Origin of the sequence: Proteus mirabilis HI4320 (assembly GCF_000069965.1) — a bacterium.
Lineage (GTDB): Bacteria > Pseudomonadota > Gammaproteobacteria > Enterobacterales > Enterobacteriaceae > Proteus > Proteus mirabilis.
On the sequence record NC_010554.1, the window covers coordinates 3,630,571 to 4,063,606 of the forward strand.

The 433,036-nt window shown below is 39.8% G+C and carries 396 protein-coding genes, 11 tRNA genes, 3 rRNA genes, 1 other RNA gene and 5 pseudogenes (1 of these 416 cut by a window edge); 256 read left to right on the plus strand and 160 right to left on the minus strand.

Annotated features, from left to right (window positions below; genetic code table 11):
* Together gppA and rhlB are read right to left on the minus strand one after the other, a co-directional pair.
* Positions 1–562: the beginning of a guanosine-5'-triphosphate,3'-diphosphate diphosphatase gene (gene gppA / locus PMI_RS16460; RefSeq protein ID WP_004246357.1), read on the minus strand. It extends 947 nt beyond the left edge of the window; 562 of the gene's 1,509 nt are visible here — the first part of the coding sequence; its start codon is at positions 560–562; its stop codon lies beyond the left edge, outside the window.
* 3 nt (positions 563–565) lie between these two features.
* Positions 566–1,864, minus strand: coding sequence for an ATP-dependent RNA helicase RhlB (rhlB, locus tag PMI_RS16465; RefSeq protein ID WP_004246356.1), 1,299 nt, complete (start codon positions 1,862–1,864; stop codon positions 566–568).
* Positions 1,865–1,983: 119 nt separating this feature from the next.
* Here rhlB and trxA point away from each other — a divergent pair, with 119 nt between their 5' ends.
* The 19 genes from trxA (at position 1,984) to PMI_RS16560 (ending at position 19,379) form a co-directional block, all read left to right on the plus strand.
* Positions 1,984–2,310 carry a thioredoxin TrxA gene (trxA, locus tag PMI_RS16470; protein ID WP_004246355.1) on the plus strand — a complete coding sequence of 109 codons (327 nt, stop codon included), beginning with the start codon at positions 1,984–1,986 and terminating at the stop codon, positions 2,308–2,310.
* Between the two features lie 561 nt (positions 2,311–2,871).
* Complete coding sequence (gene rho, locus PMI_RS16475; protein ID WP_004246354.1) at positions 2,872–4,131, plus strand: transcription termination factor Rho; 1,260 nt, start codon at positions 2,872–2,874, stop codon at positions 4,129–4,131.
* Positions 4,132–4,525: 394 nt separating this feature from the next.
* The gene (wecA, locus tag PMI_RS16480; RefSeq protein ID WP_004246352.1) at positions 4,526–5,617 is read left to right on the plus strand and encodes a UDP-N-acetylglucosamine--undecaprenyl-phosphate N-acetylglucosaminephosphotransferase; all 1,092 of its coding nucleotides are present in this window, start codon (positions 4,526–4,528) and stop codon (positions 5,615–5,617) included.
* A gap of 23 nt (positions 5,618–5,640) precedes the next feature.
* A complete protein-coding gene (wzzE, locus tag PMI_RS16485) occupies positions 5,641–6,699 on the plus strand; it encodes an ECA polysaccharide chain length modulation protein (protein ID WP_004249670.1) in 1,059 nt (352 codons plus the stop codon).
* Positions 6,700–6,828: 129 nt separating this feature from the next.
* Positions 6,829–7,959 carry a non-hydrolyzing UDP-N-acetylglucosamine 2-epimerase gene (gene wecB / locus PMI_RS16490; RefSeq protein WP_004246349.1) on the plus strand — a complete coding sequence of 377 codons (1,131 nt, stop codon included), beginning with the start codon at positions 6,829–6,831 and terminating at the stop codon, positions 7,957–7,959.
* Entirely contained in the window at positions 7,956–9,218 is a 1,263-nt protein-coding gene (gene wecC, locus PMI_RS16495) for a UDP-N-acetyl-D-mannosamine dehydrogenase (RefSeq protein ID WP_004246348.1), read from the plus strand. Before wecB ends, wecC begins: the two co-directional genes overlap by 4 nt.
* Positions 9,209–10,282, plus strand: a complete 1,074-nt coding sequence (gene rffG, locus PMI_RS16500; RefSeq protein WP_012368702.1) for a dTDP-glucose 4,6-dehydratase — start codon at positions 9,209–9,211, stop codon at positions 10,280–10,282. The genes wecC and rffG overlap by 10 nt, the downstream gene beginning before the upstream one ends.
* Before the next feature lie 18 nt (positions 10,283–10,300).
* On the plus strand, positions 10,301–11,182 hold the full coding sequence (rfbA, locus tag PMI_RS16505; RefSeq protein WP_004249667.1) for a glucose-1-phosphate thymidylyltransferase RfbA: 882 nt from the start codon (positions 10,301–10,303) through the stop codon (positions 11,180–11,182).
* On the plus strand, positions 11,160–11,873 hold the full coding sequence (gene rffC / locus PMI_RS16510; protein ID WP_004249666.1) for a dTDP-4-amino-4,6-dideoxy-D-galactose acyltransferase: 714 nt from the start codon (positions 11,160–11,162) through the stop codon (positions 11,871–11,873). The genes rfbA and rffC overlap by 23 nt, the downstream gene beginning before the upstream one ends.
* Before the next feature lies 1 nt (position 11,874).
* The gene (rffA, locus tag PMI_RS16515) at positions 11,875–13,005 is read left to right on the plus strand and encodes a dTDP-4-amino-4,6-dideoxygalactose transaminase (protein ID WP_004246343.1); all 1,131 of its coding nucleotides are present in this window, start codon (positions 11,875–11,877) and stop codon (positions 13,003–13,005) included.
* Position 13,006: 1 nt separating this feature from the next.
* Positions 13,007–14,263 (plus strand): lipid III flippase WzxE, encoded by a 1,257-nt coding sequence (wzxE, locus tag PMI_RS16520; protein ID WP_012368703.1) that lies wholly within the window; start codon positions 13,007–13,009, stop codon positions 14,261–14,263.
* The gene (locus tag PMI_RS16525) at positions 14,260–15,345 is read left to right on the plus strand and encodes a TDP-N-acetylfucosamine:lipid II N-acetylfucosaminyltransferase (protein ID WP_004249664.1); all 1,086 of its coding nucleotides are present in this window, start codon (positions 14,260–14,262) and stop codon (positions 15,343–15,345) included. Before wzxE ends, PMI_RS16525 begins: the two co-directional genes overlap by 4 nt.
* Entirely contained in the window at positions 15,342–16,706 is a 1,365-nt protein-coding gene (wzyE, locus tag PMI_RS16530) for an ECA oligosaccharide polymerase (RefSeq protein WP_004246340.1), read from the plus strand. The genes PMI_RS16525 and wzyE overlap by 4 nt, the downstream gene beginning before the upstream one ends.
* A complete protein-coding gene (wecG, locus tag PMI_RS16535) occupies positions 16,706–17,443 on the plus strand; it encodes a lipopolysaccharide N-acetylmannosaminouronosyltransferase (protein ID WP_004246339.1) in 738 nt (245 codons plus the stop codon). Before wzyE ends, wecG begins: the two co-directional genes overlap by 1 nt.
* A 225-nt stretch (positions 17,444–17,668) precedes the next feature.
* Positions 17,669–17,745 (plus strand) — tRNA-Arg (locus PMI_RS16540).
* A 63-nt stretch (positions 17,746–17,808) separates the two neighbouring features.
* A tRNA-His gene (locus tag PMI_RS16545) sits at positions 17,809–17,884 on the plus strand.
* Between the two features lie 22 nt (positions 17,885–17,906).
* Positions 17,907–17,993, plus strand: a tRNA-Leu gene (locus tag PMI_RS16550).
* Positions 17,994–18,020: 27 nt separating this feature from the next.
* A tRNA-Pro gene (locus tag PMI_RS16555) sits at positions 18,021–18,097 on the plus strand.
* A gap of 964 nt (positions 18,098–19,061) precedes the next feature.
* Complete coding sequence (locus tag PMI_RS16560; RefSeq protein WP_012368704.1) at positions 19,062–19,379, plus strand: hypothetical protein; 318 nt, start codon at positions 19,062–19,064, stop codon at positions 19,377–19,379.
* A gap of 62 nt (positions 19,380–19,441) precedes the next feature.
* On the opposite strand, the gene hemY is transcribed toward PMI_RS16560, so the two are convergent.
* From hemY to hemC, 4 genes are read right to left on the minus strand one after another with little or no spacing between them, the layout of a single operon-like run.
* Entirely contained in the window at positions 19,442–20,671 is a 1,230-nt protein-coding gene (hemY, locus tag PMI_RS16565; RefSeq protein ID WP_004246334.1) for a protoheme IX biogenesis protein HemY, read from the minus strand.
* Positions 20,672–20,675: 4 nt separating this feature from the next.
* Entirely contained in the window at positions 20,676–21,926 is a 1,251-nt protein-coding gene (gene hemX / locus PMI_RS16570; protein ID WP_004246333.1) for a uroporphyrinogen-III C-methyltransferase, read from the minus strand.
* Between the two features lie 20 nt (positions 21,927–21,946).
* The gene (gene hemD, locus PMI_RS16575) at positions 21,947–22,684 is read right to left on the minus strand and encodes a uroporphyrinogen-III synthase (RefSeq protein WP_004249661.1); all 738 of its coding nucleotides are present in this window, start codon (positions 22,682–22,684) and stop codon (positions 21,947–21,949) included.
* Complete coding sequence (gene hemC / locus PMI_RS16580) at positions 22,681–23,622, minus strand: hydroxymethylbilane synthase (RefSeq protein WP_012368705.1); 942 nt, start codon at positions 23,620–23,622, stop codon at positions 22,681–22,683. Before hemC ends, hemD begins: the two co-directional genes overlap by 4 nt.
* A gap of 987 nt (positions 23,623–24,609) precedes the next feature.
* Between hemC and PMI_RS16585 the strand changes: the two genes are divergently transcribed.
* Positions 24,610–27,207, plus strand: a complete 2,598-nt coding sequence (locus PMI_RS16585; protein ID WP_004246330.1) for a class I adenylate cyclase — start codon at positions 24,610–24,612, stop codon at positions 27,205–27,207.
* Positions 27,208–27,276: 69 nt separating this feature from the next.
* Here the strand turns inward: PMI_RS16585 and cyaY are convergent, their stop codons facing one another.
* Positions 27,277–27,594: an iron donor protein CyaY gene (gene cyaY / locus PMI_RS16590; protein WP_004249659.1), complete on the minus strand. Its 318-nt coding sequence runs from the start codon at positions 27,592–27,594 to the stop codon at positions 27,277–27,279.
* A gap of 80 nt (positions 27,595–27,674) precedes the next feature.
* Between cyaY and lptM the strand changes: the two genes are divergently transcribed.
* The 7 genes from lptM (at position 27,675) to PMI_RS16620 (ending at position 33,941) form a co-directional block, all read left to right on the plus strand.
* Entirely contained in the window at positions 27,675–27,842 is a 168-nt protein-coding gene (lptM, locus tag PMI_RS19145) for an LPS translocon maturation chaperone LptM (protein WP_004246328.1), read from the plus strand.
* 41 nt (positions 27,843–27,883) lie between these two features.
* Positions 27,884–28,708, plus strand: a complete 825-nt coding sequence (gene dapF / locus PMI_RS16595; protein WP_012368707.1) for a diaminopimelate epimerase — start codon at positions 27,884–27,886, stop codon at positions 28,706–28,708.
* A 24-nt stretch (positions 28,709–28,732) separates the two neighbouring features.
* Entirely contained in the window at positions 28,733–29,443 is a 711-nt protein-coding gene (locus PMI_RS16600) for a DUF484 domain-containing protein (protein ID WP_004249657.1), read from the plus strand.
* A complete protein-coding gene (gene xerC, locus PMI_RS16605) occupies positions 29,440–30,363 on the plus strand; it encodes a tyrosine recombinase XerC (protein ID WP_004246325.1) in 924 nt (307 codons plus the stop codon). The genes PMI_RS16600 and xerC overlap by 4 nt, the downstream gene beginning before the upstream one ends.
* Positions 30,363–31,079, plus strand: a complete 717-nt coding sequence (gene yigB, locus PMI_RS16610) for a 5-amino-6-(5-phospho-D-ribitylamino)uracil phosphatase YigB (protein ID WP_012368708.1) — start codon at positions 30,363–30,365, stop codon at positions 31,077–31,079. The genes xerC and yigB overlap by 1 nt, the downstream gene beginning before the upstream one ends.
* 145 nt (positions 31,080–31,224) lie before the next feature.
* Positions 31,225–33,381 (plus strand): DNA helicase II, encoded by a 2,157-nt coding sequence (uvrD, locus tag PMI_RS16615; protein ID WP_012368709.1) that lies wholly within the window; start codon positions 31,225–31,227, stop codon positions 33,379–33,381.
* A gap of 155 nt (positions 33,382–33,536) precedes the next feature.
* Entirely contained in the window at positions 33,537–33,941 is a 405-nt protein-coding gene (locus PMI_RS16620) for a hypothetical protein (protein ID WP_012368710.1), read from the plus strand.
* A gap of 10 nt (positions 33,942–33,951) precedes the next feature.
* Here PMI_RS16620 and rarD read toward each other — a convergent pair whose 3' ends face one another.
* Both rarD and PMI_RS16630 read right to left on the minus strand, forming a co-directional pair.
* Positions 33,952–34,845 (minus strand): EamA family transporter RarD, encoded by an 894-nt coding sequence (gene rarD / locus PMI_RS16625; RefSeq protein WP_004249653.1) that lies wholly within the window; start codon positions 34,843–34,845, stop codon positions 33,952–33,954.
* 134 nt (positions 34,846–34,979) lie between these two features.
* Positions 34,980–35,447 carry a thioesterase family protein gene (locus tag PMI_RS16630; protein ID WP_012368711.1) on the minus strand — a complete coding sequence of 156 codons (468 nt, stop codon included), beginning with the start codon at positions 35,445–35,447 and terminating at the stop codon, positions 34,980–34,982.
* 234 nt (positions 35,448–35,681) lie between these two features.
* Between PMI_RS16630 and pldA the strand changes: the two genes are divergently transcribed.
* The 4 genes from pldA to yigL all read left to right on the plus strand — a co-directional run bounded on the left by pldA (position 35,682) and on the right by yigL (position 40,336).
* Positions 35,682–36,557, plus strand: coding sequence for a phospholipase A (gene pldA, locus PMI_RS16635; protein WP_004246319.1), 876 nt, complete (start codon positions 35,682–35,684; stop codon positions 36,555–36,557).
* A gap of 111 nt (positions 36,558–36,668) precedes the next feature.
* A complete protein-coding gene (recQ, locus tag PMI_RS16640; protein ID WP_004246318.1) occupies positions 36,669–38,498 on the plus strand; it encodes an ATP-dependent DNA helicase RecQ in 1,830 nt (609 codons plus the stop codon).
* 20 nt (positions 38,499–38,518) lie between these two features.
* Positions 38,519–39,523 (plus strand): lysophospholipase L2, encoded by a 1,005-nt coding sequence (gene pldB / locus PMI_RS16645; protein ID WP_004246317.1) that lies wholly within the window; start codon positions 38,519–38,521, stop codon positions 39,521–39,523.
* Positions 39,524–39,535: 12 nt separating this feature from the next.
* Positions 39,536–40,336 carry a sugar/pyridoxal phosphate phosphatase YigL gene (gene yigL, locus PMI_RS16650; RefSeq protein ID WP_004246316.1) on the plus strand — a complete coding sequence of 267 codons (801 nt, stop codon included), beginning with the start codon at positions 39,536–39,538 and terminating at the stop codon, positions 40,334–40,336.
* A gap of 68 nt (positions 40,337–40,404) precedes the next feature.
* On the opposite strand, the gene PMI_RS16655 is transcribed toward yigL, so the two are convergent.
* The 8 genes from PMI_RS16655 to rsgA all read right to left on the minus strand — a co-directional run bounded on the left by PMI_RS16655 (position 40,405) and on the right by rsgA (position 53,012).
* The gene (locus PMI_RS16655; RefSeq protein ID WP_004249648.1) at positions 40,405–41,424 is read right to left on the minus strand and encodes a fimbrial protein; all 1,020 of its coding nucleotides are present in this window, start codon (positions 41,422–41,424) and stop codon (positions 40,405–40,407) included.
* A 9-nt stretch (positions 41,425–41,433) separates the two neighbouring features.
* Entirely contained in the window at positions 41,434–43,959 is a 2,526-nt protein-coding gene (locus PMI_RS16660) for a fimbria/pilus outer membrane usher protein (protein WP_004249646.1), read from the minus strand.
* Positions 43,960–43,971: 12 nt separating this feature from the next.
* Positions 43,972–44,631: a fimbrial biogenesis chaperone gene (locus PMI_RS16665; protein ID WP_004246313.1), complete on the minus strand. Its 660-nt coding sequence runs from the start codon at positions 44,629–44,631 to the stop codon at positions 43,972–43,974.
* Positions 44,632–44,695: 64 nt separating this feature from the next.
* Complete coding sequence (locus tag PMI_RS16670) at positions 44,696–45,217, minus strand: fimbrial protein (protein ID WP_004246312.1); 522 nt, start codon at positions 45,215–45,217, stop codon at positions 44,696–44,698.
* Between the two features lie 211 nt (positions 45,218–45,428).
* Positions 45,429–46,292: a LysR family transcriptional regulator gene (locus tag PMI_RS16675; protein WP_012368712.1), complete on the minus strand. Its 864-nt coding sequence runs from the start codon at positions 46,290–46,292 to the stop codon at positions 45,429–45,431.
* A gap of 1,303 nt (positions 46,293–47,595) precedes the next feature.
* Positions 47,596–50,931 carry a miniconductance mechanosensitive channel MscM gene (gene mscM, locus PMI_RS16680; RefSeq protein WP_004249643.1) on the minus strand — a complete coding sequence of 1,112 codons (3,336 nt, stop codon included), beginning with the start codon at positions 50,929–50,931 and terminating at the stop codon, positions 47,596–47,598.
* A gap of 22 nt (positions 50,932–50,953) precedes the next feature.
* Positions 50,954–51,865: an archaetidylserine decarboxylase gene (gene asd, locus PMI_RS16685; protein WP_004246309.1), complete on the minus strand. Its 912-nt coding sequence runs from the start codon at positions 51,863–51,865 to the stop codon at positions 50,954–50,956.
* A gap of 88 nt (positions 51,866–51,953) precedes the next feature.
* Positions 51,954–53,012: a small ribosomal subunit biogenesis GTPase RsgA gene (gene rsgA / locus PMI_RS16690; protein ID WP_004246308.1), complete on the minus strand. Its 1,059-nt coding sequence runs from the start codon at positions 53,010–53,012 to the stop codon at positions 51,954–51,956.
* 115 nt (positions 53,013–53,127) lie between these two features.
* Between rsgA and orn the strand changes: the two genes are divergently transcribed.
* From orn to PMI_RS16710, 4 genes are all read left to right on the plus strand, one after another.
* Positions 53,128–53,673, plus strand: a complete 546-nt coding sequence (orn, locus tag PMI_RS16695) for an oligoribonuclease (protein WP_004253041.1) — start codon at positions 53,128–53,130, stop codon at positions 53,671–53,673.
* A 167-nt stretch (positions 53,674–53,840) separates the two neighbouring features.
* A tRNA-Gly gene (locus tag PMI_RS16700) sits at positions 53,841–53,916 on the plus strand.
* Between the two features lie 32 nt (positions 53,917–53,948).
* Positions 53,949–54,024, plus strand: a tRNA-Gly gene (locus PMI_RS16705).
* A 40-nt stretch (positions 54,025–54,064) separates the two neighbouring features.
* Positions 54,065–54,140 (plus strand) — tRNA-Gly (locus PMI_RS16710).
* A 132-nt stretch (positions 54,141–54,272) separates the two neighbouring features.
* Here the strand turns inward: PMI_RS16710 and PMI_RS16715 are convergent.
* The 3 genes from PMI_RS16715 to queG all read right to left on the minus strand — a co-directional run bounded on the left by PMI_RS16715 (position 54,273) and on the right by queG (position 56,976).
* Positions 54,273–54,599 (minus strand): type II toxin-antitoxin system RelE/ParE family toxin, encoded by a 327-nt coding sequence (locus PMI_RS16715; RefSeq protein ID WP_004246306.1) that lies wholly within the window; start codon positions 54,597–54,599, stop codon positions 54,273–54,275.
* 5 nt (positions 54,600–54,604) lie between these two features.
* On the minus strand, positions 54,605–54,874 hold the full coding sequence (locus PMI_RS16720; RefSeq protein ID WP_012368713.1) for a type II toxin-antitoxin system Phd/YefM family antitoxin: 270 nt from the start codon (positions 54,872–54,874) through the stop codon (positions 54,605–54,607).
* A 947-nt stretch (positions 54,875–55,821) separates the two neighbouring features.
* Positions 55,822–56,976: a tRNA epoxyqueuosine(34) reductase QueG gene (gene queG, locus PMI_RS16725; RefSeq protein ID WP_012368714.1), complete on the minus strand. Its 1,155-nt coding sequence runs from the start codon at positions 56,974–56,976 to the stop codon at positions 55,822–55,824.
* Between the two features lie 221 nt (positions 56,977–57,197).
* On the opposite strand from queG, the gene tsaE reads away from it, so the two are divergent.
* From tsaE to rplI, 16 genes are all read left to right on the plus strand, one after another.
* On the plus strand, positions 57,198–57,665 hold the full coding sequence (gene tsaE / locus PMI_RS16730) for a tRNA (adenosine(37)-N6)-threonylcarbamoyltransferase complex ATPase subunit type 1 TsaE (RefSeq protein WP_004249636.1): 468 nt from the start codon (positions 57,198–57,200) through the stop codon (positions 57,663–57,665).
* A 13-nt stretch (positions 57,666–57,678) separates the two neighbouring features.
* Entirely contained in the window at positions 57,679–58,995 is a 1,317-nt protein-coding gene (locus tag PMI_RS16735; protein WP_004253037.1) for an N-acetylmuramoyl-L-alanine amidase, read from the plus strand.
* Positions 58,996–59,016: 21 nt separating this feature from the next.
* Positions 59,017–61,026: a DNA mismatch repair endonuclease MutL gene (gene mutL / locus PMI_RS16740; protein ID WP_012368716.1), complete on the plus strand. Its 2,010-nt coding sequence runs from the start codon at positions 59,017–59,019 to the stop codon at positions 61,024–61,026.
* Positions 60,995–61,936: a tRNA (adenosine(37)-N6)-dimethylallyltransferase MiaA gene (gene miaA, locus PMI_RS16745; RefSeq protein ID WP_004246293.1), complete on the plus strand. Its 942-nt coding sequence runs from the start codon at positions 60,995–60,997 to the stop codon at positions 61,934–61,936. Before mutL ends, miaA begins: the two co-directional genes overlap by 32 nt.
* A 109-nt stretch (positions 61,937–62,045) precedes the next feature.
* Positions 62,046–62,336, plus strand: a complete 291-nt coding sequence (gene hfq, locus PMI_RS16750) for an RNA chaperone Hfq (protein ID WP_004246291.1) — start codon at positions 62,046–62,048, stop codon at positions 62,334–62,336.
* Positions 62,337–62,429: 93 nt separating this feature from the next.
* Positions 62,430–63,713 carry a ribosome rescue GTPase HflX gene (hflX, locus tag PMI_RS16755; RefSeq protein WP_004246290.1) on the plus strand — a complete coding sequence of 428 codons (1,284 nt, stop codon included), beginning with the start codon at positions 62,430–62,432 and terminating at the stop codon, positions 63,711–63,713.
* Between the two features lie 92 nt (positions 63,714–63,805).
* Positions 63,806–65,080 carry an FtsH protease activity modulator HflK gene (gene hflK, locus PMI_RS16760; protein WP_012368717.1) on the plus strand — a complete coding sequence of 425 codons (1,275 nt, stop codon included), beginning with the start codon at positions 63,806–63,808 and terminating at the stop codon, positions 65,078–65,080.
* Positions 65,081–65,082: 2 nt separating this feature from the next.
* Positions 65,083–66,087: a protease modulator HflC gene (hflC, locus tag PMI_RS16765; protein WP_004246288.1), complete on the plus strand. Its 1,005-nt coding sequence runs from the start codon at positions 65,083–65,085 to the stop codon at positions 66,085–66,087.
* A 451-nt stretch (positions 66,088–66,538) separates the two neighbouring features.
* Positions 66,539–67,837, plus strand: coding sequence for an adenylosuccinate synthase (locus tag PMI_RS16770; protein ID WP_004249629.1), 1,299 nt, complete (start codon positions 66,539–66,541; stop codon positions 67,835–67,837).
* 425 nt (positions 67,838–68,262) lie between these two features.
* Positions 68,263–68,691, plus strand: coding sequence for a nitric oxide-sensing transcriptional repressor NsrR (gene nsrR, locus PMI_RS16775; protein ID WP_004249627.1), 429 nt, complete (start codon positions 68,263–68,265; stop codon positions 68,689–68,691).
* A gap of 38 nt (positions 68,692–68,729) precedes the next feature.
* On the plus strand, positions 68,730–71,219 hold the full coding sequence (rnr, locus tag PMI_RS16780; RefSeq protein WP_012368719.1) for a ribonuclease R: 2,490 nt from the start codon (positions 68,730–68,732) through the stop codon (positions 71,217–71,219).
* 115 nt (positions 71,220–71,334) lie between these two features.
* Complete coding sequence (gene rlmB / locus PMI_RS16785; protein WP_170827695.1) at positions 71,335–72,066, plus strand: 23S rRNA (guanosine(2251)-2'-O)-methyltransferase RlmB; 732 nt, start codon at positions 71,335–71,337, stop codon at positions 72,064–72,066.
* A gap of 160 nt (positions 72,067–72,226) precedes the next feature.
* The gene (gene rpsF, locus PMI_RS16790) at positions 72,227–72,622 is read left to right on the plus strand and encodes a 30S ribosomal protein S6 (protein WP_004246283.1); all 396 of its coding nucleotides are present in this window, start codon (positions 72,227–72,229) and stop codon (positions 72,620–72,622) included.
* Between the two features lie 8 nt (positions 72,623–72,630).
* Complete coding sequence (gene priB, locus PMI_RS16795; RefSeq protein ID WP_004246282.1) at positions 72,631–72,948, plus strand: primosomal replication protein N; 318 nt, start codon at positions 72,631–72,633, stop codon at positions 72,946–72,948.
* A gap of 4 nt (positions 72,949–72,952) precedes the next feature.
* Positions 72,953–73,180 carry a 30S ribosomal protein S18 gene (rpsR, locus tag PMI_RS16800; RefSeq protein WP_000135199.1) on the plus strand — a complete coding sequence of 76 codons (228 nt, stop codon included), beginning with the start codon at positions 72,953–72,955 and terminating at the stop codon, positions 73,178–73,180.
* Between the two features lie 43 nt (positions 73,181–73,223).
* Complete coding sequence (gene rplI, locus PMI_RS16805; protein ID WP_004246281.1) at positions 73,224–73,673, plus strand: 50S ribosomal protein L9; 450 nt, start codon at positions 73,224–73,226, stop codon at positions 73,671–73,673.
* A 98-nt stretch (positions 73,674–73,771) separates the two neighbouring features.
* Here the strand turns inward: rplI and PMI_RS16810 are convergent, their stop codons facing one another.
* Positions 73,772–74,431, minus strand: coding sequence for an OapA family protein (locus PMI_RS16810; protein WP_004249623.1), 660 nt, complete (start codon positions 74,429–74,431; stop codon positions 73,772–73,774).
* Positions 74,432–74,801: 370 nt separating this feature from the next.
* On the opposite strand from PMI_RS16810, the gene PMI_RS16815 reads away from it, so the two are divergent.
* From PMI_RS16815 to zinT, 3 genes are read left to right on the plus strand one after another with little or no spacing between them, the layout of a single operon-like run.
* A complete protein-coding gene (locus tag PMI_RS16815; RefSeq protein ID WP_004246279.1) occupies positions 74,802–75,050 on the plus strand; it encodes a type B 50S ribosomal protein L31 in 249 nt (82 codons plus the stop codon).
* A gap of 10 nt (positions 75,051–75,060) precedes the next feature.
* The gene (gene ykgO / locus PMI_RS16820; RefSeq protein WP_004246277.1) at positions 75,061–75,186 is read left to right on the plus strand and encodes a type B 50S ribosomal protein L36; all 126 of its coding nucleotides are present in this window, start codon (positions 75,061–75,063) and stop codon (positions 75,184–75,186) included.
* A gap of 3 nt (positions 75,187–75,189) precedes the next feature.
* Complete coding sequence (gene zinT / locus PMI_RS16825; protein ID WP_004246276.1) at positions 75,190–75,837, plus strand: metal-binding protein ZinT; 648 nt, start codon at positions 75,190–75,192, stop codon at positions 75,835–75,837.
* A gap of 125 nt (positions 75,838–75,962) precedes the next feature.
* Here the strand turns inward: zinT and tnpA (PMI_RS16830) are convergent, their stop codons facing one another.
* Entirely contained in the window at positions 75,963–76,379 is a 417-nt protein-coding gene (tnpA, locus tag PMI_RS16830) for an IS200/IS605 family transposase (RefSeq protein ID WP_012368720.1), read from the minus strand.
* Positions 76,380–76,401: 22 nt separating this feature from the next.
* Here tnpA (PMI_RS16830) and PMI_RS16835 point away from each other — a divergent pair, with 22 nt between their 5' ends.
* Positions 76,402–77,610, plus strand: a complete 1,209-nt coding sequence (locus PMI_RS16835; RefSeq protein ID WP_012368721.1) for an RNA-guided endonuclease InsQ/TnpB family protein — start codon at positions 76,402–76,404, stop codon at positions 77,608–77,610.
* Between the two features lie 116 nt (positions 77,611–77,726).
* On the opposite strand, the gene PMI_RS16840 is transcribed toward PMI_RS16835, so the two are convergent.
* A complete protein-coding gene (locus tag PMI_RS16840; protein WP_004249619.1) occupies positions 77,727–79,175 on the minus strand; it encodes an NAD-dependent succinate-semialdehyde dehydrogenase in 1,449 nt (482 codons plus the stop codon).
* Positions 79,176–79,434: 259 nt separating this feature from the next.
* Here PMI_RS16840 and bamJ point away from each other — a divergent pair, with 259 nt between their 5' ends.
* Both bamJ and cysQ read left to right on the plus strand, forming a co-directional pair.
* Positions 79,435–80,055 (plus strand): BamJ family beta-barrel-assembly machinery protein, encoded by a 621-nt coding sequence (bamJ, locus tag PMI_RS16845; RefSeq protein ID WP_004246273.1) that lies wholly within the window; start codon positions 79,435–79,437, stop codon positions 80,053–80,055.
* 138 nt (positions 80,056–80,193) lie between these two features.
* Positions 80,194–80,934: a 3'(2'),5'-bisphosphate nucleotidase CysQ gene (gene cysQ, locus PMI_RS16850; RefSeq protein WP_004246272.1), complete on the plus strand. Its 741-nt coding sequence runs from the start codon at positions 80,194–80,196 to the stop codon at positions 80,932–80,934.
* A 57-nt stretch (positions 80,935–80,991) separates the two neighbouring features.
* On the opposite strand, the gene PMI_RS16855 is transcribed toward cysQ, so the two are convergent.
* The gene (locus PMI_RS16855) at positions 80,992–81,552 is read right to left on the minus strand and encodes a YtfJ family protein (protein WP_004246271.1); all 561 of its coding nucleotides are present in this window, start codon (positions 81,550–81,552) and stop codon (positions 80,992–80,994) included.
* 283 nt (positions 81,553–81,835) lie between these two features.
* Here PMI_RS16855 and PMI_RS16860 point away from each other — a divergent pair, with 283 nt between their 5' ends.
* Positions 81,836–82,042, plus strand: a complete 207-nt coding sequence (locus PMI_RS16860; protein ID WP_004246270.1) for a DUF1107 domain-containing protein — start codon at positions 81,836–81,838, stop codon at positions 82,040–82,042.
* 84 nt (positions 82,043–82,126) lie between these two features.
* Here the strand turns inward: PMI_RS16860 and paeA are convergent, their stop codons facing one another.
* Positions 82,127–83,500 carry a polyamine export protein PaeA gene (gene paeA, locus PMI_RS16865; protein ID WP_012368722.1) on the minus strand — a complete coding sequence of 458 codons (1,374 nt, stop codon included), beginning with the start codon at positions 83,498–83,500 and terminating at the stop codon, positions 82,127–82,129.
* A gap of 162 nt (positions 83,501–83,662) precedes the next feature.
* Positions 83,663–84,289 (minus strand): peptide-methionine (S)-S-oxide reductase MsrA, encoded by a 627-nt coding sequence (gene msrA / locus PMI_RS16870; RefSeq protein ID WP_004249614.1) that lies wholly within the window; start codon positions 84,287–84,289, stop codon positions 83,663–83,665.
* A gap of 137 nt (positions 84,290–84,426) precedes the next feature.
* Here msrA and tamA point away from each other — a divergent pair, with 137 nt between their 5' ends.
* The 6 genes from tamA to PMI_RS16900 all read left to right on the plus strand — a co-directional run bounded on the left by tamA (position 84,427) and on the right by PMI_RS16900 (position 93,398).
* Positions 84,427–86,169: an autotransporter assembly complex protein TamA gene (gene tamA, locus PMI_RS16875; protein WP_012368723.1), complete on the plus strand. Its 1,743-nt coding sequence runs from the start codon at positions 84,427–84,429 to the stop codon at positions 86,167–86,169.
* Positions 86,166–89,987 (plus strand): autotransporter assembly complex protein TamB, encoded by a 3,822-nt coding sequence (gene tamB / locus PMI_RS16880; RefSeq protein WP_041707111.1) that lies wholly within the window; start codon positions 86,166–86,168, stop codon positions 89,985–89,987. The genes tamA and tamB overlap by 4 nt, the downstream gene beginning before the upstream one ends.
* A 5-nt stretch (positions 89,988–89,992) precedes the next feature.
* The gene (locus PMI_RS16885; RefSeq protein ID WP_004246264.1) at positions 89,993–90,340 is read left to right on the plus strand and encodes a gamma-glutamylcyclotransferase family protein; all 348 of its coding nucleotides are present in this window, start codon (positions 89,993–89,995) and stop codon (positions 90,338–90,340) included.
* Between the two features lie 253 nt (positions 90,341–90,593).
* The gene (locus tag PMI_RS16890) at positions 90,594–90,857 is read left to right on the plus strand and encodes a hypothetical protein (RefSeq protein WP_004246263.1); all 264 of its coding nucleotides are present in this window, start codon (positions 90,594–90,596) and stop codon (positions 90,855–90,857) included.
* Positions 90,858–90,903: 46 nt separating this feature from the next.
* A complete protein-coding gene (locus tag PMI_RS16895) occupies positions 90,904–92,196 on the plus strand; it encodes a dTDP-4-dehydrorhamnose 3,5-epimerase family protein (RefSeq protein ID WP_012368725.1) in 1,293 nt (430 codons plus the stop codon).
* Positions 92,197–92,204: 8 nt separating this feature from the next.
* Positions 92,205–93,398, plus strand: a complete 1,194-nt coding sequence (locus tag PMI_RS16900; RefSeq protein ID WP_012368726.1) for an MFS transporter — start codon at positions 92,205–92,207, stop codon at positions 93,396–93,398.
* A 77-nt stretch (positions 93,399–93,475) separates the two neighbouring features.
* Here PMI_RS16900 and ppa read toward each other — a convergent pair whose 3' ends face one another.
* Positions 93,476–94,003: an inorganic diphosphatase gene (gene ppa, locus PMI_RS16905; protein WP_004246260.1), complete on the minus strand. Its 528-nt coding sequence runs from the start codon at positions 94,001–94,003 to the stop codon at positions 93,476–93,478.
* A gap of 199 nt (positions 94,004–94,202) precedes the next feature.
* Entirely contained in the window at positions 94,203–95,210 is a 1,008-nt protein-coding gene (fbp, locus tag PMI_RS16910) for a class 1 fructose-bisphosphatase (RefSeq protein WP_012368727.1), read from the minus strand.
* A gap of 165 nt (positions 95,211–95,375) precedes the next feature.
* Between fbp and mpl the strand changes: the two genes are divergently transcribed.
* Positions 95,376–96,755 (plus strand): UDP-N-acetylmuramate:L-alanyl-gamma-D-glutamyl-meso-diaminopimelate ligase, encoded by a 1,380-nt coding sequence (mpl, locus tag PMI_RS16915; protein WP_004246258.1) that lies wholly within the window; start codon positions 95,376–95,378, stop codon positions 96,753–96,755.
* A gap of 68 nt (positions 96,756–96,823) precedes the next feature.
* On the opposite strand, the gene argR is transcribed toward mpl, so the two are convergent.
* Positions 96,824–97,294 (minus strand): transcriptional regulator ArgR, encoded by a 471-nt coding sequence (gene argR, locus PMI_RS16920; protein WP_004246257.1) that lies wholly within the window; start codon positions 97,292–97,294, stop codon positions 96,824–96,826.
* 450 nt (positions 97,295–97,744) lie between these two features.
* Between argR and mdh the strand changes: the two genes are divergently transcribed.
* On the plus strand, positions 97,745–98,683 hold the full coding sequence (gene mdh, locus PMI_RS16925; protein WP_004246256.1) for a malate dehydrogenase: 939 nt from the start codon (positions 97,745–97,747) through the stop codon (positions 98,681–98,683).
* Between the two features lie 100 nt (positions 98,684–98,783).
* Here mdh and PMI_RS16930 read toward each other — a convergent pair whose 3' ends face one another.
* Complete coding sequence (locus PMI_RS16930; protein WP_004246255.1) at positions 98,784–99,050, minus strand: helix-turn-helix domain-containing protein; 267 nt, start codon at positions 99,048–99,050, stop codon at positions 98,784–98,786.
* A gap of 185 nt (positions 99,051–99,235) precedes the next feature.
* Here PMI_RS16930 and PMI_RS16935 point away from each other — a divergent pair, with 185 nt between their 5' ends.
* Positions 99,236–99,583 carry a DNA-binding protein gene (locus PMI_RS16935; RefSeq protein WP_004246254.1) on the plus strand — a complete coding sequence of 116 codons (348 nt, stop codon included), beginning with the start codon at positions 99,236–99,238 and terminating at the stop codon, positions 99,581–99,583.
* 78 nt (positions 99,584–99,661) lie between these two features.
* Positions 99,662–100,078, plus strand: a complete 417-nt coding sequence (locus PMI_RS16940; protein WP_004246253.1) for a DNA-binding protein — start codon at positions 99,662–99,664, stop codon at positions 100,076–100,078.
* 46 nt (positions 100,079–100,124) lie between these two features.
* On the opposite strand, the gene ispB is transcribed toward PMI_RS16940, so the two are convergent.
* Positions 100,125–101,096, minus strand: coding sequence for an octaprenyl diphosphate synthase (gene ispB / locus PMI_RS16945; RefSeq protein ID WP_004246252.1), 972 nt, complete (start codon positions 101,094–101,096; stop codon positions 100,125–100,127).
* Positions 101,097–101,358: 262 nt separating this feature from the next.
* On the opposite strand from ispB, the gene rplU reads away from it, so the two are divergent.
* From rplU to cgtA, 3 genes are all read left to right on the plus strand, one after another.
* On the plus strand, positions 101,359–101,667 hold the full coding sequence (gene rplU / locus PMI_RS16950; protein WP_004246251.1) for a 50S ribosomal protein L21: 309 nt from the start codon (positions 101,359–101,361) through the stop codon (positions 101,665–101,667).
* A 19-nt stretch (positions 101,668–101,686) separates the two neighbouring features.
* Entirely contained in the window at positions 101,687–101,944 is a 258-nt protein-coding gene (rpmA, locus tag PMI_RS16955; protein ID WP_004246250.1) for a 50S ribosomal protein L27, read from the plus strand.
* 131 nt (positions 101,945–102,075) lie between these two features.
* Positions 102,076–103,245, plus strand: coding sequence for an Obg family GTPase CgtA (gene cgtA / locus PMI_RS16960; protein ID WP_004253016.1), 1,170 nt, complete (start codon positions 102,076–102,078; stop codon positions 103,243–103,245).
* Positions 103,246–103,355: 110 nt separating this feature from the next.
* Here cgtA and dacB read toward each other — a convergent pair whose 3' ends face one another.
* On the minus strand, positions 103,356–104,798 hold the full coding sequence (dacB, locus tag PMI_RS16965; RefSeq protein ID WP_012368728.1) for a serine-type D-Ala-D-Ala carboxypeptidase: 1,443 nt from the start codon (positions 104,796–104,798) through the stop codon (positions 103,356–103,358).
* Between the two features lie 413 nt (positions 104,799–105,211).
* On the opposite strand from dacB, the gene greA reads away from it, so the two are divergent.
* Positions 105,212–105,688, plus strand: coding sequence for a transcription elongation factor GreA (gene greA / locus PMI_RS16970; protein ID WP_004246246.1), 477 nt, complete (start codon positions 105,212–105,214; stop codon positions 105,686–105,688).
* A 122-nt stretch (positions 105,689–105,810) separates the two neighbouring features.
* Here the strand turns inward: greA and yhbY are convergent, their stop codons facing one another.
* Positions 105,811–106,104 (minus strand): ribosome assembly RNA-binding protein YhbY, encoded by a 294-nt coding sequence (yhbY, locus tag PMI_RS16975; protein ID WP_012368729.1) that lies wholly within the window; start codon positions 106,102–106,104, stop codon positions 105,811–105,813.
* Positions 106,105–106,249: 145 nt separating this feature from the next.
* Here yhbY and rlmE point away from each other — a divergent pair, with 145 nt between their 5' ends.
* From rlmE to PMI_RS17055, 16 genes are all read left to right on the plus strand, one after another.
* A complete protein-coding gene (gene rlmE / locus PMI_RS16980; protein ID WP_004246244.1) occupies positions 106,250–106,879 on the plus strand; it encodes a 23S rRNA (uridine(2552)-2'-O)-methyltransferase RlmE in 630 nt (209 codons plus the stop codon).
* 56 nt (positions 106,880–106,935) lie between these two features.
* Positions 106,936–108,876 carry an ATP-dependent zinc metalloprotease FtsH gene (ftsH, locus tag PMI_RS16985; RefSeq protein WP_004246243.1) on the plus strand — a complete coding sequence of 647 codons (1,941 nt, stop codon included), beginning with the start codon at positions 106,936–106,938 and terminating at the stop codon, positions 108,874–108,876.
* 81 nt (positions 108,877–108,957) lie between these two features.
* A complete protein-coding gene (gene folP / locus PMI_RS16990; protein WP_004246242.1) occupies positions 108,958–109,800 on the plus strand; it encodes a dihydropteroate synthase in 843 nt (280 codons plus the stop codon).
* A complete protein-coding gene (gene glmM, locus PMI_RS16995) occupies positions 109,797–111,134 on the plus strand; it encodes a phosphoglucosamine mutase (RefSeq protein ID WP_004246241.1) in 1,338 nt (445 codons plus the stop codon). Before folP ends, glmM begins: the two co-directional genes overlap by 4 nt.
* A 166-nt stretch (positions 111,135–111,300) precedes the next feature.
* Positions 111,301–111,645: a preprotein translocase subunit SecG gene (gene secG / locus PMI_RS17000; RefSeq protein WP_004246240.1), complete on the plus strand. Its 345-nt coding sequence runs from the start codon at positions 111,301–111,303 to the stop codon at positions 111,643–111,645.
* A gap of 64 nt (positions 111,646–111,709) precedes the next feature.
* A tRNA-Leu gene (locus PMI_RS17005) sits at positions 111,710–111,799 on the plus strand.
* 60 nt (positions 111,800–111,859) lie between these two features.
* Positions 111,860–111,936 (plus strand) — tRNA-Met (locus tag PMI_RS17010).
* Between the two features lie 199 nt (positions 111,937–112,135).
* A complete protein-coding gene (gene rimP, locus PMI_RS17015; protein ID WP_004253010.1) occupies positions 112,136–112,588 on the plus strand; it encodes a ribosome maturation factor RimP in 453 nt (150 codons plus the stop codon).
* 20 nt (positions 112,589–112,608) lie between these two features.
* Positions 112,609–114,117, plus strand: coding sequence for a transcription termination factor NusA (gene nusA / locus PMI_RS17020; protein ID WP_012368731.1), 1,509 nt, complete (start codon positions 112,609–112,611; stop codon positions 114,115–114,117).
* Between the two features lie 22 nt (positions 114,118–114,139).
* A complete protein-coding gene (gene infB / locus PMI_RS17025) occupies positions 114,140–116,890 on the plus strand; it encodes a translation initiation factor IF-2 (protein ID WP_004246237.1) in 2,751 nt (916 codons plus the stop codon).
* Between the two features lie 307 nt (positions 116,891–117,197).
* Positions 117,198–117,599, plus strand: coding sequence for a 30S ribosome-binding factor RbfA (rbfA, locus tag PMI_RS17030; RefSeq protein ID WP_004246236.1), 402 nt, complete (start codon positions 117,198–117,200; stop codon positions 117,597–117,599).
* A complete protein-coding gene (gene truB / locus PMI_RS17035) occupies positions 117,599–118,555 on the plus strand; it encodes a tRNA pseudouridine(55) synthase TruB (protein ID WP_012368732.1) in 957 nt (318 codons plus the stop codon). Before rbfA ends, truB begins: the two co-directional genes overlap by 1 nt.
* Before the next feature lie 122 nt (positions 118,556–118,677).
* The gene (rpsO, locus tag PMI_RS17040; RefSeq protein ID WP_004253005.1) at positions 118,678–118,947 is read left to right on the plus strand and encodes a 30S ribosomal protein S15; all 270 of its coding nucleotides are present in this window, start codon (positions 118,678–118,680) and stop codon (positions 118,945–118,947) included.
* A 269-nt stretch (positions 118,948–119,216) separates the two neighbouring features.
* Entirely contained in the window at positions 119,217–121,346 is a 2,130-nt protein-coding gene (gene pnp / locus PMI_RS17045) for a polyribonucleotide nucleotidyltransferase (RefSeq protein ID WP_004246234.1), read from the plus strand.
* Positions 121,347–121,460: 114 nt separating this feature from the next.
* Positions 121,461–122,348, plus strand: coding sequence for a lipoprotein NlpI (gene nlpI / locus PMI_RS17050; RefSeq protein WP_004249600.1), 888 nt, complete (start codon positions 121,461–121,463; stop codon positions 122,346–122,348).
* 171 nt (positions 122,349–122,519) lie between these two features.
* The gene (locus PMI_RS17055; RefSeq protein ID WP_026090516.1) at positions 122,520–124,355 is read left to right on the plus strand and encodes a DEAD/DEAH family ATP-dependent RNA helicase; all 1,836 of its coding nucleotides are present in this window, start codon (positions 122,520–122,522) and stop codon (positions 124,353–124,355) included.
* A 182-nt stretch (positions 124,356–124,537) separates the two neighbouring features.
* On the opposite strand, the gene PMI_RS17060 is transcribed toward PMI_RS17055, so the two are convergent.
* Entirely contained in the window at positions 124,538–125,188 is a 651-nt protein-coding gene (locus tag PMI_RS17060; protein WP_004246231.1) for a helix-turn-helix transcriptional regulator, read from the minus strand.
* Positions 125,189–125,374: 186 nt separating this feature from the next.
* On the opposite strand from PMI_RS17060, the gene PMI_RS17065 reads away from it, so the two are divergent.
* Genes PMI_RS17065 through PMI_RS17075 form a run of 3 tightly spaced genes read left to right on the plus strand, consistent with a single transcriptional unit; the run spans position 125,375 to position 128,010 of the window.
* The gene (locus PMI_RS17065; RefSeq protein ID WP_004249599.1) at positions 125,375–126,337 is read left to right on the plus strand and encodes a sugar phosphate isomerase/epimerase family protein; all 963 of its coding nucleotides are present in this window, start codon (positions 125,375–125,377) and stop codon (positions 126,335–126,337) included.
* A gap of 36 nt (positions 126,338–126,373) precedes the next feature.
* A complete protein-coding gene (locus PMI_RS17070; protein ID WP_004246229.1) occupies positions 126,374–126,751 on the plus strand; it encodes a RidA family protein in 378 nt (125 codons plus the stop codon).
* Positions 126,752–126,762: 11 nt separating this feature from the next.
* On the plus strand, positions 126,763–128,010 hold the full coding sequence (locus tag PMI_RS17075) for an MFS transporter (protein WP_036919636.1): 1,248 nt from the start codon (positions 126,763–126,765) through the stop codon (positions 128,008–128,010).
* Positions 128,011–128,066: 56 nt separating this feature from the next.
* On the opposite strand, the gene PMI_RS17080 is transcribed toward PMI_RS17075, so the two are convergent.
* Positions 128,067–128,273 (minus strand): hypothetical protein, encoded by a 207-nt coding sequence (locus PMI_RS17080; RefSeq protein WP_036919638.1) that lies wholly within the window; start codon positions 128,271–128,273, stop codon positions 128,067–128,069.
* Positions 128,274–128,468: 195 nt separating this feature from the next.
* Between PMI_RS17080 and PMI_RS17085 the strand changes: the two genes are divergently transcribed.
* The gene (locus PMI_RS17085; RefSeq protein ID WP_004246226.1) at positions 128,469–128,714 is read left to right on the plus strand and encodes a hypothetical protein; all 246 of its coding nucleotides are present in this window, start codon (positions 128,469–128,471) and stop codon (positions 128,712–128,714) included.
* Positions 128,715–128,894: 180 nt separating this feature from the next.
* On the opposite strand, the gene PMI_RS17090 is transcribed toward PMI_RS17085, so the two are convergent.
* The 3 genes from PMI_RS17090 to PMI_RS17100 are packed head-to-tail and all read right to left on the minus strand — an operon-like array spanning position 128,895 to position 131,714.
* Positions 128,895–129,269 (minus strand): YjaA family stress response protein, encoded by a 375-nt coding sequence (locus PMI_RS17090; protein ID WP_004246224.1) that lies wholly within the window; start codon positions 129,267–129,269, stop codon positions 128,895–128,897.
* A 22-nt stretch (positions 129,270–129,291) separates the two neighbouring features.
* The gene (btsR, locus tag PMI_RS17095) at positions 129,292–130,008 is read right to left on the minus strand and encodes a two-component system response regulator BtsR (RefSeq protein ID WP_004246223.1); all 717 of its coding nucleotides are present in this window, start codon (positions 130,006–130,008) and stop codon (positions 129,292–129,294) included.
* Between the two features lie 2 nt (positions 130,009–130,010).
* Positions 130,011–131,714, minus strand: a complete 1,704-nt coding sequence (locus tag PMI_RS17100) for a sensor histidine kinase (RefSeq protein ID WP_004246222.1) — start codon at positions 131,712–131,714, stop codon at positions 130,011–130,013.
* 235 nt (positions 131,715–131,949) lie between these two features.
* On the opposite strand from PMI_RS17100, the gene PMI_RS17105 reads away from it, so the two are divergent.
* The 9 genes from PMI_RS17105 to PMI_RS17145 all read left to right on the plus strand — a co-directional run bounded on the left by PMI_RS17105 (position 131,950) and on the right by PMI_RS17145 (position 141,883).
* Positions 131,950–132,921 carry an HlyD family secretion protein gene (locus PMI_RS17105; protein WP_004246221.1) on the plus strand — a complete coding sequence of 324 codons (972 nt, stop codon included), beginning with the start codon at positions 131,950–131,952 and terminating at the stop codon, positions 132,919–132,921.
* A gap of 9 nt (positions 132,922–132,930) precedes the next feature.
* Positions 132,931–134,076, plus strand: a complete 1,146-nt coding sequence (locus tag PMI_RS17110; protein ID WP_004246220.1) for an ABC transporter permease — start codon at positions 132,931–132,933, stop codon at positions 134,074–134,076.
* Positions 134,076–135,239 (plus strand): ABC transporter permease, encoded by a 1,164-nt coding sequence (locus tag PMI_RS17115; RefSeq protein ID WP_012368735.1) that lies wholly within the window; start codon positions 134,076–134,078, stop codon positions 135,237–135,239. The genes PMI_RS17110 and PMI_RS17115 overlap by 1 nt, the downstream gene beginning before the upstream one ends.
* A 580-nt stretch (positions 135,240–135,819) precedes the next feature.
* On the plus strand, positions 135,820–136,386 hold the full coding sequence (gene fimA / locus PMI_RS17120) for a type 1 fimbrial major subunit FimA (RefSeq protein WP_004246218.1): 567 nt from the start codon (positions 135,820–135,822) through the stop codon (positions 136,384–136,386).
* A 100-nt stretch (positions 136,387–136,486) separates the two neighbouring features.
* The gene (locus PMI_RS17125) at positions 136,487–137,185 is read left to right on the plus strand and encodes a fimbrial biogenesis chaperone (protein WP_004249595.1); all 699 of its coding nucleotides are present in this window, start codon (positions 136,487–136,489) and stop codon (positions 137,183–137,185) included.
* Positions 137,186–137,222: 37 nt separating this feature from the next.
* Positions 137,223–139,844, plus strand: a complete 2,622-nt coding sequence (locus PMI_RS17130; RefSeq protein ID WP_012368736.1) for a fimbria/pilus outer membrane usher protein — start codon at positions 137,223–137,225, stop codon at positions 139,842–139,844.
* Positions 139,845–139,847: 3 nt separating this feature from the next.
* A complete protein-coding gene (gene fimF, locus PMI_RS17135) occupies positions 139,848–140,390 on the plus strand; it encodes a type 1 fimbrial adaptor subunit FimF (protein ID WP_004246215.1) in 543 nt (180 codons plus the stop codon).
* A gap of 15 nt (positions 140,391–140,405) precedes the next feature.
* Complete coding sequence (gene fimG / locus PMI_RS17140; protein ID WP_004246214.1) at positions 140,406–140,918, plus strand: type 1 fimbrial minor subunit FimG; 513 nt, start codon at positions 140,406–140,408, stop codon at positions 140,916–140,918.
* A gap of 32 nt (positions 140,919–140,950) precedes the next feature.
* Positions 140,951–141,883, plus strand: a complete 933-nt coding sequence (locus PMI_RS17145) for a fimbrial protein (protein WP_012368738.1) — start codon at positions 140,951–140,953, stop codon at positions 141,881–141,883.
* A gap of 69 nt (positions 141,884–141,952) precedes the next feature.
* Here PMI_RS17145 and PMI_RS17150 read toward each other — a convergent pair whose 3' ends face one another.
* Together PMI_RS17150 and ubiU are read right to left on the minus strand one after the other, a co-directional pair.
* Positions 141,953–142,831, minus strand: coding sequence for a U32 family peptidase (locus PMI_RS17150; protein ID WP_012368739.1), 879 nt, complete (start codon positions 142,829–142,831; stop codon positions 141,953–141,955).
* A 14-nt stretch (positions 142,832–142,845) separates the two neighbouring features.
* On the minus strand, positions 142,846–143,841 hold the full coding sequence (gene ubiU / locus PMI_RS17155; protein WP_004246211.1) for a ubiquinone anaerobic biosynthesis protein UbiU: 996 nt from the start codon (positions 143,839–143,841) through the stop codon (positions 142,846–142,848).
* A 215-nt stretch (positions 143,842–144,056) separates the two neighbouring features.
* Here ubiU and ubiT point away from each other — a divergent pair, with 215 nt between their 5' ends.
* Positions 144,057–144,590, plus strand: a complete 534-nt coding sequence (gene ubiT / locus PMI_RS17160; RefSeq protein ID WP_004249588.1) for a ubiquinone anaerobic biosynthesis accessory factor UbiT — start codon at positions 144,057–144,059, stop codon at positions 144,588–144,590.
* Positions 144,584–145,087 (plus strand): GNAT family N-acetyltransferase, encoded by a 504-nt coding sequence (locus PMI_RS17165; protein WP_012368740.1) that lies wholly within the window; start codon positions 144,584–144,586, stop codon positions 145,085–145,087. The genes ubiT and PMI_RS17165 overlap by 7 nt, the downstream gene beginning before the upstream one ends.
* Before the next feature lie 16 nt (positions 145,088–145,103).
* Here the strand turns inward: PMI_RS17165 and PMI_RS17170 are convergent, their stop codons facing one another.
* Entirely contained in the window at positions 145,104–145,385 is a 282-nt protein-coding gene (locus PMI_RS17170) for a GIY-YIG nuclease family protein (protein WP_004246208.1), read from the minus strand.
* A gap of 286 nt (positions 145,386–145,671) precedes the next feature.
* Between PMI_RS17170 and PMI_RS17175 the strand changes: the two genes are divergently transcribed.
* Together PMI_RS17175 and PMI_RS17180 are read left to right on the plus strand one after the other, a co-directional pair.
* Positions 145,672–145,923, plus strand: coding sequence for a YdgH/BhsA/McbA-like domain containing protein (locus PMI_RS17175; protein ID WP_004246207.1), 252 nt, complete (start codon positions 145,672–145,674; stop codon positions 145,921–145,923).
* A 115-nt stretch (positions 145,924–146,038) separates the two neighbouring features.
* Positions 146,039–146,479 carry a YhbP family protein gene (locus PMI_RS17180; RefSeq protein WP_012368741.1) on the plus strand — a complete coding sequence of 147 codons (441 nt, stop codon included), beginning with the start codon at positions 146,039–146,041 and terminating at the stop codon, positions 146,477–146,479.
* An 8-nt stretch (positions 146,480–146,487) separates the two neighbouring features.
* Here PMI_RS17180 and PMI_RS17185 read toward each other — a convergent pair whose 3' ends face one another.
* From PMI_RS17185 to argF, 9 genes are all read right to left on the minus strand, one after another.
* A complete protein-coding gene (locus PMI_RS17185) occupies positions 146,488–146,850 on the minus strand; it encodes a hypothetical protein (protein ID WP_012368742.1) in 363 nt (120 codons plus the stop codon).
* Positions 146,851–147,031: 181 nt separating this feature from the next.
* Entirely contained in the window at positions 147,032–147,241 is a 210-nt protein-coding gene (locus PMI_RS17190; RefSeq protein WP_004246204.1) for a hypothetical protein, read from the minus strand.
* A gap of 26 nt (positions 147,242–147,267) precedes the next feature.
* Positions 147,268–147,732 (minus strand): anaerobic ribonucleoside-triphosphate reductase-activating protein, encoded by a 465-nt coding sequence (gene nrdG, locus PMI_RS17195; RefSeq protein ID WP_004246203.1) that lies wholly within the window; start codon positions 147,730–147,732, stop codon positions 147,268–147,270.
* Positions 147,733–147,736: 4 nt separating this feature from the next.
* Positions 147,737–149,875 (minus strand): anaerobic ribonucleoside-triphosphate reductase, encoded by a 2,139-nt coding sequence (gene nrdD, locus PMI_RS17200; RefSeq protein WP_004246202.1) that lies wholly within the window; start codon positions 149,873–149,875, stop codon positions 147,737–147,739.
* Positions 149,876–150,220: 345 nt separating this feature from the next.
* A complete protein-coding gene (locus PMI_RS17210) occupies positions 150,221–150,607 on the minus strand; it encodes a RidA family protein (RefSeq protein WP_004246200.1) in 387 nt (128 codons plus the stop codon).
* A 337-nt stretch (positions 150,608–150,944) separates the two neighbouring features.
* The gene (gene pyrI / locus PMI_RS17215; protein WP_004246198.1) at positions 150,945–151,403 is read right to left on the minus strand and encodes an aspartate carbamoyltransferase regulatory subunit; all 459 of its coding nucleotides are present in this window, start codon (positions 151,401–151,403) and stop codon (positions 150,945–150,947) included.
* Positions 151,404–151,416: 13 nt separating this feature from the next.
* Positions 151,417–152,352 (minus strand): aspartate carbamoyltransferase, encoded by a 936-nt coding sequence (gene pyrB / locus PMI_RS17220; RefSeq protein ID WP_004246197.1) that lies wholly within the window; start codon positions 152,350–152,352, stop codon positions 151,417–151,419.
* Positions 152,345–152,524, minus strand: a complete 180-nt coding sequence (locus PMI_RS17225; protein ID WP_004246196.1) for a hypothetical protein — start codon at positions 152,522–152,524, stop codon at positions 152,345–152,347. Before PMI_RS17225 ends, pyrB begins: the two co-directional genes overlap by 8 nt.
* 179 nt (positions 152,525–152,703) lie before the next feature.
* A complete protein-coding gene (gene argF / locus PMI_RS17230; RefSeq protein ID WP_004246195.1) occupies positions 152,704–153,708 on the minus strand; it encodes an ornithine carbamoyltransferase in 1,005 nt (334 codons plus the stop codon).
* A gap of 181 nt (positions 153,709–153,889) precedes the next feature.
* Here argF and rraB point away from each other — a divergent pair, with 181 nt between their 5' ends.
* Positions 153,890–154,321, plus strand: a complete 432-nt coding sequence (gene rraB / locus PMI_RS17235; RefSeq protein ID WP_004246194.1) for a ribonuclease E inhibitor RraB — start codon at positions 153,890–153,892, stop codon at positions 154,319–154,321.
* A gap of 93 nt (positions 154,322–154,414) precedes the next feature.
* On the opposite strand, the gene PMI_RS17240 is transcribed toward rraB, so the two are convergent.
* The 6 genes from PMI_RS17240 to pepA all read right to left on the minus strand — a co-directional run bounded on the left by PMI_RS17240 (position 154,415) and on the right by pepA (position 162,024).
* Entirely contained in the window at positions 154,415–155,284 is an 870-nt protein-coding gene (locus tag PMI_RS17240) for a pirin family protein (protein ID WP_012368745.1), read from the minus strand.
* A gap of 308 nt (positions 155,285–155,592) precedes the next feature.
* Positions 155,593–155,760: a YhfL family protein gene (locus PMI_RS19150; RefSeq protein ID WP_004246189.1), complete on the minus strand. Its 168-nt coding sequence runs from the start codon at positions 155,758–155,760 to the stop codon at positions 155,593–155,595.
* 414 nt (positions 155,761–156,174) lie between these two features.
* Positions 156,175–156,684 (minus strand): GNAT family N-acetyltransferase, encoded by a 510-nt coding sequence (locus tag PMI_RS17250; RefSeq protein WP_004249583.1) that lies wholly within the window; start codon positions 156,682–156,684, stop codon positions 156,175–156,177.
* Between the two features lie 399 nt (positions 156,685–157,083).
* Positions 157,084–159,972 carry a valine--tRNA ligase gene (locus tag PMI_RS17255; protein WP_004252953.1) on the minus strand — a complete coding sequence of 963 codons (2,889 nt, stop codon included), beginning with the start codon at positions 159,970–159,972 and terminating at the stop codon, positions 157,084–157,086.
* A 13-nt stretch (positions 159,973–159,985) separates the two neighbouring features.
* The gene (locus PMI_RS17260) at positions 159,986–160,435 is read right to left on the minus strand and encodes a DNA polymerase III subunit chi (protein ID WP_004246185.1); all 450 of its coding nucleotides are present in this window, start codon (positions 160,433–160,435) and stop codon (positions 159,986–159,988) included.
* Between the two features lie 80 nt (positions 160,436–160,515).
* A complete protein-coding gene (gene pepA, locus PMI_RS17265) occupies positions 160,516–162,024 on the minus strand; it encodes a leucyl aminopeptidase (protein WP_004246183.1) in 1,509 nt (502 codons plus the stop codon).
* Positions 162,025–162,310: 286 nt separating this feature from the next.
* Here pepA and lptF point away from each other — a divergent pair, with 286 nt between their 5' ends.
* Together lptF and lptG are read left to right on the plus strand one after the other, a co-directional pair.
* Positions 162,311–163,408: an LPS export ABC transporter permease LptF gene (lptF, locus tag PMI_RS17270; RefSeq protein WP_004249580.1), complete on the plus strand. Its 1,098-nt coding sequence runs from the start codon at positions 162,311–162,313 to the stop codon at positions 163,406–163,408.
* The gene (gene lptG, locus PMI_RS17275; RefSeq protein WP_004246180.1) at positions 163,408–164,487 is read left to right on the plus strand and encodes an LPS export ABC transporter permease LptG; all 1,080 of its coding nucleotides are present in this window, start codon (positions 163,408–163,410) and stop codon (positions 164,485–164,487) included. Before lptF ends, lptG begins: the two co-directional genes overlap by 1 nt.
* An 89-nt stretch (positions 164,488–164,576) precedes the next feature.
* On the opposite strand, the gene ampH is transcribed toward lptG, so the two are convergent.
* The gene (gene ampH / locus PMI_RS17280; protein WP_012368746.1) at positions 164,577–165,794 is read right to left on the minus strand and encodes a D-alanyl-D-alanine-carboxypeptidase/endopeptidase AmpH; all 1,218 of its coding nucleotides are present in this window, start codon (positions 165,792–165,794) and stop codon (positions 164,577–164,579) included.
* Between the two features lie 1,471 nt (positions 165,795–167,265).
* Between ampH and PMI_RS17285 the strand changes: the two genes are divergently transcribed.
* The 7 genes and pseudogenes from PMI_RS17285 (at position 167,266) to PMI_RS17315 (ending at position 173,758) form a co-directional block, all read left to right on the plus strand.
* A tRNA-Leu gene (locus PMI_RS17285) sits at positions 167,266–167,350 on the plus strand.
* Between the two features lie 188 nt (positions 167,351–167,538).
* Complete coding sequence (locus PMI_RS17290) at positions 167,539–168,804, plus strand: tyrosine-type recombinase/integrase (RefSeq protein WP_012368747.1); 1,266 nt, start codon at positions 167,539–167,541, stop codon at positions 168,802–168,804.
* 74 nt (positions 168,805–168,878) lie between these two features.
* Positions 168,879–169,064: pseudogene (locus tag PMI_RS19345) on the plus strand (integrase); the annotation flags it as partial.
* Positions 169,065–169,419: 355 nt separating this feature from the next.
* On the plus strand, positions 169,420–169,689 hold the full coding sequence (locus PMI_RS17295; protein WP_012368748.1) for a hypothetical protein: 270 nt from the start codon (positions 169,420–169,422) through the stop codon (positions 169,687–169,689).
* Complete coding sequence (locus PMI_RS17300) at positions 169,667–170,455, plus strand: hypothetical protein (protein WP_012368749.1); 789 nt, start codon at positions 169,667–169,669, stop codon at positions 170,453–170,455. The genes PMI_RS17295 and PMI_RS17300 overlap by 23 nt, the downstream gene beginning before the upstream one ends.
* Before the next feature lie 956 nt (positions 170,456–171,411).
* Positions 171,412–172,506 (plus strand): nucleoid-associated protein, encoded by a 1,095-nt coding sequence (locus tag PMI_RS17310; protein ID WP_012368752.1) that lies wholly within the window; start codon positions 171,412–171,414, stop codon positions 172,504–172,506.
* Entirely contained in the window at positions 172,499–173,758 is a 1,260-nt protein-coding gene (locus PMI_RS17315) for a hypothetical protein (protein ID WP_012368753.1), read from the plus strand. The genes PMI_RS17310 and PMI_RS17315 overlap by 8 nt, the downstream gene beginning before the upstream one ends.
* A gap of 75 nt (positions 173,759–173,833) precedes the next feature.
* Here PMI_RS17315 and PMI_RS17320 read toward each other — a convergent pair whose 3' ends face one another.
* Together PMI_RS17320 and PMI_RS17325 are read right to left on the minus strand one after the other, a co-directional pair.
* Positions 173,834–174,349, minus strand: a complete 516-nt coding sequence (locus PMI_RS17320; RefSeq protein WP_012368754.1) for a coiled-coil domain-containing protein — start codon at positions 174,347–174,349, stop codon at positions 173,834–173,836.
* A 40-nt stretch (positions 174,350–174,389) separates the two neighbouring features.
* Positions 174,390–174,866 carry a hypothetical protein gene (locus PMI_RS17325; protein ID WP_012368755.1) on the minus strand — a complete coding sequence of 159 codons (477 nt, stop codon included), beginning with the start codon at positions 174,864–174,866 and terminating at the stop codon, positions 174,390–174,392.
* A gap of 185 nt (positions 174,867–175,051) precedes the next feature.
* Here PMI_RS17325 and PMI_RS19350 point away from each other — a divergent pair, with 185 nt between their 5' ends.
* Entirely contained in the window at positions 175,052–175,195 is a 144-nt protein-coding gene (locus PMI_RS19350) for a hypothetical protein (protein ID WP_157867042.1), read from the plus strand.
* A 778-nt stretch (positions 175,196–175,973) separates the two neighbouring features.
* On the opposite strand, the gene PMI_RS17330 is transcribed toward PMI_RS19350, so the two are convergent.
* Together PMI_RS17330 and PMI_RS17335 are read right to left on the minus strand one after the other, a co-directional pair.
* On the minus strand, positions 175,974–176,204 hold the full coding sequence (locus tag PMI_RS17330) for a helix-turn-helix transcriptional regulator (RefSeq protein ID WP_012368756.1): 231 nt from the start codon (positions 176,202–176,204) through the stop codon (positions 175,974–175,976).
* A 105-nt stretch (positions 176,205–176,309) separates the two neighbouring features.
* On the minus strand, positions 176,310–176,897 hold the full coding sequence (locus PMI_RS17335; RefSeq protein WP_012368757.1) for an inovirus Gp2 family protein: 588 nt from the start codon (positions 176,895–176,897) through the stop codon (positions 176,310–176,312).
* Between the two features lie 489 nt (positions 176,898–177,386).
* On the opposite strand from PMI_RS17335, the gene PMI_RS17340 reads away from it, so the two are divergent.
* From PMI_RS17340 to PMI_RS17380, 10 genes are all read left to right on the plus strand, one after another.
* Entirely contained in the window at positions 177,387–178,154 is a 768-nt protein-coding gene (locus tag PMI_RS17340) for a hypothetical protein (RefSeq protein ID WP_012368758.1), read from the plus strand.
* 52 nt (positions 178,155–178,206) lie between these two features.
* Positions 178,207–179,070, plus strand: coding sequence for a GTPase family protein (locus PMI_RS17345; protein ID WP_012368759.1), 864 nt, complete (start codon positions 178,207–178,209; stop codon positions 179,068–179,070).
* A 91-nt stretch (positions 179,071–179,161) separates the two neighbouring features.
* On the plus strand, positions 179,162–179,587 hold the full coding sequence (locus tag PMI_RS17350; protein ID WP_012368760.1) for an antirestriction protein: 426 nt from the start codon (positions 179,162–179,164) through the stop codon (positions 179,585–179,587).
* Positions 179,588–179,601: 14 nt separating this feature from the next.
* Positions 179,602–180,438 carry a DUF932 domain-containing protein gene (locus tag PMI_RS17355; protein WP_012368761.1) on the plus strand — a complete coding sequence of 279 codons (837 nt, stop codon included), beginning with the start codon at positions 179,602–179,604 and terminating at the stop codon, positions 180,436–180,438.
* 211 nt (positions 180,439–180,649) lie between these two features.
* Positions 180,650–181,357 carry a WYL domain-containing protein gene (locus PMI_RS17360; protein ID WP_012368762.1) on the plus strand — a complete coding sequence of 236 codons (708 nt, stop codon included), beginning with the start codon at positions 180,650–180,652 and terminating at the stop codon, positions 181,355–181,357.
* A 177-nt stretch (positions 181,358–181,534) separates the two neighbouring features.
* Entirely contained in the window at positions 181,535–181,996 is a 462-nt protein-coding gene (locus PMI_RS17365) for a hypothetical protein (protein ID WP_012368764.1), read from the plus strand.
* A 162-nt stretch (positions 181,997–182,158) separates the two neighbouring features.
* Positions 182,159–182,356, plus strand: a complete 198-nt coding sequence (locus tag PMI_RS19705; protein WP_012368765.1) for a hypothetical protein — start codon at positions 182,159–182,161, stop codon at positions 182,354–182,356.
* 44 nt (positions 182,357–182,400) lie between these two features.
* Positions 182,401–182,646, plus strand: a complete 246-nt coding sequence (locus PMI_RS19710) for a hypothetical protein (protein ID WP_012368766.1) — start codon at positions 182,401–182,403, stop codon at positions 182,644–182,646.
* Between the two features lie 151 nt (positions 182,647–182,797).
* Entirely contained in the window at positions 182,798–183,208 is a 411-nt protein-coding gene (locus PMI_RS17375) for an IrmA family protein (protein ID WP_223232015.1), read from the plus strand.
* Positions 183,209–184,373: 1,165 nt separating this feature from the next.
* Positions 184,374–185,957: a plasmid-like protein gene (locus tag PMI_RS17380; RefSeq protein WP_012368769.1), complete on the plus strand. Its 1,584-nt coding sequence runs from the start codon at positions 184,374–184,376 to the stop codon at positions 185,955–185,957.
* A 255-nt stretch (positions 185,958–186,212) separates the two neighbouring features.
* Here the strand turns inward: PMI_RS17380 and PMI_RS17385 are convergent, their stop codons facing one another.
* Entirely contained in the window at positions 186,213–186,443 is a 231-nt protein-coding gene (locus PMI_RS17385) for a hypothetical protein (protein WP_012368770.1), read from the minus strand.
* A gap of 678 nt (positions 186,444–187,121) precedes the next feature.
* On the opposite strand from PMI_RS17385, the pseudogene PMI_RS19160 reads away from it, so the two are divergent.
* The 6 genes and pseudogenes from PMI_RS19160 to PMI_RS19720 all read left to right on the plus strand — a co-directional run.
* A pseudogene (locus tag PMI_RS19160) lies at positions 187,122–187,504 on the plus strand (tyrosine-type recombinase/integrase); the annotation flags it as partial.
* A gap of 322 nt (positions 187,505–187,826) precedes the next feature.
* On the plus strand, positions 187,827–188,105 hold the full coding sequence (locus tag PMI_RS17390; RefSeq protein WP_041707112.1) for a type II toxin-antitoxin system HigB family toxin: 279 nt from the start codon (positions 187,827–187,829) through the stop codon (positions 188,103–188,105).
* Positions 188,095–189,303, plus strand: coding sequence for an ImmA/IrrE family metallo-endopeptidase (locus PMI_RS17395; RefSeq protein WP_012368773.1), 1,209 nt, complete (start codon positions 188,095–188,097; stop codon positions 189,301–189,303). The genes PMI_RS17390 and PMI_RS17395 overlap by 11 nt, the downstream gene beginning before the upstream one ends.
* A gap of 18 nt (positions 189,304–189,321) precedes the next feature.
* Complete coding sequence (locus PMI_RS17400) at positions 189,322–190,461, plus strand: beta family protein (RefSeq protein WP_012368774.1); 1,140 nt, start codon at positions 189,322–189,324, stop codon at positions 190,459–190,461.
* A 102-nt stretch (positions 190,462–190,563) separates the two neighbouring features.
* Positions 190,564–190,974: a hypothetical protein gene (locus PMI_RS19715; protein WP_232504897.1), complete on the plus strand. Its 411-nt coding sequence runs from the start codon at positions 190,564–190,566 to the stop codon at positions 190,972–190,974.
* A 129-nt stretch (positions 190,975–191,103) separates the two neighbouring features.
* The gene (locus tag PMI_RS19720; RefSeq protein ID WP_221627752.1) at positions 191,104–191,415 is read left to right on the plus strand and encodes a hypothetical protein; all 312 of its coding nucleotides are present in this window, start codon (positions 191,104–191,106) and stop codon (positions 191,413–191,415) included.
* 98 nt (positions 191,416–191,513) lie between these two features.
* Here PMI_RS19720 and PMI_RS17410 read toward each other — a convergent pair whose 3' ends face one another.
* Together PMI_RS17410 and dgt are read right to left on the minus strand one after the other, a co-directional pair.
* Entirely contained in the window at positions 191,514–192,248 is a 735-nt protein-coding gene (locus tag PMI_RS17410) for a hypothetical protein (protein ID WP_012368775.1), read from the minus strand.
* Between the two features lie 5 nt (positions 192,249–192,253).
* Positions 192,254–193,738, minus strand: a complete 1,485-nt coding sequence (gene dgt, locus PMI_RS17415) for a dGTP triphosphohydrolase (protein ID WP_012368776.1) — start codon at positions 193,736–193,738, stop codon at positions 192,254–192,256.
* A gap of 379 nt (positions 193,739–194,117) precedes the next feature.
* Between dgt and PMI_RS19725 the strand changes: the two are divergent.
* A pseudogene (locus tag PMI_RS19725) lies at positions 194,118–194,357 on the plus strand (integrase); the annotation flags it as partial.
* A 463-nt stretch (positions 194,358–194,820) separates the two neighbouring features.
* On the opposite strand, the pseudogene PMI_RS17420 reads toward PMI_RS19725, so the two are convergent.
* Together PMI_RS17420 and tnpA (PMI_RS17425) are read right to left on the minus strand one after the other, a co-directional pair.
* A pseudogene (locus PMI_RS17420) lies at positions 194,821–194,988 on the minus strand (HNH endonuclease); the annotation flags it as partial.
* Between the two features lie 55 nt (positions 194,989–195,043).
* A complete protein-coding gene (gene tnpA, locus PMI_RS17425) occupies positions 195,044–195,412 on the minus strand; it encodes an IS200/IS605 family transposase (RefSeq protein ID WP_373561776.1) in 369 nt (122 codons plus the stop codon).
* Between the two features lie 70 nt (positions 195,413–195,482).
* Between tnpA (PMI_RS17425) and PMI_RS17430 the strand changes: the two genes are divergently transcribed.
* Positions 195,483–196,682, plus strand: a complete 1,200-nt coding sequence (locus PMI_RS17430; RefSeq protein ID WP_012368779.1) for an RNA-guided endonuclease InsQ/TnpB family protein — start codon at positions 195,483–195,485, stop codon at positions 196,680–196,682.
* A gap of 40 nt (positions 196,683–196,722) precedes the next feature.
* On the opposite strand, the pseudogene PMI_RS17435 reads toward PMI_RS17430, so the two are convergent.
* Positions 196,723–197,330, minus strand: a pseudogene (locus tag PMI_RS17435) (phosphorothioated DNA-binding restriction endonuclease); the annotation flags it as partial.
* Between the two features lie 834 nt (positions 197,331–198,164).
* Between PMI_RS17435 and PMI_RS17440 the strand changes: the two are divergent.
* Positions 198,165–198,422 carry a helix-turn-helix domain-containing protein gene (locus PMI_RS17440; protein WP_012368780.1) on the plus strand — a complete coding sequence of 86 codons (258 nt, stop codon included), beginning with the start codon at positions 198,165–198,167 and terminating at the stop codon, positions 198,420–198,422.
* 475 nt (positions 198,423–198,897) lie between these two features.
* Here the strand turns inward: PMI_RS17440 and prfH are convergent, their stop codons facing one another.
* The 4 genes from prfH to deoC form a co-directional block, all read right to left on the minus strand.
* Positions 198,898–199,509 carry a peptide chain release factor H gene (gene prfH, locus PMI_RS17445; protein WP_012368781.1) on the minus strand — a complete coding sequence of 204 codons (612 nt, stop codon included), beginning with the start codon at positions 199,507–199,509 and terminating at the stop codon, positions 198,898–198,900.
* Positions 199,509–200,645 carry an RNA ligase RtcB family protein gene (locus PMI_RS17450; RefSeq protein WP_041707114.1) on the minus strand — a complete coding sequence of 379 codons (1,137 nt, stop codon included), beginning with the start codon at positions 200,643–200,645 and terminating at the stop codon, positions 199,509–199,511. Before PMI_RS17450 ends, prfH begins: the two co-directional genes overlap by 1 nt.
* Before the next feature lie 266 nt (positions 200,646–200,911).
* The gene (locus PMI_RS17455; RefSeq protein WP_004246149.1) at positions 200,912–201,688 is read right to left on the minus strand and encodes a DeoR family transcriptional regulator; all 777 of its coding nucleotides are present in this window, start codon (positions 201,686–201,688) and stop codon (positions 200,912–200,914) included.
* A gap of 55 nt (positions 201,689–201,743) precedes the next feature.
* Complete coding sequence (deoC, locus tag PMI_RS17460; protein WP_004246148.1) at positions 201,744–202,412, minus strand: deoxyribose-phosphate aldolase; 669 nt, start codon at positions 202,410–202,412, stop codon at positions 201,744–201,746.
* A gap of 179 nt (positions 202,413–202,591) precedes the next feature.
* Between deoC and rbsK the strand changes: the two genes are divergently transcribed.
* The 8 genes from rbsK (at position 202,592) to ilvN (ending at position 210,142) form a co-directional block, all read left to right on the plus strand.
* On the plus strand, positions 202,592–203,512 hold the full coding sequence (gene rbsK, locus PMI_RS17465; RefSeq protein WP_004249546.1) for a ribokinase: 921 nt from the start codon (positions 202,592–202,594) through the stop codon (positions 203,510–203,512).
* A 216-nt stretch (positions 203,513–203,728) separates the two neighbouring features.
* Positions 203,729–204,643 (plus strand): N-acetylmuramic acid 6-phosphate etherase, encoded by a 915-nt coding sequence (gene murQ / locus PMI_RS17470; RefSeq protein WP_004249544.1) that lies wholly within the window; start codon positions 203,729–203,731, stop codon positions 204,641–204,643.
* Positions 204,644–204,682: 39 nt separating this feature from the next.
* Positions 204,683–206,047, plus strand: coding sequence for a PTS transporter subunit EIIC (locus PMI_RS17475; protein WP_012368783.1), 1,365 nt, complete (start codon positions 204,683–204,685; stop codon positions 206,045–206,047).
* A 31-nt stretch (positions 206,048–206,078) separates the two neighbouring features.
* On the plus strand, positions 206,079–206,930 hold the full coding sequence (locus tag PMI_RS17480; RefSeq protein ID WP_004246144.1) for a MurR/RpiR family transcriptional regulator: 852 nt from the start codon (positions 206,079–206,081) through the stop codon (positions 206,928–206,930).
* On the plus strand, positions 206,930–207,718 hold the full coding sequence (locus PMI_RS17485; RefSeq protein WP_012368784.1) for a sulfite exporter TauE/SafE family protein: 789 nt from the start codon (positions 206,930–206,932) through the stop codon (positions 207,716–207,718). Before PMI_RS17480 ends, PMI_RS17485 begins: the two co-directional genes overlap by 1 nt.
* 235 nt (positions 207,719–207,953) lie before the next feature.
* On the plus strand, positions 207,954–208,052 hold the full coding sequence (gene ivbL / locus PMI_RS19170) for an ilvB operon leader peptide IvbL (protein WP_004249539.1): 99 nt from the start codon (positions 207,954–207,956) through the stop codon (positions 208,050–208,052).
* A gap of 107 nt (positions 208,053–208,159) precedes the next feature.
* On the plus strand, positions 208,160–209,854 hold the full coding sequence (gene ilvB, locus PMI_RS17490; protein ID WP_004246142.1) for an acetolactate synthase large subunit: 1,695 nt from the start codon (positions 208,160–208,162) through the stop codon (positions 209,852–209,854).
* Between the two features lie 3 nt (positions 209,855–209,857).
* Positions 209,858–210,142 carry an acetolactate synthase small subunit gene (ilvN, locus tag PMI_RS17495; protein WP_004246140.1) on the plus strand — a complete coding sequence of 95 codons (285 nt, stop codon included), beginning with the start codon at positions 209,858–209,860 and terminating at the stop codon, positions 210,140–210,142.
* A 54-nt stretch (positions 210,143–210,196) separates the two neighbouring features.
* On the opposite strand, the gene PMI_RS17500 is transcribed toward ilvN, so the two are convergent.
* The gene (locus tag PMI_RS17500) at positions 210,197–211,093 is read right to left on the minus strand and encodes a cation diffusion facilitator family transporter (protein ID WP_004249537.1); all 897 of its coding nucleotides are present in this window, start codon (positions 211,091–211,093) and stop codon (positions 210,197–210,199) included.
* A 76-nt stretch (positions 211,094–211,169) separates the two neighbouring features.
* The gene (locus PMI_RS17505) at positions 211,170–211,748 is read right to left on the minus strand and encodes a helix-turn-helix domain-containing protein (protein ID WP_004246138.1); all 579 of its coding nucleotides are present in this window, start codon (positions 211,746–211,748) and stop codon (positions 211,170–211,172) included.
* A 238-nt stretch (positions 211,749–211,986) separates the two neighbouring features.
* Between PMI_RS17505 and PMI_RS17510 the strand changes: the two genes are divergently transcribed.
* From PMI_RS17510 to PMI_RS17530, 5 genes are all read left to right on the plus strand, one after another.
* Positions 211,987–213,174: an MFS transporter gene (locus tag PMI_RS17510; RefSeq protein ID WP_012368785.1), complete on the plus strand. Its 1,188-nt coding sequence runs from the start codon at positions 211,987–211,989 to the stop codon at positions 213,172–213,174.
* A 770-nt stretch (positions 213,175–213,944) separates the two neighbouring features.
* On the plus strand, positions 213,945–215,291 hold the full coding sequence (locus tag PMI_RS17515; protein ID WP_004246136.1) for an NCS2 family permease: 1,347 nt from the start codon (positions 213,945–213,947) through the stop codon (positions 215,289–215,291).
* Between the two features lie 127 nt (positions 215,292–215,418).
* A complete protein-coding gene (locus tag PMI_RS17520) occupies positions 215,419–215,922 on the plus strand; it encodes a GNAT family N-acetyltransferase (protein ID WP_004246135.1) in 504 nt (167 codons plus the stop codon).
* A 357-nt stretch (positions 215,923–216,279) separates the two neighbouring features.
* Positions 216,280–217,929 (plus strand): Na+/H+ antiporter, encoded by a 1,650-nt coding sequence (locus tag PMI_RS17525; RefSeq protein WP_004246134.1) that lies wholly within the window; start codon positions 216,280–216,282, stop codon positions 217,927–217,929.
* Between the two features lie 2 nt (positions 217,930–217,931).
* Complete coding sequence (locus PMI_RS17530; protein ID WP_012368786.1) at positions 217,932–218,804, plus strand: carboxylate/amino acid/amine transporter; 873 nt, start codon at positions 217,932–217,934, stop codon at positions 218,802–218,804.
* On the opposite strand, the gene metR is transcribed toward PMI_RS17530, so the two are convergent.
* A complete protein-coding gene (gene metR, locus PMI_RS17535; RefSeq protein ID WP_004246132.1) occupies positions 218,719–219,672 on the minus strand; it encodes an HTH-type transcriptional regulator MetR in 954 nt (317 codons plus the stop codon). The two genes, PMI_RS17530 and metR, sit on opposite strands and share 86 nt — an antisense overlap.
* Before the next feature lie 107 nt (positions 219,673–219,779).
* On the opposite strand from metR, the gene metE reads away from it, so the two are divergent.
* Both metE and PMI_RS17545 read left to right on the plus strand, forming a co-directional pair.
* Positions 219,780–222,053, plus strand: coding sequence for a 5-methyltetrahydropteroyltriglutamate--homocysteine S-methyltransferase (gene metE, locus PMI_RS17540; RefSeq protein WP_012368787.1), 2,274 nt, complete (start codon positions 219,780–219,782; stop codon positions 222,051–222,053).
* Between the two features lie 168 nt (positions 222,054–222,221).
* Complete coding sequence (locus PMI_RS17545) at positions 222,222–223,049, plus strand: hypothetical protein (RefSeq protein WP_004246130.1); 828 nt, start codon at positions 222,222–222,224, stop codon at positions 223,047–223,049.
* Positions 223,050–223,153: 104 nt separating this feature from the next.
* Here PMI_RS17545 and PMI_RS17550 read toward each other — a convergent pair whose 3' ends face one another.
* A complete protein-coding gene (locus PMI_RS17550; protein WP_004249529.1) occupies positions 223,154–223,546 on the minus strand; it encodes a YidB family protein in 393 nt (130 codons plus the stop codon).
* Between the two features lie 342 nt (positions 223,547–223,888).
* Here PMI_RS17550 and udp point away from each other — a divergent pair, with 342 nt between their 5' ends.
* The 10 genes from udp to tatC all read left to right on the plus strand — a co-directional run bounded on the left by udp (position 223,889) and on the right by tatC (position 232,456).
* Positions 223,889–224,647, plus strand: a complete 759-nt coding sequence (gene udp, locus PMI_RS17555; RefSeq protein ID WP_004246127.1) for a uridine phosphorylase — start codon at positions 223,889–223,891, stop codon at positions 224,645–224,647.
* A 149-nt stretch (positions 224,648–224,796) separates the two neighbouring features.
* The gene (locus PMI_RS17560) at positions 224,797–225,579 is read left to right on the plus strand and encodes a tyrosine-protein phosphatase (protein ID WP_004249528.1); all 783 of its coding nucleotides are present in this window, start codon (positions 224,797–224,799) and stop codon (positions 225,577–225,579) included.
* A gap of 71 nt (positions 225,580–225,650) precedes the next feature.
* Positions 225,651–226,181: a DedA family protein gene (locus PMI_RS17565; RefSeq protein ID WP_004246124.1), complete on the plus strand. Its 531-nt coding sequence runs from the start codon at positions 225,651–225,653 to the stop codon at positions 226,179–226,181.
* 102 nt (positions 226,182–226,283) lie between these two features.
* A complete protein-coding gene (rmuC, locus tag PMI_RS17570) occupies positions 226,284–227,624 on the plus strand; it encodes a DNA recombination protein RmuC (protein ID WP_004246122.1) in 1,341 nt (446 codons plus the stop codon).
* Positions 227,625–227,705: 81 nt separating this feature from the next.
* Positions 227,706–228,461: a bifunctional demethylmenaquinone methyltransferase/2-methoxy-6-polyprenyl-1,4-benzoquinol methylase UbiE gene (gene ubiE, locus PMI_RS17575; RefSeq protein ID WP_004246121.1), complete on the plus strand. Its 756-nt coding sequence runs from the start codon at positions 227,706–227,708 to the stop codon at positions 228,459–228,461.
* Position 228,462: 1 nt separating this feature from the next.
* Positions 228,463–229,104, plus strand: coding sequence for a ubiquinone biosynthesis accessory factor UbiJ (locus tag PMI_RS17580; protein WP_004246120.1), 642 nt, complete (start codon positions 228,463–228,465; stop codon positions 229,102–229,104).
* Complete coding sequence (ubiB, locus tag PMI_RS17585) at positions 229,104–230,741, plus strand: ubiquinone biosynthesis regulatory protein kinase UbiB (protein ID WP_004246119.1); 1,638 nt, start codon at positions 229,104–229,106, stop codon at positions 230,739–230,741. The genes PMI_RS17580 and ubiB overlap by 1 nt, the downstream gene beginning before the upstream one ends.
* Before the next feature lie 125 nt (positions 230,742–230,866).
* The gene (gene tatA / locus PMI_RS17590) at positions 230,867–231,133 is read left to right on the plus strand and encodes a Sec-independent protein translocase subunit TatA (protein ID WP_004246118.1); all 267 of its coding nucleotides are present in this window, start codon (positions 230,867–230,869) and stop codon (positions 231,131–231,133) included.
* Positions 231,134–231,136: 3 nt separating this feature from the next.
* The gene (gene tatB / locus PMI_RS17595) at positions 231,137–231,667 is read left to right on the plus strand and encodes a Sec-independent protein translocase protein TatB (RefSeq protein ID WP_012368788.1); all 531 of its coding nucleotides are present in this window, start codon (positions 231,137–231,139) and stop codon (positions 231,665–231,667) included.
* 3 nt (positions 231,668–231,670) lie between these two features.
* Positions 231,671–232,456 (plus strand): Sec-independent protein translocase subunit TatC, encoded by a 786-nt coding sequence (gene tatC, locus PMI_RS17600; RefSeq protein WP_004246116.1) that lies wholly within the window; start codon positions 231,671–231,673, stop codon positions 232,454–232,456.
* A gap of 62 nt (positions 232,457–232,518) precedes the next feature.
* On the opposite strand, the gene rfaH is transcribed toward tatC, so the two are convergent.
* Both rfaH and PMI_RS17610 read right to left on the minus strand, forming a co-directional pair.
* Positions 232,519–233,019, minus strand: a complete 501-nt coding sequence (gene rfaH / locus PMI_RS17605) for a transcription/translation regulatory transformer protein RfaH (RefSeq protein WP_004246114.1) — start codon at positions 233,017–233,019, stop codon at positions 232,519–232,521.
* A 186-nt stretch (positions 233,020–233,205) separates the two neighbouring features.
* The gene (locus tag PMI_RS17610) at positions 233,206–234,414 is read right to left on the minus strand and encodes an RNA-guided endonuclease InsQ/TnpB family protein (RefSeq protein WP_012368789.1); all 1,209 of its coding nucleotides are present in this window, start codon (positions 234,412–234,414) and stop codon (positions 233,206–233,208) included.
* 22 nt (positions 234,415–234,436) lie between these two features.
* Between PMI_RS17610 and tnpA (PMI_RS17615) the strand changes: the two genes are divergently transcribed.
* The 4 genes from tnpA (PMI_RS17615) to fre all read left to right on the plus strand — a co-directional run bounded on the left by tnpA (PMI_RS17615) (position 234,437) and on the right by fre (position 238,083).
* Positions 234,437–234,853 (plus strand): IS200/IS605 family transposase, encoded by a 417-nt coding sequence (gene tnpA / locus PMI_RS17615; RefSeq protein ID WP_012368790.1) that lies wholly within the window; start codon positions 234,437–234,439, stop codon positions 234,851–234,853.
* Positions 234,854–235,051: 198 nt separating this feature from the next.
* Entirely contained in the window at positions 235,052–235,777 is a 726-nt protein-coding gene (gene pepE, locus PMI_RS17620; protein WP_004246111.1) for a dipeptidase PepE, read from the plus strand.
* A 119-nt stretch (positions 235,778–235,896) separates the two neighbouring features.
* Positions 235,897–237,366 carry a 4-hydroxy-3-polyprenylbenzoate decarboxylase gene (gene ubiD / locus PMI_RS17625; RefSeq protein WP_012368791.1) on the plus strand — a complete coding sequence of 490 codons (1,470 nt, stop codon included), beginning with the start codon at positions 235,897–235,899 and terminating at the stop codon, positions 237,364–237,366.
* 15 nt (positions 237,367–237,381) lie between these two features.
* Positions 237,382–238,083 carry an NAD(P)H-flavin reductase gene (gene fre / locus PMI_RS17630; RefSeq protein ID WP_004246107.1) on the plus strand — a complete coding sequence of 234 codons (702 nt, stop codon included), beginning with the start codon at positions 237,382–237,384 and terminating at the stop codon, positions 238,081–238,083.
* Between the two features lie 155 nt (positions 238,084–238,238).
* Here fre and fadA read toward each other — a convergent pair whose 3' ends face one another.
* Both fadA and fadB read right to left on the minus strand, forming a co-directional pair.
* Positions 238,239–239,402, minus strand: a complete 1,164-nt coding sequence (gene fadA, locus PMI_RS17635; RefSeq protein WP_012368792.1) for an acetyl-CoA C-acyltransferase FadA — start codon at positions 239,400–239,402, stop codon at positions 238,239–238,241.
* A gap of 11 nt (positions 239,403–239,413) precedes the next feature.
* Complete coding sequence (gene fadB, locus PMI_RS17640) at positions 239,414–241,594, minus strand: fatty acid oxidation complex subunit alpha FadB (RefSeq protein ID WP_012368793.1); 2,181 nt, start codon at positions 241,592–241,594, stop codon at positions 239,414–239,416.
* A gap of 288 nt (positions 241,595–241,882) precedes the next feature.
* Here fadB and pepQ point away from each other — a divergent pair, with 288 nt between their 5' ends.
* From pepQ to rrf, 8 genes are all read left to right on the plus strand, one after another.
* Positions 241,883–243,217, plus strand: coding sequence for a Xaa-Pro dipeptidase (pepQ, locus tag PMI_RS17645; protein ID WP_012368794.1), 1,335 nt, complete (start codon positions 241,883–241,885; stop codon positions 243,215–243,217).
* Positions 243,217–243,837, plus strand: a complete 621-nt coding sequence (locus PMI_RS17650) for an IMPACT family protein (RefSeq protein ID WP_012368795.1) — start codon at positions 243,217–243,219, stop codon at positions 243,835–243,837. Before pepQ ends, PMI_RS17650 begins: the two co-directional genes overlap by 1 nt.
* Before the next feature lie 25 nt (positions 243,838–243,862).
* On the plus strand, positions 243,863–245,314 hold the full coding sequence (trkH, locus tag PMI_RS17655) for a Trk system potassium transporter TrkH (RefSeq protein ID WP_004252906.1): 1,452 nt from the start codon (positions 243,863–243,865) through the stop codon (positions 245,312–245,314).
* A gap of 20 nt (positions 245,315–245,334) precedes the next feature.
* The gene (gene hemG, locus PMI_RS17660) at positions 245,335–245,865 is read left to right on the plus strand and encodes a menaquinone-dependent protoporphyrinogen IX dehydrogenase (RefSeq protein ID WP_012368796.1); all 531 of its coding nucleotides are present in this window, start codon (positions 245,335–245,337) and stop codon (positions 245,863–245,865) included.
* A gap of 419 nt (positions 245,866–246,284) precedes the next feature.
* Positions 246,285–247,827 (plus strand): 16S ribosomal RNA (locus PMI_RS17665).
* Between the two features lie 84 nt (positions 247,828–247,911).
* Positions 247,912–247,987: transfer RNA gene (locus tag PMI_RS17670), tRNA-Glu, on the plus strand.
* 361 nt (positions 247,988–248,348) lie between these two features.
* Positions 248,349–251,425 (plus strand): 23S ribosomal RNA (locus tag PMI_RS17675).
* Between the two features lie 113 nt (positions 251,426–251,538).
* A 5S ribosomal RNA gene (rrf, locus tag PMI_RS17680) occupies positions 251,539–251,654 on the plus strand.
* The 16S, 23S and 5S rRNA genes sit together here with 1 tRNA gene alongside, the layout of an rRNA operon.
* A 118-nt stretch (positions 251,655–251,772) precedes the next feature.
* On the opposite strand, the gene PMI_RS17685 is transcribed toward rrf, so the two are convergent.
* Positions 251,773–252,432, minus strand: coding sequence for a GntR family transcriptional regulator (locus PMI_RS17685; protein WP_004245441.1), 660 nt, complete (start codon positions 252,430–252,432; stop codon positions 251,773–251,775).
* A 472-nt stretch (positions 252,433–252,904) separates the two neighbouring features.
* On the opposite strand from PMI_RS17685, the gene PMI_RS17690 reads away from it, so the two are divergent.
* The 10 genes from PMI_RS17690 to PMI_RS17735 all read left to right on the plus strand — a co-directional run bounded on the left by PMI_RS17690 (position 252,905) and on the right by PMI_RS17735 (position 262,983).
* Complete coding sequence (locus tag PMI_RS17690) at positions 252,905–254,155, plus strand: NRAMP family divalent metal transporter (RefSeq protein ID WP_004245440.1); 1,251 nt, start codon at positions 252,905–252,907, stop codon at positions 254,153–254,155.
* A 13-nt stretch (positions 254,156–254,168) separates the two neighbouring features.
* Positions 254,169–254,954, plus strand: coding sequence for a LamB/YcsF family protein (locus PMI_RS17695; protein ID WP_004245439.1), 786 nt, complete (start codon positions 254,169–254,171; stop codon positions 254,952–254,954).
* Between the two features lie 81 nt (positions 254,955–255,035).
* Complete coding sequence (locus tag PMI_RS17700; protein WP_012368798.1) at positions 255,036–256,613, plus strand: 5-oxoprolinase subunit B/C family protein; 1,578 nt, start codon at positions 255,036–255,038, stop codon at positions 256,611–256,613.
* A 16-nt stretch (positions 256,614–256,629) separates the two neighbouring features.
* Positions 256,630–258,375: an acetyl/propionyl/methylcrotonyl-CoA carboxylase subunit alpha gene (locus PMI_RS17705; protein ID WP_012368799.1), complete on the plus strand. Its 1,746-nt coding sequence runs from the start codon at positions 256,630–256,632 to the stop codon at positions 258,373–258,375.
* A gap of 159 nt (positions 258,376–258,534) precedes the next feature.
* On the plus strand, positions 258,535–259,332 hold the full coding sequence (locus PMI_RS17710; protein WP_012368800.1) for a sulfite exporter TauE/SafE family protein: 798 nt from the start codon (positions 258,535–258,537) through the stop codon (positions 259,330–259,332).
* Between the two features lie 92 nt (positions 259,333–259,424).
* Positions 259,425–259,700, plus strand: a complete 276-nt coding sequence (gene hxsD, locus PMI_RS17715) for a His-Xaa-Ser system protein HxsD (protein ID WP_026164624.1) — start codon at positions 259,425–259,427, stop codon at positions 259,698–259,700.
* The gene (gene hxsB / locus PMI_RS17720) at positions 259,697–261,085 is read left to right on the plus strand and encodes a His-Xaa-Ser system radical SAM maturase HxsB (protein ID WP_012368802.1); all 1,389 of its coding nucleotides are present in this window, start codon (positions 259,697–259,699) and stop codon (positions 261,083–261,085) included. The genes hxsD and hxsB overlap by 4 nt, the downstream gene beginning before the upstream one ends.
* Entirely contained in the window at positions 261,078–262,187 is a 1,110-nt protein-coding gene (gene hxsC / locus PMI_RS17725; RefSeq protein ID WP_012368803.1) for a His-Xaa-Ser system radical SAM maturase HxsC, read from the plus strand. Before hxsB ends, hxsC begins: the two co-directional genes overlap by 8 nt.
* Entirely contained in the window at positions 262,184–262,732 is a 549-nt protein-coding gene (gene hxsA, locus PMI_RS17730) for a His-Xaa-Ser repeat protein HxsA (RefSeq protein ID WP_012368804.1), read from the plus strand. The genes hxsC and hxsA overlap by 4 nt, the downstream gene beginning before the upstream one ends.
* 20 nt (positions 262,733–262,752) lie before the next feature.
* Positions 262,753–262,983 carry a hypothetical protein gene (locus tag PMI_RS17735; protein WP_004245434.1) on the plus strand — a complete coding sequence of 77 codons (231 nt, stop codon included), beginning with the start codon at positions 262,753–262,755 and terminating at the stop codon, positions 262,981–262,983.
* A gap of 31 nt (positions 262,984–263,014) precedes the next feature.
* Here PMI_RS17735 and PMI_RS17740 read toward each other — a convergent pair whose 3' ends face one another.
* Positions 263,015–263,455 carry a PACE efflux transporter gene (locus PMI_RS17740; protein WP_004245432.1) on the minus strand — a complete coding sequence of 147 codons (441 nt, stop codon included), beginning with the start codon at positions 263,453–263,455 and terminating at the stop codon, positions 263,015–263,017.
* 110 nt (positions 263,456–263,565) lie between these two features.
* Between PMI_RS17740 and PMI_RS17745 the strand changes: the two genes are divergently transcribed.
* Positions 263,566–264,468, plus strand: coding sequence for a LysR family transcriptional regulator (locus PMI_RS17745; RefSeq protein WP_004245431.1), 903 nt, complete (start codon positions 263,566–263,568; stop codon positions 264,466–264,468).
* Here PMI_RS17745 and narL read toward each other — a convergent pair.
* Positions 264,465–265,118, minus strand: a complete 654-nt coding sequence (narL, locus tag PMI_RS17750) for a two-component system response regulator NarL (RefSeq protein ID WP_012368806.1) — start codon at positions 265,116–265,118, stop codon at positions 264,465–264,467. The two genes, PMI_RS17745 and narL, sit on opposite strands and share 4 nt — an antisense overlap.
* Before the next feature lies 1 nt (position 265,119).
* Positions 265,120–266,949 carry a nitrate/nitrite two-component system sensor histidine kinase NarX gene (gene narX / locus PMI_RS17755; RefSeq protein ID WP_012368807.1) on the minus strand — a complete coding sequence of 610 codons (1,830 nt, stop codon included), beginning with the start codon at positions 266,947–266,949 and terminating at the stop codon, positions 265,120–265,122.
* A 294-nt stretch (positions 266,950–267,243) separates the two neighbouring features.
* Here narX and PMI_RS17760 point away from each other — a divergent pair, with 294 nt between their 5' ends.
* The 6 genes from PMI_RS17760 to PMI_RS17785 all read left to right on the plus strand — a co-directional run bounded on the left by PMI_RS17760 (position 267,244) and on the right by PMI_RS17785 (position 277,005).
* Positions 267,244–268,635 (plus strand): NarK family nitrate/nitrite MFS transporter, encoded by a 1,392-nt coding sequence (locus tag PMI_RS17760; RefSeq protein WP_004245428.1) that lies wholly within the window; start codon positions 267,244–267,246, stop codon positions 268,633–268,635.
* 55 nt (positions 268,636–268,690) lie between these two features.
* Positions 268,691–272,452 carry a nitrate reductase subunit alpha gene (locus PMI_RS17765; RefSeq protein WP_012368808.1) on the plus strand — a complete coding sequence of 1,254 codons (3,762 nt, stop codon included), beginning with the start codon at positions 268,691–268,693 and terminating at the stop codon, positions 272,450–272,452.
* On the plus strand, positions 272,452–274,005 hold the full coding sequence (narH, locus tag PMI_RS17770) for a nitrate reductase subunit beta (protein ID WP_004245426.1): 1,554 nt from the start codon (positions 272,452–272,454) through the stop codon (positions 274,003–274,005). The genes PMI_RS17765 and narH overlap by 1 nt, the downstream gene beginning before the upstream one ends.
* Positions 274,005–274,730: a nitrate reductase molybdenum cofactor assembly chaperone gene (narJ, locus tag PMI_RS17775; RefSeq protein WP_012368809.1), complete on the plus strand. Its 726-nt coding sequence runs from the start codon at positions 274,005–274,007 to the stop codon at positions 274,728–274,730. Before narH ends, narJ begins: the two co-directional genes overlap by 1 nt.
* Entirely contained in the window at positions 274,727–275,404 is a 678-nt protein-coding gene (gene narI / locus PMI_RS17780) for a respiratory nitrate reductase subunit gamma (protein WP_012368810.1), read from the plus strand. Before narJ ends, narI begins: the two co-directional genes overlap by 4 nt.
* Before the next feature lie 407 nt (positions 275,405–275,811).
* Positions 275,812–277,005: a lactate oxidase gene (locus tag PMI_RS17785; protein ID WP_004245423.1), complete on the plus strand. Its 1,194-nt coding sequence runs from the start codon at positions 275,812–275,814 to the stop codon at positions 277,003–277,005.
* A 76-nt stretch (positions 277,006–277,081) separates the two neighbouring features.
* On the opposite strand, the gene eptB is transcribed toward PMI_RS17785, so the two are convergent.
* Entirely contained in the window at positions 277,082–278,773 is a 1,692-nt protein-coding gene (gene eptB, locus PMI_RS17790; protein ID WP_012368811.1) for a kdo(2)-lipid A phosphoethanolamine 7''-transferase, read from the minus strand.
* Positions 278,774–279,313: 540 nt separating this feature from the next.
* Between eptB and fdhF the strand changes: the two genes are divergently transcribed.
* On the plus strand, positions 279,314–281,458 hold the full coding sequence (fdhF, locus tag PMI_RS17800) for a formate dehydrogenase subunit alpha (RefSeq protein WP_080544259.1): 2,145 nt from the start codon (positions 279,314–279,316) through the stop codon (positions 281,456–281,458).
* Positions 281,459–281,546: 88 nt separating this feature from the next.
* Here fdhF and PMI_RS17805 read toward each other — a convergent pair whose 3' ends face one another.
* Positions 281,547–282,434 (minus strand): 2OG-Fe dioxygenase family protein, encoded by an 888-nt coding sequence (locus PMI_RS17805; RefSeq protein WP_012368813.1) that lies wholly within the window; start codon positions 282,432–282,434, stop codon positions 281,547–281,549.
* Between the two features lie 190 nt (positions 282,435–282,624).
* Positions 282,625–284,238 carry a sigma 54-interacting transcriptional regulator gene (locus PMI_RS17810; RefSeq protein ID WP_004245418.1) on the minus strand — a complete coding sequence of 538 codons (1,614 nt, stop codon included), beginning with the start codon at positions 284,236–284,238 and terminating at the stop codon, positions 282,625–282,627.
* A 400-nt stretch (positions 284,239–284,638) separates the two neighbouring features.
* On the opposite strand from PMI_RS17810, the gene hydN reads away from it, so the two are divergent.
* The 4 genes from hydN (at position 284,639) to sugE (ending at position 286,357) form a co-directional block, all read left to right on the plus strand.
* On the plus strand, positions 284,639–285,196 hold the full coding sequence (gene hydN, locus PMI_RS17815; protein ID WP_004248867.1) for an electron transport protein HydN: 558 nt from the start codon (positions 284,639–284,641) through the stop codon (positions 285,194–285,196).
* Between the two features lie 73 nt (positions 285,197–285,269).
* Complete coding sequence (hypA, locus tag PMI_RS17820) at positions 285,270–285,611, plus strand: hydrogenase maturation nickel metallochaperone HypA (RefSeq protein WP_004245415.1); 342 nt, start codon at positions 285,270–285,272, stop codon at positions 285,609–285,611.
* Positions 285,612–285,619: 8 nt separating this feature from the next.
* Positions 285,620–285,910: a hydrogenase maturation factor HybG gene (gene hybG / locus PMI_RS17825; protein WP_004245414.1), complete on the plus strand. Its 291-nt coding sequence runs from the start codon at positions 285,620–285,622 to the stop codon at positions 285,908–285,910.
* Positions 285,911–286,042: 132 nt separating this feature from the next.
* Positions 286,043–286,357, plus strand: a complete 315-nt coding sequence (gene sugE / locus PMI_RS17830) for a quaternary ammonium compound efflux SMR transporter SugE (RefSeq protein ID WP_004245413.1) — start codon at positions 286,043–286,045, stop codon at positions 286,355–286,357.
* A gap of 72 nt (positions 286,358–286,429) precedes the next feature.
* Here the strand turns inward: sugE and frdD are convergent, their stop codons facing one another.
* The 4 genes from frdD to frdA are packed head-to-tail and all read right to left on the minus strand — an operon-like array spanning position 286,430 to position 289,740.
* Positions 286,430–286,789 (minus strand): fumarate reductase subunit FrdD, encoded by a 360-nt coding sequence (gene frdD, locus PMI_RS17835; RefSeq protein ID WP_004245412.1) that lies wholly within the window; start codon positions 286,787–286,789, stop codon positions 286,430–286,432.
* A gap of 14 nt (positions 286,790–286,803) precedes the next feature.
* The gene (gene frdC / locus PMI_RS17840; RefSeq protein ID WP_004245411.1) at positions 286,804–287,199 is read right to left on the minus strand and encodes a fumarate reductase subunit FrdC; all 396 of its coding nucleotides are present in this window, start codon (positions 287,197–287,199) and stop codon (positions 286,804–286,806) included.
* Between the two features lie 14 nt (positions 287,200–287,213).
* The gene (locus tag PMI_RS17845; RefSeq protein WP_004248868.1) at positions 287,214–287,951 is read right to left on the minus strand and encodes a succinate dehydrogenase/fumarate reductase iron-sulfur subunit; all 738 of its coding nucleotides are present in this window, start codon (positions 287,949–287,951) and stop codon (positions 287,214–287,216) included.
* Entirely contained in the window at positions 287,944–289,740 is a 1,797-nt protein-coding gene (gene frdA / locus PMI_RS17850; protein ID WP_004252782.1) for a fumarate reductase (quinol) flavoprotein subunit, read from the minus strand. Before frdA ends, PMI_RS17845 begins: the two co-directional genes overlap by 8 nt.
* 959 nt (positions 289,741–290,699) lie before the next feature.
* Here frdA and epmA point away from each other — a divergent pair.
* Entirely contained in the window at positions 290,700–291,677 is a 978-nt protein-coding gene (gene epmA / locus PMI_RS17855; protein WP_004245408.1) for an elongation factor P--(R)-beta-lysine ligase, read from the plus strand.
* A gap of 261 nt (positions 291,678–291,938) precedes the next feature.
* On the opposite strand, the gene glpQ is transcribed toward epmA, so the two are convergent.
* Positions 291,939–293,018, minus strand: coding sequence for a glycerophosphodiester phosphodiesterase (glpQ, locus tag PMI_RS17860; RefSeq protein ID WP_004248870.1), 1,080 nt, complete (start codon positions 293,016–293,018; stop codon positions 291,939–291,941).
* 133 nt (positions 293,019–293,151) lie between these two features.
* Positions 293,152–294,504 (minus strand): glycerol-3-phosphate transporter, encoded by a 1,353-nt coding sequence (gene glpT, locus PMI_RS17865; RefSeq protein WP_004245406.1) that lies wholly within the window; start codon positions 294,502–294,504, stop codon positions 293,152–293,154.
* 380 nt (positions 294,505–294,884) lie between these two features.
* On the opposite strand from glpT, the gene glpA reads away from it, so the two are divergent.
* The 3 genes from glpA to glpC are packed head-to-tail and all read left to right on the plus strand — an operon-like array spanning position 294,885 to position 299,030.
* On the plus strand, positions 294,885–296,543 hold the full coding sequence (gene glpA / locus PMI_RS17870) for an anaerobic glycerol-3-phosphate dehydrogenase subunit A (protein WP_004245405.1): 1,659 nt from the start codon (positions 294,885–294,887) through the stop codon (positions 296,541–296,543).
* On the plus strand, positions 296,533–297,840 hold the full coding sequence (gene glpB / locus PMI_RS17875) for a glycerol-3-phosphate dehydrogenase subunit GlpB (RefSeq protein ID WP_004248872.1): 1,308 nt from the start codon (positions 296,533–296,535) through the stop codon (positions 297,838–297,840). The genes glpA and glpB overlap by 11 nt, the downstream gene beginning before the upstream one ends.
* Positions 297,837–299,030 carry an anaerobic glycerol-3-phosphate dehydrogenase subunit GlpC gene (gene glpC, locus PMI_RS17880; protein WP_004245402.1) on the plus strand — a complete coding sequence of 398 codons (1,194 nt, stop codon included), beginning with the start codon at positions 297,837–297,839 and terminating at the stop codon, positions 299,028–299,030. Before glpB ends, glpC begins: the two co-directional genes overlap by 4 nt.
* Before the next feature lie 156 nt (positions 299,031–299,186).
* Here the strand turns inward: glpC and PMI_RS17885 are convergent, their stop codons facing one another.
* Together PMI_RS17885 and PMI_RS17890 are read right to left on the minus strand one after the other, a co-directional pair.
* Positions 299,187–300,290 (minus strand): glycerol dehydrogenase, encoded by a 1,104-nt coding sequence (locus PMI_RS17885; protein ID WP_004245401.1) that lies wholly within the window; start codon positions 300,288–300,290, stop codon positions 299,187–299,189.
* A gap of 320 nt (positions 300,291–300,610) precedes the next feature.
* The gene (locus tag PMI_RS17890) at positions 300,611–301,285 is read right to left on the minus strand and encodes a 7-cyano-7-deazaguanine/7-aminomethyl-7-deazaguanine transporter (protein ID WP_004245400.1); all 675 of its coding nucleotides are present in this window, start codon (positions 301,283–301,285) and stop codon (positions 300,611–300,613) included.
* A gap of 210 nt (positions 301,286–301,495) precedes the next feature.
* Here PMI_RS17890 and tusA point away from each other — a divergent pair, with 210 nt between their 5' ends.
* The 3 genes from tusA (at position 301,496) to PMI_RS17910 (ending at position 306,760) form a co-directional block, all read left to right on the plus strand.
* A complete protein-coding gene (tusA, locus tag PMI_RS17900) occupies positions 301,496–301,750 on the plus strand; it encodes a sulfurtransferase TusA (RefSeq protein WP_004245397.1) in 255 nt (84 codons plus the stop codon).
* 710 nt (positions 301,751–302,460) lie between these two features.
* On the plus strand, positions 302,461–303,600 hold the full coding sequence (locus PMI_RS17905; protein ID WP_004245395.1) for an efflux RND transporter periplasmic adaptor subunit: 1,140 nt from the start codon (positions 302,461–302,463) through the stop codon (positions 303,598–303,600).
* 25 nt (positions 303,601–303,625) lie between these two features.
* A complete protein-coding gene (locus tag PMI_RS17910) occupies positions 303,626–306,760 on the plus strand; it encodes an efflux RND transporter permease subunit (protein ID WP_012368815.1) in 3,135 nt (1,044 codons plus the stop codon).
* Between the two features lie 86 nt (positions 306,761–306,846).
* Here the strand turns inward: PMI_RS17910 and PMI_RS17915 are convergent, their stop codons facing one another.
* Together PMI_RS17915 and PMI_RS17920 are read right to left on the minus strand one after the other, a co-directional pair.
* Positions 306,847–309,189, minus strand: coding sequence for a zinc/cadmium/mercury/lead-transporting ATPase (locus PMI_RS17915; RefSeq protein ID WP_012368816.1), 2,343 nt, complete (start codon positions 309,187–309,189; stop codon positions 306,847–306,849).
* Between the two features lie 170 nt (positions 309,190–309,359).
* The gene (locus PMI_RS17920; protein ID WP_004248875.1) at positions 309,360–309,986 is read right to left on the minus strand and encodes a lysoplasmalogenase; all 627 of its coding nucleotides are present in this window, start codon (positions 309,984–309,986) and stop codon (positions 309,360–309,362) included.
* A 146-nt stretch (positions 309,987–310,132) separates the two neighbouring features.
* Here PMI_RS17920 and PMI_RS17925 point away from each other — a divergent pair, with 146 nt between their 5' ends.
* Positions 310,133–310,537, plus strand: coding sequence for a DUF2500 family protein (locus PMI_RS17925; RefSeq protein WP_012368817.1), 405 nt, complete (start codon positions 310,133–310,135; stop codon positions 310,535–310,537).
* 63 nt (positions 310,538–310,600) lie between these two features.
* Here PMI_RS17925 and PMI_RS17930 read toward each other — a convergent pair whose 3' ends face one another.
* Positions 310,601–310,894, minus strand: a complete 294-nt coding sequence (locus PMI_RS17930) for a DUF1145 family protein (protein ID WP_004248877.1) — start codon at positions 310,892–310,894, stop codon at positions 310,601–310,603.
* Between the two features lie 17 nt (positions 310,895–310,911).
* Entirely contained in the window at positions 310,912–311,496 is a 585-nt protein-coding gene (gene rsmD, locus PMI_RS17935; RefSeq protein ID WP_004252744.1) for a 16S rRNA (guanine(966)-N(2))-methyltransferase, read from the minus strand.
* Between the two features lie 227 nt (positions 311,497–311,723).
* On the opposite strand from rsmD, the gene ftsY reads away from it, so the two are divergent.
* The 5 genes from ftsY to PMI_RS17960 all read left to right on the plus strand — a co-directional run bounded on the left by ftsY (position 311,724) and on the right by PMI_RS17960 (position 317,642).
* Positions 311,724–313,562: a signal recognition particle-docking protein FtsY gene (gene ftsY, locus PMI_RS17940; protein WP_012368818.1), complete on the plus strand. Its 1,839-nt coding sequence runs from the start codon at positions 311,724–311,726 to the stop codon at positions 313,560–313,562.
* A 5-nt stretch (positions 313,563–313,567) separates the two neighbouring features.
* Complete coding sequence (ftsE, locus tag PMI_RS17945; RefSeq protein WP_004245385.1) at positions 313,568–314,233, plus strand: cell division ATP-binding protein FtsE; 666 nt, start codon at positions 313,568–313,570, stop codon at positions 314,231–314,233.
* On the plus strand, positions 314,226–315,203 hold the full coding sequence (ftsX, locus tag PMI_RS17950) for a permease-like cell division protein FtsX (protein WP_012368819.1): 978 nt from the start codon (positions 314,226–314,228) through the stop codon (positions 315,201–315,203). The genes ftsE and ftsX overlap by 8 nt, the downstream gene beginning before the upstream one ends.
* A gap of 341 nt (positions 315,204–315,544) precedes the next feature.
* Positions 315,545–316,399, plus strand: a complete 855-nt coding sequence (gene rpoH, locus PMI_RS17955; protein ID WP_004245383.1) for an RNA polymerase sigma factor RpoH — start codon at positions 315,545–315,547, stop codon at positions 316,397–316,399.
* Between the two features lie 94 nt (positions 316,400–316,493).
* Complete coding sequence (locus PMI_RS17960; protein WP_012368820.1) at positions 316,494–317,642, plus strand: glycerate kinase; 1,149 nt, start codon at positions 316,494–316,496, stop codon at positions 317,640–317,642.
* Here PMI_RS17960 and panM read toward each other — a convergent pair.
* A complete protein-coding gene (panM, locus tag PMI_RS17965; RefSeq protein WP_012368821.1) occupies positions 317,618–318,034 on the minus strand; it encodes an aspartate 1-decarboxylase autocleavage activator PanM in 417 nt (138 codons plus the stop codon). The two genes, PMI_RS17960 and panM, sit on opposite strands and share 25 nt — an antisense overlap.
* 11 nt (positions 318,035–318,045) lie before the next feature.
* Entirely contained in the window at positions 318,046–319,233 is a 1,188-nt protein-coding gene (locus tag PMI_RS17970) for an MFS transporter (RefSeq protein WP_012368822.1), read from the minus strand.
* A gap of 113 nt (positions 319,234–319,346) precedes the next feature.
* Between PMI_RS17970 and PMI_RS17975 the strand changes: the two genes are divergently transcribed.
* Positions 319,347–319,823 carry a MarR family winged helix-turn-helix transcriptional regulator gene (locus PMI_RS17975; protein ID WP_012368823.1) on the plus strand — a complete coding sequence of 159 codons (477 nt, stop codon included), beginning with the start codon at positions 319,347–319,349 and terminating at the stop codon, positions 319,821–319,823.
* A gap of 39 nt (positions 319,824–319,862) precedes the next feature.
* Here the strand turns inward: PMI_RS17975 and loiP are convergent, their stop codons facing one another.
* The 5 genes from loiP to ugpB all read right to left on the minus strand — a co-directional run bounded on the left by loiP (position 319,863) and on the right by ugpB (position 325,305).
* Complete coding sequence (loiP, locus tag PMI_RS17980) at positions 319,863–320,615, minus strand: metalloprotease LoiP (RefSeq protein ID WP_004245378.1); 753 nt, start codon at positions 320,613–320,615, stop codon at positions 319,863–319,865.
* Positions 320,616–321,104: 489 nt separating this feature from the next.
* Positions 321,105–322,199, minus strand: a complete 1,095-nt coding sequence (gene ugpC, locus PMI_RS17985; protein ID WP_012368824.1) for a sn-glycerol-3-phosphate ABC transporter ATP-binding protein UgpC — start codon at positions 322,197–322,199, stop codon at positions 321,105–321,107.
* 1 nt (position 322,200) lies between these two features.
* Positions 322,201–323,049, minus strand: a complete 849-nt coding sequence (gene ugpE, locus PMI_RS17990) for a sn-glycerol-3-phosphate ABC transporter permease UgpE (protein WP_012368825.1) — start codon at positions 323,047–323,049, stop codon at positions 322,201–322,203.
* Complete coding sequence (gene ugpA / locus PMI_RS17995) at positions 323,049–323,933, minus strand: sn-glycerol-3-phosphate ABC transporter permease UgpA (protein ID WP_004245374.1); 885 nt, start codon at positions 323,931–323,933, stop codon at positions 323,049–323,051. Before ugpA ends, ugpE begins: the two co-directional genes overlap by 1 nt.
* Before the next feature lie 67 nt (positions 323,934–324,000).
* The gene (gene ugpB, locus PMI_RS18000) at positions 324,001–325,305 is read right to left on the minus strand and encodes a sn-glycerol-3-phosphate ABC transporter substrate-binding protein UgpB (protein WP_012368826.1); all 1,305 of its coding nucleotides are present in this window, start codon (positions 325,303–325,305) and stop codon (positions 324,001–324,003) included.
* 175 nt (positions 325,306–325,480) lie between these two features.
* Between ugpB and PMI_RS18005 the strand changes: the two genes are divergently transcribed.
* Positions 325,481–326,197, plus strand: a complete 717-nt coding sequence (locus PMI_RS18005) for a glycerophosphoryl diester phosphodiesterase (protein ID WP_004248889.1) — start codon at positions 325,481–325,483, stop codon at positions 326,195–326,197.
* Between the two features lie 62 nt (positions 326,198–326,259).
* On the opposite strand, the gene PMI_RS18010 is transcribed toward PMI_RS18005, so the two are convergent.
* Entirely contained in the window at positions 326,260–327,456 is a 1,197-nt protein-coding gene (locus tag PMI_RS18010) for a cyanate transporter (RefSeq protein WP_004248890.1), read from the minus strand.
* A gap of 287 nt (positions 327,457–327,743) precedes the next feature.
* Here PMI_RS18010 and PMI_RS18015 point away from each other — a divergent pair, with 287 nt between their 5' ends.
* Entirely contained in the window at positions 327,744–328,709 is a 966-nt protein-coding gene (locus PMI_RS18015) for a hypothetical protein (RefSeq protein ID WP_004245370.1), read from the plus strand.
* A gap of 113 nt (positions 328,710–328,822) precedes the next feature.
* The gene (locus PMI_RS19175; RefSeq protein ID WP_223842468.1) at positions 328,823–329,026 is read left to right on the plus strand and encodes a DUF1240 domain-containing protein; all 204 of its coding nucleotides are present in this window, start codon (positions 328,823–328,825) and stop codon (positions 329,024–329,026) included.
* Between the two features lie 40 nt (positions 329,027–329,066).
* Here the strand turns inward: PMI_RS19175 and fis are convergent, their stop codons facing one another.
* The 9 genes from fis to acuI form a co-directional block, all read right to left on the minus strand.
* Positions 329,067–329,363, minus strand: a complete 297-nt coding sequence (gene fis / locus PMI_RS18020) for a DNA-binding transcriptional regulator Fis (protein WP_004245342.1) — start codon at positions 329,361–329,363, stop codon at positions 329,067–329,069.
* A gap of 20 nt (positions 329,364–329,383) precedes the next feature.
* Positions 329,384–330,355 (minus strand): tRNA dihydrouridine synthase DusB, encoded by a 972-nt coding sequence (gene dusB / locus PMI_RS18025; protein WP_004245341.1) that lies wholly within the window; start codon positions 330,353–330,355, stop codon positions 329,384–329,386.
* A 321-nt stretch (positions 330,356–330,676) separates the two neighbouring features.
* Positions 330,677–331,558 carry a 50S ribosomal protein L11 methyltransferase gene (gene prmA / locus PMI_RS18030; RefSeq protein WP_012368828.1) on the minus strand — a complete coding sequence of 294 codons (882 nt, stop codon included), beginning with the start codon at positions 331,556–331,558 and terminating at the stop codon, positions 330,677–330,679.
* A 24-nt stretch (positions 331,559–331,582) separates the two neighbouring features.
* Positions 331,583–333,028 (minus strand): sodium/pantothenate symporter, encoded by a 1,446-nt coding sequence (gene panF / locus PMI_RS18035; protein ID WP_004245338.1) that lies wholly within the window; start codon positions 333,026–333,028, stop codon positions 331,583–331,585.
* Positions 333,018–333,266 carry a YhdT family protein gene (locus tag PMI_RS18040; protein WP_004252713.1) on the minus strand — a complete coding sequence of 83 codons (249 nt, stop codon included), beginning with the start codon at positions 333,264–333,266 and terminating at the stop codon, positions 333,018–333,020. The genes panF and PMI_RS18040 overlap by 11 nt, the downstream gene beginning before the upstream one ends.
* Before the next feature lie 229 nt (positions 333,267–333,495).
* The gene (accC, locus tag PMI_RS18045) at positions 333,496–334,845 is read right to left on the minus strand and encodes an acetyl-CoA carboxylase biotin carboxylase subunit (protein WP_004245336.1); all 1,350 of its coding nucleotides are present in this window, start codon (positions 334,843–334,845) and stop codon (positions 333,496–333,498) included.
* Between the two features lie 12 nt (positions 334,846–334,857).
* Positions 334,858–335,328 (minus strand): acetyl-CoA carboxylase biotin carboxyl carrier protein, encoded by a 471-nt coding sequence (gene accB / locus PMI_RS18050; protein ID WP_004245333.1) that lies wholly within the window; start codon positions 335,326–335,328, stop codon positions 334,858–334,860.
* A gap of 32 nt (positions 335,329–335,360) precedes the next feature.
* Complete coding sequence (gene aroQ, locus PMI_RS18055) at positions 335,361–335,804, minus strand: type II 3-dehydroquinate dehydratase (protein ID WP_004245332.1); 444 nt, start codon at positions 335,802–335,804, stop codon at positions 335,361–335,363.
* A 433-nt stretch (positions 335,805–336,237) separates the two neighbouring features.
* On the minus strand, positions 336,238–337,212 hold the full coding sequence (gene acuI, locus PMI_RS18060; protein WP_012368829.1) for an acrylyl-CoA reductase (NADPH): 975 nt from the start codon (positions 337,210–337,212) through the stop codon (positions 336,238–336,240).
* A gap of 686 nt (positions 337,213–337,898) precedes the next feature.
* Between acuI and mreB the strand changes: the two genes are divergently transcribed.
* The 10 genes from mreB (at position 337,899) to PMI_RS18110 (ending at position 349,717) form a co-directional block, all read left to right on the plus strand.
* Positions 337,899–338,942, plus strand: a complete 1,044-nt coding sequence (gene mreB, locus PMI_RS18065) for a rod shape-determining protein MreB (RefSeq protein ID WP_004245330.1) — start codon at positions 337,899–337,901, stop codon at positions 338,940–338,942.
* A gap of 101 nt (positions 338,943–339,043) precedes the next feature.
* Complete coding sequence (mreC, locus tag PMI_RS18070; protein WP_004245329.1) at positions 339,044–340,090, plus strand: rod shape-determining protein MreC; 1,047 nt, start codon at positions 339,044–339,046, stop codon at positions 340,088–340,090.
* 5 nt (positions 340,091–340,095) lie between these two features.
* Complete coding sequence (mreD, locus tag PMI_RS18075) at positions 340,096–340,584, plus strand: rod shape-determining protein MreD (protein ID WP_026164602.1); 489 nt, start codon at positions 340,096–340,098, stop codon at positions 340,582–340,584.
* A gap of 51 nt (positions 340,585–340,635) precedes the next feature.
* Positions 340,636–341,223, plus strand: coding sequence for a Maf family protein (locus tag PMI_RS18080; RefSeq protein ID WP_004248907.1), 588 nt, complete (start codon positions 340,636–340,638; stop codon positions 341,221–341,223).
* Positions 341,220–342,689: a ribonuclease G gene (gene rng, locus PMI_RS18085; protein WP_004245326.1), complete on the plus strand. Its 1,470-nt coding sequence runs from the start codon at positions 341,220–341,222 to the stop codon at positions 342,687–342,689. The genes PMI_RS18080 and rng overlap by 4 nt, the downstream gene beginning before the upstream one ends.
* Before the next feature lie 44 nt (positions 342,690–342,733).
* Positions 342,734–346,537 (plus strand): AsmA2 domain-containing protein YhdP, encoded by a 3,804-nt coding sequence (gene yhdP, locus PMI_RS18090; RefSeq protein ID WP_012368830.1) that lies wholly within the window; start codon positions 342,734–342,736, stop codon positions 346,535–346,537.
* Positions 346,534–347,394, plus strand: a complete 861-nt coding sequence (gene nit1, locus PMI_RS18095; RefSeq protein WP_004245324.1) for a deaminated glutathione amidase — start codon at positions 346,534–346,536, stop codon at positions 347,392–347,394. The genes yhdP and nit1 overlap by 4 nt, the downstream gene beginning before the upstream one ends.
* Positions 347,391–348,836, plus strand: coding sequence for a metalloprotease TldD (gene tldD, locus PMI_RS18100; protein ID WP_004245322.1), 1,446 nt, complete (start codon positions 347,391–347,393; stop codon positions 348,834–348,836). Before nit1 ends, tldD begins: the two co-directional genes overlap by 4 nt.
* A 93-nt stretch (positions 348,837–348,929) precedes the next feature.
* Positions 348,930–349,436, plus strand: coding sequence for a ribonuclease (locus PMI_RS18105; RefSeq protein WP_012368831.1), 507 nt, complete (start codon positions 348,930–348,932; stop codon positions 349,434–349,436).
* Positions 349,436–349,717: a barstar family protein gene (locus PMI_RS18110; protein WP_012368832.1), complete on the plus strand. Its 282-nt coding sequence runs from the start codon at positions 349,436–349,438 to the stop codon at positions 349,715–349,717. Before PMI_RS18105 ends, PMI_RS18110 begins: the two co-directional genes overlap by 1 nt.
* 90 nt (positions 349,718–349,807) lie before the next feature.
* Here the strand turns inward: PMI_RS18110 and yjgA are convergent, their stop codons facing one another.
* Positions 349,808–350,368 carry a ribosome biogenesis factor YjgA gene (gene yjgA, locus PMI_RS18115; RefSeq protein WP_004248913.1) on the minus strand — a complete coding sequence of 187 codons (561 nt, stop codon included), beginning with the start codon at positions 350,366–350,368 and terminating at the stop codon, positions 349,808–349,810.
* 186 nt (positions 350,369–350,554) lie between these two features.
* Here yjgA and pmbA point away from each other — a divergent pair, with 186 nt between their 5' ends.
* A complete protein-coding gene (gene pmbA / locus PMI_RS18120) occupies positions 350,555–351,883 on the plus strand; it encodes a metalloprotease PmbA (protein ID WP_004248914.1) in 1,329 nt (442 codons plus the stop codon).
* Between the two features lie 105 nt (positions 351,884–351,988).
* On the opposite strand, the gene rnk is transcribed toward pmbA, so the two are convergent.
* The 12 genes from rnk to PMI_RS18180 all read right to left on the minus strand — a co-directional run bounded on the left by rnk (position 351,989) and on the right by PMI_RS18180 (position 360,650).
* Positions 351,989–352,399: a nucleoside diphosphate kinase regulator gene (rnk, locus tag PMI_RS18125; RefSeq protein WP_004245312.1), complete on the minus strand. Its 411-nt coding sequence runs from the start codon at positions 352,397–352,399 to the stop codon at positions 351,989–351,991.
* Between the two features lie 174 nt (positions 352,400–352,573).
* On the minus strand, positions 352,574–352,846 hold the full coding sequence (gene npr, locus PMI_RS18130; protein WP_004245309.1) for a PTS phosphocarrier protein NPr: 273 nt from the start codon (positions 352,844–352,846) through the stop codon (positions 352,574–352,576).
* Complete coding sequence (gene rapZ, locus PMI_RS18135; RefSeq protein WP_004245308.1) at positions 352,843–353,697, minus strand: RNase adapter RapZ; 855 nt, start codon at positions 353,695–353,697, stop codon at positions 352,843–352,845. The genes npr and rapZ overlap by 4 nt, the downstream gene beginning before the upstream one ends.
* Before the next feature lie 84 nt (positions 353,698–353,781).
* Positions 353,782–354,249 (minus strand): PTS IIA-like nitrogen regulatory protein PtsN, encoded by a 468-nt coding sequence (ptsN, locus tag PMI_RS18140; RefSeq protein WP_004245307.1) that lies wholly within the window; start codon positions 354,247–354,249, stop codon positions 353,782–353,784.
* Between the two features lie 155 nt (positions 354,250–354,404).
* Positions 354,405–354,692, minus strand: a complete 288-nt coding sequence (gene hpf, locus PMI_RS18145; RefSeq protein ID WP_004248916.1) for a ribosome hibernation promoting factor — start codon at positions 354,690–354,692, stop codon at positions 354,405–354,407.
* 23 nt (positions 354,693–354,715) lie between these two features.
* Complete coding sequence (gene rpoN / locus PMI_RS18150) at positions 354,716–356,191, minus strand: RNA polymerase factor sigma-54 (RefSeq protein WP_004248917.1); 1,476 nt, start codon at positions 356,189–356,191, stop codon at positions 354,716–354,718.
* A gap of 59 nt (positions 356,192–356,250) precedes the next feature.
* The gene (gene lptB / locus PMI_RS18155; protein ID WP_004245304.1) at positions 356,251–356,976 is read right to left on the minus strand and encodes an LPS export ABC transporter ATP-binding protein; all 726 of its coding nucleotides are present in this window, start codon (positions 356,974–356,976) and stop codon (positions 356,251–356,253) included.
* A gap of 6 nt (positions 356,977–356,982) precedes the next feature.
* Positions 356,983–357,516, minus strand: a complete 534-nt coding sequence (gene lptA, locus PMI_RS18160) for a lipopolysaccharide ABC transporter substrate-binding protein LptA (protein ID WP_004245303.1) — start codon at positions 357,514–357,516, stop codon at positions 356,983–356,985.
* Positions 357,497–358,075: an LPS export ABC transporter periplasmic protein LptC gene (gene lptC, locus PMI_RS18165; protein ID WP_012368833.1), complete on the minus strand. Its 579-nt coding sequence runs from the start codon at positions 358,073–358,075 to the stop codon at positions 357,497–357,499. The genes lptA and lptC overlap by 20 nt, the downstream gene beginning before the upstream one ends.
* A 17-nt stretch (positions 358,076–358,092) precedes the next feature.
* Complete coding sequence (gene kdsC / locus PMI_RS18170) at positions 358,093–358,650, minus strand: 3-deoxy-manno-octulosonate-8-phosphatase KdsC (RefSeq protein WP_004245301.1); 558 nt, start codon at positions 358,648–358,650, stop codon at positions 358,093–358,095.
* 27 nt (positions 358,651–358,677) lie between these two features.
* Complete coding sequence (gene kdsD / locus PMI_RS18175) at positions 358,678–359,652, minus strand: arabinose-5-phosphate isomerase KdsD (RefSeq protein ID WP_086935858.1); 975 nt, start codon at positions 359,650–359,652, stop codon at positions 358,678–358,680.
* Between the two features lie 17 nt (positions 359,653–359,669).
* A complete protein-coding gene (locus PMI_RS18180) occupies positions 359,670–360,650 on the minus strand; it encodes a calcium/sodium antiporter (protein ID WP_012368835.1) in 981 nt (326 codons plus the stop codon).
* A 243-nt stretch (positions 360,651–360,893) separates the two neighbouring features.
* Between PMI_RS18180 and mlaF the strand changes: the two genes are divergently transcribed.
* The 7 genes from mlaF to murA all read left to right on the plus strand — a co-directional run bounded on the left by mlaF (position 360,894) and on the right by murA (position 365,733).
* Positions 360,894–361,706, plus strand: coding sequence for a phospholipid ABC transporter ATP-binding protein MlaF (mlaF, locus tag PMI_RS18185; RefSeq protein ID WP_004245298.1), 813 nt, complete (start codon positions 360,894–360,896; stop codon positions 361,704–361,706).
* 3 nt (positions 361,707–361,709) lie between these two features.
* Complete coding sequence (gene mlaE / locus PMI_RS18190) at positions 361,710–362,489, plus strand: lipid asymmetry maintenance ABC transporter permease subunit MlaE (protein ID WP_004248921.1); 780 nt, start codon at positions 361,710–361,712, stop codon at positions 362,487–362,489.
* 3 nt (positions 362,490–362,492) lie between these two features.
* Positions 362,493–363,029 (plus strand): outer membrane lipid asymmetry maintenance protein MlaD, encoded by a 537-nt coding sequence (mlaD, locus tag PMI_RS18195; RefSeq protein WP_004252690.1) that lies wholly within the window; start codon positions 362,493–362,495, stop codon positions 363,027–363,029.
* A gap of 73 nt (positions 363,030–363,102) precedes the next feature.
* Positions 363,103–363,732: a phospholipid-binding protein MlaC gene (gene mlaC / locus PMI_RS18200; RefSeq protein ID WP_004245295.1), complete on the plus strand. Its 630-nt coding sequence runs from the start codon at positions 363,103–363,105 to the stop codon at positions 363,730–363,732.
* A 1-nt stretch (position 363,733) separates the two neighbouring features.
* Positions 363,734–364,027: a lipid asymmetry maintenance protein MlaB gene (mlaB, locus tag PMI_RS18205; RefSeq protein ID WP_012368836.1), complete on the plus strand. Its 294-nt coding sequence runs from the start codon at positions 363,734–363,736 to the stop codon at positions 364,025–364,027.
* A 140-nt stretch (positions 364,028–364,167) separates the two neighbouring features.
* Positions 364,168–364,422, plus strand: a complete 255-nt coding sequence (gene ibaG / locus PMI_RS18210) for a BolA family iron metabolism protein IbaG (protein ID WP_004245293.1) — start codon at positions 364,168–364,170, stop codon at positions 364,420–364,422.
* Between the two features lie 48 nt (positions 364,423–364,470).
* Positions 364,471–365,733, plus strand: coding sequence for a UDP-N-acetylglucosamine 1-carboxyvinyltransferase (gene murA, locus PMI_RS18215; RefSeq protein ID WP_004245292.1), 1,263 nt, complete (start codon positions 364,471–364,473; stop codon positions 365,731–365,733).
* Positions 365,734–365,816: 83 nt separating this feature from the next.
* On the opposite strand, the gene PMI_RS18220 is transcribed toward murA, so the two are convergent.
* Both PMI_RS18220 and PMI_RS18225 read right to left on the minus strand, forming a co-directional pair.
* Positions 365,817–367,121: an SIR2 family NAD-dependent protein deacylase gene (locus PMI_RS18220; RefSeq protein ID WP_012368837.1), complete on the minus strand. Its 1,305-nt coding sequence runs from the start codon at positions 367,119–367,121 to the stop codon at positions 365,817–365,819.
* A complete protein-coding gene (locus tag PMI_RS18225) occupies positions 367,114–368,025 on the minus strand; it encodes a hypothetical protein (protein ID WP_012368838.1) in 912 nt (303 codons plus the stop codon). Before PMI_RS18225 ends, PMI_RS18220 begins: the two co-directional genes overlap by 8 nt.
* A gap of 328 nt (positions 368,026–368,353) precedes the next feature.
* On the opposite strand from PMI_RS18225, the gene PMI_RS18230 reads away from it, so the two are divergent.
* Positions 368,354–369,403, plus strand: coding sequence for a hypothetical protein (locus PMI_RS18230; protein ID WP_012368839.1), 1,050 nt, complete (start codon positions 368,354–368,356; stop codon positions 369,401–369,403).
* A 40-nt stretch (positions 369,404–369,443) separates the two neighbouring features.
* On the opposite strand, the gene degS is transcribed toward PMI_RS18230, so the two are convergent.
* The 3 genes from degS to zapG form a co-directional block, all read right to left on the minus strand.
* The gene (gene degS, locus PMI_RS18235; protein WP_004245290.1) at positions 369,444–370,514 is read right to left on the minus strand and encodes an outer membrane-stress sensor serine endopeptidase DegS; all 1,071 of its coding nucleotides are present in this window, start codon (positions 370,512–370,514) and stop codon (positions 369,444–369,446) included.
* A 191-nt stretch (positions 370,515–370,705) separates the two neighbouring features.
* The gene (degQ, locus tag PMI_RS18240) at positions 370,706–372,097 is read right to left on the minus strand and encodes a serine endoprotease DegQ (protein WP_004248924.1); all 1,392 of its coding nucleotides are present in this window, start codon (positions 372,095–372,097) and stop codon (positions 370,706–370,708) included.
* Positions 372,098–372,330: 233 nt separating this feature from the next.
* The gene (gene zapG / locus PMI_RS18245) at positions 372,331–372,735 is read right to left on the minus strand and encodes a Z-ring associated protein ZapG (RefSeq protein WP_004245287.1); all 405 of its coding nucleotides are present in this window, start codon (positions 372,733–372,735) and stop codon (positions 372,331–372,333) included.
* Between the two features lie 202 nt (positions 372,736–372,937).
* On the opposite strand from zapG, the gene zapE reads away from it, so the two are divergent.
* The 5 genes from zapE (at position 372,938) to sspB (ending at position 377,135) form a co-directional block, all read left to right on the plus strand.
* Positions 372,938–374,056 (plus strand): cell division protein ZapE, encoded by a 1,119-nt coding sequence (gene zapE, locus PMI_RS18250; RefSeq protein ID WP_012368840.1) that lies wholly within the window; start codon positions 372,938–372,940, stop codon positions 374,054–374,056.
* Positions 374,057–374,505: 449 nt separating this feature from the next.
* The gene (rplM, locus tag PMI_RS18255; protein ID WP_004245285.1) at positions 374,506–374,934 is read left to right on the plus strand and encodes a 50S ribosomal protein L13; all 429 of its coding nucleotides are present in this window, start codon (positions 374,506–374,508) and stop codon (positions 374,932–374,934) included.
* A gap of 15 nt (positions 374,935–374,949) precedes the next feature.
* The gene (gene rpsI, locus PMI_RS18260) at positions 374,950–375,342 is read left to right on the plus strand and encodes a 30S ribosomal protein S9 (RefSeq protein WP_004245284.1); all 393 of its coding nucleotides are present in this window, start codon (positions 374,950–374,952) and stop codon (positions 375,340–375,342) included.
* Positions 375,343–375,977: 635 nt separating this feature from the next.
* Entirely contained in the window at positions 375,978–376,619 is a 642-nt protein-coding gene (gene sspA, locus PMI_RS18265) for a stringent starvation protein SspA (RefSeq protein WP_004245282.1), read from the plus strand.
* A 6-nt stretch (positions 376,620–376,625) separates the two neighbouring features.
* A complete protein-coding gene (sspB, locus tag PMI_RS18270; RefSeq protein ID WP_012368841.1) occupies positions 376,626–377,135 on the plus strand; it encodes a ClpXP protease specificity-enhancing factor in 510 nt (169 codons plus the stop codon).
* A 79-nt stretch (positions 377,136–377,214) separates the two neighbouring features.
* On the opposite strand, the gene PMI_RS18275 is transcribed toward sspB, so the two are convergent.
* The 5 genes from PMI_RS18275 to gltB all read right to left on the minus strand — a co-directional run bounded on the left by PMI_RS18275 (position 377,215) and on the right by gltB (position 387,334).
* Positions 377,215–378,240: a MerR family transcriptional regulator gene (locus PMI_RS18275; RefSeq protein ID WP_004248926.1), complete on the minus strand. Its 1,026-nt coding sequence runs from the start codon at positions 378,238–378,240 to the stop codon at positions 377,215–377,217.
* A 150-nt stretch (positions 378,241–378,390) separates the two neighbouring features.
* Positions 378,391–379,656: an amidohydrolase gene (locus tag PMI_RS18280; protein ID WP_004248927.1), complete on the minus strand. Its 1,266-nt coding sequence runs from the start codon at positions 379,654–379,656 to the stop codon at positions 378,391–378,393.
* A 14-nt stretch (positions 379,657–379,670) separates the two neighbouring features.
* Positions 379,671–380,945, minus strand: coding sequence for a C4-dicarboxylate transporter DcuC (gene dcuC / locus PMI_RS18285; protein WP_004245277.1), 1,275 nt, complete (start codon positions 380,943–380,945; stop codon positions 379,671–379,673).
* A gap of 523 nt (positions 380,946–381,468) precedes the next feature.
* Positions 381,469–382,866 (minus strand): FAD-dependent oxidoreductase, encoded by a 1,398-nt coding sequence (locus PMI_RS18290; protein WP_004248929.1) that lies wholly within the window; start codon positions 382,864–382,866, stop codon positions 381,469–381,471.
* A gap of 10 nt (positions 382,867–382,876) precedes the next feature.
* Positions 382,877–387,334 (minus strand): glutamate synthase large subunit, encoded by a 4,458-nt coding sequence (gene gltB, locus PMI_RS18295; RefSeq protein WP_012368843.1) that lies wholly within the window; start codon positions 387,332–387,334, stop codon positions 382,877–382,879.
* Positions 387,335–388,000: 666 nt separating this feature from the next.
* Between gltB and arcB the strand changes: the two genes are divergently transcribed.
* From arcB to mtgA, 3 genes are all read left to right on the plus strand, one after another.
* Positions 388,001–390,337 carry an aerobic respiration two-component sensor histidine kinase ArcB gene (gene arcB / locus PMI_RS18300; RefSeq protein WP_012368844.1) on the plus strand — a complete coding sequence of 779 codons (2,337 nt, stop codon included), beginning with the start codon at positions 388,001–388,003 and terminating at the stop codon, positions 390,335–390,337.
* A 236-nt stretch (positions 390,338–390,573) separates the two neighbouring features.
* Positions 390,574–391,224 carry an isoprenoid biosynthesis glyoxalase ElbB gene (gene elbB / locus PMI_RS18305; protein ID WP_012368845.1) on the plus strand — a complete coding sequence of 217 codons (651 nt, stop codon included), beginning with the start codon at positions 390,574–390,576 and terminating at the stop codon, positions 391,222–391,224.
* Between the two features lie 20 nt (positions 391,225–391,244).
* Complete coding sequence (gene mtgA, locus PMI_RS18310; RefSeq protein WP_004252674.1) at positions 391,245–391,946, plus strand: monofunctional biosynthetic peptidoglycan transglycosylase; 702 nt, start codon at positions 391,245–391,247, stop codon at positions 391,944–391,946.
* 3 nt (positions 391,947–391,949) lie between these two features.
* Here mtgA and PMI_RS18315 read toward each other — a convergent pair whose 3' ends face one another.
* Complete coding sequence (locus PMI_RS18315; protein ID WP_232504898.1) at positions 391,950–392,765, minus strand: helix-turn-helix transcriptional regulator; 816 nt, start codon at positions 392,763–392,765, stop codon at positions 391,950–391,952.
* A gap of 559 nt (positions 392,766–393,324) precedes the next feature.
* Between PMI_RS18315 and PMI_RS18320 the strand changes: the two genes are divergently transcribed.
* From PMI_RS18320 to ureG, 7 genes are read left to right on the plus strand one after another with little or no spacing between them, the layout of a single operon-like run.
* On the plus strand, positions 393,325–394,149 hold the full coding sequence (locus PMI_RS18320; protein ID WP_004248933.1) for an urease accessory protein UreD: 825 nt from the start codon (positions 393,325–393,327) through the stop codon (positions 394,147–394,149).
* Between the two features lie 21 nt (positions 394,150–394,170).
* Positions 394,171–394,473: an urease subunit gamma gene (gene ureA / locus PMI_RS18325; RefSeq protein WP_004245265.1), complete on the plus strand. Its 303-nt coding sequence runs from the start codon at positions 394,171–394,173 to the stop codon at positions 394,471–394,473.
* Between the two features lie 8 nt (positions 394,474–394,481).
* On the plus strand, positions 394,482–394,808 hold the full coding sequence (locus tag PMI_RS18330) for an urease subunit beta (RefSeq protein ID WP_012368847.1): 327 nt from the start codon (positions 394,482–394,484) through the stop codon (positions 394,806–394,808).
* On the plus strand, positions 394,805–396,508 hold the full coding sequence (gene ureC / locus PMI_RS18335) for an urease subunit alpha (RefSeq protein ID WP_004245262.1): 1,704 nt from the start codon (positions 394,805–394,807) through the stop codon (positions 396,506–396,508). Before PMI_RS18330 ends, ureC begins: the two co-directional genes overlap by 4 nt.
* A 27-nt stretch (positions 396,509–396,535) precedes the next feature.
* Positions 396,536–397,021 carry an urease accessory protein UreE gene (gene ureE, locus PMI_RS18340; RefSeq protein WP_004245261.1) on the plus strand — a complete coding sequence of 162 codons (486 nt, stop codon included), beginning with the start codon at positions 396,536–396,538 and terminating at the stop codon, positions 397,019–397,021.
* 27 nt (positions 397,022–397,048) lie between these two features.
* Complete coding sequence (locus PMI_RS18345) at positions 397,049–397,717, plus strand: urease accessory protein UreF (protein WP_012368848.1); 669 nt, start codon at positions 397,049–397,051, stop codon at positions 397,715–397,717.
* 9 nt (positions 397,718–397,726) lie between these two features.
* The gene (gene ureG / locus PMI_RS18350; RefSeq protein ID WP_004245259.1) at positions 397,727–398,344 is read left to right on the plus strand and encodes an urease accessory protein UreG; all 618 of its coding nucleotides are present in this window, start codon (positions 397,727–397,729) and stop codon (positions 398,342–398,344) included.
* A gap of 94 nt (positions 398,345–398,438) precedes the next feature.
* On the opposite strand, the gene dolP is transcribed toward ureG, so the two are convergent.
* The 4 genes from dolP to PMI_RS18370 form a co-directional block, all read right to left on the minus strand.
* Positions 398,439–399,017, minus strand: coding sequence for a division/outer membrane stress-associated lipid-binding lipoprotein (dolP, locus tag PMI_RS18355; protein ID WP_004248935.1), 579 nt, complete (start codon positions 399,015–399,017; stop codon positions 398,439–398,441).
* A gap of 9 nt (positions 399,018–399,026) precedes the next feature.
* Positions 399,027–399,617, minus strand: coding sequence for a DnaA initiator-associating protein DiaA (gene diaA, locus PMI_RS18360; RefSeq protein ID WP_004245257.1), 591 nt, complete (start codon positions 399,615–399,617; stop codon positions 399,027–399,029).
* A 22-nt stretch (positions 399,618–399,639) separates the two neighbouring features.
* Entirely contained in the window at positions 399,640–400,017 is a 378-nt protein-coding gene (locus tag PMI_RS18365) for a YraN family protein (RefSeq protein WP_004245256.1), read from the minus strand.
* A 104-nt stretch (positions 400,018–400,121) separates the two neighbouring features.
* On the minus strand, positions 400,122–401,894 hold the full coding sequence (locus PMI_RS18370) for a penicillin-binding protein activator (protein WP_012368849.1): 1,773 nt from the start codon (positions 401,892–401,894) through the stop codon (positions 400,122–400,124).
* A gap of 61 nt (positions 401,895–401,955) precedes the next feature.
* Here PMI_RS18370 and rsmI point away from each other — a divergent pair, with 61 nt between their 5' ends.
* On the plus strand, positions 401,956–402,834 hold the full coding sequence (rsmI, locus tag PMI_RS18375; protein ID WP_004245252.1) for a 16S rRNA (cytidine(1402)-2'-O)-methyltransferase: 879 nt from the start codon (positions 401,956–401,958) through the stop codon (positions 402,832–402,834).
* A gap of 59 nt (positions 402,835–402,893) precedes the next feature.
* Positions 402,894–403,268: RNase P RNA component class A (gene rnpB / locus PMI_RS18770), an RNA gene on the plus strand.
* 99 nt (positions 403,269–403,367) lie between these two features.
* Here rnpB and PMI_RS18380 read toward each other — a convergent pair.
* Entirely contained in the window at positions 403,368–404,072 is a 705-nt protein-coding gene (locus PMI_RS18380) for a pirin family protein (protein ID WP_004245251.1), read from the minus strand.
* A gap of 114 nt (positions 404,073–404,186) precedes the next feature.
* Between PMI_RS18380 and PMI_RS18385 the strand changes: the two genes are divergently transcribed.
* On the plus strand, positions 404,187–405,089 hold the full coding sequence (locus PMI_RS18385) for a LysR family transcriptional regulator (RefSeq protein ID WP_004245250.1): 903 nt from the start codon (positions 404,187–404,189) through the stop codon (positions 405,087–405,089).
* Between the two features lie 73 nt (positions 405,090–405,162).
* Here the strand turns inward: PMI_RS18385 and PMI_RS18390 are convergent, their stop codons facing one another.
* The 5 genes from PMI_RS18390 to PMI_RS18410 all read right to left on the minus strand — a co-directional run bounded on the left by PMI_RS18390 (position 405,163) and on the right by PMI_RS18410 (position 407,651).
* Positions 405,163–405,555: a DoxX family protein gene (locus PMI_RS18390; RefSeq protein WP_012368850.1), complete on the minus strand. Its 393-nt coding sequence runs from the start codon at positions 405,553–405,555 to the stop codon at positions 405,163–405,165.
* Positions 405,556–405,726: 171 nt separating this feature from the next.
* Positions 405,727–406,032 carry a YqjK-like family protein gene (locus PMI_RS18395; RefSeq protein WP_004245248.1) on the minus strand — a complete coding sequence of 102 codons (306 nt, stop codon included), beginning with the start codon at positions 406,030–406,032 and terminating at the stop codon, positions 405,727–405,729.
* Positions 406,016–406,426 (minus strand): phage holin family protein, encoded by a 411-nt coding sequence (locus PMI_RS18400; RefSeq protein ID WP_004248939.1) that lies wholly within the window; start codon positions 406,424–406,426, stop codon positions 406,016–406,018. The genes PMI_RS18395 and PMI_RS18400 overlap by 17 nt, the downstream gene beginning before the upstream one ends.
* Before the next feature lie 6 nt (positions 406,427–406,432).
* Positions 406,433–406,738 carry an ElaB/YgaM/YqjD family protein gene (locus tag PMI_RS18405; protein WP_004245246.1) on the minus strand — a complete coding sequence of 102 codons (306 nt, stop codon included), beginning with the start codon at positions 406,736–406,738 and terminating at the stop codon, positions 406,433–406,435.
* 244 nt (positions 406,739–406,982) lie between these two features.
* The gene (locus tag PMI_RS18410; RefSeq protein ID WP_012368851.1) at positions 406,983–407,651 is read right to left on the minus strand and encodes a DedA family protein; all 669 of its coding nucleotides are present in this window, start codon (positions 407,649–407,651) and stop codon (positions 406,983–406,985) included.
* Between the two features lie 723 nt (positions 407,652–408,374).
* Between PMI_RS18410 and sstT the strand changes: the two genes are divergently transcribed.
* Positions 408,375–409,628 carry a serine/threonine transporter SstT gene (gene sstT / locus PMI_RS18415; protein WP_012368852.1) on the plus strand — a complete coding sequence of 418 codons (1,254 nt, stop codon included), beginning with the start codon at positions 408,375–408,377 and terminating at the stop codon, positions 409,626–409,628.
* A gap of 138 nt (positions 409,629–409,766) precedes the next feature.
* Here the strand turns inward: sstT and PMI_RS18420 are convergent, their stop codons facing one another.
* Positions 409,767–411,785, minus strand: coding sequence for an oxidoreductase (locus PMI_RS18420; protein WP_004245242.1), 2,019 nt, complete (start codon positions 411,783–411,785; stop codon positions 409,767–409,769).
* A gap of 269 nt (positions 411,786–412,054) precedes the next feature.
* Between PMI_RS18420 and PMI_RS18425 the strand changes: the two genes are divergently transcribed.
* Entirely contained in the window at positions 412,055–412,471 is a 417-nt protein-coding gene (locus PMI_RS18425; protein ID WP_004245241.1) for a DoxX family protein, read from the plus strand.
* Between the two features lie 116 nt (positions 412,472–412,587).
* Here the strand turns inward: PMI_RS18425 and PMI_RS18430 are convergent, their stop codons facing one another.
* The 5 genes from PMI_RS18430 to PMI_RS18450 form a co-directional block, all read right to left on the minus strand.
* Positions 412,588–415,386, minus strand: a complete 2,799-nt coding sequence (locus tag PMI_RS18430; RefSeq protein WP_012368853.1) for a M16 family metallopeptidase — start codon at positions 415,384–415,386, stop codon at positions 412,588–412,590.
* Positions 415,376–417,085, minus strand: coding sequence for an ABC transporter ATP-binding protein/permease (locus PMI_RS18435; protein ID WP_004252657.1), 1,710 nt, complete (start codon positions 417,083–417,085; stop codon positions 415,376–415,378). Before PMI_RS18435 ends, PMI_RS18430 begins: the two co-directional genes overlap by 11 nt.
* Before the next feature lie 62 nt (positions 417,086–417,147).
* The gene (locus PMI_RS18440; protein WP_012368854.1) at positions 417,148–419,898 is read right to left on the minus strand and encodes a TonB-dependent receptor; all 2,751 of its coding nucleotides are present in this window, start codon (positions 419,896–419,898) and stop codon (positions 417,148–417,150) included.
* 103 nt (positions 419,899–420,001) lie between these two features.
* Positions 420,002–421,015: a FecR family protein gene (locus PMI_RS18445; RefSeq protein WP_012368855.1), complete on the minus strand. Its 1,014-nt coding sequence runs from the start codon at positions 421,013–421,015 to the stop codon at positions 420,002–420,004.
* On the minus strand, positions 421,005–421,553 hold the full coding sequence (locus tag PMI_RS18450) for an RNA polymerase sigma factor (protein WP_004248947.1): 549 nt from the start codon (positions 421,551–421,553) through the stop codon (positions 421,005–421,007). The genes PMI_RS18445 and PMI_RS18450 overlap by 11 nt, the downstream gene beginning before the upstream one ends.
* A 171-nt stretch (positions 421,554–421,724) precedes the next feature.
* On the opposite strand from PMI_RS18450, the gene PMI_RS18455 reads away from it, so the two are divergent.
* Positions 421,725–422,516, plus strand: a complete 792-nt coding sequence (locus PMI_RS18455) for an energy transducer TonB (RefSeq protein WP_004245235.1) — start codon at positions 421,725–421,727, stop codon at positions 422,514–422,516.
* Positions 422,517–422,584: 68 nt separating this feature from the next.
* Here PMI_RS18455 and PMI_RS18460 read toward each other — a convergent pair whose 3' ends face one another.
* A complete protein-coding gene (locus tag PMI_RS18460; RefSeq protein ID WP_012368856.1) occupies positions 422,585–423,793 on the minus strand; it encodes an RNA-guided endonuclease InsQ/TnpB family protein in 1,209 nt (402 codons plus the stop codon).
* Between the two features lie 22 nt (positions 423,794–423,815).
* On the opposite strand from PMI_RS18460, the gene tnpA (PMI_RS18465) reads away from it, so the two are divergent.
* Complete coding sequence (gene tnpA / locus PMI_RS18465) at positions 423,816–424,232, plus strand: IS200/IS605 family transposase (protein WP_012368857.1); 417 nt, start codon at positions 423,816–423,818, stop codon at positions 424,230–424,232.
* 128 nt (positions 424,233–424,360) lie between these two features.
* Here tnpA (PMI_RS18465) and ettA read toward each other — a convergent pair whose 3' ends face one another.
* The gene (ettA, locus tag PMI_RS18470) at positions 424,361–426,028 is read right to left on the minus strand and encodes an energy-dependent translational throttle protein EttA (protein WP_004248950.1); all 1,668 of its coding nucleotides are present in this window, start codon (positions 426,026–426,028) and stop codon (positions 424,361–424,363) included.
* Positions 426,029–426,369: 341 nt separating this feature from the next.
* On the opposite strand from ettA, the gene sltY reads away from it, so the two are divergent.
* Positions 426,370–428,289 carry a murein transglycosylase gene (gene sltY, locus PMI_RS18475; RefSeq protein WP_012368858.1) on the plus strand — a complete coding sequence of 640 codons (1,920 nt, stop codon included), beginning with the start codon at positions 426,370–426,372 and terminating at the stop codon, positions 428,287–428,289.
* A gap of 101 nt (positions 428,290–428,390) precedes the next feature.
* A complete protein-coding gene (trpR, locus tag PMI_RS18480; protein ID WP_004248952.1) occupies positions 428,391–428,702 on the plus strand; it encodes a trp operon repressor in 312 nt (103 codons plus the stop codon).
* Positions 428,703–428,791: 89 nt separating this feature from the next.
* Here trpR and yjjX read toward each other — a convergent pair whose 3' ends face one another.
* Positions 428,792–429,331: an inosine/xanthosine triphosphatase gene (yjjX, locus tag PMI_RS18485; RefSeq protein ID WP_004248953.1), complete on the minus strand. Its 540-nt coding sequence runs from the start codon at positions 429,329–429,331 to the stop codon at positions 428,792–428,794.
* A gap of 51 nt (positions 429,332–429,382) precedes the next feature.
* Between yjjX and gpmB the strand changes: the two genes are divergently transcribed.
* On the plus strand, positions 429,383–430,030 hold the full coding sequence (gene gpmB, locus PMI_RS18490) for a 2,3-diphosphoglycerate-dependent phosphoglycerate mutase GpmB (protein ID WP_004245229.1): 648 nt from the start codon (positions 429,383–429,385) through the stop codon (positions 430,028–430,030).
* A gap of 43 nt (positions 430,031–430,073) precedes the next feature.
* On the opposite strand, the gene robA is transcribed toward gpmB, so the two are convergent.
* Positions 430,074–430,976 carry an MDR efflux pump AcrAB transcriptional activator RobA gene (gene robA, locus PMI_RS18495; RefSeq protein WP_012368859.1) on the minus strand — a complete coding sequence of 301 codons (903 nt, stop codon included), beginning with the start codon at positions 430,974–430,976 and terminating at the stop codon, positions 430,074–430,076.
* Positions 430,977–431,177: 201 nt separating this feature from the next.
* Here robA and creA point away from each other — a divergent pair, with 201 nt between their 5' ends.
* Positions 431,178–431,654, plus strand: a complete 477-nt coding sequence (gene creA / locus PMI_RS18500) for a protein CreA (RefSeq protein ID WP_004248955.1) — start codon at positions 431,178–431,180, stop codon at positions 431,652–431,654.
* Between the two features lie 183 nt (positions 431,655–431,837).
* Here the strand turns inward: creA and arcA are convergent, their stop codons facing one another.
* Entirely contained in the window at positions 431,838–432,554 is a 717-nt protein-coding gene (arcA, locus tag PMI_RS18505) for a two-component system response regulator ArcA (RefSeq protein WP_004245226.1), read from the minus strand.
* Positions 432,555–433,036: the final 482 nt, after the last annotated feature.

Sequence of the window (433,036 nt, forward strand, 5' to 3'; positions counted from 1 at the left end):
CCTGTTGTGCTTGAGCAAAGTTTTCTTCTGTTAATGAGCGATCGCTAAAATAGCGCTCTAGCCATGTTACACAACCCATGCTCAAACTCATTAGCTGTGTCGTTTTAGCCCCCGTACCGGTGACTAATTCTGTGCTACCGCCACCAATATCTACCACCAAGCGCTGTTCTGCACCACCCGTTGTATGGGCAACACCACGATAGATAAGGCGTGCTTCTTCCTCACCACTGATAACATGAACCGTATTGCCTAATATTTCAGACGCTTTAGCGACGAAAATATCTGCATTTTTAGCAATACGTAAGGTCGCAGTTGCAACGACTCGGATTTGTTCTGCGGGAATATCTCTGAGATATTCAGAAAACAGTCGCAAGCATTGCCAACCACGCTCCATAGCCTGCTCTGACAGCTCGTTTTCTTTATTTAGGCCAGCAGCAAGTCTGACTTTACGTTTAACGCGAGATAATACTTGGATAGATCCCGCGATTTCACGAACGACTAACATATGAAAGCTGTTAGAGCCTAAATCGATAGCAGCATAAAGTGATGAGGATTTCAGCATAATTTATGAGTGACTCGGGCGTTTATTACGGTTATTACGTTGAGTATTATTTCCTCTACGAGGTGCCGAATTATTACGACGAGGCTGACCTTGACGAGGACGATGACGACGTTTTGGCTCAGGTAAATCAGTTAATAATGCATCACTGTTATATTTACTAACAGGAATAGCATGTTGAATATAGGTCTCAATCGCCGGTAAATTCAACGCGTATTCTTCACAGGCTAAGCTAATTGAGTTACCACTTTTACCCGCACGTCCAGTTCTACCTATACGGTGTACATAATCTTCACAGTCATCAGGTAAATCATAGTTAAAGACATGTGTTACAGAAGGTATATGAAGACCACGAGCTGCAACATCGGTTGCCACAAGAATATCAATATTACCTTGGGTAAAATCTTCTAGGATACGCAGACGTTTTTTCTGTGGCACGTCACCTGTTAATAGACCTACGCGGTGTCCATCTGCGGCAAGATGCGCCCAAATATCATCACAACGATGTTTGGTGTTAGCAAAAATAATACAGCGCTCTGGCCACTCTTCTTCAATTAAGGTTTGCAGAAGACGCATTTTTTCTTCATTAGAAGGATAGAACAGCTCTTCTTTTATGCTAAACCCAGTTTTTTGTTCAGGTTCAACTTCTACATATTCAGGGTTATTCATCTGCTCGAAAGCTAACTCTCTGACACGATATGAGAGTGTGGCGGAAAAGAGCATATTCATACGCTCTGCGGCATTTGGCATGCGACGGAATAACCAGCGAATATCTTTAATAAAGCCCAGATCGTACATTCTGTCTGCTTCATCAAGTACGACAACTTGAATAGCGTTAAGATTAATGTGACCTTGTTTTACATAGTCAATTAAACGACCCGTGGTACCGATAACGATATCTACACCGTTATTTAATACTTTAAGTTGTTCGTCATAGCCATCTCCACCATAGGCTAGACCCATTTTAACACCAGTGCTTTGTGCTAAAGGTTGTGCATCTGTATAAATTTGCACAGCTAATTCGCGCGTTGGCGCCATAATCAGTGCACGAGGTTGATTCTTTTCATGCCCTTCTTTTGCAGGGTGAGTTAAAAGATAATGAAACGTCGAGGTTAAAAACGCCAACGTTTTTCCTGTTCCTGTTTGGGCTTGCCCAGCAATGTCATGACCTTTCACAGTGATAGGTAACGTCAATGCCTGAATTTGTGTACAATTAGAGAACCCTTTTTTCTCAAGGGCTTCTATCACTTTTGGATGCAAGGCGAAGTCGGAAAACTTCTTTTCTGTCAAATATGTTTTGCTCATAATGTAATAGAATATCAGTTATAGGTTGCATTACAAAAGGATATCCGCTGAAATGCTGATAGTCTTTTGTTATTTAATGTTACACTGGTACGGTCAATATTATTCTTTGGAGTAGAACAATGAGCGATAAAATCCTTCACTTATCTGACAACACATTCGATGTTGATGTATTACAAGCAACCGGCCCCGTGCTCGTTGATTTCTGGGCTGAATGGTGCGGCCCATGTAAAATGATTGCTCCTATTCTAGATGAAGTTGCAACAGAATACGCGGGTAAATTAACAGTTGCGAAGCTAAATATCGATGAAAACCCTGCGACAGCACCAAAATACGGTATTCGTGGTATCCCTACACTGATTTTATTCAAAAATGGTGCAGTTGCTGCGACTAAAGTTGGTGCATTGTCAAAAACTCAATTAAAAGAGTTCTTAGACGAAAACATCTAATTTGATTTAAAGCACCAAAATAACGAAGGACGTTTAGATCTTGTTGGTATTTCTGTTACTGACCGCTAGACGTCCGCTTCGAAGCATGATAAGTTAGCGCCACTTACTTACATAATATAGCGGATTTTATTGGTCATATGATATGACATGGTTAATAAGTCTGAGATATTAAATATCAGGTTCAGATTGTTAGAGCTTTGATATAAACTATTTGAATATTGTATTTGAATAAACTATAAGTAATCTGAATTCATCTAACCAGTCCGGTTGTCTTAGAATAATCTATAGTATTCAAGGAATATAATTTTTCTATATATGTTCCTAACCCATAACTGAAAGTACAATCATCTTGTTACGGCAATGGATGTCACTTTCTGGGGACAGTGTTGTGACTGGTCTATATAGCATTAACATGCTTTCTAACATTATCACGATGTTTATACTGATGTTATAAAGTAGTAATCTGTAATTTTACACATGACGAAACTGACAGCGATTCGCTGTTATACTATTCACGTTCATAGTTCGAGAGTTACCCCGAGTTATTAAGAACCCACCATTATGAATCTTACCGAATTAAAAAATACGCCGGTATCAGAACTGATAGCACTTGGCGAAAATATGGGGCTAGAGAACCTAGCTCGAATGAGAAAACAAGACATCATTTTCTCTATCTTGAAGCAACATGCCAAAAGTGGAGAAGATATTTTCGGTGATGGAGTGCTGGAAATACTACAGGATGGCTTTGGCTTCCTACGTTCCTCAGACAGTTCCTACCTTGCTGGCCCAGATGATATCTATGTTTCTCCAAGTCAAATCCGTCGTTTTAACCTTCGCACTGGTGATACCATAGCAGGGAAAATTCGCCCACCTAAAGAAGGTGAACGCTATTTTGCCCTCCTTAAAGTGAATGAAGTTAACTTTGACAAACCAGAAAACGCCCGCAGTAAAATCCTCTTTGAAAACTTAACACCATTACATGCTAATAACCGCTTACGTATGGAACGTGGTAATGGTTCTACCGAAGATTTAACTGCCCGTGTACTCGACTTGGCTGCACCTATTGGTCGTGGACAACGTGGTTTAATCGTTGCCCCACCAAAAGCGGGTAAAACAATGTTGCTACAAAATATTGCGGCCAACATTGCTCATAACTATCCTGATTGCGTATTAATGGTACTTCTTATTGATGAACGTCCTGAAGAAGTCACAGAGATGCAACGTTTAGTTAAAGGTGAAGTTATTGCCTCTACCTTTGATGAGCCAGCATCTCGTCATGTGCAAGTAGCGGAAATGGTTATTGAGAAAGCCAAGCGTTTAGTAGAACATAAAAAAGACGTTATCATTTTATTAGACTCTATTACTCGTTTAGCCCGTGCTTATAACACCGTAGTACCTTCTTCAGGAAAAGTATTAACCGGTGGTGTGGATGCGAACGCGCTACATCGTCCAAAACGTTTCTTCGGGGCTGCTCGTAATGTAGAAGAAGGTGGTAGTTTAACCATTATTGCGACTGCATTGGTTGATACTGGCTCTAAGATGGATGAAGTTATCTACGAAGAGTTTAAAGGTACAGGTAATATGGAATTACACCTGTCGCGTAAGATTGCAGAAAAACGAGTATTCCCAGCAATTGATTACAACCGTTCAGGAACACGTAAAGAAGAATTACTGACATCGCAAGATGAGTTACAAAAAATGTGGATCCTGCGTAAAATTATCCATCCAATGGGTGAGATTGATGCAATGGAATTCCTCATTAATAAATTAGCGATGACAAAAACAAATGAAGAATTCTTCGACTTTATGAAACGCTCATAAAGTGTTATTACAAAATTGAGAGAGACAACAAAAAAAGAAAAAATTGTGTTGATGATAGAAAAATAAGTGATATCACACCAATTTAGAGGTTGTTAAACTCATTTACTTTGTGTAATTAACGATATGATAAAAACGCCACAAGTCAGTGGCGTTTTTTTTACATTGGACTTAGGTCTTTTATTATCATCGCAAAATGATAATTTGGTATGTATATTGCATATTTATAGTTTTAATAAAAATAGCGATAACATCAATAAAAATAGTTAAGGAAAATTTATTATTGATAAAGGGTGGTGGGTTACTGAGTAAACTCGTCGTGGTACAAGCTGGAGAAAGAATAAAAAACACATGGATGGGTAAATAACCAGCTATATTTATTATAGAGAACAGTACTGTGGATATACTAAAAATGAGCACAAATGTTTTTTACGTGTTCCTATTTTCTTTCGCTTTCCTATTTGTAGCTCGTAAGGTGGCAAAGAAGATTGGACTCGTAGATAAACCTAACTATCGTAAACGACATCATGGGTTGATCCCCCTTGTAGGTGGGATTTCAGTCTATTTTGGTATTGTTTTCGCTTTTTATGTTTCAGATATCTACATTCCTCACAAAGAGCTGTATTTGATTTGTGCGGGGATACTTGTTTTTATCGGTGCGCTTGATGATCGTTATGATATCAGTGTCAAAATCAGGGCAACTATCCAAGCGTTAGTGGGTATTGCTATGATGGTATTCGGTGGTTTAAAACTTGAATCACTTGGTCATGCTTTTGGGCCTTGGGATATGCATTTAGGGCCTTTTGGTTATATCGTCACGCTATTTGCTGTTTGGGCTGCAATCAATGCCTTTAATATGGTGGATGGTATTGATGGTTTATTAGGCGGTCTTTCTTGCGTTTCGTTTGGTGCGCTGGGTATTTTACTTTACCAAAGTGGAAGCTCTGCACTTGCGTTTTGGTGCTTCTCATTTATTGCCGCGATTTTACCTTATATCATGTTAAACCTTGGTGTTTGTGGTAAAAAATTTAAAGTCTTTATGGGCGATGCGGGAAGTACGCTAATAGGCTTTACTATTATTTGGCTATTAATTTCCTCTACTCAAGTTGATCCTCATCCAATCAATGCGGTTACTGCATTATGGATCATTGCTATTCCTCTTATGGATATGGTGGCAATTATGTACCGCCGTTTACGTAAAGGAATGAGTCCTTTTTCACCAGACCGTCAACATATCCACCATTTAATTATGCGAGCAGGTTTTACCCCTCGCCAAGCTTTTGTTTTGATCACGCTTGCAGCCGCGGTGTTGGCCGCTATTGGTATTATTGGTGAAAACTTATCTTTTGTACCAGAATGGGTAATGTTGGCATTGTTTTTGCTTGCTTTTGTTATGTACGGTTATTGCATTAAACGCGCGTGGCGAGTCGCTCGTTTTATTAAACGATATAAACGTCGCCTACGTAAAGCGACACAACTTAAGCATTAAATAAGCAGAGGTCTTTTAACGTGATGAACTCGGAAAATAACGTCTCCCGACAGGGGTTTTCACCCGATAATGAACTCGATATTCGAGGTCTTTGTTGTGCACTATGGTCAGGAAAACGCTGGATAATAGGGTTCGCGCTGCTTTTTGCGCTGATTGCATTAGGGGCATCTTACTTGATGCAACCTAAATGGAGCGCTATTGCGATGACAGAGAGACCTACTGTGAATAATTTAGGTAGTTATTATTCTCAGTCTCAGTTCTTACGTAATCTTGATACGCAAATTAATCCGTCTGTAACTGTTTCTCAGTTAAGTATCCCTGATGAAGCTTATCAAGAGTTTGTAACACAGATTTCAGCTTTTGATACACGACGTGAGTTTTGGCTGCAAACGGATTATTACAAACAACGTAAAGAAAATGATGCGCAAGCAGACGCGGCATTATTAGATGAGCTCATCAATAATATTCAATTTACACCGGCTGATGAGAAGAAATTGGTTAATGATCAATTGAAACTCATTGCTGAAACGGCCAACGATTCGAGTCAACTGCTCAATGAATATATCGCTTTTGCGAATAAACGTGCGGCAGAGCATCTAAATGAAGAAGTGATTGCCGCATGGGCAACTCGAACACAATCGATGAAAGCCTTAGTGAAACGCCAAGAAATGGCCGCTCAAGCTGCTTATCAACGACAAATTAATTTACTCAAACAATCGATTAAAGTTGCTGAGAAACAAGGTATTTCTCAAAAACAGACCTCGATTGCGATAGATGAATTACCGGATTCGAAGCTGTTTCTACTCGGCGTGCCTTTATTGCAATCACAGTTAGAAACATTAATGGCAACAGGACCAGATTTTGATAGTGATTATGATCAAAATACGGCAATGTTATCCACCCTCGCGGTAGGTGCTAAATTACAAGATAACTTCCAAACTTACCGTTTCTTACGTACACCTGAAGATCCTGTGAAACGAGATAGTCCTCGCCGTGCCTTTATGATGGTGCTTTGGGGTGCTATTGGTGTTTTAGTGGGCGCGGGTGTGGCATTAGTCAGACGTAGTTCATTAAAAAAATAATCATTATTACCTTTTTATCATTTTAATAATAACGAGACATCAGGTGTATTTTCACCTGATGCCCCTGAGAATAAGGGCATATTGCTTTCCCAAAAATAAGCAATATAACAAAGAAAAAAGAGAGCCACTGTGAAAGTGTTGACTGTTTTTGGCACACGCCCTGAAGCGATCAAAATGGCACCTTTAGTGCACGCTTTAGCAAATGATGATTCGTTTGAGGCGAAAGTTTGTGTTACGGCCCAACATCGAGAAATGCTTGATCAGGTATTAAATCTTTTCGAGATCAAACCAGATTATGATCTCAATATTATGAAACCAGGACAAGATTTAACAGATATAACCTGTCGCATTTTAGAAGGTTTAAAACCTGTTCTAGCGTCATTTCAACCTGATGTTGTGTTAGTACATGGTGATACAACCACCACTATGGCGGCAAGCCTTGCTGCTTTTTATCAACAAATCCCCGTCGGTCATGTTGAAGCGGGATTACGTACCGGTAATCTCTATTCTCCTTGGCCAGAAGAAGCGAATCGGACAATTGCCGGCCATTTGGCGATGTACCATTTTGCTCCCACTGAAACTGCAAAGTTAAATCTGGTGCGAGAAGCGGTTGCGGATAAAAATATTTTTGTTACCGGCAATACCGTTATTGATGCGCTATTTTGGGTTAGCGAGCGAGTGATGGGAAATCAAACCCTGCTCGATGAACTTGCTGTGCAATATCCCTTTATTCAGCCAGAAAGAAAGATGATCTTAGTTACGGGACATCGCAGAGAAAGCTTTGGGGGTGGTTTTGAGCGCATTTGCCAAGCATTAGCAGAGATTGCATTGGCTCACCCCGATGTTGAAGTTGTCTATCCTGTTCACTTGAATCCTAATGTAAGTGAACCCGTAAAGCGTATTCTGCATGGAATTAATAATATTAAATTAATTCAACCGCAAGATTACCTGCCTTTTGTTTATTTAATGAACCACGCTTACCTTATTTTAACTGATTCAGGTGGTATTCAAGAAGAGGCGCCTTCATTAGGTAAACCTGTTCTTGTTATGCGCGATACAACAGAGCGCCCTGAAGCAGTTGAAGCGGGTTCTGTGCGTTTAGTGGGTACAGATACTAAACGTATTGTTAGCGAAGTAACCTCTTTATTGACAGACGAAAACGCATATCACCAAATGAGTAAAGCAACAAATCCTTATGGTGATGGTCATGCCTGCCAACGTATTCTTGAAGCATTGAAAAATAATCAGGTGACATTATGAGTTTTGAAACTATTTCTGTTATCGGCCTCGGCTACATTGGATTACCAACAGCGGCAGCTTTTGCCTCTCGTAAAAAAAGTGTTATTGGTGTGGATGTTAACCAACACGCTGTTGATACCATTAATAAAGGTCAAATTCACATCGTTGAACCTGATCTGGATAAAGTGGTAAAACAAGCCGTTGAAGAAGGGCATTTAAAAGCCTATACCACACCACAACCCGCAGACGCTTACCTTATTGCAGTTCCAACCCCCTTTAAAGGCGAACATGAACCCGATCTGGCTTATGTTGAAGCCGCTGCGCGTTCAATAGCACCTGTACTTAAGAAAGGTGATTTGATTATTTTAGAATCAACCTCACCCGTTGGAACAACAGAACAAATGTCACAGTGGCTTGCGCAGGCTCGTGAGGATTTAACTTTCCCACATCAACAAGGTGAAAATGCCGATATTGATATCGCTTATTGCCCTGAGCGTGTATTGCCAGGACAAGTGATGGTTGAACTTATCCGCAATGACCGTGTTGTGGGGGGCATGAACCGTAAATCATCAGAGCGTGCCAGCGAGTTATACAAAATTTTCCTTGAAGGTGAATGTGTTATCACTAATGCCCGTACTGCAGAGATGTGTAAGCTAACAGAAAATAGCTTCCGTGACGTGAATATTGCATTTGCTAATGAGTTATCCCTGATTTGTGCTGACCAAGATATTAATGTGTGGGAGCTAATTAGTTTGGCTAATCGTCATCCTCGCGTGAATATTTTACAGCCGGGTCCTGGTGTCGGTGGACACTGTATTGCCGTTGATCCTTGGTTTATCGTGTCTCAAAATCCTAAACAATCACGCTTAATTCATACTGCCCGTTTGGTCAATGATGGCAAACCTGTATGGGTTATCGACCAAGTTAAAGCCGCTGTGGCGGATTGTTTAACTGAAACCGGTAAACGTGCTAACGAGATCAAAATTGCCTGCTTTGGTTTAGCCTTTAAACCTAATATTGACGATTTACGTGAAAGTCCAGCAATGAATATCACCCAACAAGTTGCTAACTGGCATAGTGGGAAAACATTTGCTGTGGAGCCAAATATTCATGAATTACCGACTAAATTAAAAGGTATCACTGAATTAGTCTCTACAGAGCAGGCATTAAAAGAGGCGGATATTGTTTTAATGTTAGTCGACCATCAACAGTTTAAAGCGATACCTGGTAGCCAAGTTACCCAAAAATGGATTGTCGATACAAAAGGAGTATGGCGTTGAGACGTATTTTAGTCACAGGCGGCGCCGGTTTTATCGGCTCCGCGGTTGTTAGACATATTATTGATAACACCAATGACAGTGTCGTCGTGGTAGATAAACTGACTTATGCGGGAAATTTAGAGTCACTTGCCCCTGTGGCGAACAGTGAACGTTACGCGTTTGAACAGGTTGATATTTGCGATCGCGCTGCACTTGATAGTCTATTTGCGCAATATCAACCAGATATCGTGATGCATTTAGCCGCGGAAAGCCATGTTGACCGCTCTATTGATGGGCCTGCAGCGTTTATTGAAACTAATATTGTTGGTACTTACACCTTATTAGAAGCTGCACGTCATTTCTGGTCAGTATTACCTGAAGATAAAAAAGCGGCATTTCGTTTCCACCATATTTCAACTGATGAAGTGTATGGCGATTTAGAAGGAACGGATGATTTCTTTACTGAAACGACACCTTATGCACCAAGTAGCCCTTATTCAGCTTCTAAAGCATCCAGTGACCACCTTGTACGAGCATGGTTGCGTACCTATGGCTTGCCAACATTGATCACCAATTGTTCAAATAACTATGGCCCTTATCATTTTCCTGAGAAATTAATCCCGCTGATTATTTTGAATGCAATTTCAGGAAAACCACTGCCTGTTTATGGCAAAGGTGAACAAATTCGCGATTGGCTCTATGTTGAAGATCATGCCCGTGCATTGTATTTAGTGGCAACAACGGCTCAACCGGGTAAAACATATAATATTGGTGGTCATAATGAACGCCGTAATATTGATGTAGTGACAACTATTTGTGAATTGCTCGAAGAGTTGCATCCTAATAAACCTGCTGGTGTGGCGAAATATGTTGATTTAATTACCCATGTAAAAGACAGACCGGGTCACGATCTACGCTATGCTATTGATGCCGCTAAAATTGCAGCAGAGTTAGGTTGGAAACCACAAGAGACCTTTGAGTCAGGTATTCGTAAGACTGTATTGTGGTATTTAAATAACCAAACTTGGTGGCAACGAGTACTAGATGGCTCTTATGCAGGAGAGCGTTTAGGACTGGGTGATTGATTACGTGAAGGATAAATGATGAAAGGTATTATTTTAGCGGGTGGCTCTGGTACACGCTTACATCCGATAACGAAAGGGGTATCGAAACAGCTGTTACCTATCTATGATAAACCCATGATCTATTATCCGCTCTCAGTACTTATGTTAGCGGGAATTCGTGATATTTTGATTATCACCACTCCTGATGATCTCACTTCATTTCAACGTTTATTGGGTGATGGCTCTGCATTTGGTGTCCATCTGCAATATAAAGTTCAGCCATCTCCTGATGGCTTAGCTCAAGCCTTTATTTTAGGGGATGAGTTTATTGGTGATGAGCACTGTTGTTTAGTCTTAGGCGATAATATCTATTTTGGTCAAGGGTTTAGCCCCAAACTAAAACAAGTTGCTCAACGTCAGCGGGGCGCAACAGTATTTGGTTATCAAGTGATGGATCCGGAGCGCTTCGGTGTTGTTGAATTTGATGATGATTTCAAAGTGCTGTCAATAGAAGAAAAACCTCAACAGCCTAAATCGAATTGGGCGGTCACTGGGCTTTATTTCTATGATAACCGCGTGGTTGATTTTGCGAAAAAGGTGAAACCTTCTGTTCGTGGTGAGCTTGAGATAACCTCGATTAATCAGATGTACCTTGAGTGTGGTGAGCTTAATGTGGAGCTATTGGGACGCGGTTTTGCTTGGTTAGATACGGGGACTCACGATAGTTTAATTGAAGCCAGTACTTTTGTACAAACCGTTGAAAAACGTCAAGGTTTTAAAGTGGCGTGTCTGGAAGAGATCGCTTGGCGTAATGGTTGGTTAACTGACGAACAAGTCAGAGAAAGCGCAAAATCACTCGCCAAAACAGGTTATGGCCGCTATCTATTGGATTTATTACATGTCCGTCCTCGCCAATATTAATTATCTTGAGTGGGAGAGCGATTTTTTCTCCCTCAATACAGGCCGTCTTGAGTTTAGTGCTCAAGCGCCTGTTTTAACACAAGATAGGCTTGAGCAATTTACGGTTGTTCATGCCAAAGTTGCTTCCTATGATCTTCTACTGATTGATAACTTAACGCAATTAGGATTTCAATTCGCTGAAGGTGAAATAGATTTCAAATTGCCAATTGGCACAGAAAATGCTTGTGAAAATATTGCTGAAATACATTTTCGCACTGCCAATGAAACTGATATCCCATTATTAATGACAACGGCTTCTGCGGCTTTTGTACAAAGTCGCTTTCGAGCGCCATGGTATCAAGAAGGTGATAGCAGCCGTTTTTATGCATTATGGGTAAAAAAAGCGGTTTTAGGCACTTTCGATGATAGCTGTTTATTGACGATGGATCGCGAAAATAAGGTTACAGGGTTTGTAACATTACGTCGGATTTCTGAGAGTGAAGCAAGAGTGGGATTACTTGCTGTAATGCCCAATAGAACAGGACAAGGCATTGGTAAGCAACTGATGTCGGTGGCGAAGTATTGGTGTCAACAGCAAGGTCTATCAACCCTCTATGTTGCAACACAAATTAGCAATATTGCAGCTTCGCGTTTATATACACAAAGCGGTGCTTTAATTGATAGCACTACTTATTGGTTATACAGGGGATAATATGATTCCGTTTAATAAACCACCCGTTGTTGGCACAGAATTAGAGTATATGAAACAGGCGATGGAAAGTGGCAAGCTCTGTGGTGATGGCAACTTCACAAAAAAATGTGAAAAGTGGTTAGAAGAACAATTTCATTGTCATAAGACGCTGTTAACACCTTCTTGTACAGCATCGTTAGAAATGGCGGCTATCCTTCTGGATATCAAACCCGGCGATGAAGTGATTATGCCGAGTTTCACTTTTGTTTCGACTTCGAACGCCTTTGTTTTACGTGGTGCAACTATTGTGTTTGTCGATATTCGTCCAGACACCATGAACCTTGATGAAACAAAAATTGAAGCGGCGATTACGGAGAAAACGCGTGCGATAGTGCCCGTTCATTACGCAGGTGTTGCCTGTGAAATGGATACCATTATGGCGATCGCCAAAAAGCATAACCTGTTTGTCGTTGAAGATGCTGCGCAAGGGGTAATGTCGACTTATAAAGGTAAAGCCTTAGGAACTATCGGTCATATTGGTTGCTATAGCTTTCATGAGACGAAAAACTATTCATCAGGTGGTGAAGGTGGGGCAACACTGATTAACGATCCGGCTTTAATTAATCGTGCGGAAGTGATCCGTGAAAAAGGCACCAATCGTAGTCAATTTTTCCGTGGGCAAGTTGATAAATACACTTGGCGTGATATTGGCTCTAGCTATTTGCTGTCTGATTTGCAAGCCGCTTATCTTTGGGCGCAACTCGAACAAGCCGATAAAATTAATGAACGTCGTTTAGCATTCTGGCAAATCTATTACGATGCATTAACGCCGTTAGCCGAACAAGGTTTGTTAACATTGCCTGTTGTACCAGACGGTTTAGAGCATAATGCCCATATGTTCTATATTAAACTTAATGATATAGAGCAGCGTACGGCTTTTAATGAGTATATGAAAGCACAGGGCGTCTTAACGGTATTCCACTATGTATCACTGCATACGAGTCCTGCCGGAATGAAGTTTGGTCGTTTTGATGGTAAAGATATTTTCACTACACAAGAGAGTGAACGCTTGGTGCGCTTACCGATGTTCTACAACATGACTGAAGAAGAGCAGCAAACCGTTATTCATCATATTCGTCATTTCTTTGCTTGATATGTCGTTAGCTAAAGCTTCAATTTGGACAGCTGGGTCAACCTTGATAAAAATCGGGGCTGGCCTGTTGGTCGTAAAGTTATTGGCGGTCTCCTTTGGTCCCTCCGGAGTGGGACTTGCGGGTAACTTCCGCCAATTAATTACCGTTCTTGGTGTACTGTCAGGGGCGGGTATTTTTAATGGTGTAACAAAATTGATTGCGCAATATCAAGATGATGCAATACAACGCAAAAATGTGTTGGGTACATCATCATCAATGATATTGCTGTTTTCTACACTACTTGCCATTTTATTTCTTATTTTTACCACACCAATTAGTCGCGTTTTATTTGGTGATGACTATCTGCAATATCTAGATATTGTCAGAATGGTTGCCTTTATTCAGATGGGTATTGCCTATGCCAACTATTTTCTGGCGATATTAAAAGGTTATCGAGATGCATCTGGAAACGCTTTAGCGATTATTGCGGGAAGTTTAATTGGTGTTATTGCCTATTATCTCTGTTATCTCATTGCCGGTTATCATGGTGCATTAATTGGCTTAGCTTTAGTACCTGCACTGATTTTATTGCCAGCGATGGTTATCTTAATAAAACGTAAGCGTTTTGCTCTCAGTGAATTAAAACCAAGTTGGGATAAGGCTATCGCTAGTCATCTTGGTAAATTTACCATTATGGCGCTACTGACTTCTATCACTTTACCCGTCGCTTATATCATGATGCGTAACTTGTTAGCAGAACATTATAGCTGGGATGATGTTGGCATTTGGCAAGGGGTTAGCAGTATATCGGATGCTTATCTACAATTTATTACAGCATCATTTTCTGTTTACTTATTACCCACACTTTCACGATTAACGCAAAAAAGTGAGATAGCCAAAGAGATAACCAAGTCACTGAAATTCGTCTTGCCAGCGGTGGCAGTGGCTAGTTTTATGGTTTGGTTATTGCGAGATTTTGCCATTTGGTTGCTATTTTCTGAAAAATTTATCGCTATGCGAGAGTTATTTGCTTGGCAACTGGTTGGTGATGTGTTGAAAGTAGGGGCTTATGTTTTTGGCTATCTGGTGATTGCAAAGGCTGCTTTGCGTTTTTATATTCTGACAGAAGTGAGCCAATTTGCCTTATTAACGCTTTTTTCACGCTGGCTTATTCCTGAACATGGTGCTTTAGGTGCAGCTCAAGCCTATATGGCAACCTATATTATTTACTTCCTTCTCTGTAGTTCTGTTTTCGTGATTTATTGCAGGCGCAAATGACAACTTTGATTTACGTACTAGGTTCAGACATTGTGCATCATAACAACACAATGTTACGCTTTTTTAACGACCACCTCGTGACTGAGGCGGCATTAACGTATAAACCTCGTTTTATCGTTGCCAGTAAAGATAACTCGTTATCATCACTTTATCCTCATTTAGAGATTGAGTGTTTAGCGGATAAAAAACAAGTCGCGCAGAGAGTGGTAGCATTAGCTAAAGCAGATAGAAAACAACGTTTTCTATTTCTGGGGCAATTTAATGCGCCTATTTGGCTTGCTTTATTGATGGGCAAAATTAAACGTCATCAATTCTGGTGGCATATTTGGGGTGCTGATCTTTATCAGGATGCTAAGCAATTAAAATTTAGACTGTTTTATCTATTGCGTAAACTTGCGCAAAAACGGGTTGGACGTGTGTTTGGTACACGGGGTGATCTAAATTATTTTGCTCAATCAAATGTTAATATCCCCGCGAATTTGCTCTATTTCCCAACAAGAATGGATCCGGCGTTGACGCTTACAGAAAAGAAGGCCGTTGATCCTCAGCATATTACTATTGTATTAGGTAACTCAGGCGATAAATCTAACCGCCATATCGATGCTTTAAATGCGATTGCTGAACAATTTGGTCATAAAGCAAAAGTGATCATTCCTATGGGATATCCCGCTAATAACGAGGATTATATTCAGCAAGTATCTGATGCAGCGACAAACTTATTTCCAACAGAACACGTTGAGATATTACGACATAATCTTGCCTTTGATGATTATCTCGCACTCTTAAAAACCTGTGATTTAGGTTATTTTATTTTCCAACGTCAGCAGGGTATTGGTACGTTATGCCTGTTGATCCAATTTGGGATCCCTTTTGTGATTAGCCGTCAAAATCCATTTTGGCAAGACTTAACAGAGCAAAGTGTTCCCGTTTTCTTCTCTGGTGATAAACTTGATGTGGCGTTAATTGAAGAAGCGCAACGTCAATTATTGCTACTGGATAGGAAGAATATTACCTTCTTTGCACCTAATTTTATCCAAGGTTGGAAGCAATTGATTGAGATGAGCACAGGAGACACCCAATGACATTGGCGCAATTGGGGGGATTAACCCTTGTCTACTTTATCTCGTTGGGGTTTATTTTATTACTGACCTACCAAGAGTTTCGTCGGGTACGCTTTAATTTTAATGTCTTCTTTTCCATGCTTTATTTGCTGACATTCTATTTTGGCTTTCCATTAACTTGTTTATTAGTCTTTCAGTTTGATGTGGCAGTTGTTCCTGTCGATGCCTTATTACACGCTCTATTAGCCGCTACTAGCTTTTATGCGATTTATTATGTCACTTATAAGGTAAGATTAAGAAAAGCCTCTAGCGAGCCTTCTAGGCCGTTATTTACGATGAATCGGGTAGAGACCAACCTAACTTGGATACTGTTAGCGTTAATTGCTATCGTCACTGTGGGCATATTTTTCTTACAAAATGGCTTCTTACTCTTTAAGTTGAAAACATATAGCCAAATTTTTTCAAGCCAAGTATCAGGTGTGGCGCTAAAACGCTTTTTCTATTTTTTTATTCCTGCAATGCTGGTGGTCTATTTCTTAAAGCCCACACAACAACGTTGGCTTTTTTTCCTTTGTGCGACGGTCGGCTTTGGCATTTTGACCTATGTTATCGTCGGGGGAACACGCGCAAATATCATTATTGCGTTTGCACTATTTTTATTTATTGGCATCGTACGTGGTTGGATAACCTTATGGATGTTAATTGCTGCAGGTGTGATGAGCATTGTCGGTATGTTTTGGTTAGCACTAAAACGTTACGGGCTTGATGTCAGTGGTGCCGAAGCTTTTTATACCTTTTTATATCTGACTCGCGATACCTTCTCTCCTTGGGAAAATCTTGCATTATTGTTGAATAATTACGACAAAATCGAGTTTCAAGGACTCGCACCTATTATTCGCGATTTTTATGTGTTTATCCCTTCATGGGTTTGGCCACAAAGACCAGATGTCGTACTAAATTCAGCAAACTATTTTACTTGGGAAGTGCTTAATTATCATGCAGGACTTGCCATTTCACCAACGTTAATTGGCTCCTTGGTGGTGATGGGGGGCGTTGTATTTATCCCCTTAGGCGCGGTGGTTGTTGGGCTTATTATTAAGTGGTTTGATTGGCTCTATCAGCAGGGTTTAAATGAACACAATCGCTACAAATCTGCCATTCTTCAAGCATTTTGCTTTGGTGCTATTTTTAACATGATTGTTTTAGCGCGTGAGGGCGTTGATTCGTTTGTGTCTCGCGTGGTCTTTTTCTGTTTAGTATTTGGTGCCTGTTTAATTGCAGCCAAACTCCTGTATTGGTTATTTGAAAGTGCAGGATTAGTTCGTCACTATGTTATTAATCAAGTGCGCAATAAACCTCGTTTAGAACAAAAGGAAAAGTAATGGATACAAATTCAATTCCGAAGTATTCCATCCGTGGGCACAATATCTGGGGATTTAAAGATATGGCGCATTTTTTGGATTATCTTTATCAAGGTGCGCAAATTAAAAGTGGCTCTTTAATTGCGATTAATGCAGAAAAAATCTTAACCGCAGAAACAGATAAAGGCCTAAATCAGTTATTAGATGAAGCGGATTATTTGTACGCCGATGGCATTAGTGTTGTTCGCGGCATTCGACGTAAATATCCTGATGCACAAGTGTCTCGTATTGCGGGAGCCGATTTATGGGAAGCTTTAATGGAGCGTGCCGGGAAAGAAGGCACACCGGTCTTTTTGGTTGGTGGCAAACCTCAGGTATTGGCGCAGACGGAAAGTAAATTAAAGGCACAATGGAATGTGAATATTGTCGGTAGCCAAGATGGTTACTTTACGCCACAAGATAGAGATGCACTTTTTGAACGTATCAAAGCTTCTGGGGCAAAGATTGTGACCATTGCCATGGGCTCACCTAAGCAAGAGCTATTTATTCGTGCTTGTCGGCAAGTACACCCAGACGCGTTATATATGGGCGTAGGTGGCACTTACGATGTTTTTACAGGACATGTTAAGCGTGCGCCAAAAGCGTGGCAAAATTTAGGCCTAGAGTGGTTATATCGTTTACTGTCACAACCTAGCCGGATCAAGCGCCAATTTAAGTTATTAAAATTTGTTGGTTATTACTATTCCAATAAATTGTAAGTTGCGTGAGTATTTTTTGTCGGCAATAAGTGTTAAATAGCAAAAATCGCAATCTTTACTGGTATCTTGATTGTTTGATTATTATACTAATGGGGCGTTGAGTGGGTAAAAACGCTCCATTTATCGACGAAATGCACAAACTATCGTCAAACAAACTTTTTTTTTCAAAAAGCACTAGACAGACAGTGCGTAAATCCGTACTATCCTCTCCCGCAACGGCGTGAAGCGCCCGTAGCTCAGCTGGATAGAGCGCTGCCCTCCGGAGGCAGAGGTCTCAGGTTCGAATCCTGTCGGGCGCGCCATTAAAGCGTGCTAAGAGTTACGGTGAAGAGCGTTGTTGTAGAAGTAGTAAGATAGCTGTTATGGTGGCTATAGCTCAGTTGGTAGAGCCCTGGATTGTGATTCCAGTTGTCGTGGGTTCGAGTCCCATTAGCCACCCCATCTTATCTTAGTTTTTGTTTATGCGAGGGTGGCGGAATTGGTAGACGCGCTAGCTTCAGGTGTTAGTGTCCTAACGGACGTGGGGGTTCAAGTCCCCCCCTTCGCACCATAAACAAGATAAGAGCAGTCATTCAGACGGCGAGTAGCGCAGCCTGGTAGCGCAACTGGTTTGGGACCAGTGGGTCGGAGGTTCGAATCCTCTCTCGCCGACCAATAAGAAAAAGCCTCGATATATATCGAGGCTTTTTTGCATTTATTATCAAGCTATTGACAGCAATATTGTCTTATTTCATTTATATTGTTGTATCTTCCTTTTGTCCTTTCTCTTTTGTCCTTTTGCTACTGTCCTAAGCACAATAGACCGTTTATCTATGATTCATGATTAAAGCAGGTTGTTGGCTCTTTTAGTTTAAAAAGGGAGATCATTAGGCTATTTGTTTACAGGGCAGTGTAAGTATATTAGTTAAAGATTATTAATAATTTGTATTACCGCCTGATTTTATACTACATAAAAAGAGCATCATGAGAAAGTTAAATAATTTATGTAACCGTATGAATTTAAATGAAATATTTTTTATTGTCGGTAAAAAACAACACATGGCAAATTTGATGTCGCTAAAAGGTGACATATAACTCAATGATTTTTATATATTATATACTGGTGTTCGCTTAACTGTCGTGAAACAGAGACGAGTTGGCAAATTTATTTTTTCTTTTTTATTTAACAATAGCCTGATAAAAATACGCTCTCTGATCTTTTATATTTTAAATACGCCATACAGGCGAAGGCGCCTAAAAAATTCAATTAGTTAGTTTTATGCTGTTTGGGAATTAATTTTTTATTGGCGGAAAATACAAGTTGGCACGCTAAATGCATTACTTATTCTGTAGATGCTCATTCCACTCCTTATGACAGCATATGACTTCATAAACCTAGGAATGATGCAGAGCCGATTATCGGTGCCTACGTCCACGTTATCGATGAAACACCATTCATCACCAACAGGACGAAACGTTGAGTGAGGCACCATCCGTCTGTAGACCTGATTGTATATTTTATGCACCTGTATTTTTTAATACGGGTGTTTTTTTGTCTGTTTTTTATCTCATCCCTTTTGAATTGATAACACTATCACGCTATTATCCAGCGCAAGGGTAAATAGGGGGTAGCATCACGATGATAAATAACCAAAAAGCGTATCTTGCGCAAGAAAGGCTCTTTTTGATAGATAAGTTTGGCCCATTATTGTTTTTTTTGATCCCGCTGATCATGCTGATTATCGGTGGAAAATCATGGGCGAAGTATGTCGCTTTTCTGTGTCAGGGGATCGCACTGATTTATATCGTGGTGTTTTACCAAGCAAGAAAATATTATTTGTCATTTCAACATGAAAATAACAAAGGGATACCTTATCGTTTTTATCGTATCGCTTGGGTCTATTTATTTTTAATTTTGTGTCTTGAAGTAGTACTACTGGTTCAACACGCTTTTTAAAAGTAATAAAAAACCCTCAATTTTGTGTTTGAGGGTTTTGGTCAATAAATGAAATGATGTATTTATTGCAGTGCTTTATTTGTTTTAGGCTCGTCAAAAATAACAGAGTCTTTTTTTAACGTCATTAATAGCGCATCTTTGCGTACTTTGGCTGACTCAACTGATTTATTCTGTTTATCTAGCACATCAGCCAACCACGCAAAATCATGAACATCTGGACGCTGTTTTAATGCATTGCGAAATGCTGTTTCTGCTTGTGCCCATTGCCCTTGTTGCATGGCAATTTGACCGACGGTGCTATTGAGTAATGGTGTCGGACCATGTTGTTTAATTAGTGAGTTAAGCACTTTTAATATTGAGTCTGGATCGCTGTTTTTTAAGCGCGGTAACAATAAGATCAGGCGTTCATCATAGTGACGTTTGATCCCATCTAAAATGATCGTCTGCGCAGTTTGCGGATCGTTGCACTCAATAAGGTGTTCTGCTAATACAAATCGTAGTCCATTATCATGTTGGATCTTACGAGGCTGTGCCTTCCACCAATTTTTCAGTCCATCACAACCATTTTCGGACATCTTCTGTCCCATCAGCCCAATATAGGCTTGTTGACGTAATTGCTCTAATTCATCATCTGTATGTAGGGCTATTTTCTGCATTGAAGGGATGATATCAAGTAGTGCTTGCCAAGCTTCTGTACGTATATACGCAGTTTCTGCTAAGCGTAATACTTCCGGATGACGAGGCACTTGATTGAGTAATTCATCAACCCCAGTACGAGCAGCATGGTTTTCATTTTGTGCCAGTAAAATGCGCACTCGGGTAATATCAACGGGTAACTGATTGGTATCAGCAAGCTCAGAAGCTCGCTCCAGATGTTGCTGTACTCTAAACTCATCACCCCGTTGTTGTGCTGCTTCTGCTGCTAGTAAATAGTTTACTACAGGTTGTTCCGCATAATCGGCATTGCGGCTCATCAGCTTTTCTACTTGTTTGAAATCACCTTCCGCAAGTTTCATTAATGCTAACCGTGTTTGTTTACGTGCTCGGCTGCGTTTGCGCAAAGAGAACCAACTATAGGCTTTAGAGCCTGTACCAATAAAACGACGATAACACCAGCCAAGCAAGAGCAATATCAGTTGCAGTAGGACAAACATGATCACAAGACTGGTAACGCTAGTTTCAATATCCCAATTATCGGTTTGTATAAAGACATAACCTTGATGACCCGCTAATACAGGGCCGAAGATTATCCCTGCAATCAATACCACAAACAGGAGTAAGATCTTGAACATAAATTTATTCTCCTTGTGGTGCTACGGTTGTTGATGTCGTTGTTCCTGATGTTGCACTATCTTGTGCTGCATCAACCGCATAAGGGGCTTGTGTAGCTTCGGCATCTTTGGCTTCAACCGCTTCTGGCTGTGATGTCTCGTTTTGGGTCAGCAAATTACGGATCTGCTTTTCTACTCGTTTTTCTAACAGAGAGAGGCTTTTTAATTCTGTTGGCATTGCAAGAGTAATAGGCTGCTTTTCAAGCTCATTAATACTGTCTAAGAAAGCCGTTGTATTCGGATCGGTGGTATCAAAATAGGCGCGTACCCAAGTAGATACCGCTTCTAATGATTGTTGATAAATCTCTGTTTGATGGCGAGGCACCGCTTGAGATGCAATTAATAAACGAGAGCGGATATTTTCTCGCAGATAAATATCTTGGTTTGGAGCTAATAGTGGAATAGCGGTACTGTCTCGACGACGGATAGTAATAAAGTCATCCATAAAGCTTTTCCAGCTTTTACTGAGGTTTTGCTTCCAGTCAGAAAGCGAGCCTGAAATGGCTTCATCATTTTTATCCATCGGTGAGCCATCACGCTCAAATCCAGATAAGCGTAGGTTATCAACCTGATTAGCTAACTGATTTAATTGTAAAATAGTACCATCATTATCAATTTTGCTCAGCGCGGCTAAGTTGCCAATATCTTCATTAATGGCGCGGCGAATGGCCAATAAGCTTGGGTCATTCATTTCTGCTAAGCTACTATCAGCGCCTTTTAATAAACTTACCGCTGTGACGACATCTTGGTCATTCCATAATTTGCGGCCCGCCATTTTTACCATAAAATCAGCTTGTGCTAATAGCCAGCTCTTTACATCTGCACTTGAGATAGCCGCAAATTGCGTTTGTAAATTTTGGATTTGACGCTCAGTAACTTGGCGTTCATTTTGCAGTTTATCAATAGTGAGTTTTTGTGAGTTAAACTGACTGTCAATATTGTCAAAACGTTGTTGATAAGTATCTTGCAATTGTTGTAATTGTGCCAATTGTGATTTTAGCGATTGGTTTTCTGTACTTAGTTTAGTCGCTTGTTGAGTGGTGTAATAATAAAGACCACCACCGATTGCCAGAATAACGAGGATCGCAACGGCACTCCCTATCAAACCTGAACGCTTATTGTTTACAGGTTTTACTTCTTGATAGCGGATATCGTCATCAGCCTTTGATGTACCATTCTGCAAGTCATTTTCATTCGTATTTTTCTGTTCCGTCATATCGGCGTCTCATTTAAGTTCTATATTAATGCATGAAATAAAGCATCATTATTGGCACTTTCAGCAACGGTTATTTTTTTAAAGCCTAATGTGCTAGCTATTGTTGCTAATCGTTTACTGACCACCACTAAATGACTGTTTAACAGCCATGCTTTTTCAGATCCAGCGACTAGATAAAAGAGTTGTTGCAACATTTCGCCACTGGTGACCACAAAGGTATCCACTTGGGCATTTTTCCACTTTAGCGCAAACTCTTCAGATACATAATCAATAAATAGACGCTGATAACATTCACATTCATCAACAATTGCACCGCGTTGACGTAATGTTGTGGCAAGTAGTTCGCGACCACCATTGCCTCTTAGTAGTAGTACTCGCTTGTTTTCTATTTGTTGAAGTGAAGACAAGGCCAGTAGGTCTTCACTGGTTTCTCCAAATTCTGGATAACGTATAGAATGTCCTGTTAATTGCTGAAACTCTTCAGCGGTGCTTTGACCTATTCCATAATAGAATAGCGTATCTGGCCATGATTGTTGTAATTGATTTAGTTGCCAGTTTGCGTACCACACCGCATTTTTAGAAAGTAAAAAAAGGTAATCACCCGTACTTAGCTTATTTAATTTGTTTTCTAATATGGAAAGCTCTTTACCCGCGGCTATTTCTATTAAAGGTGCATGAAAAGCATGCTTTCCCGCATCAATTAAGCGTTGCGTAAGTTGTTCTCCTGCTGGGCTAGGACGAGTGATTAAAATACTCATATCGCTGTATTACCTTGATATACAGCGGTTAAAATCTCTCTAGCTCCTTTATCTAGTAGCTCTTCGGCAAGAGAAATACCAGCTTGCTCTGCATCTTCAGGTGATACTAAGCGTTCGCCACGTAAAATAGTTTCACCATCAGGGGAGCCAACTAATGCTCGTAGCCAAATTTTGCCGTTTTGCCAAATAGCATAACTACCAATAGGTACTTGGCAACCCCCCTCAAGGCGAGTGTTCATCGCGCGTTCTGCTTTTACACAAGTTGCAGTATCTGCGTGGTTAAGGGCGGCTAATAAGGCTTGAGTATCATGATCATCTAAGCGACACTCAATGCCAACGGCACCTTGTCCTACCGCAGGAAGAGATTGTTCCGCAGACAAAGAAGAACGAATACGCTCAGTTAATTTAAGACGTTTTAAGCCCGCGACAGCAAGAATAATAGCATCATAGTCGCCATTATCGAGTTTACTTAAACGGGTTCCTACATTACCGCGTAAATCACGAATAATTAAATCGGGGCGCAGTGCTTTTAATTGGCATTGGCGACGTAGGCTTGAGGTACCAACGACACTTCCGGCTGGCAGTTGTTCTAATGAATCATAATGATTAGAGACAAAGGCATCACGGGGATCTTCTCGCTCACAAATCGTCACCAATCCCAGACCTTCAGGAAAATCAATGGGGACATCTTTCATTGAATGTACGGCAATATCTGCACGAGAGCTGAGTAGTGCTAGTTCTAGCTCTTTGACAAATAACCCTTTACCACCCACTTTCGCTAATGGGGTATCTAAGATGATGTCGCCTTTCGTGACCATCGGTACTAATTCAACGACTAAGCTCGGATGAGCGATTTGTAGTTGTTCTTTAACATAAAGCGCTTGCCACATAGCAAGAGGGCTTTGGCGTGTAGCAATACGGATGGTACTTTTTGACATAATATTATTATCTCTTCCGAGCGAGTTAGCATAATTTCTGTTTATAAATAAGGCTTTGTTTTAACACTTTAAGGTTCATTTTTCCAGTTAAGGCGTGGTGTGGTAAGGAAACAATGAAACATAAAGAGGTTTTAAATCAATATTAGTGAGGTAAAAAATAAAAAAAGGGAATTACAAATAGTAAAAATCGTTATTTTTATCTTTTTACTGTTTTATATCTATATAAAAAGTGTGGTTATTTACAACATTTAAACATTAAATTAATTTATTTAACAATAGTGAGAGGAGAGAAAGGAGAGACTTACAGAATTTTCTGAACACATTGATAAAACAACCATTATTTTAAGGTGACCCTTTTCTATCTATTTTTTCTATAATATAAAACCACCCAAAAAATTAACAAAAATATTAATTAATAAAAAAGAAATAAAATAATTAAATAAATAATGAAAATTTAAATTTTATTTAAATAGACAATGATGAAGTTTGAATATGTCTTTAATTAATTTTATTGTTTATATTGTTATTATTTACTCATTTTTATAGATAACTCATAGAAAAAAGCAATGCTATATATAGTTATTATATATCAACGAGTTATGTTTATTTTTATTTTTTTACTCTTTTTTAGGTAAAGGTAAGTATTTTTTTCAACTTGTTATCACAAGGTAACTCGTCGATTTTAGCTGTTTTATGGCCGAACAACACTTTTTTCTATATGTTTTCTCTATAAGTAAAATAGACTATCTCTATGATATAAAAGTCATTATTTGCTCTGCTTTATACGATTAAGCGACTAAAAAAGCAATTTAGATCTTGGTGCTATATTTTGAGATCCTCTTTACGCCTTGCTTGCAAGGTGTTAAATTGATCACGTTTCCGAGATTTTGTTAGTAAAGTTTTATCTATTAATAATTGAATAATTAAAGCTCGGTAATTTATAAACTCAGATTCTACTATTTTCTTAGTATTGTTCAGGCGAAACTCTTGTATCTTTATATTGAAACACTGAAGCAACGGCTGGATGCGATTAATCAACTCAGGCTGGAACGTGCATTTGCATCGATGAGTGATGTGTTTAAACAGGTGTATGGTTTAATTCCTGTTTTACTGCATTACCACCACCCTCAGTTGCCAGGCTATATTCAAGGAAATGTCCCTCATGGTACATGTTTCTTTGAACCTGATGACGTGCAACGTCAATGGGTCAATAAGCTGACTAATGCATCATGTGATGAGCCAATGAATGGATACACCAGCGGAGAGTTACCTATTACGGGTATCTATTCGATGGGAAGTACTTCCTCGATTGGGCAAAGTCACTGCTCCGATATTGATATTTGGGTCTGTCACCAATCTTGGCTGGACCAAGATGAGCGTGCGCGTTTACAACGTAAATGTTTACTGATAGAACAATGGGCGGGAGAATTAGGTATTGATGTTACTTTTTTCTTAATTGATGAGAATCGCTTCCGTCATCATGCAAGTGGTAGCTTAGGTGGGGAAGATTGCGGCTCAACTCAGCATATCCTGTTACTTGATGAGTTCTACCGTACCGCTGTTCGCCTTGCAGGTAAACGTTTGTTATGGACGATGGTACCAGTAGAAGAAGAGTACCATTACGATGAATATGTTAATTCACTCTATGCCCAAGGTGTATTAACGCCCAATGAATGGCTTGATTTAGGTGGATTAGGTGAGCTTTCTGCCGAAGAGTATTTTGGTGCAAGCCTGTGGCAACTCTATAAGAGTGTTGATTCACCTTATAAAGCCGTATTAAAAAGTATTTTATTGGAAGCCTATTCCGCGGATTACCCTAATGGCAAATTGTTGGCATTAGAAATGAAACAGCATCTTCATCGTGGTGAAATCGTAAATTACGGTTTAGATGCATATTGTATGATGCTTGAGCGCGTAACCCGCTATTTAGTTTCGATTAATGATTTAACCCGCCTTGATTTAATCCGTCGCTGTTTCTACCTGAAAGTTTGTGAAAAATTATCTAATGAAAAAAATGAGAATGAACCTGCAGGTTGGCGACGCCAAGTATTATCTCAGTTAGTCACGCAGTGGCAGTGGGATCACGAACGTTTAGCGATATTAGATAATCGTGATAGCTGGAAAATAGAGCGCGTTCGTAACGCACATAATGAATTATTAGATACGATGATGCAAAGCTATCGTAATCTTATTCGTTTTGCGCGCCGTAATAACTTAAGTGTCAGTGCTAGTCCACAAGATATTGGTGTATTAACACGTAAGCTTTATGCCGCTTTTGAAGCGCTACCGGGTAAAGTAACCCTGGTTAATCCACAGATTTCTCCTGATTTATCCGAGCCTCATTTAACCTTTATCTATGTGCCACCGGGACGCGCTAATCGTAGTGGTTGGTATCTTTATAATCGGGCTCCCGATTTTGCACATATTGTTGGTCATCAACCGTTAGAATATAACCGTTACTTAAATAAATTAGTGGCGTGGTCTTATTTTAATGGGTTACTTACTAAAGATTCACAGGTTTATATTCATCAAGGTGACTCCTCTTGTGATGAAATTAAACTTCATGAATTAGTGCGGGATATCTCGAGTCATTTTCCTATTCGTTTACCTGCCCCGACGCCTAAAGCACTGTATAGCCCTTGTGAAATTAGGCATTTAGCCATTATTGTCAATTTAGAAGTTGACCCAACAGAGCGTTTTTCTGATCAAGTAGTGCATTTTGATTTTAGAAAGTTGGATGTATTTAGCTTTGGCGAGGAAGAGCAATGCTTAATTGGTAGTATCGATTTACTCTATCGTAACTCTTGGAATGAAGTGAGAACGCTGCATTTTAATGGTACGCAATCGATGTTGGAATCGTTAAAAACTATTTTAGGTAAAATGCACCAAGATGCGGCCCCACCTGCATCGGTTGAAGTTTTTTGTTATAGCCAGCATCTACGTGGTTTAATTCGTACCCGTGTTCAACAGTTAGTCTCAGAATGTATTGAATTGCGTTTATCAACCAATAGATTAGAGCCAGGGCGTTTTAAAGCATTACGTATTGCAGGGCAAACATGGGGATTGTTCTTTGAACGTCTTAATGTTTCTGTACAAAAGTTGGAGAATGCCATTGAATTTTATGGTGCTATTTCATACAACAAATTGCATGGATTACCCGTTAAATTAGGCAAAGATGCCCGTTATCTGCCCGCTGTGATTGATGGTTTTGCTTGTGAAGGGATTATTCAGTTCTTCTTTGAAACAACAGAGGATAATAATGTCTTTAATATCTATATCTTAGATGAAGCTAATCGAGTGGAGATTTATTCTCACTGCGAAGGTAGTAAAGAAGAGCTAGTAAAAGATGTCAGCCGTTTTTACTCTTCATCTCATGATCGCTTTACTTATGGCTCAAGCTTTATCAACTTCAATTTGCCACAGTTTTATCAAATCGTGAAAGTGGATGGAGCAACGCAAGTACTGCCTTTTGCTGGGGGATCGTTTGGTAAGCTAAGTGATCTAGGTAAAACAGCGCCAAAAGAAGAGATGAGTACTAAGCCTATTCAAGGATTTAATGATTATCAGGCTGTACATCATCATTGATAATCGACACGGCAAAACCGATAGAGAAGTGATGGGGACTTTCCAGCACCCATCACTTAGTTGTTTGTGTTAAAAAGAAAATGCTTCACCACTTTGTTCGCTGATTGCTTGAGCCAACATGGTTAAAAATTCCCCGCCACTACGATCGCAAACCCACTGTGTACCTTTCCAATCAAAATGATAACCGCCAGAACGCGTTGCTAACCATACTTGATGAAAGGCTTCCTGACGATTAATGATAATTTTACTATGATTTTCAAAGGTTAATGTCATTACGCCACCATTGATTTCACAATCAATATCCGCATCACCTTCATAATTATCAATGGTTTGTTCTATTTCTGACATCAATTCGTCAGCTAATTGGTGAAATTCACTATCGTTCATCTTCATTTTCCTATTTGCTTTTCGAGATCTAACTGCGATTATAGAGGATATTAACCAAATTAATGATAGGCAGATTTCGAATGAAAACGTATTTACGTTGCACCCTTGCTATAATAACACTGATTTCTCTTTCTGGTTGTGGCTTGAAAGGCCCTCTCTATTTCCCGCCTGAAGATACTCAGGCAAATATGACTCAGTCATCCCAGCCAACCCAGCAAGTTGAGACTTCCTCAACACAAAACAATTAGTCAATATTAGAAACGGGACACCCGTTTCAGGCAGGGTTAAGATGCAATTTTCAAAAATGCATGGGTTAGGCAATGACTTTATGGTTGTTGATGCTGTTACCCAAAATGTTTATTTTTCACCAGAATTAATTTGCCGGTTAGCCAATCGACATACTGGTGTTGGGTTTGATCAACTGTTAGTAGTTGAAGCACCTTATGATCCTGAATTGGACTTTCATTACCGCATTTTTAATGCTGATGGGAGTGAAGTCGCACAATGTGGCAATGGTGCTCGCTGTTTTGCTCGATTTGTGAGAATAAAAGGGCTTACAAATAAAAGAGAAATAAAAGTCAGTACCCAGTCTGGCAGAATGACCTTACATGTTATGGATAATGAAGATGTTTGTGTCAATATGGGAGAGCCAGAGTTTGAACCACAAAAAGTACCGTTTCGTGCTCAAAAAGTAGAAAAAACCTATATTATCAGAGCGATGGAACGAACAGTTCTATGTGGTGTGGTGTCAATGGGAAATCCGCACTGCGTGATCCAAGTGGAAGATATCAAAACTGCGGAAGTTGAGTCATTGGGCTCAGTATTGGAACAACACGAACGCTTTCCAGAGCGCGCCAATATTGGTTTTATGCAGGTAGTTGATAGAAATACATTGCATTTACGGGTATTTGAACGTGGTGCTGGAGAAACTCAAGCTTGTGGAAGCGGTGCCTGTGCCGCTGTCGCGGTGGGGATTTCCCAAGGTTTATTAGATAGAAAAGTGAAAGTTAATTTACCGGGTGGATCATTATCAATTGAATGGAAAGGTACAGGAAACCCACTTTATATGACAGGACCTGCTGTGCATATTTATGATGGAACAATCCAGCTATAATATTATTTTTGAGAGGTGCTTGGTATGACGGATAAGAATGAGCAGTTTTGTTACCCTGAGAAAAACGAACTCAACGATCAAACCATCATTGATTATCTCAAGGAGCATCCTGGTTTCTTTATCCGTAATGCCAGCTATATTGAGCAAATGCAAGTTCCTCACCCAGTAAGAGGGAGTATCTCATTAGTTGAGTGGATAATGTCACGTCAGCGAACACGTATTCATTATCTTGAAGAGGATATGCGTTTGTTGATTGAGCAAGCTGCAGAAAATGAATCTCTATTTAGCCAATTACTAAGGCTTATTTCTGAGTTATCCCGCTGTAATTCATTAAAGGAAATGCTGGAACAGTTAAATCTTTGGGCGAAGGAGTTAGGGCTTTACTCAGTACAACTGCGTCTTTTCACCGATCGTTGGCAATTACAACCTCCTTTAGATGCTCAAACACTCGCACTATCTCGTCAAACATTTGAGCATTTCCGTATTCAGCGTATGGGCGATAATAATCACTATTTGGGGCCATTAAATGGCCAAGAAATGATGTTATTAATGCCTAATGTTCGTCGTTCTGGCTCTGTGGCACTCTCATTATTAGGGCATTATGGCGATTTAGGGGTGATCATTTTTAATAGTCGAGATAGCCAACATTTTCAAGAAGGTATGGGAACGGCAATGTTGGATAAACTCGCACAGATATTACCTGAGTTATTAACTCGCTGGATCGCAAGACAATGAGCCAAATTATTGACGTCCCTGAAACACTCTCATTAGCCATTGATAGCTTCTTAAGTTATATCGAAGTTGAACGGCGATTAAGTCCGGTAACGGTAGAAAATTACCAGCGACAATTAATGACCATTGCACAAATGATGGTTGCAATAAAAATCAACCAATGGTCGTTACTAGAAAGCCAACATGTGCGTATGTTATTGGCTAAAAGCCATCGCAGTGGATTACAACCTGCAAGTTTAGCATTGCGCTTTTCAGCATTGCGTAGCTTCCTTGATTGGCAAGTTTCTCAAGGAATGTTAGCAGTAAACCCCGCCAAAGGGGTTCGAACACCCAAATCAGGTCGTCACTTGCCTAAAAATATGGATGTTGATGAAGTCAGTCAGTTGATGAATATCGACTTAAAAGATCCCCTCTCTGTAAGGGATAGAACGATGCTGGAAGTGATGTATGGCGCTGGATTACGTTTATCTGAACTGACTAACTTAAATATCAATGATATTGATCTCCAAGAAGGCGAAGTCCGAGTATTAGGTAAAGGCAGTAAAGAGCGTAAAGTTCCCTTGGGAAGAAAAGCTGTAGAGTGGTTACAGCATTGGTTTGCCATGCGGGAGCTGTATTCTCCTGAGGATACTGCGGTTTTTATCTCAACGAAAAGCGGTAAACGATTATCTGTTCGCAGTGTGCAAAAACGTTTTGAACTTTGGGGGGTGAAACAAGGACTCAGTAGCCATGTCAATCCTCATAAACTGCGCCACTCTTTTGCCACTCATTTACTTGAATCAAGTGGTGATTTGCGAGCAGTACAAGAGCTATTAGGCCACGCTAATTTATCAACCACACAAGTTTATACTCACTTAGATTTTCAGCATTTAGCGAAAGTCTATGATGCTGCTCATCCAAGAGCTAAGAGAGAAAAATCATAATGCACTTTTATCGCACTCTGATGCCGATTGCAGCGATGACTTTTGATTTAGACGATACGCTGTATGACAATGTTCCTGTGATGGATAAAACAGAAGAAGAGACCTTAGCGTTTATCCGTCAGTATGATGAGCGTTTTCACCATTTTACTGAACATGATGTAGATGCTTACAAACAGCCACTATTAGAAAATAATCCTGATATTTTTCACGATATCACTCAGTGGCGTTGGTTAGCGGCTAAAAATATGTTGTTAGACTATGGCTATAGTGAAACTAAAGCACAGCAAGGTGCTGATGAAATTATGGCTCATTTTGCTTATTGGCGTAGCCGTATTAATGTCCCTAATAATACCCATCACGTGTTGACACAACTGGCGGAAAAAATCCCATTAATCGCTATTACTAATGGTAATGCTAATCCATTAAGCTGTGGGTTGGGGCAATACTTTACACATATTTTAAAGGCAGGGCCTGATGGGCGCTCTAAGCCTTATCCTGATATGTTTGATAAGGCGGCTTCGTTACTTAAACTCCCTCATCAGAATATTTTGCATGTAGGCGATCATCTAGTGACGGATGTAGAAGGCGCGGTTAAAAGTGGATTACAGGCGTGTTGGATTAATTTAGATAATCGCAGTTTGTTTACCGAAGGTGAAACGCGTGTTATGCCTCATATTGAGATCACTGAATTAGCTAAACTGGTTGAATTAATTTAATCATAGACGCGCTCTGTGCAGGTCTTTATCCACTTTTCAGTGGGCATAGTTTTGCATCGGGCGTAAAATCCTGTTAGTTTGTTGCTTAATAAACTAACTTCTGTATATATCCACAGTATTTCTCTTCACTCAATGATTGGTAATTATGGACGTCTCATATCTGCTCGAAGGCCTTAACGATAAACAGCGCGAAGCCGTTGCAGCACCGCGTGTAAATATGCTGGTACTTGCAGGTGCTGGTAGTGGTAAAACACGTGTATTAGTACATCGCATTGCTTGGTTATTATCTGTTGAACAAGCCTCTCCTTTTTCCATTATGGCGGTAACATTTACTAATAAAGCTGCAGCAGAAATGCGTCATCGTATTGAGGACTTGATTGGTACTAGTCAAGGGGGAATGTGGATAGGTACCTTCCATAGTCTCGCCCATCGTTTATTACGGGCGCATTATCTTGATGCTGGTTTACCTCAAGACTTCCAAATCATTGATAGTGATGATCAATACCGTTTAATTCGTCGTATCGTAAAATCCATGGCTCTTGATGATAAGCAATGGCCTCCTCGTCAAGGTATGTGGTATATCAATGGAAAGAAAGATGAGGGACTCCGCCCACAACATATTCAGACCTATGGTAACCCCGTGGAAACCACATGGTTAAAAGTCTATCAAGCTTATCAAGAAGCTTGTGATCGTGCAGGCTTAGTGGACTTTGCAGAGTTGTTATTGCGTGCCCATGAGTTGTGGCTGAATAAACCACAAATTTTAGAACACTATCAACACCGTTTTACCAATATCTTAGTGGATGAATTCCAAGATACTAACCGTATTCAATATGCTTGGATCAGGATGTTGGCAGGACAGACTGGTAAGGTGATGATAGTCGGTGATGATGATCAATCTATTTACGGTTGGCGTGGGGCTCAAGTTGAAAATATTCAAAACTTTTTAAATGAATTTCCCGGCGCTGAAACCATCCGCTTAGAGCAAAATTATCGCTCCACCAGTAATATTCTAAAAGCCGCTAATGCCTTAATTGCTAATAATAGCGATCGTTTAGGTAAAAACCTATGGACAGAAGGGGCTGAAGGCGAGCCGATTTCACTCTATTGTGCATTTAACGACCTAGATGAAGCGCGTTATGTAGTAGGGCGTATTAAGCGTTGGCATGAAGAGGGAGGCGCCCTTGCAGATTGTGCCATTCTTTATCGTAGTAATGCCCAATCGCGCATCATGGAAGAAGCGCTATTACAAGCGAATAAGCCTTATCGTATTTATGGTGGACAGCGTTTCTTCGAGCGTCAAGAGATCAAAGATGCCCTCTCTTATATGCGTTTAACAGCGAATCGTCACGATGATGCCTCTTTTGAACGTGTTGTGAATACGCCAACGCGTGGAATTGGTGATAGAACCTTAGATGTGGTTCGCCAAGTAGCTAGAGATAACCAAATCACATTATGGGAAAGTGCATTACAGGTTATTGAGCATAAAATGCTAGCAGGCCGGGCTATTGCGGCAATTGCGCGCTTTTTAGAATTAATTGAGACGTTAGCAAATGAAACAGCGGATATGCCGTTGCATGTGCAAACAGACCGTATTATTCGCGATTCTGGCTTAAAAGCGATGTATGAGCAGGAAAAGGGTGAAAAAGCACAAGCGCGGATTGAAAACTTGGAAGAGCTGGTGACGGCGACTCGTCAATTTAGCTATCAAGATGAAGACGAAGATTTAATGCCATTGCAAGCTTTTCTCTCTCATGCGGCATTAGAATCAGGAGAAGGACAGGCTGATGCGTATCAAGATGCTGTTCAATTGATGACACTACACTCGGCGAAAGGGCTAGAGTTCTCACAAGTGTTTATTGTCGGGGTTGAAGAAGGCATGTTCCCAAGCCAGATGTCCTTGGATGAAGGTGGGCGCTTAGAAGAAGAGCGTCGGCTAGCTTATGTTGGCGTGACGCGTGCCATGAAAAAGTTAACACTTACTTACGCTGAAAACCGCCGTTTATATGGTAAAGAAGTGAGCCATCGACCTTCGCGCTTTATTGGCGAGTTACCAAAAGAGTGTGTTGAAGAAGTACGGTTACGGGCGACGGTTTCACGTCCCGTGAATCATCATCGTTTAGGTACACCGATTGTTAGTAATGATACAGGTTACTCCCTTGGTCAACGGGTTAAACACCCTAAATTTGGTGAAGGTACTATTATTAATATCGAAGGTAGCGGTGAACACTGCCGATTACAAATAGCCTTTAATGGTGAAGGTATTAAGTGGTTGGTTGCTGCTTTTGCACGATTAGAGTGATTGGCTATTTATTGACACTGTTAATTTTTTAAAAGAGAGCAATATAAAAAAACACCCTTACTAATCTAGAAGATAGTTAAGGGTGTTTTTTTTAATGAACATATAATTAACCGAATTAATAATTCCGTTACAGATTATTTTAACGGAGTTAGCTGATGAAAATTACTTCTGTATTATTTGATACTTATTATCCAATTAAGCCTGTGACAAAAATCGCTGAGGATTTCTCTGTTGATAAAATGCCCCCTGTGGAGCCTATTTATGAGCAGCGTTTTGATACTTACCATCCTAGTGCTCCTGCCAACCCGTTTGAAGAAGATCTCTATTGTCGATTATTACGACATCAACGTGATTTTGTGCCGCGCATGAATCTCTATTTAAGTGGGGTGATCGGTGCTATCCGTATTGCAACTAATTCTACATCAACATTCTTTAGACGCTCACAACGCCGTATAGAAGCGATAGCAATGGGTTGTAATACAAAAGAAGAGCACTCAAGCCCTGCCAGAAAGGGGTATCTTTCTGGCGCTTTCATTAGTATTGATAATTTAGCTCAATAGTAAGTATGTGCTAACTTCGTCTTAAACGTTGCTGAGTGTAGAGTGCATCTAAAGTAAATAAGATAAGGGCGACCCAAATAAACCCAAAGGTCACTAAACGCTCCGCATCGATTTGTTCTCCATACACCATAGTGGCGAGAATAAACATCAATGTGGGTCCTATATACTGGAAAAATCCTAGGGTAGATAGACGCAAATGTTGAGCTGCTTCGGTAAAGAGCAGTAAGGGTACGGTGGTGATAACCCCTGCAGCAATCAGTAATGTATTTAGCGACCAGCTATTTTCTAACATATTGCTGGTGGGTGAATGGGTAAAAAAGAGGATATAAACTAAAGCAACAGGAAACAGCCACAGTGTTTCTATTGTCATACCCGTTTGTGCATCTACCCCAAGTTTTTTACGTAATAGTCCATATAGGCCGAATGTGACTGCTAAACTAAGGCCGATAACAGGTACAGAGCCGAATTGCCATAATTGGATAAAGACGCCAGTAAAGGCTAAACTTACGGCGAACCATTGCATACGGCGAAAGCGCTCGCCTAAAAAAATCATACCGAATAACACATTAACTAATGGATTAATAAAGTAACCAAGGCTGGCTTCTAACATAAATCCGTGGTTAACCGCCCATATATAGATAAGCCAGTTACTGGCAATAATCACCGCAGTAAGTGCTAACATTAGTACTTTTTTGGGCTGACGAACAAGTTGGCGTAAATAGGGCCAATGGCGAGTGATCGACATTAAAAGCAACATAAAGAAGAATGACCATAAAATACGGTGTGTTAAGATCTCTTCTGCGGGCACTTCTTGAATGCTTTTAAAATAGACAGGGGCAATACCCCAGATCAAATAGGCGCCTAGGGCACATAAAACGCCTTTTAAAGTGTTTTTCTGGCTCATGCTATCTCTGGTATTGATGGAAATGAAATATGTGACGGGGTTATCATACCCAATGACATTATCTAATGTGTCATTAGGCATGTTTTTTTACAAGTAATTAATATTAATCTACCCAAGATAATGGATAAGTCGCATCAGCCAACAATATAAGTTGCTGTGCCGCTGGCGATATGAACTTGTTTTTCATTGTGTAATTCAACCCTTGCCACAGAAACTTTATTACCACTACGTAGTATATGACTACTTGCGGTAAAACATTCCCCTCGCCCTGGGCGTAAATAATCAACACGTAGATCGATAGTGCCCATTTTGGCCAGTTTTTGTTCGAGTTGCTCTTGGGATATAGGGGCTAGACGTGTTAGGGCATTACCTACACAGACTAAACCTGCACTTACGTCTAACACCGAGGCTATCATGCCACCATGTAAAATGCGTTGTGCGATATTGCCAACCAGTTTGTCTTGGTAGCGAAATTGGATCTCAGCATAATCTTGTTCGAAGCGAATTAATTCTAAACCTATCAGTTGATTAAAAGGCATTTGATAGACAAAAACATGTCCAATCAACACTTGTGCTTCTTCCAGTGTTAATATTTTCTCCATTTTAAAGTTCCTCGACATTTTATTATTAGGTTAATGCTTTGTTAATAATAGATGACAAAAAGGTAATTTCCCATTCATCAGATTAATAGAGCGTCGAGAAAATATATGAGATTTAATGGAAATAACGTGTAAAATATGGACGCCTAACGCGAATAAAGCTGATTTATAAGCGCTCACGACAAATATTAAGTGCTATCTTTTATATTGTTCACTAATAATACAGGATAATTAACTATGCGTTACATCCGTTCTTTACTCACGGTGATTTTAACCTACCCTGTATGGGGAGTGGCGGCGGAGATATCACCTGTATCATCTCCAACACCGTTGGTTCAGGGCAGTATTATTTCCGGTCTATTACAAGAGTATGATTCACCCTTTGTACTTTACCCTTATGAATCTAATTATATTATTTACACAAAAACCTCCGATATGAATAAAGAGGCGATTGCCAGTTATGATTGGGGTCATAAGGCTAAAAAAGATGAAGTTAAATTTCAGATAAGTCTTGCATTCCCGCTGTGGCGTGGCATTGCCGGGGAAAATTCTGTATTAGCGGCTTCCTATACGCAACGCTCTTGGTGGCAGCTAAGTAATAAAAAAGAGTCTGCGCCGTTTCGCGAAACCAACTATGAACCACAACTATTTTTAGGTTGGGCGACGGATTATCAATTTGCCGGTTGGACATTAAGAGAAATTGAAACGGGATTTAACCATGAATCGAATGGCCGCGCAGAGCCTACTTCACGAAGTTGGAATCGTGTTTATGCACGTTTTATGGCGCAAAAAGGTAATTTCCAACTCGATCTGAAACCTTGGTACCGTTTTAATGAAAGTGCTAAAAATGATGATAATCCCGATATTAATCGCTATATGGGATATTACCGCTTAAAAGCGGGTTATCGTTTAGGCGAAAGTACGTTTACTTTAACAGGGCGTTATAACTGGAGTAGCGGATACGGTGCTGCTGAGCTAGGCTGGAGCTATCCTATTACCAAGCATGTACGCTTTTATACCCAACTATTTAGTGGGTATGGGGAGTCGATGATTGATTATAATTTCCGTCAAACTCGTATCGGTGTCGGCGTTATGCTCAATGATATGCTGTAATTTTCTTCATTCTAGGGTAGCATAACACGACAAGTGGTGATGGCACCTTTATACTGGTGCCTTTTCTTTTACTCCTCATTATCTTTCTTACCAGCTTTTCAGAGGAATGGCGTGTCCACAGCAGAAGTTCTTAATTCAATGCCATCAGCTCAGGTTATTTTGCGCGAAACCTTTGGTTATCAGCAATTTCGACCAGGCCAGCAAGAGATTATTGATACCATTATCACCGGGCGCGATTGTTTAGTCGTCATGCCGACGGGAGGGGGAAAATCACTTTGCTATCAAATTCCTGCTCTTTTGCTTGATGGCTTAACCGTAGTTGTTTCTCCGTTGATTTCTCTAATGAAAGATCAAGTTGATCAACTCTGCTTACATGGTATTGACGCGGCATTTCTTAATTCAACTCAAAGCCGAGATGAACAACTGCAAGTACAAATGCGTTGTCAACGGGGTGAAATAAAACTGTTATATATTGCACCTGAACGCCTAATGATGGAGAGTTTTCTTCACCATTTAGTGCAATGGCAGCCTGCTTTATTAGCGGTGGATGAAGCACACTGTATTTCTCAATGGGGTCATGATTTTCGCCCTGAATACCGAGGAATTGGCTTATTAAGACAGTATCTTCCTGATGTCCCTATTATTGCGTTAACGGCGACGGCTGATAATACAACACGTCATGACATTATTAATCAGCTCGCGTTACGCACTCCTTTAGTTCATATTAGCAGTTTTGACCGCCCAAATATTCGTTATACTTTAGTTGAAAAATATAAACCGCTCGATCAACTTTGGCTGTTTATTCGTGGGCAGAAAGGAAAATCAGGCATTATCTATTGTAATAGTCGCAGCAAAGTAGAAGAGACCGCTGAACGACTAGGCAAGCGAGGATTAAGTATCGCGGCTTATCATGCGGGTATGGATATTGCCACACGAGCGAAAGTGCAAGATGCTTTTCAACGCGATGATTTGCAGATTGTGGTCGCAACGGTCGCTTTCGGTATGGGAATTAATAAACCCAATGTACGTTTTGTGGTTCATTTTGATATTCCGCGTAATATTGAATCTTACTATCAAGAAACGGGACGCGCAGGACGCGATGGTTTACCTGCACAAGCGGTACTGTTTTATGATCCCGCGGATATGGCTTGGCTACGTCGTTGTTTAGATGAGAAGCCAGAAAGTGAACAAAAAGCGATTGAATCCCATAAATTAAATGCCATGGGGGCTTTTGCCGAAGCACAAACTTGTCGACGTTTAGTGTTACTTAATTACTTTGGTGAACACCGCCAACAAGCTTGTGGTAACTGCGATATTTGCCTTGATCCACCTAAACAATATGATGGGTTAGTGGATGCACAAAAAGCGTTATCTTGCATCTATCGTACCGGACAACGTTTTGGTATTGGTTATATTGTTGAAATTTTACGCGGTGCCAATAATCAACGCATTCGCGATAATGGTCATGACAAATTGCCAGTTTATGGTATTGGTAAAGCCCATAGCCATGAATATTGGATGAGTGTGATCCGCCAATTGATCCATTTAGGTATGGTTGCGCAAAATATCGTTCATCGTTCTGCATTACAATTGACTGAGATAGCTCGACCGATATTGCGTGGTGAGGTGTCATTACCCTTGGCAGTACCACGACTATTAAGCCCAACAAAAAGCCGTTATCAGCAAACAAAAAATAGTCATCGACAGTACGATAGGAAATTATTTGCGAAACTACGCAAATTACGTAAATCTATTGCTGATGAAGAAAATATTCCACCCTTTGTGGTATTTAATGATGTCACACTGATTGAAATGGCGGAACAATGCCCTGTCTGCCCTGATGAATTGTTGTTGATCAATGGGGTAGGACAACGAAAACTAGAACGATTTGGGCCAGCATTTATGACACTTATCCGTGATCATATTGAGGGGTTCGAATAGCGCCAACGAGGAGGAGCCGAATGACAACCACACTTTTTCAGCACATGTGGTTATCTCGTGAAAAGCAATTCTCTGCTTTTACGAATGGTATCTTATTGGACTTTTGGAACCAACGACAGGAAGGCGAATTTACCGGAGTCGATGGCGTGAGCATTCGCTATGCTCATTGGCGCTCTTCATCACACAAAAAAGCGTTGGTGATCTGCTCTGGTCGTAGTGAAAGTTATGTAAAATATCCTGAAGTGGCCTTCGATTTTTATCATCTTGGTTATGATATTTTTCTTCTCGATCATCGGGGGCAAGGATTATCAGGGCGCTTATTAGATGATCCGCAAAAAGGCCACGTAGAAAAATTCAGTGATTATGTCGATGATTTATCGACATTTATTGATACTATCGTTTTGCCTTATCACTATCAGCACTATTTTGCGTTAGCCCATTCGATGGGCGGCGCTATTTTAGCCAGCTACCTATTACGTAAACCTGATATTTTCCAAGCCGCCGCACTGTGTGCGCCGATGTTTGGGATTAATTTACCAATACCACGCTGGGTGGCTAATTTTTTAGTTAACCGTGCAGAACAAAGTGTTTCAGAACGAAATAATTACGCGGTATCAACGGGCAAATGGTTTCCTTTGCCATTTATCTTGAATGTATTGACTCATAGCCATGAAAGGTATCGTCGATACTTACGTTACTATGCCGATTTCCCTCAATTACGTTTAGGTGGGCCGACCTATCATTGGATGAAAGAGAGCCTAGAAACGGGGGATTGGCTGATTGAACATGCAAAAGAGATTAACACCCCTTTGCTAGTACTTGAAGCTGAGCTAGATAAAGTGGTGGATAATCGGGGAGTAAGGGCTTTCTGTGATGGTTATAGTCAGTCCAGAACAAGAGAAGAAAAGCAAAAATTGCCACTTGTGATTGAAGGTGCGCACCATGAAATCTTGTTCGAAATAGATAAGCTACGCTCACAAGCATTAATTGAAATCTGTGAGTTTTATGATAAGCATTTATTTTAATCAGGAATGTGTATGTATTCGATAGTTGCTTCTGATCTTGATGGCACCTTGTTATCACCTAACCACTTATTAACTCCCTATACCAAAGAAACGTTACATCTGCTTATTGAAAAAGGGATCCATTTTGTGTTTGCCACAGGACGTCATCATATCGATGTGGCACAAATTCGTGATGGGCTTGGTATTGACGCGTATATGATCACTTCAAATGGGGCTCGAGTACACAATACGCAAGGCACTCTTATTTTCAGTCAAGATCTTGAACCTGAAATCGTTTATGACTTAGCCCTAATGGTGTTTGATCACCCAGATATTGCAACGAATATTTATAGCAGTGATGACTGGTATATCAATAAAGAAACGCCTGAATTAAAAGAATTTTTTAAAGAATCGGTATTTAATTACCGTCTATTTGAGAAAACAGGCTTCCCAACAACGCAGGTGTGCAAAGTCTTTTTTACCTCAGAAGATCATGAATTGTTAGTTGAGTTAGAAAAGAAAATTAATCAACGTTGGGGCAATAAAATTAACGCAAGTTTTTCGTTGCGTAATTGCCTAGAAATTATGGCGGGTGGGGTATCAAAAGGAGAGGCACTACAAAAAGTCGCTAAGTTGATGCAACATTCAGTAAAAGATGCCATTGCATTTGGTGATGGTATGAATGATAAAGAGATGCTACAGATGGCGGGTAAAGGCTGCATTATGCAAAATGCCCACCAGCTACTAAAAGATCTATTACCGGATATGGAAGTGATTGGCTCAAATGTTGATGATGCTGTTGCACACTATTTACGTAAGTTGTATCAGGTTTAATCACAACCAATGGGATAAATTAAAAGGCGGATAATACTTCCGCCTTTTAGTTTAAGAGCGCAATTTACTTAATGATATTGCAGGGTAAATTGCAGTGTTCCATCAGCTTTGCCTGCGGTGGTAGTCTCAGAAGTTTGTATATAACCCGCTTCTAAAGGAATAGAAAAATTACCACTGTTATTCTTTTCGCTCACCGTTATCAATTTTCCTAACTCAATGGGTTGGTTTTGGTATTTCACCTGAATGCCATAGCCTTTGGCTGTATTGCTATCATTAGCATTATTAAGGCTAATCGTGCCGGCGGTTTGGCTAGCATCAGGGGTGCCATCGAATTTTATCTTAATGGGGGAAACGGGATCACAATCTAAATCGATATTCACATCTTGTAGACTATCAGGGCTAACAGAGCCAACACCATTAAAGCTCGATTTTGCCACAGAGCCTAAAGGAACATTAATATTATTATTGATAACTTCACAGCCACTGGAAACAATATTAAGGGGATTAAGGTAAACCTTTGGTTCAGTACGGCCAGTATTGTCACTGGTGATAAATCCCCCATTGTGATACAAAATCAGCATAGCAACCCATGTGCTTGGAATGGTTTGTGATTTGATATTGTTACGCAGTTTATATAACGTCATTTTTAAAGAAGCGGTATAACTACTACGGTTTAAGTTACTTGTGCAAATAAGGCGATTACTGTAGTTGCCATCAACATTATATAGTCCATCGACATAAGCAGAACCGGTGCAACCGACAGTAATAGTCCCGTGTAGGGTATAACCGATACCACTAGTCCCTAATTCACGCACATAGGCACTGCCTACTTTAGGGCTGGAAGCTGAAATATAGCCGGGCAAGTAGATCCCCGCCTGTACTGGGCCTGTGATATTCCACCAAGTCCAGCCATACATAGTGCCTAAGTCAATCGTTGCCAGCTCTGTTAAAATAGGCGCGGTTCTTGAAACATAAATTGGATTGTTATAACTCACCGTTCTAGTGGTTGTATCGGCACGATATTCAGCAAAAGCGGTTGATGTATACAAAAGTGCAGACAGACAACCCAAAGTTATATATTTATTCATATTTATCACCTATCTGCAGTCCAGTTGTAAAAATTGAATTTTCTCGAGCGATAGATCGGCGTTTAATGTTGCTTGGCACTGTTCGGTAGCACTATTCCCCCATTTGGCTTGTAGTTGACTACTTGCAGGTACACCATTTAGGAAAACCTCACCATCATTAGCCACAATCCCACTGGAAATCACTTGTCCATCTTGGCTAATTTCAACTTGGCTACCGAATGGTAAAGGTTTACCGTTATAAGAGAGGTTCACTAATACTCTTGCACCCTTGCGAGCTTTAAAATCGGCTAAAACAATCGCGCCTTTCGTTGGGATCACTGTTGTTGAAGTGAGTTCCACATCGTTGTTTCCCTTTAAGGAAGCGGGATCAACCGTTACTCTATTGCGTTCATAACGGGAAACGTTAGGGATAACGGCATAACCTTGAGCATTGGTATATAAACTTTGTGCACTGCTAATTTTCAAATGATCAATATCTTCCGCTTTGATTAAAATAGCGGAGTCATAGATAGTGCGAGATGGGGTTATTCCATCTTGATGGATTAATAACGCGCCAGTTGCTCCCCAATTCACTGACTGGAAACGTTTATCATAGTTATAACCAGCACTGATTTCGCCGCCCGAAGCACTATAACTACCATTGATAGCACCGCTATATTCTTGGCGAGTATGGTTATAGTTTTGCGAAATATCATACTGAAGATTGTTATCTTCGAGACGAGTACCACTTAAACTTACAGAACTTATCGAATCACCTTGTTTACTGGTGTTATAACGATAACTTAACCAATTGTTATTGCTGGTCATATTGAACGGCAGGTTAAAGTTAATCGATAAAATTTGATCGGTTAATTCGCTTTCTTGCCGTTTATTATAGGCATAAGAAATACTATAACTGAGTGAGCGATAATTAGAGTTAAAGCTTAGGTTGATATTGCGATCGACTCTATCTTGATACCAATAGTATTGCTGATAACCATTTAAAGAGAGGTAACCAAGCTCTCCTAATGCTTGCGATACTGAGATCTGAAACTGTTTTTTCTTACGATAAAGCTGTGAAAAACGTTCATTCGTGGTTGAAAAATCATAATAATCTTTAGTTGAGTAGCGATAAGACGCTAATGAAAATCCTGTTTTGGTATCCGGTAAATATTTTGAATACTGGACACGATAAGATTGCCCTTGTGCTTTATGGTTATCGATAAGTGTGGTATTTGCATGAGTTATATCGGCTGAAATCGCCCCTAAATAACCCATATTTACGCCGGCACCTATCGCATAAGCTTGATAATCTGCTGAAAGCAGCGTACCTCCATAAAGGGAAAAATTATAAGGTAAGCCGTAAATGGCAGAAGCTTGTAAAAAGGTCGGTTTTCGCTCTGCGCTATCAGCATTATATTTCCCCAAGTCGAGACTATATTTTAAGTTCCCAGCTCGTTGCATCATGGGGACTGCAGAGAAGGGTTGGGAAAATGTACGTTTGCTTCCATCAGCTTCTTCAACAGTTACTTGTAAATCACCACTATAAGAGGTGGGGTAGAGATCTGATATTTCAAATTCACCGGGGGGAACAGAGGTTTGATAAATAACACTATTATTTTGGCGAATAGTCACCATTGCGTTGCTTTGTGCAATTCCTCTTACAACAGGAGCAAAGCCACGCTGACTTTGTGGCAACATGCTTTCATCTGAGGCTAATTTAATACCACGATAAGGAACACTTTCTAACACATCATTACTTGATGCGGTTTCACCTAGTGTTAATCGACTTTTTAAACGGCGGATATCGCGTTCAACGTAAGTTTGTAGACTGTTCCATTCTGCGGCGTTATCACTATTTTTGTTGTAAGTGCTGTGATTACGTACACGCCAAGCGCCTAGATTAATACCACTGCGTAATCCTAAAAAGATATTGTCACTGTCTTTTTGGTCTCGATACCAATATTTATTCTGACGATAGGTGTAATTAATAAAGGCTGCATTAATCCCATCATTCCATTCTGTGGGGGATATATAACCTTGCCCATAGTTATATAATGCAATTTGTGGGATCGAAAATGATAATCGCGCACGTGAAAAATCATATTTATATGTAGCATTAGGAATAACACGAGCAATATCCGTTATTTTACTACTATCAGGTTGTTGGCTAAACGCGTCTGTAACGGACCCTTTGACTCCCCAATTGAGTAAATCCTGTTTACTGATTTCAGGTGCCAGCACTTTTTTATCGTCATCAAAAATAAAACGAATTTGACGATTATCGATAAGTTTATCGTTAAGATAAATATCGACAGAATAGACACCAGGAAGTTGTCCTCCTGCATAGGACAGGTAATTCAGACTGTTAATATCTGCAACGTGATTTTCGATACCTAAATTAAGTGCTTCAGGATTAAAAATATCTTCAGCAAGAACAGTATAAGGGAATAAAACAGTCGTGATAGCAATAGCTAACACTCCACGACGATAAAGATTATCTGCCATGTTGATGGGTAATCGTTTTGTAGATACTGCTATCATAGAAAAAGTCATCGCCGTATACTCTTAATTTAATACTTTATCTACAGTCGCACCGTAATCATTGATAAATTGAACGGTAACTTTCTGCGGAATATGATTTTCTTTTAGCAAGACCACTTCTTGGTGAGGATTAACAAAATCATTAAATGGGTAGCGTTTATCACCCACTAAGATATGTTTAATTGTCAGGTGATACGGCGTATCGTTATTTATTACTAACCCTTTATTTTGTTTAGATAATTTCACCTTATCAAAATCAAGTGGTTCAATATCATGGGCACGGAGAAACAATTTAAATTGAGAGTTAATCACTAATTGGAGTTGATTCTCTGGACTTTTTTCCATCGGTGGAATGGATTTGATATTGAGCCAATAAACCACTTCTTGGTTTGATGCCAAAGGTGCTCCGGTATATGAAATTCGCGCCGTGCCTGAACTATCTGGCTCAATACGAAATAGTGGAGGTGTTGCAATAAAAGGTGTTTTTTCATCACCTTGATAAGCTGAAACCCAACTTTGAATTAAATAGGGTTTTTCCTTATCTGTATTCATAATTGGAATACTGATTTCACGTAGATTATCGTCATAGACAAAACGTGTTCCTCCCACACTTATTCCAGCAGCTTGGCTAGCCGTTATGAGGGAAAATAGTAAAAATAATATTAGGGAAATATTCTTTTTCATAAGTGGCCATAAGTTTGAGGAGAGGTGAGAGGGTAATGGTGATTACCCTCATATTTATCATTTATTATTTATATTGGATGCTATATACAGCAGAGCCATTGGCAGGGCCTGGTGTTGCCGCATCAGTTGCTTTATAACGAGCAACGTAGTCTAGGTTAATTTCCGTACCTGTGATCTGTACATCTTGTGAATCGTCATACAGTTTGATTTGGGAAACAGCATCTTTCTCAAATAACGCGATACCTACGTTAGTTGCGCCACCAGAAACTTGATCTATAGCTAAGATATCTCTGTCGCTTGCATCACGAGTACCGCCAAAACGTACGGCTACCGTGGTATCAACAGGGCAGTCGATTAATTTAATGGTAAAATCTTTCAGGCCAGCAACTTCCCCTTTGGTTGCTAAGCTTTTAGAAGAAACTTTGCCTAAGTCGACGGTTAAGTTTTTAGAAGAGCCATCAACAGTACATGCTTGATCGGTTATTTCTCCCGTAAAGTTAATTGTGCCTGATGCTAAAGCAGCAGGTGCTGAGAATATAGAAAGAGTCACTCCTAATGCACAGAGTGATTTATTTAATTTGCTCATGATCGGTCCTATATAAAAAGTAAGCGAACTTACTTTTTAATCTATTTATAAGTATATATGTGTATAAATTTATTTGCATAGACAGTATGCCGATAAAATATAACATTGCTAATTTTTTAAGTTAATAAACATTTACATGAGTTTTTTTGTTCTTACATCAAATTATTTAATATGTCGTAATTTAATTAAAATGATTTTTTATTAAAAGTTTTTAGATATTTGTTGAATAGCTAATTGTTGATAATAAACTTTGCAAGTTTTCATTAATAAATGAATTTTTATTCAAATATAAATAGAATTTATATTCCTTCTCTTTTTTATGCGTTATTAATTGTTTTATTGTTTTTTTATTCAATTCATCTTGAATAAAAATAAGGGGGAGACGTGCATAACCTAAACCATGCTGAATTAAGCTAATTGCTGTCTCTACCGAGCCAACTTGAATGACTTGGGCCTGATTATCAGTATCGGGTGAATCAGGAGAAAGAGAAATACAGCTATGTTTTTGTAATTCCTGCAATAATTCCTCATCTTGTAGTTTCTGTAATGGGCTATCTGGATGTGATACTAAGGTAGTTGTAATGCTTTCTAAAACAATAGGTTGCAGTGATTTAATATAATAAGGTGACACAATTAAATCATATTCTTTTTGCACTAAAATTTCTGATTTGCTGAGAGAATTCCTATAAATATTAATATCATACTGTTTATTCTGCTTAATAAATTGTGATATTTTGTTCAAAAAAGGATCAGCGACATACATTGGGTCAATTAGTACGTTAATTTTTAACTTATTGTTAAATTTGATATTTTTTGCCTTTTTTTCTAGAGATAATGCCTTTTCTGTCACTTCTCGAGAAAGTGTTAGCAATAGTTCTCCCTCAGTAGTTAATACTGCGCGTCTTTTTTCTAAAGAAAGTATTTCTATACCCAAGGTTTGTTCTAACTTATTGATAGTATAGCTAATTGATGATTGAGTCCTATGTAACACATCAGCGGCTTGAGCAAAGCCACCGTAATCAACAACAGCTTGTAAGGTGATCCATTGGTCTAATGTTGTGCGGGATTTTTCCATAATGGAGTCCTTCTTATTATTGTTTATTAATAATGCATTTTAAACGAAGCTAGCAATATATCTTAGCATTGTTAATAGGTAATAATACGCATTTTTTTTGTGAGTTAAAAAAATATTAACATTATAAGTTGTAATGCTACTTTTTAATTAGAGAAGAATATTTATAGTTATTTTTTATTGTTATCTTTGAATATAACACTTAAATTTTTATTTTTTTATATGTAATTTTTATAACTATTGTTTTTATTTTCATTAATAGTCCACTTAAGTTTTAGTATTTTTTTAATATAAATTGTTAATTGATGATTTATATTTCTTATTTGTGTTTTTTATTTTTCTTTTTTCATTTTGTTTTTTTTATTTTGTTTTTATTAAATATAAATATTAATTAATTTCTTAATTACTTATTTTTTAATAAATATGTTTATCTATTATATTTAAAAATAAAGATAAAAAAGAAATTGGCCAAGTTAGTGTTCACCTCGTGTGAAGAGAAAACAAACCTGCGTATATAATAAATTAATACACTTATCTTTTTTAGACTACTTGTTGGTGTTTCATATAGCAATTTGAATGATTTTTGCTACGTCACGCTGATGCAGCAAGGAAAAGGAGAGGATAATGATAGGTTAAAAAATAAACTAAAATTATTTGACTTAAGTTAAACAAAAATTAAATATGATAAAAATAAGTAAAATAAAATATCGAAAATAGTATTTTAATACTCATTTATTGAGTAAATTTAAGTATAAAAACGTATTTTTGTGATCTTTAGCAATAAAAAAAGATAGGCGTGTTTGCACAAATTTTTGAAGAATACAGAACAAAGATGGCTTTTTATATTGCAAAAATTGATAAACATTAAAATAAGAGAAAACAGTAAGCAACTAAGATGGTCGCTATTATTTCTTAATTCTTTACTTAGTAAGAAGGATCTTTGGTAATAAAAGAGATCTCTATAAGTAAATAGAAAACTAAGTAACATTTTATGATGTTCATATTCCAATATTGTATAATTATATATCGATAAAATAGTTTCATTGTGTTATTAATCATCAATTTTATTAAACAAAAAAGTGAAAAAAAAAGTTATTAATAGTGATAGGTAAACGGAGTGTGCATACCTATTGTGGTGTGACATGCGTCATACCAACAGAATAGCTGTTTATAACTGGCTGTTTGTATTGAATGCTAGGCGCATAACAGTGGTAAGAAGAGTGGTAACAAGAAGCAAAAATGCCACTATTTTGGTTTTTTCATTTAAATTAGTGGCATTTTTATTCAAAGTAATAGATGTAATTGACTACAATCCGCCTACTTCTCTTGGTGTTGCACGCATTGAAGTACTAATGGTATTACCCACCATATCTACCCGTGCTTGGAACGGCGGGAATGGTAATGGAATGCCATGCTCTGCAAAGGCTAGCAGAATATTTTGATGGATCTCATGTCTGGCTGGCATTCTATGTCCCATTTCTGCGGCATAAACACGTAACTCGAAGATTTGGATCCCTTGTTGTAGGTCAACCAAGTAAACCTCAGGAGCGGGGTTGTCTAAAATCATGGTAGAGCGTTTAGAGGCTTCTAATAAAACATTGGTCACTTGTTCACTATTGCAATCAGCTGGCGCAGGGATGGTCATTACGATACGTGTAATAGAGTCTGATAATGACCAGTTAATAAATTGCTCTGTAATAAATGCTTTATTAGGCACAATGATCTCTTTTCTATCCCAATCGGTGAGCGTGGTGGCTCGCGTATTGATTTTAGAAATATTCCCAGTCAAGTTACGGATAGTAACGGTATCACCAATACGAATTGGCTTTTCAAACAAGATCATTAACCCTGAGATAATGTTGGCAAAAATTTCTTGTAAGCCAAAACCAAGACCTACACCCATAGCGGCAATTAACCATTGTAGTTTTGACCACTCAATACCTAATAATGAGAAACCAACAATACTGCCTATTAGGGTGATGCTGTATTTCGTTAAAGTGGTAATGGCATAACCTGTACCAGGTGTTAGATCTAAGTGTTGTAAAATTGCCAGTTCAAGCAGTGCTGGCAGATTTCTTACCAATTGTGCCGTGATAATAATCACTAATATAGCGACTAAGATAGACCCCATGGTAATGGGCTGGATAGTATTGACGCCATTAACAGAGGAAGTCACATCCCATAGTCGGATATTATCGACAAAAGAGAAGGCTGTATTGAGCTCTGACCAGAGTAAAATCATGGACACAAGTGCAATCATGGTCAGAATAGAACGTACTAGACCAATAGATTGTGCACTAATCGCATCAAGGTCAATGGCTTGATCTTCCAACTCTAAGTTAGCGGTACTCTCACCACTGCTGCCAACAATGGTATTCTCATCTTCCCCTTTAGCTCGTTGAGCTAAAATTTCTGCCCGTTTTTGTTTGGCTCGTTCAAAGGCAAGCTTACGACGTTGGATCAGCATCCATCGTTGAATAATATGATAAATAATCAGCAAGGCAAACCAAATCGCCACAGACATCTCTAAGCGACCCAGTAATACGATGGAGGTTGAGAGATAGCCTAAGATAGCGGCGAGGGCTGCAAGAACAGGGGCAACAAGTAAGAACCACCATAAAATGGTATTTATCACATTATCACCAGAGCCATGTTTATCTAAGTAAAGCGGCACATGTGCCTTTTTTAGGCTTGAGGTAATAAAACTTAAAGCAATGCACAATAATAAAAAGCAAAAACGCCCAACCGTTGGCGCAAATTCTCTGTCACTATAGTATTCAAAGGTGATAAGCGACATCATTAACGGCACAATGACGAAAATCGACAGTTGATAAAAGCGCATCGCTTTTTTCACACGACTCTCTTTCCATTTAAATTGCGCGATAAATAATCCATTAGGGCGAGCAAAGGTAGCACTTATCATAAATAGCCATAGCACAGGGGCTGCGGCAGTCACACCATAACCAATCGCTCCCGCCATGGGATAACGCCATTCGACACTTTGTAAACCATATCCTACGGCAGACCATAATAGCGGTAGTGGTAAGGCGATTAATATTGACCAAAATACGGTACGCACCGTTAATGAGAAATGATCTTGAGTGACTTTACCAATGCGATTACTGACTCTTTCAAGAAACGCATTGTAATGCTTACGGGTACGAAGACTAAAACCGACAATAGATAGGGTGACCAGTAGATAGATAAAGGTATCTTGGTTTTTGAGCATGTTAACCGCAGCATGCCCTAATTGTGAGAAAGTATCTAATGAAAGTAGGCGAGTAATATCTTTAATTAATAAAACCGGATAATTGAGTTTTATTGGGCTGATATCGGCCACCCAGAACATATAGCGGTTTGTGGCATCTTTTGTCTCTTTTAAGGCATCCGCAAGTTGTGTTGTGGCTACTTTAAGCTTGGTCAGCTCTAAGATTTGGGAGTCATAACCGGATAAAAGAGAATTGAGTAACTCTTGGCGCGCTTGAATGAGGGAGTCAAAAATATATTGCTGCGCTTCTGGTAGCTTTGAGCCATCGGCAGTTTCAGGAGGCTGGATTTTGCCTAGGTTTTCTAGCATCTCTTCATAGCCTAATCGCTCAACACGTAACTGAACGATATCTCTATCCAGCTCTTGAGAGCGGGGCATTTCAGGTAAGCGAGCCAATTGTGTTCTTAATGCTTCACCTAATGCCGTAGAGCCACTTAACCATTGGGCTTGCTCTCGAATGGTTGTGAGTGTCTGTCTTACTTGTTGGGTTTGTTGTGTTGTTAGACGCTGTTTTTCGGTTAACTCACTCATTTCTTGCGTCTGTTTATTGAGGATCTGAGAAAGTTGACGGTTAGTCTCGATTTGCTTAGTCAGAAACTCGGGGAGTTCGCCCCCTTGCTCGGCGAGCATTTCTGTCTTTTCTAAAGCGAGATCTGCCACTTCTTGGCGCTTGATATTTAGTAAACTACGCAATTGTTGCAGTTGTACATCAAGTCGTTGATAACGTTTTTTAAATAGCTCTAAGCGCAGTCGAGTAATTTCTTGACGATTATTAGCAGAAAGTTGCGCCATTTCCAGCTCATTAACCATCGCTTTTCGTGCTGTGACTTCAGCTTGGGTTAATTTATTTTGTGCTTCTGCTAGTGGGGTGTTTGATGCCCCTATTGCCGCTAAACGTGCCGTTGCATCACTTAGTAAACGACGAGCTTCTGAAAGTTGCTGAGGGAGTAAATTGAGTGATTCGCTGATTTCACGGCTTTTATCTTGCTCTTGTTGTTGTAGCCGAGCTTGTTCCATCAGTTGGCTACTCACTTGAATGATTTTTTGCTCAAGCTCAGGAATAGTAATTTTTTCTGGAATTGTTGGAACTGAGTGACTCTCTTCGAGTAATTTAGCCCTTAACTCTTGAGTGATCTGCGGATATTCATCAATAGTCTTTTGATAATTATCCGCATTAACTTGAGCTTTTTCACCATCATTTATCCAATTGATGGTGCCTTGTAGCGCCTGAACAGTTTCAATATCTTGAGGATTAGTACTGCCTTCAAGTTGTTTGATATCTTGACGTAATTTATCAACATCCGCAGCAAACACCGAAGTATTGAATGAGATAGTCAGAAAAAAGCTAAAAAGTAGACTGATTATCAGGCGCACAAGGTTTACTCCGAATTACGAATTATTCATTAATGGTATTATTATCGCAGGCCTTATGATCAGTGCCTGTGGCATTAATGATAGAGCCTAGTAGTTCTCCCATTAATGTTACAGAGCCGTTCATCAGATCTTTATTTAATTGAACACTATTTTCAGGGAAGAGGTTAATAACGGTCGAGCCTAATTTAAAGCGTCCCATCTCTTCACCTTTTTTCAGAAATATAGCGCCAACTTTATCCGCTTGAGGATAAGTCCAACGTTTAATAATACCTTCACGTGGTGGTGTTACCATGCCACACCAGACCGTTTCAATACTCCCTACAATGGTCGCTCCAACAAGAATTTGTATCATGGGACCAAATTGGGTGTCAAAAAGGCAAATAATACGTTCATTACGAGCAAATAAGTTAGGAACATTTGCCGCAGTTAAAGGATTAACAGAAAAGAGATCGCCGGGGACATAAATCATCTCTTTTAATAACCCATCGCAAGGCATATGAACACGGTGGTAATCCCGTGGTGAAAGATAGGTTGTAATAAATTGCCCATGGCGGAACTGGTCGGCCAAGGTAAAATTACCTGCTAGCAACGCTTCAAGGGTGTAAGAGTGCCCTTTGGCTTGTAAAATTTGATCGTCTTGGATCTGACCAAGCTGGCTGACAGCGCCATCTGCGGGGAGAGCCAGTTGGTTATCTCCTTCAACAATAGGGCGAGCGCCATCTTTTAATGCACGAATAAAAAACTCATTAAATGTTGCATAAGCCTGAAATTGGCTCTCTTTCGCTTCATTCATATCAACTTTATATGCGCGAGCAAACATTTTGATAGCAAATTGAGTAACGCTACCTGCTTTTTTATTGGCAAACCAACCAGCTAGCTGTGTTAGCCATAATTTAGGCAATAGATACTGTAGTTTAATTTTTAGCTTGTCCAAAATGGCAACCTCTGGGATCGAACGATAAAAAATCGACAAAAGGGGTCTATTGTACCCACCCTTAATAGGGTTGTCAGTGAATCTATGCTTAAGAGTCTAAATTAATATTTTTACGCACTTTCACCTGACTCATACTTTCTAAAATACGATGATAGTTTTCAAATCGGGTTGGTGCGATTTCACCTTTATCTACGGCTTCGGTGATCAAGCAACCCGGATCGTCATTATGCTTACAATCACGGAATTTACAGCCTCCTAAGAAAGGTCGAAACTCAATAAAACCTTTGGTCACTTGCTCAGGTGTTAAATGCCACAAACCAAATTCACGTACCCCCGGTGAATCAATAACATCGCCTCCTAGAGGGAAATGGTAAAGGCGCGATGCGGTGGTGGTATGTTGTCCAAGCCCTGAGTTGTCAGAGACTTGATTGACCAGAATACTTTCTTCCATTGGTGGTAAGAGAGTATTGAGAAGGCTCGATTTACCCACACCTGACTGGCCAGCAAAAATAGAGATGCGGCCAATTAATGCTTGAGTTAATGCTTCTAATCCCTCTTTGGTATAGCTTGAGACTTCAAGCACTCGATAACCAATATCTTTATAAATTTGCATCCACTCACTTACCATCGCTCGGCTTTCTGCATCTAACATATCGACTTTATTCAATACAATAAGGGGTTCGATATTTAAGGTTTCACAAGCCACTAAGTAGCGGTCGATAATATTAAGTGAAAGCTCAGGTAAAATGGCTGAAACAATAATAATTTGATCGATATTAGCGGCAATAGGTTTAATACCATCATAATAATCTGGGCGAGTGAGTACAGAAGTACGCTCATGAACAGCTTCTACAATGCCATTGACGCGCACATTTTCTTGGGTTTGTAATGCAGGGCGCCACACCACTCTATCGCCTGTGACTAGGGATGAAATAGTACGGCGAATATTACAACGAGTAATCGAGCCATCTGCAGCTTCAATATCTGCATGTTGCCCAAAGCGACTGATAACGAGGCCTTCGGTCGCTTCGCCTAATTGTGTATCGTCTAATTCAACGTGATTTTTTTTCTCTTTGCTTTGCAAACGCTTTTTATGATTTTCTTGTACTCGGCGTTGCTGGCCTTTAGATAATTTACGTTTTGTCACCGATCCTCACTTGTGTTATTCGGTTAGATGTTCTTTTGTCGTGCTTATTGAGTAAACGCGCTATGATAAAGGTTAAAATATCATGTCTCACTCTAAGAAACAGCTAGGATATATTATGTCAAAAAGCGAGAACAATCTTATCTGGATAGATCTGGAAATGACTGGCCTTGATCCTGAACGCGATCGTATTATTGAAATTGCCACTATCGTCACCGATCCCCAACTTAATATTTTAGCTGAAGGTCCCGTTATTGCCGTACATCAATCGGATAAATTACTCGCCTCGATGGATGAATGGAATACTACAACACATACGGCAAGTGGTTTAGTTCAGCGGGTTAAAGAGAGTCAGTATGATGATGCGGCTGCACAACAAGCCACTATCGAATTCCTTGAAAAATGGGTGCCACAGGGTGCATCACCGATCTGTGGTAATAGTGTGGGGCAAGATAGACGTTTTCTATTTCGCTATATGCCTGAATTAGAAAAATATTTTCATTATCGTTATCTCGATGTCAGTACACTAAAAGAGTTAGCTCGTCGCTGGAAACCTGAAATCCTTGAAGGATTTAAGAAAAAAAATACTCATCAAGCGTTGGATGATATTCGAGAATCTATTGCTGAATTAGCCTATTATCGCCAAACCTTTATTAAAGAGTAGAAATTAGCGGATTGATGGCTGATATTGCATCATTGTGACGATTTTATCGTCATGCAATCAAAAAAACGCATTTTTTTACTGATAAGGGCTTGCGGTTAAGCATTTTTCTCGTATAATGCGCTTCCCGTACCGATGAAGAATTTCGTTTGTACGGGTGTAAGAAAGACGCGGGAATAGCTCAGTTGGTAGAGCACAACCTTGCCAAGGTTGGGGTCGCGAGTTCGAGTCTCGTTTCCCGCTCCAATCTTTCTTCGATAGTTATCAGTATTAGCGACGCGGGAATAGCTCAGTTGGTAGAGCACAACCTTGCCAAGGTTGGGGTCGCGAGTTCGAGTCTCGTTTCCCGCTCCAAATCTTTCTTCGATAATTATCAGCACAAAACTTACCAAATGCGGGAATAGCTCAGTTGGTAGAGCACAACCTTGCCAAGGTTGGGGTCGCGAGTTCGAGTCTCGTTTCCCGCTCCAAATCTTCTTCCAAAGACTTCAATAAACTCAGTAAATTCTTATAAATCAAAGCGTTTGTCGTAATAGCATTAGCTAAGTTGTTTTTAGAAGTCGGCCTGTCTCTCTATGATAAGAATATACAGTAAGATATTTTTACCCTAAAAGTCGCCGAGTAAGCAGGGCTTGCATGTCTCGTCTGCCATCCGCAATAATAAAGATAACCACTTGTTTTGCTATTGTGTGATAGATGACACGATAAGGTTTAAAAAAGATTTGCTGATATTCACGAATACCTAAACTTTGTAATTCCTTTGGAATACTGCCTTTCATAGGAAAGTTAGCCTGTGTATTAGTGACCTTAAGCAGCTCATCTAATACATAATCTGCATTATCTATGCTGTCGTGGTCGGCAATATAGTTATTGATGTCCTCTAAGTCTGTTTCGGCATCTTTCGTCATTACCACTTTATAGGACGCCATTACGATTATTTCCTTTTACTTTTTAAACGCTGAACCACGCTTTTTATATCTTTTACTTCACCTGCTTCAACTTGTTGCTGACCTAACGCCAATATTTTAAGTAAGGCTAATGTTTCCTGTGTCTCTTCATAAAAGGTAATATCCTGAATAACCGCTTTTGCTTCGCCATTTTGAGTAATAATCATCGGTGCACCAGATTCAGTGAGTTTAGTCATCACTTCGGCGACATTAGCTTTTAAATAACTAATTGGTTTGATTTGTTCTGAGTAACGCATATCTACCTTAATCAATAAGACTAAATTAAGTCTAAAAAAAGTCTAATCTGAGTGTGAAGAGATAAAAGCTAAAATGCAATATAGAAAACCTTTAGCGAAAACCGCTTAATGAACAGTCCAACTCTATGAGGTCACTTCAACAGGGCGGGGAGCAGTCACGCATAAGCAACAATACAAAGCGTTATTTTGTTTAATAACACCCAAATAAAGCTATTGCATTCTAAAAGTCACAAGGACATAACTATGGACAGGAAATAGCAATGCTTGTATAAAATATAACCAAAAAATCTTTATTTTCTCTCTCACTTTTTAAAAATGAGTCTACACTGTGGTAGGTGCAGATCAGCGATTGTAGCTAATACACTTAAAGCGAGTGACCCATTGCAGTGCAGAAAAAGGGAAATCGATAACAGCAAGAAAGATCAAGCTATTTTTTTGTGATCTATCTTTGATCTTTGCTTGCATTTCTATTTAGCCAGCACTAGAATGTGCGCCTTTCCTCGTTTAGGGGGGAGCTAAACCTCAGATCAATTTTTGTTGTTTAGGTTTTTATTCTGTTAAATATACTTTGAAGAGTATTTTTTATGAAGAAAAGTATTTTTATGACTTTTCTTTGGAAAAAAGAGCCCGAGTTCCACTTATCTTAATATTCTTATCGAAATAAATTATCCACAATAAGATGCTCATAATCCTTGCATCTAGCACTAATTTATTTTTTTACTGCACAGAGTTATCCACAGGCTGCTATCATTGAGTCATTAGCATATTATGCTAGTGAGTTAAATATTGCTTTTATCTATCCAATTGATAAGTAAGTTTATTTTTATTTTTTTTAATTTGTGCCACACTTCGCTTGAATTTTTTCTTCATATTGATAGACAAAGAGTTTTTATTTTATTCACAGGTGAAATTATCTCATCTTATGAGTATGCGTATCATGTTAAAAACTAAGCATCACGAGGTAGGCCCTTAGTTATTGCCCTTACTAGACGTTTTTGTTGTGAAGTCTGTATTTTTAGTGTTTTTTCTTCTCTTTTGGCTTTCTGTTGGGCGATAGCCCAGTGCAAATGTTCATCTAAAACCTCCCCTAAACCAAAGTGCTCTTGCAAGGCCAGTACAATTTTGTCCTGATAAGGGGCATTGCCTAACGCAACACTAATATTTCTTAGCCAACGTAAATAGCCAATTCGTCGGATCGGTGAACCTTCTGTAATACGCAGAAATTTTTCTTCACTCCATTGGAATAGATCCAGCAATTCTGGTGTATGTAAGGCACGGCGCGGAGAAAAATCATCTTCCTCTGTGAGCGAAGAAAAACGATTCCATGGGCAAATTAATTGGCAATCATCACAACCATAGATACGATTGCCCATCAAAGGGCGAAATTCTTCAGGAATAGCGCCTTCAAGTTCAATCGTTAGGTAAGAAATACAGCGACGAGCATCAATGGTGTAAGGCTCTACGATGGCGCCTGTTGGGCAAGTGGTCATGCAAGCTACACATTTACCGCATTGCTCTTCAACGGGAGAATCAATAGGCAAAGGTAAATTAATTAATAATTCACCGAGAAAAAACCAAGAGCCGGCCTGATTATTGATAACAAGTGAGTGTTTACCAACCCACCCAAGACCAGCTTTCACGGCCAATGGTCGTTCCATTATCGGCGCTGAATCAACAAAAGGACGAAAATTAACAATACCTTGATATTCAAACTGTTGGCAATATTGCGTAATTTTTTCACCTAATTTTTTAAGGCGTTGTCTTAATACTTTGTGATAATCTCTACCCAATGCATAACGGCTAATATAGCCTTGCTCTGGATTATTAAGGGTACGAGCAAAAGCAGCATCTGTTGGCAAATAGTTCATTCTGACGCTGATCACTCGCAATGTACCCGGCACCAATTCATGGGGTCTTGCTCGAGTCATGCCATATTTAGCCATCCATGCCATTTCACCATGATACTGTTTATCTAGCCAAGCTTGTAAACGAGGCTCTTCGAGCGATAAATCAGTATCGCAAATTCCTGTTTGTTGGAATCCTAGTTCAGTTCCCCAACGTTTTATATTTTGAGCAAGGTGATGAAGATCGAGTGATGACATGAGCAACCGAAATAATAGCTAATAGGTGAGTCCTAAGAATGCGCAGTGTATCATAGTGCAACGATAGGAAAAATCCTCGTAAGAAATAGATTTATGGTATGGTTATTTGAAATTGATTCTGATAATAATTTACTTTAAGTGAATATAAAAATGGTCTGTTTGCATGTGCTCTAACATGCTATTAACTAAGTCGTTATTACCTAACAATAGATTGTATGAATATGAAAGAATGGGTTGTTACATTAGAAGATGAAGCTGCAACAGTAAAACTAGGGCATTCAGTCGCAATGGCGACAAATAACCAAGGGCTTATTATTTATTTATTTGGTGATCTAGGGGCCGGGAAAACCACCTTTAGCCGCGGATTTTTACAAGCTTTAGGTCATCAAGGTCATGTTAAAAGTCCGACATATACCTTGGTAGAGCCTTATATGCTGACACCACGCCCAGTCTATCATTTCGATCTTTATCGCTTAGCTTCAGCGGAAGAGTTAGAATTTATGGGGATACGTGACTATTTTGCACAAGATCCACTGTGTCTCATTGAATGGCCTTCTCAAGGGGAAGGGTTTATACCTAATGCGGATTTAGAGCTTCATTTAAGCTATGAAAATGAAGGTCGTAAAGCCCATTTTATTGCCCTTTCACAGAGAGGGAATGCTGTTTTATCCCGTATTCAGTCTGCATAAAGGAATATTGATTATGTCGAGTCTCATCACTATTGTGAGCCAATGTCAGCGTTATATTGCCACCTTTTTGTTGGTTGTTCTGTCACTTTTTGTGGTGCAAATAGCACAAGCCGCTACGGTAACAGAAGTGAAGGCCGAAAATGGGGATGTGGCTACAACACTTACATTTTCGTTTAGTGGTGGGAAACCAAGCTATAGATATTACTCACTGAAAAATCCAGATAGGTTAGTGATGGATTTTAAGCAAGGTAGCCAAATAACGGGTTTACCTGTGACATTAAATCGTCAGCAATTAGCACAGAAAATTCGCACGACACAATCAAAAGATAGCCAATATCAAAGTATGGTGGTAGAGCTTGCCAAACCAGTGGTGGTGACGGAGCGCTTATTAAATAGCAATGGTGAATATAAGTTAGTACTTACTATCAAACCTATTAATGCTCGACAAAATAACAATACATCAACGACGGTCAGTGTAGTGGCGTTATCAGCAAACAAAGCCACAAATACGGTGGCTAATCAACAGATGGCGCCTTTGGTGAGTACGCCTAAGCAACCTGTTGCACCTGTAGTACCAGTAAAGCCTCGCACAACCTCGAATAAGCCCGCGTCGAGCGATCGGCAAATAATTATTGCGATTGACGCAGGGCATGGGGGGCAAGATCCCGGCGCTATTGGGCAAAAAGGTAATCGTGAAAAAGATGTTACCTTAAGAGTGGCAAAAAAATTAGAAGCGATTTTGCGTAATGATCCTATGTTCAAACCCGTTTTAACCCGCAATGGCGACTATTTTATTTCTGTTGCTGGACGCTCTGAAGTGGCCCGTAAGCAAGGTGCCAATATGTTAGTGTCTATTCATGCCGACTCTGCACCTAATCGTAGTGCGCGCGGGGCATCTGTTTGGGTATTGTCAAATCGTCGCGCGAATAGTGAATTAGGTAAATGGCTTGAACAAAGCGAAAAACAATCAGAGCTTCTCGGTGGCGCTGGTGATGCACTCGCAGAAGGGGTTGATCCCTATTTAAGCCAAGCAGTATTAGATTTACAATTTGGTAATTCACAGCGTGTAGGCTATGACGTTGCGGTAGCGGTGTTATCTGAACTTAGAAAAGTAGGATCATTACATAAAAAAACACCAGAGCACGCCAGCTTAGGGGTTTTACGTTCACCTGATATTCCGTCTATTTTAGTCGAAACAGGTTTTATTAGTCATGCCGCTGAGGAACAATTGCTGATTTCAGATGCTTACCAAGAGAAATTAGCCGCTTCAATCTATGCCGGATTAAAAAATTACTTTCTCGCTCATCCCTTACAGAATGGGCCAAAATAAAGATAAACGTGGGATAAGGTAATGGCGATTAATTTATTACCTCCTCAGTTAGCAAATCAGATTGCAGCAGGGGAAGTCGTTGAAAGACCCGCTTCTGTTGTTAAAGAGTTACTTGAAAACAGCTTAGATGCGGGTGCGACAACAATTGATATCGATATCGATAAAGGTGGCGCTAAGCTAATTCGTATCCGCGATAATGGATGCGGCATTTCTCGTGATGATTTGAAGTTAGCACTTGCTCGCCATGCAACAAGCAAAATATCGACACTGGATGATCTTGAAGCCATTATGAGCATGGGGTTTCGTGGTGAAGCCTTAGCCAGTATCAGCTCTGTATCACGTTTAACCTTAACATCTCGTACCGCATCTCAGGAGGAGGCTTGGCAAGCCTACGCCGAAGGGCGTGATATGACAGTGGCAGTCAAGCCAGCAGCACATCCGGTGGGGAGCACAGTTGAAGTGCTCGATCTTTTTTATAACACTCCTGCAAGACGTAAATTTTTACGTACCGAAAAAACAGAGTTTGGTCATATAGATGAAGTAGTACGTCGTATAGCCTTATCCCGCTTTGATGTGTCAATTAATTTAACCCACAACGGTAAGCGGGTGCGTCAATATCGCGCTGCGAAAGAAACTCATCAGCATCATCGTCGTTTAAGTGCTATCTGTGGTAATCATTTTGTTGATCAAGCAATGCAACTAACGTGGGAGCATGGTGATCTGGCAATAAAAGGCTGGGTAGAGCATCCTTTAGCTCCAGTGCAAGGCAGTGAAATACAGTACTGTTATGTCAATGGGCGCATGATGCGCGATAGATTGATTAACCATGCTATTCGTCAAGCATATGAAGGTTATTTGCAAGGTGAGCAGCAACCTTCTTATGTGCTTTATTTAACCGTTGACCCTCATCAAGTGGATGTCAATGTGCATCCTGCCAAACATGAAGTGCGTTTTCACGAATCGCGCTTAGTACACGATTTTATCTATCAAGCTGTCTTGAGTGTGTTAAGGCAGGTTACAGAAGATACGTTATCTTTAGATGAAGAGGATAATGGGGCTTTAACTGCCACAACATTTCCTGAAAATCGCCAAGTTGCGGGAGAAAATGTTTTTTCGCAGCCTTATCAAGCACCAGTAACCTCATCTACGCAAAAAAAGAGCACGGGAGCTTACCAAGGAAGTGCAGGAAAAGGGTTAACAGATACGCAAAAGAGTCCCCAAAAAACGCTAGATACACGTCAGTTTGGTGAGAGTTATCAACGTACGCAAGGCATGCTTTATCAAAAAATGATGCAAGAAAGTGCGAGCGATGTTGAAAATAAAGAAAAAATACCCCTATTTCCCCCTCGTCCCCCATTGAATTTGGTTGATGTTGGTCATACAACGAATAACAATGAAACAAATGTAATTTCAGTGGTGCCTCGTTCTGTTAATGCCAGCGCAGCGCAAACAGATTATACTTTTGGCCGGGTATTGGCGATTTATCAGCAGAAATATGCGTTAATTGAATCTTCGCAAGGTCTAGGGCTGTTAGCATTGGAAGAAGCTGATTTTCTGTTAAAATGTGCCCAGTTATTGCCAGAAAATGAAAATCTGAAACCCCAACCTTTGCTAGTGCCTTTAAAAGTCACACTCAGTAAAGATGAAATTAATACATTTAAGCAGTTTCAGGCGTTAATCAGTGATTTTGGGATTGTTATCGACATCTCTCATGGTAAAGCGACGATCCACGCGGTCTCGTTGCCTTTGCGACAGCAAAATTTACCTGAATTACTGACAAAGCTATTAGCTTATTTGGCAACAGAAAAATTATGCTCTAAACAACAAATTGGGCATTGGTTAGCAAAACAGTTAAGTCATGAGTCGGGTGTTTGGTCACAGGCTCAGGCAGTAGGATTATTGGCTGATATTGAACGATTATGTCCACAATATGTCAGACAGCCGTCCAAAAACTTATTACAATTAATAGAATTACAACCTGTGGTAGCGGCACTGAATAATGAGCGAAGTAAAAACGCAAATAAAACCTAAAGCAATCTTTCTGATGGGGCCAACAGCCTCTGGTAAAACCGCATTAGCCATTGCGCTAAGACAAAAACTGCCCGTTGATCTTATTAGTGTTGATTCTGCTCTTATTTATCGTGGTATGGATATTGGTACTGCGAAACCGGATGAGACAGAGCAGTCGCTTGCACCACATCGTTTAATTGATATTCTAGATCCCGCATTACCTTATTCTGCCGCAGACTTTCGTAAAGATGCGTTAAAAGCAATGGAAGAAATTACGGCTGCAGGACGAATTCCACTATTAGTGGGCGGGACTATGCTATATTTTAAAGCGTTATTAGAAGGCTTATCGCCTTTACCCAGTGCTAATCCAGAAATTCGTGCTGAAATCGAAAAAAAAGCAGCCGAACAAGGGTGGGAGGCAATTCATCAAGAGCTAGCATCCGTCGATCCCGTTGCGGCTAAACGGATCCATCCTAATGATCCTCAACGCCTTTCTCGTGCACTGGAAGTTTACCTGATTTCAGGTAAATCGATGACAGAATTAACTCAAATATCAGGCGAAGCATTGCCTTATGATGTTTATCAGTTTGCGATTGCTCCGAAAGATAGAAATGTACTTCATCAACGCATTGAAGCACGTTTTAAACAGATGTTAACGTGTGGCTTTGAAGATGAAGTAAAATCATTATACCAACGGGGCGATCTGCATGAAGATTTACCTTCTATACGTTGTGTCGGCTATCGCCAGATGTGGTCATATTTATCCGGCGAAATCGACTATGATGAGATGGTTTATCGAGGGATCTGCGCTACCCGGCAATTAGCGAAGCGACAAATCACTTGGTTAAGAGGTTGGCATGATGTTCATTGGTTAGATAGTGAAGATTTTGAACAGTCTCTTAACACTGTTTTGCAGGTAGTTAGTGCATAGATGGTAGGTTTGTGTAAAATTGATAGTTGCTAAAGTGCAATTTTTGAGTAGTTCATTTTTTCGAACCATTAGGTTCTAGTATAAAACAACAAAATAAGGAAAACATAGAATGGCTAAGGGGCAATCTTTGCAAGATCCTTTTCTGAACGCATTACGTCGTGAAAGGGTCCCTGTTTCAATCTATTTGGTAAACGGCATTAAATTACAGGGTCAGATCGAATCTTTTGACCAATTTGTTATTCTGCTGAAAAACACTGTTAGTCAGATGGTATACAAACATGCTATCTCTACCGTAGTACCTTCTCGTCCTGTTTCTCATCATAGCAATACAGGTACCAACCAAGCGGGTACAAACTACAGTGGCGGTAACGCGACTCAGCAGGATGATGTTGCAGAATAATTATCAAATATTATTCTTAATATAATAAAAACATAGGTAGGGAGACTTTACCTATGTTTTTCCTGTTTTTATAAAGTCCATGAGGTTTCGCCTTTGTTTGATCGTTATGAAGGTGGCGAATTAGCCGTTTTAGTGCACGTTTTCTTTTCGCAAGAAAAGGATATTGATGACTTGCAAGAGTTTGAATCTTTGGTGACATCTGCCGGTGTAAAACCAGTTCAAATTATTACAGGGAGCCGTAGAGCGCCTCACTCCAAATATTATGTGGGAGAAGGTAAAGCGGAAGAAATCGCAGAAGCAGTAAAAGCGAGTGGTGCAGATGTGGTGCTATTTAATCACGCACTCTCACCGGCACAAGAACGAAATCTGGAAAGACTTTGTGAATGTCGTGTAGTTGATCGCACGGGAGTTATCCTCGATATTTTTGCTCAACGAGCAAGAACTCACGAAGGAAAGCTACAGGTAGAACTCGCTCAGTTACGTCATTTATCAACCCGTTTAGTTCGAGGGTGGACACACTTAGAACGACAAAAAGGGGGGATTGGATTACGTGGCCCTGGCGAAACACAGCTTGAAACGGACCGACGTTTGCTCAGAGGCAAAATTAGTCAAATTCTAATGCGTCTAGGCAAAGTTGAACGTCAGCGTGAACAAGGACGACAAGCGCGAAGTAAAGCTGATATTCCAACGTTATCTCTGGTGGGTTACACCAATGCGGGTAAGTCGAGTTTATTCAATCGTATAACCTGTGCAGATGTGTATGCTGCTGATCAGTTGTTTGCGACACTGGATCCTACCTTAAGACGAATTCAGGTCGATGATGTTGGTACCGTGGTGTTAGCTGATACGGTTGGTTTTATCCGACATCTACCTCATGATCTGGTGGCGGCATTTAAGGCAACGCTACAAGAAACACGTGAAGCGACATTGCTTCTTCATGTTATTGATGCCGCTGATAGCCGTTTTGAAGAGAACATTCATGCAGTTGAAAATGTATTAGAAGAGATTGATGCTCACGAGATACCGACACTGTATGTGATGAATAAAATTGATCTTCTTGAGGACTTCACCCCAAGAATTGATCGAAATGAAGATAATTTACCTGTTAGGGTTTGGGTTTCTGCACAAACAGGTGAAGGTATTCCTCTGTTATATCAGGCGTTGACAGAGCGCCTTTCAGGTGAGATCGCACACGTTGAATTGCGTTTACCGCCAGAAGAAGCAGGGCGATTACGTAGCCGTTTTTATCAATTACAGGCTATTGAGCGTGAATGGATTGAAAAAGACGGTAAAGTTGGGCTAATCACCCGAATGCCTATGGTAGACTGGCATCGACTTTGCAAGCAGGAGCCTACTTTATTGGATTACGTGGTCTGATAATTGGCCATACTAAAGAACATTAACTGAGAGCTGGCGATGAAATCGGCTCTTAAGCCTGATAAATCTAATCATAATAATGGAGCTAGAACATGGCGTGGAATCAGCCCGGTAACAACGGACAAGACCGCGACCCGTGGGGGAACCGAAACGGCGGTAATAATAACGGCGACGGGAACTCTAACGGTAATCAAGGAGGTCGGGATCGTAAAGCATCAGATCTCGATGATTTGTTCCGGAAACTGAGTGCAAAACTTGGCGGTTTCGGTGGTAAAAAAGGAGGAAACTCCTCTTCTGGGCAAAATGGCGGACCTCGTGGTAATGCTGGAAACGTATTAGTTTCTCTTGCATTAGGTGCTGTGGTTGTCGTTTGGGCTGCCAGTGGTTTTTATACCATTAAAGAAGCCGAACAAGGTGTTGTGACTCGTTTCGGTAAATTTTACCAAATCGTCGAGCCTGGTTTAAACTGGAAACCGACTTTCATTGATGAAGTTCAGCCTGTCAACGTAAAAACCATCCGTGATTTAACTACGGGTGGCATGATGTTGACATCAGATGAAAACATGGTTCAAGTTGAGATAAACGTTCAATATGTTGTCTCAGATCCAGAAGCATTTCTCTTTAATGTCACAACGCCAATGAATAGCCTAGGACAAGCGACAGACAGTGCCGTCCGTGGTGTCATTGGTCGTTCAGAAATGGAAAAGATCCTGACATCGAACCGCTCAGAAATTCGTGATCAAACCCGTCAAGAATTAGAAGAGACGATCCGCCCTTATAAAATGGGGATCTCCATTGTGGACGTCAACTTCCAAGTTGCTCGCCCACCAGAAGCGGTCAAAGCGGCATTCGATGACGTAATTGCGGCACGAGAAGAAGAGCAGAAAACCATTCGTCAGGCTGAGGCTTATAAAAACGAAGTGTTACCATTAGCGAAAGGTAACGCACAACGTATGATTGAAGAAGCAACCGCTTATAAAACGAGTGTGGTGATGAAAGCAGAAGGTGAGGTGGCGAGTTTCGCCAAAATCTTACCTGAATATCGCGCAGCACCGGAAATTACTCGTGAGCGTCTGTATATTGAAACAATGGAAAAAGTGTTGTCGAAAACACGTAAAGTCATTGCCAATGACAAAGGTAACAGTATGTTGGTTCTGCCTTTAGAGCAAATGTTACGCCAGCAACCAAAAGCGCCAACGTCAGTTAATAGTGTCACAGAGGCACCTGCGCGTATTTCAACCCCTACGCCAAGTACCAACACAACACCTACTCAGAAACCAGCAACAACTTATGGTAACGGTGGATATGGTAGCAATAATAGTGGTGGTTATGGTCAGCCTTATGGCTCTAATCAAGGAGGACAATAATCATGCGTAAAGTTATCGCTGTTGTTGCAGTTATTATTTTAGCGTTGTTGTACTCCTCAGTATTTGTCGTGCAACAATATGAACGCGGTATTATTTTACGTTTCTCGAAAGTGGTACGTGATGGTGAAAATAAACCGGTCGTTTATGAACCGGGTATTCACTTTAAAATTCCATTTATTGAGAATGTGAAAAAACTGGATGCGCGTATCCAAACGATGAATATCCAGCAAGATCGCTTCTTATCAGGTGAGAACAAAGACTTGTTAGTTGACTCTTATCTGAAATGGCGTATCAGTGATTTTAGTACTTACTACCTAGCTACTGGTGGTGGTAATACGATGCAAGCAGAAACCTTATTGCGTCGTAAATTTAGTGACCGTTTACGCTCTGAAATTGGTCGTATGAGTGTAAACCAAATTATCACTGATTCACGTGGTCGTTTAACCATTGATGTACGTAATGCGTTGAATGAAGGTACACCTTCTCGCGATAAAAGTGATGCAGATGATGCTATTGCTATTGCTGCGAAGAAAGTGGCCGAAGAGACCAAAGGTAAAGCTCCTGCTATCAATATGAACAGTATGGCGGCATTAGGTATTGAAGTGATTGATGTTCGTATCAAACAAATCAACTTACCAATGGAAGTTTCTGAAGCCATTTATCAACGTATGCGTGCAGAGCGTGAAGCGGTTGCTCGTCGTCACCGTTCACAAGGTCAAGAAGAAGCGGTGAAAATCCGTGCTGCGGCAGATAAAACAGTGACAGAAACCTTAGCTGAATCGGAGCGTGAATCGTTACGTATTCGAGGTGAAGGGGATGCGCAAGCAACTAAACTATTTGCTGATGCATTCAGTCAAGATCCTGACTTCTATGCGTTTATCCGTAGCTTACGTGCTTATGAGAATAGCTTTAATAAAGACGGTAATGACGTCATGGTGTTAAGTCCAGATAGCGATTTCTTACGCTATATGAAAGCACCAACTAAAGCGAGAGCGATTGAAGAGTAATCGTCATCGTTCAAGAAAATAAATAATCATCCCCTAAGATAAAACTTAGGGGATTTTTTTAGCTTTTAATCAAGCAGATAGAATTAAAACAAATAAAGAAAATCGTTTTTTATTATTGAATGAAACGAAAAATCGCTCGCAACCATTTCCAAATTGCCTTTAGCTGAGATAGTATAAAGTGAAAATTGCATTTCAAGATAAACCTTCGGCAATCCCGAGGCGTCTTCTTAGCCATTTTCACTTTTATGTCACTCTGCTTCCTGTTTTTGCGATCAAAACTGTTGATAAAAATCACAAATATCTTGTGATGTGGTTTTTTCGGGCAAAAATATTGACAATGGCAAGATAATCTATTGCTTAAAAGCGGGGATGGCATAATTAGATAAAATCTACTGTAACTCTTGAATTGAGATGGTAGAATCCTTTTTTAAGCAACCGAGTGTATTTTGAAATGAGTAATAACGTTGTCGTATTAGGCACCCAATGGGGTGACGAAGGCAAAGGCAAGATCGTCGACTTGCTGACAGAACGCGCTAAGTATGTTGTTCGTTACCAAGGCGGACATAACGCAGGTCACACCCTAGTCATTGACGGTGAAAAAACCGTTCTCCACTTAATCCCATCAGGCATTCTTCGTGAAAATGTTGTCAGCATCATCGCAAACGGTGTCGTATTATCGCCAGAAGCACTGATGAAAGAAATGACACAGCTCGAAGAGCGTGGTATTCCTGTTCGTTCACGTCTACTGCTGTCAGAAGCTTGCCCATTAATTCTGCCTTATCACATTGCATTAGATAACGCCCGTGAAAAGGCGCGTGGTGAGAAAGCGATTGGTACTACGGGTCGTGGTATTGGTCCTGCTTATGAAGATAAAGTCGCACGCCGTGGTTTACGTGTTGGTGATCTATTTGATAAAAAAGCATTCGCTCAGAAGCTTAAAGAGATCATCGAATACCATAATTTCCAACTGGTTAATTATTACAAAGTTGAGCCTGTTGATTACCAAAAAACCTTAGACGATATCATGGCGATCGCTGATATCTTAACTGGGATGGTTGTTGACGTTTCTGACTTACTTTACAAAGCAACACAAAAAGGTGAGTTAGTGATGTTTGAAGGGGCGCAAGGTACTCTATTAGATATCGATCACGGTACTTATCCGTATGTCACCTCTTCAAATACCACCGCAGGTGGTGTTGCAACAGGTTCCGGCTTAGGTCCTCGTTATGTTGGTTATGTATTAGGTATCATTAAAGCCTATTCTACCCGTGTTGGTGCAGGTCCATTCCCTACAGAATTATTTGACGAAACCGGCGATTTCCTGCGTGAAAAAGGCCAAGAGTTCGGTGCAACAACAGGTCGTAGTCGCCGTACTGGTTGGTTAGATATTATTGCTATCCGCCGTGCTGTTCAAATCAACTCATTGTCAGGCTTCTGCATGACCAAACTTGATGTCTTAGATGGTCTGAAAGAAGTTAAAGTGTGTGTAGGTTATCGCTTACCAAATGGCGAAGTGATTGAAACTACACCATTAGCAGCAGATGATTGGGAAGGTATTGAGCCTATTTATGAATCTATGCCTGGCTGGAACGAAAGCACTTTCGGCGTAAAAGATAAAGCACAGTTACCACAAGCCGCGTTAAATTATATTAAACGCGTTGAAGAGTTAACTGGTGTGCCTGTTGATATCGTTTCTACAGGTCCAGATCGTTCAGAAACGATTATTCTCCGTCATCCATTTGATGCATAATTTATTGTATTAATTGGTTTGATGTGAAAATCGTCCCTGAAAATGACAGGGGCGATTTTTTCGTATCTGTAACAAAGCCGAACTGAGTCACTATGTTGATTAGCAATAAAACGAGAAACAGTTTCCCGCTCGGTTGCGTTTTTGTTTTAGGGCTATGGTCAGAAGTGAAATAAGATAACGTTATTTTGTTGTCAACTAAGAGAAGCGATCTGTTGAAAAGCGACAGGATCGCTTTTTCTTTGCCTGTGATATCGCTATTATTTTAATGGTTGTGGTGAGTAAGCCTAAAAGCGCGGACTTTTGAGTATATCTTTGCTAAATGTCCAAAAATTAAACATAATATTGCTTAATAAAATGATATTCTCATTACTCATTATTTATCCTTTAACTTCTTTAACTGGGAGTTTTACTTTTCAGAGGTCATTGTGCAATTAACCAGTTTTACAGATTATGGATTGCGGGCGTTGATATATATGGCTTCATTGCCAGAAGGCAAAATGACGAGCATCACCGAAGTGACGCAGGTCTATGGTGTGTCACGTAATCATATGGTTAAGATTATTAATCAGCTAAGTCATATGGGATTTGTCGAAGCGATACGTGGAAAAAATGGTGGTATACGCTTAGGTAAACCTGCCGCTGATATTATTGTCGGCGAGGTCGTTCGTGCTTTAGAGCCGCTTTCACTGGTTAACTGTAGTGCTGAGTTTTGTCATATCACCCCAGCTTGTCGATTAAAACTTGTATTAAATCAAGCGATAGAACAGTTTTTGAAAGAGCTAGACCGTCATACACTGGCTGAATTGGTAGAAAACAACAGCCCCTTATATAAATTGTTATTAGAAGATGTTTGAGTCGACAATTTCATCATTCTGATAGCTTGGAGGTCATAATGTCCAAAGATCCTTTTCAGGATAGAGAAGCCGAAAAATACGCCTCTCCAATTGCTAGTCGTGAATTTATTTTAGAAGAAATGAAGAAACGCCCGGCCCCGATGAGCCGTGAAGATATCGCGCAGGCATTGAAAATTTCAGGTGAAGAAAATCTGGAAGCATTACGTCGTCGTTTACGGGCTATGGAACGAGATGGTCAGTTAGTTTTTACTCGACGTCAGTGTTATGCCTTACCTGAACGCCTCGATCTTTGGAAAGGTAAAGTTATCGGTCACCGTGACGGCTATGGTTTTTTACGTGCGGAAGGCCAAAAGGATGATCTCTATCTTTCACAAGATGAAATGAAAAAAACCATGCATGGTGATGTGATTTTAGCGCAACCCCTAGGCATGGATAGAAAAGGGCGTCGAGAAGGTCGCGTCGTTCGTGTTCTTGAACCCAGAAACAGCCAAATTGTTGGGCGCTATTTTATTGAGTCAGGTATGGGATTTGTGGTACCTGACGATAGCCGTTTAAGTTTTGATATTCTTATCCCTAAAGAAGATATCATGGGCGCACGTATGGGGAATGTGGTGGTGGTTGAAGTTACCACAAGACCAACACGGCGTACTCAAGCGGTAGGACGCATTGTTGAAATTTTAGGTGAAACTATGGGGACGGGAATTGCGGTAGAAATTGCACTACGCACCCATGAAATTCCTCATACTTGGCCACCTAAAGTAGAAAAAGAAATCGCTGATTTAAAAGAGGATGTGCCAGAGTCAGCGAAACAAGGTCGCGTTGATTTGCGTGATCTCCCTTTAATTACCATTGATGGTGAAGATGCGCGAGACTTTGATGATGCCGTTTATTGCCAGCGTAAAAAAGGCGGGGGCTGGCGTTTATGGGTGGCAATTGCAGATGTGAGCTATTATGTACGCCCTCAAACTGCATTAGACACAGAAGCGCGTAGCCGAGGCAATTCGGTCTATTTTCCTTCTCAAGTTGTCCCTATGCTGCCAGAAGTACTGTCGAATGGATTATGTTCATTAAATCCACAAGTCGACCGTTTATGTATGGTTTGTGAAATGACCGTTTCTGAGCAGGGGCGCCTTTCATCTTATAAATTCTATGAAGCCGTAATGAGCTCTCATGCGCGAATGACTTACACCAAAGTATGGAAAATCATTCAAGGTGATGAAGAGTTACGTGAGCACTACCAACCGATCGTAAAAGATATTGAGCACCTTTATGAGCTATACCAAGCCCTCGATAAGGCCCGTGAACAGCGTGGTGCCATTGGTTTTGAATCGGAAGAAGCGAAATTTATTTTCAATGCAGAACGTCGTATCGATCGTATCGAACCGGTTGTACGTAATGATGCACATAAATTAATTGAAGAGTGCATGATTTTAGCCAATATTGCGGCGGCGCGTTTTGTTGAGAAAAATGAAGAGCCTGCGTTATATCGTGTGCATGATAAACCCAAAGAAGAGAGCGTAATGAATTTACGTTCGGTATTTAATGAACTGGGTTTAACGTTACCGGGAGGATTAACACCGGAGCCAGGCGATTATGCGCGGGTCATGAAAGAAGTCGAAGAGCGTCCAGATCACGAAATGCTACAAACCATGGTATTGCGCTCCATGAAACAGGCAATTTACGATCCTGAAAATCGAGGTCACTTTGGTTTAGCATTAAAATCTTATGCTCACTTCACTTCACCCATCCGTCGTTATCCTGACTTAGCATTACATCGTGCTATTAAATACCAGATAGCGAAACAGCAAGGCCATGGCTCACAACGCTGGACCCCAACGGGTGGCTATCATAGTGATATGGATACCATGCTTCAGTTAGGGGAACACTGCTCTTTAACTGAACGTCGGGCGGATGAAGCAACCCGTGATGTGGCTGATTGGCTGAAATGTGATTTTATGCTTGATCAAATAGGTCAGCAATTTACCGGTATTATTACCAGTGTCACTGGTTTCGGTTTCTTTGTGCGCTTAAACGATCTATTTATTGATGGTCTTGTTCATGTATCCACATTAAATAATGATTACTATCAATTTGATAATGTTGGACAACGTTTAATTGGTGAGTCATCAGGTCAGGTATATCGTCTGGGTGATGAAGTTGAAGTGAAAGTTGAAGCGGTCAGTATGGATGAACGTACTATTGACTTCTCATTGATTTCAACAACACGTAAAGCACGTAACCCCGGGAAAACAGCACGTGTTCGTGCGTTAAAAGGGGGAAAAGACAAGAAAAATGCGAGCAGTAGTAAGTCTCGTCGTCGTGATGCCAGCAAAGACAAAAACTTTGAACCTGATAGTGCCTTTAGGAACGGTAAATCAAGTAAAGAAAAACAGAGCAAAGATAAAGTCATTAAAGAGAAAATTGCGAAGGACAAGGCGAGTACTAAACGTAAAAAAGCCTCTGCACAAACCAAAAAGATAGAGGCGAAATTAAAAGCCAAACGTGCGGCGAAACGCACTAAAGCGTAGTTATACAACGAAGTCATTCACTGTTTGACTCCTATTAAAAAGGCGGATTTTCCGCCTTTTATCTGTTATTGTGCCTTTTATTTTTTAACGAGTAACAACCGCTATGAGCGAAGATATTATTTATGGTATTCACGCAGTAAAAGCACTGCTTGAGCGTGATCCGACACGTTTTAAAGAAGTTTATGTGTTAAAAGGACGCGAAGATCGTCGTTTAATGCCGGTGATCCATGCGCTGGAAGAACAAGGGATTTTAGTTCAAGTTGCTAATCGCCAATGGTTAGATAATCAAACTGAAGGTGCGGTTCACCAAGGGATAATTGCTAAGGTAAAACCTAGTCGTCAGTACCAAGAACAAGATTTACCGGACTTATTAGCTGAAGTAGGTACACCTTTTCTATTAGTGTTAGATGGTGTGACTGATCCACACAACTTAGGGGCATGCTTACGTAGTGCTGATGCGGCTGGTGTTCACGCAGTCATTGTACCAAAAGATCGCTCAGCTCAATTAAATGCCACGGCGAAAAAAGTCGCTTGCGGTGCTGCAGAAAGCGTACCTTTGATCCGTGTAACCAATCTGGCACGTACTTTACGCTTACTACAAGAAGAGAACATCTGGATTGTTGGCACCGCGGGGGAAGCGGATCATACATTATATCAAAGCAAACTCACAGGGCCTTTAGCTTTGGTTATGGGGGCTGAAGGTGAAGGAATGCGCCGTTTAACCCGCGAACATTGTGATGAGTTAATCAGTATTCCTATGGCAGGCTCAGTCTCTTCATTAAATGTCTCCGTGGCAACCGGAGTTTGTTTATTTGAAGCAATGCGTCAGCGTATTTCTGTAAAATAACACTGCGCGTATTTTATTCTCTTCCTCCCTTGAGTTTTATTGCGTGGGGGGGTATAGTTACGCGTCAATTTTTTCAGTCACACTTAAACAAGTTCCTTGCCTCCATGGGTGGTGACTGACCCTGACAGGAGGCTGATAAATCCGTAAGGAGCAATATCAAATGCGTCATTACGAAATCGTTTTTATGGTTCACCCAGACCAGAGCGAACAAGTTCCTGGTATGATCGAACGTTATAAAACCGCTATCACTAATGCTAATGGTCAGATCCACCGTCTCGAAGACTGGGGTCGTCGTCAACTGGCTTATCCAATCAACAAACTGCACAAAGCACACTACGTTCTGATGAACGTTGAAGCTCCGCAAGAAGTGATTGATGAACTGGAAACTACTTTCCGCTTCAATGATGCCGTGCTCCGCAACATGATCATGCGTACTAAACACGCAGTGACTGAAGCTTCACCAATGGTTAAAGCAAAAGACGAACGTCGTCGCGATGTTGCTGAAGATCTTGATGAAGAAGAAGTTGATGATGTAGCAGAGGATTCTGAAGAGTAATTAGTGTTGTGACGGCTAATCGATTAGTGCTAACAGGCACTGTGTGCAAAGCATTGATACGAAAAGTTAGCCCTGCTGGGATCCCGCATTGCCAATTTGTGATTGAACATCGTTCAACACAAGAAGAAGCGGGATTAAAAAGACAATCATGGTGCAGAATGCCCATTATTGCCAGTGGGAAAGCGTTACAAACTGATACTCACAGTATAACGGTCGGTAGCAAAGTTACCGTTTCAGGATTCATTAGTAGCCATCAGGCGAGAAATGGATTGTTTAAACTGGTATTGCATGCCGAACAGATTGAATTGATAGATTCTGGAGACTAGCCATATGGCACGTTATTTCCGTCGTCGTAAGTTCTGCCGTTTCACAGCGGAAGGCGTACAAGAGATTGATTATAAAGACATCGCTACGCTGAAAAACTATATCACTGAAAGTGGTAAAATTGTACCAAGCCGTATCACCGGTACTCGTGCAAAATACCAGCGTCAGCTGGCTCGTGCTATCAAGCGCGCGCGCTACCTGTCTTTATTACCTTATACTGATCGTCATCAGTAATAGGTATTATATAGTCCATTAATGACTTGTAGAGGATAAGGTAATGCAAATTATTCTGCTTGATAAAGTAGCGAATCTGGGTAGCCTGGGTGATCAGGTTAACGTAAAATCGGGCTATGCTCGTAACTATTTAATCCCACAGGGTAAAGCTGTTTCTGCGACTAAGAAAAACATCGAGTTTTTCGAAGCGCGTCGTGCTGAGTTAGAAGCTAAATTAGCTGAAACTTTAGCGGCAGCTGAAGCTCGTGCAGCGAAAATCACTGCACTGGGATCTGTCACTATCAGCTCTAAAGCGGGTGACGAAGGTAAACTGTTTGGTTCAATCGGTACACGTGACATCGCTGATGCAGTAACTGCAGCTGGCGTTGAAATTTGTAAGAGCGAAGTTCGCCTGCCAAACGGCGTTCTGCGTACAACTGGTGACCACGAAGTTCACTTCCAAGTTCACAGTGACGTATTCGCTGAACTGAATGTAATCATCGTTGCTGAATAATCATTAGATTAAATAGTTATGTTGATAGAAAAACGCCAGCTTAGCTGGCGTTTTTTATATAGGTTATTTGCTCTATTTCTCCACACCGCTTGTTGACACTATGGCGTACGATAATAACTACCATCACTTAGCCGTGTGAAGGTAATAACAGTACCGGTATTGTCAGTCACTTCAAGCATACTCACTTCACCTTGTGAACCTCGTTGTAAACGAATGGTTTGTCCGGCGCGTAACTGGCTTAACGGCTTTTGTGGGCCTTCTGATTTCGCCATAGTAAACGCATCATTGACAAGCAACTGATTATCTCTAAATAGTTGTGCAAGGGTTTGCCCCTCTTTAATGGTATAAGTTTGCCAATTTTCAGTCGCGGTTGACGGTGTTTGAGGCGTTGTGTTTACTGGCGTATTGTCATTGGTATTATTGGCTTCACCTTCTTCTGGTAAGTCTTCTGTCTCTTGCTCAGCATTTAGACTATCTTGTGCTGGTGGTAGTGTATTAGGGACATTTTGTGTTTCATTTGAGACAGAAGGTGCTACAGGCACAGGAAGATCTTGTGTCGAAGATGAGGGTTGAGGTGGGGTGGTATTTTCACTTGTTGGCCAGAAAAAAACGACTAACAAAATAATGGCAATAACAACGATTGCTCGACGATGTAAGCCTGGGAATTTGCCCATATTCACCTCATGATTGAACTGTGAATCACTATCACTAATTGTAACCTCTTTTTTATTTCTTGTTGCCATACTAGCACGAACCATGATCCTTACCTGCTCCCTGAATTCTTTTCAGAATTATCTCTTTAATTTGATTACGTCCTTGAAGGTGTTACCAAAAGCACCCGATGCTTAATCGTCTATAGTTGTGGGATTAAGCGAGACAGAAGAATACTGAGTGTTATCTATTCAACGGCATTATGTGGCGAATGTTTAGCATTTATTTGTTTAATAGACTTACTCTGCTTAATCAAATGTTCTATGTTGCCTCACCCCTTGCAACATGTAGAGATGCCACTATCACTAATAGGTATATAAAAAAAATGATCAAAAAAACTAGCCATTAAAATAAAAAGGCGCTACATTATCGCAACTCAATATTGTTATATTATAACATTACATAAAGAAGGCGAGTATGAAAGAAAATATTCATCCACAATATCGTACTGTCATTTTCCATGACACTAGCGTAGATGCTTATTTTAAAGTGGGATCAACCATTCAAACTGATAAAACTATTGAGTATGAGGGGCAACGCTATCCTTATGTCACTTTAGATGTCTCTTCTCAGTCTCATCCATTTTATACCGGTAAACAAAAAACACATTCTCAAGAAGGTAATGTGGCACGCTTTAATAAGCGTTTTGGCCGATTTGTTAATTAGGGAAGAAAAAATGCAAGTATTAAGTTCATTAAAGAGTGCGAAGCTGCGCCACCCTGATTGTAAAGTGGTACGCCGTCGTGGACGTCTGTATGTAATTTGCAAATCAAATCCACGTTTTAAAGCCGTTCAGGGGTAACCTATGCAAAAACCAATCCTTTCTTGTCTTTTGATTATGGGTTTTTTAGGTAGTGCTATGTCTGTTTTGGCACATGGACATCATCATGAAAAAGTACGCACACAAGCACAAATAGATGCTGCGAATGGGATTTTTGAGGACAAGGACGTTCTCAATCGCTCATTAAGCGATTGGGATGGCGTATGGCAATCTGTTGAACCCTATCTGCGTAGTGGCGAATTAGATATCGTTTTGCAAAAGAAAGCGGAGACGAAGCAAGATAAAACAGTAGAACAATATCGAGCTTACTATACACAAGGCTATAAAACCGATGTTGATATGATTGGTATTGAGAATAATATCGTAGAGTTTCATCGTGGTGATAAAGTCGATAGCTGTGAATATCACTATGATGGTTATCGTATTCTACATTATCAATCGGGTAAAAAAGGTGTTCGCTATCTGTTTAGATGTGACGATGCCAACAGCCAAGCTCCACGGTTTATTCAGTTTAGCGATCATATTATTGCACCAGAAAAAGCACAGCATTTTCATCTATATATGGGAAATAGTTCACAAGATGAATTACTTAAAGAGCTAACTAATTGGCCAACCTATTACCCTTATTCAATGAAAGGGGAAGATATTGTTCATGAAATGCTTTATCACTAATTAAAGTGAAGAAATAACCTATTGGGCTGACATCAATACCCTTGATATTTATCGAGGGTATTGTTTATCCAAAGCACCGTAAAACCCCGTCCTTCAGGTCGGGGATATAAGGCGTGGTTTTTTAACTAACTCGGTGTTTCCTGTTGCTCAATGTACTGGCGGATAATGGATATTGGTGCGCCACCACAACTCCCCGCGAAATAACTCGGCGACCAAAGAACCCCCTTGTAGTAATCACGTTGTGCAATATCAGGACGATCACGTCGAAGTAATCGACTCGATACCCCTTTAAGGCTGTTAACCAGATTAGATATCGCCAGTTTTGGCGGGTAATTAATCAGTAAATGAACGTGATCCCGTTCCCCATCCATTTCAACCAGTTCAACATCAAAATCAGCACAAACACTGGCAAAGTAGCCTCGCAATTTTTCAATTGCATCCTGATCAAATATTTTTCGCCGGTATTTTGTGACAAAGACCAAATGGACGTGCATCAGGAATAAACAATGTCTGCCACGGCGAATATTAGTTTCATTTTTCATAGACCAAAGTATAATAGATAATATGAAACGTCTACAAGCCTTTAAATTCCAGTTAAGACCTAATGGTCAGCAAGAGCGTGAGATGAGACGCTTTGCAGGGGCTTGTCGTTTTGTTTTCAATCGGGCATTAGCACGTCAGAATGAAAACCACGAAGCAGGGAATAAATACATTCCCTATACAAAAATGGCTTCATGGCTCATTGAGTGGAAATCTGACACAGAGACACAATGGTTGAAGGAAGCCCCATCACAACCCTTACAACAGTCACTTAAAGATTTGGAACGGGCTTACAAGAATTTTTTCCAGCAGCGTACCGCTTTTCCTCGATTCAAGAAACGCGGTAAAAATGACGCTTTTCGCTACCCGCAGGGCGTGAAGCTCGATCAATCCAATAGTCGTATATCATTGCCAAAGTTGGGATGGATGCGCTACCGCAACAGTCGTGAAGTCGTCGGAGAAGTGAGAAACGTCACGGTCAGTCAGTCATGCGGTAAATGGTACGTCAGCATTCAGACTGAGCATGAAGCGACAGAACCACAACATGAATCAACCTCAATAGTCGGGCTTGATGCAGGCGTTACAAAACTTGCCACGCTTTCAGACGGTACGGTATATCCGCCCGTCAGCAGTTTTAAAGTCAACCAGCGAAAGCTGGCAAGGCTTCAACGGAAATTAAGCCGTAAAATCAAATTCAGTGCCAACTGGCAAAAACAAAAGCGCAAAATTCAACGTCTGCATTCTCATATTGCCAATATAAGGAAAGACTACCTTCACAAAGTCACCAGCGAAATCAGCAAAAACCACGCAATGATTGTCATTGAGGACTTAAAGGTCAGTAACATGTCTAAATCGGCAAAAGGTACGACAGAACGGCCTGGACGGAACGTAAAAGCTAAATCTGGTTTAAACCGCTCAATACTGGAGCAGGGCTGGTATGAAATGCGCCGTCAGCTTGAGTACAAGCAGCTCTGGCGAGGTGGTCAGGTACTGGCAATACCCCCTGCCTACACCAGTCAGAAGTGCGCTTGCTGTGGTCATACAGCAAAGGAAAACCGCCAGTCACAAAGTCAATTCGAGTGCCTTGAATGTGGATATACAGCGAATGCTGATATCAACGGGGCACGTAACATTTTAGCGGCAGGACATGCCGTGCTAGCCTGTGGAGGGAGGGTGCAGTCAGACCGCCCGTCGAAGCAGGAACCCGCCGAGGTGATTCAGACATCAGTCTGAACGCAGTAGGGATCCACGTCCTTTAGGGCGTGGAGGATGTCAATTAATAAGAGATAATGGTTGCAAAAAGCAATCGCGTCCTTGCGATGACTTTTACTGTTAATCAGTGGCCTCGTTTACAGGCCTTGGCAGAGGTATTTCATTTCCATATAGTCCTCAATACCATGCTCAGAGCCTTCACGACCTAAGCCAGACTGCTTTATACCACCGAAAGGAGCCACTTCATTGGAAATTAGACCTGTGTTAATACCGACCATGCCATATTCTAGATTTTCAGCCACACGCCAAATACGTTGTGGATCTTCACTGTAGAAATAAGCGGCTAAGCCATAGATGGTATTATTGGCTAGATGTACTACTTCTTCTTCATTGTCAAAAATGACTAAAGGTGCCACGGGGCCAAAGATCTCTTCTTCAAGAATATGACTATCAGCAGGCACATTACCGACCACGGTAGGCTGAAAGAAATTTTCACCTGCTTTATCTCTTTCACCACCACATAGCAGTGTCGCACCGCGTTGTAAGGTATCAGCAAGGAGTGATTGTGATTTTTCTACCGCCTTATGATTAATAAGAGGCCCAATAGTCACGCCTTCGGTAAAGCCATTACCGACTTTTAGTTTTTTAACCTCTGCAACAAAGCGTTCACTAAATTGTTGATATACATCTTTATGGATATAAAAACGATTTGCACACACGCAAGTCTGTCCGGCGTTACGGAATTTCGCCCCCATAGCACCTGCAACCGCTTTCTCAATATCGGCGTCATTAAAGACAATAAATGGCGCATTTCCCCCTAGCTCCAGTGAGACTTTTTTCACACTGTCAGCACATTGGCGCATTAATAAACGGCCAACCCCTGTAGAGCCAGTAAAACTCAATTTACGCACGCGGTTGTCTGATGTGAACACTTCACCGATTTTAACTGCATCACCGGTGACAATATTAATAACACCGGCAGGTATTCCTGCTTGCGCGGCTAATTCAGCTAATGCAAGGGCTGTATAGGGGGTTTCGTTGGCAGGTTTTATCACCATAGTACACCCCGCGGCTAATGCTGGGGCTGCTTTACGGGTGATCATGGCAGCAGGGAAGTTCCAAGGTGTGATAGCCGCACAAACACCAATCCCTTGTTTGATCACCATTAGACGCTTATCTGATGAAGGGGAGGGGATAATTTCACCGTTGGTTCTTTTACCTTGCTCAGCAAACCACTCAATAAATGAGGCTGCGTAGGTGATTTCGCCTTCCGCTTCGGCCACGGGTTTACCTTGTTCAAACGTCATCAGTTCTGCAAGTTGACGCTTGTTATCCTGTATCAGTTGGAACCAGCGTTGCAGTAAAGTGCTTCTTTGATGTGCGGTTAACGCACGCCATGTCGGTAATGCTTTGGCGGCTGCATCAACAGCCGCTTTGGCTTCTTCTGTTGCCATATTTGGCACAGTACCAATGGGCTGATTTGTTGCAGGATCAATCACTTCAACCGTGTCTTTGCTTTTTGCATCACACCAAATACCGTCAATATATCCTTGTTCACGGAAATAGGGATTGTCAGTTATTTTCACTTCGTACCTCTCTGAACATATATATTGATATTGAGCGCTGGGTTAACAGAGCTACCTTGTCTTTAATTATATGCTTGTGTGAGGGGCTTGTGAAAAAAAGTCTGAAAAATATCGTCAAGAAAGGTCAAAATCCATGACAAATAGCGCAAATTGATGGCGTTTTCGACGAATAATCGCGATTAGCCAAGACGGGAGGTTTACGCTCTAGCTTACCACTGTTATTCTTGGCACTAACTTTCATAAAAACAGGTATTTTTTCATGTCAAAACCATCATTTGATTCTATTGAATCGCAGGCAAGTTACGGTATTGGTCTGCAAGTCGGCCAACAACTGACTGAATCAGGTCTTCAAGGATTAGAGCCAGCAGCACTGCTTGCCGGCTTGACTGACGCGTTAGAAGGCAATACTCCTTCTGTACCTGTTGAAACGTTACACAATGCTTTACGTACTATGCATGAGCGTGCTGAAGCTGTTCGTCAAGAGCGTCAAGCGGCACTGGCAGAAGCCGGCAAAGTATTCTTAGCAGAAAATGTAAAAAAAGAAGGCGTGCAGGTTACTGAATCTGGTTTACAGTACAAAGTACTGAAAGCAGGAGATGGCGCTATTCCAGCTCGTACTGATCATGTTCGTGTGCATTATACTGGTCGTTTAATCGATGGTACGGTATTTGATAGCTCAGTACAGCGTGGTCAGCCTGCAGAATTCCCTGTTAATGGGGTGATTGCAGGATGGATTGAAGCATTAACTTTGATGCCAGTAGGTTCTAAATGGGAATTATATATTCCTTACCAATTAGCTTATGGTGAACGTGGTGCGGGGGCGGCTATTCCTCCTTTTGCAACATTAGTTTTCGAAGTAGAACTATTAGAAATTTTATAATTTCTTCTTCTGCAAAAAATAACACTATAGCCGGTTTTTTCCGGCTATTTTTGTCTCTATACTAGAGTAAAGAGAGTGCAAGATAATTGATTTTTATAAGAGTGAGTACCATTCTTATAAAAATAAGTGAGGTGCATTATGTTAGAACAAGTCAGCGAATTAGCCCGCCAAGCGGGTCAGGCGATAATGCAAATTTATCAACAATCAGCGCCAATTGAAGTACAGGAAAAGAGTGACCATTCACCGGTTACTGCAGCAGATTTAGCCGCCCATCAAATTATTAAGCAAGGACTTGCCAGTATTGCGCCAGATATTCCTCAATTATCTGAAGAAGATCCTCCTGCGTGGGAAGAACGTCGCCATTGGCAACGTTATTGGCTGATTGATCCCCTCGATGGTACCAAAGAGTTTATCAATAAAAATGGTGAGTTTACGGTTAATATTGCGTTGATTGAACAGGGTGTGCCGGTATTAGGCGTTGTGTATGCACCAGTACAAAATATTCTCTACTCAGCAGCCAATAAACAGGCATGGAAAGAAACCTGTGGTCAGCGTTTACCAATAAAAGTCAGCCGTGCTGAACCCCCCGTGATTGTTATTAGTCGTTCTCATCAAGATGATGAATTAAAAGAATATTTATCGCAATTGGGTGAGCACCAAACAGTGGCTGTTGGATCTTCATTAAAATTTTGTCTAGTGGCGGAAGGAAAAGCTCAGCTTTATCCTCGTTTTGGACCTACTCATACATGGGATACTGCAGCAGGACACGCCATTGCGATAGCCGCAGGGGCACATGTTACCGATTGGAAAGGGGTGACACTTGATTATTCACCGAGAGAATCACTGATAAATCCTGGTTTTAGAGTTTCTATTTTCTAATGATAACGAGAGCAGAGCCCTTAAGTTTAAAGGGCTCCGATACAGATAATTTAAATACTATTCTTTAATTAAGTCATTGATAAGGTTAATGGCGGAAGTTATTTCTGCACCACTTAATACACCTTCTTTGACAAAACGAACTTTTCCTTGTTTATCCAGCACAATAATTGCTGAACTCTCTTTTTCTAGTCCCCAACCTTTTTGCGCTACACCATCAGCATCAACAATAAATTGTGACCAAGGAAACTCTTTTTTACTGTCTTCAACACTACCGCGAACAAAAGGCCCAGTACCAAAGATAGCATCATCAGTATTGATGATAGTGGTTGTCTGATAACTATTTTGTGGAAATTTGGCTTGTTTGATGGCTTCAATCAGTGGCGCATTCATCTCTTTAGCCTTACTGCGTCCAGCGATATGTTGAATTGTGCGTACTTTGCCACTAAGTAGTCCGCTATTCCAATTTTGATAGCTAAATTTATCTTTGGCACCATCATAAAGAAGCTCCCCTTTGTCACTCACAGAGATCGCCGGTAGGAGAGTTTCTTCAGTAATATTATGGGCAAATACCCATGTAGATGTGCTAAGCAAAAGTGCAGCCAAGGTTATTTTGTGCATCGTTATTGTCCTATTATTAAATTCGACTTTATCGGCTATTTAAGCATAGAGGCTAAAAAAGAATAATACCTCATTGTTGATACATTTTTTTAACATATAGGGTGTAAGATAAAGTATTCACAGTCTCGACTTATCTTCTTTACTGTCAATAAGTGTAAAAATAGATAAGAAATTTAAATAAATGGAACCTAGTACTTATAATTAGGTCTTTAAATTTGGTATATAAAGATCGGTCTTTATGACTGATTAAATTCACAACTGAGCATGGGAGACTAACTGAAAGATGAAGATCTTCAATCGCTATAACCCAGAAAAAATTGCTCTCTACGTTAAGACGTTATTTCGTGGACGGTTTTATATCAAAGGAATGGGCGCATTTGAGTTCGATTACGGTAAAATTTTATTGCCGAAAATAAAAGATAAGCTGCATTTTAATGTGATGAGTGAAGTTAACCAGCAGGTGGTTTTACTCAAAGCTGAAATGGGCTAACTTTTATCTGATAGATAACTGAGTCTATATCTTGTGCTTTTACGATAAGACTCAGTTATTAATTTCAGTTTGTTACCAGTTGATTTAGGCTTTATGCTCTTCGTGCTCAAAAGGCACTTCTGCCGTTGTTTGAGGAGCAGGTATTGCTTCTTGCAAAACCGGTTTTACTGGCGGAATATCATCAATTTTAGTGACAAGCAGTTGATCAATTTTATAGTTATCAATATCCACCACTTCAAATTTATAACCTGCAAACTTCACATAGTCAGTACGTTTGGGGATCTTACGCAAACGGAACATCATAAACCCAGCAATGGTTTCGTAATTGCTAGAATCCGGGAAATCATCAATATCTAATGCCCGCATAACATCATCAATAGGTGTTCCACCTTCAACCAACCATGAATGCTCATCACGACTGACGATTTGCTCTTCTTGGCCCGGGCCAATCAGATCGCCCATTAAAGTGGTCATCACGTCATTTAAGGTGATAACGCCCATCACCATCGCATATTCATTGAGAATAATGGCAAAATCTTCCCCTGAGGTTTTAAAGCTTTCTAGCATGTCAGATAAAGTTAAGGTATCCGGAATAATAAGGGCTTTACGGATATGCACACCTTCTTTGAGGTTAAGACTTTGCCCATTGATCACACGGTTGAGTAGCTCTTTTGAATCTACATAACCAATAATATGGTCTATATCCCCTTCACAAACTAAGAATTTAGAGTGGGGCTGAGTGGCAATTTTATGCTTAATATCTTCTTCTGTCTCTTCGCGATCAAAGTAGACAACATCTTCACGTGGTGTCATGGCTGATGGTACGGTACGTGATTCTAATTCAAAGACATTTTCAATTAATTCGTGCTCTTGTTTACGTAATACCCCCGCTACGGCACCGGCTTCGACAATCGCAAAGATATCATCAGATGTAATATCTTCATTTCTTACCATCGGGATTTTAAATAGTTTAAAGATAAGATCTGCCATGCCATTAAACAACCAAACTAAAGGGCGGAATAAGGCGAGACAAAAACGCATAGGATTAACAATTTTCAGTGCAATGACTTCTGGCTTGATCATGCCGATACGTTTAGGAGTTAAATCGGCAAGCAGAATAAACATCGATGTGACGATAATAAATGAACAGACCGATCCTAATTGTTGCGCGAGAGGTGCTTCTAAAAAGCGGGAAAAGAGATCTTTTAATGCGGGAGAAAAAGCAGATTCACCGACAATACCCGCCAAAATGGCAACGGCGTTAAGACCAATTTGTACCACGGTAAAAAACATACCGGGGGTTTCTTGCATTTTTAATACACGAGCAGCGTTGATATTTCCTTCGTCAACCAACTGTTTGAGTTTAATACGACGGGAGGCCGCCAGTGATATTTCAGACAGCGAAAAAAAGGCGCTAATGGCACACAGCAAAAGCACAATGAGTAAACTATTAAGCATATAAGGCTCACATCACCCAGAGTATTAAATCCAGAGGGTAATACTTGAGTGTTAATAATCGAAGATAAATCAATATATTGTGATAGACTATTTTATAAAAATAGACACAAAGATAGATAAGAGGGCGTAATTATATCATCGCCCTGCTATTTTCTGCTAGTGTTAGTTTGCCGGTGGAAAACAGATACCAATGCCACCAAGTCCACAATAACCTTGAGGGTTTTTAAATAGGTATTGCTGATGATAATCTTCAGCAAAATAGAAAGGTCCGGCAGGTTGTATTTCAGTGGTGATCTCTTTATGTGCCCCTTCACTATTGATAGCTTGTTGATAACGTTGTTTTGACTCAATAGCTTGTGCATATTGCTCTGGGGTTAGGGTATAAATGGCCGAGCGATATTGGCTACCAATATCATTACCTTGGCGCATACCTTGGGAAGGGTCATGATTCTCCCAAAAAATAGCCAATAATTGTTGATAGCTGATAAGGGTCGGATCAAATACCACACGAACGACCTCTGCATGACCGGTACGGCCTTGGCAAACTTGCTCATAGGTGGGATTTTCTGTTACACCACCGCTATAACCGGCACTTGTGCTATAAACACCGGGTTGTTGCCAAAATAGGCGTTCAACGCCCCAAAAGCAGCCCATGGCAAAATAAGCAATTTGCATATTTTCTGGGATCTCACGGATAGAATGCCCATTGACGGCATGATTAGCAGAAATTTCTAATGGCGTTGTGCTGCCGATTACGGCATGCTCAGGATGATAAGCTTTATGTTGCAAGGTAAACTCCAAATTTTATATTTGTAAACGCTTTACTATGGTAAAGGTTTAATATTGTTATAAACTAAATCTACAATAAAGCTTAAAACTATTTGTCGTCAATTACCGAATGATATAAATAATATTGAGGAGAAAACGTGCCGAGATACTCCGTTATCTACGTTCTCTGTCTGTCTTCTATAACGTCTTTTGCTTATGGGGCAAATTTACGTTTAAAAGTAGAAGGTTTAGAAGGGCAACTCGAAAAGAATGTACGAGTCCAGCTATCAAACATAACAACAGAAGAAGTTGCACCAGACGGGCGTTTTCGTGCGCGTGTTGAAAAGGCAATTAAAGAGGGCCTACGGCCTTTAGGTTATTATCAGCCAACGGTCACTTTCTCTTATCAAGAAAATACCCCTCCGACACGCCCTGTATTAACAGCAAAGGTTGAGCTTGGTATTCCCGTACTGTTAAAAGGGGTCAATATTGTACTGGAAGGGGGAGCTAAAACAGATGAACAATATGCCAAAGTGATTAAAGAAAACACTCCCCCTCTTGATAGTGTGTTAAATCATGCCGAATATGAAAAATTAAAAGGCTCGTTAACAGGGCTTGCTATTCGTCGTGGTTACTTTGATGCAGATATGGAAAAAAGCCAGCTCGGTGTCTCTTTAGATAATCACGCCTCTTATTGGGATTTTGTCTTTAATAGTGGTGAACGTTACCGTTTTGGTAAAGTGAATTATACTGGCTCACAAATTCGTGAAGACTACCTACAAAATATTGTGCCTTTTAAAGAAGGGGAATATTACTCTTCTGAAGATTTGGCAGAGTTTAATCGACGCTTAGCTGCCACAGGATGGTTTAATTCGGCGGTTGTCACACCTAATATCGCTAAAGCACGTAGTGAAGGCAATTATTTGCTACCAATGGATGCCGTTGTTACCCCTCGTTCACGTAACTATATGGAGCTAGGGGGCGGTTTTGCCACAGATGTCGGACCTCGATTAAATATGCAGTGGGATAAACCTTGGATAAATTCTAGGGGCCATAGTTTAACATCGAATATGAGTATTTCTAAGCCTGAGCAATCTATTGGTGCTAATTATAAAATTCCATTAAAAGTTAACCCATTAGAACAATATTATGGCATTCAAAGCGGCTATAAACGTACAGATTTAAATGATACTCGTTCGGATACCACCACACTGAACGTTTCTCGTAACTGGGATATGTCAACGGGATGGCAATACAGTATTAATACCCGCTGGAGTCTGAGCCACTTTACCCAAGGTGATGTGACCAATACAACCATGTTGCTTTATCCTGGTGCGAATGCAAGTCGCGTACGCCAACGGGGTGGCATGATGCCTTATTGGGGGGATAGCCAACGTTATTCAGTCGATTATTCCAATAAAATATGGGGATCTGATGTTGAATTTCTCGCACTACAAGCTCAGCAAGTGTGGATACGCACACCTTGGGAAGGCCACCGTTTTGTGGTCAGAGGGACGTTTGGCTGGATTGAAACGAATCAATTTGAGAAAGTACCACCCGAATTACGTTTCTTTGCTGGTGGCGATAGAAGTATTAGGGGTTATAAATACCAAAGTATTTCACCGGAAGATAGCAAAGGTAAATTAACAGGGGCATCAAGAATGCTAACGGGATCTGCTGAATACCAATATAACGTAACTGGAAATTGGTGGGGAGCTGTATTTGTTGATAGTGGTGAAGCCGTTAACGATTTTACGAAAAGTGATTTTAAAACAGGTGCTGGTGCGGGGGTTCGTTGGGCATCTCCAGTCGGGCCTGTAAAGTTTGATTTAGCCGTTCCAGTCAATAGTGGTGAAGAGCGTAAGTTACAGTTTTATATTGGGTTAGGAGCTGAGTTATGATGAAGTGGTTGAAAAGGATAACACTAACGCTACTTATCATCATTTTACTGGTTTTAGGTGCTCTTGCATGGATTTTAGGGACGCAATCAGGGCTACATTTTGCCATTAATAGTGCAGCTCGTTGGGTGCCAGGTTTAACCATTAACAGTGTTAATGGCGGTTGGCAAGATTTACGTTTAACGGGTGTTGAGTATCAAATGCCGGGTGTAGACGTCAATGTGGGGGAGTTATCACTAGGCTTAAATTTAAGCTGCTTGAAGGACAAACAACTGTGTGTTGAGGCCTTAGGCACACGTGATGTTATCGTTAATGTAGATACCAGTGCACTCCCTCCAGCACAAGAAACACCCCCTTCTGAGCCTTTAACTGAGCTTAATGCCCCTTTACCTATCTATTTAAACTCTCTCTCATTAGCCAATACGCGTGTACAAATTGATGATATGGCCCTATCACTCAATGAGTTTACTACGGCAGCACAATGGGAAGGGCGTCAAGTTACCTTAAAACCGACAGTCATTAATGATTTGTTGGTGGCGTTACCGAAAACACCCGAAGACGGTAGTGTTGCCGCCATGGCGCAAGATGTAAAAGAAGTTGCAGCAACGACGCCTCAAGCGGAGCCTAAAACACCGCAAGAGCAAGAGCAGGCACTAGCTGACACTATTAAGACAATTTTCGCCAAGCCTTTATTAGCGCAGTTACCCGAAATTATTATTCCTGTTGATATCAATGTGGAGGGGATAGAAGGTAAACAGTTACAAGTTAGTGGTGATACGCCTGTGACTATTAATCAACTCTCTTTTCAAGCCAATACGCAAGGTCAACAGGTTAATCTCACTAGGCTCAGTATTGATGCGCCAGAAGGCAAAGTCAGTTTAAACGGTCAAATTACACTGGATAAACAGTGGCCGGTTAATCTAGATATGCAAGCGATGCTTCGTGAGATGGCAGGATTGGAAGAGTTTAAAGATCAGCAAGCGACACTGTCCTTACAAGGTGCGATACTTGATGAGTTAAAACTCGCACTCTCTTTAACAGGAACTGTTACCGCAAGCCTTGATGCACAAGCTGAGCTCGCTAAAGCACATCTTCCACTAAAATTAACCTTAGAGAGCCAAAAAGTGCGTTGGCCTTTAACGGGAGATGTGCAGTATCAACTTAATGATACTCGACTACGTCTTAATGGGCAGACGGATAATTATGATCTTTCATTACGTTCTAATATTGAAGGACAAGAGATCCCTCCAGCCAAATTGACCCTAGACGCTAAAGGGAATGAAGAGAAAATAACACTCACTCGTTTGCGTTTAGCTGCATTACAAGGTCATGCGGATATTACCGGTGTGGCAGATTGGAGTAAGGCGATTAGCTGGAATGCATTATTGACTATCTCTGGTATTAATACAGCTAAACAATATCCCGATATGCCAGCGAAATTAGATGGACGTATTGCTACAACGGGTAGCCTGTATGGAGGAAGTTGGCAACTGCGAGTGCCTGAAATTACCTTAGATGGTAATTTAAAAAATAATCTTATTAAGGCGCGAGGAAACGCCTATGGTAATGATTCGGGGCAATGGAATATTCCTCAATTAACCTTAATTCTAGGTAAAAATAATCTCGATATTGCGGGGCACTTAGGTGATCAGTGGGCGCTTGATGCGAACATCAATGCTCCGGGGTTAAATGGTTTAGTGCCGGGGTTAGCGGGCGTTATTAAAGGGAAAGTGAATGTTCGCGGTGATATTAATAAGCCGAAAATTATTGCTGATATCAATGCACAAGGGATCAAATGGCAAGATCAGCTCAGTGTTGGGTCAGTTGTCGTTAAAGGTGACATTCAGTCAGATGACGTGATCAGTGGCAAACTGGCAATTACGGCACGTCAGTTAAAACAGGCTGATTTGATTATTCGTCAATTAACGCTAGATGCGGCCGGGACAGAAAAACAGCATAAGCTTACCTTGAAAATGGATGGGGAACCCGTATCGGGTGGCCTGACATTAGCCGGCTCGTTTGATAAAGAAAAACAGCAGTGGCAAGGCACACTTAACAATACCGCATTTGATACGCCTGTAGGCGAATGGCGTTTAAATAAAGCGATGGCGCTAAATTTATTAGCGGAAAAACAGCAAGTGACGATTGGTTCACATTGCTGGGTAAATCCTAATGCACAACTGTGTGTACCTAAAGAGATCACTGTAGGTGAGAGTGGTAGTGCGGCAATCACGTTAACACGTTTTGATTTAGCCATGATAAAACCATTCTTACCTCCTGAAACTGCGCTACGCGGTGTCTTTACGGGAGATGCAACGGCAACTTGGAATGCGAAAGGCGGATTACCTAAAGCGTCAGTTAACCTTAAAGGTCAGGGCGTTGGTGTAAAACAAAATGTCGATGGTACGGTATTACCTATTGATTTTGATGCAGTTACGTTAAATGCGGGTATCAATAATGGTAAAGCGACCTTGCAATGGTTAATTAGTATTGCCGGTAATGGTGACTTTAAAGGTCATGTCAATGTTGCTGATCTAGAAAAAACACGTCAATTATCAGGTACGGTTGATATTGATAACCTGACATTAGATCTGATTAAGCCTTTCTTGGGTAAAGGTGAAATAGCACAAGGTAGTGTAGGGGCACAGCTACGTTTAGGAGGGAATGCACAATCACCATTGCTATTTGGGCAGTTTGGTATTAACCAGTTAAAAGTAGTTGGTCACTGGATCCCATTTGACATTACCAAAGGGAATGTCGATATTCGCTTTAATGGTGCGACTTCTGATTTAAGCGGTAGAATCGAAACACCGGAAGGTTATTTAAATCTGACGGGGAATGCGGACTGGCGCAAACTAGATGAGTGGCGTGCCGTGGTGGCTGCAAATGGCAATAAACTGCGTGTGTCATTACCACCAATGGTTCGTATTGATGTTAACCCAGACTTAGTTTTTGAAGCTAATCCACATTTGCTTAAATTAGATGGTCGTATTGATATCCCTTGGGCTCGTATCGTGGTGCAGGAATTACCCGAGTCTGCGGTGTCGGCCTCTTCTGATGAAGTGATGTTAGACAAAGAATTACAACCTATAGCACCAAAGCAGACTTCTATACCTATTCAAAGTAATTTGGCGATTAATATTGGCGATGATGTTACATTAGATGCCTTTGGGTTGAAAGCCAGATTAACAGGGGCATTAAAAGTTGCTCAAAGTAAGCAGGGGTTGGGATTAAATGGTCAAGTGGATATTCCTCGCGGGGAATTCAAAGCTTATGGACAAGATTTACAAGTACGTAAAGGGCAAATCTTGTTCTCAGGGCCGGTTGATCAGCCATACTTAAATATTGAGGCGATACGTAACCCTGATAATACGGCAGATAATGTCATTGCTGGGGTTAAAGTCACCGGACTTGCGGATAAGCCGAAAGTGGAAATATTCTCTGAGCCGGCCAAAACACAACAAGAAGCATTATCCTACTTGTTAAGAGGGGAAGGATTAGCAAGTGGTGATTCTGATTCAGCACAAATGACAGCCATGCTAATAGGATTAGGTGTTGGACAAAGTGGACAACTCGTAGGACGTATTGGCGAAACCTTTGGTATTTCTGATTTAGCGTTAGATACACAAGGTGTAGGGGATAGTTCACAAGTTGTCGTCAGTGGTAAGATAACCGATGATTTACAAGTGAAGTATGGGATGGGTATATTTGATTCGCTAGCGACGTTAACATTACGTTATCGCTTGATGCCCAGGTTGTATTTACAAGCAGTGTCTGGTATGAATCAGGCAATAGATCTGCTTTATCAATTTGAGTTTTAATTTATATGCGAATTATTGTTTATGGAAGTTTACGGCGAAATCAGGGTAACCATCACTGGATGACCTACGCTCAGCTATTAGGTGAGTATAAATTAGCGGGGTATAAACTCTATGATTTAGGGTTTTATCCTGCTGTGGTTGAAGGTGATGGTGAAATAGAATGTGAAGTTTATCGGATCACGCCTTCCATTTTGACGGAGCTTGATGAACTGAAAAAAAATGATCAAGATTACAAGCGCCAGTTGATATCAACACCTTATGGTAGTGCTTGGATCTATCTTTATCAAAAGCCAGTTGATGGGTTGCGAGAAATCAAAAGTGGAGATTGGCTAAAACGCCACGAAGAAGAGTAATAGGCTTACGAAAGCTGACTCAATAATGATTAAAAAAGCTCGATATATATCGAGCTTTTTTATTTTTACTAAAAGTAGTATTTATATTTTAAAATTTAAATAAATAATTATTACTTCGTTTTTTATCTAAATTGATATGAAAATAATTAATGGTAGAGCTGATTGACAGAAAAATAACTTCAGTGTTAAAACAGTTTTGCTTAAGAAGGAAAGATATAACGACTTATTATTAAATAGCGAAACAAGGTAATTTATGGACAAATTAAACGATATTACTCAACTTTATAATAATCCACCAAAAGATGTAAAACATAATATAGTCAATCATCGTTTTACGGATATGATGCTACAAACTAAAACTGTTGCAACAGAAGCATTAGATAAATTAGCTTATCTTGCAGGTATTAAAAATGCACCTGCTGATGATAAGTATTTAAAATTAAACACCACTAGCTTAGATGCGTTACTAAAAAGTGCGAAGTCACTTGGTTATGATATCGAAGTCGTCAGTCTTTAATCAATAAGCAGCCATAAGGCTGCTTTTTAAATGAAAGGAGGCAATAGTGAATAAGGATATTAATGAACTTAATAAAGATATTAATATTGTCGGATTACATTGGATTGAACGCTGGCGAGTGAATAATGGAAAACATCAGTCTTATGTTATTCCTTTCGCAACAACCTATCCTATTAATATTGTTTATCACGGTAAAAGCGAATTTAAATATGGGCAGTATGGCATTCATCTTGGCCAGCAAGATACACTCACCTTTTTAGGTGATAAAAAACAAAAGATACTGGCTAAATTTATTGATTGTCGTAAAAACTCACCGACATTTAAATCAGAATTAAGTTTGGAGATAACCCCATCATCCGCAAGAACACTTATTATTCCCCCAGGAGTTGCTCATACTTTTTCCCATCTAGAAAATGTTTTTACCTTAAATAGCTACTCTCTTTTTTTACCTACTATCGAGCAATTAGCAAGTGAAACATTAAACTGGTCACCTAATAATGATGTGATAAATTTGCCGGAAGATATCGATATTAATGAGATTGAAGGCTATGAGCCGATGACAGAAGAAGCTTCGGCGCTGGTCTACTATCGAGTTGCTGAGATACAACAGCAGTGGTTAAGCCAACATCGATTTTTACACTCTGAAACTCGTAAAATTCGCTTAGATAATGGCGATGAAATTAATGTAAGGTTGCGAGAGAAAATTGCCGATGTTCAAAAACAATCATTACCTACATCCACTATTTTAGGTGTCGAATTTCGTGAAATGGCGACCCTGCATACGGGCAAAGAGAGTGGCATTGTTCCATTAACGCGACAATCCCCTATGTATCTAGTCGAACATGGTCAGGAGGCTTATGATTTCGACTCTTATGGATTACATTTAGGGCAAGAAGATCATTTAACTTTTTTAGGAAATTCCTCGGGTAAAATCACTATTAAGCTGGTGGATATGCGTGAAGATTCGCCTACGCTATTTTATGAAGATGAAATGGTTTTTGATCCGGCACCCAATATTGAATTAGTGATCCCCTGTGGTGTTGCCCATGCCTTATTTAATATGGCGAATATCATTACTGTGAATCGACCTGTTATCTATTTGGACGAAGAAAAAGAATATATTCCGGGTCATGATGTGATTGATTGGAAAATCGCTAATAAAAATTATCAAGCTTATCGTGTTAATAAAATAGCAGCAGATTTAACCTATTATCAATTTCTTGTTTCTAAACAACAAGCGTTAATGAAACATAAGCCCACCCATCATACCCCAAAATCGATTATTGTTTATGATGAAAATAATCAGCCTATTAAAGTATTAATTAAAGAAAAGGTGTAACATCTATTATGCGTATTGTCTTTTTCTATATGCTTTTTTTGGTATTAAGTGCAGATGGTCTAATGGTTTTTTTGACACCTGTTATTGTTTATCAATTAACAACAAGCATTGAATATGCGGGATTGACATACGCTTTATGGTGGTTACCACGTATTTTTTTAATACCGCTTATTGGTCAATATATTGATGGTCTAGGTGTCCGTCCTGTTTCTGTTATTTCCGATAGCTGTAAAATTATCGGTTGTTTATTTTTATTAATAGTAGATTTTTCCTCTGATTTAGTTATTGCAATTAGTTTTGGATTAGTGGGTAGCTTAATTTCTATTGGTAATTCACAGACACTGATTTCATATGAAAAAATTATTGCCTTGATGAGTCGCCATAAAGAATATCATATTAATATAATGTCTCGAATGGATTTTTTGGGCATGATCATTGGCCCATTAATCGGTATGTTATTTATTGATTATGGTTACCATTATTTACTGATTATTCCCTGTCTATTTTATTTCATTAACGCCGTGTTCTTTTTGTTCTTTTACTTAGTGCCAAAACAGCGCCAATCTGCCACTCAGTTACATAGACTAACAGAGACATTACAGGTGACGAAAAGGATAGTGGTGATTTTTACGTCTCCTATTTTGGTTTTTTCTATTTTAATTGCTATCGGCAATAATATGTTTGATGGATTAATTGAGTCGAGTGGGGCGGCGTTGATCGACCAATCGATGAATTTACCCATTAAATATTATGGCTTTATTGATATTTCTGCGGGGATCTGTGGCGTGATAGGAACTTATTTATATGGTTATCTAACCCATTATTTAAATCGAAAATTATTAATGTCTCTATCAATTTGTATCATTACAATAAGTTCTTTTCTATTGGTTATTTTTCAACATGATATCACGGCTTTTATTCTCTTTTATGCCCTATCCATTATTGGTAAGGTTTTTTCAGGGAATATTTTACGGATGTTAAGAATAGAAATTATTCCTGTGACACAATTAGCCAGCATTTCCTCACTGATTATATTGTTTAATCAACTGATTTTGCCTATTGTTGGGGGATTGCTCTTTTTCTCTACAGGGAATATTTCGACAGTATATATATTGATGATAATCGCTATGGCGATCACCTTGGTGAGTGGCGTAATGCTTATTATGCGGTTAAACCATAAAAAAGAGATAATCATAAAATAAGCCCACATTTGAAGTGGGCTTATTTTGGCTAAGCAACCAATGGATTACTTAGCAACGCTAATTCTAATGACACAGAATTATTTTTTTGCGCGTTCAAAAGAAGACAGAATTTCAGCTTTAGCCGCTTCTACGCCTTCCCAACCATCAACTTTTACCCATTTACCAGATTCTAAATCTTTGTAATGTTCGAAGAAGTGTTTGATTTGAGCTTTTAATAATTCAGGTAGATCGTTCACATCTTTAATGTGATCGTATTCTTTACTTAGTTTGGTGTGTGGTACTGCAACCAGTTTTGCATCTTCACCTGATTCATCAGTCATTTTCAGTACGCCAACAGGACGGCAACGAATGACTGAACCTGGTTGTAATGGGTATGGAGTTGGAACCAGAACGTCTACTGGATCACCATCTAAAGATAATGTGTTGTTGATGTAACCGTAGTTGCATGGGTAGAACATCGCTGTTGACATAAAACGGTCAACGAACAGTGCACCACTTTCTTTATCAACTTCGTATTTGATTGGATCAGCATTGGCTGGAATTTCAATAACAACATAGATATCTTCTGGTAGTTCTTTACCAGCAGGAACATGATTCAGGCTCATAAAAAATTTCCTATGAAAAATTAATTTGACGTGGCTCGTAGTATAGCGAAAAGTTTTTAACAATACCCGTTTTTTGCCGTACAGGTTGCCTTTTGAGGTAAAAATAAGCAACAAATACACGAATTAGCTATTTTGGGAGATGAAAAAACCGGACGCGTTAATTAAGCCCGGTTTAACTATATCCTGACAAAAAGAAAATTTATTCTTCGTCTGGATATTGAGCCATAAATGCTTCTGCTTGTTCGACCATCGCTTTAGTACCCACAAAGAATGGCATGCGTTGGTGCAACTCTGTTGGTTTGATATCTAAAATACGATCTTTACCATTACTGGCTTTACCACCCGCTTGTTCCGCGAGGAATGCCATTGGATTGCATTCATAAAGTAAGCGTAATTTACCATTTGGATGACTTGCCGTACTTGGGTAAATATAAATCCCCCCTTTGAGCAAGTTACGATGGAAATCCGCAACCAAAGAGCCAATATAGCGAGTTGTATAAGGACGGTTAGTCGTTGCATCCTGCTCTTGGCAATACTTGATGTATTTTTTTACCCCTAATGGGAATTTAATGTAGTTACCTTCATTGATTGAATACATATTTCCGGTAGGCGGAAAATGAACACTTTCGTGAGATAAACAGAAAACCCCTAAAGAAGGATCGTAAGTAAAGGCATGTACACCACAACCGGTAGTGTAAACCAACATAGTAGATGAGCCATAAACGACATAACCCGCAGCAACTTGGCGATTACCGGGTTGCAGGAAATCATCTAGTGTCACTGGTTGGCCAATAGGCGTAATACGGTGGTAAATAGAGAAAATAGTACCAACGGAAACGTTTACATCGATATTAGAAGAACCATCCAATGGATCCATTAATACCACATACTTGGCATTTTCCGCACGATCACCTTCAAAGATAACGATATCGTCTTCTTCTTCCGAACCGATCCCCGCAACTTCACCACGAGCTTTAAGTGCTGCTTTTAGTTTCTCATTCGCGTAAAGATCCAGTTTCATCTGGGCTTCACCTTGAACATTAGAAACACCGTTAGTGCCAAGAATATCGACTAACCCAGCTTTATTAATATCACGGTGAATAATTTTAGCCCCAAGCTTAATGGCTGACAGTAATGCCGTTAATTCGCCAGTTGCATGGGGAAAATCTTGTTGTTTCTCGACGATAAATTCGCCTAATGTTTTCATGACGTGGGTCCTGAATGTGAATGGATAAAATATAAAAAGGAAAAAAGTTTCCTTATTAGTGGCAAGTTTATCCAAAGAATCGCATGATTCAAAGGTTAATCCGTTTCTAATCTGCTTTTTGATGGTTAGAATAGTGACCAACTTCATGCTATTGGAAAGAAATTCATGCACATTCATATTCTTGGTATTTGTGGCACCTTTATGGGAAGTCTTGCCATCTTAGCTCGAGCGAAAGGGCATAAAGTAACTGGCTCTGATGCAAATGTTTATCCTCCAATGAGCACATTATTGGAAAATCAAGGCATTGAGCTAATCGAAGGTTATGATCCACAACAATTAGAACCTGCTCCTGACATGGTGATTATTGGCAATGCGATGACTCGAGGGAATCCTTGTGTTGAAGCGGTACTTGAAAAAGGATTGCCTTACACATCAGGGCCACAATGGTTACATGACTATATTTTGCCTGAGCGTTGGGTTTTGGCCGTTGCGGGTACCCATGGTAAAACGACTACGGCAGGTATGCTGGCTTGGATTTTAGAAGATTGTGGTTATCAACCTGGTTTTTTAATTGGTGGTGTGCCGGGTAACTTTCAAGTTTCAGCACAATTGGGGGAAAGCCCGTTTTTTGTTATTGAAGCTGATGAGTATGACAGTGCTTTCTTTGATAAACGTTCTAAATTTGTTCATTACTCGCCACGTACGCTTATCTTAAATAATCTGGAATTCGATCATGCAGATATTTTTGATGATCTAACGGCGATTCAAAAACAGTTTCATCATTTAGTCCGTATTGTGCCGGGCAGTGGCAAAATTATCATGCCTGATAACGATCTGAACTTAAAACAGACCATTGGTATGGGATGTTGGAGTGAGGAAGAGTACACCGGTGAGACGGGTGATTGGCAGGCGAAAAAGATCAGTAATGACAGTAGCCACTTTGCAGTGTTCCATAAAGGTGAGCAAGTCGGTGAGGTTTGTTGGGGACTTTCGGGTGAACACAATATGCAAAATGGCTTAATGGCCATTGTGGCAGCTCACCACGTTGGTGTATTACCGGTAGATGCATGCGCAGCACTCAATAAATTTATTAACGCCCGTCGTCGTTTAGAGTTACGGGGTGAAGTAAATCAAGTGAGTGTTTATGATGACTTTGCCCATCATCCTACGGCGATTTTAGCAACCCTTGAAGCGCTACGTAGTAAAGTTGGCGGAACAGCACGTATTATTGCGGTATTAGAACCTCGCTCTAATACGATGAAGATGGGGATCAGTAAAGATGATATCGCCCCGGCATTGGGACGTGCTGATGAAGTTTTCTTATTTCAGCCACCTAACATTCAATGGTTAGTCAGTGATATTGCTGAGAAGTGTGTACAGCCTGCTCGTTGGAGCACGGATATTGATACATTAGTGGAGATGGTTGCTAAAGAAGCTAAACCGGGTGATCATATTTTGATCATGAGCAATGGTGGCTTTGGTGGTATACATGAAAAACTCCTGGCGAAATTAGCCACACCAAAATCATCTGTGGATCAATATTAATTTAAATAAGTAAGCCACTGAAATTTCAGTGGCTTACTGTTTATGACCTATTTTCCTGAAGTCGCTATTTATAATTCCTGATCAAATAGGTTTAAAATCGCATCTCGTAGTTCTTCTGTTGAGAATCCTGGCGCGGGTGTAGAAAAAATAGTGTCATCACCAGCGATACTTCCGAGGATCCCTTCTGCTTTACCTAAAGAATCTAATAAACGTGCAATAAGCTGTGCGGCACCGGGGCTGGTTCTAATAACCACTACTGAGTGGTTATGGTCAATATCAAGTACCAAATTTTTCAATGGGCTACTTGCTGTTGGTACACCAAGTTCTGTTGGCAGGCAGTAAACCATCTCCATTTTGGCATTACGCGTTCTTACTGCGCCAAATTTTGTTAGCATACGAGAGATTTTAGACTGGTTAATATTATCAAAACCAGCTTCTTGTAATGCAGTTACAATCTCGCCTTGTGAACTGAATTTTTCTTCTTTCAGCAGGGCTTTAAATGCTTTAACCAAGTCTTCTTGCTTAGAAGGAGTGCGCATAGTTCACCTTTAGTGAGTTATCAATAACTCGCACATTATGCAGAGAAGTGAATTTTTATGCAACATTAGCTCCGTTAATCTTGTTTCTCTTCTTGGTTGATGTGTGTTTTTGTGTGTTAACTCAAAAAAGTTTTATTTCTCGATATTGAATGCGATAATCTTGATTAGGTAAATAATTTGTTAACTAAATGATAATCTTAAATGATTATGCAATATGAGATAGCGCGTTTAGCTCTTAGTGATATTTATTGGAATTATTTCTCAAAAGAGTGCCCGCTATCTCATTAACAGATAAGCAATTTGTTTAGAATAACCGAAGTATTATTTTTTACTACAAATGCCTTATTATGCAATATAGCTGTTAAATAATTGTTTTCTTTACTAGGTGTGTTGCGTAATAGTGAGTATATCAAAGGCGTTCCACTATCTCGTAAACTAAGGAGTATCAGAATGAAAGTAGCAGTTCTCGGTGCAGCGGGTGGTATTGGTCAGGCACTGGCACTTCTTCTTAAAAATCAGCTTCCAGCTGGTAGTGAACTCTCTTTATATGATATCGCTCCGGTTACACCGGGTGTTGCAGCGGACTTAAGTCATATACCTACTCAAGTAAGGGTAAAAGGTTTTGCTGGCGAAGATCCTTCTCCTGCATTAAAAGATGCAGATGTTGTTTTAATTTCTGCCGGTGTTGCCCGTAAACCGGGTATGGATCGCTCTGATCTTTTCAATGTAAATGCAGGGATCGTGCGTAATCTTATTGAAAAAGTTGCACAAAACTGCCCTAAGGCGCTTATTGGTATCATTACTAATCCAGTCAATACTACGGTTGCTATCGCTGCTGAAGTACTGAAAAAAGCCGGTGTTTATGATAAAAAACGCCTATTTGGTGTGACAACACTGGATATTATCCGTGCGAATACTTTTGTTGCTGAATTAAAAGGCAAAGATCCACAAACAACGAATGTTCCGGTCATTGGTGGACACTCAGGTGTCACTATTCTTCCTTTGCTATCTCAAGTAGCCGGTGTGTCATTTACTGATGAAGAAGTTGCTGCATTAACAAAACGTATTCAAAATGCGGGGACTGAGGTTGTTGAAGCTAAAGCGGGTGGCGGATCAGCCACATTATCAATGGGACAAGCAGCTGCGCGCTTTGGTCTTTCATTGATCCGTGCTTTAAATGGCGAAAAAGATGTTATTGAGTGCACCTATACCGAAGGCGATGGTGAACATGCCCGTTTCTTTGCACAACCTGTTCGTTTAGGTAAGAATGGTGTTGAAGAATATCTACCAATCGGTCAATTAAGTGATTTTGAAAAACAATCTCTTAATGGCATGTTGGATGTATTGAAAAAAGATATAATTCTTGGCGAAGAATTTATTAATAAATAAAAAATAACTTTTTTGCTTTAAAATAATGTAAATTTAAATAAAAACCGCTGATAGTGTATCAGCGGTTTTTTTTATTAATTATAATATATGTAATTATTAGTTAATTATTGGTTTTGTCGCGTATCTTCCGTTCAAGTAATTCTCCTGTTTCAGGATGAAAATAACGACTGGGCCAAATTTCCGAAGGCGCTACACCTAGAAAGTCAGCAATGATTTTCTCACCTTTTGGCCAAGGGCGTGACAGTGCATTAGCCAGTGTTGAAGAGCTTAAACCAGCTTGGCGAGAGATGGCTGCCAGTGTTGTGCCTCGTTTTCTGAGTGCGGCAATAATATCGGCAGGATGCCAATCAGATTTCCTTGAAATCATTTTTAATCCTTTTTCTATAAAATTAAATGCTGTGTTAGTGGTATAAATAACAGTTTATTAGAAATGCTTAAAAGCATTAAACTGATTATTTAGAAAATAAAATAACATTATTTTTCTAAAAATATTTCTGATTTTTTTCTTAATAATTTCTTTTTTGAAGTTGATAACAATTTTAGAGAAACGTAATGAAAAAAGAGTGGTATACGGCAATGGAATTGACGGGTATAGGTGGATTACCTAAATCACCACAAGGTGTAAATGCAAAAGCTAAACGTGAATCTTGGTTAAAACAAAAGAGAACTAATAAACAAGGAAATGGCGTTGAATATCATTACTCTTGTTTACCAGAAGAAACTTTAATTGCTCTGGAGCTTTATGAACCATTAGCACATTACAAACTAAATAAAGAGGAGCCACTCGTTATCTGGGTGAAAGCATTCCAACAACTTAATGATGGTGAACAAAAAACAGTAACAGAGCTGATCTTGCGGGATGGTATTAGAAGTTTTTTAGAAAAGATCGTCAAAGATTAAGCGACTTTAAAGAACGCGCTATTGCGTTATCCGCAACCGATATCTGACTAACCTCTTAGTTGAATGTGAGATGAGATCATGAAAAAAGAATGGTATACAGCAAAAGAATTAGTAGGGCTTGCAGGGTTACCTAATTCTCCACAAGGGGTCAATTTAATGGCACGCCGTGAAGGATGGGAAAATCGCCGTAAGCGTGGAGTACAAGGTAAAGCCGTTGAGTACTCGGTTAAAAGCCTCCCTGAAGAGGTGGTGAGTGTGTTAGCGGCGCATGAGCCTCCTGCAGAATATTTATCTAAGCGTCAGGATGCCTTTCTTATCTGGGTGGAAGCTTATTATCAGCTAACAAAATCAGAGCGTGAAAAAATCGTAAAATTTGTTTTACGAGAAGGTCTCGCTAAGTTAATTAGCTATATTGATGCTGACAATCAAGAAGAGATCGAACGAGAAAATGAAGAAGTGGTTCAAAAATTAAAAAGCCCCCCAGAGTCGACATAGTCGCTCTGACGGGCTTCTCATACTTTATGGGGTTTAGGTATGAAAATTACGATTGTCGTTGCACAGCAACGTGCGCAAGGCCAATTAATGCATCTTTGTAAGATGAATCAGGAATAATCGCTAACGCCTCAATGGCTTTATCGGCTTCTTCTTCCGCTTTTTGGCGGGTATATTCCAGTGAGCCACACTGTTTCATCGTTTTTAACACAGTGTCGAGTAAATGACGGCCGTTACCTTTTTCAATGGCTTGACGAATGAGTTGTGATTCTGTTTCGTTACCATGGTGCATGGCATGAAGTAAAGGCAAAGTAGGTTTACCTTCATCCAGATCGTCACCGGTATTTTTACCTAATTGGGTATTATCTGCATCATAATCCAGTAAATCGTCAATCAGCTGGAATGCGGTACCAAGATAACGACCATAATCTTGGAAAGCTTTCTCTTGCTCTGGAGTGGCTCCGCAGAGGATGGCTGACGCATGAGAGGCAGCTTCAAATAAACGGGCGGTTTTACTGTAGATAACTTGCATATAGTCATCTTCAGTAATGTCAGGATCGTTACAATTCATTAATTGTAATACTTCACCTTCAGCGATCACATTGGTTGCGCTAGACATCAGCTTTAGCACGCGCATGGAATCAAGATCCGTCATCATCTGAAAAGATCGTGTATAAATAAAGTCACCTACCAGCACGCTTGCAGCATTACCAAACACAGCATTAGCTGTTTGTTTGCCTCTACGCATATCGGATTCATCAACAACATCGTCGTGCAATAATGTTGCGGTATGAATAAATTCAATTAAAGCGGCGACAGAGATATGTTTGTCCCCTTGATAATCCAAAGCTCGGCCGGTCAGAACAGCGATCATTGGGCGGATCCTTTTACCACCACCGCTAATGATGTAGTAACCAAGCTGGTTTATCAAAGAAACATCTGAATTAAGCTGGTAAAGAATTGCGTCATTTACCGCAGCCATATCAGCGGATGTGAGTTTTATAATAGATTCTAAATTCATGTTTTTCGACTTTGGCTCGCCAATGAGCGCGTTATAATTAATAAAAAATGATCATGCCATAGATTTTACTCTCTTATAATTTAGATTGTACTTTAAAAATGGCTGAAATAAATATTGTGTAAAAAACTCTTTTTTTTGCTGGTTGTTTGCGATCTATACTTGTCATCGCGACTAAATTTGCGTAGAATTCGCGCCCTATGTGAATATTTTAATTGTGCACTCAAATTATACATATTGGGAGTGTGCGGAAAGCGGAGTTTATATGTACGCGGTTTTCCAAAGTGGTGGTAAACAACACCGAGTCAGCGAAGGTCAAACAATTCGCTTAGAAAAGCTTGAAGTAGCAACTGGCGAAACTATTGAGTTTGACACCGTCATGATGGTCGCTGATGGCGACAACATTCAAATTGGCGCTCCAATCCTTGAGGGCGTTAAAGTTAAAGCGGAAGTGGTTGCTCACGGTCGCGGCGAGAAAGTTAAAATTGTTAAGTTCCGTCGTCGTAAACACAGCCGTAAACAACAGGGCCACCGTCAGTGGTTTACTGATGTTAAAATCACTGGTATCGCTTAAGGTTTAGGAGAGCAGATTAATGGCACACAAAAAGGCTGGCGGCTCGACTCGTAACGGTCGCGATTCCGAAGCAAAACGTCTAGGTGTAAAACGTTTCGGTGGTGAAGCTGTATTAGCAGGTAGCATCATCGTTCGTCAACGTGGTACTAAGTTCCATGCAGGTACTAACGTTGGTTGTGGTCGTGACCACACCCTGTTTGCGTTAGCTGACGGAAAAGTTAAATTCGAAGTTAAAGGTCCAAACAATCGTAAATTTATCAGCATCGAAGCTGAATAATTACCGGTCCTTTAAACACCGAGTTAAAAGCCCTGCACAGTCTGTTGCGGGGCTTTTTATATTTAAAAAAGGCCATCTCTGGGTAATTTCGGCCATCCAGCACGTTAATGGCTATCATACGGAGTAAAATCATGAAATTTGTTGATGAGGCCAAGATCCTAATCGTCGCTGGCGACGGTGGTAACGGCTGTGTAAGCTTTCGTCGAGAAAAATATATCCCGAAAGGGGGACCAGACGGTGGTGATGGCGGTGATGGTGGTGATGTCTACATGGTTGCAGACGAAAACCTCAACACCCTTATCGATTACCGTTTTACTAAATCTTATCGCGCTGAGCGTGGTGAAAATGGCCAAAGCCGTGATTGTACGGGAAAACGTGGTCAAGATATTACTATTAATGTCCCTGTGGGGACGCGTGCCCGTGATCTTGCTACAGGTGAGATCATTGCTGACTTAACGGTACATGGTCAAAAACAAATGGTCGCTAAAGGTGGCTTCCATGGTTTAGGGAATACGCGTTTTAAATCATCAGTCAATCGTGCACCACGTCAACGCACAATGGGTACACCGGGTGAATCACGTGAAGTACTGTTAGAGCTGATGCTACTTGCGGATGTAGGTATGTTAGGTATGCCGAATGCCGGTAAATCTACCTTTATTCGAGCCGTCTCGGCAGCCAAACCAAAAGTGGCAGATTATCCATTTACTACACTAGTACCTAGCTTAGGTGTTGTGCGTATGGACAGCCATCAAAGCTTTGTCGTTGCAGATATACCGGGGCTGATCGAAGGGGCTGCTGATGGCGCGGGTCTTGGGATCCAGTTCCTGAAACATTTAGAACGTTGCCGTGTATTATTGCATTTGATCGACATCGATCCTATTGATGGTTCTGATCCCGTTGAAAATGCCAAAATCATTATTTCTGAATTAGAAAAATACAGCGATAAACTGGCACAAAAACCACGTTGGTTAGTTTTCAATAAAGTGGATCTGCTTGATGCCGATGAAGCAAAACAGAAAGCACAAGCGATAGTTGAAGCGTTGGGTTGGGAAGGTGATTATTATATGATTGCTGCTATCAACCAAGAAGGGGTGAAAAAACTTTGTTGGGATATTATGGAATTCCTGAAAGTAACCCCACGTGAGCAAGATATTGCTACCGCTTTAGCCGCTGAAGAAAAAGTTGATTTTATGTGGGATGACTACCATAAAGAACAACTTGAAAATCCTGACCTTGAAGACGATGACGAAGATTGGGATGAAGAAGATGATGATGGTGTAGAGTTTATCTACCAACGCTAATCTCTCTTTTTATCGGTATTGTTGTCTCGGTATCGTATAGACATACAGATAGCGAGACATAAAAAACGCCTGAATTTTCAGGCGTTTTTACTTTCTAACAAATAATAGTGCTATCTATTGTTATAGATATCTTTATATAAATTCGTTTCAAAACGAACCAAATAGGCGCGTCCAGCATTGCGATTTTGTGTAGGCGGAGAGTAGGCAGAAATAAATTGTACAAATGCTACTTTCTGTCCATTGGCTGTGGTCATAAAGCCAGCTAGATTATACACTCCCTTGAGTGAACCTGTTTTAGCGGAAACTTTACCGTTGACGCCCGCTTCAGTAAAACCACCACGATATTGCAATGTACCATCATGACCAGCAAGAGGAAGCATACTGATAAAATTTAACTCACTATCATGTTGTCCGACATATTGTAATACTTGCATCATGGTTGCGGGGGCTATCAGGTTATGGCGGGAAAGCCCAGATCCATCCACCATAATTGTATTAGCTAAATCAATGCCCGCTTTTTGTTTTAAAATAGCACGAGTGGCATCCGCCCCTGAACGCCAAGTGCCAGCAACACCATAATATTCACGACCAATAGTTCTAAATACGGCATCTGCAATCATATTGTCAGACTCTTTTAACATCGTCGTCAATAAAGTGTGTAACGGTTTAGATTGTGTTTGTGCTAAAACAGTAACAGAGGCTTTAGGTTGGGAGCGGCGTTTGACATAACCGTCCAGCTCAATATCTGCACGTTGTAACTCTTCTTTTAGCAATATACCTGCCCAGTGCGCACCATCTTGAATGGAAAACATCAGCGGCATGGCTTCTTCACGTTTAGGAATGCAGCCTGTTATCACATAAGTATTTAAATCTCTCACCGTGACGTCTAATTCGCAAAAGCGGGTTCGTGTTGAGCCTTTTTCATAGGTTTCAACTTCGCTTAAAACCGTGACAGGATAAAAAGACGCTTTACGTATGGTGGCGATATCACCTTCTTTTTGACCACTTTGCAGTAAGACGGAAAAACAATTTTTATCTACAATAGCGGCACTTGGTGGGGCACTAAAGCATTGGGTCATATCATTCCAAACCCATCCCGGCGCTTTGTCATGGCTGGAGAAAGCAGAGGTATCAATTAATAAATTTCCCGTTATTTTTGTGACGCCGGATTGTTTTAATACGGCAACCATTGCTCGTAATTGCTGGCGAGTTAGCGTAGGATCACCACTAAAACGGAAAATTAAATCACCCTCTAGTTGATTGTTTTTTATCTTACCTTCCGTTTCCATTGTGGTGGTAAATTGATAATCGCCCCCTAATTGCAATAGGGCGGCTAAAGCTGTGACCACTTTTTGTGTGCTGGCTGGCAAAGATAATTGATTATCATTATAAGTTAGGTTAGGGGAGGATGCGCCAACAGTTTGGGTGATTAAACCGACTTGAGTGCCATCAGGCAAAAGTTCTATATATTTTTCAACAGGAATGGCGAGGGTTGAAAAGCTTAACAGACTCAAGGTATAAAATATTCCGCGGAATATAGGTAATAAGCGCATAATTTCTCTATCCGTAACTATAAGCTTAACGCTATAGTGTTGATTGCCAGAGGCTAATACTAAAGGGCAATGAGGGCAAAAGTAAACGGTAACACGTGTGATTATCTGATTATCAGAAAATATTACTTATCCTGTTTTTAAAACGAGAATAAGACGTGAAGCCATTGGCCTCTTGTGTTAGATTTAGTTTAGCTTTAGATAAGGGAGGTTTTTACTACTTCCCAACCAAAAGGGTAGAAAGTTACAATTATTTTCTATTCATCGAATATATAAAGGGACAGGCCCTCATTAAGGCTGCCTGTGTCTTTTTTTGTCTTGAGAAGAGTAAAGTAGAACCTTTTCTCTGTGTTGTTAGTATAAAAAATCAGGATGATACCTATTTTTTATTAGGAATAGTATTGAGGTATTAACACATGAATCAGATCCCTATGACAGTTCTCGGAGCAGAAAAATTACGCGAAGAACTGGAATATCTAAAAAGTGTTCGTCGCCCAGAAATTACCGCGGCCATTGCTGAGGCACGGGAACATGGCGACTTAAAAGAAAACGCGGAATATCACGCAGCTCGTGAACAACAGGGTTTCTGTGAAGGCCGCATTCAAGAAATTGAAGCAAAATTATCAAATGCGCAAGTCATTGATATCACTAAAATGACAAATAATGGACGTATTATTTTTGGTGCCACGGTGACGTTACTCAATGTGGATACTGAAGAAGAGCAAAAATACCGCATTGTTGGTGATGATGAAGCAAACATTAAAGAAAACTTAATTTCAGTCAACTCACCGATTGCCCGTGGATTGATTGGTAAAGAGTTAGATGATGTGGTGGTCATTAACACCCCAGGCGGCCAAGTAGAGTATGAAGTTTTAAACGTAGAATATATTTAATTTGTAATTTTACGTTTCTATAGAAAACTAGAATGCTATCCTGTGGTAATATTAAAAAAGGCCTGAAAAGGCCTTTTTTGCCATAGAGTTAGTTATGGCATTTTTATATAAAGGTATAAGTTTTATTTCGGTAAAATAATTTTACGCGCTTCAGAAGGGCGATAAAGAACAACCATTTTTCCGATAACTTGTACATTCTGTGCACCGCTTTCACGTACAATCGCTGCCACGATCAAGTTTTTAACATCTCGATCTTCGCCTGCGATTTTGACTTTGATAAGCTCATGATGTGCCAGAGCGATTTCAATTTCTGCAAGAACGCCTTCAGTCAACCCGTTGTTACCGATCATAACGACAGGATTGAGATGATGAGCGAGCCCTTTCAGGTGTTGAATTTGTTTTTTGTTAAGAGTCATCATTAATTTTTGCTTAGTTGGGATTGAAAACGGTCTATTCTAACGCCATCTCTCATTTATCACCATAAAATGTCGTCAAGATGCGGTAAAATGAGTGAAGAAGTAAAATTTTTGATTGCTAAGTGTATGATAGTTGGAAAACGCAATGGCCAATAAAAAACGTTCGGCAAGCTCTAGCCGCTGGTTACAAGAACATTTTAGTGATAAATATGTTCAACAAGCAAAGAAAAAAGGGTTTCGCTCTCGAGCTTGGTTTAAATTGGAAGAAATTCAGCAAAGTGATAACATTTTCAAACCAGGTATGACCGTTGTCGATTTAGGTGCTGCTCCGGGTGGGTGGTCTCAATATGTCGTACAGCAGTTAGGAAATAAAGGTAGGATCATCGCATGTGACCTTTTACCTATGGATCCTATCGTTGGTGTCGATTTCCTTCAAGGCGATTTTCGTGATGAACTTGTATTGAAGGCATTGCTTGATAGAGTAGGTGATAATAAAGTCCAGGTTGTCATGTCTGACATGGCTCCAAACATGAGCGGAACACCCGCGGTCGATATTCCTCGATCCATGTATTTAGTAGAGTTAGCGCTTGATATGTGTCGTGATGTGCTGGCTCCCGGGGGAAGTTTTATTGTCAAAGTGTTTCAGGGAGAAGGCTTTGATGAGTACCTGGGGCAAATACGCTCCCTGTTTACGAAAGTGAAAGTTCGTAAACCAGACGCTTCGCGGTCTCGTTCTCGTGAGGTATATATTGTAGCCACAGGGCGTAAACTTTAGTACCCTAAAGCTATTTGTTAACACAGTTGTAATATGAGGTTAATCCCTTGAGTGACATGGCGAAAAACCTGATCCTCTGGTTAGTCATTGCAGTCGTATTGATGTCATTATTCCAGAGCTTCGGACCCAGCGATTCGAATAGTCGTAAGGTGGATTACTCTACCTTTATCAATGAGTTAACTAATAACCAGTTACGCGAGGTCAGCATAAGTGGTTATGATATTAATGTAACTAAAACAGATAACTCAAAGTACAGCACGTATATGCCTATGCGTGATGATAACCTGCTGACCACTTTAATGAACCGTAATGTAAAAGTGACCGGTGAACCCATTGAAGGTCAAAGCCTTCTAACACAAATTTTTGTGTCTTGGTTCCCAATGCTTTTACTGATTGGTCTTTGGATCTTCTTTATGCGCCAAATGCAAGGTGGTGGCGGTAAAGGTGCGATGTCTTTTGGTAAGAGTAAGGCTCGCATGTTGACAGAAGACCAAATCAAAACAACCTTTGCTGATGTTGCAGGTTGTGATGAGGCCAAAGAAGAAGTCAGCGAGCTAGTTGAGTATTTACGTGATCCGGGTCGTTTCCAGAAATTAGGTGGTAAAATTCCGAAAGGTATCCTAATGGTTGGTCCTCCGGGTACGGGTAAAACATTATTAGCAAAAGCGATTGCTGGTGAAGCAAAAGTACCTTTCTTTACTATTTCTGGTTCTGACTTCGTTGAAATGTTTGTCGGGGTTGGTGCTTCTCGTGTTCGTGATATGTTTGAACAGGCTAAAAAAGCAGCACCTTGTATCATCTTTATCGATGAAATCGATGCGGTTGGTCGTCAACGTGGTGCCGGTCTTGGCGGTGGTCATGATGAACGTGAACAAACGCTGAACCAGATGCTGGTCGAAATGGATGGTTTTGAAGGCAACGAAGGTATCATCGTGATTGCCGCAACTAACCGCCCTGACGTATTAGACCCTGCATTATTACGTCCAGGTCGTTTTGACCGTCAAGTCGTCGTAGGTTTACCAGATGTTCGTGGTCGTGAGCAAATTCTGAAAGTGCATATGCGCCGAGTGCCATTATCACCAGACGTTGATCCTGCGATCCTTGCTCGTGGTACTCCGGGTTTCTCCGGTGCTGACTTGGCAAACTTGGTTAATGAAGCTGCACTATTTGCTGCACGCGGTAACAAACGTGTTGTTTCAATGGTCGAGTTCGAAAAAGCAAAAGATAAGATCATGATGGGTGCTGAACGCCGTTCAATGGTTATGACCGAAGAACAAAAAGCATCAACGGCTTATCATGAAGCGGGACACGCCATTATTGGTCGTTTAGTGCCTGAACATGATCCGGTACATAAAGTGACGATTATCCCGCGTGGACGTGCATTAGGTGTGACTTTCTTCTTACCTGAAGGTGACCAAATCAGTGCCAGCCGTCAAAAACTGGAAAGCCAAATTTCAACACTTTATGGTGGCCGTTTAGCGGAAGAGATCATTTATGGGCCTGAACATGTTTCGACAGGGGCTTCTAATGATATCAAAGTGGCAACCAATATTGCACGTAACATGGTGACACAGTGGGGCTTCTCTGAAAAATTAGGGCCATTACTGTATGCTGATGAAGACGGTGAGGTGTTCTTAGGTCGTTCAGTTGCTAAAGCGCAACATATGTCAGATGAAACGGCACGTACTATCGACGAAGAAATTAAAGCTATCATCGATCGTAACTATACCCGTGCTCGTCAAATCCTGATGGACAACCTAGATATTCTGCACTCAATGAAAGATGCATTAATGACTTATGAAACCATTGATGCACCTCAAATTGATGACTTAATGAATCGTCGTGAAGTTCGTCCACCGGCAGGTTGGGAAGGCAATAATGGCAATAGTGGTGCAAATACCGCTACAGCACAGCCGACACAAACACATGTGACGAATGAGCCAAATAATAAGTCAGGATCAGAGAGTGACACACCTTCTGATAACAATACTCATTAATCCTTATCGGGTTCTATATTGAGTAAGCTATAAATACAAACCCCAGGCTTTCTGGGGTTTTTTTATATAGGTATCAACGAAATGAAATTAATTGCCAGAGGAAGAGAGCTTAATTTATCTTCACCCCAAGTGATGGGCATTTTAAATGTGACGCCAGATTCATTTTCTGATGGCGGAACGCATAACTCTCTTAATGATGCTATTAACCACGCCGCTAAACTTATTGCTGAAGGGGCTTCTATCATCGATATCGGTGGTGAATCAACAAGGCCGGGTGCCAGTGATGTTTCTGTCGATGAAGAATTACATCGTGTTATTCCTGTGGTCGAAGCTATCCAGCAACGTTTTGATGTGTGGATTTCTGTTGATACATCCAAAGCACAAGTGATCACGGAGTCCGCTCAAGCGGGTGCCTCTATTATCAATGATATACGTTCACTTACCGAACCTGGAGCACTTCAGGCGGCTGCAAAAACGGGGTTACCTGTTTGTATTATGCATATGCAAGGTTTACCTAAAACAATGCAACATTCGCCGCAGTATAAGAATGTGATGATAGAAGTTGATGCTTTTCTGGCAGAGAATATTCAACGTTGTATTGATGCTGGTATCGAGAAAAATCAAATTATTCTTGATCCAGGCTTCGGCTTTGGTAAAAATTTAGCGCATAATTATCAATTATTAGCACATCTAAGTGATTTTCATCACTTTGGTTTACCGATACTCGCCGGAATGTCACGTAAATCAATGGTAGGGCAGTTACTCAATGTTCCGCCACAAGAGCGTGTTGCTGGTAGTGTTGCTTGCGCAGTTATTGCTGCAATGCAAGGGGCACAAATTATTCGTGTACACGATGTTAAAGAGACTGTAGATGCGATGAAAGTCGTGCAGGCGACTCTTTCTGCAAAGGAAAATAATGAATGAGCGAACGTAAATACTTTGGAACAGACGGTATCCGTGGAAAAGTAGGTGACAGCCCTATTACACCTGATTTTGTATTAAAGCTAGGCTGGGCTGCAGGTAAAGTACTTGCACGTCACGGCTCACGTAAAATCATTATCGGTAAAGATACTCGTATTTCTGGTTATATGTTGGAATCGGCTCTAGAAGCAGGCCTTGCAGCTGCGGGATTATCCGCTTCATTTACAGGCCCGATGCCAACCCCCGCGGTCGCTTATTTAACCCGTACTTTCAGAGCAGAAGCTGGCATAGTGATTTCTGCTTCTCATAATCCCTATTATGATAATGGCATCAAATTCTTCTCCATTGATGGTACAAAACTACCTGATGAAGTAGAAGAAGCTATTGAAGCGGAAATGGAAAAACCGATCACTTGTGTAGAGTCCGCAGAATTAGGGCGTGCGAATCGCATTGTTGATGCCGCAGGCCGTTATATTGAATTTTGTAAAGGTACGTTCCCTAACGAAAATAATTTAAATGGGTTAAAAGTTGTTGTGGATTGTGCCCATGGTGCAACTTACCATATTGCGCCTAATGTTTTTCGTGAACTCGGGGCTGAGGTTATCACTATTGGTTGTGAGCCTACGGGCATCAATATCAATGACGAATGTGGTGCAACAGATGTACGTATGTTGCAAAAACGCGTGTTAGAAGAGGGTGCCGACGTTGGTTTAGCCTTTGATGGTGATGGTGACCGTATTATTATGGTTGATCATAAAGGCCTAAAAGTAGATGGTGACCAAATTCTCTATATCATTGCGCGAGAAGCATTGCGTCAAGGTCAACTACGTGGTGGTGCCGTCGGTACACTAATGAGTAATATGGGGTTAGAGATTGCCTTAAAACAGCTTGGTATTCCTTTTGTGAGAGCCAAAGTGGGTGACCGCTATGTACTTGAGAAATTGCAAGAAAAAGGCTGGCGTTTAGGGGCGGAAAACTCGGGGCATATTATTTTACTTGATAAGACAACAACGGGTGATGGTATTGTTGCTGGTCTGCAAGTATTAAGCGCAATGGTTCGTAACCATATGAGCTTGCATGATCTATGCAGTGGCATGAAATTATTACCACAAATTTTGGTGAATGTTCGTTTTACGGGAAATCACGATCCTCTACAATCCACAGAAGTTCAGCAAGTCGCAAAAGAAGTCGAGGCGGAGCTTGGTGGTAAGGGACGCGTTTTATTACGTAAATCAGGAACAGAACCATTAATTCGAGTGATGGTTGAAGGCGAAAATGAAGAGCAAGTCACAGCGATGGCGAATCGTATTGCTGATGCAGTAAAACATGTTGGCTAATTGCTGTTTTTTTCTTCAATTAATCACTTTATAGTAAAATAACCTTGCTTGTCAGTTCAGGTTTGGTTAGTATTCACACCCGCTTAGTAAGGTCGTTGAACTAAAGCGGGTGAAGCAATCGAAGGTTATCGCATAGGCGATAAGTTCCATAGAATAGGTAACGCAAATGTATACAGCACTCATTGTTATTCTTATCATTGCAGCAACAGGGCTGGTTGGTCTGATCCTGTTACAGCAGGGTAAAGGTGCTGATATGGGCGCTTCTTTTGGTGCAGGTGCTTCCGGTACAGTATTTGGTTCAAGCGGTTCAGCAAATTTCATGACCCGTATGACCGCTGTTTTAGCAACAGTGTTTATTGTACTTTGCCTTATTTTAGGTAATTTAAGTGCCAATAAAACTGTTCGTGAAGACAGTAAGTGGATGTCTATCGAGCAGACTGCAGAAGAAGCGAAAAAAGCTGAGCAATTAGCAGCGCCTGTAGCACCAGCAAACACAGATATTCCGCAGTAAACTAAGTAATAGTTAAAAATGAGATTGTTTGGGGTTTTGGTTAAATAAACAGTCTCATTAAAGTGCCGAGGTGGTGAAATTGGTATACACGCTACCTTGAGGTGGTAGTGCCTACAAAACGGGCGTACGGGTTCAAGTCCCGTTCTCGGCACCATTATTCCAGATAGCTTGCGTTTTGCTTGTTATCAGCGTAAAATTTGCCACGTTTTTCGAACGCGGGGTGGAGCAGCTTGGTAGCTCGTCGGGCTCATAACCCGAAGGTCGTTGGTTCAAATCCAGCCCCCGCAACCACTTCTAACAATACAGCACTTTTCTCATTAATCATCTTGTAAACCGATTATGATCCTGAGTGGAATGTGCCGTAGAAGAGGTTATCTCGATTGGCAAGTTACAGGGTCCAGTTGCATAAAGCCCCGAATTTCGGGGTTTTTTGTTATCAGAGAATAGAATACTGGGCTATAAGCCCTTTTTTTATGCCTTGGGGGTGGGTTTGTCCACATTAGAGCAAAAATTAACAGCGATGGTTTCAGCACCAGTAGAAGCATTAGGCTTTGAATTTGTTGGTCTTGAGTTTATTCGTGGTCGAGTATCAACATTGCGTATCTATATTGATAGTGAAGAAGGTATCACTGTTGATGATTGTGCTGATGTTAGCCACCAGGTCAGTGCTGTGCTGGATGTTGAAGATCCAATTCAAACATTTTATAACCTTGAGATCTCATCTCCTGGTTTAGAAAGACCTTTATTCACTACAACGCATTATGAGCAATTTATCGGCGAAGAAGTCGCCGTTGTATTACGAATTGCGATGCAAAACCGCCGTAAATGGCAGGGCATTATTAAGTCTGTCGCTGGCGAAATGATCACGGTTACTGTGGATGGTAAAGACGAAGTGTTCGCACTGAGCAACATCCAGAAAGCTAACCTGGTACCCCACTTTTAAGTTTTGAAGAGGCAACTAGGATGAACAAAGAGATTCTGGCTGTTGTGGAAGCGGTCTCTAACGAAAAATCTCTTCCTCGTGAGAAGATTTTCGAAGCACTGGAAACTGCATTAGCGACAGCGACTAAGAAAAAATATGAGCAAGAGATTGATGTACGAGTTTGCATTGATCGTAAAACGGGGGATTTTGATACTTTCCGTCGTTGGCTTGTGGTTGAAGAAGTTACTCAGCCTACTCGTGAAATCACACTTGAAGCGGCTAAATACGAAGAGCCTGAAATTGAACTAGGCGGCTTCATTGAAGACCAAATTGAGTCTGTTACTTTCGACCGTATTACCACCCAGACCGCAAAACAAGTGATCGTACAAAAAGTACGTGAAGCTGAAAGAGCGATGGTTGTTGATCAATTCCGCGAACAATTAGGCGAAATTATCACGGGCGTTGTGAAAAAAGTAAACCGCGATAACATCACCCTAGATTTAGGAAATAACGCAGAAGCCGTTATCTTACGTGAAGATATGCTACCGCGTGAAAATTTCCGCCCAGGTGACCGTGTACGTGGTGTCTTATACGATGTTCGTACAGAAACTCGTGGTGCACAACTTTTCGTAACACGTTCTCGTCCTGAAATGCTGATCGAATTATTCCGCATTGAAGTACCTGAAATTGGCGAAGAGATCATTGAGATTAAAGCTGCAGCACGTGATCCAGGTTCTCGTGCCAAAATCGCTGTAAAAACCAACGATAAACGCATCGACCCTGTGGGTGCTTGTGTTGGTATGCGTGGTGCACGTGTACAAGCCGTTTCCAGTGAACTGGGCGGTGAACGAATTGATATTGTTCTGTGGGATGATAATCCTGCACAATTCGTGATTAATGCAATGGCTCCGGCAGATGTTGCTTCTATTGTTGTCGATGAAGACAAATGTACAATGGACGTCGCTGTTGAAAGCAGTAATCTTGCCCAAGCGATTGGCCGTAATGGTCAAAATGTTCGCTTAGCAGCACAATTACTGAAAAAACATCGTGGTGATGACAAATGGGAACTGAATGTCATGACTGCAGATGAACTGAATGCTAAGCATCAGGCAGAAGCAAACGCAGCCATTGAAATATTTACTAAGCATCTCGACATTGATGAAGACTTCGCAACTGTTTTAGTTGAAGAAGGTTTCTCTACCCTTGAAGAGTTAGTTTATGTGCCGATTGACGAACTGTTAGCTATCGACAGTCTTGATGAAGAAACAGTTGAAGCATTACGTGAAAGAGCAAAAGCGGCATTAACAACGATTGAACTAGCTCAAAAAGAAAGCCTAGGCGATAACCAGCCAGCTGAGGACTTATTAGCTCTCGAAGGCATGGAACGTTCTTTAGCATTTGATCTAGCTGCCCGTGGTATCTGCACACTGGAAGATCTTGCCGAACAGGGTATCGACGACCTAACTGATATTGACGGTTTAAATAGTGAGCGCGCAGGCGAACTCATTATGGCTGCTCGTAATATCTGCTGGTTTGGGAATGATGCGTAACAACTGAGCAGGAAGGAACAGAATGACAGATGAAACAGTAAAATCACTTGCAGAAGAGATTCAGACACCGGTTGAACGTTTGGTACAGCAGTTTGCTGATGCCGGTATTAAGAAAACCGTCTCTGATTCTGTCTCCCAAAAAGAGAAAGAAACCTTGCTGGCTTGGTTGAACCGTGATAAAGAGTCAACCAGCCAACCAGAAAAATTAACGTTACAGCGCAAAGTGCGTAGTACGTTAAGTGTTCCTGGTACAGGTGGCAAAAATAAATCAGTAGCCATCGAAGTCCGCAAAAAACGCACTTATGTGAACCGTGATGCAGTTGAAAAAGCACAAGCGGCAGAGCAAGCTCAGCGTGAAGCGGAAGAAAAGGCGCGTCGCGAAGCAGAAGAAAAAGCACAGCGCGAAGCACAAGAGAAAGCACAGCGCGAAGCTGAAGAAAAAGCAAAACGTGAAGCTGAAGAAGCCAAGAAAAAGGCTGAAGAAAAGGCAAAACGTGAAGCTGAAGAAGCAAAACGTGAAGCAGCGGAATTAGCTAAGCGCGAAGCAGCGGAAAAAGACAAAGTGAAACAAAACGAGAAACCAAAAGCTGATAAGGCTGATCAGGAAAAAGCACGTCGCATAGCCGAACAGGCTGAACTGAAACGTAAAACAGAAGAAGCTCAGCGTCGTAAAGCTGAAGAAGAAGCTCGCATTGCAGCAGAAAAAGCGCGTCGCTTAGCGGAAGAAAATGCTGAAAAATGGACTTCAGATACGTCATCTGAAACAGAAGGTACTGACTATCATGTGACGACATCTCGCTATGCGCGTGATGCAGAAGATGAAAGTGATGCTGAGGTTGAAGGTGGCCGTGGCCGTGGTCGTGCAGCAAAAGCCCCTCGTCCAAAGAAAAATAACCGTCACTCTGAAAAAGCAGATCGTGAAGAAGCTCGCGCTGCTGGCCGTTCTAACAAGAAAGGCAAAGGACGTAAAAACAGCACATTACAGCAAGGCTTCAATAAGCCAGCAGCTGCTGTAAACCGCGATGTTGTCATTGGTGAGACTATTTCAGTTGCTGATTTAGCAAACAAAATGGCAGTGAAAGGTTCTGAAGTCATTAAAACAATGATGAAAATGGGTGCAATGGCAACCATCAATCAAGTTTTAGACCAAGAAACGGCACAACTGGTTGCGGAAGAAATGGGTCACAAAGTTATCTTACGTCGTGAAAACGAGTTAGAAGAACAAGTGATGAACGACCGTGATACTAGCGATGAAATGGCTGTATCTCGTGCGCCTGTGGTGACTATTATGGGTCACGTTGACCATGGTAAAACCTCTTTACTCGACTACATTCGTTCAACGAAAGTGGCTTCAGGTGAAGCAGGTGGTATTACTCAGCATATCGGTGCTTATCACGTTAAAACCGACAAAGGTGAAATTACCTTCCTAGATACTCCAGGTCACGCCGCATTTACTTCAATGCGTGCCCGTGGTGCTCAGGTAACGGATATCGTTGTTCTGGTTGTTGCTGCTGATGATGGTGTGATGCCACAAACTATCGAAGCTATCCAACACGCCAAAGCAGCAAATGTGCCTGTTGTTGTTGCCGTGAACAAAATTGATAAACCAGAAGCTGATCCTGATCGTGTTAAAACTGAGCTGTCTCAATATGGCATTCTGCCAGAAGATTGGGGTGGTGAGACTCAGTTTATCCATGTGTCAGCAAAACAAGGCTTAGGTATTGACGAGTTGCTGGATGCTATCTTATTACAAGCGGAAGTTCTTGAACTGAAAGCAGTAAAAGAAGGTATGGCAAGCGGTGTTGTTATCGAATCTTACCTCGATAAAGGCCGTGGTCCTGTTGCGACTATCCTTGTTCGTGAAGGTACTTTGAATAAAGGTGATATCGTTCTGTGTGGCTTTGAATACGGTCGTATTCGTGCAATGCGTAACGAATTAGGTAAAGAAGTACAATCTGCCGGCCCATCAATGCCTGTTGAGATTTTAGGTCTGTCTAATGTACCTTCTGCGGGTGATGAAGCAACCGTTGTTCGTGATGAGAAAAAAGCGCGTGAAGTTGCCTTATATCGTCAAGGTAAATTCCGTGAAGTGAAACTGGCTCGTCAACAGAAATCTAAACTGGAAAACATGTTTGCTAACATGGAAGAAGGTAAAGTTTCTGAACTGAACATCGTACTGAAAACGGATGTTCAAGGAACTTGTGAAGCCATCACTGATGCATTAGTTAAACTTTCTACAGATGAAGTTAAACTGAAAATTATCGGTTCTGGCGTGGGTGGTATCACTGAAACAGATGCGACTTTAGCGGCTGCTTCTGATGCTATCATTCTTGGTTTCAACGTTCGTGCTGATGCTTCTGCTCGTCGTATTATCGAACAAGAAAGTGTTGATTTACGTTACTACTCCGTTATCTATAGCTTGATTGATGAAATTAAATCAGCAATGAGCGGTATGTTAGAGCCTGAATACAAACAAGAAATCATGGGTCTTGCTGAGGTTCGTGATGTGTTTAAATCACCTAAATTCGGCGCTATCGCGGGTTGTATGGTGGTTGAAGGTAATATCAAACGTAACAATCCTATTCGCGTATTACGTGATAACGTGGTTATTTACGAAGGTGAGCTTGAATCACTGCGTCGCTTTAAAGATGACGTCAACGAAGTCCGTAATGGTATGGAATGTGGTATCGGTGTGAAAAACTACAACGATGTCCGTGTTGGCGATATGATTGAAGTGTTCCAAGTTATCGAAATTAAACGTTCTATCGATTAATCGAGTACGTCTGATTTAAAAAGGAAGGGAGCTTAATGGCTCCCTTCTTATTCCTCTCTTTATGCTATTCCCCCTTTATTCTTTTCTGTATTTTTCAATATAAGCGAAATAGATTGGCTTTCAGTAATTTATGTCATTAAAAGAACAGGGTAAGATAACGCTAAAGAGCAGATTTATTGCTAAAGAGAAAAAAAGCGTAAAGCGGTTGTGAAACGTGACTTTATGTATACTCTTTAGATATCATCGATTTTAAAATTGGATCAATAATGACAATAGAGTGATAACGACATTGTCAGGGAGAGATAAAATGGCAAGAGATTTTAGCCGTGCTCAGCGTGTTTCTCAGGAAATGCAAAAAGAAATCGCCATCATTTTACAGCGCGAAGTAAAAGATCCACGTATTGGAATGGCCACCGTATCCGGTGTTGAAATTTCACGTGATCTGGCTTACGCCAAAGTATTTGTCACCTTTTTAAACCTATCAGCAGGTGAAGAAAGCGATGAAGAAATGGTAGAAAATGGCTTAAAAGCCCTTAACGAAGCAGCAGGCTTTATTCGCTCTTTATTAGGTAAAGCGATGCGCTTACGTGTTGTTCCTGAGCTAACATTTGCTTATGACAATTCATTAGTTGAAGGTATGCGTATGTCTAACCTTGTGTCAAATGTTGTCAAAGATGATGAAAAACGCCGTCATAAAGAGGAAGAGTAATGGGGCGTCGTCGTAAAGGGCGTGAGATTAACGGCGTATTATTGCTTGATAAGCCTCAAGATATTTCATCGAATGACGCTTTGCAAAAAGTACGCCGCATGTTTAATGCAAGTAAAGCGGGGCATACCGGCGCTTTAGATCCTTTAGCGACAGGTATGCTTCCTATCTGTTTAGGTGAAGCGACAAAGTTTTCACAGTTTTTATTGGATTCAGATAAACGCTATCGAGTGATTGCCAAATTAGGTGAAAGAACAGATACCTCTGATGCTCATGGACAAGTGATCCAGCAACGACCTGTACAGTTTAACCAGCAAGCGCTCGATGCTGCGTTAGAGAGTTTTCGTGGTGAAACATTGCAAATTCCTTCAATGTATTCAGCCCTTAAGCATCAAGGTAAACCACTTTATGAATATGCAAGACAAGGTATTGAAGTTGAGCGAGAAGCAAGACCCATTACCGTGTATGAATTGCAATTTATTCGCTGGGAAGACGATGAATTAGAACTAGAAATTCATTGTTCTAAAGGTACTTATATTCGCACTATCATTGATGATCTGGGTGAGAAATTAAACTGTGGTGCCCATGTGATTTTCTTACGTCGTTTAGAAGTCGCAGATTATCCGAAAGAGCGTATGGTGACGCTTGAGCAATTGCGCGCAATCATTGATGATGCTCAGCAACAAGATGAGTCACCATTTCCTGTGTTAGATGCCTTATTATTGCCTATGGATACTGCGGTTGCACATTTCCCTGTGGTGCATTTAACCGCCATTATGGCGGGTTACTTAAAACTGGGGCAACCGGTTCGGGTAAATCACACCTTGGATGAAGGGGAATGGGTCAGAGTCACCGAAGGCGATGAGAAAAAATTTATTGGCCTTGCGATCATCAAAGATGGTCTAGTTGCACCGAAAAGATTAGTCGTGGATTATCACGCACTCAATAACCCTGAATAGCAATTCTTGCGCTAAGTGTGTTTGAAGCGTAGAATAATGCGGCTATCTGTTTAGGTGGCTGAGTTGGATAGCTGAATTAGAGATTGGCTATCTGAAAATTTTACTTTTATTGGAGTTTTATTATGTCTCTAAGTACTGAAGCGAAAGCAAAGATCGTTGCTGAATTCGGTCGTGATGCTAACGATACTGGCTCAAGCGAAGTTCAGATCGCACTGCTGACTGCAGAAATCAACCACCTGCAAGGTCACTTTTCAGAGCACAAAAAAGATCACCACAGCCGTCGTGGTCTGCTGCGTAAAGTTTCCAGCCGTCGTAATCTGCTGGACTACCTGAAACGTAAAGATGTAGCTCGTTATACTGCACTGATTGAACGTTTAGGTCTGCGTCGCTAATCAAGTGAGTTTCAGTGAAAAGGGGCCCGTAGGCCCCTTTTCTACTAGAAAGTGCTATTTTTAAGAAAGTGCTATTTCAAAAATGAGTCGTTATGTTTTAATGTGGTGATGGTTATTTAGTCTCTCTAGTTGCGACAATTCGCGCGGCTAATGAAAGTGTTTAAACGTGGTTAAGTTAAATATTTCCATTAGTCGCGAGGGGACGTAGCGGAGAAAAGATTATTCATCGTCGCTAAATATCATGCGACAATAAGATAAAGGATATTATTTTGCTGAATCCTACAGTTCGTAAATTTCAATACGGTCAACATACCGTTACGTTAGAAACGGGCATGATGGCTCGCCAAGCAACGGCTGCTGTAATGGTTGACATGGACGGCACTGCTGTTTTTGTTACCGTTGTTGCTAAGAAAAAAGTGAAAGAAGGACAAGACTTCTTCCCACTCACCGTTAACTATCAAGAGCGTTCATACGCAGCTGGCCGTATTCCAGGAAGTTTCTTCCGTCGTGAAGGTCGTCCTGGCGAAGGTGAAACTTTAATCGCGCGTCTTATTGACCGCCCTTTACGCCCACTATTCCCAGAAGGGTTCTTAAACGAAATCCAAGTAGTTGCGACTGTGGTTTCTGTTAATCCACAAGTTAACCCAGATATCGTTGCTATGATTGGTGCTTCTGCAGCACTGTCATTATCAGGTGTACCTTTCAATGGTCCTATCGGTGGTGCTCGTGTTGGCTTTATTGATGGTCAATATGTACTGAACCCAACCGTTGATGAACTGAAAATTAGTAAATTAGACTTAGTGGTTGCAGGTACTGCGGGTGCGGTACTGATGGTTGAATCAGAAGCTGATTTATTATCAGAAGAACAAATGTTAGGTGCAGTGGTATTTGGTCATGAACAACAACAAGTTGTGATTGAAAATATCAATGCATTAGTTGCCGAAGTCGGTAAAGAAAAATGGGATTGGGCACCAGAGCCTATTAACCAATCTTTACATGATCGTATTGCTCAATTAGCACAAACTCGTATTGGTGATGCGTATCGTATTACTGAAAAACAAGAGCGTTATGAGCAAATCGATGCTATTCGTGATGAAGTGATCAGCACATTATTAGCAGAAGATGAGTCTTTAGACGAAGGCGAAATCATTGAAATTTTCTCTGGTTTAGAGAAGAAAATTGTTCGTGCTCGTGTATTAGCGGGTGAACCTCGTATCGATGGTCGTGAAAAAGACATGGTACGTGCTTTAGATATTCGTACAGGTTTATTACCACGTACACATGGCTCTGCGCTATTTACTCGTGGCGAAACGCAAGCATTAGTAACAGCTACTTTAGGTACTGCACGTGATGCACAAACCATTGATGACATCATGGGTGAGCATACCGATACCTTCTTACTGCACTACAACTTCCCTCCATATTCTGTCGGTGAAACAGGTATGATGGGTTCGCCAAAACGTCGTGAGATTGGTCATGGTCGTTTAGCAAAACGTGGTGTATTAGCCGTTATGCCAACGATTGAAGAATTCCCATACACAGTACGTGTAGTGTCTGAAATTACAGAATCCAATGGTTCATCTTCAATGGCATCTGTTTGTGGTGCTTCTTTAGCACTGATGGATGCGGGTGTACCAATTAAAGAATCTGTTGCTGGTATTGCAATGGGTCTGGTAAAAGAAGGTGAAAACTTCGTTGTTCTTTCTGATATTTTAGGTGATGAAGACCATTTAGGTGATATGGACTTTAAAGTTGCGGGTAGCCGTAACGGAGTCAGTGCATTACAAATGGATATCAAAATCGAAGGTATCACTCGTGAAATTATGCAAGTTGCGTTAAATCAAGCGAAAAGCGCACGTCTGCATATTTTAGGGGTAATGGAAAGTGCAATTAGCCAGCCTCGTGCAGAAATTTCTGAGTTTGCACCACGTATTCACACTATCAAAATCAATGCTGATAAGATCAAAGATGTTATCGGTAAGGGTGGTTCAGTTATCCGTGCATTAACGGAAGAAACGGGGACCACTATCGAAATCGAAGATGATGGCACAGTGAAAATTGCGGCTACTAGTGGCGAACAAGCAAAACAAGCTATCGCTCGTATCGAAGAGATCACGGCAGAAGTCGAAGTTGGCCGTATCTATAACGGTAAAGTAACACGTATCGTTGATTTCGGTGCATTTGTTGCTATCGGTGGTGGTAAAGAAGGTCTGGTGCATATTTCTCAAATCGCAGACAAACGCGTTGAGAAAGTAAGTGATTACCTGACTATGGGTCAAGAAGTTCCAGTGAAAGTACTGGAAATTGACCGCCAAGGCCGTATCCGCTTAAGCATGAAAGAGGCTCAAGCAACCCAGCAGGAAGCAGCTGAAACTTCTTCTGAAGATCCTGCAAATTAATGATATTCTACTACCGATATCTAGACATAGGTATCGGTAGAGACTTATTATGATTGACAAGTAGGACGTCATAAAACGCTTTTTGTTGAAAGAGTCTGACTTTGGGAGTGAGAAATGAAAACATTTCTGCGCGGTTGTTCTATTGCTGTTTTCATCTTTATTTCCGGGTGCAGCACTAGTCCAGAATGGCGTAAGAATGCTATTTTTGCTACTCCACTACAGCCTTCTTTACAACAAGAAGTGATATTGGCTCGTATAGAACAAATTCTGGCGAGCCGTTCATTAACCGAAGATGAATATGCACAGCTTTTATATGAGCGTGGTGTGCTGTATGATAGTCTCGGTTTAAGAGCATTGGCGCGCAATGATTTTTCAATGGCGTTGTCAATGAGACCAGATATGCTAGAAATTTTTAATTTTCTAGGTATCTATTTTACGCAAGCAGCGAATTATGATGCTGCTTATGAAGCGTTTGATTCTGTTTTAGAGCTTGATCCAACTTACAATAATGCGCGTTTTAATCGTGGTATCGCTTTATACTATGGTGGCCGATTGAAATTGGCGCAGGATGATCTGCAGGCGTTTTATCAGGTCGATCCAAATGATCCCATTCGTTCGCTTTGGTTATATCTTGTTGAAAAAGAGATAGACTCTGATTCTGCTAAAAAACAGCTGAAACAGCGATACCTACAGGCGAATAAAACGGGACAATGGGGATGGAATATAGTTGAGTTTTATTTAGGTGACATTAGTGAAAAAACATTAATGGAAAGGCTAAATGAAACGTCAACCGATAACACTTCGCTCGCTGAGCATCTTAGTGAAACTAACTTCTATTTAGGTAAATATTACCTAAGTCTGGGGGACATGGATAGCGCTGAAGCGTTATTCAAGCTGACGGTTGCCAACAACGCACATAACTTTGTTGAGCACCGCTACGCATTGTTGGAATTAGCACTGTTAGGCCAACAAGAAGACCTAGCGGAATCGGACCAGCAATAGCTGACGAACATTTCTTTGATCAGTTTGAAAGCCATCATCTGCATAGGATGAGGGCTTGTTTGTTCGTTTAATAATATAATTTGAGCCAGTTCACATTTTAGATGATAAAGACCGACAAACCATGCGGTATGTTATGTCAACTGGCCGCCATAATGAATGAGGCACAGTGACATGACTACTGAAACCGATATGACTTTTGCTGATCTAGGTTTATCAGCACCTATTTTGACTGCACTGAATGATTTAGGCTACGAGAAGCCTTCTCCAATTCAGCAACAATGTATTCCTTTCCTTTTAGATGGCAATGATGTTCTAGGTATGGCACAAACCGGTAGTGGTAAAACCGCTGCGTTTAGCTTACCGTTATTACACAATCTAGATGAATCATTAAAAGCACCACAAATTTTAGTGTTAGCACCAACCCGTGAACTTGCGGTTCAGGTTGCCGAAGCCATTGAAGATTTTTCTAAACATTTACCAAAAGTGAATGTCGTTGCTCTGTATGGCGGCCAACGCTATGACGTTCAACTACGTGCATTACGCCAAGGGCCACAAGTTGTTGTGGGTACACCGGGTCGTTTATTAGATCACTTAAACCGTGGCACCTTAGATTTATCTAAACTAAAAGGTTTAGTATTAGATGAAGCTGATGAAATGTTACGTATGGGCTTTATTGAAGATGTTGAGAATATCTTAAGTAAGATCCCAGCAGAGCACCAGACCGCATTATTCTCTGCGACGATGCCAGAAGCTATCCGTCGTATTACACGTCGCTTTATGAATGATCCAAAAGAAGTACGTATTCAAAGCAGTGTAACTACACGCCCAGATATTAGCCAAAGCTATTGGATGACTTATGGTGCACGTAAAAATGAAGCATTAATCCGTTTCTTAGAAGCAGAAGATTTCGATGCAGCTATTATTTTCGTTCGTACAAAAAATGCGACCTTAGAAGTAGCAGAAACCTTAGAGCGTAATGGCTATAACAGTGCGGCATTGAATGGTGACATGAATCAGTCTCTGCGTGAGCAAACATTAGAGCGTCTGAAAAACGGCCGTTTAGATATCCTTATCGCAACGGATGTTGCTGCGCGTGGTCTGGATGTTGACCGTATCAGCTTGGTTGTCAACTATGATATCCCTATGGATTCAGAGTCTTATGTACACCGTATTGGACGTACTGGCCGTGCTGGTCGTGCGGGTCGTGCAATTCTATTTGTTGATAATCGTGAGCGCCGTTTACTGCGCAATATCGAGCGCACGATGAAGATGTCTATTCCTGAAGTTGAATTACCAAACGCAGAGCTGATTAGTCAGCGTCGTCAGGAAAAATTTGCTCAGCAAATCGCTCAACAGTTAGAAACAAGTAACCTTGACCAATATCGTGCATTGTTACCAAAATTAGCGCCACAAGGTGAAGAAGCGTTAGATATGGAAACATTGGCGGCGGTATTACTGAAAATGGCTCAAGGTGAGCGTGCACTTATTCTGCCACCTGATCCAGTACGTCGTCCTCGTCGTGAATTTAACGATCGTGACGATCGCCGTAACGATCGCGAACGTTCTCCACGTCGTGAGCGCCGTGATGCGGGTGAAATGGATCTTTATCGTATTGAAGTGGGTCGTGATGATGGGGTTGAGGTTCGTCATATTGTTGGTGCTATTGCCAACGAAGGCGATATCAGTAGCCGTTATATTGGTAATATCAAATTATATGGCTCTCACTCAACCATTGAGTTACCAAAAGGGATGCCAGGCGATTTATTAAGCCACTTCACTCGTACTCGCATTATGAATAAACCATTGAATATGCAGTTAGTGGGTGATGCACAACCTTACCGTGAGCGCCGTAATAGCAGCCGTCGTGATGGTCAGCCACAAGGTGGTCGTCGCTTTAGTAAAGGCGATCAACCACCACGCCGTGGTAATGGCGAGCGTGGTAACTTCCGTGGTCGCGGTAATAACGAAAACGCACCACGTCGCCGTAGTAGCTCTCATAATCAATAAGAAACTTAAAGTTTATTCAATTTTAAGCTGAATTGATAAAAACCAGTCCATACAATGGACTGGTTTTTTTATAGTATGCTGAGCGTGGTGTTTGGCGCCTTATATGCAGCCGTAAGTAGGGTGCTGTTAGAGGACGACAGGAGTGATCCCATCTCCTACTAGACAATAAGTAAATCTTATTATTATTTCTTACTTAAATTTCTTAAATGCTTATAAATTGTTGCTGAGCTTATGCCTAATTCGGCGGATACTATTTTATGTGTTGCTGAAAATTCAAAAAGTCCACTTTCATTTAATTCTTTAATTATCTCTAAGTTCTTGTATTTACTTGGAATATTTTTATTTCCATAAACTCTCTTTTTAATTGGTTCTAGATGATTCTGTACAAGATTATTCACATCTTGTGAAAAATTTTCATGTTTTAAATTATTTGTATCAGTAAAACTATCTATTAATGCATTTAATGGCATATCGAGAGCAAAGTTCATACAAATCATACCAATAGGTGTACCTGCATTATTTACAATTAAAGTAGATGATGATTTAAATGGCCGAACACTTTTTGTATTGAAATAAACCTCCCACATTTGATCTGTTCGATTAAATTTTGAGAGTTTTTCTAAAGCAATATTTGTTACGGGGGCACCTAATCCACGACCAGTAACATGTCCATTAACTATGTGGATAACGGAATGGCGTAAATCCTCAAAACTATGTAGCACTATTTCACAATAATCACCGAGAAATTGCCCCAAATTATCGAGAAAAGGAATATAAGAGCGGAGTAGATGCCGATCTTCTTCAGTAATCTTTTGGTTTGTAGGAAGGTCCATAAGAAATTTTACCCATAATTACAGTTAAATAATTCTAACGTTAAAAGTTGTCGAAATCCATATTTAGTATACTCGGATAATACTGAGTAAAATATTTTTATACTAAGTTAAGTTTTATGATCCTAAGCACATACTTTATTTTCTTAATATGGCTAAATACGGGTATAGGAATTCGAGGAAGAAATTATGAAACTAGGTATTGAAACAGAGTCCTATCACCTATTTTTTCAGCAGGGTGTAATGGATGTTTTTGATTTTATAAATAAAGCAACTGAATTAGGGCTGGATGGGGTCGAATTAAATATCATTCCTGATGAAGGATTACACCCAGAATTTGGTGTGTTAACAAGTGATAGCCCTGAATATTTAGCAAAAGTACGTCAGGCAATTGAAGATAAAAATCTTTATTGTGAATTAGATACACGTTTTACAACACCAAAGGCATTAACAAAAGCAATTGATATCGCTCGAGGAATTGGTGCTGATGTGATACGTACTTATATGTTTCGTCGAGGACAATACAATCCGAAACAATACCCTAAAATTATTCAAGATATTAAGTCTATTGTTCCATTATTAAAAAAATATCGTATACGTCTTGCAATAGAAAATCATGAAGATGAAACGGCTGATGAAATCTTAAATATTGTAAAAGATATTGATTCTATTTGGGTTGGTGCACATTGTGATATTGGTAATGGCATGATGGCGTGGGAAGATCCTATAGTAACAGTGAGCAAATTAGCACCTTATACATATAGCACTCATTTTAAAGATCATATTGTTACACATGATGATGAAACACTGGTAATTACAGGAATGCCTCTTGGTGAAGGGAGTATTGATATCGATGAATGTTTTCGTTTATTAGTTGAACATTCGCCTGTAACACGTATTAACTTAGAAAACTGTTTTCCCTATACATCTCATTTTGCTAGAGATAAAGGAACGGGGGGAGTATTTGAATTAAGTGGAAGCTTTGAAGTTAAATCACCACCTTTTGATACGCAATTAATTAACCCCTTGGAATATTATTATCCAGCTAAAATTTCTCCTGTTGCATTAAAAACATTAATGGACGCACAAGAGCGTTGTGTACAAGTTTCTGTTAATAAATTAAAAGAACTAAGAAAAAAATATTGTTATTAATATATAAAAATAGTTATCAAATATTGGAGTGATCTCATGATTATTAATACTACATCAGCACCAGAAGCTATTGGTCCTTATTCACAAGCAATTAAAGTTGAAAATCATATTTATATTTCAGGTTGTTGCCCATTCAATACTCATGATGGTTCTGTTATGGGAAATGATATTGAAACACAAACATTAAAAGCTATGAATAATTTAAAAGCTATTATAGAAGCTGCCGGTGCATCAATGGATGATATTGTTAAAACGACTTGTTTTATTAAAGATATAAAAGATTTTCCTATTTTTAATAATATTTATTCTTCTTTTTTTACATCAGGAAAATACCCAGCTCGTTCATGTGTGGAAGTTTCTCGTCTACCTAAAGATGTTTTAATTGAAATAGAAGCTATCGCTTATAAAAAATAGGAAATATGATCATGAATAAATGGGGAAAATTATGTTTTCTTATTTTGGGTGGTGGGACTATATTCAAACTATCCAGCATGAAAGATGTATTTTATGTGCCAATGCAACAAGATTGGGGATTATCTAACACCCAAATTGGTTTTGGCTTTACTATTTATGCCATTATTCAAACAATCGGATTATTTTCATCATTGTATATTGCCGATCGCTTCTCTAAGAAAATTTTATTACCAGCGGGCTTAATTGGGGTAGGTTTATGTGGTGCTTATTTAAGCACACTGCCTCCTTTTACGGGTTATTTAATTGCATTTGGTGCAATGGCATTTTTCGGTGAGGTTGTTTATTGGCCTGTTTTACTAAAATCGGTACGTTTATTAGGAAATAAAGAAGAACAAGGACGTATGTTTGGTTTTCTAGAAGCTGGGCGAGGGGTTGTTGATGTTCTAGTAGCTTCGGGAGCTCTTTATATATTTGTTTTATTTGGTGAAGGTAAAACAGGTATGCAAGCAGGATTAATTTATTATACGCTTGCTACAATAATAGTAGGTATAATTACATATTTTATTGTGGATAATGACGATAAGAAGGAAACCTCCTCAGCAAGTGAAGCTAATCGCCAAGTTTTGGAAGGGATTAAAAATGTCGTAAAATGTCCTAACTTATGGTTAGCATCAATGAGTATCTTCTTTGTTTATTCTGCTTACTGTGGGTTAACTTATTTTATTCCTTTTTTAAAAGATATTTACGCACTACCAATAGCCCTTATCGGTGCCTATGGCATTATTAATCAATATGCACTAAAAATGATAGGTGGTCCATTAGGCGGATTTTTAGCTGACAAAGTTGCAAAATCGCCAACAATATATCTGAAATGGACATTTTTATTATCTGCGATTGCAATGGCTATTTTCATTATGTTGCCTCATGACTCAATGAATGTCTATTTAGGTATGACTGCAACATTAGGTTTCGGTGCAATCATTTTCTCGCAAAGAGCTATTTTCTTTGCACCAATGGATGAAATTGGAACACCAAGACAATATGCAGGTTCAGCGATGGCGTTTGGGTGTATTATTGGTTATATGCCTTCCATGTTTGCTTATGCTCTCTATGGGTCATTATTAGATAATTTTGAGGGCATTCAAGGATATAACTATGTATTTAGTATTATGGTCACTTTTAGTTTGCTTGGTTTTATTTGTGCAACCATATTAGCTAAGCGTATTAAAATGATAAATAACACTTTAAATATAGCTTAAAAATAGACACCGCTTAATTGTGATCTAGCAAACACTGCTTCATCGATTGGCATTAGCTAAATACGGCTATACCTAGTACAAGGAATGCACTTTAAGCGTTCTTCTGGTGGCGATAATAAATCAATATTTTGTTTATTGCCTTGGCGTAAACGACTTAATGTTTTGGCTAAACGCTCTTGCTCTAATGGATTAAGCAAATTGTTCAGGTAAATGGTGAGCGAGGGCGGTAATAACGAAAATGTACCACGTCGCCGTAGTAGCACTCATAATCAATAAGAATATAATTCACTCAGTATTCAATTGAGTTGATGATATAAATTGAAAAACCAGTCAACAAAAATTGGCTGGTTTTTTCTATATAAAGTAGAAATAAATAATTACTCAATTGGGTACATTTTATTGGCATATTCCAAGAGTGCATTAATTTCTATATTGATGGTAAGGGATTAGACAAATGGTTGGGGTTTGATCGGCAAACGGATTGGCGGTTTTTAGATTTTGATTTTGATATTTTTATTGTTGATAAAGATAACTTTCCTAATTACAATCGTAATAAAATAATTTACAGTAAAGCCGAACAATATTTAGGTATTAAACCTGTTTATAGTCAATTAGAGAATAATCGATTAGTGCTTTATCGTTGCCATTGTGGTAGTGATTATTGTTCTGTGATTTCTTGTACTTTAGATATTACAGAACATTAGGTGAAATGGAATAATATTGCATATAAGGATGGATTAGATAGAGAGGAGGCTTTAGATTTGGATAAGCATGGAATAACACCTATTAAACAATTTATATTTTCTAGAAAACAATATCAGCAGGTTTTTAATAAGTATTTAGACACTTATTTGTAAATGGTTAAATACTGATTTTATGTAGGGTTATGATTTATTGATTAATTCAATCACCTCTGCATCCATAAGTGGTGTGAGTTTTGCACTAATAACGATTTTTTTGTATTTGTTATTCAACCCACCGGCAATGACTTCATTGAATAATCGAATTTCTACTTGGGATAATCCATCTTCGGTACGTTCTAAAGGATGAATTACCACATTTCTTTTTCGACAAAAAAAGGATAATGGGTTAATACCTATTTGAGTAAGTGCTGTTCGTATCGCTTCAATAGCAGGGTAAAAATCACCAATTAACATTCGGCTATGAGTAAAATGACGTTCTACAGAAAATTCTTTTTTGGTGTGAAGATCACGAACTTCGATGCGATTAATATAAACTTTAATATAAATGGGTTCCATCAAGCTTATTCCTTTTTACTGATTAAATTAAGCCAATCGCTTCTTTTAAGGGTTTAAGGTAACGTCGACTGACCGGAATTTGTTTATTATTATGTAAAATAAGTTCTGCTTGTCCATTATCACCAAAAACAATTTCATTGACATAATCCATATTCACTAAATATTGACGATGGCAACGTACCAGCGGAGTGCGTGTTTCTAAAGTACGTAATGTAAGCTCAGTAAAACCTTCTTGCCCTTGATTATTGGTGACATAGACACCGCTTAATCGTGATGTAGCAAACACGGCTTCATCGATTGGCATTAGCCAAATACGGCTATGCCCAGTACAAGGAATGCACTTTAAGCGTTCTTCTGGTGGTGATAATAAATCAATATTTTGTTTATTGCCTTGGCGTAAACGACTTAATGTTTTGGCTAAACGCTCTTGCTCTAATGGTTTGAGCAAATAATCAAAAGCGTGCTCTTCGAATGCTTGAATAGCATATTCTTCAAATGCCGTTAAAAAGACAATATAAGGGCGATGTTCAGGATCAAGCATTGAGACCATTTCTAAGCCAGTAATACGTGGCATTTGAATATCAAGAAAAACCACATCAGGTTTTTTACGATGTATTTCCCCTATCGCCTCAATAGCATTACTGCATTCACCAATAATATGAATATCTTTTTCTTCTTCGAGTAAACAACGTAAATTTTCACGAGCAAGCGGCTCATCATCAACGATTAATATATTCATTGTTATGCTGCGTTATCCATATTTTTTTCTAAGGGTAAACAGATTTTTATTTTGGTATAGTTATCAGGCTGACACTCCACAAGTACACCATATAGATCACCATAGCGTAATTTAATCCGCTTATCGACAAGTCTCATTCCTAAACCGAGCTGATGTGATGCGCCTTGCGAATGATAAAGCCCTGCATTATCACTAATTTCGATCACTATTAAGTGGTCTTCTTGATGCGCTCTAATTGTAATCTTTCCGATGCCTAATAACTGTGATGTTCCATGTTTAATTGCATTCTCAACCATAGGCTGAAGCGAAAATGCAGGAAGGCGCGCAGTGGCTAAATGTTCAGGTATCTGAATATCTATCTGTAAACTTTCTTGAAAGCGCGCTTTTTCAATTTGTAAATAAGCCGTGACGTGTTCAATTTCATCACTGAGTGTCACTATCGCTTCGGGTCTTTTTAAATTCTTACGGAAAAAAGCCGACAGAAATTGCACTAACTGTTTTGCTTGATCACTATCACGACGAATAACGGCTTGTAATGTATTTAATGCATTAAATAAAAAGTGGGGATTGACTTGTGCGTGTAGTAATTTAATTTCTGATTCTAATAGTGATTGTTTATTTCTTTCGTATTGCCCGGCAAGAATTTGTGCTGATAATAGACTGGCGATCCCTTCTCCTAAGGTTCTATTAATGGAGCTAAATAAGCGATTCTTTGCTTCATAGAGCTTTATGGTGCCAATAACGCGATTATTTTCTCCTCGTAAAGGAATAACCAGTGTCGAGCCTAATTTACAATGTGGAGAAAGGGTACATCGATAAGGTGTCTCATTGCCGTCCGCATACACGACTTCGTTATTATTAATGGCTTGTTTAGATTGTTCTGAGGAAATCGGTGTACCCGGCAAATGATGATCAGCGCCAATACCAATAAAAGCGAGTAGTTTATCTCTATCCGTAATGGCGACAGCACTGACTTTTAATTCTTGGTAGATAACTTTTGCAACACGAGTACTATTATCTTGGTTAAAGCCTTTACGTAAAATACCTTCAGTGCAAACCGCAATTTTTAATGCTTGAGCGGAGAAAGCACTGGTATATTTTTCAAAAATGGCACGTCTATCTTGTAATATCCTAATAAACATCGCAGCACCTATTGTATTTGCTACAATCATAGGAGCGGCAATATTTTTTACTAAAGAAAGTGCTTCATCAAAAGGACGAGCGAGTAATAAAATAATACTCATCTGTATTATTTCGGCAAAAAAGGTGACGGTAGCCGCTGTCCAAGGATTAAATATGCGGTGCATTTGTCCATGTTTTACATAATAACGATGAACTAATCCACCAATTAATCCTTCTGCGATAGTGGATACCATACAACTTAACGCTGTCATCCCGCCGAGGGAATAGCGGTGTAAGCCACCCGTGAAGCCAACGAGAAAGCCTACATACGGGCCACCTAATAATCCGCCTAATACGGAGCCAATAGCACGGGTATTAGCAATAGAGTCATTAATATGCAATCCAAAATAGGTGCCCATAATGCAGAAAATGGAGAAAATCACATAGCACATTAATTTATGTGGAAGTTTGATAGTCACTTGTAAAAGAGGCGTAAATAGCGGCGTTTTGCTGAGAAACCACGCAATAATGAGATAAACGCACATTTGCTGTAATAACAGCAAAATTAAATCAAATTCGTACATAAGTTGTGTGTACCATTTTCTGTGTTTATTTAATAAATTAAAAAAACGTAGATAAAATGAGGCTATTCGTGGAGTAATAAAATTTGGTATAAGAATAACTTAATCGTACTATCAAAGAAAATCTTCCTCTGAGTCAGTGATCTAGCGCACAAAATTCTTAAAGAAATAGTCAGTTATTGTGTAAGATAACGCTATCAGTGAGTGTTCTACTTCACTATTAAGGTCTAATCGTTATATGAAAAAAAGAGCCATCTATCTTATTTTATTAATGCTAATACTTATTGCATTAGCCGTTCTTTTCCGCGCGCATAATCAATATTTATTACTGCAAGGTGAAGTGGATGCACCTGAAGTTATTGTGGCCTCTAAAGCCAAAGGACGTGTTATAGAGCGTCATATTGAGCGGGGTGATGATGTTAAAGCGGGGCAATTGATGATCACCTTAGATAGCCCAGAACTCAATGCTCAAGTGGCTGCACTGGAAGCGGCAAAAGCCCAAGCTCAAGCTCAATTAGATCTCTCTATTCACGGTACAAGAGAAGAAAGCATTCGCAATTTACAAGCGATCTTATCTCAGGCGCAAGCACAAGCCACCAATGCAACGAAAGATTATCAGCGTCTTAGTGCGGTCGCCAATAAAGGTTATGTCTCTGCCAATGAGCTTGATAGTGCTCGTAGTCGTCGAGATGTTGCCGTGCAGCAAGCCAAAGCAGCACAAGCTGAATTAGATGAAGCGAAAAATGGTGATCGTATTGAATTACGTGAGAAATACCGAGCCGCACTACAACAAGCAGAGCAGCAATTAATTGAGCTGAAAGTTCAGCAACAAGATTTACAGGTAAAAGCTCCGGTTGACGGCGAAGTGGGGCCTATTCCTGCGGAAGTGGGTGAGCTTTTTAATGCCAATAGCCCATTAGCTACATTAATTCGTCTCCCTGAAGCCTATTTTGTATATAACTTGCGTGAAGATATTTTAGCCGATATCCGCAAAGGCGATCGCATCACCATCACTGTTCCTGCGTTAGGCAATAAAGAAGTGGAAGCAGAAGTTCGCTATATTGCTCCTATGGGAGATTACGCAACGAAAAGAGCGACGCGTGCAACAGGAGATTTCGACTTAAAAACCTTTGAAGTTCGACTGTATCCAACGGCACAAATTGAAGGACTACGTCCTGGTATGAGCGCATTATGGCGTTGGGATAAGTAAGGGCGAATAATGAGAGTAAAGGCAGCTTGGCGTGGTTTTAATAGCGCATTCTCACGAGAAACCCATATGGCAGTGCGAAGCCCAGTGTTCCACTGGCTAAGCTGGCTGTTTCCATTAATGTTATTCACATTAATTAGTGCTAACTTTTCAGAAGGTACTTTGCTGAACTTGCCAGTTTCCGTTATCAATAATGATAATAGTCCACTATCAAAAACGTTGATCCGAGATTTAAATGCAGGCTCTCATGCAAAATTAAGTGCACTAGATACAAATCCGCGAACCGCCTTAGAGCAGCTAGGAAGTGCAAAAGATTACGCTATTTTAATGATCCCCCGCCATTTTGAAAAAGATGTATTAGCAGGCAAACAGCCGACAACCCGAATGTATTACAATGGGTTGTATTATGCTGCGGGTAGCTATGCTATACAGGATTTTAGCGGGTTAATTGCCGAGCTTAATGCTCAATATCGCACTGTTTTAGCGCAAGAGATGAATAAGCCAGTGCCGCCTTTAGCCAAAGTAACACTCTCTTATGACAGCCTGTTTAATGCTAGTGGTAGTTATATCTACTATCAACAATTTGCTGCAACCATTCATATGCTGCAACTCTTTGTTGTCACCTGCACGATTTACTCCTTATCACGGGGTAATATGCTATTAAACCTAAAACCTTTCACTTTTGCCCTAATAGGTAAATTAGCACCTTATACGCTGTTTTTCTTAACATTATTAATGGTTGAATTAGCGGCGTTAGTGCATTTTTCAGGGGCAAAAGTCAATGGTAATCCGCTTTATATGATATTGGTGGGGTTCTTTTATATCATCGCGGCACAAAGTATTGGGTTGCTGTTGTTTACATTTACCAATAGTGCGATAACCGCATACAGTATGATAGGTATGCTAGTGAGTATCGCCTTAGCTTTTTCAGGGATGGCGGTGCCTGAACTGTCGATGATATTACCTGCTCGAATCATTTCTAATCTAGAGCCGTTAACGCACGCCTTAAATGCTATGTTTGATATCTTCTTAAGGGAAGTTTCGTTACAAGGTATTCTTTATGTGTGCACGCTTTTGTTGATTTATCCTTTTGCGATTGCGCTTTTAGTTCGCAAACGCATCTTTAAAAGATTGGAATTACAGGTAGGTGTCGTATGATGCAGATGTATTTCCAAACATTTAAGCGTGTTTTATTAGGCATGTTAGAAAAACCGATGTGGATGTTATTATTGGTTTCTCTTTGCATTATGAGTTTAGTCTACGCTAAACCTGTATTGTGGGATCTGCCTGTGGCGGTGATCAATCAAGATCATAGCCCCGCCAGTTATGCCCTTATCCGCTCATTAGATGCCACACCTAAATTAAGCTTAAAGGGATATGATAATTTAGATGAAGCTCGTCATGACATGATCATGCGTGAACTGTTTGCCATTATTATCATTCCAACAGATTTTGAAAAAAAACTGCTTAATGGCAAAAATGTTACCGTTCCTGTGTATGGAGATGCGACCAACCGCCTTGCTAGTGGACAAATTCAGCAAGAATTAATGCAGGCGTATCAGCAATTATTAGATAACTATAACGGCCGTATCTTACAAAATGCGGGTTTTAGTGCGACACAGTCAAAAATATTATTAAAACCGATCCAAAGTGAAACTATCGCCATGTATAACCCTGGGGTCAGTTTTGCCGCCATTATTTTCCCAGGCTTGTTAGTGATGTTATTGCAACACTCATTATTAATTGCTTGTGTACGAGTGAGTATCGCCGTCAGAGGAACGCCAAAAGGGAAGCCTCCGTTAGCGGTATATTTAGGCGCGCTATCTGCACTTATACCGATTTGGCTCTTTTTATCTTCGGTGTTCTTTGCACTATGGCCGTGGGTATTAGGCTATCGTCAAGAAGCACCACTTTATCAAATTTGGATGTTGACCTTCCCATTCTTATTAGCGGTATTAGGATTAGGTAAGTTGATCACCGAATGCTTGCGCAGTGTTGAGATGATTTACTTAACATTGGCATTTGTGACGACACCAGTATTCTATATTTCGGGAACTATTTGGCCATTACAAGCTATGCCGGATTGGGTATTGGCAATATCCTCTGCATTACCTTCTACATGGGCTGTAAATGCTATGGCCGGAATTAACCAGATGGGATTATCATTCCAAAGCATCCTAGGGGATATCGTGATGATGCTGGTTTTAGGCGTGATATATACCATTTTGGGGGTGTTAGTGGGTATGTTGCGCAATGGTGAGTTAAGGAAAATTACTCATCAATTTAAGCATTGGGCGAGACATTACCACCGTTCAAAGTAAATAATATCTGTAATATGCTAGGTAAATAGGACGGGATTACTGAAAAGTTATCCCGTCTTTTTTATTTTAGTGTAAATTTTCTATAATAGTCTATTAATAACAAAAATTTGTTTAAATTATTTTACTTTTATGCAATCTCTATCTAAAGATATTATCTTAATAATAATAATGTTTTTAATAAGCTTAAATAATTAATGTTATTGCTATAATAATTGATGTGAACTATTTTAAGTGCTTTTCCTTATCTTAATATATAAAAAATAAATTGATTACTTTTTATATAAACATAAAAAACAAATAATTATATAAAAACTAGTAATGACACTTAATTAAAATAAACCAATCTTATTGTAATAAATTTAATTTAGAAGGGCTAAATAAAATAATCAAAATAAAACATTCAATTAAAGTAAGAATAAAAATTTAAAAAAATTAATTGTTAAATTTTAATTAAGTATTATTATATTGATGTCAATTTAATTTCTTAGTAACGTTTATCTTATTATCTAAATAAGATAAAAGTCTATGAAAAATCGTAATTAAATGTGTTTATTATTTTCTAGGAATTAAGGTAATTTATATGAAACTTAATTATTTGAAACTTTTTGTGATCTCTGCATTATCTGTAGGTTCTGTTTTTGCTGTTTCAGCTGAAGATCCTGTAGGAAATGGACCTGTAACCGTGAATGGTGGCGAAATATTTTTTAAAGGTGAATTAGTAAATGCAGCATGTGCTGTTGACTCTTCATCTGATGGCCAAATAGTTAAATTAGGTCAAGTGAGAACTGCAAAATTAGCGAAAGCTGGTGATTTTAGCGAAAATACTAATTTTACTATCCAATTAAATGATTGTGACTCTAAAGTAGCTAGTACTGCAAAAGTTGCTTTTACAGGGGTTTCTGCTGCAGGACAAGATGACGTATTAGCAGTATCTTCTTCTTCTGCTGGTGGTGCTAAAAATGTCGGTATTCAAATTTTAGATAGTAAGAGTGCACCAATGTCTTTTGACGGCGCTGGATTCGGTAATGCAACTAAATTACATGATGGAAAAAATATTATTCCATTCCAAGCAAGATATTATGCTTTAGGTGCAACTGAACCTGGTATCGCAAACGCGAACGCAACCTTTGCTGTCCAATACGAATAATATATAGCCTTATACTATTTTTTAGTATAAGGCTTTTTTACTTTTTTGTGGGTTATTTTAATAAGACATACACCAAGATTAGCTATAGTGGATTATAAAAATGAATAGTATTCTAACTTTTTCTAAAATAAAGCTTCTTTTTTTAATGCTCTTAACTCTATGTGTCATTAACCAAGCATATGCTGCTGTATCATTAGGGGCAACTAGAGTCATTTATTTTGCAGGTGAAAAGCAAGTAAAATTACCAGTAATTAATAATGATGAAAAACGTTATTTAATACAGTCTTGGATAGAAAATAGCGAAGGAAAGAAAGATAACTCTTTTGTTATTACGCCTCCTCTATTTTCTATGCAGGGTAAAAAAGAGAATACTTTAAGAATTATAGATGCAACTAACAATAAATTACCGAAAGATAGAGAAACTTTATTTTGGTTGAGTGTAAAATCTATCCCCGCTGTAGAAAAATCACTTGCTAATGAGAATATGTTACAACTTGCGATTATTAGTAAAATAAAATTCTTTTATAGACCAAAAGATCTCACCATATCTCCAGATGAAAATTATAAAAAACTACAATTTAAACGTAATAATGACACACTTATTATAAAAAATCCGACACCTTATTTTATTACGATGACTGAATTAGAACTTGGTGGTAAAAAATTAGAGAACACTATGGTTCCACCTTTTGAAGATAAGTCTATCTCTATTCCAACATCAGCTTATGGGAAACTCTCGTTTCAAACTATTAATGATTATGGTGCCATCACACCAAAAACAATCGTCGACGTTAGATAATCATTATTTAATATTGTAGAATTGAAAGAGTGATATTATGTCATTTTCAACAGGTATAAATAGCTTAAGCGGCATAAAAATAAATAACGTAAAATTATTTATTTTTATACTTGCGCTACTATTTTCAGTTGACTCAAAGTCTGAGGAGGAGTTTTATTATAACCCCTATTTCTTATCAGATAACCCGGAGTCTGTCGCTGATCTATCTTCTTTTGAGAAAGGATTAGAAGTACCTGAAGGTAATTATCTGGTTGATATTTACTTAAATGACATATTCTTAAAAACCCAATATATCAATTTTATTGAGAATAAAGGGCAGCTATCACCATGTATCACAAAAGCAGAGCTAAAAAGTTGGAATGTTAATTTAAATCTCATAACGGATGAACAAAATAAAGATAAAAATAATGTTGAACAGAAAAATGAGCTCGATGAACATTGTCAGTCACTTACTTCATTAATTTCTCAAGCCACAGCAAATTTTGATGTTGGTTCACAAAAGCTCAATCTCACTATACCTCAAGTATATTTAGTCAATCAGTCTCGAGGCTTTATTCCACCAGAGTTATGGGATGATGGTATTGTGGCTGGATTTATTACCTATATTTTAAATGGGAGTAAAACTCGCAACGATGGTAGCCCAGATACTCATTTTACTCATCTCAATTTACAAAGTGGGATCAATCTTGGGCCATGGCGTCTTCGTGATAACTCTATTTATTCTTATGATTCTATTAATAAATCAAGTTGGAAACATCTGAATACTTATATAGAACGTGGTATTAATAAATTATATTCTCGTCTTATTATTGGTGATAGCTACACACAAAGTGAAGTTTTCGACAGCATCAACTTTAGAGGCTTTCAACTGTCATCTGATGAAGTTATGTTACCGGATAGCCAAAGAGGTTTTGCTCCGATTATTCGAGGTGTCGCCCGGACTAATGCCGAGGTTACTATACAGCAAAATGGTTATGTGATTTACCGTAACTCTTTTCCACCGGGTCCTTTTGTTATTGATGATCTCTATTCAACAAGTAACAGTGGCGATTTAGAGGTAACCATTACTGAGTCTGATGGTTCAACACAAACCTTTACTGTGCCATATTCATCAGTCCCTTTATTACAAAGGGAAGGGCATACCAAATATTCAGTGACTGTAGGTAGTTACCGTTCGGGTAATGATGAGCAGGAGCGGCCTTATTTTTTACAAGGATCAGTGATCCACGGCTTACCTGCGGGTTGGACCATTTATGGAGGAACCCAGTTATCCAAAAATTACCAAGCGGCAAGTATTGGGGTAGGTAAAAATATTGGGCGTTTTGGGGCTTTATCATTTGATATTACCGAAGCGAGATCAATACTACCCGATGACTCTACACACCGTGGGCAATCGATACGTATTCTTTATAATAAATCTATCAATGAATTAGGCACAAGGGTGCAACTTGCCGGTTATAAATATGCGACGAGTGGTTTTTATACTTTAGCAGAGACTACTTATAAAAAAATGAGAGGAAATTATATACAAACGGAGGATGGTGTTGTTGAAGTTAGTGGATTACCACAAAGTTACTACGACCTTATTTATAATAAAAGGCAAAGGATACAACTCAATATTACTCAAAAAATAGGTGATCAATCTACGTTATATATTATTGGTACTAATCAGCGTTATTGGAATTCTAAAAAACAAGATAATCAATTACAGATAGGCCTTAATACTATTATTAAAGGTATTAATTTAGGCCTAAATTATAGCTTATCTAAAACATCATGGAATGATAGTAAAGATCAGATGCTAGCATTTAATACTAGTATTCCTTTTAGTAACTTTATGCGTTCTGATAATGATTCTATATGGCAAAATGCGAGTTTAAGTACTAACTCCTCGCATAACATGAAGAAACGTTTTAACAATACTATAGGATTAAACGGTACATTATTGGAAGATAAAAACTTAAGTTACAATATTCAAACAGGTTATTCTCATGAAGAAGAATCGGACTCAACAGGATATGCCTCATTAAGTTATAACGGTTCTTATATGAATAGCAATATAGGTTATAACTATACCGATACATCACATCAAATAAATTATGGTATGAGTGGCAGTATTTTAGCTCACTCAGGTGGTATAACACTTAGTCAGCCTATATATCAAACAGCGGTGTTAGTAAAAGTACCTGAAGTTAAAAATATAAAATTAGAAAACAATAGTGGCATCACGACAGACAGTAATGGTTATGCGGTTTTACCTTATATTTCTGAATATAAAGAAAATCGTATTGCATTGGATACCAATTCATTCTCTAACAATATTGAAATAGATAATGCGGTGAAAAGCGTAGTTCCTACTCGTGGAGCCATTAGTGCGATCACATTTGAGCCTAGTGTTGGGATAAAAGCAATTACGACATTAACCCATAAAGGGAAACCAGTACCTTTCGGGGCTATCGTTGATTCAGGTAATAATACTGGGATTGTGGCAGATGAAGGAAAAGTTTATTTAACAGGGTTATCACCTTCAGGACAATTAAAAGTGAATTGGGGTAGTAAGAAAGAGCAACAATGCTTAGTAAATTACACATTACCACCACAAGATCCAGATAAACTTTATGTTGAATATAGTGCAGAGTGCCACCCTATTAAGGAATAAATAATGACTAATAATATTAAGGGTATTTTGACAACACTATGGTTATTTTTCTTATCATTATCACCTAATGTTGCATATTCTGCCGATAGCATTATTCAAATAACAGGTTATATGAGAGATAACACCTGTGCAGTTGCACCAGAATCACAATACCAAACTATTGATTTATTAAATAATGAAGTTAAGCGGTTATATAAAGTGGGAGAAACAACACCCTTTATTCCTTTTCATATAATACTGGAACCTTGTGGAGAATCAGTGATTGCTGTGAAATTCTATTTTAATGGTATTTCAGATAGAAATAATCCTTCATTATTAGCGTTAGATCCGATAGCAACATCTGCTTCTGGTGTTGGAATACAAATATTAGATAGTGAAAGGTCACCCATTCCTATTAATCCAAGTAGTGACCAACTTAAATGGATCCCCTTAGTTGCAGGAAAAAGTAACACCGTTTTTTTCTATAGTCGATTAATGGCATCCGATATGCCTGTCTTAGCTGGAAAAATTAAAGCCAGTGCCACTTTTACACTCGAGTACCAATAGAGATAAAGAGAATCAATGATGAAATATAAATGGCGAGGAGTAAAAAACGTAATATTTGCTATTTTATGCTGCAATACTTCATTCGCTATGGCTGCAGATGCAACAATTACTGTTAATGGAAGTGTAATAGCAAGGCCTTGTGAAACAATCACAAAAACAGCCAATGTGGACATGGGCGACCTATATACATTCGATTTTATGACCCCTGGCTCTACCTCTAAATGGTATCCCGTTGATTTGGAGTTAAGAAATTGTCCTATTGGTACAACTTCTATTGAAGCGACATTCACCGGTCTTGATGATAGTACTGGATACTATAGAAATCAGGGCTCAGCTAAAAATCTTCATTTAGAATTACAAGATACTGCAGGTAATAAATTAAGAAACGGTTCAAAAAAAGTGGTTGAAGTTGGTGAGTATTCGTTTGCCGCAATCTTTCCTTTACGAGTAAGAGCCATCTCTGTAAATGGTAGACCTACACAGGGATCAGTACAGGCAATAATTAATGTTACCTATGTATTTATGTAATTGTTATTTAATTAAATTATAGAAAAAACATTATGATAAGCTATAAAAAAACAATGCGTTTTTTATTGTATTTAAGCTTCGGTTTATTTTCAAACTCAGTACTATCATTTACTTGTAAAGTCGCTTCAACGGGACAAATTGTCGGTGATGGTGCTGCTAATATACGCGTTAATTTAACGCCTCGAGTTGAAGTAAACCAGAATTTGGTAGTGGATTTATCTCAACAAATTCTTTGTAAAAATGATTCTTATGGTGGACCTAGAGATCCAATAGACGTTGACCATGTTAATTTAGTTAGTGGAACGACTTTTGGAGGCGCGCTGAATAATTTTGACGGCTCTTTATTATGGTATAACAGTTATTATCCTATTCCTCTTTATTACGATACAAAAGTTATTAATATTAAAGACAGAAATTTTATCCCACTAAATCTTAGATTGTATTTGAAAAGTATTGGTGCTGCGGGAGGGAAGCAAATAAATAAGGGGGATTTAATTGCAAAAATAGAAATGTACAAAATTGCAGATTGGGATGGTGGGCACCCTCGTTTTTTTACATGGAATATTTACGCATTAAATGATGTTATTATGCCTACTGGGGGCTGTGATCTTTCTAGTAGAAATGTCACGATTAATCTTCCTGAATATCCGGGTAATGCGCAACCTATTCCTTTATCTATTTTTTGTCCTAGACAACAAAATATTTCTTACTATTTAACAGGATCAACGTCTGATGTGAATAATACGGTCTTTACCAATATATCATCTAACTCTCCTGCTAAAGGGGTTGGAATTAAAATATCAAATAATAATGGTGTTATTCCTGCTAATACACCGGTCAAATTAGGCAATGTGACGAATAATAGTGTGAGTTTAAGGCTATCTGCTTCGTATGGTGAAACGGGAGAAAGAGTAAGAGCGGGTAATGTAAAATCCGTTATCGGTGTGACCTTTGTTTATGAGTAGATGTTTATTAAAATAAAGTGGAATAATAATTTTATTTTCCACCTTATTTAGATTTCAAAAAATATCTACTTATTCAACTAATTCTAAACCAGCCAGTTTACGCCAATAACCATTACAATCATGATGATGGATGGTGTTAATAGGGTGTGCGCCTTGTTCATTTTGGCGAAATTGTTTTAAGGTAGTAAAAACTTCATCAGACTGCGGTGAAAGACGGACGATATCGACTAAACCTGCCATTGAAGTTAAATCATTACCTAAATTGTAACAGTAGCCACTTTGCGTTTGAATACCATTTAAAACAAACACTTGTTGGTTTTCTTGTGATAATACCTGACGGCCTTGTGGGTATTTTTGACAGCAGGTTTCACAATCATCTTTAGCACGATTTTCCGAGCGAGCAGTAAAACAACGCGCTGAATAAGCCAAAGGAAGATGACCATAAGCGAATACTTCTACTTCAAATTTATCTCTAATCGCTAATTCTTCACATTGAATTAAAAGATTATTTAACCACTCACGAGATAGTTCAACTGGCATACACCAACGTATCATGCCTTGTTTCTGTAATAAACGTAGTGCATAAGCGTTATAGCAGTTTAATCCATGGCCTACTACAAAAGGTAAATGACGCTCATAAAGCATATTGATCACACCAAAATCATGAGCCTCAACTAAAAATTCACCGTTATCCACCAGCTTTGCTATCTCTTTTAGTTCAGAAGGCGCTTGTAGTAGTGCTAAGGTAGAAAGGATCACTTGTTTACCACTTTTAGCCACTTCTTTGGCCAGATTAATCCAATCTTGTGGTTTAGTCTCACGGCGCTTACTACAGACTGTTTCGCCTAAGTAGATAATATCAGCATCGCTCTGTTTTGCTTGCTGATAAAATGTCTCAAGTGTTTCTTTTTGCCAATAATAAAGTACAGAGCCTAATGCGTATTTCATATTATTATCCCTTATTATTGCCATTTCCGGTGGTAAGCACCTAATGTTGTTTGTGTTCCTTCAGATATTTTTCCTAATGCACTCATCCAACGCGGTTGGGTTTTAAAACCTTGAGGATCTTTTTTACATTGGTCAATAGCTGCACGCCATACTCTTGCAACTTCAGTAACATACGCGGGGCTACGTTGGCGACCTTCAATTTTGACAGAGGCAATATTCATAGCCATAAGTTCAGGTAGTAGCGCTAGTGTATTTAAGCTGGTTGGCTCTTCTAAGGCGTGATAGCAGTGTTTATCAACAAAATAACGTCCTTTACATAAAGTAGGATACCCTGCATTTTCATCAGGAGCATAACGGTCTATTAAGACATCATTGAGGCGAGATTCCATACCTTGTGGTGTTTGCTGCCAACGGACAAAACGAGCTGGGGAACAGGCTCCGACAGTATTAGGCGATTCACCAGTTAGATAAGAGGAAAGATAACAGCGTCCTTCAGCCATGATGCACAAACTACCAAAGGCAAAGACTTCTAAAGGAACAGGACTACTTTGAGCCAATTGTTTGACTTGATGAATAGAAAGAACGCGTGGTAGTACAATACGTGCAACATCAAAATTGCGTTGATAAAATGCGATTGCCTGAGTATTAGTGGCCGACGCCTGTACCGATACATGACGCTCTATCTGTGGATAGCGTTCAGCTGCGTACTCTAGCATAGCAATATCGGCCAAAATTAATGCATCGGCACCTAAATGAGCCGCCATATCAATGGCTTTTTGCCAGCGTTCAAATCCATCAGGATGAGCAAAAGTATTAATGGCAATATGCAGTTTTCGCTGGTGGCGATGTACGTAATTGACGGCTTCTTGCAATTTCTTTTCTGTGAAGTTTAAGCCAGCAAAATGGCGAGCATTGGTGTCATCTTTTAAGCCGATATAAACGGCATCTGCACCATTATCAACAGCGGCTTTTAATGCGGGTAAGTTACCTGCTGGGCACAACAATTCCATCTTCACTTCCCTTTAGAGATTAAAAATGATCAGAAATTGTAATAAGCAGGATAAAAAAAGGTTTTGATTTAGGGCAGAGAATATTGAGTTTTACTTAAGTAAAATTAAATAACTCAAAATATGAACAACCGATTAACGGAATATTGATGTAGGATCGCAGAATCGCTATCTATATCTGGCACAATAGCCGCAATTAAATGTTAAGGAGTCCGAAAGTGTTTAATAAAATTCGCACCCGCCTAGTTAAAGATGGCCCTCGTTTCTTGCGTTACCCTTTGCAAATCACGCCATTTGCTTTGCAACGTGATATTTTAGAACAGTTTTTAAGTTGGCAATTCCGCGAAGCATTAGCTGAGGGGGATTTACACTTCTTAGAAGATAAATGGCTAAAGGTAGAAATTAAAGATTTACATTTGCAGTGGTTTATCAGTGTTTGTGATGATAAATTAATCGTAAGCCGTTCTGAAAAAGAAGATGTAAGTTTTAGTGGTAATGCTAACGATCTTATTTTAATTGCCGCGCGTAAAGAAGATCCGGACACCTTGTTTTTCCAACGACGCTTACAAATTGAGGGCGATACAGAACTTGGGTTATATGTTAAGAACCTAATGGATGCAATTGAGTTAGACTCTATGCCATCTGTATTGCGTTTTGGTTTACTACAATTGGCTGATTTTGTGAAAAGTGGCCTTCAAGATGAAGTTGAAGACACCGCACACAGCCATGAACTGAGCTCAACTTCATGCTAATACGTGTTGAAATTCCTGTTGATATTCCTGCTATTGATGATCTTTTACGCCAATCATTTCCAACAGGCGCAGAAGCCGATTTAGTTGGTCACTTACGTGAAGAGGGATTATTAACCTTAGGTATGGTGGCAATCAATGACGAAGGCCGGATTGTTGGTTATATCGGTTTTACACCTGTAGATATTGAGGGAAAAGATTGCCAATGGGTAGGACTTGCGCCATTAGCTGTGGCGCCACAATACCGTGGTCAGGGCATCGGTCGTCAATTGATTAATGAAGGGCTTGATAGCCTTAATGAGTTTGGTTATGGCGCTGTTGTGGTATTAGGTGAGCCAACTTATTATCAAAAATCAGGTTTTATACCGGCAAAATCACAAGGCTTGCATTGCAAATGGCCGAATACAGAAGAAGTATTTCAATTTTATGCTTTAGATAATGGCAATGTTGATGATATTCACGGCTTAGTGAACTTTTCGCCGTTATTTGATGAGGTTTGATAATCGCATCTTTTCATTATGCTAAATACTGTGCAACGTCTGAAGGCTGATCAATGATCAGCTTTTCTTTTTGTATTTTTTTTAACTGTTTTAAACGATATTCAAGTTGAGACGCTTGTTGCCTATCGCCAACTTGGCAATAAAACTCCAATGATAATGGGCCTTTCCCTCTTAGTGCTTTCGCGCCAGTTCCATTTTGATGCTGATTAAATCGTCGCTCAACATCCGTTGTTATTCCGGTATAAAGAGAGCCAAGACGATTTCTGACAATATAGATTGACCATTGAGTATCAGCCATCTTTTTTCCTTTTTGTGCTACTTATGATTTTAATAAACAAAATTTCTTAATTTCTAACGGTAGTTATTAACAAACAACTAAGTTTCAAATCTTGTAATTATATCAACACGTTGTGAAAAATTTATGACGTAAAAAACGTTTTTCTAAAAAAATACATTCAATTATTTTGAAAAAGAACAGCAATAATTGCTAATTTTAAAGTTAAATTAAAATGCATAATATGATCCACATCACAGAGACACACTCCGCGATAGATAACAAATTTAGAATTTAATTGGAGTTCATCATGAAAAAATCTACATTAATCGCTGCAACATTAGCTTTAAGTGCTATTTCATTCGGTTCAATCGCTGCTGACAGCGTAGCAACTAGCCATACCTCTACTGGTGAGTATATCACAATTACAGGTAACGATACTTTAGATGGCTTAACAACTAAAATTGCACAAATCGCAAAAGATGAAGGCGCAACTGGTTATAAAGTTATCGGTGCTACAGGTGACGATTATCTGACTGTAAATGCGGAAATTTATCGTTAATTTATAATTATTCTCGATAAGTTACCTGCACAAAGAGACACGCGGTAAGACGCTTGTTTTGGTGATATAATTATCACCTAAACAGCGTCTCTTTTAGTTTCTATGCAGGTAAATTATGTCTACGCCAGACTCGATCAAAATAATTAAACAATATATAGCCAGTCACCATGTGTTTACCTTATGTACAACTCGTGCATTAGGGGATATTTGGTGCGCGAATTGTTTCTATTGGTTCGATGAAAGCAACATGCGACTTGTTTTTCTCTCAGAAAAACATACACGACACGCACAAATGATGCAGGAAAATTTATTTGTTGCGGGCAGTATTAGTACTCAAGAGCTTTCTGTCGCCAATCTGCAAGGCGTTCAATTCACCGGTACAGTGTCTTTATTAACCGCTAATGACGACATCAGAGCAAGAAAACAGTATTGCTTACGTTTCCCTGTGGCGCTAGCCGCCATCCATGTGCCTTTATGGCAATTACAATTGCAAGAAATTAAAATGGTGAATAATCAGCTCGGCTTTGGTACTAAGCTCTTTTGGCAACGTCACTAAGTTACTGCTTATTGCCAAAAGTAGTAATTTTTTTGCTCCCAACCTTTTAAAGACATACATGAGGTATAGAATGTTTTTCTATCTTCTTGATTAATATCTGCTACATAGCTTTCTGTCATCGGAACACGTTCTGTATAGGTCTTTTTATCCCCACAACGCTCTTTGTCGTCTTTACGGCAGGTTTTTTCTACATCACGATAAACGGTGTGCTGTAGTACCTCTTTACGAATAGGGTAACGTGTATTCGCATCCAAATCACAAATTAACTTTGCTTCTTGTAATGTGTAATCGGGTACCCCTTTTGGCTCCCATTTACTACTACACCCAGTTATTAAAACGATTGAAATTAAAGGTAAAAAAACAAATTTCATATTAAATATTGTCATAAAAAGAAGAATTAAGAATACTAATCATAAAACAAAACTAATCACTTTGACTATTGTTTTTGAAAATGATTCGCATTTGATAACGGGGGTGACTAAATAGGAGCGCTTTATAATAGTGAAGTGATCCCCAGTAGTGAGGTGATTTATCACTGGGGATCATGGGATATTACTCAAATAATGAAAGATTTTTTTCTATCTCTGCATCTATTTCAGTATGTTGGAGATGTTTAACACCAAGTTTCTTTTTCAATTCACTGCCTAGCTTCACGAGTTGATCTCGATTGGCTTTCGATTGCTTTTTACCCCATTTTTTTAAATGGTAGTTCAGTTCATGATCTTCAGAAAAGCTTACATATTTATTATCACTTAAAGGCATATATCCTCCAGTTAATTCAATGTGTATTACTTCAATTTATGGATCACCTGATTACTACTACCGCGCCACAGTAATGCGGGATCATAAAGTTCTTGTACGAATTTGCCGTCAATCAGTACGTTAATATAGCTAACGACTTCTTGTTGCTCTGGGGTTAAGTCAGCCAATAAATAGCCTGTCCAAACCCAAATATCTTTCTCAGGGCATTGCGTTTTAACACGTTTTACCAATTTTAATATAGCAGAAAGATTTTGGGGGTGCAGGGGATCACCACCGGAAAGTGATAGTCCTTGTCGTTTAATACGAGTGTCTTGTAAATCAGCAATGATCTGATCTTCCACTTCTTGGGTAAACGGCTTGCCAGATGTTAGTGACCAAGTTGATTTATTATAGCAACCACGACATTGGTGTACGCACCCTGCAACAAACAGGGTGCAACGTGTTCCTGGGCCATTGACAACATCAACAGGGTAATATTGATGGTAATTCACAGTATTAACCTAACTGACCATTAGCCAGATGTTTAACTCGACGTTTAACTTCTTCTTGTTTACCGGCATTAAATGGACGCGAATCAGGACTGCCTAAATAGCCACATACACGGCGTATCACCGAGACTCTTGCAGGGTTGTGATTACCGCATCGAGGGCAGGTAAAACCTTTACTGGTACAAGAAAATTCGCCGGTATAACCACAGTCATAACATTCATCAATAGGGGTGTTTGTGCCGTAGTAAGGGACACGGGTGTAGCTATAATCCCAAACGTCTTCTAATGCTTTTAGGTTATGTTGTAAGTTTGGATATTCGCCATAGCATATGAAACCACCATTGGCTAATGGCGGGTAAGGGGCTTCAAAATCCAACTTATCATATGGATTGACTTTTTTCTCTACATCTAAGTGGAAACTGTTGGTGTAATAACCTTTATCAGTCACCCCCGGTATAATACCGAATTCCGCTGCATCTAAACGGCAAAAACGGTCACATAAGTTTTCACTAGGTGTACTGTAAAGACTAAAACCATAGCCTGTTTCTGCTTTCCATTGATCTGTAGCTTCACGTAAACGCTGAATAATTGCTATTGCTTTAGCTCTCAATGTTTCATCATCAAAGACGTGTTTTTGCGTACCAAATAAGGCATTAATCGTTTCATGAACACCGATATAACCTAATGAAATGGAGGCCCGGCCATGTTTAAAAATTTCAGCAACACTGTCATCCGCTTTTAAACGTACGCCACAAGCACCTTCCATATAAAGAATAGGGGCAACACGTGCTTTGACGTTTTCTAAACGAGCAATTCGGGTCATTAAGGCTTTTTTAGCCAATTCAAGACGTTTATCAAGCAGCGACCAGAATGCGGCTTCATCTCCTTTGGCCTCAATGGCAATGCGTGGTAAGTTTAAACTGATCACCCCTAGGTTATTGCGCCCTTCGTGGAGCATCTCGCCATTTTCTTCATAGACGCCTAAGAAGCTACGACAACCCATTGGGGTTTTAAACGAGCCGGTTACTTTTACCACTTGATCGTAATTTAAAATATCAGGGTACATCCGCTTGCTTGCACATTCTAAAGCAAGTTGTTTGATGTCGTAGTTAGGATCACCAAATTTATGGTTTAAGCCATCTTTAATAGCAAAAACCAGTTTGGGGAAAACCGCCGTTTTGCGGTTTTTACCTAAACCCGCCATGCGATTTTCAAGGATTGAGCGTTGAATTAAACGTGCTTCTTTTGATGTGCCTAGGCCAAAGCCAAAGGTCACAAAAGGCGTTTGACCATTAGCCGTATGTAGAGTGTTAACTTCATATTCTAAAGATTGAAAAGCGTCATAACACTCTTTTTCTGTACGTGCGTTGGCATAAGCTTCTTTATCCGCTATTTGCCATTCTTGCGCCACTTTATAGTGTTTGTCGTAACTGGCTTTGACAAAAGGTGCAAGGACTTCATCAATACGGTTGATTGTCGTGCCACCATAAATATGACTAGCGACTTGAGCAATAATCTGTGCAGTCACCGCAGTGGCTGTTGAAATGGATTTTGGCTGTTCTATTTCTGCATTACCCATCTTGAAACCGTTGGTTAACATACCATTGAGATCAATCAGCATGCAGTTAAACATAGGGAAAAAGGGTGAGTAATCGAGATCATGATAATGAATTTCACCGCGCTCATGAGCGAGTACCACATCTCTTGGCAGGATATGTAATTTTGCGTAATGTTTAGCCACAATTCCCGCAAGTAAATCGCGTTGGGTTGGGATAACTTTACTGTCTTTATTCGCATTCTCGTGCAAGATAGAGACATCACTCTGTTCGATAAGACCGCGGATTTCCTGAGTTAATCGTCCTCGTTGCTCACGAGCAACATCTCGGTCATGACGGTATTCAATATAAGCTCTGGCAATATCTTTGTGCTCGCCAGCCATCAGCTGATTTTCAACGGCGTCTTGGATCTCACGGATATCGACATTCGAACGTCCTGCGAGAGATTGTGAAACAGATTGAGCGACAAACTCACAATAATCATCATCAGTGATCTGACAAGCTTCGGCTGCTCTTTTGATAGCATCGCTGATGCGGGTTTGGTCAAAAGAGACTTTACATCCGTCTCGTTTTATCACTATGGTTTTCACAATCTGGCTCCTTAACTATTTATCCACAGGCTCTAATCCCATAAAAACAGGTGATGGCGTAGCATTGAGACTAATTGTGGATAAGGTGTGTATAATTACTATATGTTGTATCTGTGTATTTATTAAAGCACAATATATAGTAATTGGAAGCGAAATAATCTTGAGTAAAACTGATCTAAATCAAGGTATTTTTGCTACATCAGGCTTGGAGAGGGCTTGGCTGAATTGTAAATCTGAGATAAAAATGGCAGTAATAAATGATTGCTCATTTATTGAGAATATAAAAAAAGCAAAGTGCTCATAAAGAGTACTTTGCTTCTTTGATATGACAGGTAGAAAAATAAATTAGCGGATCGCGATAACTTCGATTTCTACTTTGGCATCTTTCGGTAAACGAGCAACTTCAACACAAGAGCGTGCTGGGAATGCTGCATTATGCTCTTTAAAGAAAGCTTCATAAGCTGCATTAATAGTACCGAAATCATTTAAATCTTTTACGAAAACAGTCGTTTTAATGATATTAGCAACGGTTAGACCTGCTTTTTCAATAATTGCTTTGACGTTTTCTAAAGATTGACGTGCTTGCTCTGCCGCATTGTCAGACACAAACTCACCCGTAGCAGGATCAACAGGTAATTGGCCTGATGTGATCACTAAATTACCTAAATCAACACCTTGTACATAAGGGCCGATTGCTGCAGGGGCTTTTTCGGTATTAATTTCGTAAGACATGTAGAACTCCTGTTTTTATAAGATTCATGCTAACGCTTGATTAGCTCAGCGCTATTATAGCCAGCGCAGAAGACGAGCAATATGATAGATATCAGGCTTTATCATAAAGTCTATAGGTATAAAAAGAAAATAATCCTAACGCTTTCTCGCCTTTTTATACGATATTTAGCCCATCTAAATCCCCCATTTATAGCAATTTTTTTTCTAAGATAGTGCTTATTAGCTATTTCTATTTTTTCATAAAAAGGGATCAACGCGATTGAGAGGGGATTATTCTATTTTTAGGGTAGGTGTTTACTATCTGCCCTATCAAGCAGGGCAGATAGCCAATAAGAAATCAACGAATAACGGCGTGGCGCTCAAATTCTTTTTCGCAATATTTGCAGGTTAATACCACGTCAGACGCGAATTTTTTTACGCGAAAGCTACTTTGTACCGGCTCATTATGGCTAATACAGTTGCTATTAGGGCAGGGTACAACATCTTCGAGTAATTCAGGTAAACTTAGCGCCATTTTATTGACGACTTGGTAGTCATCAATAATATTAACCGTCGCTTGAGGGGCATACATTGCTAAGCGATTTGCTTGCTCTGCGGTTAAAAAGACATTTTCAATTTTGATTAAATCTTTTTTACCTAGGTTTTCAGAAGGAAGATTAAAACCTACCGTTATTCTTTCGTCTGTTTCGGTTAAACGAAATAGAGATAGGATCTTAAAGCCCACCTGCGCCGGAATATGATCAATAACAGTCCCACGTTTGATAGCTTCAACTTTTAGTTTGTGATCATGAGTCATGGTGTGCTCCTTATTAAAGAACTAAGTTTTTATTTAGAACTAAGGCAAGTAGTGCCTGACGCGCGTAAATACCATTACCTGCTTGTTGGAAATAGTAAGCATAAGGGGTGTTATCAACATCGGTGGTAATTTCATCGATACGTGGCAGGGGGTGTAATATCTTAAGATTATCTTTTACATTCACCAGATCAGCACTGGTTAAGATAAATTGGGCTTTGACATTGGCATATTCAGAAGGATCAAGGCGCTCTTTTTGTACCCGAGTCATATACAGGATATCCAGCTCTGACATCACTTCATCTACAGTTTCATGCTGACTATATTCAACACCATGCTCTTCGAGTAAATGCAAGATATGCTCTGGCATGGCCAGCACTTTTGGGGCAATAAAATAGAGGTGATTTCCTGTAAATTTGGCTAATGCTTGGGCTAGTGAGTGTACTGTGCGACCATATTTTAAATCACCTACCATCGCGATATTGAGGTTATCTAATCGGCCTTGTGTTTCTTTAATGGTAAACAAGTCTAGTAACGTTTGGCTAGGGTGTTGGTTGGCACCGTCCCCAGCATTAATAACGGGGATATCCCCAGCAAATTCAGAGGCCAAACGTGCCGCACCTTCTTGAGGATGACGAATAACAATGGCATCAGCATAAGTACGTAGTACAGAAATAGTATCAGCTAAGGTTTCCCCTTTTTTACCTAAAGAGGTGTTACTACCATCTGCAAAGCCAACCACAGATGCCCCTAAACGGTGGATTGCTGTTTCAAAAGATAAGCGAGTGCGGGTGGAGGCTTCAAAAAAACAACTGGCAATCACTTTGTCTTTTAACAATTGGCTATTGGGGTGCTGTTTTAATTTGTCAGCAACATGGAGAACAGACTCCAGATCGTCTCGGTTCAGATCATTGATGGAGATAATATGCTTATGATAGAGCGGATTAGTCATTAGAGTTCTCCTTTGATGATACGATAAATGGTGCGATATGTGTTTTTCTACAGACCAAAAAAAACCCCTCAATGAGAGGGGTTTTAAAAAATAGCTTTTTGGAAAAAAGAGAGCGCTTACGACCGGTTAGGGTACGTAATGTGACAACAACTTGGCATTGGCGTTGTTTCATCTTTCCTCCTGACAAATTGTGGCGCATTATACGCATCTTTATCTTACACGCAAGCGTTTGCTTTTAATTTTTTGCAAAAAAATTTTTTTAATTTAAAAATCAATTAGCTTAAAGAAAAGGCAAAAAAGCACCCTTTGTTTAATCATTAAAAAACGGTGCTTTTGCATGAATATGTATTTTTAAAAAGGATTTGCTAAGGTCGCCACCATAACCGCTTTAATCGTGTGTAGACGATTTTCTGCTTCATCAAATACAATACTGTGTTTTGATTCAAAAACCTCGTTAGTGACTTCAAAACCACCATATAAGCCAAATTCTTCTGCTAATGCTTGCCCCATTGTTGTCTCTTCATCATGAAAAGCCGGTAAACAATGCAGGAATTTAACGTCTGGATTACCCGTTAGTTTGATTACATCCATATTAACCTGATAAGGTTTGAGTAACGTAATACGCTCTTTCCAAACTTCTTTTGGCTCTCCCATAGATACCCACACATCCGTGTAGAGAAAATCGGCGTTTTTAACGCCTTCTGCGACATTTTCAGTTAAGGTAATTTTCCCCCCATTTTGCTGAGCGATATTTTGGCATTCAGCGACTAATTCTGCTTGTGGCCAACACGCTTTTGGTGCGACTAGGCGTAAATCCATTCCTGTTAAGGCAGCCGCTTCGAGTAGGGTATTGCCCATATTGTTACGAGCATCACCAAGATAAGCAAAAATGGTTTCTGATAATGGTTTTGTTTGATGTTCAGTAATAGTGAGCAAATCCGCTAATAATTGTGTGGGGTGAAACTCATCGGTTAATCCATTCCAAACCGGTACATCAGCATATTTTGCCAGCATTTCTACTGTTTTTTGGCCATAACCACGATATTGAATACCATCATACATACGTCCTAACACGCGAGCGGTATCTTTTATCGATTCTTTATGACCGATTTGGCTTCCTCCGCCGAGATAGGTTACATTCGCACCTTGATCAAAGGCGGCCACTTCAAAGGCACAACGGGTACGGGTGGAATCTTTTTCAAAAATCAGCGCAATATTTTTTCCTGTGAGATACTGCTGTTCATGGCCTGATTTTTTTGCTTGTTTGAGTTCTAGTGATAAAGCCAGTAATTGTTGTATTTCTGCTGATGAGAAGTCGAGCAAACGTAAAAATGATCTTTGGTAGAAAGGGTTCATAGATAAGTATCCTATAATTGAATTTATATTCAATTTAATACAATAAATATTCATCATCAACCCTTAAACGTCACTTTTGAATGAAAAACTCTGCGATATGAGCCTTATTTAACTATGGAGTGTTTATTCCCCCTGTGGGAGAATAACCAAGATATCTTTCAGACTATTGCGGAGCGGAATTATGGCGGACAGCAAAGAGCTAGCAGAACAACGTGAAGAAACACGTCTTATTATTGAAGAATTACTCGAAGATGGCAGTGATCCCGATGCACTGTACGCAATTGAACACCACATTTCATGTGAAAATTTTGAAACGTTAGAAAAAGCGGCTGTTGAAGTTTTTAAATTAGGTTATGAAGTCACCGAGCCTGAAGAAATTGAAATTGAATCAGGTGAGATCTTAGTCTGCTTTGATGCGGTTAGTGAAAGTGGTCTAAATGCTGAACTGATTGATGCGCAAGTAGAACAGTTAATGAATTTAGCGGAAAAAATGGGTGTCTATTACGACGGCTGGGGAACTTATTTTGAAGATCCCGACGCTGAGTACGATGACGAAGATGGCGAAAATGAAGATGACGAAAGCGAGTCTGATAAGTCATCACGCCTGCACTAATTGGCGCTATATGTTGTCCCAATGTACCAGTCTTTAGGTGCAAAAAAGAACACCCGCCACAAATTCTTTTTGTGACGGGTATTTTTTAAATGGCTAATCCATCATACCAAACTTACCATTGTCATAGTCATCAAAAGCTTGTAATAACTCTTGTTGTGTATTCATGACAAAAGGCCCTTGTCCTACTACTGGCTCATTAATGGGCTCACCCGTTAATATTAATACGATAGCGTCTCCCATGGATCCTAATGTTAGGGTATCACCGTGGGTATCTAATATTGCGATTTCATGTTGACGTACAATATCACTGTTATTGAGATGTATCGCACCTTTAACGACAAATAGCATCGCATTATGTCCCTCAGGGATAGCATAGTGTGAAGTACCCGCATGATTTAAGCGCACATCCCACAGGTTTACAGGGGAATAGGTCATAGCAATACCAGATGTATTTGCATAGTCACCGGCAATGACTCGGACATAGCCCTGTGCATTAGGTAATTGCACATGAGGAATATCTTGCGCTTTTAGTGCTTGATAACGGGGTTGTGCCATTTTATACGCGCTTGGCAAATTAACCCACAGTTGTACGACTTCAAGCATACCTCCCTCTTTCGTCATTTTTTCAGAGTGATATTCTTTATGTAAAATACCTGAAGCGGCTGTCATCCACTGCACATCACCTTCAGCAATTGTACCGGCATGACCGGTAGAATCATGGTGAGACACTTCGCCTTGATAAGCTATAGTGACCGTTTCGAATCCACGGTGGGGATGAGTCCCAACACCACGCGCATTAGTAACAGGCTTAAATAATGTAGGCTCAGCATAATCCATTAATAAGAATGGGCTATATTGCTCTGCATTCTCTTTATAAGAGAATACTGTGCTCATAGAAAAGCCATTACCAACCCAATGTGGATTAGGTGCTGAATAAATTTGTTTTACCTGTCTCATTGTCATGATGTTTCTCCTGATTAAGGAAAGAAACCGCAATAACCCAGACACAGAAGGAGGTAATACAGGTTATCGCGATTTCTTAATGAGTATGATCATAAATTGTTCGCTCTATAAACAAAATAGGGGGAATTTGTTGATGGTATTCAAAAAAAATGAATGATCTTTTTAAGGTAAAAAAGTCAGAGATGATAAGTAGAAAAGCCTAACAGGAAAAATGATTTTAAAATTATTATTAATTATTTTCCAAAATAAAAACCACATTCTGCTTTATAAAAATAACTCAGAATGTAGTTTATTCATAAAACTATATATTATTTATTAGTATCGCCGCAACCGCCGATAATTTTAGAGATAGATACTGCTGGGTGTAATAAATAGTCGTAGTTACAATCTTTTTCTTTGTTGTAAACACTACCAGTACAACCAGTCATTACGGTAACAAAAGAAGCAATAAGTGCAATTTTGACAAAGTTTTTCATAAGAAATTCCTTTTTAATTTTAGAATGTTAAAAGCCATAGCATGACTTTCTGTGCATAAAGATATTAAATTATCTATAAATAGCAATATAAAAAAATAGGAATTTTAAAATAGAACAGAAACTAAAAAATATTTTATTTAAGATGTGAAATATGATTATCTAGAGTAAAATGAGAAATAAATTAAACTTGTGTTTTTTTATTAAATTTAAGATAAATATTTAATGTGAAATAGATTGCTAATAATTTAAATATAGATTAATCATTAAAAATAGCCGTAAAATATCGCTCTTTTATACCATTAAGATAAATTCATTTTATATTGATAAGTGCTATTGTGAGATAACAAAAAACCCGCATTAAATATGCGGGCGTTTAGATCTATACAGCATGTAGATACATGGTTATAAGAAATATCAAAGTGATTTCAGCATACGAATTTCACAGTCGCTGTGGCCTGTATTACCTAATGCTTTATCAATAAACTCAAAGCCTAATTTTTCATATAGACCAATTGCTGCTTTTAAAATATCAGTAGTTTCTAAGTAGCAGCGACTAAAGCCTTGTTGCTTACCAAACTCAAGAGATTGCTGAACAATTTTTTTCGCAATTCCTTTTCCTCGTAACTTAGAAGAGAGATACATTTTCTGTAATTCACAAGTCTCCCCATCGCCACCTGCAAGAGGTGCGACACCACCACCACCAACAATTTCGCCATCCATTTCTACCACCCAGTAAGCGCTGCGAGGTTGATGATAAACTTCGAATAAGGTATCTAAAATCGGATCAGCTACTGCAAATCCTTTATCCGCTGTTAAGCCATGCTCGGCGGAAACTTCTCGAATAACGCGTGCAATGCCGGCGTTATCTCTTTTTTCAATGGCTCTGATAATAATATTTTGTGTTGCATTAGGGTTTGCAGTCATAGTTGCACTCATCGTTTTACTTATTAGTAGAATATTTTTTGATAATGTATTGAGAGAGCACCGGAAAGGAACTTCTTCATTGAAAGTAGCACTGAGGGCCACTGAAAACATCTTAATTGATTAAATAGGATTGTAAACTGTTATGCCTGTTTATTTATATGATTAGGATATTTGTTGGTAGAGATATATTTCAAATATCTATTTCATTAGAGCGAGAATAATAGAGAAAAGGCATTATATAGCACTATTTCACTGCAAAACGAGTCACAATATAGTGAAAAAATGTTTTATTTTTAGGTTTAGTGATAAACCTATATCTTAAGTAGTAACGATATTAGGTGTTAAAAATAAACTAAAACCCGCAATCAATGCGGGTTTTAGTATTAATGGTGCAATAACTTATAACGCAGCAATAGAGACTTTTTGGGCAATCAGCTTCTCTTTAGCATTTAAACAAGATGCTAAACGCTCACGCTCTTTGGCGACAACAGCCTCAGGTGCGCGATTAACAAAGCCTTCGTTTGATAATTTGCTGTCTAATGTAGTGATATCTTTCTCTACTTTTTCAAGCTCTTTATCTAAACGGGCAAGCTCTGCATCTTTATCAATAAAGCCGGCCATTGGGATCAACAGCTCTGCACCGCTCACCAGTTTAGTTACCGATAATGGTGCTTCTTCACCTTCCGCTAATGGGCGAATATCCGCTAAGCGACCCATTGCTTTTAAGAAACCAATGTTATCACTGACGCGACGTTTAGCCGTTTCATCCGCACCACGTAAAATAACATCCAGTGGTTTACCTGGCGCAATATTCATTTCTGCACGGATATTACGAACTGCGACGATAACCTCTTTGATCCATTCCAGATCGTTAAGTGCTTGCTCGTCGACTAATGACGCATCAAATTCAGGGAAAGCTTGAAGCATGATGGTTTCGCCTTCAATGCCTTTCACCTCTTTAACGCGTTGCCAGATAGTTTCTGTAATAAATGGAATAATTGGATGAGCAAGACGTAACAGACCCTCTAATACTTCAATCAAGGTATGACGAGCAGCACGTTTTTGAGCATCATTACCTTTATGAACCGCCGGTTTTGATAACTCAAGATACCAGTCACAGAATTGGTTCCAAGTGAATTCGTATAAAATACCGGCAGCAATATCAAAGCGATAATTATCTAACGCTTCACGATAGGCTTTTATGGTGTTATTGAATTCAGCTAAGATCCAGCGATCAGCCAATGAGAATGTCATCTCACCACCTTGATAGCCACAGTCTTGATCTTCTGTATTCATCAGTACAAAACGACTGGCATTCCATAATTTGTTACAGAAATTACGGTAACCTGACAGACGTTTCATATCCCAGTTAATATCACGCCCTGTAGAAGCTAATGCCGCTAAAGTAAAGCGCAGAGCATCAGTACCATGTGCTTCAATACCTTCTGGGAACTCTTTTTTGGTGCGTTTAGCAATACGCTCAGCCATTTGTGGCTGCATCATATTACCAGTGCGTTTTTCTAACAGTTTATCTAATGTGATACCGTCAATCATATCTAAAGGATCAAGTACGTTACCTTTAGATTTTGACATTTTCTGACCTTCTTCATCACGGATAAGGCCTGTCATATAAACGGTTTTAAATGGAACCTGTGGTTTACCTTCATCATCTTTAATAAAGTGCATGGTCATCATGATCATGCGGGCAATCCAGAAGAAGATAATATCGAAACCGCTCACTAATACATTCGTTGGATGGAATGTTTTCAGTGCTTCGGTGTTTTCTGGCCAGCCTAAGGTTGAGAATGTCCACAGTGCAGAAGAGAACCACGTATCGAGTACGTCTTCATCTTGGCGTAATGCTACATCGGCAGCAATGTTATTTTCACGACGCACTTCTTCTTCGTCACGACCGACATAAACATTACCTTCGTTATCATACCAAGCCGGGATACGATGACCCCACCACAGTTGACGAGAAATACACCAATCTTGAATATCATTCATCCAAGAGAAGTACATGTTTTCGTACTGTTTAGGTACAAATTGAATATCGCCATTTTTAACCGCTTCTACCGCAGGTTTCGCTAAAGGTGCCGCACGGACATACCATTGGTCAGTTAATAAAGGTTCAATAACCACACCACCACGATCACCGTAAGGTACCGTTAAATCGTGAGGTTTGATCTCTTCTAATAATCCTAAACGTTCAAATTCAGCAACAATAGCTTTACGTGCTGCAAAACGTTCCATACCTTGGTAGGCTTCTGGGATCTCTGTGCTATATACATCAGATTCAACACCGTTAGTGTCTAATACTTCTGCGCTAACACGAATGTTGCCATCAAAATCCATGATATTAATCATCGGTAGTTGATGGCGACGACCTACTTCATAGTCATTAAAGTCATGGGCAGGGGTGATTTTTACACAACCGGTGCCTTTTTCCATATCCGCGTGTTCATCCGCTAAAATAGGAATACGACGGTTCATTAAAGGTAGAATAACCTCTTTACCAATCAGATCTTTATAACGTGGATCTTCTGGGTTAACCGCAACGCCAGTATCACCTAACAGTGTTTCAGGACGAGTCGTGGCAACAATCAGATAATCTTTACCCTCTGCCGTTTTAACGCCATCAGCTAATGGATAACGCAGATGCCACATTGAGCCTTTTACTTCGCGGTTTTCAACTTCGAGATCGGAAATGGCAGTGTGTAATTTAGGATCCCAGTTAACAAGACGTTTGCCACGATAGATAAGATCTTCTTTGTGTAAACGAACGAAGGCTTCTTTTACTGCTTTAGATAAACCTTCATCCATGGTAAAGCGTTCGCGATCCCAATCTACGGAGTTACCTAAACGGCGCATTTGGTTAGAGATATTACCGCCGGACTCTGCTTTCCACTCCCAAATTTTATCGATGAAAGCATCACGGCCATAATCATGGCGGTTTTTACCTTCTTCAGCAGCAATCTTACGCTCAACAACCATCTGTGTTGCGATACCTGCATGGTCAGTACCCGCTTGCCACAAGGTATTTTTACCCTGCATACGTTGATAGCGGATCATGGTGTCCATGATGGTTTGTTGGAAAGCATGACCCATGTGCAAGCTACCTGTCACATTAGGTGGTGGGATCACAATACAAAAGCTTTCTTTGGATGTATCACCATTGGCTTTAAAGTAGCCATTTTTTTCCCAATGTTGATACAGAGGTTGTTCAATCTCTGTCGGATTATAAGTTGTATCGAGCGATGGCTCTTTCGGTGCGGATTTATTTTCCATATTCTTTACGTATTCAATAGGTTGGCGGCGTAGCCATTGTCAAAGTAAAGCCGACGCTACGATAAATTTTATATCGTTCTCGCGCCAACTGTTTTAATTGTTCATCGATAGGTACGAAGTCTATCACTTCATGGAAAGCTGTGGCAAAGTCTGCAAATTGTGACTGCAAATTAATCAGGAGATCACGCGGGGCATTGCCCCGTTTGCCCGGCCAACATAATTCAACAGGCGCACCATAACGAGGCCCTTCACCTGCTAGGTTATGAGGCACAAATTGATGTGGCTCTCTTGCCCATAGTGCTTCATCCAACAATTCAGCTTGTGGCTGTGAATCACAGACGAGCAAAACCCGTTTGCCTAAACGCCAATGTTCTGCGGCAAGTTGACAAGCAAGCCATTCATGGGCTTGTAAATCTTGATGTATTGATGGATGTTCCATTAAATAAAACGTGGCGTTTTTCATGATATCCCGATAATAGAAGGGTATTGCATTGCAATACCCTTCTATGAGTCTGCTCTATTTACCTTAATAATTATGCGGTATTACTCGTCGCTATTCAAACCTGCGCGGTTTAATAAGAACTGCGACAGTAAAGATACTGGGCGACCCGTAGCACCTTTTGCTTTACCAGAGCGCCATGCCGTACCTGCGATATCTAAATGTGCCCAGTTATATTTGCTTGCAAAGCGCGCTAAGAAACAACCTGCGGTAATGGCTCCCCCTAAACGTCCACCCGTATTGGCAAGATCGGCAAAATTAGATTCAATTTGCTCATAGAACTCTTCGCCTAAAGGTAAGCGCCATGCGCGATCGCCCGCTTGCTCTGAAGCATTCATTAATTCATGGGCTAATGGGTTATGGTTAGACATTAATCCACTATAATGATGACCTAATGCCACCATACAAGCCCCTGTTAATGTGGCGATATCAATAACTAACTCAGGCTCAAAGCGCTCAACGTAGGTTAATGTATCACACAGCACTAAGCGACCTTCAGCATCCGTATTTAATACCTCAACAGTCTGGCCTGACATAGTAGTAAGAATATCACCAGGACGATAGGCTTTACCACCCGGCATATTTTCACAGCCAGCCAATACACCGATGACATTAATAGGTAGTTGTAACTCAGCAACGACGCGCATCACACCATATACTGTTGCTGCACCACACATGTCGTATTTCATTTCATCCATGCCATCAGCAGGTTTAATTGAAATACCACCAGAATCAAAGGTGAGTCCTTTACCAACCAGTACGATTGGACGGGATTCAGGATCTTGATTACCTTTATATTCAATAATCGACATTAAAGATTCATTTTGTGAACCTTGACCGACCGCTAAATAGGCATTCATATTCAGCTCTTTCATCTGCTCTTCACCAATGACTCGGGTAGAGACATTCGCGGATGAGTCAGCGAGTTGGCGAGCTTGAGAGGCTAAGTATGCCGCATTACAGATATTAGGTGGCATATTAGCTAAATCTTTACAGGCTTTGATCCCTGATGCAATAGCTAAGCCGTGGGCAATAGCACGTTCACCGCTTGGTAATTCACGTCGAGTAGGGACATTAAAGACCATTTTACGTAATGGACGACGTAATTCGGTTTTATTACTTTTCAGTTGATCAAAGGTATAGAGGCAGTCTTTTGCAGTCTCAACCGCTTGACGTACTTTCCAGTAATTATTACGGCCTTTAACATGTAGCTCAGTCAGAAAACAAACTGCTTCCATTGACCCTGTTTCATTGAGCGTGTTAATTGTTTTCTGAATAATTTGTTTGTACTGACGTTCATCCAATTCACGCTCTTTACCACAACCAATCAGCAAAACGCGCTCAGAGAGAACATTTGGCACATGGTGCAGCAGCAATGACTGGCCGACTTTACCTTCCAGTTCACCACGGCGTAATAAGGCGCTGATGTAACCATCGCTGATTTTATCAAGTTGCTCCGCTATCGGAGATAAACGACGAGGCTCAAACACCCCCACGATAATACAAGCGCTGCGTTGTTTCTCTGGGCTGCCGCTTTTTACATTAAACTCCATGCGTTCTCCTGAATATTAAAGACAAAAACGGAAAGTATCGTTTAGAATAGTGATCCGCATTAATCTACCCCATAGAAAGTTTACTTTTTATGTTAAGCTAAATGCATTAATTGAACACAACTAATTTAGCTAACTTATAAGCTTGTTCTGATTGGGAACCTGTTTATAGCATGTTTTGATATCATTTGGGCTGCAAGAATGTCTAACTGAGATGCACAAATGATAGATATACAACGAAGTTAGCGATTTTCCTGCAAAAAGACAAGTTTTCACAGGCATAACTAGCGTGATTATAATTCGATATTTAGCTCGGGAAACCCTTAAAAGTCAGATAGCCATCTTATTTATCTTGATGCTTATCTTCTTTAGCCAAAAGCTGGTTGAAATTTTAGGGGCTGCTGTAGAAGGTAATATTCCTACAAACCTTGTGGTTTCTCTGCTGTGGCTGGGGATCCCCGAGATGGCACAGCTTATTCTACCATTAAGCCTTTTTCTTGGTCTTCTGATGACTTACAGCAAACTTTATGTTGAAAGTGAGATAACCGTCATGAATGCCTGTGGAATAGGTAAAAAAGCATTAGTGCAAGCAGCACTATTGTTGTCATTACTTACTAGCGTCTTGGCGGCAGGGAATGTGGTGTGGTTGATCCCATGGTCGTCTGTACATCAAGAGCAAGTGCTGGAAGATGCAAAAGCCAATCCAAGCTTAGCGGCATTAATGGAAGGGCAATTTAAAATGTCCAGTGACCGTAATATGGTGCTTTATCTCGGTAGCGTAAAGGGCAACCAATTCCAAGATGTTTTCTTGGCTCAATTGCGTCCAACACAAAACCAACGCCCATCTGTTGTGGTGGCGGATAAAGGGTATACCAAAGAGCTACCAAACGGTAACCAAGTCGTGGTACTTAGCGAGGGTACGCGGTATGAAGGTACGGCGGTACTACGCGATTTTCGTATTACTGATTTTACCGATTACCAAGCGGTGATAGGCCATCGAGAGTCTACTATTAGCCGTAATCGCGTCGAACAAAAAACCATGAATGAGTTGTGGCACTCAACAGAGCCTGAGTCTATCGCTGAATTTCATTGGCGTTTAACCTTAATTTTCTCTGTGGTGATCATGGCGTTAATGGTTGTGCCGTTAAGTGAAGTCAACCCACGTCAAGGGCGAGTGTTAAGTATGTTGCCGGCGATGTTGCTTTATTTGGTGTTTTTCCTATTACAAAGCTCCTTGCGTTCAAGCGGTGAAAAAGGAAAGGTTGACCCACTTATTGCTATGTGGACAGTGAATGGGATTTATTTTGCTTTAGCGCTGTTATTGAATGCGTGGGATACCTTACCAATGCGCAAACTACGTGCTCGCTTTAAGAAAGGAGTTGCCTGATGTTTGGTGTATTAGATAAATATATCGGGCGTACGATTTTGCAATCGATTTTGATGACGCTATTTTTACTGGTATCACTGTCTGGCATTATCAAATTCGTCGATCAGCTGCGCAAAGTAGGGCAAGGTGATTTTACGACCTTAGATGCGGGGATTTATGCGGTTTTAAATATCCTCAAAGATGTGCAAATCTTCTTTCCGATGGCGGCCTTATTAGGGGCTTTATTAGGGTTAGGGGCATTAGCGACACGTAGTGAGCTGGTGGTGATGCAGGCATCGGGTTTTACTCGTTTGCAAATTGCCGGCTCCGTGATGAAAACCGCGATCCCATTAGTACTGTTAACGGTATTAATTGGCGAGTGGGGGGCACCGCAAGGTGAACAATATGCACGTAATTACCGTGCAGAAAAGATCATGGGTAACTCTTTAGTGTCCACTAACCGTGGAATGTGGGCTAAAGATGGTAATCAATTTATCTATATTAACCGTATTAAAAGCCAAAATGAGATGCAAGGCATTACGCTGTATAATTTCGATAATAATCGAAAACTTGAAACTGTGCGTTATGCATCCAGTGCCACTTATGATCCAGATAAAAAAGTGTGGTTACTGAAACAAGTTGAGCAATCTGATCTTACTTCGCCACAAAAAATCACGGGTAAAAAACAGGTATCTTTAGAGTGGCAGACTCGCCTAACACCTGAAAAACTGAGTGTTGTGGCATTAGATCCAGATGCCTTATCCATAAGTGGCTTATATCAATATGTAAAATACCTCAAACAGAGTGGGCAAGAATCAGCCAACTATGAGCTGAACTTCTGGAAAAAAATCTTTGCACCTATTTCTGTTGCGGTGATGATGCTAATGGCGCTGTCATTTATTTTTGGCCCATTACGTACTGTACCTATGGGGCTGCGTGTGGTAACAGGAATAGCCTTTGGTTTTCTGTTCTATATTGTGAATGAAGTTTCAGGCCGATTAAGTTTGGTATATGGCATTCCTGCCGTAGTGGCCGCCTTAGTTCCTGGTATGCTCTTTTTAGTATTAAGTTTATGGTTATTAATGAGGCGTAATCGCTAAGTAGTATTAACGATTAACAATGCTTAAAGAAAAAGCGCCTTCAATAATCAAGGCGCTTTTTTTATCGGTCTATAAGTTGATTATTTCGTTTAAAAACTTTGTGCTAAAGCACGCACAAGGGCATTTGTACCTCGAGTCACTTCACTAAACTTGGTGCCATTAGCTTTACGGGTGATGACAACAAAAACACCGATATTTAATTCAGGAATGGTTGCCATATAGGTATTAAAACCACCGCCACCACCGGTTTTTTGGTAAATAGCAGGCACACCATTGGCAGGCGCCATATAAACCCATCCTAAGCCAATGCCATCCGCTCGCCCTGCAACATCCATCCCTTCAATAGAAGATAGTCGTTGGCGCGGAAAATAAATAGACTGCTCTTTACTGGCCGTCGCTTTTCTCATCGTATTATTTGAGTTTAAAAAGCCTTGCATCCAACGTTGCATATCTGCAGGCGTAGAATAAACACCCCCACTTCCGGCGGCGGCGATAGTCTCAGAACAAGGGCTGGGTCTATAACCAATTAATAATCGCTGACATTGTGTGCTATTTGGCGTTAACGTGGTATCACGCATTCCCGCAGGTTGTGTCACATACTGTTTTAATAGTTGAGGATAGTTTTTACCAGAGGCTTTCACTAATGCATCTGCTAATAAATCATAAGCCAGATTAGAATAAGAGGCAGATTGTCCCGCCGGTGTTGTTAAAGAGGCTTTTTTTAGCCAGTTCCAGCGATCGCCATGGGTTGGCCAAATAAAAACCGGTCTACCCCATTTTCCGCCGGGTTGTTCACGAGGAAAACCACTGGTATGGGTAGCTAAATGATAAAGACGAATAGGAGATTGATTGTTCACTAATGGAATATCGACACCATAATAACTATATTTTTGCAGAGGATCAGTAACCAACAACTTGCCATCATCTTGTAATTTTAACATCACTTCACTCGTCATTAATTTAGTAATAGAAGCAATACGTATTAATGAGTTCATTGACGGGGTTTGACGGCTATCGGGGCTTGTAGTACCAAAAGCACGATTAAGAGATTGCGTATTGTTAATCATGACAATCACCATCCCTTGAGGGTTACTTTTTTGATAAATCTGCTGAGCATACTTATCAAAAATCTCCCGGCTATTATTCGCCTTTGGTGATAAGGTGGTTGGCCATTGTGACAATTCAGGCACATTATGTTGATTAAACTTAGCGGGTAACGTTGGCGTTACCGTTGCTCGTTGACTACAGGCATTGAGCGTAAGTAGTGCAATAGGAATGAGGAGATATTTTAGGAGATGTTTTTTCATTTTATGATCAACATAACGAGTAAGGTGAAAGAAAAGAGAACAAAATAAATCAGCCATAACATAAATGGATGATTGTTTTATCGCGTTACTTTTTGTTTTTATTTATCATTTTTAGTACAGCACCTAAAACAAGCCCAATAAAAATACCGGCCATGATCCAGCTAACAATACCCATACCATCCCCTTTATAGCAGATTTAAACCAAATTTTGATTATATTATCAGAAATAAGAATGTCTATCAGAGCAATAGTGGGTTAATGAAAAGTTGATGTAAAATAGGCTGAAGGACTTCTACAAAGAGATTTTTTGTGAAGGACATCATAAAAATCTTATTATTGGTTATTTTTTGTACATAAAAAGGGTGAAAAAAACAGGAAAGTATTACAAAGGTGTTACAATCCCCCCTAAATTTTGCCTATTTTTACTTTATTATTAGCTTTTCTTTATTATTCGGTTAACAGTTGTTTATCAAGTAAATGTTAATTAATGAATTTATATTCTTTAAATTAATTGGTTTCTGGTTTTATATTCTAAATCTATATTTAAATTATCCATTTTCAAGTTTTTTGTAAAGATACTCACTCTACGTGTTATACTTTGTAATACTTTAATTGTTGTGAAACATACAAATAAAACTTAATATAATCTCATCAAATCGACAGCTAAACACTAAATGAGAGTAAAGACGTATTAACAAAATTAACAAGGGAAAATGGTTAAAGAGAAATAAAACATAACAAGATGAAAGGAAAGCGAATAAATAAAAAGAGAGTAAAATATCGCCGTAATAAAATAATAATGAATTAATCATCAGTATAAATAAATCTATTTTAATAGAGGGCTTTTTATTTAAAGATAAGACTTTTATTTAACTAAGTATTATTATCTTAAAAAATAAAAATAGTTTAAATAACAGTAAGTAAATCAATAGATAGGCAAATAAAGCTATTTATTAACTATATAGTAAAGAAATAGTTAGAGGCTATCTATTTTAAATAACAATATATATTAAATATAACACTCTATTTAAAATAAAAATTCTTCCTTACACCAGGGAAGAAAAGGGCAGTGACATTAAAAAAATAACGATAGTCATAAAAATAAAATTAAGCCCTTAAATTGCAGTACCGTCGGATCAAAACACTAACCCAGTTTTGATCCTTTTTTTATATCTCGTTATATATAATTTAATATATCGATTTTATCTACTGCTCAGTTATAACGATGACAACAGAAGATAATCCATTATGCACAAATAAATGAAGTCAGTGTGCTAAGAGACTTAGGGATTGAGACTTGTTAAATTCAATGTTGCTTATCGATAGATGAATGTTACAAGTTTGCCCCATTCATAGAAGAACGATAAGATAAATGCACTTTTTTTCGCCAATCAAACTGAAAACCAACAATAATTGTTGCGAGGGTTCCTCACGCAAGTATAATGAGCCTGTTTTCCAAACACACTTCAGTGCCGGAGTGGCGGAATTGGTAGACGCAGTTGATTCAAAATCAACCGCCTTCGGGTGTGCCGGTTCGAGTCCGGCCTTCGGCACCATAAGAACATCAAGAGACGTCAGCGGGCGTCTTTTTTTGTATCTGAAATCCCAGTTTTACAAGGCTTTTTCCCACTTTTCAGTCTTCCCAAGTATACTAAGGTCAACCCACATCAAGTACCTGCTGTTGGTATATGTGTTGGTATCTCTCGATTCGATAATAGTTTGTACCAACAGAAGGAGATAAATCATGGCTCTTACTGATGCTAAAGTCAGGGCTGCCAAGCCTCTGGATAAATCGTATAAATTGACCGATGGTGATGGTATGCACTTGATGGTACATACCAACGGCTCAAAATATTGGCGTTTACAGTATCGCTTTGGCGGTAAGCAAAAAATGTTAGCGCTGGGTGTTTACCCGGATATTTCACTTGCAGAAGCCAGAGAGAAAAGAGATGCAGCCAGAAAGTTAATAGCGAATGGTTTTGATCCCAGTGAAAAACGGAAAGAAGTGAAAGAAGAGCAACAAAAGGAATTTAATACATTCGAGAAGGTTGCACGTGATTGGCATGCAACTAATCAGCGATGGTCAGAAGGGCATAGCCATCGAGTACTCAAAAGCCTTGAGGACAATATCTTTGTTGCTATTGGTAAACGTAATATTGCTGAACTAAAAACTCGCGATCTACTCGAACCTATTAAAGCCGTAGAGATGTCTGGACGTCTTGAGGTGGCGGCACGTTTACAACAACGTGTAACCGCCATCATGCGCTATGCCGTACAAAGCGGTTTGATCGACTATAACCCAGCGCAAGATATGGCTGGCGCAGTTGCGACAGGCAAACGAGTTCATAGAGCGGCATTAGAGCTTAAACGCCTACCTGAGTTCTTAGAACGCATCGATGATTATAAGGGAAGGCCTTTAACTAAACTTGCAGTCAAACTTACCTTATTAGTCTTTATTCGTTCCAGCGAACTGCGTTTTGCACGTTGGGATGAAATCGATTTTGAAAATGCCATGTGGACGATACCTGCTGAACGAGAAGCGATAGAAGGCGTTAAACACTCTCATCGCGGATCAAAAATGCGCACTACCCATTTAGTTCCTTTAAGCCGACAAGCCATTGAGATCTTAAAACAGATCTATCAATTCAGTGGTAACCACGAACTGATCTTTATCGGCGATCATAATCCTAGAAAGCCAATGAGTGAAAATACGGTAAACAATGCATTACGTGTGATGGGCTATGATACTAAGACGGAAGTGTGTGGTCATGGTTTTAGAACAATGGCGTGTAGTTCGTTGATTGAGTCAGGTTTGTGGTCAAAGGATGCAGTAGAGAGGCAAATGAGCCACCAAGAGCGTAATTCAGTCAGGGCTGCTTATATTCATAAAGCAGAACATATTGAGGAAAGGCGGCTGATGGTGCAATGGTGGGCTGATTATCTGGATGCGAGTAGGGGAGGGGAAATTTCGCCGTTTAGTTTTGCGAAAATAAGTAATGAGATAGTGTGAGGCATGCAGATACAGTTTTACATATATTGCTAAATGCTCATCAAAAGCTGGTCAGTAAAGTAAGAGTAAATTAAGTTATTGAATTGTTGGGGTTGATTGAAGGAAGGCTGACTGGACATGGCTTCCGCCACGCGATGAGCACGATTTCGCATGAGAAGGGATATAACTCTGCATGGATTGAAATCCAACTCGCACATATCGATAAGAATGCGATTCGAGGTACTTACAATCATGCTCAGTATATGGATGGACGTAGGTAAATGATGCAGTAGTACCATTTTTCAATGGTTAATTCCTTGAAATATATTAACAAAGTTTTGACTAAGTAGGGTCTAGTTTACTGATGGGATACATAACCTATAGTTTAGTAGTCAAGAACTCGAACTTAATGTGCTTTACTACAGAACGAAAATTAACGTTGTGATACCGAAAAAATTTGGTAGCTAAGGAAGGAATTGTAGTTCTTTCATTTCTGTGAATATTTAAATCAATTTAATAACAAATCAAATAATTAGCAGCCTACAAATAACATTGATCTAATTCAATTATTTAGAATTATGTATTGGAGCTATTAAATAAGTTGTGCTATAAAGGAAAAAATCAAGGGAGATTAAAATGTCTATCGATATCAAAAAGTTAAAATCAAAATTAATTGAAGATTATAACTTCGCTGACGAGATTAGCGATGATGAACTCAATAGAGTTTTAAGTGAAATACACAAAAAGGATGCCTCAACACAAAAAGAAGTAGACGAAATTGTCTATACGGTATTAGAGGGTAAAAGGCATTATTCTTTCGAAAGTCTGGATACATCCAATACTACATCCCTTGCATTACAGTTAATTCAGGCGGCAAAGGTATATGCTCAAACACAAGGAAGATGAAAGCATTCACATAGAGAGTAAAAAAAAACTTGATATGGAATTGCAGTTTTTAATAGATGAGATGCAAGCTGGAAAGGATAAAAACACTATTCTTCCACTGTTGAATAAACTGCAATTACAGTTTTCAACCTATGTTACTGATTTTGAAAATTTTATCGTTCGAGTTTCAGAAAATGGGTATTATCGTTCAAAATGTGAAATAAAAGATGTTTTAATTAGCGTAGAAAATTTTTTAAATTCAAGTGCAGTTGTTGCAGAAGCAATAAATACAGTTTCAAGCATATTCAATTTACCCCAATGTTATCAAGAAGGAAATTTCATAACAACTGCTCAAATAATATTAAGGACACATCAGAAAGAAAAATCTGAGGAATTATCTAAAATTTATAAGAATAAAGGATTATCAACAAATGGCTTTGATAGTAAAGAAAAAATTTATTTGAACAGACACGGGTTTGATATGACCAGATTTATTTCGTTGATATTAGGATTAATTTGTATACTGTATTTTTTATATGAATACAAGATAGGTAATATAAACAATGGTATAAGTTGGTTTAATTATAGATTGTTTATTCCAGCAGGTTTAGGAGCAATAATATTTTCACTATTTCCGGCAACCATGCAATTAAAATTAAGAGCAGGAGTGACAGCCACAGGGATTGTCGCATTTATTATATTTTTTTATGCTGTCAATCCAGCAAAAGTTCCTGATTTTCAACTTCATAATATTGATAGCAAAGAATCATCAGTAAAAAACAAATGATATCCAAGCGGAATCAGCTTACATTTCAAAAGGCAAAAAATCCAAAGTGAAATTTATAGCATATGCATTCTTGCCATTTACTATCGCACCAATAATTGGCATTCCATTTGATAAATACTTACTCAAAAACTATCCAGTTGCTCTTTTCACAGTAATAATTATTTTCTCGTCCTTATAAATCCACTCTATTTACTTGTATAAAAAATCATATAAATATGTTAATGATGCTGTTTTAGCTATCTTTACTGGTTGGGTTACATTGATATACTTACTCACGGGGGAAAAACAAGGGAGATAATTCCTTCGGAGAAACTAATTGAAACACATCCATTAATGTATTATCTAATAATATTAAAACTAACTATTGTTGTAAATGGGTTTTTGGCTAAAATATTGATTACATTAAACGAATTATATTATGCTCGTAAAGCTGAAAACAAAAGTGGGAAATATACTGACGTTTTAAAAATGACTATTTCCAACATTAAATCTTTTTTTAATCCTAAGAAGGAAAGGGTCAAAAAGTAGAATAATCCCCATAGGAATTATTAATGCATTCATTGAAATAATAGCAGAAAAAACCACTGATAAATAATCATTCTTTGCGACATAAAGCAAAAAACAATAATATTTAAAAATAACACAAAGAGATAAAAAGTATATATTTAACATTCATAATAGTCTCCTTTTTTATAATTTTATAATTTTATAATTTTATAATTTTATAATTTAAAAATATATTAATATAACGAAAACTCAACTTACTCGATAAAAAATAGTTAATAGGATACATTAAACTGATAATTACATTAATAAATGCGAGTGATGAAATTTTTGACTGAGATCATAAATTGTTGAGGCGTAAAGTTGTTGATATTCCCTAATGTGCTAAAATGTTATGCAAGGATACATTTTTAAAAAAATGTCGATAAATAACAATGCATTAGGGGTTAACATTGGCTTCTTTACAGGTTTTGAATGCTATCGCTGTTAGGATTACACCTCCAGAGGACGAACAGAAAGATTGGTCCTATACCTTAGGCGCCCTCTGGCCCACCGATCAGCAGGAGGTCATCACATTTACAACGAAAGTAGATGCAAGATTTCATAAGAGCAGCAAATCTCATGCGAAGTTTCAAAAACCTTATCCAGGAAGTTCTTTCCCTTCAAAGCTGTCAAAATTTTTAGAGAAAGAAACTTCATTCGAAGTCTTCGTACATGATTTTATCCAGAAAAAGTTAATTACATCTGCAAGACAATCCAGAGCAAGTAATGGTGCAATATTGGTTTTTACTCATTACCAACTGCAACATGAAAAGGAAGATGGTTCTGTTCATAAAGATTTCGAGCGACTTCTTGTTTTGATGCTTAAAAACACAGATGCATTAAGATTCAAAGAAAACCTACAACTAAATCCCGTTGATGTAATTGACTTAGATAAATTCTTGCAGGGAGCAAGAGTTGATATAACCAGATTCATGTCTGAGGAAGTAGAAGATGAAGATAAAAATAATTTATGCTTCATCCGTGGAACTGGTGATGTAAGAAAATATTTTACCGAATCAATTGGTGCCGAAGATATTATCTCCAATAAAACCAGTAGTGAGCAATGTATTAAAGCTTTGGAGCAATTCTCTCACCAAAAAGAATTTGGTCGTGCTTTGAGAGAAAAAATCGAATCCAAGATTCAGGAACTATTTAATAATTGTAAGCGTGGACAGTCCATAACCCTTGAAAAGATTCAAACACAAATCGATGCTATTATACCCGTTGATTTAGCAGAGCATAAAAATACATTCGTAGATTTTGTAAACGAAAATGGATTTGAAGTTAATGAAGAATTCGAAGTATCTGCAAGTGATAAAAGACAATATGAATGGTTAGATTTTGAAACCAATATTGCAAAAATGAGTGTAAGAAAACATCAGATTGGTTTGCCTGGTTCTGATAGACCAATTATCTTTGACACCGAAACAAACGAAGTAAAGCTAACTCAGAAGATTAATGATCCAATAATTATTGCTCGGCTGAAAGAGCTTGCAAATGAATAATAGAGAAATGCTTAGTCTCTTGCTAAAAATAAAGCAAGAAGCTAAAAATATCGAATATGATGACCCATATCAGGTATGGGTCTTCGACAATTCCTCTTATGTAGCAATAGAGGACGATATTTCTCGTCTAAAAGAAGTTGATGATCTAAAGTTAGAGGCAATAAAAAAAGAAAATACCATCAAGGTATCACTTTTATTAACATCAGATATCAATTGGTTTTCTACCACCATTGAATATTTTAAAACTCTTAGGGTAAGAATAAAAAACAATAAAGAAGCAATCGATAATTTTTACATTGAAAAATTAAGTTCAGAAGAAATAGAAACTATATCTAATTCTTCAAACGCATATATTCAATGGTGTGAAATACTCTCAAAAATTGCAGACCACGTAGAATACGATGATTCAAATTTTTGGCCAAATTATATTTTTGTTATGGAAGGTGGTAAATCAAAGAAAATCACCACTTACAATTTACCATTAAAAAATATTGATGAGAATTTTCTAAATTCGGTTGATGTAAGCCCGTGTGATGTTTCTACTTTGACAAATGTTGATCTGCACTCCTATGAGCGAAAACTTGTATTAAGATCATCGTTGATTGAGTTATATAACGATTCGAGTGAGAAAAATACGTTCCTTAGCTCAATATTAAATTCGCCCCAGAAATTGTGGGATTTATTTTCTATTAACTATGAAATATACATCAACAAATATTCCATAAATAAAGTAATACACGAGGTTGAAACTCAGAAATTAGATTTCTTATCAAAGCTTAATTCTTTGATTCAAGAACATCAGACCAAATCACTTTCTATACCTGCTGTTCTAGTAAGCACAGCCATAATAAAGGGCTGGTCTCCATCTGGTTTACTGCTTATATTTGTAGCTATGCTACTTACGTGCTCAGTCGTTATATTAGGCATCCGTAATGCCAAAAAATCATTATCAGATATTATTGAATCATCTAATAAGACGATGGTTTTATTCACAAAAGAGAATGCTAATGATGATGACGAAGCATTAACCAACCGTATAAATCAGATCACAACAGAAGCTTTAATAAAGCTCAGTAATAAAAAAGTTGATGCCGAAAAAACCTTGAACAAGCTCCAATGGTTGATTTTCATTGGTGTTTCAGTCTGGTCTATGTTTGTCTTATATCAATTCAAAGATAACATAATCCCAGTTATTGAATTAGCCTATGAGCATATTAAGAGTTTCGTTAATTATTTATTAAGCAAGAGCTAATAAATAGAAGCGAAGCTTCTATTTATTGCCTTGTTTTTTCTGCCATATGGTTGAAAAAATCAACATCTAAATTTATTAATACTTTTTCTGTTTTTTAATAATGCTCTGTAAACTTTCATTTTGTTCTATCTGAATACGTTTAAGCTCATCTATTTGGGACTGTTTTTCATCAATTTTAGCTAATAACTTACTGTTCAATATATTCAGTGTATTTTTTGTTTCAGTAACTTCGTCATGAACTTCATTTATTCTATTATCGTACTCTATCGAATTTATTCTATTACTTTCAAAACTTAGATATAAAGAATAACCTTGCATTAGCATTGATATAAATACTAATATTATCCCAATCCAGGTGGGCCTTTTGGATGCAGAAATAGCTGTTGATATTCTTTTATGAAGTCCTTGAATGACGTAAATATCTCCCCCGTCAGCTATACTTTCAATACTGGTAGATATCGCGTCAATTGAAAACATGAATTCCCACAATACTTTTCCCAGAGAAAAAGCGAGTACAATTGTGCCAACAAAGGCTAAAACCGCACCGACAATAGACACATACTCAGAGTTAATCATAAGAAAATCGAACATGCTTTTTCCTTGTCACACTATAAAAACAAAAAATTTAAATTTATAGCAAAACTACTGCCGGTAATTTTTTAGATGTCCCATCACAAAGGACTCCTCTATTTTTACCTGTTCCTTTAATTATCATTCCACTACAAGAGAGGAATGGCTTCCATTTTTTACCAAATGTAGGTTCTTTTGGTTGCACATATCTTACACCACATTTTTCACACTTTAAAATATCATCATCATCAGAGTTTTCTTTTAGTATTCTGAGTACTTTTTTAATATTTTCTTCCAATGAAGCTACGTTTTCAAATTTAAACTTTGTACCAATACTATCAAATAAAGACGCACTTATTGCCTCATAATTTAATTTATCCACATTCTCCTCAAATACATTCCTAATAAAAGGACAAAATACAGATACTTGCCATTCATTACCTAAATCAAACGTATATGAGTCACCTATATTACTTTGATTTTTGATCTTAAAACCATTCGCAAATAAAATACCGCTAACTTTTTCTTTGGAAAACATATGTATCTCCTTAACGTTAACTATTTATGGGTAAATTTTACTACAAGCTCATTAAACATGCCATAAAGTGGTTATGACTCAATGATAATTTTGTTCATACACTCAACAAAAATACCACACCAAATATTGATATTTACAAAAAAGACAATTATTAATCATAGCAATACATATAAAAAGGAGTTTATATGGAAAAACAACCAGTTATAATTCATGCTGATAAACGCAGAAAAAAAGAAATTCAGCATTGTAAAAAACACACTAATTCTGTTTTGGATTTAAATCTCTTCTATTCACCTGAGACTAAAAAAACATTTAGTAAAACCATATAACAAGCCAATATTACTAAAAAATGTAAAACATAATGCTAAATATCATTAGAAAGTCAGCTTATTTTTTTTTGCATTTTCAGAATGACGAATGATATATAGCTAATAAAATTTTATTTTTCAAATTTATTTTCAATAAATAAAAAGATAGCTTATATTGATTATCAGCTATTCAAATAAGATGAATTATTTTTTGAAAATGTTATTCAATACGAGATTTTCTTGTGCAGTAGTAGAAAGCTGGATTGAATCATTTAAAAAGTTAACAAACAAATCATGGAATACTTGTCTTTCGCTTAAATTTGTCCAATCCCAGGATAACGCTTCTTCTATTGAGATCCAGACAATGAGTACTCTATCTTCTTTTAAATAAATTTAAAATCGCTCGTCTGGTGTTCTAAGTGCATGTGATAATATTTTATTTCTGTTATCTGAATTGGAGTCGCTATCAATAAGCCAAAAAGGTTGAAGTAATGTGAAGTCAATCAGCTAGTTGAAAGCAAGACCACAGACTTGTGCCGCTTGCATCGTGCTTACTACTTTATAGTCGCTGAACATAACGAATTGTGACATCAGCAATTTGTTCCTCACAGCAATAATCAGTCAGCAGCCTGATTACCGAATAGAGCTTGTTCAAGGGTAAATATTCGGCATTTTTTTCTAGGCCATATAACAGTATGTTACCTTAGCGTTTTCTGGCGCACCCTCTGGGTAATCTGCAACCAGCTTTAAGTGTTCAACATCATACTGTGGAAAATGAACTACTATTCGCGATAGTATCTTAGGATTCAAGGGTTGAGTTAGCCCCTCTCGATTCATCAATATGTGCCTGTAGCCAATTTTCAACCTCGCTCTTTAACCAGCGAGAGCTACGCCCTAGTTTTATTGGTTTAGGAAACTCTCCATCTTGGATCAATTTATAAAACCATTTATCTGTTAGTCCGGTTAAACGGGTTATAAATTTCATATCAACGCATTGGTCATCTAATAAGGGAATCGCTTGAGTGCTCATTATTGAACTCCTGTCTTTAAAGTTAAAAGGCAGAAGGGATATCGATAAATGTTTAGGGATATCTTTCTTCCAAAAGATATCCCCCTCATGTTTTTTATTGGTAGATTAACGGCTGCATCCGAAAGAACGCTCACCATCACCATAATATTTTGTATGTTCTTTGGCTAAGTAACGACAGCGTTGGTTTAATTCGAATATCGTACTTTCATTGTTGGCATTATTGTTATCTAGCCAAGTAACAGCGTTATCTGGGATATGAACTAAATAACGCTCCGTAGAGTAGTTAACACCAATTGCACTACACCATGCCTGCTGTATTAATGCATAGAGTGTTCCTTCGGTTTTTGTGTAATCACCTAAGCCCCAATAGACGTCCTTATTGACTAATAGCAATAAGTGATAATGTTTCCGACTACTGATCTCACCAAACTCTCTCACCCAAACATAAGATAAGGGGCATGAATAATTACGAGCCCATACTTTATTTTTGCGTCTTAGGTCTGCGCCTATTTTGGCTTTTAGGGATTCAATGAAACGAGTTATGACTGTTGAATCCTCATGGTAACAAGTTGTTGATGACGGGAAGCGTAAATCTACGCGAATAGCTGTGACACGATTATTGGTGAGGAGTGATTTACGGACTGTTCGGTCTATCTGACGAAGATAGTCCTCATTGTAGGTATAACTAGACATGATTTATTCCTTAAGGTTTTTTAAGTCATATCTAGTTCGATGGATGTAAAAAATAGATAAGTTAGTCAAGATTGCTTGAGTGATCTTTAGGTCTATAAAATGCCATTCTTACTCTATTAAATATATAACTATACCAGCACCGTTTTTACACACAGAAGCCCTGCTTGTCAGAGGCTCAGTGACTCATCTCATTAAAAAGTACTCTGATATTAATTTTCTAACGCGAAATGGATAACAGCGTCACTTTCACAATATTAGAATTATTTTTTTAGTATGCTTATCAATAAAAACAGCACTATTGTATTAGTATAAGCCTAATAATCTATGTATAACCCTTTAAAATTAAGGAATGAAAGAACATGAATATCACGATTAAATCATGAATAAAAATGTGTTTTAATTAGCTATTTATTGGTGGTTTTAATGGTTTTTTATTACCGTATAATAAAATAATCATCATATTTTAATTGATAAAAAAATGAGGTTTTCATGACGATGAATTATTCATATATAGAGAACGAAATTTATGGTTATATGAGAAAGAATAAAGTTTTTTGTTACCTCATATGGCGTGTGTTGAGCAACAGCAAAGACGCTAATTTTTATATGTTTAAAATACGAAACTACTTAACAGATCTCACAGTTAAGGACGACTTTAGTAGTGTTATAAAAACAGTAACGAACGGTTTTTTTGATAAGAAATTTATTTTTGCACCGAAGAGTCATGAAGGGCGATATGTAGAATCTATTGAATATATTAACTTTGTTGTAGCTAGGCTTAATGCTTTTCAATACTCAGATTATGTTACTGATATATATAGTATGCTTGACTACTTAAGAAATGACGTAATTAAGAAAACCTGCCATTACAAGTACTTTGATTGGTTAAAACCATCCGATATAAAAATGTGCAAGTGGGTCTATAACTATCTGGTCAAAAGTAAAGCATTGACTAAAACCGAATATCAGGATAGTGAAGAGCTTTATCTTTACATTGTGACTGGTTTTTATTTATGGCAATCACCCCAAGATGAAAAAGATAAGCGCTATAAAAAATTACTCCTAGCTCGAAATGAGCGAAAACACAGAACAACTACTCAATCAAAAGGTTCGGTAAGGCCAAAAAAAACACCGAAAGATATTCAACTTTCAGCAGAGGCAAGAACTAAATTGACAGAGTTAGCCCTTAACTATGGTGTACCCGCGTCGGAGTGGTTAAATAGCTTCATTATTGATGAATATGAAAAAATGAAATAAATTTCAAATATATATCATCTATGCGAACTTAACATATATTAAGGTTGCAACGATGAATAAACTCGAAAATCATTTTCTTTTCCTCCCTAAAGGGGCTAAGGATGTGTTTTTATCCCATTTGAATAAACTCATCAACTACTCCCCCACCATCGGCCTGATGGGTAAAACCGGAGCAGGAAAATCCAGCCTTATCAACGCTCTATTCCAATCAACCCTATCACCTGTGAGTGATGTATCCGGCTGCACACGCCAAGCTCAACGCTTCAGTATGGTGATGAACAACCATACACTCACCTTTGTTGATTTACCCGGTGTGGGAGAAAGCCTTGAGCGAGATAGAGAATACCACCAGCTCTACCGTAACTTATTGCCAGAACTGGATTTAATCATCTGGGTACTCAAAGCCGATGATAGGGCATGGTCTTCTGATGAACAATGTTATCGCTTTCTCACTAAGCAATGTGGTTATCAATCTGAACGATTTCTGTTTGTATTGAACCAAGCTGACAAAATAGAGCCCTGTCGCCAGTGGGATGAACTGTACCACCAACCATCCCGTGAACAAGTTGCTAACTTAGAATTAAAGCAACAAGCTGTGATAACAGCATTTAAACCGCATCATCCAGTGATGACGGTTTCTGCGGCAGAAGGTTTTCAGCTCACTGAATTAGCAGAGCAATTAATACAGGCGTTACCGGCGAAAGCCAGTAGCGGTGTGGCTAGGCAACTGAATAACACTTATCGGACACAATCCGTGGAAGACTCCGCATGTAACAATTTTGGGCAATGTGTTAGTGATATCGTCGATACCATAATCAATATCATTCCATTACCCCCATTGATAAAACATACGATCAGCACTGTCAAAAACAGCATCGTTTCCGTCGCTAAATCCCTGTGGAGCCTATTCTTTTAACCTCCTACGTTAATTAATTATTCATCACTCTCAGCGCCAGTCCTTAACGGGATTGGCGCTTTTTTATTTCTTTTTATTGGAGTCTCAACTTATGAATAACACAACTGAATCCGCCATTGCAATGACACTCGTCCTTGATGAGCAACGCCTTGATTTTTGGTTCAACCATTTTGGTGCAGTAAAAGATTGGGCCACCTTTGAAGTGGTCATCTTCACCACGATGGGTCAATTCTGCGATGAGTATCATGGCGGTTACTGGGAGTACGGCTCACTCAATAATGGCGGTGCCTTTATCTACCCCGATATCAACGCAGACACCTTAACCCTATTCAACATGCACAACGGCAATGAAGCCACCGTGAGCCAAGAAGCGGCAGGGATTGCCGTATGCCTTATCCTGTACAGCATCTGGTCATTCCAAACAAAAAGCGAAGTGATGTGCGACCGCTTTTATCAACTGCGTGACTATGCCCTACAACATTCTGAATCCGCTGCCATTTTCCATTTAATTGATTAATCAGGAGTTTTATCATGAGTTTATTAGCGTCTCGTTTTGGCTCTGCTAACAGTATTCGCCGTGAGCGTCCACTCACTATCGAAGAGTTATTCCGTACTGTACCGAGCGTTTTCTCCGAAGATAAGCATGGGTCACGCAGTGAACGCTATACTTACATTCCCACCATCACCTTGTTAGACAGCCTACAAAAAGAAGGCTTTTATCCGTTCTTTGCCTGCCAGACCCGAGTGCGTGATGTCAGCCGTCGAGAGCACACCAAGCATATGTTGAGGCTGCGGCGACATGACCAAATTACGGGCGTACAAGTGCCTGAAATTATTTTGCTTAATAGCCATGACGGTTCGAGTAGCTACCAGATGTTGCCGGGACTCTTTAGAGCTGTATGCTCCAACGGTTTGGTGTGCGGTGATGTATTAGGTGAAGTGCGTGTCCCCCATAAAGGGGATGTGGTGGGGAAAGTGATTGAAGGGGCATATGAGGTACTCGATACGTTTGAGCAAGTGGCTGAAAAACGCGAAAGTATGCAGTCGTTATTGTTACCTCCACCCGCCCAGCAAGCCTTTGCTGAAGCGGCTTTGACCTACCGCTTTGGTGAAGAGTTCCAGCCCGTCACGCGAGAGCAAGTTCTACAGCCTCGACGCTTTGAAGATAAAAAAGAAGACCTTTGGACGGTGTACCAACGTCTACAAGAAAACCTGATTAAAGGAGGATTATCAGGCCGCACTGCAAAAGGTAAACGCGCTCGTACTCGTTCGGTGAATGGGATTGATGGAGATATCAAACTCAATAAAGCCCTGTGGGTGATGGCGGATACCTTATTTAACCAACTCGCTCCTCGCCAACCCAACTAATTTTCCCACCCTGACAGGTTGTGTCGTTACGCCTTACTTTCTTATCGTTCAAATAAAAAGCATAACTTTATTTATCAATGAATTACTTATAGTGATTTTTCACTAAAATGCCCAATGATAATTTTTCCCAACAGACATAACCTGTCAATCCCCTAAGTTAAACTCCCTCACTTCTTAATTTCCTAACGTCTGTTATTGAGAGTAATACGTTATGTTTCAGATTAACCGAAAATATGACCGCATGGCTGTGCGACTCTCTGCGCTGATTGCCCGCTTAATGGCAGGAGAAAGCCTTGTGCTCTCATGTTTAGCCCAAGAGTTCAATGTTTCTGAACGCACGTTACAACGGGATTTACGTGAACGCTTGGCTTATCTGGGTGTAGAAGGTTGGCAAGGTTGTTATCGCTTGCCCATCAATACGCTAAAAGCTTACCGAGACAAAGATATTCTAACTTTTGTGAAACAGATTGGGATGACTCGATTGTTTCCGGGGCTAGACAGCCGCTTACTGGGATTACTGTTAACCCAACAGCCCCATGCACCTTGTTTGATTTGGCATCATGCCCATAAGATTTCGGCTTTGCATGCCGACCATTTCTATCAATTGGTGTATGCCATTACCAGTAAGCAATCTATTAGCTTACTCACGCCTGAGCGTCGTTTTAATCCACTACAACCTTATCAACTGATTTACCGCGAAGGCCAATGGTATTTATTGGCTGAATATCATCAGCAAGTGCATGTCTTGTTGTTGGAGGATATCCAACAGGTTCAGCCGCTCAATATCCCTTTCACACCGAAACATACAGTGATGCAGCTGTCACAACAAAACAGTTTTATCGCGGCATTACCGCATTTTAGATTGATATCACAAGTACTTACCGCTCTTCCATCACTCAAAGAAAGGAGCCGACCATGACGCTATTAACCCCACCAGCATCGCATCCCACACATTGCCCTCACTGTTCTTCTGAACAAGACATCATTGCATGGGGCACGGGCTGGATGTGCCGCGATTGCGGTCATGAATGGGCCATGCCCATTCAAAATCACCCTCATACCGTGAATTTATCATCACATAAGGAAGCTTAAAAATATGAATACCGTTTCACACTTACAGTTGGGTTTAGAACGGATCGCTATCGTTATCAGTATTTTGTTATGCCTTTGGATCACGGGCGTATTGCTAACACATTTCCAGCTTATCGCCCTTACCATGAACCCGTATGGGATCACATTGATGTACTTCGTTTTATATCTCTTGGCGTTGGTTATCCCACAACTCTTGGCGCAATTAGGCTTGTGGGTTTTGAGCGCCTTTAAGGGGATTGATTATAAAATCCATTTCAACCCCAAATTAGTTGCCATTATATCTACCATCATTATCGGATTAGCCCTCTCTAGCCTACTGATCATCATGTCATCCGGTTGGCTATACGGTTTTACTGAAGGTATCGCCACCACGATATTGCTAGTTGATTTGCTTATTGCCAGTGGTATTGCTTTTTATCTTCATCGGCGAATTCGTCACTGGGTTTCAGTGCGATTAAACCGCTAGCCATAACATTAAACATGATCAGCAATTTTTGTTGTGGATACCTTATTCACCATTCACAAGATAGCCACCGAATACGCCATATCAGGGAAAACCAAGCACCCATTAGACGGTGTTCATAAAGCGTCAATCTGACGTTTCTATTTATGTTGATAGGAATTTATAATGAAAAGATATGTAGTTGTAACTGTATTGGCCTCACTGTGGTTGATGACATCACCAGCCTCTGCCACCAGCCAGCCCCCTAAAAATACCATTTGGGAATATAGAGGCGATGGCGGTAAAACCTTATGGCAAGTGTGTGGAAGCCAGAATAGTACTTGTAGGATGTGGGCTCAACCAAACATTATGTTGCTGTACTGAATCATAAATCTGCGTCAGGTTGTGCATTTGGTGATTTTTATATCGTGGCAAGAACTGATGGAAACTGGCAACAACGCGATACAGGCACTTGTAGCCCTAACGCTTATGTCCAAAAAGGAACCATTAATAATGGTCAGTACTCCTCGGTCGATATTGGTGTTGGTGGGACGATTGTAGCCCGTTACCCCATTGGGTATTGGAGTATGCAAAAAGAGTTCTCAGGCAAGAATCGACCGCGCTGGAAAGAAAAAGACCGTACTAAAGGTGGACTGCAAACCAATCAACAATAAATAACATTCTCGCTGCCGTCACTTGCGGTAGCGAGGACGATAAAAGATAACAAAAGGTAATGTAATGAATAAGATAAAAAGTGTATTTGCGATAGGATTATTGGCATTCAGTGCATTTAGTTTGGCTTAAGAACAACAGCGTTATGCAAGCATCACACATACGAGCTCAAATTTTATTAACCAATGCTACTGTGGTTATTCATTTACCCTCGATAATGGCGGCAACCATATGGTTCTAGACCACGCGGAGTTTGGTGCACTTGAACTCACGCTGCGAATGAAAGATGGGCAAGGAAAAGTATTAGGGGATACGGTACTGGAAGTAGAACCTTTTGGCGATTCTAGCGCAACGCGTGCCATGTTTACTGGATTGGAAATTCCGTGTGAGGATGTTGCTGAGTTTGAAGTGGTTAAAGCGGTGGAAGATCAAAACGGCCGTAAGGTTGAGTTACCGTTATCGATCTTTGAGGCTAATAATCCAGAGTTGGCGAAGATGTCGGTAGCTGGGGAAAATAATTTTAGTTGTAGTCATTTAAACCCTGAGATTTATACTTCGAAGTGATTCAGAGCGCACTTACTTGTTACGGATATTGTGCCAAAATCATGTGGTTTGATGATTGCTGCTTTGCTTTCAAGTAGGTGCTCCACGTTCACTAACGAATACTCAGAGCATGCAGACAAACTGCTGGCTATATTTCTTTCGAAGAATGTGGAATGCATACCAATCCCCCGATATAAAGGAGCTGGTAATGACTGCTATAGATCAGTTTGCTGCTTTGTTAGCAACTGTATTTGCGTCCCAAATCAAACAGGTAGGCGACTAATTAGATCTTGCGACGAGCGTATTGAATCCTTATTCGTTACGCTTTCGGATGCAGAACCATTCAAATCATTTCTAGGAATGAGGTCGTGTATGGGGCTGCGAATGCTTACCGCATTAGGTGGTAACCATCGTTGCTTCAACAGCGCCGAAGAAATTCAATACTACGTTGGTAGCGCACTCGCCAGTAATCAAGTAAATCGATAAAAATTCTTTTGATACAATAGTTTACATTGTGCGAGTCTCGTTCGATAGACGTTCGTGGAATGAACAGCGATGATGGTTAATACATCATACTGAGCTAGACTTTACTGTTAGGGGGCAGATAGAAAAAGGAAAATCACATCAATTAACTATCCGAGATTTGGCGTTTAAATAGATAAGGATCATTTATCGATGCTGGAAGGCCAAAACCTAGTACGACGGAAAAAATATTTGCTGGTACTGGAAGCACGCAAGTTGCCCTTACTGAAGTCATAAAAGAAAACAATTAAGATATCGAAAGTTATTGTACGTTAAGATGATCATGTGGACGTGTTGAAGTCATGATGGATGTTGAACAACTGCCCTACAGGAATACGGATTAGATAAAAACGTCACTTCCCGAGATCCTCTAAGCAGAAATAGTATTTGCAGTATTCCTAATTTTCCGATGTTTACTACCGGGAACGAAGTAGTTCGTCGTTCCAGCAACCAGTCACCGCTGCAGCTGCAAAAGCCAGAAATATGCCCATCAAACAATCAGAATAAAAAACCAAAAAATAGTAATCGCGACAAATTTATGACTTAATAATGAGGTTGCACCAATAACTTATTGATATTAAAAAAATTAGTGAATATCTTTTTTAAAAGAGAGTTTACTATGTTATGTTTGTAATTATTAATTGCGCAGTGTGACAACGATACTATGACACTCATCTCCCTTTTAAAGCGTGAAGGCCCCTGCCTTAGTTCAACGCTGGCGAATCTGCTGATTCAAAGCAAAAATATCTCTGCTGAAAATGCGAGGAAGGTTATCTCACGGGCTGTCTTGGCTGGTGAGATAAGTAGCATTAAAAACGTATTCCCAAAGAGGGAGCAGTTTGTATATCTCAGGAATTCCTATGGTAGCGATGAGTTTTGGCAGGTATTGACCGATAAGCTAATAGAGAGTGGTTCAGCACTGGGTCTTGCTTTGAGCGCCCTTCTGGCCAGAGGCGGAATCATTCCTAAACGTGATTTTGGTGCTGCAAGCGGCTCACCTGTAGCTATGAAGAAAAAAATTCCGTTCAGTATAGTGTGGCAAAGGTTGGTGAAAATCGGTTTATGTATTGAAATTATTCTTCCTGAAATTGGAGAATGCATCGCACTCAGAGAAAAAGATGAAAGGCGGTATGACTTCGTTTCGAGACAAATACACGCACGTCTGGTGACAGAGAGCATTTTCATCACGACGATGGTTCAGTGGAGTCAGAACCTCAATCTGATCAGCTATAACCTGGCAAGGACGAGGCAGGATGAAGAAGGAAAGTCACCTGCTATTTCAAACTATCTGTTCGATTTAACAGGTCCCAGCTATCTGTCTCCTCTTGTTACACGAGGGAGCGATGCAAACAAACCAGGTTTTTTTGCCTGTGACGTTCTGCTGGGGACCAAAGTCACCCTGGCCCAAGTACAGCCCTTTATAGCTAAATGTAAATCGCTGAGGAGTATAAGAAACATAGGAAAAAGTCTTTTTATGCTGGCCGCCAGTCAGTTCGACAAAGATGCGTTTCATGCTCTGAAGAAGGAAGGCATTATCCCCGCTACACCTGAAAATCTGTTCGGTGAAGAGTTTGCAAAGTCACTGCGTGAATTGAACGATTTTTTGTTTTATTACTTCACAAATTCCAGCTCGAATCTGGAAAGAATTGATTCTATTATGGTTGCACTAACGAATGTTAAAGGTGCAGCTGCACAGCTGCAGGGAGCGCTCTTCGAATATCTTGTTGCTGAAGTGATGAAACATGAAGGTATCGTTGAGATAGGAAAAGTTTTCCGTTCTGCTGATGGTAAAAAAGCAGAAAGTGATGTGTTCATCGCTAAGGGATATCAGGAAGTAAGGTTCATTGAATGCAAAGGTTATAAACCCTATTCCTTTGTCAAGCATGAAGACGTTAAGCATTGGATAGGAGATCAGGTACCTGTATTCTTCGATGCCGCCAAAAAAGAGAAGCCAGAAGCTGACATTTATGTAGAATTTTGGACCACAGGGAAACTGAGCGAAGACAGCCAGTTATCACTAAAAAAATTCTGTGACAATAACTCAGTCAGGAAACGCTATAAAATAAAAGTGCTGGAAGCTCACGATGTTAAAAAAAGATTCCATGCGACCAGAAATAAAAGCCTTATTAATGTTTATGAAAAACATTTTGCAGAACCTTTCTACAAAGAGAAAGATATGGATGACGTCAGGGGAAGTTATCGTCTTGCAGGAGGGCCACAATTATACTTCGAAGATGAAGAAAACTGAGATGTTATTTTTAAATTGTTCTTTTGGGATTCATGAAATAATACGTATGTGCATTAAAGGACGTTTCTATGGAATTTGTGCTCAATTGTTCAGGTCGGGTTAATGCCTTTAGTAAAGGCTTTGGTTTACCGCAGACTATCGTCATCCTTATCCGCAAACTGAAACTGTGCTGAATATTTTTCATCTGTGGCTGGATACCTAACCTGTCGACAGGCGCGCCAGCATGAAGCTACTCTGCCAACCTTTACATCATAGTTACATAAAGGGTACAGATGTCATTTGAATGTCTTCTTCGCTGAATGTAGATCTGAATTTATTGATGGCATTGCACAGTAAGTCTTCGGTGTTAGCATAACCTCGGCTGTACCGACCAGATTTTGAGTTGATATAGTATTTGCCGTCTTTTAATAAAAGTTCGCCGGCAATACGGGCAGGTTTAAAGCCTGTTAGGCAGGGATGTCCCTGATTATCAGACTCAATGCCCATTAGCAATGCGCCGTCATGGGCGATAGCCCAGAGAAGTTACGGATGGCCCTCTTTGTTTACTGGAGCCGTATTCATGAACGCTGATAATGTGATGTTAGCCACGCTATAGAATTTTCTGACGTAAGCATTGTCCGTGATACCATCTGCATTAAACTCTTCTGCCTTGAGGTATTTAGGAGTACGTAGTTTTCCGTAGGTATGATCAAGCCACACTTCAATGTTGATGTTTTTTGTATTGTGTATGTCAATGCTGGTCTTTTATTCTCTTCTCAAGAAAAACTGTATTAGTTACTATCTCTTTTTATTTTTTCGGACTAGCTACCAATAAAGTTCAGATTAACTTTTTTAATATTCGAGAAGGAGAGAATATATTGATGTTACACAGACACTAATATCTGATAACTTATACAGAACCACCAGCATCACAATTATCTGTATTAGATAACCATCAAAAAAAGTAAGAATTTCATCTGTTGGTACATGTGTTGGTATAAATAAATTTATACTTCTATATTTTAATTTAGATCATGAGGTTAAGTGTTATGTACGAGTCCGGCCTTCGCACCATAAGAACATCGAGGGACGTCAACGGACGTCTTTTTTTGTATCTGAAATCCCTGTTTTACAAGGCTTTTCCCCACTTTTTAGTCTTCCCAAGTATACTAAGGTCAACCTTGCGTCCCTTTAAGCCGACAAACCAGTGAGATCTTAAAACAGGTCTATCAATTCTGTGGTAATCATTCGCTAGTCTTTATCGATAATGACAATCCGAGAGAAAACATGGTAAACAGTGCATTACGTGTAATGGGCTATGATATTAAGACAGAAGTCTGTGATCATGGTTTTAGAACGATGGCATGTAGTTCGTTGATTGAGTCTGGCTTGTGGTCGAAAGATACAGTAGAAAGGCAAATGAGCCACCAATAGCGCAACTCAGTGAGGGCTGCTTATATTCATAAAGCTGAGCATATTGAGGAAAGGCGGTTGATGGTGCAGTGGGAAGCTGATTATTTGGGTGTGAATAGGGAGAGGCTGTGGAGGCGTTTGGGTTTGGGAAGTAATCCTTATATCTCTTTATGATATTACATATATTGAGTAATAACATAATAGGTTAATTTCTATAACATATTCATTTTTATATTGAAAAATGGATATTTTAAAAGCTAACAGATTTGTTTTTAAGTGGAATATTTAACTTAAAAATTATGATATATTAGATTTTATGTAGTATATGGCCTACTTTTTGTAAAATGAGCTTATAGAGCCACAATTTTTAGTACGTAAATTGTGTATTAATTATAAAAAAACATGTTCCATAATTGGGAACATGTTGATAGTTTATCATTATGCATCTATAATGTTCCCAAGTTAGGAACTAAATCTATGGCAATGCGTTTACTCGGACGAGATAAACTAGAAAAACTTGTGGATATAGAACCTTCATGTAAACGTTGGAGCGATTTGTGGTCAACAGAAATCGCTAAGAGCTACTGGAAATCAAAAGAAGAAGTAGAAAAACAATTTCCAACAGTTATCAATCTTAAAGATAAAGTTTATTTATTTCAGGTAAGCAATACTAATTTTAAGGTGGAAACAATTATAGATTTCAGTAAATTAGTAGTTCTTATTACCTCAATAAAGGGTAATGTTGATGAATATTAAAGTTATCCGTACGGAAACTCAACATAAAGAATATCTAGAGCGCATATATTCCTTACTGTCAATGATGCCAACTCTAAACTCTAGCGAAAATGATGAACTGGAATTACTTATTACTCTGGTTGAATCCTATGAAAATTCTAAATATCCTATTGAGCCGCCAGACCCAATTGATGCTATTACTTTCCGTATGCATGAAAAAGGTCTTAAGCAGGTAGATTTGGTTCCTTATTTGGGAACTAAAAGTAGAGTTTCTGAAATATTATCACGGAAAAGACCATTAACAGTACCTATGATAAAGGCATTGTCGATTGGTTTGGGAATTTCAACTGATACGCTTGTTGGTATATATAGTGAACAGGCGAAAAAGAATACTGAAAATGTTGATTGGTCAAAATTTCCTGTAAAAGAAATGATAGGAAGAGGGTGGATATCAAATAGTGTTGATAAAATAAAAAAATCAACGGAAGATTTAGTTAAAGACTTTATTAATCAGACAGCATGGTCTACCGGAACTGTTGCATTTAAAAGAACCCTTTCGGGGGATGCGTACTCACCTTCAACAAAATATGCATTATATGCTTGGGTTAGTAGAGTTGTTCAAAGAGCACGAGAAAAAAAACCTTCACTTGGAAATTTCGATCCAACGACACTCTCTACTAATTTTCTGAGGGATTTAGCTCAGTTAAGTTGGTTTGAAACAGGGCCCTTATTAGCTATAGAATTTCTAGAGAAACATGGTATTGCAGTTATTATTGAACCTAGCTTAAAAGGAACTAGGATTGATGGTGCAGCTTTAAAGGATGTAGATGGTTTACCTATTATTGGATTATCTTTAAGGTATGATCGTCTCGATAACTTCTGGTTTACCTTACTTCATGAAGTATCTCATATTTGGAAGCATGTTCATTCTAGTGAGACATTTTTAGATGATATTGATGTTACTTCAAATGATAAAAGAGAATCCGAGGCAAACAGATTAGCTAGAGAGGCATTTATACCTAGAGCTGTTTGGAAAAGAAGTGATGCATATTCTTCACCATCAAAAGAAACAATTGATAATTTATCCAGAGAACTGAAGATTAATCCTGCAATAATAGCAGGAAGAATTAGACGAGAAAGTGGTAACTATCGTTTGTTTAATGAACTGATAGGTCAAGGAGAGGTTAGCAAGATTTTAGAATCAATCAAAGTAAATTAGTCTTTAGGAGAACAAACTATGTACCCTACGTATGTACCAATTCTTAGAGCAAAAACAGGCGAGTTTGATGCAATTAAAAATCTAAAAGGTAAATATGCAAGTGCAATTTGCCCTTTTTTTGAAATACCTAGAATTACTGAAGATACAAAAAAATTGAAAGATCTTAGAGAATCATCTCAGTTAACTAAAGATTATCTAAAATTAATAGCAAATGGAATTTCCAGTGCTAATTCATCGCCATCATTATTTTTTGATTTTTTTGATTGGAAAGCTGATAGTTATACTGAAACTGGTGAGCATATCCTTAGCTATATGTATAGAGCATTAACTAAGAAAGGAATAACAGTTTATCCAGTAATTGGTTTTGATCGATGGGATATCTTGGATTACCAAAAGGCATTAGTAGGATTGGATGTAAGTGTTGAAACAATTTATTGTTTGCGTATTGACTCAGTATCAATTGATGATGCAAATGATACTAACTATTTCACTGAAATGCTTGATGAAATCTTGAATACTCTTGGATTATCACCTTCTCAAGTAATAATAATGTTTGATTTTGGAGATGTAAAAAATAAATCAATAGTTTCAATTAGTAATGACTTAACAAATTTACTGAATATAACAAAAAATTTTAATTTTAGGAATGTAATGCTTGCTGGGTGCTCATTTCCTATCATAATTAATGACGCAGTTAAAGACACTGATTCTACAGATTTTGTAGTACGTAAAGAAATGCATGTATGGAAGTCCATATATTCTGATTTGGCATCCACTATAATATTTTCTGATTATGGTATAAGAAATCCAAAAGGTGGGGATGGAATTAAAGCAGTACATGCCAATGGGAAAATTCGTTATACAATAGAGAATAAATATTTTGTTGCTCGAGGCCATTCAAAACAGCAAGGTAATAAAGGTGCACAAATGTATGATCTTGCTCGCATGGTAGTAAACTCACCTTATTTTTTAGGAGCTAGCTTTAGTTGGGGTGATGAACAAATTGAAAAATGTAGTAATATGTTAATAAAAGGGAATCCTACACAATGGATTAGTTTTGATACTAATCATCATATTTCGTATGTAATTGAAGAAGTATTAGAGTTCCAACGTAATTACATCGGTTCCCGTAAACTGGATAAGTTATTAGTTAAATAACTGTCATGGGATGTTAAATAAATTATTGGAATTGATTCTATAGCTAATCGAAGAATAGCGTATGCATATTTTGATCCTAAATGGATAAAAAAAGAGCATAGCGTGCTTAAACTAATTAGAAATGAAGTTGAGCCACTTGATTATAGTTTAGATATGAAAGGGTATCTAATTTGCCCGCAATATTATGAACCATTAATTAGGGTACCAGCGGGCCCTTCAATTTCAATGATATCTAATAGTAGAGATGCTTTATTCTGGCATTTACCGGACCAAGATGTACCGTTCTGTTTACTAAAAAGTGGTACAATATTTGGAAAACGTTATTCATCAGAAGAGGAAGCAAAGAAGGCTGTCGAAGATGAAGAATTAATTATTATCGATGGATTTAAGCAAGAACGGTCTGAAAATAAAAATTATGATGATTTTGATAGTGGCGAGTCAGAATATGAAAGTAGCCTAGAAAGTAGCGATGGTAGGTTGGTAGATATACCTGTTTCTAGATTCAATGGATAATCTTTTAAACTACCAAGCAGAGTGACTAGCGTATAGTCATTATGTGCTAATTTTAGGCAAAATTATTATCGAGAAATATTTGTTGTAAATAAATCGGGAAACGTACTACGTTATTTATTTTGTGATTCATTGAAAAATATTAATGATATAGATGATGAAGTTAATGTTGAAAATTTTTATTTTGGTGAGATAGAATCTATTGATAAGCATACAAAATATTTGACTATATGGCTAAAATTAAGGCAACCCAAAAGGTACGCTGATTTTAGAGTGTGGGTTTGGAATGAAGTTGCCGTACCACGAGGTATAATTGAGGGTAAGGTTGAAGGGCGTATTGTTGTATTTTATGCATCCATAAGTTCAGTAGGAACAGGGTTCTGGACAAAGGAACTAAATTGGGGGCAAATAGCTGTATTACCCAAAAAATATTCTGATTTTTAATCAATGACTATAAAACTAAAAATAGTTAACGTTATTATAAAATATTAAATATAATCTTAAATTACTAATAAATTATTAAAGAAATAAATGTATTAACTTTATTTAATTAGGTTAGCTAACTCTTCTATTTCCTTGTCTAACTCATTGATTTTAAGTGCTATTTTATTAAAATGTTTCATTTGTATATATAGAAATCTATCTTTTTCTATTTTTGAAAATTTATCTTTTACATAATCTGCTAATTTTGAACTAATATTTAAATTATGTTTTTTTGTGTAATAAATAGTATTTAAAATACATAGTTCTGGTAATGGATTTTCTTCCAAAACGATATCTAATGTTTTACTATCTAGAAAAAGTTGGAAGCTACTGTCATCATTTTCAATGAATTTTTTATTTTGAAAATCAAAGAGAATAGATGAACAATTAAAAAAAACAGTTTGAGGTAGAATATCTATTATATTAGTAGTGTTTCTATTTTTTTGTGGGATATTTTTTAACCCCCATGTTAAGTTAGCTTGCCAAACATCAATGTTAATGTCGTTAAAGTATAATTTTAAGCCACCAAATGAGTTTTTCTTATATTGTATTTTATTTTTAAATATTGAATGAAATTTATCAATGTCAGATACAACAATATCAATATCTCTTACGTTAAAATTTGATGATTTATCTTTATATAAAAAATAATCTCTAATGATGCCACTAAAGAGAAAAACATCATTTTTTTCCTCCAACAGCACGTTGATTATTTGCTTGGCGAATTTAGGGAACCTATCCGCTAGGTAATCATTAAACGTATTTGCTTGAGTATTAATGATGTCTTTCTTCATAATATTTAAATTTTTTGTCCACTAAGTTTTTGATAATGATTAATTGCAAACAAATCTGTCATACCAGAAACGAAATCTACAATTAATTTTAGCTTAAAATATGCTGATAAATCAACTATATGAAGGTCGGAAATATCTATTTTTTTATCCGATTCTTTTATATATTCCTGTTTAACAACATTAACTAAACTTGATGATATCATTGATTCAGCTTTACTTGCATATTTTTCTTTTATTTTTTTGATTGCATCATGGTCTTTTTCTTTATCAAAACCTTTAGGTTCATAAAATAATAAATCAATATAATAATTGAATAAACCTTTTAAGACAGCATCTCCAGCTAACTCTAAAGAAACGATTTCTCTATATGGGAAAATTATATTACAAGCAATGCTTCGTAATGTTTCTGTTAATTCAGTTAGTTCACCATCTTCAATTAACTCTTTATTATATTCCCCCATTTCAATTTTATCTAAATTATGGATGAAATTTTCAAGTGATTTTTCAACAAAAATACCTATCAAATAAGTTCTTATTTCAACTATTTTTTTATTTTCTGAGCTTTTCTTGTTATCGAGTATGACTTTAATATGTTCAGTGACTTTGTTCATTAAAGTCGGAGAGTTTTTATTTTCGGTTTTTTGAAGTTTTTTTTCAAAGTGTTCAAAGATATTATTAAGGGTCATTATACCTTTGTTAAATGCATCTTCTATATCAATAACAGAATAACAAATAGAATCAGCGGCCTCCATTAAATAACTTAAAGGGTGACGCAAAGGTTTTTTATATTTATCCATTAAGCCACAATGATTATATATTTCTTCTAGGTATTCTTTTTCTGAGTGAAAGACACCCGTTTTCTTTGTTTCTATTTTCCCTTTTTTAGGGGATGCTGAATTTGGATATTTTAAATAAGAGGCTAGTGTTGAAAAAGTCAAATTAAGTCCATATAAATCATCGAGAGCCTGAAGTTTCGTTATAACTCGGAATCCTTGCGCATTACCATCAAAATTTATAAAGTCATTTTTCTGTTCATTGGATATTTTACTAGAGAGTTCATATTTATTATCTTCAAATAATGCTCTGAAATAGTTTTGTATCACAGTTTCACCAAAGTGACCAAAAGGAGGGTTTCCAATATCGTGTAGTAAACAACTACTTTTTAATATCACTGGGATAATTCTGTAGGTATTTTTATCAAAAATATCACTTATTGATCTAATTTTATCTTGGATTTTTTTATTATTACAGGCACCAATTCCTAGTGAATACCCTACAGACATTACTTCCATAGAGTGAGTTAGCCTTGTATGTATATTATCATTTGTATTTAATGGAAAAACCTGAGTTTTATCATGCATTCTTCGTAACGCTGGACTAAATATGACTCGACCTAAGTCACTTTCATATTGATTTCTATCATTTTCTAAATTAAAAGATAAACTTGAAGAACGCAACCTATTTGCTGATAACAGTTTTTCCCAATTCATTACTGAATTCCTTTTGTGTAATATGTTGTGATATTATAGTGCATCTTGACCTTTTTGTAACTTTACTCTTTTCGTTATAGAGAGTCACGATGAGTTTATAAGTTTACCCATAGATAATGGTTTGTTTTTAATGATTATTAAAGTCTTTATTTACAGTTGATGCGTTATGAATATATCCAATCAATTTATATTGAGGGTATAAAAATAATATTTCAAAATATATAGTTTAAATTTCATGTTGTTAGACTTGTTTTACGAGTCCGGCCTTCGCACCATAAGAACATCAATGGACGTCTTTTTTTTTATCTGAAATCCAATGTTTACAAGGCTTTTCCCCATTTTTCAGTCTTCCCAAGTATACTAAGGTCAAACCTACGCCCCTTTAAGCCGACAAACCATTGATATCTTAAAACAGGTCTATTAATTCTGTGGTAATCATTCGCTAGTCTTTATCGATAATGACAATCCGAGAGAAAACACGGTAAACAATGCATTACGTGTAGTGGGCTATGATATTAAGACCGAAGTCTGTGAACATGGTTTTAGAACAATGGTCTGTAGTTCATTGGTTGAGTCAGGCTTGTGGTCAAAAGATACAGTAGAAAGGCAAATGCGTCATTGCCCACTTCCCCTAAAATGACACAGCTATAATTAAATTTTGCCCCAAAATTTCAGAGACCATAATGAAAAAAGTTCGTTTTGCTAAAACTCAAATTGTGAATATCTTAAAGCTCGCAGATTCAGGTATGGCAGTTGACGATATTTGCTACCAAAATAGGATCAGCAATGGCATATACTAAATTTGAAAATAAAACTATGGCGCTATGTAATTCATTAAGGTTAACCATTAAAATTGCTTGAAGAGAAAATAATAATCTTAAAAATATTTGTAGAAGTCAGCCTCTAACACCATGCAATAAAAGAGTCTTTCGCAAAAAAGGTTGATATGGTCATTAGATTTTATATATCACCGTTTGTATTGTAATAACCGAGCCAAGATACAGTCTCTTCTTGATAAGAGAGTTGTAAATATTGAGTGATATTGGTAAACACTTAACATCAACTCGCTAATTCTATAGCTTAAACACTTGCTCTACCATTTGATTACCATTCACACCGCTAGAAACTAATAATTTCATATTATCATCAATACTGATTGCGCCCATATCAAAGGCAGAGTGGTGTAATGCGCATAATGCCAACCCATTATTGATAGTACATGGGCCGCCGAATTGCTTCCATTTTATCCAAAGCACCGTAAAACCCCGTCCTTCAGGTCGGGGATATAAGGGCGCGGTTTTTTAACTAACGAGGTGTTTCCTGTTGCTCAATATACTGGCGGATAATGGATATTGCTGCGCCACCACAACTCCCCGCGAAATAACTCGGCGACCAAAGAACCCCTTTGTAGTAATCACGTTGGGCAATATCAGGACGATTACGTCGAGGTAATCGACTCGATACCCCTTTAAGGCTGTTAACCAGATTAGATATCGCCAGTTTTGGCGGGTAATTAATCAGTAAATGAACGTGATCCCGTTCCCCATCCATTTCAACCAGTTCAACATCAAAATCAGCACAAACACTGGCAAAGTAGCCTCGCAATTTTTCAATGGCATCCTGATCAAATATTTTTCGCCGGTATTTTGTGACAAAGACCAAATGGACGTGCATCAGGAATACACAATGTCTGCCAAGGCGAATATTAGTTTCATTTTTTATAGACCAAAGTATAATAGATAATATGAAACGTCTACAAGCCTTTAAATTCCAGTTAAGACCCAATGGTCAGCAAGAGCGTGAGATGAGACGCTTTGCAGGGGCTTGTCGTTTTGTTTTCAATCGGGCATTAGCACGTCAGAATGAGAATTACGAAGCAGGGAATAAATACATTCCCTATACAAAAATGGCTTCATGGCTCATTGAGTGGAAATCTGACACAGAGACACAATGGTTGAAGGAAGCCCCATCACAACCGTCACTTAAAGATTTGGAACGGGCTTACAAGAATTTTTTCCAGCAGCGTACCGCTTTTCCTCGATTCAAGAAACGCGGTAAAAATGACGCTTTTCGCTACCCGCAGGGCGTGAAGCTCGATCAATCCAATAGTCGTATATCATTGCCAAAGTTGGGATGGATGCGCTACCGCAACAGTCGTGAAGTCGTCGGAGAAGTGAGAAACGTCACGGTCAGTCAGTCATGCGGTAAATGGTACGTCAGCATTCAGACTGAGTATGAAGCGACAGAACCACAACCTGAATCAACCTCAATAGTCGGGCTTGATGCAGGCGTTACAAAACTAGCCACGCTTTCAGACGGTACGGTATACCCGCCCGTCAGCAGTTTTAAAGTCAACCAGCGAAAGCTGGCAAGGCTTCAACGGAAGTTAAGCCGTAAAATCAAATTCAGTGCCAACTGGCAAAAACAAAAGCGCAAAATTCAACGTCTGCATTCTCATATTGCCAATATCAGGAAAGACTACCTTCACAAAGTCACCAGCGAAATCAGCAAAAACCACGCAATGATTGTCATTGAGGACTTAAAGGTCAGTAACATGTCTAAATCGGCAAAAGGTACGACAGAACGGCATGGACGGAACGTAAAAGCTAAATCTGGTTTAAACCGCTCAATACTGGAGCAGGGCTGGTATGAAATGCGCCGTCAGCTTGAGTACAAGCAGCTCTGGCGAGGTGGTCAGGTACTGGCAATACCCCCTGCCTACACCAGTCAGAAGTGTGCTTGCTGTGGACATACAGCAAAGGAAAACCGCCAGTCACAAAGTCAATTCGAGTGCCTTGAATGTGGATATACAGCGAATGCTGATATCAACGGGGCACGTAACATTTTAGCGGCAGGACATGCCGTGCTTGCCTGTGGAGGGAGGGTGCAGTCAGACCGCCCGTCGAAGCAGGAACCCGCCGAGGTGATTCAGATATCAGTCTGAACGCAGTAGGGATCCACGTCCTTTAGGGCGTGGAGGATGTCAAATGAGCGGCTTCTAGGCCAACCACGGCGCTATCATAACGTAGATTATAACCACATATAGCACACTGATAATTGTAAGCACGTAAGATATTTTTTCTAAAAGTGGGATCTCGGTTTTGGCGAATTTCTTGTAGTGGAAAATCAAGACGGTTAGCAATAACTTCTTGTACATTATCAGGGAAGTGTTCACTTAAAATCTGTTGTGCTAGCTTATTGATTAAACTTGGCTTTTTTATAAGAAGCTGATAGCTTTCTTGGCCAAATCCACTTAACACATTTTGCTGAATTAATTTATTTTTCGATGGTTGCTTATTATCTTTTGATAGATCGCTCTCTTTTGGTAGTTGCAACTCCCAAAAACCATCGCGAACTAATCGCCAGAAAGGCAGATTTGGATAATGCTCACGGCGAGATGGGCCAAAATTAATCAATAATTCTAATAACTGTTGATGAATTTCATTACCATAATTAAATAGTCGTGGATGGCCTTTGCGGTACTCGGAAAGCGCTAATAAGAGTAACAGTGGTTTATGGGGCGCTCTGTTATCACCTTTACGCCAGATCGTGATATTAGAATTTTCTGTTGTAGGATTTTTTGAGTATACATGGGTATTTTAGATAATAAGTGAATGGCTGAATGATAGCGAATGCGAAAGTTTATTAATATAGTCGTATAAAATCTTATTTTATAGAAGAAGTACAGAAATATGTTTAATTATTCATATCTGTTATAATAACATTGTTTTTTAATTTCTTTGCAACATCTTGATACTTAACGTAACAATAGTGATTTTAATGTCTCAAACATCTTCCTCACTCTATTAAATACAATATAAAAATAAAATGGTAAAACATCCTCTAATCGCTCATTTTTTTTGATTTTACTATTAAAAATGGTTTTATCTTTATTTTAAAGATTCTAATAGGTAAATCTGTTTTATTATAGAATAACAACCATTCTTACATTTTGTACTATTTTTAGTCGTATTTAAAAAAAAGCAAATAATAGACTCAAAATATCTATAAGTAAAAATAGCTAATTATTCTATTCTTTGAAATGCTTATAAGAAAGCATTTTTATGCTATGGTAATATTATAAGTAATATCATATTTGATATATTTTTATAAATATAGTTATTGGTGGAGATTATTTTTATCTTTAAATTTAAAATATATTTTTATTTATACATGCAAGTATTAATTTTTTAACATTACATTAACTGTAAATTAGGCTTTTGTTTAGATAATAATCTTTATTAAGGTAAATTATTAAAATTTAATACTTAAAAAACGCATTTATAGGTATATCTATCTAAGTATTGTTACTACCGATCAATGCTTGTTTTTTGATAGCTGTTGGCTATCGTAATCTTTTTATTGATCGTTTTTATCAATTTGTACTAGAATCATCATTAGGGTTACCTGTCATTGAGGGGCGTATATGATGATCAATACAGTGGTAGGGAAAAGAATACAAAATAGAAGAAAAGAATTAAATATATCAAGTTCGAAAATTGCATTACAGTTAGGGATGACAGAGCAATATTATCTAAAATTAGAAAATGGTTATACTAAGATAACCGTTGATGAATTAATATGTATTGCGATTATTTTGAAAGTGTCACCACAAAGTTTATTACTAAAATCAACTGTTAGTCAGCAAAATAGGGATAGCCAATTAAATAATTATTATCACTAATAATATTATCACAATAGTGCTTTGTTAAAAAATACTCATATAGTAGTAGTTTATTGAGTAATATAGTAATGATAAGAAATTACTTTTAGGCATCTTTGATATTAAAATATAAGTATATATCTTTATTGAACGTTATAAATCAATAATTGATGATGCATATTTGATCGTTTTAAAATGTTTTCTATTACTACTCTATAGTGTTAATGCTTTGTTTTTATAGTATAAAATCAGGTCTAATGTTAAATGAAATAGTAATTAAAAGTCGTGATAGATGGCTAATCGTCACTAAAGTGAATTAATAATAACCCTCTATCTTATACTGATGGCATTTAACATCGCTGATGCGTTTTTATTTTCGCTATCTACTAAGATGTATAACCGATCTTATTATTTAGGATCACAGTGATGGTTTAATTATTAGATTTATTAGTCAGTTAAGCCACGATTTAATAACGTGGCTTTAGTTTTATATGAGTTATTTCGTTATTGGTAAAAACTCACGTCCATAAAAACAATGAGTTGCATTACCACGGATCACTCGGTGATGAGCTAGGTGTCGCTGGTTATTAAATGAAGCTTGCTGTTGGGATAGATAATGAGTTAGATGCCAAGCAATAAGCTGTTTCGCTAATTTTTTATTAGCATGTTGGATTCGCTGAGACTGGATCTTGACGCTAATGCCTGTTGCAATATGCGTCGCTCTGACAGCTGAACTCGTTTTATTAACATGTTGTCCTCCGGGGCCATTGGCACGCATGGTTTCAAATAAAATTTCGGTGTCTTGGATTTCTTGTGGTGGGTCAAAATAAGCGATACCGATAAACCAATTTTTGCGTTTATGTTTAGGTCTTAAAGTACTTGTACATTGCCATTGCACTGTGCCTGACCATTGTTGTGCGATAGCTTTAGCCTCTGCACCTTTAAGCGATACTAATACTGACTTTAAACCATAACGAGATGGCTCTTGCTCAAGAATTATCACATCAACTTGCCGCTGCTCTGTGACGGTTAGAAAATAATTCAATGTTTTTTCTACCGCTATACAGCATTCTTCGGGGCCTTGTGCTGAAGAAAATTGTAATAACATTATGCTATCTCCCCACTGGTTTTATAAGTAATAACCGGTTTTAAGCGGGCGATAACCTCAATTAAACCAAGACTCCTCATACTTTCTATAACAGTTTCAATTGATTTATACGATTGAGGCGCTTCCTCATAAATTAATTGTTTATTAGCACAAATAATACGGCTACCTAGTGCTGTGCGTGAGAGCTGTAATGGCGTAAATCGATGTGATAAACGGCCTTTACACTCCGTTCGCATCCACTTTCTACCCGCACCATGTGGTAGAGAATGAAGGCTTAATTCAGAGATAATAGGCTTAACGAGATAACTGTGATCACCACGTGAACCAGGAATAACCACAATTTCGTGATGAGCGGGCGTCGCCCCTTTGCGATGTAACCATCCTTGTTGATTATATAATTCGCAAGGCTCTACCAGATTATGGTTAACATCAGTAATAACCGTTCCTTGTGTATGAATTTGTTCCATCATTCTATGGCCAATCAAGTGGCGATTGAGCTTAGCATAATTAAGAGCATGGTCATGGGCTTGTAAGTAGTCATTGGCAGCGTCTGTATTCGCGACCAATCCTTGATGGCCAAATTGCTCTGTGTGAGCACGTAAAATAGATTGCCCTAAACCACGTGAACCACTATGCACCAATAGCAATAATTGTTTTTTATTAATACCACTGTTTGTAAACAATGCTTGATTAATAACTTGGTCAATTTGTTGGAATTCAGCAAAGTGATTTCCACCACCAATAGAGCCTAATGAGTGAGCAAATGGATGATTTTGCATATCTGCAGGTAAATTATCTATCAACCATTCGATGGGCGCGATATCACTCATTTCGCTCAATTTTTTTTCTATTTTATCTAAATTGAGTTTGCTATGGTTAAATTCTGTTTGAAACAGTGTCATACCACAGCCAATGTCATTACCGACTAAAGCAGGGTAAAAACGGTTAACAGAAAAAAAAACCGCTCCAATGGGATAACCACGACCGGGATGTAAGTCTGGCATGCCAGTGACATAAGCCATTTCAGGAAGTTGAGCGGTTGTTACTAGTTGTTGGATTGCTTTACTTTCAATCCAAGTTTTATCTGAGGCGATATAACAAACGCGATCAGATAAATAATGAACACACTTGTCCATATTCCAATCCATATATTGTAAAGGATAAAAAATAACGTGATTGGCGGACAGTAAAAAGAAAGGATTACTTTTGAGATTGTCCGCAAAGAGTATTCATATTTGTTGTTGTCATGGGATACCTCCTTGCAGTTCTGTGAAATGGAAAATAATAAATCAGGCGAATAGTAATCACTTTTTTTCACTTTAGCAATTAAAAAAGTAGCGTGATTTTTCTTTCTGTTTACCAAAAAAAGTAAATTAGGGAACAGTGAGATTTTTCTTTTGGGTTAATAAATAATTTTAACTGAGCTTTTTCGGCAATAGGCTTCGTAATCATCTGTTAATTTTCTATCGGTGATCACGACATCAAATTGCGCTAAATCGCCCATATTGCCTGTGGCAGTTTCATCGAAGGCATGGTATTTGGTGAGTAAGATCTTGCGAATCGATTTATCCATCGCTTTTCTTTTCATATGAAGATCATCAATGTTGTAGCAAGAGACACCAAAATCGAGGTGGACACCCTCTGCGGAAATAAAGGCTTTTTTCGGGTTTATGTTATCAAGGTAACAAGGCTGGAGGGGATTATAAAATGAGTCGCTTTTAGGGCGATATTCGCCACCACACAGTAGTACGGTCGCATTTTTCTTTCGGCTTAATGCCAGGAAAACGCGGTGCGAATAACAAATACCAGTAAAGTGTAAACTCTCAGGAATAAGCTCAATTAATGTCGGAATAAGTTGGCCATTATCAAAAAATAGTACATCACCTTCAGACACCATGCCCGCAGCAAGATTAGGAATGTGTAATTCTTGGGTTTGATCCGGGGTGATAATATCACTAGTCGATGTGATTAGGTTGCTATGAGGTTGTGCCAACGCGACAATATAGCCACCAAGCAGTGACATCGGATAGGGGTTTTCAACATCTGAACTGAGATCACGACGAATGGTCATTTCAGATACTTCAAGGATCCTCGCGGCATCTTTGAGATGGATGCGGCCTGAGCGTTTTATGCATTCGCTAAGGCGACGCAAACGTTCATGCTGTTTGGTCTCTATCACCTAAGGATCCTTCTATTATCGAATAGCGTATCCCATATAACGATACGCTAGGCTATTAGTAATTTGATTCTGGTGCATCTGAATCTGTTACAATCGCAACACTGGCACTTGCACCAATACGTGTTGCCCCCGCTTTGATCATCTTTAAGGCTGTTTGGCGATCACGTACACCACCTGACGCTTTTACGCCCATTTTGTCACCGACAGTTTGACGCATTAAAGCGACATGGTGTTCTGTGGCACCCATTGTACTGTATCCAGTTGATGTTTTAACAAAATCAACACCGACTTCGCAACACATTTCACAAACTAAACGTACTTCGTCGTCAGTTAATAGGCATGTTTCTAGAATAACTTTTAGTGTTGTATTTCCGCAAGCGGCTTTTACCGCGGCAATATCTTGTTTTACAAAATCAAAACGACCACTTTTTAACATGCCAATGTTGATAACCATATCGACTTCTTGAGCACCTTGGCGAATAGCTTCTGCCGCTTCAAATGCTTTGGTTGCTGTTAGGCCTGCACCAAATGGGAAGTCGATAACACAGCATACTTTAACATCACTTCCGGTTAGGCAAGTTCTTGCTAAAGGGATATAAGAAGTGTTAATACACACAGAGAAGAAACCGTGTTCAACAGCTTCAGCACATAATTGTTTGATTTGTGCTTCAGTTGTATCTGCAGCAAGTAGAGTATGATCGATATAATTAGCTAATGGACGCATAATCGTTTCCTTAAGAGAAGATTGTTATTTATCACTCATGTTAGTTTGGCAACATAATAGTGAGCTTTTAACGGGATAACAATCACAAATGATATTTAAATAACATGATATTGTTATATATCTATCTAAATGTAACTATTCTAACATTTTAACTTTTTCATTAGGGTGAGAGGGGCACTATGGATATCGCAGTGATTGGTTCAAATATGGTGGATTTGATCACCTATATAGATAGGATGCCAAAAGAGGGAGAAACCCTTGAGGCGCCAGCATTTAAGATTGGTTGCGGCGGGAAAGGGGCAAATCAAGCGGTTGCCGCTGCAAAATTAAATTCTAAGGTGATGATGTTAACCAAAGTGGGAGATGATATTTTCGCAGATAACACCATCATGAATTTAGAGTCTTATGGTATTAATACTCGTTATGTTGAAAAAGTGCCCGGAACCACCAGCGGTGTTGCACCTATTTTTGTTACCTCTCAATCATCCAATAGTATTTTGATCGTAAAAGGCGCGAATCAGCATCTATCTGCTGAAGATATCGATAGAGCCGCGGTGAGTTTAAAAAAATGTCGTATGATTGTGCTGCAATTAGAAATCCCGCTTGAAACGGTCTATCACGCGATTGAGTTCGGTAATAAACATCATATTCCAGTATTGTTTAACCCTGCACCAGCATCGAAAGCTTTAGATCTCACTATCGCCGCACAATGTGATTTTTTTGTCCCCAATGAGACAGAGCTGGAAATTTTAACGGGTATGCCAATTAATACGTTGGATGAAATTCGAGAAGCAGCCTACTTTTTACTCGAAAAAGGGTTTAAAAATATCATTGTTACATTAGGTGAAAAAGGGGCGTTATGGGTGAATGGGGAAATTGAGAAATATATCCCCGCCATTGAAGTTAATGCCGTTGATACCAGCGGTGCTGGAGATGCTTTTATTGGCTGTTTTTCTCATTACTATGTGCATACCGGCAATATTGAAGAAGCGTTAAATAAAGCGGTTATGTTTTCGGGTTTAAGTGTCACAGGAAAAGGCACTCAATCTTCTTATCCTAGTATTGAAGAATTTAGCGAATTTTTAAGCTCAGCAAAATAGCCATCAATGAGCCATACCTCTCACAGCTCTCCTGTTTAAAATCAGGAGAGCTTTATTATCAATAAGTTATCTTTTTTACATCGCGTTAAGTTTGTTTTTAGTTGAATGTTTTTACGGTATTGTGATTTTGTTCACAAAATAGTCATCAATAAGATTGAATTAAAATTTCATTATATGTAATTTTAATTGAAATACTATTTCATTAAGGTTATTACAATGAAAGATGATGCATTGAGTTTATGTCTTCAAAATGAAAGTAACCAAGAGACCACACAATTTTCTGAGCTAAGTACCTTAGCGTTAGTTTCGTTAATTAATAGTGCCGATATCACCGTGGCCTATGCCGTAAAGAAAGAATTACCCGCAATCGCGAAAGCCGTAGACAAAATTTGTGAACGTCTACGTCAAGGGGGACGCATTTTTTATGTCGGCGCAGGAACAAGTGGCCGATTAGCGGTATTAGATAGCGCGGAATGTCCGCCTACTTTTGGCGTTTCTCCCTCACTGGTACAAGCCATTATTGCTGGTGGGCATGATGCTATGCTTCAAGCCGTTGAGAATATTGAAGATAATCAACAAGCTGCTATCGAAGAGTTGCAACGCCGTGAGGTAAATTCTAACGATGTCGTTATTGGTATCGCTGCCAGTGGTCGCACGCCATTTACAGTGGCTGCATTACAGTATGCAAAGCAGATCAATGCATTAACGCTCTCAATTACTACCCGCGGTAAAGGTATGATGAGTGAAATAGCCGATTTATCCATCGCGCCAGATGTCGGCGCCGAAGTGTTAACAGGCTCGACAAGAATGAAAAGTGGCACGGCTCAAAAAATGATCTTAGGTATGCTAAGTACCAGTGTAATGACTCGTTTAGGTAAGGTGCATAAAAACCTGATGGTCGATGTCGTGGCCAGTAATGAAAAATTACAGCGACGTGCTGAAGGTATTGTGAGTGAAGTGTGTGGGATCACAACACAAAAAGCAGCGGAGTTATTAAAAATGGTTAATTATCATCCGCGAAAAGCCATTTTAATGTATGAGCTTCATCTGAGTGTAGAGAAGGTTGAGCAAATGACACAACGCTATCCTTACCACTCTTTACAACAACAGTTAGCTCTATTTAATGAATAACAATATCAGTCAATCCTCTGAACTCTAGCAGGCACAATTATGGCTAATAAAATAGAACATCTCGACACCTTAGCATCAGAAATAGAAAAACAGGCTGGTGGGTTTAGCAATATCGCAACCTTAACACATTGCATGACCCGTATTCGTTTGATCTTAAAAGATAGTTCGCTATTTAATACCGAAGCATTAAAACAAGTCGAAGGTGTCAAAGGCGTGGTATTTAATGGCGAGCAACATCAAGTCATAGTAGGAATGGGAACGGCCGCCAAAGTTTATTCAATCATGAATAAACGTATGCAAAAAAACACAGATAATAGCGAAGAAGCCCCTGCGTCAACACCAGTGAAAAAAGGGTTTTCCATACGCCGTATGCTAAATACGTTGGCGGCTATTTTTGTTCCTACTATCCCAGCATTAATTGGCTGTGGTTTAATTATGGGGCTAATTAATATTATTCGTTTAGTGGCACCCGGCTTAGTTGATCAGTTTCCTGAACTCTTTAAGCTATTTAAACTGATCGGAAGTACCGTATTTGCTTATCTCTCTATTATGATAGGTATAAATACGGCTAAAGAGTTAGGGGCTTCAACCTCCATAGGTGCTGTTATGGCGGGATTATTAGCCATGCCGGGACTGGCTGATATCACATTATTTGGTGAGAAATTACAGCCTAATAGTGGTGGGATCTTCGCGGTCTTAATGGTGGTGGTATTTTCTTCAAAATTAGAACTATGGTTTCGCAGTATTGTAAAAGAGAGTCTTGATCTTATTTTAACCCCCTTTGTCACTATTTTAGTTTCTGCGTTAGTGGCAATTATGGTATTCCAACCTATAGGTCATTATCTGAATCAACTATTAGCGCAAGGCGTATCCTTATCACTATTAAATCATGGTGGCGGTGCGGTTGTGACAGGCGCAGCGTTAGGGGGCAGTTTCTTATTCTTATTACTAACCGGTCTACACCAAGGTTTAATACCGATCCACACTGAAATTTTAAATACCTTTGGGTTAAATTACCTATTCCCTATTTTAGCAATGGGCGGAATGGGGCAAGTAGGCTCTTGTTTCTGGGTTTATTTACGTACTAAAAACCAACGCTTAAAGAAAACGTTAATGGGTGCGTTGCCTGTCGGAATTTTCGGCGTGGGTGAGCCTTTATTATTTGGTGTCTCTTTACCTTTAGGTAAGCCCTTTATTGCAGGTTGTATTGGCGGGGCTGCGGGTGGTGCATTAATGGCTTATTTTCAGGTTGGGATCATTATTCCATTTGGTACTGCTGGGTTATCATTAATTCCACTGGTGGGGGATGGGCAGATCATCAAATTCCTTATCGCAGTATTGGGGGCTTGGGTTGTCGGTTTTATTGCCAGTATATTAATCGGATTTACCGATCCAGAAAAATAAGTCAGAAGAAGAAAAGAAAAAGGATAATAGAATGTCAACACTGACTAAGAAACTTGAAAATTTGCGCTTACAAGGCAAAGGGACAGAGCAACGTCTCGCCCACTATTTATTAGAAAATAGCGATAATATTGCCAGTATGAATGCCGCAGAATTGGCACAAAAAGCCGGTGTCAGTAGTGCTTCTGTTATCCGTTTTTCCCGCCAAATGGGGTATGGCGGTTATCCTGAATTTAAAATTGATTATCTCTCAGAGGAAAAACAACAAAAAAGCAGTAGTGATATTCTTTATGCCAATTTAGCCAAAACAGACTCGACTGAGCAGATTATTGCTAAAACAGGACATCTATTTACTACCGCCATTCAGGATTCGATAGCGTTACTGGATGCGGCGACGATAGATTTACTCGCTGAGAAAATGATCAGCGCTAAACGGATCGTTTTATTTGGTGTGGGCGCATCTGCGATCGTTGCGAGCGATATCTTCCATAAACTGATCCGAGTGAATAAAAACACCTTATTTAGTGCAGATCTCCATGCGCAACTTGCTTATTCAGCGAATTTATCCGCGGATGATTTGGCGATTGCTGTTACTGCAAGAGGCAATACTGCGGATATTAATCGAATGCTGAAAGCGGCAAAACAAGAAGGCTGTATCACAGTGGCTTTAACACGTTTTGGGCAAGATGAAGCTACGCGCTTAGCGAATTACACATTACCTTATTTTTATGATGAGCAACATTCACAATTGGGGGTGATCACACCGCAAGTATTGCAAATGGTCGCTTTTGATGTGCTGTTTTTTAAATATATGACACTGGCAAAAGGCTCAGCGGAAAAAGCGCTATTAAAAGGGCGACAAGCTGTAATGCAAGGAAATCAATAATGTTATTTATCACCATATTAGCTGTTGGTGCGGCGATTGGCTTAATTATTAGCACAACGGGGGTAGGTGGTGGTGTTATTGTTTTACCTATATTAACGTATTTCTTTGGTATGAATGCATTAATGGCGGTGGCAACCGCAAATTTACTTTCAATGTTGATGAAAGTGACATCCTCATATATGCATTTCCGTTTGGGGAATATTCCCTTTAAACGAGCCATGATAGTCCTCGGCATTATGTTGCCAAGTACTTTTTTAGCGAGTTTACTCGTCAATTATTTAGGTTCATTAACGCAATATCAGCAGCAAGTTGAGTGGGGGATTAATGCGCTGGTGGTGGCTGCCATTATTTTTTCTCTCTTTTTGTTTATTCAAAGAATGTTTTTTTCTTCACCTGTGATAGCTAAACAGATAACCCCATTAGCGCCTCTTAATATTAAGGCACTGTTATTGCCGGCGATTGCAGCAGGTGTTGTTTTAGGTGCCACAGGGGTCGGTGGTGGTGTGGTGGTGTTACCTTTATTATTGCGTTACGCCAATCTATCGATAAAACAAGCGATAGGTACTTCGATTTTTACGACCACTCTATTATCAGGCTCTTCTGCATTGGCTTATATGCAAGATGGCCATACCGATATCCATTTAGCATTGTTGCTGTTTCTTGGCTCTTTGATCTCTATTCCTCTATCAAAATGGCTATTGATTAAAATGCCGGATAGGGTATTTCAGTATGCAACGTTGTTTTTAATTTTATGCAGCGCTTTCATGATGTTGGCGAGATTGTTTTAACTGATAGCCATACTATGGCATTGCGTCGATTCTTTATTCTTGGTTGGTGTTTTTTTCTGGTTTTTTATGCTGTTACAACACGGAGTTACTACTTGGATTAACAAGTGATCTAGCTCTCGTTTTGAGCGGTGATAAAAAATAAACTGAAAAAAAAGGTTGTTAATTTATAGAAGTTATGTTTTTTTAGATACAGATAACAGACAAACACATCATTACATTAATTGATAGGTAACCCATGATCATCACTACTCTACTACAAACTCTACGACTAACAGCGCACATCGCGGCTGTGGTTGTTGTGCGTGTGGTGGTGGTCGTCGGCAAAGCGCCGTAACGGGTCCGAATCAACACAGTTTCGCAACCCCGCCGGCGTATTAACCGGGCGGGGTTTTTCATATCTACCGCCCATAAAGTCCGGCTTAGTAAAAAGGACACAGAACAATGGGTGCTCAACAAGATAATGCCACAGGAAAAACCTTCACTGGTGCGCAATTAATTGTTTATTTACTGGAACGGCAAGGTATCACTACGGTTGCGGGGATCCCCGGCGGAGCCGCTCTTCCTTTGTATGATGCATTAAGCCAAAGTCAGTCTATTCGCCATATTTTGACACGTCATGAACAAGGGGCGGGTTTTATTGCCCAAGGTATGGCTAGAGCAAATGGTCAGCCTGCGGTGTGTATTGCCTCAAGTGGACCGGGGGCGACAAACTTAGTTACAGCCATTGCTGATGCAAAATTAGACTCAATTCCTTTGGTTTGCATTACGGGGCAAGTCTCTTCAGCCATGATTGGGACTGATGCGTTTCAAGAAGTTGATACCTATGGGATGTCTATTCCTATTACCAAACACAACTATTTAGTCCGCGATATCGCACAGTTGCCGGAAATTATCTGTGATGCGTTTCGTTTGGCAATGTCAGGTCGCCCTGGACCTGTATGGGTTGATGTACCTAAAGATATTCAACAAGCGACTATCACCTTAGATAAATTGCCACCGATACCACAAAAAGATGCAGCTCCAGCCTTTAATACCGATTTGGTGATCCAAGCCGCGCAAATGATTAACCAAGCGAAAAATCCTGTGCTTTATTTAGGGGGCGGTATTATTAGCTCTGAAGCGTGTAAAGAAGCGATTGAATTGGCGGAGAAAAATAGCCTACCCACCACGATGACGTTAATGGGATTAGGTTTAATGCCACCAACACACCCGCTATATTTAGGGATGTTAGGTATGCATGCGGCACGGAGTACCAACTTTATTTTAGAAGAAGCCGATCTGCTGATCGTATTGGGGGCGCGATTTGATGATAGGGCAATTGGTAAAGCAGAAAAGTTTTGCCCCAATGCGAAGATCATTCATGTTGATATTGATAGGGCAGAGATAAGTAAGATCAAACGTCCTGATATTGCCATTCATGCAGATGCTAAAGCGGTGCTGTCGCTGTTATTACCTTTAATTAATATTAATCAGCGCAACGAATGGATAGATAGAGTTAATACCTTAAAACAGGAATATCCCTTAGAAATGAAAAACTCACACAATATTCTTAGCGGTTACGGCATCGTACTTGCTGCGGCAAATTGTGTTGATGATGAAGCGATTATTACCACCGATGTAGGGCAGCATCAGATGTGGGTTGCTCAAGCTTATCCACTGAATCGACCGCGCCAATGGTTAACATCAGGAGGCTTGGGGACGATGGGATTTGGGTTGCCGGCAGCGATAGGGGCCGCATTGGCAGAGCCAAATAAAAAGATCCTCTGTTTTTCAGGGGATGGTAGCATCATGATGAATATTCAGGAGTTAGCAACAGCCGCTGAGCATCAGTTAGATGTAAAGATTATTTTGATAAATAATCAAGCATTAGGGTTAGTACACCAACAACAAACACTCTTTTTTGATGAGCGTATTTATGCCGCAGCCTACCCTTATCAAACGGATTTTATTCGTATTGCTCAAGGATTTGGGTTGGATACTTGTGATTTAAATCAAGAAGCAGATCCTCAGGCGGCGCTACAAGCGGCAATTGCTAAACCTGGGCCTTGTTTAATTCATGCCATGATTGATATTAACGAAAAAGTATTTCCAATGGTTCCGCCGGGGGCGGCAAATATCGAGATGATAGGAGCTTAATTTATGTCACTACAATCACAACCTATCGCACTAGAACTTATTGTTCGTAACCATCCCGGTGTGATGACCCATATTTGTGGGCTATTTGCGCGTCGTGCATTTAACGTCGATGGTATTTTATGTTTACCAATGAAAAACAGCGATAAAAGTCGTATTTGGTTATTAGTACAAAAAGATGAGCGTTTAATGCAGATGGTGAGTCAAGTGGAAAAACTTGAGGACGTAAAAGAAGTGCGTTTTAGTGATGATCTGCGCGTTTTTGAACAGATGGAAAGTTATTTAAATTAATTGCACTGTTTGTTCTGGCTCTTTTTAGGTACGAGAGAGCCAGAACCTAAATATCTAATGATGATTATCTTCCAGATGTTGTTTATCCTCGCTTTCCATCTGTAAGGTAATATGATTGATATGAAATTGTTCACGTAGTTGCTTATCAATAGCAAGGCGTAATGTTTCACTATCTACATTGGGTTGATAGACAATATGACCACTGAGGATCAACTTGCTTTGCGTCAGTGCCCATAAATGCAAATCATGGGAGCTAGCCACCCCTGCGGTATTATTAATGGTGTCTGTTACCTCAGTTAAATTAATGCCTTTAGGCACGCCTTCTAATAAAATATTCAGGCACTCTTTTAATAAGATCCATGTGCGCGGAAAGACCATAAAGCCGATTAATACCGCAATAATAGAATCAACTAATTGCCAACCGGTTAGCCAAATAATTACCGCCCCAATAATGACGCCCACTGAGCCTAACATATCCGCCCACACTTCAAGATAAGCCCCTTTAACGTTTAAGCTTTCATCTTTTGCACTGGTGAGCATTTTCATTGAGATAAAATTAATGATAAGCCCTGCGATTGCCACAACAAGCATACCCATAGACTGAATGTCAGGAGGGGAAGAGAGTCGTTGATAAGCCTCATAAAGAATATAAAAAGCCACCGCCATTAAGATCAGTGCATTCATCGCAGCAGCCAATATTTCAAAACGAGCATAGCCATAAGTTCTGAATAGATCTGCTGCTTTTCTACCTGCGTGGATCGCGATAAGAGCAAGTAAGAGTGCAAATGCATCTGTCATCATATGCATTGCATCAGAAATCAAGGCTAAACTTTCTGTTAAGTAGCCACCAATAAACTCAATCACCATAAAAGAGCCTGTTAATGCAAAAGCAATTAACAGACGTGATTCAGGTAGCGCTTTGACATCACCGTGCTCGTGGCCTGCACCCATGCTATTTATCCCCGCCATTATTAATAATACTTAGAATAATAGTTTAAATGGCGGTGAAATATAATGGGTATTTGTCTTAAGGGCGATGATGATAGTGTTGTTGATTGGGGCTAGACATGATAACTGATGCACGCATATGGCCTTCTACACAAATATAAGAGTGTGGCGCATTACCATGAAAGGCATAAAAATCGCCGGTTTCTAATAATACGGTTTCATCGTTAGCAAAACGCATCATCAGTTTGCCAGAATAGACCATAATATGCTCTTGGGTGCCGTCGGCATGGGCTGGGCTATTAATAATTGCCCCGTGCTTCATCTCAATATGCCAAATTTCAGTAATATTGCCGATGCCAATACGGAATTTAAATTCTTGTGCATAGTCGCCAACGATAGGCTTATGTCGCTCTAAGCGAGGATATTCTTCGCGGGTAAAACTAAATAAATCACCTAATGGAAATCCAAGGGCTATCGCGATAGCTTCTAAGGTATCGATGCGAGGATTAGAATCGCCAGACTCTAATTTGGACAATGCCGCTTTAGATATGCCTGATTTTCTTGATAACTCATTAAGTGACAAGTTTCGAGATTGTCTTAACTGCTTAACCTTATTACCAAGGTATTCGTTTGTCTTTTTCGGTGATTGTGGGTTCATTGCCAATTCAAAATATTGTCAGTTTAAAAGTATAATTTCCTGTAGATGATAACATCAATTCTTCACAGACGGGAAAAGCACAGACTATTTAGACAATATTTTGTGAACAGGGTGCGCGTATCAGGCGATATTTTAAAGCATGTTTATCTATTTCTTATCCCCTATAATAAGGCAATATTTTCCATTCATTCAATATTCACTATGATGAGGTTTCTACAGCGTGTAGAAACAAAATAATATGTTGCAACAAAATTATCGTCAGTCCGAGCTTTTTGCTATTACTACTATTACAGTCAGTATTGCGGTGATAGGGATTGTTATTGGATTAACTATTCCGATGGTGGCTTTACGGCTAAACTTGGCGGGGATCAGTGAATCTATTATTGGTCTGATTTCAGCCGCACCTGCGATGGGAATGTTAATCATCTCACCCTTTGCACGCTATATTGTGCAATGGCTTGGTAAACGTTTAGCGATGTTATTAGCAACGATTATATCAGCCATTAGTCTATTGCCTTTAATGGGGAGTTTGCCATTAGAATTCCTGTTCCCATTACGACTAATCACCGGGATTGCCAGTGGTGTGATGATCTGTTTGGGGGAGACATGGATCAATGAACTTGTAGCGGATAATAAGCGAGGTCGTATTTTAGCGATTTATACGACCGTGTTTACTATCAGCCAGTTGTTAGGCCCTTCAATTATTGCGTTATATGGCGTTGCTGATAAAACACCGATCTTAATCAGCGTACTGCTTCATATTATCTCTATCGTGCTATTTTTAATGATGGATCAGAAAGTGGGCGATAAATTAGCTAAAGACTCAGAAGAGTCGCACTTTTCTATTCTTCGTTTTATTAAAGTGGCGCCTGCGATATGTGGTGGCATTATCTTTTTTGCATTTTTTGATGGCACAGTGTTGTCTATGTTCCCTATTTATGGGCTAAGTGTTGGTCATAGTGAAGCGATTGCCGCGATGATGATCAGTGCTATTTTGGCGGGAGATGCCATAATGCAAATGCCATTTGGTTGGCTTGCTGATCATATGAATAGAACACGGCTATACCGAATTTGTGGTGTCATTACATTATTAGCAAGCTTATTATTGCCCATTGCTATGCCACATACTTTAGTTATTTGGCCACTATTATTAGTGCTTGGTGCAACGGCGGGAGCCATTTATACCATTGCATTGGTACAAATTGGGCAATACTTTTCAGGAAATGATCTGATGATAGCAAATGCTTCAGCGGCGATGTTATGGGGCATTGGTAATCTTTCTGGTCCCATTTTAGCCGGTGCTATGTCTGAAATCTCTCCATCTGCGTTACCTTTTTTATTGGTGGTTATGACGGGATTATTTTTAGTTTCGACGATGGATCGCTTTAACTTGCATGTCGACACTCTAAATCGTCATACATCATAATTGCATGCTCTTTTTTACCTTATTGTAGGTAAAAGAGGGCGCTATTTTCATTAAATTAGACAATAATTTCCTGCTGTTTTATCACCCATTCAATTATTTTTTCTTTTATTATCTTTATTTTAATAATCAATGCGATACATACTATTCAAAGGTTTTTATTGGTGATTTATTAAGAATAATCCAGAAATAATAAAATGAAATAAGAAAGATTTGCCAAATGGCACTATTTTCATCTAGTTTTATCACAAGGAGGTGTATGTTTTTCAAGCAGAGTGTGATGAATACTGAGTCAATATTATCGCCAAACAAGGGAAGATGCTGTTAAAACAGTAAGTTCAAAAATGATAAAAACATAAGAAATATTTAATTAATATTTATAGTATCAAACCAAGCATTATTAATATAAACATCAATGATATTAATAAAAACAGTTGATTATAAGTACGCTTCACCTTTTAGGGTGATAGCGTTGCTAAAACAGTTTAACCAGAGGAGAAATATATCACTATTCTCCTCTTTTCTTTTTTCTGCGAACACTAGAATGTCTTTTTATGACATTTTTGCTAAAAAAGTATTTTTTTTCTTGATTCTTACCCTAAAAGCACCAGATAATCGTTTGCGTCAAATTCTCTCACTCTATCCACATTAATAAACAAACGTTTGCTTTTTCACTCCTCTGATGATTTTTTTACCATTGGAGGTGATAATAATTTTAGACGTAATCGTTTTCGTTGGGGAGGGTGAACTGTTTTTTATGTCAGAGGAATGTAATGTCTGCTAATCAATCAGCAACCACAGGTAAACTGGATAATTATTTTAAGCTTACCGCCCGAGGCACTACGGTTCGTAAAGAGATGATCGCCGGTTTAACAACCTTTTTGGCGATGGTCTATTCCGTTATTGTCGTACCCAGTATGCTAGGGCAAGCGGGGTTCCCCCACACGGCGGTATTTATCGCAACCTGTTTAGTGGCAGGATTTGGTTCTCTGTTAATGGGATTGTGGGCAAATCTACCTATGGCGATTGGTTGTGCCATTTCATTAACGGCATTTACCGCCTTTAGTTTGGTACTTGGTCAACATATCTCTGTACCTGTTGCTTTGGGGGCGGTGTTTTTGATGGGGTGCCTATTTACCCTATTTTCTTTAACAGGGATCAGAACGTGGATCTTAAAAAATATTCCGATTGGTATCGCTCATGGCGCCGGTATTGGTATCGGGCTATTTTTACTTTTGATCGCAGCCAATAGTGTTGGGTTAGTGGTGAAAAATCCATTAGCCGGATTACCTGTTGCGATGGGAGAATTTACTTCTTTTTCAGTATTAATGTCATTGGCCGGTCTTGCTGCTATTTTTGGTCTAGAAAAACGTAAAGTCCCCGGTGGTGTGTTATTAGTCATTATTGCGATTTCGATTATTGGATTGATTTTTGATCCTAACGTGAAATACCAAGGGTTCTTTAAAATGCCACAATTAGGCGAAGAGGGCCTTGCACTATTATTTGCCATGGATATTAAAGGCGCATTACAACCACTTGTTTTACCTAGTGTATTAGCTTTAGTGATGACGGCTATTTTTGATGCGACAGGAACCATTCGCGCAGTGGCGGGACAAGCTAATTTACTTGATAAACGAGGACAAATTATCAATGGTGGTAAAGCGTTAACTTCTGATTCCGTGAGCAGTATATTTGCTGGGGCAATTGGTGCAGCACCTGCAGCAGTATATGTTGAGTCCGCAGCGGGTACTGCAGCAGGTGGTAAAACAGGGCTCACCGCAACTGTGGTCGGTATTCTCTTTTTATTGATCCTCTTTTTATCACCGCTATCTTATTTAGTTCCCCCCTATGCGACAGCCCCTGCATTAATGTATGTGGGTTTATTGATGTTAGGTAATGTCACTAAGTTAGATTTTAGTGATTTTGTCGATGCGATGTCAGGTATGGTGTGCGCGGTATTTATCGTATTAACGTGTAATATTGTTACAGGCATTATGTTGGGTTTTGGCTGTTTAGTGATTGGCCGTATTTTTGCCGGTGAGTGGCGTAAACTTAATATTGGTACAGTTCTAATTGCTATTGCTTTAGTGGCATTTTATGCCGGACACTGGGCAATTTAATTAAAATCATCAGGTTTAAACATAAAAAGCGGAATATATTTTTATTCCGCTTTTTTGCTATTTATTTATCTAGTTTTATTCGCTATTGTCGAGGTTAAGACTCATTGTTAATTTTTTGGTAAAATAAATGCATCAGATAGAAATACGACATGGTGAGCCTGAAGATGCTATAGCAATACAGCAATTGTATACACATCCAGACTTATATATTTGTACTTGTCAGTTCCCTTATCCATCAGTCACTATGTGGAAAAAAAGGCTAATTGAATTTTCTGAACAAAATATTCCACATTTTGTTGCTTCTTTTGACGGTCAAATCGCAGGTCATTTAGCGTTGATCATCGACAATCATCCTCGTCGTCGGCATATCGTCAGCTTTGGTATTGGTGTTGGTGCTGAGTTTTCAGGAAAAGGTATAGGTAAAGCACTCATTAATACGGCAATTGATTATGCTTTTAATTGGTTGGCTGCAACACGTATCGAGCTAGAAGTTTATGCTGATAATGAAAGAGGCCTTCATTTGTATAAAAAATTAGGTTTTGAAGTGGAAGGCATTCGTCGTAATGCAGCCTTCAGAGAAGGTAAATATTGTGATGTTGTGATGATGGCTCAGCTAAAAAATATCGAATAACTCTGTGGGGGCTTGACGCTGTTTTCATTTTTCAATGATAGAGCCTATTTTACTTTTTGATCCTCTTAAGAGTATGACTAGAACAGAAAACAGCAATAACAGCATACTTTTTCTCTTTCTGATGCCGTTAATAGATAACACTATGCATTAATATGTTAGCTTTTTTGTAAGATACGATTAATCTTAATTTTATATCATTCTTCATTAGTCGATGTGGGTTCAGTTTAAAATAGGAAAGGTAAAGATAGGCATGGTAGATAAACTTTTATGATGCGTTTCTTTATCATTCAGCAAGGGTTCTTTTCATATCAGGAAAGATGGCAGATTCTTAGATAAAAATAAGCATGTAAGGGTAGCATGGAAATTTTCTTTACTATTTTAATTTTAATATTGGTAGTTTCTGTTTCAGGTGTCATTACCAAAGTTATTCCTTTTCGCATTCCATTACCATTAATCCAGATTGTGATCGGGGCACTTTTGGCTTGGCCTCAGTTTGGTTTACATGTCACCTTTGATCCTGAACTCTTCTTAGTTTTACTGATCCCTCCTTTACTTTTTGTTGATGGATGGAAAACCCCCACACGTGAATTTATCCAAAATGGTCGAGAGATCTTTATCCTTGTGCTGGTTTTGGTGATGGTGACAGTAGTAGGTATTGGTTACCTTATTTACTGGATAATGCCTAGTATTCCACTTATTTCTGCTTTCGCGCTCGCCGCGGTTCTCTCGCCAACTGATGCGGTGGCATTATCCTCGATTGTCGGTAAGGGGCGAATACCGAAGCGGATCATGGGGGTTTTAGAAGGCGAAGCCTTAATGAATGATGCTTCGGGTCTGGTGGCGCTGAAATTTGCCGTTGCTGTGGCTATGGGCACGATGATATTTACCGTGGGTGGCGCAACCTTTGAGTTTTTTAAAGTGGCAATAGGCGGTTTATTAGCGGGTATTGCGGTAACGTTAGTCTATAGTAAATCTCTGCGATTGATGAGCCGTTGGAGTGGTGATGATCCTGCCACTCAAATTGTCTTTATGTTGCTGTTGCCTTTTGCTTCTTATTTGATTGCTGAACATATTGGCTTTTCCGGGATCCTTGCTGCCGTGGCCGCAGGTATGACTATCAGTAAATCAGGTGTGATCCGCAATGCACCATTGGCGATGCGCTTGCGTGCAGATAGTGTCTGGTCAATGTTAGAGTTTGTCTTTAACGGACTGGTCTTTATTATGCTGGGTTTACAGCTTCCTGTTATTTGGACAAGCTCGGTTATTCAAGCTGATCTCGATCCTGAAGTTGAAGTATGGATGCTGTTTGCCGCCGTCTTTGTTATCTATTTTGCGTTACTGATTTTACGTTTTACATGGTTATGGCTAATGAAGAAAATCAGCCATCTCTTTATGAAAAAACATCCCCTTGATTTCGCCACTTATACGACGAGAGAATTATGGCTATCTTCTTTTGCCGGGGTACGTGGTGCTATCACCTTAGCCGGTGCGCTCTCTATACCGCTATTTTTAACTGATGGCAGTACTTTCCCTGGGCGCTATCAGATAATCTTTATTGCGGCAGGGGTGATCCTGTTATCCATTTTGGTCGGTATTATTTCATTACCTTTCTTACTAAAAGGGATTAAAGCTACCGATAAAGAAGCGGATAAAAATGAAGTACGTTATGCCAAGAAAGTCATGGCAGAAGTCGCTATTGTTAGCCTCAATAAAATGGAAGAGCGTTTAGCTGCAAGTACAGAAGAGCAACTAGATGCGGAAGAAATTAATGAAGTAGCTTCTCGAGTTGCCGGCTATTTAAGACGACGTACCGCGGATCAGGACGAGATGATGCACAATATGTTGGTGGAAGATCTGGAAAGACGTTTTCGCCTAACGGCATTGCGTGCAGAGCGTGGTGAGCTTTATCACTTACGTGCAACGCGTAAAATTAGTAACGAAACACTACAACTTTTGCTTCATGAATTAGATTTAATGGAAGCGCTGTTAGTTGAGAAAGACAGTTAATTATGTGGCTACTGGTTATTACAACGTTGTTATGGGCGGCTTCTTTTAGTCTGATTGGTGAATATCTCGCAGGTCAGGTTGATAGTTGGATCTCAGTATTGATTAGAGTGGTGTTAGCTGCCATCGTCTTTTTGCCTTTCCTACGTTGGAAAGGCATTCGCCTTAAAGTGATTTTATTGTATATGGGAGTAGGCGCATGCCAATTGGGTATTATGTACCTGTTTGTGTTCCACGCTTATAACTATTTAACCGTAGCTGAGTTTTTACTCTTTACTGTATTAACACCACTTTATGTCACCTTAATTTATGATCTACTTGAAAGACAACGTTTACGTTGGGGCTATGCCTTTAGCGCACTACTGGCGGTATTAGGGGCGGCCATTATTCGTTATGATCATCTTAGTGATGACTTCTGGCTGGGATTATTATTGGTTCAGTTAGCCAATATTTTCTTCGCCATAGGACAGGTAGGCTATAAACGATTAATGGAAATGCATCCACTTCCTCAACATCACGCATTCTCTTGGTTTTATATCGGGGCGGTGGTGGTTGTGTTAGTCGGCTCGTTATGTTTTGCCGATTGGCAAAAAATACCGACCACATCGTTACAGTGGGGGGTATTGCTTTGGTTAGGTATTGGCGCTTCTGGAATAGGCTATTTTATGTGGAACTATGGGGCGACACAGGTAGATGCTGGAACCCTTGCGATTATGAATAATATGATGGTTCCAGCGGGATTATTAGTGAACTTCTCTATTTGGCAACAGCACCCTAATTGGCCAAGTTTCATCATAGGCGCGAGCCTGATTGTTGCATCACTTTGGTTCCATCGGCGTTGGATACACCAACCTGTTTTACAAAAGGCAGATGATTAACGGCATGTTGACCTGCTAAGCGTATAAACTCTCGTATTGCCGGTTGATGTTGCTCACCTGTACGGTTAGCTGCATATAGCCGGCTCCATAATCCTTCTCCTAAGGTCTTTGTGACCACTAATCCTTGTTTTTCAAAATTCTCTACGGCCCAGTGCGGCAGTGCCGCTATACCCATTCCTGCTGCCACCATTTGAATAAGAAGTAAGGTGTTATCTACATGTTTAAAATGTGGCGTGATCCCTGCGGGCTGTAAAAAATGACGCCAAATATCAAAACGCTCTCTTTGGACAGGATAGATAAACAGTGTTTCTGAGATCAAATCTTGTGGTTGAATATGTAAGCGATTAGCCAGCGGGTGATCAGGAGACAACACAAGCTTAACTTCATAATCAAACAACGCGGTATAGTGCAGGCGTTGGTTATCCAAGATATCAGAAGTGAGTACAACATCTAATTCTCGTTGTAATAAAGCCGGTTGAGGATCAAAAGTGACACCTGAATGGAAGTCGACATTCACATCCGGCCATGTTTGACGGTATTGCTGTAATGCGGGTGTTAACCATTGAATACAGCTATGGCATTCAATAGCAATATTTAAATGAGCATTACCCGGCTCATTACACTCTTCTATCGCTCGGCGCACAATGGGTAGGACTTCTTGCGCTAATCTTAATAACACTTCGCCTTGTGGTGTAAATCGTAGTGGTTGGCTTTTACGGACAAAAATACGATAACCAAGACGATGCTCTAATTCACTAAACTGGTGAGAGAGCGCGGATTGTGTTTGATGTAACTGATTTGCCGCATTGGCAAGAGAGCCTGTTTGCTTAAGTGCCAATATCGTTTTTAAGTGTTTTATTTCTATCATGAGAAACCTTCAGGTTGTGAATGAAAAATTTGCGCTTGTGGTTTATACACTACCTGTAGATTATGGATGTGTAAACATCTAGACGGCTAAAAACAGGATTTTTTATTATGACAATTCGCAATCACACATTAGGTTTCCCACGTATTGGCTTAAATAGAGAGCTAAAAAAGGCACAAGAGAGCTATTGGGCTGGTAATATTTCTCAGGCAGAACTTCTGGCAGTTGGTAAAGAATTACGCGCTCGTCATTGGCAACAGCAAGCTAATGCAGGAGTCGAATTATTACCCGTTGGCGATTTTGCTTGGTACGACCAAGTCTTGGGTACTAGTCTCCTATTAGGCAATATACCGCCACGCCATCGTAATGAAGATGGTCGCCTAGATCTTGATACTCTATTTCGAGTGGCGAGAGGCAGAGCACCAACGGGTAAACCTGCGGCCGCCTCAGAAATGACAAAATGGTTTAATACTAACTATCACTATATCGTGCCAGAATTTCAGCAAGGACAATCATTTACACTGGCGTGGCAACAGCTACTGGATGAAGTCGATGAGGCTTTAGCATTAGGCCATAATGTGAAACCGGTACTTTTGGGGCCGATCACCTACTTATGGTTAGGAAAAGTTAAAGGACCTGAGTTTGATAGATTGTCACTGTTAGACGCTATTTTACCTGTTTATCAGCAAGTATTGAGTCAGTTACAGCAAAAAGGTATCGAGTGGGTACAAATTGATGAGCCTGCACTGGTTCTTGATTTACCCATTGAGTGGCAAAATGCTTATCAAGTTGCTTATCAAGCATTGACTGGACAGGTTAAACTATTATTGACTACCTATTTTGATGGTATTACTCATCATCTTGATATTATTAAAAACTTACCGGTAAATGGGCTACATATTGATCTATGTGCAGGACAGGACGCATTGCAAGTTATACACCAAGCATTGCCTAAAGACTGGGTGTTATCGTTAGGGGTCATTAATGGTCGCAACGTCTGGAAAGCGGATCTAACTACCCGTTATCAACAAGTAGTTGCATTAAAAGGTAAGCGTCCATTATGGATTGGCACATCATGCTCTTTGTTGCATAGTCCAATTGATTTAAGTGCGGAGACTAAGCTTGATGATGAAGTGAAAAGCTGGTTTGCCTTTGCGGTGCAAAAATGTGCAGAAGTGGCGTTACTCGCAAAAGCATTAAATGCACCAGAAGGTGAATATGACGAACAACTTGCCCAATACAGTGCCCCCATTCGTCAACGTGAACACTCTAGTCGTGTACATAATGCAAAAGTGGCCGCACGCTTGCAGGCGATTAATGCACAAGACGGTGAAAGAACATCGCCTTATCAACAACGAGCTAAAGTGCAACGCGCTCGGTTTAATTTCCCTCTGTGGCCAACGACAACCATAGGTTCATTCCCACAAACTACCGAGATCCGCACAGTACGTTTAGACTTTAAAAAAGGGCGTATTGATACCACTGCTTATCGCACTAATATTAGCGAGCATATTAAGCAAGCCATAGATGAACAAGAGCGCTTAGGGCTTGATGTGTTGGTTCATGGTGAAGCTGAGCGTAATGACATGGTTGAATATTTTGGCGAGCATTTTGAAGGTTATGTCTTTACTCAAAATGGCTGGGTACAAAGCTACGGCTCCCGCTGCGTAAAACCGCCGGTGATCATTGGTGATATTAGCCGTCCTGCACCGATTACGGTAGATTGGGCGACTTATGCTCAATCATTAACCGATAAGCCAGTTAAGGGTATGTTAACTGGGCCAGTGACTATTTTATGTTGGTCTTTCCCGCGTGAGGATGTCAGCCGTGAAACTATCGCTAAACAAATTGCGTTAGCGTTACGTGATGAGGTGGATGATTTACAAAAAGCCGGTATCGGTATTATTCAGATAGATGAGCCTGCATTACGCGAAGGATTACCGTTACGTCGTGATGAGTGGCAAGCATACCTAGATTGGGCTGTTGATGCCTTTAAGCTCAGTGCAGCTATCGCTGATGATGAGACACAAATTCATACACATATGTGTTATTGCGAGTTTAATGACATTATGGAGGCGATTGCTGCATTGGATGCGGATGTGATCACCATTGAAACATCACGCTCAGATATGGAGTTATTAGAAGCCTTTGAACATTTTGATTATCCAAATGAAATTGGTCCTGGGGTATACGATATTCATTCGCCTAATGTACCGAATGTAGAATGGATTGTTGGATTGTTAAGAAAAGCGCAATCGCGTATCCCTGCGGAACGTTTATGGGTAAATCCAGATTGCGGTTTAAAAACGCGGGGGTGGAGTGAAACCCGTGCAGCATTGGCAAATATGGTTGAAGCGGCTAAATATTTACGCCAGAACGTATAATAATATTTAAATAATATATTTTAGTAGCCTGTTATTTTGATGTTATCAATATAATAGGCTATTTTTTTCTTATTAATCAAAAATGTTTATTAATAGGTAAATAAAAATAAGAGATAATCTTATTATTGATATTTTTTAATATTGCTATACTGCACAAAACTTAATTTTATGGATATAGATATTGTGCAAAATGGTATTCACCTGTCAGAAAAAATATTAAATGCATTTCCTACTCGAGCCTTAACATTATCTCCATTAAAAGGGGATGGCGGTTTATTCCGTACCTTATTTTTAGTGATTGCAATGTTAGGGATGACAGTATTTAGTGCTTATCAAATTCCTAATATTGTTTATGATTATCAAATTAGTAAAAACCCCGTATTTATTGATGCCGATGTTGATGGCTCTTGCCGTTCAAAACTATTTGTTTTAACCAATTGTAGTGTTGACTTACGTTATAAAGGTAACGAGGTTTCACGAAATTTTACTTTTCTTGATTTTGGCAATAAAGATATATTGGTTGAGCCAGTAGCAGATGAAAACGATCTGACTAAAATGACCGTCGATGTGGCAATTGATAATATTTGGTTACGCTTAATTAGTGCATTAGTTTTTACTGCATTATTTGCTTTTTGCGTGATCTTTTTCATTTATCGTCAAATGATCAGCAATAAAGTCAAAAAAGCATTGCTTTCAGTAGGCACCAAACCTTTAAAATTAACGGCTATCCCCGCTAAGGTCGTTGTGAGTAATAAACAATTTATTGCTACTTATAAAACCAATGTTGCCGGAAAAGAGACTTCAATTACTTATTCAGGTAATAAGAAAACGCCACCTATTACATTAGAAATGGAAGGCAAAACTTATGTTTTGGCGGTGTACGAGCCACAACAAAATATTCCTTATGTCTTAGATGTTCCTTTAGCTCGAATTCAAGCAACAGAAGAAGAAAAACAACGTTTTCATGAGGCATTAATTGAGGAAGGTATTCTCTAATTACGCTTTAATGCAGTGATGAGAGCGATTGATTATAGAAAGCAAGATGGCTATTGCGCTTGATTGGTTAAGAAACAATAGCGCCATAGCCATCATTCAATTTATTAGCCACCAAAGATTTTTGCTTTAAGTATATCCATACCGGCGCTCATTAAATCTAACTCTTTGGGGATAACACCTTCTGGCGTGAGTTTATCAACCAATTTTGGCAAATATTGTGCTGCCATATCAGAGGCTTCAGCGGTATTCATATTGATCTTTGCCGCCAATTCATTAATCACTGGCGATGAAAAAACTTGTACGATTTGCTCGGCATTAATAGGTAAATTACTGCCTGTGCTAATCCAAGATTGGATCAGTTCACTTAATCCTGCGCTATTAAACTGTTTAACCAAGCCTTCAATTCCCCCTTGGGTTTCTACCCATTCGAGTACTGTTTTGAATTGATTAATTTTCTCACCGCCCAACAGGCTTGCGATTTGGTTAAATAAGCTCATGCTTGCTCCAATAACTATCAACGCATTATTACGTTATATTGAGATGTTAATTTTAAAGGCGAGTAGTGTACGTGAAGTTAGTATCTTCATCTATACTCAAGTGATATTTATCCGACTAAGCAAGAATAGAATGCAGGATTTTATTACGCCAAAGCGATATTGATAATGCCGCCATAGCGTCGCTATTCGACACTGTTATTTGTGATAACTATCACGTTTTTATGAAATTGTTACTTTTTTTATTACCTGACAGGTGACGTCAATCACTAAAAAGGTCTAAAAAACTGATAAAGTAACACTTAATTTAATGAACATTGGTTTTGTCCCATTGAGGAGTCCGATATGTCTGATGTATTTCACTTAGGTTTAACCAAAAATGACCTACAGGGTGCCACTTTAGCAATTGTTCCAGGTGATCCTAAGCGTGTTGAAAAAATTGCCAAATTAATGGATAACCCAGTTCATCTGGCCTCTTTACGTGAGTACACCTCATGGCGTGGTGAAATTGATGGAAAAGCAGTGATCGTTTGTTCTACAGGGATCGGTGGTCCATCAACCTCAATTGCAGTGGAAGAATTAGCACAATTAGGTATTCGTACTTTCTTACGTATTGGTACAACGGGCGCTATTCAAGAGCACATCAATGTTGGTGACATCTTAGTAACCACAGCAGCGGTTCGTTTAGATGGCGCAAGTTTGCACTTTGCACCAATGGAATTCCCTGCAGTGTCTGACTTTGAATGTATGAATGCACTGTATAAAGCGGCTAAAGACAATGGTTCAACGGTTCACGTTGGTGTTACAGCCTCTTCTGATACCTTCTACCCAGGCCAAGAGCGTTACGACACCTATACTGGTCGAGTCGTTCGTCGTTTTAAAGGCTCTATGAAAGAGTGGCAAGAAATGGGTGTGATGAACTATGAAATGGAATCCGCTACATTATTAACCATGTGTGCAAGCCAAGGCTTACGTGCAGGTATGGTTGCAGGCGTTATTGTTAACCGTACCCAACAAGAGATCCCCGATGCTGAATTACTGAAGAAAACTGAAAATAATGCATTAGGTATCGTGATTGAAGCTGCTCGCACTTTAATGAAATAAGTTTTCTAAATGAAATACTAAAGCCTTTAATACATTGGTGTATTAAAGGCTTTTTTTGTGCGGTAATTCATCATGTTAATATGTCAACCGTCATAGATTTCTGTTAAGGTCTTGATGGTCTTAACAATACAACAATGAGAAGAGGCATTATGACTGATATCTTACAAACACATCCTTCGGTGTTGCCTTTAACAGGTGGGATTAACTTTCGTGATCTAGGGGGAAAAAAGCTCAGTAATGGCGGTATTATCAAACCCGGCTTACTCTTTCGCTCCGGTTCACTGGATAGATTAACGGATACCGATCAAGCGCTTCTTATTGATAAAAATCTTTTTCAAATCTTAGACTATCGTGACACAGGTGAAATTGTTGATAAGCCGGATCGAGTATGGGAAGGGGCACAATATTACCATGCTCCAGCTAATCCATTATCGAAAGAAGTGTCAGCTAACCTTGAAAAACTCACCCCAGAAATACTGGAACAGTTTGATGCTAAAGCATTTATGTTTCAGCTATATAAATTACTACCTATTAATAATCCGGCTTATAAACAGTTGGCAACGTTGTTGAAGCAACCAGAAAAAGGCGGTGTCATACAACATTGTGCAGTAGGTAAAGATAGAACGGGGGTGGGCTCTGCTTTAGTTCTATTTGCCTTAGGGGCCTCATTAGATGTGGTGATGGAAGATTACTTACTCACCAATGAAACATTAGCGCCTTTCCGCGCTTATCTTTTAGAAGAGCATGCTAAAACACTGAGTGAAAATGTGGTGAATAAATTTGCGTATGTTTATTCAGTACAAGAAGAGTTCCTGCAAACAGCCCTTGCCAGTATTAATCAACACTATGGCAATATCGATACTTGGCTTGAAAAAGATATTGGCTTGGATGCGCAAAGTAGAGAAAGCTTACAAAACTATTTTCTCGAATAGTGAAGTGATTTATATTCGGTTAAAGATGTTGTGCTTTTTTACTGAAATTAACCGAATTTAAGGTCTCTATTGTGACAGTACAAGACATTATCCATACCATCACTCTGTTTGTAAAAGAGCACGAAATATGGGCTGTGCCTATCGTGTTCTTACTGGCATTTGGTGAGTCACTTGCCTTTATCTCGTTATTAATACCTGCCACTGTTATCCTATTAGGCCTAGGAGCATTAATAGGTGAAAGTGGTCTACTCTTTTGGCCAATTTGGCTTGCTGCCGCCCTAGGCGCTTTTTTTGGTGATTGGATCTCCTATTGGGTGGGTTATCACTATAAAGAAGGGGTAAGAAACTTATGGCCGATTTCTCGCTCACCGCAGACCTTGGTAAGAGGGCATCAATTTTTTAATCGCTGGGGTGTTTGGGGGGTATTTATTGGGCGATTTTTTGGGCCTTTTCGGGCAATAGTGCCTTTAGTTGCGGGTATTTGTGCTATGCCACAACGCTATTTTCAGTTGGCGAATTTGGCTTCTGCGATGATCTGGGCATTTGGTATTCTGGCTCCAGGGGCGTTTGGCCTGCAATGGCTGGCGAAATGGATAGGATAATTGCGTCCTTTATCGCAAATCAGCGTATGATGTAAATTGTTGCTAGACAATGTTACTGATGCGTTTTAACGTAGCCCGCTAGAAAATAAAAAGGTTACTTGAGTGGATATTCAGTTGTTATACGGGATCATTGGTTTATTAGGCGGTGTATTGGTGGGGGGGATCGCCGTTTGGTGGCTTATCCAACAACGCTTAGCCGAAAAAGAAAACCTATTACGTGAAAATTATACTCAGCTTGCGGTTGCACAACAAAAAGCATTGGTGATCCCTTCTTTACAACAACAGATAGCGCATTTAGAGCAAGAGTTACGTGCACAACGTGAAATAATTACTTCTCAAGAGGCCGAATTAAGGGAAGTGACCACGCGTTGGGAAGAGAGCCGAATATCCGCTGAAGAGAAACAGCGTTTACTGCTTAATAGTGAACAACGACTAGCCACTCAGTTTGAAAATCTGGCTAACCGCATTTTTGAGCAAAGTGGACGTAAAGCGCAAGAGCTTAATCGTCAAGGTTTAACCCATCTCCTTTCTCCATTTCGAGAGCAACTAGAGAGTTTTCGTCGGCAGGTACAAGAAGGTTTTGGACAAGAAGCGCGAGAAAGGCATACACTGGTACATGAAATTCGCCAACTGCAACAACTCAATGTCAAAATGGCGCAAGAAGCCGTTAATCTGACTAATGCCTTAAAAGGGGATAATAAAATCCAAGGCAACTGGGGAGAAACGGTATTAGCGCGGATCTTAGAGTCATCTGGTTTACGCGAAGGGCACGAGTTTGAAACTCAAGTCAGTATTCGCCATGAAAATGGCAGTCGTTATCAACCCGATGTGATTGTGCATTTACCGCATCGTCGAGATGTGATTATTGATGCCAAAATGTCGCTGATTGCTTATGAAAGATACTTTAATAGCAGTGATGAGAATGAACAAAAACAAGCGCTGCATGCTCATGTGAACTCTATCAGAGCGCACATTAAAGGCTTAAGTCTCAAAGATTATCATAAGCTACCGGGAGTGACTTCGTTAGACTACGTTTTAATGTTTATACCGATAGAGCCTGCTTACCTCGTTGCTATTGGTCATTCTCCAGATTTATTAGAAGAAGCATTGAAAAATAATATAATGTTGGTTGGGCCATCTACTTTACTTGTTGCTTTGCGTACAATAGCCGCATTGTGGCGTTATGAATACCAAAGCCAAAATGCGCAAGAAATTGCTGATAGAGCGGCTAAAATGTATGACAAATTAAGACTTTTCGTTGATGATATGCAAGGGCTAGGTAATAGCATTCAAAAAGCGCAATCGGGCTATCTATTAGCGATGAAAAAACTCTCTGAAGGTCGTGGAAACCTTATCAGCCAAGCAGAAGGCTTTAAATCCTTAGGGGTTGAGATAAAAAAGACCATTGATAATGATCTGGTTGAAAAATCAGCTTCTGATTGATTTACATAAATAAAAATAGCGGTTTCCGGGCAAGAAATGTACTGAATTTACTAAATTTTGATTAATTAGCGGGCAAATAATATGACTCAACAATCTAAGGAAACAACAGATTTTGGTTTCCAAACCGTTGACAAAGATGAAAAACAAACCATGGTGGCCAAGGTTTTTCACTCTGTTGCATCTAAATACGATTTAATGAATGACTTAATGTCTTTTGGCATCCATCGTGTCTGGAAACGCTATACCATTGAGGCAAGTGGTGTAAGACGTAATCAACGTGTACTTGACTTGGCAGGTGGAACCGGCGATTTAACGGCAAAATTCTCTCGTTTAGTAGGAGAGAATGGTGAAGTGGTTTTAGCTGATATCAATGACTCCATGTTAAAAATGGGACGTGAGAAACTGCGTGATCACGGTATTGTTGGTAATGTCAGTTATGTACAAGCGAATGCAGAAGAGCTGCCATTCCCTGATGATTACTTTGACTGTATCACTATCTCGTTCGGTTTACGTAATGTGACTGATAAAGCCAAAGCGTTACGTTCTATGTTCCGTGTGCTAAAACCCGGTGGACGTCTATTAGTCCTTGAATTCTCTAAACCCGTTCTTGATCCGCTAAGTAAGATTTATGATGCTTACTCTTTCCATATATTACCAAGAATTGGTCAAGTGATTGTGAATGATGCAGATAGCTATCGCTATTTAACAGAATCTATTCGCATGCACCCAGACCAAGAAACATTAAAAGGAATGATGGAAGAAGCTGGGTTTGATCAGGTTTCCTATACCAATATGACTGGAGGTATAGTTGCATTACACAAAGGGTTTAAATTCTAAGATGGAAAAAGCCACTTTTTCTCATGATATTGCTTCTCAAGTGCTCTATCCACTGATAACTGCATCGATGGAAACGGCACTTAATCATGTTTTATATCAGGAAAATGTGCTTAAACCTGCCCGCAATCGCCTTGCGGGCAAAGTCTTGGCGCTTTCTATTAATGAGTTTCCTCAATCTATCTATTTAATTTTCAGCGAACAGCAAGTTGATGTGTTAACTCAATGGAATGATGAGACTGATTGCACGATAAAAACTAAATTATTAACCTTAATTAAACTCACTGACCGACAAAAGTTGTCTGAATTAATTAATCGTGGTGATATTACCATTGAAGGCGATATGCAGGTGGTACAAAACTGGTCTGCCTTGCTGGATATGGCACCCTGGGAGCCTGCGCAATATTTAGCGCCTTATATTGGTGATTTGGCTGCAGAAGGATTATCGCTTGCAGCAAGTAAAGGGCTCAAATTATTCACTACACTATTTGGCCGACAAAAAGCTTATTTAAGAGACGCTTTGATTGAAGAGTGGAAAACCGCCCCCTCAACATTAGAGACTGTCCATTTTTATGATGAAATAGAACAACTGGCACAGCAAACAGCCGAGTTAGAAAAACGGTTAAGCACCTTGGAGAAAAAATAATGCTCCTCAGTGAGTTAAAGCGCCTTTATCATATTATTAAAGTCTTCTTATCTTATGGGCTTGATGAGCTAATTCCTAAACATCGAATTACCTTGCCAGCAAGATTGGGGTGCCGAGCACTATTTTGGATCAAAAATCAGCATGCCGATAAACCATTAGGTGAGCGCTTACGACTTGCATTACAAACATTAGGGCCTGTTTGGATAAAACTGGGTCAAATGTTATCGACTCGACGTGATCTTTTTCCTCCTCATATCGCTGATCAGTTGGCGTTACTGCAAGATAAAGTAGCCCCTTTTGATGGTAAAAAAGCGCGACAATATATTGAAAAATCATTTGGTGGCCCTATCGATAAATGGTTTGATGATTTTGACGAAACACCTCTTGCTTCTGCGTCTATTGCACAAGTCCATACCGCTACATTGAAAGAAAATGGTAAAGAAGTGGTATTAAAGGTGATCCGTCCTGATATTCAGCCTGTTATTAAAGCGGATATTCGTTTGATGTATCGGTTAGCGAATTTATTGCCATTTTTACCCGATGGGCGTCGGTTACGGCCTAAAGAAGTGATCCGCGAATATGAAAAAACATTACTTGATGAGCTAAACCTATTACGTGAAGCGGCAAATGCCATTCAATTGCGTCGTAACTTTGAAAATAGCTCTATGCTTTATATTCCGGAAGTGTATTCGGATTATTGCCATGAAAATGTAATGGTGATGGAGCGTATTTATGGTATTCCTGTTTCAGATATTGATGCGTTAAATGCCCAAAATACCAATATGAAGCTATTGGCAGAGCGTGGGGTTAAAGTCTTTTTTACTCAAGTATTTAGAGACAGTTTTTTCCATGCAGATATGCATCCGGGTAATGTATTTATCAGTTATGATCATCCGGAAAATCCATACTATATTGGTATTGACTGTGGTATTGTCGGCTCACTGAATAAAGAAGATAAACGTTATTTAGCGGAAAACTTCTTAGCATTCTTTAATCGTGACTATCGTCGTGTGGCTGAGTTACACGTTGATTCTGGTTGGGTACCTGCTGATACCAATGTAGAAGATTTTGAGTTTGCTATTCGCACAGTGTGTGAGCCAATCTTTGAAAAACCCTTGTCAGAAATTTCTTTTGGGCATGTGCTACTGAATCTTTTTAATACGGCTCGTCGTTTTAATATGGAAGTACAACCGCAATTGGTTTTACTGCAAAAAACTTTGTTGTATGTTGAAGGCTTAGGTCGTCAGCTTTATCCACAGCTTGATCTTTGGAAAACGGCAAAACCTTTCTTAGAAGATTGGCTACATAGTCAAATTGGTATTACTGCGTTGGTAAATGGTATCAAAAGTAAGGCGCCTTACTGGATTGAAAAGATGCCTGAATTGCCTGAATTGGTTTATGATAGCCTGAAACAACACAAAAATATGAAGTTAACGCTAGAAAAATTGACGGAACAAATAAGTTCACAGAGAGTCAAACAAAGACAGTCCTATTTTTTATTGGGTATGGGAACAACGCTATTTTTATGCGGTAGCCTGTTTTTTGTTTCTGGTTTTAAAACATTATTTAGTGTTTTTATCAGTTTAGGCCTTCTCGCATGGATTTGGGGCTGGTTTAAATCAGGTAATGCACAATAAAAACACATCAAAGTTTGTCTTTGAACAATTTATAATATGAATTCGAGATTCCCGAAAATTGAATTCGATGTATATAATGGGCACTGTTGTAAAGTATAACTCCTAAAATAGTTGAGGAACATAAAATGGGCGGTATTAGCATTTGGCAATTACTCATCATCGCTGTCATCGTAGTCTTATTATTTGGTACTAATAAACTGCGCACTTTAGGCTCAGATTTGGGTGCTTCAGTCAAAGGCTTTAAAAAAGCGATGGGTGACGAAAACCAAAAAGAGACCAACAACGCAGAAAAAACCACGAACGACGCAGATTTTGATACTAAAAATTTAGCGCAGAAGACTTCGACAGAAGAGAAGTCAACCACTGAGAGCAAAAATAAAGAGCAGGTGTAAACCGTGTTTGACATTGGTTTTAGTCAGCTGCTATTGGTCATGGTGATAGGTCTTGTTTTTCTGGGGCCAGAACGATTGCCCGTAGCAGTAAAAACAATTGCTGGCTGGGTAAGGGCATTACGCTCTTTGGCGGCGAATGTGCAAAATGAGCTAACTCAAGAACTAAAACTTCAAGAGCTTCAAGAGAGCCTGAAGAAAGTGGAAGAGAAAGCGAATTTGCAAACATTATCCCCTGAGCTAAAAGCGTCGATGGATGAGTTAAAAGAGGCTGCACAGTCTTTAAAAGAAACTTATCAAGCACCTACAACGCCAGGATCTACAGAGACAGAGCAGTCTGTAAAAACCGACTCTACGGAACCTACGCCTTCTGATTTAGCGGCACTGGCTGAAGCGAATGAAGTGAATGACGATGTTCAACACAGTTCCAAAACGGTAACTGAAAATACAGAACATGTTATTAAGCCAGATGTTCCTGTTACCAAAACAGTAACAGTAGAGAAGAAAACAACTGATCAGGCAAATGGTGAGCACTAAAACATGGCAGTAAATGATACCCAACCGCTGATCAGCCATTTAATAGAACTGCGTAAGCGTCTAATGTACAGCTTAGTTTCAGTTCTAGTGGTTTTTCTGGCTTTGGTTTATTTTTCTAACGATATCTATCAATTAATCTCGGCACCTTTACTTGATAAGTTGCCACAGGGGTCAAATATGAGTGCGACTGATGTTGCCTCAACTTTTTTGACACCGATTAAATTGACTATTATGGTATCCGTTTTTGCTTCTGTTCCTGTGATCCTTTATCAGGTATGGGCTTTTATCGCACCAGCACTGTATAAACATGAACGCCGCTTAATGTTACCGTTACTGGTTTCAAGTACCGTATTATTTTATCTCGGTATGGCGTTTGCGTATTTTGTTGTGTTTCCACTTGCATTTGGTTTCTTTGTGAATACTACCCCTGAAGGGGTTAACTTTATTCCAGATATCAGTAAGTATTTAAGTTTCGTAATGACGCTGTTTATGGCGTTTGGGGCCGCATTTGAAGTTCCTATTGCGATCATCTTGCTGTGTTGGAGTGGTGTCACAACACCTGATGCATTAAAGAAAAAACGTCCTTATATCTTAGTGGGTGCTTTTGTTATTGGCATGGTATTAACGCCACCTGATGTTTTTTCTCAAACATTATTAGCAATACCGATGTATTTATTGTTTGAGATTGGTGTCTTGGTGTCCCGTTTTTATGTCAATAATGGCAGAAGAAAAACACCAGAAGAAGAAGCTGAAGAGGCTGAGGCGCAAGCAACAGAACAGCAGAAATAATTTTAGGAAGTGAGTTTTCTAAAAACATAATTTATTAACCCAGCTAAGGCTGGGTTAACTTTTTAGAAAGGCTCTTTTTTAAACTCTTTATTATCAACGGATTTTTTCACTTCATTATTTAATATTTTTAATAGCAAAATAGAGCGAGTTTCGCCGTCTGGCTCTTGGTATATCGCTTTGATCCCCTGAAAAACACCTTCCGTAATTAATACATAATCACCACTATGCGGCACATTTTCTTCACTGTAGATAACTGAAGACGGTGTCGGCGATTGTAAGGTATCTATAACCTCTTGTGGCACTGTGACAGGATAGCGTCCAAAGCGCACAAAGGCATTAACACCACGGGTAGAATTTATCGTAGTGGTATGAATGACCTCTGGATCAAATTGAATAAATAGATAATTCGGGAACAAAGGCTCGGTGACCAAAGTTCTTTTATTTCTTATTAACTTTTCTATTGTCACCATCGGCGTAAAGCAGATCACCTGCTGACGTTCTAAGTGTTCGATCGCCCGAGCGATTTGTCCGCGTTTACAATACAGAAGGTGCCAGTTTTTCATAATAGAGACAAAGGGTTAGTTGATTCTAATTAGGAGGATAATAGCAAATTTATGATAAAGGTAACAGTCATCTGTCGGTAAATGTAACAAGTGAAATGCAATTTTATACTAGAAAATGATCACTGAAACCGTGTTCAGACGCATTGACATCCTCCACGCCCTAAAGGACGTGGATCCCTACTGCGTTCAGACTGATGTCTGAATCACCTCGGCGGGTTCCTGCTTCGACGGGCGGTCTGACTGCCCCCTCCCTCCACAGGCAAGCACGGCATGTCCTGCCGCTAAAATGTTACGTGCCCCGTTGATATCAGCATTCGCTGTATATCCACATTCAAGGCACTCGAATTGACTTTGTGACTGGCGGTTTTCCTTTGCTGTATGTCCACAGCAAGCACACTTCTGACTGGTGTAGGCAGGGGGTATTGCCAGTACCTGACCACCTCGCCAGAGCTGCTTGTACTCAAGCTGACGGCGCATTTCATACCAGCCCTGCTCCAGTATTGAGCGGTTTAAACCAGATTTAGCTTTTACGTTCCGTCCATGCCGTTCTGTCGTACCTTTTGCCGATTTAGACATGTTACTGACCTTTAAGTCCTCAATGACAATCATTGCGTGGTTTTTGCTGATTTCGCTGGTGACTTTGTGAAGGTAGTCTTTCCTGATATTGGCAATATGAGAATGCAGACGTTGAATTTTGCGCTTTTGTTTTTGCCAGTTGGCACTGAATTTGATTTTACGGCTTAACTTCCGTTGAAGCCTTGCCAGCTTTCGCTGGTTGACTTTAAAACTGCTGACGGGCGGGTATACCGTACCGTCTGAAAGCGTGGCAAGTTTTGTAACGCCTGCATCAAGCCCGACTATTGAGGTTGATTCAGGTTGTGGTTCTGTCGCTTCATACTCAGTCTGGATGCTGACGTACCATTTACCGCATGACTGACTGACCGTGACGTTTCTCACTTCTCCGACGACTTCACGACTGTTGCGGTAGCGCATCCATCCCAACTTTGGCAATGATATACGACTATTGGATTGATCGAGCTTCACGCCCTGCGGGTAGCGAAAAGCGTCATTTTTACCGCGTTTCTTGAATCGAGGAAAAGCGGTACGCTTCTGGAAAAAATTCTTGTAAGCCCGTTCCAAATCTTTAAGTGACTGTTGTAACGGTTGTGATGGGGCTTCCTTCAACCATTGTGTCTCTGTGTCAGATTTCCACTCAATGAGCCATGAAGCCATTTTTGTATAGGGAATGTATTTATTCCCTGCTTCGTAATTCTCATTCTGACGTGCTAATGCCCGATTGAAAACAAAACGACAAGCCCCTGCAAAGCGTCTCATCTCACGCTCTTGCTGACCATTGGGTCTTAACTGGAATTTAAAGGCTTGTAGACGTTTCATATTACCTATTATACTTTGGTCCATGAAAAATGAAACTAATATTCGCCGTGGCAGACATTGTGTATTCCTGATGCACGTCCATTTGGTCTTTGTCACAAAATACAGGCGAAAAATATTTGATCAGGATGCCATTGAAAAATTGCGAGGCTACTTTGCCAGTGTTTGTGCTGATTTTGATGTTGAACTGGTTGAAATGGATGGGGAACGGGATCACGTTCATTTACTGATTAATTACCCGCCAAAACTGGCGATATCTAATCTGGTTAACAGCCTTAAAGGGGTATCGAGTCGATTACTTCGACGTGATCGTCCTGATATTGCCCAATGTGATTACTACAAGGGGGTTCTTTGGTCGCCGAGTTATTTCGCGGGGAGTTGTGGTGGCGCACCAATATCCATTATCCGCCAGTACATTGAGCAACAGGAAACACCGAGTTAGTTAAAAAACCGCGCCTTATATCCCCGACCTGAAGGACGGGGTTTTACGGTGCTTTGGATAAATGCAGTGGTTTTGAGAAGTTTCAATCTTATCTCAGATAGAGGTAACAAGTTGACAAAAAAATGATGGCAAAAACAAGAAAAAACTCCCAAGATAATTATCTTAGATCCTGATCCATAATTATAAAGAGGTTTTCAAATGGAAGTTTTTTTATTGAGTAATGGGAAGATTGCCGGGGACCCACAATGGTTAAGTTACGCCAAAGATAATATCGACAGCATGATTAAAAAGCGTGGTATTCGTTCTGCCGTGCTTATTGCATATGCGGTTATTCGTTCTGATCACGACCAACGTGCTCGTGAATTATCAGAAGTATTAGGTATTGAAGTGACTTGTATTGAACATTTTGATTCAGAAGTGGAAGCCATTAACAATGCTGAGTGTATTTTAGTTAGTGGGGGGAATACGTGGTTATTAAACCAAATGCTGCATGAGAAAGGATTAGTGGTTCCTATCCAGCGTGCAGTTCGTGAACGTAATATCCCTTATATCGGTTGGAGTGCGGGTTGTAATGTTGCCACTCCGACTATCCGTACTACAAATGATATGCCTGTGCGCTGTTCTGTTGTTATGCCTTCACTGGGATTATTCCCTGTACAAATTAACCCGCACTATATTGATGCCACCATTAGTGGACATATGGGCGAAACTCGAGATGAGCGTATTGCGGAGTTTTGTGCGATGAACCCAGACGAGATAGTGGTTGCCATTCGTGAAGGTAGTTACTTATATATTCAGGGTGAAGAGTTACGTTATTACAGCGCTAAAAATGAAGGCTTTAAAATTTTCCAACATGGAAAAACTTTTCCAGAACAATTTGATACAAAAATGTTGGCAAAATGGGTTCCATTTCGCTGTTTATAATAATAATTTGCAATCTCATATAAAAGGCATTGCTTTTTAGTGAGTTATGCGTTTAGCTTATAGTGTTTCAAAGAGGGCTTTGCCCTCTTTTCTCTCACTCACTGGCTCGTAAGATTATGATGAAATACCGCGATTTAAGAGATTTCCTTTCATTACTCGAAGAAAAAGGTGAATTAAAACGCATCACCTTTGAAATAGATCCCTACCTTGAAATGACCGAAATAGCGGACAGAACATTACGTGCTGGTGGGCCTGCACTGTTATTTGAAAATCCTAAAGGGTTTGATATGCCAGTGCTATGTAATTTATTTGGTACACCTGAGCGTGTTGCTATGGGGATGGGGCAAGATGATGTTAAAGCCTTACATGAAGTGGGTAAGCTATTAGCATTTTTAAAAGAGCCTGATCCTCCGAAAGGATTTCGTGATCTTTTTGATAAGTTACCTAAATTTAAGCAAGTTTTAAATATGCCAACTAAGCGCCTGAGCAAAGCCCCTTGTCAGGAGGTTGTGTTAACTGGCGATGATGTTGATTTAACTAAGATCCCCGTGATGCATTGTTGGCCTGAAGATGCAGCACCTTTGATTACATGGGGACTTACAGTAACGCGAGGGCCATTTAAAGAGCGCCAGAATTTAGGTATTTATCGCCAACAAGTGCTTGGCAAAAATAAAGTGATTATGCGTTGGTTATCTCATCGCGGTGGCGCGTTAGATTTCCAAGAATGGTGTCAAAAACACCCAGGAGAACGTTTTCCCGTTTCTGTTGCATTAGGAGCTGATCCTGCGACAATTTTAGGTGCCGTAACGCCAGTACCAGATACATTATCTGAATATGCCTTTGCTGGATTATTGCGAGGTAATAAAACAGAAGTCGTTAAATGCCTTTCCAATGACTTGGAAGTCCCGGCAAGTGCTGAAATTATTCTCGAAGGGTATATTGAACCCGGTGAGCTTGCACCAGAAGGGCCATATGGTGATCATACTGGTTATTATAATGAGATTGACTCTTTTCCAGTATTTACCATAACACATCTAACACGTCGTAAAGATGCTATCTATCACTCTACTTATACAGGGCGTCCACCGGATGAGCCGGCAGTATTAGGCGTTGCGCTTAATGAAGTATTAGTACCGATATTACAAAAACAATTTCCTGAGATTGTCGATTTTTATTTACCTCCTGAAGGTTGCTCTTATCGTTTAGCGGTTGTGACCATGAAAAAGCAGTATGCAGGTCACGCTAAACGCGTAATGATGGGAGTTTGGTCTTATTTGCGACAATTTATGTATACTAAATTTGTGATTGTTTGCGATGATGATGTGAATGCAAGAGATTGGAAAGATGTGATTTGGGCTATCACAACTAGAATGGATCCCGCAAGAGATACCATTATGATGGAAAATACGCCAATTGATTATCTTGATTTTGCTTCACCTGTTTCAGGTTTAGGCTCCAAAATGGGGTTAGATGCGACCAATAAATGGCCCGGTGAAACAGAGAGAGAGTGGGGGCGACCTATCGTAATGACGGATGAAATAAAACAGCGGGTCGATACTATTTGGGAACAGCTCGATATTGTTAAATAATAATAGAGGAACAACATGGCGATACTGAACTGTAAAGTCTCACTCGTTGAGCCGATAACAGATACGGTGTATCGGGTAAGATTATTACCTGATGGCCCATTTGATTTTCAGGCTGGACAATACCTTTTAGCGGTTATGGATGAGCGAGATAAGCGCCCATTCTCTATTGCCTCTATTCCCGAAAATAAAGACTTTATTGAGCTTCATATTGGCGCGTCAGATCTGAATCTTTACGCAATGGCTGTGCTCGATCTTATTTTAGAAACTCAACAATTAAAGATTGATATTCCCCATGGTAATGCGTGGTTTAGACAACAGAGCCAACGTCCTTTGTTGCTTATCGCAGGAGGAACAGGATTTTCTTATACTCACTCTATCTTGCTAGCGGCATTACAAGAAAATCCTCAACGTGCGATAACGCTTTATTGGGGAGGACGAGAGCAGGTACATCTTTATGATCTTAATGAGTTGCAAGATTTAACGGAAAAGTATCCCTCATTATCAGTCGTACCTGTTGTTGAACAACCTGATGACGCTTGGCGTGGTAGAAAAGGGACTGTATTAACGGCAATTAGTGAAGATTTTGGCGATTTATCATCCTATGATATTTATATCGCAGGACGTTTTGAAATGGCTAAAATAGCGCGAGATCGTTTTTGTAATGAGCGTAATGCTGATAGAGAACGCTTATTTAGTGATGCTTTTGAGTTTATTTAATAAGCAATAACGATAAAAAAACCATAAAAAAACCATAAAAAAACCATAAAAAAACCATAAAAAAACCCGCCCCTGACGGCGGGAAAATGGTTAAAAAACCAAGCAATCAAACATGTCAACCAAGTGATATTACTCAAAATGAAAAATCATCTTGATTAAACTCGCTCAATAATGGTTGCTATCCCTTGGCCTAATCCAATACACATTGTCGCTAATCCTAATTGTGCATCTTTACGCTCCATAATATTTAATAGCGTGGTGGTTATTCTGGCACCAGAACAACCTAATGGATGCCCAAGTGCAATAGCACCACCATTAAGATTGATTTTGTCATCAATGCTATCGAGTAAGTTCATTTTTTTCATGCAAGCTAAGGATTGCGCTGCAAAGGCTTCGTTAAGTTCAAAGATATCAATATCACTGAGGGTTAACCCTGCTTTCTTTAGCGCTATTTCAGTGGCAGGAACGGGACCATATCCCATGATTGCCGGATCACAACCTGTTACCGCCATCGAACGAATAATTGCACGGGGTTTTAAATGATGTTGCTTAGCATAACTTTCGCTCGTGATAAACATCGCGGATGCCCCATCAGAGACGGCCGATGAATTCCCCGCAGTGACGGAGCCCGTGGCGGGATCAAACACGGGTCTAAGTTGTGCTAATTCATCAAGGCTTGGGTTATAACGGATAACTTCATCCGTGCTGACGCGTATAAAATCTCCTGCTGTATCATGACCATTAATGGCAACAAGTTCGTTGTCAAAATAGCCTTTTTGGGTCGCGAGGGCGGCTAAATGGTGTGAGCGATAGGCGAATTTGTCTTGTTCTTCACGAGATATTTGAAATGATTTTGCTAACATTTCTGCAGTTAACCCCATTGAGAATGAAGCCTTTGCCACAGAAAGATTTAATGCTGGGTTAAAGTCAGCATTATAGGTCATCGGTACATGACCCATATGTTCAACGCCACCAATTAAAGCAACTTGGCTCTCTCCTAACATAATTTGGCGAGCACCGTCATGCAAGGCTTGCATCGAAGAGCCACATAAACGATTGACGGTTACTGCCGGAACTTTATGTGGTAATTCTGCTAATAGTGCGGCATTACGTGCAATATTAAAGCCTTGCTCTAAAGTTTGTTGCACACAGCCCCAAATCACATCGCCAATATCATTGGGATCAATATCAGGGTTACGCTTAAGCAAAGCTTGCATTAATTGCGCAGAGAGATTTTCAGCTCTTACATGGCGAAATGCTCCACCTTTTGAACGTCCCATTGGGGTGCGAACACCATCAATTATGACAACCTTTTCCATTTCTTCTCTCCTTAAGCGAGTTCTCTGATGTTAACATCTACTTTTGCAGGCTTTGGATAGTAGGTTTCGTTACGTAATGCTTTTTGTTTTAAGCTCTCAGGAATTTGGTAAAGTGGCCCTAACTCTGAGTATTGCTCTGCATTTGCAACAAATTGTGCTAATCCAATGGTATCGAGGTAACGGAAGACACCACCACGGAAAGGAGGGAAGCCTAAACCATACACTAATGCAATATCGGCTTCTGCAGGTGAGGCGATAATGCCTTCATCTAAGCAGCGAATAACTTCATTGATCATTGGGATCATCATACGAGCAATAATAGTGTCTTGGTTAAATTCCTGTTTTTTGCCGACATGATGTTCAATAAGGCTGTGAATATCGTTATCTACCTGCTTTTGTTTTTTACCACGCTTATCAATAGTGTAGTCATAGAACCCATGATTATTTTTCTGACCATAGCGTTGTTGTTGATATAAAAGCGCAATAACGTCTTTATCAATACTGCCCATTCTGTCTGGGAAACCTTGAGCCATCACTGCTTGAGCATGATTCGCTGTATCGATACCGACAACATCCAGTAAATAAGCCGGACCCATTGGCCAGCCAAAGGCTTTTTCCATCACTTTATCTACAGCAATAAAATCAGCACCATCTCTTAATAAAAGAGAAAATCCGGCGAAATAAGGGAAGAGCACGCGATTGACAAAGAACCCCGGGCAGTCATTAACAATGATTGGCGTTTTACCCATTTTGCTAGCATAACTGACAATGCGATTAATCGTCTCTTCGCTGGTTTTTTCACCTTTAATGATCTCAACTAAAGGCATGCGGTGAACGGGATTAAAGAAGTGCATTCCACAGAAATTTTCAGGGCGTGTTAGTGATTTGGCAAGTAGCGAAATGGGGATTGTTGAGGTATTCGAAGCAAGTACAGCATGATCAGCAAGGAGCGCTTCGGTTTCAGCAAGTACAGAGGCTTTTACTTTAGGGTTTTCAACCACCGCTTCGACCACAATTTGTGCATCAGCTACACTGGCATAGTTTAGGGTAGGATGAATAGAGGCGAGGGTTTTTGCCATATCAACGGCACTCATACGTCCTTTTTCTTGACGTTTTTGTAACAGGCTGAGTGCTTCTGTCATACCCAATTCAAGGGAGTTGGCATTAATATCTTTCATGGTAACAGGAATGCCTTTTAGTGCAGATTGATAGGCAATTCCGCCACCCATGATCCCCGCGCCTAATACTGCCGCTTGTTTTGGTAAGCTAGCATGACGTTTTTTAGTAATGCCTTTCACATATTGATCATTAAGGAAAATACCCACTAATGCTTTGGCAACATCGGTGCGGGTCAGTTTGACAAAGTTTTCTGTTTCCAATTCAAGTGCCGCTTTTCTATCTAGAAATGCGGCTTTTTCTATCGTATTAACGGCGGTCATTGGGGCTGGATAATGAGGGCCTGCGACTTTCATCACCATGCCTTTTGCCACAGCAAATGACATTTTATGTTCAAGTTCCGTTAATCTTAATGCCACAGTTTTAGGTTGACGAGCAGCTTGCCAGTCAAATTTGCCATCAATGGCTTGCTCTATCAGTGAAATGGCACTTTTTTTTAGCTTATCAACAGGGACAATAGCTTGAATTAAGCCATTCTTAAGTGCTGTTTCGGCATTAATATCTTTACCTGCGGTAATAATTTCTAAGGCATTATCAACGCCAATAAGGCGAGGTAGCCGAACAGAGCCACCAAAACCCGGCATAATACCAAGTTTTGTTTCGGGTAAACCAATGCGTAAATCCGGTGATGCAATACGAAAATCCGTTGCTAATACACATTCACAGCCACCGCCTAGGGCGTAGCCATTAATGGCAGAAACTGTAGGAACGGGGAGATCTTCTAATCGATTGAAAATATGATTAGCAAAATGTAGCCATTGTGTCAGTTCTTCAACGGGTGCATCAAAAAGTGATAAAAATTCGGTAATATCGGCACCAACAATAAAGGCGGGTTTTTCTGAACGTAAAATAACCCCTTTTAGATCAGATGTATTTTCTAATACTGTTAACGCTTCGCTTAACATTGCCACCGTTTTTGTATCTAATTTATTAATAGAACCGCTAGCATTGAAAACGAGCTCAACAATACCTTGCTTCACCCAATCGGCTTGAATATTTTCGCTTTGATAGAGCATTTGTATTCTCCCTAAAGTATAAACTGGTATGACCAGATAATTAGAGTGTGAATACAATGTTAATTAATTGCAAATATTTGATTAAGGAAATGTAGGGCTGATCACAATGAAATTATCTAATATATTGATTTTTATATGATTGGTTTAAATGAATAAATCAGCATAATTAAGGATCGTAAAAACATAGTAATAAGTCATGGTAAGCTATTTTTGCTATGGTGTTACCCTGTAAAAGAGTTGGCGTGTTAAGCTGAATAATTAACAATAAATAAAGATAGGTGATTAGTAATGGAAAAATTGCTTTCTCTGTATCAAGAACATATCAAAACACTACAAAATCGTACTCGTGATGCTTTATCTAGACACCACCTTGATAATGTCTTGATTCACTCTGGTGAACCTATTGGTGTTTTCCTTGATGATAGTGATTACCCTTTTAAAGTGAATGCACACTTTAAAGCGTGGGTGCCAGTAACTGATGTGCCACATTGTTGGTTATTGGTTGATGGTGTCAATAAACCAAAATTCTGGTTCTATTCACCTGTTGATTATTGGCATAGTGTTGAAGCTTTACCAAGTAGCTATTGGACCCATGAAATTGAGCTGATCCATTTAAAAAATGTCGATGATATTCAAAAAGAGCTAGCACCTTTTATTAATAAAAATACTGCTTATATTGGGCCAAATACACAACGGGCTGATTCATTAGGTGTCAGTCTTGATAATGTTAATAACCAATCTCTTCTTAACTATTATCATTATTATCGTGCTTATAAAACGGGTTATGAACTAGCATGTATGCGCGAAGCGCAGAAAATGGCAGTCAATGGACATATCGCCGCTCGTGAGGCATTCCAAGCTGAGTTAAGTGAATTTGATATTAATATGGCTTATTTAATGGCAACAGGACATCGGGACACAGATGTACCTTATGGCAATATTGTTGCATTAAATGAACATGCTGCTGTTTTGCATTACACCAAATTAGATCATCAATCGCCAGATGAATATCGTAGTTTCCTTATTGATGCGGGAGCAGAGTATAATGGGTATGCTGCGGATATTACGCGTACTTATTCAGCGAAAGAAAATCATGAATTTACTGCTTTAGTCAAAGATATGAATGATGCGCAACAGGCATTGATAGCGACAATGAAAGCGGGAGTACGCTACAGCGAATATCATATTCAAATGCATCAACGTATTGCCGGATTATTACATAAATACGGTATTGTTAAGGGAATTAGCGAAGAAGAGATGGTGAGTGAAGGATTAACAACTCCCTTCTTACCACATGGATTAGGCCATGCGCTAGGTTTACAAGTTCATGATGCGGGTGGATTTATGCAGGATGATAAAGGGACTCATTTAGCTGCGCCAGCCATGTATCCTTTCTTACGTTGTACACGTATTGTAGAGCCGGGAATGGTACTTACCATTGAGCCAGGATTCTATTTTATTGATTCGTTATTAGCACCTTGGCGTGAAGGGAAATATCGTAGTCATTTTGATTGGCATTTGATTGAACACTTCAAGCCTTTTGGTGGCATTCGTATTGAAGATAATATTATTATCCACGATAACAAAATTGAAAATATGACAAGAGACTTACATTTAGCCTGATGAAAGCTTATTTGATCCCCGCTGAAACGGTAGAATTCAGTGAAGAAATAAAGAAGAGCCGTTTTATTACATTTATTGCTCATACTGAAGGGATTGAGGCTGCCAAAGCGTATATCCAATCAATTAAAGCGCAGTTTCCCGATGCTCGGCATCATTGTTGGGCATTTGTTGCCGGAAGACCTGATGATTCACAACAGTTAGGTTTTTCTGATGATGGTGAACCAACAGGCACGGCGGGAAAACCTATTCTAGCACCCCTGTTAGGGAGTGGTATGGGAGAGGTGACTGCAGTTGTGGTACGTTATTTCGGCGGGATCAAATTAGGCACTGGTGGATTAGTACGTGCTTATGGCAGTGGGGTACAGCAGGCATTAAAACTTTTGCCAACGAAAACCAAAGTACCTCAGCGCCGATTTCTTGTGGAGTGTGAATATTCCTTAGTGTCATTACTTGAGCAAGTTATTGCAGAATATCAAGGGAAGATCCTCTCTAGTGAATATACTGATAAAGTCACTTTTGAACTATCATTGCCAGCAGTAGAGAGTGAAAAAGTTGAAAGTAAACTACGCGATATCAGTCGTGGCAGTATGCAATTAATATGTTTAGAACCGAATGAATAATCGTTGCTACCAAGGAAATCGCTAAATGCATTTTCGTTCAATAACCCGAATTGTTGGGCTACTTGTTATTTTATTCTCTGTCACGATGATCATCCCCGGTATCGTTGCGTTGATCTATCGGGATGGTGCAGGACGAGCATTTAGTCAGACATTTATTGTCGCTCTTATTATTGGGCTAATGTTGTGGATCCCCAATCGAAACAATAAAAGTGATCTAAAACCCAAAGAAGGTTTTCTTATTGTGGTTTTATTTTGGACTGTGTTAGGCAGCGTAGGGGCATTGCCTTTTATTTTTTCGGAACAACCTCATCTATCGATTACCGATGCCTTTTTTGAATCTTTTTCCGGATTAACAACCACAGGGGCTACGACACTTGTTGGGTTGGATAGCTTACCTAAAGCGATTTTATTTTATCGCCAAATGCTGCAATGGTTAGGGGGAATGGGGATCATCGTATTAGCGGTGGCCATTCTTCCACTGTTAGGCGTTGGGGGAATGCAGCTTTATCGGGCAGAAATGCCGGGGCCTTTGAAAGACAATAAAATGCGCCCAAGGATCGCAGAAACTGCGAAAGCATTGTGGCTGATTTATGTCTTACTCACTATTATTTGTGCCCTTGCGTTGTGGATTGCGGGTATGGACGTGTTTGATGCTATCTCGCATAGTTTTTCTACTATTGCAATCGGTGGATTTTCTACCCATGATGCAAGCATTGGCTATTTTAATAGTCCAACAATTAACGTCATTATTGGTGTTTTTCTATTAATTTCAGGGTGTAACTTTGCTTTACACTTTTCGGTTTTAACAGGGCGAAGCCTCAATATTTATTGGCGAGATCCTGAATTTCGCATGTTTATCTTTATACAGCTCGGATTAGTGATTATTTGTAGCCTTATTCTATGGCTCTATTCGGTATATGACTCTGGATGGACAACAATTAATCAAGCTTTTTTCCAAGTTGTTTCAATGGCAACAACCGCAGGGTTTGCAACAGATAGTTTTGCCCAGTGGCCAACTTTTTTACCTCTGTTACTGTTGTGCTCTGCCTTTATCGGGGGCTGTGCTGGTTCAACAGGGGGGGGATTAAAAGTAATCCGTATCTTACTGCTATTTTTACAAGGCTCTCGTGAATTAAAACGTCTTGTACACCCTAATGCGGTTTATACGATTAAACTAGGACATCGAGCATTACCAGAGCGTATTATAGAAGCGGTTTGGGGCTTTTTCTCAGCATATGCTTTAGTGTTTATTATTAGCTTAATGCTGTTAATAGCGACAGGTGTTGATGAGTTTTCTGCTTTTTCTGCTATTGCTACAACACTTAATAATTTGGGTCCAGGATTAGGTATTGTTGCTGATAACTTTACAACAATGAATCCAGCCGCTAAGTGGATACTTGTTGTCACCATGTTATTTGGCCGATTAGAAGTTTTCACATTATTGGTTTTATTTACACCAACATTTTGGCGTGATTAACCAAAAACAAGGAGTGATGTATGAGCGCGCTGTTGCTGTACTGCAGTACAGATGGTCAAACTAAAAAAATAATGACGCACATAGCTAATAAACTAAGACAACAGGGCTATGAATGTGATGTAAGAGATTTAACTGCTGTTCACCATAGCCTTAATTTATCTGCTTATAATAAAGTGTTAGTTGGGGCATCAATTAGATATGGCTATTTTAATAAAGTACTGGATAAATTTATTACCCAACACCTTTCTCAATTAAATAGTATGCCATCCGCCTTCTTTGGGGTGAATCTTACGGCAAGAAAAGCTGAAAAGAGTACGCCCGAAACCAATGCTTATATGCGTAAGTTTTTAGATAAGACTCCATGGAAACCTAGATTAACAGGTGTTTTTGCAGGCGCGCTTCTTTACCCACGTTATAAATGGATTGATAGAGTGATGATCCAGCTTATTATGAAGATGACTAAGGGTGAAACCGATCCAACAAAAGAAATCGAATATACTGATTGGAATAAAGTTAGCGAATTTGCGACAAAATTTTCCAAAATTGAGTGATATTTGTTCGTTGTGACCTGTTTTTTGTACGCATTGTTGGGGTTTTAATCGAACGGTAAATTTTTTTCAAAAAACACTTGCGCTAATCTGAGAAGCCCCTATAATGCGCACCCACTGACCGACGATGAGCTGACAACAGCAACGACGGAAAGGGAAGAGAAAAGAAAAAAGTTTGAAAAAACTCTTGACTCTTCAGAGGAATAGCGTAGTATACGCCTCCTCGCAACAACGCAGAAGACCGGAAACGGCAGCGACAGTTGCACTGCTCTTTAACAAATTATCAGACAATCTGTGTGGGCACTCGCAGAGACGATATCTTCTAAAAAAATTAGATGTATCAAGTCTTGAAGAGTGACTAACAAGTTAATTCATATAATGAATAAGCTAAGTTTTCGATTTCTTTGAGCATCAAACACTTTTAATTGAAGAGTTTGATCATGGCTCAGATTGAACGCTGGCGGCAGGCCTAACACATGCAAGTCGAGCGGTAACAGGAGAAAGCTTGCTTTCTTGCTGACGAGCGGCGGACGGGTGAGTAATGTATGGGGATCTGCCCGATAGAGGGGGATAACTACTGGAAACGGTGGCTAATACCGCATAATGTCTACGGACCAAAGCAGGGGCTCTTCGGACCTTGCACTATCGGATGAACCCATATGGGATTAGCTAGTAGGTGGGGTAAAGGCTCACCTAGGCGACGATCTCTAGCTGGTCTGAGAGGATGATCAGCCACACTGGGACTGAGACACGGCCCAGACTCCTACGGGAGGCAGCAGTGGGGAATATTGCACAATGGGCGCAAGCCTGATGCAGCCATGCCGCGTGTATGAAGAAGGCCTTAGGGTTGTAAAGTACTTTCAGCGGGGAGGAAGGTGATAAGGTTAATACCCTTATCAATTGACGTTACCCGCAGAAGAAGCACCGGCTAACTCCGTGCCAGCAGCCGCGGTAATACGGAGGGTGCAAGCGTTAATCGGAATTACTGGGCGTAAAGCGCACGCAGGCGGTCAATTAAGTCAGATGTGAAAGCCCCGAGCTTAACTTGGGAATTGCATCTGAAACTGGTTGGCTAGAGTCTTGTAGAGGGGGGTAGAATTCCATGTGTAGCGGTGAAATGCGTAGAGATGTGGAGGAATACCGGTGGCGAAGGCGGCCCCCTGGACAAAGACTGACGCTCAGGTGCGAAAGCGTGGGGAGCAAACAGGATTAGATACCCTGGTAGTCCACGCTGTAAACGATGTCGATTTAGAGGTTGTGGTCTTGAACCGTGGCTTCTGGAGCTAACGCGTTAAATCGACCGCCTGGGGAGTACGGCCGCAAGGTTAAAACTCAAATGAATTGACGGGGGCCCGCACAAGCGGTGGAGCATGTGGTTTAATTCGATGCAACGCGAAGAACCTTACCTACTCTTGACATCCAGCGAATCCTTTAGAGATAGAGGAGTGCCTTCTGGAACGCTGAGACAGGTGCTGCATGGCTGTCGTCAGCTCGTGTTGTGAAATGTTGGGTTAAGTCCCGCAACGAGCGCAACCCTTATCCTTTGTTGCCAGCACGTAATGGTGGGAACTCAAAGGAGACTGCCGGTGATAAACCGGAGGAAGGTGGGGATGACGTCAAGTCATCATGGCCCTTACGAGTAGGGCTACACACGTGCTACAATGGCAGATACAAAGAGAAGCGACCTCGCGAGAGCAAGCGGAACTCATAAAGTCTGTCGTAGTCCGGATTGGAGTCTGCAACTCGACTCCATGAAGTCGGAATCGCTAGTAATCGTAGATCAGAATGCTACGGTGAATACGTTCCCGGGCCTTGTACACACCGCCCGTCACACCATGGGAGTGGGTTGCAAAAGAAGTAGGTAGCTTAACCTTCGGGAGGGCGCTTACCACTTTGTGATTCATGACTGGGGTGAAGTCGTAACAAGGTAACCGTAGGGGAACCTGCGGTTGGATCACCTCCTTACCTAAGAGATACGTGTTATGTGCAGTGCTCACACAGATTGTCTGATGAAGAACGAGCAAAAGCGCGTCTGCGAAGCTGACAGAAGTCCCCTTCGTCTAGAGGCCTAGGACACCGCCCTTTCACGGCGGTAACAGGGGTTCGAATCCCCTAGGGGACGCCAATGCGCGGTATGAGTGAAAGGCGTACCACTTATCTGACGAGAGTCAGAGAATAACTAAGCTAATTCAAACGAGTTATCTTACTTATTATGCTCTTTAACAATCTGGAACAAGCTGAAAAATTGAAAACAAATCAATATATCAACGAGGTATATTGGTGAGTCTCTCAAAATCTCAAACTTTGAATGTGTTTTGACATCAAAGTGGGATGAGCGAGCAATTTACAGTTCGAGGCGGACAGCGCACAGCAAGCGCAGCATACTTAAGTATGTGAGCATTGCGAGCACTGCCCAACGAAGAAATGTAATCTGCGCAGCCATCACCACCCAGATAGTCTTTGAAAGAGACACTTTCGGGTTGTGAGGTTAAGCGAATAAGCGTACACGGTGGATGCCTAGGCAATCAGAGGCGATGAAGGACGTGCTAATCTGCGAAAAGCGTCGGTAAGGTGATATGAACCGTTATACCCGACGATATCCGAATGGGGAAACCCAGTATCCAATGGATACTATCATTAACTGAATCCATAGGTTAATGAGGCGAACCGGGAGAACTGAAACATCTCAGTACCCCGAGGAAAAGAAATCAACCGAGATTCCCCTAGTAGCGGCGAGCGAACGGGGAGCAGCCCAGAGTCTTAATCAATAGCAGTGTCAGGAGAACGGTCTGGAAAGTCCGGCAGTAAAGGGTGATAGCCCCGTATCTGAAGATGCTGTTATTGTGAACTCGACGAGTAGGGCGGGACACGTGTTATCCTGTCTGAATATGGGGGGACCATCCTCCAAGGCTAAATACTCCTGATTGACCGATAGTGAACCAGTACCGTGAGGGAAAGGCGAAAAGAACCCCGGCGAGGGGAGTGAAAAAGAACCTGAAACCGTGTACGTACAAGCAGTAGGAGCCCCATCACTCAAGTGCCTCGCACTGAGTGATGCAAGAACATCACCGAAAATAGCGCCGAATTTGCTAACAAGGTTGGTCGATTTTTTCAAGCCGTCGCGCAGTGTACCTAGAAGTACACGAGCAACGGAAGTTAAAAAATCGGGCAAGATTGAACGCAAAGGCAAGCGGGACATTTGAGGATGGGGTGACTGCGTACCTTTTGTATAATGGGTCAGCGACTTATATTCTGTAGCAAGGTTAACCGTATAGGGGAGCCGTAGGGAAACCGAGTCTTAACTGGGCGAATGAGTTGCAGGGTATAGACCCGAAACCCGGTGATCTATCCATGGGCAGGTTGAAGGTTGGGTAACACTAACTGGAGGACCGAACCGACTAATGTTGAAAAATTAGCGGATGACTTGTGGATGGGGGTGAAAGGCCAATCAAACCGGGAGATAGCTGGTTCTCCCCGAAAGCTATTTAGGTAGCGCCTCGTGAACTCATCTTCGGGGGTAGAGCACTGTTTCGACTAGGGGGTCATCCCGACTTACCAACTCGATGCAAACTGCGAATACCGAAGAATGTTATCACGGGAGACACACGGCGGGTGCTAACGTCCGTCGTGAAGAGGGAAACAACCCAGACCGCCAGCTAAGGTCCCAAAGTCATGGTTAAGTGGGAAACGAAGTGGGAAGGCTCAGACAGCCAGGATGTTGGCTTAGAAGCAGCCATCATTTAAAGAAAGCGTAATAGCTCACTGGTCGAGTCGGCCCGCGCGGAAGATGTAACGGGGCTAAACCATGCACCGAAGCTGCGGCAGCGACACAAAGTGTTGTTGGGTAGGGGAGCGTTCTGTAAGCCTGCGAAGGTATACTGTGAGGTATGCTGGAGGTATCAGAAGTGCGAATGCTGACATAAGTAACGATAATGCGGGTGAAAAACCCGCACGCCGGAAGACCAAGGGTTCCTGTCCAACGTTAATCGGGGCAGGGTGAGTCGACCCCTAAGGCGAGGCTGAAAAGCGTAGTCGATGGGAAACGGGTTAATATTCCCGTACTGGTGGTAACTGCGATGGGGGAACGGAGAAGGCTAGGTTGTCCGGGCGACGGTCGTCCCGGTTCAAGCAGGTAGGCAGAGTGATTAGGCAAATCCGGTCACTTAATGCTGAGATGTGATGACGAACCACCAAGGTGGTGAAGCAATTGATGCCCCGCTTCCAGGAAAAGCCTCTAAGCTTCAGGTTACCAACAATCGTACCCCAAACCGACACAGGTGGTCAGGTAGAGAATACTCAGGCGCTTGAGAGAACTCGGGTGAAGGAACTAGGCAAAATGGTGCCGTAACTTCGGGAGAAGGCACGCTGGCGGTAGGTAAAGTCCCTTGCGGACGGCGCTGAAGCCAGTCGAAGATACCAGCTGGCTGCAACTGTTTATTAAAAACACAGCACTGTGCAAACACGAAAGTGGACGTATACGGTGTGACGCCTGCCCGGTGCTGGAAGGTTAATTGATGGGGTCAGCCGTAAGGCGAAGCTCCTGATCGAAGCCCCAGTAAACGGCGGCCGTAACTATAACGGTCCTAAGGTAGCGAAATTCCTTGTCGGGTAAGTTCCGACCTGCACGAATGGCGTAATGATGGCCAGGCTGTCTCCACCCGAGACTCAGTGAAATTGAACTCGCTGTGAAGATGCAGTGTACCCGCGGCAAGACGGAAAGACCCCGTGAACCTTTACTATAGCTTGACACTGAACATTGAGCCTTGATGTGTAGGATAGGTGGGAGGCTTTGAAGTGTGGACGCCAGTCTGCATGGAGCCAACCTTGAAATACCACCCTTTAACGTTTGATGTTCTAACCTAGGCCCATAAACTGGGTCGGGGACCGTGTCTGGTGGGTAGTTTGACTGGGGCGGTCTCCTCCTAAAGAGTAACGGAGGAGCACGAAGGTTGGCTAAGCATGGTCGGACATCATGCGGTTAGTGCAAAGGCATAAGCCAGCTTGACTGCGAGAGTGACGGCTCGAGCAGGTACGAAAGTAGGTCTTAGTGATCCGGTGGTTCTGAATGGAAGGGCCATCGCTCAACGGATAAAAGGTACTCCGGGGATAACAGGCTGATACCGCCCAAGAGTTCATATCGACGGCGGTGTTTGGCACCTCGATGTCGGCTCATCACATCCTGGGGCTGAAGTAGGTCCCAAGGGTATGGCTGTTCGCCATTTAAAGTGGTACGCGAGCTGGGTTTAGAACGTCGTGAGACAGTTCGGTCCCTATCTGCCGTGGGCGTTGGAAGATTGAGAGGGGTTGCTCCTAGTACGAGAGGACCGGAGTGAACGCACCACTGGTGTTCGGGTTGTCATGCCAATGGCATTGCCCGGTAGCTAAGTGCGGAAGAGATAACCGCTGAAAGCATCTAAGCGGGAAACTTGCCTCGAGATGAGTCTTCCCTGTCACTTTAAGTGACCTAAAGGAACATTTAAGACTAAGACGTTGATAGGCTGGGTGTGTAAGCGTAGCGATACGTTGAGCTAACCAGTACTAATGAACCGTGAGGCTTAACCTGACAACACCGAAAGTGTTTTGTCAGAGAGACGAAACGATGAAGTCAGCTTGTTTAAGATTGAATTACTGGCGACTTACCGAAAGGAAAGAAGCGAGTGATTAAAACCGAATTTGCTTGGCGGCCATAGCGCGGTGGTCCCACCTGATCCCATGCCGAACTCAGAAGTGAAACGCCGTAGCGCCGATGGTAGTGTGGGGTCTCCCCATGTGAGAGTAGGGAACTGCCAAGCATTAAATAAGACGAGAAAGCCAACCCAATGGGTTGGCTTTTTTGCGTTTGAAAACTAATCCTGTGAATTTAAGCATGCTCTAGATGAGGGCAATTTTACTATCTATTTTTCGTTGATATTAACAGATGTTGTGGCGAGAAAAAGCGGCTAATACGGTTCGCTCGGATATTTCTAAATAACTTTCCATTTCGATTGCCGCTTCTTGCGCTTTCCCATTCATCAATAGCGTTAAAATATGCTCATTCTTCTCAATATAAGGAGCATGTAATAATTGAGGATCATTGAGTAAACCAAAGGCTAATCGTAATTCTGCTAAAATAAGTTGATATTGTTTAAATAACCTAGGGCTATCAGAAAGCTCGACGATAGCGGTATGAAAATGCATATTACAGGTTCCAACGCTATTCCAATCTTTTTGTTGTTGAAACATTTTTGCTTGATTAACGTTATCTTGCATGCGGGAAATGGCTGGGTGCATTGGATAGGCATGTCGTAAAGCATCACATTCAATCAGCCTTCTTACGCGATAAATATCCATAATTGATGCCATATCTGGTACAGAAACAAACACACCACGATTAGGTTTATAGGTTAATAGGCCTTCTTGGGTTAATATACGAAATACTTCTCTTAATGTATTACGAGATATTTCAAGCTGCTCGCTTAAAGTAGCTTCTGAAAGCCTCTCTCCTGGAGGTAATTCGCCGATAGTAATTTTTTGGCGAATAATATCAGCGATTTTTTGGCAAAGGATCTGTGGTGATGTTTTTTTCTGCATTATCTTCTGCTATAAACGTAATAGAAGCCTCTATTCTAACAGTCAGCTATATAATATATAACCTCTAATATACAACTGTGCTAGTTTCCTCACTCTCTTTATCCTTGTTTTTATTAAAAATAGTTAACAAAATTATTAATAAATTTTTATATTATCAACTGTATTTGATGCCAAAATGTATGCACCAATTTTGCGCATAACTCTTTTTTATGCGCTATTTTGGGGCATATCTATTTTTTACTCTCCCACTCAAATGTCAATAAAATGTTAAAAATGAGATCTTGTTGGCACTTTTATCATCGTATATTTAAATCTATTTGCTTATTTATTCATCTATTATTATTAATTGTTCAACAATCTAATATCTATTGATTAACAATTATTACTCCGTGCTCAACAATGGCATGCTAATTGCCTTACTACTTACCTAAGCAATAATAATTAAAATAATTATGATAAAAGGGGGCCTGTTATGGCTACACAAGATCCTGTGAATACAACATCACCATCATTTATAAAAAATAGGCGTTCATCATTAATTGCAGCGATTTTTTTAATGGCTACATCTGCAATTGGTCCAGGTTTTATTACGCAAACAGCTACCTTTACAGCGACGATGGGAGCAGCCTTTGCATTTGGGATATTAGCTTCTATCGTCATTGACTTTGTTGTGCAACAAAGTATTTGGCGAGTCATTACCGTGACTAACATGCGCGCTTCTGATATTGCGAATAAGGCAATTCCCGGTAGTGGATACTTATTAGCTGTATTGGTTATTTTTGGTGGTTTGGTATTCAATGTCGGTAATATTGCTGGGGCTGGTTTAGGGCTTAATGCCATGGTAGGACTGGATCCTAAATGGGGTGGGGTTTTAAGTGCTTTACTGGCGATTTATATCTTCTCTTCACGCAAAGCAAGTCATTTTATTGATCGTATGATCATTGTTCTTGGCATCGTGATGATTTTATTAACACTTTTTGTAATGTTTGCGTCCAATCCTCCTATAGGTGAAGCATTAAAACAAACAGTACTGCCTAATACGATTAATTTTGCCACTATAACAACCATCGTCGGAGGTACGGTTGGTGGTTATATTTGTTATGCAGGAGCACATCGTCTGCTCGATAAAGGTACAACAGGTATTGAAAATATCGATGCGGTATCTAGCGCGGCAACTAAAGGGATATTAGTGGTTGGATTAATGCGTTATATCCTATTTTTAGCAATTTTAGGTGTTGTCGCAAGTGGAGTGACACTAGATATTTCCAGCCATGCGGCTAATCCTGCTTCTCAAGCATTCCAACATGCAGCGGGCTTAACTGGACTACGAATTTTTGGTCTTATTTTATGGGCAGCCGCACTGACTAGTGTGATTGGTGCTGCTTATACGTCTATGTCGTTTATAACCGTGTTTAAAAAGGGTATTACAGAGCGTCAACGCAATATTGCTACTATTATTTTTATCGCTATTTCATTGGCAATTTATATGGTTATGGGAACAGCTCCTGCTGCCTTATTAGTCTTTGCTGGTGGCTTCAACGGATTGATTTTACCTATTGGTATGACGTTATTTATTTTTGTTGCATGGCGTCGTCAAGATCTTATGAATGGCTATAAATATCCAATGTGGTTGCAATGGTCGGCAATTTTAGTCTGCGCTTTGACTTGGTATATGGGGATCATGTCTGTTGGCGCTATTTTCAATTACCTCAATATTGCTTAAGAGAATAATAACGATGATAAAAGCGGTAGATTTAAATAGTGATTTAGGTGAAAGCTTTGGTCAATGGCGTATGGGCAATGATGCTGCAGTGCTTGAAATTGTCAGCAGTGCCAATATTGCTTGTGGTTTTCATGCTGGTTCACCAGAAGGCATTTTAAAAACATTAAAAGCAGCGAAACAGCATCAAGTCGCGATAGGTGCTCATGTTGCTTATCCTGACTTAGTGGGTTTTGGGCGACGCAATATGGATATTGCCAGTGATGAATTAACCGCTGATGTCATTTATCAAATTGGCGCTTTGCAAGGTTTAGCGAAAGCCGTCGGTATGAAGGTAACTTATGTTAAACCTCATGGTGCGCTTTATAACACCATTGCTCATGATAAACGCCAAGCATTAGCAGTTATTGAAGCTATTTTAGCTATTGATCCACAACTTATTTTAGTGGCTTTAGCGGGATCACCGTTGATCACACTTGCGAAAGAGAAAGGGTTACGTGTTGTTGCCGAAGCTTTTGCTGATAGAGCTTATCATGCTGATGGCACACTTGTTTCGCGCAAACAAGAGGGGGCTGTATTACACGATCCTCAATTGGTGGCTCAGCGTATGTTAAAGCTAGTACAAAAAGGGGGCGTTGAATCGATAGAGGGTACTTTTACTGCTATACAGGCGGATTCTATTTGTGTTCATGGTGATAGTCCTGATGCGGTTAATCTCGCAAAAAGTGTCAAAGAGATCTTAATAACACACGGTATTGCGATAAAACCTTTCACATCTGCAATAGGAATAAAGGAGGCGTAATGACTTATTTTATGCAAGCAACGCCTGATGCTATTACAGCAGCCGCTCGATCCGTTATTGGCAATAAAAGGGAGGCGTATTTTGCGCTTTTTACCTGTTAATTTATCTCACATATTAGTTGAGTTGACTTCATTAAAAGAGACATTGGCGTTTTATGAAGCAATTAAGCAAGCCAATATTGCTGAGATAGAAGATATTGTTCCTGCGGCAAAAACACTATTGATCCAATATGTACCTTGGTTAATTACGGCGAAAGAGTTAGTGGCAATATTGCGCAATATCGAGATAAAAGCGATCGCGATGCGTCAAAGTCACTTATTAACAATCCCCGTTCATTATCAAGGAGAAGATCTGCATGAGGTGGCTGAATTATTGGGGATCACTGCGACAGAGGTGATCCGCAGACACACAGAACAAACTTATCAAGTTGCTTTTACGGGGTTTGCACCGGGATTTGCTTATTTAATTGCTGATAAAACTGAGCTTTATGTTCCTCGACGTAAAACACCACGTACACGTATCCCCGCAGGCTCTGTAGGATTAGCGGGAGAATTTAGCGGTGTTTACCCACAGCAAAGCCCTGGTGGCTGGCAATTAATTGGTACTACAGAGATAAAAATGTGGGATCTCTCACGTGAACAGCCGGCATTTTTATTACCTGGTGATACTGTACAGTTTGTTGATGTACAAAAAGCGCCAGTGACGGTTTCATTACCTGAGAAAAAACAATCTATTAATGCTTTATCCTTTAACAAGGATAAAGGGCTATATGTTATTTCCGCAGGTCTACAAACCTTATTTCAAGATGAAGGGCGTTTAGGTGCTGCATCAATGGGGGTTAGTGCATCAGGAGCACTTGATAAATGTGCGTTACATGCAGCGAATCGCTTAGTGGGAAACCCGCCTTCATTAGCAGCATTAGAAATAACACAAGGTGGATTAATACTAAAAGCGCAACAAGACTGTGTCATAGCGCTGTCAGGTGCAGATTGTACGATCAGCTTAAAACAAACGACCGGAGATATAGCCTTTTTCTCTACTTATCAAACTATTGATGTACGTAGTGGAGATGAAATCACTGTAGGGATACCTACAGCGGGGATTCGTAGTTATCTGGCAGTGAGAGGGGGTTTTGAATTAAGCCCAGTGTTAGGTAGTTATGCGTTTGATACTTTAGCTCAGATTGGCCCTCGAGCCTTACAAAATGGCGATGTTCTTCATCTAAACGATGATAACGCATCAACGGGCATTATTAGCCAAGAGCAACCGAGTTTCAGTTTACCAAAGCAAGAGGATATCGTTACCCTTGATATTGTGTTAGGACCTCGTACGGATTGGTTTACAGAAGATGCGATAAAAACATTAACCTCACAATTATGGCAAGTGACACCACAATCTAACCGTATCGGATTACGTTTATTGGGGGATAAATCGCTTGAACGTCAGCAACAACAAGAGTTATCGAGTGAAGGAACTTGCATTGGTGCCATACAAGTACCGATTAATGGTCAACCGGTATTATTTCTTCATGATCACCCTCTCACTGGAGGATACCCCGTAATTGGGGCTGTTGCCGAATACCATCTGTCATTGGCGGGGCAAATCCCTATTAACGCTAAAATTCGTTTTAACCCAATTACTTTATTTCAAGAATATTGATAGGAGTATGCCACTCATGATAACAACTAACCAAAAGCAACGAGTGAAGCATCGAGTGTTGATTGCTAACAGAGGTGAAATCGCAGTTCGTATTATTCGTGCTTGTCAGGATTATGGTGCAACGTCCATTGCTATTTATGCAGATGATGATATAGATGCATTACATGTGCGTCTTGCAGATGAAGCCTATGGTTTAAAGGGTAACTCACCGAAAGAAAGTTATTTAGCGATAGATAAAATCATTGAAATTGCCCATAAAAGCAAAGCCACCATGATCCACCCTGGTTATGGCTTCCTTTCTGAGCGAGCTGATTTCGCTAAAGCGGTACAGCAAGCGGGACTCCTTTGGATTGGCCCAGATCCACAGACTATCGAAGTATTAGGGGATAAAGTTCAAGCGCGTAAAATTGCACAATCCGTAGGTGCACCATTGGTGAATGGTACTGCTGATCCGGTTAGTGATGCTAAAGAGGTTCTGGATTTTGCGAAACAGTATGGCTTGCCTATCGCCATTAAAGCGGCATTTGGTGGTGGTGGACGAGGCCTAAAAATTGCCCATCATATGGCAGAAATTGAAGAGCTTTACCATTCAGCGGTAAGAGAAGCAGTAACCGCATTTGGTCGTGGTGAATGCTATGTTGAGCAATTTCTTGATAAGCCTCGCCATATTGAGGCACAAATTATTGCTGATAAATTAGGCCATGTCGTGGTAGTTGGTACACGAGATTGTTCATTACAGCGCCGTAATCAAAAACTTATTGAAGAGGCCCCTGCCCCTTATTTAACTGATGAACAACGGCAACGTATTCATCAATCAGCAAAAGACATTTGTGCTAAAGCAGGTTATATCGGTGCGGGGACGGTAGAATTTTTATTGAGTGCGAACGGGACAATCTCTTTCCTTGAAGTGAATACACGTCTACAAGTAGAGCATCCGGTGACTGAAGAAACAGCCGGTATTGATTTAGTGATTGAACAATTGCGTATTGCTGAGGGATTACCGTTAAGTATTAATGAAACCCCTGAGCCTCGTGGCCATAGTTTTGAGTTTAGGATCAATGCAGAAGATCCGGCAAAAGGTTTTTTACCCACCCCCGGTTTAATTAGCCAATTTAGTCAACCGGCTGGGCCGGGCGTTCGTGTTGATAGTGGTGTGGCGGAAAATGACCAAGTATCACGTCAATTTGATTCAATGATGGCAAAACTTATTGTAACAGGGGCAAGTCGTGAACAAGCCATTGCGAGAGCGCGACGAGCTTTAGCTGAATTTAACATCGCAGGCGTAGCCAGTGTATTACCTTTTCATCGCAAAATGATGGAACATCCTGATTTTATTGATAACTTCAGTGTTCACACTCGTTGGATTGAAAGCGATTTTCAAGCACAAAAAAGTCATTTTCCTCGTAGTATACCAGCAGAAAATGAACCACTAGTGCGTACCTTTATTGAAATAGATGGTCGTCGTCATCAATTAGCGCTACCCGCACAATTACTTTCTCTCTCGGCCGTTATACCCACGGCTATTAGCGAGCACAAAGAGTGTCAGGTGCGGGAAAATGCGGTCACTGCACCGATTTCAGGGATATTACATAGTTGGTTATTATCCGATGGTGATAAAGTCAATCAAGGGGATGTTATTGCCATTATGGAGGCGATGAAAATGGAAGTACAGGTAGTTGCTACCTGTCATGGTGTATTGCAGCAAAAGGCGAAATCCGGTGACTATTTTTCAGCAGACAGTCTATTAGCTGAGATTAACTAGCTGAGTTATCAAACTATTATCGAGTAAGCCTCTTAGCAATAAGAGGCTTTTTTATAATAACCGTCTTTATATTCTTATTTGTTATATCTAATTCCTTTTGGTTATAAGTTATTTTGCTTATAATCGAAACTGAATATGTTTTCTACAAAAGGAAATTAGATGCTGCTGGTCACTCAACTCCTTATTGGTTCTGCGATAGGTTTAGTTATCACCACAACGGGAGTTGGGGGTGGTGTTATCTTATTACCTGTGCTTATCTATTTATTTGGAATGAATGCATTAGCAGCAGTGGCGACCGCTAATTTATTATCGATGTTAATGAAAATTTCCTCTTCTTATATTCATTTTCGTTTAGGAAATATTCCATTAAAACCAGCATTATTGATTTTAGGGATCATGTTTCCGGCCACATTTTTAGCCAGCTATGGGGTAACCTGGTTGGGATCACAACCTCAATATTATGAGCAGGTTGAATTAGGCATTAATATCCTGATGATTGTGGCGATTATCTTTTCAATGTTCCTTTTTTTACAACGAATATTCAAAAAATCCACATCATCACATCCGTTATCATCATTGGCACCTAGCTCATCAATTCCTCTGAATTCTCTTTTTGTTCCCGGTATGAGTGCCGGATTTGTCTTAGGGGCAACGGGGGTTGGTGGAGGATTGGTTGTCTTACCCGTGCTTATGCGTTTTGCACAAATGAATATTAAGGAAGCGATCGGTAGTTCTATATTTATTACTACAATTTTGTCAGGTGGCTCTGCTATTGCTTATAGTGCTGGTGGCTATACCGATGTGCATACGGCCATCATTCTTTGTTTAGGATCACTTATTTCGATTCCTTTAGCGCGCTATTTACTGGTGTATTTATCTGAGCGCTTTTTTCAATATTTAACTCTGTTATTTATTCTGATCAGCATCATTATGATGAGTTGGAAACTAATATATTGAATAAAATAAGAAAAAATTTTTTCTCATTTATTAATGACATTAATAGGACAAAAATATAAAATATTCTTATGAATTTCGATGGGAAGATAAGAATGAGAGATATTATATTAGATAAAGCCATTTATTCTCAGTGGGTTATAAGAAATTCTTTATATTGGATGTCTATTTATAGTAACTGGCTTCTAGAAGAAACTGATGAACAATGGAAAATAACATTTAAAAATAATGATGAATCAGTATTGTTTGAATTTAATAAATTGCTGAATGATTATATTTTAAGAGAAATAATAGAATTAAAGACAGGAAAATTTAGAGAATCTGTTATTAATAAAGTACTTGCAAGTATGAATGAAAGGTTAATTACATGAAACTATTGCCATTTAATTTTGAATTAATTGATGAAAATAAGTATTTTATCAGTAATTTGGCAGGGTTTAGCCATGTCTTAAATCAGATGGATTTATCTAATATTATAGATTTTGGTAAAAGTAATAATGATAACTTAAATAATATACTTAGGAATAAGTTATTTATTACTAATGATGATATTCAACTTTCTGAAATGATGATAGCATCGGGTTTGGGAAAAAAATTAATGTCAGAGATGACATTTTCTCCGATATTTATGATTGTTCCAACATTACGCTGTGATCATACTTGCAAGTATTGTCAAGTTAGTAGAGCCTCTATAAGTGCACAACATTATGATTTAGATGAGAAGAATATCCCTAAAATAATTTCATTAATAAAAAGAATATCAAAAAAAAACTATAAACTAGAGATTCAAGGTGGTGAGCCTTTAATAAGATTTGATTTAATCAAAAAAATATATAATGAGGCAGTATTCCAACTTGGTCAAGAGAATATTGAGTTTGTAATTACTTCAAGCCTTTCATTACTCACAGATGAAATGATTGAATGGTCAGAAGAAAAACCTGTAATCTACTCAGTATCTTTAGATGGGAATGAATATGTGCATAATAAAAACAGGATATTACCTACAAAGAACTCATTTCAAATAATCACAGAAAATATAAAAAAACTACAACATAGATTAGGTCGCGATAGAGTTTCAACAGTTACTACAGTAACAAAGGAATTGCTTCATAATCCTCAATCACTGATTGATGCTCATTTTGAATTAGATGTATTTGATCTTTTTATTAGGCCTATAAGCCCTTATGGATTTGCTGAGAAAAAAGAAAGCTACACAATATCTGAGTATATTAATTTTTATGAAAAATTATTAGATATTATTTTCGAGGAAAATAAAAAAGGGCTTCCTTTTGTTGAGCATTCTGGTGCTATACATATAAAAAGATTATATAATCCTGGTTTTTGTGGGTATGCTGATTTAAAATCCCCTAGTGGTATAGTATTTAATAGCTTATTATTCAATTATGATGGGAAAGTATATGGAAGTGACGAATTAAGAATGCTTCAGCAGGTATACTCTGATATTGACTTTTCTTTAGGTGACTTTGATTCGTTATCATTTAATAAAAACACTATCTATAATAATTTACTTTCTAATTCATTTAACATGCTACATGTTGGTTGTGAAACTTGTGCTTTTCAGCCATATTGTGGCGTTGACCCTTGTCAAAATATCAGTTTATTTGGTGAGCCGGTTGGAAATAAAAGTCTTTCACGATTTTGTCTTTATCATAAAGGGATGTTTAAACTACTAGTAAAAAAAATTGATGAAGATAATGCAGGGGCTACATTACTAAAAAGTTGGATTTATGCTTGAGGTTATTAGGAAAGATTTATTCGATATTAGAAGTAAATTAGACAATGGCTACTATCAAATATTTAAAGATAGACTGGTAGATCCTACATTCTATTTAGATAATATTCTTGTTCAACAAGAAGGAAAGATTTTATCGTCGACACTCTGTAACGGTGCAAAATATATAATAGCAGATAGTGAACTTTATAATAGTATTGAAAATGGTGATATTATATCTGTTTCAAATAGTAGAATTAGAGTTATTTTATCTCGCAAGGCAAATCATAATACGTTACTTGTTACTGAGCGTTGTAATAATTTATGTCAATTTTGTTCTCAGCCCCCTAAAAATAGAGATGATTCTTGGCTTTTAGATGATGCTCTACTTGCGATTGCTGCTTTTAATTTCGATGGTGTTATTGGAATTAGTGGTGGAGAGCCTTTACTTTATGGCAATAAATTTATTGATTTTATTAGAGAAATAAAAAGATTGGCACCGAGGACAGTTTTACATGTATTAACGAATGGGCGAAGGTTTTCTGATATTTATTTTACAAAGAAATTATTATCTGAAGCAAAAGATATGAATATTTCATTTGGGATCCCTCTTTATTCATCTCATAAAGAAATTCATGATGAGTTAGTTGGGCATAATGGTGCATATGAAGAAACAATTATGGGAATAGTAAATGCAGGTAATTTAGGCATTAATATTGAATTGAGAATAATCCCAACAAAAATAAATTATCTTCACTTTCATAATATTGTTGAATTATGTGCTAGAGTGTTCTCAAATATTAATCAAATTTCTATTATGAATCTTGAACCCGTTGGGTGGGCTAAAAAAAATTGGGATAATTTATATATCTCACCTGATAAATATATAGAAAATCTGAATCTTGCTATCAACATGGCTGATATTAGTCAATTACCTATAGCTTTATTTAATTATCCTTTATGTCATTTACCTAATAGTTTATGGAAATATACTATTCAATCTATTTCTGATTGGAAGAATTATTATCCGAATGAATGTGACCAATGTAAAATGAAGAGTCATTGTGGTGGATATTTTAGTTCTTCATATGGAAAATATCATCAAACAGCGAGGGCGATATTATGAAAAAGTGGAGTTTAGCAGCACTATTACCTGGTTTTTTAACGTTAAATAGTCAAGCTGTTGCTAGTTCAACAGGGCTACCTAATTCTGAATTAACATTTGAACCTGAAGATCTCGTGTTTGCTCCTTTAAATACAGAAACACCGTTTTATATAGCAGGGCATAGAAGCCATAGTTCTCATCGAAGCCATCGTAGTCATAGCTCTCATCGCTCTTCATCTGGGGGAGGATATTATCGAAGTACCCCTTCTACACAAAGTTATTCTCAACCACAAACAACCAATAGAACAACTTCTAATTTATCTAATAATGATTTTTCACAAGCAGTTAAGAATTCTAATGTTAATCAGGAACAAAAAAAGCGCCTGATAATGAGGGTACAATATGCCCTATTTGAAAGACATTATTTTAATGGGATCATTGATGGTATTATGGGGCCAACAACACGTCAATCTATACGTAACTATAGAAGAGATGCAAAATTACCCGCTAATGTATTAATTGATGTAGATTTATTAAATTCATTGGGAATTTATGCAACTTATTAAAAGTATCAATGGTAATAATCATGAACATTAAAGTCGGCGATGAGTTTTTGGTTTATATGGCATTGGGTGAAGAGAGCTATATGAAGGAATATTATCGTGTGTTGGAGTTAGATAGCGCATTATCACAAGTGACCGGTAAATTGCTAAGAAGGACGACGGCAGATGATAAAAATATTGGGTTAGGGCGCTGTGAATTAGAAGGTGGGATTGAACAATTTGCGTTAGAAGATATTTATCCAATAGAGAAGTGATCGAAATAACGATCACTTCTACATCACTTTATTAAGCAACAGGCACATCTTCGGGTAATGCTGATTTTGGTAAGCCAAAAATTTTGTCAAATACCCAGTTATAGACAAATGTATAGCAAGGGATGATGATAATAAGTGCAAAATCCATCACCAGTGCTTGCCATAATGAAACCCCTAGCCACCAAGCTATCAGCGGAATAAGGTAAACCACCAACGTAAGCTGAAAACCTACCGCATGAGCAAGACGGCGTCTAAAGGTGCGAATTCTCGACTTTTGTCGACTCTCCCAAAATTCAAATAAACAGTTATAAATAAAATTCCAACTTACCGCGATAGTGGTAATAATGAGTGCGAGTGGCCCCGTAACAGCGGTTGAACTATCGGCTAAAAGCGCCAGTCCTACCGATGAGATAACCCAACCAAATACTTCATAAGCGGTAACATAGACAATTTTTCGCTTAATACCTTGCATGATACTCTCTTTTTTTGTGGATCAGTGTGGTTAAGCATCGTAAGATAAATCAGTAATAGTGACAGAAAAAGTTAGCTAATATCAATTTAACTGAAACATCAGGAGTGAACATGCAGTTCTCAAGTGAACATATCGCGATATTTTTAGCCGTTATGGATAAAGGCTCTTTTTCTGCGGCTGCGCGTTCATTAAAACGTGTTCCTTCTGCGGTCAGTATGGCGATTGCTAATATGGAGGCTGAATTAGGTTATGCGCTGTTTGAGCGTTCATCGAGAGAGCCACGGCCAACAGAAAAAGCTAAAGCACTTGAACCTCACGCCAGAATGATTGCTGAGCAATTAAAGCTATTACAGGTTCATGCACAAGAGCTTTCAATGGATCTGGAAAGTATATTAAATATTGGTGTCGCGGCAGATATTAATCCCGATTATTTATTACCGGCATTATCTGAGTTAACACAGCGTTACCCCTTACTAAAAGTGAATGTAGTAACCGCGGCGCAAGATGACATTATTGAGATGCTGCACGCACGTAAAATCCAATTATGTCTCGTGTATGGTGGGTTATACGTCAATGGCGATGAACAATTTCAATATTTGGGCTCTGAGTCATTAGTTGCCACAATTTCGGCAAGTCATATTGCACTTGCTCACCCTGCAGGGGTATTTATTGAAGATTTAGTGAATGTAAGACAGATAATGATAGCCAGCCATACTCAAGAGATAAGAGATGTACGCTCTTTAGTGGCGACTAATTACTGGCAAACAGATAACTTTCAAATGGCATTAGGTATGGTTGAAGCGGGGATGGGCTGGGGGAATTTACCTTATTCGCTGATTTATACGCAGTTACAAAAGGGAAAATTAAAACAACTGCAATTTAAAAATACTAAAAATGAATTGCGCTTACCGGTACATGCAATGTGGTTAAAAGGCGAGTCACTACAAAAAGGGGCAAAGGAATTGGTGGAGTTAATGAATATTCACCAACCCATTGTGCCCAATTTTGATTAATCCACACGTTGTTGATGAACCCAAACCGCGACTTCAACACGAGATTTTAATTTCATCTTTTTGAGTAGATGTTTGACATGTACTTTAACGGTACTTTCAGTAATATCGAGTTTACGTGCGATCATCTTATTGGATAGCTCTTGTGCTATCAGCTTTAAAATATCGCGCTCTCGTGGGGTGAGTTGGTCTATATCCCGCTCACTTTCAGAACGATCTTCTCGCAGTGACTGCGCTAAAATGGGGGTTAATGTTGGGCTAACCACCATTTTCCCTGCGGCTGCTTGTTTTAAAGCGGCTAATAGCTCTTCTGGCTCCATGTCTTTTAAGAGATAGCCATCCGCTCCTCGTTTTAAGGCGGTGATCAGATCATCACTGTAGTTTGATACACTAAACACAACGATCCGCCCAGAGAGCGATCGTAATCGCAATTGATCGAGTGTTTCAAAACCATTCATACCCGGCATATTGAGATCGAGTAGGATTAAATCAGGATCTAACTCTTCAGCTAATTTTACCCCTTGAATACCATCGCCAGCTTCACCAACGACAGTTAATGTTGTATCAAGACTTAAAAGTTGTTTCACACCATTGCGTAACATCGGGTGATCATCAATTAATAAAATAGTCGCTTTGTCTGCGACTGCTCCCATATTATTCATTATGATTTGCTCCCTTTTCGATAGGATCTTTATGGGTAGTGATTAACGGAAATGTGACAAATACTTGCGTTCCACCTTCTTTGCGAACCCTTATACTATAAGAGCCATTCAGACTATTCGCGCGTTCACGCATAATAATCAGTCCGTAGTGATTTATCTTTTCGGGATTAGGCGTAATACCTTCACCATTATCATTAATTTGCAGTTCAACGATGCCATTATTAAGTGTTAATGCGACTTCAGCCCAGTTTGCATTCGCATGTTGCAGAATATTATTTAATGCTTCACGAACAATTTGCACCACATGAATACTTTGATGTGAATTAACACATTTTGCAGGTAACTGATAATCAAAATGGATAGCAAACCCTAAACGTTGATTAAATTCATTTAGTGTATTTTCTAATGCGGCTAATAAGCCAGGCTCTGTCAATTTCAAGCGAAATGTGGTCAGTAATTCTCTTAACTGACGATAAGCCACATTTAGCTCTTCTCGCATCTCTTTTAGTAGTTTTTGACAGTTATCTGGCAAGGTTTCCGATTGCATTTGTAGATAACTGACCTGCATTTTTAAACATGATAGCGATTGAGCAATCGAATCATGTAATTCACGTGCAATCGCTGAACGCTCATCCATTAATAATAGCTGTTGTTGCTGTTCATTTTGTTGCTCCATGGCAAGCATTGCGGAAATTTGCTTAGTCAATAAGAGCATTAAATTATTCTGTTCGTCAGTAAGTACACTATTTTCCGGTAACTGCATTACGAATAAACCGTAGCGATGGATCTGATCGGTCAATTCCCAATGTAATAAGCGATTATTTAACGGTGTAGTGATGTTGGCATCTTCATTGCAACGCTCACAGTCTGGCGTTGGACAATATTCAGGGCGTGAGGAAGGGGCTAAGCTTATCTCATTAAATAATGTATGTTGATTATCTTCATATAGACGGATCTGCAAATAGCTATCAGGAATAATATGCTGTAGCTCTGCAAGGATCTGCCTTAAGCGAGCGCAAAGTGGCGCTTGGGAATGCAGTTGTTGACTTGAGTGATAAAGATAAGAGAGAACCTTATTTTTCTGTTGTAAATCATGGGTCTTTTCAATGACTCGTTGTTCTAATTCACTGTAGAGCGTCGATAGCTCTTCTGACATGGTGTTAAGTGCAATTCCTAGGGTGGCAATTTCATCATGGTGAGGACGAGGCCGAAAACGAGTTGAAAAATCACCATGTCCAATAGAATTAGCCATGGACATCAATTGTTGCCAAGGCAGTAATAAGCGACGACGAAAATGCCAAACAGAACCAAACAGCAGTAATAAGGTAAGAGCGGTAAAGATAAGTTGAGTATAAGCGACTAGGCGGATTTTTTGTTCAGTAAGTTGGTCAATACTTGATACTAATGTATCGAGTTGAGAAACAAAAAAGATAACTTCTTGTTTCGCATCATTAGGCTGTTTGGCTGCTGACAAAGTCGGTTTTAATGTCTCTTTCCAGTAATGAGTCAGTTGTACATATTGTGATTGCAGTGATGAGGTGCTTAATACTTGACGTAACTCTTTACTATCTAAATCATTTTCTAATTCTTGTAGATAATCACGGTGCTTATCATCAAGGGGTAAGGCTGAGAGTAAACGATAGCTTTGCATGCGCAGTGAGCCGGATTTATTAATGGCGTGGGCATTGCCTTGTACGCTTAAAATAATGTGGTTAGAAATAGCCATACCTACCACACCAAATAGTGTGAAAAGCAACATTAAAATAGCGATTTGATTAATAATTGAAAAGCGATAATGCCATTGAATGTTGTGCATTTTCATGATGTATTCCCAGTTTGATCTGGTCTATCTTGCCTTAAAAAACCGCTAAATAACATATACTCCAAAGGGAGTACCTCTAAATATCTAAGTATTGTAATGTGTTTAATAAAGAGTAAGTGATTTTACCTAATTTATTGATTTACATTTAAAATAGTCACGTAACCCTATTAATACTTAGGTATAAAACATAGATTTAGATGAAAAATCAAACAAAATCTTGCTTGATGCAGATCATGACTCGCAAACCCATCTCACCGTAAAAAGAAGCCAATTTAACCGTTAACCGAGGTTGTTATGGCACTTTCTCAACACCCAGAAAAAATGAAAAAAGGGGTGATCGAAAATTGGCATCCTGAAGATAAAGCTTTTTGGGAAAAAACTGGTCAAAAAATCGCATCGCGTAATTTATGGATTTCTGTTCCTTGTCTATTGCTATCCTTCTGCGTCTGGATGCTATTTAGTGCAGTCGCTGTCAATTTAAATAAGGTTGGCTTTAATTTTACCACTGATCAGCTATTTATGCTGACTGCTCTACCTTCTGTTTCAGGTGCGCTACTACGTGTCCCTTACTCTTTTGTTATTCCTATTTTTGGTGGTCGTCGTTGGACGGCTATTAGTACGGTATTTCTGATTATTCCTTGTCTCTGGCTAGGGTTTGCCGTGCAAGATCTCACGACATCTTATTCCACTTTTATCGTTATCTCTCTGCTGTGTGGTTTTGCTGGTGCAAACTTCGCATCGAGTATGGCAAATATCAGCTTCTTTTTTCCTAAAGCACACCAAGGCGGTGCATTAGGATTAAATGGCGGATTGGGTAACTTAGGTGTCAGCGTGATGCAATTAATCGCGCCTTTGGTTGTCAGTGTGGGCGTTTTTGCTATGTTTAGTGGCCCCGGTGTCGTTCAACCTGATGGCTCACGTTTATGGCTAGAGAATGCGGCGTGGATTTGGGTACCTTTCTTGCTTATCTTTACCTTTGCGGCTTGGTTTGGCATGAATGATCTGGCTGCTAATAAAGCTTCTTTAAGTCAACAGCTACCTGTTTTAAAACGTGGTCATCTTTGGTTACTCAGTATCCTCTATCTGTGCTCTTTTGGTTCTTTTATCGGCTTTTCTGCCGGGTTTGCAATGTTATCGAAAACCCAGTTCCCCGATATTGTCATTTTACATTATGCCTTCTTTGGTCCTTTACTTGGAGCATTAGCTCGCCCTGTGGGAGGTGCGCTATCTGATAAATTTGGTGGCATTAAAGTGACGCTTATCAACTTTATCATTATGGCTATTTTCTCAGTGCTCCTGTTCTTAACCCTACCGGAAAATGGTGCTGGTGGATCGTTTATTGCTTTCTATGGCGTGTTTATGGTGCTGTTTTTAACTGCAGGGCTAGGCAGTGGTTCAACATTCCAAATGATTGCCGTGGTATTTAGAAAAATCACTATTGATCGCATGAAGGCACAAGGGGCTTCAGATGAAGCTGCGCAAAAAGAAGCCGTAACAGAAAGTGCAGCTGCATTGGGTTTTATCTCTGCAATCGGTGCGATTGGTGGCTTCTTTATTCCTAAAGCCTTTGGTACATCCCTTGCGATGACGGGTTCACCTGCTGGGGCAATGAAAATCTTCGTTCTGTTCTATATCGCCTGCGTTCTGATCACTTGGTTGGTCTATGGACGTAAACACAATAAATAATAATGACGAATTATACGCAATGTGAGCGCGCTAACGCGCATTGGGAGAGTATCTGATGAGTAAATTTCTCGATAGATTCCGCTATTTTAAACAGCTTGGTGATACGTTTTCACAAGATCACGGGCAAGAGTTAAATGTTAATCGCGACTGGGAAAATAGTTATCGTAGCCGTTGGCAGCATGACAAAATCGTGCGTTCTACACATGGTGTTAACTGCACCGGATCATGTAGCTGGAAAATTTATGTTAAAAACGGCTTAGTAACATGGGAAACCCAGCAAACAGACTATCCACGAACTCGTCCTGATCTGCCTGATCATGAACCCCGTGGTTGTCCGCGTGGTGCGAGCTATTCATGGTATTTATATAGCGCTAACCGCGTTAAATACCCAATGGTACGTAAACGTCTGATCAAATTATGGCGTGAAGCCAAAGCGCAACACGCTGATCCAGTTGATGCATGGGCATCGATTGTTAATGCTCCCGAAAAAACGAAAAGTTATAAACAAGCTCGTGGTCGTGGTGGTTTCGTTCGCTCTTCATGGTCTGAAGTGAATGAAATTATTGCTGCCTCTAACGTCTATACCGCTAAAACTTTTGGCCCAGATCGTATTATTGGTTTCTCACCTATTCCGGCAATGTCAATGGTGTCTTACGCCGCCGGTGCCCGCTATTTATCTCTTATTGGTGGTGCTTGCTTAAGTTTTTACGATTGGTATTGTGATTTACCACCTGCCTCACCAATGACTTGGGGGGAGCAAACAGATGTGCCAGAGTCAGCTGACTGGTATAACTCTTCTTATCTGATTGCATGGGGTTCAAACGTACCTCAAACCCGTACGCCAGATGCTCACTTTTTTACCGAAGTTCGTTATAAAGGCACCAAAACGGTAGCAGTAACACCTGATTATGCTGAAATTGCTAAACTGTGTGACCAGTGGTTAAACCCAAAACAAGGTACAGATAGCGCCATGGCAATGGCGATGGGACACGTTATTCTTAACGAATTCCACGTTAAACGCCAAACTGAATACTTTAGTAACTATGTGCGCATTTACACTGACATGCCAATGTTAGTGATGTTAGATAAGCATGATTCTGGCAAATTAGTTGCGGGTCGCATGCTACGTGCCGCTGATTTAGTGAACAATCTCGATCAGGAGAAAAATCCAGAATGGAAAACCATTGCTATTGATGAGAAAACACAGCAATTGGTCGCTCCTCAAGGTTCAATGGGTTTTCGTTGGGAAGGCGCTGCCAAATGGAATCTAGAGCCTAAAGACGGTAAGAGTGGCGAAGAAGTCACTTTACAATTGGGTCTTTTAGAAAATCATGATGATGTGGTTGACGTTGCATTTCCTTACTTTGGTGGCATCAAGAGTGAATACTTTGAAGGTGTTGCCCTTGATGATGTTCTCGTTCATAGACTGCCAGCAAAACGCATTACTCTTGCCAATGGCGAAGAAAAATATGTCACTACCGTTTATGACTTATTACTGGCTAACTATGGTGTCGATCGTGGTTTAAATGATGAAAACTGTGCGACAAACTATGATGAGATCAAAGCCTATTCACCCGCATGGGCTGAACAAGTAACAGGGGTTAGCCGTCAAGATATTATCCGCATTGCACGTGAATTTGCTGATAATGCAGAAAAAACACATGGTCGTTCAATGGTGATTGTCGGTGCGGGCATTAACCATTGGTATCACATGGATATGACCTACCGTGGCATTATCAATATGCTTATCTTCTGTGGTTGTATTGGCCAAAGTGGTGGGGGGTGGGCTCACTATGTGGGACAAGAAAAACTGCGTCCACAAACAGGTTGGTTGCCATTAGCTTTTGGTCTGGATTGGCAGCGTCCACCTCGTCATATGAATAGCACGTCATTTTTCTATAATCATTCAAGTCAATGGCGCTATGAAACGGTATCACCGACAGAATTACTATCACCTTTAGCAGATAAATCACGCTTTAGCGGTAGCTTAATTGATATGAATGTGCGTTCGGAGCGTATGGGGTGGTTACCGTCAGCACCGCAATTAAACGTTAACCCATTGTCTATTACCAAGAAAGCTCAACAAGCTGGCGTCAGTGCAACGGATTATACCATTAATGCTCTGAAATCAGGTGAGATCCGTTTTGCATCAGAGCAACCGGATAATCCGCAAAACTTCCCTCGTAACTTATTTATCTGGCGTTCTAATTTATTGGGATCTGCAGGTAAAGGGCATGAATATTTACTGAAATATCTATTAGGGACGGAAAATGGATTACAAGGTAAAGATTTAGGTGAACAAGGCCAAGTTAAGCCACAAGAAGTGGAATGGCAAGATAAAGGCGGTGAGGGTAAGGTCGATTTAGTGGTGACTTTAGACTTTCGTATGTCAAGTACCTGTCTGTTCTCCGATATCGTGTTACCAACCGCCACATGGTATGAAAAAGATGATATGAATACCTCGGATATGCATCCATTTATTCATCCATTAACCGCCGCGGTAGATCCCGCTTGGGAGTCTAAAACCGATTGGGAAATTTATAAAGGTATTGCTAAAACCTTCTCTAAATTGTGTGTCGGTCATTTAGGGGTTGAAACCGATTTAGTGACACAGCCAATACAACATGACTCCGCGGCTGAAATGGCACAACCATTTGATGTCAAAGATTGGAAAAAAGGTGAATGTGACCTTATCCCGGGGAAAACTGCACCGCATCTTATTCCTGTGGAGCGTGATTATCCAAATACCTATGCTCGTTTTACCTCACTTGGGCCGTTAATGGATAAATTAGGTAATGGCGGTAAAGGGATCGGTTGGAATACACAGACAGAAGTTGATTTCCTGAAAAAACTTAATCGCGTTCGTCATGACGGTGTGGCAAAAGGGCGCCCGGCGATTGAAACCGCAATTGATGCAGCCGAAGTTATCCTCTCTTTAGCACCTGAAACGAATGGTCAAGTGGCGGTAAAAGCGTGGGATGCACTAAGTAAAGTAACAGGACGCGATCACACTCATTTAGCTAAAGTAAAAGAAGATGAGAAAATTCGTTTCCGCGATATCGTTGCTCAACCTCGTAAAATCATTTCAAGTCCTACATGGTCTGGTCTGGAAGATGAGCATGTCTCTTATAACGCTTGTTATACCAATGTTCACGAGATGATCCCTTGGCGTACTTTAAGTGGCCGTCAGCAGTTATATCAAGATCATGAGTGGATGCGTGCTTATGGCGAAAGTTTAGTGGTTTATCGTCCACCTATTGATACTAAGGCAATCGAAGCCGTGAAAGGTAAAAAACCGAACGGCTTCCCAGAAAAAGCGCTGAACTTCCTGACGCCTCACCAAAAATGGGGTATTCACTCAACGTATAGCGATAACTTACTGATGTTAACCCTCGGTCGTGGTGGCCCTGTGGTTTGGCTGAGTGAAGATGATGCTAAAGAGATGGGTATTAGTGATAACGATTGGGTTGAAGCATACAACAGTAATGGTGCGTTAACCGCAAGAGCGATTGTGAGCCAACGTATTCCTGATGGCATGATTTATATGTATCACGCACAAGAGCGCCAAATAAACCTACCAGGCTCTGAAATAACTGGAATGCGTGGCGGTATTCATAATTCCGTGACGCGTGTTTGCCCTAAACCGACCCATATGATTGGTGGATACGCTCAGTTGGCTTATAGCTTTAACTACTATGGAACTGTGGGCTCTAACCGCGATGAATTTGTTGTGGTACGTAAGATGAAACAGATTGATTGGCTTGATGGTGAAGGCGATGCTTATCAACAAACCCTGAATGGACAGGAGAAGGCATAATGAAAATTCGTTCACAAGTCGGTATGGTACTGAACCTCGACAAATGTATCGGTTGCCATACCTGTTCAGTAACCTGTAAAAATGTTTGGACCAGTCGTGAAGGTGTGGAATACGCTTGGTTTAATAATGTTGAAACTAAACCGGGTACAGGGTATCCGCAAAATTGGGAAGATCAAGAGAAGTGGAAAGGCGGCTGGATCAAAAATATTAAAGGTAAGTTAGTACCAAGAATGGGTAACCGTGTTGGGCTATTATCAAAGATTTTTGCCAACCCAGATGTGCCAGCATTAGATGATTATTATGAGCCATTTGATTATGACTATGAGCATTTAAAAAATGCACCAGAAGGCTCATTACCCACCGCACGTCCTCGTTCGTTGATAACAGGTCAGCGTATGACCAAGATCGAAAAAGGCCCAAACTGGGAAGATGATTTAGGGGGCGAATTTAGCAAACGTGCTGCGGATAAAAACTTCGCCAATATGCAAAAAGAGATGTATGGGCAGTTTGAAAATACATTTATGATGTATTTACCTCGTTTATGTGAACACTGCTTAAATCCTGCTTGTGTCGCGACCTGTCCAAGTGGTGCGATTTATAAACGTGCTGAGGATGGTATTGTGCTTATCGATCAAGATAAGTGTCGTGGTTGGCGCATGTGTTTAACAGGGTGTCCATACAAAAAAATCTACTTTAACTGGAAAAGCGGTAAGTCAGAAAAATGTATTTTCTGTTATCCGCGCATCGAATCAGGTCAACCAACCCTATGCTCAGAAACCTGTGTTGGACGTATTCGTTATCTTGGTGTGATGCTGTATGACGCAGATAAAATTTCACAAGCCGCCAGTGCTGATAATGAAAAAGACTTATACCAAAGTCAATTAGATATCTTTTTAGATCCCTTCGATCCTGAAGTTATTAAAGCTGCAGAAGAGCAAGGTATTCCATTAAGTGTGATTGATGCAGCCCAACGTTCGCCGGTTTATAAAATGGCGGTGGATTGGAAGCTGGCATTACCATTACACCCTGAATATCGTACTTTACCTATGGTGTGGTATGTGCCACCTCTGTCACCTATTCAATCTGCGGCTGATGCAGGAGTGTTGCCACATACGGGGGTATTACCGGATGTAGAAAGTTTACGTATTCCTGTCCAATATTTGGCTAACTTGCTGACCGCAGGCGATACAGCGCCAGTGTTATTAGCATTAAAAAGAATGTTGGCAATGCGCCATTATAAACGCGCAGAAACGGTAGAAGGTAAAACCGATTTGACAGCATTAGAGCAAGTGGGATTAACCGAAGCACAGGCACAAGAGATGTATCGCTATTTGGCGATTGCCAATTATGAAGATCGCTTTGTTATTCCTTCTAGCCATCGAGAGTTAGCAAGAGAAGCTTTTCCTGAGCGTAACGGCTGTGGTTTTAGTTTTGGTGATGGTTGTCATGGCAGCGAGAGTAAATTTAATCTGTTTAATAGCCATCGTATTGATGCCATCGATATCACTTCCAAAACCCCTCAAGATGAGCGCCGTTCTGAGGAGAAAATATGATGATCTCTTTGAAAGTTATTTCTCTGTTATTGGATTATCCCAGCGAAGATCTCTGGGAACATCGTAATGAGATCATTGATGCATTGCAGGAAGCTGACGAGCTTCCTGTCACGCAAGTCGCAAAATTAATGGCGTTTATTCGTGAACTCACGCAACAAGATCTGCTGGATGCACAAGCGAATTACAGTGAGATTTTTGATCGAGGTAGAGCGAGATCGCTATTGTTATTTGAACATGTACATGGTGAATCGCGTGATCGTGGTCAGGCAATGGTTGATCTGCTTAATCAGTATCAACAAGCAGGGATCACCTTAAGTAGTCGTGAATTGCCTGATTACTTACCTACTTACCTTGAGTATTTAACGCTATTGCCTACCGATGAAAGTATTGAAGGGCTTAATAATATTGCCCCTATTTTGGCATTGCTGAGTGAGCGTTTAAAACAGCGAGGCAGTGATTATCACGCTCTTTTTGATGTATTGCTTTGTCTCTCACAAAGTGAGTTAGACGCTTCACAACTGGCGGCTCAAGTAGAAAAAGAGCCTGTAGATGATACGCCGGCTGCATTAGATGCCGTATGGGAAGAAGAGCAAGTGACGTTTCTAGGTGAAAGTGCGCAATGTGGTAGTAACAATATTAGCCAGCATCAGCGACGTTTTGCGCAAGAAACGCCTGTTCAATATCTCAACGTCGGTAATTCGCTGGATATGGGAGCACAAAAATGAATTACGTTAATATGTTGTTTTTTGATATCTACCCCTATATTGCTGGTGCTGTTTTTCTTATCGGTAGTTGGTTACGTTATGATTATGGTCAATATACATGGCGTGCAGGCTCCAGTCAGATGTTAGACAAGAAAAACATGCGACTTGCTTCGAACTTATTCCATATTGGTATTATCGGCATTTTTGCAGGCCATTTTCTGGGGATGTTAACGCCACACTGGATGTATCAATCTTTTCTACCAATTGAATATAAACAAATTATGGCGATGGTTGGTGGTGGTACTTGTGGTGTATTAATGCTGATTGGCGGCATTATGCTGTTAAAACGTCGTTTGACGAATGTACGGGTAAGAGCAACATCGTCATTTGGTGACATCATGATCTTAACCTTGCTGGTTGTCCAAGTTGCACTCGGCTTATTGACTATCCCATTCTCTGCACAGCATATGGATGGTAGTGAGATGATGAAGCTGGTGGCATGGGCGCAAGCTATTGTGACATTCCATGGCGGTGCTTCGGCAAATCTTGAAGGTGTTGCACTTATTTTTAAATTGCACATATTCCTAGGTATGACGATTTTTTTATTGTTCCCATTCTGCCGTTTAGTTCATATTTGGAGCGTGCCAATTGAGTATCTAACGCGCCGTTACCAAATTGTTCGTAATCGACACTAAAGGTATTTTTCTCCTGAGTTGATTTGAGACTTTTAATTGCGCTTATCTCACCCCCGCCCGCGGGGGTTTTTTTTAACTTAAACAAATTTTTTGAATGCTTAAAGCAATAATCTTTAGATACATTATTTCCATAGTCAGCTTATACTCGCTTTTAACGACATCAAGATTATTTTTTAAAATGTCATTATGTTATTTAAATATCATGATATTTAAATAATTATATATATTTTCCTTAATGACCTAATTTTTATTAAGTTACATTTGATTTATTTAATTATTATATATTAAAAAATCAGAACGATTATTTTAAGTTTCTATAAAAATAGAGTTTATATTTATTCTTATAATCTGAGCGTTGTTTCTTAAACTATAAATATAATCCATTAATTCCTACATAGGGGGAGATAATGAAACATACATTGTTAAAAACGACTGCAATTGCTATGGCATTAAGTGTGGGAGTTGTGCAAGCGACTGAATATAAAGCGAGTACCGCAGAACATCCAATCAAAATAGTTAATTTAGATGCTCTTGAAAATCAAGTAAAAGAAAATATGGATAAAGGCGCTTTCGGTTATATTCGTGGTGGTGCTGAAGACGAAAATAACTTGCGTTCTAATACAAATGCATTTAATAAAAAATATATTATGCCTCGTGCATTACAAGGGATTGAATTTTCCGATCTGAATTTAAAAACAGAATTTTTAGGTATTAAATTAGATACGCCTATTATTCAGGCACCGATGGCAGCCCAAGGGCTTGCTCATCAACAAGGCGAAGTTGCCACAGCAAAAGGTATGGCGAAAGCGGGCTCTATTTTCTCATTAAGTACTTATGGTAATAAAACCATTAAAGAAGTCGCGCAAGCACAACCGGGTTATCCGTTCTTTTTTCAGCTATATATGAGTAAAAACGACGCGTTTAATCAGTATATTTTATCGCAAGCAAAACAGTATGGCGCGAAAGGTATTATTTTAACGGTTGATTCTCCTGTGGGGGGATATCGTGAAGATGATATTAAAAATAGTTTTCAATTCCCATTAGGTTTTGCCAATTTGGAAGCATTCGCCAAAATCAGTGATGATAAATCAAAAACAGGTAAAGGTTCGGGTATTAGTGAGATCTATGCTCAAGCTAAACAAGCATTTACTCCTGCGGATATTCAATATGTGAAAAAGATGTCAGGTTTACCAGTCATTGTGAAAGGTATTGAATCACCTGAAGATGCCGATACTGCAATTAAAGCGGGTGCTGATGCGATTTGGGTGTCTAATCATGGTGGTCGTCAGTTAGATAGTGCACCTGCAACCATTGATGTATTGCCAGCCATTGCCAAAGTCGTGAATAAACGTGTTCCTATCGTTTTCGATAGTGGAGTTCGTCGTGGCTCACATGTCTTTAAAGCGCTAGCGAGTGGTGCAGATGTTGTTGCTGTGGGGCGTCCAATTCTTTATGGATTAAATTTAGGCGGTGCTGAAGGTGTTAATTCAGTTATTGAGCAATTAAATAAAGAGTTAAGAATTAATATGATGTTAGGTGGTGCAAGAAACGTCAAAGAAATTCAAGCAACGCACTTGTATACAGATGCTGACTTTAAATAAGCCATTATTTTAATCTCAGCGAGTAAAAACCCCATGCTTAATCTTAAACATGGGGTTTTTATTGATTAGACACGACTTAATATGCTTCGCTAGCTATGTCACCAAAACAGAGATTATTTTGATTATTAATCCCCCCATCGGGTGATGAGTAACCTAGACAGCCTAATATCGAGTCAAAAATATTATGATGATAGAAAGTCCGGTTATTATCTTGATTTCGTTTGAGATTATCAAATAACTGTTTATTTTCAGGCTCAGCTAAATAGCTATCTGACATCCACACTAAGAAAGGCACTTTAAATTGTTCTGGTGGTGCAATTTCTTTTGGTGTGCCGTGTAAGCCACCTTTTTCTGAAATTGACTCGCCGTGATCTGAGGTATAAAACACAATGGCTTTTTTATCACGCAAGGTATTAAGTACACCATCAATAAAGTAATCAGTATAAAGAATAGAGTTATCATAAGCATTGATTAGCTGCTCTTTGGTGCACTCATCGTCAACGTTTAAGCATTCAGGTTGGTATTTTTTAAATGCGTTTGGGTAACGTTGCGAGTACATAAAGTGTGAACCTTTAGTGTGTAAAATCACTAAGTGGTTACCTTTAGAATAGTGAGCAACGGAATCTGCGACTTCGTTAATAAGCAAAGTATCATCTAATTCTTTGCCAAAATTACTATTTTTGGCGGTCATCATCTCTTTCATGGCATAGTTATCTAAATCAAGCTTATTGTAAAACCAAAGCTCACTTTGCATTGAAAAGAGTTCTGATGTCATTCCTAGCTGATGTAATACTGAGAAAATATTGTTCTCTTTTAACGTTCGCTGATCGTTATTTTCTGTACCGTTTTCACGCACAAACATACATTTTAGCGAAAGTTTTGTTGCTGTATCGCAAGAGATACCTTTCAGAGCAATCAGATTTTTTTCTTGGCTTAATAGGGGATTGGTTTGTCTTTCATAACCGAATAGCCCCATATGATCCCACCTTGCTGTCTCGCCAATAATAAAGACCACATAGACATCTTCATTGGCTTTTGACGGGATATAAGTAAAGTTATCCGCAGGATCAAAGATATTCTGGCTATTAAAGTGATCGTCGTACTGTGTTATCGCATATTGAAATAAAGGAATAATCCAGTTGGTCGGTAAATAGGCGTAACTTAAACCACCGCTGTAGCTTGGCAAATCTAAGTTATTCTTGATTTCATAGGCTTTTTGTTTCGAATCTAAGGTTTTTAGATAGGCAAATACCGCAAGAGCAATTACGAGCATTTTGACCGTATTTTTGATCCAGATTTTTTTCTTTTGCTGCTGAGTTATATTTTTTTCTGGTTTCTTACATAACCAAGTTAGCGCTAGGGGTAAAATAGATAACCCAATAATCCAAATAATCACATTAGGGCTAATCAGCTCTTTTGATAAATCGATATCTGTGGTGAGCGTAGAAATAATAATGCCATAGCCAATAACTACATCAAAGAAAGAGATATAGTAACTAGCACAAACACTAATGAGCAGAATAAAAGAAGCGACTATTTTAAAAAATAGTGTGCCACAAAAAGAAATAAGTCGTAATAAGAAGAAAGTAAAGGCAATGTTTACTGCAACTTCACCCAGTATATATAAACTTTCAATGAGGGAGTTGTGAGAATTCTGTGTGCCATAACGGCCAATGTAAACGGAAAGATTAAGAAATAAACCAATATAGACAGCTAAAAAAAGAGAAACTTTTTCTTTTGAAAATCGTAAAAACTTTAATTTTTGCATGTTGAGCTATTATCAAATTTTTGGGGTGTAGAGGTCTTTAAGACCGCATTGTTGTTTTCAGGTTCAGTATTATGGGCTTTTTTTTTATTGTTTTTCACCTTTTTTCTTGCGAATAAATTGTTATTCAAAATATTAATTCTTAAAAATTTACCTAAATAAGAATATAGCAAGTCAAATTATCATATTGTCATCAAATAATGATGTGTTTAGTTGTTAAATAAAAATAACTAATTGTATTTATTGAAAAATAATAATTTTATTGATGAGAAGAATACATAGAGAAAATCGTGTTAATTAGACCGATTAATCTTTGCTATTACTGCTTGCTCATCGTCGACAGAAAAATCGTCATTAGTGTCGATAATTGTTTCCTTTTTGTCTCTTACTCATCTTATTACTGATAACTGTCTGTTATTTTTCTTTGTTTTTCATCTAATTATAAAATATTTAAAATAATGGCTTATTTGGCACAGTCTCTGCATAGATAAAGGAGAGAATCGGGTATTAACCTGAAAGTTGATGAACACAGGAGCAATGTTGATGAAAAAAGTCATCACGGTCTGTCCGTATTGCGCCTCAGGATGCAAAATCTACCTGAAGGTGGAAAACGGTAAAATCATTGGCGCTGAAGGAGCCAATGGTTTAACAAACCAAGGTGAGCTGTGTCTGAAAGGGTATTATGGATGGGATTTTATCCATGATACTAAGATACTGACTCCACGCCTTAAAACACCTATGATCCGCCGTGAAAGAGGTGGAAAATTAGAAGCGGTTTCTTGGGATGAAGCTATTGAGTTTGCGAGTAGCAAACTACTTGCTATCAAAGAGAAATATGGCGCTAAAGCTATTATGACAACCGGTTCATCACGAGGACCTGGTAATGAAGCTAACTTCGTTATGCAGAAATTTGCTCGTGCGGTTATCGGAAATAATAATATAGACTGCTGTGCTCGTGTCTGACACGGCCCTTCGGTTGCAGGTCTGCAGCGTTCGGTCGGTAATGGTGCTATGAGCAACTCAATCGTTGAGATTGAGGATACCAAATGTCTATTTGTCTTCGGTTATAATGCCGCAGACTCGCATCCTATTGTCGCTCGCCGTATTGTGAAGGCGAAAGAAAAGGGTGCCAAAATTATTGTATGTGATCCACGCTATATCGAAACAGCTCGCTTGGCTGATTTACACTTAGCATTGAAAAATGGTTCTAATATTGCACTGCTAAATGCTATTGCCAATGTGATCATAGAGGAAAAATTATACGATAAATCCTTTATTGAAAATCATACCGAGCAATTTGATGAGTATTGCCAATTAGTCGCAAGTTACACCCCTGAGTCGGTAGAAAAAACAACGGGGTTAAGTGCACAAATTATCCGTGAAGCAGCGCGTATGTATGCCAAAGCGGAAACGGCGACAATCTTGTGGGGAATGGGGGTAACACAGTTCTATCAAGGGGTTGAAACCGTTCGTTCACTCACTAGCTTAGCATTATTAACCGGTAATCTTGGTAAGAAATATGTTGGGGTAGGTCCTGTTCGTGGTCAAAATAACGTACAGGGTGCTTGCGATATGGGAGCACTACCTAATACGCTACCAGGCTATCAGTATGTTACTGATGCGAAAGCGCGTGAAAAATTTGCCAAAGCTTGGGGCATTGAATCGATGCCTGAAGAAGTAGGCTATGCGCTTAGTGAAGTTCCTCATAATATCGACCATGGTTTAATTAAAGCACACTATGTGATGGGGGAAGATCCACTACAAACTGAGCCAGATTTAGCCACTATTCGTAGAACCTTTGAAAAACTCGATTTACTGATAGTACAAGATATCTTTATGACCAAAACAGCATCGATTGCTGATGTTGTTTTCCCTGCCACATCATGGGGTGAACATGAAGGGGTGTACACATCAGCAGACCGTGGATTCCAGCGTTTCTATAAAGCGGTAGAGCCTGTTGGTGATGTTAAAACAGACTGGCAAATAATCAGCTTAATGGCAACAGCAATGGGTTATCCAATGCATTACAACAACACCAAAGAAATTTGGGATGAGTTGCGTGAGTTATGCCCGATTTATTATGGTGCAACTTACGAAAAAATGGCTGATTTGGCGTATATTCAATGGCCTTGCCCAACAGAAGATAGCCCAGGTACACAATATCTTTATGAAGGCGGTAAGTTCGATACTCCTAATGGTAAAGGTCAATTCTATACTTGTGAGTGGGCGCCACCTATTGATCAACTCTCTGATGAGTTCCCAATGGTATTGGCAACGGTTCGTGAAGTTGGACATTACTCTTGTCGTTCAATGACAGGTAACTGTAAAGCATTAGCTGCATTGGCTGATGAACCCGGTTATGTTCAATTAAACACTGAAGATGCCAAACAGTTAGGAATTAAAGATCAAGAGTTGGTTTGGATACGCTCTCGACAAGGTAAGGTTATTACTCGTGCTGCGGTCAGTGATAGACCAAATAAAGGTGCGGTATATATGACTTACCAATGGTGGATTGGGGCTTGTAACGAACTAGTTGCAGAAAACTTAAGTCCAATAACCAAAACACCTGAGTATAAGTATTGTGCGGTTTGTGTTGAGTCAATTAAAGATCAAGCTCAAGCTGAGCACTATGTAAAAACAGAATATAACAATATTAAACGTCGTTTAAGAGAAGCCGCTGAAGGCTAACTTTGCTGATTAATATTTATTTTCTGTTCGAAAACCGAGCATGACTGATCTAGATATCAGTAAGCTCGGTTTTTTTATCGCTTTATGCTTAGGCTACTTGCTTATTTAAATGTAACGTTAGTGGTAAATCGGGATGTAATTGGGTTGAATCAAACTGATGTGATGGATGAGTGTCTACGGTTGGATAACGGGATAATAACACAATAAAATCCTGATAAGCAGAGTGGTGATTGTCATGCGTAAAAATAGGTGTACCACTATGATTTAACTCATTATCCGCAATTAACAATATATCCAGATATTGGGCATTATTATGCTCATAGAGAACATTATTAGGATTAATATCTTGCCAAGGTGTACCTATTGCTTCTTGAGGAGAATGAACACGTAATGCGCCGGAATTATTTTTTACATTATTTTTATTCATCATGACAATCATTGTGTGATCAACACCATCTTTATGCACCCCTTCAATAGAAAGCTCACTTAACGAATTAGGTTCAGCAATGAGTCTTAAATGAAATACCGTTGAAATTGATTTAGGGGATTGTTGATCGGTTAAGCGGCGTGGCGTAAATCGATTTCCTTCAATCAGGAGCATTTTTAATTTCAATAATGCTTGGTAGGCGGTATTGCTTTGCCAGCGATCGTCAATTGCTCGAAAGTGTCTTTGTGCACCGCTATCTTCACGAATAAAGCCATCTTCTTCAGTGAGGACAAAAGGTTGATACTCTAGTCGTGAAATGGTTTTAGCCTCATTATCGAAAAGGTAGCGTCCGGTGCGAGAGTGACGAAACGACAATGTGGGATCTTGCGCGAGATAATCACCATATTCTATGAGTGTATCTATATCTTTCTCTGTTGCACCTAATTGTTTTATTAAATCAATAACTATTTTTTGTGGAATAAAAACATATTTATTATTTTTATATTCTTCTTTTATTTTATTAATTTTATTCGTAAGCAGGTCATTCATAGGTAATATGCTCCATGGATTATTTATATTCTTATAATAAGTTAGCGTTAATTAACTAGTGATAATAATTAAAGAAATATAACCACTAAAATTATAGATAGGGATAAAAAAGTTGCCAATGGACAGAAAAAAACGAGTGTAACAAATTAATTACACTCGTTTTACAATATCGGCTGTAGTGGTCGTAAAACTAAAGAATTTCAGGAATGGAAATACCTAAGCGTTGCATACGTGATAATAAGGTGGTTCTTTTTAATCCTAATTTTAATGCCGCACCTCTGGCACCAGCCACTACACCGTTAGTTTCTCTAAGGGCTTGTATTATCCGCTCACGCTCTTCATCATCACTTTCAGGTGCGCTAGTTTGCATCTTTTTTTCTATGGCTGATGGTTGCGAAAGCACTTGTTTTAAACGAGATGGTTTATTGATATTTAACTCTTTTAGTTGCAAATTTAGCGTAGAGCCTCGAGTTAAAATAACCGCGCGCTCAATAATATTTTCAAGCTCTCGTACATTTCCCGGCCAAGGATAATGGGTTAATTGCTCCAAAGCATGTGTTGGAATACAGTCTATTTTTCTATCCATGCGGCGGGCAATTTTTTGCGTAAAATATTTTGCCAATAAGGGGATATCTTCAGGCCGCTCCCGTAATGGCGGGATAATAATAGGAAAAACATTCAGACGATAATAGAGATCTTCTCGAAATTCCCCTTCATCCGTCAGTTCACATAAATCTTTATTGGTCGCTGCAATTAAGCGTACATCCACAGGAATAACTTTATTACCACCTAATCTTTCGATTTCACGCTCTTGGAGAACCCGTAATAGTTTTGGCTGTAATTCAATGGGCATATCGCCAATTTCATCGAGAAAAAGCGTACTTTTATCTGCCATTTCAAATCGACCCACATGGGCATGTGTTGCACCCGTAAAAGCGCCTTTATCATGTCCAAAAAGATCACTTTCTAACAGACCGGAAGGTACTGCTGCACAATTCATTTTTATCATCGTCTTATTTTTACGATGACTTAAACGATGGATCGCTCGTGCAATTAACTCTTTACCAGTACCTGTTTCGCCTAAGATAAGTACAGTACTGTCACTTTGAGCGACTAACTCAATTTGTTCTAGTACATTATGCATGGCATCGCTTTGATAAATAATCTCGCTAAAACTACCATTTCTATTTATTTGTTCATTAAGCCAAATATTTTCGTTCTTAAGGCTATCTTTAAGGTGAGTTATCTCTTCATAAGCGGCGGCATTTTCAATTGCAATCCCGATGCGCGCGGCAATTTGTTGCAATAATTGACAAGTTTCTTCAGTAAAAACACTACTTATTTCATGCGCTAGGATTAATAAACCTAGCGGTTTACGGTTAAAAGCCAGTGGCAATAACAAAGCCGTCTGCATATTTTGTTTTACGAGACGTTTAATCAAAACATCGTCTTGATCTTCTTTATTGATATCGATTAAAACGGGTTTGTTTTGATGAATAATTTCTTCGGCTTTGTTATTGGCGCTACTGAACTTACGTTGTTGACGAATGACAGATTTTCCTGTCTGATAACGACTAGAATAAAGAATACCTTCATGACTATTTTGTGATGAAGTACGACATAACATCAGACTAATATGATTAAGTCCGAAAAAACGATGTATTTCTTTAGATACTTCAGAAATGAGGCCATCCATGTCTAGATGCGCTAATACAGAATTTGTAATATCGACAAGTATACGATATTGATTCCGCTCACTGCGAAGGCTCTCCATAGTTTCAGCATTGTTACTGCTTAATTTCATGACACCACCGATTGCCCTAAAAAATTAACTATATTGTAATCGCTTTATTATAAATTTATATCAATGACTGAGTCATTTTTGATCCAAACCGCTATTTTCTTATTTAACGGGAAAGTAAAAAATATAAATTTAACAAATCGATATATATTTATTTATATATTGATTGATTAGATCGTCAAAAATGTCGAATAAATTGACGAAATATAATTTTCCTAATTAATAATCATTTTTATTTGCAAATTAGTTAATTGAAAAATAAGGATTAGTTAATTTAAAAATAGATTGGCATGAACCATGCTATATCTAATATATAGATACCTAATTGTTATTCTAAATTAGATAATTAATTGCGTTTATCGCCAATATAACGGCTATATATAACAAACAGCAGGAGAATATGATGAACCGTTTCATCATTGCAGACCCTAAAAAGTGTATTGGTTGCCATACCTGTGAAGTAGCATGTGTTGTTTCACATCAGCAAGCTTCCCAAGATAATTTAGCAATCGACCAAATTAGTGAGCAAAATTTCCAACCACGCATTCATGTGGTGAAAGGCTTTTCAATTAGTACCGCAGTTGTCTGCCATCAATGTGAAGATGCTCCTTGTGCCAATGTCTGTCCTAATGGTGCCATTATTCATAATAAAGATTATTACTATGTCGATCAGGATAAATGCATTGGTTGTAAAACCTGTGTCTTGGCTTGTCCTTATGGCACTATGGAAGTGGTTTCTCGTCCGGTTATGCGTAAATTAACCGCTCTCAATACGATTGAAGCATTTAAAGCTGAAGCCAATAAATGTGATTTATGTCATCACCGTGCTGAAGGTCCTGCTTGTGTTGAGGTCTGCCCAACGCAGGCATTAGTCTGTATTGATAGAGATGCACTTGAAGATATGGTTAAAGAGCGTCGTCGTAAAGCGGCTTTTGAAACAGGCGCTGATTTATTGTTCTAAGATCAAGAATAAAGCAACTATGTCCTGATACTATAGTTGCTATTATTTATCCTGCTTCAAGTAAGGTATAGACATGCATGAAATCACGCTTTGCCAGAGCGCATTTGAGATAATTGACTCACAAGCTAAATTAAATAATGCGCAAAAAGTAAAAAGCGTTTGGATGGAGATCAGCGCACTATCTTGTGTTGAAGTCTCTGCACTTGAGTTTTGCTTTGATATTGTTTGTCGAGATACTATCGCACAAGGTTGCCAGCTACATATTGAGGTTATCCCAGCTAAAGCATGGTGTTGGGATTGCCATCAAGTGGTGACTGTTTCGACTTTTAATGCAGGTTGTCCTGCTTGTGGTAGTCAAAATTTGCGGGTTGAGAATGACGATGCAATGCGCATAAAACAAATAGAGATCGAATAGGGGTTGTTATGTGCCTTGGTATTCCAGGTCAAGTTGTTGAAGTGGGAAAAACCATCACTGAAAATGCATTGGTCGATGTTTGTGGTGTTAAGCGTGAAGTGAATATCGCATTAGTTTGTGAAGGCGAGCCTGATACGATGATTGGTAAGTGGGTATTAGTGCATGTGGGTTTTGCCATGAGTATCGTTAACGAACAAGAAGCACAAGAAACCCTTAACGCATTGATGGCGATGGGGGAAGTCGAAGACGATGTGAGTGCTTTTCTCTATGGTGAGGAAAGTACAGCTAAACGTGCTTGAGCAAATTTAATACTATTTGCATGGTTGCTGACTTTTTCTTATACTCTATTTTCACTTTTCAAAGGCTGGGACGACCCAGCTTTTTAATCTGTATATTCAGGGGACGACCCCAATTATCAATAGGGGTAGTTTATGTCTTGGATAATTCTCTTTGTCGCTGGCCTATTAGAAATTGTGTGGGCGGTTGGTCTTAAATACACTCATGGTTTTACCCGTTTAACACCAAGTATTATTACGATCAGTGCGATGATCGTGAGTATGGGGATGTTATCGTATGCGATGAAAGGCTTACCTGCGGGTACGGCTTACGCCATTTGGACCGGTATTGGTGCCGTTGGTACGGCTATCTTTGGTATTATCGTTTTTGGTGAATCCGCCAATATTTATCGTTTATTGAGTTTAGCGATGATTGTTTTCGGTATTATTGGTTTGAAATTGGCGAGCTAATTTTTATATTCACGCAGTTTAGCGATAAAAAAAGCCACTCAATGAGTGGCTTTAATTTTATTTATCAAGCGATTATAGTGTAAAAACACCAATAATTGCGATAACACTAATAATTGCTGCAGCACCATAAAATACCCAATTACTAGCAGGTACATGCACTTTAAAATCGTGCAACGTATGGTGAATACGGTGTAATGCACACCAAACTGGCAGAATAATCATTAGCAGTAAGAAAATACGACCAATAAAACCTTGGCTAAATGCCATGATACGATCGTAAGTAAATGCTTCTGGCGCAATACCCATCGGGATTAGAATACCGAGCAGGATAATAATTGCTGGAGAGACAATCGCACTCCACATACCACCTGCACCAAATAATCCCCAGAAAATAGGTTCATCAGAGCGCTTAGGAAGTTGATTCTGATTCATTATTTCCTCCTGGGTTAAACAATTAGCGCCACTGCCAGAATAACGACAGTCACGACGATGGTTAGACCCCATAAACCACGAACGATAGGCTCTTGTGGTAATTTTTCATCTTTAACGACGATATTAACGGCTTTCGGTGCAAGCTTAAACCAAGTGGCCGTATGGAATACCGTTGCGATAAGGGTCACAATATTAATCAGCATCACTATTGGGTTACTTAGGAATCCAACGAATCCCGCCCAACTTTCTGGTCCATTTTTCAGTGCAAATACACCGAACAGTACAACCAGACTGAACCAAAGTTGTGGTAGACAAGTTCCTTCACGGGTGATGTAGAAACGATAGAAACCGAGTTTCGTCCACCAGTTTGGCTGCATACCACGAACATAAGGCTTACGTTTTGTTGTCATGTCTTGTTTCCTCCTTAACGTGGTTTCAGCATGGCAATGACAAAGTCTTGCGCACTGGCTGCTTTACCCTGCTGAATAGCCGCAGCAGGATCCACATGTTTTGGACAGACTTCAGAGCAGTAGCCCACGAAAGTACAAGACCAGACGCCATTCTCACCATTTAATTGAGGCATACGCTCTTTAGCCCCATGGTCACGGCTATCGGTATTGTAACGTTGTGCTAACGTAATCGCTGCAGGACCAATAAACTCAGGATTTAAACCAAACTGAGGACATGCTGCATAGCATAAACCACAGTTGATACAACCAGAGAATTGGTGGTATTTCGCCATTTGAGCAGGAGTCTGTTTATTTGGACCTTCTGAAGGCTTACGATCATTTCCTAAAATGTAAGGTTTAATCGCTTCTAAGCTTTCAATAAAGTGAGTCATATCGACGACAAGGTCGCGCTCGACAGGGAAGTTACCTAACGCTTCGATTCTCACCCCATTTGGGTAGTCACGCATAAAGGTTTTACAAGCCAGTTTTGGGACTCGGTTAACCATCATGCCGCAAGAGCCACAAATCGCCATACGGCAAGACCAACGGTAAGACAGATCTGGCGCTAAGTTATCTTTAATATAACCCAATGCATCCAATAATGAGGTTTGCTCATCGTAAGGCACATCATAAGTGACGAAATGAGGCGCATCATCCGTTTCGGGGTTATAGCGCATGACTTCCATCTTAACGTGCTTCATGTCATCAGCCATTCGCTTTCTCCTTATTCTGCTTGTCTTGTGCAGTCGCTTCACCACCATAGACACGTTTAGCAGGAGCAGATTTGGTGATCTTCACATCGCTATATTCTAAACGCGGTGCACCTTCTGGGTTATAGAATGCCAGAGTGTGTTTAAGGAAGTTCACGTCATCACGCTCAGTACAACCTTCGTCAAGACGTTGGTGTGCACCACGAGACTCTTTACGATTGAATGCAGAATGCGCCATACATTCAGCGACATCTAAACCAAAGCCAAGCTCAATTTTATACAGTAAATCAGTATTAAAGACGCTACTGGTATCTTTAATTTCTACGTGTTTAAAACGTTCTTTTAGTTCAGTCAGTTTATCAATGGTTTTTTGCATTAATTCAGGTGTACGATAGATACCGCAACCTTCTTCCATGGCTTCACCCATTTCATCGCGGATCTGAGCCCAATTTTCAGAACCTTTTTGGTTCATCAGTTTTTTCAGATTGTCTTCGATGTCACGAGTTTGTGCATCTAATGCTGATGCGTTAGCAGGGGTTGCTTCTTGGGCACGACGAACGGCTTCTTCCCCAGCAAGACGACCAAATACTACAAGTTCAGCCAGTGAGTTAGAACCTAAACGGTTAGCGCCATGTAAGCCGACAGATGAACACTCACCCACCGCAAACAGACCTTTAATACGTGTTTCTGTGCGCTGATTAGTCTCGATACCACCCATGGTGTAGTGTGCAGTTGGACGAACTGGAATAGGTTCATTAACTGGATCAACACCCACATACGCTTTTGCCAGTTCACAAATGAATGGTAAACGTTCATGAAGTTTTTTCGCACCCAGATGACGTAAATCAAGATGCACGACATCACCACGGTGAGTTTTAATGGTACGACCCGCGCGCCACTCATGCCAGAATGCTTGAGAAACTTTATCGCGAGGACCTAATTCCATATATTTATTTTCGGGTTTACCTAATGGTGTTTCTGGTCCTAGGCCATAATCTTGTAGATAACGGTAACCATCTTTATTGACCAGAATACCCCCTTCACCACGGCAACCTTCGGTCATCAGAATACCTGAGCCCGGTAAACCAGTTGGGTGATATTGCACAAATTCCATATCACGCAGTGGCACGCCATGACGTAAGGCTATCCCCATACCATCACCTGTAACGATACCGCCATTAGTATTAAAGCGATAAACGCGACCTGCGCCACCTGTTGCCATAATGACAGCATTAGCACGAATTTGAACTTTCGTCCCTTCCATCATATTAATAGCAACAACACCACGAGCGTGGCCTTCATCAACAAGGATATCGAGAACGAAATGTTCATCGAAACGTTGAATTTGTGGGTATTTTAAAGAGGTTTGGAACAGGGTGTGTAACATGTGGAAGCCGGTTTTATCGGCGGCGAACCAAGTCCGTTCGATTTTCATCCCACCAAAACGTCGGACGTTGACTGACCCGTCTTCTTTACGGCTCCAAGGACAGCCCCAGAGTTCTAGTTGAGTCATCTCTGTTGGACAATGCTCAACGAAGTAATCAACGACATCCTGCTCACACAACCAGTCACCGCCAGAAACGGTATCATTGAAGTGAAAGTCGTAGGAGTCGTGAGCCTGAGTCACTGCTGCTGATCCGCCTTCTGCTGCCACAGTGTGGCTACGCATAGGGTAAACTTTTGAGATCAGAGCAATTTTCAGTTGAGGATTTGCTTCCGCTGCAGCAATTGCTGCTCGTAAGCCTGCGCCCCCGGCTCCGATTATCGCTATATCGGCATTAAAGGTTTGCACTGCGCTTCTCCATTGTTCAAGTGAAAATTGGAATAATTGTCTAGAATTCAATTCACTGACATTATTAATTTAGTAATGCTATTTTTTTAAGCTATCCGTAACGAAAATGTTTCACTGCCTTGTGACTACGCTTGATAACATCGTTATTATCATTGACTGTAATTTTAGTATAACGAAATGTAAGGTACGGAAATTTGATATGAATGATGGTTTTCCCGTATTTCACAAAAAAAGTGTGATCTACACCAAGAATTCTCGGTTTTACTAATAATTAACCAGATAAACTTGAGCATAAAATAAAATATTTAATTCTAAAATAAAAATAAAGTTAGCAATGAATAATTCGTTTTTAAAGTATAGATAATTTGAATTACAAAGAACAATGGTTTTTTGTTATTGACTGATTTTTAAGGTAAAATAAATTATCTTTAAGCTGTTTTAATATAATTTAATAAAAATATAAACAAATAGTTAAAATAAACTTTTACTATTTATCTAAAACAAATCGATTTGTCTTATTAATTGTTAATAAAATATTAATAAAATCTCTTAAAGATTATAATAGCCATCAAACTTAACGGCGCTAAATATTAAATAGTGCTTAAAATTGATAAAAAATAGACTTATTTTATATAAGAAAAATATGAGTTTATTGTTGAACTCGGTTGAGAAAGAGAATTATTCTAATTTTTATTTTTGATACACCGTTGCGCTATTAGTGGCATAAAAAGTTGTTATCGTTATTGGCTTGGGATAGACGTGCTATTGCTAGTGACGAAAAAACGCAAAAAAGTAGATGATTTGTAGAATTGTATTGATTGCATTTATATGTTTGTCGATATTTAATCAATATAATTGGTGGGAATGAAAATATGGTACATCTTTTCTGGAAGAAATTTGTCTGTTGAAGAGGATGCGAGTAAACTGCACGCTTTGTTTTCTGTTGGAGTTTTTCGTTCATGAGTGAAATCGCGGATTGGCAGCCAAGCGCCTCAATCGCCAACTTACTGAAAAAGGCGAAAATTGTCAGTAATATTAGGCGTTTTTTCGCTGATCGTGGTGTTTTAGAAGTTGAAACACCGATGATGAGTCAGGCTACCGTTACCGATATTCATCTATGCCCATTTGAAACCCAATTTGTGGGGCCAGGTGCTTCTCAAGGGCTAAAGTTATATTTAATGACCAGTCCTGAATACCATATGAAGCGTCTATTAGCGGCAAACAGTGGGCCAATTTATCAAATGGGGCGTTGCTTCCGTAACGAGGAAGCCGGTAGATATCATAATCCGGAATTTACGATGCTTGAATGGTATCGACCTTGTTTTGATATGTACCGGTTGATGAATGAAGTCGATGATTTATTACAAGAAGTGCTTGATTGTGAAGCGTCTGAATCGCTCTCATATCAACAAGCCTTTTTGCGCTATCTCGATATCGACCCTTTATCTGCAGATAAAGAAAAGTTACGTGAGGTTGCGGCAAAGCTTGATTTATCAAATATTGCTGACACAGAAGAAAATAGAGATACGCTACTGCAATTACTTTTTGTGTCAGGTGTAGAGCCTCATATTGGTCTTGAAAAACCAACCTTTATCTATCATTTTCCTGCTTCACAAGCTTCCCTTGCTGAAATTAGCTCAGAAGATCATCGTGTTGCAGAGCGATTTGAGGTCTATTTTAAAGGTGTCGAGTTAGCAAATGGTTTTCGTGAATTAACGGATGCTAAAGAGCAACGTCTTCGTTTTGAACGTGATAATCGTCAACGTGTTGCCATGGGATTACCTGAACAGCCTATTGATGAGCGTTTTTTAGCTGCGCTTGAAGCTGGATTACCTGAATGTTCTGGGGTTGCTTTAGGCGTTGATCGCCTGATTATGCTCGCACTCGGTGTTGAGCGTATTAGTGATGTGATTGCCTTCCCTGTTTATAGAGCATAATTTATTTGCTAATCAGATTAAAAAGAGAGTTTAGGCTCTCTTTTTTAATATGAATAATATGGAAAAATACGAAAAATTGGTAAACGAGCATTTAAACGAGCATAAAATTAGCCTAAAACACAATATACTGTGATAACAAACGAGTAAAGCGTATGGATAATCGGAGCGATTTTCACTATGAGACACGGTGAGAGTAGCAGAGCAACTCAAGGGAAATTATCCTGCCCTTTATTGATAAGAGCAGGATAACAGAAATAAAGGTTATTTAGCTTGTTTTTGTAAGAACTTAACCCCTAAATCAGGGAAATCAGTAAATACCCCTTCGGCACCCGCTTGGTTATAAATAATGTCATAAAGCTGATCGCCATCTTTGGCATATTTAGGTAGTTTATCCACTCGTACCGTAAATGGATGAATGGTTAACTTGTTGGCATGAGCATCGGCAGCCATACCGGTTAAGGTGATTTTATCTGGTGTTGAGTCTTCTTCTACTAACATATGATAATCAGGGCCAATGCCATCAGCATAAGTCGCAATTTCTTTCATGGCGCCAGGTTTAAACATCCAGTCATAACTGTAGTTTGTCCATGTGCCATCTGGTTGTTTTTCATATGTCTCATTCCAATCGGTATAAGCGATTAACTGAACCAGTTTTAAATCCATCCCCATTTGTGGCATCAATTCTGTTTTAATGCGTTTTAGATCGTTAGGATCAAAGGATTGTAGATAAACATTATCGCTCTTTTGGGTATAGCCATACTGTTTTAAGACTTCGAGAACTTTTTTAGTAATGTCTTTCCCTTCTTGTTCATGAAACCAAGGTGCTTTGATCTCAGGATAAATACCAATATCTTGTCCTGTTGATTTGTTTAAGCCTTGGATAAACTCAATTTCTTCTTGGAAAGTGTGGATGCGAAAATCGGATTTTCCCATTGGGAAACGATTTGGATAACTTTGGACTTTTTTACCGTCAACAATATCGAAACCTTCGGTAAATTTCAGTCCTTTGATCTCATCAAGAGTAAAATCGATAGCATAGTAACGGCCATCTTTTCTTGCTCTGTCTGGATAGCGTTCAGCAACATCGGTGACACGATCGAGATAGTGATCATGCAAGACAACCAGTTGGTTATCTTTTGTCATCACCAGATCTTGTTCTAGATAATCGGCACCTTGTGCATAGGCGAGTGCTTTGGCAGGTAAGGTGTGTTCAGGTAAATAACCGCTGGCACCACGATGGGCAATCACTACTTTATCGCTTGCTGCTTGTGCGATTGTACTTAAAGATAGAGTTAAAAGAACGCCCGCCACTAACGGTTTCAGTTTGAAAGGTGTACTCATAAAGTTGCTCCATTTTCATTTTCGTACAATAAAGCTATGTACAGTTGGCAATAAAAAAGCCACATCAGAAAGTTGATGTGGCTTGATTTTTAGAGATGAGATTTAATCAATTTCATAAATAATCAGTTAATGATTATTCATACTTCTGTGACATTTCACGTTTGTGTTTGGTTTCATTTATCATCACGATAAGTAATAACACAACAGATAATACACTACCGCCGATCATGACCATAAAGCCACCGTCCCAACCGAAGTAGTCAACGGTATAACCTACGATAGCACTTGCCGCAACAGAACCCCCTAAGTAACCGAATAGACCGGTGAAGCCTGCTGCGGTACCCGCAGCTTTTTTCGGCGCTAATTCAAGGGCGTGCAGACCAATTAGCATAACAGGACCATAGATTAAGAAACCAATGATTAACATACATGCCATATCAATATTCGGGTTACCTGCTGGGTTCATCCAGAATACGATAGTGGCAATGGTTACTAAGGTCATAAAGAATACCCCAGTTGCACCACGGTTACCTTTGAACACTTTATCTGACATCCAACCACACAGCAGTGTGCCTGGAATACCTGCGTATTCATATAAGAAGTATGCCCATGAGGATTTATCCATGGCGAAATCTTTGACTTCGCGAAGATAAGTTGGAGACCAGTCCAATACGCCGTAACGAAGTAAGTAAACAAATACGTTAGCAATTGCAATCATCCACAGAAGTTTGTTAGGGAAAACATACTTCATAAAGATTTCTTTTGCTGTCAGTTCTTGTTCGTCTGTTTCTTTATAATCAGGTGGATAATCGTTTTTATATTCTTCGATAGGAGGTAGACCACAAGATTGTGGTGTATCGCGCATTAATGCAAACGCAATCATCGCGACTAAAATAGCCGCGAATGCTGGCATATATAATGCTGCTTTCCAGTCGTTAAACCATGCCATACCTAACAGGAACAGCAATGGCGGTAAACCACCACCGACGTTATGAGCACAGTTCCAAATAGAGACGATACCGCCACGCTCTTTTTGTGACCACCAGTGAACCATGGTACGTCCACAAGGAGGCCAACCCATACCTTGGAACCAACCACACAGGAACAACAGCACGAACATGATCATAATGCTCGAAGTTGCCCATGGCACAAAGCCCATAATTAACATCACAATGGATGCAAGAATAAGACCTGCGGGTAAGAAGTAACGCGGGTTAGCACGGTCAGAGAATGACCCCATGATAAACTTAGAGAAACCGTAAGCAATCGAGATCCCTGATAAAGCAAAACCCAGATCCCCTTTAGAGAATCCCTCTTCTACGAGGTAAGGCATTGCTAAAGCGAAGTTTTTCCTTACTAAATAATAAGCAGCGTAACCAAAGAAAATCCCCATAAAGATTTGCCAACGTAAACGGCGATAGACAGGATCTATCTGTTCCTTTGGCAGACGCGCTTTATGTGGCGCAGGTCTAAACAGACTTAACATATTAGCCTCCGATGGCTTTTATTTTAATATGTTGATATTAAACAATGACAAAACGAACAACAAAGTAATCAAAAAATTTTCTTTAACGAACGTAATAGTAAACTTGTTGAAGCAAATTTACTGTGAAGTAATACTCAGTTGTCGAATAATTTTTCAAGATGTGTAATTTTGAGTGATATGTTAACTTTATGAAACACTTTCTGGTAAATAATTTGTGATTAGTATCACATATGTCGTTTTAATTTTTCACTCATGAGCGTTTCTCTTTCGTTTTTGCTCATTATCAAACATTAACCACATTTTTTGTGTATCTTATACACTATAATTAACGTTAAAGAATAATTAAGCGTTTGCTGAATGTAATGTGAGAGGGCATCTCTATGATGAGCGGTTCACCAGTGACAGAAACAGATGTCATTATTATCGGCGGTGGAGCTACGGGGGCAGGCATGGCAAGAGACTGTGCTCGTCGTGGATTACGCTGTATCCTACTGGAAAGACACGATATCGCAACCGGTGCAACCGGTCGAAACCATGGTTTATTACATAGTGGCGCACGCTATGCAGTGACCGATCCGGAATCAGCGCGTGAGTGTATAGAAGAAAACATGATCTTAAAACGGGTCGCTCGTCATTGTGTTGAAAAAACGGATGGCCTTTTTATTACTCTCCCTGAAGATTCGTTAGAATTCCAACAAACCTTTATTCAATCTTGCCAAGCGGCAGGTATTGATGCTCAAGCCATTTCACCTGAAGAAGCTATTCGCTTAGAGCCTTCGGTGAATCCTAATCTTATTGGTGCGGTTAAAGTACCTGATGGTACGGTTGATCCTTTCCGCTTAACGGCGGCCAATATGTTAGATGCACGTGAACATGGTGCGCAAGTACTCACTTATCATGAAGTGATGGGCTTGATCCGTGAAGGCGACCGTGTGAAAGGTGTACGTGTTTATGATCATCAATCTAAAAATATGTATGAGATCCGCGCACAAATAGTGGCCAATGCCGGAGGAATATGGGGACAAAAAATTGCAGAATATGGTGATTTAAAAGTCCGCATGTTCCCAGCAAAAGGGGCATTACTGATTTTAGGACACCGTATCAATAATATGGTGATCAACCGCTGTCGTAAGCCTGCGGATGCCGATATTTTAGTGCCTGGCGATACCATCTCATTAATAGGAACCACCTCAACTCGCGTTCCTTATGATGAAATCGACAATATGTATGTTACCCCTGAAGAGGTTGATATCCTGATCCGCGAAGGTTCGATGCTGGCACCTAAACTGGCTCAAACCCGTATTTTACGTGCTTATGCCGGTGTACGTCCTTTAGTGGCCAGCGACGATGATCCTTCTGGCCGTAATGTAAGCCGCGGTATTGTATTACTTGACCACGCACAACGGGATGGACTCGAGGGCTTTATCACCATAACCGGTGGTAAATTAATGACTTACCGATTAATGGCTGAATGGGCCACAAACAAGATCTGTGAGAAATTAAATATTTCAGCAAAATGTACCACGGCTGAAGAGCCATTGCCTGGCTCTCGCCAATCGGCAGAGCAAGCATTGCGTAGTGTGGTGTCGTTACCGGCGCCAATTCGAGGCTCAGCGGTTTATCGTCATGGCGATTTAGCCAATAAACTATTGAGTAATGAGCGTATTGATAAAAGCTTAGTGTGTGAATGTGAAGCGGTCACGGCCGGTGAAGTTCGTTATGCAGTGAATTCTTTAACCGTGAATAATTTGCTTGATTTACGCCGTCGTACTCGTGTGGGAATGGGAACTTGCCAAGGTGAGTTATGTGCTTGTCGCGCAGCAGGATTATTAAATCGTTTACAAGTCACAACGCCTCATGGCTCCGAACAACAACTTGCCCATTTTCTAAATGAACGTTGGAAAGGTATTCGTCCTATCGCATGGGGTAATGCGTTACGTGAAAGTGAGTTTACCAGTTGGGTGTACCAAGGTTTATGTGGCTTAGATGCCGATATGATTGATAAAACAGCTTCAGTGGAGGCCGATGATGAAATTTGACGTTATCATTATAGGAAGCGGATTAGCGGGACTGACTGCGGGGATCCGCCTTGCTGAAGCGGGCAAATCTTGCGCCATTATCAGTAATGGACAAAGTGCGTTACATTTTTCATCTGGATCACTGGATTTATTAACGCATCTTCCTGATGGCACGCCAGTTTCTCATCCGAAACAAGCGTTATCAACACTGGCACAACAAGCACCAGAGCACCCATATAGTCGTATTGGTGAAGCAAATGTCACTCAATTGATAGAGCAAGCGCAAACGCTGTTATCAACAACGAGAAATTTAGACTATAAAGGTAACGGTGATGAAAACCATTACCGTATTACCCCGGTTGGACGTTCTCGCATGAGTTGGATGAGCCCACAGCGCGTGCCGACTTATAGCGTTAATCAACCATTCCCATGGAAAAAAATAGCGGTGGTGGGGATTGAGGGATTCTTGGATTTTCAACCTCAGTTTGCAAGTAGTACTTTAAATGAACAAGGTATTGAGGCCATTCCTTATCACATTCATTTACCTTTATTGGATAGACTACGTGATAATCCAAGTGAGTTTAGAGCAATTAATATTGCGCGCTATTTAGATAAGCCTGAAAACACGCAAGCATTAGCAGAAGAATTAATTAAACACATAGATAATAGTGTTGAGGCGATTGTACTACCTGCATGTATCGGGCTAGATGAAGAAGCGCCAGTTAATTTATTACAAGAGTGTGTGGGTAAACCAATTTGTCTATTACCGACATTACCGCCTTCATTATTAGGTATTCGCCTACATCAGGCACTAAAACTGCGTTTTCAACAAGCGGGTGGTTTGATCATGCCGGGTGATCGCGCAGAAGAAGCCGATTTAGTCGGTAATAAGGTTGTCGGTATTCATACCCGTAATCATACTGATATCCCTATCCGTAGCGAGCATGTCGTATTAGCCACAGGCAGTTTTTTCAATAATGGCTTAATTGCGGAATTTGATCGTATTTACGAGCCATTAATGGAATTAGATTTATTAGAAAGTTTACCGCGTAATGAGTGGACACAAGTCAATGTGTTTGCCAAACAGCCTTATATGCGATTTGGTGTTAATACAGATAGTCAATTAAGACCGTTAAAATATGGTGAAGCGTTAGACAATGTCTATGCGGTGGGGGCGCTTTTAGGTGGTTTTGATCCTCTAAACGAAGGCTGTGGTGCAGGTGTCTCCATGATAAGTGCACTCTATGCAGCTCAACAAATATTACAGAGTGATAAATCGCAGCACACCACATCTGCGGCTGTGGAGGCAGTACTATGAGTTTACAAGATACCAGTTTTGAAAGTTGTATTAAATGTACAGTTTGTACGACCTATTGTCCTGTGGCAAAGGTCAATCCACTCTATCCAGGACCTAAACAAGCAGGCCCTGATGGTGAGCGTTTACGCTTAAAAGATCCCATGCTTTATGATGAAGCACTGAAATACTGTACTAACTGTAAACGTTGTGAAGTGGCATGTCCTTCAGATGTAAAAATAGGGGATATCATTTCCCGTGCTAAACTTAACTACAATCCTAAAACACCTAAAATTCGTGATGCTATTTTAAGTCATACTGATTTAATGGGAACGCTCTCTACGCCAATGGCGCCGATTGTTAACACTATTACCGGATTAAAACCAGTACGTAAAATCTTGGATAAAGCGCTTAAAATCGACCATCGTCGTGAATTACCCAAATACTCTTTTGGTACATTTAGAACATGGATGAAAAAACAGGTTGAAGAGCAAGCACGCTTTAAAGATCAGGTTGCGTTTTTCCACGGTTGCTATGCTAACTACAATCACCCTCAATTAGGGAAAGATTTAGTTAAAGTATTCAATAAAATGGATATTGGTGTTCAACTATTAAAACGTGAAAAATGTTGTGGTGTTGCATTAATTGCCAACGGCTTTGTGAAACAAGCGAAAAAACAAGCTACCGTAAACCTTGAATCTCTGACAGAAAAAATTGTGGAGAACAACATTCCGGTTGTTGCTACATCTTCTACTTGTACTTTCACTATTCGTGATGAATATGAACATATTCTAGATATTGATACTTCAAAAGTACGGGAAAATATAGAATTAGCAACACGTTATATTTATCGGTTATTGGAAGAAGGGCGTGAATTACCATTAAAACATACCCCATTAAAAGTGGTTTATCATACCCCTTGCCATATGGAAAAAATGGGGTGGGCGGCTTACTCCATTGATTTAATCAAACGTATTCCTGGGGTAGAAGTGATTGTATTAGATTCACAATGTTGTGGTATTGCCGGTACTTATGGTTTTAAATCGGAAAACTACGATGTTGCGCAAGGCATTGGGGCGGGATTATTCCGTCAAATTGAAGAGAGTGGTTGTGATTTAGTCATTACAGATTGCGAAACCTGTAAATGGCAAATAGAAATGTCAACAACCAAAAAATGTGAACACCCAATTAGCTTATTAGCTCGGGCATTGTAGAAAAAATTAATGAGATAACAATAACGTAGTCACTGATTACAATAACAAGCAATTTGGGAATAAAAGTCGATCTTTTATTCCCTTTTTTATTACTTTACATCACATTGTGAGTCAACAGGGTACAGAGCACCCTGTTGGCGCCATTAATATTAATCTTTAATATAACCACTCACGCCCTAATTGGTCTGCTGCCATAATCGCCGCAAACACTTTATCGGAATCAACATCAAATGGCATATTGTAAATTGTTTCACCTTCTGCACAGCTTAATTCTGCGACAGCCATGATTTTTTCATTTAATTCATCACCTGTAGCATGTACGCCTAATTCTTCTAAGGTAACAGGTAAGCCAACTTGAACACAGAAATCGAGTACTTCTTCGATCTCTTCTAACGGGCTATTTTCTAGCACTAGTTGAACTAGAGTACCAAAGGCGACTTTTTCACCGTGATACATTGCATGGCACTCTTCTAATGCAGTGAAACCATTATGTATTGCATGTGCGGCGGCTAATCCGGCACTTTCAAAACCAATACCGCTTAAAAAGGTATTTGCTTCGATAATATTTTCAACCGCAGTAGTACACACACTACGGCTGACAGCCAGTTTGGCTTTATAGCCATCTTCAAGTAGGGTGTGATAACAAAGCTCTGCTAATGCCAGTGCTGCAAGGGTGGTTTTACCTCCAGCCATTGTTTGCTTTTGTGCTCGACTACAGGCTCTTGCTTCAAAATAGGTCGCTAAGGCATCTCCCATCCCTGCCACTAATAAACGTGGTGGTGCTGAGGCAATTACATTGGTATCCATAACAACGATATCAGGATTTTTCGGGTAGAAAAGATAGCTATCAAATGCGCCTAATTCTGTATAAATAACAGAAAGTGCGCTAGTAGGAGCATCGGTTGATGCGATAGTCGGAGAGATCACCACAGGTAACTGGCATTTATAGGCGACGGCTTTGGCGGTATCAAGGGTTTTTCCTCCCCCAACACCAATGATAACAAGAGCGGCTTGTTGTTTGGCTATCTCAACTAAGCGGTCAATCTCTTTATGTGTACATTCACCGTGAAACTGTTCAAAGTGTCCATTGACTTCATACTGTGTCATGCTGTCTTTGACGATGCTGCCAGCCAGATCCATGACAAACTTATCAGCGATAATCAATGCTCTCTCACCCAAAGGTTTTGTATATTTCCCAATATGATATAACGCATCAGGCCCTTGGATATACTTCGCTGGGGATTGAATAACTTTTAACATAATAGACTCCTACTATCTTCAAAAGAGTAAAAAATCTTTATGGCGGGGAATATCATCTTAACCGAGATGGAAAAAAGCTGAGATGATCCAGAATACTATTAATAGTTTAATTGATAATAAAAATATTATATTGAAACGGGTTAATTTTTGTATTGCTAGGCAATAAAAGTCTTACTCTTTATCATTCATCAATAGTAGTGCGGTGTCTTCACTTATTATGCTAAATAATGGTATTTATTGCCGGTAGATCAAGGTATTGGTAAAAGTAAGCTAAGGCTTTATTGTGCAAAGAATAAAGCCTTATTGGGGGAGTCAATCAGCTAAGGACGGATTTGAGCATAGCTTTGTTGTTGATTTTCTTGTGCAAAAAAATAGCGCAAAATAAAGTTCAATAATACGCCATAGGCCGGTAAGAAAAACAGCATACAAATCGTCAATTTAAAAGTGTAATCCACGAGCGCTATTTCGACCCAATTGGCCGCCATAAACGCATCTGTACTGCGATAAAAGGCAATAAAAAAGAAGGCAACAGTATCTAAGAAATTACCAAAAAACATCGCTGCACTTGGTGCTACCCACCATTTTTGTTGCTGTCTTAAACGATTAAAGACAGAAACATCCATAATTTGCCCTAACACATACGCCATAAAGCTTGCTGTCGCTATTCTTGCCACCATGATATTAAAATCATTGAGTGAGGCAAAACCTTGCCAACTTCCTTGGAAAAAGAGTGTTGATATTAGGTAGGAAATAGCTAATGCCGGTATCATAACGGCAGTAATAATGCGTCTTGCCAGAGGGGCTCCATAGATACGAACAGTTAAATCTGTCGCTAAGAAAATAAATGGAAAAGTAAATGCACCCCATGTGGTATGGAAGCCAAAAATAGAAATAGGCAATTGAACAAGATAGTTACTAGAAGTGATTATCAATATATGAAATAACGAAAGCCATAATAGCGCCGCCGCTTTTTGGCGGGAGGTAAACCTATACATAAATTGTACCTTTTTAGTGATTGGGGTGAGGGAACCCAATAAAACGTATGATTTTCTCTCATCAGGAGAGGATGCGCATCATACTCTTGTTGCGCAACAAAAGCAAAGATCGGCGATAACTCAACGTGAAGTTGATGAATGTGCCGTGATGTGCGAGGCAAAGCGAGATATAATAGTGCTATCTGTTAGTGCGAAAAAATGGTTAATACAATGAATGCCCAATTTGATGATGCGACAAAAACATTAGATACCTTAGGACTACGTTGTCCTGAGCCTGTTATGTTAGTGCGTAAAACCATAAGAAATATGGCTCAGGGGGAAACACTGTTGGTGATTGCTGATGATCCGGCTACAGTGCGTGATATTCCCGGTTTTTGTCGTTTTATGGAACATGACCTATTACAGCAAGAGACGCAAGCAACACCTTATCGTTATTTGATCCGCAAAAAAGAGGGTCAGCTGTAAATCAGCTTATCTTGTAAAAAACACGCTTATCAAGCGAGATAAAGCATGGCTTGTCTCGCTTGTGGCTCTTTCTTTCAAGGCAAAAGTAGCTCTCCTTGCCTTTTTATACCTCATATAAAATCTATTTACCTCATGAATAAATGCAATGGTTTTATGATGAATTAGTCATGTTTTTTCTAAGAGATTATTTTTCTATATTTATAGGTTTATGTGAATTAATAGATTTATTGTATTAGTTTCGTATAAGAAACAATTAAAATAATTTTATTTATCTCTTTTGTATTATTGTGAAAATAGTATTTAAAAATGTTTGTTTATTCATCGTTTTAATGATGAAGGGATAATTATTAGTTAATTTTTTGCTCTTTTTGTTTTTCCTAAAAATGCTATTTTAGTGTTTTTTATAATAGAGTTTATTTTATTTAATTTGTTTTGTTTCAATAAGATATATTTTCATTTATTTAAAATGCCACATATTGATAAATTATAATCTTGTTAAAATATCTTGAAAAGTTCATTATTCACAGCGTATTAATAAATACAAAAACCTCTAATAAATAAGGATCTCAACTGTATGTGTTATTAATCTAATATTTAGACTATTTATTTTAATAGCCATAAATAGATGACGTTCTTAATTAATTCGTTGTACCGGAAACCATTCGCATAGGGAGTACGGTATTTTTTTTATCAGCACAATTCCACTAACTATGAAAAAAACAAAACATTTATTTAAAACAAAGGGTTGTAATATTCCTTTTACTTCTGTGATGATGGTAAGTTTTGTCTTAATGGGCTGTAACGATCAATCGACTCAGCCAACCAAGCCTGCTATCCCAGAAGTGGGAGTCTATACTGTCAAAGAGGAAATTCTTCCATTAACGGTCGATTTGCCAGCAAGAACGGCATCTTATCGTGTCTCACAGGTGCGCCCACAAGTCGATGGTATTTTAGAAAAACGTCTATTTACTGAAGGTAGTGATGTTAAAAAAGATCAACCACTGTATCAAATAGATAAAAAACCTTACGAAACTCAGGTAGCTAAAGCGCAAGCGGCTTACGATAATGTGAAAAAATTAGCTGCCCGTTATAAATCTTTACGTGCCACTAATGCCATTAGTCAGCAAGAATATGACGATGTAGTATCACGCCTTGATCAAGCTAAAGCCGATTTAAATCAAGCAAAGATTAACCTTGGCTATACCCAAGTTTTATCACCTATTAGTGGCAAAATCAGTCGCTCTTTTGTTAGTGAAGGGGCATTAGTGAGTAGTGGACAAAGCCAGCCATTAGCGACCATCACACAGCTTGATCCTATCTATGTGGATATTACTCAACCTATTACTAACCAACTGAAATTAAAGTCACTGATCCAACAAGGTGTCGTCACTGATAGTGAAGATAAAATGGATGTGACGCTGTTTTTAGAAGATGGCTCTCAGTACCCTTATACCGGTACATTAAGTTTTTCCGAAGTCCAAGTTGAGCCAAGTACAGGCTCAGTGACATTACGCGCCAAATTCCCTAATCCACAGCACCAATTATTACCAGGAATGTATACCAAAGCTCGCATTATGCAAGGAACTCAAGAGAAAGCGATTGTTGTGCCACAACAAGCGATTACCTTTGATGCCCGTGGTAAATCCATCACATATATCGTTGATCAACAACAAGTATTACAAGCAAGAGATGTTGAAATATTAAAACCACAAGGTAATGGATGGATCATAAAACAGGGATTACAAGCTGGCGATAGGATCATGACAGAAGGTCATCATCGTGCAAAACCGGGCGTAAAAGTCAATGCGGTTCCTGCTAACAACATTTCATTAAAGACCACCTTAGAGTAAGTCTTCATTTAGGTAATACATTATTATGTCTCGATTTTTTATTAATCGGCCAATACTTTCGTGGGTGATGGCTATTGTTATTATGATTGCAGGAGGATTGTCGTTAATAAAACTTCCTGTGAGTCAATATCCTGAAATTGCAGCTCCAGCGATAATGATCACCGCAGTTTATCCCGGTGCATCGGCTGAAACAGTGCAAGACACGGTTGTTCAAGTTATTGAGCAAGAGCTTAGCGGATTAGATGGCTTCCGTTATTTAAGTTCAAATAGTAATACGGATGGTAGCTTTGAAGTTATCGCCACTTTTGAACAAGGTACGGATAGTGATATTGCGTTGATGCAGGTACAAAATAAACTGCAATTAGCAACTCCTAAGTTACCCCTTGAAGTACAACGACAAGGGATGAGGGTAGTGAAATTCCAGATTAACTTTATGCAAGTGGTTGCCCTTGTAGATGAATCTGGAAAATTAGATGCCTTTGATTTAGGTAATTACCTTGCCTCACATATGAAAGATCCTATTTCTCGTATTGATGGTATGGGGGATATTCTGTTATTGGGATCACCACGCGCTATGCGTATTTGGCTTGATCCGGATAAACTGACTAATTATCACCTGATGCCGCAAGATATTGCCGCGGCTATCCAAGATGAGAATGTACAGGTGTCTGCCGGGCAGTTAGCGGGCTTACCGGCATTAAAAGGTGTTGAGTTAAACGCAACCATTACCAGTGCATCACGTATGGTATCAGTAGATGAATTCAACCATATTCTATTAAAAGTGAATCTTGATGGCTCACAAGTTCTGTTACAAGATGTAGCGAAAGTCGAAGTAGGGGCAGATAATTTCTCTATTTCAAGCTTATACAATGGTAAACCGTCTGCGGGTATGGCTATGCGCTTAGCGCCCGGAGCTAACCTACTTGATGTGTCTAAAAAAGTAAAAGAGGTTGTGGAAGCTCAGTCGCAGTTTTTCCCTCAAGGTGTAAAAGCCCTTTTCCCTTATGACACAACGCCTTCTGTAAAATCGTCCATTAGCTCTGTGGTAAGAACGATTGTCGAAGCTTCCATCTTAGTGTTCTTGGTTATGTTCCTGTTCCTACAAAATATTCGGGCAACCTTGGTGCCAACATTGGCTATACCGGTTGTTTTATTAGGAACTTTTGGTGTATTAGCCGCATTAGGTTTAACTATCAACGTATTAACGATGTATGCCATGGTGCTCGCAATCGGCTTGCTGGTGGATGATGCCATCGTTGTGGTTGAAAACGTTGAACGGATCATGCATGAACAGGCGATTTCGGTAAAAGAAGCGACCATTCTCTCGATGACGCAAATTCAAGGGGCGTTAGTGGGGATTGGTCTTGTTTTATCAGCAGTCTTTGTGCCAATGGCATTTTTTGGTGGATCGGCTGGGATTATTTATCGCCAGTTTGCAGCGACTATTGTTGTCGCGATGGCATTATCAGTGCTTATCGCATTAACATTTACACCCGCATTATGCGCGTCCATATTGAAAAAGCCACAACCTAAGGTGAAGAAACGTCGTGGATTCTTCTGGCTGTTCAACCGTTTCTTTGATAGAGGAACTAACTATTACGAGAAGGGGGTACGCAATATCTTGTACCGTCGAGGCCGTTATATGTTTATTTTCCTCATTATTACCGTTGGAACAGGGTGGTTATTTACGCAATTACCTAAAGCCTTCTTACCAAATGAAGACCAAGGGGTTGTGATGATTGAAGTCCGTATGCCAGCAAATAGTACCGCTGAGCGTATGGAACAAACCATGGCAGAATTTAGGGATTATTTACTGACCGAAGAAAAACATCTGGTTAAAACAGTATTTACTGTTAATGGCTTTAACTTTGCAGGTCGTGGTCAAAATGCGGGTATGGCATTTGTTAACTTGGCTGATTGGTCAGAGCGTAAAGGAAAAGGAGAAGATGTTTTCTCATTAGTGGCACGAGCACAGCAACACTTTAACTCTATCCGTGATGGTATGGTTATTGCGTTCCCACCACCTGCTATTATGGAGATGGGGAATGCGATGGGATTTGATTTCTACTTACAAGATAATGCGGGTTTAGGCCATACTGAATTGGTTAAAGCTCGTGATAAATTCCTCGAATTAGCAGCACAAAGTCCAGTATTAACTAATGTTCGCCCGAACGGTAAAAACGATGAACCTCAATTACGTGTTGTGATTGATAAAGAGCGTGCAAGAGCATTACAACTGCGTTTATCTGATATTAACGATACATTATCTGCCGCATGGGGATCGATGTATGTAAATGATTTTATTGATGAAGGTCGTGTTAAACGTGTTTATCTACAAGGGGAAGCCTCAGCGCGTATGTTGCCAACCGATCTGGATAAATGGCATGTTCGTAATCAGCGCGGTGAAATGATCCCATTCAACGCCTTTGCAACAACACAATGGTATATGGGGCCACCGAAATTAGAGCGTTTTAATGGGCTATCAGCGATTGAGATCTTAGGTGAACCAGCGCCAGGTTACAGTACGGGTGACGCGATGCTGGCAATTGCAGATATTATGAAACAATTGCCATCTGAAATCAGCCTAAGCTATAGCGGTCTGTCTTATGAAGAAATTCAAACACAAGACCAAGCACCTGCATTATATGTGATGACAATTCTGTTTGTTTTCTTAAGCTTAGCGGCACTCTATGAAAGTTGGTCAGTACCTTTCTCTGTCGCTTTAGTGGTGCCATTTGGTATTTTAGGGGCTGTTATCGCGACACTGTTACGAGGTTTATCCTCAGATGTCTATTTCCAAATAGGTTTGATGACCACCATTGGCCTATCAGCGAAAAATGCCATCTTAATTGTTGAGTTTGCTAAACATCTTTATGAGAAGGATGGTAAACCATTAATCGATGCGGCAGCAGAAGCGGCAAGAATGAGACTACGCCCTATCATTATGACCTCACTCGCCTTTACTTTTGGGGTATTACCTATGGCACTTGCTGCAGGTGCAGGGCAAGGTAGTCAGCACTCTGTTGCAACAGGGGTAATTGGCGGTATGCTCGCATCCACTTTCTTGGCTATTTTCTTTGTACCACTGTTCTATGTCTTTGTGGTTAAACTATTTTCACGAAAAAAAGCACATGTGAGTATTGAGGAAATAGATAAGTAATAGAATTATCTCGCAGTGAGATTTAAGCGTAAAAATAACCCAAACCATAGCAATGACTGTGGTTTGGGTTTTATTTTTAGGTTAGTTTAATCTTGGTGAGGAGATTTTAGTTTAACTTTTAATAGTCTTACGGCATTGGCGGTCACTAAAGCTGTTGCTCCTGAGTCAGCCAATACGGCAACCCAAAGTCCAGTGATACCGAATAAACTGGTGACTAAGAATATCGCTTTTAAACCCAATGCTATGGTAATGTTTTCACGTATAATTTTACGTGTTGCACGAGATAGCTGAATAATTTCGGGTAAGCCAGTTAAACGATTATGGGTTAATGCTGCGTCGGCAGTTTCTAAGGCGACATCTGTACCACTTCCCATCGCAACACCAATGGTAGCCGCTTTCATTGCTGGTGCATCATTAATACCATCACCCACCATCATTGTGTTATGTGTTTGACTGATTTCCATCACTGAGGTGACTTTATCTTCAGGGAGCAATCCTGCACGGAAATCCATACCCAGTTTTTGTGCAATCGCAGCCGCTGCTCTTGGGTTATCACCGGTTAACATCACGGCATTGATATTCATCGATTTCAACACTTTCATTGATTCGATAGCATCGTTGCGCAATGTATCTTGCATCGCAATCACACCAATGAACTGATCTTCTTTTAATACCACGACAACGGTTTTGCCTTCATCTTCAAGACGAGCGACTTGTTGTTGCCATTGTGCAGATAATGGTGTGGTTTCTGATAATTGTGTTGGGGCACTGACCAGAATATGCTGATTATTTAAATAACCTTCAATCCCTTTACCCGCTAAAGCCTTGCGATTATCGGCTTCCACAACATCAATTTGTTGCTCTTGTGCTTTATTAATAATGGCTTTTGCGAGAGGGTGATGAGAGCCAACTTCTACAGAAGAAGCCAACATCAGTAGCTCTTTCTCATTAAAGCCTACATTTGCTATGACATCAGTGACTTGAGGTTTACCCTCTGTTAATGTGCCTGTTTTATCTAGAGCAACGGTATTGACTGTGCCCAGTTGTTCAAGTGCTGCACCACCTTTAATTAAGGCACCTCGTTTTGTTGCTGCTGCCAGTGCTGATGTAATGGCGGCTGGTGTTGAAATAACCAGAGCACAAGGACAACCAATTAATAACAGTGTTAAACCACGGTAGAACCAAGTTTCCCAAGGTTGAGCGAATAACAAAGGTGGAATAATGATCACTAATGCGGAAAACAGCATAATCAGTGGTGTGTAATAGCGACTGAAACGGTCAACAAAACGTTCAATGGGCGCTTTACGCTCTTCCGCTTCTTCGATCAGTTGTAAAATACGGTCGATGGCATTTTGCCCCTGTTCAGAGACCACTTTCATTTGCACCGAGCGATCAACAGATAAACAGCCAGCAGCGACTTTTTCACCTTGTAAACGTTCGACCGGCACCGATTCACCCGTTAATGCGCTTTCATCAAAACTTGCAAAAGCAGTAATTAATTCGGCATCTGTGGGTAAGCGCGCACCTGGTGCAATTTCAATAATATCGCCGGGGCGCAATTGAGCTACAGGGACTGTCTGTTTTTTACCCTCTTTTATTACTACCGCTTCTTCAGGTACAAGAGCCATTAATGCGCTGACTCCGCGGCGTGCACGACCCGCAGCATAAGACTCAAGCATTTCGCCAATCATAAACAGCAAAATTACCATTGCCGCTTCTTCGGTGGCATTAATAAACAGTGCCCCAATAGCCGCAACACTCATCAAGGTTTCAATCGCGAATGGGGTACCACTACGAATGAGTCGTAGTGATTTTTTTACAATAGGGAATAACCCGATTAATGTCGTTGCAATAAAGGCAGCGCGACCTGCTTGTGGATCAATAAACTCGGCACCCCAACTTATCGCCATTAAAATCGCTAAGATAATGACGAATGAGCTCTCTTTTAAGAGGCTTTGTTTTGCAGGAGGCTGAGATCCCGCTGATGAGATATCAAATAGTTCAAAACCGGCACTTTTAACGGCACTAATCACATCAGTACGTAAATCGGTATCGGCATCGACAACCAGTTTTTCAGTGGCAAACAAGATCTTCGCTTGTTTAACGCCGACCACTTTCAGTACTGCTGTCTCTATCTTTTGCGCGCAGCTTGGGCAATCCATTCCTTGCACTTTCCAACTAAAACGTTGCTGTGCAATTTTTTCAGGCTCTACATTAGAGACAGGGGCGTTGCTGTCACAACAGCCATGGGCATGATCATGTTCTTCTTCACATTCGGGATCACTCTTATCGATTTTGCTATGAGTGTGTCCACTTTCAGTATGTGAGTGCATACTACTATTATCTGCCTGATTAGAGCAGCATTGAGAGCTTGAACAGCAAGCATCGGTATGTTTATGGTTATCGTGTTGATGAGCGTGTTTAGACATACGCCTCTCCTCGTTCAACAAAGTACAGTTTTATCAATTACCGATACTTTACAGCTTGGAGTAGAGTCCAGAGTCAAGATAAACAGAGCGTATTGATTGTCAAAAAGTGCGGATTTGTTAAATCAATTAATCCCTTGTTTCTATTGATAAAGAAACAAGGGATCAGGGTTTTACAGAAAAAGGGCTCTAACAATAAAGAAGTGACCAATAAAGTAACAGGCACTTACCAGTCCTTTAGAGGCTGAAAAAGAGAAGCGGAAACGGTTGATAAGCCAAATAGAGTAAGCAATTACTAACAAGAGTGAGCCTATCATGATAGAAAAGTTGTAGTCGTTGCTCAGGTAGAAGAATTTCTCTCCTGCAACCCAAAACATCGCAAAAGCCGCTAATAAAGTCAGTAATACAGGAATGGCAAATTTATCCAGTTTAGTCCAGATGATGGCTAACACGATAATTGCGGCAACGATAACAAAACCAAGCAAAGGAAGATAAAAAGAGATTTGTAATGGTAAGGCAAAACTAATTAGGTAGAGAATATAACTTAGGAATAACAAGGCTAAAGAAGGTAGTAAATACTTACCTTCAAACATTTTTAATACATCAGAAAGTAATGTTGCTAATAAAGCGCCGACAATAAGATAACTATTAATGCTATGCTCAGGGACTTGCCATGCCCAAAGGAGTAATAGTAGTAGTGTAATAGGGCGGAATAGCCATCGTTGCCAATTAGGGCCACGATACGCGGCATCGATATAAAGCCACCCAGAAAATAAGACAGCGAGAAAAGGCCAACTCATAATATCTTCCTTATTCTTATATAGAGAACTCTTTTATTATTCATAACAGAAAGCATAATTTAAGAATAGCGATTAATGAAGAAACTGGCGTATTAATTAAAATTAACTACAGATAAGCACAATGTGAATTTATAACGATAATAGGAATGAGTGTAATGAATAAAGCGGGAATGTTAGGTATCGCGGTGCTGATTATCATTATCGCTAGCGCAACATATCGTTTTTTTGAGCAAAGAAAACAGCGTATCAGTGATGATAATGCACCCGTTAAATTATATATGGTAGAAGTTGTTGATAAGCAACAAATACCGAAAAACGATCGACGTTCAAGAGAAAATGATATTAATGGGCCAGAAACAACCTATTACTATCAAGTGACTTTTCGTTTAACAACGGACTCTCAGCAAGATATTATCTTACGTGTGGATAAAACCACTTTCTCAAATGTAGCGCTGGAGATGAAAGGGCGATTATTTATGCAAGGTAGTCGTTTCGTGCAGTTTGAAACCGATGCACCAGATAATGAGAGTAGTAAAACATCAGCTCAATAAGCGTCAGAGCATAAGAAACTGGGGAGTTAGCGTGTTATCCCCAGTGACTTGAATAGACGATGATTATTGGTTTTTATTTTTTTGTTTTTCTAGATACTCTTTGCGCAACTCTTTTTGTATTCTCAATAGCTCAAAAATACCAAAAAAGAAGATCTTAAATTGGAGTAAGCCAGAAGGTTTTTTATCTTCGGGTTGGCCTGCTTTATACATGGCAATTTGTAAGCCGTGCATAATCACCATAAAGATTAATGCGATATCCATAAAGTACTTTAAAGGTTTAGGGAATGGGGAAATAAGATTTAAACAAAGAAATCCCCACACACCGATCATTAAAAATCGACCTAAAAAGATTAACATAGCAGCTCCATAACAAATTAAGCAGATAAATTGCGAATATAGAGACGATAGGCGACTTGGCCTGCGATTTTTTCTCTATGTAATCGCCAATTTTCTGGTAAAGAATAAACCTGTGCGTTTACTTCTTCTTCAATATAAATATAACAACCTTCGGCTAACCATTGGTTATTTTCTAATAATTGCAGGGTGTTTGCCAACATACCTTGATGAAAAGGAGGATCTAAAAACACCACATCATATGCCGTACCTTGTTTAGCTAGATAATTTAACGCACTATCTTGAATAACATGCCCATTATCAGCGCCAAGCAGCGCTAAATTAGCAGTAATTTGTTGCGCGACTTTACGGTCGAACTCAATGAATGTCGTTTCTTTTGCATAGCGAGAGAGTGCTTCAATACCTAGCCCACCACTGCCGGCAAAGCAATCTAAGCAACGAGCGTCCTGAATAACGGGCATAAGCCAATTAAACAGTGTTTCTTTGACTCTATCGGTGGTGGGACGTAATCCTTGGCTATCAAGCACAGGAAGTTTCCGACCACGCCATTTACCTCCGATTATTCTGATTTGTCCCATCGGCGTTTTTTGTGGTTTCTTAGCCATATTTTTCTGATATATATCGTTTAAGCGTGAATTTTGGCGTGTTTTAATGTTTCAAGGAACAAGTTTGTTGATAACTTGATAACTTACCTTGATTTAAGCGCGAATAATTTACCATAAAATTCGTATAAAAGATGCGTTTATCCTCGATCAAATGATAGACTTCATTATTATTTTTAATATCGTCAATGTTATCGCGCCATGATTTAGTGCGAGGAGTTTAGTAGCTAATGGCAAAAGAAAAAAAAGGTTTTTTCTCGTGGCTCGGATTTGGCCGTAATAAAGAAGAAAATACTGCACAAGAGAAAGAACAACAACGTTTAGAGGCCGAACGTGCAGAGCAGGCGCGCTTAGCCGAAGAAGAAGCTCAACGTCAAGCGCAACTAGAAGCTGAACAAGTGCGTTTAGCCGAAGAAGAAGCCCAGCGTCAAGCGCAACTTGAAGCTGAACAAGCACGCCAAGAAGCGCAAAGAGCAGAGGCAGAACGATTAGCTGCTGAACGTGCAGAGCAGGCGCGTTTAGCCGAAGAAGAAGCGCAACGTCAAGCGCAACTTGAAGCTGAACAAGCACGCCAAGAAGCGCAAAGAGCAGAAGCTGAACGATTAGCTGCTGAACGTGCGGAGCAGGCACGTTTAGCCGAAGAAGAAGCCCAACGTCAAGCGCAGCAAGAAGCTGAACAAGCACGCCAAGAAGCGCAAAGAGCAGAGGCAGAACGATTAGCTGCTGAACGTGCAGAGCAGGCGCGTTTAGCTGAAGAAGAAGCCCAGCGTCAAGCGCAACTTGAAGCTGAACAAGCACGCCAAGAAGCGCAAAGAGCAGAAGCTGAAAAATTAGCTGCTGAACGTGCAGAGCAAGCGCGTTTAGCCGAAGAAGAAGCTCAACGTCAAGCGCAACTTGAAGCTGAACAAGCACGCCAAGAAGCGCAAAGAGCAGAGGCAGAACGATTAGCTGCTGAACGTGCAGAGCAGACTCGTTTAGCCGAAGAAGAAGCCCAACGTCAAGCGCAACTTGAAGCTGAACAAGCACGCCAAGAAGCTGAAGCTGAAGAAAAAGCGCGTATTGCACAAGCACAAGCCGAAGCGGAAGATATTGTCGCGTTACGCGAAGAGGTATTAGTCGATAAACCCGTAGAGCAAGAGAGACCGAAAAAAGAAGGCTTTTTCTCTCGCTTGAAAAAGGGATTATTAAAAACACGACAAAATTTAGGCTCCGGTTTTATGGGGCTATTCCGCGGTAAGAAAATTGATGACGAGCTTTTCGAAGAGTTAGAAGAGCAGTTGTTAATTGCCGATGTGGGAATGGATACCACTAGCAAGATCATTAACAGTTTGACTCAGCATGCTAGTCGTAAAGATCTCAAAGATGCTGAATCTCTTTATGGTAAGTTGCGTGAAGAGATGGGCGATATTTTAAATAAAGTGGATAAACCATTAAATATTGAAGGTAAAAAACCTTTTGTCATTTTAATGGTCGGAGTTAATGGGGTCGGTAAAACGACCACTATCGGTAAGTTAGCCCGCCAATACCAAGCTGAAGGTAAATCGGTGATGTTAGCTGCGGGAGATACCTTCCGTGCAGCGGCGGTTGAGCAATTACAAGTTTGGGGTGAGCGTAATCATATCCCTGTTATTGCTCAGCATACGGGGGCTGATCCAGCATCGGTTATTTTTGATGCTATTCAATCGGCGCAAGCAAAAGGTGTCGATGTTCTGATTGCGGATACCGCGGGACGATTGCAAAATAAATCTCATTTAATGGAAGAGCTGAAAAAAATCGTCCGTGTAATGAAAAAATTAGACGAGGAAGCACCACATGAAGTGATGCTGACACTCGATGCCAGTACAGGGCAAAATGCTGTTAGCCAAGCAAAATTGTTTAATGAAACGGTTGGGCTGACAGGATTAACCTTGACGAAACTGGATGGTACTGCAAAAGGGGGCGTTATCTTCTCTATCGCTGATCAGTTTGGTATTCCTATTCGCTATATCGGCGTCGGTGAAGGTATTGAAGATTTACGTCCGTTTAAGGCCGACGATTTTATTGAGGCTCTGTTTGCCCGCGAGGAGTAGTTGTAATGATCCGCTTCGAACACGTCAGCAAGGCTTATTTAGGTGGAAGACAAGCATTACAGGGGGTTGATTTTCATCTTCGCCCTGGTGAGATGGCTTTTTTAACCGGACATTCTGGTGCTGGTAAAAGTACATTGCTTAAATTAATTTGTGGCATAGAACGTCCAAGTGATGGCGCTATTTGGTTTGCTGGTCATGATATCAGTAGGCTAAAAAATAGTGAGATCCCTTTTTTGCGTCGTCAAATAGGGATGATCTTCCAAGATCACCATTTGCTGATGGACAGAACGGTTTATGACAATGTCTCTCTACCTTTGATTATTGCAGGCGCAAGTGAAGAGGATATTCGACGCCGAGTTTCAGCCGCCTTGGATAAAGTCGGACTACTTGATAAAGCGAAAAATTACCCTATCCAGCTTTCAGGGGGGGAACAGCAACGAGTGGGAATAGCTCGTGCTGTTGTGAATAAACCCACGGTGTTATTGGCTGATGAGCCAACAGGGAATCTTGATGGTGAACTTTCAGAAGGCATTATGCGTCTGTTTGAAGAGTTTAATCGCGTGGGGGTTACCGTGTTAATGGCAACGCATGATATGACACTTGTAGAGCGCAGGAATTACCGTATTCTAACCTTAGGTCAAGGGCGTATGGTGGGAGGACAAAATGGCTAAAGGAAAACACTCCCGTAAGGCAATGCCAACACCAAAAGCGAAAACAAAAGCATTACGTGGTGGACGCCGTGAGCAGTGGCGTTATGCATGGCGTAATACCATGGCCGACTTTTTACGCCAACCCCTCTCTTCTTTCTTAACGGTGATGGTAGTAGCGATTTCATTAACACTACCTAGTATCTGTTACATTGTCTGGAAAAATGTATCAACAGCCGCAGAGCAGTGGTATCCCGCTCCGCAACTGACGGTCTATCTTGATAAATCTCTAGATGACAGCTTAGCGCAGGCAACGATAAAAAATATCGAGGCATTAGATAAAGTCGAAGAGGTTAATTATCTTTCTCGTCAAGATTCATTAGTGGAGTTTCGCTCATGGTCTGGATTTAGTAGCGCATTAGATATGCTAGAAGAAAATCCATTACCCGCTGTCGCGATTGTGACTCCTGTTATGGATCCTAATGACGAGCAATTAATGGTTAATTTGCGTGATGCAGTGGCAAATATTGCCGGTGTTGACGAAGTGAGAATGGACGATAGCTGGTTTACTCGGTTATCTACTTTAACCTCATTAGTTGGACAAATCGCAATGGTGATCGGTAGCTTAATGATTGTGGCACTGCTATTGGTTATTGGTAATAGTGTTCGTCTTAATATTTTCAGTCGTCGTGATACCATTAATGTGATGAAATTAATTGGTGCTACTGATGGCTTTATCATGCGTCCCTTTTTAAATTGGGGTTTAGTACTCGGCTTTATCGGGGCTATTTTTGCGATTATTTTCTCTGCATTATTGGTATGGAAGTTATCTGATGTCGTTACGCAAGCGGCGACCGTATTTGGAACAACTTTCTCAATATCTGGATTAGGTTTTGATGAATCGGTTATTTTGATCCTCGTTTCGATGACCATTGGCTGGTTTGCTGCTTGGTTGACCACCATGCAACATTTACGTCAATTCACACCAGAATAGCCATATTAGTCCCTTTTTCCCTTTTTATTATGGCGGGTTGCATTATTATGGCAACCTTGCCATTTTATCAAACCCCTATCTTTGGCATAATAATGTTCTACACTTAACCTAGATGAATTGAGTACTATTTTTAATAGATGAATTTGCGGTTTGCTTGGTAAAGTACAAAGATATGTAAACATAGATGCGATATGAACCTTTAGTCTTTATGCTGGTCAATAATGTTGTAAAAACATAATATCTACCACCAACGATGACCTGTTAAGTACTATTAGAAGGTTCTTCCTGCTCACCATACAGTATTAATATTAATTATCTATTTGATTTTCATGAGGATTTGAATGACAAAAGAAATGCAATCCTTAGCATTGGTTCCGCAAGGCAGCATTGAAGCGTATATCCGTGCAGCCAATTCCTATCCGATGTTAACGGCAGAGGAAGAAAAGGAACTGGCTGAACGGCTGCATTACGAGGGCGATTTGGAAGCAGCGAAAACGCTGATCCTTTCTCATTTACGCTTCGTTATTCATGTTGCTCGCAGTTATTCAGGATATGGTTTACCTCAGGCGGATCTTATCCAAGAAGGTAATATTGGTTTGATGAAAGCGGTGCGTCGCTTTAACCCTGAAGTTGGGGTTAGACTGGTTTCTTTCGCCGTGCATTGGATCAAAGCCGAAATTCATGAATATGTGTTACGTAATTGGCGTATCGTGAAAGTCGCGACAACGAAATCACAGCGTAAACTGTTCTTTAATTTAAGAAAAAACAAAAAACGCTTAGGGTGGTTTAACCAAGATGAAGTCGAGCTAGTTGCGAAAGAGCTTGGGGTTTCTGAGAGCGATGTGCGTGAAATGGAATCTCGCATGTCGGCACAAGATATGGCATTTGACATGAGTGCTGATGATAGTGATGACTCACATCCTGTAGCTCCGGTGCTATTCTTAGAAGATAAATCTTCTGACTTTGCTGATGGTATTGAAGAAGATAACTGGGATAACCATGCAGCTGACCGACTGACTTTAGCGATAAAAACACTGGATGAACGTAGCCAAGACATTATCCGCGCTCGCTGGTTAGAAGATGATAATAAATCAACTTTACAGGAGCTTGCAGATAAATATGGTGTTTCTGCTGAGCGAGTTCGCCAGTTAGAAAAAAATGCGATGAAAAAATTGCGTTTAGCGATTGAAGATTAATCACATTTTAAAGCCAATCCAACCTCTCTGATTGTAGAGTATGATATAAAAGCGATATTGATATATCGCTTTTTTTATACGCGGAGAACATGACGTGAAAGAGATAAAAATAGTTATCGCCCCAGATCCTTTTAAAGAGAGCTTAAGTGCCAAAGAGGTGGCAGAGGCGATTAAACAAGGCTTTTCACGTTATTTACCTGATGCTGATTATTGTTGTATTCCTATGGCCGACGGCGGTGAAGGTACAGTAACGTCATTAGTTGATGCTACCCATGGTCGTTTTATCACAACGCCAGTTTGTGATCCATTAGGTAAACAGGTAACAGCCACTTGGGGAGTGTTAGGCGATAATACTACTGCCGTGATTGAAATGGCACAGGCATCAGGTCTTCATCTTATCCCTTCATCTCAACGCAATCCCAATTTAACGACGAGTTATGGTACCGGCGAGTTAATTTGTGCCGCACTAGATTTGGGGGTTAAAAAGATCATTTTAGGCTTAGGAGGAAGTGCCACAAATGACGGCGGTGCAGGTATGATGCAAGCGCTCGGTCTTGGTCTTAAAGATAAGTCTGGAACATCTTTGCCTTTTGGTGGACATGCATTAAGTCAACTTCATTCTATAGATATCAATCAACTACATCCAAAACTTGCCTCTGTTGATATAGAGATCGCCTGTGATGTAACTAATCCATTATGTGGCGAATTGGGGGCTTCAAAAGTCTTTGGCCCGCAAAAAGGGGCGACAGAACAAGATATTGCGCAACTGGATAGCGCACTACACCATTTTGGTACTTATCTTGAGAAAATGACACAACGCACTCTTATCAATATTGCAGGAAGTGGTGCAGCAGGAGGATTGGCTCTGCCTTTGCTGGCATTTACGCAAGCAACACTTTCATCAGGTATTGATTTGGTTGCTAACGCTGTTGAATTAGAAAAACAGTTAATCGATGCAGATTTGGTCATAACTGGCGAAGGGCGAATGGACAGCCAATCAGCGCAAGGTAAAACCCCGATAGGTGTTGCTAAATTAGCTAAAAAATACCATCGCCCAGTGATTGCGTTAGTTGGTGGTTATTTACCGGATTATGATGTGGTTCATCAGCAGGGTATTGATGCGGTTTTCTCTATCATGCCTGGTGTTGCCACTTTACAACAAGCCTTTGATAATGCTAAGCAAAACTTACAGGAAACCGCTTATAATATAGCGAGGCTTTATGCTTTATCATTGCATAAATAATCATAAGTATCAGCCTGTAATGAAGTAGTAAAATGATGATGCGCTAAAAAAGCCTGTGCTACAGGATCGTTGATTTGCCCTGTTTTCAATAAAGCTTGCCAATGTGTAATGGTTGGATTTTTTTCAAGGCATTGTGTTAGTAAGTAATGCCCAACACCACGACGACGAGTCACTTCTCTTACCATAAAATCACTGATAAGCGCTGTTTTTGCTTGGTATTTTATACGACAAGCCGCTAGTAATCGCCCGTTAAAACGGGCGACAAAAAGAGCATGCTCTGTGGTGATTGGTGCAGTGAGTGCCATTTGGTACTCACTATCTTGCCAAATTTTCCCTAAATCTATTTTATCTTGTGCTGAAAGCTGCGGCAGTTTTTCAATGGTTAGTTTCATCAAATGTCCTGTTAGTCGATGGTTTGTCGTTGCTGTTTTAATGTGGAAAGTAGCGTTTTGATGGCAAAACACAATGCCAAACTTGTTAAGATCACACAAGAATAAAAGACATATTGATAATGATTATCGGTGACAAAATAGCTTGCGACCATAGGCCCTGCAGCCATACCACAGTAGCGGATAAAATTATAAATACCCATTGCCGTTGCTCTTACTGAACTAAAGTGGCTGGTTATTAAGGTCGTGTGTGTAGGCATAGTTAATCCTAAAGAGAGACCATATAACACCGTTAATATTAACATTATTGGTAATGAGATTTGCCAAAATAGGGCAAATAACGACAACATGGCAAGGTTTATACATGAAGTTATGATCACACCATATTCAGCGCTAAACAAATGACAAACCTTACGGTAAAGGTAACTGCCTAACACCAGTGCAATGGACATAGGAACATAAAGCCCACCAATTTCACTGCTATTTAAGTGATAAAGGTGAAAAGCAATTAAAGGTAAAAATACTAATAGGCAGAAGTAGTTATAAAACACCATAAAACTTATCACAAAAACAGATTTACCCTCTGGGGCGGCGAGCACTTGTCGCATAGCAGATAAGCTTTTAACGGACTGTTTTTGTTCTGGGCGAGTTTCAGGTAAATAAAATAGATGGGCAATCAGCAAAACAAGTCCCACCATACTTAAGAAAACAAAAATACTTTGGTAGTGATAATGTTGTGCTAAATAGCCGCCTAATAAAGGACCACTCGCTGGTGCTAATGCTAGCAACATTTGGTAACTTCCCATTGCTTTAGCACGCTCATTCCCTTGATAGAGATCGCCTAAAATAGTTGCTGCGACAACAGGGATGGCAGCGATACCTATGGCTTGGATCACTCGTCCAAAAATTAATAGGTTAATAGAATTAGCCCATATACAAATAAGTGCGCCGATAATTGAAATCGTTAACCCACTGAGCAAAATAGGTTTTCTGCCCCATTTGTCAATCAATGAACCATAACATAACTGCATAACAGCCATAGCAAAAGTGAAAGCTGATACCGTAAGGTTAACCAGTGATAATGTGGTATTAAATTGCTGCTGGATCAATGGCAGCACAGGAGTATAAATATTTTGTGCTAGAGAGCCTAATAAAGCGCTAAAGCAAACAAGGTAAAACAGACTACGGATTGATAATTTCATTATATTGCCTCTTAGTTTTGTTTCCATGGAAACAAAATAGATAATAGCGATATTTTGATTGATGTAAATAGTTTTGGTATTATTTTTTAAAATATTTTTTCCAAGGAAACAAAATGACAAAACAGCAAGTAACCACACAGGAATTGCTTAATGGTTTAAGTGAATTGTTGCACTTAAAAGAAGCGAATAATGATGAAGGTCATAAGAAAGTATTAGCAGAGAAGGGGTTAGAAAATTATTCACTCACAGAGCTTCATGTGATCCATTGTATTGGTGAAGAGAGTATGCGTAACCTCACAACGATCAGTGATTATATGGCAATGACACGTGGGGCCGTCTCAAAAATTTGTCGTCGCTTACAGAGTAAAGGCGCTATTGAGAAAATAAAATTAGCGGATAACCAAAAAGAGATATTTTTTATTTTAACTACTGAAGGGGAAAAGCTGTTTCACACTCATGAATTGTTACATCAACAATCTCAGGCAAAATGGATAACCTTATTTGAACAGTATGATCAAAATGAAAGGCGGGCAATTAAACGCTTTTTAGCTGATGTTGCAAATCGTTTTCGCCACAAGAAAAAAGCATAAAGAAAACCCCCATATGGTTAAATATAGGGGCGATAAAGTTTATTTTTTATCTTCGGCAATGCGGTTACGAATATTGTCAGCACGCTCTTTTGATGGTGGGTGAGAATCAAACATGCTTGAATCACTACCACCTAATTTAGCTAATTTTTCAAAGCCAGTCACTAAGCCTGAAGTATTGACACCGCGTTTTTTCAGCAGATCGTAAGAGAAGTTATCAGCTTGTGTTTCTTGGTGTTGAGAGAACTGGGCATTAACCAGTTTTTCACCCATTTCTGCTAACTGGGAACTACTTAATTGTGCTGCTACTCCCCCCGCTGAAGAGGCTGCGGTACGTGCCGCAACGGTGGCATGTGCTACTTGGATTGCTTTACGTGTATGGCCTAATGCTACATGTCCCATTTCATGACCCAATACACCTTCCACTTCGTTGTCAGTCATGATGTCCATTAAACCGCTATAAACACGCACACAGCCGTTTGCCATCGCCCATGCATTGACATCTTTAGTGAGATAAACTTTATAGTTTACTGGAGTACCATTAACTTCATTACCTAACGCTTTCGCGATATTATTTAAGCGTTTAGTGTAGTTACTATTTGCAGGTGCAATTTTGTTTTTAGCATCCATTTCTTTACATGCATCATTAGTTAGCGCTTTGACATCGTCATCACTTAATGTTGCCGCTTGGAAAAGTTGTGTACCTGATTGCGCTAACATAGAAGTATCAAGATTTTTACAGCCAGAGAGTAATGCCGCGGATACCATCACTGTCGCAAGTAGTTTTATTTTCATTATCAATTAAGTCCTTTTCTGCTTAGCAGTTTAATATTATTAGTTGCACATTAAATGCGAGCAAAAGAATAGCAGTGCTTATCTAGTGGTGCAATATGCGGATATTCCAATTATATTATTCTACTGCTATAAAAAATTATTTTTATTATTTTAAACGCGTATTTTTCTATTTTTTAAACTTATTATATAAAATATTAAAATCCTTAATAAGTGTACTTTTATTAATGTAACTAATCATGGTTTTTAAAATGGATTTAAAGGTATTTATTGTAAAATTTTTATTAAATTTTAATATGTTGTAAATTTTTTATCATCTCTCTTTTAGCAAAGATTAATCGCAATGGATAGCATCAAAATAATCTACTTTATACATTTTAAGTGTTAAGTATATTGATGTTATGTGTGTATTCTCATCGATGAAAAAATAATAGCAATGCTAAAAACATTGCTATTAAGATTAAACTGAAAATGAATCACAGTGAGAATAAATTAAGAGACTAATCGTTCACTTAACAACATGGTAGGACGTTCAATCCGTTTTTGGGTTTGTCGATCAAAAAAATGTAGATTTTCTGGATAAATAGCAACACCTATTCTATTACCCACATTAACACCATGATCGTTTGCGGCTCGAATAACAATAGATTGTTGGTCACAAGTGGTGGCGTAAATTAAAACATCAGCCCCTAAAGCTTCAATAAAATCGACATTAGCATGAAACAGTGGATTTTGTTGATTTATGAGCAAATGTTCAGGACGTAATCCTAGTTGGATCTCACCATTAGGTAATGAGTGGGCAGAAATAGCAAGATGACCATCCGCAATTTCAATAATACCGCGATTGATATGAGTGGTTAAAATATTCATCGCCGGTGATCCCATAAATGTTGCCACAAATACAGAAGCTGGGCTTTCATAAATCTCTAAGGGGGAGCCAACTTGTTCTATATGACCTTGGTTTAGTACTACTAATTTATCCGCCAAGGTCATGGCTTCCACTTGATCATGAGTGACATAAACAGAAGTAGTGGCTAATTTTTGCTGCAGCTTTTTGATTTCAAGACGCATTTGTACGCGTAGTTTGGCATCAAGGTTAGAGAGCGGTTCATCAAATAAGAAGACTTTGGGATCACGGACAATCGCTCTGCCCATGGCAACGCGTTGGCGTTGTCCACCAGAAAGCTCTTTAGGTTTTCTATCCAGTAAATGGCTTATTTCTAGCATATGAGCAGCGCGATCGACTCGGGCTATGATTTCAGCTTTGGGGATTTTTCGATTACGCAAACCATACGCCATATTGTCATAGACAGACATATGTGGGTAGAGGGCATAATTTTGAAAAACCATCGCAATATCTCGCTCACTAGGCTCATGTTCATTTACGCGTCGATTATCAATCAGTAAATCGCCATCTGTGATGGTTTCTAATCCCGCTATCATGCGCAGTAGTGTTGATTTTCCACAACCACTAGGCCCTACTAAAACCACCATTTCGCCTTGCTCAATAGAGAGATTGAGCGTGGAAATTGCTTGATAACCATTAGGATAACGTTTTTCTAAATTAGTCAGTGTTACGGTAGTCATATTATTTCTCCGTATCAACAAAGCCTTTAACAAAGGCTCTTTGCATCAAAATGACGATAAAGACAGGTGGCAACATTGCAATTAAAGTGGTTGCCATAATTTTGTTCCACTCAATCACGCCATCAGATACGGCCACCATCTGTTTGATGCCCATGACAATGGTGTAGTACTGAGTATCTGTGGTGATAAGCATTGGCCAAAGATATTGATTCCAGCCATAGATAAAGGTGATAACAAAAAGTGCGGCAATATTGGTACGGGATAAAGGCAATAAAATAGTAAAGAAAAATTTTATTGGCCCTGCACCATCAATTTTGGCCGCTTCAATCAGCTCTGGGGTGATAGTAAGAAAAAATTGGCGAAACAAAAATGTAGCCGTTGCACTCGCAATCAGTGGAATGGTCAGTCCTGCATAGGAGTTCAACATATTAAGATTTGTCACTACCTCAAAGGTCGGCATGATCCGCACTTCGACGGGGAGCATCAAGGTAAAGAAGATTGTCCAAAAAGCCAGCATTCTGCCAGGAAAACGAAAGAACACCACGGCGTAAGCGGAGGCAATAGAGATAACCAATTTACCAATAGTGATCACTAGCGCCATAACTAAAGAGTTCAATAGCATACCATTAATGGTAATTGCACTATTTTGAGTCGTTCCCGCTGATGAAAAGAGCGTTTTAAAAACCTCGATACCCTCCTGACCAAACCAAAGAGGCGAGCCTGTGGCAAATTCGGTATTTTGGTGGGTAGTCGCAACAACAGCGATCCATACCGGAAATGCTACAGAAAGAATGCCAACAATCAGAATAAGATGGCAAAAAGCGTGGAAGAGAGGTCTACGTTCAACCATTAGTAAGCCACCTTTTTCTCAACATAACGAAATTGAATAATGGTCAATATGGCAACAATCAACATTAAAATAACCGATTGTGCCGCTGATGAGCCTAAATCTAATCCAACAAATCCATCGTTATACACTTTATAAACTAATGTTGAGGTGCTATTACCGGGGCCACCTTGGGTCATGGCATGAATGATGGGAAAGGTGTCAAAAAAGGCGTAGGCAAAATTCACCACCAATAAGAAAAAAGTTGTCGGCGAAATTAATGGCAAACTAATGGTAATAAAACGTTTAATTGGACCACTGCCATCAATGGCTGCTGCTTCTAGCAACGATTTAGGCACAGATTGTAACGCGGCAAGAAAAAACAGAAAGTTATAGCTTATCTGTTTCCATGTGGCGGTTAAAATCACCATCCACATTGCATGAGATGTATTTAAGACCGGATCCCAATTGATACCGATTTTGTTTAATACTCGGCTTAATACACCAATGGTAGGATCGAGCATAAACAACCAGAGAAAACCTGCGATAACAGGAGCAATAGCATAAGGAGCGATAAGTATTGTGCGGTAAAACAATTTACCCCGTAATATTTGCTCAGCAATACCCGCTAAAATAACCGCAGATAACATTGAAAGTAATACAACACTGGTACTAAAAATAAGCGTGGTGATTAAGCTGTCAAAATAATAATTATCATTAAATAAGCGCTGAAAATTTTCTAAACCAACAAATTCACTACTAAGGCCAAAAGCATCTTCTAACTGAAAAGATTGCAACAATGCTTGTCCAGCCGGCCAAATAAAGAAAACTAAAGTAATGGCTAATTGAGGGAAGATCAGCGCGATAGGTAACCATTTTTGTTTAAAGTAAACGGATTGGGAAGCCATACTGTATCCAGAGATCTGACAAAATAACAGGCGAACACTTATTGATGTTCGCCGAATACCAAATACCTTACTGAGTGCGTTCAAATCGGCGTAGTTGTTCATTTCCCCGTTTAACCGCATTATCCAAGGCGGCTTGAGCGCTCTGTTTGCCTGACCACACTTTTTCTAATTCTTCATCGACGATTTCTCGCGTTTGTAAAAAGTTACCAAAGCGCAAGCCTTTTGAGTTTGCTGTAGAGTCAGAGGTGGTCATTTGTAAAATAGCCGTATCAGCACCAGGATTTTGCTGATAGAACCCCTGTTGTTGTGTTAATGCATAAGCTGCTTTCGTCACAGGTAAATAACCGGTTGCTTGATGCCAATCTGCTTGTACTTCAGGGCTAGAAAGATAGGTAAAGAATTTAGCGACACCGTTATATTCAGCATCAGGGCGACCTGCCATTACCCATAATGAGGCACCTCCGATAATGCTATTAGCAGGTTTATCAACTAAAGTATCGTCATAAGGCAATTGGCTAACACCAATATCAATGCCTTTCATATTCTCTTTAATACCCGCAAAGCCTGCAGATGACTCCATCACCATGGCGCATTCTTGAGTATAAAATAGCGGCATAGCATCAGATTGGCGGCCACCATATTTAAAAATACCGGATTTAGACCAATCCGCCATGCGTTGGATATGAGTAACAAACGGTGCCTGATTAAATAAAAATGAGGTATCAGTCCCATCAAAGCCGTTATTTTTGGTGGCGATAGGTAAGTTATTACGAGCGCCAAAATTCTCTATTTGGGTCCATGATTGCCAAGTGGTGGTAAAACCACATTTCACGCCAGCATCAAGTAGTTTCTGAGAGACAGCCCCCATCTCTTTCCATGTTTTAGGAGGTTGCTCTATGCCTGCTTGTTTAAATAGTGCTTTGTTGTAATAAAGCACAGGCGTTGAGCTATTAAAAGGTAGAGATATCATCTTACCATCGCTGGTGGTGTAATAAGCGGTAACTGTCGAGAGGTAGCTATTAGGATCAAATGGCTCGTTGGTTTTTTCCATTAATTGGTAAACAGGAAAAACGGCTTTTTTAGCTCCCATCATACTTGCTGTTCCCACCTCAAACACTTGAACAATCGCAGGTTGGTTTTTGGCTCGAAATGCAGCAACAGCGCTGGTCATCGTTTCTGGATAAGTCCCTTTATAGACAGGTTTGATCACATATTCTGATTGGCTGGCATTAAAGTCTGAGGCAATTTGATTGACTTTTTGACCTAAGGCGCCCCCCATAGCATGCCACCACTCTATTTCGGTTTTTGCGTAGGTTGGTGAAGTAAATAATGCTATTGCTATGGCAAGCGTACTGAAGGATTTAATCGACATGCAAAATTTCCTTTTTATTTAAATACGAAAGGCGCAATCTAATTTAAGAAATACCCTAAGCGTTCTTTATGACAAATGGGTGACAATTAAATGAAGATATGTTGATGGTGTGACTGTCAAATTGCTGTCATAAATGGTTGTCATGATGGCGATATCAACGAATAAGGAGAGAAAGATGAAAATAGCCGCTCATAGAGGATTTTCTGGAAAGGCACCTGAAAACACATTAGCTGCATTTAAAATGGCAATTGATTTTGGGTGTGAATGGATTGAAACCGATGTGCAATTAACGGCAGATCATGTACCTGTACTGATCCATGACAAGACGGTTAATCGTTGCACGAATGGACAAGGTGCGGTGCGCTTTCATAGTTTGGATGATTTACACCGTCTTGATGCAGGCAGTTGGTTTAGTTCACTTTATCAAGGGGAAAAAATTCCCACACTAAGACAAGGTTTGCAGTTGATAAAGCGCTCAGGCACTAAGCTCAATATCGAACTTAAAACATGGCCTGATGATGATGTAGAGCGCTTATGTTTAGCGGTATCTGAAATGATAAAAAGCGCAGATATCCCTAACGAACAAATCCTGTTTTCCTCTTTCGATACTCATGCATTAATGGTGATGAAACGTTATCTGCCCGCCATTCGTCGAGGACAGCTATGGGATGATATTCCTGATAATGCACTAGAAACTTTACAAGCTATAGAGGGGTTTAGCGTGCATTGTAATTATCAATATTTAACGCAGCAACAAGCGGCTATGTTGAAACAAGCAGGCTATGAAATTTATTGCTATACCCCCAATGATCCTAAAGAAGTGAAAGATTTTGAAGCATGGGGAGTCGATATGTTGATCACTGATGTCCCAGATATTTATCAACAGAATTAATGTGCTTTTTATAAGGTATCTGAGTGAATGACACAGATGCCTTATAATGCTTATTTTTATCACTAATCTGTCAATATATGGCTAGTAGGATAGGCCTTATTATAATTATGAGGATTTAACCGTGCAAATAATCCCATAGTTAATATCACTAAGACAGCATGAAAAGCCCAAGCATAGGTAAAACTACCATCATCTTGTTGTAGCCATACTGCGATCAGTGGCCCAAAAGAGGCAATAATAAATCCGCCACCTTGCATCAAGGCTGATAGTGCTCCTGCGTGTAATGGATGAGGAACATGATCTAATGCGGCAATCATCATCATTGAGAAACAACCACCCAACCCACAGCCTAAAAAGATACTCCATAGATAAGGGGCGCTCATTGGCATTGTCATCAGCGCTAAAAATCCAATAAGTTGGCTTGTCAGTGTTAAAAGTAGCCAAAAACGGCGATCATGATTTTTGGCAGCAAGAAATGGAATAATTAATGCTGCTGATGCTTGAAAGAGTGACAAAATAGCAACTAATGAGCCACTTTGTGCACTTGGCATACCTAATGATTGATAGAAGGGAGCTAACCATGCCACCATCGAAGCGTAACCGGCATTAACAAAGCCAAATCCAACAATTAATAAGGCTGTTCTTGGTCGCCAAATCAATGTATTAAGTGGCAGTTTATTGGTTTCGGAAATATTCTTTTTAATTGATAGCGTAATAGCAACTAATGCGACGCTCGCGGGTAACGCAAACCAAGCAAGAGCCTGTTGCCAATTGCCATCAGATGCCGTAAGAACAGGGGATAACTGAGCACCTAATGCACCTCCTCCCATTAGCATGGCTGAGTAGAGACCCATCATAATGGGAGTTTTCTGTCCAAACCACGCTTTGATGATGCCAGGGAAAACCGCTTGGATATAAGCGACACTTAAACCACAAAATAGAGCAGTAATAAGTAACTGATCACCATCAGAAACATAGGCACGAGAAAACGATGCTAATAATAAGATAAGCATCGCAACTTGTAGCCCTCTACGAGCTTGAATATAAGGTTGTAAAAAGGGCACAACCAAAGCACCGACTCCCATTAAAATCATGGGTAATAACGTGAGTAATGAGACTTGGCTATAGCTCATGCCTGTTGAAGCAATAATATTGTCAATAACAGGGCCAGGCCCGGTTAAAAAAGGGCGTAAATTTATTCCTACTAAAATGATAGTAAGGACAATCTGCCACATATTTTTTCGTGGTAAGGCTGTCATAGTAATTCCCTGATAAACATCAAATTTGTCTATTGTATAGACAAAGTTTGTCTAAAAAAATGCTAATAGTAAAGATAAAGTATCATTGTTTTCAGTTAAGGTTAGCATTATTAACAGAATATAGAACTCTAATCTGAAGATGATATTTTCCCGAATTTGCTCTATCAGTTGTTTCCTAAGTAAATTTATCTAAATGATATTTGGTTTCTTTTATATTAATATTAGCAGGAAGGTGTAAACTGGTTTATTATTTTATACCGAAAAATATAAATAACTAAGGTAAGTTAATGTTGAGTATGGAAAAAATTAAGCAACCCTATTGGCCAGCATTAAAATTGATATTAAGTTCACTTATTGTTTTTAGTTTCTATTTGAAACAAAGCCATACCCCTGACTTTTCATTACTGATTAATATATTTGATTTAACATTAATTCCTATGTTTGTTTTTATTATCGGGTTTATTACTAAAAATGGGACATGGAAAAGTTGGCGTGATAATTTATTGGCTGCCTTAGTGATTTATGCGACTTTCCAAACTATTGATATGATCCCTCTTTATTATTCAGGGCAATTTGACCTTAATACTTACCTTCTTTTTCCTCAAAATGGTGTGTGGTTTTTTCTTGCTACACCTATTTGGCAAGCTTTTTTCCTATTGTTACCTTCATACATCAGACATCATAAACCAATATTATTCTCTCTTCTGCTTGTCAGTATTTTGCTATCGTTGTTAACTAAAGGCTATGAAACTAAACTATCCACTTTCTTGGCTATAATACAATATTTTCCATTTTTTATTATCGCTTATTTAGTAGACCAACAAACTATTGCTAAATTGAGAAGTCAATCTTCTGTGGTTATTGCTTTAATAAGTTTATTATCAATATTTATACTTTATTATCAATCTAATATCAATTATATTATTCTAACAAAATTAGAAGGGAGTCTATTTTTTGCAAAATTAATTATATATATTATCTCTTTATTGATAAGTTTTATTTTAAGCGCAGGGATTATTTACCTTGCACCAACCACTCAAAAATACGCTTCTCTTGCCAATAATGCGTTAGGTGTTTATTTAATTCATCCAATTATTTGTTTTATCCTTTTACAAGGCATAATCTTTTTTCAGTTATCTCTTACATTACCGATGGTTTTTGCACTCATCATTATCACGATTAGCCTAGCACTATTATTGGCATCAATTAAGCTTATTCATTGGTTTATTAGCCCAACTTTTAATATCCGATAGCTTAGTCAACATGAGTGGAGAAGAATGCCATTAATTTTTCTCCACTAAGAATAAAATCGTATGTTCACTATTAATTTGTTTTATTTATATAAATCAATTATTTTATGTCTTTAATGACATTTAATAAATTAATAATGCGATATTTAGTCTATTTAGGACTTGCCGGTGTATTGCTCAGTTTTCCTATCTCATTTGTAGTAAATATCTTTCTTCTTGATGAAGGATATAAAACGTGTGATAAAATTTCGTGGCTATCACCCACTACATATGTAAAAGAATTATCGTTTTGCAATAACAAAAAAGCCCTTAACAAATAATGAAAAGGGCTTTTTAATTCAATGTATTATACGACTTCTATTAATTCATGCCGTATTTTTTCAGTTTCTTACGCAGTGTGCCACGGTTAATGCCCATCATTTGCGCAGCACGTGTTTGGTTACCACGGGTGTATTGCATCACCATGTCCAACAATGGCTGTTCAACTTCAGCCAATACCAGCTCATATAAGTCATTAACATCTTGACCGTTTAATTGAGCAAAATAGTTCTTCAGTGCTTGTTTAACTGAGTCACGTAAAGGTTTTTGGGTTACCTGATCTTGTGAATTTACAGTGGCAACGGTTAGTACGTCTGAATTTACGCGTTGTTCGAACATAGTTCTGTCAGCTCTTTTATTTATTTACGCAAAAAATTTTCGAAATATGCTTCCAACGCCTCCAGCTGTTCGCTGGCATCCTCTATGGCGTTGAAGGAGCGCCGAAACTGGTCATCAGGGGCATGTTCCTTGAGATACCAAGAGACATGCTTGCGTGCAATGCGAGTTCCTTTGCCTTGACCGTAAAAGTCGTGCAATTCACGCACATGCTTTTGCATTATTTGTTGCACCTTTGCAATCGGCAGAGGAGGCAACAGTTCACCTGTGTCCAGATAGTGCTGGATTTCCCGAAAGATCCAGGGTCTTCCCTGAGCAGCGCGACCGATCATTAAAGCATCGGCTCCAGTGTAGTCAAGCACTGCTCTGGCTTTTAGCGGGTCAGTTATGTCTCCATTCGCAATAATGGGAATAGAGACACTCTGCTTAACTGTCCGAATACTGTCGTATTCAGCTTCACCTTTGAACAAACACTCGCGCGTACGTCCATGAATGGTGAGAGCCGCAATACCACAATCTTCAGCCAATTTGGCAATCTCTACACAGTTTCGTTCATCAGGTGACCATCCTGTACGGATCTTGAGTGTAACAGGTACATCAACCGCATTGACCACCGCAGAAAGGATCTCTGCGACTAAATCCGGATAACGCAGCAATGCCGAGCCTGCTAACTTTTTATTCACCTTTTTTGCCGGACAACCCATATTAATGTCGATAATCTGAGCGCCACCTTCTACGTTTATTTTCGCAGCTGTAGCCATATCAACAGGGTCACTTCCCGCAATTTGTACGGAGCGGATCCCCAATTCATCGCTATGTACCATCCGTAACCGAGACTTGTCTGTCTTCCAAACCTGAGGATTAGAAGAAAGCATTTCAGAAACTGTCATCCCCGCACCCATGTCATAGCAAAGTGACCGAAAAGGTCGGTCTGTAACGCCAGCCATTGGAGCTGCAATGAGGCAATTTTTTAACTGATACTGTCCGATTCGCATAGATGAAAAGAGGGCCAAACTGTGACTGCAAGGGCGCGTATATTACGCATTTTTTACCAGATATGAAAGGACAAAGTTTAACCAAATCGCGAAAAAAAGTTACTTTTTTATACTTGATTTTTTATAAATAGATTATTTAGTCAATAAAAACAAAATGTTACTGTTTTTCTAAAATTTTAAATTTAAATATAGAGAAGTAACAAACTCAAGCAACAAGGTGATATTTATCAGGCAAAATTGTGATTAATGCCTGATAAATAATCATTAAGTGAAACTTTAACTGTTTAATATTATCGCAAATTGTTTAATATTTAACCTATGTTATTTTTTCACTCCGGTAATACGACACCACTCTTCTTTTTCAGCCACAGGATCTAAAGTAAATTGTTCTTGATAAGCTTGTGCAACACCGTCAGCTTGTGTGGCAAGAACACCGGAAAGACCTAAATGCCCCCCTTGACGTGGCAGTGTGCTGATAATAGGAGCTAATTCACGTAATGGACCAGCTAAGATATTTGCTACCACTACATCGGCACTGAGATTGTCTGGTTGGTCTTTAGCAAGGTATAGCGTCAGTGCATCAGCGACACCGTTACGTTGCGCATTGTCGCGACTTGCTTGGATAGCTTGTGGGTCGATATCGATACCTATCGCTTTCGCAGCCCCCAGTTTTAATGCTGCAATGGCTAAAATACCTGAGCCACAACCAAAGTCGATAACGGTTTTACCTGCGAGATCTAAACCATCGAGCCATTGTAGACATAAAGAGGTGGTTGGGTGAGTACCAGTACCAAATGCCAGACCTGGATCGAGCATGACATTTACAGCGTTAGGATCAGGCACTTCACGCCAGCTTGGGCAAATCCATAAACGTTCGCCAAAGCGCATAGGGTGGAAGTTATCCATCCATTCGCGCTCCCAATCTTTATCTTCTAATTGTTCGATTTTATGTACAAATCCTTTACCCAGCACCGCCGTGTTTTCTAACATAGCCACGATGATACTCATATCGGTTTCTGCATCATATAAGCCAATAACATCGGTATCACCCCAGAGGCGAGTTTCTCCCGGTAATGGCTCAAAAATAGGGGTATCGTGGCTATCTTGAAAGGTTACTGATACCGCGCCACTTTCAACCAACTCATCACCAATGGCTTCGGCGTTTTCTGAGGTGGCATTTAGTCTTAATTGTATCCAAGGCATAATTAATCTCTTTTAAAAACAAGTTCACTGTAATGGAGCAGATTGAGGCAAGGTTTGTTCTCCAAACCTATTTGCGACAAGAAAAGCCACTAAGCTCAATAACAGCGCAGGAATAATAGGATGAAATCCAGCAATCTGGATATTAAATGTTGCCAGTGTAGCATAGAGTGTGGCACCGGTTATCATGCCCGCAATCGCGCCATAACGGTTTGCTTTGTTCCAGTAAAGGCCAAGTACTAGAGGCCATAAGAAAACCGCTTGTAGTCCACCAAAGGCAAGTAAATTGAGCCAAATTATCATTGATGGCGGGTTCCATGCAGCAAATAGCAATAAGATCCCTAAAATCAAAGTAGATAGGCTAGATAAACGCGCAATGCGTTTTTCATTGTTTATGGCATGAGGCGCGAGATTGAGATAGAGATCTTTGACCAATGTCGCTGATGATTGTAGCAGTTGTGCGTTAATCGTTGACATGATGGCTGCCATCGGTGCCGCTAAAAATATACCGGCAGCAAAAGGTGGTAATACATCAACCATTAAGGTTGGAATAACTTGATCTGGCACGGTGAGATCAGGAATGATTGCCCGACCTAATGCGCCCGCAAAGTGCATACCAAACATTAATAACGCCATCACGATGGTGCCGATGATGATCCCTCTGTGCATGGCTTTGCTGTCTTTATAAGAGATACAGCGCACTGCAGTATGGGGAAGGCCGATAACCCCAAAACAGACCAATACCCAAAATGACGCCATAAAGGGGCCAGTTAAAATGCCGTCAGCACCATGAGGAGAGGTAAGGGCAGGATCGATAGCATTTAGTTTTTGTATTGCAATATCTAAACCACCCGCCTTGTAGATAATGGCAAAAAGCAAAATAAAGGTGCCCAATAACATCACAAGGCCTTGTAAGGCATCATTTAATACACTGGCTCTAAATCCGCCAATCGCTGTATATAATGCGATTGAGATACCAAATATCAGCAAACCAAATTCATAGGGAATACCCGCCGCGGTTTCTAATAAGCGAGCACCACCAATAAATTGTACGGTCATGGCGCCGACAAAAGCTACCAGTAGACTTAAGCTGGCAAACCAGACTAAAAAGCGACTTTGGTAGCGAGCATAGAGCATATCATTTAGGGTGACGGCGTTATAACGACGCGCCAAAATAGCAAATTTTTTACCTAGTACCCCGAGGGAGAGCCAAATAGCGGGGAGCTGGATCATCGAAAGAAGTACCCAACCAATGCCGTATTTGTAAGCCGCTCCTGGTCCACCAATAAAAGAGCTAGCACTGACATAGGTTGCCGTGATGGTCATTGCAAGGACAAATCCACCCATAGAGCGGTTACCAAGAAAATACTCGTTAAGAAATTGCCCTTTTTCACGTTTACGATATGCGTATGCGGATAATAGGAAGACCAATAAGAGATAGCCAACCAGTGGCACGATAACCTCAGTTTGCATTGTCATGCTCATCTCCTAACGGCATATCTTTGAAAAAATAGCGTACCATCAGATAACACAGTAAAAAAAATAGCACAGGTAAAAATAGGCATGAAAGCTCAAACCAAACCGGTAGGCCGGTTAGTCCCACACTATTATCGGGTAAATAGGCAGTAAGTAACCAACCCAATAAGTAGATAAAAGTAAGCACTAAGGCCAAGAGGGCTTCTTTGTGGGCCTGAACAAAACGCTTGTCCATCTGTTCTCCCAATCTTTATAGGATTAAAACGAATGGGAAGGATTGTACGGGAAAGTGAGAGGTGATTCAGTGAAAATTGATCATAAACTTATTGGTGGCATCAAATGATGAGGAATTGATTGGCGGTTGAGTGTGCTGCAGGAACTTATTTGGTTATTTAATAGACTATTTAGTCGAATAAAAAAGGCATAGTCGATAAACTATGCCTTTTACTGATAAGCTAAAAAGATTAATTTTCAGTTAAACCTAGGCGTTTTTCTAGGTAGTGAATATTAGTACCACCTTTTTGGAATTGCTCATCATTCATAATGAATTGGTGTAGCTCAATATTGGTTTTAATGCCGTCAATAATAAGTTCTGCCAACGCATTTTTCATACGAGAAATCGCAATTTCACGTGTTTCACCGTAAGTGATCAATTTACCAATCATTGAATCATAGTGTGGTGGAACGGTGTAACCTGCGTAAATATGTGATTCCCAACGTACACCAAATCCGCCTGGTGAGTGGAAACGAGTGATGGTTCCCGGGCTTGGCAAGAAGGTTTTTGGATCTTCTGCGTTGATACGGCACTCAATAGCATGTCCATGAACGTGAATTTGATCTTGCGTGACCGATAATGGTAAGCCTGATGCAATACGCAGTTGCTCTTTGATAAGGTCAACACCGGTGATCATCTCAGTAACAGGGTGCTCAACCTGAATACGGGTATTCATTTCGATAAAGTAGAATTCGCCATTTTCATAGAGGAATTCAAACGTACCCGCACCGCGGTAGCCAATTTCAATACAGGCATTTGCACAGCGTTCACCGATATTTTTACGGATCTCAGGGGTAATACCCGGTGCTGGTGCTTCTTCAACCACTTTTTGGTGGCGACGTTGCATTGAGCAGTCACGTTCAGCTAAATAGATAGCATTACCTTGTCCATCGGCCATCACCTGAATTTCGACGTGGCGTGGATTTTCAAGGTATTTTTCCATATAGACCATATCGTTGCTAAATGCCGCTTTGGCTTCCGCACGGGTCATGGAGATTGCTTGCGCTAAGTCTTTTTCTGAGCGAACAACACGCATACCGCGACCACCGCCACCACCTGATGCTTTGATGATAACAGGGTAACCAATGCGTTTGGCGATTTCGATATTTTTGGCGGTATCGTTACCTAATGGGCCATCTGAGCCTGGTACACAAGGAACACCGGCTTTTTTCATCGCTTCAATAGCCGAAACTTTATCACCCATTAGGCGAATGGTTTCCGCTTTAGGGCCAATAAAAATAAAGCCTGAGCGTTCAACTTGTTCGGCAAAATCGGCATTTTCAGACAGGAAGCCATATCCTGGGTGAATGGCTTGCGCGCCACTTATCTCTGCCGCGGCAATAATTGCCGGAATATTTAAGTAACTTTTTGCTGAAGCAGCGGGACCAATACAGATAGTCTCGTCTGCCAGCAGAACGTGTTTTAAATCACGGTCTGCCGTGGAGTGAACGGCGACTGCTTTGATCCCAAGTTCCTTACAAGCTCTTAGGATACGCAGTGCAATTTCACCACGGTTGGCAATGAGGATTTTTTCTAGCATGGGCCTGCCTCGTTATTCGATGACAAAGAGTGGATCGTCAAACTCAATAGTATCGCCATCTTGGCAAAGGATAGATTTAACAACGCCCGCTTTATCAGATTCGATTTGGTTCATCATTTTCATTGCTTCAACGATACACAGTGTATCGCCAACATTGACTTGCTGACCCACTTCAACAAAGACTTTTGCTTCTGGGCTTGGTGAACGATAGAAGGTACCTACCATTGGTGAGCGAACAACATGGCCGCTAATTTCTTGCGTTGCTGTAGCCGCTGGTGTTTCTGGTGCTACAGGTGCCACAGCAGCTGCTAATGCAGGTTGAGGTGCTGCTGGTGCCGCAAAATATTGCTGAGGAGCCATTTGACCCTGAACGCCAGAGTTGCGACTGATGCGTACTGACTCTTCACCTTCAGAAATTTCCAGTTCAGAAATGCCAGACTCTTCGACTAGCTCGATCAGTTTTTTAATTTTACGAATATCCATGAGTTGATTCCGTACTCTTTTGATGTTTTTTATTAAGACAAGCGGTTGACCGCTGCCTGTAAAGCAAATCGATACCCTTCAGCACCTAATCCACAGATTACGCCAGTTGCGATATCAGAAAGATAAGAGTGGTGACGGAAAGGTTCCCGACTGTAGACATTGGATAGGTGAATTTCAATAAATGGAATATTCACCCCTAATAATGCATCACGCAGTGCAACACTGGTGTGCGTAAATGCTGCAGGGTTGATAAGAATATAATCAACATTTCCCCGCGCCGCATGAATTTTATTTATTAGCTCATGTTCAGCATTTGATTGAAAATGAGTCAGTTTCACATTTAATGCTTGAGCATCCGCTGACAAACTTTGAACAATATCATTCAGAGTTAGGTGTCCGTAAGTTTCCGGCTCTCTAGTGCCAAGCAGGTTTAAGTTCGGACCATTCAGGAGCAAAATATGAAAATTTTCCGACATTATGCTTCTATCTCCGTCAATTCGTCAACGAAATGACAAAATAACCTGTGCTTTTCGTTTTGTCATCTTTTATTGTATCGAATGTTACGATACAAATCACAAAGTCCGACATTATAGACATTTCACAGAAGATAACAGCAAAATACTGGTCTAATCAGGGAAAGATGGGATTATTTTGATGAAAAGTTAAAAGTTTTTACAAGATTGTAAAACCAAGAAAGTAAAATAAACAGAAGTTTAAAAAATAATCATAACATGACGTTATTTATTGATGTGACAGGAAATCTACGCTTCTTTGAGCTAGATCGATAATATATGTTATAAATGTGATCCAGATCACATTACTAACCAGGCTTAATATTAAAAACGCAATAATCTGGCATTAAATTAATCTGTTTAATGCCAGAAATTAGCTCAAAATCATGATAAATAATTACAACTTAACTAAGGTTCTACCTGTTACTTGATTATCCATTATCATCTGAGCATAGCGTGGCACCTCATCGAGTGTAATTTCAGTTACTGTTTGCTGATAAAATGTATCAGGCAATAGCTGTAGTAAACGTTGCCATACTTGAGCGCGTTTTTCTGCAGGATAATAAACGGAATCGATACCTTGCAGACGAACATTGCGTAAAATAAATGGCATGACTGTAGTAGGTAACGTATATCCTCCTGCTAATCCACAGGCGGCAACGGTGCCATTGTAATGTGTTTGTGACAAGATATTGGCAAGGATTTGTCCACCTACGGTATCAATAGCGCCTGCCCAACGCTGTTTATCTAACGCTTTACCCGCAGCCTCAAATGCTTCACGGGTGATAATATGCTCGGCCCCCAGTTTACGTAAATAATCGTGATTGCTGGCTCTGCCACTGAGAGCGGTAACCTGATAGCCAAGTGCGGTTAATAAACTAATTGCGGTGCTACCGACACCACCGCTGGCACCTGTAACCAAAATCTCACCACTATCGGGTGTTATGCCACCTTGTTCTAACGCCATCACACAAAGCATGGCAGTAAAACCAGCGGTACCAATGATCATGGCATTTTTTAACGACAGTCCTTCAGGCAGCGCCGTTAACCAATCACCTTTAACGCCCGCTTTTTGTGCTAAACCGCCCCAGTGGTTTTCACCTACCCCCCAACCGGTTAGTAACACATGTTGTCCAATATGAAAACGGGGATCTTCTGTATGGTGAACCACCCCTGAAAAATCGATACCGGGGACCATCGGAAATTGGCGTAGAATTTTTCCTTTACCTGTTATGGCTAAGCCATCTTTGTAGTTTAGTGTCGAGTAGTGGACATCAACAATGACCTCATGAATAGGAAGTTGTGATTCATCGATATGTTGGACGCCGGCGCTAAGTTTATCGCTGTGTTGTTCGACTAATAATGCTTTCATGATGACCTCTTATTGCTATCCGTTTCTGTCATGATAGGTGATTTTTTAGCAAGCGTTGTGATTGTGCACAATATCTCGTGTAATAATGAGACAAATTAACGCTTTTTAGTGTATAAACGATGGGTTCTATGTTCATTTAAGCAGAGATTATTCTGAGTTTTACATTTTTGTTGTGAGTTGATACTTAAAATATTTTACGATTGGGCCAAAAATAACATTTATCTTCGTTTATTGAAATTAAGCTAATAGGTTGTTTTGGCCACCATCAAGATGAGTATGATGATCGCTATCTTCATCAAATGATGGGGTAAATGTTATCGAAAATAGATATTGCTGATGTGAATAATTAAATGAATAAATTTTATTTGAACTTGAACCCTTACTTTTGTGTCACAGTGTGGCAACCAAGTAAGATTTTTCTTTGTCGATATCTACGTGATTTGTATTGTGATTAAGTCAAATAAATCTTACGTAGGATCGAATTTATGCGTTAATCGTTTTAATTAGCCCATTTTTATGCAGTTTTTTTCTGCTCCAATTGGGAAAAGTAACGTAGAATATTGTGCCTTTATGATTATTCACGTGTCCACTTTTAACTAAGTAGCGGATCGCGCCTTGTCGCTGCTTATTGTGGTTGGTAGAGTAGACGGATTTTTCCGTCCCGGCTTGCAGGATTATCCTTTCGTATGTTTAAAAAATTTCGTGGCATGTTTTCCAACGATCTGTCTATTGACTTGGGTACCGCCAATACCCTGATTTATGTCAAAGGACAAGGTATTGTTCTCGATGAACCTTCTGTAGTTGCGATCCGCCAAGATCGCGCAGGTACATCAAAAAGTGTTGCAGCCGTCGGGCATGAAGCCAAACAGATGCTAGGGCGTACACCTGGGAATATCGCAGCTATTCGTCCAATGAAAGACGGTGTTATTGCTGATTTTTATGTAACCGAAAAAATGCTTCAACACTTCATAAAACAGGTTCATAACAACAGCTTTATGCGTCCAAGCCCTCGTGTATTAGTGTGTGTACCTGTTGGTGCGACACAAGTTGAGCGTAGGGCTATCCGCGAGTCGGCACTTAGTGCGGGTGCTCGTGAGGTCTTTTTAATTGAAGAACCTATGTCTGCTGCAATTGGTGCAGGTTTACCAGTATCTGAAGCGACGGGTTCAATGGTCGTTGATATTGGTGGTGGGACTACAGAAGTTGCGGTTATCTCATTAAATGGTGTGGTTTATTCCTCTTCTGTACGTATTGGGGGAGACCGTTTTGATGAAGCTATCATTAACTATGTACGTCGTAACTACGGTTCGTTGATCGGTGAAGCAACCGCTGAGCGTATTAAGCATGATATTGGCTCGGCTTATCCTTCAGACGAATTAAATGAGATTGAAGTACGTGGACGTAATTTAGCGGAAGGGGTACCACGTAGCTTTACTTTAAATTCCAATGAGATCCTCGAAGCCTTACAAGAGCCATTAACAGGTATTGTAAGTGCTGTGATGGTTGCCTTAGAACAGTGTCCGCCAGAGCTTGCTTCTGATATTTCAGAACGAGGTATGGTCTTAACGGGTGGTGGGGCACTGTTACGTAACTTAGACCGTTTATTAATGGAAGAAACAGGTATTCCTGTTATTGTGGCTGAAGATCCGCTTACCTGTGTGGCTCGTGGTGGTGGTAAAGCATTAGAAATGATCGATATGCACGGTGGCGATCTATTTAGCGAAGATTAATATTATTGTGCGAGTAAGGGAGAAAGGATTCCCCCTTAATCACAATATAACAATATTAACACCTGTTCTTTTACTTCTCCGTGTGAGTGATCTTAGAGTTTATGAAGCCTATTTTTAGTCGGGGGCCTTCCCTGCAACTAAGATTAATAATCGCTGTGATTATCGCGATATCGTTGTTAATTGCTGATAATCGCATAGGTGCTTTTTCAAAAGTCCGTCAGTATTTGGATACTGCTGTGAGTCCTTTCTATTTTCTTGCAAATGGGCCTCGTCGTTTCCTTGATCAACTCTCTGAAACCTTTGCAACTCGCGAACGTTTACAATTTGAAAATCAAGCGCTAAGAAAAGAGCTTCTTGTTCGCAGTGGTGAAAGTCAGCTACTGGAACAATTTAAACAAGAAAATGCCCGCTTACGAGAATTACTTGGTTCACCTTTACGTCAAAATGAACAAATGACGGTAACACAAGTGTTGTCTGGTAATAGTACGCCTTATCGAGATCAAGTGGTGATAGACAAAGGCACTAATGATGGGGTGTATGAAGGTCAGCCTGTTATTAGTGATAAAGGCGTTGTTGGACAAGTTATTGCCGTAAGTGAGTTAACCAGCCGAGTACTGTTAATTTGTGATACCTCTCATGCATTACCGGTACAAGTATTACGTAATGATATTCGCGTTATTGCCTCAGGGGCTGGGTGTGCGGATGATCTACTGTTAGAGGCACTACCTGCGAATATCGATATTCGTGTAGGGGATGTGTTAGTCACCTCAGGATTAGGGGGACGCTTTCCTGAAGGTTATCCTGTTGGGGTTGTTTCTTCGGTAAAAGTCGATAATCAACGTGCTTATTCGGTGATTAATGTGCGACCTTCTGCTGAATTACAACGTTTACGTTATCTGTTGCTATTATGGAACGCCTCAGAGAAGAAACAAGCGCCACCGTTACCCTCAGAGGTTTACCGTGCTGCCAATGAACGTTTGATGCAATTAATGCCACAGGTACTGCCTAACTATGAACAAGCGGGGCCACCACTGCCTCGTTCTATGTCACAAGAGCCAACGGAAAATAGCGCCACCCCAAGTGATATAGCACCAGTACCACCAACGGAAAACAATAAACCTCAACCTAATACGAATCGAGGTAGATAGTGACAATCAATCCTTATCGTAGCCGTGGGCGTTGGATTATTTGGCTCTCGTTTCTAATAGCTTTGGTGTTACAAATTATGCCTTGGCCTGAGCAACTAGAAGTTTATCGCCCTATTTGGCCAGTGTTGTTTCTGATTTATTGGATAACGTCATTACCTCATCGTATTAGCGTTGGAACAGCATTTGTTCTTGGGATGAGCATGGATTTAGTGCAAGGGACAACATTAGGCGTAAATGCGTTGGCTTATACCCTAGTAAGTTATGTTATCGCCTTTAAATATCAATTATTTTGTAACTTAGCGTTATGGCAACAGGCATTAGTGGTAATGTTAGCGATTGGTGTGGTTGATCTTACTGTATTTTGGGCAGAATTTTTGCTTTCTCCCGTGACTTTTCACCCACAAGTATTCTGGAATAGTCCAGTCAGTGGTATTCTTTGGCCATGGCTTTATTTTTTGCTTCGCAAAGTCCGTCACCAGTTTTCAGTTCATTAACCTCTCTGGATCATGACGGTATTTTTGTGTCACCGTCATGAGGATATTATTGTGATCACTCTTTACCTTGCATCGAGTTCCCCCAGAAGGCGAGAGCTTCTGTCACTGTTGGATGTTCAATTTAGCACCATTACACCGGCAATTGATGAAATTTGGCAACAAGGTGAAGCACCAGAAGATTATGTTATCCGTTTGGCGAGGGAGAAATCTCAAGAGGGGGTACGTCAAGCGACAAATGACTATCCGGTATTAGGCTCTGATACTATCGTGGTTCAAGCAGGTCGTATTCTGGAAAAACCACGAGATAAAGCGCATGCAGCACAAATGCTAAGTAATCTTTCAGGTGCAACCCACCAAGTGATGACGGCGATTGCTATTTCAGATAAAACCCGAACAATAAGCCAATTAGTTGTCACGGATGTGACTTTTAGAAAGATGACAGAAAGTGAAATTAGTGCGTATATTGAAACGGGAGAGCCAATGGATAAAGCTGGCGCTTACGGTATTCAGGGAAAAGGAGGCCGTTTTGTACAACGGATTGAGGGTAGCTATCATGCTGTTGTCGGCTTACCGCTTGTTGAAACCGAAGCATTGATAGCTCAATTTTTGTCTCTAGCGAATGATAAGGAGATTTCATGACAGCAGAGCTATTAGTGAATGTGACTCCCTCTGAAACCCGAGTGGCCTATATCAGCGGGGGCATACTACAAGAGATCCACGTTGAAAGAGAAGCCAAACGAGGTCTTGTCGGAAACATCTACAAAGGTCGGGTAAGTCGTGTATTACCTGGGATGCAAGCTGCATTTATTGACATTGGGCTTGAGAAAGCCGCTTTTTTACATGCTTCTGATATTATGCCTCACACGGAATGTATCGCGGGTGAAGAGCAGAAAAAATTTAATGTTCGTGATATTGCGCAACTTGTACATCAAGGTCAGGACTTGATTGTACAAGTGGTGAAAGATCCTCTAGGTACAAAAGGGGCACGTCTTACAACAGATATCACATTACCATCACGTTACTTGGTGTTTATGCCGGGGGCTTCTCATGTGGGTGTTTCACAACGTATTGAAAGTGAAGAAGAACGTGAGCGCTTAAAACGCTTGGTAGAAGAGTATTGTGATGAAAATGGCGGGTTTATTATTCGCACTGCCGCTGAAGGTGTCGGCGAACATGAAATAAAACAAGATGCTGCTTTTTTAAAGCGCCTATGGAATAAAATCATTGAGCGTAAAAAAAGAAATAAAACGCGTATTCAAATTTATGGTGAGCTCGCTTTAGCACAACGTATTTTACGTGATTTTGCAGGGGCTGAATTAGATAGCATTCGGGTTGACTCTAAATTAACTTATCATCAATTACAGGAGTTTATTGGTGAATATATTCCTGAATTAACCGCTAAACTTGAATTACACCAAGGTAATCAACCTATTTTCGATCTCTACGGGGTTGAAAGTGAAATTCAGCGCGCGTTAGAGCGAAAGGTCGAGTTAAAATCAGGAGGCTATCTGATTATCGACCAAACCGAAGCAATGACAACGATTGATATCAATACGGGCGCTTTTGTTGGTCATCGTAATTTAGAAGAGACGATTTTTAATACCAATGTTGAGGCGAGTCAGGCGATAGCGCGGCAACTGAGATTACGTAATTTAGGCGGCATTATCATTATTGATTTTATTGATATGAGTAATGAAGATCATCGCCGTAGAGTATTAGCTTCCTTAGAACAAGCATTGAGCAAAGATCGCGTGAAAACGACCATCAATGGTTTTTCACAATTAGGTTTGGTTGAGATGACACGTAAACGAACCCGTGAAAGTCTCGAGCATGTACTTTGTGATGACTGTCCTACTTGCCAAGGCCGTGGTACAGTAAAATCAGTTGAAACGGTATGTTATGAAATATTACGAGAAATTGTTCGTGTTCATAAAACCATAGACGCAGATCGCTTTTTGGTTTATGCCGCCCCCGCTGTTGTGGAAGCACTAAAAGGTGATGAATCACATGCTTTAGCCGAAGTGGAAATTTTTGTTGGGAAGCAAGTCAAAGTGCAAACTGAGCTACTCTATAGTCAGGAGCAGTTTGATGTGGTGATGATGTAATGGATTCGCCTTGCTAATAAATATGATGGCAGAAAGGAGACTAAATGAAGCGGCTGTCTAAATCTTTATTATTGATAACCCTTTTTTGCCTGATTATTTTCGCCGTAGTATTAAGTGGATTTCGTTATTTTCTGCCTCGTTTAGATAATTATCGCCCTGAAATTGAAACCTATTTATCTAAACAGTTCAATAGCCCAGTCACCATGACACAGGTGAAAGGAGAATGGCAAAACTTTGGCCCTGATATCCAAATTACTGGGCTGTATATTGATAATAACAGTGTTGAAGTGAGTGCTGAACAGATCACTTTCTCTTTTGATGTTTGGCGTTCACTACTTCATTTTCAACTCTATTTTCGTGAATTAACCTTTGAACAATTAGCAGTAAATTACAAAAAGCCTATTTTTACTGGGCAAAATGGTGATATTACTTTCACTGAACCCGATGATATCTCTTCCATTTTCTTAAAACAGTTTGATCGATTTAAATTGGTTGATAGCCGTTTCGTGTTTTTATCACCTTCTGGTGACACTAGCACGCTCCATATTCCCGAATTAATGTGGCTCAATCAGAAAAACCGCCATCGTGCGCAAGGGGAAGTTACTTTAGATACCCCAATAAATCACTATGGTGGACTAAAAGTACGTCTTGATCTCTATACGAAAAAGCAGGGGGCACTGGATAAAGGACAGGTGTTTGTCACCGCTGATGAGGTTGATATTTCCCCTTGGTTAAGCCAATGGGTTAAAAGTAACAGTGGCCTTGGTGAAGCGAAAGCCAGCCTATCTAATTGGATAGAGATCAGCAATGGGCGGATCACGGGTAGCCAGTTACAAATCCATCAAGGTGAAATGGATTGGCGTAATGAAGGGCGCACACATGTATTAAAGGTAGAAGATTTAATTCTACGTATGAGACGCCAAGAAAATGGCTGGCTTGCTGATATCCCTTATACCCGAAAAATAACGATGGATGGTGATGAATGGCCAGATGGTTATTTAGCGGTACTTTATCAACCTAAAGAAAAACAACAGGATGAAGCTTGGCGTATCCGTGCTAAAAATATTGAATTAGAACGGTTATCTGCGTTATTGCCTTTGTTCTCCTTTTTAACGCCTGATGTCGTGCGCCAATGGCAGTATCGTCAATTTTCTGGCATGGTCGACTCATTTGCTCTTGATTTAGCCCCCGATGATTTTAAACGTAGTGCCATTGATATCAGTTGGCAAAATGTTGCTTGGAAACGCTGGCAAGAAATCCCTTCTGTGGCACATTTTAATGGTCATTTAAAGGGCACATTACAGCAAGGAGCGCTTAATTTTGCGCTTAATAACAGTGAAATTGATACTGCTGGGCTTTTTAAAGCGCCACTTAATATAGAAAAAGGCACTGGTACGGTTTACTGGCAGCATCAGGGAGATTCTCTGTCGTTATGGAGTCAAGGGATTGATATAAAAGCCACCTCCGCTTGGGTTGCCGGTGATTTTCGTTATCAAAAACAAGGAGAGCATCAACAACTGTCTATTCTTTCGGGAGTGAATGTGACCGATGCCGGTGAGACATGGCGCTATTTACCTGAAAAATATGTCGGTAAAGATTTAACACAATATCTCTCTGACGCGATTATTGCTGGAAACGTTAAAAACGGTACGTTTATTTTTCATGGTGATCCGCGGGATTTCCCTTTTGAACAACATAATGGTTGGTTTCAAGTCTATGCACCAGTAAAACAGGCGACCTTCAAATATGATAGTGAATGGCCGGCACTGTTTGATCTTAATGTTAATCTTAATTTTAAGAATAACGGCTTATGGATGTCCTCTGATAATGTTCAGGTTGGTAAAGCCACCGCTAAAAATTTGACGGCGATTATTGAGGACTATAACAAAGAAAAAATTGTTATTGATGCAGATATTGAAGCCACGGGCGATGATTTAAAAGAGTATTTTCTAGCTTCGCAAATGGCAACGATTGGTCATACACTTGAAATACTAAAAGTGGCTGGAAAAATTAACGGGAGTTTGCATCTCGACATTCCTTTTGATGGCGAGCAGGTGGTCGCTTCTGGTCAGGTAAACTTAAACAATAACGATGTCACATTAGCCTTTATGGATACCACCCTAGAAGGTGTTACGGGACAATTTCGTTACCATAATGATAAATTAGAGAGTGATACTTTAACCGCGAATTGGTTTGGTCAACCTCTGACATTTTCTTTTGCTGGTGGTGATCAACGGGATGCTTATCAAGTTGGTGTTGATCTAAAAGGACAATGGGATATCGGGAAAATTAAGGGATTACCTAATGATATACAACATAAATTAAGCGGTTTTTTACCTTGGCATGGCGCGGTGAGTGTTAATATTCCAGAAACAGCGGATGTTAATTATCAAGTGGATCTGACCGGACAAGTGAATGCGCTACAAAGTCAGTTAGCTGCGCCAAGTACCGATGACTTTAAAAACGCTTCCCCCATTGTGATTTCAGCAAAAGGGAATAGTGAAAAACTTAACGTTAGTGCCGATGCACAAGATCAGTGGTCATTAAATAGTGAATGGGCGTTAGGTGAACCATTACGTCTATTACAAGGTAATTTAGTCTCTTCCTCGCTCACACTACCTCAATTAAATGATCAATCACGATTGACTATTGCTTTGCAGGGATTGCAAGGCGATAAATGGCTACCTACTTTAATGGCTTTTTCATCATTAGCCCCTTCTGAAAACGCGATACGTTTCCCTACCAATATTCATATTAGTCTGCCTGAACTTAATTTTGCTGGTCAGCAATGGATTGCGCCACAAACAGAAATTATGCGTGCTGATGATGGTGTAAAATTATCCTTCTCAGGGAGTGAGTTACGAGGTGACTTATTTGTACCCAATACGGCACAACCTTGGCAGGTGAATATTACCTATCTCTATTTTAATGGCGCTAGCCCAACAGAAGAAAATAAATCCTTAAAAATGGCAAATGTGCCTGATGCCAAAAAAGCAGTTCAATTTTCACTTAAAGATATTCCTGCTATCAATTTCGCCTGCCAAGAGTGTTGGGTGAATGGATTATTACTAGGGAATATTGAAGGTGCAATACAGCCTCGTGACGGAGCATTATTGTTAACTGCAGGTAAGCTTAAAAATAGCAGTGGCGAGCTATCTGTGAGTGGTGTGTGGTCAGAAGATAGTTTAGGCAACAGTATCACTAAGTTGGCAGGTAAACTAACGGCACCGGAAGTCGATGAAATGGCGGCTTACTTTGGTTATATCATTCCGATTGTTCAGTCACCACTTACGGCAGATTTCTCACTGCAGTGGCACAATACCCCTTGGAATTTTGATCTAAAAACACTCAATGGTGAAGTGAATGCTTCTCTTGGAAAAGGGCGTATTGAAAAGGTGGATGTTGGGCAAGCGGGAAAATTATTACGTCTAGTCAGTTTTGATGCCCTGTTACGTAAGTTGCAATTCGACTTTAGAGATACTTTTAGTGATAATTTTGAGTATGATTCCATTAAAGGTGATTTGACGATTAAACAAGGTGTTTTAAACGCGAAAAGTGTTGCTGTAGATGGTGTTATTGCCGATATTGCTATAAAAGGTCAAGTGGATCTGTTGGCGCGTAAAATGGACTTACAAGTAGTGGTAACTCCTGAAATATCAGCTACAGTAGGCGTTGCTACCGCATTTGCTATTAACCCCATCGCTGGTGCTGCTGTATTTGCAGCTTCAAAAGTACTGGGGCCACTTTGGAGTAAGATTTCAGTTATACGTTATCATGTTACCGGAACGGTAGAACAACCCAAGATTGACGAAGTACTGCGTCAACTTAAGGAGGATCAGGCGTTATGAAAAAAGTTAATGTCGCACTTTTGCAGCTTTGTAGCGGAAAAAATATAAAAAATAATCTGGCGCAAATAGAGCAACAGATTAAGCAACTCCCCGATTCAGTCAAGCTTGTATTAACGCCTGAAAATGCATTACTTTTCTCCAGCGCAAAAGATTATCATAAACATGCTGAAATTCAGGGGAAAGGGCCATTACAAGATGCGATTGCTAATATGGCGCAGCGCTATAAGGTGTGGATCTTAGTGGGTTCAATGCCATTGATTAGCCGAGATTCTCCTGAGCAGATCACCAGTAGTAGTTTAGTTTTTGATGATGAAGGGGTGATCCGCGCTCGTTATGACAAAATTCATATGTTTGATGTGAACATTGATGATGAACAAGGCGAATATAATGAATCAGCCATTTATCAACGTGGTGAACGCTTGACTGTAGTGGATACACCTGTGGGGAAATTAGGTTTAACGATTTGTTATGATTTACGTTTTCCCGGTCTTTTCCAAGCATTAAGAGAAAAAGGTGCTGAAATTATTTCTGTACCGGCAGCCTTTACTCGTTTAACAGGTAAAGCGCACTGGGAGCCATTGTTACGCGCGCGGGCTATTGAAAATCAGTGTATTATTTTGGCACCGGCTCAAGTCGGTACCCATGATGCTCGTCGCACATGGGGTCATACAATGGCAGTGGATGGTTGGGGGAAAGTATTGAAAAAGAACCCTGATGCGGTCAGTGCCCTAACGCTCAATATTCGAGTCGATAGTTTAGAAGGTATGCGTGAACAGATACGGGTTGTGAAACATAATCGCTTTCGCCCGAAACTGACACACTTAATAAAAAAAGTTAAGGATAAAAAAGAATTATGAGTTTAGCTGTTGTCAGCGAAAGTCTGTTGGAAGCGAACAACCTGAGTTTAGATGATTTAGCATCGACACTAGAGCAGCTTGCACAGCGTCAAATTGATTATGGTGATCTTTATTTTCAATCAAGCTACCACGAAGCATGGATATTAGATGATCAGATAATTAAAGATGGCTCTTACAATATTGACCAAGGGGTTGGCGTTAGAGCGATTTATGGTGAAAAAACAGGTTTTGCTTATGCAGACCAATTAACACTCAACGCACTTAACCAAAGTGCTCATGCTGCGCGTAGTATTGTGCAAGCACAAGGCAATGGGCAGATCCATACACTGGGTGCTATTCAACATACTCCGTTATACAACCTAAATGATCCATTACAAAGTTTGTCTCGTGAAGAAAAAATAGCACTATTACATGACGTTGATCGTGTGGCACGGGCTGAAGATAAACGTGTTAAACAAGTCAATGCCTCATTAACGGGAGTGTATGAGCATGTGCTAGTTGCTGCAACGGATGGTACTTTAGCGGCGGATGTGCGTCCTCTTGTACGTCTTTCAGTAAGCGTACTGGTCGAAGATGACGGTAAACGTGAACGTGGTTCGAGTGGTGGCGGTGGTCGTTTTGGTTATGATTATTTTCTGACTAAAGAAAATGGCGAAACCCATGCAGCGACTTATGCCCGTGAAGCGGTACGCATGGCATTAGTTAATTTATCGGCTATTGCTGCACCAGCAGGTACAATGCCTGTGGTTTTAGGCGCCGGATGGCCCGGTGTTTTATTACATGAAGCTGTTGGACATGGTTTAGAAGGTGATTTTAATCGTCGTCAAACATCGGTATTCTCTGGGCGTATTGGCGATAAGGTAACTTCTGAGTTATGTACTATCGTGGATGATGGTTCAATTGAAGGCCGACGAGGCTCCGTGGCGATTGATGATGAAGGCGTACCAGGCCAATACAACGTATTAATCGAAAATGGCATCTTAAAAGGCTATATGCAAGATAAGATGAATGCGCGTTTAATGGGGGTAAAACCGACGGGCAATGGGCGTCGTGAATCCTATGCACATTTGCCAATGCCACGTATGACCAACACCTATATGCTTGCGGGTAAATCTTCTCCTGAAGAGATCATCGCCAGTGTCGATCGCGGTATTTATGCGCCAAACTTTGGTGGTGGGCAAGTTGATATTACCTCCGGTAAGTTTGTTTTCTCAACTTCAGAAGCCTATTTAATTGAAAAGGGTAAAATTACTAAACCAATTAAAGGCGCAACCTTGATTGGTTCAGGTATTGAAGCGATGCAACAAGTTTCTATGGTGGGTAATGATCTCGCATTAGATAAAGGTGTCGGGGTGTGTGGCAAAGAGGGGCAAAGCTTACCAGTAGGGGTTGGGCAACCGACACTGAAATTGGATAAGTTAACCGTTGGTGGTACTGCTTAACAGTTGTTATTGTTATCTATTTATACAAATTACCCCAATAAAACTCCATCGCTATGATGGAGTTTCTATTTAAGTGAGTAAATGGAGCTATTTATGGGCAAACGTCTATTCCCTGTTCTTATTGTTGTGGCTGTTTTATTTTTTGTTCTGTATAAAGGATTAGTACCTGAAACGCAGATACCAGCAACAGCGCCTCCTACATCAACAACATCTACATCGTCAAAGAGTTCAATCAGTCAGCCTGAGTCTCAACGTCCTTTAGCAATTGATGAAAAGACCCAAGCCAATAAAGTGGCTGATTATTTGCAACAACACGCTCGCTTACCTGATTTTTATATCAGCAAAAAAGAGGCTCGAGCTAAAGGTTGGAATGCGAAAGCGGGCAATTTATGTGACGTTTTACCAGGACGGGCGATTGGTGGTGATCGCTTTATGAACCGTGAAAAACAGTTACCTGAAGAAGCAGGGCGTCAATGGTTTGAAGCAGATGTCAATTATCAATGTGGACATCGTGGTAGCGATCGCCTGCTATATTCTAATGATGGATTAATTTATTTAACCACCGATCATTACCGTACCATGCAAAGAGTTGCACCTTAATGAAACAGATTATTTTTGATTTCAGCACATTGGCGGATCGAGATGCTTTTTATCATCAGTTTGCTCAGCAATTTCAATTGGATGAAGCATTTGGTAATAATCTTGATGCGTTATGGGATGTATTAACAGGAGAAATTGAATTGCCTGTTAATATTGTTTTCAGACATGCACCGCATCATTCCCGCACCTTCCAGCCCATTATTGAGATAATGCAAGAAGCGCAAGAGACGCTCGGTAAAGACCTATTTCGCTTTCATTGTGAACATAAAAAAGCCAAGTAGAGCTAGCTGAAAGCCCATAAGTATTACAAGGTATCCTGAAAACCGCAGTGGTATCATGATTTAGCACTGCGTTTTCAGGAGCATCAGTCGTTAAGCTGACTCTGAGAGATCTTTTAGATATTGAAACAATAAGCGGAATGATTTTGGCGGTTTATTGGCTTCTTTCTCTTTTTTAGCATTACGAATAAGTGTGCGTAATTGCTGGCGATCGGCCATAGGATAAAGCGCTACCACTTCCTCAATCACTTCATTACCACCGTCAATCAGACGTGTACGCAGATCTTCTAGTTTATGTAACACTAAAATTTGCTGATTATGGCGATTTTTTAGTTTATCTAGTGCTTGGCGGATCGGCTCTTCATCAACATTACGGAGTAACTTACCGATATATTGAATTTGGCGACGACGCGCTTCGCGTTGTACCTTTTGCGCCAATTTAATTGAAGCGAGTAGTTTTTCATCAAGAGGAACACGTTCAAGCTCTTGAGCACTTAACTCAACAAGTTCGGTGCCTAATTTCTTTAACGCTTCAGCATCACGTTTAATTTCACTTTTGCTGACCCAAATGATCTCTTCCTCTTCTTCCTCTTCTAACGGTGTATTGTCAAATTCAGGATTGAGGTAGTGCCACTCTTCTGGCTGCTTTGCCATAATAAAAATTCCTGTTGCAGAGTAAGCCGGGAGTGTGATTTGGTGAATGACCAAAAGCCCGACGGGTGATAACATTCATATATCTTCTATTGTAACTGGGAAAATCGCTTGTTGACCACCTGTCAATTGATTTACTTTAGCAAAAATAAGTAAAAAGTGATGTTCTCCTTAGGAAAATGGTTCTCAATGAATAATACAGATCAGGTAAAACAGCTGGAAGAGGCAGTTTCTCTTGCACTGGAGATCGCCGCAAAACAGTGTGACGGTGCAGAAGTTGCAATTAATAAATCAACAGGCATAAGCGTTAGTACACGCTATGGTGAAGTAGAAAATGTTGAATTTAATAGTGATGGTGCATTAGGGATCACCGTCTATCAGCAACAACGTAAAGGGAGTGCATCTTCTACAGATTTAAGTCCTGATGCGATTAAACGTGCAGTACAAGCGGCAGTAGATATTGCGCGCTACACTTCTGTTGATCCTTATGCAGGGCCTGCTGATAAAGCCCTGTTAGCCTTCGATGCCCCTTTTCTTGATCTCTACCACCCAACAGACATAACAGCAGATAAAGCGATTGAGCTGGCGTCTCGTGCGGAGCAAGCTGCATTAGACAGTGATAGCCGTATCGTCAATACCGAAGGGGGAAGCTTTAATAGTCATAGTGGAACTCGTGTCTTTGGTAACAGCCTTGGTTTATTAAAAAGCTACTCTTCATCTCGTTATTCAATGTCGAGTTGCGTTATCGCTCGTGAGGGTGAGGATATGGAGCGCGATTATGCCTATACCATTAGTCGCCGTTTTGAGGCATTACAATCTCCTGAATGGGTAGGACAAGAGTGTGCACGCCGTACCTTATCTCGTCTAGCTCCCCGTAAATTATCCACCATGAAAGCGCCTGTTCTCTTCTCAGCGGAAGTAGCAACGGGGATCTTCGGTCATTTAGTGGCAGCCATCAGTGGTAGCATGATCTACCGTGAGTCATCTTGTTTGTTAGATAGCTTAGGAAAACAGATTTTCCCTCAATGGTTAAATATTCAAGAGCGTCCACATATTGTGGGAGGATTAGCATCAACGCCTTTTGATAGTGAAGGGGTACGCACATCAGATGCAGATATTATTAAAGATGGGGTACTGCAAGAGTGGCTCCTTACTAGCTATTCCGCAAGAAAATTAGGGTTAAAAAGCAATGGACATGCGGGGGGCATTCATAACTGGCGTATCCCAGGGCAAGGTCTCTCCTTTGATGAGTTGTTAAAAGAGATGGGCACAGGGCTTGTGGTCACTGAATTAATGGGACAAGGGGTTAGCACGGTGACGGGTGATTATTCCCGTGGTGCGAGCGGTTTCTGGGTCGAAAATGGTGAAATTCAGTATCCAGTGAGTGAAGTGACTATTGCCGGTAACTTGAAAGAGATGTGGGCGAATATTGCCACAATAGGTGATGATATTGAAACCCGCAGTAATATTCAGTGTGGATCGCTACTATTACCAGAAATGAGTATCGCAGGTCAGTAGCACCTTACCTTTAATCTCAGCCCATAAGTGGGCTGAGATATCGCGCTTACTTGTATTTTATTACGTTAATAAGATAAAAAATAACACGCGAACCTTCAGCATTGCTTAACGGTGTAATTCACCAGCAGCTTCAGGTTGGTAGAGAATTTCTAATACTTTGACCTTAGTTTCAAGGCCATTAGGAAGCTGCCAACTGATCTCATCATTGATAGCTAAACCTAATAGTGCAGCCCCCATTGGCGCCATGACTGATAATTCAGTCGCACTATCTTTTAATGAAGCAGGGTAAACTAAAGTACGAATACGCTCTTCATTATTTTTTAAGTCCATAAAACGGACTTTGCTGTTCATGGTGACGATGTTAGCAGGGATATCAGCTGGTGTAACAATGTCAGCACGATCTAACTCTTCATTTAAAGCTTCTGCAATTGGGCTGTCTGCAAAGGCAGGTTGCTCTAGTAATGAATCTAAACGTTCTGCATCAAGTTCATTGATGATAATTGTTGGCTTTGTCATACCACACTCCAATTTGTTCCAATGCAAAACAACACCCCCACGGATTAGGTGGGGGTGTTGTTAAACTCTATGTAAGATAATAGGCGGTTCTGTAGCAAAAAGAAAGAGGCAGTGATCACAGTCTCTTTCTGGGATTTTTGTTAAGAAATGCTAATCTATTGTTTTTAATTAGAATTAATCTTCATCAAACCCTGATTCAAATAATGCAATAATCGCATCAATCGCTTCTTTTTCATCACAGCCACTGGCTTCTATATCGATGTGACTGCCTTGTTCGGAATCTAACATCAACATCGCAATCACACTATCTGCTTGCGCCTCAACGCCTTCATGGTTACGTAACGTCACCGTTGATTGAAATGTATTGACCAAATCAAACAATTTCATGGCAGGCCTTGCATGCATGCCTAAACGGTTTTTTATCGCTACGCGTCGATATTGGGTCATTTGCGCTTTTCAAGTGTTCTATGGCGTGATTGTACGTTTTTCCCTCTAGAGCGGAAATAGTCAGCCAGTTGTTCAGCCACGTAAACAGAACGATGTTTGCCGCCAGTACAACCAATAGCAACAGTTAGGTAACTACGATTATTCGTCTCTAACATCGGTAGCCAAAGTTCTAGATAACTTCTTGTTTGATAAATAAAGTTATGCACTTCGGTATGGCGATCGAGGAAGGCTGCGACTGGACGATCTAACCCCGTCATTGGGCGTAATTTGGGATCCCAGTGGGGATTAGGTAAAAATCGTACATCAAAGACATAATCAGCATCGATAGGAATACCATGTTTAAAACCGAAAGACTCAAATACCATGGTCAATTCGCGTTCACGTTTACCGAGTAAGCGTGTACGTAGCATTTCGGCTAATTCATGCACGGACATCTCTGAGGTATCAATAATCAGGTCAGCCCGTGATCGTAAAGGTTCGAGCAGATCACTCTCTGTATCAATCGCCATTTCTAGCGAGAGGTTTTTCGTTGAAAGAGGGTGTAGGCGTCGAGTATCACTATAACGGCGGATCAGCGTATTTCTATCAGCATCTAAAAATAACAGTTGTGGAGAATATTCCGCGGGTAAACTTTCCAGCGCCTTTTCGAAAATCTCCGGTGATTCTGGCATATTACGTACGTCAATACTGACTGCGGCAGCGGCAGCATCACGCTCAGCCAGTGTTTTCGCAAGCTCCGGTAACAGATCGACAGGTAAGTTATCAACACAATAAAATCCCATGTCCTCAAGCGCACGCAAAGCGACTGACTTACCTGAACCAGAGCGTCCGCTGACTATCATCAGCACCATGAGGTAGCTCCCCTTAATTTCCCAGTGATGAATATCATTCCACTGTATGCTATTCGCGTCCTGATAAACCCAAACCCATTAGGTTTATTCTGTGATAATCTGATAAAGCTCTTCATCACTTTGTGCGGAGCGTAGTCGGCGACATAAATTTTTGTCAGCCAACTGTTTTGCAATCAAAGACAGTGTGTGTAAATGTTCCTTACATTGTGTTGCAGGAACGAGTAATGCAAACAACAAATCGACAGGTTGATTATCAATAGCGTCGAAGGCAATAGGCTCGCTTAGGTGAAGAAACACACCAACAACTTTTTCAGTTTCATCACTTTCAATACGCCCATGAGGGATAGCCAATCCACCCCCTATCCCTGTTGTACCGACTTTTTCACGCGTTAATAAAGCCTCAAAAATCAGTGTTTCTGGTAAATTCAGTGCTTGAGCTGCATTCTCACTGATAATTTCTAACGCGCGTTTTTTACTTGTGCAATGCACATTGTTATGTGTACATGCCAGAGTAAGTACGTCGCTAATATTCATCTTTGTATCGTTGTTCATTGTCTTATTCACTTAGACCAGCAAACCAGATGCCACAGAGTGACATCTGGTTTTTGTTAGCGGATTATTTAGGCGCTGTTTTTAATTGAACAAACGCGACATCAATAACACCCTAACATCGCCGATTGTATTCCCATTTTACAATGGGAAATGAATTAATGTTGTCTCAGTTTATCTTTGTGTTTGGTTAATTGACGAGCCAGTTTATCCATTAATCCATCAATTGCTGCGTACATATCTTCTGCTTCCGCAGAGGCATGTAATTCACCGCCATTTACTTGAATCGTCGCTTCCGCAATTTTAGTCACTTTTTCGACTTTGAGGATAACTTGGACGTTATTAATTTTGTCAAAGAACTGAGGTAATTTAGCGCTTTTTGCTTTGACGGTATCACGCAGAGCATCAGTTAATTCAATATTATGACCAGTGATTTGAAGTTCCATAGTGTCTTCCTTCTCAATTATGCTCAAACCAACTCTTTACGTTGATTTGAAGGCGGGATGGATAATGACTCTCTATATTTCGCAACAGTTCGTCGAGCAACCTGTATACCAAGCTCGGCGAGCATATTTGCCAGTTTACTATCACTTAGTGGTTTCGCTGGGTTTTCTGCTGCGATTAGTTTCTTCACTAAAGCCCGAATTGCTGTTGAAGAGGCTTCACCTCCGTTATCAGTATTTACGTGGCTTGAGAAAAAATACTTCAATTCGAAAATTCCCCGAGGACAATGCAAATATTTTTGCGTTGTAACGCGAGAAATGGTGGACTCGTGCATCTCAACCTGTTCTGCAATATCGGCCAAAACAAGGGGTTTCATATGCTCTTCACCGAATTCGAAAAACGCCTGCTGTGTGTCAACAATGCAATGAGCGACTTTTAATAATGTCTCATTACGGCTTTCTAAGCTTTTTATCAGCCATTTAGCCTCTTGTAAATTGTCACGAATAAATTTCCCATCGCTTTCGTTTTGAGCTGATTGCCCAAGCGCTGCATAAGTCTCATTTATGCGTAGGCGGGGAATGCTATCCGTATTTAACTCAACTTGCCAGTGTTCTCCTGATTTTTTTACCAGTACATCAGGAATAACATACTGTGATTCCTCTGTATCAATACTTAAACCCGGTTTTGGATCAAGAGATTGAATGGTCTCAATCACTACTTTTAATGTCTCTTCACGTAGCTTAGTGTGACGCATTAATTGGCGAAAATCACGATTACCTAATAACGCTAAATAGTGCTCAATAACAAGTTGAGTCTCTTTCAAATAAGGTGTATTAGTTGGAAATGTCGACAATTGAATTAACAGACACTCTTTTAAGTCTCTGGCAGCGACACCTACGGGATCAAAGCGTTGAATACGCTTTAATACCGCTTCAATCTCATCAAGCTCTAACTCATCATCACCCATTCCGGCAAGAATGTCATCTGTTGAAACTGTTAAATATCCTGTTTCATCGACAGCATCAATAATGCTTGTCGCGATAGCACGATCAGTATCAGTAAAAGGTGTTAGGTCAGCTTGCCAAGTTAGGTAATCTTGCAGTGAAGCCGTGGTTTCACCTTGATAGAGTGGTAATTCATCAGCCGCATAATCATTACTGGTGCCTGAAGGGGTGCCTGCGGTGTAAATTTCTTCCCATTGGGTATCGAGAGGAAGATCGTCAGGCATCTCCTTTTGCTCTAGTGCATCTAGGGTATCTAACACCTCATTATCACGCTCATTGTCTGGTGTACTATCATCACTCTCTTGTGTTGATGAGCTATCAGAATGCGTTACATCCGCTTGATCGTCTTCTTGTTCAAGCAATGGGTTAGATTCAAGGGCTTGTTGAATTTCTTGTTGTAATTCAAGCGTAGAAAGTTGCAACAAACGAATAGCCTGTTGGAGCTGTGGCGTCATGGCCAATTGCTGACTAAGACGAAGTTGCAGACTTTGTTTCATAGTGATGCGATGGATCCTCTTATGTTGTCATCCGTGACGAAATAAAAGTGTCACTCAGATCACAGGCGGAAGCCTTCACCTAAGTAAACACGTTTAACTTGCTCATTTGCCAAAATTTCTTCTGGTGAACCATGGGCAATAAGGTGTCCTTGACTGACGATATAAGCACGTTCACACACATCTAAGGTTTCGCGTACATTATGGTCGGTAATTAATACGCCCAAGCCATAATCGCGTAGATGTTGGATAATTTTCTTAATATCTAAAACGGAAATAGGGTCAACACCGGCAAAAGGCTCATCCAATAAAATAAATTTAGGATTTGCCGCTAGCGCCCGTGCTATCTCTACACGACGGCGTTCACCCCCTGATAAAGATTGCCCTAAACTATTACGTAAGTGACTGACATTAAACTCTTCAAGTAGCTCTTCTGCACGATCTTTTCGTTGTTCGGCCGTTAAATCATGGCGTATTTCTAAAATTCCCATGATATTGTCATAAACGCTTAAGCGTCTAAAAATAGAGGCTTCTTGTGGCAAATAACCAATACCCTTACGCGCACGCTCATGTAACGGGAGTAAGGTAATATCTTCATCGTCGATAGTAATGCTACCCGCATCACGGGCGACAATACCTACCACCATATAAAAGGTGGTGGTTTTCCCCGCACCGTTAGGGCCAAGTAAGCCAACAATCTCACCGGAGTTAACATTGAGGCTCACATCACCGACAACGGTGCGCCCTTTGTATGCTTTTGCTAAATTTTCAGCTTTTAACAGCGCCATAAAGTGTTACTTACCTTTGTTGTTAACACCGGGACCTTTCTCTTGTAACTGAGAAGGGAGTAAAACGGTGGTGACTTGTTTTCCCTTACCGCTAAATGCTTCCATTTGTTGTGTCGGTACGAGATAAGTGATTTTATCACCGGTGATATTACTGTCTAATTGTTCAAGATAAGCTTTACCTGTTAAGGTCACCAGCTCTTTGTCCATCTCATAGGTCATTTTATCACCACGACCTTTGATTGGTTTACCATCATCTTGTAACTGATAGAATGTCACAGGGTTACCAAAAGCTTCAATCACGATTTTTTTAGAATCGCCACCAGGACGTGTAACCACTACTTTATCAGCTCTTATATCAATAGAGCCTTGTTTTACCACAACATTTTGTGTGAAAGTGGTAATGTTTTTTTCTAAATTAAGTGACTGTTTCTCGGAATTAACAACAATAGGTTGTTGTGTATCATCTTTAAGTGCCATAACTGGGACACTTATTGAGAATAACGTACTGATAATTAGTGTATTACGGATTTTTCGATTCATTAGGGATCTCATAATAGGTGTTCACCTGTTCAATCAGCTCTGCACGTTTTTCACGCAGATTGCCTCGCATTTTTAAGCCGACTGATTTCAGTCCGACGCCGATAATAGTCACTTCATCATCAGAGGAAACATCTTGTGTATCCAGATCTGCGATAGCATTTTCTGTGTTGATCCGCTGAAGTTGGGAGTCATCAGTTAAACTATCAATTTGAACGTCGCCATAAAGATAGAGCATTTTACTGTTTGTCAGTTTGGCTTTATTTGCACGCACTGTCCATGTTGCATCTCCTGTCGGCGAATAAGTCGTTAAGACAGGATTAGTAAACCATGTAAACTTTTGCTGAGCATAGTTTTTGACATCATCAGCAACTAGTTTATATCCCAGTATACCTGTTGGTTCATAAACAAAGGATATTGATGATTTAGATTGGTAGGTGGGTTGACCATCTTCAACAATCTTTCCATCATCAAGCTCAGTATTGTTAGTATAGTTCCAGCCAATCAGCCCAAGAGCAATAATGGCTAAAATCAGGGTAAACCAGGATTTTAATTTATTCATTCTGTGTCGTTATACGTTTAAATCGATAAACCTTTAGCTTCTTCAAGTCGACCTTGGGCTAATAGGATCAAATCACATAATTCTCGTACTGCACCGCGTCCACCTAAAATATGGGTAACATAGTCGGCACGAGGTGTGAGTAATGGATGGGCATCAGCAACGGCAACTGACAGTCCTACTTTTTCCATTACCGGTAAATCAATCAGATCATCGCCAATATAGGCTGTCTGTTCTGGTTTAAGGTTTAGTGTATCTAACAGTTGTTGATACGCCAAAAGCTTATTATGCTGTCCTTGGTAAAGATATGTAATGCCAAGTGTTTTGGCTCTATCTTCTAAAAGCTTAGATTGACGACCCGTAATGATAGCGACCTCAATACCCGATGTAAGTAAACAACGAATGCCATAGCCATCACGGACATTAAACGCTTTCAACTCTTCACCGTTATTGCCCATATAAATAAGTCCGTCAGACATCACACCATCAACATCGCAAATCAGCAATTGGACTTTTTCTGCTTTTTGCATTATTTGCTTGCTTACTGCACCGTAGCAGGTCTCTATCATTGTATTCATCTTTATCCTTATGAACGCATAACAAGCTTAAACAACCCCAGCTTGCAATAAATCGTGCATATGTAAAACACCTAATAAAATATCACTATCTGGTTCAGTGACTAACAGTGAAGTGATATGTTTTGCTTGCATTAAATTAAGCGCTTCTACCGCTAAGCTATCTGGGGAAATGCGAATTCCGCCTTTCGTCATTACATCTGATATTTTGGCATTATTAAGATCAATACCTAAATCAAAGATACGACGCAAATCACCATCAGTAAAAATACCGTTAATCAACATATTATCATCACAGATAACGGTCATACCTAATTTTTTACGGGTGATCTCTACCAGTGCTTCGCGTAATGTCGCTTCTTTGTTAACGCGTGGAATATCATCCTCTTTATTCATTAAATCACTGACATGAAGCAATAATTTGCGCCCCAATGCACCACCGGGATGCGATAGTGCAAAGTCTTCCGCCGTAAAACCTCGAGCGCGCAATAAAGCGATAGCTAAGGCATCTCCCATCACCAGTGTTGCCGTTGTGCTGGTGGTAGGGGCTAAGCCTAACGGACAAGCTTCTTTAGGGACTTTTATACAAAGATGAATATCAGCAGCTTTCCCCATTGTACTTTGAGGTGAGCGTGTCATACAAATTAAAAGGATCTGTTTACGCTTGAGGACAGGGATAAGGGCGAGAATTTCACTGGCTTCACCTGAATTTGAAATTGCCAGCACAATGTCTTTTTCTGTCACCATACCTAAATCGCCATGACTGGCTTCACCGGGGTGAACAAAAAAAGAGGGGGTGCCGGTACTGGCAAAGGTGGCGGCAATTTTATGCCCAATATGACCTGATTTTCCCATGCCCATAACAATCACTCTTCCCTGACAGTGAAAGATTTTTTCACAGGCAAGAGAAAAATCGTCATTGATATATTGTGCTAACTCAGCTAATCCTTCTTGTTCAATTTGAAGAACCTTTTTACCTGCTTGCTGAAAATCAAATCCGGTCATTTTTTGTACCATTTATTTTAGGTTAAGAGAGAATGTGCAACGCACAACACCGTAATATAAACAATAAAACAAACTAATAAGAAAATCCCCTTTCCACGGTTTAGCCGCTGTTTGCGCCCCAATGAAAAGAGTGAGAAAAGTAGGCCCGCGACCACCAGCACAGTAAAACTAAAATAGAATGCTTGCATATTAAATGTGCTAGGAGAGAGTAATGCGGGCATGCCTAGCACAAAGGTGAGATTAAAAATATTAGCGCCAATAATATTGCCTAGAGCCAGTTCATTTTCACGTCTTAAGGCTGCCACAACGGTCGTTGCTAATTCAGGTAAACTGGTGCCAATAGATAGCAAGGTTAGTCCAACTAAAAAACCGCTGAGATGATACTGTTGCATGATGATAAAAACATTATCAATGATCATTCTTGTTGCAACAGGGATTATCAGTAATGCAATTACCACCCAAAATAGGGCAACAGAATTACGTGGATTAGTTTGTAATTCAAAACGTGAAAGTGTCTCTAGCGGTAACACATGGCGCACTTGTGTTAAGGTTTTATGGAGCATTTTTATCATTAGAAAAAGAGAGGCGAAGCCGATGAAAAAAAGTAAACCGCCTTCTCTCAACCCTAGATGACCATTAGAAACCACCAGTCCTGCTAATAAGATGACTATAATCATCAAAGGAAGTTCTTTTTTTAGTACCGCAGATTGGATATTCATGGGATAAATCATCGCTCCAATCCCAGCAATCAGTAGCAGATTCGTTAATGAAGATCCTATTGCTGTACCTATCGCTATCTCGGGTAAATTGTGGATGGCCGCGTCGGTTGCAACAAAAAGCTCCGGCAATGAAGTGCCCATTCCCACAATAACAATACCGATAACGGCAGGAGGGAGCTTTAATGATTGAGCAAACACACTTGCACCATACACCAGTCGGTCTGATGCATAGACTAATAACATCAACCCAACAATGAGAAGAGACAAAGTAATCAACATGCCATCAGTTTTCCAACAATGAGTGAAAAATAAAGAAAAAACCAATAAGACAGGGCTGATAAAAAACATTATTGTCAAAAGGTTTTGCTAATTCACCATATTTTGACTAGCCAAGCACGAAAAGTAAAATCAACCGTGCAATAAATTGCTAAATAGTGGTGATTTCTTTGTAACATTGACAATGACCTGCCAAAATAGCGTATAAATTTTGTTTATGCAGACAGGCTTAAGGACGTTTTATTCATGAACGCACAACCAGACAATTTAATTGAAGTGCGCAATATGAACTTTACTCGCGGTAGCAGAAAGATTTTTTCGCAAATCAATCTGGATGTGCCTAGAGGAAAAGTGACTGCAATAATGGGGCCTTCAGGGATAGGTAAAACCACCTTATTACGCTTGATGGGGGGACAAATTCTGCCTGATAGTGGTGATATTTGGTTTGATGGTGACAATATTCCTAAGTTATCACGCTCTGCTTTATATCAGTCAAGAAAAAAAATGAGTATGCTTTTTCAATCAGGCGCCCTTTTTACTGATATGAATGTATTTGAAAATGTCGCCTTCCCATTAAGAGAGCATACTAATTTACCCGAGGCGTTAATTCACACTACCGTGATGATGAAGTTAGAAGCGGTAGGGTTAAGAGGGGCTGCTAATTTAATGCCATCTGAATTATCGGGGGGAATGGCGCGCAGAGCCGCTTTAGCAAGAGCGATAGCCCTTGATCCAGATTTAATCATGTTTGACGAGCCATTCGTTGGACAAGATCCCATTACCATGGGGGTATTAGTAAAACTGATTGATGAATTAAACCATGCATTAGGGGTCACTTGTGTGGTGGTGTCTCATGATGTCCCTGAAGTACTGAGTATTGCCGATTATGCATATATTATTGCAGAACAGAAAATCATTGCTCAGGGAAGTGCAAAAGAGCTACAGGAAAATCCAGACAGACAAGTAAGACAGTTTTTAGATGGTATTGCTGATGGACCTGTACCTTTCCGTTTTCCTGCGGGGAACTATCAGGATGATCTATTAGGACGAGGTAATTAGTACGTGGTTAATTTACTAGCGCGGTTAGGCGCGCGATCACTGTCGATTTTTGCGACTTTTGGTAGAGCCGGCATCATGCTATTTCGAGCATTGATCGGTAAGCCTGAGTTTCGTAAGCAGTGGCCATTATTAATGAAGCAACTGTACAGTGTTGGTGTTCAGTCGCTACTGATCATTATGGTTTCTGGACTTTTTATTGGCATGGTTCTTGGTTTACAGGGCTATCTAGTACTGACGACATTTAGTGCGGAAGCGAGCCTAGGTATGATGGTGGCGCTTTCTTTGTTACGAGAGTTAGGCCCTGTGGTGACAGCACTATTATTTGCTGGACGTGCAGGCTCTGCACTGACCGCAGAAATAGGTTTAATGAAAGCAACAGAGCAGATATCCAGTTTAGAAATGATGGCTGTCGATCCTCTTAGACGTGTGGTTGCGCCACGTTTTTGGGCCGGGTTTATTAGTATGCCATTGCTTTCACTGATCTTTGTTGCGGTGGGGATCTGGGGGGGTGCTATTGTCGGCGTGGATTGGAAAGGCATTGATGAAGGCTTTTTCTGGGCATCAATGCAAGGTGCGGTTGAATGGCAAAAAGACTTAGTGAATTGTTTTATTAAGAGTGTCGTGTTTGCCATTACCGTGACTTGGATAGCGCTGTTTAACGGATATGACGCAATCCCAACATCGGAAGGGATTAGCAGAGCAACAACGCGTACCGTTGTTCATTCATCGTTAGCCGTATTAGGTTTAGATTTTGTGCTAACTGCACTGATGTTTGGGAATTAAGTCATGCAAAGTAAAAAAATTGAAGTTTGGGTTGGTTTATTTGTTGTTATTGCACTGATAGCGGTTGTCTTTTTAAGCTTAAAAGTGGCTGATATTAAAGAGGTGGGTAATCAACCTACTTATCGTGTCTACGCAAGTTTTGGTAATATTGGTGGTTTAAAAGAGCGTTCACCGGTTAAAATCGGTGGGGTGGTTATTGGTCGCGTTGCCTCTATTACCTTAAAAGAAGAGATGGAAGGTAACTATCGTCCTGAAGTTGCTCTCGATATTTTAAACATTTATGACCATATTCCTGACAGCAGTTCTCTTTCTATTCGCACATCAGGTTTATTAGGTGAACAGTTTTTGGCCTTAAATCTTGGCTTTTATGATGAAGATTTAGGTTCTGATTTTCTAAAGGATGGTGGCAGAATTACCAATACCCATTCAGCCATGGTGCTTGAAGATTTGATTGGTCAGTTCCTTTATAAAACCGGTGACGGAGATGGAAAAACAACCTCTGACTCAAAAACGCAAACCGAACAACCAGCATTACCTTAATGATCATTCGCTTACGGTGTGGTTTATTTAGTGCACCGTATTTACTGAAATATAATCCCAAGAGGAAGCGAGTATGTTTAAACGCTTATTAATGGTCGCATTATTGGTGATAACACCTTTTGCGATGGCGGTCGATAAAACCAATCCTTATGCTTTGATGGAAGATGCCGCGCAAAAAACCTTTGATAAATTAAAAACCGAGCAACCAGAAATCCGTAAAAATCCAGAACTGTTACGTGAGATTGTTCAACAAGAGTTGTTACCTTATGTACATATCAAATATGCCGGAGCATTAGTGTTAGGGCCTTATTATCGTAATGCAACGCCGGCTCAGCGTGATGCTTACTTTGCCGCTTTTAAAGATTATCTTGCACAAGTATATGGTCAAGCATTAGCAATGTATGAAGGGCAAGAATATCGCATAGAACCCGCTAAACCTTTTGCGGATAAATCAAACTTGACTATTCGTGTCACTATTATTGATAAAAATGGTCGACCACCAGTACGCCTTGATTTTCAATGGCGCAAGAACAGTAAAACGGGTGAATGGCAAGCCTATGATATGATTGCCGAAGGCGTTAGCATGATCACCACCAAACAAAATGAGTGGTCTGATATTTTAAGTGCGAAAGGGGTTGATGGTTTAACTAAGCAATTAGAAATTAGTGCCAAAACACCGATTACATTAGATGAGAAAAAATAGTATGTCAGCTTCGTTAAATTGGCAAAAAGAGGGTGAAATACTCTCTTTTCAAGGAACGCTAGATAGAGAAACGTTATTGCCAGTTTGGCAACAACGTAAAGCGTTATTAGCTGATATTAATATCATCGATATTTCTCAACTTGATCATATTGACTCAACCGGATTAGCACTTTTTGTCCATCTAAAGGCCGAAATGGAAGCACTTGAGCGTCAATGTGTTATTCAAGGTGTTAGTGAGCGCTTTCAAACGCTAATCACACTCTATGATCTTGATGAAATTATGAATATTGCTTAATGCTTTTCCCGATAAAGCAATAAAAAAATCCCCCTTATTGATACTTTTATCATTAAGGGGGTTTTTCATGGTTTAAGAGTAGGCCGGATTCTATTAGGATAGGCAACTGATTATTATTTTAACGTTGAGATTGAGCAATTATGGATACAAATGAAATCAAACAAGTATTAATGGATACCCTATCTTTAGATGAAGTCATTGTTAATGGTGATGGCAGTCATTTTCAGGTTGTGGTTGTTGGCGCGATGTTTGAAGGAATGAGCAGAGTGAAACAACAACAAACCATTTATGCCCCTTTGATGGAATATATCGCAGATAATCGTATTCACGCTTTATCTATTAAAGCCTACACACCTGAAGAGTGGAAAAGGGATCGTAAACTCAGCGGGCTTTAATTCAGTAGGTATACAGCGTACAGCAAAATAAAAAAGAGAGTTCTACAGATGGATAAATTTAGAGTACAAGGGCCTACCTGCTTATCCGGTGAGGTCACTATTTCAGGCGCAAAAAATGCTGCACTACCAATTCTGTTCGCTGCTATCCTTGCCGAAGAGCCAGTAGAATTAACCAATGTTCCTAAGCTAAAAGATATTGATACCACCATTAAGTTACTTAATCGTTTAGGTACTAAAGTCGAACGCAACGGCTCTGTTTTTGTTGATGCTCGTCATATCAACGAATTTTGTGCCCCCTATGAATTAGTTAAAACGATGCGTGCCTCTATTTGGGCATTAGGGCCATTAGTTGCACGTTTCGGACGTGGTCAGGTTTCTTTGCCGGGTGGTTGTGCGATTGGTGCGCGCCCAGTTGATCTGCATATTACAGGTTTAGAGCAGCTTGGTGCGGAAATTACGCTGGATGAAGGTTATGTGAAAGCGCGTGTTGATGGTCGCTTAAAAGGGGCACATATTGTAATGGATAAAGTGAGCGTAGGTGCCACTATTACCATTATGACTGCCGCTGTTTTAGCAGAAGGTAAAACCATTATTGAAAACGCGGCGAGAGAGCCAGAAATTGAAGATACCGCGAATTTTCTTAATACCTTAGGCGCAAAAATCAGTGGTGCAGGCACCGATAGCATTACTATTGAAGGGGTCGAACGCCTTGGTGGTGGAACCTATCAAATTTTACCAGACCGCATTGAAACAGGGACATTCTTAGTCGCGGCGGCGGTTTCTCGTGGTCGTGTTGTTTGTCGCAATGCTAAACCAGATACGCTTGATGCGGTATTAGCTAAATTACGTGAAGCGGGTGCTGATATTGAAACGGGCGAAGACTGGATAAGCCTTGATATGCATGGTAAACGTCCTAAAGCGGTCACTCTGCGTACGGCACCACATCCTGGTTTTCCAACCGATATGCAAGCTCAGTTTAGTCTTTTAAATCTTGTGGCTGATGGAGCAGGAATGATCACTGAAACGATTTTTGAAAATCGTTTTATGCATATTCCTGAACTTATCCGTATGGGGGCTCATGCTGAAATCGAAAGCAATACTGTACTTTGTCATGGTGTTGATAAGCTTTCAGGCGCTCAAGTGATGGCTACCGATTTACGTGCTTCTGCCAGCTTAGTATTAGCCGGTTGCATTGCTGAAGGTACGACGATTGTTGATCGTATCTATCATATCGACCGTGGCTATGAAAATATTGAAGCCAAATTACAGGGTTTAGGGGCTAAAATCGAACGTCTACATTCTAATGACTAATTAAGTTTAGTTACCCTGTTATCGTGATTAAAAACCATAGCACTTTATTGGTGCTATGGTTTTTTATTATTCATCAAGCGTATTTATAGATTTTTCACTAAGTTAACAGCATCTTGGTTATTAATGTTTTTGCTTACATAGTTTTTTAGCATGACTCTATTTGATACAATAAGCGAAAACCACTTACTTTCCCATGCTTTATAGGCGTGCCAAGAATATCCTATAGAATAGTCTTTACTCATATGATTCATCGAATGAAATACCGCTTTAAGATATATTTTTTCTAAGGATGTATCTTTTATTTCGATAATTGTTGCAAGATAAATTAGCCAATTTGCTAAATGAACATATTGTTCCCATGCACTATTTTCGCTCGTTAGTTTTATTTTTTCCTGTATTATTTTTTCTATCATATTCATTGCCTTGGCATCTGTCACAAGAACACCAAATGCAGCTAAGGACATAATTATTTCATAAAAATTATTTTCAACCTTGAGAAAACTTTTAGAAAAGCTGTGTTTTCCACTCAGTACTTTTTCGATATTCTCTAACGAATCTTCTACTCTTTTTTGTACATCTTGAATTTTTGAATTTAATTTATCAAAAAAGTCATGAATATCTAAATTATCAATGACTCTAATGCCATAACAATGAAAATAATACTCTTTTAAATAAGATTCTACTTTCTTTCTCGATACTAAAAACATAGAGGAACCAATAACATTTTCTCGTGAGAAATTTTTGTACTCATTAATAATTGCTTTAAGATTAGTGTCTCCAAGAGAATAGCCTAATATAACGATTGTATTTTCATAAATCATGGAGCTTATTTTCTTAGAAAAATAAGAGTTATAGTTTATAAATTTAAAATAATCATCAGAAGTAACTACCATATTACTAGGCGAATCAATAGAACCATGAACATGATAAATTTTTGTACTGGAAGATGCTTTTGGTATTGGTAAACCAGGTGCAAGAGATTGACATTTTTTTATTGGGATCATTTCTTCGATAAGTTTATCATAATTTGTTGTTATTATTCTTATTGAATTATTATCTAAGAAATTCTTTACATGCTTATTATCTTTTGATAAATGAATTTCTTTTATTATTTCTGCTATCTTTTCATGTAAATTTTCTCCTTTTTTTTGATATTCAATATAAATAACTTGAGCCGCTTCTTCTAAGCTTAATGGATTTTTTCCATCTTCGGGAAAAAGTGATTTTTTGACTTTATTTAAACCATCTAATTTATCACAGGCTTTTTCAAGTAAAGATTGCCAGCCAAGAGCTTTGTTATTCGTTAGTGCTTTAGAAAAACCGGTTCCTGTAAACAAACATAATCTATTTGCTGCCGCTGAATAGGCTATTTCATATATTTCATTCACTTTTTTTACCCCATGTTTTGTAATATAAGTATGTTAAGTCATCTAATTTGAAATTGATAAAATCACCATTATTCATTTTTACAGGTGGTAATTCACTAAATATAAATAAATAAAGAGGTTTTGGCGGTGTTGATAGTGCTATTTTATCTAATTCTTGCCGAGAGGTTCTTTTATACTCTGATTTATTTACAAGACGTTCAGAAATAAAAAATGTTGGCTTGCAAATTAAGTCACCTTTTTTCATTTTTTTATCAAAACGGACAAGGTAATAATTATCTATACGTTTAATCCAAGCTTTACCGAAGTATATTCGAGGTTCATCTACATATTCGCTTAGATCTTTTTTATCATTAATATAAATGAAGAAATCTCTTAAATGGATCTTTCCTTCTGCAATATTGAGAAAGAAATTTTTTTTATCGATAAAATCATTAACGAGTCCTGATAAACGCTTTTTTGAATGACGTGTTTTATTACTATTTTCGTCATCAATATTTTTTGTTTTTAAGCGTTTGTTGATGCCATTTTCCTCTTTTGATGAAGGGATATCATGAAATTTAGTTTTATAAGGTGTTGAGAAATCAAGCTCAACAATATCATCGAGAATAAAAGGAAGAGCCTCTGGATCTTCTTTCATTTTTTTTATTCTACGAAATTCATTTTCTTCATTGATCCCTATTTTACATGTATCACTATGTTCAGAAACAAATTTAAAATGAGGAACTCTTTTTCGTAATCGGTTTGGTTTATCAAGATTGGCACAAGTTACTTGGGCATGACAATCAGGTTCAGTACATTCAAAAAGATATTTTGATGTTATTATTTTTTTTGAAAATAAATTATCAGCTTCTTCTGCTGTAATATTTCTATTTAATTCAAGGCTTTTGGCTAATTCTATTTTCATTGAAAATCTCTTTTACGTATTATTTTTATATTTATTTTGTATTTTATTAAATGATAAATATCATATGCTTTTTTGAATTTCTGCTTAATGGATAAAAAATGTGCGCTGTGTAATGATAAATAACTATTTAGGATTATTCACCTATCAGTTAAGTAAAAAAATTAATATATATTATTTTTTATTATAACGTGGTATATCCATCATTCTAAATGAAATTAATAAAATAATACCTATGGTAATTCTTTGATAGCAGGATACAGTAAAGAAAGTCAGCCTGTGTTAGGTCATTCTTTATTAACCGCTTACCAATAAAAAAGGAAAAAACGCTATGCAGGTCACAAGGAAACAAGAGCGTGTTATTCGTCAAGCACTTGATCATTGGCAACAATCTGGCGAGCTATCAGCACAACAGCATCAACAACTAGAAAGTACATTACAACGCCTTCCCTTTGATTGGAAAAGATTGAGTCGCTATGCTTTTTGGATAGCTATTGTCTGCTTAATTATTGCTGCCATTAACCTTTTTAGTGATACTGCGTTAATTCATTATCTTATCGAATTATTTAGTGTCTCTGAGATTATGCGTGTGGTATTTCCTGCACTTATTGCTGGTATGTTTTATTTTTGGGGCTTTAAACGCCAACGCAAAGAAATACTATGGCATTACAGTACTGAGTTTATTCTCTTTTTAGGGATATTATTTACGGCGGTTTTTCTTTGGCAACTCGGTGAGTTGTTAGATGATGGTAGTGGTAATATTGCGCCACTTCTTTTAATGGGTTGCATTATTTATGCTGTGATTGGTTTTATCAGTCGCTCTTCATTAGTGTGGTTATTTTTCTTATTAATGTTGGGCAATTGGTTTGGTGCAAAAACGGGTTATATGTCCGGTTGGGGCGCTTATTGGCTAGGCATGAATTATCCTATTCGCTTCGTGTTATTTGGCTCTGCATTATTAGCGGGATGCTATTTTTTGCAAAATATTTTAATGCGCCGTCGCTTATTTTTTATGACAAAGATAATGGGACTGTCTTATCTCTTTATTGCGTTGTGGATCATGTCTATTTTTGGTAATTACGATCCGGATACGTGGTATTACATTTCAAGTGTGCAGTTATTACCTTGGGCTTTATTATTTGCTGTTGTTGCTGTCATTTGTATTTATATCAGTTTAAAAACCGATGATGGCATGTTGAGAGGCTTTGGACTAACATTCCTTGGTATCAATCTTTATACCCGCTTTTTTGAATATTTCTGGAATAGCTTACATAGTGCAATTTTCTTTTTTATCTTGGCTATTTCACTGATTTTTATTGGACGTAAAGCAGAAAAAATTTGGCATGCCATTGAAAATAGCCGCATGGTAAATAAGCAATAATGTCGTGAATAACAAGGTAACTCGCGAAAGTTAGCTATGGCTATGACTCTGGCTGATATTCTGAAATTGTGACATCAACATTTATTTCATTACCATCACGTAATAAGGTTACCGGTAAAACGGTACCAGGACGTGTTTCTGCAATATAGTCCATCATCTCCATAGCTGATTTAGCCGGAGCATGGTCGATACTTAAAATGATATCGCCAATTTTCATTCCCGCTTTATCAGCAGGACTATTGGGCGTAATGCGGAAGATACGTAATCCTTGGATCTGTTTAATATCGGTATTTGAAGAGCGAATTTTAGGTAGCTCTTTCGCGGTAATTCCAATAAAACCACGAATAACTCGCCCATCACGGATAAGCTTATTCATAATTTTTACGGCTAATTGTGTTGGAATAGCAAAACCAAGTCCTTCCGCACTGGGGCGATAGCCATTGTAGGTGCCTGAATCAAAGGTCATGGTATTAATACCCACTAACTCACCTTCAGTATTAATCAGTGCCCCCCCTGAATTACCTTCATTAATTGACGCATCGGTTTGAAGGAAGTTTTGGTAACGTGTTGGGCTTAAGCCGACACGTCCTGTGGCACTAATAATACCTTGTGTGATAGTTTGCCCAATATTAAATGGGTTACCAATGGCTAAAACGACGTCACCCACATGAGAAATACGCTTACTATTGATGGGGATGGTAGGTAATTTTTCTGCATCAACTTTTAATACTGCAAGATCGGTTAAGGGATCTGAGCCAATCAATAACCCTTCATAGAGATCACCATTTTGCAAAGCCACAATAATTTGATCTGCATTATTAATAACGTGCTGATTGGTAAGAATATAGCCCCGCGGATCCATAATCACCCCCGCACCTAGCGAGGTCAGCTCGCGCCCTTCTTGAGAAAAGCTTCCCATTGTGCTGCTGTAGACATTAACTACCGCAGGTGCCGCACGGCGCACGGCTTTGTTATAGCTAAATGGGGCATTAAGAAAATCACCATTAATCAGGTGTTCAATAAAGATAGGGCGGATAGAAGGTACCGCAACCAAAAGAATGGCAGCTGTTAAAACACCAATCAAGGTAGATCGCAGTAGCTTGCTTAACATAAAAATCCTGTATTTATGTTTGAATAAGAGGATAGCGTCGTAAGTGTCATGAGAATAGCACAGTTTCGCTTTTGAAAGGATATGTCAGCGTAGAAAATCGTTTTTTAGTGATATGAAATCAAGAAAAAAACCCTATTACCGAAGTAATAGGGCTGAAAGGAACAAATAAATTAGATACAAGTAAGTGGGGTTTAACGCGAGCTGTTACGTAACAGAAGATAAATTTCTTCGTTGCCACGTTTAATGTTTAATGCAAGAACCGGTGGTTTAGCATCGATGGTTTTACGTAAGTCACCTAAGGAGCCAATTGGCATATTGTTGATACCAATAATAAGGTCGCCTTTTTGTAACCCCGATGCTGCTGCCGCTGAGCCTTTCTCCACAGAATCTACAGCAACCGCTTTAACTTGTTTGTTAACATAGTTACTGAGCGTTGCCCCTTGAAGTGCGGGAGAGAAGTTATCCGCTCGCGTTGCATCTGCTGATTGTTTCTCTAGTGTAACTTTGACATCCATTGGTTTTCCTTGGCGGATCAAACCAATCAGGATCTCTTTACCTGGTGGTGTTGTACCAACTTTTGCTCTTAATTCAGCAAAGCTATTAATGCGTTTACCATCAATAGAAATAAGGACATCACCTGGTTTTATACCGGCTTTAGCTGCGGAAGAGTCCGCCAATACTTCACTGACAAAAGCACCGCGTTGGGCATCAATTTTAAAGGATTTCGCTAAATCAGCATTCATTTCAGTGCCGCGAATACCTAAAATACCGCGTTTTACTTCACCATGTGTAATCAGTTGTTGGCTGAGATCACGCGCCATATTACTTGGGATCGCGAAACCAATACCAATATTGCCACCACCTGGTGCTAAAATTGCGGTATTAATACCGATAAGTTCACCATTGAGATTAACTAAAGCACCACCAGAGTTACCACGGTTAATTGATGCATCAGTTTGAATAAAGTTTTCTAACCCTTCCAGATTTAAACCACTACGACCTAAGGCTGAAATAATACCGGAAGTCGCGGTTTGACCTAAACCAAATGGATTACCCACAGCAACCGCAAAGTCACCAACACGTAATTTATCCGAGTCAGTCATTTTAATGGCGGTTAAGTTATTGGGTTTCTCAATTTGTAGCAGGGCGATATCTGTTTGTGGATCGCTACCAATTAATTTGGCGTCAAATTCACGGCCATCATTAATTTGGAGTTGAATTTTATCGGCTCCATCAACAACGTGATTATTGGTTAATACATAACCTTTTTCAGCATCAATAATCACCCCTGAACCTAAGCCTTCAAAAGGGCGGATGCTTTGTTGTTGTGAAGGAAAATTTGGACCAAAGAAAAATTTAAACTCTTCTGGAACCTGCTGGCTTTGTACTCGAGTTCCAGAAACATGCACACTGACCACAGCGGGCAAGACTTTTTCTAGCATTGGAGCCAAGCTAGGTAGTTGTTCTCCAGATGGCATTACCGAAGGCAGGGCGGCCATACTGGTTGCCGGGAGAGTAGAGAGTGATAAACCAACACTCATCGCTAATGCGCTAAGTAGTAATTTTCTTTTTTTAGTCAACATGAATATGAGTCTCTTGATCTTGATATTGTTATCAAAAATATTTATTGCTCAATATGAGCTCGATGTTACTAAGACATATAGAAATAAAGGAAAGTTCATTGGTAAGCTATCAGCAGGGCTTTCTTTTACATGGATTTACAAGACAATAGCTATCTTTAAACCTTCCCATTGAATCATTAACTTTTTACAAAATAATATAAAATAAACGCCACAATAGTTGTGGCGTTTGTGTGTTAATCATCTTTTTTATCGGTAGGTCTAAATAATCCAGATGCCCCTTCGGAATAATCCCGTGGCGGCATTTTGATCGGGGATTGATCATTGGCTGCCTCTGATTCACTTAACCGATAATTAAATGGGTTATCTTGAACAGGCATGTCTGGCATTAACTCATTGGAGCTTTTTGCCATGTGTTGATAAAGTTGGCGGTAGTCTTTCGCCATATTGTCCAGTAGTTCAGCACTTCGAGCAAAGTGGCTGACAAGCTCGTTGCGATATGTATCAAGTTCTTCTTTTTTAGTATCTAATTCTGCTTTTATAGCATCTTGTTGGCGCATGGTTTTATTACCATAACGCATTGCCAGTGCGCCGATAATAAGACCAACAACTAATCCAATCAGTGCATAAACCCAAACCATGGCAACTCCTTTTCATCTAATAGTGAGGACGATGGATTCTTATAACATCATAACCGCTAAAAGGCATGGGTGGAATAATATCCTTAAGCTTAATATGAAAATTCCTGTGTTACATCGATGTTAAAACAATTCTTACTGCTTATAATAGAGGCATTCGCAAGGTATTTACTTATGTCAAAATTTTAAGGATAAGAGAGCATCCATGACCGTTAGCACGCCATTATCACTTTATGAAACCGCGTTACAGCAGGGGGATTATCAACCTGATGAGGTTCAGCGACAAACCGTTCTCCATCTGCAACAGTTATACCATGCATTATTAAACCGGACATCACCAGAAAAAAGTTCTATTACTCAGCGGTTGTTAGGAAAGTTTCGTGCGAAAAAAAGCACAATTGTCCCTGAGCGTGGTGTTTATATGTGGGGAGGGGTTGGGCGAGGTAAAACCTGGTTGATGGATATGTTCTATCAAAGCTTACCCACAGAACGAAAACTGCGTCTGCACTTTCACCGCTTTATGTTACGGGTGCAAGATGAATTAAAAGGCTTACAAGGGCAAGAAAATCCACTGGATATCATTGCTGACGGCTTTAAAGCGCAAACCGATGTACTCTGTTTTGATGAGTTCTTTGTTTCAGATATTACTGATGCGATGATTTTAGGAACATTACTTGAAGCGTTATTTGCCAGAGGTATTACTTTAGTGGCGACATCTAATATTCCCCCTGATGATCTCTATCGCAATGGACTACAACGCGCACGTTTTTTACCTGCTATAGAACAAATAAAAAGCCATTGTGAAATTTTGAATGTTGATGCGGGGATTGATTATCGCTTAAGAACATTAACTCAAGCCCATCTATTTTTATCTCCATTAACAGAGCATAACCGCCAGCAAATGGATAAAATTTTTACTCAGCTTGCCAGCAGTAGTGAAGTTGTATTCGCGCCCACATTAACCATTAATCATCGTCCAATGGTAATGAGAAAAGTGGCTAATGGTGTACTGGCGGTTAACTTTGATACGTTATGTGTACAAGCGCGGAGTCAACTTGATTATATTGAATTATCAAAGCACTATCACACTGTGTTGCTTTATGAAATGGTGCAGATGGGGAGTAGAAATGAAGATGTTGCCCGTCGTTTCTTAGCATTGGTTGATGAGTTCTATGAGCGTAAGGTGAAACTAATTATTAATGCTGATGTTGAGATGAGCGAGATTTATCAAGGGCAATTTTTACGTTTTGAATACCAACGTTGTTTATCGCGTTTGCAAGAAATGCAAAGTGAAGAGTATCTTTCACAGCCTCATCTCGCTTAATTGTTAAAGAAACTCTGTTTTGATTATGGTAGGATGGCGCTCATTGTAACGCTTGATGCTATTGATTGTTATAAAAATGGCAAAACGGTACTTATTAAGTGATTACAATCGCTTTGGCAAGGGAGAATGCTTCTCTTCAGGTGGTAATAGTTGATGACAGAGATGGCGAGTAGGCTAACAAAAATAGCGCCATAAGGTATTTTTTGCTGAAATATTGAAAAAGAATCCAATTGTTTTTCAATTATGACTCGATTTTTTTTTCTGACTTCTCTATAATCTTGCGACCCCACGTTGCAGCAAGTTTTTTATTTCCCAAAAAACTCGCATTTTAGAGTCAGCAGTGCTACTCGAAGGGGTAGGTTTGCTGGACACAAGAGTCGTGTGAACCTCAATAGCATTTGAACCGAGTGTTCACCAACGTGTAACTAAACATTGGGTAATTTTCAATAATGAAAACTTTTACAGCTAAACCAGAAACCGTAAAACGCGACTGGTATGTTGTTGATGCAGACGGCAAAACTTTAGGTCGTTTAGCAACTGAAATCGCACGCCGTTTACGCGGTAAACATAAAGCGGAATACACTCCGCACGTTGATACTGGTGACTACATCATCGTTTTAAACGCTGAGAAAGTAGCGGTAACTGGTCATAAACGTACTGACAAAGTTTACTACCGTCATACTGGTCACGTAGGTGGTATCAAGCAAGCGACTTTCGAAGAGATGATCGCCCGTAGTCCTGAGCGTGTAATCGAAATCGCGGTAAAAGGCATGCTGCCAAAAGGGCCTCTGGGTCGTGCTATGTACCGTAAACTGAAAGTTTACGCAGGCGCTGAGCACAACCACGCGGCACAACAACCGCAAGTTCTGGACATTTAATCGGGATAATAGGCAATGGCTGATAATCAATACTACGGCACAGGTCGCCGCAAAAGTTCTTCCGCACGTGTCTTCATTAAGCCAGGTAGCGGTAATATCGTAATCAACAAACGTAGCCTTGAAGTTTACTTCGGCCGCGAAACAGCACGTATGGTTGTTCGTCAACCGCTGGAATTAGTTGATATGCTTGGTAAACTGGATTTATATATCACTGTTAAAGGTGGTGGTATCTCTGGTCAAGCAGGTGCGATTCGTCACGGTATCACTCGTGCACTGATGGAGTACGATGAGACTCTACGTTCTGATCTGCGTAAAGCTGGTTTCGTTACCCGTGATGCGCGTTCTGTTGAACGTAAAAAAGTGGGTCTGCGCAAAGCACGTCGTCGTCCACAGTTCTCAAAACGTTAATTTGTTATCTTTTAGATATCAATTTGATGTTGAAAAACCCGTCTTTACAGGCGGGTTTTTTTATTTTTAAAATTGTTTTGAAAATGTGGGGTTGTGGCCAAAAAAAGCATGGATTAAAAGCAGATCAAAAATACGTTTTTTTAGAGTTTAATCCTTAGTATCTCTTTTTTATGATATTATAAACTTAGTTTTTGTGTATATTAGCAGATTGAATTGAATTATTCGCATTGTTCACCCTAAGTGACATGAAATCTGATAGAATAGCCTGCTTTAGTGTCTTTCTTTCGACGATTTCTTAATGCTGCATGCTGCCTATGGCCATTTTACTGAGGTTAATGTCCATAAAGAATTTGACAGTCATACCAAAACTATTATGACAAATTGATATTGTGATTGTTTTGGTATTGCTTGATTATGATATGTGCCGCAAAGACAAACGGTTTTTTGAACCTGTAAAATACAATTATCTTAGGATAAGACTATTATGCAGGTGCTACTCAATGTCGTACTCAATGAAGTTAAGTTATTTATAACTTTTTAAGTTAACGGCATGAGTCTGTTTGTCTTGTAGGAATGGGGGAATGGAAGATGCATAAGCATGTTTGTTCCTTTAATTGATTAACTTGGAGGTTTTCATGGCTGTCGCTGCCAACAAACGTTCGGTAATGACTTTGTTTTCCGGTCCGACTGATATTTTCAGCCATCAGGTCAGAATTGTCCTTGCGGAGAAAGGTGTCAGTGTTGAAATTGAACAGGTTGAAGCTGGTAATCTTCCACAAGATCTTATCGATCTTAACCCGTACCAGAGTGTGCCGACTTTGGTCGATCGTGAACTGACTTTATATGATTCACGTATTATTATGGAATATCTTGATGAACGCTTCCCTCATCCTCCTTTGATGCCAGTGTATCCTGTTGCTCGTGGTAGTAGCCGTTTAATGATGCATCGCATTGAACAAGATTGGTACTCTTTAATGAATGTTATTGAAAAGGGTAACGATCAACAAGCTAATGCAGCACGTAAACAACTCGCCGAAGAGCTATTGGCGGTATCTCCGGTATTTAAAGAATACCCTTATTTTATGAGTGAAGAGTTTAGCTTAGTGGATTGCTACCTAGCTCCTCTCTTATGGCGTTTACCTGTATTAGGCGTGGATTTAAGCGGTGCAGGTGCGAAAGATGTACAAATTTATATGCAACGTGTTTTTGAGCGGGATTCTTTCCTTGCGTCATTAACCGAAGCAGAGCGCGAAATGCGTTTACCTTCAAGAGGATAATAGAGCATGGAGATTAAGGATATGTCTCCGCGCCGTCCGCATTTATTGCGTGCGCATTATGATTGGATCCTTGAAAACGAGTTAACCCCCCACTTAGTGGTAGATGTTAATGTCGTGGGTGTTCAAGTCCCTATGGAATATGCGCACGATGGTCAAATCGTACTAAATATTTCTCCTTTTGCGGTAAGTCATCTTGAATTGATGCCGCATCAGGTACTATTTAGTGCAAGCTTTGGTGGTGTACCTCGTAAAGTGCGCGTACCTATGGCGGCTGTAATAGCAATATATGCGCGAGAAAATGGTGCGGGTATGATGTTTGAGCCAGAGCCAGCCTATGAGGAAGGTTATACACCATCATTGATGGATGATGAGCAGCAAGACGGCAGTTCAGCTTCGGCCACTGAAGGACTGTCTTTAGTGAAAGATGAGACACAGGCTGAAAACCCATCTTCTCCAGATGATGATCCTGAGCCTCCTCGTCCAACAGGTCGCCCATCATTGCGTGTAGTGAAATAAATAACGTTTTTATTTTCATTGCATAAAGCCCAGTTAAATACTGGGCTTTTTTTATATCTATTTGATTTTTCAATTAACGCTATTTTTGCACTAGCAAACTAATAGCCGTAAATAAATATTGACCAATCTCAGGTGTCATCCATGTACCTTTAGCGATTTCATGATCAGTTTGATAAATGGTACGGATCTTGGCCTGAATATCACTATCACCCTGTGTAAACTGATTGAACATATTTAGCCACATCTTAGCGAGGTTTTGCACCTGCTCTGAATCTGCTTTTTCTCCGCAAGTGAGTGCATTATATAATCCAGAAATAAGCTCAGGCCAGACACTGCCAGCATCAAAATAGTGCTGATGTACTACGGCAAATTGTTCCGGAGTCAGATGAGGTTTAAAAACAGATAATTGATATTCGCTAAAGCCTTTAGCAACAAAATCTATCATCTGTTTAGTAATACCGGTAGCCGTCGCAAACTTATCATCAGAAATATGCATTTTATTTAAACGGACAAAAAAGTCGGGATTTCCCCCAGTATCTTGCTCTAAAGCTATCATCCACTCTCTTGAAACTTGCATGGCTTCATTTGAATCGGCAGATTTACCTTGTTTAATCAAATTATTGACAGTTGAAATACGCTGTTGCCATGCTTGGCTTTTTAATGTGTGCGCAGTATAGAGGGGTAACTGCGCTAATTCAGAATAAGTAAAATATTTATCGTACATAGACATCATCTCCAATAAAGAAAACCAGTCATGTTGCGTAAATGGAGTGCCTGTTTGTATTTGTTGTTGAACATGCTCTAGCTGATAACGCAATTTGGCAATTTGTTGCATTTGCGTGGTTAATTGGCTAATGCGCTCTTCAATTAAACAAGCTATCTCTGCACTATGACCATTAAGAATATGACCGATGTCTTTCAGTTTGACGCCAATTTGACGTAGCATTTGAATTTGCGTTAATCGCTCTATGCTTTTCATATCATAGAGTCGATAACCTGCATCGGTTCTTGCAGTCGGTTGCAATAAACCTATCTCTTCATAATGATGGAGAGTACGGACCGTTAATCCCGTCTTTTTAGCGATCTCTCCTACTTGAAATAGCATATCTTCACCTCCTGTATGTCATGCAGGTTAAAACCTCACGTAACGTAAGGGTCAATAGGTTAATTTAAATTTTTTTGTACGATAAAACAGCATAAAAAAACGCCCTATAGTGATATAGAGCGTTTTAATCAGTCAATTAAATAAAAGAGATTATTTCAGTAATTCTTCTAAACAACCCGTATAAAGATTTACCGCAGTCATCAGTTGTTGTTCATCAAAATCAAAGCCTGCTTGGTGATGTCCGGCAGTTCTATCGGCACCAACAATAAAGTAAAGAGATTTACCACCACAGCGTTGTACTCGTTTTGCTAACACCGTTGCATCTTCACTTCCGCCGAATGGACGGGTTGGGATCGCAGTGAGTTCTGGGTGTTTACCCACCACTTTGGCCATCACATCAATCAGTTCTTGGTCATTGGTTAAATCAACCGCTTCCCCCATCACTTCGCTTTCCATTTCTAATTGGAAGCTATGTGCGGCACCTTCTGCCATACGTACAGCATTGGCAGCCATAAAGCTATTGATCTCTTCATTCTCACCACGCACTTCGATTTGCATTTCGGCATTGGCAGGAGTGACGTTACGACCTTCACCAGCTTTTAATACCCCAATATTAATACGAGACATCCCCTTACCATGGCGAGAGATCCCCAGCATTTGTGTTGCGGCATGGCAAGCGCCTGCTAATGCGTTACGACCTAGCTCTGGCTCTGCCCCCGCATGAGAAGGCGTACCTTTAAAACGGAAATCATATTTAGTGGTACATAAAAAATGAGTTGGGTTAAGAACGATTTCACCACTATTGGCGATAAAGCCTAAGTGTGAGCCTAAGAAGTAATTTGCATCATCAGCAATGCCACTTTCCGCCATTGCTCTTGCACCACGAACGCCTTCTTCTGCGGGTTGGAATAAAATTTTTACTTTACCGCTCACTTTATCTTTATTGTCGACTAACCAGTGAGCAACCCCTAAACCAATAGTAATATGACCATCATGACCACAAGCATGCATTTCGCCTGGATGACAAGAGGCGAAATTTTCTACCTGTGGACGATGTTGAGTCTCTGTTGTTTCTGTTACCCCAACACAGTCAATATCAAAACGTAGTGCAACAGTAGGCCCTGGTTTGCCACTATCGAAAATAGCGACACAACCCGTAAGCTCTTGCATTTCATCAAGCAGTGCTTCGTCAACATGGTGTTTTCTTGCTACCGCCAATCCTTTTTCAACCACTTGACGACGGCGTCCAAAAGCAAAGTCTTGGTTAATAACTTCAGGGCCGACTTTAACTTCTAATCCTAAGCCACGTAGCACTTTGACGATTTTGGCAGTAGTTAAAAATTCAGACCAGCCAATTTCAGGGTATTGGTGAAATTCGCGACGCCATTTAATTAATTGTTCTAGTGAAACTGACATAATCATTTCTCCACTTATAACATGAATAACGCAACAGCGATGACGCCGATAATCATACCCGGTGCAGTACGTTTTGCGATTTCCATAGGGTTGATATTGGCAAGACCAGCACAAACAATGGCTGCCCCTGCTAATGGTGACATTGTACGACCTAATGCGCCTGATAATGCTGCTGCCATACCCATGTCAGGAATTTCATAACCAAATTGTGCAGCGTGTGGTGTGACGGTTTCGTTGAAAGCAAATGCTGCAGCATCACCAGAGCCAGTAATAATCCCCATTAAGAATGGCCCTAATGTACCACCCCAACGGGCAAATTCAGGTGAGTGAGTTAAGAAGTTGATAAAGGCATCAATCAGACCTGATGCTTTTAGACCGGCTGCAAATACGGCTGCTGCGATAATGATCCCCAGCACATCCCCATAAGCATTACCCATCCCTTTAAAGAACTCTTTAGTAATTTGAGCCGGATTGGTTAATGTGATGATCAGTGCATAAATGGCACCAATTAACATTGCTGCTGGCACAGATAGTTTAAAAGTACTAAATGTTTCGAAGAAAGGCAGTATTAATAGAATTAATGGGATAAAAGGCGCAGTTGCATATAAATAATTAGGGCGTACTGCTTCTGGTGTTGCTTGAGAAGATGAGTTGGCGACATCTGTGGCTACAGAAGAGACTTTAAACTCTTTTTTCACTAAAGCGACAACAGCGAGTGAAACTGCTGCTATTGCTCCTGCCATTAAACTATATGGGCTATGGCGAGCGATTAAATCGACGACTTCCATATTGGCCATATTCGCTACAAAAGCGTTATGTGACATACCAGGGCTTAACATGGAACCGATAGTACCACATAACACCGCACCACCTGCGATTGCGGGGTGAATACGTGCCGCGATTAATAACGGAATAAGCGTTGCACCAACGGCCGCTGCACATCCGGCTGCTGATGGGATCGCAATATTAATAAAATAAGTGACGATCACTGTTGCTGGAATAAGAAAGAAACCAAGACGAGTCAGGACTTTTGATAAAACATGGACTAAGTGCATATCGCACTTGGTGTATTTCATCACGTAGGCAAAACCCATACTTGAACAGATAGCTTGAATTAATGATGATGAAACCATGCGATCACTAAATGCAGTGAAAGCATCGAGCGGTGTCAGACTTAAAATACATAACAATAAGCCGGCACCGATCAATACCATACGGGTTTCATATTTTTTTATTAGCAAATAGACCGTTACGATAATAACGGCTACGGCTATAAGTTGCATCACCATGGTGATCCCCTAGTTAATTATGACAATGTGCTTAATGAATAAAATAACCCAATATCAATAAGTTATATTTTTCGGTAAAGTTATCAGGTAATTCCATTATGAAGTTGCTAGGCTGACAATATTTGATTGTTATCAAGTTTGCGCACTGAAATAAAATCTATTTTTTTAGACTGTGATGTTATTAACAATTGCAGTCAAATAATGATGGACAAAAATTAGCGTAAAAGTTAAATAAAAATAGATAAAGTAAAAATTAGGAAAATAAATTAAATTAACTATAGAGCATAGATGTTATTTTTATACAAAATAAAACAACTATTTTTTGTAGAAAGGTGTTGGAGGAAATTATTATTAAACAATAATGAGAATAATTATTAAAATAGTTGTTTTTAGGAGGGGGGATTAATATTTATAATAGTTAAAAATAAATTACCCCATTTTAATAAAACAGGGTAATTTATAAATAAAATTGTATTGTTACTATTTTAGTATTAAAGATAAGTAATATTGAATATTGCTATCTTTAACAAGATAAATAACGCAAGATCCCTTCCGCTGCTTCTCTTCCTTGTGCTATCGCGGTGACCACCAGATCGGAGCCTCTTACAATATCACCTCCAGCAAACACCTTAGGATTGGTCGTTTGCAAAGGTAATAGTGGATCATCATTAATAATAATTCTACCCGATGATGCGTATTGAATATTATTTTCATCTAACCACGGATAGTGTGCAGGTTTAAAACCAAATGCAAGAATAACCGCATCTGCGGATAATATATGTTCGCTGCCTTCTATATATTTTAATTCCCCGTTGGTTTGTGTTTTTATTACACGAACACCGATGACGTTATTATTAGCATCTACTTCAATATCAAGGGGTTGGCGATTAAATAAAAATTCGCCACCTTCTTCTTTGGCATTTTTTACTTCACGTTTAGAGCCGGGCATATTATTTTCATCGCGACGATAAACACAAGTTACTTTAGTGGCACCTTGGCGAATAGCGGTTCGTACACAATCCATCGCCGTATCCCCACCCCCTAACACCACCACGTGCTTTTTATTGAGGTCGATATAAGGTGATTGGGGATCTTCTGCATAACCCATTAAATGGCGAGTATTACCAATTAAATAAGGTAAGGCATTATAAACCCCCATTGCGTTCTCATGGGCAAAATGACCACTCAAACTTTGATAAGTACCCAAGCCAAGGAAAACAGCATCATATTGCTCTATCAGTGTTTTTAGTGAGATATCTTTGCCTATTTCTGTATTAAGACAAAAGGTTATTCCCATTTCGCTAAATAACTCGCGTCGTCTTACCATCAGCGATTTTTCAAGTTTAAAAGAGGGAATACCGAAAGTGAGTAATCCACCGATTTCAGGGTGTTTATCATAGACTACGGGTTTTACTCCTTGGCGGATCAGCACATCAGCACAAGCCAATCCCGCAGGGCCTGCACCAATAATGGCGACTTTTTTATCTGTCATGGTGACTTGAGACAGGGAAGGGCGCCAGCCCAGCGCAAAGGCGGTATCATTGATATAGCGTTCTATATTACCAATAGTGACCGCACCAAATTCATCATTTAACGTACAAGCGCCTTCGCATAATCGGTCTTGTGGACAAACACGACCACAGATTTCCGGTAAGCTATTGGTTTGATGAGAAAGCTCTGCTGCTTCTATTATTCGTCCTTCATTGGCTAATTTTAGCCAATTAGGGATATAGTTATGCACTGGGCATTTCCATTCACAATAAGGATTACCACAGTCTAAACAGCGATCGGCTTGTGCAGAGGCTTGCTCAGCAGAAAATGCCTCATAAATCTCGACAAACTCAATTTTACGCACAGCTAACGGCTTTTTAGTCGGTTCAACGCGATTTAAGTCGATAAATTGATACACATTCTGACCCATCATTTTTCTCCTATTGTGCCTGAACGCGTAATTCAGCGACTGAACGGCGAGGATGACCTAATAAGGCATGAACATCACTCGATTTAGGTTTGACTAATTTAAAGTGTTGTGACCAATATTCCCATTGAGAAAGTAGTCTTTCTCCTTGTTGGGAGCCAGTTAGCCGTACATGCTCTGCGATCATACCGCGAAGATGCTCTGCCAAAATCGCATAATTAGCCACGGGAAGAAGCTCAATAGAGGCGTTATTGATCCGTTGTGATAGTGTGGTATCTTCATCTAACAGATAGGCAAAGCCCCCCGTCATCCCTGCACCAAAGTTAATCCCTGTTTTACCAAGAATACAGACAATACCGCCGGTCATATATTCGCAGCCATTATCCCCAACCCCTTCAATCACCGCAATGGCGCCAGAGTTTCTGACTGCAAAACGTTCACCCGCTAATCCAGATGCATACAGTTTTCCACCTGTTGCGCCATATAAACAGGTATTTCCCATAATCGTGGTCTGATGGGCTTTAAAGGCAGAACCGACTGGCGGTGAAATAACAATGCGTCCACCCGCCATGCCTTTCCCGACATAATCATTGGCATCACCCACTAAGGTTAATTCCACCCCTTGCGCATTCCAGACGCCAAAACTTTGACCAGCAGTACCCGTAAAGTGAAGTTTTATTGGTGTAGCAGATAAACCACTTTCACCATAGGTTTTGGCAATGAGCCCGGATAACGTGGCTCCCACTGAACGGTCTGTGTTACGAATGGAAAAATAGTGGGTTTGGCTTATCTTTTGTTCGACGCCCGTGATGGTTTGCGCAACAATACGTTGATTTAATTCTCCTTTATCATAAGTATCATTGTGCTCCTGACAATAGAGCGCTTTACCTGTAGGAGAGGTAGCGGTTTCTAATAATCCTGTGAGTGATAATTTTTGCTGCTTACTGGTTATCCCCTCTAAGCAAGAAAGCAAATCCGTTCTGCCGATTAAATCGGTTATTTTCCTTACGCCAAGTTGTGCCATAAGTTCACGGGTTTCTTGGGCAATAAAGCGGAAATAGTTGATAACGCGCTCAGGTAAACCATGAAAATGTTGGCGACGTAGGGTTTCATCTTGGGTTGCAACCCCCATAGCGCAATTATTTAAATGGCAAATTCGCAGATATTTACAGCCTAACGCCACCATTGGCCCGGTACCGAAACCAAAACTTTCAGCTCCTAAAATGGCCGCTTTTATAATATCAACCCCCGTTTTTAATCCACCATCAACTTGTAAGCGCACTTTATGACGCAGATTGTTGGCAACTAATGCTTGTTGCGCTTCTACTAGCCCTAATTCCCAAGGGCTACCTGCATATTTAACTGACGTTAATGGGCTGGCACCAGTACCGCCGTCATAACCTGCAATAGTAATTAAGTCTGCATAAGCTTTAGCGACTCCGGTGGCGATTGTACCAACGCCCGGCTCAGAGACCAGTTTGACAGAAATAAGCGCACGGGGATTAATCTGTTTTAAATCGAAAATCAGTTGTGCTAAATCTTCAATAGAGTAGATATCATGATGGGGAGGCGGGGAAATCAGTGTGACGCCCGGTACGGCATAACGCAGTTGCGCAATATAGGGCGTAACTTTATCACCGGGTAACTGGCCACCTTCACCGGGTTTTGCCCCTTGTGCCACTTTGATTTGTAATACATCGGCACTCATTAGATAAGACGGCGTGACACCGAAACGACCTGAAGCTATCTGTTTGATACGCGAAACTTTGTTGGTGTTGTAGCGTGCCGGATCTTCACCACCTTCTCCAGAGTTTGAAAATCCGCCTAAGGTATTCATTGCTTGCGCAAGGGCTTCATGGGCTTCTTTACTTAATGCACCAATTGACATCGCCGCAGTATCAAAGCGTTTAAACAGTTCACTTTCTGCTTCGACATCTTCAATTGCAATAGGGGTTGTGTCATTGAGAGCTAATAGATCACGTAAGGTGGTAATAGGGCGTTGTTGCACTAATTGGGAATAATGTTGGTAATCAGCATAGTCACCACTATTTACCGCTTTTTGCAACGCTTGAACCACATCAGGATTATAGGCGTGATATTCTCCTTGATGGGTATATTTTAATAACCCACCAGCGTCTAGAGGATAGCGAGTTAGCCAAGCACGTTTGGATAGATTAAATAAGTCTTGTTCAAAATCGCTAAAATCTGCACCGTTAATACGATTATCAACCCCATCGAAGCAACGTTTAACGACATTATCATGCAACCCTACGGCTTCAAATAGCTGTGAGCAACGGTAAGAGGCAACGGTGGAGATCCCCATTTTGGACATTATCTTATACAGACCTTTGTTGATCCCATTGCGATAATTGAGCATGACTTGCGCATAAGTACCCGACAATATTTTTTTATCGACTCGTTGCGCTAAGGATTCATAAGCCAAGTAAGGGTAAATAGCGGTTGCGCCAAAACCTAATAGTACAGCGAAGTGGTGGGGATCACGGGCGCTTGCGGTTTCAACAATAATATTGGCATCACAGCGTAAATTATTATCTACCAAGGCTTTTTGTACCGCGCCTACTGCCATAGGCGCAGGAATAGGTAATCGCGCTTGAGTGATATTTCTGTCGGATAAAACCAGTAATACTGCACCACGATTAACCGCTTGTTGCGCCGTTTCACATAAGATGTGTAGTGCGGTTTCTAAATTATTTTCAGTCGGTTGATAGGTGATATCTAGCGTGATGGATGAATAATAAGGGCTTTCTTGATTGAGTAATTGTTGAAAATCACTATAAAGCAAAATGGGTGATTTAAAACTGAGGCGATGGGCTTGTCCTTCCGCTTCACTAAAGACATTCATTTCGCGACCAATACAGGTTGCTAAAGACATCACATGCGCTTCTCTTAATGGATCAATCGGCGGATTGGTCACTTGCGCAAATTTTTGTCTAAAATAGTCATAAATTAAGCGTGGGCGCTGAGAAAGTACGGCAAAAGGCGTGTCATCTCCCATCGAGCCGGTGGCTTCCTGCCCATTTTCAGCCAGTACATGCAAAATCGTTTCCAGCTCTTCTTGGCTATAAGCGAACTGTTTTTGGTATGTCGCCAGTAAGCTATCATCAAAAGCGCGCTCTCCTGTCGCTTGTGGCTCAGGCAATTGCTCAAAAGGGATCAGGCGTTTAACGTTACGCTCCAACCAAAGTTTATACGGGTGTCGCCTTTTTAAATCTTCGTCAGTTTCAGCAGAATGTAAAATGCGACCTTGATAAGTATCTATTACCATTAGTTCGCCAGGGCCGACACGCCCTTTTTCTAGAACTTCATCAGGTTGATAATCCCAAATGCCAATTTCAGAAGCACAGGTAATAATATTATCGGTCGTGATAACATAGCGAGCTGGACGCAGGCCATTTCTATCGAGTGTACAGGCTGCATAGCGACCGTCAGATAACACGATCCCCGCAGGTCCATCCCAAGGCTCCATATGCATAGAGTTAAAATCAAAAAAAGCACGTAGATCATCATCCATTTGTGGATTATTTTGCCATGCGGGTGGCACTAATAGGCGCATAGCGCGGACAATATCCATCCCCCCATTAAGAAAGAGTTCGAGCATATTATCCAGTGAGCTTGAGTCTGAGCCACTCTCATTTACAAAAGGCGCTGCAGTTTGTAAATCGGGGATCAGCGGCGTATGAAATTTATAGGCTCTTGCTCTTGCCCATTGACGATTTCCGGTAATGGTATTGATTTCACCATTATGGGCAAGATAGCGAAAGGGCTGCGCAAGCGGCCATTTTGGGGTGGTATTGGTGGAAAAACGTTGATGAAAAAGACAGATGGACGATTCCATCCGTAAATCCGCTAAGTCAGTAAAAAAGCGAGGCAAATCAATTGCCATGCACAGCCCTTTATAGACAGTCACTAAATTAGAGAGGCTACAAATATAAAAATCATTATCGGTAATACGTTTTTCAATTCGGCGACGAGCGACAAATAAGCGGCGCTCAATATCATTAATACGCCATCCGGCAGGTGCATTGACAAAAATTTGTTCTATTGACGGTAAAGAAGAGAGGGCGATACTGCCTAAAATATCTGTGTTAGTTGGTACTTTACGCCAGCCAACGATAGAGAGTGTTTCTCGTTGCAATTCTTCTTCAACAATTTGACGGCACTGTGCAGCGATAGCATTATCTTGGCTTAGAAACAGCATGCCTACTGCGTAATTGTTCGCTAAATGCCAGCCATTTTCTTCGGCAATTAACTGAAAAAAGCGCGTTGGTTTTTGTAATAATAACCCACAACCATCGCCGGTTTTTCCATCAGAAAGGATCGCGCCACGATGTTGCATACGGGCAAGGCCATGGATCGCATTTCTGACAATTTTATGGCTGGCTTTCCCCTCAATATGGGCTATTAACCCAAAACCACAATTCTCTTTTTCCGCTGTTTTTTGATAGAGCATAGTTTGCTTCCTACTCAGTTTATGGGCACCTCAAGAACGAGCGCAAAAGGAACGATTTTGTCTCAAGGGTGTAGGTAAATTTATGGGTGCTCATCGGGTGATGGTGTCTTTAGCTTTGCTATCTCGGTTTTTTATTTTGCTAAGCTACTAGTCAAATTATCGATAAATAAAAAACAGGTCAATCAGCAAGGATATTTGACTATAGCCAGCGTGATGCGTGTTTTTTTTCTTTAATTATTTGATAAATAAAAATATTATTTGAAAATTATTTCATTGGTTATGGGATGGTGAGTGTGAGCTATCTCACTTTTTTTACGGGGTTCTGCTTTATTGCATTCTTTGATGTTAGATAATGCCAGTGAATTTATCTTAATTATTAATCTATTTTAGTATTTTATTGTTTTTATACTTTTTATCTAAAAAAAGACAAATTGCATTTTTTAATTTCTCTCTTTGGTAAAGAATATAACTATTATTTATGTAATACCTCTATAAATTGTTTTTATAAATACCCTCGGGAAAAAGGAGGATCACTGATACAAAATAATGCAAAGGCAAGATACAAGGTGAAAAATCGTGTTTTGGCTACAATTTTCTGAATGTTCACCACTTCGTCAATGTATTTTTAAGGTATCATTCTCTAGATTCAATCTATTGGAGTTTTCAATGAAATTGCTCAAAGGGCTTGCCCAATATTATGTAGATTTAATGATGAGGCTAGGGTTAATCCGCTTCTCATTACTGTTAGCATCCGCATTGGTTGTATTAGCGATGGTCGTACAGATGGCCGTGACATTCCTACTTGCCGGTGATGTCACTAGTATCGATCTGGTACGCTCTATCTTCTTTGGTTTGATTATTACCCCTTGGGCTGTCTATTTTCTTTCCGTGGTGGTAGAGCAACTTGAAGAATCACGACGTCGTTTATCGCGGATGGTCGATAAATTAGGCGTAATGCGACAGCGAGACTTAGAGCTGAATTCACAATTAAAAGAGAATATTGAGCAATTAAATTTAGAGATCCAAGAGCGTGAAAAAGTAGAAAAAGCCCATCTTGAACTATTGGAAAAACTCAAAAGTGAAATGAAGCGTCGTGAATTGACGCAAATTGAACTAGAGCAACAATCTTCCTTGTTACGCTCCTTCTTAGATGCCTCGCCAGATCTGGTCTACTATCGCAACGAAGATAATGAATTTTCTGGTTGTAACCGTGCTACAGAGCTATTGACCGGTAAAAGTGAAAAGCAATTAATTGGCTTAACACCTCTGGATGTGTATGACGAAGATATCGCCGTCAAAGTGATGGAAACCGATGAGAAAGTCTTTCGCCATAATGTGTCACTCACTTATGAGCAGTGGTTGGTGTATCCGGATGGGCGTAAAGCGTGTTTTGAGTTACGCAAAGTGCCCTTTTATGACCGAATTGGTAAGCGTCACGGCTTAATGGGCTTTGGACGTGACATTACAGAGCGTAAGCGCTATCAAGACGCGTTAGAAAATGCTAGCCGTGATAAGACCACCTTTATTTCTACAATCAGCCATGAGCTACGTACGCCGCTTAATGGGATTGTGGGGTTAAGTCGTATTTTATTGGATACCGAATTATCACCAGAACAGCTCAACTACTTAAAAACTATCCATGTCAGTGCCATAACGTTAGGTAATATTTTTAATGATGTGATTGAAATGGATAAAATTGAGCGCAGAAAGATCCAGCTTGATAATCAACCTATCGACTTTACTGAATTTATCTCTGATTTAGAAAACCTATCGGGATTATTAGTCCAACCTAAAGGGTTAAAATTCACCTTAGAAGCGCAAGAAACGTTACCGCATAAAATTACCACCGATGGGACTCGTTTGCGTCAAATCTTATGGAACTTAATTGGTAATGCGGTGAAATTTACCCAAGAAGGGGAAATTAAAGTACGTATTTGGCAAGAAGCGCCTGATAAGTTGTTCTTTGAGGTGAAAGATAGTGGTATTGGTATCCCTCAAGGTGAACTTGAGAAAATCTTTGCCATGTACTATCAGGTCAACGACAGTCAAGGTGGACGTTCTGCAACGGGAACAGGTATTGGTCTTGCTGTCTCAAAACGCTTAGCACAGCATATGGGAGGCGATATTCATGTGGAGAGTGAGTTAGGACATGGTTCTATCTTTACGCTTTCCATTGTCGCTCCTGCGATTAAAGAGCAAAGTGATTTTGAAGAGGATGATGAATTATTGCTTCCTGCCCTTAATATCTTACTGGTTGAGGATATTGAGCTAAATGTTATCGTAGCATGTTCAGTATTAGAAAAATTAGGCAACATGGTAGATGTGGCGATGACTGGGCAAGAGGCTTTGCAAATGTTTAAGCCGGGTGAATACGATTTAGTGCTGTTAGACATTCAATTACCTGATATGACCGGATTTGATATTTCAAGAAAATTACGTCAAGAGTTTGATAGCAGTGAATTGCCGCCATTGATTGCCTTAACCGCCAATGTCTTAAAAGACAAAAAAGAGTATTTAGACGCTGGAATGAATGATGTGCTCAGTAAACCGCTTTCTGTGGATGCGTTGACAGCCATTATTAATAAATTCTGGGGAGATGAAGCGGTTTCCGTGACATCTAGTGAGTCACCTCAATTGTTGAGTAAAAATGAAGAGTTACTCGATATCGACATGCTGAATCAATACATCGAACTTGTCGGACCTCAATTAATCACGGATGGTTTAGATGTTTTTGAAAAGATGATGCCAAGTTACCTGTCTGTCCTTGAATCTAATCTGACGGCACGTGATCAAAAGGGCATCACTGAGGAAGGACATAAAATCAAAGGCGCGGCAGGCTCTATAGGTTTAAAACATTTACAGCAACTGGCAAAACAGATCCAATCTCCAGAATTACCTGCATGGTGGGATAATGTTCAGGAATGGGTAGACGAGTTAGAAAGAGATTGGAGAAAGGATGTAGAAAGTTTAAGAAACTGGTTGGCAGACGCTAGAAAAAAATAACCCCAACCGAAGGTTGGGGTGCGCGAATACTGCGCCAACACCAGGGAAACTTTTCTACTCGCTTTTTTGATTATCATTACATAGGCGAATAGGATGAAGCTATTCCATACATCATACAAGCAACAAAATAGCAAATATAAGTTTTTTTGTTACAAGAAACATTTAAATATGTGATGGCGATTGGTGTTTACACCTATAAATGGGTAACTAGTAATCTACTACAAATGGAGAAAGATATGAAATCAATTGCGGTAATTTTAAGTGGTTGTGGTGTCTTTGATGGCAGTGAAATTCACGAATCAGTGCTCACAATGCTTGCTTTAAGCCAAAATAAAGCTGAGGTTCATTATTTTTCACCTAATGATTTTCAACCTACTGTAATTAATCATATTACTGGAGAAGAAAAAGCAGAAAAAAGGAATATGATGGAGGAGGCTTCGCGTATTTCTCGTGGAAAAATATCGCCTTTATCAGATGCTAAGGCTGAAAACTTTGATGCGGTAATTATCCCCGGAGGTTTTGGTGCAGCAAAGAACTTATGTAATTTCGCCACGAAAGGTGTTCAGTGTGAAATTAACCAACAGCTCTTAACTTTTGTTCAAAAGATGCATCAACAGAAAAAACCACTAGGTTTAATGTGTATCGCCCCCGTTATGTTACCAAAGATGTTAAATGCCCCAGTAAAACTAACCATTGGTAATGATGCAAAAACGGCAGAAATGATCACCGAAATGGGAGGGATACATATTAATTGTCCTGTCGACGAAATAGTGGTTGATGATGAGTATCGGGTTGTGACCACCCCTGCATATATGCTGGCAGAATCGATAGCACAAGCGCAGGTGGGGATTGAGAAGCTGGTTAAAAAAGTACTAGAAATGGCATAACAATAGAGTGAATACAGCAGATGGTACTAGTGAGAAAGTTAAAGAAACTATTAATTATTCTAATTGCTTTATGGTTAGGGATAGTTGTCCTGTTTTCTTTTTTACCGGTGCCTTTTTCTGCTGTAATGCTACAAAGACAAATTTCTTCGTGGAGTAAGTTTGATTTTTCTTATGTATCCCATTCTACATGGGTTAATGAAAATGAGATATCCCCACAGATCTATTTAGCGGTAATAGCCTCTGAAGATCAAAATTTTCCAAAACATTGGGGATTTGATTTCGATGCGATTGAAAAAGTTTTCCAAAATAGCCTGCAAAGCTCAAAAACGATACGAGGTGCCTCTACTATTTCACAACAAACGGTCAAAAACTTATTTTTGTGGGATGGGCGTAGTTGGATAAGAAAAGGACTTGAAGCCGGAATGACGCCAGTGGTGGAGCTAATTTGGTCTAAAAAACGTATTTTAACCGTTTATCTGAATATCGTAGAGTTTGGCGACGGTATTTTTGGGGTTGAGCAGGCTTCTCAGCACTATTTTCGCAAGCCTGCTAAACAACTCACCGCCCATGAGGCGGCTTTATTAGCCGCTGTTTTACCTAATCCACATATTCTTCATGTTAATAAGCCTTCCGCGTATTTGCTAAAACGTCAGCAGTGGATCTTAAATCAAATGCGGTTAATGGGAGGAACTTCGTTTTTAAGCAAAAATGCGTTGTTATAACCGTTAAAATACTTTTTTTATTGATTCGTCATTTTGTGACGCCATTGTTGCTATTGCATTCGGATCGTTTGCTTGGCGAGATTGAGTGCGAAATTGCGATGGTGTCATACCATATTTACGTTTAAATGCGTCACAAAAATAAGCATTACTACCAAAACCACAGCGATGACTTATTTGAAACACAGAATAGTTAGAAAAGGTGAGGTAATTTAATGCGATCCCCATTCTGACATCCAACAGTAATTGGCAAAACGAAACGCCCTCTTTACTTAAATGGCGACGTAATGTTGATGGTGTAGTATAGAGCGTTTTTGCTACATCCTCTAAATGCCATTTACGTTGCGGATCTTGTGTTATTAGATGAGTGATCGCCTGATTTTTTGGCTCATCATAATTAAAACGAAAAATATTAAGAATATCGACCCCTTCGTGATAAACCGCCAGCAAAATAAAAAAGAGGCTCTGTTGCATAAACAGGGTCTCTTGAGAGGGGGTGCCATGTTCAAGCGGTAGACATTGCTGAAGTAACGTAAAATTAGTTTTAACCACCTCAGGTGTTGATAGATGATAATCTGGAAGATGACGAGTAATCGGCGCCCCTGATTTTATTAATGGTTTGAGTAAAGAGAACACAGATTGTAATTCAGTTTCAGACAGTACTAAGGTATGTAATTCAATCGGTTTGGTCGGGAAAAAATTTGTCACATCACAAGAAACTTGACTATATTTAGGAATAATCAACGTGAGATTAGTGGTGACTGTGATAGTTTGCCCATTAATACAAATCTCACCTTTTGCACCATATACTATCGCGATCATCGGGTTTTCGATGTAAAACGTTTTTAAGGATATTTGGTTAGAAGAAAGTATGTGTTTGTATTCCATTGTCTTAGATATACCACAGGCAAGTTCAAAATGAACATGGGTTAAAATAAACAAAGCTTAAAGTTAACCACTTAATTTGTGAACTTATAAGCAGTAAGCATGGGTTTTATTATCACAATATTCCTATTGCGAAACCGCGTCGTTATACCGAATAGTATAAGAGTGGCTCAGAATATAATCTTGTTGCTGAGCAATAACAATATCGATATCTGTTCATTTTTTACTTTTATTTTTACCATTGTTATTTTTTCTAAACAAATTGCTGTTTATTTAAAACGCATTTTTTGAAACTCGGTGTAAAATCGCGCGGCATTGATGGAGCGCTTTATCCTGTTTGAGGAAAATGCAATTTATCTTTATTCACACCCTACCCAACATTCATTTCATTATTTTCTCGGTGATTTTGAATGACATAATCTGATGGGTAGTGCGGTATATATTCGTCTATTTCCTGATTTATTTGATCAATTTTGCCAAGTTGGCAGGAGTGGGTATGCCTGACTTTTCTGAGAAGGGTTGGCTTGCTGACATCGCTTTACGATATGAGTTAAAGCGAGGGAAGACATGTCTTACTGAAAAACGTCATCTCGGCCCCTTAATGGTTCAGCGACCTTTTTATCCAGAGCAAGGTGTTGCACATACCTATTTGTTGCATCCTCCTGGTGGGGTGGTCGGTGGTGATACGTTATCCATTAATATTAATGTGCAACCTTACGCACATGCCCTATTAACAACGCCGGGGGCGACAAAATTTTATCGTAGTGCAGGAGGTACTGCATCGCAAACGCAGACATTGACGGTTGCACAAGAGGGCTTTTTAGAGTGGTTACCCCAAGAGAATATCTTTTTTCCTGATGCTCAAGTGTGTTTAACCACACATATTCATTTAGCCTCATCAGCGAAATTTATCGGCTGGGAAATGCAGTGTTTTGGACGCCCAGTTTTAAATGAGTGGTTTGAAACTGGCAAGGTAAAAGGGCGCTTAAATTTTTATGTTGATGAGAGATTAATTTTAACAGAGTCAATGCGGGTTGAAGGCTTACAAAAACAAGCTGCCGCAATGCGTGAATTTCCTATGTTTGGCTCGCTTTATATTTATCCTGCAACCGATGCATTAAAAGAGATTATTCAACACCATTTAGAGAAGGTAAATCCCCTAGTTGAATATGGTTTAACGGATGTTGATGGCATTTTAGTTTTACGTGTATTAGGGACGCAAACCGAGCCGATGATGGCGTGTTTTGCGCAAGTATGGCAAATCGTCAGACAGCACTGGCTAGGTTATTGCCCTGAGCCACCGCGGATCTGGGCGACATAATCGTTTATTTTAGGAGCAGAAATGGAATTAACACCAAGAGAAAAAGATAAATTACTGCTTTTTACTGCAGGCCTTGTTGCAGAAAGACGTTTAGCTAAGGGATTAAAACTTAATTACCCTGAAGCTGTCGCCTTGATTAGTTGCGCCATTATGGAAGGCGCACGAGAGGGGAAAACAGTTGCTCAATTAATGAGTGAAGGACGTACTGTTTTAACCGCAGAGCAAGTAATGGAAGGGGTGCCAGAGATGATAAAAGATGTTCAAGTAGAGTGCACTTTCCCCGATGGCACCAAATTGGTTTCAATTCACTCACCTATTGTGTAGGTAATAACATGATCCCCGGTGAAATTAGAGTTAATGCAGCATTAGGCGATATTGAACTGAATGCTGGTCGCGAGACAAAAACCATACAGGTGGCTAATCATGGCGATAGACCTGTACAAGTCGGCTCTCATTACCACTTTTATGAAGTGAATGAGGCACTCAGGTTTGCACGAAAAGAGACATTAGGTTTTCGTTTAAATATTCCTGCTGGTATGGCTGTGCGCTTCGAGCCCGGTCAAAGTCGCACTGTTGAGTTAGTGGCTTTTGCAGGAAAACGTGAAATTTATGGTTTTCATGGCAAAGTGATGGGTAAATTGGAGAGTGAGAAAAAATGAAAACTATCTCACGTCAAGCTTATGCGGATATGTTTGGCCCAACAACAGGCGATCGTTTGCGATTAGCAGATACCGAGCTGTTTCTTGAAATTGAAAAAGATTTCACCACTTATGGCGAAGAGGTCAAATTTGGTGGTGGTAAAGTTATTCGTGATGGTATGGGGCAAAGCCAAGTTGTTAGTGCTGAGTGTGTCGATGTTCTGATCACCAATGCCATTATTTTAGATTATTGGGGCATTGTAAAAGCAGATATTGGCATTAAAGATGGCCGTATTGTCGGTATTGGCAAGGCAGGTAATCCAGATGTTCAGCCCAATGTGGATATTGTCATTGGCCCCGGAACAGAAGTTGTCGCTGGAGAAGGTAAAATAGTCACTGCTGGTGGTATTGATACCCATATCCACTTTATTTGTCCACAACAAGCCCAAGAAGGTCTCGTTTCTGGCGTAACCACCTTTATTGGTGGAGGAACAGGCCCTGTGGCGGGTACTAATGCAACCACAGTTACCCCCGGTATTTGGAATATGTACCGCATGTTAGAGGCGGTGGATGAATTACCTATTAATGTGGGTTTATTTGGCAAAGGTTGTGTCAGTCAGCCCGAAGCAATCCGCGAACAAATAACAGCGGGTGCTATAGGTCTTAAAATACATGAAGACTGGGGGGCAACGCCAATGGCAATTCACAATTGCCTTAATGTCGCCGATGAAATGGATGTACAGGTGGCTATTCACTCTGACACCTTAAATGAAGGTGGTTTTTATGAAGAGACAGTAAAAGCCATTGCCGGTCGAGTGATCCATGTATTCCATACCGAAGGCGCAGGTGGCGGTCATGCCCCTGATGTGATCAAGTCGGTAGGAGAGCCCAATATTTTACCTGCATCAACCAACCCAACGATGCCTTATACCATTAATACCGTGGACGAGCATCTTGATATGTTGATGGTCTGTCATCATCTCGATCCCTCTATTCCTGAAGATGTGGCATTTGCTGAATCTCGTATTCGTCGCGAAACCATTGCTGCAGAAGATATCTTACATGATATGGGGGCAATTTCGGTGATGTCGTCAGACTCACAAGCCATGGGACGAGTCGGAGAAGTTATCTTACGCACTTGGCAGTGTGCACATAAAATGAAATTGCAACGAGGCACATTAGCGGGTGATAGCGCAGATAATGATAATAATCGTATTAAACGTTATATCGCTAAATACACGATTAACCCGGCACTGGCACATGGCATTGCTCATACGGTGGGATCAATAGAAAAAGGTAAACTTGCGGATATCGTGCTATGGGATCCTGCTTTCTTTGGCGTCAAACCGGCACTTATCATAAAAGGTGGTATGGTCGCTTATGCGCCAATGGGGGATATTAATGCGGCTATTCCAACCCCGCAACCGGTTCATTATCGTCCAATGTATGCCTGTCTAGGAAAAGCCAAATATCAAACGTCGATGATCTTTATGTCAAAAGCGGGTATTGAGGCGGGAGTGCCAGAAAAATTAGGCTTAAAAAGCTTAATTGGTCGTGTGGAGGGCTGTCGTCATATCACAAAAGCTTCGATGATCCACAATAACTATGTTCCTCATATCGAGTTAGATCCACAAACTTACATTGTTAAAGCGGATGGTGTACCACTGGTTTGTGAGCCAGCGACTGAATTACCGATGGCTCAACGCTATTTCTTATTTTAACCAGCGTTTTTATTGAGAATTTATTGAATGAAAAAATTTACTCAGATTATTGATCAACAAAAAGCGCTTGAACTAACCTCTACAGAAAAGCCAAAGTTAACCCTTTGTCTTACCATGGATGAGCGCACCAAAAGTCGCTTAAAAGTGGCTTTAAGTGACGGGCAAGAAGCCGGGCTATTTTTGCCTCGAGGCACCGTACTTAAAGAGGGGGATATTCTGCTGTCAGAAGAGGGCGATGTTGTCACCATTGAAGCGGCTAAAGAGCAAGTATCAACGGTTTATAGTGACGATCCATTATTGCTTGCTCGTGTTTGTTATCACTTAGGTAACCGACATGTACCATTGCAAATAGAAGCGGGTTGGTGTCGTTATTTTCACGATCATGTATTAGATGATATGGCTCGCGGCTTAGGGGCTACGGTGGTGGTTGGCTTAGAAAAATACCAACCTGAGCCGGGGGCTTATGGTGGGTCATCCGGTGGTCATCACCACCACCATGATCACCACCATTAATGGCACTGCGATCATCAAAGGAGGTGCATGATGCTAGCTGATCTGCGCTTATATCAATTAGTTAGCCCCTCTCTTCCGGTAGGTGCTTTTACTTATTCTCAAGGGTTAGAGTGGGCCATTGAAAAAGGTTGGGTATGCTCAGCAGAAACCTTGTCAGATTGGTTAAGCGCACAAATGACCGGAACATTAGCCACACTCGAGCTTCCTATATTGCGGCAATTACAAACGAGTTTGGCAAAGGGTGATAGCGATACAGTGAAATATTGGTGTGACTTTATGGTCGCAAGTCGCGAAACCAAAGAGTTAAGGCAGGAAGAGCGTCAACGGGGGATCGCTTTTGCCCGTTTACTTCCTCAATTAGGCATTGAATTAGACGATACGTTACAACAGCGGGTTAAACAGACGCAATTAATGGCGTTTGCGTTAGCTGCCGTGCATTGGCATATCGATAGTGAAAAGCTCTGTTGTGCCTATGTTTGGGGCTGGTTAGAAAATACGGTGATGTCTGGGGTAAAACTGGTGCCATTAGGGCAAAGCGCAGGGCAAAAAATGTTGTTTGCTCTAGCTGAGCAGATCCCCGCTATTGTTGAGTTATCGGCACATTGGCCACAAGAGGATATTGGCAGTTTTACGCCAGCTCAAGTGATCGCCAGTAGTCGCCATGAAACTCAATATACTCGACTTTTTCGTTCATGAGATAAAGAGATGCAAGAATATAATCAACCACTGCGTATTGGTGTTGGTGGCCCTGTTGGTTCAGGAAAAACAGCACTATTAGAAGTTCTTTGTAAAGCTATGCGCGATAGTTACCAAATCGCCGTTGTTACCAATGATATATATACACAAGAAGATGCAAAAATTTTAACTCGTGCGCAGGCTCTTGATGCGGATCGGATCATTGGTGTTGAAACAGGAGGATGTCCTCATACGGCTATTCGTGAAGATGCTTCAATGAATTTGGCTGCTGTAGAAGAGTTGGCGATGCGCCATAAAAACTTAGATATTGTTTTTGTCGAAAGTGGCGGAGATAACTTAAGTGCGACCTTTAGCCCTGAATTGGCTGATCTTACTATTTATGTTATTGATGTTGCAGAAGGTGAGAAGATCCCTCGCAAGGGGGGGCCGGGGATCACACATTCTGATCTGCTGGTGATCAACAAGATCGATCTTGCGCCTTATGTGGGAGCGTCATTAGAAGTGATGGAAGCGGATACAGCCAAAATGCGTCCTGTGAAACCTTATGTTTTTACTAACTTAAAAGAGAAAGTAGGTTTAGAGACGATTATCGATTTTATTATTGATAAAGGTATGTTGAGACGTTAATCACTATGAGTACCAGTATCGGTTATCGCTGTTACAATGACCGATACTGGTAAAATAATACGCTATCACCACGTGATACCCATCAGCGATACATTTAGTTTAGATAGGTAAATGCCGTTGTTACTTTAACAACACCTTTGGTTTCACTGGCAATTTTAGCGGCTGCAGCCCCTTCTTGACGGGTCAATATCCCTAACAAGAATACTTCGCCATTTTCGGTGATCACTTTTACGGAAGATGATTTGACGGCATCGCTAGCTAAAATTTGTGAACGTACTTTAGTGGTTAACCATGTATCTGAAGAAGCAGTGCCTAATGTCACAGGCTCACCTTGGCGAACTTCATTATAAACATTGTTTACTCCTTCCACTTTGCTGGTAACTTGTTTGGCCGTCTCAGCAACCGACATATCTGGACTTTGTCCAGTTAACAATACATTACCTTGATAAGCGGTGGCGACAATGCGCGCATTACTGTTCTTGATCTGTTGGTTTTTATTTAGAGCACCAGAAACTCGGGCTTCCAATGTGCCATCATCAACTTGTTGTCCTAATGAACGAGGATCGGTTGCGGTTTTGCCAGCAACGGCAGCAGTACCCACCACAGCGGCACCAATACAGCCTTGTAGCAATAGCGCGGAACAAAGTACTGCGGTAATCGGAAGCAATTTCATAGTAACTCCTTAGTCATCCTGATGTGGGAATAATGTATTATCAATTAAGTCGCAGAGACAATTGACCGTTAACATCTGCACTTCCTGTATTCTGACTGTACGCTGAGAGGGGATCCTGATCTCCACATCTTGAGGGCCTAATAATCCAGCAAGCTCACCGCCATCATAGCCAGTCAGTGCAACAATGGTCATATCTCGAGTAACAGCGGCTTCAACAGCTTTAATAATGCTTCTGCTATTACCATGAGTGGAAATAGCTAACAGTACATCACCTGCTTGCCCTAATGCCCGTACTTGTTTGGCATAAATTTCATCATGTTGCTGATTTCCCATAATGGCGGTCATCACAACACTGTCGGTATTTAAAGATAATGCCGGTAAACTTGGGCGCTCTGTTTCAAAACGATGGATCATACTAGCAGCAAAGCGTTGAGCCGTTGCTGCTGAGCTACCGTTGCCACAGCTTAATATTTTATGTCCGTTTAACAAAGATTGAACCATCATCATGGCAGCTCTGGAAATGGCATCGGGTAACGCTTCTGCTGCTGCAATTTGAGTTTGAATACTCTCTGTAAAGCAGACTTTTATTCTATCAAGCACGTTAAGACCTATATAATCTAATTTAACGAATAAATTCCGTATGATCGAGAATGTTTTTTAGCCATATTAACTGGCGTTGATCAAATGCACAAATATCAAAGCGACAGTTAACCGTCTCGATACTTTGTTGGCGTTGAGCTAACCAACAATTGGCGGCGTACCATAAGCGGCGCCGTTTACTGTAGGTCACTGAGCTGATTGCATCACCAAATTGTGCACTACGCCGAAAGCGGACTTCAACAAATATCCATGTTCTATTACCCTGCATAATAAGATCAATTTCTCCACAGGGATATCGGACATTACGCTCAATTAACTTTAACCCTTGTTGGCGCAAGTAATTTAACGCTTTTCTCTCATAATATTGTCCGACTAGATAAGTACTTTTAGGAATAATCATCCATGATTTCCTGATGTTATCTCTTATAAATAAACCGCCTCAAGGTAAAGTCAACTCCTTATCCGGAGACTTCAAAGAGGCGGTTTATGGGGTAAATTGCTTACTTATTGTCCCACAGGTTCAATTTTACCTTGTTTAAATTGCATCCATGGGAGTTGTCGATAAATAGTGCAATTATCTTCCACACGTAAAGAGCCAGAAACACCATTGAACTGTAAGGTTCCTTTGGTGAGTTCATTGTAATTGTTTGCTAATGACCATGCATCAATACCCATAGCGTAAAGGCGCATTAATGAGTAATCGTTCGCAAATTTACTGGATGCTTTTTGCATTAACGGTAAATTTGCTCCCGTCATAAGAGGAATATCACTAAATTGGATACCGTCCATTTCCATACGAAAATCTGGCCCCATTCCCCCTTGATTACTGCGTGAACTGACATAAATCGGTGGGCGTTTTTTGGTACTGATTGCCATATCAATCATTGGTTTAATCAATGTTAACTCATCGCTAGTGGCAATGATATACACAGAATCGATAGCACCGTTTGTTGTTGGCATTGAAGCGGTATCTAATGGCAGTGGTGCATTGTCTGTTGGCAATACAGGGGTTCCTGTCATTCGAATACCCACGCCACGATTAATTGAACTTTTTAGACTATCAAGAGAGCCGAAAGTTTGTTGTAAGACGGTTCCCCCCCCGCTACGCTGCCACTCATCCGCAAAAGTTTGTGCCATTCTTTGACCGAATTTATTGTCAGGAACGATAATAAGTGGATTAGATTTTTGTTGCTGGCGTAAGTGTTGAGCCGCATTACGAGTTTCATCTTCTGGGGAAAGTGAAAAGAAACACACTGTAGTAGCAAGAGGAATATTATCAACTTCATTTAGTGCTAAAACAGGTAAACCACTTTTTAATTCAATAGTTTTGATCACTTCGGGTTTTAATAGTGGCCCCACAATTAAATCAGCACCCTCTTGTTGCACTTGTTTCAGTAACAGATCAATGGGTTGGCTATTGGTATCATACATAATCACTTGGCGATTATTTTGGACAATAGGATCTAATTGCACGCGGCTATTACCCGCAAAGGCTTCGGTTTCTTTTGCTGAAGTAGCATCACTATTTTCAGCGCCTTCCGCTGTATTATCATCCGTTGAATTATCGTTTTCCGTTGTTGCTGTGTCTGCATTCGGAGATGAAATACCTAATTCTGCTAAAATGGAAGCTAAACTATCTTGTTGGGGGGCTTCTGGCGCTGCGTTAGCTTGAGGTTGAGGTAAACCTTCTTTAGCATCGGTAAAGCCTTGCATAATAGCATTACCAAATACTTTAGCTTGTCCTGTTAACGGTAATAATAATGCGATTTTTCCGCTATTACTGACGGCAGATTGTGATTGGCGCAATAACAGCGTCGGTAATGTTAGCGCTCCTGGATTGCGTGGATAGCGTGTTTGCCATTCGCGTATTGCTTGGGATAATTTATCCGCATCATCTTGGTTATATTCATAAGTGTTGAGTAAATCTAACCAGCCTTGTAATGTATTTTCATCAGCTTTGATTACCACACTACGACGTTGCTCAGGTGTAAGCTTCGTGAGTGTTAACCAAGTATCATCAATATTTTGCTGATGTAATACAGGATCAGTGATAAGGGGTTCTAGGCCAATATAGGCACGGATCACATCTAAAGAGGCTTGTCCGTTCGCATCATCAATGACTTTCTGAAATTGTTTCATTTCCACTTGCGCTTTTTCAGCAGGTGTCAGTGGCTGTTGTTGTTGCCCCGTCAGGGTACAACCTGACATAATCAAGGCAGAAAGTATTGCAGTATAGGATAAACCTGTTTTAAAACGCACAAAAATTGAGGAAAGCATACTGTACCCAGTGATGTTTTATAATTATGCTCAATTTTAAATCGGTCATTCGGAATAAACAATGAATCAACCTAATCGAGCAGCGGTAACGACATCCACACTGTACATAGTACCCACACCCATTGGTAATCTGGGCGATATCACCCAGCGGGCACTTGATGTGCTGTCTCATGTCGATTTAATAGCTGCAGAAGATACCCGTCATACAGGGCTTCTATTACAGCATTTTGCCATTAACGCACGTTTGTTTGCGTTACATGATCATAATGAACAGCAAAAAGCAGATCAATTAATTAGCAAATTACAACAAGGGCTAAGTATCGCATTAGTCTCTGATGCAGGTACACCATTAATTAATGATCCCGGCTATCATTTAGTCAATCAGTGTCGCAAAAACGGTATAAAAGTGGTGCCATTACCTGGGGCATGTGCGGCAATTACCGCGCTATCAGCCGCCGGATTACCTTCTGACCGTTTTTGTTATGAAGGTTTTTTACCAGCAAAAACAAAAAGTCGTCAAGATTGTTTGCGTGATTTAGCACAAGAGCCACGTACTTTAATCTTTTATGAGTCCACCCACCGTTTATTAGATAGTTTAGCGGATATGGTGACGGTTTGGGGGGAAGCGCGCTATGTTGTATTGGCAAGAGAATTAACCAAAACGTGGGAAACCATTCAAGGAATGCCTGTTGGGGAATTACTTAACTGGGTTCGTGAAGATGAAAATCGCCGTAAAGGGGAAATGGTATTAATTGTTGAAGGGTATCAAAAGCCACAAGAAGACCATTTTGCCCCAGAAGTATTACGCACATTGGCGATTTTACAAAAAGAGTTACCTTTGAAAAAGGCGGCAGCAGTTACCGCTGAGATTTATGGCGTGAAGAAAAATGCGTTGTACAAACACGTCATTGCGCAAAATGAAGCGGAACAAGATCAGTAAAACGATTTTTTGTTTCTTTCGCTATACATTAACGCGGAAAATCCTTATAATCCGCCCCCTGAGTTGACTAGACAACCGCTGCTTTATCGTTGTCCCTTCGGGGAGACGGATAGAGGGGAGGAAAGTCCGGGCTCCACAGGGCAGGGTGCCAGATAACGTCTGGGAGGCGCGAGCCTACGACAAGTGCAGCAGAGAGTAAACCGCCGATGGCCTGTTTACAGGATCAGGTAAGGGTGAAAGGGTGCGGTAAGAGCGCACCGCGCAACTGGTAACAGTTTGTGGCATGGTAAACTCCACCCGGAGCAAGACCAAATAGGGGTTCTTATGGTGCGGCCCGCATTGAACCCGGGTAGGTTGCTGGAGCCAGCGCGCAAGTTCTGGCCTAGATGAATGGTTGTCCACGACAGAACCCGGCTTAACGGTCAACTCACCTTATATAAAACCCTCGATTCACTCTGTGGCTCGAGGGTTTTCTGCTTTATTGCTATTGCTAGTGTGATGATAAATGATTGCTTACTGATATCGCTAGCTGATTAAGAAACGATATCAATAAAAAGACCACGAAAAGCCTTTTGACATCTTAGCGCTAGCATATTGCTATCTTGAATAAAAGCACCATCACCACAACGGATTTCCCCAAGCTCTTGCTCTGAGGTTTGGAAATGGACACCGCCTTTGATAGATTGCAAATAGCCTTTCTGACCCTGTATCGGCAAGGTTATTTCATCCCCTTGCGCTAAATTAATATGATAGAGCCAGATATTTTGCCTTAGCATCAAACTGCCATTATCCCCTGATGGGGAAGCCAATAATTGATATTTTAAATCTTCATTTAAAGCTAATTTTTGTGAAGCGATGCTCTCTTGTTGTGGACACGCGTTTAGCCATAATTGAATACGAGTTAATGGGGTATCTGGACTACTATTTCTTTCAATGTAAGTTTCTGTATTATGAGGCGAAATTAATAAACACTCGTTTTGTTTGGCGGTAAGTGTTCGCCCCATATTATCAAGATAAGTCGCTTCACCTCTTAAGATCAGATTGACGACATCCACATGAGGATAGGTTTTTGCTTTAAACTCAGAATTTGGTGCGAGCACTTCTTGGTTCAGTACTCTTAATGTGCCATAGTCTAAAAAATGAGGATCGAAATAGTGGCCAAAGGAGAATGTGTAGCGAGCTTGTAGCCAGCCATAGTCCGCTTTGCCACACTGTTGTGCTGTTCTGTATTTTATCATCGCGGTACTTTTCGAGTCGATTAATCAATATATTCATCATAGAGATATGGACTGTAGATTGTTAGCAAGTTAATCTGGTGCCAATAATCAAATTATTTGATAGAGATAAGTATAATGAGTAAAGATAAAGCCATTACATTGGAATCTCTACGAGTGATGGATGCCATTGATCGTAGAGGAAGTTTTGCTGCCGCCGCTGATGAGCTAAATCGCGTCCCATCAGCACTCAGTTATACCATGCAGAAATTAGAAGAAGATTTGGATGTTGTGCTATTTGACCGTTCAGGACATCGAACTAAATTTACTAATGTGGGAAGAATGTTACTTGAAAGAGGGCGTATTCTTCTTGAAGCTGCAGATAAATTAACTTCTGATGCTGAAGCGCTAGCTCGCGGTTGGGAGCCACATATTACGATTGTGTGTGAAGCATTAACACCCGCATCTCGCTTATTCCCGTTAGTTGAAAAATTAGCTGAAAAATCAAATACACAACTCTCTTTAGTCACCGAAGTACTTGCTGGGGCATGGGAAAGCTTAGAAAGTGGTAAATGTGATATTGTTATTTCACCGGATATGCATTTTCGTTCTTCATCAGAAATCAATTTCCGCCCTTTATATAATACCACCAGTGTCTATGTTGCCAGCCCTGATCACCCTATCCATAATGAACCTGAACCACTTGCAGAAGAAACTCGCTTAAAATATCGCGGTATTGCTATCGCCGATACCGCAAGAGAACGACCTGTTTTAACTGTACTGTTATTAGATAAACAGCGTCGTTTAACGGTGAGTTCGATTGAAGATAAACGTCGAGCATTAATTGCCGGTTTAGGGGTTGCTACTATGCCTATTGATTTAATTGAAGATGATTTAAAAGAGGGGCGTTTACGTGTGGTTGGCCCTGAATATCATCATGAAAATAATATTATTATGGCGTGGCGCAGAGACAGTATGGGAGAAGCTAAATCCTGGTGTTTACGTGAAATTCCTAAACTCTTTGCCGCGGATAAAAAATAGTTTGTTCGCTAGAGTTTGATAATGCAATTAAAAAAGATCCCCCTAGAGGATCTTTTTATTATTAAATCTATTATTACCAATTTTTCTTAAGTAGGCGATCTAAGCTCCATTTACCCGGACCTGTGATAACCAGTAATAAATAGCCACCCGCAATAGTCATATTTTTCATAAACATTAACTGATTTGCACCTTCTGCAAAGTTAGTGTGGAACAGTAGTGCGGTTAACAGTGTAAATACACTGGTAAAGATAGCCGTTGTGCGAGTTAAGAAACCGAATAATATGGCTAATCCACCCCCTAACTCTAATAAAATGGTTAAAGGCAATAAGGCTCCCGGAACACCCATTGATTGCATATACTGTTGAGTACCTTCATAGGCTTCAATTTTTCCATACCCTGCGCTGATAAATAAAATTGGCATGAGAATACGTGCGATTAATAAGGCAATGTTTTCAAAATTCTTCATGATGTTTATTCCTGATAAAATTTTATATTATTTAATATATCTGTATTTTATTTGTTTAATTGCCAGTTTTTAGTGTAAATAACCACTGTTTGGCTTGAGATATACAATAAAGAAAAAATAATATGGAGGATATTAAGAAGAATTAACATTCTTACACAAAAAAATTGATGTTTAGTCAGCGGTTTTTTTGACAGACTTCTGTAATGTGCGTATTAAACCAACAGCGCCTATCGCCCGTCGTCCCCAACGAACCAGTTTTTTAGGGTGCTTAATGCTATAAAGAGATACCACGCTTGCCCCTATTAACAAGATAGGTTTTAACGAGGTTAAGATATTCCATGCTTTATCATAAGGTGCTGTGACCTCTAACCATGTTTGCCCCTCTTGCGCTAATTGAGTGCGCTGTTGTTGAATTTCATCCAACAACAGCTTTTTGCGTCTTGCTAATGCTAAGGTGCGTCTATTTTGTTTGCTCATCGCGATATTGCTCCAAAAGACGCTTATCTAATTCTAGTTGTTGGCGAGTATCACCTAACAGCGTTGAATTACGGGCTTTTCTCAATGTCATGATAGCACCTATTAAGGCACCAACTAGCAAAATAGCCGTTGTAATCGCTAAAGCATGAATACGATATTCAGGTGGGATCACCCAAAAGAGGAGAATAAGTAGACTCATTAAGCCAAAGGCGGTGAGTAATAAGGTGATCCCCGCCATTAAAATAAGCTGAATAAGTGTAATTTTTTCTTCTTCTAGTTCGATGGCGATTAATTTTAGGCGGGTTTCAACCATGCCAACGATAACAGCGCCAATACGACTAAGAGAATTCAGAACCCCGGATGCGGGGCCCTGTGGTCTTTGAGTATCACTCATTATGGATTAACGTTTCGAAAGTAGAACACCGAGTACGACACCTACTGCCGCGCCAATACCAACACCTGTCCATGGGTTTTCACGCACATAGTTGTCCGCTTTACCCGCCATTTCTTTAGTGTTATCGACGATTTCTCTACCTGCATCACTGAGTTTTGCACGAGAGCCACGTAGCGCATATTCAGCTTTTTCTCGTAAACTTTGTAATTCCTCTTTTGATTTATCTGCCGAGGAGTTCAGAACTTCTTCTAGAGTATCAGCCAGAGATTTTAATTCACTACGCAGATCTTCATTTGAACGTTGGTGTGACATGAGTAACTCCTTTAATCAAGATATGAGGTTATACCTATAACAATAGACTAGATTTACCATATAATAAAATTAAATAATGACTTAATTCCCTAAAAAAGAGAAAAGTCTTATTCTTGCCAAGGGTGATATTAAAAAAATAATCAGTAATAGCTTGAAATAAAAAACAAAAGCCTGTTTTAATCATAAAACAGGCTTTAAGATGCTAAATATTAACGCTATAGAAAATAATAGAAATAGCGATAGATTACGGTTGATTACTCTGTTTACTTTTCTTCTTAATGACGACCCATACACTCCCGATTAGGCCAATCACTAATAAACAAACAGGCAGTAGCATCAGAAAATTCATTAAATGATGCTCATATTGGCGGAATAACGGACTATTTCCTAATAAATAGCCTAAGGTGGTTAAAATACCAACCCATAACAGACCACTTAGCCAATTAAAAACTTGAAAACGACCGTTTTGTAAGCCAGCAAGGCCGGCAATAGTCGGCAATAATGTTCTAACAAAAGCGAGAAAACGACCAATAAGTAATGCTGCCAAGCCATGTCGATGGAAAAGTCCATGGGCTCGTTGGTGGTAGTGTTCTGGTAAATGTGATAACCAACTTCGTACAAGTCGGGTGTTACCAAGCCACTTCCCTTGCAGATAACCCAGCCAACAACCTAAGCTAGCACCTGCCGTTAGAATAAGTAAGGTTAATGGAAAACCCATGGTTCCTTTAGCAATTAACACACCCACTAAAATTAATAAGCTGTCTCCTGGTAAGAAAGCTGCGGGTAGTACTCCGTTTTCTAGGAATAGTATGCTGAATAATAAAATGTAAATAATCCAAAGCAGTGAGGGATTCGCTAAGGTTTCGTAATCTTGATGCCAAAGCGCCAAGAACAGCTCTCTTACGATTTCCATATAAAAGGCTTCCTAAAACTGAGTCATTCGGGGGTAAATACAAAAACATTCTCTCTTGTTATCTATTTACCCGTAATACATATCATAGGGTTTATTTTTCATTGTTTAAAACAGCAACACTCTAACAAAATCAATAAAAACTAGACAGAAAATTTTTTCACTTAAATACCCTACAAGCGCTTCATTGAGCAAGAATATTTGAAAAAAGACATTCACTTTTGTTTTCCAGTTTAGGATACGTTGTTTTAAAGAAAAAACCTTAAGAAAACGTAATAATAGAATTACTATGATGATGTTTTACTGAGATAAAAAAGCATTATTTTTCCTTGCTGATTGAAGCTAATGTCATGGTTATTTATTCATCAAAAAAAGTGTTTTAAAGTTGCCAATTGGCTAGTTAAACTGATTAAAATGTTATTAAAAAGTTAAAATTAAACTCATCAAGTGATTAAGAAAAATCAAGGTAAATAGTATAAGAGTTAGTTTTTTATTTAACGATTAAATCTAACCTTATGATAATAATAATTTCTTTCATTTGTGGACTGTACGTTAAAAAGAACAAAATCCTATTATGATCACAATTGTGTTATTTTGTTGTTAACAAAAATAGCTAATGATGTATATTTTGCAAAATAAGCTTTTCAGCAAGATTCATTTCCTTATACTGGCAAAAGCAAGCACACAATTGCTTTTTTAAATATTATTTTAAGTAATGGAATAACTATGGATAAACAACAATCCAGAGTACTTAACCTGCTTTTTCAGGGAAGTCTCGTTAAACAAATACTTGCTGGTTTAATTGCGGGTATTTTACTGGCTTGGTTAGCACCAGAAGTGGCTAAAATGATGAGCTTATTAGGTAACTTATTTATTAGTGCCTTAAAAGCCGTTGCGCCTGTTTTAGTCTGGGTATTGGTTATGGCTTCGATTGCCAACCACCGTCAAGGACAAAAAACCAGTATACGTCCCATATTAGTGCTTTATCTGCTCGCGACTTTCTTTGCTGCACTGACAGCAGTAGTGGCAAGCTTTGTGTTTCCCTCAGTATTAACGCTAGTTGTCAACGATTCACAGCTATCGCCACCTGAAAATATTGCTGAAGTCTTAAAAGGTGTATTAATTAATGTGGTGGCTAACCCTGTAGATGCACTGATTAACGGCAATTATATGGGGATTTTAGCTTGGGCTATTGGCTTAGGTTTAGCGTTACGCCATGCAAGTGATACGACTAAAGCATTAACACAAGATTTTGCAGATGCGGTAACTAACCTTGTGCGTGTGGTGATCCGTTTAGCGCCAATCGGGATTTTTGGCTTGGTGTCATCAACCATTGCTACGACTGGCTTTAAAGCTTTAGCTGGCTACTTGCATGTCTTACTTGTTTTAATTGGTTGTATGCTGTTTGTTGCGCTCGTTGTCAACCCATTGATTGTATTTTGGAAAATTCGCCGTAATCCTTATCCATTAGTATGGGCTTGCTTACGTGAAAGTGGTGTTACTGCCTTCTTTACGCGTAGTTCAGCGGCTAATATTCCGGTGAATATGGCAATGTGTCGTCGTATGAATTTAAATGAAGATACCTATTCTGTCTCGATCCCATTAGGTGCGACCATTAATATGGGGGGAGCGGCAATCACTATTACTATTTTAACACTTGCTGCGGTAAATACCTTGGGTATGCCTGTGGATATTCCAACAGCCTTATTGCTAAGCCTTGTTGCTGCTATTTGTGCTTGTGGTGCATCAGGGGTTGCTGGTGGCTCGCTACTGTTAATTCCGCTTGCTTGTAGCATGTTCGGTATTAGTAATGATTTGGCGATGCAAGTAGTTGCGGTAGGTGTGATGATTGGTGTCTTACAAGATTCAGCAGAGACTGCATTAAACTCATCAACTGATGTGCTATTTACCGCAACGGTCTGCATAGCCGAAGATGAGCGTTTAGTTGCCAACCCATTAACTGAAAAAAATAATGGCTAAAGAGTATAAGTAGTAAATAGATATAAAGAGTAGTAAGACAGGAAGGGTAGTAAGTAACAACAAAAATTAATAATAAAAACAGAACCCCATATAGGAAACTATATGGGGTTTCTGGTTATTGATATGATAAATCGAGTGTTAAATAGTAAGTGCTAATTCTGTTCCCTGCTTAATGGCTCGTTTGGCATCTAATGCTTTAGCCTCTTTTGCCCCGCCAATAAGATGGACGGTTTTATTTTCTTGTTGTAACGCTTGCAGTAGCGGACGATAAGATTGTTGTCCGGTACATAAAATCACGCTATCAGCCGCGAGCAGTTGCTGTTGTTCATTATGTTCAATTATTACTCCTTGCTCGGTAATTTTTTGATAATGGCAGCCAGTTAGCCATTTGACCCCTTTTTTCTGCAATGTTAAGCGATGTATCCAGCCTGTTGTTTTACCTAAACTTAAGCCAAATTTCCCACTCTTACGTTGCGTCATAACAATCTGTTTGTCTTTTTTAATAAAAGGATCGGCGGAGGTGATCCCTCCGCGATGCGTAAGTGTTGGGTCAATTCCCCACTCTTTATTAAATGCACAAGGGCTTAAACTACTGCATTGGCCTGTTTGGGTAAGATAAAGGCCAGTGTCAAAACCAATACCACCACTGCCAATAATCACCACTTTTTCGCCGGTTGGTTGATGGTATTTAAGGACATCAAGATAGGTTTTTACTATCGGATTATCATGGCCATCAATCTCTGGAATATGAGGGATAACACCACTGGCTAAAATAATTTCATCAAAATGTTGCAGATGGGAAAGTGTCGCTTCCGTATTATTTTTTACGATCACCCCTGTGATTTGCAATTGCCGCTTAAAGTAGCGCAATGTCTCTTTAAATTCTTCTTTACCCGGAATTTGACTGGCAATATTGAGTTGTCCACCAATACGGTCTTCTTTTTCAAATAAAGTAATATGATGACCACGTTTAGCTGCTGTAATGGCAAATGCTAATCCTGCGGGGCCTGCGCCAACGACAGCAATTTTTTTAGGGGCTTGAGTCGGGGTTAAAATAAGCTCTGTTTCTCGACAGGCAAAAGGGTTTACAAGACAAGATGCCGGGTGACCACTGAATATTTCATCTAAGCAGGCTTGGTTGCAGGCAATACAGGTGTTTATCTCATCCTCGCGACCAAGTTGCGCTTTCAATACGAATTGCGGATCGGCAAGAAAAGGACGCGCCATAGACACCATATCTGCACAGCCTTCCGCTAAAATAGCTTCAGCCACTTGAGGTGTATTGATACGATTAGAAGTGATAAGAGGAATATTGATTTTTCCCATCAATTGGCGAGTGACATAAGCAAATTGTCCTCTTGGTACCATAGTGGCAATAGTAGGGATGCGGGCTTCATGCCAACCAATACCACTGTTGATTAGGGTTGCTCCGGCCTTTTCTACTGCTTGAGCAAGATAAAATACCTCTGAGGCATTAGCTCCCTCGGTAATTAAATCTAACATTGATAAACGATAGATAATGATAAAGTGTTCACCCACAGCTTCTCTTATGCCAGCTAAAATACGTAATGCAAAACGACAACGATTTTCAATAGAGCCACCCCATTGATCATCGCGTTGATTCGTATGACTTACTAAAAACTGGTTAATTAAATAGCCTTCAGATCCCATGATCTCAACACCATCATAGCCAGCTTTCTGAGCCAACTTAGCGCAATGAATATAATCTTCAATAGTCTGTTCTATCTGCTCATGACTCATTGCTTGGGGCATAAAAGGGGTGATAGGTGATTGGATCGCTGAAGGGGCGACTAAATTAGGCTGATAACTATAACGACCAGTATGTAAAATCTGTAAAGCGATTTTCCCATCCTGTTTATGTACCGCATCAGTGACTAATTGATGAGAAGCGAGTTGATCTTCTGACATTAGCGTTGCTGCATGTGGCAATAATACACCTTGCTTATTAGGGGAGATCCCACCGGTGACAATAAGTGCCACCCCTGCTGCAGCTCTTTGAGCATAAAATTCAGCAAGCTTAGGTGCATCATGTGGATCTTCTTCTAGTCCGGTATGCATCGAGCCCATCAAAATACGATTTTTAAGCGTAGTAAACCCTAAATCAAGGGGAGTAAATAAATAAGAATAGTGTGCCATCAGATACCTTTTTTATACTGGTCAGATGAGATATCTATAGCATAACGAGAAGTTGCTGATTAAGAGTTGATTATGTTAATAAGTTGTGATCTTAATCATGGAAAAGGTGAATAGCTCCTAATTAAACGATAATAATCTAAATGCCTCGTCAACCATAACAAATAATGATAATAAAAATTGCACTCATTCATATTTTTTAATCATATAATAATAAATACCCATTAATACGTATTAAAAATGCCCATCACATTGTTGATTTTGGAGACGTTATGATTAATAAATTTAATCAGCTTACAAACCACCCCGATTTAGGTAAGTTTGTTTTACGTGTTTCGCTAGGTGTCTTAATGTTATTACACGGATTACACAAAATGGAGCCAGGAGGACTTGCCGGTATACAGGGAATGTTGGCAAATATTAACTTACCTGCATTTATTGCTTATGGCACATTACTGGGTGAAGTTCTATGTCCTATCTTACTGATTATCGGTTTATTTACTCGATTTTCAGCATTTGTTGTGGCGGCAACCATGGGGGTTGCGGTGCTGATGGTACATTCCGGTGATCTTTTAGCCTTAGATCCCAAAACGGGGGGATGGGCACCTGAAAGTGCTGGCTTCTATATGTTTGCTGCGATTGCGGTGATGTTTTTGGGTAGTGGTCGTTGGGCGCTCAAAAAAGATTAATAAATTTAATAGACAATAATATTGAATGAAACATTGCTAAGTTATTCAGGTTAGATGAATAAACGCCCAGAATAAAGATATGCTGGGCGTTTATTATTAAAGTGATAAATAGAAATTTATTGCTTTGTTGGCGGTGTTAGTTTGAAGATTTTTTCATTTTCACCCAACCACTGACGAGCAACTTGATTAACATCACTGACACTTATTCCGTTGACAATCGCAGTCTCAGTTAATAGTCGTTGATATTGTTGGTCATCTGTTGCCACTTGAGCAAGTGCATCAGTCCAATAGCTAGCACTCTCTTTGGCTTGCCCATATTCAGTTAACCAAATATTTTTTGCCTCTTGTAATTCTTTATCGGTAATACCCGCTTGTTTTACGTCATTGACCACTTTACGCGCAAGTGCAATTAATTCATCTGCCCGCTGTGGTGATGCGGTAAAGTTTAAACGTCCGGTATAAAAACTACTTGGCAGCTTGGTTAGTGACTCAGAAAAGCCTAGCGAGTAGATCCCGCCCGCTCGTTCACGAAGATTAAGTCTTAAACGTTGGCTGACAACGGTATCAAGCAAGTTAAGTGCTAACAGTTGCTGTTGTGACCATTGGGCTTTGGCTGCGTATTGAATACTGATCATACTCTTATCGCTACTGGCAATAGGGTAGGTTTTATTAAATGAGCTTAATTTGGGATTAATCGCCGGATCAGCCCAAAATAGACGTTGCGATGAACGTGTCGGCAGCGTTGCTATCCAACGTTCGATCATCGGTTTGGCCTGATTTAGGTTAATAGGCCCACTAATCACCAATACCATATCGGCAGGCTGTCCTAGAAGTGATTGATTCGTTTGTTGTAATTGTTGTGCGGTAAACTGTTGCCAAGGGCCTTGTGGCGAAATTACTAAGCGCTCACCGTTTTGATAGCTCTCTTTATTAATATGATCTAAGAAAATACGTTCAACTGGTGTTTTGGCGATCCCTAATGCCGTTGCTTGTTTTTGTTGCTCTAATTTTTGCCCATTAAATTGTGGTGCTGTCACTTTTAAATGCAATAAGGCCAACAAGGTGTCTAACTCATCAATAGGCGCTTCGCCACGCAAGCCGTGGAATAACAACTCACTGTATGGACGCAAACTGATTTGATGCTGTTTACTAAATAACGCTAACTCTCTTGCGTTGTAATGCCCATATCCACTCACTTCTGGTAAGTTTAATGCCCACTGAACCAAGCCTAAACTTTGTCCTGTTTCCAGAGAAACACCTCCGGGAATACGCAGTGATACTTGGATATTGTCTTTTAGCCACTGGTCATTTTTAATAATAACTTTTACGTTATTGCTCAGTGTCCACAGCTGTGTTTTTTCAATCGGAAGTGTTTGTGTGGTGACAACAGTACCGGTTTGCTCAGGTTTAATATCTAATACCACCGCATGGGTTTTCAATGTAAACGCACCGGGATCAGATTGTCTAATCTCTTGCCAGCGTTGCGAGGCTTTAGTGGCACTAAATACCTGACTATCACTATCTGGGCCGATAATTGCCACTCGTGGTGAAGCTTGTGTTAGGTATTGGGCAAAATAGTGTTTTAAGGTATCAGGTGTAACGTTATTTATTAGTTGATAACTTAAGTTTAACGCCTGCTTTTTGCTTTGGATTGGCATTTCTAATTCAAGTGCCGTAGTAATTTGGTTAGCTAAATAACCATGCTCATAGCGCTCTTCACCAGCAGCTTGTTGGCTAAGACGTTTTAACAGCGCATTGCGGGCATTATCTAACTCTTGCTGAGATACTGGCTGTGAGGCTAAACGCTGTACTTCAGTAAATAGAATATCTAATGTACCTTGATAATCATCCCCTTTAGGATGGGCAATCATCAATTGTTGTGAGCGACGGGCATCTAACATCGCACCTTGTGTATTGGCACTGACGGAAGGCACTAACCCATTATCAACAATGGTTGAAAAGCGCTGGTTTAAGATGGAGAGCCACAACGAGTCCATTAAATCATCATATTGACCTTGGCGACTATTTAATGGTGCAGGCAGTGTACGCTGTAGAGTGAATTGCACAATGCGTGAGCCTTGCTCTTTATCAAAAATCGTCTTTACTAATAAATCTTTATTGTCGATAAAGCGGTGCCATGATGGAGAGTCAACGCCTTTGTTTTCACTATTTTTTGCATTGAACATCTGGGTAATATCAGCAATCGCATCACCTTGATTAAAATTACCCACTAACACCAATGCCATTCTTTCAGGCTGATACCAAGTATCGTAATAACGTTTTGCTTCTTTGACATCACCATGCTTAACGATATCTAAGTCCCCAATGGGATCACGATCTAGATAACGACTGCCATAATAACGTAACTCTTCAAGTTGGCGATTAATACGAAAACCAATACCTTGGCGTAATCGCCACTCCTCGACGATCACCGGACGCTCTTTATCAAACTCAACGGGATCAAATGTCATGCCAAAGGCCCAATCGGATAAGATCCTCAACCCTGTTTTTATTTGGGTCGGATTGGCATTAGGCAGGGATAATTTATAGGTTGTTGAGTTTAAGCTCGTTGCCGCATTAACATGACTCCCCAACTTCATTCCTAGGCTTTCAAGCTGTTTAAACCCAGTTGTTCCCGGAAAATGAGTCGTGCCTTTAAAGGCCATATGCTCGGTAAAGTGGGCAAAGCCAAGTTGTTTTTCATCTTCTTGTACCGAGCCACTTTTCACCAGTAAACGCATTTCAACCCCCGTTTGTGGGCGTTGTAGCAAATAGACATTTAAGCCATTATCAAGCGTAAAATGGCGAATATCGGGGCGCAGTGAAAGGGCATTATTGGTATGCTCAGACGAGTTGCCTGTTGCACAACCCAGAAGTGATAAACTGACTGAGATAATCAGTAACTTACGATACATATTCAGTAACTCCAGCTGATTGAGAGGAGGACGCAGTCGGCGCTTGTAATGAAATTACTTGCTCGGCAATAGCGTGAGTGAAACGCTGATGACTGACTAAGACAATGCCCGAGGTTGGTAGATGCTGTTTAAGTAATAACAACATATGTAGGGCATTTTGTTCATCAAGAGCGGATGTGGTTTCATCTAATAAAATAAGATCGGGTTTATTGAGTAATAAACGGGCAAAGATAAGACGTTGTTGTTCACCACCGGATAAGCGTGTTGTCCAATCTGTTTCCAGTGAAAGCTGATTTTTTATTTTATCTAGCCCCACCCAATGAAGCACTTCTTGGTACTCTTGTTGTGAGAACTGAGATGCTTGGCAAGGATAAGCCAATAAGCTATCTAAGCGGGCAACAGGCAGATACATACGTTGTGGGAGCCAACTGATATTGGTTACCCGTTGAATATCTCCTTTAAAATAAGGCCAGTGGCCGCTTAACGCACGTAACAGTGTTGATTTCCCGATACCTGAGCTACCTTCAATTACCGCCAATTCACCCGCTTTGAGAGAAAAGTGAATATTGTTAATTAATAATCTATCGTCTTGCATAAATAGCGATAAATTGGCTGTCAGCTTAGTTTGTTTATCATCTAACTCGGTGATCTCAGGTTGGTGATCATGCTCTAACAACACCACAAAATGATAAAGACGGGTAACCGTTGCCTGCCATGCGGCAATCTCTTTATAGGAGAAAATAAACCAGCTTAATGCCCCAGCAACACTGGAGAAGGCTTGTCGTAACTGCATTAATCCCCCTAGCATTAATTCGCCGGCGAGGAATTTTGGCAAAGCAAAAATAATTGGCGCCATTGCCGTGGCTTGCTGATAACCCACAGTAAAGAAAGCAAGGTTTCTTTCATAACGGATAAGGTTATTCCAGTTGCGGATCACCCCTAAAAAGCGTCCCATCAGTTCATGACGATCGCTCATTTCACCCCGTTGACCAGCAATAGCATCACCATGTTGTTTACGTGTGATAAGCGCAGTACGGTAATCTGCCTCTTTACGCTGTTTATCCATATTGATTTTACGTAATGGAGAACCAATGAGCTGGGTGATGGTGATCCCGATAAGGGTATAAATAATACAGGCCCAGAACATATAACCCGGTATATTCCACTCTTTGCCTGCTAAAGAGAAAGAGAGCGCACCAGAGAGTGACCATAAAATAGTGGCAAAAGAGATAAGCGTTAACAGTGAATGTAAAAAGGTCACTGTTAAGCGCATTGTCGATTCAATTAGTAAACGAATATCTTCGGCAATTCGTTGGTCGGGGTTGTCTGGCTCTTGCGAGGTTAACCGCAACATATAGTGTTTACTATTTTTTGATAGCCAGCGCTCAAGCACTTGCTCTGTCATACCTTCACGCCAGCGAATGATCATTTTTTGGCGTAAGAAATCACCCATCACGACTACGGTAATTAATCCGGCAATAATAATCACAAACTGTTGAAGCAGTTTATATAAGGCTTGCCCATCGAGTTGTTGTAGGGCGTTATAGAAGCTGCCATTCCATTCATTCATTTTGACGTTAAACCAAACGGATGAGAGGGTTAACGTTAAAGAGAGAATTAATAGGAACCAGCAGTAAAGGGCGGTACGCCGCCCCCAAAAAGGTGAAACCAAATAGAAAAATTGTTTTATTGTTTTCATTGCTTATTTGTCATGTTTTTATTGTTTATTGACTCGGTTGCTCACATTAACTTCATCAATTTTTAATAGTCATAGCTGACTTGTAGCCAGAACTGTCGACCTGGCTCGTAAGATTTGTACTCTTTATCTTGATAGGTAATGTAATCATTGACATTTTTGGTATTGAGTACGTTATTCACTTCAACGGAAATACCTACACCGTAAGCAAATTCAGGCTGCCAACTGAGCTTGGTATCCCAAGTAAAACGACTACTGTAATGACGTTTTTTATATTCAAATAGCGGGCCGTACTCACTTGGTTTTGGCGCACCATTATTGGCTTTCTCTGCTTGTGAACGAGCTCCATTCCATTGCAAACGGTTAAACCAAGTCACTCCTACATCATCCCAAACACTGGTTAGCTCAGCGGTCACTTTTAACGGCGAGTTAAAGTTGTCAGAAGGTAAGTCTTTGGCATTGATTATTTTTCCGCCATACCACACCTTGTCATAGTTCATCCCTTGAACGCTGGGATCAAAATTGGCATAACCTGAGTCTTTTGGCGTATTGGTTTTGCTTTTTTGCCAGCTAATCGAAGCATTAAAGACGTGATCGGCTTTAGCAAGCTCCCATGGTTGGCTATTTCTCACGGAGAGCGTTAAGGTATCGTGTGTACTACGACCATTATTATTGAAGTGGCGAATAGCACGTTTTTCATCAATGGTTGAGTCTGGATATTTAGTATCACTACGCACCTCATCACGACCATTGCGATGCACATACTGTAAACGCCAAGTGGTTGAGGCTATCTCTTGTTGTAGACCTAAAGTGAATTCATCGTTATAAGGGGTTTTTAGTGAATCAACACCATCAAAGTCGGTACGATTAGTCCACTTTTCCTCCGATGTTTGACAGTCAAAATAGCAGTGTTGTAAACCGGCATTTTGCGCACCATAAAGGGCGTAAGTGAGCATTGAACGTCCATAGTAACGGTTTACCCCACCAATAATTAAAGTATTACCTGTGCCCCAAATATCGTAAGTAGCACTTAAACGAGGTGAGAGGTTGTTTTTTTGTACAAAATCATCACGATCTAAACGTACACCGGGACGTAAGGTGAGGCGTTTATATTGAATATTATCGTCAATAAAAAATGAATAATTGGTATAAGACGCATTATGGGTACCCGCTAGAAAACGCGTCGTTTGTGATAAGCTTCCCATCCATTCATCATTGACCGTCATGCCGCGATAGGTATAGTTGTAATAGGTTTTATCACGAATATAAGCGCCTTTGGTGCGGCTAATTTCAAATCCGGTGGTGGGGCGATGAGTGACGGTACCCCACACGATAGGATCAAAACGCATAATACTCTTGGCGCTATAGGTTTCTTGTTTACTACGCAGATCACCTTGACCACCACTGGAGACTTGATTAGGGTGTTGCCAATCAGTGTAATCTTCTACTTTGATAAAGTAGTCTTGATCATTGGTGCGTTTATCTTCCAGATTTTGATAACCTGCGGTTAACTCTAAGGTTCCTAGCGCAAGTTGATGCTTATAAAGGGCGGTAAAACTGAGTCCATTATGTTCATTATCATAACCGGAGTTATACACAGAGCTGGAGAACAGATAGCTCTTATAGCGGGCAATATTACTTGATAGATCAAAAGATTGTTTATCAGAGATATTCCAAGAATATTTGATAAAGTAGTTATCTGAAGTACGCGTTTGATCACGATAATGTGGGCTTTGTAATACATGCTCTAATTCGCCTTCAGGGGTGTGAACAATACCCCCTTCAGCACTTATCATCATCGGAATGGTTGATTCCCGACGAGAAGCTGAGAAAATTAATCCTGTATTTTCCGTTAAACCTGTTTCAAACCAACCGCCATAGTTTTGTTTATCATATTTTTTCTGGAAACGGGCTGGATTACTAAAATCATTATTTGCAGTATCAAATTTTAATTTGGGATCGGTGAAAATATTATTCCAGCTTGAACGGGTAGTACGGTAATAGGCATTGGCATGGGTTTCACCAGACCAACGACGACTTTGTACTTCAACTGTGCCTCCAGTAAATCCGCCAAATTCAACGGGAATATTGTTATCGTAAACGGTGACACTATCAATAAGTCGACTATCAAGATACATCCCTTGCTCATCACTGGTAATACGGGTATTGGTTTCACCATTGCCCGAATTGGCCGGATCAAAGTCATTATTAAAACTGACGCCATCAAGTTTATAGGCATTTTGATAGCTACTGGAGCCATGAATAGAAATACGTGAGGGCTTAATTTCACCTTGGTTCATCGAGTTGCTATCGTTATTTGCAAATTGAACCGCAGGATTACTTTTAAGTAAGTCGGTGACATTGCCATCGCCAGTATTACGTTGCTTTATCTCTTCCGCGGTGATGTATTGTGGTGCTGAAACAACATCTGTAGCAGGATGATAACTGCTTCCTATCCCTGTGACTTTAACTTCAGGGATCACAATCGTACTGCTCGTTGCTAATGGACGAATAACAAAGCCATTTCCCTGTGAAATAATTTCCATACCACTACCGATTAACACCTTTTGTAATGCGGTATGGGTTTCATATTGACCAGAGAGTGCAGGAGCCCGTAAGTTTTTTATTGCGTTGGCATCAAACAGAATTTGTACCTGACCTTGTTTAGCAATAGTGTTTAAAGAATCAGCTAAAGATTGCTCTGGTAAAGAGACTGATAGCGTTGCCGCATAACTATAAGGGGCTGCCACGGTAGCCGTTATTAATAATGTGAGTAGCGACCTTTTTAGGGGCCTTTTTTTATTATGTATTCTCATTTCACCAATCCCATTCATAGACTTAATAATTTTTGTTACTAAGTAAGAGGGTGAAATGAGAATTATCCTCACCTGTAAAAAAGAATATTTTTCATGTTTATTTTTACTTATTGATAATTAACACATTATTTTTATCAGTAAAAATAACATTAACCGGTAAAAGTAGCGGAAGTGCAGTAATAAAGCTTTTCGCGTCATTAATATTTGCCACACCTGATACCTTTATTTTGGCTACATCGGCTGATGAGATATGAACGTTGATATCCAGATAAGGTTTTAATTTAGTGATCACGTCACCAAGTGGTTGTTCAAAGAAATGGAGTTGCCCAAAACGCCAGCTTCCTACAGAATCAGCATTGACTGAGGAAATGACAAATTGATTATCAGTTGATTGGCTAATTGCTTGAGAGCCAGCATATAGGTAAGTCGCAGGGGATTTTTCTGTGGCTTTAACTTCAACAATGCCCTCATGTACGGCGACACTAATTTGATTATTTTGATAACGACTCACTTCAAATTCAGTACCGACAACTTTAATTAATCGCTCATCAGCATGGACATAAAATGGCCGATAAGGATTGGGTTTTACTTTAAAATAAGCCTCACCTTTATCTAACCAAAGGCGTCTTTGGGTTTGGACATACGAGACGCGTACCTGTGTATTTCTATTTAAAAAAACTTTAGAGCCATCAGCGAGGGTCATCTCTTTAGGAAAATTGCTGGTGGCTAAGGTCATATTATCCATTAACAGGGCAGGTAAATGACTATAAGGAAGATATAACACAGCAACTAAACAGAGTGCGGCTGTAGTGTGAATAAAGGGGCGCCAGAGTGAAGATTTCCTTTTTTCTATAGGCACAATAGTAGGGCGTGGTAAGGCTTCACAACTATGCCAAATTTCCGCGATAGCTTGATAAGCTTGTTGATTATCTTTATCTGCTACCCACTGTTTAAAGGCTTGTCGTTGCTGTGAACTCATTTGCTGACTATGTTGACGGGTGAACCAAAGCGCAGCTTGTTCATCAATAGATTGCTGGCTTAATTGATCATGGGTATCTGCCAAAAGCGTTGCAGGCGCCTCATCTGTGTGAGGTTGATTTCCCGACTTACTCGTCATTGGTGCATTTCTCCTGTCCTGCATCGACATATCTTTTACAATGTAATAGTGCTGCGGCAATATGTTTCTCTACCATGCTTATCGAAATTTCCATTTGTTCTGCAATTTCGCTTTGTGATAATCCATCAAAGCGATAAAGAATAAAAGCTTCTCGACGGCGGGGAGGAAGAGTATCAATAGCTTGTGTCAGTAAATCTAAACGCTGTTGATGCTCAAGGACGTGCCCGGGATCAAGCTCTGTCGTATAGGTCTGTACCGCATCTTCTAATTGATAATCTTCTTGATAGATATTTTTTTGTTTTTGGTTTTTCCTCCAATGATCGATCAAAACGTGGTTCGCTATTTTAAATAAAAAAGCACGCTGCTCTTGGACAGGAGTTTGTTCTTTTCGATTTAGCCATAGTGTAAACACATCTTGAGACAAATCATCCGCATCATGGTGATTACCCGTGCGTTTTTGGAAAAAACGTACAAGCTGACCATAGGTTGATTGGTAGGCACAACTGATTTTTTGTGCTAATGATTTATCGCTAGTCATAGTCTCTGGTGTTTAAAAAAGAGTGAAATAATAAGCTCTTACTGCTTCTAATAAGGAATTTTTATAATCAATATTTAGCTAATTTTTTATTGTATTATTAATAATAAGCAATATCATTTGTGTTTGTATTATGCCTATAATTCATTAGAAAGAAAATCAGAGGCAAGAATTATGAGTAGTATGTCGGCGACTTTTCCACGCCGTTGGTCCTTTTCTATTGGTGGGTTAACTGCCAGTATTGTGTTTCATGTCACCTTGGTTGTTGTTGCTATAGGTTGGATAACGACGAAAGATGAGCAATATGCGGTTTTACCTCCAGCAATGACGATGCAAGTGGGGCTTTATCAATTGGCAAAAGCAGAACCTAAAGAGGTTCCTGTTGGGCCTGAACAGGTGATGTCAGTTCCAGAAGCTGCCGAGCCAGAGCCGATGAAAGAGCAACTTGATGTGCCTAAAATGCCTGTAGTCGAACAGGGAACTTATGAGCGAGTTGCGGAAAAGCCAAAGGTGAAACCCGTGGTTAAGCCTAAGCCTGTCGTGGTAAAAGTACCTGATGATCTTCCCGTTTCAGAAGCGCCAGCAGATACCACAACCGCCCCTTTATCAGGTGAAAACGCGACCAGTAGTGCCGATTTTACCAGTACCGCTTCATCATCTCGCAGTGGCCAAATGGGGTGGGAAAGTTTAGTCCATAGCCATATTGATATGTATAAACGTTACCCTCGTGCAGCATTACGTTTTAAAGCGACGGGAGTGACACAAGTTGAAATTTCGCTCAATGCAAAAGGTGAGTTATTAGATGTGAGTATACAAACCTCGTCTGGTAATCGTATCCTTGATAAAGAAGCGATTAACACTATTAAACGGGCATCGCCATTTCCGGCACCTGAAAGCCACCGTTTAGTTAACGGCTCTTTCTCATTTATTGCGCCCTTGAGCTTTGACTATCGGCAAAGTAGTTAATATCGTCATTGAATAGTGTAAGCCATTGACATCCTCCACGCCCTAAAGGACGTGGATCCCTACTGCGTTCAGACTGATGTCTGAATCACCTCGGCGGGTTCCTGCTTCAACGGGCGGTCTGACTGCACCCTCCCTCCACAGGCAAGCACGGCATGTCCTGCCGCTAAAATGTTACGTGCCCCGTTGATATCAGCATTCGCTGTATATCCACATTCAAGGCACTCGAATTGACTTTGTGACTGGCGGTTTTCCTTTGCTGTATGACCACAGCAAGCGCACTTCTGACTGGTGTAGGCTGGTGGTATTGCCACTACCTGACCACCTCGCCAGAGCTGCTTGTACTCAAGCTGACGGCGCATTTCATACCAGCCCTGCTCCAGTATTGCGCGGTTTAAACCAGATTTAGCTTTTACGTTCCGTCCATGCCGTTCTGTCGTACCTTTTGCCGATTTAGACATGTTACTGACCTTTAAGTCCTCAATGACAATCATTGCGTGGTTTTTGCTGATTTCGCTGGTGACTTTGTGAAGGTAGTCTTTCCTGATATTGGCAATATGAGAATGCAGACGTTGAATTTTGCGCTTTTGTTTTTGCCAGTTGGCACTGAATTTGATTTTACGGCTTAATTTCCGTTGAAGTCTTGCCAGCTTTCGCTGGTTTACTTTAAAACTGCTGACGGGCGGGTATACCGTACCGTCTGAAAGCGTGGCAAGTTTTGTAACGCCTGCATCAAGCCCGACTATTGAGGTTGATTCAGGTTGTGGTTCTGTCGCTTCATACTCAGTCTGAATGCTGACGTACCATTTACCGCATGACTGACTGACCGTGACGTTTCTCACTTCTCCGACGACTTCACGACTGTTGCGGTAGCGCATCCATCCCAACTTTGGCAATGATATACGACTATTGGATTGATCGAGCTTCACGCCCTGCGGGTAGCGAAAAGCATCACTTTTACCGCGTTTCTTGAATCGAGGAAAAGCGGTACGCTTCTGGAAAAAATTCTTGTAAGCCCGTTCCAAATCTTTAAGTGACTGTTGTAACGGTTGTGATGGGGCTTCCTTCAACCATTGTGTCTCTGTGTCAGATTTCCACTCAATGAGCCATGAAGCCATTTTTGTATAGGGAATGTATTTATTCCCTGCTTCGTAATTCTCATTCTGACGTGCTAATGCCCGATTGAAAACAAAACGACAAGCCCCTGCAAAGCGTCTCATCTCACGCTCTTGCTGACCATTGGGTCTTAACTGGAATTTAAAGGCTTGTAGACGTTTCATATTATCTATTATACTTTGGTCCATGAAAAATGAAACTAATATTCGCCGTGGCAGACATTGTGTATTCCTGATGCACGTCCATTTGGTCTTTGTCACAAAATACCGGCGAAAAATATTTGATCAGGATGCCATTGAAAAATTGCGAAGCTACTTTGCCAGTGTTTGTGCTGATTTTGATGTTGAACTGGTTGAAATGGATGGGGAACGGGATCACGTTCATTTACTGATTAATTACCCGCCAAAACTGGCGATATCTAATCTGGTTAACAGCCTTAAAGGGGTATCGAGTCGATTACTTCGACGTGATCGTCCTGATATTGCCCAACGTGATTACTACAAGGGGGTTCTTTGGTCGCCGAGTTATTTCGCGGGGAGTTGTGGTGGCGCAGCAATATCCATTATCCGCCAGTACATTGAGCAACAGGAAACACCGAGTTAGTTAAAAAACCGCGCCTTATATCCCCGACCTGAAGGACGGGGTTTTACGGTGCTTTGGATAAAACGTAAAGAGAGATAATAAAAAAGCAGAGGGTGAGCTCTGCTTTTTTGCGTTCAGCTAAATAATGATTACTTAGTGATGCGTTTATATTTCATGCGACGAGGTTGGATAGCTTCGTTACCTAATGTCCGTTTTTTATACTCTTCATATTCAGTAAAGTTACCTTCAAAGAATTCGACTTTACCTTCATCTTGATAATCGATGATATGAGTGGCGATACGGTCTAGGAACCAACGGTCATGGGAAATGACCATAGCACAACCTGGGAATTCTAATAGCGCATTTTCTAAGGCGCGTAGCGTTTCAACATCCAGATCATTGGTCGGTTCATCGAGCAGCAACATATTACCGCCGACTTGGAGAAGTTTCGCAAGGTGTAAACGTCCACGCTCACCTCCGGACAGTTCGCCAACGCGTTTACCTTGGTCAACGCCTTTAAAGTTAAAGCGGCCCACATAAGCGCGACTTGGGATTTCAAAGTTACCAATGCGCATAATATCTTGACCACCAGAAACTTCTTCCCAAACCGTTTTGCTGTCATCCATACTATCGCGGAACTGATCAACAGAGGCCAGTTTCACGGTCTCCCCTAAAGTCACGGTTCCTGAATCGGGTTGTTCTTGACCTGAGATCATACGGAACAGCGTTGATTTACCGGCACCATTTGGACCGATAATACCGACGATAGCGCCTTTAGGAATGGAGAAACTTAAATCATCAATCAGAACGCGATCACCATAAGATTTAGTGAGGTGACTCACTTCTAGCACTTTATCCCCTAAACGAGGTCCAGGTGGAATAAATAGCTCACTGGTTTCATTACGTTTTTGGTAATCAACGCTATTGAGTTCTTCAAAGCGAGCAAGACGAGCTTTACCTTTAGCCTGACGACCTTTAGGATTTTGGCGGATCCACTCAAGTTCTTTTTGAATTGATTTATGGCGAGCGGCTTCAGTGGCTGCTTCTTGTTCAAGACGCGCATCTTTTTGCTCTAACCAAGAGGAGTAGTTACCTTCCCACGGAATACCTTCACCGCGGTCAAGTTCTAAGATCCATCCTGCGACATTATCAAGGAAGTAACGGTCGTGGGTAATCGCCACAACAGTGCCTTCATAATCATGTAAGAAGCGTTCTAACCAAGCAACAGACTCAGCATCCAAGTGGTTAGTCGGTTCATCTAACAACAGCATATCTGGCTTTTCTAACAGTAAACGACAGATAGCCACACGGCGACGTTCACCACCAGAAAGATGTTCAATTTTGGCATCCCAATCTGGTAAACGTAGTGCTTCTGCTGCACGCTCTAATTGGTTATCAAGATTATGACCATCGTGAGATTGAATAATCGCTTCTAGCTGACCTTGCTCTTTTGCCAGTTGGTCAAAATCAGCATCAGGATCAGCATAAGCTGCATACACTTCATCAAGACGATTGAGTGCATTTTTGACTTCGCTTACCGCTTCTTCAACGGCTTCACGAACCGTTTGTTGTGGGTTTAATTTTGGCTCTTGTGGCAAGTAGCCAATTTTTAGACCCGGTTGTGGACGTGCTTCACCTTCGATATCGGTATCGATACCGGCCATGATACGCAGTAAGGTTGATTTACCGGCACCATTTAGACCAAGCACACCAATTTTCGCGCCCGGAAAGAAGCTGAGTGAGATGTTTTTAAGGATATGTCGCTTAGGGGGAACAACTTTCCCGACACGCAACATACTATAAACGTATTGAGCCACTATAATTACCCTTTGATTATAAAAGAGATTTTATCTGAAGTGTCAGTTTTTGCGTTAAACACAAAAGAATGTAAATAAGCAATGAATATATGACACCTAAATGAACAATAGTAAAGTCAATGTCAGTATTTTGCCAAAGACCCGAAAACGATGAAAGTCGCCAGTATACCCGATTTATAAAAGAAAACCTTAGGTAAAAGAGAGGTTTTTATCATCCTTGAGTGCTTGTTCGAAAAGTGAGGAAAATTTCATTTAAAGAGGGAACTAACATTGTTAATGATTATCATATTAGCTAATGTATTTATTCTTTGGATGTTTAAATTTGAGGTGGGAGAGGTAACGTGGTTAAGCAAAAGTGGTCCTTCGTCTTGGCAATTAGTACATTGTGTTTCTCTGCGTGGGCACAAGCAGATTCATTAAGTGAACAACGAACACGTTACCAAGAAATTAAAGCAGCTTGGGATGCTAAAGATACAGCACAAGTTGAAAAATTATTACCGACATTACAAGATTATCCTCTTTACCCCTATCTTGAATATCGCCAAATTACCGACAATCTTGATGTGGTCGCTCCGGCTGTGGTGACTGAATTTGTCGAAAAATATCCAACTTTGCCACCCGCGAAAGCACTACCTTCTTTGTTTGTTAATGAGTTAGCAAAACGTCAAGAGTGGCAAAACTTACTGACTTTTAGTCCTAATCCTCCTAAGCCTAAAGCAGCAAGGTGTAACTACTATTATGCTAAATGGGCGACAGGGGATAAACAAACGGCGTGGGTTGGTGCAAAAGAAGCGTGGTTAAACGGTACTTCTATGCCTTCAAGCTGTGATCCGCTATTTGATGAGTGGCAAAAAGCAGGAAATTTAAGCATTGAATTAGTGTTAGAGCGGATTAATTTAGCAATAAAAAGTGGTAATACTGGGTTAGCAACTTATTTAGCTAAGCGATTGCCGATGGATTATCAAACGATTAACGATGCCATTGTTGAACTACAAGATCACCCTAATCTGGTTGCTCGTTATGCCACACAACTTTCACCAACAGATTTTACGCGTAATATTGTACAAGCCGCATTTTCACGTTGGGCGCGAAAAGATGCCGATAGTGCAAGAGCACAGCTTGATAGTATTGCCAGAGCTCAAAAAATGACGACAGCTGAACGCCAATTAATGCGTGATACGGTCGCTTGGCAATATATGCCATATGCCACACCAGAGCAGGCTAAATGGCGTGATAGTGTGATACAAGATACCGCTTCAGATACCCTGCGTGAGCGTCGTGTGCGTTTAGCGTTAAGCCAAAATCAGCCCGCAGAATTAGCTTTATGGTTAGAAAGATTATCACCTGAAAGTAAAAATAAAGAGGAGTGGCGTTATTGGCGAGCGATGGTGTTGCAATCGCAAGGTAAAAACAGTGAAGCACAAGCGCTTTTACAAGAACTAACACAACATCGCGGTTTTTATCCTATGGTGGCGGCTGAAAAGCTAGGTAAACCTTATGTTATGGTAATAGACAAAGCGCCAAGTGTTTCACCCACAATTCCACAGCAACCTGAAGTGCAACGAGTACGCGAATTAATGTATTGGCAAATGGATAATTTAGCGCGTACTGAGTGGGCAAATTATGTTGCCACCCAGCCTGCTACCACACAATCTCAACTAGCGCGTTATGCTTTTGAGCAACAATGGGCTGACTTAGCAGTACAAGCAACGATTACTGGTAAAATGTGGAACCATTTAGAAGAGCGCTTCCCACTTGCATGGCAAAATGAATTTGAACGATATACGAAAGATAAAGCGATAGATCGCAATTATGCGATGGCGATCGCTCGCCAAGAAAGTGCATGGAACCCACAAGCTCGCTCTTCAGCTGGGGCAACGGGTCTTATGCAAGTGATGCCGAAAACCGCAGAGTTCACGGTAAAACAAGCAGGTATTACCGGGTATGCAAGTAGTGCGCAACTGACAGATCCGGTTAAAAATATTGAAATTGGTACCGCTTATCTTGATTCTGTTTATCAGCGTTTTAATCAAAACCGTATTTTATCTAGTGCAGCCTATAATGCAGGTCCTGCACGGGTTGACCGTTGGTTATCTGATGCTAATAGCCAACTAGATGCTATTGCTTTTATTGAGAGTATTCCTTTCGCAGAAACGCGTGGTTATGTCAAAAATGTACTCTCATTTGCGGTGTTTTATAGCTATTTTGCCGGAGAGCAACAACCGGTATTAACTCAAACTGAGTGGAATAGTCGTTATTAATGAGATAATTAAGCGATTTATTAATGGAACCTCTTTGTCACAGGATAAAATATGCTATAGTTTGTACTAGTTTATGAGTGTGGCTAGAAGAGGTTCCCACTATGCTAGATCCTGCATTATCACCAGAAGAGAATGAACACTGGGTACGTTTTGTTGAGTTATTACGCCAAGCGTTTGAACAGGGAGTTGAATTTCCTGTTTTACAACTTTTAATGACGCCAGATGAGCGCAGTGCATTAGCAACAAGAGTGCGTATTGTTCAAGAATTAATGCGTGGGGAATTAAGTCAGCGAGAGCTAAAAGAGCTATTAGGGGTTGGCATCGCCACTATTACCAGAGGTTCTAATAGCTTAAAAACAGCACCCCATGATGTGAAATTATGGCTTGAAAAAGAGCTTATGATAAAAAAATAATCGCCTATTCGTTAGAAATAAAAATGCCATTTAATCAGTTGGTTAAATGGCATTTTTTTTAAATAGCGACAAGAGAACTATTTAATCACTCATTCATCATCTTTTTTGTTAAGTTGTTTATAAATATCATGGGTGACGGGCACTAAAGCTAATACAATCGCTTGTTGGTAAACAGAAGTGCGACTTAATAAACCATCAGTAAAATAACCAATAGCGCCACCTTTTTGCTTAATATTATCAATCTTGGTTAAAAATGCCATTTCATCGCCAAGTTCACGACCTTCACGAACACCTTTTAAGATCTGTTCCGGTAGCATTAAACTGGCTGAGCGAGATTCACCGCGAATTTGCTCGTGTTCGATAACAATCCAAGCAAAGGTCATATCGTCTTCAATACCCGCTTCAACACCTACCCAAAAGTCAGCTTCTGGACGTACTTGTCTTGCGGCCATCACACGTTGGCGTGCGCCAGTTCTCGTTTCTGTATTTCCAATAGGTTGCTGTGGAACGCGGCTATCGACATTAATATCTTCAATATCAAAGGTATCTTTACCGAACACTTGCTCAAAGGCGAGTTTGATCGCGTTGATTTTTGCTGGATTCGTAGTGGCTGCAATGACATGATACATAATGAGTTAATCATCCTTTGAAAAATTAGAGCAGTATAACGGAAAAAATGTATGTTACAGGTCTATCTTGTTCGCCACGGTGAAACTGAGTGGAACGTGGCGAGACGTATACAAGGGCAATCTGATAGCCCACTAACAGCAATGGGTGTGCGACAGGCACAACAAGTTGCTGAAAGAGTAAAATCAGCAGGTATTACCCACATAATTTCTAGTGATCTTGGCCGGACTTGTCAGACGGCAGAGATTATTGCACAAGCTTGTCGCTGTGACGTAATCACGGATCCCCGTTTGCGTGAACTTGATATGGGCGTTCTTGAACAGCGAGAGATCGCCACATTAAATACACAAGAAGAAGCTTGGCGCAAGAGTTTAATTGATGGTACACCTGATGGACGAATTCCCCAAGGAGAATCCATGGTGGAATTAGCTAATCGTATGCAGGCTGCTTTAAACAGTTGCTTGGCGTTACCAGAGCATAGCCGTCCTTTACTGGTGAGTCACGGTATTGCATTAGGTTGCCTGCTAAGTACTGTGTTAGGCCTACCAGCTTACGCTGAACGACGTTTAAGACTACGTAACTGTTCAATTTCACGAGTGGACTATCAAAACAGTCCTTGGCTCGCTAATGGATGGGTAATCGAAACAGCAGGGGATGTGAGTCATCTTACTGATATCGCTCTTGATGAAGTACAGCGTTAATGACAATAACAGACTCTCTTCGCTGTAAAAGAGAGTCTTATTGTTAGGCCGTTTCGCGTTTAATGGGAATATAATACTCAAAACGCTTAATATGATCTTGTGGCTCGGCGGTCATCACATTGTCATAGTGCACTTCTTTAAGATAATACTTTTCAATATCATGTCCTTTACGGCGAGTAAGCCCCATGGTTGGCAAGCAAACACCATAAATTAAGAATAAAAATTCCTGCATGGCGCCTCGTTTTGCCTCTCCCTCGAAGTCAAAGCGAATATAATCGCCAGCCTCCAATATGACTTCATAAGCAGTATCATCTTCTACAAAACTCGCATAAGCAGGCTCAACGGCGGTGGTGTAGATAACACGCTGTTCATCTTCATGCTCATCACTGTGTTGTGTATGGTGCAAACCATAAACCTCATGAGGGATAGTGTTTACCTTAGTAATATAATTTTGCCAAAATGTCTGACGCATATCGGAACAAGCATTGGCCCATTGTTCTAGTGTATGGCTACAAGTTTGTTCAATACCAATCAATTTTATCTCCGGTAATTGCACATATTCCCATTTAGGCAAAGGCTGAGGATCTAATTTTATTGGAGGACAAATACCTACAGCACACCACTCATCAGAACGGCGATATAGGGCTGGAGTTCTATCAAACTGCTTTTTAAAGGCGCGAGTAAATGTTTGTTGAGAATCAAAACGATATTGTAAAGCGATATCTAAGATAGGACGACTTGTTAAACGCAATGCCACAGCCGCGCGAGATAGACGCCTCGAACGAATATAAGAACCAATCGCCTGCCCTGTTACTTCTTTAAACATGCGTTGTAGGTGCCACTTAGAGTAACCCGCTTTAGTTGCGACATTATCGAGGGATAGTGGCTGATCCAGATTATTGTCAAGCCAAGCGAGTAAATCACGTATGATGTTGGTTTGATCCATACATCTCCCTTAGTCATATTCGTTTATTTATGCTGTAGATGGTAAATAGCCTGAACGTCTATAACAAGTTATATTGTTAGATAAAGATGAAATATAGTCTTTTTCAATGAGTCATGTATACAAATTATTCTACCAGTTAACAAAAGTTTGCTTTATCCTAGACAAAATCATTCTTTCTTCTTTTTATGGAATAAATTTAATATGTTTAATTTCAAAAAGATACTCGCACTTTCTATCTTGCTTCCTATGTCAATAATGGTGAAAGCTGAAGAAATTGGTTATGTCGATACGGTTTTTAAGTTTTTTGGTGCCAATCATAAAATTGTCATTGAAGCTTTTGATGATCCTGAAGTCAAAAATGTCACTTGCTATTTAAGCCGTGCTAAAACAGGGGGCATTTCCGGTAGTTTAGGGCTTGCTGAAGATACCGCCGATGCGGCTATTTCTTGCCAACAAGTAGGGCCAATCGAATTAAGCGAAAAAGTCTTAAAAGGTAAAAATCGTGGTGATGTTGTTTTTCAAAAAAGAACGTCACTAGTCTTTAAAAAGCTACAAGTGGTGCGTTTTTACGATAAAAACCGCCATGCACTGATATATCTTACTTACTCTGATAAGGTTATCGATGGCTCACCGAAAAATGCCATTAGTGCAGTACCCATCATGCCATGGAAAGAGTAATTTTTTTAATTAATTAACAAAATTAATAAGATTAAGTGTAAGAAATTTTTTTAGTTGATAAATTAGTTTCTATTTAAAATAGTCGCTAAGATCAATTTTTATCTTTTATGCTTTAATAAAGAAAAACCCCGAAACTGAAATCCGGGGTTTTTAGCATTATTTTTTACTAGGGTAACACTGATATCACTCGTCTAAATCACCACAGAAACGATAACCTTCACCATGGATAGTAGCGATAATCTCAGGTGTATCAGGGGTTGATTCAAAGTGTTTACGAATACGACGAATGGTAACGTCTACAGTACGATCATGAGGTTTTAATTCACGACCCGTCATTTTTTTCAGTAATTCTGCACGAGTTTGGATTTTTCCTGGGTTTTCGCAGAAATGTAACATCGCACGAAACTCACTACGAGGTAATTTATACTGTTCACCTGTAGGGCTAATAAGAGAGCGACTATTAATATCTAGCTCCCAACCATTAAATTTATAGCTTTCAACTAAACGACGCTCTTCTGTGCCATTCGCTAAATTCATAGTGCGTGACAATAAGTTACGAGCACGGATAGTTAATTCACGAGGATTAAATGGTTTAGTGATGTAATCATCGGCACCAATTTCAAGGCCTAAGATTTTATCAACTTCATTATCACGACCTGTTAGGAACATTAATGCAACACTTACCTGTTCACGTAATTCACGGGCTAATAGAAGACCGTTTTTACCAGGAAGATTAATATCCATAATAACCAGATTGATATCATGGTCGGACAGAATATTATGCATCTCGTTGCCATCAGTGGCTTCGTGTACGATATACCCTTCAGCTTCGAATATGCTTTTCAGGGTATTACGAGTAACTACTTCATCTTCAACAATCAGAATGTGCGGGGTTTGCATATTTGCTACCTAAAATTACCAAAAATAGAAAAAGGATATCTGTGTGTAACTTCTGTGTGTGCAAGGTGTGTGGTTATTCATTTTTGTTATTAGCACGCCAAAATTAGACCCAGATGAAAATTCGATAAATAACCATCACGTTATTAATTACAAACATGACCTATTTTACTGACAATGGACGTTAAAATCAGAATGTAAAATGCCCATAGTCTATTAACAGCAATATAACACCTGTTGTATTAAATACCATCTAAAAAGCTAACTTTTGTTGACACATATCAAAATCAAGATAACAGCTTAACCTTGATTTCAATAGTTAACTATATAATTTGATTTATGTAATGCAAAAGAAAAATATATGTTAAATATAGTGAGATTTTATCTTTTTACCAGTTTTGTTACAAAAAAAGAAGTGAAATAAAATACCTTATTATTTGTAAAAGTACAAATGTCTAAGTAACTCTTAAATGGTAGCGTTATTT

Bases quoted from the DNA above. Each gene is read 5' to 3' on its own strand.
- rhlB (WP_004246356.1), bottom strand. From the start codon at position 1,864: ATGAGCAAAACATATTTGACAGAAAAGAAGTTTTCCGACTTCGCCTTG.
- trxA (WP_004246355.1), top strand. From the start codon at position 1,984: ATGAGCGATAAAATCCTTCACTTATCTGACAACACATTCGATGTTGAT.
- rho (WP_004246354.1), top strand. From the start codon at position 2,872: ATGAATCTTACCGAATTAAAAAATACGCCGGTATCAGAACTGATAGCA.
- wzzE (WP_004249670.1), top strand. From the start codon at position 5,641: ATGAACTCGGAAAATAACGTCTCCCGACAGGGGTTTTCACCCGATAAT.
- wecC (WP_004246348.1), top strand. From the start codon at position 7,956: ATGAGTTTTGAAACTATTTCTGTTATCGGCCTCGGCTACATTGGATTA.
- rffG (WP_012368702.1), top strand. From the start codon at position 9,209: ATGGCGTTGAGACGTATTTTAGTCACAGGCGGCGCCGGTTTTATCGGC.
- rfbA (WP_004249667.1), top strand. From the start codon at position 10,301: ATGAAAGGTATTATTTTAGCGGGTGGCTCTGGTACACGCTTACATCCG.
- rffC (WP_004249666.1), top strand. From the start codon at position 11,160: ATGTCCGTCCTCGCCAATATTAATTATCTTGAGTGGGAGAGCGATTTT.
- rffA (WP_004246343.1), top strand. From the start codon at position 11,875: ATGATTCCGTTTAATAAACCACCCGTTGTTGGCACAGAATTAGAGTAT.
- wzxE (WP_012368703.1), top strand. From the start codon at position 13,007: ATGTCGTTAGCTAAAGCTTCAATTTGGACAGCTGGGTCAACCTTGATA.
- PMI_RS16525 (WP_004249664.1), top strand. From the start codon at position 14,260: ATGACAACTTTGATTTACGTACTAGGTTCAGACATTGTGCATCATAAC.
- wzyE (WP_004246340.1), top strand. From the start codon at position 15,342: ATGACATTGGCGCAATTGGGGGGATTAACCCTTGTCTACTTTATCTCG.
- wecG (WP_004246339.1), top strand. From the start codon at position 16,706: ATGGATACAAATTCAATTCCGAAGTATTCCATCCGTGGGCACAATATC.
- PMI_RS16560 (WP_012368704.1), top strand. From the start codon at position 19,062: ATGATAAATAACCAAAAAGCGTATCTTGCGCAAGAAAGGCTCTTTTTG.
- hemY (WP_004246334.1), bottom strand. From the start codon at position 20,671: ATGTTCAAGATCTTACTCCTGTTTGTGGTATTGATTGCAGGGATAATC.
- hemX (WP_004246333.1), bottom strand. From the start codon at position 21,926: ATGACGGAACAGAAAAATACGAATGAAAATGACTTGCAGAATGGTACA.
- hemD (WP_004249661.1), bottom strand. From the start codon at position 22,684: ATGAGTATTTTAATCACTCGTCCTAGCCCAGCAGGAGAACAACTTACG.
- hemC (WP_012368705.1), bottom strand. From the start codon at position 23,622: ATGTCAAAAAGTACCATCCGTATTGCTACACGCCAAAGCCCTCTTGCT.
- cyaY (WP_004249659.1), bottom strand. From the start codon at position 27,594: ATGAACGATAGTGAATTTCACCAATTAGCTGACGAATTGATGTCAGAA.
- lptM (WP_004246328.1), top strand. From the start codon at position 27,675: ATGAAAACGTATTTACGTTGCACCCTTGCTATAATAACACTGATTTCT.
- dapF (WP_012368707.1), top strand. From the start codon at position 27,884: ATGCAATTTTCAAAAATGCATGGGTTAGGCAATGACTTTATGGTTGTT.
- PMI_RS16600 (WP_004249657.1), top strand. From the start codon at position 28,733: ATGACGGATAAGAATGAGCAGTTTTGTTACCCTGAGAAAAACGAACTC.
- xerC (WP_004246325.1), top strand. From the start codon at position 29,440: ATGAGCCAAATTATTGACGTCCCTGAAACACTCTCATTAGCCATTGAT.
- yigB (WP_012368708.1), top strand. From the start codon at position 30,363: ATGCACTTTTATCGCACTCTGATGCCGATTGCAGCGATGACTTTTGAT.
- uvrD (WP_012368709.1), top strand. From the start codon at position 31,225: ATGGACGTCTCATATCTGCTCGAAGGCCTTAACGATAAACAGCGCGAA.
- PMI_RS16620 (WP_012368710.1), top strand. From the start codon at position 33,537: ATGAAAATTACTTCTGTATTATTTGATACTTATTATCCAATTAAGCCT.
- rarD (WP_004249653.1), bottom strand. From the start codon at position 34,845: ATGAGCCAGAAAAACACTTTAAAAGGCGTTTTATGTGCCCTAGGCGCC.
- PMI_RS16630 (WP_012368711.1), bottom strand. From the start codon at position 35,447: ATGGAGAAAATATTAACACTGGAAGAAGCACAAGTGTTGATTGGACAT.
- pldA (WP_004246319.1), top strand. From the start codon at position 35,682: ATGCGTTACATCCGTTCTTTACTCACGGTGATTTTAACCTACCCTGTA.
- pldB (WP_004246317.1), top strand. From the start codon at position 38,519: ATGACAACCACACTTTTTCAGCACATGTGGTTATCTCGTGAAAAGCAA.
- yigL (WP_004246316.1), top strand. From the start codon at position 39,536: ATGTATTCGATAGTTGCTTCTGATCTTGATGGCACCTTGTTATCACCT.
- PMI_RS16655 (WP_004249648.1), bottom strand. From the start codon at position 41,424: ATGAATAAATATATAACTTTGGGTTGTCTGTCTGCACTTTTGTATACA.
- PMI_RS16660 (WP_004249646.1), bottom strand. From the start codon at position 43,959: ATGACTTTTTCTATGATAGCAGTATCTACAAAACGATTACCCATCAAC.
- PMI_RS16665 (WP_004246313.1), bottom strand. From the start codon at position 44,631: ATGAAAAAGAATATTTCCCTAATATTATTTTTACTATTTTCCCTCATA.
- PMI_RS16670 (WP_004246312.1), bottom strand. From the start codon at position 45,217: ATGAGCAAATTAAATAAATCACTCTGTGCATTAGGAGTGACTCTTTCT.
- PMI_RS16675 (WP_012368712.1), bottom strand. From the start codon at position 46,292: ATGGAAAAATCCCGCACAACATTAGACCAATGGATCACCTTACAAGCT.
- orn (WP_004253041.1), top strand. From the start codon at position 53,128: ATGTCAAAAAGCGAGAACAATCTTATCTGGATAGATCTGGAAATGACT.
- PMI_RS16715 (WP_004246306.1), bottom strand. From the start codon at position 54,599: ATGGCGTCCTATAAAGTGGTAATGACGAAAGATGCCGAAACAGACTTA.
- PMI_RS16720 (WP_012368713.1), bottom strand. From the start codon at position 54,874: ATGCGTTACTCAGAACAAATCAAACCAATTAGTTATTTAAAAGCTAAT.
- queG (WP_012368714.1), bottom strand. From the start codon at position 56,976: ATGTCATCACTCGATCTTCATCACCTTGCTCAAAATATAAAACGTTGG.
- tsaE (WP_004249636.1), top strand. From the start codon at position 57,198: ATGAAAGAATGGGTTGTTACATTAGAAGATGAAGCTGCAACAGTAAAA.
- PMI_RS16735 (WP_004253037.1), top strand. From the start codon at position 57,679: ATGTCGAGTCTCATCACTATTGTGAGCCAATGTCAGCGTTATATTGCC.
- mutL (WP_012368716.1), top strand. From the start codon at position 59,017: ATGGCGATTAATTTATTACCTCCTCAGTTAGCAAATCAGATTGCAGCA.
- miaA (WP_004246293.1), top strand. From the start codon at position 60,995: ATGAGCGAAGTAAAAACGCAAATAAAACCTAAAGCAATCTTTCTGATG.
- hfq (WP_004246291.1), top strand. From the start codon at position 62,046: ATGGCTAAGGGGCAATCTTTGCAAGATCCTTTTCTGAACGCATTACGT.
- hflK (WP_012368717.1), top strand. From the start codon at position 63,806: ATGGCGTGGAATCAGCCCGGTAACAACGGACAAGACCGCGACCCGTGG.
- hflC (WP_004246288.1), top strand. From the start codon at position 65,083: ATGCGTAAAGTTATCGCTGTTGTTGCAGTTATTATTTTAGCGTTGTTG.
- PMI_RS16770 (WP_004249629.1), top strand. From the start codon at position 66,539: ATGAGTAATAACGTTGTCGTATTAGGCACCCAATGGGGTGACGAAGGC.
- rnr (WP_012368719.1), top strand. From the start codon at position 68,730: ATGTCCAAAGATCCTTTTCAGGATAGAGAAGCCGAAAAATACGCCTCT.
- rpsF (WP_004246283.1), top strand. From the start codon at position 72,227: ATGCGTCATTACGAAATCGTTTTTATGGTTCACCCAGACCAGAGCGAA.
- rpsR (WP_000135199.1), top strand. From the start codon at position 72,953: ATGGCACGTTATTTCCGTCGTCGTAAGTTCTGCCGTTTCACAGCGGAA.
- rplI (WP_004246281.1), top strand. From the start codon at position 73,224: ATGCAAATTATTCTGCTTGATAAAGTAGCGAATCTGGGTAGCCTGGGT.
- PMI_RS16810 (WP_004249623.1), bottom strand. From the start codon at position 74,431: ATGGTTCGTGCTAGTATGGCAACAAGAAATAAAAAAGAGGTTACAATT.
- PMI_RS16815 (WP_004246279.1), top strand. From the start codon at position 74,802: ATGAAAGAAAATATTCATCCACAATATCGTACTGTCATTTTCCATGAC.
- ykgO (WP_004246277.1), top strand. From the start codon at position 75,061: ATGCAAGTATTAAGTTCATTAAAGAGTGCGAAGCTGCGCCACCCTGAT.
- zinT (WP_004246276.1), top strand. From the start codon at position 75,190: ATGCAAAAACCAATCCTTTCTTGTCTTTTGATTATGGGTTTTTTAGGT.
- tnpA (WP_012368720.1), bottom strand. From the start codon at position 76,379: ATGAAAAATGAAACTAATATTCGCCGTGGCAGACATTGTTTATTCCTG.
- PMI_RS16835 (WP_012368721.1), top strand. From the start codon at position 76,402: ATGAAACGTCTACAAGCCTTTAAATTCCAGTTAAGACCTAATGGTCAG.
- bamJ (WP_004246273.1), top strand. From the start codon at position 79,435: ATGTCAAAACCATCATTTGATTCTATTGAATCGCAGGCAAGTTACGGT.
- cysQ (WP_004246272.1), top strand. From the start codon at position 80,194: ATGTTAGAACAAGTCAGCGAATTAGCCCGCCAAGCGGGTCAGGCGATA.
- PMI_RS16855 (WP_004246271.1), bottom strand. From the start codon at position 81,552: ATGCACAAAATAACCTTGGCTGCACTTTTGCTTAGCACATCTACATGG.
- PMI_RS16860 (WP_004246270.1), top strand. From the start codon at position 81,836: ATGAAGATCTTCAATCGCTATAACCCAGAAAAAATTGCTCTCTACGTT.
- paeA (WP_012368722.1), bottom strand. From the start codon at position 83,500: ATGCTTAATAGTTTACTCATTGTGCTTTTGCTGTGTGCCATTAGCGCC.
- tamB (WP_041707111.1), top strand. From the start codon at position 86,166: ATGATGAAGTGGTTGAAAAGGATAACACTAACGCTACTTATCATCATT.
- PMI_RS16885 (WP_004246264.1), top strand. From the start codon at position 89,993: ATGCGAATTATTGTTTATGGAAGTTTACGGCGAAATCAGGGTAACCAT.
- PMI_RS16890 (WP_004246263.1), top strand. From the start codon at position 90,594: ATGGACAAATTAAACGATATTACTCAACTTTATAATAATCCACCAAAA.
- PMI_RS16900 (WP_012368726.1), top strand. From the start codon at position 92,205: ATGCGTATTGTCTTTTTCTATATGCTTTTTTTGGTATTAAGTGCAGAT.
- ppa (WP_004246260.1), bottom strand. From the start codon at position 94,003: ATGAGCCTGAATCATGTTCCTGCTGGTAAAGAACTACCAGAAGATATC.
- fbp (WP_012368727.1), bottom strand. From the start codon at position 95,210: ATGAAAACATTAGGCGAATTTATCGTCGAGAAACAACAAGATTTTCCC.
- mpl (WP_004246258.1), top strand. From the start codon at position 95,376: ATGCACATTCATATTCTTGGTATTTGTGGCACCTTTATGGGAAGTCTT.
- argR (WP_004246257.1), bottom strand. From the start codon at position 97,294: ATGCGCACTCCTTCTAAGCAAGAAGACTTGGTTAAAGCATTTAAAGCC.
- mdh (WP_004246256.1), top strand. From the start codon at position 97,745: ATGAAAGTAGCAGTTCTCGGTGCAGCGGGTGGTATTGGTCAGGCACTG.
- PMI_RS16930 (WP_004246255.1), bottom strand. From the start codon at position 99,050: ATGATTTCAAGGAAATCTGATTGGCATCCTGCCGATATTATTGCCGCA.
- PMI_RS16935 (WP_004246254.1), top strand. From the start codon at position 99,236: ATGAAAAAAGAGTGGTATACGGCAATGGAATTGACGGGTATAGGTGGA.
- PMI_RS16940 (WP_004246253.1), top strand. From the start codon at position 99,662: ATGAAAAAAGAATGGTATACAGCAAAAGAATTAGTAGGGCTTGCAGGG.
- ispB (WP_004246252.1), bottom strand. From the start codon at position 101,096: ATGAATTTAGAATCTATTATAAAACTCACATCCGCTGATATGGCTGCG.
- rplU (WP_004246251.1), top strand. From the start codon at position 101,359: ATGTACGCGGTTTTCCAAAGTGGTGGTAAACAACACCGAGTCAGCGAA.
- rpmA (WP_004246250.1), top strand. From the start codon at position 101,687: ATGGCACACAAAAAGGCTGGCGGCTCGACTCGTAACGGTCGCGATTCC.
- cgtA (WP_004253016.1), top strand. From the start codon at position 102,076: ATGAAATTTGTTGATGAGGCCAAGATCCTAATCGTCGCTGGCGACGGT.
- dacB (WP_012368728.1), bottom strand. From the start codon at position 104,798: ATGCGCTTATTACCTATATTCCGCGGAATATTTTATACCTTGAGTCTG.
- greA (WP_004246246.1), top strand. From the start codon at position 105,212: ATGAATCAGATCCCTATGACAGTTCTCGGAGCAGAAAAATTACGCGAA.
- yhbY (WP_012368729.1), bottom strand. From the start codon at position 106,104: ATGACTCTTAACAAAAAACAAATTCAACACCTGAAAGGGCTCGCTCAT.
- rlmE (WP_004246244.1), top strand. From the start codon at position 106,250: ATGGCCAATAAAAAACGTTCGGCAAGCTCTAGCCGCTGGTTACAAGAA.
- ftsH (WP_004246243.1), top strand. From the start codon at position 106,936: ATGGCGAAAAACCTGATCCTCTGGTTAGTCATTGCAGTCGTATTGATG.
- folP (WP_004246242.1), top strand. From the start codon at position 108,958: ATGAAATTAATTGCCAGAGGAAGAGAGCTTAATTTATCTTCACCCCAA.
- glmM (WP_004246241.1), top strand. From the start codon at position 109,797: ATGAGCGAACGTAAATACTTTGGAACAGACGGTATCCGTGGAAAAGTA.
- secG (WP_004246240.1), top strand. From the start codon at position 111,301: ATGTATACAGCACTCATTGTTATTCTTATCATTGCAGCAACAGGGCTG.
- nusA (WP_012368731.1), top strand. From the start codon at position 112,609: ATGAACAAAGAGATTCTGGCTGTTGTGGAAGCGGTCTCTAACGAAAAA.
- infB (WP_004246237.1), top strand. From the start codon at position 114,140: ATGACAGATGAAACAGTAAAATCACTTGCAGAAGAGATTCAGACACCG.
- rbfA (WP_004246236.1), top strand. From the start codon at position 117,198: ATGGCAAGAGATTTTAGCCGTGCTCAGCGTGTTTCTCAGGAAATGCAA.
- truB (WP_012368732.1), top strand. From the start codon at position 117,599: ATGGGGCGTCGTCGTAAAGGGCGTGAGATTAACGGCGTATTATTGCTT.
- rpsO (WP_004253005.1), top strand. From the start codon at position 118,678: ATGTCTCTAAGTACTGAAGCGAAAGCAAAGATCGTTGCTGAATTCGGT.
- nlpI (WP_004249600.1), top strand. From the start codon at position 121,461: ATGAAAACATTTCTGCGCGGTTGTTCTATTGCTGTTTTCATCTTTATT.
- PMI_RS17055 (WP_026090516.1), top strand. From the start codon at position 122,520: ATGACTACTGAAACCGATATGACTTTTGCTGATCTAGGTTTATCAGCA.
- PMI_RS17060 (WP_004246231.1), bottom strand. From the start codon at position 125,188: ATGGACCTTCCTACAAACCAAAAGATTACTGAAGAAGATCGGCATCTA.
- PMI_RS17065 (WP_004249599.1), top strand. From the start codon at position 125,375: ATGAAACTAGGTATTGAAACAGAGTCCTATCACCTATTTTTTCAGCAG.
- PMI_RS17070 (WP_004246229.1), top strand. From the start codon at position 126,374: ATGATTATTAATACTACATCAGCACCAGAAGCTATTGGTCCTTATTCA.
- PMI_RS17075 (WP_036919636.1), top strand. From the start codon at position 126,763: ATGAATAAATGGGGAAAATTATGTTTTCTTATTTTGGGTGGTGGGACT.
- PMI_RS17090 (WP_004246224.1), bottom strand. From the start codon at position 129,269: ATGGAACCCATTTATATTAAAGTTTATATTAATCGCATCGAAGTTCGT.
- btsR (WP_004246223.1), bottom strand. From the start codon at position 130,008: ATGAATATATTAATCGTTGATGATGAGCCGCTTGCTCGTGAAAATTTA.
- PMI_RS17100 (WP_004246222.1), bottom strand. From the start codon at position 131,714: ATGTACGAATTTGATTTAATTTTGCTGTTATTACAGCAAATGTGCGTT.
- PMI_RS17105 (WP_004246221.1), top strand. From the start codon at position 131,950: ATGAAAAAAAGAGCCATCTATCTTATTTTATTAATGCTAATACTTATT.
- PMI_RS17110 (WP_004246220.1), top strand. From the start codon at position 132,931: ATGAGAGTAAAGGCAGCTTGGCGTGGTTTTAATAGCGCATTCTCACGA.
- PMI_RS17115 (WP_012368735.1), top strand. From the start codon at position 134,076: ATGCAGATGTATTTCCAAACATTTAAGCGTGTTTTATTAGGCATGTTA.
- fimA (WP_004246218.1), top strand. From the start codon at position 135,820: ATGAAACTTAATTATTTGAAACTTTTTGTGATCTCTGCATTATCTGTA.
- PMI_RS17125 (WP_004249595.1), top strand. From the start codon at position 136,487: ATGAATAGTATTCTAACTTTTTCTAAAATAAAGCTTCTTTTTTTAATG.
- PMI_RS17130 (WP_012368736.1), top strand. From the start codon at position 137,223: ATGTCATTTTCAACAGGTATAAATAGCTTAAGCGGCATAAAAATAAAT.
- fimF (WP_004246215.1), top strand. From the start codon at position 139,848: ATGACTAATAATATTAAGGGTATTTTGACAACACTATGGTTATTTTTC.
- fimG (WP_004246214.1), top strand. From the start codon at position 140,406: ATGATGAAATATAAATGGCGAGGAGTAAAAAACGTAATATTTGCTATT.
- PMI_RS17145 (WP_012368738.1), top strand. From the start codon at position 140,951: ATGATAAGCTATAAAAAAACAATGCGTTTTTTATTGTATTTAAGCTTC.
- PMI_RS17150 (WP_012368739.1), bottom strand. From the start codon at position 142,831: ATGAAATACGCATTAGGCTCTGTACTTTATTATTGGCAAAAAGAAACA.
- ubiU (WP_004246211.1), bottom strand. From the start codon at position 143,841: ATGGAATTGTTGTGCCCAGCAGGTAACTTACCCGCATTAAAAGCCGCT.
- PMI_RS17165 (WP_012368740.1), top strand. From the start codon at position 144,584: ATGCTAATACGTGTTGAAATTCCTGTTGATATTCCTGCTATTGATGAT.
- PMI_RS17170 (WP_004246208.1), bottom strand. From the start codon at position 145,385: ATGGCTGATACTCAATGGTCAATCTATATTGTCAGAAATCGTCTTGGC.
- PMI_RS17175 (WP_004246207.1), top strand. From the start codon at position 145,672: ATGAAAAAATCTACATTAATCGCTGCAACATTAGCTTTAAGTGCTATT.
- PMI_RS17180 (WP_012368741.1), top strand. From the start codon at position 146,039: ATGTCTACGCCAGACTCGATCAAAATAATTAAACAATATATAGCCAGT.
- PMI_RS17185 (WP_012368742.1), bottom strand. From the start codon at position 146,850: ATGAAATTTGTTTTTTTACCTTTAATTTCAATCGTTTTAATAACTGGG.
- PMI_RS17190 (WP_004246204.1), bottom strand. From the start codon at position 147,241: ATGCCTTTAAGTGATAATAAATATGTAAGCTTTTCTGAAGATCATGAA.
- PMI_RS17210 (WP_004246200.1), bottom strand. From the start codon at position 150,607: ATGTCTTACGAAATTAATACCGAAAAAGCCCCTGCAGCAATCGGCCCT.
- pyrI (WP_004246198.1), bottom strand. From the start codon at position 151,403: ATGACTCATGATCACAAACTAAAAGTTGAAGCTATCAAACGTGGGACT.
- pyrB (WP_004246197.1), bottom strand. From the start codon at position 152,352: ATGACTAATCCGCTCTATCATAAGCATATTATCTCCATCAATGATCTG.
- PMI_RS17225 (WP_004246196.1), bottom strand. From the start codon at position 152,524: ATGAAACAACGCCAATGCCAAGTTGTTGTCACATTACGTACCCTAACC.
- argF (WP_004246195.1), bottom strand. From the start codon at position 153,708: ATGAACCCTTTCTACCAAAGATCATTTTTACGTTTGCTCGACTTCTCA.
- rraB (WP_004246194.1), top strand. From the start codon at position 153,890: ATGGCGGACAGCAAAGAGCTAGCAGAACAACGTGAAGAAACACGTCTT.
- PMI_RS17240 (WP_012368745.1), bottom strand. From the start codon at position 155,284: ATGACAATGAGACAGGTAAAACAAATTTATTCAGCACCTAATCCACAT.
- PMI_RS19150 (WP_004246189.1), bottom strand. From the start codon at position 155,760: ATGAAAAACTTTGTCAAAATTGCACTTATTGCTTCTTTTGTTACCGTA.
- PMI_RS17250 (WP_004249583.1), bottom strand. From the start codon at position 156,684: ATGACTGCAAACCCTAATGCAACACAAAATATTATTATCAGAGCCATT.
- PMI_RS17255 (WP_004252953.1), bottom strand. From the start codon at position 159,972: ATGGAAAATAAATCCGCACCGAAAGAGCCATCGCTCGATACAACTTAT.
- PMI_RS17260 (WP_004246185.1), bottom strand. From the start codon at position 160,435: ATGAAAAACGCCACGTTTTATTTAATGGAACATCCATCAATACATCAA.
- pepA (WP_004246183.1), bottom strand. From the start codon at position 162,024: ATGGAGTTTAATGTAAAAAGCGGCAGCCCAGAGAAACAACGCAGCGCT.
- lptG (WP_004246180.1), top strand. From the start codon at position 163,408: ATGTTTGGTGTATTAGATAAATATATCGGGCGTACGATTTTGCAATCG.
- ampH (WP_012368746.1), bottom strand. From the start codon at position 165,794: ATGAAAAAACATCTCCTAAAATATCTCCTCATTCCTATTGCACTACTT.
- PMI_RS17290 (WP_012368747.1), top strand. From the start codon at position 167,539: ATGGCTCTTACTGATGCTAAAGTCAGGGCTGCCAAGCCTCTGGATAAA.
- PMI_RS17295 (WP_012368748.1), top strand. From the start codon at position 169,420: ATGTCTATCGATATCAAAAAGTTAAAATCAAAATTAATTGAAGATTAT.
- PMI_RS17300 (WP_012368749.1), top strand. From the start codon at position 169,667: ATGCTCAAACACAAGGAAGATGAAAGCATTCACATAGAGAGTAAAAAA.
- PMI_RS17315 (WP_012368753.1), top strand. From the start codon at position 172,499: ATGAATAATAGAGAAATGCTTAGTCTCTTGCTAAAAATAAAGCAAGAA.
- PMI_RS17320 (WP_012368754.1), bottom strand. From the start codon at position 174,349: ATGTTCGATTTTCTTATGATTAACTCTGAGTATGTGTCTATTGTCGGT.
- PMI_RS17325 (WP_012368755.1), bottom strand. From the start codon at position 174,866: ATGTTTTCCAAAGAAAAAGTTAGCGGTATTTTATTTGCGAATGGTTTT.
- PMI_RS19350 (WP_157867042.1), top strand. From the start codon at position 175,052: ATGGAAAAACAACCAGTTATAATTCATGCTGATAAACGCAGAAAAAAA.
- PMI_RS17330 (WP_012368756.1), bottom strand. From the start codon at position 176,204: ATGAGCACTCAAGCGATTCCCTTATTAGATGACCAATGCGTTGATATG.
- PMI_RS17335 (WP_012368757.1), bottom strand. From the start codon at position 176,897: ATGTCTAGTTATACCTACAATGAGGACTATCTTCGTCAGATAGACCGA.
- PMI_RS17340 (WP_012368758.1), top strand. From the start codon at position 177,387: ATGACGATGAATTATTCATATATAGAGAACGAAATTTATGGTTATATG.
- PMI_RS17345 (WP_012368759.1), top strand. From the start codon at position 178,207: ATGAATAAACTCGAAAATCATTTTCTTTTCCTCCCTAAAGGGGCTAAG.
- PMI_RS17350 (WP_012368760.1), top strand. From the start codon at position 179,162: ATGAATAACACAACTGAATCCGCCATTGCAATGACACTCGTCCTTGAT.
- PMI_RS17355 (WP_012368761.1), top strand. From the start codon at position 179,602: ATGAGTTTATTAGCGTCTCGTTTTGGCTCTGCTAACAGTATTCGCCGT.
- PMI_RS17360 (WP_012368762.1), top strand. From the start codon at position 180,650: ATGTTTCAGATTAACCGAAAATATGACCGCATGGCTGTGCGACTCTCT.
- PMI_RS17365 (WP_012368764.1), top strand. From the start codon at position 181,535: ATGAATACCGTTTCACACTTACAGTTGGGTTTAGAACGGATCGCTATC.
- PMI_RS19705 (WP_012368765.1), top strand. From the start codon at position 182,159: ATGAAAAGATATGTAGTTGTAACTGTATTGGCCTCACTGTGGTTGATG.
- PMI_RS17380 (WP_012368769.1), top strand. From the start codon at position 184,374: ATGACACTCATCTCCCTTTTAAAGCGTGAAGGCCCCTGCCTTAGTTCA.
- PMI_RS17385 (WP_012368770.1), bottom strand. From the start codon at position 186,443: ATGGGCATTGAGTCTGATAATCAGGGACATCCCTGCCTAACAGGCTTT.
- PMI_RS17390 (WP_041707112.1), top strand. From the start codon at position 187,827: ATGGCAATGCGTTTACTCGGACGAGATAAACTAGAAAAACTTGTGGAT.
- PMI_RS17395 (WP_012368773.1), top strand. From the start codon at position 188,095: ATGAATATTAAAGTTATCCGTACGGAAACTCAACATAAAGAATATCTA.
- PMI_RS17400 (WP_012368774.1), top strand. From the start codon at position 189,322: ATGTACCCTACGTATGTACCAATTCTTAGAGCAAAAACAGGCGAGTTT.
- PMI_RS17410 (WP_012368775.1), bottom strand. From the start codon at position 192,248: ATGAAGAAAGACATCATTAATACTCAAGCAAATACGTTTAATGATTAC.
- dgt (WP_012368776.1), bottom strand. From the start codon at position 193,738: ATGAATTGGGAAAAACTGTTATCAGCAAATAGGTTGCGTTCTTCAAGT.
- tnpA (WP_373561776.1), bottom strand. From the start codon at position 195,412: ATGCACGTCCATTTGGTCTTTGTCACAAAATACCGGCGAAAAATATTT.
- PMI_RS17430 (WP_012368779.1), top strand. From the start codon at position 195,483: ATGAAACGTCTACAAGCCTTTAAATTCCAGTTAAGACCCAATGGTCAG.
- PMI_RS17440 (WP_012368780.1), top strand. From the start codon at position 198,165: ATGATGATCAATACAGTGGTAGGGAAAAGAATACAAAATAGAAGAAAA.
- prfH (WP_012368781.1), bottom strand. From the start codon at position 199,509: ATGTTATTACAATTTTCTTCAGCACAAGGCCCCGAAGAATGCTGTATA.
- PMI_RS17450 (WP_041707114.1), bottom strand. From the start codon at position 200,645: ATGGACAAGTGTGTTCATTATTTATCTGATCGCGTTTGTTATATCGCC.
- deoC (WP_004246148.1), bottom strand. From the start codon at position 202,412: ATGCGTCCATTAGCTAATTATATCGATCATACTCTACTTGCTGCAGAT.
- rbsK (WP_004249546.1), top strand. From the start codon at position 202,592: ATGGATATCGCAGTGATTGGTTCAAATATGGTGGATTTGATCACCTAT.
- murQ (WP_004249544.1), top strand. From the start codon at position 203,729: ATGAAAGATGATGCATTGAGTTTATGTCTTCAAAATGAAAGTAACCAA.
- PMI_RS17475 (WP_012368783.1), top strand. From the start codon at position 204,683: ATGGCTAATAAAATAGAACATCTCGACACCTTAGCATCAGAAATAGAA.
- PMI_RS17480 (WP_004246144.1), top strand. From the start codon at position 206,079: ATGTCAACACTGACTAAGAAACTTGAAAATTTGCGCTTACAAGGCAAA.
- PMI_RS17485 (WP_012368784.1), top strand. From the start codon at position 206,930: ATGTTATTTATCACCATATTAGCTGTTGGTGCGGCGATTGGCTTAATT.
- ivbL (WP_004249539.1), top strand. From the start codon at position 207,954: ATGATCATCACTACTCTACTACAAACTCTACGACTAACAGCGCACATC.
- ilvB (WP_004246142.1), top strand. From the start codon at position 208,160: ATGGGTGCTCAACAAGATAATGCCACAGGAAAAACCTTCACTGGTGCG.
- ilvN (WP_004246140.1), top strand. From the start codon at position 209,858: ATGTCACTACAATCACAACCTATCGCACTAGAACTTATTGTTCGTAAC.
- PMI_RS17500 (WP_004249537.1), bottom strand. From the start codon at position 211,093: ATGGGTGCAGGCCACGAGCACGGTGATGTCAAAGCGCTACCTGAATCA.
- PMI_RS17505 (WP_004246138.1), bottom strand. From the start codon at position 211,748: ATGAACCCACAATCACCGAAAAAGACAAACGAATACCTTGGTAATAAG.
- PMI_RS17510 (WP_012368785.1), top strand. From the start codon at position 211,987: ATGTTGCAACAAAATTATCGTCAGTCCGAGCTTTTTGCTATTACTACT.
- PMI_RS17515 (WP_004246136.1), top strand. From the start codon at position 213,945: ATGTCTGCTAATCAATCAGCAACCACAGGTAAACTGGATAATTATTTT.
- PMI_RS17520 (WP_004246135.1), top strand. From the start codon at position 215,419: ATGCATCAGATAGAAATACGACATGGTGAGCCTGAAGATGCTATAGCA.
- PMI_RS17525 (WP_004246134.1), top strand. From the start codon at position 216,280: ATGGAAATTTTCTTTACTATTTTAATTTTAATATTGGTAGTTTCTGTT.
- PMI_RS17530 (WP_012368786.1), top strand. From the start codon at position 217,932: ATGTGGCTACTGGTTATTACAACGTTGTTATGGGCGGCTTCTTTTAGT.
- metR (WP_004246132.1), bottom strand. From the start codon at position 219,672: ATGATAGAAATAAAACACTTAAAAACGATATTGGCACTTAAGCAAACA.
- metE (WP_012368787.1), top strand. From the start codon at position 219,780: ATGACAATTCGCAATCACACATTAGGTTTCCCACGTATTGGCTTAAAT.
- PMI_RS17545 (WP_004246130.1), top strand. From the start codon at position 222,222: ATGGATATAGATATTGTGCAAAATGGTATTCACCTGTCAGAAAAAATA.
- PMI_RS17550 (WP_004249529.1), bottom strand. From the start codon at position 223,546: ATGAGCTTATTTAACCAAATCGCAAGCCTGTTGGGCGGTGAGAAAATT.
- udp (WP_004246127.1), top strand. From the start codon at position 223,889: ATGTCTGATGTATTTCACTTAGGTTTAACCAAAAATGACCTACAGGGT.
- PMI_RS17560 (WP_004249528.1), top strand. From the start codon at position 224,797: ATGACTGATATCTTACAAACACATCCTTCGGTGTTGCCTTTAACAGGT.
- ubiE (WP_004246121.1), top strand. From the start codon at position 227,706: ATGACTCAACAATCTAAGGAAACAACAGATTTTGGTTTCCAAACCGTT.
- PMI_RS17580 (WP_004246120.1), top strand. From the start codon at position 228,463: ATGGAAAAAGCCACTTTTTCTCATGATATTGCTTCTCAAGTGCTCTAT.
- ubiB (WP_004246119.1), top strand. From the start codon at position 229,104: ATGCTCCTCAGTGAGTTAAAGCGCCTTTATCATATTATTAAAGTCTTC.
- tatA (WP_004246118.1), top strand. From the start codon at position 230,867: ATGGGCGGTATTAGCATTTGGCAATTACTCATCATCGCTGTCATCGTA.
- tatC (WP_004246116.1), top strand. From the start codon at position 231,671: ATGGCAGTAAATGATACCCAACCGCTGATCAGCCATTTAATAGAACTG.
- rfaH (WP_004246114.1), bottom strand. From the start codon at position 233,019: ATGAAAAACTGGCACCTTCTGTATTGTAAACGCGGACAAATCGCTCGG.
- PMI_RS17610 (WP_012368789.1), bottom strand. From the start codon at position 234,414: ATGAAACGTCTACAAGCCTTTAAATTCCAGTTAAGACCCAATGGTCAG.
- tnpA (WP_012368790.1), top strand. From the start codon at position 234,437: ATGAAAAATGAAACTAATATTCGCCGTGGCAGACATTGTGTATTCCTG.
- pepE (WP_004246111.1), top strand. From the start codon at position 235,052: ATGGAAGTTTTTTTATTGAGTAATGGGAAGATTGCCGGGGACCCACAA.
- ubiD (WP_012368791.1), top strand. From the start codon at position 235,897: ATGAAATACCGCGATTTAAGAGATTTCCTTTCATTACTCGAAGAAAAA.
- fre (WP_004246107.1), top strand. From the start codon at position 237,382: ATGGCGATACTGAACTGTAAAGTCTCACTCGTTGAGCCGATAACAGAT.
- fadA (WP_012368792.1), bottom strand. From the start codon at position 239,402: ATGGAAAAGGTTGTCATAATTGATGGTGTTCGCACCCCAATGGGACGT.
- fadB (WP_012368793.1), bottom strand. From the start codon at position 241,594: ATGCTCTATCAAAGCGAAAATATTCAAGCCGATTGGGTGAAGCAAGGT.
- pepQ (WP_012368794.1), top strand. From the start codon at position 241,883: ATGGAAAAATTGCTTTCTCTGTATCAAGAACATATCAAAACACTACAA.
- PMI_RS17650 (WP_012368795.1), top strand. From the start codon at position 243,217: ATGAAAGCTTATTTGATCCCCGCTGAAACGGTAGAATTCAGTGAAGAA.
- trkH (WP_004252906.1), top strand. From the start codon at position 243,863: ATGCATTTTCGTTCAATAACCCGAATTGTTGGGCTACTTGTTATTTTA.
- hemG (WP_012368796.1), top strand. From the start codon at position 245,335: ATGAGCGCGCTGTTGCTGTACTGCAGTACAGATGGTCAAACTAAAAAA.
- PMI_RS17685 (WP_004245441.1), bottom strand. From the start codon at position 252,432: ATGCAGAAAAAAACATCACCACAGATCCTTTGCCAAAAAATCGCTGAT.
- PMI_RS17690 (WP_004245440.1), top strand. From the start codon at position 252,905: ATGGCTACACAAGATCCTGTGAATACAACATCACCATCATTTATAAAA.
- PMI_RS17695 (WP_004245439.1), top strand. From the start codon at position 254,169: ATGATAAAAGCGGTAGATTTAAATAGTGATTTAGGTGAAAGCTTTGGT.
- PMI_RS17705 (WP_012368799.1), top strand. From the start codon at position 256,630: ATGATAACAACTAACCAAAAGCAACGAGTGAAGCATCGAGTGTTGATT.
- PMI_RS17710 (WP_012368800.1), top strand. From the start codon at position 258,535: ATGCTGCTGGTCACTCAACTCCTTATTGGTTCTGCGATAGGTTTAGTT.
- hxsD (WP_026164624.1), top strand. From the start codon at position 259,425: ATGAGAGATATTATATTAGATAAAGCCATTTATTCTCAGTGGGTTATA.
- hxsB (WP_012368802.1), top strand. From the start codon at position 259,697: ATGAAACTATTGCCATTTAATTTTGAATTAATTGATGAAAATAAGTAT.
- hxsC (WP_012368803.1), top strand. From the start codon at position 261,078: ATGCTTGAGGTTATTAGGAAAGATTTATTCGATATTAGAAGTAAATTA.
- hxsA (WP_012368804.1), top strand. From the start codon at position 262,184: ATGAAAAAGTGGAGTTTAGCAGCACTATTACCTGGTTTTTTAACGTTA.
- PMI_RS17735 (WP_004245434.1), top strand. From the start codon at position 262,753: ATGAACATTAAAGTCGGCGATGAGTTTTTGGTTTATATGGCATTGGGT.
- PMI_RS17740 (WP_004245432.1), bottom strand. From the start codon at position 263,455: ATGCAAGGTATTAAGCGAAAAATTGTCTATGTTACCGCTTATGAAGTA.
- PMI_RS17745 (WP_004245431.1), top strand. From the start codon at position 263,566: ATGCAGTTCTCAAGTGAACATATCGCGATATTTTTAGCCGTTATGGAT.
- narL (WP_012368806.1), bottom strand. From the start codon at position 265,118: ATGGGAGCAGTCGCAGACAAAGCGACTATTTTATTAATTGATGATCAC.
- narX (WP_012368807.1), bottom strand. From the start codon at position 266,949: ATGAAAATGCACAACATTCAATGGCATTATCGCTTTTCAATTATTAAT.
- PMI_RS17760 (WP_004245428.1), top strand. From the start codon at position 267,244: ATGGCACTTTCTCAACACCCAGAAAAAATGAAAAAAGGGGTGATCGAA.
- PMI_RS17765 (WP_012368808.1), top strand. From the start codon at position 268,691: ATGAGTAAATTTCTCGATAGATTCCGCTATTTTAAACAGCTTGGTGAT.
- narH (WP_004245426.1), top strand. From the start codon at position 272,452: ATGAAAATTCGTTCACAAGTCGGTATGGTACTGAACCTCGACAAATGT.
- narJ (WP_012368809.1), top strand. From the start codon at position 274,005: ATGATCTCTTTGAAAGTTATTTCTCTGTTATTGGATTATCCCAGCGAA.
- narI (WP_012368810.1), top strand. From the start codon at position 274,727: ATGAATTACGTTAATATGTTGTTTTTTGATATCTACCCCTATATTGCT.
- PMI_RS17785 (WP_004245423.1), top strand. From the start codon at position 275,812: ATGAAACATACATTGTTAAAAACGACTGCAATTGCTATGGCATTAAGT.
- eptB (WP_012368811.1), bottom strand. From the start codon at position 278,773: ATGCAAAAATTAAAGTTTTTACGATTTTCAAAAGAAAAAGTTTCTCTT.
- PMI_RS17805 (WP_012368813.1), bottom strand. From the start codon at position 282,434: ATGAATGACCTGCTTACGAATAAAATTAATAAAATAAAAGAAGAATAT.
- PMI_RS17810 (WP_004245418.1), bottom strand. From the start codon at position 284,238: ATGAAATTAAGCAGTAACAATGCTGAAACTATGGAGAGCCTTCGCAGT.
- hydN (WP_004248867.1), top strand. From the start codon at position 284,639: ATGAACCGTTTCATCATTGCAGACCCTAAAAAGTGTATTGGTTGCCAT.
- hypA (WP_004245415.1), top strand. From the start codon at position 285,270: ATGCATGAAATCACGCTTTGCCAGAGCGCATTTGAGATAATTGACTCA.
- hybG (WP_004245414.1), top strand. From the start codon at position 285,620: ATGTGCCTTGGTATTCCAGGTCAAGTTGTTGAAGTGGGAAAAACCATC.
- sugE (WP_004245413.1), top strand. From the start codon at position 286,043: ATGTCTTGGATAATTCTCTTTGTCGCTGGCCTATTAGAAATTGTGTGG.
- frdD (WP_004245412.1), bottom strand. From the start codon at position 286,789: ATGAATCAGAATCAACTTCCTAAGCGCTCTGATGAACCTATTTTCTGG.
- frdC (WP_004245411.1), bottom strand. From the start codon at position 287,199: ATGACAACAAAACGTAAGCCTTATGTTCGTGGTATGCAGCCAAACTGG.
- PMI_RS17845 (WP_004248868.1), bottom strand. From the start codon at position 287,951: ATGGCTGATGACATGAAGCACGTTAAGATGGAAGTCATGCGCTATAAC.
- epmA (WP_004245408.1), top strand. From the start codon at position 290,700: ATGAGTGAAATCGCGGATTGGCAGCCAAGCGCCTCAATCGCCAACTTA.
- glpQ (WP_004248870.1), bottom strand. From the start codon at position 293,018: ATGAGTACACCTTTCAAACTGAAACCGTTAGTGGCGGGCGTTCTTTTA.
- glpT (WP_004245406.1), bottom strand. From the start codon at position 294,504: ATGTTAAGTCTGTTTAGACCTGCGCCACATAAAGCGCGTCTGCCAAAG.
- glpA (WP_004245405.1), top strand. From the start codon at position 294,885: ATGATGAGCGGTTCACCAGTGACAGAAACAGATGTCATTATTATCGGC.
- glpB (WP_004248872.1), top strand. From the start codon at position 296,533: ATGAAATTTGACGTTATCATTATAGGAAGCGGATTAGCGGGACTGACT.
- glpC (WP_004245402.1), top strand. From the start codon at position 297,837: ATGAGTTTACAAGATACCAGTTTTGAAAGTTGTATTAAATGTACAGTT.
- PMI_RS17885 (WP_004245401.1), bottom strand. From the start codon at position 300,290: ATGTTAAAAGTTATTCAATCCCCAGCGAAGTATATCCAAGGGCCTGAT.
- PMI_RS17890 (WP_004245400.1), bottom strand. From the start codon at position 301,285: ATGTATAGGTTTACCTCCCGCCAAAAAGCGGCGGCGCTATTATGGCTT.
- tusA (WP_004245397.1), top strand. From the start codon at position 301,496: ATGAATGCCCAATTTGATGATGCGACAAAAACATTAGATACCTTAGGA.
- PMI_RS17905 (WP_004245395.1), top strand. From the start codon at position 302,461: ATGAAAAAAACAAAACATTTATTTAAAACAAAGGGTTGTAATATTCCT.
- PMI_RS17910 (WP_012368815.1), top strand. From the start codon at position 303,626: ATGTCTCGATTTTTTATTAATCGGCCAATACTTTCGTGGGTGATGGCT.
- PMI_RS17915 (WP_012368816.1), bottom strand. From the start codon at position 309,189: ATGTCTAAACACGCTCATCAACACGATAACCATAAACATACCGATGCT.
- PMI_RS17920 (WP_004248875.1), bottom strand. From the start codon at position 309,986: ATGAGTTGGCCTTTTCTCGCTGTCTTATTTTCTGGGTGGCTTTATATC.
- PMI_RS17925 (WP_012368817.1), top strand. From the start codon at position 310,133: ATGAGTGTAATGAATAAAGCGGGAATGTTAGGTATCGCGGTGCTGATT.
- PMI_RS17930 (WP_004248877.1), bottom strand. From the start codon at position 310,894: ATGTTAATCTTTTTAGGTCGATTTTTAATGATCGGTGTGTGGGGATTT.
- rsmD (WP_004252744.1), bottom strand. From the start codon at position 311,496: ATGGCTAAGAAACCACAAAAAACGCCGATGGGACAAATCAGAATAATC.
- ftsY (WP_012368818.1), top strand. From the start codon at position 311,724: ATGGCAAAAGAAAAAAAAGGTTTTTTCTCGTGGCTCGGATTTGGCCGT.
- ftsE (WP_004245385.1), top strand. From the start codon at position 313,568: ATGATCCGCTTCGAACACGTCAGCAAGGCTTATTTAGGTGGAAGACAA.
- ftsX (WP_012368819.1), top strand. From the start codon at position 314,226: ATGGCTAAAGGAAAACACTCCCGTAAGGCAATGCCAACACCAAAAGCG.
- rpoH (WP_004245383.1), top strand. From the start codon at position 315,545: ATGACAAAAGAAATGCAATCCTTAGCATTGGTTCCGCAAGGCAGCATT.
- panM (WP_012368821.1), bottom strand. From the start codon at position 318,034: ATGAAACTAACCATTGAAAAACTGCCGCAGCTTTCAGCACAAGATAAA.
- PMI_RS17970 (WP_012368822.1), bottom strand. From the start codon at position 319,233: ATGAAATTATCAATCCGTAGTCTGTTTTACCTTGTTTGCTTTAGCGCT.
- PMI_RS17975 (WP_012368823.1), top strand. From the start codon at position 319,347: ATGACAAAACAGCAAGTAACCACACAGGAATTGCTTAATGGTTTAAGT.
- loiP (WP_004245378.1), bottom strand. From the start codon at position 320,615: ATGAAAATAAAACTACTTGCGACAGTGATGGTATCCGCGGCATTACTC.
- ugpC (WP_012368824.1), bottom strand. From the start codon at position 322,199: ATGACTACCGTAACACTGACTAATTTAGAAAAACGTTATCCTAATGGT.
- ugpE (WP_012368825.1), bottom strand. From the start codon at position 323,049: ATGGTTGAACGTAGACCTCTCTTCCACGCTTTTTGCCATCTTATTCTG.
- ugpA (WP_004245374.1), bottom strand. From the start codon at position 323,933: ATGGCTTCCCAATCCGTTTACTTTAAACAAAAATGGTTACCTATCGCG.
- ugpB (WP_012368826.1), bottom strand. From the start codon at position 325,305: ATGTCGATTAAATCCTTCAGTACGCTTGCCATAGCAATAGCATTATTT.
- PMI_RS18005 (WP_004248889.1), top strand. From the start codon at position 325,481: ATGAAAATAGCCGCTCATAGAGGATTTTCTGGAAAGGCACCTGAAAAC.
- PMI_RS18010 (WP_004248890.1), bottom strand. From the start codon at position 327,456: ATGACAGCCTTACCACGAAAAAATATGTGGCAGATTGTCCTTACTATC.
- PMI_RS18015 (WP_004245370.1), top strand. From the start codon at position 327,744: ATGTTGAGTATGGAAAAAATTAAGCAACCCTATTGGCCAGCATTAAAA.
- PMI_RS19175 (WP_223842468.1), top strand. From the start codon at position 328,823: ATGACATTTAATAAATTAATAATGCGATATTTAGTCTATTTAGGACTT.
- fis (WP_004245342.1), bottom strand. From the start codon at position 329,363: ATGTTCGAACAACGCGTAAATTCAGACGTACTAACCGTTGCCACTGTA.
- dusB (WP_004245341.1), bottom strand. From the start codon at position 330,355: ATGCGAATCGGACAGTATCAGTTAAAAAATTGCCTCATTGCAGCTCCA.
- prmA (WP_012368828.1), bottom strand. From the start codon at position 331,558: ATGCCTTGGATACAATTAAGACTAAATGCCACCTCAGAAAACGCCGAA.
- panF (WP_004245338.1), bottom strand. From the start codon at position 333,028: ATGCAAACTGAGGTTATCGTGCCACTGGTTGGCTATCTCTTATTGGTC.
- PMI_RS18040 (WP_004252713.1), bottom strand. From the start codon at position 333,266: ATGGACAAGCGTTTTGTTCAGGCCCACAAAGAAGCCCTCTTGGCCTTA.
- accC (WP_004245336.1), bottom strand. From the start codon at position 334,845: ATGCTAGAAAAAATCCTCATTGCCAACCGTGGTGAAATTGCACTGCGT.
- accB (WP_004245333.1), bottom strand. From the start codon at position 335,328: ATGGATATTCGTAAAATTAAAAAACTGATCGAGCTAGTCGAAGAGTCT.
- aroQ (WP_004245332.1), bottom strand. From the start codon at position 335,804: ATGTCGGAAAATTTTCATATTTTGCTCCTGAATGGTCCGAACTTAAAC.
- acuI (WP_012368829.1), bottom strand. From the start codon at position 337,212: ATGAAAGCATTATTAGTCGAACAACACAGCGATAAACTTAGCGCCGGC.
- mreB (WP_004245330.1), top strand. From the start codon at position 337,899: ATGTTTAAAAAATTTCGTGGCATGTTTTCCAACGATCTGTCTATTGAC.
- mreC (WP_004245329.1), top strand. From the start codon at position 339,044: ATGAAGCCTATTTTTAGTCGGGGGCCTTCCCTGCAACTAAGATTAATA.
- rng (WP_004245326.1), top strand. From the start codon at position 341,220: ATGACAGCAGAGCTATTAGTGAATGTGACTCCCTCTGAAACCCGAGTG.
- yhdP (WP_012368830.1), top strand. From the start codon at position 342,734: ATGAAGCGGCTGTCTAAATCTTTATTATTGATAACCCTTTTTTGCCTG.
- nit1 (WP_004245324.1), top strand. From the start codon at position 346,534: ATGAAAAAAGTTAATGTCGCACTTTTGCAGCTTTGTAGCGGAAAAAAT.
- tldD (WP_004245322.1), top strand. From the start codon at position 347,391: ATGAGTTTAGCTGTTGTCAGCGAAAGTCTGTTGGAAGCGAACAACCTG.
- PMI_RS18105 (WP_012368831.1), top strand. From the start codon at position 348,930: ATGGGCAAACGTCTATTCCCTGTTCTTATTGTTGTGGCTGTTTTATTT.
- PMI_RS18110 (WP_012368832.1), top strand. From the start codon at position 349,436: ATGAAACAGATTATTTTTGATTTCAGCACATTGGCGGATCGAGATGCT.
- yjgA (WP_004248913.1), bottom strand. From the start codon at position 350,368: ATGGCAAAGCAGCCAGAAGAGTGGCACTACCTCAATCCTGAATTTGAC.
- pmbA (WP_004248914.1), top strand. From the start codon at position 350,555: ATGAATAATACAGATCAGGTAAAACAGCTGGAAGAGGCAGTTTCTCTT.
- rnk (WP_004245312.1), bottom strand. From the start codon at position 352,399: ATGACAAAGCCAACAATTATCATCAATGAACTTGATGCAGAACGTTTA.
- npr (WP_004245309.1), bottom strand. From the start codon at position 352,846: ATGACCCAATATCGACGCGTAGCGATAAAAAACCGTTTAGGCATGCAT.
- rapZ (WP_004245308.1), bottom strand. From the start codon at position 353,697: ATGGTGCTGATGATAGTCAGCGGACGCTCTGGTTCAGGTAAGTCAGTC.
- ptsN (WP_004245307.1), bottom strand. From the start codon at position 354,249: ATGAACAACGATACAAAGATGAATATTAGCGACGTACTTACTCTGGCA.
- hpf (WP_004248916.1), bottom strand. From the start codon at position 354,692: ATGGAACTTCAAATCACTGGTCATAATATTGAATTAACTGATGCTCTG.
- rpoN (WP_004248917.1), bottom strand. From the start codon at position 356,191: ATGAAACAAAGTCTGCAACTTCGTCTTAGTCAGCAATTGGCCATGACG.
- lptB (WP_004245304.1), bottom strand. From the start codon at position 356,976: ATGGCGCTGTTAAAAGCTGAAAATTTAGCAAAAGCATACAAAGGGCGC.
- lptA (WP_004245303.1), bottom strand. From the start codon at position 357,516: ATGAATCGAAAAATCCGTAATACACTAATTATCAGTACGTTATTCTCA.
- lptC (WP_012368833.1), bottom strand. From the start codon at position 358,075: ATGAATAAATTAAAATCCTGGTTTACCCTGATTTTAGCCATTATTGCT.
- kdsC (WP_004245301.1), bottom strand. From the start codon at position 358,650: ATGAATACAATGATAGAGACCTGCTACGGTGCAGTAAGCAAGCAAATA.
- kdsD (WP_086935858.1), bottom strand. From the start codon at position 359,652: ATGACCGGATTTGATTTTCAGCAAGCAGGTAAAAAGGTTCTTCAAATT.
- PMI_RS18180 (WP_012368835.1), bottom strand. From the start codon at position 360,650: ATGTTGATTACTTTGTCTCTTCTCATTGTTGGGTTGATGTTATTAGTC.
- mlaF (WP_004245298.1), top strand. From the start codon at position 360,894: ATGAACGCACAACCAGACAATTTAATTGAAGTGCGCAATATGAACTTT.
- mlaD (WP_004252690.1), top strand. From the start codon at position 362,493: ATGCAAAGTAAAAAAATTGAAGTTTGGGTTGGTTTATTTGTTGTTATT.
- mlaC (WP_004245295.1), top strand. From the start codon at position 363,103: ATGTTTAAACGCTTATTAATGGTCGCATTATTGGTGATAACACCTTTT.
- mlaB (WP_012368836.1), top strand. From the start codon at position 363,734: ATGTCAGCTTCGTTAAATTGGCAAAAAGAGGGTGAAATACTCTCTTTT.
- ibaG (WP_004245293.1), top strand. From the start codon at position 364,168: ATGGATACAAATGAAATCAAACAAGTATTAATGGATACCCTATCTTTA.
- murA (WP_004245292.1), top strand. From the start codon at position 364,471: ATGGATAAATTTAGAGTACAAGGGCCTACCTGCTTATCCGGTGAGGTC.
- PMI_RS18225 (WP_012368838.1), bottom strand. From the start codon at position 368,025: ATGAAAATAGAATTAGCCAAAAGCCTTGAATTAAATAGAAATATTACA.
- PMI_RS18230 (WP_012368839.1), top strand. From the start codon at position 368,354: ATGCAGGTCACAAGGAAACAAGAGCGTGTTATTCGTCAAGCACTTGAT.
- degS (WP_004245290.1), bottom strand. From the start codon at position 370,514: ATGTTAAGCAAGCTACTGCGATCTACCTTGATTGGTGTTTTAACAGCT.
- degQ (WP_004248924.1), bottom strand. From the start codon at position 372,097: ATGTTGACTAAAAAAAGAAAATTACTACTTAGCGCATTAGCGATGAGT.
- zapG (WP_004245287.1), bottom strand. From the start codon at position 372,735: ATGGTTTGGGTTTATGCACTGATTGGATTAGTTGTTGGTCTTATTATC.
- zapE (WP_012368840.1), top strand. From the start codon at position 372,938: ATGACCGTTAGCACGCCATTATCACTTTATGAAACCGCGTTACAGCAG.
- rplM (WP_004245285.1), top strand. From the start codon at position 374,506: ATGAAAACTTTTACAGCTAAACCAGAAACCGTAAAACGCGACTGGTAT.
- rpsI (WP_004245284.1), top strand. From the start codon at position 374,950: ATGGCTGATAATCAATACTACGGCACAGGTCGCCGCAAAAGTTCTTCC.
- sspA (WP_004245282.1), top strand. From the start codon at position 375,978: ATGGCTGTCGCTGCCAACAAACGTTCGGTAATGACTTTGTTTTCCGGT.
- sspB (WP_012368841.1), top strand. From the start codon at position 376,626: ATGGAGATTAAGGATATGTCTCCGCGCCGTCCGCATTTATTGCGTGCG.
- PMI_RS18275 (WP_004248926.1), bottom strand. From the start codon at position 378,240: ATGCTATTTCAAGTAGGAGAGATCGCTAAAAAGACGGGATTAACGGTC.
- PMI_RS18280 (WP_004248927.1), bottom strand. From the start codon at position 379,656: ATGTCAGTTTCACTAGAACAATTAATTAAATGGCGTCGCGAATTTCAC.
- dcuC (WP_004245277.1), bottom strand. From the start codon at position 380,945: ATGGTGATGCAACTTATAGCCGTAGCCGTTATTATCGTAACGGTCTAT.
- PMI_RS18290 (WP_004248929.1), bottom strand. From the start codon at position 382,866: ATGGGTCAGAATGTGTATCAATTTATCGACTTAAATCGCGTTGAACCG.
- gltB (WP_012368843.1), bottom strand. From the start codon at position 387,334: ATGCTCTATCAAAAAACAGCGGAAAAAGAGAATTGTGGTTTTGGGTTA.
- arcB (WP_012368844.1), top strand. From the start codon at position 388,001: ATGAAATTGCTCAAAGGGCTTGCCCAATATTATGTAGATTTAATGATG.
- elbB (WP_012368845.1), top strand. From the start codon at position 390,574: ATGAAATCAATTGCGGTAATTTTAAGTGGTTGTGGTGTCTTTGATGGC.
- mtgA (WP_004252674.1), top strand. From the start codon at position 391,245: ATGGTACTAGTGAGAAAGTTAAAGAAACTATTAATTATTCTAATTGCT.
- PMI_RS18315 (WP_232504898.1), bottom strand. From the start codon at position 392,765: ATGATCGCGATAGTATATGGTGCAAAAGGTGAGATTTGTATTAATGGG.
- PMI_RS18320 (WP_004248933.1), top strand. From the start codon at position 393,325: ATGCCTGACTTTTCTGAGAAGGGTTGGCTTGCTGACATCGCTTTACGA.
- ureA (WP_004245265.1), top strand. From the start codon at position 394,171: ATGGAATTAACACCAAGAGAAAAAGATAAATTACTGCTTTTTACTGCA.
- PMI_RS18330 (WP_012368847.1), top strand. From the start codon at position 394,482: ATGATCCCCGGTGAAATTAGAGTTAATGCAGCATTAGGCGATATTGAA.
- ureC (WP_004245262.1), top strand. From the start codon at position 394,805: ATGAAAACTATCTCACGTCAAGCTTATGCGGATATGTTTGGCCCAACA.
- ureE (WP_004245261.1), top strand. From the start codon at position 396,536: ATGAAAAAATTTACTCAGATTATTGATCAACAAAAAGCGCTTGAACTA.
- PMI_RS18345 (WP_012368848.1), top strand. From the start codon at position 397,049: ATGATGCTAGCTGATCTGCGCTTATATCAATTAGTTAGCCCCTCTCTT.
- ureG (WP_004245259.1), top strand. From the start codon at position 397,727: ATGCAAGAATATAATCAACCACTGCGTATTGGTGTTGGTGGCCCTGTT.
- dolP (WP_004248935.1), bottom strand. From the start codon at position 399,017: ATGAAATTGCTTCCGATTACCGCAGTACTTTGTTCCGCGCTATTGCTA.
- PMI_RS18365 (WP_004245256.1), bottom strand. From the start codon at position 400,017: ATGATTATTCCTAAAAGTACTTATCTAGTCGGACAATATTATGAGAGA.
- PMI_RS18370 (WP_012368849.1), bottom strand. From the start codon at position 401,894: ATGCTTTCCTCAATTTTTGTGCGTTTTAAAACAGGTTTATCCTATACT.
- rsmI (WP_004245252.1), top strand. From the start codon at position 401,956: ATGAATCAACCTAATCGAGCAGCGGTAACGACATCCACACTGTACATA.
- PMI_RS18380 (WP_004245251.1), bottom strand. From the start codon at position 404,072: ATGATAAAATACAGAACAGCACAACAGTGTGGCAAAGCGGACTATGGC.
- PMI_RS18385 (WP_004245250.1), top strand. From the start codon at position 404,187: ATGAGTAAAGATAAAGCCATTACATTGGAATCTCTACGAGTGATGGAT.
- PMI_RS18390 (WP_012368850.1), bottom strand. From the start codon at position 405,555: ATGAAGAATTTTGAAAACATTGCCTTATTAATCGCACGTATTCTCATG.
- PMI_RS18395 (WP_004245248.1), bottom strand. From the start codon at position 406,032: ATGAGCAAACAAAATAGACGCACCTTAGCATTAGCAAGACGCAAAAAG.
- PMI_RS18400 (WP_004248939.1), bottom strand. From the start codon at position 406,426: ATGAGTGATACTCAAAGACCACAGGGCCCCGCATCCGGGGTTCTGAAT.
- PMI_RS18405 (WP_004245246.1), bottom strand. From the start codon at position 406,738: ATGTCACACCAACGTTCAAATGAAGATCTGCGTAGTGAATTAAAATCT.
- PMI_RS18410 (WP_012368851.1), bottom strand. From the start codon at position 407,651: ATGGAAATCGTAAGAGAGCTGTTCTTGGCGCTTTGGCATCAAGATTAC.
- sstT (WP_012368852.1), top strand. From the start codon at position 408,375: ATGGATAAACAACAATCCAGAGTACTTAACCTGCTTTTTCAGGGAAGT.
- PMI_RS18420 (WP_004245242.1), bottom strand. From the start codon at position 411,785: ATGGCACACTATTCTTATTTATTTACTCCCCTTGATTTAGGGTTTACT.
- PMI_RS18425 (WP_004245241.1), top strand. From the start codon at position 412,055: ATGATTAATAAATTTAATCAGCTTACAAACCACCCCGATTTAGGTAAG.
- PMI_RS18430 (WP_012368853.1), bottom strand. From the start codon at position 415,386: ATGTATCGTAAGTTACTGATTATCTCAGTCAGTTTATCACTTCTGGGT.
- PMI_RS18435 (WP_004252657.1), bottom strand. From the start codon at position 417,085: ATGAAAACAATAAAACAATTTTTCTATTTGGTTTCACCTTTTTGGGGG.
- PMI_RS18440 (WP_012368854.1), bottom strand. From the start codon at position 419,898: ATGAGAATACATAATAAAAAAAGGCCCCTAAAAAGGTCGCTACTCACA.
- PMI_RS18445 (WP_012368855.1), bottom strand. From the start codon at position 421,015: ATGACGAGTAAGTCGGGAAATCAACCTCACACAGATGAGGCGCCTGCA.
- PMI_RS18450 (WP_004248947.1), bottom strand. From the start codon at position 421,553: ATGACTAGCGATAAATCATTAGCACAAAAAATCAGTTGTGCCTACCAA.
- PMI_RS18455 (WP_004245235.1), top strand. From the start codon at position 421,725: ATGAGTAGTATGTCGGCGACTTTTCCACGCCGTTGGTCCTTTTCTATT.
- PMI_RS18460 (WP_012368856.1), bottom strand. From the start codon at position 423,793: ATGAAACGTCTACAAGCCTTTAAATTCCAGTTAAGACCCAATGGTCAG.
- tnpA (WP_012368857.1), top strand. From the start codon at position 423,816: ATGAAAAATGAAACTAATATTCGCCGTGGCAGACATTGTGTATTCCTG.
- trpR (WP_004248952.1), top strand. From the start codon at position 428,391: ATGCTAGATCCTGCATTATCACCAGAAGAGAATGAACACTGGGTACGT.
- yjjX (WP_004248953.1), bottom strand. From the start codon at position 429,331: ATGTATCATGTCATTGCAGCCACTACGAATCCAGCAAAAATCAACGCG.
- gpmB (WP_004245229.1), top strand. From the start codon at position 429,383: ATGTTACAGGTCTATCTTGTTCGCCACGGTGAAACTGAGTGGAACGTG.
- robA (WP_012368859.1), bottom strand. From the start codon at position 430,976: ATGGATCAAACCAACATCATACGTGATTTACTCGCTTGGCTTGACAAT.
- creA (WP_004248955.1), top strand. From the start codon at position 431,178: ATGTTTAATTTCAAAAAGATACTCGCACTTTCTATCTTGCTTCCTATG.
- arcA (WP_004245226.1), bottom strand. From the start codon at position 432,554: ATGCAAACCCCGCACATTCTGATTGTTGAAGATGAAGTAGTTACTCGT.